This is a genomic window from Roseomonas sp. CCTCC AB2023176, from assembly GCF_042259275.1.
Lineage (GTDB): Bacteria > Pseudomonadota > Alphaproteobacteria > Acetobacterales > Acetobacteraceae > Roseomonas.
Genome location: NZ_CP170086.1, coordinates 4,407,015 through 4,854,756, shown reverse-complemented (window position 1 = coordinate 4,854,756; position 447,742 = coordinate 4,407,015). Strand labels below are relative to the sequence as shown.

General features: G+C 72.5%; 418 protein-coding genes, 4 tRNA genes and 34 pseudogenes (2 of these 456 only partly in view). 225 read left to right on the top strand and 231 right to left on the bottom strand.

The window, feature by feature from the left end; translation table 11 throughout:
* The 9 genes and pseudogenes from ACE7GA_RS24350 to ACE7GA_RS24310 all read right to left on the bottom strand — a co-directional run.
* Positions 1 to 402, bottom strand: the beginning of a protein-coding gene (locus ACE7GA_RS24350) for a hypothetical protein (RefSeq protein WP_376092805.1). The gene continues 1,005 nt to the left of window position 1, outside the view; only the first 402 of its 1,407 coding nucleotides appear in the window; it begins with the start codon at positions 400 to 402; the stop codon falls past the left edge of the window.
* Positions 399 to 737 carry a hypothetical protein gene (locus ACE7GA_RS24345; protein WP_376092802.1) on the bottom strand — a complete coding sequence of 113 codons (339 nt, stop codon included), beginning with the start codon at positions 735 to 737 and terminating at the stop codon, positions 399 to 401. The genes ACE7GA_RS24350 and ACE7GA_RS24345 overlap by 4 nt, the downstream gene beginning before the upstream one ends.
* Before the next feature lie 675 nt (positions 738 to 1,412).
* Positions 1,413 to 2,726 carry a phage/plasmid primase, P4 family gene (locus ACE7GA_RS24340; RefSeq protein ID WP_376100510.1) on the bottom strand — a complete coding sequence of 438 codons (1,314 nt, stop codon included), beginning with the start codon at positions 2,724 to 2,726 and terminating at the stop codon, positions 1,413 to 1,415.
* A pseudogene (locus tag ACE7GA_RS24335) lies at positions 2,662 to 2,985 on the bottom strand (hypothetical protein); the annotation flags it as partial. The pseudogene ACE7GA_RS24335 and the gene ACE7GA_RS24340, both read right to left, overlap by 65 nt.
* Positions 2,986 to 3,670: 685 nt before the next feature.
* Complete coding sequence (locus tag ACE7GA_RS24330) at positions 3,671 to 4,207, bottom strand: hypothetical protein (protein WP_376092799.1); 537 nt, start codon at positions 4,205 to 4,207, stop codon at positions 3,671 to 3,673.
* A complete protein-coding gene (locus ACE7GA_RS24325) occupies positions 4,204 to 4,488 on the bottom strand; it encodes a hypothetical protein (RefSeq protein ID WP_376092796.1) in 285 nt (94 codons plus the stop codon). Before ACE7GA_RS24325 ends, ACE7GA_RS24330 begins: the two co-directional genes overlap by 4 nt.
* A 1-nt stretch (position 4,489) precedes the next feature.
* Complete coding sequence (locus ACE7GA_RS24320) at positions 4,490 to 4,699, bottom strand: hypothetical protein (RefSeq protein ID WP_376092793.1); 210 nt, start codon at positions 4,697 to 4,699, stop codon at positions 4,490 to 4,492.
* A 116-nt stretch (positions 4,700 to 4,815) separates the two neighbouring features.
* Positions 4,816 to 5,463, bottom strand: coding sequence for a hypothetical protein (locus ACE7GA_RS24315; protein ID WP_376092790.1), 648 nt, complete (start codon positions 5,461 to 5,463; stop codon positions 4,816 to 4,818).
* Between the two features lie 644 nt (positions 5,464 to 6,107).
* The gene (locus tag ACE7GA_RS24310) at positions 6,108 to 6,578 is read right to left on the bottom strand and encodes a hypothetical protein (protein WP_376092787.1); all 471 of its coding nucleotides are present in this window, start codon (positions 6,576 to 6,578) and stop codon (positions 6,108 to 6,110) included.
* Positions 6,579 to 6,673: 95 nt separating this feature from the next.
* Here ACE7GA_RS24310 and ACE7GA_RS24305 point away from each other — a divergent pair, with 95 nt between their 5' ends.
* Positions 6,674 to 6,928: a helix-turn-helix transcriptional regulator gene (locus ACE7GA_RS24305; protein ID WP_376092784.1), complete on the top strand. Its 255-nt coding sequence runs from the start codon at positions 6,674 to 6,676 to the stop codon at positions 6,926 to 6,928.
* A 16-nt stretch (positions 6,929 to 6,944) separates the two neighbouring features.
* On the opposite strand, the gene ACE7GA_RS24300 is transcribed toward ACE7GA_RS24305, so the two are convergent.
* On the bottom strand, positions 6,945 to 8,261 hold the full coding sequence (locus ACE7GA_RS24300; RefSeq protein ID WP_376092781.1) for a tyrosine-type recombinase/integrase: 1,317 nt from the start codon (positions 8,259 to 8,261) through the stop codon (positions 6,945 to 6,947).
* Between the two features lie 607 nt (positions 8,262 to 8,868).
* On the opposite strand from ACE7GA_RS24300, the pseudogene ACE7GA_RS24295 reads away from it, so the two are divergent.
* The 4 genes and pseudogenes from ACE7GA_RS24295 (at position 8,869) to ACE7GA_RS24280 (ending at position 15,510) form a co-directional block, all read left to right on the top strand.
* Positions 8,869 to 10,452, top strand: a pseudogene (locus ACE7GA_RS24295) (ISL3 family transposase).
* A 766-nt stretch (positions 10,453 to 11,218) separates the two neighbouring features.
* Positions 11,219 to 14,755 carry a PAS domain S-box protein gene (locus ACE7GA_RS24290; RefSeq protein ID WP_376092778.1) on the top strand — a complete coding sequence of 1,179 codons (3,537 nt, stop codon included), beginning with the start codon at positions 11,219 to 11,221 and terminating at the stop codon, positions 14,753 to 14,755.
* The gene (locus ACE7GA_RS24285; protein ID WP_376092775.1) at positions 14,752 to 15,171 is read left to right on the top strand and encodes a response regulator; all 420 of its coding nucleotides are present in this window, start codon (positions 14,752 to 14,754) and stop codon (positions 15,169 to 15,171) included. The genes ACE7GA_RS24290 and ACE7GA_RS24285 overlap by 4 nt, the downstream gene beginning before the upstream one ends.
* Positions 15,172 to 15,276: 105 nt before the next feature.
* Entirely contained in the window at positions 15,277 to 15,510 is a 234-nt protein-coding gene (locus ACE7GA_RS24280; protein ID WP_376092772.1) for a hypothetical protein, read from the top strand.
* Positions 15,511 to 15,707: 197 nt separating this feature from the next.
* Here the strand turns inward: ACE7GA_RS24280 and ACE7GA_RS24275 are convergent, their stop codons facing one another.
* Complete coding sequence (locus tag ACE7GA_RS24275; RefSeq protein ID WP_376092769.1) at positions 15,708 to 15,887, bottom strand: hypothetical protein; 180 nt, start codon at positions 15,885 to 15,887, stop codon at positions 15,708 to 15,710.
* A 560-nt stretch (positions 15,888 to 16,447) separates the two neighbouring features.
* On the opposite strand from ACE7GA_RS24275, the gene ACE7GA_RS24270 reads away from it, so the two are divergent.
* The gene (locus ACE7GA_RS24270) at positions 16,448 to 17,653 is read left to right on the top strand and encodes a calcium-binding protein (protein ID WP_376092766.1); all 1,206 of its coding nucleotides are present in this window, start codon (positions 16,448 to 16,450) and stop codon (positions 17,651 to 17,653) included.
* Between the two features lie 928 nt (positions 17,654 to 18,581).
* On the opposite strand, the gene ACE7GA_RS24265 is transcribed toward ACE7GA_RS24270, so the two are convergent.
* The 3 genes from ACE7GA_RS24265 to ACE7GA_RS24255 all read right to left on the bottom strand — a co-directional run bounded on the left by ACE7GA_RS24265 (position 18,582) and on the right by ACE7GA_RS24255 (position 22,313).
* A complete protein-coding gene (locus ACE7GA_RS24265) occupies positions 18,582 to 19,955 on the bottom strand; it encodes a nucleotide sugar dehydrogenase (RefSeq protein WP_376092763.1) in 1,374 nt (457 codons plus the stop codon).
* Entirely contained in the window at positions 19,952 to 20,479 is a 528-nt protein-coding gene (locus ACE7GA_RS24260; protein ID WP_376092760.1) for a YkgJ family cysteine cluster protein, read from the bottom strand. The genes ACE7GA_RS24265 and ACE7GA_RS24260 overlap by 4 nt, the downstream gene beginning before the upstream one ends.
* Positions 20,480 to 20,621: 142 nt before the next feature.
* Positions 20,622 to 22,313: a M10 family metallopeptidase C-terminal domain-containing protein gene (locus ACE7GA_RS24255; protein WP_376092757.1), complete on the bottom strand. Its 1,692-nt coding sequence runs from the start codon at positions 22,311 to 22,313 to the stop codon at positions 20,622 to 20,624.
* A gap of 759 nt (positions 22,314 to 23,072) precedes the next feature.
* On the opposite strand from ACE7GA_RS24255, the gene ACE7GA_RS24250 reads away from it, so the two are divergent.
* Genes ACE7GA_RS24250 through ACE7GA_RS24225 form a run of 6 tightly spaced genes read left to right on the top strand, consistent with a single transcriptional unit; the run spans position 23,073 to position 29,912 of the window.
* Positions 23,073 to 24,002 (top strand): ABC transporter permease, encoded by a 930-nt coding sequence (locus ACE7GA_RS24250; protein ID WP_376092754.1) that lies wholly within the window; start codon positions 23,073 to 23,075, stop codon positions 24,000 to 24,002.
* Positions 23,999 to 24,664 (top strand): ABC transporter ATP-binding protein, encoded by a 666-nt coding sequence (locus ACE7GA_RS24245; RefSeq protein WP_376092751.1) that lies wholly within the window; start codon positions 23,999 to 24,001, stop codon positions 24,662 to 24,664. Before ACE7GA_RS24250 ends, ACE7GA_RS24245 begins: the two co-directional genes overlap by 4 nt.
* A complete protein-coding gene (locus ACE7GA_RS24240) occupies positions 24,657 to 25,895 on the top strand; it encodes a hypothetical protein (protein WP_376092748.1) in 1,239 nt (412 codons plus the stop codon). The genes ACE7GA_RS24245 and ACE7GA_RS24240 overlap by 8 nt, the downstream gene beginning before the upstream one ends.
* Positions 25,896 to 25,929: 34 nt before the next feature.
* On the top strand, positions 25,930 to 26,913 hold the full coding sequence (locus tag ACE7GA_RS24235) for an SDR family NAD(P)-dependent oxidoreductase (protein ID WP_376092745.1): 984 nt from the start codon (positions 25,930 to 25,932) through the stop codon (positions 26,911 to 26,913).
* Positions 26,914 to 26,917: 4 nt separating this feature from the next.
* A complete protein-coding gene (locus tag ACE7GA_RS24230) occupies positions 26,918 to 28,843 on the top strand; it encodes a glycosyltransferase (RefSeq protein WP_376092742.1) in 1,926 nt (641 codons plus the stop codon).
* Entirely contained in the window at positions 28,836 to 29,912 is a 1,077-nt protein-coding gene (locus ACE7GA_RS24225; RefSeq protein WP_376092739.1) for a polysaccharide biosynthesis/export family protein, read from the top strand. Before ACE7GA_RS24230 ends, ACE7GA_RS24225 begins: the two co-directional genes overlap by 8 nt.
* A 48-nt stretch (positions 29,913 to 29,960) precedes the next feature.
* On the opposite strand, the gene ACE7GA_RS24220 is transcribed toward ACE7GA_RS24225, so the two are convergent.
* Entirely contained in the window at positions 29,961 to 30,566 is a 606-nt protein-coding gene (locus ACE7GA_RS24220; RefSeq protein ID WP_376092736.1) for a MarR family winged helix-turn-helix transcriptional regulator, read from the bottom strand.
* A 656-nt stretch (positions 30,567 to 31,222) separates the two neighbouring features.
* On the opposite strand from ACE7GA_RS24220, the gene ACE7GA_RS24215 reads away from it, so the two are divergent.
* The 12 genes and pseudogenes from ACE7GA_RS24215 to ACE7GA_RS24160 all read left to right on the top strand — a co-directional run bounded on the left by ACE7GA_RS24215 (position 31,223) and on the right by ACE7GA_RS24160 (position 50,179).
* On the top strand, positions 31,223 to 33,856 hold the full coding sequence (locus ACE7GA_RS24215) for a tetratricopeptide repeat protein (RefSeq protein WP_376092733.1): 2,634 nt from the start codon (positions 31,223 to 31,225) through the stop codon (positions 33,854 to 33,856).
* A 5-nt stretch (positions 33,857 to 33,861) separates the two neighbouring features.
* Positions 33,862 to 35,573 (top strand): annotated as a pseudogene (locus tag ACE7GA_RS24210) (hypothetical protein).
* Positions 35,570 to 38,119 (top strand): glycosyltransferase, encoded by a 2,550-nt coding sequence (locus ACE7GA_RS24205; protein WP_376092730.1) that lies wholly within the window; start codon positions 35,570 to 35,572, stop codon positions 38,117 to 38,119. Before ACE7GA_RS24210 ends, ACE7GA_RS24205 begins: the two are co-directional and overlap by 4 nt.
* Positions 38,116 to 39,471, top strand: a complete 1,356-nt coding sequence (locus ACE7GA_RS24200; protein WP_376092727.1) for a UDP-glucose dehydrogenase family protein — start codon at positions 38,116 to 38,118, stop codon at positions 39,469 to 39,471. The genes ACE7GA_RS24205 and ACE7GA_RS24200 overlap by 4 nt, the downstream gene beginning before the upstream one ends.
* Positions 39,472 to 39,498: 27 nt before the next feature.
* Positions 39,499 to 42,531: a hypothetical protein gene (locus ACE7GA_RS24195; protein WP_376092724.1), complete on the top strand. Its 3,033-nt coding sequence runs from the start codon at positions 39,499 to 39,501 to the stop codon at positions 42,529 to 42,531.
* Positions 42,532 to 42,543: 12 nt separating this feature from the next.
* The gene (locus tag ACE7GA_RS24190) at positions 42,544 to 44,742 is read left to right on the top strand and encodes a type I secretion system permease/ATPase (RefSeq protein WP_376092721.1); all 2,199 of its coding nucleotides are present in this window, start codon (positions 42,544 to 42,546) and stop codon (positions 44,740 to 44,742) included.
* The gene (locus ACE7GA_RS24185) at positions 44,739 to 46,082 is read left to right on the top strand and encodes an HlyD family type I secretion periplasmic adaptor subunit (protein WP_376092718.1); all 1,344 of its coding nucleotides are present in this window, start codon (positions 44,739 to 44,741) and stop codon (positions 46,080 to 46,082) included. The genes ACE7GA_RS24190 and ACE7GA_RS24185 overlap by 4 nt, the downstream gene beginning before the upstream one ends.
* 295 nt (positions 46,083 to 46,377) lie before the next feature.
* The gene (locus ACE7GA_RS24180; protein ID WP_376092716.1) at positions 46,378 to 47,496 is read left to right on the top strand and encodes a hypothetical protein; all 1,119 of its coding nucleotides are present in this window, start codon (positions 46,378 to 46,380) and stop codon (positions 47,494 to 47,496) included.
* Between the two features lie 790 nt (positions 47,497 to 48,286).
* Positions 48,287 to 48,889: pseudogene (locus tag ACE7GA_RS24175) on the top strand (IS3 family transposase); the annotation flags it as partial.
* Between the two features lie 177 nt (positions 48,890 to 49,066).
* Positions 49,067 to 49,780 carry a transposase gene (locus ACE7GA_RS24170; RefSeq protein WP_376092713.1) on the top strand — a complete coding sequence of 238 codons (714 nt, stop codon included), beginning with the start codon at positions 49,067 to 49,069 and terminating at the stop codon, positions 49,778 to 49,780.
* A gap of 22 nt (positions 49,781 to 49,802) precedes the next feature.
* Positions 49,803 to 50,006, top strand: a complete 204-nt coding sequence (locus ACE7GA_RS24165) for an IS3 family transposase (protein WP_376092710.1) — start codon at positions 49,803 to 49,805, stop codon at positions 50,004 to 50,006.
* A 104-nt stretch (positions 50,007 to 50,110) separates the two neighbouring features.
* A tRNA-Gly gene (locus ACE7GA_RS24160) sits at positions 50,111 to 50,179 on the top strand.
* 185 nt (positions 50,180 to 50,364) lie between these two features.
* Here ACE7GA_RS24160 and ACE7GA_RS24155 read toward each other — a convergent pair.
* The 9 genes from ACE7GA_RS24155 to ACE7GA_RS24115 all read right to left on the bottom strand — a co-directional run bounded on the left by ACE7GA_RS24155 (position 50,365) and on the right by ACE7GA_RS24115 (position 61,369).
* On the bottom strand, positions 50,365 to 51,492 hold the full coding sequence (locus tag ACE7GA_RS24155) for a phosphopentomutase (protein ID WP_376092708.1): 1,128 nt from the start codon (positions 51,490 to 51,492) through the stop codon (positions 50,365 to 50,367).
* The gene (locus ACE7GA_RS24150; protein ID WP_376092705.1) at positions 51,489 to 52,355 is read right to left on the bottom strand and encodes a class I SAM-dependent methyltransferase; all 867 of its coding nucleotides are present in this window, start codon (positions 52,353 to 52,355) and stop codon (positions 51,489 to 51,491) included. Before ACE7GA_RS24150 ends, ACE7GA_RS24155 begins: the two co-directional genes overlap by 4 nt.
* The gene (locus tag ACE7GA_RS24145) at positions 52,352 to 54,424 is read right to left on the bottom strand and encodes a GNAT family N-acetyltransferase (RefSeq protein ID WP_376092702.1); all 2,073 of its coding nucleotides are present in this window, start codon (positions 54,422 to 54,424) and stop codon (positions 52,352 to 52,354) included. The genes ACE7GA_RS24150 and ACE7GA_RS24145 overlap by 4 nt, the downstream gene beginning before the upstream one ends.
* Positions 54,425 to 54,428: 4 nt before the next feature.
* A complete protein-coding gene (locus ACE7GA_RS24140; RefSeq protein ID WP_376092699.1) occupies positions 54,429 to 55,265 on the bottom strand; it encodes a PIG-L deacetylase family protein in 837 nt (278 codons plus the stop codon).
* A gap of 3 nt (positions 55,266 to 55,268) precedes the next feature.
* Positions 55,269 to 56,093: a nucleotidyltransferase family protein gene (locus ACE7GA_RS24135; RefSeq protein ID WP_376092696.1), complete on the bottom strand. Its 825-nt coding sequence runs from the start codon at positions 56,091 to 56,093 to the stop codon at positions 55,269 to 55,271.
* 5 nt (positions 56,094 to 56,098) lie between these two features.
* Complete coding sequence (locus tag ACE7GA_RS24130; protein WP_376092693.1) at positions 56,099 to 57,175, bottom strand: glycosyltransferase; 1,077 nt, start codon at positions 57,173 to 57,175, stop codon at positions 56,099 to 56,101.
* A 150-nt stretch (positions 57,176 to 57,325) separates the two neighbouring features.
* Complete coding sequence (locus tag ACE7GA_RS24125) at positions 57,326 to 58,813, bottom strand: ABC transporter substrate-binding protein (RefSeq protein WP_376092690.1); 1,488 nt, start codon at positions 58,811 to 58,813, stop codon at positions 57,326 to 57,328.
* 154 nt (positions 58,814 to 58,967) lie between these two features.
* Positions 58,968 to 59,852 carry an alpha/beta fold hydrolase gene (locus ACE7GA_RS24120; protein WP_376092687.1) on the bottom strand — a complete coding sequence of 295 codons (885 nt, stop codon included), beginning with the start codon at positions 59,850 to 59,852 and terminating at the stop codon, positions 58,968 to 58,970.
* Between the two features lie 2 nt (positions 59,853 to 59,854).
* Positions 59,855 to 61,369, bottom strand: coding sequence for a serine hydrolase domain-containing protein (locus ACE7GA_RS24115; protein ID WP_376092684.1), 1,515 nt, complete (start codon positions 61,367 to 61,369; stop codon positions 59,855 to 59,857).
* 189 nt (positions 61,370 to 61,558) lie between these two features.
* On the opposite strand from ACE7GA_RS24115, the pseudogene ffh reads away from it, so the two are divergent.
* From ffh to ACE7GA_RS24065, 10 genes and pseudogenes are all read left to right on the top strand, one after another.
* Positions 61,559 to 62,942 (top strand): annotated as a pseudogene (gene ffh / locus ACE7GA_RS24110) (signal recognition particle protein).
* 30 nt (positions 62,943 to 62,972) lie between these two features.
* A complete protein-coding gene (gene rpsP / locus ACE7GA_RS24105; RefSeq protein WP_376092681.1) occupies positions 62,973 to 63,305 on the top strand; it encodes a 30S ribosomal protein S16 in 333 nt (110 codons plus the stop codon).
* 26 nt (positions 63,306 to 63,331) lie between these two features.
* Entirely contained in the window at positions 63,332 to 63,850 is a 519-nt protein-coding gene (gene rimM, locus ACE7GA_RS24100) for a ribosome maturation factor RimM (protein ID WP_376092678.1), read from the top strand.
* A complete protein-coding gene (gene trmD, locus ACE7GA_RS24095) occupies positions 63,847 to 64,569 on the top strand; it encodes a tRNA (guanosine(37)-N1)-methyltransferase TrmD (protein ID WP_376092676.1) in 723 nt (240 codons plus the stop codon). Before rimM ends, trmD begins: the two co-directional genes overlap by 4 nt.
* A 23-nt stretch (positions 64,570 to 64,592) precedes the next feature.
* The gene (gene rplS, locus ACE7GA_RS24090) at positions 64,593 to 65,027 is read left to right on the top strand and encodes a 50S ribosomal protein L19 (protein ID WP_376092673.1); all 435 of its coding nucleotides are present in this window, start codon (positions 64,593 to 64,595) and stop codon (positions 65,025 to 65,027) included.
* Positions 65,028 to 65,087: 60 nt separating this feature from the next.
* Positions 65,088 to 66,524: a 3-isopropylmalate dehydratase large subunit gene (leuC, locus tag ACE7GA_RS24085; RefSeq protein ID WP_376092670.1), complete on the top strand. Its 1,437-nt coding sequence runs from the start codon at positions 65,088 to 65,090 to the stop codon at positions 66,522 to 66,524.
* A 4-nt stretch (positions 66,525 to 66,528) separates the two neighbouring features.
* Positions 66,529 to 67,146: a 3-isopropylmalate dehydratase small subunit gene (gene leuD / locus ACE7GA_RS24080; RefSeq protein WP_376092667.1), complete on the top strand. Its 618-nt coding sequence runs from the start codon at positions 66,529 to 66,531 to the stop codon at positions 67,144 to 67,146.
* Between the two features lie 31 nt (positions 67,147 to 67,177).
* On the top strand, positions 67,178 to 68,290 hold the full coding sequence (gene leuB, locus ACE7GA_RS24075; protein WP_376092664.1) for a 3-isopropylmalate dehydrogenase: 1,113 nt from the start codon (positions 67,178 to 67,180) through the stop codon (positions 68,288 to 68,290).
* A 54-nt stretch (positions 68,291 to 68,344) separates the two neighbouring features.
* Positions 68,345 to 68,421, top strand: a tRNA-Arg gene (locus ACE7GA_RS24070).
* A 45-nt stretch (positions 68,422 to 68,466) separates the two neighbouring features.
* A tRNA-Arg gene (locus ACE7GA_RS24065) sits at positions 68,467 to 68,543 on the top strand.
* 324 nt (positions 68,544 to 68,867) lie between these two features.
* Here ACE7GA_RS24065 and ACE7GA_RS24060 read toward each other — a convergent pair.
* The 8 genes and pseudogenes from ACE7GA_RS24060 to ACE7GA_RS24025 all read right to left on the bottom strand — a co-directional run bounded on the left by ACE7GA_RS24060 (position 68,868) and on the right by ACE7GA_RS24025 (position 76,542).
* Entirely contained in the window at positions 68,868 to 69,734 is an 867-nt protein-coding gene (locus ACE7GA_RS24060) for an ABC transporter permease subunit (RefSeq protein WP_376100508.1), read from the bottom strand.
* An 80-nt stretch (positions 69,735 to 69,814) separates the two neighbouring features.
* Positions 69,815 to 70,297: pseudogene (locus ACE7GA_RS24055) on the bottom strand (ABC transporter permease subunit); the annotation flags it as partial.
* Positions 70,298 to 70,524: 227 nt separating this feature from the next.
* Positions 70,525 to 71,508, bottom strand: coding sequence for an ABC transporter substrate-binding protein (locus ACE7GA_RS24050; RefSeq protein ID WP_376092661.1), 984 nt, complete (start codon positions 71,506 to 71,508; stop codon positions 70,525 to 70,527).
* 111 nt (positions 71,509 to 71,619) lie between these two features.
* A complete protein-coding gene (locus ACE7GA_RS24045; RefSeq protein WP_376092658.1) occupies positions 71,620 to 72,150 on the bottom strand; it encodes a hypothetical protein in 531 nt (176 codons plus the stop codon).
* Positions 72,151 to 72,437: 287 nt separating this feature from the next.
* On the bottom strand, positions 72,438 to 73,784 hold the full coding sequence (gltA, locus tag ACE7GA_RS24040) for a citrate synthase (protein WP_376092655.1): 1,347 nt from the start codon (positions 73,782 to 73,784) through the stop codon (positions 72,438 to 72,440).
* A 138-nt stretch (positions 73,785 to 73,922) separates the two neighbouring features.
* Complete coding sequence (locus tag ACE7GA_RS24035; protein ID WP_376092652.1) at positions 73,923 to 74,477, bottom strand: thermonuclease family protein; 555 nt, start codon at positions 74,475 to 74,477, stop codon at positions 73,923 to 73,925.
* A 59-nt stretch (positions 74,478 to 74,536) separates the two neighbouring features.
* Entirely contained in the window at positions 74,537 to 76,021 is a 1,485-nt protein-coding gene (locus tag ACE7GA_RS24030) for a CHAD domain-containing protein (RefSeq protein WP_376092649.1), read from the bottom strand.
* Positions 76,018 to 76,542, bottom strand: coding sequence for a histidine phosphatase family protein (locus ACE7GA_RS24025; RefSeq protein WP_376092646.1), 525 nt, complete (start codon positions 76,540 to 76,542; stop codon positions 76,018 to 76,020). Before ACE7GA_RS24025 ends, ACE7GA_RS24030 begins: the two co-directional genes overlap by 4 nt.
* A gap of 138 nt (positions 76,543 to 76,680) precedes the next feature.
* On the opposite strand from ACE7GA_RS24025, the gene ACE7GA_RS24020 reads away from it, so the two are divergent.
* The gene (locus tag ACE7GA_RS24020; protein ID WP_376092643.1) at positions 76,681 to 77,295 is read left to right on the top strand and encodes a DUF6134 family protein; all 615 of its coding nucleotides are present in this window, start codon (positions 76,681 to 76,683) and stop codon (positions 77,293 to 77,295) included.
* On the opposite strand, the gene ACE7GA_RS24015 is transcribed toward ACE7GA_RS24020, so the two are convergent.
* The 5 genes and pseudogenes from ACE7GA_RS24015 to ACE7GA_RS23995 form a co-directional block, all read right to left on the bottom strand.
* Positions 77,276 to 77,971 (bottom strand): DUF3833 family protein, encoded by a 696-nt coding sequence (locus ACE7GA_RS24015; protein WP_376092640.1) that lies wholly within the window; start codon positions 77,969 to 77,971, stop codon positions 77,276 to 77,278. The two genes, ACE7GA_RS24020 and ACE7GA_RS24015, sit on opposite strands and share 20 nt — an antisense overlap.
* Before the next feature lie 103 nt (positions 77,972 to 78,074).
* Positions 78,075 to 78,788 carry a metallophosphoesterase gene (locus ACE7GA_RS24010; protein ID WP_376092637.1) on the bottom strand — a complete coding sequence of 238 codons (714 nt, stop codon included), beginning with the start codon at positions 78,786 to 78,788 and terminating at the stop codon, positions 78,075 to 78,077.
* Complete coding sequence (locus tag ACE7GA_RS24005) at positions 78,785 to 80,347, bottom strand: cryptochrome/photolyase family protein (RefSeq protein ID WP_376092634.1); 1,563 nt, start codon at positions 80,345 to 80,347, stop codon at positions 78,785 to 78,787. The genes ACE7GA_RS24010 and ACE7GA_RS24005 overlap by 4 nt, the downstream gene beginning before the upstream one ends.
* A complete protein-coding gene (pdeM, locus tag ACE7GA_RS24000) occupies positions 80,344 to 81,057 on the bottom strand; it encodes a ligase-associated DNA damage response endonuclease PdeM (protein ID WP_376092631.1) in 714 nt (237 codons plus the stop codon). The genes ACE7GA_RS24005 and pdeM overlap by 4 nt, the downstream gene beginning before the upstream one ends.
* Positions 81,058 to 81,212: 155 nt before the next feature.
* Positions 81,213 to 83,605 (bottom strand): annotated as a pseudogene (locus tag ACE7GA_RS23995) (ligase-associated DNA damage response DEXH box helicase); the annotation flags it as partial.
* A gap of 86 nt (positions 83,606 to 83,691) precedes the next feature.
* Here ACE7GA_RS23995 and rmuC point away from each other — a divergent pair.
* Entirely contained in the window at positions 83,692 to 85,119 is a 1,428-nt protein-coding gene (gene rmuC / locus ACE7GA_RS23990) for a DNA recombination protein RmuC (RefSeq protein ID WP_376092628.1), read from the top strand.
* On the opposite strand, the gene ACE7GA_RS23985 is transcribed toward rmuC, so the two are convergent.
* The 14 genes and pseudogenes from ACE7GA_RS23985 to ACE7GA_RS23920 all read right to left on the bottom strand — a co-directional run bounded on the left by ACE7GA_RS23985 (position 85,103) and on the right by ACE7GA_RS23920 (position 97,414).
* On the bottom strand, positions 85,103 to 86,218 hold the full coding sequence (locus ACE7GA_RS23985) for an alpha-hydroxy acid oxidase (RefSeq protein WP_376100506.1): 1,116 nt from the start codon (positions 86,216 to 86,218) through the stop codon (positions 85,103 to 85,105). The two genes, rmuC and ACE7GA_RS23985, sit on opposite strands and share 17 nt — an antisense overlap.
* 124 nt (positions 86,219 to 86,342) lie before the next feature.
* Positions 86,343 to 87,695 (bottom strand): 3-carboxy-cis,cis-muconate cycloisomerase, encoded by a 1,353-nt coding sequence (pcaB, locus tag ACE7GA_RS23980; protein WP_376092625.1) that lies wholly within the window; start codon positions 87,693 to 87,695, stop codon positions 86,343 to 86,345.
* 1 nt (position 87,696) lies between these two features.
* On the bottom strand, positions 87,697 to 88,296 hold the full coding sequence (gene pcaG, locus ACE7GA_RS23975; protein WP_376092622.1) for a protocatechuate 3,4-dioxygenase subunit alpha: 600 nt from the start codon (positions 88,294 to 88,296) through the stop codon (positions 87,697 to 87,699).
* Positions 88,296 to 89,009 carry a protocatechuate 3,4-dioxygenase subunit beta gene (gene pcaH, locus ACE7GA_RS23970; RefSeq protein ID WP_376092619.1) on the bottom strand — a complete coding sequence of 238 codons (714 nt, stop codon included), beginning with the start codon at positions 89,007 to 89,009 and terminating at the stop codon, positions 88,296 to 88,298. The genes pcaG and pcaH overlap by 1 nt, the downstream gene beginning before the upstream one ends.
* Positions 89,006 to 90,157, bottom strand: a complete 1,152-nt coding sequence (gene pcaC, locus ACE7GA_RS23965) for a 4-carboxymuconolactone decarboxylase (RefSeq protein WP_376092615.1) — start codon at positions 90,155 to 90,157, stop codon at positions 89,006 to 89,008. Before pcaC ends, pcaH begins: the two co-directional genes overlap by 4 nt.
* Positions 90,158 to 90,246: 89 nt before the next feature.
* Positions 90,247 to 91,569 carry a TRAP transporter large permease gene (locus ACE7GA_RS23960; RefSeq protein ID WP_376092612.1) on the bottom strand — a complete coding sequence of 441 codons (1,323 nt, stop codon included), beginning with the start codon at positions 91,567 to 91,569 and terminating at the stop codon, positions 90,247 to 90,249.
* Entirely contained in the window at positions 91,562 to 92,038 is a 477-nt protein-coding gene (locus ACE7GA_RS23955; protein ID WP_376092609.1) for a TRAP transporter small permease, read from the bottom strand. Before ACE7GA_RS23955 ends, ACE7GA_RS23960 begins: the two co-directional genes overlap by 8 nt.
* Positions 92,039 to 92,093: 55 nt before the next feature.
* Complete coding sequence (locus ACE7GA_RS23950; protein ID WP_376092606.1) at positions 92,094 to 93,125, bottom strand: TRAP transporter substrate-binding protein; 1,032 nt, start codon at positions 93,123 to 93,125, stop codon at positions 92,094 to 92,096.
* Between the two features lie 51 nt (positions 93,126 to 93,176).
* Positions 93,177 to 93,797 (bottom strand): 2-dehydro-3-deoxy-6-phosphogalactonate aldolase, encoded by a 621-nt coding sequence (locus ACE7GA_RS23945; protein WP_376092603.1) that lies wholly within the window; start codon positions 93,795 to 93,797, stop codon positions 93,177 to 93,179.
* The gene (locus tag ACE7GA_RS23940; protein ID WP_376092600.1) at positions 93,794 to 94,666 is read right to left on the bottom strand and encodes a 2-dehydro-3-deoxygalactonokinase; all 873 of its coding nucleotides are present in this window, start codon (positions 94,664 to 94,666) and stop codon (positions 93,794 to 93,796) included. The genes ACE7GA_RS23945 and ACE7GA_RS23940 overlap by 4 nt, the downstream gene beginning before the upstream one ends.
* Positions 94,667 to 94,703: 37 nt before the next feature.
* A complete protein-coding gene (locus ACE7GA_RS23935; protein WP_376100504.1) occupies positions 94,704 to 95,435 on the bottom strand; it encodes an NAD(P)-dependent oxidoreductase in 732 nt (243 codons plus the stop codon).
* A pseudogene (locus tag ACE7GA_RS23930) lies at positions 95,420 to 95,593 on the bottom strand (NAD(P)-binding domain-containing protein); the annotation flags it as partial. The pseudogene ACE7GA_RS23930 and the gene ACE7GA_RS23935, both read right to left, overlap by 16 nt.
* Before the next feature lie 4 nt (positions 95,594 to 95,597).
* On the bottom strand, positions 95,598 to 96,560 hold the full coding sequence (locus tag ACE7GA_RS23925) for a Bug family tripartite tricarboxylate transporter substrate binding protein (RefSeq protein WP_376092597.1): 963 nt from the start codon (positions 96,558 to 96,560) through the stop codon (positions 95,598 to 95,600).
* Positions 96,561 to 96,565: 5 nt separating this feature from the next.
* Positions 96,566 to 97,414, bottom strand: coding sequence for a hypothetical protein (locus tag ACE7GA_RS23920; protein WP_376092594.1), 849 nt, complete (start codon positions 97,412 to 97,414; stop codon positions 96,566 to 96,568).
* A gap of 71 nt (positions 97,415 to 97,485) precedes the next feature.
* Between ACE7GA_RS23920 and ACE7GA_RS23915 the strand changes: the two genes are divergently transcribed.
* Positions 97,486 to 98,151: a GntR family transcriptional regulator gene (locus ACE7GA_RS23915; RefSeq protein ID WP_376092591.1), complete on the top strand. Its 666-nt coding sequence runs from the start codon at positions 97,486 to 97,488 to the stop codon at positions 98,149 to 98,151.
* A gap of 37 nt (positions 98,152 to 98,188) precedes the next feature.
* On the opposite strand, the gene ACE7GA_RS23910 is transcribed toward ACE7GA_RS23915, so the two are convergent.
* Positions 98,189 to 99,070: an ABC transporter permease gene (locus tag ACE7GA_RS23910; RefSeq protein WP_376092588.1), complete on the bottom strand. Its 882-nt coding sequence runs from the start codon at positions 99,068 to 99,070 to the stop codon at positions 98,189 to 98,191.
* Positions 99,060 to 99,914 (bottom strand): ABC transporter ATP-binding protein, encoded by an 855-nt coding sequence (locus ACE7GA_RS23905; protein ID WP_376092585.1) that lies wholly within the window; start codon positions 99,912 to 99,914, stop codon positions 99,060 to 99,062. The genes ACE7GA_RS23910 and ACE7GA_RS23905 overlap by 11 nt, the downstream gene beginning before the upstream one ends.
* Before the next feature lie 186 nt (positions 99,915 to 100,100).
* Between ACE7GA_RS23905 and ACE7GA_RS23900 the strand changes: the two genes are divergently transcribed.
* A complete protein-coding gene (locus ACE7GA_RS23900; RefSeq protein ID WP_376092582.1) occupies positions 100,101 to 100,514 on the top strand; it encodes a rhodanese-like domain-containing protein in 414 nt (137 codons plus the stop codon).
* A 16-nt stretch (positions 100,515 to 100,530) separates the two neighbouring features.
* Here ACE7GA_RS23900 and ACE7GA_RS23895 read toward each other — a convergent pair whose 3' ends face one another.
* Positions 100,531 to 101,487, bottom strand: coding sequence for a Bug family tripartite tricarboxylate transporter substrate binding protein (locus ACE7GA_RS23895; protein ID WP_376092579.1), 957 nt, complete (start codon positions 101,485 to 101,487; stop codon positions 100,531 to 100,533).
* 98 nt (positions 101,488 to 101,585) lie between these two features.
* On the opposite strand from ACE7GA_RS23895, the gene ACE7GA_RS23890 reads away from it, so the two are divergent.
* Together ACE7GA_RS23890 and nth are read left to right on the top strand one after the other, a co-directional pair.
* Complete coding sequence (locus tag ACE7GA_RS23890) at positions 101,586 to 102,506, top strand: dihydrodipicolinate synthase family protein (RefSeq protein ID WP_376092576.1); 921 nt, start codon at positions 101,586 to 101,588, stop codon at positions 102,504 to 102,506.
* A gap of 72 nt (positions 102,507 to 102,578) precedes the next feature.
* On the top strand, positions 102,579 to 103,358 hold the full coding sequence (gene nth / locus ACE7GA_RS23885) for an endonuclease III domain-containing protein (RefSeq protein WP_376092573.1): 780 nt from the start codon (positions 102,579 to 102,581) through the stop codon (positions 103,356 to 103,358).
* Positions 103,359 to 103,379: 21 nt separating this feature from the next.
* Here nth and ACE7GA_RS23880 read toward each other — a convergent pair whose 3' ends face one another.
* Both ACE7GA_RS23880 and ACE7GA_RS23875 read right to left on the bottom strand, forming a co-directional pair.
* The gene (locus tag ACE7GA_RS23880) at positions 103,380 to 104,267 is read right to left on the bottom strand and encodes an MBL fold metallo-hydrolase (RefSeq protein WP_376092570.1); all 888 of its coding nucleotides are present in this window, start codon (positions 104,265 to 104,267) and stop codon (positions 103,380 to 103,382) included.
* Positions 104,207 to 104,521, bottom strand: a complete 315-nt coding sequence (locus ACE7GA_RS23875) for a cyclic nucleotide-binding domain-containing protein (RefSeq protein WP_376092567.1) — start codon at positions 104,519 to 104,521, stop codon at positions 104,207 to 104,209. The genes ACE7GA_RS23880 and ACE7GA_RS23875 overlap by 61 nt, the downstream gene beginning before the upstream one ends.
* 129 nt (positions 104,522 to 104,650) lie before the next feature.
* Here ACE7GA_RS23875 and ACE7GA_RS23870 point away from each other — a divergent pair, with 129 nt between their 5' ends.
* Positions 104,651 to 105,607 carry a Bug family tripartite tricarboxylate transporter substrate binding protein gene (locus ACE7GA_RS23870; RefSeq protein WP_376092564.1) on the top strand — a complete coding sequence of 319 codons (957 nt, stop codon included), beginning with the start codon at positions 104,651 to 104,653 and terminating at the stop codon, positions 105,605 to 105,607.
* On the top strand, positions 105,604 to 106,806 hold the full coding sequence (locus tag ACE7GA_RS23865; RefSeq protein WP_376092560.1) for a mandelate racemase/muconate lactonizing enzyme family protein: 1,203 nt from the start codon (positions 105,604 to 105,606) through the stop codon (positions 106,804 to 106,806). The genes ACE7GA_RS23870 and ACE7GA_RS23865 overlap by 4 nt, the downstream gene beginning before the upstream one ends.
* A 57-nt stretch (positions 106,807 to 106,863) precedes the next feature.
* Here ACE7GA_RS23865 and ACE7GA_RS23860 read toward each other — a convergent pair whose 3' ends face one another.
* The 4 genes from ACE7GA_RS23860 to ACE7GA_RS23845 all read right to left on the bottom strand — a co-directional run bounded on the left by ACE7GA_RS23860 (position 106,864) and on the right by ACE7GA_RS23845 (position 110,490).
* Positions 106,864 to 108,144 (bottom strand): MFS transporter, encoded by a 1,281-nt coding sequence (locus ACE7GA_RS23860; RefSeq protein WP_376092557.1) that lies wholly within the window; start codon positions 108,142 to 108,144, stop codon positions 106,864 to 106,866.
* 70 nt (positions 108,145 to 108,214) lie between these two features.
* Positions 108,215 to 108,886, bottom strand: a complete 672-nt coding sequence (locus ACE7GA_RS23855) for an amino acid ABC transporter permease (RefSeq protein ID WP_376092554.1) — start codon at positions 108,884 to 108,886, stop codon at positions 108,215 to 108,217.
* A gap of 47 nt (positions 108,887 to 108,933) precedes the next feature.
* Complete coding sequence (locus tag ACE7GA_RS23850) at positions 108,934 to 109,626, bottom strand: amino acid ABC transporter permease (RefSeq protein ID WP_376092551.1); 693 nt, start codon at positions 109,624 to 109,626, stop codon at positions 108,934 to 108,936.
* 15 nt (positions 109,627 to 109,641) lie between these two features.
* Positions 109,642 to 110,490 (bottom strand): transporter substrate-binding domain-containing protein, encoded by an 849-nt coding sequence (locus tag ACE7GA_RS23845; protein WP_376092548.1) that lies wholly within the window; start codon positions 110,488 to 110,490, stop codon positions 109,642 to 109,644.
* Positions 110,491 to 110,715: 225 nt separating this feature from the next.
* On the opposite strand from ACE7GA_RS23845, the gene ACE7GA_RS23840 reads away from it, so the two are divergent.
* Positions 110,716 to 110,916, top strand: coding sequence for a hypothetical protein (locus tag ACE7GA_RS23840; protein WP_376092545.1), 201 nt, complete (start codon positions 110,716 to 110,718; stop codon positions 110,914 to 110,916).
* A gap of 7 nt (positions 110,917 to 110,923) precedes the next feature.
* Here the strand turns inward: ACE7GA_RS23840 and mtnA are convergent, their stop codons facing one another.
* Genes mtnA through ACE7GA_RS23825 form a run of 3 tightly spaced genes read right to left on the bottom strand, consistent with a single transcriptional unit; the run spans position 110,924 to position 112,917 of the window.
* The gene (gene mtnA, locus ACE7GA_RS23835) at positions 110,924 to 112,018 is read right to left on the bottom strand and encodes an S-methyl-5-thioribose-1-phosphate isomerase (protein WP_376092542.1); all 1,095 of its coding nucleotides are present in this window, start codon (positions 112,016 to 112,018) and stop codon (positions 110,924 to 110,926) included.
* Between the two features lie 4 nt (positions 112,019 to 112,022).
* The gene (locus tag ACE7GA_RS23830) at positions 112,023 to 112,502 is read right to left on the bottom strand and encodes a UPF0262 family protein (RefSeq protein WP_376100502.1); all 480 of its coding nucleotides are present in this window, start codon (positions 112,500 to 112,502) and stop codon (positions 112,023 to 112,025) included.
* Between the two features lie 4 nt (positions 112,503 to 112,506).
* Positions 112,507 to 112,917, bottom strand: coding sequence for a DUF983 domain-containing protein (locus ACE7GA_RS23825; RefSeq protein ID WP_376092539.1), 411 nt, complete (start codon positions 112,915 to 112,917; stop codon positions 112,507 to 112,509).
* A 127-nt stretch (positions 112,918 to 113,044) separates the two neighbouring features.
* Here ACE7GA_RS23825 and ACE7GA_RS23820 point away from each other — a divergent pair, with 127 nt between their 5' ends.
* Positions 113,045 to 113,746 (top strand): aspartate/glutamate racemase family protein, encoded by a 702-nt coding sequence (locus ACE7GA_RS23820; protein ID WP_376092536.1) that lies wholly within the window; start codon positions 113,045 to 113,047, stop codon positions 113,744 to 113,746.
* On the opposite strand, the gene ACE7GA_RS23815 is transcribed toward ACE7GA_RS23820, so the two are convergent.
* The 5 genes from ACE7GA_RS23815 to ACE7GA_RS23795 all read right to left on the bottom strand — a co-directional run bounded on the left by ACE7GA_RS23815 (position 113,719) and on the right by ACE7GA_RS23795 (position 116,700).
* The gene (locus tag ACE7GA_RS23815) at positions 113,719 to 114,000 is read right to left on the bottom strand and encodes a hypothetical protein (RefSeq protein ID WP_376092534.1); all 282 of its coding nucleotides are present in this window, start codon (positions 113,998 to 114,000) and stop codon (positions 113,719 to 113,721) included. The two genes, ACE7GA_RS23820 and ACE7GA_RS23815, sit on opposite strands and share 28 nt — an antisense overlap.
* 53 nt (positions 114,001 to 114,053) lie before the next feature.
* The gene (locus tag ACE7GA_RS23810) at positions 114,054 to 114,449 is read right to left on the bottom strand and encodes a hypothetical protein (RefSeq protein ID WP_376092531.1); all 396 of its coding nucleotides are present in this window, start codon (positions 114,447 to 114,449) and stop codon (positions 114,054 to 114,056) included.
* Positions 114,450 to 114,532: 83 nt separating this feature from the next.
* Complete coding sequence (locus ACE7GA_RS23805; RefSeq protein ID WP_376092528.1) at positions 114,533 to 114,856, bottom strand: hypothetical protein; 324 nt, start codon at positions 114,854 to 114,856, stop codon at positions 114,533 to 114,535.
* A 45-nt stretch (positions 114,857 to 114,901) separates the two neighbouring features.
* On the bottom strand, positions 114,902 to 115,885 hold the full coding sequence (locus tag ACE7GA_RS23800; protein ID WP_376092525.1) for an N-carbamoyl-D-amino-acid hydrolase: 984 nt from the start codon (positions 115,883 to 115,885) through the stop codon (positions 114,902 to 114,904).
* Between the two features lie 149 nt (positions 115,886 to 116,034).
* Complete coding sequence (locus tag ACE7GA_RS23795; RefSeq protein ID WP_376092522.1) at positions 116,035 to 116,700, bottom strand: M23 family metallopeptidase; 666 nt, start codon at positions 116,698 to 116,700, stop codon at positions 116,035 to 116,037.
* Positions 116,701 to 117,007: 307 nt separating this feature from the next.
* On the opposite strand from ACE7GA_RS23795, the gene ACE7GA_RS23790 reads away from it, so the two are divergent.
* Positions 117,008 to 117,889, top strand: coding sequence for a dienelactone hydrolase family protein (locus ACE7GA_RS23790; RefSeq protein WP_376092519.1), 882 nt, complete (start codon positions 117,008 to 117,010; stop codon positions 117,887 to 117,889).
* Entirely contained in the window at positions 117,889 to 118,569 is a 681-nt protein-coding gene (locus tag ACE7GA_RS23785; protein WP_376092516.1) for a hypothetical protein, read from the top strand. Before ACE7GA_RS23790 ends, ACE7GA_RS23785 begins: the two co-directional genes overlap by 1 nt.
* A gap of 37 nt (positions 118,570 to 118,606) precedes the next feature.
* Here ACE7GA_RS23785 and ACE7GA_RS23780 read toward each other — a convergent pair whose 3' ends face one another.
* Genes ACE7GA_RS23780 through ACE7GA_RS23770 form a run of 3 tightly spaced genes read right to left on the bottom strand, consistent with a single transcriptional unit; the run spans position 118,607 to position 121,172 of the window.
* On the bottom strand, positions 118,607 to 119,557 hold the full coding sequence (locus ACE7GA_RS23780) for an N-carbamoyl-D-amino-acid hydrolase (RefSeq protein WP_376092513.1): 951 nt from the start codon (positions 119,555 to 119,557) through the stop codon (positions 118,607 to 118,609).
* Complete coding sequence (locus ACE7GA_RS23775; protein WP_376092510.1) at positions 119,554 to 119,781, bottom strand: hypothetical protein; 228 nt, start codon at positions 119,779 to 119,781, stop codon at positions 119,554 to 119,556. Before ACE7GA_RS23775 ends, ACE7GA_RS23780 begins: the two co-directional genes overlap by 4 nt.
* A complete protein-coding gene (locus tag ACE7GA_RS23770) occupies positions 119,778 to 121,172 on the bottom strand; it encodes a dihydroorotase family protein (protein ID WP_376092507.1) in 1,395 nt (464 codons plus the stop codon). Before ACE7GA_RS23770 ends, ACE7GA_RS23775 begins: the two co-directional genes overlap by 4 nt.
* A gap of 190 nt (positions 121,173 to 121,362) precedes the next feature.
* Between ACE7GA_RS23770 and ACE7GA_RS23765 the strand changes: the two genes are divergently transcribed.
* From ACE7GA_RS23765 to ACE7GA_RS23745, 5 genes are all read left to right on the top strand, one after another.
* The gene (locus ACE7GA_RS23765; RefSeq protein WP_376092504.1) at positions 121,363 to 122,505 is read left to right on the top strand and encodes a hypothetical protein; all 1,143 of its coding nucleotides are present in this window, start codon (positions 121,363 to 121,365) and stop codon (positions 122,503 to 122,505) included.
* A 174-nt stretch (positions 122,506 to 122,679) separates the two neighbouring features.
* The gene (locus ACE7GA_RS23760) at positions 122,680 to 124,209 is read left to right on the top strand and encodes an MmgE/PrpD family protein (RefSeq protein ID WP_376092501.1); all 1,530 of its coding nucleotides are present in this window, start codon (positions 122,680 to 122,682) and stop codon (positions 124,207 to 124,209) included.
* Between the two features lie 7 nt (positions 124,210 to 124,216).
* Complete coding sequence (locus ACE7GA_RS23755; RefSeq protein ID WP_376092498.1) at positions 124,217 to 124,699, top strand: GNAT family N-acetyltransferase; 483 nt, start codon at positions 124,217 to 124,219, stop codon at positions 124,697 to 124,699.
* Complete coding sequence (locus ACE7GA_RS23750) at positions 124,696 to 125,841, top strand: bifunctional 2-methylcitrate synthase/citrate synthase (RefSeq protein ID WP_376092495.1); 1,146 nt, start codon at positions 124,696 to 124,698, stop codon at positions 125,839 to 125,841. The genes ACE7GA_RS23755 and ACE7GA_RS23750 overlap by 4 nt, the downstream gene beginning before the upstream one ends.
* Before the next feature lie 757 nt (positions 125,842 to 126,598).
* On the top strand, positions 126,599 to 127,195 hold the full coding sequence (locus ACE7GA_RS23745) for a hypothetical protein (RefSeq protein ID WP_376092492.1): 597 nt from the start codon (positions 126,599 to 126,601) through the stop codon (positions 127,193 to 127,195).
* 91 nt (positions 127,196 to 127,286) lie between these two features.
* Here ACE7GA_RS23745 and otnK read toward each other — a convergent pair.
* From otnK to ACE7GA_RS23700, 9 genes and pseudogenes are all read right to left on the bottom strand, one after another.
* Positions 127,287 to 128,491 (bottom strand): annotated as a pseudogene (otnK, locus tag ACE7GA_RS23740) (3-oxo-tetronate kinase).
* A 74-nt stretch (positions 128,492 to 128,565) separates the two neighbouring features.
* Positions 128,566 to 129,432 (bottom strand): class I SAM-dependent methyltransferase, encoded by an 867-nt coding sequence (locus ACE7GA_RS23735; RefSeq protein ID WP_376092489.1) that lies wholly within the window; start codon positions 129,430 to 129,432, stop codon positions 128,566 to 128,568.
* Positions 129,429 to 130,472 carry a glycosyltransferase family 4 protein gene (locus ACE7GA_RS23730; RefSeq protein WP_376092486.1) on the bottom strand — a complete coding sequence of 348 codons (1,044 nt, stop codon included), beginning with the start codon at positions 130,470 to 130,472 and terminating at the stop codon, positions 129,429 to 129,431. The genes ACE7GA_RS23735 and ACE7GA_RS23730 overlap by 4 nt, the downstream gene beginning before the upstream one ends.
* The gene (locus tag ACE7GA_RS23725; protein WP_376092483.1) at positions 130,469 to 130,885 is read right to left on the bottom strand and encodes a 6-pyruvoyl tetrahydropterin synthase family protein; all 417 of its coding nucleotides are present in this window, start codon (positions 130,883 to 130,885) and stop codon (positions 130,469 to 130,471) included. The genes ACE7GA_RS23730 and ACE7GA_RS23725 overlap by 4 nt, the downstream gene beginning before the upstream one ends.
* A 10-nt stretch (positions 130,886 to 130,895) precedes the next feature.
* Positions 130,896 to 131,762, bottom strand: coding sequence for a zinc-binding alcohol dehydrogenase (locus ACE7GA_RS23720; RefSeq protein ID WP_376092480.1), 867 nt, complete (start codon positions 131,760 to 131,762; stop codon positions 130,896 to 130,898).
* A gap of 107 nt (positions 131,763 to 131,869) precedes the next feature.
* Positions 131,870 to 132,685 carry a RibD family protein gene (locus tag ACE7GA_RS23715; protein ID WP_376092477.1) on the bottom strand — a complete coding sequence of 272 codons (816 nt, stop codon included), beginning with the start codon at positions 132,683 to 132,685 and terminating at the stop codon, positions 131,870 to 131,872.
* Positions 132,686 to 132,833: 148 nt separating this feature from the next.
* A complete protein-coding gene (locus tag ACE7GA_RS23710; protein ID WP_376092474.1) occupies positions 132,834 to 133,301 on the bottom strand; it encodes a hypothetical protein in 468 nt (155 codons plus the stop codon).
* A complete protein-coding gene (locus ACE7GA_RS23705) occupies positions 133,298 to 133,714 on the bottom strand; it encodes a rod-binding protein (RefSeq protein ID WP_376092471.1) in 417 nt (138 codons plus the stop codon). The genes ACE7GA_RS23710 and ACE7GA_RS23705 overlap by 4 nt, the downstream gene beginning before the upstream one ends.
* On the bottom strand, positions 133,711 to 134,790 hold the full coding sequence (locus ACE7GA_RS23700) for a flagellar basal body P-ring protein FlgI (protein ID WP_376092468.1): 1,080 nt from the start codon (positions 134,788 to 134,790) through the stop codon (positions 133,711 to 133,713). Before ACE7GA_RS23700 ends, ACE7GA_RS23705 begins: the two co-directional genes overlap by 4 nt.
* 207 nt (positions 134,791 to 134,997) lie before the next feature.
* On the opposite strand from ACE7GA_RS23700, the gene ACE7GA_RS23695 reads away from it, so the two are divergent.
* Positions 134,998 to 135,393, top strand: a complete 396-nt coding sequence (locus tag ACE7GA_RS23695; RefSeq protein ID WP_376092465.1) for a flagellar assembly protein FliX — start codon at positions 134,998 to 135,000, stop codon at positions 135,391 to 135,393.
* Between the two features lie 130 nt (positions 135,394 to 135,523).
* The gene (dksA, locus tag ACE7GA_RS23690) at positions 135,524 to 135,940 is read left to right on the top strand and encodes an RNA polymerase-binding protein DksA (protein WP_376100500.1); all 417 of its coding nucleotides are present in this window, start codon (positions 135,524 to 135,526) and stop codon (positions 135,938 to 135,940) included.
* Between the two features lie 95 nt (positions 135,941 to 136,035).
* Here dksA and ACE7GA_RS23685 read toward each other — a convergent pair whose 3' ends face one another.
* Positions 136,036 to 137,223: a DUF1501 domain-containing protein gene (locus tag ACE7GA_RS23685; protein ID WP_376092462.1), complete on the bottom strand. Its 1,188-nt coding sequence runs from the start codon at positions 137,221 to 137,223 to the stop codon at positions 136,036 to 136,038.
* Complete coding sequence (locus tag ACE7GA_RS23680) at positions 137,220 to 138,533, bottom strand: DUF1800 family protein (RefSeq protein WP_376092459.1); 1,314 nt, start codon at positions 138,531 to 138,533, stop codon at positions 137,220 to 137,222. The genes ACE7GA_RS23685 and ACE7GA_RS23680 overlap by 4 nt, the downstream gene beginning before the upstream one ends.
* Before the next feature lie 348 nt (positions 138,534 to 138,881).
* Between ACE7GA_RS23680 and fusA the strand changes: the two genes are divergently transcribed.
* Positions 138,882 to 140,963 (top strand): elongation factor G, encoded by a 2,082-nt coding sequence (gene fusA, locus ACE7GA_RS23675; RefSeq protein WP_376092456.1) that lies wholly within the window; start codon positions 138,882 to 138,884, stop codon positions 140,961 to 140,963.
* An 83-nt stretch (positions 140,964 to 141,046) separates the two neighbouring features.
* Here fusA and ACE7GA_RS23670 read toward each other — a convergent pair whose 3' ends face one another.
* From ACE7GA_RS23670 to ACE7GA_RS23660, 3 genes are all read right to left on the bottom strand, one after another.
* Positions 141,047 to 141,472, bottom strand: a complete 426-nt coding sequence (locus tag ACE7GA_RS23670) for a MaoC/PaaZ C-terminal domain-containing protein (protein ID WP_376092453.1) — start codon at positions 141,470 to 141,472, stop codon at positions 141,047 to 141,049.
* A gap of 90 nt (positions 141,473 to 141,562) precedes the next feature.
* On the bottom strand, positions 141,563 to 141,769 hold the full coding sequence (locus tag ACE7GA_RS23665; protein WP_376092450.1) for a hypothetical protein: 207 nt from the start codon (positions 141,767 to 141,769) through the stop codon (positions 141,563 to 141,565).
* A 115-nt stretch (positions 141,770 to 141,884) separates the two neighbouring features.
* On the bottom strand, positions 141,885 to 142,067 hold the full coding sequence (locus ACE7GA_RS23660) for a hypothetical protein (protein WP_376092447.1): 183 nt from the start codon (positions 142,065 to 142,067) through the stop codon (positions 141,885 to 141,887).
* Between the two features lie 283 nt (positions 142,068 to 142,350).
* Between ACE7GA_RS23660 and ACE7GA_RS23655 the strand changes: the two genes are divergently transcribed.
* Together ACE7GA_RS23655 and ACE7GA_RS23650 are read left to right on the top strand one after the other, a co-directional pair.
* On the top strand, positions 142,351 to 142,614 hold the full coding sequence (locus tag ACE7GA_RS23655) for a hypothetical protein (RefSeq protein ID WP_376092444.1): 264 nt from the start codon (positions 142,351 to 142,353) through the stop codon (positions 142,612 to 142,614).
* Between the two features lie 72 nt (positions 142,615 to 142,686).
* Positions 142,687 to 142,962 carry a hypothetical protein gene (locus ACE7GA_RS23650; protein WP_376092441.1) on the top strand — a complete coding sequence of 92 codons (276 nt, stop codon included), beginning with the start codon at positions 142,687 to 142,689 and terminating at the stop codon, positions 142,960 to 142,962.
* Positions 142,963 to 143,051: 89 nt separating this feature from the next.
* On the opposite strand, the gene ACE7GA_RS23645 is transcribed toward ACE7GA_RS23650, so the two are convergent.
* A complete protein-coding gene (locus ACE7GA_RS23645) occupies positions 143,052 to 143,756 on the bottom strand; it encodes a ribonuclease activity regulator RraA (RefSeq protein WP_376092438.1) in 705 nt (234 codons plus the stop codon).
* Between the two features lie 137 nt (positions 143,757 to 143,893).
* Between ACE7GA_RS23645 and ACE7GA_RS23640 the strand changes: the two genes are divergently transcribed.
* A complete protein-coding gene (locus ACE7GA_RS23640) occupies positions 143,894 to 144,262 on the top strand; it encodes a hypothetical protein (protein ID WP_376092435.1) in 369 nt (122 codons plus the stop codon).
* A gap of 254 nt (positions 144,263 to 144,516) precedes the next feature.
* On the opposite strand, the gene ACE7GA_RS23635 is transcribed toward ACE7GA_RS23640, so the two are convergent.
* Positions 144,517 to 145,506, bottom strand: a complete 990-nt coding sequence (locus ACE7GA_RS23635) for a sulfite oxidase heme-binding subunit YedZ (protein WP_376092432.1) — start codon at positions 145,504 to 145,506, stop codon at positions 144,517 to 144,519.
* Positions 145,507 to 145,749: 243 nt separating this feature from the next.
* Between ACE7GA_RS23635 and ACE7GA_RS23630 the strand changes: the two genes are divergently transcribed.
* Complete coding sequence (locus tag ACE7GA_RS23630) at positions 145,750 to 146,736, top strand: D-2-hydroxyacid dehydrogenase (RefSeq protein ID WP_376092429.1); 987 nt, start codon at positions 145,750 to 145,752, stop codon at positions 146,734 to 146,736.
* Positions 146,737 to 146,981: 245 nt separating this feature from the next.
* A complete protein-coding gene (locus ACE7GA_RS23625) occupies positions 146,982 to 148,109 on the top strand; it encodes a hypothetical protein (protein WP_376092426.1) in 1,128 nt (375 codons plus the stop codon).
* Positions 148,110 to 148,391: 282 nt separating this feature from the next.
* On the opposite strand, the gene ACE7GA_RS23620 is transcribed toward ACE7GA_RS23625, so the two are convergent.
* Together ACE7GA_RS23620 and ACE7GA_RS23615 are read right to left on the bottom strand one after the other, a co-directional pair.
* Positions 148,392 to 148,586, bottom strand: coding sequence for a hypothetical protein (locus ACE7GA_RS23620; RefSeq protein WP_376092423.1), 195 nt, complete (start codon positions 148,584 to 148,586; stop codon positions 148,392 to 148,394).
* 61 nt (positions 148,587 to 148,647) lie between these two features.
* Positions 148,648 to 149,070, bottom strand: a complete 423-nt coding sequence (locus ACE7GA_RS23615) for a hypothetical protein (RefSeq protein WP_376092420.1) — start codon at positions 149,068 to 149,070, stop codon at positions 148,648 to 148,650.
* Between the two features lie 164 nt (positions 149,071 to 149,234).
* Between ACE7GA_RS23615 and ACE7GA_RS23610 the strand changes: the two genes are divergently transcribed.
* Positions 149,235 to 149,411 (top strand): hypothetical protein, encoded by a 177-nt coding sequence (locus tag ACE7GA_RS23610; protein ID WP_376092417.1) that lies wholly within the window; start codon positions 149,235 to 149,237, stop codon positions 149,409 to 149,411.
* 76 nt (positions 149,412 to 149,487) lie between these two features.
* On the opposite strand, the gene ACE7GA_RS23605 is transcribed toward ACE7GA_RS23610, so the two are convergent.
* Genes ACE7GA_RS23605 through tkt form a run of 4 tightly spaced genes read right to left on the bottom strand, consistent with a single transcriptional unit; the run spans position 149,488 to position 154,119 of the window.
* Positions 149,488 to 150,684 carry a phosphoglycerate kinase gene (locus ACE7GA_RS23605; protein ID WP_376092414.1) on the bottom strand — a complete coding sequence of 399 codons (1,197 nt, stop codon included), beginning with the start codon at positions 150,682 to 150,684 and terminating at the stop codon, positions 149,488 to 149,490.
* A gap of 4 nt (positions 150,685 to 150,688) precedes the next feature.
* The gene (gene gap / locus ACE7GA_RS23600; RefSeq protein ID WP_376092411.1) at positions 150,689 to 151,732 is read right to left on the bottom strand and encodes a type I glyceraldehyde-3-phosphate dehydrogenase; all 1,044 of its coding nucleotides are present in this window, start codon (positions 151,730 to 151,732) and stop codon (positions 150,689 to 150,691) included.
* A gap of 36 nt (positions 151,733 to 151,768) precedes the next feature.
* On the bottom strand, positions 151,769 to 152,062 hold the full coding sequence (locus ACE7GA_RS23595; protein WP_376092408.1) for a hypothetical protein: 294 nt from the start codon (positions 152,060 to 152,062) through the stop codon (positions 151,769 to 151,771).
* A gap of 5 nt (positions 152,063 to 152,067) precedes the next feature.
* The gene (tkt, locus tag ACE7GA_RS23590; RefSeq protein WP_376092405.1) at positions 152,068 to 154,119 is read right to left on the bottom strand and encodes a transketolase; all 2,052 of its coding nucleotides are present in this window, start codon (positions 154,117 to 154,119) and stop codon (positions 152,068 to 152,070) included.
* A 237-nt stretch (positions 154,120 to 154,356) separates the two neighbouring features.
* Here tkt and ACE7GA_RS23585 point away from each other — a divergent pair, with 237 nt between their 5' ends.
* The gene (locus ACE7GA_RS23585; RefSeq protein WP_376092402.1) at positions 154,357 to 156,450 is read left to right on the top strand and encodes a putative bifunctional diguanylate cyclase/phosphodiesterase; all 2,094 of its coding nucleotides are present in this window, start codon (positions 154,357 to 154,359) and stop codon (positions 156,448 to 156,450) included.
* A 46-nt stretch (positions 156,451 to 156,496) separates the two neighbouring features.
* On the opposite strand, the gene ACE7GA_RS23580 is transcribed toward ACE7GA_RS23585, so the two are convergent.
* The 4 genes and pseudogenes from ACE7GA_RS23580 to ACE7GA_RS23565 form a co-directional block, all read right to left on the bottom strand.
* Entirely contained in the window at positions 156,497 to 158,422 is a 1,926-nt protein-coding gene (locus ACE7GA_RS23580) for a caspase family protein (RefSeq protein ID WP_376092399.1), read from the bottom strand.
* 362 nt (positions 158,423 to 158,784) lie between these two features.
* Positions 158,785 to 159,384: pseudogene (locus ACE7GA_RS23575) on the bottom strand (WD40 repeat domain-containing protein); the annotation flags it as partial.
* Positions 159,385 to 159,602: 218 nt separating this feature from the next.
* Positions 159,603 to 160,340, bottom strand: a complete 738-nt coding sequence (locus ACE7GA_RS23570) for a hypothetical protein (RefSeq protein WP_376092396.1) — start codon at positions 160,338 to 160,340, stop codon at positions 159,603 to 159,605.
* Between the two features lie 11 nt (positions 160,341 to 160,351).
* Positions 160,352 to 160,591, bottom strand: coding sequence for a hypothetical protein (locus ACE7GA_RS23565; protein WP_376092393.1), 240 nt, complete (start codon positions 160,589 to 160,591; stop codon positions 160,352 to 160,354).
* Positions 160,592 to 160,832: 241 nt separating this feature from the next.
* Between ACE7GA_RS23565 and ACE7GA_RS23560 the strand changes: the two genes are divergently transcribed.
* The 5 genes and pseudogenes from ACE7GA_RS23560 (at position 160,833) to ACE7GA_RS23540 (ending at position 163,731) form a co-directional block, all read left to right on the top strand.
* Positions 160,833 to 161,618: an aldolase gene (locus ACE7GA_RS23560; RefSeq protein WP_376092390.1), complete on the top strand. Its 786-nt coding sequence runs from the start codon at positions 160,833 to 160,835 to the stop codon at positions 161,616 to 161,618.
* Between the two features lie 29 nt (positions 161,619 to 161,647).
* A pseudogene (locus ACE7GA_RS23555) lies at positions 161,648 to 161,803 on the top strand (RlmI/RlmK family 23S rRNA methyltransferase); the annotation flags it as partial.
* 326 nt (positions 161,804 to 162,129) lie between these two features.
* Positions 162,130 to 162,855 carry a class I SAM-dependent rRNA methyltransferase gene (locus ACE7GA_RS23550; protein WP_376092387.1) on the top strand — a complete coding sequence of 242 codons (726 nt, stop codon included), beginning with the start codon at positions 162,130 to 162,132 and terminating at the stop codon, positions 162,853 to 162,855.
* Positions 162,856 to 162,857: 2 nt separating this feature from the next.
* On the top strand, positions 162,858 to 163,286 hold the full coding sequence (locus ACE7GA_RS23545; protein WP_376092384.1) for a DUF3293 domain-containing protein: 429 nt from the start codon (positions 162,858 to 162,860) through the stop codon (positions 163,284 to 163,286).
* Between the two features lie 91 nt (positions 163,287 to 163,377).
* Complete coding sequence (locus tag ACE7GA_RS23540; RefSeq protein ID WP_376092381.1) at positions 163,378 to 163,731, top strand: cupin domain-containing protein; 354 nt, start codon at positions 163,378 to 163,380, stop codon at positions 163,729 to 163,731.
* Between the two features lie 24 nt (positions 163,732 to 163,755).
* Here ACE7GA_RS23540 and ACE7GA_RS23535 read toward each other — a convergent pair whose 3' ends face one another.
* The 4 genes from ACE7GA_RS23535 to ACE7GA_RS23520 all read right to left on the bottom strand — a co-directional run bounded on the left by ACE7GA_RS23535 (position 163,756) and on the right by ACE7GA_RS23520 (position 167,200).
* Entirely contained in the window at positions 163,756 to 164,982 is a 1,227-nt protein-coding gene (locus ACE7GA_RS23535; protein ID WP_376092378.1) for a patatin-like phospholipase family protein, read from the bottom strand.
* Entirely contained in the window at positions 164,979 to 165,770 is a 792-nt protein-coding gene (locus ACE7GA_RS23530; protein ID WP_376092375.1) for a 3-hydroxybutyrate dehydrogenase, read from the bottom strand. Before ACE7GA_RS23530 ends, ACE7GA_RS23535 begins: the two co-directional genes overlap by 4 nt.
* Positions 165,771 to 165,839: 69 nt before the next feature.
* Positions 165,840 to 166,406: a hypothetical protein gene (locus ACE7GA_RS23525; protein ID WP_376092372.1), complete on the bottom strand. Its 567-nt coding sequence runs from the start codon at positions 166,404 to 166,406 to the stop codon at positions 165,840 to 165,842.
* Between the two features lie 38 nt (positions 166,407 to 166,444).
* A complete protein-coding gene (locus ACE7GA_RS23520; protein WP_376092369.1) occupies positions 166,445 to 167,200 on the bottom strand; it encodes an FAD-dependent oxidoreductase in 756 nt (251 codons plus the stop codon).
* 360 nt (positions 167,201 to 167,560) lie between these two features.
* Between ACE7GA_RS23520 and rpmH the strand changes: the two genes are divergently transcribed.
* The 6 genes from rpmH (at position 167,561) to argB (ending at position 171,770) form a co-directional block, all read left to right on the top strand.
* Positions 167,561 to 167,695, top strand: a complete 135-nt coding sequence (gene rpmH / locus ACE7GA_RS23515) for a 50S ribosomal protein L34 (RefSeq protein WP_376092366.1) — start codon at positions 167,561 to 167,563, stop codon at positions 167,693 to 167,695.
* Between the two features lie 38 nt (positions 167,696 to 167,733).
* Positions 167,734 to 168,099 carry a ribonuclease P protein component gene (gene rnpA, locus ACE7GA_RS23510; protein ID WP_376092363.1) on the top strand — a complete coding sequence of 122 codons (366 nt, stop codon included), beginning with the start codon at positions 167,734 to 167,736 and terminating at the stop codon, positions 168,097 to 168,099.
* A gap of 26 nt (positions 168,100 to 168,125) precedes the next feature.
* Positions 168,126 to 168,350, top strand: a complete 225-nt coding sequence (gene yidD / locus ACE7GA_RS23505) for a membrane protein insertion efficiency factor YidD (protein WP_376092360.1) — start codon at positions 168,126 to 168,128, stop codon at positions 168,348 to 168,350.
* An 11-nt stretch (positions 168,351 to 168,361) separates the two neighbouring features.
* The gene (gene yidC / locus ACE7GA_RS23500; RefSeq protein ID WP_376092357.1) at positions 168,362 to 170,125 is read left to right on the top strand and encodes a membrane protein insertase YidC; all 1,764 of its coding nucleotides are present in this window, start codon (positions 168,362 to 168,364) and stop codon (positions 170,123 to 170,125) included.
* On the top strand, positions 170,122 to 170,790 hold the full coding sequence (yihA, locus tag ACE7GA_RS23495; RefSeq protein ID WP_376092354.1) for a ribosome biogenesis GTP-binding protein YihA/YsxC: 669 nt from the start codon (positions 170,122 to 170,124) through the stop codon (positions 170,788 to 170,790). Before yidC ends, yihA begins: the two co-directional genes overlap by 4 nt.
* 68 nt (positions 170,791 to 170,858) lie before the next feature.
* Complete coding sequence (gene argB / locus ACE7GA_RS23490; protein WP_376092350.1) at positions 170,859 to 171,770, top strand: acetylglutamate kinase; 912 nt, start codon at positions 170,859 to 170,861, stop codon at positions 171,768 to 171,770.
* Positions 171,771 to 171,834: 64 nt separating this feature from the next.
* Here argB and ACE7GA_RS23485 read toward each other — a convergent pair whose 3' ends face one another.
* The gene (locus ACE7GA_RS23485) at positions 171,835 to 172,842 is read right to left on the bottom strand and encodes a hypothetical protein (RefSeq protein WP_376092347.1); all 1,008 of its coding nucleotides are present in this window, start codon (positions 172,840 to 172,842) and stop codon (positions 171,835 to 171,837) included.
* 268 nt (positions 172,843 to 173,110) lie between these two features.
* Between ACE7GA_RS23485 and dapD the strand changes: the two genes are divergently transcribed.
* Genes dapD through ACE7GA_RS23465 form a run of 4 tightly spaced genes read left to right on the top strand, consistent with a single transcriptional unit; the run spans position 173,111 to position 175,976 of the window.
* Positions 173,111 to 173,959 carry a 2,3,4,5-tetrahydropyridine-2,6-dicarboxylate N-succinyltransferase gene (gene dapD, locus ACE7GA_RS23480; protein ID WP_376092344.1) on the top strand — a complete coding sequence of 283 codons (849 nt, stop codon included), beginning with the start codon at positions 173,111 to 173,113 and terminating at the stop codon, positions 173,957 to 173,959.
* On the top strand, positions 173,959 to 174,210 hold the full coding sequence (locus tag ACE7GA_RS23475) for a hypothetical protein (protein WP_376092341.1): 252 nt from the start codon (positions 173,959 to 173,961) through the stop codon (positions 174,208 to 174,210). Before dapD ends, ACE7GA_RS23475 begins: the two co-directional genes overlap by 1 nt.
* Positions 174,176 to 175,402 (top strand): succinyl-diaminopimelate desuccinylase, encoded by a 1,227-nt coding sequence (gene dapE / locus ACE7GA_RS23470; RefSeq protein WP_376092338.1) that lies wholly within the window; start codon positions 174,176 to 174,178, stop codon positions 175,400 to 175,402. Before ACE7GA_RS23475 ends, dapE begins: the two co-directional genes overlap by 35 nt.
* Positions 175,326 to 175,976 (top strand): hypothetical protein, encoded by a 651-nt coding sequence (locus tag ACE7GA_RS23465; protein ID WP_376092335.1) that lies wholly within the window; start codon positions 175,326 to 175,328, stop codon positions 175,974 to 175,976. Before dapE ends, ACE7GA_RS23465 begins: the two co-directional genes overlap by 77 nt.
* 39 nt (positions 175,977 to 176,015) lie before the next feature.
* On the opposite strand, the gene ACE7GA_RS23460 is transcribed toward ACE7GA_RS23465, so the two are convergent.
* The 6 genes and pseudogenes from ACE7GA_RS23460 to ACE7GA_RS23435 all read right to left on the bottom strand — a co-directional run.
* Entirely contained in the window at positions 176,016 to 177,287 is a 1,272-nt protein-coding gene (locus ACE7GA_RS23460) for an MFS transporter (RefSeq protein WP_376092332.1), read from the bottom strand.
* A gap of 6 nt (positions 177,288 to 177,293) precedes the next feature.
* The gene (locus ACE7GA_RS23455) at positions 177,294 to 177,779 is read right to left on the bottom strand and encodes a GNAT family N-acetyltransferase (RefSeq protein WP_376092329.1); all 486 of its coding nucleotides are present in this window, start codon (positions 177,777 to 177,779) and stop codon (positions 177,294 to 177,296) included.
* A gap of 43 nt (positions 177,780 to 177,822) precedes the next feature.
* On the bottom strand, positions 177,823 to 178,293 hold the full coding sequence (locus tag ACE7GA_RS23450) for a hypothetical protein (RefSeq protein WP_376092326.1): 471 nt from the start codon (positions 178,291 to 178,293) through the stop codon (positions 177,823 to 177,825).
* Complete coding sequence (locus ACE7GA_RS23445) at positions 178,290 to 179,090, bottom strand: DNA polymerase IV (protein WP_376092323.1); 801 nt, start codon at positions 179,088 to 179,090, stop codon at positions 178,290 to 178,292. Before ACE7GA_RS23445 ends, ACE7GA_RS23450 begins: the two co-directional genes overlap by 4 nt.
* A 41-nt stretch (positions 179,091 to 179,131) precedes the next feature.
* Positions 179,132 to 179,722: pseudogene (locus ACE7GA_RS23440) on the bottom strand (LysR substrate-binding domain-containing protein); the annotation flags it as partial.
* Positions 179,723 to 179,937: 215 nt separating this feature from the next.
* A pseudogene (locus ACE7GA_RS23435) lies at positions 179,938 to 180,141 on the bottom strand (helix-turn-helix domain-containing protein); the annotation flags it as partial.
* Positions 180,142 to 180,171: 30 nt separating this feature from the next.
* Between ACE7GA_RS23435 and ACE7GA_RS23430 the strand changes: the two are divergent.
* On the top strand, positions 180,172 to 181,116 hold the full coding sequence (locus tag ACE7GA_RS23430) for a DMT family transporter (RefSeq protein ID WP_376092320.1): 945 nt from the start codon (positions 180,172 to 180,174) through the stop codon (positions 181,114 to 181,116).
* Between the two features lie 21 nt (positions 181,117 to 181,137).
* Here ACE7GA_RS23430 and ACE7GA_RS23425 read toward each other — a convergent pair whose 3' ends face one another.
* From ACE7GA_RS23425 to ACE7GA_RS23410, 4 genes and pseudogenes are all read right to left on the bottom strand, one after another.
* Positions 181,138 to 182,286, bottom strand: coding sequence for an amidase (locus ACE7GA_RS23425; RefSeq protein WP_376092317.1), 1,149 nt, complete (start codon positions 182,284 to 182,286; stop codon positions 181,138 to 181,140).
* Entirely contained in the window at positions 182,229 to 182,609 is a 381-nt protein-coding gene (locus tag ACE7GA_RS23420) for an amidase family protein (protein WP_376092314.1), read from the bottom strand. Before ACE7GA_RS23420 ends, ACE7GA_RS23425 begins: the two co-directional genes overlap by 58 nt.
* A 202-nt stretch (positions 182,610 to 182,811) precedes the next feature.
* Positions 182,812 to 183,707, bottom strand: a pseudogene (locus ACE7GA_RS23415) (ROK family protein).
* A 277-nt stretch (positions 183,708 to 183,984) separates the two neighbouring features.
* Positions 183,985 to 184,380, bottom strand: a complete 396-nt coding sequence (locus ACE7GA_RS23410) for a GFA family protein (RefSeq protein WP_376092311.1) — start codon at positions 184,378 to 184,380, stop codon at positions 183,985 to 183,987.
* A gap of 69 nt (positions 184,381 to 184,449) precedes the next feature.
* Between ACE7GA_RS23410 and ACE7GA_RS23405 the strand changes: the two genes are divergently transcribed.
* The 4 genes and pseudogenes from ACE7GA_RS23405 to ACE7GA_RS23390 all read left to right on the top strand — a co-directional run bounded on the left by ACE7GA_RS23405 (position 184,450) and on the right by ACE7GA_RS23390 (position 186,980).
* Positions 184,450 to 184,728, top strand: coding sequence for a sulfurtransferase TusA family protein (locus ACE7GA_RS23405; protein ID WP_376092308.1), 279 nt, complete (start codon positions 184,450 to 184,452; stop codon positions 184,726 to 184,728).
* Positions 184,725 to 185,651, top strand: a pseudogene (locus tag ACE7GA_RS23400) (histone deacetylase family protein). The gene ACE7GA_RS23405 and the pseudogene ACE7GA_RS23400 overlap by 4 nt, the downstream one beginning before the upstream one ends.
* A gap of 184 nt (positions 185,652 to 185,835) precedes the next feature.
* Positions 185,836 to 186,063, top strand: a complete 228-nt coding sequence (locus ACE7GA_RS23395) for an exodeoxyribonuclease VII small subunit (protein ID WP_376092305.1) — start codon at positions 185,836 to 185,838, stop codon at positions 186,061 to 186,063.
* A gap of 23 nt (positions 186,064 to 186,086) precedes the next feature.
* A complete protein-coding gene (locus ACE7GA_RS23390; RefSeq protein WP_376092302.1) occupies positions 186,087 to 186,980 on the top strand; it encodes a polyprenyl synthetase family protein in 894 nt (297 codons plus the stop codon).
* Positions 186,981 to 186,990: 10 nt separating this feature from the next.
* On the opposite strand, the gene ACE7GA_RS23385 is transcribed toward ACE7GA_RS23390, so the two are convergent.
* Positions 186,991 to 187,671: a zinc metallopeptidase gene (locus tag ACE7GA_RS23385; RefSeq protein ID WP_376092299.1), complete on the bottom strand. Its 681-nt coding sequence runs from the start codon at positions 187,669 to 187,671 to the stop codon at positions 186,991 to 186,993.
* 482 nt (positions 187,672 to 188,153) lie between these two features.
* On the opposite strand from ACE7GA_RS23385, the gene dxs reads away from it, so the two are divergent.
* A complete protein-coding gene (gene dxs, locus ACE7GA_RS23380; protein WP_376092296.1) occupies positions 188,154 to 190,082 on the top strand; it encodes a 1-deoxy-D-xylulose-5-phosphate synthase in 1,929 nt (642 codons plus the stop codon).
* 87 nt (positions 190,083 to 190,169) lie between these two features.
* Positions 190,170 to 190,930: pseudogene (locus tag ACE7GA_RS23375) on the top strand (TlyA family RNA methyltransferase).
* A gap of 225 nt (positions 190,931 to 191,155) precedes the next feature.
* Here ACE7GA_RS23375 and ACE7GA_RS23370 read toward each other — a convergent pair.
* The 3 genes from ACE7GA_RS23370 to ACE7GA_RS23360 form a co-directional block, all read right to left on the bottom strand.
* Positions 191,156 to 192,574, bottom strand: coding sequence for a hypothetical protein (locus tag ACE7GA_RS23370; RefSeq protein ID WP_376092293.1), 1,419 nt, complete (start codon positions 192,572 to 192,574; stop codon positions 191,156 to 191,158).
* Between the two features lie 68 nt (positions 192,575 to 192,642).
* A complete protein-coding gene (gene aroC, locus ACE7GA_RS23365; protein ID WP_376092290.1) occupies positions 192,643 to 193,749 on the bottom strand; it encodes a chorismate synthase in 1,107 nt (368 codons plus the stop codon).
* A gap of 78 nt (positions 193,750 to 193,827) precedes the next feature.
* The gene (locus ACE7GA_RS23360; protein WP_376092287.1) at positions 193,828 to 195,312 is read right to left on the bottom strand and encodes an ABC transporter substrate-binding protein; all 1,485 of its coding nucleotides are present in this window, start codon (positions 195,310 to 195,312) and stop codon (positions 193,828 to 193,830) included.
* Positions 195,313 to 195,671: 359 nt separating this feature from the next.
* Here ACE7GA_RS23360 and ACE7GA_RS23355 point away from each other — a divergent pair, with 359 nt between their 5' ends.
* A complete protein-coding gene (locus tag ACE7GA_RS23355) occupies positions 195,672 to 196,280 on the top strand; it encodes a hypothetical protein (protein ID WP_376092284.1) in 609 nt (202 codons plus the stop codon).
* A gap of 216 nt (positions 196,281 to 196,496) precedes the next feature.
* Complete coding sequence (locus ACE7GA_RS23350; protein WP_376092282.1) at positions 196,497 to 196,892, top strand: cupin domain-containing protein; 396 nt, start codon at positions 196,497 to 196,499, stop codon at positions 196,890 to 196,892.
* 15 nt (positions 196,893 to 196,907) lie between these two features.
* On the opposite strand, the gene fabI is transcribed toward ACE7GA_RS23350, so the two are convergent.
* Entirely contained in the window at positions 196,908 to 197,756 is an 849-nt protein-coding gene (gene fabI, locus ACE7GA_RS23345) for an enoyl-ACP reductase FabI (RefSeq protein ID WP_376092279.1), read from the bottom strand.
* Between the two features lie 218 nt (positions 197,757 to 197,974).
* On the opposite strand from fabI, the gene pdxH reads away from it, so the two are divergent.
* From pdxH to ACE7GA_RS23305, 8 genes and pseudogenes are all read left to right on the top strand, one after another.
* Positions 197,975 to 198,550 carry a pyridoxamine 5'-phosphate oxidase gene (gene pdxH / locus ACE7GA_RS23340; RefSeq protein WP_376092276.1) on the top strand — a complete coding sequence of 192 codons (576 nt, stop codon included), beginning with the start codon at positions 197,975 to 197,977 and terminating at the stop codon, positions 198,548 to 198,550.
* Between the two features lie 775 nt (positions 198,551 to 199,325).
* Entirely contained in the window at positions 199,326 to 200,048 is a 723-nt protein-coding gene (locus ACE7GA_RS23335) for an AAA family ATPase (protein ID WP_376092273.1), read from the top strand.
* A gap of 31 nt (positions 200,049 to 200,079) precedes the next feature.
* Positions 200,080 to 200,961: a universal stress protein gene (locus ACE7GA_RS23330; protein ID WP_376092270.1), complete on the top strand. Its 882-nt coding sequence runs from the start codon at positions 200,080 to 200,082 to the stop codon at positions 200,959 to 200,961.
* An 83-nt stretch (positions 200,962 to 201,044) separates the two neighbouring features.
* Entirely contained in the window at positions 201,045 to 201,167 is a 123-nt protein-coding gene (locus ACE7GA_RS23325) for a hypothetical protein (RefSeq protein ID WP_376092267.1), read from the top strand.
* Positions 201,164 to 201,376: a hypothetical protein gene (locus tag ACE7GA_RS23320; protein ID WP_376092264.1), complete on the top strand. Its 213-nt coding sequence runs from the start codon at positions 201,164 to 201,166 to the stop codon at positions 201,374 to 201,376. The genes ACE7GA_RS23325 and ACE7GA_RS23320 overlap by 4 nt, the downstream gene beginning before the upstream one ends.
* 97 nt (positions 201,377 to 201,473) lie before the next feature.
* Positions 201,474 to 202,192, top strand: a pseudogene (locus tag ACE7GA_RS23315) (pirin family protein).
* A 132-nt stretch (positions 202,193 to 202,324) separates the two neighbouring features.
* A complete protein-coding gene (locus ACE7GA_RS23310; protein ID WP_376092261.1) occupies positions 202,325 to 202,723 on the top strand; it encodes a hypothetical protein in 399 nt (132 codons plus the stop codon).
* A complete protein-coding gene (locus ACE7GA_RS23305; RefSeq protein WP_376092258.1) occupies positions 202,675 to 202,953 on the top strand; it encodes a hypothetical protein in 279 nt (92 codons plus the stop codon). Before ACE7GA_RS23310 ends, ACE7GA_RS23305 begins: the two co-directional genes overlap by 49 nt.
* A 6-nt stretch (positions 202,954 to 202,959) precedes the next feature.
* On the opposite strand, the gene ACE7GA_RS23300 is transcribed toward ACE7GA_RS23305, so the two are convergent.
* Positions 202,960 to 204,396 (bottom strand): M20 family metallopeptidase, encoded by a 1,437-nt coding sequence (locus ACE7GA_RS23300; protein WP_376092255.1) that lies wholly within the window; start codon positions 204,394 to 204,396, stop codon positions 202,960 to 202,962.
* Positions 204,397 to 204,407: 11 nt separating this feature from the next.
* The gene (locus ACE7GA_RS23295) at positions 204,408 to 206,156 is read right to left on the bottom strand and encodes a WcbI family polysaccharide biosynthesis putative acetyltransferase (RefSeq protein WP_376092252.1); all 1,749 of its coding nucleotides are present in this window, start codon (positions 206,154 to 206,156) and stop codon (positions 204,408 to 204,410) included.
* A gap of 41 nt (positions 206,157 to 206,197) precedes the next feature.
* On the opposite strand from ACE7GA_RS23295, the gene ACE7GA_RS23290 reads away from it, so the two are divergent.
* Positions 206,198 to 208,009, top strand: a complete 1,812-nt coding sequence (locus ACE7GA_RS23290) for an AMP-binding protein (RefSeq protein ID WP_376092249.1) — start codon at positions 206,198 to 206,200, stop codon at positions 208,007 to 208,009.
* Positions 208,006 to 208,248, top strand: a complete 243-nt coding sequence (locus ACE7GA_RS23285) for an acyl carrier protein (protein ID WP_376092246.1) — start codon at positions 208,006 to 208,008, stop codon at positions 208,246 to 208,248. The genes ACE7GA_RS23290 and ACE7GA_RS23285 overlap by 4 nt, the downstream gene beginning before the upstream one ends.
* A 67-nt stretch (positions 208,249 to 208,315) precedes the next feature.
* Here ACE7GA_RS23285 and ACE7GA_RS23280 read toward each other — a convergent pair whose 3' ends face one another.
* Both ACE7GA_RS23280 and ACE7GA_RS23275 read right to left on the bottom strand, forming a co-directional pair.
* Positions 208,316 to 208,735, bottom strand: coding sequence for a hypothetical protein (locus ACE7GA_RS23280; protein WP_376092243.1), 420 nt, complete (start codon positions 208,733 to 208,735; stop codon positions 208,316 to 208,318).
* Positions 208,736 to 208,805: 70 nt separating this feature from the next.
* Positions 208,806 to 209,804 (bottom strand): NADP-dependent oxidoreductase, encoded by a 999-nt coding sequence (locus ACE7GA_RS23275; protein WP_376092240.1) that lies wholly within the window; start codon positions 209,802 to 209,804, stop codon positions 208,806 to 208,808.
* On the opposite strand from ACE7GA_RS23275, the pseudogene mobB reads away from it, so the two are divergent.
* A pseudogene (gene mobB / locus ACE7GA_RS23270) lies at positions 209,739 to 210,469 on the top strand (molybdopterin-guanine dinucleotide biosynthesis protein B). The gene ACE7GA_RS23275 and the pseudogene mobB sit on opposite strands and share 66 nt — an antisense overlap.
* 7 nt (positions 210,470 to 210,476) lie before the next feature.
* Here the strand turns inward: mobB and mobA are convergent.
* The 3 genes from mobA to ACE7GA_RS23255 all read right to left on the bottom strand — a co-directional run bounded on the left by mobA (position 210,477) and on the right by ACE7GA_RS23255 (position 213,840).
* Positions 210,477 to 210,974, bottom strand: a complete 498-nt coding sequence (gene mobA, locus ACE7GA_RS23265) for a molybdenum cofactor guanylyltransferase (protein WP_376100498.1) — start codon at positions 210,972 to 210,974, stop codon at positions 210,477 to 210,479.
* Positions 210,975 to 211,086: 112 nt separating this feature from the next.
* Positions 211,087 to 211,485 (bottom strand): hypothetical protein, encoded by a 399-nt coding sequence (locus ACE7GA_RS23260; RefSeq protein ID WP_376092237.1) that lies wholly within the window; start codon positions 211,483 to 211,485, stop codon positions 211,087 to 211,089.
* Positions 211,486 to 211,545: 60 nt separating this feature from the next.
* Positions 211,546 to 213,840 (bottom strand): fused MFS/spermidine synthase, encoded by a 2,295-nt coding sequence (locus ACE7GA_RS23255; RefSeq protein ID WP_376092234.1) that lies wholly within the window; start codon positions 213,838 to 213,840, stop codon positions 211,546 to 211,548.
* Between the two features lie 179 nt (positions 213,841 to 214,019).
* Here ACE7GA_RS23255 and ACE7GA_RS23250 point away from each other — a divergent pair, with 179 nt between their 5' ends.
* Together ACE7GA_RS23250 and ACE7GA_RS23245 are read left to right on the top strand one after the other, a co-directional pair.
* Positions 214,020 to 215,555, top strand: coding sequence for an acetolactate synthase large subunit (locus tag ACE7GA_RS23250; RefSeq protein WP_376092231.1), 1,536 nt, complete (start codon positions 214,020 to 214,022; stop codon positions 215,553 to 215,555).
* 28 nt (positions 215,556 to 215,583) lie between these two features.
* Entirely contained in the window at positions 215,584 to 217,023 is a 1,440-nt protein-coding gene (locus ACE7GA_RS23245) for an NAD-dependent succinate-semialdehyde dehydrogenase (protein ID WP_376092228.1), read from the top strand.
* A gap of 33 nt (positions 217,024 to 217,056) precedes the next feature.
* Here ACE7GA_RS23245 and truA read toward each other — a convergent pair whose 3' ends face one another.
* From truA to def, 4 genes and pseudogenes are all read right to left on the bottom strand, one after another.
* The gene (truA, locus tag ACE7GA_RS23240; protein WP_376092225.1) at positions 217,057 to 217,818 is read right to left on the bottom strand and encodes a tRNA pseudouridine(38-40) synthase TruA; all 762 of its coding nucleotides are present in this window, start codon (positions 217,816 to 217,818) and stop codon (positions 217,057 to 217,059) included.
* A pseudogene (locus ACE7GA_RS23235) lies at positions 217,818 to 218,212 on the bottom strand (methionyl-tRNA formyltransferase). Before ACE7GA_RS23235 ends, truA begins: the two are co-directional and overlap by 1 nt.
* A gap of 30 nt (positions 218,213 to 218,242) precedes the next feature.
* Positions 218,243 to 218,709: pseudogene (locus ACE7GA_RS23230) on the bottom strand (methionyl-tRNA formyltransferase); the annotation flags it as partial.
* 79 nt (positions 218,710 to 218,788) lie between these two features.
* Complete coding sequence (gene def, locus ACE7GA_RS23225) at positions 218,789 to 219,352, bottom strand: peptide deformylase (RefSeq protein WP_376092222.1); 564 nt, start codon at positions 219,350 to 219,352, stop codon at positions 218,789 to 218,791.
* A gap of 144 nt (positions 219,353 to 219,496) precedes the next feature.
* Between def and ACE7GA_RS23220 the strand changes: the two genes are divergently transcribed.
* Positions 219,497 to 219,952 (top strand): Hsp20 family protein, encoded by a 456-nt coding sequence (locus ACE7GA_RS23220; protein WP_376092219.1) that lies wholly within the window; start codon positions 219,497 to 219,499, stop codon positions 219,950 to 219,952.
* 93 nt (positions 219,953 to 220,045) lie between these two features.
* On the top strand, positions 220,046 to 220,267 hold the full coding sequence (locus ACE7GA_RS23215; protein WP_376092216.1) for a DUF1150 family protein: 222 nt from the start codon (positions 220,046 to 220,048) through the stop codon (positions 220,265 to 220,267).
* Positions 220,268 to 220,336: 69 nt separating this feature from the next.
* Here the strand turns inward: ACE7GA_RS23215 and hpf are convergent, their stop codons facing one another.
* The 7 genes from hpf to ACE7GA_RS23180 all read right to left on the bottom strand — a co-directional run bounded on the left by hpf (position 220,337) and on the right by ACE7GA_RS23180 (position 225,682).
* The gene (hpf, locus tag ACE7GA_RS23210; RefSeq protein WP_376092213.1) at positions 220,337 to 220,690 is read right to left on the bottom strand and encodes a ribosome hibernation-promoting factor, HPF/YfiA family; all 354 of its coding nucleotides are present in this window, start codon (positions 220,688 to 220,690) and stop codon (positions 220,337 to 220,339) included.
* Positions 220,691 to 220,796: 106 nt separating this feature from the next.
* Positions 220,797 to 222,269, bottom strand: a complete 1,473-nt coding sequence (gene rpoN, locus ACE7GA_RS23205; protein WP_376092210.1) for an RNA polymerase factor sigma-54 — start codon at positions 222,267 to 222,269, stop codon at positions 220,797 to 220,799.
* A 13-nt stretch (positions 222,270 to 222,282) separates the two neighbouring features.
* Positions 222,283 to 223,032 (bottom strand): LPS export ABC transporter ATP-binding protein, encoded by a 750-nt coding sequence (lptB, locus tag ACE7GA_RS23200; protein WP_376092207.1) that lies wholly within the window; start codon positions 223,030 to 223,032, stop codon positions 222,283 to 222,285.
* Positions 223,029 to 224,024 (bottom strand): LptA/OstA family protein, encoded by a 996-nt coding sequence (locus ACE7GA_RS23195; protein WP_376092204.1) that lies wholly within the window; start codon positions 224,022 to 224,024, stop codon positions 223,029 to 223,031. The genes lptB and ACE7GA_RS23195 overlap by 4 nt, the downstream gene beginning before the upstream one ends.
* Complete coding sequence (gene lptC / locus ACE7GA_RS23190) at positions 224,024 to 224,746, bottom strand: LPS export ABC transporter periplasmic protein LptC (RefSeq protein WP_376092201.1); 723 nt, start codon at positions 224,744 to 224,746, stop codon at positions 224,024 to 224,026. The genes ACE7GA_RS23195 and lptC overlap by 1 nt, the downstream gene beginning before the upstream one ends.
* Before the next feature lie 154 nt (positions 224,747 to 224,900).
* On the bottom strand, positions 224,901 to 225,536 hold the full coding sequence (locus ACE7GA_RS23185) for a ribonuclease D (protein ID WP_376100496.1): 636 nt from the start codon (positions 225,534 to 225,536) through the stop codon (positions 224,901 to 224,903).
* A gap of 59 nt (positions 225,537 to 225,595) precedes the next feature.
* A tRNA-Leu gene (locus ACE7GA_RS23180) sits at positions 225,596 to 225,682 on the bottom strand.
* Between the two features lie 253 nt (positions 225,683 to 225,935).
* Here ACE7GA_RS23180 and ACE7GA_RS23175 point away from each other — a divergent pair.
* The 7 genes and pseudogenes from ACE7GA_RS23175 (at position 225,936) to ACE7GA_RS23145 (ending at position 236,599) form a co-directional block, all read left to right on the top strand.
* A complete protein-coding gene (locus tag ACE7GA_RS23175) occupies positions 225,936 to 226,889 on the top strand; it encodes a complex I NDUFA9 subunit family protein (protein WP_376100494.1) in 954 nt (317 codons plus the stop codon).
* A gap of 174 nt (positions 226,890 to 227,063) precedes the next feature.
* The gene (locus ACE7GA_RS23170) at positions 227,064 to 228,515 is read left to right on the top strand and encodes an NAD(P)-dependent oxidoreductase (RefSeq protein ID WP_376092198.1); all 1,452 of its coding nucleotides are present in this window, start codon (positions 227,064 to 227,066) and stop codon (positions 228,513 to 228,515) included.
* Positions 228,512 to 228,955, top strand: a complete 444-nt coding sequence (locus tag ACE7GA_RS23165) for a hypothetical protein (RefSeq protein ID WP_376092195.1) — start codon at positions 228,512 to 228,514, stop codon at positions 228,953 to 228,955. Before ACE7GA_RS23170 ends, ACE7GA_RS23165 begins: the two co-directional genes overlap by 4 nt.
* Before the next feature lie 14 nt (positions 228,956 to 228,969).
* Positions 228,970 to 233,499: a glutamate synthase large subunit gene (gene gltB / locus ACE7GA_RS23160; RefSeq protein WP_376092192.1), complete on the top strand. Its 4,530-nt coding sequence runs from the start codon at positions 228,970 to 228,972 to the stop codon at positions 233,497 to 233,499.
* An 82-nt stretch (positions 233,500 to 233,581) separates the two neighbouring features.
* Positions 233,582 to 234,571, top strand: a pseudogene (locus tag ACE7GA_RS23155) (endo-1,4-beta-xylanase); the annotation flags it as partial.
* Positions 234,572 to 234,700: 129 nt separating this feature from the next.
* Positions 234,701 to 235,369, top strand: coding sequence for a glutathione S-transferase family protein (locus tag ACE7GA_RS23150; RefSeq protein WP_376100492.1), 669 nt, complete (start codon positions 234,701 to 234,703; stop codon positions 235,367 to 235,369).
* 250 nt (positions 235,370 to 235,619) lie between these two features.
* Positions 235,620 to 236,599, top strand: a pseudogene (locus tag ACE7GA_RS23145) (threonine aldolase family protein).
* A 24-nt stretch (positions 236,600 to 236,623) separates the two neighbouring features.
* Here the strand turns inward: ACE7GA_RS23145 and ACE7GA_RS23140 are convergent.
* The 7 genes and pseudogenes from ACE7GA_RS23140 to ACE7GA_RS23110 all read right to left on the bottom strand — a co-directional run bounded on the left by ACE7GA_RS23140 (position 236,624) and on the right by ACE7GA_RS23110 (position 241,429).
* Positions 236,624 to 237,367, bottom strand: a complete 744-nt coding sequence (locus ACE7GA_RS23140; RefSeq protein WP_376092190.1) for an SDR family NAD(P)-dependent oxidoreductase — start codon at positions 237,365 to 237,367, stop codon at positions 236,624 to 236,626.
* Positions 237,368 to 237,476: 109 nt separating this feature from the next.
* Positions 237,477 to 237,962, bottom strand: coding sequence for a CinA family protein (locus ACE7GA_RS23135; RefSeq protein WP_376092187.1), 486 nt, complete (start codon positions 237,960 to 237,962; stop codon positions 237,477 to 237,479).
* A 175-nt stretch (positions 237,963 to 238,137) separates the two neighbouring features.
* Positions 238,138 to 238,350 (bottom strand): phosphatidylglycerophosphatase A, encoded by a 213-nt coding sequence (locus ACE7GA_RS23130; protein ID WP_376092184.1) that lies wholly within the window; start codon positions 238,348 to 238,350, stop codon positions 238,138 to 238,140.
* 32 nt (positions 238,351 to 238,382) lie between these two features.
* Positions 238,383 to 238,508: pseudogene (locus tag ACE7GA_RS23125) on the bottom strand (phosphatidylglycerophosphatase A); the annotation flags it as partial.
* Between the two features lie 64 nt (positions 238,509 to 238,572).
* On the bottom strand, positions 238,573 to 239,448 hold the full coding sequence (locus ACE7GA_RS23120) for an alpha/beta fold hydrolase (RefSeq protein WP_376092181.1): 876 nt from the start codon (positions 239,446 to 239,448) through the stop codon (positions 238,573 to 238,575).
* A 17-nt stretch (positions 239,449 to 239,465) separates the two neighbouring features.
* Positions 239,466 to 239,651 (bottom strand): hypothetical protein, encoded by a 186-nt coding sequence (locus tag ACE7GA_RS23115; RefSeq protein ID WP_376092178.1) that lies wholly within the window; start codon positions 239,649 to 239,651, stop codon positions 239,466 to 239,468.
* Positions 239,648 to 241,429: a transglycosylase SLT domain-containing protein gene (locus tag ACE7GA_RS23110; protein ID WP_376092175.1), complete on the bottom strand. Its 1,782-nt coding sequence runs from the start codon at positions 241,427 to 241,429 to the stop codon at positions 239,648 to 239,650. Before ACE7GA_RS23110 ends, ACE7GA_RS23115 begins: the two co-directional genes overlap by 4 nt.
* 233 nt (positions 241,430 to 241,662) lie before the next feature.
* On the opposite strand from ACE7GA_RS23110, the gene dapA reads away from it, so the two are divergent.
* Together dapA and smpB are read left to right on the top strand one after the other, a co-directional pair.
* Entirely contained in the window at positions 241,663 to 242,541 is an 879-nt protein-coding gene (dapA, locus tag ACE7GA_RS23105) for a 4-hydroxy-tetrahydrodipicolinate synthase (protein ID WP_376092172.1), read from the top strand.
* Between the two features lie 7 nt (positions 242,542 to 242,548).
* On the top strand, positions 242,549 to 243,037 hold the full coding sequence (gene smpB / locus ACE7GA_RS23100; RefSeq protein ID WP_376092169.1) for an SsrA-binding protein SmpB: 489 nt from the start codon (positions 242,549 to 242,551) through the stop codon (positions 243,035 to 243,037).
* A 30-nt stretch (positions 243,038 to 243,067) separates the two neighbouring features.
* Here smpB and ACE7GA_RS23095 read toward each other — a convergent pair whose 3' ends face one another.
* The 6 genes from ACE7GA_RS23095 to ACE7GA_RS23070 all read right to left on the bottom strand — a co-directional run bounded on the left by ACE7GA_RS23095 (position 243,068) and on the right by ACE7GA_RS23070 (position 252,396).
* Entirely contained in the window at positions 243,068 to 246,184 is a 3,117-nt protein-coding gene (locus ACE7GA_RS23095) for an efflux RND transporter permease subunit (protein ID WP_376092166.1), read from the bottom strand.
* Positions 246,181 to 249,303, bottom strand: coding sequence for an efflux RND transporter permease subunit (locus tag ACE7GA_RS23090; RefSeq protein ID WP_376092163.1), 3,123 nt, complete (start codon positions 249,301 to 249,303; stop codon positions 246,181 to 246,183). Before ACE7GA_RS23090 ends, ACE7GA_RS23095 begins: the two co-directional genes overlap by 4 nt.
* Positions 249,304 to 249,337: 34 nt before the next feature.
* Entirely contained in the window at positions 249,338 to 250,708 is a 1,371-nt protein-coding gene (locus tag ACE7GA_RS23085) for an efflux RND transporter periplasmic adaptor subunit (RefSeq protein ID WP_376092160.1), read from the bottom strand.
* Positions 250,705 to 250,902 carry a hypothetical protein gene (locus ACE7GA_RS23080; RefSeq protein WP_376092157.1) on the bottom strand — a complete coding sequence of 66 codons (198 nt, stop codon included), beginning with the start codon at positions 250,900 to 250,902 and terminating at the stop codon, positions 250,705 to 250,707. The genes ACE7GA_RS23085 and ACE7GA_RS23080 overlap by 4 nt, the downstream gene beginning before the upstream one ends.
* A gap of 76 nt (positions 250,903 to 250,978) precedes the next feature.
* On the bottom strand, positions 250,979 to 251,983 hold the full coding sequence (locus tag ACE7GA_RS23075) for an efflux transporter outer membrane subunit (protein WP_376100490.1): 1,005 nt from the start codon (positions 251,981 to 251,983) through the stop codon (positions 250,979 to 250,981).
* Positions 251,917 to 252,396 carry a hypothetical protein gene (locus ACE7GA_RS23070; protein ID WP_376100579.1) on the bottom strand — a complete coding sequence of 160 codons (480 nt, stop codon included), beginning with the start codon at positions 252,394 to 252,396 and terminating at the stop codon, positions 251,917 to 251,919. The genes ACE7GA_RS23075 and ACE7GA_RS23070 overlap by 67 nt, the downstream gene beginning before the upstream one ends.
* 88 nt (positions 252,397 to 252,484) lie before the next feature.
* Between ACE7GA_RS23070 and ACE7GA_RS23065 the strand changes: the two genes are divergently transcribed.
* The 6 genes from ACE7GA_RS23065 (at position 252,485) to folK (ending at position 256,053) form a co-directional block, all read left to right on the top strand.
* Positions 252,485 to 253,060, top strand: a complete 576-nt coding sequence (locus ACE7GA_RS23065) for an alpha/beta hydrolase family protein (RefSeq protein WP_376092154.1) — start codon at positions 252,485 to 252,487, stop codon at positions 253,058 to 253,060.
* Positions 253,054 to 253,380: a hypothetical protein gene (locus tag ACE7GA_RS23060; RefSeq protein WP_376092151.1), complete on the top strand. Its 327-nt coding sequence runs from the start codon at positions 253,054 to 253,056 to the stop codon at positions 253,378 to 253,380. The genes ACE7GA_RS23065 and ACE7GA_RS23060 overlap by 7 nt, the downstream gene beginning before the upstream one ends.
* Positions 253,381 to 253,721: 341 nt before the next feature.
* The gene (locus tag ACE7GA_RS23055; RefSeq protein ID WP_376092148.1) at positions 253,722 to 254,702 is read left to right on the top strand and encodes a Bug family tripartite tricarboxylate transporter substrate binding protein; all 981 of its coding nucleotides are present in this window, start codon (positions 253,722 to 253,724) and stop codon (positions 254,700 to 254,702) included.
* A 178-nt stretch (positions 254,703 to 254,880) separates the two neighbouring features.
* Positions 254,881 to 255,546, top strand: coding sequence for a sulfite oxidase-like oxidoreductase (locus ACE7GA_RS23050; protein ID WP_376092145.1), 666 nt, complete (start codon positions 254,881 to 254,883; stop codon positions 255,544 to 255,546).
* Between the two features lie 4 nt (positions 255,547 to 255,550).
* Entirely contained in the window at positions 255,551 to 255,736 is a 186-nt protein-coding gene (locus ACE7GA_RS23045; RefSeq protein WP_376092142.1) for a hypothetical protein, read from the top strand.
* A complete protein-coding gene (gene folK, locus ACE7GA_RS23040) occupies positions 255,733 to 256,053 on the top strand; it encodes a 2-amino-4-hydroxy-6-hydroxymethyldihydropteridine diphosphokinase (RefSeq protein WP_376092139.1) in 321 nt (106 codons plus the stop codon). The genes ACE7GA_RS23045 and folK overlap by 4 nt, the downstream gene beginning before the upstream one ends.
* An 86-nt stretch (positions 256,054 to 256,139) precedes the next feature.
* Here the strand turns inward: folK and ACE7GA_RS23035 are convergent, their stop codons facing one another.
* A complete protein-coding gene (locus tag ACE7GA_RS23035; protein ID WP_376092136.1) occupies positions 256,140 to 256,337 on the bottom strand; it encodes a hypothetical protein in 198 nt (65 codons plus the stop codon).
* 116 nt (positions 256,338 to 256,453) lie between these two features.
* Here ACE7GA_RS23035 and rpoZ point away from each other — a divergent pair, with 116 nt between their 5' ends.
* The 10 genes from rpoZ to ACE7GA_RS22985 all read left to right on the top strand — a co-directional run bounded on the left by rpoZ (position 256,454) and on the right by ACE7GA_RS22985 (position 263,982).
* On the top strand, positions 256,454 to 256,852 hold the full coding sequence (gene rpoZ / locus ACE7GA_RS23030) for a DNA-directed RNA polymerase subunit omega (protein ID WP_376092133.1): 399 nt from the start codon (positions 256,454 to 256,456) through the stop codon (positions 256,850 to 256,852).
* Positions 256,853 to 256,880: 28 nt separating this feature from the next.
* Positions 256,881 to 259,196 carry a RelA/SpoT family protein gene (locus tag ACE7GA_RS23025; RefSeq protein WP_376092130.1) on the top strand — a complete coding sequence of 772 codons (2,316 nt, stop codon included), beginning with the start codon at positions 256,881 to 256,883 and terminating at the stop codon, positions 259,194 to 259,196.
* A gap of 53 nt (positions 259,197 to 259,249) precedes the next feature.
* The gene (locus tag ACE7GA_RS23020; RefSeq protein WP_376092127.1) at positions 259,250 to 259,480 is read left to right on the top strand and encodes a hypothetical protein; all 231 of its coding nucleotides are present in this window, start codon (positions 259,250 to 259,252) and stop codon (positions 259,478 to 259,480) included.
* Positions 259,481 to 259,831 (top strand): type II toxin-antitoxin system PemK/MazF family toxin, encoded by a 351-nt coding sequence (locus ACE7GA_RS23015; RefSeq protein WP_376092124.1) that lies wholly within the window; start codon positions 259,481 to 259,483, stop codon positions 259,829 to 259,831.
* Between the two features lie 49 nt (positions 259,832 to 259,880).
* The gene (gene acpS / locus ACE7GA_RS23010; protein ID WP_376092122.1) at positions 259,881 to 260,294 is read left to right on the top strand and encodes a holo-ACP synthase; all 414 of its coding nucleotides are present in this window, start codon (positions 259,881 to 259,883) and stop codon (positions 260,292 to 260,294) included.
* 168 nt (positions 260,295 to 260,462) lie between these two features.
* Complete coding sequence (locus ACE7GA_RS23005; protein ID WP_376092119.1) at positions 260,463 to 260,930, top strand: hypothetical protein; 468 nt, start codon at positions 260,463 to 260,465, stop codon at positions 260,928 to 260,930.
* On the top strand, positions 260,924 to 261,118 hold the full coding sequence (locus ACE7GA_RS23000) for a hypothetical protein (protein ID WP_376092116.1): 195 nt from the start codon (positions 260,924 to 260,926) through the stop codon (positions 261,116 to 261,118). The genes ACE7GA_RS23005 and ACE7GA_RS23000 overlap by 7 nt, the downstream gene beginning before the upstream one ends.
* A 69-nt stretch (positions 261,119 to 261,187) precedes the next feature.
* Positions 261,188 to 261,838 (top strand): transposase, encoded by a 651-nt coding sequence (locus tag ACE7GA_RS22995; RefSeq protein ID WP_376092113.1) that lies wholly within the window; start codon positions 261,188 to 261,190, stop codon positions 261,836 to 261,838.
* Positions 261,839 to 262,069: 231 nt separating this feature from the next.
* A complete protein-coding gene (locus ACE7GA_RS22990; RefSeq protein ID WP_376092110.1) occupies positions 262,070 to 263,260 on the top strand; it encodes a M20 family metallopeptidase in 1,191 nt (396 codons plus the stop codon).
* The gene (locus tag ACE7GA_RS22985; RefSeq protein ID WP_376092107.1) at positions 263,257 to 263,982 is read left to right on the top strand and encodes a metallophosphoesterase family protein; all 726 of its coding nucleotides are present in this window, start codon (positions 263,257 to 263,259) and stop codon (positions 263,980 to 263,982) included. The genes ACE7GA_RS22990 and ACE7GA_RS22985 overlap by 4 nt, the downstream gene beginning before the upstream one ends.
* Position 263,983: 1 nt before the next feature.
* On the opposite strand, the gene denD is transcribed toward ACE7GA_RS22985, so the two are convergent.
* A complete protein-coding gene (gene denD, locus ACE7GA_RS22980) occupies positions 263,984 to 265,015 on the bottom strand; it encodes a D-erythronate dehydrogenase (protein ID WP_376092104.1) in 1,032 nt (343 codons plus the stop codon).
* A 270-nt stretch (positions 265,016 to 265,285) separates the two neighbouring features.
* On the opposite strand from denD, the gene ACE7GA_RS22975 reads away from it, so the two are divergent.
* The 3 genes from ACE7GA_RS22975 (at position 265,286) to ACE7GA_RS22965 (ending at position 268,684) form a co-directional block, all read left to right on the top strand.
* Positions 265,286 to 266,467: a diaminopropionate ammonia-lyase gene (locus ACE7GA_RS22975; protein ID WP_376092101.1), complete on the top strand. Its 1,182-nt coding sequence runs from the start codon at positions 265,286 to 265,288 to the stop codon at positions 266,465 to 266,467.
* Between the two features lie 41 nt (positions 266,468 to 266,508).
* Complete coding sequence (locus ACE7GA_RS22970; protein ID WP_376092098.1) at positions 266,509 to 267,489, top strand: tripartite tricarboxylate transporter substrate binding protein; 981 nt, start codon at positions 266,509 to 266,511, stop codon at positions 267,487 to 267,489.
* Positions 267,490 to 267,703: 214 nt separating this feature from the next.
* Positions 267,704 to 268,684, top strand: a complete 981-nt coding sequence (locus ACE7GA_RS22965) for a Bug family tripartite tricarboxylate transporter substrate binding protein (RefSeq protein ID WP_376092095.1) — start codon at positions 267,704 to 267,706, stop codon at positions 268,682 to 268,684.
* 10 nt (positions 268,685 to 268,694) lie between these two features.
* Here the strand turns inward: ACE7GA_RS22965 and ACE7GA_RS22960 are convergent, their stop codons facing one another.
* Complete coding sequence (locus ACE7GA_RS22960) at positions 268,695 to 269,111, bottom strand: hypothetical protein (protein ID WP_376092092.1); 417 nt, start codon at positions 269,109 to 269,111, stop codon at positions 268,695 to 268,697.
* A 14-nt stretch (positions 269,112 to 269,125) separates the two neighbouring features.
* Positions 269,126 to 269,809, bottom strand: coding sequence for a glutathione S-transferase family protein (locus ACE7GA_RS22955; RefSeq protein ID WP_376092089.1), 684 nt, complete (start codon positions 269,807 to 269,809; stop codon positions 269,126 to 269,128).
* A gap of 113 nt (positions 269,810 to 269,922) precedes the next feature.
* On the opposite strand from ACE7GA_RS22955, the pseudogene ACE7GA_RS22950 reads away from it, so the two are divergent.
* Both ACE7GA_RS22950 and ACE7GA_RS22945 read left to right on the top strand, forming a co-directional pair.
* A pseudogene (locus ACE7GA_RS22950) lies at positions 269,923 to 270,303 on the top strand (LysR family transcriptional regulator); the annotation flags it as partial.
* A 32-nt stretch (positions 270,304 to 270,335) separates the two neighbouring features.
* Positions 270,336 to 270,827: pseudogene (locus ACE7GA_RS22945) on the top strand (LysR substrate-binding domain-containing protein); the annotation flags it as partial.
* A gap of 10 nt (positions 270,828 to 270,837) precedes the next feature.
* On the opposite strand, the gene ACE7GA_RS22940 reads toward ACE7GA_RS22945, so the two are convergent.
* Both ACE7GA_RS22940 and ACE7GA_RS22935 read right to left on the bottom strand, forming a co-directional pair.
* A complete protein-coding gene (locus ACE7GA_RS22940) occupies positions 270,838 to 272,265 on the bottom strand; it encodes a M20 family metallopeptidase (RefSeq protein WP_376092086.1) in 1,428 nt (475 codons plus the stop codon).
* 10 nt (positions 272,266 to 272,275) lie between these two features.
* Positions 272,276 to 273,496 carry an ABC transporter substrate-binding protein gene (locus tag ACE7GA_RS22935; protein WP_376092083.1) on the bottom strand — a complete coding sequence of 407 codons (1,221 nt, stop codon included), beginning with the start codon at positions 273,494 to 273,496 and terminating at the stop codon, positions 272,276 to 272,278.
* Positions 273,497 to 273,680: 184 nt separating this feature from the next.
* Here ACE7GA_RS22935 and ACE7GA_RS22930 point away from each other — a divergent pair, with 184 nt between their 5' ends.
* Genes ACE7GA_RS22930 through ACE7GA_RS22915 form a run of 4 tightly spaced genes read left to right on the top strand, consistent with a single transcriptional unit; the run spans position 273,681 to position 277,567 of the window.
* Positions 273,681 to 274,688: an NAD(P)H-quinone oxidoreductase gene (locus tag ACE7GA_RS22930; protein WP_376092080.1), complete on the top strand. Its 1,008-nt coding sequence runs from the start codon at positions 273,681 to 273,683 to the stop codon at positions 274,686 to 274,688.
* A 9-nt stretch (positions 274,689 to 274,697) separates the two neighbouring features.
* The gene (locus ACE7GA_RS22925) at positions 274,698 to 275,558 is read left to right on the top strand and encodes a DMT family transporter (RefSeq protein ID WP_376092077.1); all 861 of its coding nucleotides are present in this window, start codon (positions 274,698 to 274,700) and stop codon (positions 275,556 to 275,558) included.
* 37 nt (positions 275,559 to 275,595) lie between these two features.
* Complete coding sequence (locus tag ACE7GA_RS22920; protein WP_376100488.1) at positions 275,596 to 276,306, top strand: alpha/beta fold hydrolase; 711 nt, start codon at positions 275,596 to 275,598, stop codon at positions 276,304 to 276,306.
* Between the two features lie 40 nt (positions 276,307 to 276,346).
* Complete coding sequence (locus ACE7GA_RS22915; RefSeq protein ID WP_376092074.1) at positions 276,347 to 277,567, top strand: FAD-binding domain-containing protein; 1,221 nt, start codon at positions 276,347 to 276,349, stop codon at positions 277,565 to 277,567.
* Here ACE7GA_RS22915 and ACE7GA_RS22910 read toward each other — a convergent pair.
* From ACE7GA_RS22910 to ACE7GA_RS22880, 7 genes are all read right to left on the bottom strand, one after another.
* Entirely contained in the window at positions 277,542 to 278,429 is an 888-nt protein-coding gene (locus ACE7GA_RS22910) for a metallophosphoesterase (protein ID WP_376092071.1), read from the bottom strand. The genes ACE7GA_RS22915 and ACE7GA_RS22910 overlap by 26 nt on opposite strands.
* The gene (locus tag ACE7GA_RS22905) at positions 278,429 to 279,073 is read right to left on the bottom strand and encodes a DNA-3-methyladenine glycosylase family protein (protein WP_376092068.1); all 645 of its coding nucleotides are present in this window, start codon (positions 279,071 to 279,073) and stop codon (positions 278,429 to 278,431) included. The genes ACE7GA_RS22910 and ACE7GA_RS22905 overlap by 1 nt, the downstream gene beginning before the upstream one ends.
* Positions 279,074 to 279,143: 70 nt before the next feature.
* A complete protein-coding gene (locus ACE7GA_RS22900) occupies positions 279,144 to 279,767 on the bottom strand; it encodes a transglycosylase SLT domain-containing protein (protein ID WP_376092065.1) in 624 nt (207 codons plus the stop codon).
* Positions 279,768 to 279,805: 38 nt separating this feature from the next.
* A complete protein-coding gene (locus ACE7GA_RS22895) occupies positions 279,806 to 281,083 on the bottom strand; it encodes a TRAP transporter large permease (protein ID WP_376092062.1) in 1,278 nt (425 codons plus the stop codon).
* Between the two features lie 178 nt (positions 281,084 to 281,261).
* Positions 281,262 to 281,849: a TRAP transporter small permease gene (locus tag ACE7GA_RS22890; protein WP_376092059.1), complete on the bottom strand. Its 588-nt coding sequence runs from the start codon at positions 281,847 to 281,849 to the stop codon at positions 281,262 to 281,264.
* 62 nt (positions 281,850 to 281,911) lie between these two features.
* A complete protein-coding gene (gene dctP, locus ACE7GA_RS22885; protein ID WP_376092056.1) occupies positions 281,912 to 282,949 on the bottom strand; it encodes a TRAP transporter substrate-binding protein DctP in 1,038 nt (345 codons plus the stop codon).
* 102 nt (positions 282,950 to 283,051) lie between these two features.
* Positions 283,052 to 285,307: an L-lactate permease gene (locus ACE7GA_RS22880; protein ID WP_376092053.1), complete on the bottom strand. Its 2,256-nt coding sequence runs from the start codon at positions 285,305 to 285,307 to the stop codon at positions 283,052 to 283,054.
* 122 nt (positions 285,308 to 285,429) lie between these two features.
* Between ACE7GA_RS22880 and ACE7GA_RS22875 the strand changes: the two genes are divergently transcribed.
* Positions 285,430 to 285,951 carry a 2'-5' RNA ligase family protein gene (locus ACE7GA_RS22875; RefSeq protein ID WP_376092050.1) on the top strand — a complete coding sequence of 174 codons (522 nt, stop codon included), beginning with the start codon at positions 285,430 to 285,432 and terminating at the stop codon, positions 285,949 to 285,951.
* Positions 285,952 to 286,059: 108 nt separating this feature from the next.
* Here ACE7GA_RS22875 and ACE7GA_RS22870 read toward each other — a convergent pair whose 3' ends face one another.
* Together ACE7GA_RS22870 and ACE7GA_RS22865 are read right to left on the bottom strand one after the other, a co-directional pair.
* Positions 286,060 to 286,407, bottom strand: a complete 348-nt coding sequence (locus ACE7GA_RS22870) for a hypothetical protein (protein WP_376092047.1) — start codon at positions 286,405 to 286,407, stop codon at positions 286,060 to 286,062.
* A gap of 85 nt (positions 286,408 to 286,492) precedes the next feature.
* A complete protein-coding gene (locus tag ACE7GA_RS22865) occupies positions 286,493 to 287,746 on the bottom strand; it encodes a M20/M25/M40 family metallo-hydrolase (protein WP_376092044.1) in 1,254 nt (417 codons plus the stop codon).
* 47 nt (positions 287,747 to 287,793) lie between these two features.
* Between ACE7GA_RS22865 and ACE7GA_RS22860 the strand changes: the two genes are divergently transcribed.
* The 5 genes and pseudogenes from ACE7GA_RS22860 to ACE7GA_RS22840 all read left to right on the top strand — a co-directional run bounded on the left by ACE7GA_RS22860 (position 287,794) and on the right by ACE7GA_RS22840 (position 291,905).
* Entirely contained in the window at positions 287,794 to 288,513 is a 720-nt protein-coding gene (locus ACE7GA_RS22860) for a hypothetical protein (protein WP_376092041.1), read from the top strand.
* A 5-nt stretch (positions 288,514 to 288,518) separates the two neighbouring features.
* A complete protein-coding gene (locus ACE7GA_RS22855) occupies positions 288,519 to 289,250 on the top strand; it encodes an aspartate/glutamate racemase family protein (protein ID WP_376092038.1) in 732 nt (243 codons plus the stop codon).
* A 102-nt stretch (positions 289,251 to 289,352) separates the two neighbouring features.
* Positions 289,353 to 290,294, top strand: a complete 942-nt coding sequence (locus ACE7GA_RS22850; protein ID WP_376092035.1) for a neutral zinc metallopeptidase — start codon at positions 289,353 to 289,355, stop codon at positions 290,292 to 290,294.
* Positions 290,295 to 290,370: 76 nt separating this feature from the next.
* Positions 290,371 to 291,245 (top strand): annotated as a pseudogene (locus tag ACE7GA_RS22845) (M81 family metallopeptidase); the annotation flags it as partial.
* Positions 291,222 to 291,905, top strand: a complete 684-nt coding sequence (locus tag ACE7GA_RS22840) for an MlrC C-terminal domain-containing protein (RefSeq protein ID WP_376100486.1) — start codon at positions 291,222 to 291,224, stop codon at positions 291,903 to 291,905. The pseudogene ACE7GA_RS22845 and the gene ACE7GA_RS22840, both read left to right, overlap by 24 nt.
* Positions 291,906 to 292,935: 1,030 nt before the next feature.
* Here ACE7GA_RS22840 and ACE7GA_RS22835 read toward each other — a convergent pair.
* Both ACE7GA_RS22835 and ACE7GA_RS22830 read right to left on the bottom strand, forming a co-directional pair.
* On the bottom strand, positions 292,936 to 294,438 hold the full coding sequence (locus ACE7GA_RS22835) for a tripartite tricarboxylate transporter substrate-binding protein (protein ID WP_376092032.1): 1,503 nt from the start codon (positions 294,436 to 294,438) through the stop codon (positions 292,936 to 292,938).
* Between the two features lie 10 nt (positions 294,439 to 294,448).
* Complete coding sequence (locus ACE7GA_RS22830) at positions 294,449 to 295,444, bottom strand: Bug family tripartite tricarboxylate transporter substrate binding protein (RefSeq protein ID WP_376092029.1); 996 nt, start codon at positions 295,442 to 295,444, stop codon at positions 294,449 to 294,451.
* Between the two features lie 211 nt (positions 295,445 to 295,655).
* Between ACE7GA_RS22830 and ACE7GA_RS22825 the strand changes: the two genes are divergently transcribed.
* The 12 genes and pseudogenes from ACE7GA_RS22825 to ACE7GA_RS22770 all read left to right on the top strand — a co-directional run bounded on the left by ACE7GA_RS22825 (position 295,656) and on the right by ACE7GA_RS22770 (position 312,783).
* Entirely contained in the window at positions 295,656 to 297,437 is a 1,782-nt protein-coding gene (locus ACE7GA_RS22825; protein WP_376092026.1) for a glucan ABC transporter ATP-binding protein/ permease, read from the top strand.
* Positions 297,438 to 297,578: 141 nt separating this feature from the next.
* Complete coding sequence (locus tag ACE7GA_RS22820; RefSeq protein WP_376092023.1) at positions 297,579 to 298,427, top strand: c-type cytochrome; 849 nt, start codon at positions 297,579 to 297,581, stop codon at positions 298,425 to 298,427.
* Between the two features lie 7 nt (positions 298,428 to 298,434).
* Positions 298,435 to 299,079, top strand: a pseudogene (locus ACE7GA_RS22815) (SulP family inorganic anion transporter); the annotation flags it as partial.
* 323 nt (positions 299,080 to 299,402) lie between these two features.
* The gene (locus tag ACE7GA_RS22810) at positions 299,403 to 300,791 is read left to right on the top strand and encodes a SulP family inorganic anion transporter (protein WP_376092020.1); all 1,389 of its coding nucleotides are present in this window, start codon (positions 299,403 to 299,405) and stop codon (positions 300,789 to 300,791) included.
* Between the two features lie 90 nt (positions 300,792 to 300,881).
* Positions 300,882 to 301,151, top strand: coding sequence for a hypothetical protein (locus tag ACE7GA_RS22805; RefSeq protein ID WP_376092017.1), 270 nt, complete (start codon positions 300,882 to 300,884; stop codon positions 301,149 to 301,151).
* Between the two features lie 6 nt (positions 301,152 to 301,157).
* Positions 301,158 to 302,876 carry a ShlB/FhaC/HecB family hemolysin secretion/activation protein gene (locus tag ACE7GA_RS22800; RefSeq protein ID WP_376092014.1) on the top strand — a complete coding sequence of 573 codons (1,719 nt, stop codon included), beginning with the start codon at positions 301,158 to 301,160 and terminating at the stop codon, positions 302,874 to 302,876.
* Positions 302,876 to 307,798, top strand: a complete 4,923-nt coding sequence (locus ACE7GA_RS22795) for a filamentous hemagglutinin N-terminal domain-containing protein (protein ID WP_376092011.1) — start codon at positions 302,876 to 302,878, stop codon at positions 307,796 to 307,798. Before ACE7GA_RS22800 ends, ACE7GA_RS22795 begins: the two co-directional genes overlap by 1 nt.
* A 2-nt stretch (positions 307,799 to 307,800) precedes the next feature.
* A complete protein-coding gene (locus ACE7GA_RS22790) occupies positions 307,801 to 310,482 on the top strand; it encodes a CHAT domain-containing protein (RefSeq protein WP_376092008.1) in 2,682 nt (893 codons plus the stop codon).
* Entirely contained in the window at positions 310,368 to 310,763 is a 396-nt protein-coding gene (locus ACE7GA_RS22785) for a CHAT domain-containing protein (protein WP_376100484.1), read from the top strand. The genes ACE7GA_RS22790 and ACE7GA_RS22785 overlap by 115 nt, the downstream gene beginning before the upstream one ends.
* Positions 310,764 to 311,669 (top strand): annotated as a pseudogene (locus tag ACE7GA_RS22780) (CHASE2 domain-containing protein); the annotation flags it as partial. It abuts the gene before it with no gap.
* Between the two features lie 95 nt (positions 311,670 to 311,764).
* On the top strand, positions 311,765 to 312,136 hold the full coding sequence (locus tag ACE7GA_RS22775; protein ID WP_376092005.1) for a hypothetical protein: 372 nt from the start codon (positions 311,765 to 311,767) through the stop codon (positions 312,134 to 312,136).
* Positions 312,022 to 312,783 (top strand): adenylate/guanylate cyclase domain-containing protein, encoded by a 762-nt coding sequence (locus tag ACE7GA_RS22770; protein WP_376092002.1) that lies wholly within the window; start codon positions 312,022 to 312,024, stop codon positions 312,781 to 312,783. The genes ACE7GA_RS22775 and ACE7GA_RS22770 overlap by 115 nt, the downstream gene beginning before the upstream one ends.
* 87 nt (positions 312,784 to 312,870) lie before the next feature.
* On the opposite strand, the gene ACE7GA_RS22765 is transcribed toward ACE7GA_RS22770, so the two are convergent.
* A complete protein-coding gene (locus ACE7GA_RS22765; protein WP_376091999.1) occupies positions 312,871 to 314,640 on the bottom strand; it encodes a monovalent cation:proton antiporter-2 (CPA2) family protein in 1,770 nt (589 codons plus the stop codon).
* 198 nt (positions 314,641 to 314,838) lie between these two features.
* Here ACE7GA_RS22765 and ACE7GA_RS22760 point away from each other — a divergent pair, with 198 nt between their 5' ends.
* Together ACE7GA_RS22760 and purU are read left to right on the top strand one after the other, a co-directional pair.
* Positions 314,839 to 315,270, top strand: a complete 432-nt coding sequence (locus tag ACE7GA_RS22760) for a CBS domain-containing protein (RefSeq protein ID WP_376091996.1) — start codon at positions 314,839 to 314,841, stop codon at positions 315,268 to 315,270.
* A 104-nt stretch (positions 315,271 to 315,374) separates the two neighbouring features.
* The gene (gene purU, locus ACE7GA_RS22755; protein ID WP_376091993.1) at positions 315,375 to 316,238 is read left to right on the top strand and encodes a formyltetrahydrofolate deformylase; all 864 of its coding nucleotides are present in this window, start codon (positions 315,375 to 315,377) and stop codon (positions 316,236 to 316,238) included.
* A gap of 198 nt (positions 316,239 to 316,436) precedes the next feature.
* Here purU and ACE7GA_RS22750 read toward each other — a convergent pair whose 3' ends face one another.
* A complete protein-coding gene (locus tag ACE7GA_RS22750) occupies positions 316,437 to 316,841 on the bottom strand; it encodes a hypothetical protein (protein WP_376091990.1) in 405 nt (134 codons plus the stop codon).
* 178 nt (positions 316,842 to 317,019) lie between these two features.
* Here ACE7GA_RS22750 and thrS point away from each other — a divergent pair, with 178 nt between their 5' ends.
* Together thrS and infC are read left to right on the top strand one after the other, a co-directional pair.
* Entirely contained in the window at positions 317,020 to 318,993 is a 1,974-nt protein-coding gene (gene thrS, locus ACE7GA_RS22745; RefSeq protein ID WP_376091987.1) for a threonine--tRNA ligase, read from the top strand.
* A gap of 65 nt (positions 318,994 to 319,058) precedes the next feature.
* On the top strand, positions 319,059 to 319,583 hold the full coding sequence (gene infC / locus ACE7GA_RS22740) for a translation initiation factor IF-3 (protein ID WP_376091984.1): 525 nt from the start codon (positions 319,059 to 319,061) through the stop codon (positions 319,581 to 319,583).
* Between the two features lie 24 nt (positions 319,584 to 319,607).
* Here infC and ACE7GA_RS22735 read toward each other — a convergent pair whose 3' ends face one another.
* The 3 genes from ACE7GA_RS22735 to ACE7GA_RS22725 form a co-directional block, all read right to left on the bottom strand.
* A complete protein-coding gene (locus ACE7GA_RS22735) occupies positions 319,608 to 321,917 on the bottom strand; it encodes a response regulator (protein ID WP_376091981.1) in 2,310 nt (769 codons plus the stop codon).
* Positions 321,918 to 322,077: 160 nt separating this feature from the next.
* On the bottom strand, positions 322,078 to 323,349 hold the full coding sequence (locus ACE7GA_RS22730; RefSeq protein ID WP_376091978.1) for a M20 family metallo-hydrolase: 1,272 nt from the start codon (positions 323,347 to 323,349) through the stop codon (positions 322,078 to 322,080).
* Between the two features lie 52 nt (positions 323,350 to 323,401).
* Complete coding sequence (locus ACE7GA_RS22725; RefSeq protein WP_376091975.1) at positions 323,402 to 324,169, bottom strand: SOS response-associated peptidase; 768 nt, start codon at positions 324,167 to 324,169, stop codon at positions 323,402 to 323,404.
* 129 nt (positions 324,170 to 324,298) lie between these two features.
* Between ACE7GA_RS22725 and ACE7GA_RS22720 the strand changes: the two genes are divergently transcribed.
* Entirely contained in the window at positions 324,299 to 324,484 is a 186-nt protein-coding gene (locus ACE7GA_RS22720) for a CsbD family protein (RefSeq protein WP_376091972.1), read from the top strand.
* Between the two features lie 60 nt (positions 324,485 to 324,544).
* Here ACE7GA_RS22720 and ACE7GA_RS22715 read toward each other — a convergent pair whose 3' ends face one another.
* From ACE7GA_RS22715 to ACE7GA_RS22695, 5 genes are all read right to left on the bottom strand, one after another.
* Positions 324,545 to 325,405 carry an alpha/beta fold hydrolase gene (locus ACE7GA_RS22715; RefSeq protein WP_376091969.1) on the bottom strand — a complete coding sequence of 287 codons (861 nt, stop codon included), beginning with the start codon at positions 325,403 to 325,405 and terminating at the stop codon, positions 324,545 to 324,547.
* A 59-nt stretch (positions 325,406 to 325,464) separates the two neighbouring features.
* Entirely contained in the window at positions 325,465 to 326,199 is a 735-nt protein-coding gene (gene flgH / locus ACE7GA_RS22710) for a flagellar basal body L-ring protein FlgH (RefSeq protein WP_376091966.1), read from the bottom strand.
* A 2-nt stretch (positions 326,200 to 326,201) separates the two neighbouring features.
* Entirely contained in the window at positions 326,202 to 327,158 is a 957-nt protein-coding gene (flgA, locus tag ACE7GA_RS22705) for a flagellar basal body P-ring formation chaperone FlgA (RefSeq protein WP_376100482.1), read from the bottom strand.
* A gap of 5 nt (positions 327,159 to 327,163) precedes the next feature.
* A complete protein-coding gene (flgG, locus tag ACE7GA_RS22700; RefSeq protein WP_376091963.1) occupies positions 327,164 to 327,949 on the bottom strand; it encodes a flagellar basal-body rod protein FlgG in 786 nt (261 codons plus the stop codon).
* Between the two features lie 179 nt (positions 327,950 to 328,128).
* Positions 328,129 to 328,872: a flagellar hook-basal body complex protein gene (locus ACE7GA_RS22695; RefSeq protein WP_376091960.1), complete on the bottom strand. Its 744-nt coding sequence runs from the start codon at positions 328,870 to 328,872 to the stop codon at positions 328,129 to 328,131.
* 203 nt (positions 328,873 to 329,075) lie between these two features.
* On the opposite strand from ACE7GA_RS22695, the gene ACE7GA_RS22690 reads away from it, so the two are divergent.
* From ACE7GA_RS22690 to speE, 7 genes are all read left to right on the top strand, one after another.
* Positions 329,076 to 329,576: a flagellar basal body-associated FliL family protein gene (locus tag ACE7GA_RS22690; protein ID WP_376091957.1), complete on the top strand. Its 501-nt coding sequence runs from the start codon at positions 329,076 to 329,078 to the stop codon at positions 329,574 to 329,576.
* Positions 329,573 to 330,538: a flagellar motor switch protein FliM gene (gene fliM / locus ACE7GA_RS22685; protein ID WP_376091954.1), complete on the top strand. Its 966-nt coding sequence runs from the start codon at positions 329,573 to 329,575 to the stop codon at positions 330,536 to 330,538. The genes ACE7GA_RS22690 and fliM overlap by 4 nt, the downstream gene beginning before the upstream one ends.
* Complete coding sequence (locus ACE7GA_RS22680; RefSeq protein WP_376091951.1) at positions 330,535 to 330,930, top strand: DUF6468 domain-containing protein; 396 nt, start codon at positions 330,535 to 330,537, stop codon at positions 330,928 to 330,930. The genes fliM and ACE7GA_RS22680 overlap by 4 nt, the downstream gene beginning before the upstream one ends.
* Complete coding sequence (locus tag ACE7GA_RS22675) at positions 330,927 to 331,592, top strand: MotE family protein (protein WP_376091948.1); 666 nt, start codon at positions 330,927 to 330,929, stop codon at positions 331,590 to 331,592. Before ACE7GA_RS22680 ends, ACE7GA_RS22675 begins: the two co-directional genes overlap by 4 nt.
* 688 nt (positions 331,593 to 332,280) lie before the next feature.
* Complete coding sequence (locus tag ACE7GA_RS22670; RefSeq protein WP_376091945.1) at positions 332,281 to 333,948, top strand: hypothetical protein; 1,668 nt, start codon at positions 332,281 to 332,283, stop codon at positions 333,946 to 333,948.
* A gap of 801 nt (positions 333,949 to 334,749) precedes the next feature.
* Complete coding sequence (gene speD, locus ACE7GA_RS22665; protein WP_376091942.1) at positions 334,750 to 335,199, top strand: adenosylmethionine decarboxylase; 450 nt, start codon at positions 334,750 to 334,752, stop codon at positions 335,197 to 335,199.
* 101 nt (positions 335,200 to 335,300) lie between these two features.
* Positions 335,301 to 336,167, top strand: a complete 867-nt coding sequence (gene speE / locus ACE7GA_RS22660; RefSeq protein ID WP_376091939.1) for a polyamine aminopropyltransferase — start codon at positions 335,301 to 335,303, stop codon at positions 336,165 to 336,167.
* Between the two features lie 50 nt (positions 336,168 to 336,217).
* On the opposite strand, the gene ACE7GA_RS22655 is transcribed toward speE, so the two are convergent.
* From ACE7GA_RS22655 to ACE7GA_RS22640, 4 genes are read right to left on the bottom strand one after another with little or no spacing between them, the layout of a single operon-like run.
* Complete coding sequence (locus tag ACE7GA_RS22655; protein WP_376091936.1) at positions 336,218 to 336,682, bottom strand: NUDIX hydrolase; 465 nt, start codon at positions 336,680 to 336,682, stop codon at positions 336,218 to 336,220.
* A 43-nt stretch (positions 336,683 to 336,725) separates the two neighbouring features.
* Positions 336,726 to 337,451 (bottom strand): flagellar type III secretion system pore protein FliP, encoded by a 726-nt coding sequence (gene fliP, locus ACE7GA_RS22650; protein WP_376091933.1) that lies wholly within the window; start codon positions 337,449 to 337,451, stop codon positions 336,726 to 336,728.
* Positions 337,452 to 337,474: 23 nt separating this feature from the next.
* Positions 337,475 to 337,729, bottom strand: a complete 255-nt coding sequence (locus tag ACE7GA_RS22645; RefSeq protein ID WP_376091930.1) for a hypothetical protein — start codon at positions 337,727 to 337,729, stop codon at positions 337,475 to 337,477.
* On the bottom strand, positions 337,726 to 337,968 hold the full coding sequence (locus ACE7GA_RS22640; protein WP_376091927.1) for a hypothetical protein: 243 nt from the start codon (positions 337,966 to 337,968) through the stop codon (positions 337,726 to 337,728). The genes ACE7GA_RS22645 and ACE7GA_RS22640 overlap by 4 nt, the downstream gene beginning before the upstream one ends.
* Positions 337,969 to 338,088: 120 nt before the next feature.
* On the opposite strand from ACE7GA_RS22640, the gene ACE7GA_RS22635 reads away from it, so the two are divergent.
* From ACE7GA_RS22635 to alaS, 10 genes are all read left to right on the top strand, one after another.
* A complete protein-coding gene (locus ACE7GA_RS22635; RefSeq protein ID WP_376091924.1) occupies positions 338,089 to 338,484 on the top strand; it encodes a flagellar basal body protein in 396 nt (131 codons plus the stop codon).
* 18 nt (positions 338,485 to 338,502) lie between these two features.
* Positions 338,503 to 338,910 (top strand): flagellar basal body rod protein FlgC, encoded by a 408-nt coding sequence (gene flgC, locus ACE7GA_RS22630; RefSeq protein ID WP_376091921.1) that lies wholly within the window; start codon positions 338,503 to 338,505, stop codon positions 338,908 to 338,910.
* On the top strand, positions 338,910 to 339,197 hold the full coding sequence (locus tag ACE7GA_RS22625; protein WP_376091918.1) for a flagellar hook-basal body complex protein FliE: 288 nt from the start codon (positions 338,910 to 338,912) through the stop codon (positions 339,195 to 339,197). The genes flgC and ACE7GA_RS22625 overlap by 1 nt, the downstream gene beginning before the upstream one ends.
* A 1-nt stretch (position 339,198) precedes the next feature.
* Entirely contained in the window at positions 339,199 to 339,474 is a 276-nt protein-coding gene (locus tag ACE7GA_RS22620; protein WP_376091915.1) for a flagellar biosynthetic protein FliQ, read from the top strand.
* A complete protein-coding gene (locus tag ACE7GA_RS22615; RefSeq protein WP_376091912.1) occupies positions 339,471 to 340,247 on the top strand; it encodes a flagellar biosynthetic protein FliR in 777 nt (258 codons plus the stop codon). The genes ACE7GA_RS22620 and ACE7GA_RS22615 overlap by 4 nt, the downstream gene beginning before the upstream one ends.
* Before the next feature lie 3 nt (positions 340,248 to 340,250).
* Positions 340,251 to 341,300 carry a flagellar biosynthesis protein FlhB gene (locus ACE7GA_RS22610; RefSeq protein ID WP_376091909.1) on the top strand — a complete coding sequence of 350 codons (1,050 nt, stop codon included), beginning with the start codon at positions 340,251 to 340,253 and terminating at the stop codon, positions 341,298 to 341,300.
* Between the two features lie 8 nt (positions 341,301 to 341,308).
* Positions 341,309 to 342,817 carry an ATP-binding protein gene (locus tag ACE7GA_RS22605; protein ID WP_376091906.1) on the top strand — a complete coding sequence of 503 codons (1,509 nt, stop codon included), beginning with the start codon at positions 341,309 to 341,311 and terminating at the stop codon, positions 342,815 to 342,817.
* 214 nt (positions 342,818 to 343,031) lie between these two features.
* Positions 343,032 to 344,069 (top strand): recombinase RecA, encoded by a 1,038-nt coding sequence (gene recA, locus ACE7GA_RS22600; protein ID WP_376100480.1) that lies wholly within the window; start codon positions 343,032 to 343,034, stop codon positions 344,067 to 344,069.
* 394 nt (positions 344,070 to 344,463) lie between these two features.
* Entirely contained in the window at positions 344,464 to 345,381 is a 918-nt protein-coding gene (locus tag ACE7GA_RS22595; protein WP_376091903.1) for an SPFH domain-containing protein, read from the top strand.
* Between the two features lie 49 nt (positions 345,382 to 345,430).
* Entirely contained in the window at positions 345,431 to 348,085 is a 2,655-nt protein-coding gene (gene alaS / locus ACE7GA_RS22590; protein ID WP_376091900.1) for an alanine--tRNA ligase, read from the top strand.
* Between the two features lie 77 nt (positions 348,086 to 348,162).
* Here the strand turns inward: alaS and ACE7GA_RS22585 are convergent, their stop codons facing one another.
* The 8 genes from ACE7GA_RS22585 to ACE7GA_RS22550 all read right to left on the bottom strand — a co-directional run bounded on the left by ACE7GA_RS22585 (position 348,163) and on the right by ACE7GA_RS22550 (position 353,994).
* Positions 348,163 to 348,534: a hypothetical protein gene (locus ACE7GA_RS22585; protein ID WP_376091897.1), complete on the bottom strand. Its 372-nt coding sequence runs from the start codon at positions 348,532 to 348,534 to the stop codon at positions 348,163 to 348,165.
* A 240-nt stretch (positions 348,535 to 348,774) separates the two neighbouring features.
* A complete protein-coding gene (locus ACE7GA_RS22580; RefSeq protein ID WP_376091894.1) occupies positions 348,775 to 349,734 on the bottom strand; it encodes a Bug family tripartite tricarboxylate transporter substrate binding protein in 960 nt (319 codons plus the stop codon).
* A gap of 18 nt (positions 349,735 to 349,752) precedes the next feature.
* The gene (locus ACE7GA_RS22575; RefSeq protein ID WP_376091891.1) at positions 349,753 to 349,944 is read right to left on the bottom strand and encodes a hypothetical protein; all 192 of its coding nucleotides are present in this window, start codon (positions 349,942 to 349,944) and stop codon (positions 349,753 to 349,755) included.
* Positions 349,945 to 350,721, bottom strand: a complete 777-nt coding sequence (locus tag ACE7GA_RS22570; protein ID WP_376091888.1) for an enoyl-CoA hydratase/isomerase family protein — start codon at positions 350,719 to 350,721, stop codon at positions 349,945 to 349,947.
* A 12-nt stretch (positions 350,722 to 350,733) separates the two neighbouring features.
* Complete coding sequence (locus ACE7GA_RS22565) at positions 350,734 to 351,585, bottom strand: amidohydrolase family protein (protein WP_376091885.1); 852 nt, start codon at positions 351,583 to 351,585, stop codon at positions 350,734 to 350,736.
* A complete protein-coding gene (locus tag ACE7GA_RS22560; protein ID WP_376091882.1) occupies positions 351,586 to 352,143 on the bottom strand; it encodes a carboxymuconolactone decarboxylase family protein in 558 nt (185 codons plus the stop codon).
* Between the two features lie 32 nt (positions 352,144 to 352,175).
* A complete protein-coding gene (locus ACE7GA_RS22555; protein WP_376091879.1) occupies positions 352,176 to 353,390 on the bottom strand; it encodes a CaiB/BaiF CoA transferase family protein in 1,215 nt (404 codons plus the stop codon).
* A complete protein-coding gene (locus ACE7GA_RS22550) occupies positions 353,383 to 353,994 on the bottom strand; it encodes a glutathione S-transferase family protein (RefSeq protein WP_376091876.1) in 612 nt (203 codons plus the stop codon). The genes ACE7GA_RS22555 and ACE7GA_RS22550 overlap by 8 nt, the downstream gene beginning before the upstream one ends.
* Positions 353,995 to 354,074: 80 nt before the next feature.
* On the opposite strand from ACE7GA_RS22550, the gene ACE7GA_RS22545 reads away from it, so the two are divergent.
* Positions 354,075 to 354,863, top strand: coding sequence for an alpha/beta fold hydrolase (locus tag ACE7GA_RS22545; RefSeq protein WP_376091873.1), 789 nt, complete (start codon positions 354,075 to 354,077; stop codon positions 354,861 to 354,863).
* Positions 354,864 to 355,031: 168 nt separating this feature from the next.
* Here the strand turns inward: ACE7GA_RS22545 and ACE7GA_RS22540 are convergent, their stop codons facing one another.
* Positions 355,032 to 355,226: a hypothetical protein gene (locus ACE7GA_RS22540; RefSeq protein ID WP_376091870.1), complete on the bottom strand. Its 195-nt coding sequence runs from the start codon at positions 355,224 to 355,226 to the stop codon at positions 355,032 to 355,034.
* An 82-nt stretch (positions 355,227 to 355,308) separates the two neighbouring features.
* Positions 355,309 to 355,944, bottom strand: a complete 636-nt coding sequence (locus tag ACE7GA_RS22535) for an aldolase (RefSeq protein ID WP_376091867.1) — start codon at positions 355,942 to 355,944, stop codon at positions 355,309 to 355,311.
* 194 nt (positions 355,945 to 356,138) lie between these two features.
* Between ACE7GA_RS22535 and uraD the strand changes: the two genes are divergently transcribed.
* Positions 356,139 to 356,972 (top strand): 2-oxo-4-hydroxy-4-carboxy-5-ureidoimidazoline decarboxylase, encoded by an 834-nt coding sequence (gene uraD, locus ACE7GA_RS22530; protein WP_376091864.1) that lies wholly within the window; start codon positions 356,139 to 356,141, stop codon positions 356,970 to 356,972.
* Between the two features lie 107 nt (positions 356,973 to 357,079).
* Here uraD and ACE7GA_RS22525 read toward each other — a convergent pair whose 3' ends face one another.
* Entirely contained in the window at positions 357,080 to 357,631 is a 552-nt protein-coding gene (locus ACE7GA_RS22525) for a nucleoside 2-deoxyribosyltransferase (protein WP_376091861.1), read from the bottom strand.
* A gap of 26 nt (positions 357,632 to 357,657) precedes the next feature.
* On the opposite strand from ACE7GA_RS22525, the pseudogene ACE7GA_RS22520 reads away from it, so the two are divergent.
* The 8 genes and pseudogenes from ACE7GA_RS22520 to ACE7GA_RS22485 all read left to right on the top strand — a co-directional run.
* Positions 357,658 to 358,533: pseudogene (locus ACE7GA_RS22520) on the top strand (FAD binding domain-containing protein); the annotation flags it as partial.
* A gap of 121 nt (positions 358,534 to 358,654) precedes the next feature.
* Entirely contained in the window at positions 358,655 to 359,134 is a 480-nt protein-coding gene (locus tag ACE7GA_RS22515) for a (2Fe-2S)-binding protein (RefSeq protein ID WP_376091858.1), read from the top strand.
* Positions 359,134 to 361,476 carry a molybdopterin cofactor-binding domain-containing protein gene (locus tag ACE7GA_RS22510; RefSeq protein ID WP_376091855.1) on the top strand — a complete coding sequence of 781 codons (2,343 nt, stop codon included), beginning with the start codon at positions 359,134 to 359,136 and terminating at the stop codon, positions 361,474 to 361,476. The genes ACE7GA_RS22515 and ACE7GA_RS22510 overlap by 1 nt, the downstream gene beginning before the upstream one ends.
* Positions 361,463 to 362,239 carry an ABC transporter ATP-binding protein gene (locus ACE7GA_RS22505; protein ID WP_376091852.1) on the top strand — a complete coding sequence of 259 codons (777 nt, stop codon included), beginning with the start codon at positions 361,463 to 361,465 and terminating at the stop codon, positions 362,237 to 362,239. The genes ACE7GA_RS22510 and ACE7GA_RS22505 overlap by 14 nt, the downstream gene beginning before the upstream one ends.
* Positions 362,229 to 363,170: an ABC transporter permease gene (locus ACE7GA_RS22500; protein ID WP_376091849.1), complete on the top strand. Its 942-nt coding sequence runs from the start codon at positions 362,229 to 362,231 to the stop codon at positions 363,168 to 363,170. Before ACE7GA_RS22505 ends, ACE7GA_RS22500 begins: the two co-directional genes overlap by 11 nt.
* Positions 363,167 to 364,099: an ABC transporter permease gene (locus ACE7GA_RS22495; protein WP_376091846.1), complete on the top strand. Its 933-nt coding sequence runs from the start codon at positions 363,167 to 363,169 to the stop codon at positions 364,097 to 364,099. Before ACE7GA_RS22500 ends, ACE7GA_RS22495 begins: the two co-directional genes overlap by 4 nt.
* 31 nt (positions 364,100 to 364,130) lie before the next feature.
* Entirely contained in the window at positions 364,131 to 365,126 is a 996-nt protein-coding gene (locus tag ACE7GA_RS22490) for an ABC transporter substrate-binding protein (protein ID WP_376091843.1), read from the top strand.
* Complete coding sequence (locus tag ACE7GA_RS22485; protein ID WP_376091840.1) at positions 365,077 to 366,282, top strand: amidase family protein; 1,206 nt, start codon at positions 365,077 to 365,079, stop codon at positions 366,280 to 366,282. Before ACE7GA_RS22490 ends, ACE7GA_RS22485 begins: the two co-directional genes overlap by 50 nt.
* 57 nt (positions 366,283 to 366,339) lie before the next feature.
* Here the strand turns inward: ACE7GA_RS22485 and ACE7GA_RS22480 are convergent, their stop codons facing one another.
* Positions 366,340 to 367,389 carry a ring-opening amidohydrolase gene (locus ACE7GA_RS22480; protein WP_376091837.1) on the bottom strand — a complete coding sequence of 350 codons (1,050 nt, stop codon included), beginning with the start codon at positions 367,387 to 367,389 and terminating at the stop codon, positions 366,340 to 366,342.
* A 65-nt stretch (positions 367,390 to 367,454) separates the two neighbouring features.
* On the opposite strand from ACE7GA_RS22480, the gene ACE7GA_RS22475 reads away from it, so the two are divergent.
* Positions 367,455 to 368,606 (top strand): FAD-dependent oxidoreductase, encoded by a 1,152-nt coding sequence (locus ACE7GA_RS22475; RefSeq protein ID WP_376091834.1) that lies wholly within the window; start codon positions 367,455 to 367,457, stop codon positions 368,604 to 368,606.
* 27 nt (positions 368,607 to 368,633) lie between these two features.
* On the opposite strand, the gene ACE7GA_RS22470 is transcribed toward ACE7GA_RS22475, so the two are convergent.
* A complete protein-coding gene (locus ACE7GA_RS22470; RefSeq protein ID WP_376091831.1) occupies positions 368,634 to 370,394 on the bottom strand; it encodes a M28 family metallopeptidase in 1,761 nt (586 codons plus the stop codon).
* A 213-nt stretch (positions 370,395 to 370,607) separates the two neighbouring features.
* Between ACE7GA_RS22470 and pncA the strand changes: the two genes are divergently transcribed.
* The 7 genes from pncA to ACE7GA_RS22435 all read left to right on the top strand — a co-directional run bounded on the left by pncA (position 370,608) and on the right by ACE7GA_RS22435 (position 376,906).
* A complete protein-coding gene (gene pncA / locus ACE7GA_RS22465; RefSeq protein ID WP_376100477.1) occupies positions 370,608 to 371,234 on the top strand; it encodes a bifunctional nicotinamidase/pyrazinamidase in 627 nt (208 codons plus the stop codon).
* A gap of 84 nt (positions 371,235 to 371,318) precedes the next feature.
* Complete coding sequence (locus ACE7GA_RS22460; protein ID WP_376091828.1) at positions 371,319 to 372,998, top strand: ABC transporter substrate-binding protein; 1,680 nt, start codon at positions 371,319 to 371,321, stop codon at positions 372,996 to 372,998.
* Positions 372,999 to 373,002: 4 nt separating this feature from the next.
* Entirely contained in the window at positions 373,003 to 373,980 is a 978-nt protein-coding gene (locus ACE7GA_RS22455) for an ABC transporter permease (RefSeq protein ID WP_376091825.1), read from the top strand.
* On the top strand, positions 373,967 to 374,878 hold the full coding sequence (locus tag ACE7GA_RS22450; RefSeq protein WP_376091822.1) for an ABC transporter permease: 912 nt from the start codon (positions 373,967 to 373,969) through the stop codon (positions 374,876 to 374,878). The genes ACE7GA_RS22455 and ACE7GA_RS22450 overlap by 14 nt, the downstream gene beginning before the upstream one ends.
* Positions 374,878 to 375,195 (top strand): ATP-binding cassette domain-containing protein, encoded by a 318-nt coding sequence (locus tag ACE7GA_RS22445; protein WP_376091819.1) that lies wholly within the window; start codon positions 374,878 to 374,880, stop codon positions 375,193 to 375,195. Before ACE7GA_RS22450 ends, ACE7GA_RS22445 begins: the two co-directional genes overlap by 1 nt.
* The gene (locus ACE7GA_RS22440) at positions 375,177 to 375,899 is read left to right on the top strand and encodes an ABC transporter ATP-binding protein (protein WP_376091816.1); all 723 of its coding nucleotides are present in this window, start codon (positions 375,177 to 375,179) and stop codon (positions 375,897 to 375,899) included. Before ACE7GA_RS22445 ends, ACE7GA_RS22440 begins: the two co-directional genes overlap by 19 nt.
* A complete protein-coding gene (locus ACE7GA_RS22435; protein WP_376091813.1) occupies positions 375,899 to 376,906 on the top strand; it encodes an oligopeptide/dipeptide ABC transporter ATP-binding protein in 1,008 nt (335 codons plus the stop codon). Before ACE7GA_RS22440 ends, ACE7GA_RS22435 begins: the two co-directional genes overlap by 1 nt.
* Positions 376,907 to 376,940: 34 nt before the next feature.
* On the opposite strand, the gene ACE7GA_RS22430 is transcribed toward ACE7GA_RS22435, so the two are convergent.
* From ACE7GA_RS22430 to ACE7GA_RS22420, 3 genes and pseudogenes are all read right to left on the bottom strand, one after another.
* A complete protein-coding gene (locus ACE7GA_RS22430; protein ID WP_376091810.1) occupies positions 376,941 to 377,309 on the bottom strand; it encodes a hypothetical protein in 369 nt (122 codons plus the stop codon).
* Between the two features lie 242 nt (positions 377,310 to 377,551).
* Positions 377,552 to 378,981, bottom strand: a pseudogene (locus tag ACE7GA_RS22425) (hydantoinase/oxoprolinase family protein); the annotation flags it as partial.
* Entirely contained in the window at positions 378,968 to 380,731 is a 1,764-nt protein-coding gene (locus tag ACE7GA_RS22420) for a hydantoinase B/oxoprolinase family protein (protein WP_376091807.1), read from the bottom strand. The gene ACE7GA_RS22420 and the pseudogene ACE7GA_RS22425, both read right to left, overlap by 14 nt.
* A gap of 415 nt (positions 380,732 to 381,146) precedes the next feature.
* Between ACE7GA_RS22420 and ACE7GA_RS22415 the strand changes: the two genes are divergently transcribed.
* The 3 genes from ACE7GA_RS22415 to ACE7GA_RS22405 all read left to right on the top strand — a co-directional run bounded on the left by ACE7GA_RS22415 (position 381,147) and on the right by ACE7GA_RS22405 (position 387,666).
* Positions 381,147 to 385,337, top strand: a complete 4,191-nt coding sequence (locus ACE7GA_RS22415; protein ID WP_376091804.1) for a DUF4781 domain-containing protein — start codon at positions 381,147 to 381,149, stop codon at positions 385,335 to 385,337.
* 197 nt (positions 385,338 to 385,534) lie between these two features.
* The gene (locus ACE7GA_RS22410; protein ID WP_376091801.1) at positions 385,535 to 387,085 is read left to right on the top strand and encodes a hypothetical protein; all 1,551 of its coding nucleotides are present in this window, start codon (positions 385,535 to 385,537) and stop codon (positions 387,083 to 387,085) included.
* Positions 387,052 to 387,666, top strand: coding sequence for a LysM peptidoglycan-binding domain-containing protein (locus tag ACE7GA_RS22405; protein ID WP_376091798.1), 615 nt, complete (start codon positions 387,052 to 387,054; stop codon positions 387,664 to 387,666). Before ACE7GA_RS22410 ends, ACE7GA_RS22405 begins: the two co-directional genes overlap by 34 nt.
* A gap of 168 nt (positions 387,667 to 387,834) precedes the next feature.
* Here ACE7GA_RS22405 and ACE7GA_RS22400 read toward each other — a convergent pair whose 3' ends face one another.
* A complete protein-coding gene (locus ACE7GA_RS22400) occupies positions 387,835 to 388,587 on the bottom strand; it encodes a hypothetical protein (RefSeq protein WP_376091795.1) in 753 nt (250 codons plus the stop codon).
* On the bottom strand, positions 388,560 to 389,390 hold the full coding sequence (locus tag ACE7GA_RS22395) for a hypothetical protein (RefSeq protein ID WP_376091792.1): 831 nt from the start codon (positions 389,388 to 389,390) through the stop codon (positions 388,560 to 388,562). Before ACE7GA_RS22395 ends, ACE7GA_RS22400 begins: the two co-directional genes overlap by 28 nt.
* Positions 389,391 to 389,554: 164 nt before the next feature.
* Here ACE7GA_RS22395 and ACE7GA_RS22390 point away from each other — a divergent pair, with 164 nt between their 5' ends.
* Both ACE7GA_RS22390 and ACE7GA_RS22385 read left to right on the top strand, forming a co-directional pair.
* Positions 389,555 to 392,209, top strand: a complete 2,655-nt coding sequence (locus tag ACE7GA_RS22390; RefSeq protein WP_376091789.1) for a DUF6973 domain-containing protein — start codon at positions 389,555 to 389,557, stop codon at positions 392,207 to 392,209.
* Between the two features lie 202 nt (positions 392,210 to 392,411).
* Positions 392,412 to 392,561: a hypothetical protein gene (locus ACE7GA_RS22385; protein WP_376091786.1), complete on the top strand. Its 150-nt coding sequence runs from the start codon at positions 392,412 to 392,414 to the stop codon at positions 392,559 to 392,561.
* A gap of 291 nt (positions 392,562 to 392,852) precedes the next feature.
* On the opposite strand, the gene ACE7GA_RS22380 is transcribed toward ACE7GA_RS22385, so the two are convergent.
* From ACE7GA_RS22380 to ACE7GA_RS22300, 17 genes are all read right to left on the bottom strand, one after another.
* Positions 392,853 to 394,742, bottom strand: a complete 1,890-nt coding sequence (locus tag ACE7GA_RS22380; RefSeq protein WP_376091783.1) for a hypothetical protein — start codon at positions 394,740 to 394,742, stop codon at positions 392,853 to 392,855.
* 2,388 nt (positions 394,743 to 397,130) lie between these two features.
* Positions 397,131 to 398,219: an EscU/YscU/HrcU family type III secretion system export apparatus switch protein gene (locus ACE7GA_RS22375; protein ID WP_376091780.1), complete on the bottom strand. Its 1,089-nt coding sequence runs from the start codon at positions 398,217 to 398,219 to the stop codon at positions 397,131 to 397,133.
* A complete protein-coding gene (gene sctT / locus ACE7GA_RS22370; protein WP_376091777.1) occupies positions 398,216 to 399,016 on the bottom strand; it encodes a type III secretion system export apparatus subunit SctT in 801 nt (266 codons plus the stop codon). The genes ACE7GA_RS22375 and sctT overlap by 4 nt, the downstream gene beginning before the upstream one ends.
* Positions 399,017 to 399,026: 10 nt before the next feature.
* A complete protein-coding gene (gene sctS, locus ACE7GA_RS22365) occupies positions 399,027 to 399,299 on the bottom strand; it encodes a type III secretion system export apparatus subunit SctS (RefSeq protein WP_376091774.1) in 273 nt (90 codons plus the stop codon).
* Entirely contained in the window at positions 399,299 to 399,976 is a 678-nt protein-coding gene (sctR, locus tag ACE7GA_RS22360; protein WP_376091771.1) for a type III secretion system export apparatus subunit SctR, read from the bottom strand. The genes sctS and sctR overlap by 1 nt, the downstream gene beginning before the upstream one ends.
* On the bottom strand, positions 399,976 to 400,830 hold the full coding sequence (gene sctQ / locus ACE7GA_RS22355; RefSeq protein ID WP_376091768.1) for a type III secretion system cytoplasmic ring protein SctQ: 855 nt from the start codon (positions 400,828 to 400,830) through the stop codon (positions 399,976 to 399,978). Before sctQ ends, sctR begins: the two co-directional genes overlap by 1 nt.
* 178 nt (positions 400,831 to 401,008) lie before the next feature.
* Positions 401,009 to 401,503, bottom strand: coding sequence for a hypothetical protein (locus tag ACE7GA_RS22350; RefSeq protein WP_376091765.1), 495 nt, complete (start codon positions 401,501 to 401,503; stop codon positions 401,009 to 401,011).
* Complete coding sequence (locus tag ACE7GA_RS22345; RefSeq protein ID WP_376091762.1) at positions 401,500 to 402,816, bottom strand: FliI/YscN family ATPase; 1,317 nt, start codon at positions 402,814 to 402,816, stop codon at positions 401,500 to 401,502. Before ACE7GA_RS22345 ends, ACE7GA_RS22350 begins: the two co-directional genes overlap by 4 nt.
* On the bottom strand, positions 402,813 to 403,358 hold the full coding sequence (locus tag ACE7GA_RS22340; protein ID WP_376091759.1) for a hypothetical protein: 546 nt from the start codon (positions 403,356 to 403,358) through the stop codon (positions 402,813 to 402,815). Before ACE7GA_RS22340 ends, ACE7GA_RS22345 begins: the two co-directional genes overlap by 4 nt.
* Complete coding sequence (locus tag ACE7GA_RS22335) at positions 403,355 to 403,930, bottom strand: hypothetical protein (protein ID WP_376091756.1); 576 nt, start codon at positions 403,928 to 403,930, stop codon at positions 403,355 to 403,357. The genes ACE7GA_RS22340 and ACE7GA_RS22335 overlap by 4 nt, the downstream gene beginning before the upstream one ends.
* Positions 403,927 to 404,820: a type III secretion system inner membrane ring lipoprotein SctJ gene (gene sctJ, locus ACE7GA_RS22330; RefSeq protein WP_376091753.1), complete on the bottom strand. Its 894-nt coding sequence runs from the start codon at positions 404,818 to 404,820 to the stop codon at positions 403,927 to 403,929. Before sctJ ends, ACE7GA_RS22335 begins: the two co-directional genes overlap by 4 nt.
* Before the next feature lie 7 nt (positions 404,821 to 404,827).
* Positions 404,828 to 405,283 (bottom strand): hypothetical protein, encoded by a 456-nt coding sequence (locus ACE7GA_RS22325; protein ID WP_376091750.1) that lies wholly within the window; start codon positions 405,281 to 405,283, stop codon positions 404,828 to 404,830.
* Between the two features lie 236 nt (positions 405,284 to 405,519).
* Positions 405,520 to 405,792, bottom strand: a complete 273-nt coding sequence (locus ACE7GA_RS22320; RefSeq protein WP_376091747.1) for a hypothetical protein — start codon at positions 405,790 to 405,792, stop codon at positions 405,520 to 405,522.
* Positions 405,793 to 405,799: 7 nt separating this feature from the next.
* Positions 405,800 to 406,798: a hypothetical protein gene (locus tag ACE7GA_RS22315; protein WP_376091744.1), complete on the bottom strand. Its 999-nt coding sequence runs from the start codon at positions 406,796 to 406,798 to the stop codon at positions 405,800 to 405,802.
* An 82-nt stretch (positions 406,799 to 406,880) separates the two neighbouring features.
* Positions 406,881 to 407,078 (bottom strand): hypothetical protein, encoded by a 198-nt coding sequence (locus ACE7GA_RS22310; RefSeq protein ID WP_376091741.1) that lies wholly within the window; start codon positions 407,076 to 407,078, stop codon positions 406,881 to 406,883.
* Complete coding sequence (locus ACE7GA_RS22305; RefSeq protein WP_376091738.1) at positions 407,078 to 407,581, bottom strand: hypothetical protein; 504 nt, start codon at positions 407,579 to 407,581, stop codon at positions 407,078 to 407,080. Before ACE7GA_RS22305 ends, ACE7GA_RS22310 begins: the two co-directional genes overlap by 1 nt.
* On the bottom strand, positions 407,578 to 408,228 hold the full coding sequence (locus ACE7GA_RS22300) for a hypothetical protein (protein WP_376091735.1): 651 nt from the start codon (positions 408,226 to 408,228) through the stop codon (positions 407,578 to 407,580). Before ACE7GA_RS22300 ends, ACE7GA_RS22305 begins: the two co-directional genes overlap by 4 nt.
* Positions 408,229 to 408,511: 283 nt before the next feature.
* Between ACE7GA_RS22300 and ACE7GA_RS22295 the strand changes: the two genes are divergently transcribed.
* The 7 genes from ACE7GA_RS22295 to ACE7GA_RS22265 all read left to right on the top strand — a co-directional run bounded on the left by ACE7GA_RS22295 (position 408,512) and on the right by ACE7GA_RS22265 (position 414,374).
* Positions 408,512 to 408,724, top strand: a complete 213-nt coding sequence (locus ACE7GA_RS22295) for a hypothetical protein (protein WP_376091733.1) — start codon at positions 408,512 to 408,514, stop codon at positions 408,722 to 408,724.
* A gap of 3 nt (positions 408,725 to 408,727) precedes the next feature.
* Positions 408,728 to 408,946, top strand: a complete 219-nt coding sequence (locus ACE7GA_RS22290; protein ID WP_376091730.1) for a hypothetical protein — start codon at positions 408,728 to 408,730, stop codon at positions 408,944 to 408,946.
* A gap of 205 nt (positions 408,947 to 409,151) precedes the next feature.
* Positions 409,152 to 410,087 (top strand): FHA domain-containing protein, encoded by a 936-nt coding sequence (locus tag ACE7GA_RS22285; protein WP_376091727.1) that lies wholly within the window; start codon positions 409,152 to 409,154, stop codon positions 410,085 to 410,087.
* 4 nt (positions 410,088 to 410,091) lie between these two features.
* Positions 410,092 to 410,511: a hypothetical protein gene (locus ACE7GA_RS22280; protein ID WP_376091724.1), complete on the top strand. Its 420-nt coding sequence runs from the start codon at positions 410,092 to 410,094 to the stop codon at positions 410,509 to 410,511.
* Positions 410,414 to 410,869, top strand: a complete 456-nt coding sequence (locus ACE7GA_RS22275; RefSeq protein WP_376091721.1) for a hypothetical protein — start codon at positions 410,414 to 410,416, stop codon at positions 410,867 to 410,869. Before ACE7GA_RS22280 ends, ACE7GA_RS22275 begins: the two co-directional genes overlap by 98 nt.
* Positions 410,866 to 412,998, top strand: a complete 2,133-nt coding sequence (gene sctV, locus ACE7GA_RS22270) for a type III secretion system export apparatus subunit SctV (protein ID WP_376091718.1) — start codon at positions 410,866 to 410,868, stop codon at positions 412,996 to 412,998. The genes ACE7GA_RS22275 and sctV overlap by 4 nt, the downstream gene beginning before the upstream one ends.
* A gap of 5 nt (positions 412,999 to 413,003) precedes the next feature.
* A complete protein-coding gene (locus tag ACE7GA_RS22265) occupies positions 413,004 to 414,374 on the top strand; it encodes a type II and III secretion system protein family protein (RefSeq protein ID WP_376091715.1) in 1,371 nt (456 codons plus the stop codon).
* An 853-nt stretch (positions 414,375 to 415,227) separates the two neighbouring features.
* Here the strand turns inward: ACE7GA_RS22265 and ACE7GA_RS22260 are convergent.
* Complete coding sequence (locus ACE7GA_RS22260) at positions 415,228 to 416,040, bottom strand: tetratricopeptide repeat protein (RefSeq protein WP_376091712.1); 813 nt, start codon at positions 416,038 to 416,040, stop codon at positions 415,228 to 415,230.
* A 39-nt stretch (positions 416,041 to 416,079) separates the two neighbouring features.
* Complete coding sequence (locus ACE7GA_RS22255) at positions 416,080 to 416,973, bottom strand: transglycosylase SLT domain-containing protein (RefSeq protein ID WP_376091709.1); 894 nt, start codon at positions 416,971 to 416,973, stop codon at positions 416,080 to 416,082.
* A gap of 300 nt (positions 416,974 to 417,273) precedes the next feature.
* Between ACE7GA_RS22255 and ACE7GA_RS22250 the strand changes: the two genes are divergently transcribed.
* From ACE7GA_RS22250 to ACE7GA_RS22205, 10 genes and pseudogenes are all read left to right on the top strand, one after another.
* Positions 417,274 to 418,608 (top strand): hypothetical protein, encoded by a 1,335-nt coding sequence (locus tag ACE7GA_RS22250; RefSeq protein ID WP_376091706.1) that lies wholly within the window; start codon positions 417,274 to 417,276, stop codon positions 418,606 to 418,608.
* A 133-nt stretch (positions 418,609 to 418,741) separates the two neighbouring features.
* Entirely contained in the window at positions 418,742 to 419,395 is a 654-nt protein-coding gene (locus ACE7GA_RS22245; protein ID WP_376091703.1) for a hydrolase, read from the top strand.
* A gap of 2 nt (positions 419,396 to 419,397) precedes the next feature.
* A complete protein-coding gene (locus ACE7GA_RS22240) occupies positions 419,398 to 419,994 on the top strand; it encodes an isochorismatase family protein (RefSeq protein WP_376091700.1) in 597 nt (198 codons plus the stop codon).
* A 22-nt stretch (positions 419,995 to 420,016) separates the two neighbouring features.
* The gene (locus ACE7GA_RS22235; RefSeq protein WP_376091697.1) at positions 420,017 to 420,268 is read left to right on the top strand and encodes a XapX domain-containing protein; all 252 of its coding nucleotides are present in this window, start codon (positions 420,017 to 420,019) and stop codon (positions 420,266 to 420,268) included.
* 68 nt (positions 420,269 to 420,336) lie between these two features.
* A pseudogene (locus ACE7GA_RS22230) lies at positions 420,337 to 422,228 on the top strand (amidohydrolase).
* A gap of 4 nt (positions 422,229 to 422,232) precedes the next feature.
* A complete protein-coding gene (locus ACE7GA_RS22225) occupies positions 422,233 to 422,631 on the top strand; it encodes a DoxX family protein (RefSeq protein WP_376091694.1) in 399 nt (132 codons plus the stop codon).
* Between the two features lies 1 nt (position 422,632).
* The gene (locus tag ACE7GA_RS22220) at positions 422,633 to 423,355 is read left to right on the top strand and encodes a YoaK family protein (protein WP_376091690.1); all 723 of its coding nucleotides are present in this window, start codon (positions 422,633 to 422,635) and stop codon (positions 423,353 to 423,355) included.
* A gap of 67 nt (positions 423,356 to 423,422) precedes the next feature.
* Positions 423,423 to 424,142, top strand: a complete 720-nt coding sequence (locus ACE7GA_RS22215) for a LysR family transcriptional regulator (RefSeq protein ID WP_376091687.1) — start codon at positions 423,423 to 423,425, stop codon at positions 424,140 to 424,142.
* Positions 424,070 to 424,330: a LysR substrate-binding domain-containing protein gene (locus ACE7GA_RS22210; protein ID WP_376091685.1), complete on the top strand. Its 261-nt coding sequence runs from the start codon at positions 424,070 to 424,072 to the stop codon at positions 424,328 to 424,330. The genes ACE7GA_RS22215 and ACE7GA_RS22210 overlap by 73 nt, the downstream gene beginning before the upstream one ends.
* Positions 424,293 to 424,910 carry a hypothetical protein gene (locus tag ACE7GA_RS22205; protein ID WP_376091682.1) on the top strand — a complete coding sequence of 206 codons (618 nt, stop codon included), beginning with the start codon at positions 424,293 to 424,295 and terminating at the stop codon, positions 424,908 to 424,910. Before ACE7GA_RS22210 ends, ACE7GA_RS22205 begins: the two co-directional genes overlap by 38 nt.
* A gap of 274 nt (positions 424,911 to 425,184) precedes the next feature.
* On the opposite strand, the gene ACE7GA_RS22200 is transcribed toward ACE7GA_RS22205, so the two are convergent.
* The 3 genes and pseudogenes from ACE7GA_RS22200 to ACE7GA_RS22190 form a co-directional block, all read right to left on the bottom strand.
* Positions 425,185 to 428,757, bottom strand: a complete 3,573-nt coding sequence (locus ACE7GA_RS22200; protein ID WP_376091679.1) for a CheR family methyltransferase — start codon at positions 428,755 to 428,757, stop codon at positions 425,185 to 425,187.
* A gap of 54 nt (positions 428,758 to 428,811) precedes the next feature.
* Entirely contained in the window at positions 428,812 to 429,525 is a 714-nt protein-coding gene (locus tag ACE7GA_RS22195; RefSeq protein WP_376100475.1) for a chemotaxis protein CheB, read from the bottom strand.
* Between the two features lie 7 nt (positions 429,526 to 429,532).
* Positions 429,533 to 429,970 (bottom strand): annotated as a pseudogene (locus ACE7GA_RS22190) (chemotaxis protein CheB); the annotation flags it as partial.
* Between the two features lie 66 nt (positions 429,971 to 430,036).
* Here ACE7GA_RS22190 and ACE7GA_RS22185 point away from each other — a divergent pair.
* The gene (locus ACE7GA_RS22185) at positions 430,037 to 430,303 is read left to right on the top strand and encodes a hypothetical protein (protein WP_376091676.1); all 267 of its coding nucleotides are present in this window, start codon (positions 430,037 to 430,039) and stop codon (positions 430,301 to 430,303) included.
* 85 nt (positions 430,304 to 430,388) lie between these two features.
* Positions 430,389 to 430,790: a response regulator gene (locus ACE7GA_RS22180; RefSeq protein ID WP_376091673.1), complete on the top strand. Its 402-nt coding sequence runs from the start codon at positions 430,389 to 430,391 to the stop codon at positions 430,788 to 430,790.
* Between the two features lie 32 nt (positions 430,791 to 430,822).
* Here the strand turns inward: ACE7GA_RS22180 and ACE7GA_RS22175 are convergent, their stop codons facing one another.
* Both ACE7GA_RS22175 and ACE7GA_RS22170 read right to left on the bottom strand, forming a co-directional pair.
* The gene (locus ACE7GA_RS22175) at positions 430,823 to 431,179 is read right to left on the bottom strand and encodes a response regulator (protein ID WP_376091670.1); all 357 of its coding nucleotides are present in this window, start codon (positions 431,177 to 431,179) and stop codon (positions 430,823 to 430,825) included.
* A gap of 9 nt (positions 431,180 to 431,188) precedes the next feature.
* A complete protein-coding gene (locus tag ACE7GA_RS22170; RefSeq protein ID WP_376091667.1) occupies positions 431,189 to 432,193 on the bottom strand; it encodes an HWE histidine kinase domain-containing protein in 1,005 nt (334 codons plus the stop codon).
* 371 nt (positions 432,194 to 432,564) lie between these two features.
* Between ACE7GA_RS22170 and ACE7GA_RS22165 the strand changes: the two genes are divergently transcribed.
* The 5 genes from ACE7GA_RS22165 (at position 432,565) to ACE7GA_RS22145 (ending at position 436,386) form a co-directional block, all read left to right on the top strand.
* On the top strand, positions 432,565 to 433,305 hold the full coding sequence (locus ACE7GA_RS22165) for a Crp/Fnr family transcriptional regulator (protein ID WP_376091664.1): 741 nt from the start codon (positions 432,565 to 432,567) through the stop codon (positions 433,303 to 433,305).
* A complete protein-coding gene (locus ACE7GA_RS22160; RefSeq protein WP_376091661.1) occupies positions 433,292 to 434,023 on the top strand; it encodes a sensor histidine kinase in 732 nt (243 codons plus the stop codon). The genes ACE7GA_RS22165 and ACE7GA_RS22160 overlap by 14 nt, the downstream gene beginning before the upstream one ends.
* 388 nt (positions 434,024 to 434,411) lie before the next feature.
* Positions 434,412 to 434,852 (top strand): hypothetical protein, encoded by a 441-nt coding sequence (locus ACE7GA_RS22155; RefSeq protein WP_376091658.1) that lies wholly within the window; start codon positions 434,412 to 434,414, stop codon positions 434,850 to 434,852.
* Positions 434,852 to 435,613 (top strand): SDR family NAD(P)-dependent oxidoreductase, encoded by a 762-nt coding sequence (locus ACE7GA_RS22150; protein ID WP_376091655.1) that lies wholly within the window; start codon positions 434,852 to 434,854, stop codon positions 435,611 to 435,613. Before ACE7GA_RS22155 ends, ACE7GA_RS22150 begins: the two co-directional genes overlap by 1 nt.
* On the top strand, positions 435,610 to 436,386 hold the full coding sequence (locus tag ACE7GA_RS22145; RefSeq protein ID WP_376091652.1) for an N-acyl homoserine lactonase family protein: 777 nt from the start codon (positions 435,610 to 435,612) through the stop codon (positions 436,384 to 436,386). Before ACE7GA_RS22150 ends, ACE7GA_RS22145 begins: the two co-directional genes overlap by 4 nt.
* Positions 436,387 to 436,689: 303 nt before the next feature.
* Here ACE7GA_RS22145 and ACE7GA_RS22140 read toward each other — a convergent pair whose 3' ends face one another.
* The 7 genes and pseudogenes from ACE7GA_RS22140 to ACE7GA_RS22110 form a co-directional block, all read right to left on the bottom strand.
* Complete coding sequence (locus ACE7GA_RS22140; RefSeq protein ID WP_376091649.1) at positions 436,690 to 437,466, bottom strand: hypothetical protein; 777 nt, start codon at positions 437,464 to 437,466, stop codon at positions 436,690 to 436,692.
* A gap of 115 nt (positions 437,467 to 437,581) precedes the next feature.
* Positions 437,582 to 438,133: pseudogene (locus tag ACE7GA_RS22135) on the bottom strand (AAA family ATPase); the annotation flags it as partial.
* 564 nt (positions 438,134 to 438,697) lie between these two features.
* The gene (locus ACE7GA_RS22130) at positions 438,698 to 439,573 is read right to left on the bottom strand and encodes a DMT family transporter (protein WP_376091646.1); all 876 of its coding nucleotides are present in this window, start codon (positions 439,571 to 439,573) and stop codon (positions 438,698 to 438,700) included.
* 98 nt (positions 439,574 to 439,671) lie between these two features.
* Positions 439,672 to 439,974 (bottom strand): hypothetical protein, encoded by a 303-nt coding sequence (locus tag ACE7GA_RS22125; protein ID WP_376091643.1) that lies wholly within the window; start codon positions 439,972 to 439,974, stop codon positions 439,672 to 439,674.
* 136 nt (positions 439,975 to 440,110) lie between these two features.
* On the bottom strand, positions 440,111 to 441,310 hold the full coding sequence (locus ACE7GA_RS22120) for a GH3 auxin-responsive promoter family protein (RefSeq protein WP_376091640.1): 1,200 nt from the start codon (positions 441,308 to 441,310) through the stop codon (positions 440,111 to 440,113).
* Positions 441,311 to 441,337: 27 nt separating this feature from the next.
* A pseudogene (locus ACE7GA_RS22115) lies at positions 441,338 to 441,496 on the bottom strand (hypothetical protein); the annotation flags it as partial.
* Positions 441,497 to 441,661: 165 nt separating this feature from the next.
* The gene (locus ACE7GA_RS22110; RefSeq protein ID WP_376091637.1) at positions 441,662 to 443,956 is read right to left on the bottom strand and encodes a penicillin acylase family protein; all 2,295 of its coding nucleotides are present in this window, start codon (positions 443,954 to 443,956) and stop codon (positions 441,662 to 441,664) included.
* 240 nt (positions 443,957 to 444,196) lie between these two features.
* On the opposite strand from ACE7GA_RS22110, the gene ACE7GA_RS22105 reads away from it, so the two are divergent.
* Both ACE7GA_RS22105 and ACE7GA_RS22100 read left to right on the top strand, forming a co-directional pair.
* Positions 444,197 to 444,424 carry a hypothetical protein gene (locus tag ACE7GA_RS22105; protein WP_376091634.1) on the top strand — a complete coding sequence of 76 codons (228 nt, stop codon included), beginning with the start codon at positions 444,197 to 444,199 and terminating at the stop codon, positions 444,422 to 444,424.
* Between the two features lie 83 nt (positions 444,425 to 444,507).
* Complete coding sequence (locus ACE7GA_RS22100) at positions 444,508 to 444,846, top strand: hypothetical protein (RefSeq protein WP_376091631.1); 339 nt, start codon at positions 444,508 to 444,510, stop codon at positions 444,844 to 444,846.
* A gap of 88 nt (positions 444,847 to 444,934) precedes the next feature.
* On the opposite strand, the gene ACE7GA_RS22095 is transcribed toward ACE7GA_RS22100, so the two are convergent.
* On the bottom strand, positions 444,935 to 445,381 hold the full coding sequence (locus ACE7GA_RS22095; protein WP_376091628.1) for a MarR family winged helix-turn-helix transcriptional regulator: 447 nt from the start codon (positions 445,379 to 445,381) through the stop codon (positions 444,935 to 444,937).
* 55 nt (positions 445,382 to 445,436) lie between these two features.
* Between ACE7GA_RS22095 and ACE7GA_RS22090 the strand changes: the two genes are divergently transcribed.
* Both ACE7GA_RS22090 and ACE7GA_RS22085 read left to right on the top strand, forming a co-directional pair.
* On the top strand, positions 445,437 to 446,006 hold the full coding sequence (locus tag ACE7GA_RS22090) for an FAD-dependent monooxygenase (protein WP_376091625.1): 570 nt from the start codon (positions 445,437 to 445,439) through the stop codon (positions 446,004 to 446,006).
* Between the two features lie 11 nt (positions 446,007 to 446,017).
* On the top strand, positions 446,018 to 446,698 hold the full coding sequence (locus ACE7GA_RS22085) for an FAD-dependent monooxygenase (protein WP_376100473.1): 681 nt from the start codon (positions 446,018 to 446,020) through the stop codon (positions 446,696 to 446,698).
* Here the strand turns inward: ACE7GA_RS22085 and ACE7GA_RS22080 are convergent.
* Together ACE7GA_RS22080 and ACE7GA_RS22075 are read right to left on the bottom strand one after the other, a co-directional pair.
* Positions 446,695 to 447,078 (bottom strand): hypothetical protein, encoded by a 384-nt coding sequence (locus tag ACE7GA_RS22080; protein WP_376091622.1) that lies wholly within the window; start codon positions 447,076 to 447,078, stop codon positions 446,695 to 446,697. The genes ACE7GA_RS22085 and ACE7GA_RS22080 overlap by 4 nt on opposite strands.
* Positions 447,075 to 447,742 carry the end of an acetyl/propionyl/methylcrotonyl-CoA carboxylase subunit alpha gene (locus ACE7GA_RS22075; RefSeq protein ID WP_376091619.1) on the bottom strand. The gene runs 1,324 nt beyond the window's last position, so the window shows 668 of its 1,992 coding nt (coding positions 1,325–1,992); its start codon lies beyond the right edge, outside the window — the gene reads right to left on this strand; it ends in the stop codon at positions 447,075 to 447,077. The genes ACE7GA_RS22080 and ACE7GA_RS22075 overlap by 4 nt, the downstream gene beginning before the upstream one ends.

Sequence of the window (447,742 nt, the reverse complement as noted above, 5' to 3'; positions counted from 1 at the left end):
CACCATCGCGGACAGCTCCGGCACCGCGGCCAGGGCGCCGGTCACGTACCGGAAGATCACGCGGGCCTGCCGCCGGTCCGCGGCAATCACCGCCACCGTCGCGACCTCGCCGGGCGCCAGGTAGGGCGTCACGTCCACGTGCGTCCCAAGGAAGGTGGCGATCAGGCCGAGGACCCGCGACTTGCCGCCTCGCCTGCCGCAGATCAGCGTGGCCTCGCGGAAGGGGACGGTCGGCGGCTCCGTCCGGCCCGTGTGGTGCCGGTACAGCGTAGCCTCGGCCTCGCTCATCGGCAGGCCGCACAGGGCCGACAGGAAGGCCCGCCAGGCGTCCCACGTCTCGCCGGGGAAGTGGTCGCCGAAGGGGCCGTCCATGGCCTCCCGGATGGTCGCCAGCGTGGTCATCCGGCCGGCGTCCGGTAGTGGTCGGCCAGCGTCCGGGGCTTGGCCTCGCCCCCCTTCAGGCCGAGGGCACGCAGGGCACGCGTCAAGCTGTTGGACCAGGCCAAATACTGGCGGCTGTCGTGGTCTGTCATCCCGCCGCCCTCGGCCAGCCGATCATCGAAGATCGCGACCCGAAGCGTCAGCTGCGCGGCCCGCTCGATCAGCAGGCGCTGTGTCGCGGACGGGTTCGCCCCGACATGCGCTGACAGGTCGGTGCGCACGCCCCGCAGGATGCGTCCGTGGCGTGTCCGCAGGTCCAGGTCGGACAGGCGCGCGAGGCCGGCGTACGCGCCCATGGCGGACACACGGCGGCGTCCGCTGCGCTTGCGCGGGGGCTTTGTCGGGGCTGATGCAGGGGCAATGTCGCTCACGGCGACCCCCATAGTCGTCACCGGAACCGGCGCCGCAACAACGATCAGGGTGGCAGGGCGCGATAGTTTCCCGAACCGTCCCGGGGCATGCCGGGCGGGGAACGCGACGCGCCTTCGCGCGCGCGAGAAACGCGGTCCAGTCGCGTAACAGGCATTATGTCAAAACTTTTGAAGTCCTCGCAAAGTCTCGGGAAGCAGAAACGTACTGGCGCAGCCGCCCTGCGGCGCTGGTCTTGCCGAACCGAGTATTCGGCCTCTCGCCGAACGGCTGCAGCGCGCGTCGATTACTTGCCCGCAGCCCCCCGGGGGACCGGCCCGGGATCTCCGGCCGCAGCCCCTGAAGCGTCCTTTGCAGCGCGCCCGCGAGCGCGGCGGGCGCGCTACCGCCGGGTGTCGGGACGGGGTTTCCGCCACCGCGGCGGAACCCCCCGGGGACACGTGCGGGGCGGGAGGGCGCGCACGGAAACACGCGTTCTCTATAGGGGGTGGGTCAAATTGGGGACTTCTGACAGGCCCTCAGGGGGTGGAGGGGTGGGGGGTAGTAGGGGGGTTCCCGGGTTCTGCTCATGTGCGCGTGCGCGCTCATGAATGGAACGGTTCTTACCCCCCACCTCCCCCCACCCCTGACTCGTCCTTCTCGGCCTCCCGGCGCTGCTTCTGCCGCTCCTCGTCGGTGAGGAGCCGAAGCCCGCGAACGAACTGCAAGCCCTTGTTGGTGACGTACCGAACGCCCGGCGCCTTCTCCAGCATCCCGCGCAGCCGCCGATTGTCCGTGGCCGGCTCCCCGTTGGCCTCGCACCAGCGGTTGAAGCTGCCGAGGAGCGCGCCCGGGCGGGCGGAGGTGACACCGGAAGGGTCCATCTCGCAGCACTCGGCCAGCCAGCGCCCGAAGCTGTCCTGCGCCTGGAAATAGTCGGCGGTGGCGATTCGGACGGACGGGGGCGGGTTCAGGCCTTCCCGCTGCCACGCGAGACATCCCTCGATCATCCACGCCAGGATGGCAGGCCACTCGGCGCGGAGCGCGTCGGGAAGATCCTTGTCCACCACCACCGGCTTGCGGGTGAAGGGCACGATGTTGAAGCGGCGGCGCGCGGCGGCGTCCACGTTCTTCAGGACCGGCTTGTGGTTGCCGATGATCGTCAGCTTGAAGGCTGGCGTGTAGGTGAAGAAGTCCCGGTTCATGAAGCGCGCGGTGATCGGGTCACCGCCGGTCATGGCCTTGATGCGGGACTCGGCCCAGGCGTGTCCTTCCTCGGTCTCGGAGGCGGTCACGATGCGGGCGCCGCGCAGCATCGCGAGGTCGGTAGGGTGGCGGCTGCCCTGCGAGGCCGTGAAGGTGTCCATGGCGGCGTTGACGGCGTAGTCGCCCATGATGCCGGCGACGTTGTTCACGAAGGTCCCCTTGCCGTTCCCGCCATCGCCGTAGCCGAAGAAGAGGGCGTGTTCCTTAGTGTCGCCGGTGAGGCAGTAGCCGCACCAGCGTTGCAGGAAGGCGATCAGCGCGTCGTCCCGGCCGGTGGCCTCGTCCAGGAACCGCAACCAACGGTCCGGCGGAGTGGCGGTGGACGGCGCGACGGCCGTCATGCGGGTGATCATGTCGCCGGGCCGCGCTAGCCGCATCTTGGCAGTGCGCAGGTCCACGGTGCCGCCCGGGGTGGCGAGGAGGTAGGGGTCGCGGTCCATCTCCTCGAGCGTGACGGCGAGGGCGGGGTCGGCGCGGGCGAAGCGCTCCACCCCCCGCGAAGCTGGCCTTGCCCGTGGTCGCCTGCGTCCCGAACTCGGCGTCGGCGTTGGCCTGGGCCACGATGCCGCGGGCGTAGTGGAAGGCAATGCGGGTGCGGTCGCGGCGCCAATGCGTGCCGGTCCAGACGAACCAGGCGCCGGACTCCTCGGCGTAGCGCAACTCCCCGGCATGCTTCTTCGCGAAGGCGAGGGCGACTCCGTGTTCGGTGAGGAGGATTTCGTCCTCGGTCGCTTGGCCCGCGGCCTCCCATGCGCGGTGCAGCTCACGCCCACCGTCCGCGATGCCCTTCTCGGCCTTCCACGCTGCCGTGTCGGGGTAACGGTCCAGGGCTTCCACGAAATCATCGAAGGTGGCGTTGGCGCGCCGTAGGGAGGCCGCGATCTTGAAGGCCTTGGCACTACGCGAGCCATCGCCTGAGCTGCTCCCCATTTCCGGGGAGGAGACCCGGCGCTGGCGCTGGCGCTGGCGAGGCGCGTCGCCCTCCGGCTGTGTCGCCGCGAACTCGGGCCCGATCACCGTGATCAGGTCCAGGATGGTATCGGTCTCGACACGTCGGAGTTCGGCGGGCGAGTCCGGCAGGCGATCGTTGGTGACGGCGAAGTAGCGGTTGCCCAGGTAGAGTTCGATGGCGGGCGGGTGGTCGGTGCCGGTGCGGCGCTTCCACTGCTTGCCGTGTTCCGTGCCCATCGCGGCGCGCAGCTGCGGGAGTGCGGCGCCGTCGAAGGTGAAGAAGACCTTGGCGCCCGTGCCGGACGGACTGACCTCGGCGTAGGAGCGGAAGAGCGTCAGAACCTCCTCCGCCCATGGCGCCAGGCCACCGGTCTGCGGATCTTTGCAGGAATCCAAGTCAATGCCGCCGATGGCTAGGCCGGCGTGGTCGCCGAGTTCGATGCCGATGCCGCCGGCGCCGAAGGGGCGCGGAAGCTGCGCCGCGCGTTCCTCGGCTGCGGAGCGTGCACCCCAGGTCCGCGGGTCGTCAGCCTTCGCCTTCCGCCCGTCCGGGGCGTACGGGACCTTCGTGGGCTTGCCCTGAGGGCCCCGGCCCTCGGTCTGCCACGCGACCCATCGGGGCGTGTCGGCGAGGCTGCCGAGGGTCAGCATCGTGAGGAGGCCGTCAGGCATGCGCCCGTCCCTTCGGCGCGGGGTGCACGCCTCCGAAGCGTCGCGCGCTGATCAGCAGTGTCGGGAGGGCAGCCATGGTCCCGCCGCGGCGTTCCGCCTCGGCCCGGACCAGGGCGATCCAATCCTCCTCACGCGCGCTGCACGTCTCGATGACCAGCACGCGGCGGCGGCAGCGCACGGCGTCCACGGCGGACGCGTAGTGCGCGCGCATGCCACCTGCGGCATGGACCATGACGGCCGCGCTCCAGCGAAGCATCCGCGCGAGCTGCGGGAAGTCCAGTGGGCCCGGCGGCGCATCATGGCCCGGGTCGGCACCGATGATCACGACGGTCGGCGGGCCGGCGGGCTCGAGGATGCGGCTCGGCACGCGGGCGCCGGCGGCAACCAGCACCACGCGGCACTCGTTCGCCAGCGCGGCCTGGAAGACCGGCACCAGATGGTCCCCGGGACCGCCCGTCAGGCAGGCGATCATGGCCGAGATGCTGCGGGGGTTGTCCGCGACCACGGCGACGTTGGAGGGCGGCGTCATGCGCGCAGCCTCCGGGGCGCGACCAGCGCAGCCCGCAGCGCAATCAACGCGGCGACCTCCGCCATCTCGGCAGCGGCCACGTCGCCGATGCGACGGGCGCTGGCGGCTTCCTCCAAGTGCCCGCGCACTGCGGCGAGGGTGGGAACCGCAGCGATGTGAATCGGGCGGGACGAAAAGGGCTGGCGAAGGGGCTGCCGGCGCGCTACGTAGCAAGTCTCAGGATGGTAGTTGCGTAGCGTACCGGAGCCCGCCTCGGCCAAGCGCCGGGCGGGTTTCGTCATTTCAGGCCGCCTGCCTCTGACGGATCGGCGCGGCCGGGAGCGACCGCATCCAGGTGATGCCGGCCTCGGCGTCTACGAAGGTCGTTCCGTTCATGCGAACCGCCTTCAGGTTGCCCTTCGCGATCTCGCGATAGGTCGCGCTGCGGCTCATGTCGCTGATGGTGCACCACGTCGGGATGCGGACCATCTTCCGTGTCGTCTGCTCGCTCATTCCGTACCTCTGAACGGGTTGGGACGGCCGTTCAGATATCGGGGACAGCGCCACACTTCGCCCAATAAGGCTGCGTTGACCTTCGCCGGAAAAACCTCCCCCTAGGTTCTTCCCCCCTAACGATACCGCGCGGTGGTCAGAATGGTGACGCGGTCGCGGCGCATGTTCCCCCGTCGAACCGCGCGGCCGCGGCCCCGCCCCACGACATGCGGCATGCCCCTGAGCAGTCCGGCGATCGTGGCTTCGCTCGCCCATCCTATGCCGGGCAGCAGGCCCTCGATCGTCGCGAGCCCCGCCTCGCGTGCAAATTGCAGCAGGCGGTCGCGAGCGGCTTCGATCTGCGCCTCTACAGCTTCGGATGACACTCCCAGCACATCGCCAATAAAGCCTTGCGCTTCCCCAGCCCCACGGCCACGCCGCCGTAGCTCTTCGAAGGCCGCTACGAGCAAGCCCGAGGATTGATCCCGTGCGTAGTCGCGTGCGACCGAACTTCCTTGGCGTCCGCCAAAGCCCAGCGCTTTCACCACTGCTTCGGGGAAGGCGCCCGGTACGCCCTCGGTCGCCGCTTCTCGGATCTGGCGCGACGCATCTCGTAGGTATGCACGAAGTTCCTTCGGTAGCTCCACGCCGTCCGGAGCAGCCTCGGCTGTCAGGAAGGCGATGGCGCCCCACAAGAAGAGCGGGTTGCCGCTGGCGCGGTAACTCGCGACCGCCACCTGCGCAGATAGGACCGCATTGTGCGCGGGTTCGGGAAGTTGCTTCAACAGCGCCTCCGAGACGCACTCCGATGAAGGCGGCGGGGCTGCGCGGTCGGAGTCCGCGCGGGCTGGCCGGCCCTGCCCCGCCAGACGTGAGGATAGCGCGGCACGGTGCAGCGGGAAGGGTGCCTTCACGACCTATGTTCAGCATAGGCCTCGACGCCTGCGCGGTAAGGGTGAGGTAATGGTGTGAGATTCCCACCTTTTCGCAGCGGTATTCGAAGTGGGTGTGGCCCACCGCGGGTGACGTGATTGCCGGGATCTCCGGCAATGCCGCCGGTGACGGCATTTGCACGGGAAGGGTGAGCGAAGCGCCCACCCTCGGCACTCTTCTCGCCGTCACGACGGCCTCCAGGCTGGCGCAGCGGTAGGGGCGCGTTCGGCGAACGCGTCGTATTCCAGGGCGGTGTGGAGGAACTCCTTGCGGCCAGTCGCTTCCGCCCGCTGCCGCAGAGTCGCGGCCTCGCGCCGCAAGAAATCGGAGCCGAAGCTGATAAGCGCTCGCTCCCGCCACCAGTCGTGGTACTCGCGGCTTCCGCGCGGGAACGGGCACGGGAGATCTTGATCCCCCCGTTTTGGGGAACCAAGCGCGGTCATGGCGGCGACGGCGGCGCCGGTGACGACGGTCCGGCGTGTCACGGGGCCGCGCATCATGCGACCCGCCCGTCGAGGAGGTTCAGCACGTACTCGGCGAAGTTGTAGGCCGCGACTTCCTCATTGGAACTGGGATCATCAACCCATGCGGTCAGGACCCGCGCCTGCGCCCGCAGGCCTTCGCGCGTCCGGGGCTGGATCTGGAAGATGCTGTCCGCCAGGTCGAGGTAGCCGGGCACGTCGGCGACGAGCGCATCAGCGATCGCCTTCTCCGTCGCATGGTCCCCGCGATCGTTGGCGGCGAGTTGGAGGTCGATCAGGCGGCGATGCTCGGCGTCTCGGACCAGCCACCGCTGGCACATCGCAAGCAGATCCGCGTCGCTCACCGGCCTGTCGAATCCCTGAAGGGCAGGCGCGGCGGTCGGTGCCGCGACGAGGACGGCGAGCGCGGCGAGCGCGCCTCTTCTTCTGGCCCGGCGCGCGGGCGTGCTATGGGCGAGTTCAGCCATGACCAGATGCTCCAGCATCAGGGTTGCGGTCAGGCCGGGCGACGGTGCTGGTAACACCCCGTCCGGCCGCTTCGTTCCTTGCGGAACGGCACGCTACATGCCATCACACCCGCATGGCCGCAAGCGAAAACGGCATTTCACATGCCATCTCGTCGCCGCAGGTCCGCGCAGCGCGGGCCCTGCTCGATTGGACGCGCGATCAGCTTGCGGAACGGTCGGGTGTCCCACTGCGCACTCTCGCCCGCTTAGAGGCGGAAGAGGGCAGCCCGCAGCGCCGCACCCTCGCCGCCATCCGCAGCGCCCTGGAGGCGGCCGGCGTCGAGTTCACGAACGGTGACGCGCCGGGGGTTCGGCTGCGCAAAGGGTAGGGACTGAACCCGCACCCTAGACCAACGGCACCGCCGCCCGTCTCAGCAGCTCCTCCGCCGCGTCCACGATGAACGCGCCGTAGTGCTTCTCGATCATCGCGACGGACGTGTCGTGCGCGGCCGCGACCAGTCGCACCGGCAGCCCCGCCTTCAGCCCGCGGACGATCGAGGAGTGCCGCAGGGAATAGGGCACCAGGTCACCCGGCAGCTCGGCCTTAACCAGCGCCAAGCGCCACGGGCGCTGCATCTCCTCGGCGCCGCGCCAGGCCCGCCGGCCGTCGCGCTCCCATCCGATGGTGCCGGTCCCCGTGACCTTCCGGTTGTGCCAGCGGGTCAGCAGCGGATCGCCGGCCTTCCGGCCGGCCACCAGGGGCCGCAGCCGCGCCACGACGTCGTCGGGCAGGGGGCGCGCCGCGTGGGTCTGTGCCTTCGTCCCGCGCCCCTTGCGGGCCATTGGGACCATCAGGCGCCCGTTGCCGGCTTGGAGGTCCCCGACCGTCATGCGGGCCGCCTGATCGAAGCGGCAGCCCGTGGCGGCCATGACCAGCACCAGCGCGCCGAAGTCCGGATCCAGGGCAAGGGAGGCCTCCACCAGCCGTCGCACGTCGGCGTCGGGTAGCACCTGCGCCTCGCGGGCCCGGTCCGGCGCGGACGGCGCCCGTAGGCCTTCCCGAATGGCTGTCAGTACGTCGCCGGGCAGCCGGGTCCGGCGGGCCGTGGCAGTGAGTGCCGCGCGGAGGTCGTTCAGCACGCGCGCCAGGGTGGCGCGGGAGAGGGCAGGGGGGTGATCCGAACTCACACCCTTCCCACCGCGCCTTAGCCCCTCCCGCCACGTCGTCAGCGCCTCCTCGGTCAGCGCGGCCAGCGGCACGTCGGCCAGCGGCGAGGAGAGGACGTGGTGCGTCAGGCTGAAGCCGGCGTCCCGCCCCGACGTCGCGCTGCGCGCCTTCCGGAAGGCGATGTAGTCCTCCACGGCGGCGCGCACTGTCGGGCTGGAGACGACGGCCGCGGCGGCCCGCTCCGCTGCCAGGCGGCCATCAGCCCAAGCCGTGCACGCCGCCACGGCCTGATCGAAGGTGAGGACGCGGACGCCATCAGCTTCAGTCCGCGGGTCATCGTCGGCGATGCCGAGGGCCTGCGTCTCGTACTTCTCGGCGCCGAGGTAGCGCCGGCCGATCCAGGTCCCGGGCCTGCCGTCCGCCTGCTTGTAGAACCCCAGATGCAGCGGCAGCGCGCCGCGGCGCACCACCCGGAAGTAGGGCTTCGGGCGCTGCTTCAGCGCGCGGCGGACGGCGCGGGTGTCGAGCCGATGCTCACTGACCTTGCGCGGCACGGGCGCCCCTTCTCCAATACTTCTCCAATATACGGGGCTGGACGGGGCGGGACAGATAGGGACGCCGGAAAGCCTAAGCCGTTGGAATTATTCGTCCCACGATGTCCCAGCCTGTTCTACTGCGGGCTACTCTTACTCCCTTTCAAGGCTGCAACACGGGTTCGAATCCCGTACGGGACGCCAAGATTTCCAACGCGTAAGCGTGCTACGCGGCAAATCGGTCCAAAACTTGGTCTAGTATACGCCGGTGGCCGCGTGCGTTCGCGACGGTTCAGAAGCGTGCGCGGAGCGGGCCATGGATGTCGTAGACGGTCCGTTAGGGCTCGTCGGCGAGCGCGGATCCCCGGGACGTTGGCGATGACATGTTGCCGCGCCAACCGCAGCGGCCAGGTTGGCCAAGCTAACCCCGCGGCATGTCACCGCTCCGCTGGCTTCGTGGTCCCCGTGCCGCCTGTGACAAGCGGGGCTGAGCAACTCTCGCGTGCATCGTTCGACCCCGACGGCTGATCCTACTATGGGATTGGGATTCCCCCGCTTTCGTGGCTCTTCCGCGCTTGGCGTGGAAGTCCCGGTCGACACGGTCCCGCTGCCCTGATTCAGGGTGGGGATGATCACGTCCACCGCTCTTCCAGGCTGCCTCATCGAGCGCTTGGAGCGCGGCCCTGCCGGCCTAGTCGTCGTCGCTCGTGCGCGACGGGAGCGGTGTCGCTGTCCCTCCTGCGGCAACCCAGGTTCCGCGGTTCACAGCCGCTACGTCCGGCACCCGTCGGACCTGCCAAGCTTTGGAGAGGCAACGCGTCTGCAGATCGAGGTCCGGCGGTTCTACTGCCACCACCGATCCTGCCCGCGCCGCACCTTCGTCGAGCCGCTGCCGCGGTTCCTGCCCCACCGGGCGCGGCGGGGAGCCGCCTTCTGGGGCAACTCGGCATGCCGGCGAGCGGGGACACCGTGTTGCGTCTCCTGCGCCGCCTCCCCGTGCCGAAGCCTCCAACGCCCCGGGTGCTCGGCGTCGATGATTGGGCGTTGCGCAAGGGGGGACCTACGGGACCATCCTCGTCGACCTGGAGCGGCGGCGCGTCGTCGATCTTCTGCCGGACCGGCGCGCCGCGACACTGGCCGGCTGGCTCCGGCGGCACCGCGGCGTGCGGACCGTCGCCCGCGACCGCTCGACCGCGTATGCCCGCGGCATCGCGCTCGGGGCGCCGCGGGCGCGGCAGGTCGCCGACCGCTGGCACCTGCTGTTGAACGTGCGGCAGATGGCCGAGCGCTGGCTCGCCGGGGCGCACGGTCGCCTCCGGCGTCTGCCGCCCATTGCCCATCACCGCCCCTCGCCGGCGCGGCGCGCGGCCTTCCCGTGCAGCCGAGGCGAGCGTGCGGCCGGCCCGGGTGCGTGTCGAAGCGCCGTGGAGCGGAGCCGGAGGATGGCCCTCTACGAGGAGGTTCGGCGCCGCCATGCCGCCGGCGAGCCTCTGCTGGCCATCAGCCGCCGCATGGGGCTGGCCCGCGGGACGGTGCGGAAATACGCCGGGGCCGGAAGCTTCCCCGAGCGCGGTGCGGGGCGCCGGACCCAGCCTGCTGAACCCCTGTATCGCCCACCTCGAGGCGAGGCTCGCCGATGGCTGTGAGAACGCGATGGTGCTCTGGCGCGAACTGCGGGGCCTCGGCTACCCCGGTACGCCACCCCGGTACGCCGAAGCAGGTGCACCGATGGCTGAGCCCGCGGCGCAGCAGGCCGTCGAAGTTTGGGCCGGGGCGCGGAGGTGTCGTCGAGGTCGGACGGGCTGCCGACGGCGAGCGCACGCCGTCGCTGCCCTCACCAAGGCAACTCGCCTGGTATCTCATGCGGCCACGTGACCGGCTTAGCGCGGAACCGGCTTAGCGCGGAGGAGAACGCCGACGGCGAGCGCATCGGGCAGGATGCGGCTGCCGCCACCGTCTCAGCGCTCGTCCGCCGTCTCGCCGATCTCGTGCGGGACCGGAGCCTCAGCGCGGTGGCACCGTGCCGTGCGCCGCTTACGGCGCTCAAGGGCTGGCTCAGGGATGCGCGGCGCAGCAGTCAAGGCCGCTCTCACCACGCACCGGAGCAACGGACACCGAGGGGCAGGTGAACAAACTAAAGCTGCTGAAGCGACAAACCTTCGGTCGCGCGAGCTTCGACCTGCTCCGCCGCCGTGTGCTCCTCGCTACCTGATCCACGCAAAGCGCGGAAGAACCACGAAGCCGGGGCAATCCGGGGTGGTTCGCGTTCGGCGCGGCGAAGGCCGAGCGAGAAGCGGCGGTGCGGTGCGCGGGCGCGATAAGCGCAGGGCTGGTGCGGTCGCGCGAGAGCCAGGAGCGGGTGGGTGCGGCGCACGTGCGGAGCGCGGCGTGGCAGCGGGGGCGGGAAGCGGTGGAGATCCCCGGCTTGTCGCCGGCGGCGTGGACCGCGGTGCGGGCGCTGGAGGCGGCGAAACGCGAAGGCCAGGGGGACCGCCCGCCGCAACCCACTGCGCCGAGTACTGGTCGTGGCATAGGCGGGTGGATGAGAGCGTCGAAGAGGTCTGGGTCCGTGAGGTGGTGGGCAGGCCCGGATTGGAGGTGGAACTCGCGGCGGCTCGGGGACGACGAGGTGAGGCGGCTACGGCGCGGCGGGCGGGAGTTGCACGCGGGCGAGGAGAGCCTCAGTCGGGTGGTTGCCACGGAGAAGCCGGGGCCGCCTCGCGCACGAGGCGCTGGAGAGGGTGGCGGAGCGGCAGCGCGAGGCCGTGCGGGAACGGCTCGGGCTCAGCCGCGGGCAGGGGAGGGGGATGTGAGCCGGCAGTATGCCACTCTGACAGCGGGGCGGCGGGATGAGTGATCTGCGCCGCCAGACGCAGCGTCGGCCGAACTCGTCCTATCGCCGCCTCGGCGCGTTGTAACGTTTCCGCGGAGAACGGACCGGCGATATCCGACCGCAGCGAGGGCAGAGAGTACAGCCGATGACGGCAGGGAGACGCGCACCTTCGGGCAACGCCTTCGAACCGGCCAAGCAGGGCACACCCGCGCGCTCGCTTGCCGAGGGCCGGATCGAGGAGGTGCGGGAGCGCGGCGGGATTTTTGTCGAGGCGGTGCGCGCCACCCGCATGCCGATGGTCGTGACCGACCCCTCGCTGCCGGGCAACCCCATCGTCTTCGCGAACGAGGCGTTCCTCGGGGTGTCGGGCTACGGGATGGACGAGGTGCTGGGACAGGGGCCCCACTTCATGAACGGGCCGGGGACGGACCCGGCCGACGCGGCCCGCTTCCGCGCGGCGCTCGCGGAGGACCGCGACGAGGTGATCGAGACCGTCCAGTACCGCAAGGACGGCTCCCGCTTCGTCGCCTCCCTCTTCCTCAGCGCCTTCAAGGACGCGGACGGGCGGACCCTATACCAGTTCCTCTCCTACCTCGACGTCACACACCGGGCCACGGCTGAGGAGGAACTCGTCTCGCGCGCCAGGATCGAGGCGAGGCTGCGGGAGAGCGAGGCACGGCACCGCCTCCTCGTCGGGAGCTGGGCACAGGCGACGTGGGAAACCGATGGGCGCGGTGTCGTCGTCGCGGACAGCCCGAGCTGGCGGGCCTATACCGGCCAGACCCTGCCGGAGTGGCTCGGCTACGGGTGGCTCGACGCGATCCATCCCGACGACCGGGCCTATGCAGAGCGGCAATGGCGAGTGGCGACCGCGGCGCGCGGGCTCGTGAATGCCGAGTTCCGCCTCCGGGCGCCCGACGGTGGCTGGCGCTGGACCAACGTGCGCGCCTCCCCCGTGCTCGACGCCGAGGGTCATGTCGAGAAGTGGGTCGGGATGAACATCGACATCGACGCCCGCAAACGCGCCGAGGCGGCGCTGCGCGGGAGCGAGGAGCGGCTGCGCACCTTGTTCGACTCGATCGACGAGGGCTTCACGGAGATCGAGGTCGTCATGGATGCCGACGGCCGGGTCGTCGATTGGCGCTACGTCGCACTCAATCCGGCGTTCGAGCGCCTGACAGGGCTCGAGGACGTGACGGGGCGCCTGGCCAGCGAGATCCTGCCCGACCTGGAACCGGAGTGGGCCGAACGGTTCGCGCAGGTCGTGAGCACGGGCGAGGGGGTGCGGTTCGAACTGCCTGCAGCGGCGCTGGACCGCTGGTTCGACGTCTACGTCGTGCGCATCGGCGGCGACGGCAGCCGTCGGGTCGCCATGGTCTATGCCAACGTCACCGAGCGAAGGCGCGCCGAGGACGCATTGCGGCGGAGCGAGGAGAAGTATCGCACGCTGTTCCAGTCCATCGACGAGGGCTTCGCCGTCATCGAGTTCTTGCCGGCCGATGGGAGCCGATCGTCGGACTTCCGTTTCCTGGAGGTCAACGAAGCCTTCGAGCGACACACCGGCAACCAAGATGTCCGGGGCAAACTGGGAAGCGAGATCAATCCTGAAGCCGACGCGGTCTGGATAGAGACGTTCGACGAGGTTGCCCGCACCGGAGAGGCGACCCGCTTCGAGACGTATCATCAAACGACTGGCCGCTGGTACGACGTGTTCGCGACCCGGATCGGAGGTGCCGATAGCCGGCAAGTCGGTGTCGTCTTCTCGGACACGACCGAGCGCAGGGATCGGGAGGAACGGCAGGCGTTCCTGCTGCGCCTCAGCGATGCGTTGCGGGCGGAGCCGACCGCCGAGGCTGTCGCGAACCGAGCGCTCCGGATGCTCTTCGAGCACATGCGGCTCGATCGCTGCTATGTCGGGGTCTATCGGCTGGCGGAGGACACGGGCGAGTTTCCCCATCAGGTGCACGACGACAGCCTGCCCCCGTTGCCCGCCCAGGTGCGCTTGTCCGACTTTCCGAAGGCCCTTGAGGTCGCCTTCGATCGGACGTTGGTGATCGACGATGTCGTGGAGACGGAGGGCCTCTCGGAGGGCGACCAGGCCAGCTTTCGTGCCCTCGGAATGCGTGCCCTGATCGCCGCGACCCTGCGCAAGGGCGAGGGCGTCCCGCTCTGGGCCATCTGTGCCATCTCGACCCGGCCCCGAGCCTGGACGCCGGGCGAGGTCGCCCTCGTCGAAGAGGCGACCGAGCGCACCTGGGGGGCGATCGAACGCGTCCGGGCCGAGGCCGCGCTGCGTGAGAGCGAGGAGCGCTTCCGCCAGTTCGCCGAGGCCTCGCCCGACGTGATCTGGATCAGGGACGCGGGCACGATGCAGTTCGAGTATGTCAGCCCCGCCTTCGAGACGATCTACGGCGCGGACCTTCCCGAGCTGCTGGCCCGGAACGACTTCGAGGGATGGGCGGCGTTCATCCACTCGGAGGACTGGGAGCGGACGGTGGCCCACCTGCTCGGGGTGCGCGGCGGTGAGCGGGTGACGCACGAGTTCCGCATCCGCCGCGGGACGGACGGGCAGGTGCGCTGGATCAGGGACACCGACTTCCCGCTCCTCGACGAGCACGGCGGCGTGCAGCGGGTGGCCGGCATCGGACAGGACATCACTGAGCTACGCGCGGCCACCGAAGCGCTGGAAGCCGAGAAGGAGCGGTTCCGCACGCTGACGGAGGGCATCCCACAGCTCGTCTGGCGCTCCTGCGACGAGGGGCTGTGGACCTGGGCCTCGCCGCAGTGGCTCGACTACACGGGTCAGAGCCAGGAGGAGAGCCACGGCCGGGGATGGCTGGAGGCCGTGCACCCCGACGACCGCGACGCGACGTTACGGGCCTGGGAGGCGGCGCGGCCGCACGGGATGCTGAACGTCGAGTACCGGGTCCGGCGTGCCGCCGACGGGGCCTGGCGCTGGCACCAGACCCGGTCGGTGCCGGTGAGGAACGGGCCGACGGCGGAGCAGCCGCAGGGCCGCATCCTCGAATGGCTCGGGACGACGACGGACATCGAGGACCTCAAGCGCCTGGGAGAGCAGCAGGCAATCCTCGTGGCCGAACTCCAGCACCGGACGCGGAACCTTCTCGCGGTGGTGCGCAACGTCGCGAAGCGCAGCGTACCGCCCTCGTCCGGCCGGGACCAGTATGACGCCCGTCTCGCGGCGCTGGGCCGGGTGCAGGGCTTTCTCGCGCGGACGGGGCGCTACACGGTACGGCTGCACGACTTGGTTGAGGCCGAGCTCCAGGCCGCTGGCGACGGGGTATCGGACCGCGTGACGGTCGAGGGACCGGCGATCGAGCTGCCCGGGGAGGGCGCGCAACCCGTGGCGCTCGCGTTGCACGAGCTGGCCACGAACGCGGTGAAGTACGGCGCCATCGCACAGCCGGCGGGACGACTCTCCGTCACGTGGCACGTCGAGGCAGGGGAGGACGAACCTCGTCTCCTCATCGCGTGGCAGGAGAGCGGGGTGGCTATGCCGAAGGGTATGCCCAAACAGCGAGGGTACGGCAGCGAGCTCATCACCCGCGCGTTGCCCTACCAGCTCAAGGCGGAGACGCGCCTGGAGTTCGGCCCCGACGGGGTACGGTGCGACATCGCCCTCCCCGCCGAGGCGTTCAGGACCGTGGAGGTCGCATCATGAGCGGGACGGCGGACGCCCGGAGCTCGGGAGCCCTGCGGGGTCTTCGCATCCTCGTGGCGGAGGACGAGTACTTCATCGCCGACGAGATCGCGGAGGCACTGGCCGACGCCGGTGCCGAGGTCGCGGGTCCGATGGCCACCGTGGCCGAGGCCTTGCACGCTGCGCAGGACGAGGCGCTCGACGGGGCCATCCTCGACGTGAACCTCTCGGGGCGGATGGTCTGGCCTGTGGTGGATGTGCTGGCGGCCCGTGGCGTGCCGGTCGTGCTCGCGACGGGCTACGACGCGGGCGTGATCCCGCCCGCCCACGCCCACCTGCCGCGCTGCGAGAAGCCGGCCGAGGCGCATGAGGTCGCGCGGGCGCTCGCGACGAGCATAGCAGCAGCAGGGGAGCGGCGGGCACGCGGGCAGCCGTAGGCAGAATGCCGGGCACGCCAGGATATACGCTCCCCTTATCCCAGGTTGATGAGGTCCTGACTCTCCCGGCTTACGTGCCGCCGCCCGAGAGGTGGAGGAAGGTGCATGGGACGGGCGATGTGGATGACGGTGCCGGGCGAAGCGCTCGTGTCGGAGGTGAAGCCGGGCCTGCGGTTGGTCGTGACGAGGACCGAGGCGCCTGCGACGGTACGCTTCGTCGTGGAGGACCGCGTGATGGGCGGGATGGAGGGACATCCCGTGCTCTCCGGCTACCGCGAGAGCGTGGCGGCGGCGATGGCTGCGGCGGAGGACGGTGCCGCCCGGATCGGGGGCGGGTAGAGCAGGTGGCACAGTTGGGGATCAGCCGGCCGGCAGGGCGGCACTGCCAGAGTGCCCCCTGCCCGCCGCGATCCCCCCGTGGGGCGAGAGAGGAGGTCCGCCAGAGCACGACGATGACCGGGAGCGGCGGGCCGCGACCGCTTCGGCACACCGATCCTGTCCCTGTCAAGGACACGGCGCCGCACCTCCTCACCAGTTCAGAAGGCAGCGGGAACGAGGCCCGGGAGTTCGTTGAAGCGCTCCATGACCTGCTCCGCACCCGGCGCCAGGAGACGTTCCGGGTGGGCAGCGCCACAGTGGCGCCCGCCCGTGAAGCCGAACACGCGCATGCCCGCCGCAACCGCGGCATGTGAATGGGCGCCGAGCCGGGACCCCACCCGAAAGCTTCGGCAAGGGGCTGATCGTACAAGCGAAGCTGGCGAATCGGTGGGGTCCCGATCGGCGCCGATTGGGACCCCACCCTGGTGTGCTTCTTCTGCACTCCATCAACTCTGTAGCGCGAATTCAGGCGGAGTTCCGGTTTAGCGCTTATTCACACCATCGCCGCCTCCCGCCACAGCAGGAGGGCGATGAATCGCATCCCGCCCCCGTTCCGGAAGACCTCGCGATTCCAGTCAGCCCGGGTTCGCTCTAGCGGTTCAGGCCGGACAGCCGCCCCCCGCCTGGGCACCCGGGGGGTCGGCGAGGATGGGGCGATGACAGGGCAGTGGACGCCAATGGGTCAAGGCGCGATCGGGACGGGGACGCTGACGCTGCGGCCGTAGCGCGCCGCTGGAACAGCGCGTGGGCCGGCTGGCCGGCGGGCAACCCGATACCCTCCAATTATGATCCATCTCGCCTGTCCCGAACGAGTGCGGCGGACCTAGCCTCCTTCCGTGGGCGGACACCCGGGCGGGCTCGCGAGTGATCCCCTGACACGAACGAGGGAGGGGAACCCATGCCTGCGCCTACCAACGGCAAGGATAGGTTGGTCTACGGCGACGGCGACGACCGCGGCGGCAACGAGTCGCTCTACACGTTCATCGACCTGCTGGGCGGAAACGACACGGTCTTCGCGGGCGGAGGCAACGACTTCTTCTCCGGGGGGGTAGGTAAGGATCGCCTTCACGGCGAGGCTGGGGACGACGCCCTTTATGGCGGCACGGGGGACGACGAGCTTCACGGCGGCGACGGCGACGACTTCCTGAATGGCGGGGGCGAGGGCGAGGCCACTGACGAGGGCAAGGACGCGCTGTACGGCGGCGCCGGCAACGACGTGCTGTTTGGTGGCGGCGGCAAGGATCGCCTCTACGGCGATGACGACGACGACCAGCTCGACGGCGGCCTCGGCGACGACCAACTCCATGGTGGCAGTGGCGATGACGAGCTCGCCGGCGGTGAGGGCAAGGACGTCCTCGACGGCGGAGACGGCGATGACGAACTCGGCGGCGGGGCCGGCAACGACAGGCTCAAGGGCGGCGGCGGCATCGACATCATGTGGGGGGACGGCCGCTACGGTGGCGGCCCAGGCGGCGACGACACCCTCGATGGCGGTGCCGGCATCGATTACGCGGTCTTCCGCGGCAACGTGTCGGACTACCGCATCACCACGAATGGAGGTGGCGTCACCACGGTCCAGGACCTGCGCTCCGCGGCCGGATCCGGGGTCCTCGACGGCAAGGACCGCTTGACGGGCGTCGAACGCCTCGTCTTCGACGACGAGACTGTCTCCCTCTCCGACCCCGACACGAATGCCACCTTCGCGGGCGCCGCCGTCATCACCGCCGCCGACCTCGCGGACGGCGTGTTCACGGCCGATGCCGCGCTCGACCTGCCGGACGACGTGGACATCTGGCGCGTGTTCCTCACCGCGGGCCAGACCGTCACGGCTTTCACCGACCCGGTCGGTGAACCCCGCACCAACATCGCCATCTACGATGGGATGGGACGCTTCCTCGCCCTCAACTGGGATGACGACCGGGACGACCCGGACGAGGGCTTGCCCGACCTGACCCTGATTTATACGGCGCAGACGACGGGCGATCACTACGTCGCCATCGCAGGCTACGCCCATATCCCGAGCCGCGACGATGACCCGAGCGGCCCCCACTACCAAGGCTTCTCCGGCCAAAGCGGGGATTACGTCTTCAACCTGACGGCTTGATCGCCCCCGCCTTGGCGAGGCCGACGGGGACGGCACGCGCCGCGTCCGTCAGACCACCAGGCTCCTCCCGCGCAGAGGCCCGGGCAGGTCGGGCAATGGCGGTGCCGCGCGTGTCAAACTCTCGTCAACCGGAACGACCGGTTCCCGCTCGTGTCGCCGAAGATGGAGGGCCTGTAGGATGACCTCACGCCGTGCCGTTGCCGATTCTCGTCTCGCCCCGGGCGATGCCACGCTCATCGTTATCGGTTTGTCGATCGGTGTATGGACTGTCATCGTCGCTGCCTTGATCTGACTGCGTCGAAGCCGGCGAGAGCCTGCCGGGGCCAAGTGAGCGTCTGAGCATCTCGAGCATTTTCCGCTCAGTCTGGATCATATCCTGCGGCGATAAGCGGGTGTGCGAACTCGGCAGGTGTCATGGTCGGGATGATGCGGCAGATGGCGGCCAAGCGGCGGTCGTGGGTGTGTTTGGCCGCGGCTCGGAGAGCGGACCTCAGCCTCGCGAAGGCGTTCTCGATCGGGTTGACCTACGGCGAGTAGGGCGGGAGGCAGGGGGGGCTCGAGCCGACCTCCTTGATCGCGTTTCAGGATGTCGCGCTCCAACCGGACCCGTTCGAGCTCCTTGCGCAACCCCGCAATCTCGCCGGCCTGGTCCGTCGAGAGAGGCGCACCCCCTGGTCGCCGTTCAGCCCGGCGGATCCAAGACGAGCGGAGCGAAGACCGGCGGAGCCAAGAGCGGACCAGCCGATCCGGTAAGCCCAGCTCCGAGGCTACCTGCGCGCCCGAGCGACCTCCGCAGATCGCACCCGCCGCCTCCCACTTGAACTCGTCCGGGACGCTCCAGCGCCGTCGCGCGGCCTCCGACACCTCGTTGAGGTGTCCCTCATCCCGGACAGGCCCAAGCTTCCCGCTGCCACGCCGAGGCTCGTCATTACGCGGTGATCACGCCCGTGCCTCGCAGGCCGCGTTGGCCCATGGCGTTCCGCGTGTCGACGATGAGAGGCACGGCGTTAAGCAGATCAGCGTACCGTATGCTCCCATGATCGGTGGCAAGCACCGCGGCATCGAACTGGCAGAGCACGTGAGTGCTCCAGGCAACGGATCGCCGCCCCGCAAGACCTGAGTGCTCATGCCAGTCCGGGATTTCTGGAACGAAAGGGTCGTAATAGGAACAAGCCGCACCCTCGTCCTCAAGCGCCGTCATGAGACGCATCCCGGGCGAGGCCCGCACGTCGTCGATATCGGGCTTGTAGGCAATGCCGACGACCAGTACGCGCTTTCCGAAAAGACCTTCCGCACCACGCTGTGCAAGGGCTGCGTGTAGACGGTCACGCACGCGGCGGACCATGCTGGCATTCACCGCCATGGCCGTGTCGAGGAGCGGTGTGGCGACCCCCAGGGACTGGGCGCGCCAGGAGAGATAGATCGGGTCCACCGGGATGCAGTGCCCGCCGACGCCAGGGCCGGGGTAGAAGGGCATGTAGCCGAACGGCTTGGTTCCCGCGGCTCGAACGACCTCCCAGACGTCAACACCCATGGCGTCGAAGGTTGTCTTCAATTCGTTGGCGAGGGCAACGTTGACCGTTCGGAACACGTTCTCGGTCAGCTTCGCGGCCTCGGCCACCTCGATCGATGGCACGGGTACGGTCTGCCGCACGATGCGGCCGTAGAGTGCCAGAGCAACGCGGCGCGCGTCGTTGTCCAGGCCGGCGACGAGCTTCGGAATGCTCACCGTCGGGAAGCGCCGGTTGCCAGGGTCCTCGCGCTCCGGCGAGTACGCCAGGAAAAAGTCACGATCGGCGCGCAACCCGCCCGCTTCCAGCAGCGGCATGACCACCTCCCGCATCGTGCCTGGATAGCTCGTCGATTCGAAGGAGACGAGTTGGTCGGGACGCAGGCGGCGCGCGATGTTTTCCGCGGCCAACCGCAGTGCGGACAGGTCGGGCTGTCCGGCACCGTCGAGCGGAGTGGGAACGCAGACGATCAGCGCGTCGGGCCGGTCCAGCTCGCCCATATCATCCGTCGGCCGGAAAGCGCCGCTCGCCACTGCGTGGGCCACGTCGCCGGCCGCGACATGGGACAGGACGCTCTCTCCATCACGAAGCCGCGCGACGCGATCGGCGTTCACGTCGAAACCGATGACGCGATACCCGGCTTGGACGGCCGCGAGAGTGAGAGGCAGCCCGACGTAGCCGAGCCCGACCACTCCGATCACCGCCTGACCCGCGCGAAAGTGTCGCTCCTGCGTGACGACGCGGTCTGCGCGCGTCGAGGTGCGTCGGCCCGCGAAGCTGAGGTCGTTCACGACTTGCTCGACCTCGGGCCGGGACCCTCGGCGACCACGGGCCGGTGCGAGCTAGATCCTCGTGCACTCAGGACGAGCAAGGCCTCGTAGCGCCGCATGAGCCGCGCGCCCTCCTCGGACGAGAGCTTTCGAGTGGGACCCCGTCCACGCGGGCAGGTCAGCCGCGGATGTTCGACCGCGCCGAAGAGACGGCACACCAGGGGTCGAGCCGCGTGGATGGCGCAGTCGCCCGCGTCGGCATAGGGACAGGACAGGCTGGCAGGCCCGGCGTGGCGTCGGTCTCGGATCTGCGTCCACTCCCAGGCGGACATCGGGATCGCTCCGCAGCAATCGGTGCAGCCCGGCTCGCAGGCGAATTCGGGGACGGCATCGTAGAGCTCCGCATGCGCAGCCGACAGATCCTGTTCGGGATCGCCGGCGTTGCTGACTGCGTCGGAGATGCGCTGTGCCAACAGCATGGCGACGGGATGGGGGGCCTCGAAGGGCCCCCGAACCACACCATGATGCTCCGTGTCGTCGGACATGCGTGTAAGCTGCACCGGGCTCCGGCAGGTGCGCCAAGCTAGACCGGTTCGTTCTGGTTCTCGCCGGCGCCAGGCCGGCGCAACAAGGTCCTTATCGGATGTGTCCGCCCGGGACCTCCTGCAGGCCCCGGGCGGCTCGTCTTCAGAGGATCAGGTCGGCCGTGGTCAACCGGTACACCCCGGCGAGCTCGACCTGGAAGTCAGCACGGCCATCTCCATTCACGTCGGCCTCGATAAAGGTCGAGCCGTGCGAGATCACCGCGTGAAGCTGACCTGCACCGGTGAAGTCGGCCGAGCCCATCCAGCGGAAGCCCTGATCCCCGGCCAGGTCCGGACGCGCGTCAATGCCACTCAGGCCGATACGATCCCCGGGGGTGAAGTCCAGGATGACGTCGTGGCCGGAGCCGACCGGAGAGTCCTTGGTGGAGGCAAAGGCGAAGGTGTCGTTCCCCGTCCCGCCCGTCAGGATATCCACTCCGGCACCGCCCAGCAGGAGATCACCGCCGTCGCCACCCCGCAGCGCGTCATTGCCGTCCCCACCCCGCAGCGTGTCCGCATCCGGACCCCCGAAGAGGGTATCGCGGCCCGCACCGCCGTCCAGCAGGTCACGCCCGGCCCCTCCTTCAAGGCTGTCATTGCCGGTGTCGCCCGTCACGAGGTCGGCTCCATCACCGCCGAGAAGCGTGTCGTCGTTCGTGCCGCCCTGCACGGTGTCGGAACCGGCGCCGCCGTTCACCCAGTCCCGACCGCCGAGAGCGTTGAGACGATCCGCGCCCGCCGTGCCGACCAGGCGATCGGCACCGCCCGTCGCGACCTCCGTGGGGGCCGACGGCACCGTGGTAGGGTCATCCGGAGAAGGGGTGGGTGATGGCTGAACCGGCGACGGCGTGCCCGCGTCCAGACCGAGCTTGCCGACCCCTGCGTGCTGCAGCACGTATCCCTTCACGTCCGAAGTCGGCGTGAGGGAGTAACCGTAGGGCACGTCGTAGTGGGCGGTGGACTTGGCGGTTGGGCCAGCGACCGCTTCGTTGCTGCCGACCGAGGACCAGGTCACGTTCGTGAACTGGTTGCCCCGCAGGTCCCAGTATCCGATCTTATCGCTGTCGAGGCTGGCGACGGGGTTCTTGGCATCCTCGAACACGTTGTTCTCGATCAGGCCGACCGCGCCCATGCGCAGGTTGATGGCGGAGACCTCGATGTTCTTGTAGACGTTGTCGTAGACGTGCGCGTGCCCGAAGCGGACGCTCGGCGTGCGGGATCCGATGTCCTCGAACAGGTTATGGTCGTAGGTGACGTAGCGGTTGCCCGCGTCGTCGTCCGAGTAGCCGTTCAACGAAGCCTTGTGGTGATCGTGGAAATAGTTGTTCGATACGGTCACGTACTCGACGCCCCGCTTCATGTCGAGCAAGCCGTCGTAGTAGTCCTTGTTGACGGTGAGCGAGCTGTAGAGCTCGTTGTGGTCGATCCAGATGTTGTGCGATCCGTCGTCGATACCGATCGCATCCTTCGGACCGGTCGCGACGTCGTGGATCTTCAGGTTCTGGACGACGATGTCGGATGAGCCGTCGGTGATGTGGATGCCGATGCCGCGGAACTCTGCCCCCTTCCCGCCACCGATGATGGAAAGGTTGTGCTCGTCCGCGACCTTGATCTCCGAGCTGCCCGTGTTTTCGGGTGTGATCGTGCCGTCCACGACGATCGTGAGCGGCCCGGTCCCCGCGCGCGCCAGCACCTCGTTCAGTTCCCTGCCGGTATGCACGGTAATGGTCGTGCCGCCGGCGCCGCCATCGGTCCCACCGTTCAAGCTGGCGAAGCCGTGAGCCTTCGTATTCATGTGAAACTATTCCCCTTGATGGGCAGCGCAAGCCGACCGGACCACCTGTCCGCTCGCGTGCCGCATTCCCCCGCTGACCGAGCCTGTAGCGGCGTGAACCGCCAACAAGCGCCGGACTGACGCCCCCTGGCAACGCCCTGAAATCGGCTTCTCTCGAGCCACAGGCATCGCCCCTCACCTGTACAAACGGCCTGCCCGGCACGGCAATGGGAAGCCTGCCCACTAAGCCTGCCGAAGCCATCATTAGCTTGAACCGCCCAGGTTAATCCTCAAAAAGAAGGTATATACTCCGTTCGCCCCGCCGCTTATGGCAGGGCGTTACCCCCTAAGGTCCAGGATCAACCTTGCCGCGAGGCGAGAGTCGCAAGACGCCGCAGGCAGGCCGGGCAGGTCACCTGCGTGCCGGCATCCTCCGCCCATCCCGAACCGGCTCCGGGCTCCCGGCCACAGAGCGCCATGCGGATCCCTGGTGTCACGGCGTGGAAGACGGGGCCAGTCCCACGGCGCAGGGTACCGGCCTTGCGTCGGGCGGCGAAACTGCGGCCCGCAACGTCGATGATGCTCCCCGACACGCCGCCCCCTGCCCCCGCGCAAATCCGTTCCGGCGCGGGCACGTTGAGTACGGAAGCGCCTCTGGTCACTGCAAGCGCGGCACAGGCCAAGGTGACACGGGTCGAACCGATCTGACGTAGAGCCTGACATCGCCCCCGCAGATCGCGACCGGTTGCCCGGTTGGAGGATGCGCAGCGCGCCGCATCCATGATCGATCCGATCTTGACCAAACTTGCGCTGCGGCGTGCACGAAAGCACGTCAATCCTCGCATCGTGATGCGTTCACGCCAGACGAGCCAGACATCGATGATCGCGGGTTTCGCGCCGGGCGCGACGCCTAGCCTGCGCGAAGAGTTCGCAGCCTTCGTCGCGGGTGCGCGGACCGCTAGCCGGGTCGTCGGAGCACTCTTTCTGCGGGAGATGAAAACGCGGTTCGGCCGCTCGCGCATCGGCTATCTCTGGGCGGTACTCGAGCCCATCTCGCACGTGGCCGTCATGTCTTTCGTCTATTGGGCCATCAATCGGCGGGCGCCGGTCGGCGACAACGTCATTCTGTTCTTCGTGACCGGCGTGCTGCCCTACTTTCTGTTCCAGAAGACGGCGCAGCACCTCGGCGGTGCCATCCGCGGCAACCACCTCGTGCTCCGGATGCCACTGGTGACCGGGCTCGACCTCGTCGTGGCTCGGGCGCTGCTGGAAGCGGCGACTTGGGTCGCCGTCGTACTCCTCATCTTCGGCTTTCTCATCCTCTCGGGTCGCGCGGCCCTGCCGGAGCAGCCCCTGGTCTGCGCGCTCGCAGCTTTCGTGACGTTTGCATTCGGCTTCGGCGTCGGCACCATCAACGCGGTGCTGATGACGGTCTGGAAGAGCTGGGTCCTGATCTATCCCATGCTCACGCGACCGCTTTACCACTTCTCCGCAATCTTCTTCTTCATCGACCGCATTCCGGCAAACCTTCGGGACTGGCTCTCCTGGAACCCGCTCACCCACGCGGTCGGCTGGTTCCGCGTGGGGTACGTCGAGGCGTACGGCTCCGTCACGCTCGACCCGGCCTACCTCATCAAATGGACCGTTGGGGCAGTGATCATCGGGCTGTGCATGGAACGCGCGGCGCAGCGTGCGGTGCAATCCGGATGATCGATCTCCTTCACGTCTCGACGGGTTTCCGCCAGGACGGGCACCGCGTGGAGGTGCTCTCGGACCTCACCGCCCGCTTCGACGGATCGGCCGATGTCGGGATCCTCGGCGGCAACGGTTCGGGCAAGTCGACGCTGCTGCGTGTGCTGGCCGGCATGATCAAGCCGGACCGCGGTGTTGTGCGGCGTTCGGTGAGGGTATCGCCACCGCTCAGCCACACCGGGGGCTTCCATCCCAACCTGTCCGGTCGGGACAACGCCCGCTTCATCGCCCGTCTCCACGGCGCGGATCCGGCGGCGGTGATCCGCTTCGCCCGCGACTTCTCCGAGATCGGGCCGCACTTTGACCGGCCGATCACGACCTACTCCAACAGCATGAAGGCGCGGGTGGCCTATGCCCTCTCCATGGCCGTTCCATTCGACATGCTACTCGTGGACGAGGTCACCGCGGTCGGGGACGTGTCCTTCAAGCGCAAGTGCCTCGAAGCCTTCGCCGAGCGGCGGCGGAACGCGAGCGTCATCATGGTCTCGCAGGCGGTGACCAGCATCGCCCGAATCTGCAGCGTCGGCGCGATCCTCGAGAACGGTCGCCTGACCGCCTTCCCGAGCATGACCGACGCCGTCCGGTCCTACGAAACCAACCTCACGGTGCTCCATGGCTGACATCGTCGCCCTCCCAGGGGAGGGACCCCGTGCGCGCGACGCTGGCCGGATCACACCGGCCGGCCTTGCTCCGGAAGGGCCCGGCCTGATCCTGCCGCAGGTTCCCGCCGCAACGGTTCGCCGCGGCTGGGGCCTCCGCTCCTTCCTCCTGCTGGTGGTCCTCCCGACGGTGCTCGGCGCCGTCTATTTCCTCGCCGTCGCGGCACCGCAATACGTGACGACGGCCGTCTTCGCGCTGCGCGTCGGCGACGAGCTGGATCTCACCCCGGCACGGGGCGGCGGCTCGCTCGTCGGGGCCTTTGGCCCGCCGACTGGCGGCTCCACCACGACCCAATCCCATGGGCTCGCGCGTTACCTCGCATCGGCACCGGCGCTCCAGGACGCCATCGGTCACGGCGTTGACGTCCGCCGCATCCTGACCTCACCGCTGGCCGATCCGCTCGTGCGTGTTCCGGCCGATGCCGGCCCGGACCGCCTGCTGCGCGCCTGGCAGTCCATGGTCCACGCACAGTACGAGGTGACCAGCGGCGTCATTACCCTGCGCACCCACGCCTTCACACCGGCGGATTCATTAGCGCTCGCCGAGGCGACCTTGGCGACGAGCGAGCGGTTGGCGAACCACATCTCGGCCCGTGCGCATTCCGATGCGCTGCGTCAGGCGGAGGCGGATCTCGGCCTGGCCGAGCGTCAGGTCAGCGTGGTCCGGGCACAATTGCATGCGCTGCGTACTGAGACCGGGGTCCTTGATGCCAGCCGGTCCACCGCCTCGAGCGTCGAGATCGAGACGCGCCTGCGCACGGACCTCATGACGGCTGAGGGTCAAGCGGAGGGTCTTCGCGTCTCCGGCGCGACCGGTACGCCAGCCTATGCGGCGGCGATGGCCCGGATCCGTGCGCTTCGCACGCAGCTCGGCGAGATGGAGCGCCAGTCCGGGCGGACGACGCAGCGCGACGGCGCGGGCCTGGCGGCCGTGTTGGACCGGCACGAGGCGCTCGCCGCGGAGATGCGAATGGCCGAGACCCGGCACGCCCAGGCGATGAACGCCCTCACCGAGGCGCGGGCGAATGCGGTGCGACAGGGGACCTACATCCTCCCCTTCGTCAGGCCGGTCGAGGCGAGCGAGGCGGCCTACCCGGATCCGGCCCGTACCATTCTGCTCGTCGCCGGCTGTTCCTTCCTGGTCTGGATCGCGGCCGTGCTGTTGTTCCACGCCGTGCGCGACCACGCGTGAGCACCGACGTCACCCCGGAGGCACCGCAGCAAAGATGAGAACGCTCGTTACCGGCAGTGCCGGCTTCATCGGCTTCCATGTTGCGCGCCGGCTCCTCGCCGATGGGCACGCGGTCGTCGGGATCGACGGCATGACCCGCTACTACGATGTGAGCCTGAAGCAACGTCGTCACGCCCTGCTGCGCGAGAACGAGATCTTCATGGGGTGCGAGTTCATGCTGGAGGACGCGCCACGCCTGGAGGAGGTCGTGGACGCCTTCGCCCCGGAGGTGATCATCCACCTCGCCGCCCAGGCAGGCGTCCGCTACAGCCTGGAGAACCCGCGCGCCTACATCGACGCGAACCTCATCGGTACCTTCAACGTCATCGAGGCGGCGCGCCGAGCTGGGGTCGGCCACCTGATGATCGCGTCCACCTCCTCGGTTTACGGCGCGAACAAGGAGATGCCGTTCCGGGAGGAACAACGGGCCGATCACCCCCTGACGCTCTACGCCGCGACGAAGAAGGCGACGGAGGGGATGGCGCATTGCTATGCGCACCTCTGGTCCGTGCCGACCACGGTCTTCCGCTTCTTCACGGTCTACGGACCGTGGGGTCGGCCCGACATGGCGCTGTTCAAGTTTACCGAGAACACGCTGAAGGGCCTGCCGATCGACGTCTACAACCACGGCCGGATGCGCCGTGACTTCACCTACATCGACGACCTCGTCGAGGCGATCCTTCGGCTCACGACGCTGCCGCCGCGGTCCGATTCGGCGGATAGTCCCGCCGGTCCCTTCCGCGTCATCAACATCGGCAATGGCAGCCCGGTGGAGCTGCTGTCCTTCATCGAGGCGATCGAAGAGGCGACCGGCCGCACCGCGATCCGGAACTACCTGGATATGCAGCGCGGCGACGTGCCGGCCACCTGGGCCGATACGAGCGCACTCGAGGCGCTGACGGGTTTCCGCCCGAACACGCCGGTCTCACGGGGGGTAGCGGCCTTCGTGGACTGGTACCGCGACTACCACGGGCTCTGACGTCGTGCCGCTCGATGCGCCCATCGAAAAGGATCGGGAATTCGTCACGTGCGCGGCGGCGGGGGACGCCGTGCCGGACGGGGATGTTCTTGCGTCGGCCGAGCAGCTCGCGCAGGGCGCGCCATCGGGGGCGGCCCTGCGACGGCTCCGCGACCTCGTGCGCGAGTACCCCCGCTGCGAGCGGCTGGAGATCCTTGCCCTGCGGTTGACGGATCGCGTCGAGGGACGCTCCGCGGCGCTGCCGGCCTGGCGAACCTTCGCGCTCCGCTACCCGGCGAATCATGAGGCCTTTCTCGTCACCCTCCGGGCAACGCTGCGGTCGGAAGGTCCTGTGGTCGCGCGGGCCACTCTCCTCGCGAGGTTCCCGACCGATCCGTCGGTGGCGGACGAACGGCTTCTCCGTGCCAGGGGCCGGGAGGAGTTGGGGGACCATCACGGTGCGTCCGCCGACTTCGCACGGGCGACGCTGATGGACCCCCACGGGGCCGTGGCCCCACTCCACCACGCCCGTAGCCTCGAACGGCGCGGCCGCCCAGACGCGGCTTGCCGCGTCCTGCTGGCCACCCGACGCCGGGGGTGCCCCGCGTCGCGCCTGGACCACGAGATCGCGCGGCTGACCGCACTGGAGGCACGGGCAGCTGCGCTGCCTGCAGCGGCAGTGATGACACCCCGGGTGGGAGCGGGCCTGCGGGCCCTGGCGCACCTCTTGGAGGCTGCGGTGGCTCTTCGGGGAACGCCAGAGACTTTGGAGCCGCGCTTCGTGCTGATGGTGAACGGCTCCCTCGGGCCGGGCGGTGCCGAACGGCAGCTCGTGAACACCGCCCTCGGCCTCTGCGCGAGCGGGAGAATGGCCACCGAGATCGCGGTCCGGTCGCTTCGTGACCGTCCCGATGGCGGCTTCTTCCTGCCGGAGCTGCGTCGCGCGGGAATCACGGTGCGGGAGTACGAAACCCTGCCCGATGGGGGCGACGGACCCTGGCGTGACCTCCTGCCACTGCTGCCCCCGCGGGTCGCCCACGCGACGCCGCGTCTGCTCGGGTTGATGCGGCGACAATCGCCGGACGTGGTGCACCTCTGGCAGGACGGAACCATCCTGGCCGCCGGCCTTGCGGCCCTGCTCTCCAAAGTGCCCCGCATCGTCCTCTCGGTCCGGACCGCGCCGCCGCCGGACCGCCCCGAACGGAACCGGCCGGAATACGCCGTCCTGTACCCCATCCTGCTGGGCGCACCGGGAGTCCGCCTCGTCGCCAACTCCTGCTTCGCCGCGGCGCGTTATGCCGAGTGGCTCCGTGTCTCACCGGATCGGATCGAGGTCGTGCCGAATGGTGTCGTGCGCCCCTCGGCCCGTCCTGCGCCGGGCTCCGTCCCGCTCTCCGTTCGCTTCGACGCGGCGGCCCCTCCGGGCCTCACGGTCGGCGGGGTACTCCGCTTCGACGCGAACAAGCGGCCGCTGGAATGGCTGGAGGTCGCGGCCCGGGTCCTCGCGCTGCGGCCCGACGCGCGCTTCATTCTCGTCGGCGACGGCGAGCTCCGCCCCGCGGCGGAAGCCCATGCCAAGGCCCTCGGGATAAGCGACCGGGTCCTGTTCACGGGGCGTCGCAGCGATGTCGGTCACTGGCTTCGCCGGTTCGACGTCCTGCTGCTGCTGTCGCGCTGGGAAGGGCTGCCAAACGTGCTTCTCGAAGCTCAGTCCGTCGGGGTTGCGGTAGTCACAACGCCTGCCGGCGGCGCGCAGGAGACGGTGCTGTGCGGCCACATCCTCGCCAGCGCCGCCACCCCCGACCTCGATGACGCAGCGCGTCGTGTGTTGGAACTCGTGCCCCCACCCGATCAGGCCCGTCGGCGCGCCGCTGCGCTGCGGCGGTCGCTGGCCCACCGCTTTTCCCTTGATCGAATGCTGGCCCGTACGATGGAGATTTACCGTGGTTGACGCGCCCCGTGCCGCCGTACTGGCGGCCGCCTTCTTCGGCCTCGCCGGATGCAGCCTCACGCCGCGACAGGGCCCGACGGCATCCGCCATCCTCTCGCCAGGGGCCGGCGAGGCGTCCTACGATCTCGTCGAGCTGACGCCGACGAACCTGCGCGACTACCTCGTTCCGTCCGGCCGGACTCCTCTCGTGCTGACCTCGGGCGCGCCGCGCGGGATGTCCGTGGCGCCCGGCGATGTCCTCCGGATCGTCGTGTTCGACCGGGTGGACGGGGGGACCTTTGGCTCGATGGCGACGGGCGGCACCGTCTTCAGCGGATCGCGCGTCGACGAGAGCGGCCACGTCTTCCTCCCCTACGCCGGCCGCGTGGCCGTCGCAGGCGGCAGCCTCCAGCGCGCGGCCGACGCGGTGCGGCGCGCCCTGGCGGAGCGAGCGGTGGATCCGCAGGTCCATGTCGAGCTCGTGGCCGCGCCGGGCCAGGCCGTGCTTGTCACCGGCGATGTCCGGACTCCCGGCCGGGTCACGACGATCGAAGGCCCCGTGACGGTCGTGGACGCCATCGCAAGGGCCGGCGGCCCAACCGTGGCGGCGCGCTTCGCGGATGTGGTCATCCGATCAGGCGCCATCACCCGCAACGTGCCTTACGCCCGGCTGCTCGAGGCGGATGCGATCTACCTCAACCGTGGCGACATCGTGACCGTCCAGGCGAACGTGCAGCGCTTCACGGCCATGGGCGCGCTGCGCCGGCCGGGCCTGCACGACCTGATCAGCGAGCGCATGAGCGTCTTGGAGGGCATTAGCGCCGCTGGCGGGTTGCTCGACGATGACGCGAGCCCGCGGCACGTCTTCGTGTTCCGGCTTCAGCAGGACTCCTCGGGGTTGCCGCGGCCGCTCGTCCTTCACCTCGACCTGTCCCGCGCGGAGACCATGTTCGTCGCGCAACGGGCCGCGCTGCTGGCGAATGACGCGATCTACGTGACGAATGCGCCGATCCCCGAATTCAGCAAGTTCCTGAGCCCGATCATCCGGGCGTTGCTGGTGGGCCGCATCACGGCAGGGCTGGGCGGGTAAGGATCCGTCGCGCGAGGCGGCCCGCAAAGCGGGCCGCCTCCGCTCGACTCAGCGATTGCCGGACATGCTGCGGTAGAACGCGACCTCCTCCTGCAGGACCGAGACGATGAGGGCCGAAGCCTCATCGGTCAGCGTCAGGCAGACCCGGCGGCGATCGGTCCCGTGCATGTAGCGCCGGATAAGGCCAGCTCGCTCCAGCCCGGCGAGCTTACGCAGCGCGGTGCTCTGCGGTGCTCCGGAGGAGATGCAGACGGCGGAGACCGACACATGTCCCCCTTCGGCCCGGACGGCGGCGAGGTCCAGCAGCATGTCCCATGCGGGCCAGTCGAACACATGCCCTTCGAACTTGCGCCGGCGCCGCGCACGCAGTTTCAGCATTTGCTTCAAGTTGGTCGAGAGTGATCCTGTCAGGACCGTCGGTGTTGCCTTGACAGGCTCCGAAGCGCCATCCACTCCGCGGAGCGTTGCGCTCCCGCCCGGATCCTCCCCAATACATCTTAGAATCTTCTCGCAGGTGGAAACGAGTGTCAGGAGAATTCCACCGACATCCTCATCGGTTTCTGAGTGACCGACCACGCGACGCGAGTGGTCGGCGTGGGGACGCGTTAACGATAAGCTGAACGGCTCACCAGTGACCTTGATGATCTCAGTCATGCGGATATCTGAGCCCCCTCGGAAGCCAACCGGGATCATTCGTAACCCGTGACCCTCGGACGCTTCTCCCGAGAACGCGACCAAGTCTGATGTAACCCAAGCCAAGTTGGAATGATTTACGTTCATCCCGTGTGCGATCAGTCCCTTCGCAAGGGCGTAGCAGAGATCACGTTCACGTGATTACCCGGCCTGATTGTTGAGTTTCGCTTGCTAGAACCTTGCGAATGGATGCCGTGGGCGCGTTTCGTCGCCAAAAGAAGAAAGGTTGTCTATAATTCTGGTATAGTGGCGCTTTACTGCCTGGGCGGCCACCCCTCGCTTCAGTCCCCCCATCTCCTGAGCGCAATGCCGCAGGACGTTAAGGGGAGCGAGGAGCGTCCGGGGCCGAGCGCACCAGCCGCGGAGATGCCGCCATCGCGGTCCGATCAATCAGTAGCTTCGAGCTGCTGCATTGGCGGCCTGAGGCAAGCATCACGGACATGGTTAGGTCGTCCGAGGCGGCCTGCCGCGCAGATCGCATTCTTGGTCGCCGCTGACCTTACCTCAAACTGCGTGTCGATTCGGTTTTGCTTCCGATAGCAGCGCTGCAAGGCGCGTCGTAGTCCTTTGCATATCGCGCTGAAGCGTCGGTGCGAGAGCGGCGAAGGAGCGGTGCGTTGCTGACCGATGTCGTGAATGCGCAGCGGGGCTCGACGAAGGGAGCCGGAACGCAGCAACTCACCGTCACGACGGTCGGTACCTGCCGTATTGCGGATCCCATTGCCGCTGCCGCACGGGTGCTCCCGATGCAACGGGATCTCACCAACCTCTACGGCTTCGTTCATACGACGAAGGAGATTCTACAGCAGTTGGACTTCTTCGGCGGCCGGGAGATTCCCGGTGAACTCGTGCGCTTCATTGCCTCGGCTGACTACTCGGCCCATCGCGAGCGCCAGGCGTCGGATCTCTATCTGGTCGAGGTGTCGTCCCTGAAGGAGATCCATTTTGGGGACTACCTTCTCCAGATAAACTGTCTCGACAGGGTGTTCGCGGCCCGGCGCGAACTGCTGGAGACGTTCTTTCGCCACAAGTACGCGACCGAGCGGGACATCCGGGCGAAGCAGCTCGAGGCACACGAGAGTTTCGCGTCTGCGGACCCGGTCGAACGCGACGTCCTGCTCAACGCGTACATGCATCTGACGACACGGGAGGAGCTGGAGGCCGACCTGGCCCGCATCGTGTCCCGCATCCCGGGGCCACTCGTCTTCGTCAGTCACATCGACGTGCCGGACGGCGCGGGGCGGCCGATCGAGACGCGGTCCCGCCTGTGCCGCTGGATGCGCGAAATCTGCGAGGAGCGGGGCTACCCGTTCTTCGATCCGACGCCGCAGGTCGTGGCCTATGACCGCGTTCGCGCACTGGCGGAAGAGGGGCGCGACAACAACCACTACACCCCCGAGTTCAAGACGGTCCTCGGCAGCCTTCTCTACGAGACCTACGGCCTGCCGCTGATCGAGGCACGCGGCGCACCAGGCCTGCCGCCATCCGCCGGCCAGGCGCACGGTAGCGGCGCGCGGGTGGCAGCTGGCGAGCCGGTTCGGCCGCCCGTCGCGCCGGATGTCCGCACGCTGGTCCAGGAGGCGCGGGAGCGCGTCGCGCGCGGCGAACTCGACGAGGCGGAGGTCGCGCTCCGCACGGCGGCGATGGACTTCCCGGGATCCGCCGACCTTCATTCGCTCCTTGCGACGGTCGCGTTCCAGCGCGGTGAAAACACCTCCGCGCTCGCGGAATTGCGGGAAGCGCTTCGGATCGATCCGGCGCTCCTGGAGCCGAAGGTGATGCTGGTCCGCATCGCTTCACGGCTGAACCGTCTCGAGGAGGCCTGCGCCGGCGCGGTGGATATTGTCGGCGCGCCGGCGGCGGACCACAAGGCACTTTCCGTCGCAGCAAAGGCGCTGGCGAAAGCCAAACGCTTCCACGAGGCGGCCCCCGTCTGGCGCCGCGTGGCCGCGATGCGGCCGGAGGAGGCGGAGCCCCTCGTCGAAGCCGCCCGCTGCGAATTGAAGGCGCGCGACTTCGAACGCGCCATCGGCACCGCCGGCGAGGCGCTCGGTCGCGATGTCCGTTCCGCCGGCGCGCTCCACGTCAAGATAGAAGCCTACCAGCGCCTGCGCCGGCCGAAGGAGATGGGGGCGGCGGCCGTGGAGATGGCGGCGCTGGATGCCGCGGCCGCCCTTGCGACGATCCCCGTCCTCGTCGCGGCCTCGCACCTGGAGGAGGCGGCGGCCGTACTCGCCGCCGCCCGCCGCCAGGGTCACCCGGGTGCGGAGGACCGGGTGATGCAGGCCGGCCTCGTCAGATCGCTCACGAAGAAGGCGCGACTGGCGATGGACCGGCACGAGGCCGCGGCGGCCGCGGCGGCCTGGCACGCGGTTGCGCTGGTGGATCCCGGCAACAAGAACGCGGCGTCCGGCATGCGCAAGATCGTCGCGCCGATCCTGGCAGAGCATCGGGCGAGCATTCGGGCGGGCGATGCCGCAGCGGCCCTCGCAGCCTGCGAGCGCGGCCTGGCGCTCGCACCGCGCCATCCCCGATTGCTGAAGGAACACGCTGCGCTGGCCGAACGCAGGGCCGACTGGGCCGTCGCCGCCCGCAGCTGGGAGGCGCTGGCTGACGCGGCCGACGCGGATCCGAAGCCGCTGATCCGCGCCGCGCGCGCCGCGGCGCGTGCCGGCCAGCCGAGCGAAGCGCTTCGCCTGTATGGCCGGCTTGATCCCGCGCTGCGCGCGGAGATGGGAAGCACCCTCGCTTCGCTCATTCGCAAGATCGTGCACGCCATGCGGGCCGACCATGCGGCCGGGGACACGGACGGCGCCGTCGCGAAGGCCCGGCAGGTGCAGGCGATCCAGCCCGAGAACGAGGCCGCCGCGCGGCTGCTGCGGAAGGCCATCTCCGGGTACCGCCTGCGCATGAAGGAGGCCGTCGGTCAGGACGACGTCCTGGCGCAGGAGGGCTTCGCGCGCCGCATCCTCGCGATCGATCCGCGGCGGCTGGACGCGTTGAAGGTGCTGTCCCGCGTCCTGCGCAACGCCCGCCGCTGGCCCGAGGCGGTGGAGGCCCAGGAACTTCTCGTGCGGATGGAGCCGAACGAGGTGACGCACTGGCGGCGCCTCGCCAGCGCATGCCGCTCCGCGCGCCTCTACGACCGCGGCGTGACCGCGGCGATGCGCGCGGCGGAGCTGGCGCCGGGCGATCGGAAGACGCTCGATTTCCTTAGTGACATGCTCAACCGCCAAGCGCTGGCGGCCTGATCGCCATGGGCTTCGTCGCCGGCTGGACCGCGGACGTCACCGATGTACCGGGGGTGCTGTCCGCCGCGGCCACGGTGGTGCGGCGCCTCCGCCACCGCCTCCGCGGCGAACATCCGGCGACGCTGGTCCGCTCCCTCGGCCGTGGTCCGGCACTCCTGCTGGGGTACGGCTCGGGCATGGCCGTCTCCGGCCCGGGCGAGCCTTCCCTGGCGGTCATCCTCGACGGATCGGTCGAGAATGCACGCGACCTCCGCGCGGAACTGGCGGCCGCGGGGGAACGGCCGGCAGGCCCGAGCGACGCCGAGCTGCTGCTCGCGGCATGGCGGCTCTGGGGGAGCGCGTGCTGCCGTCGCTCCGCGGTCCCTTCGCCCTCGTGGTCCTGGACGGCTCCCGGCACACGCTCAGCCTCTGTCGGGACCGCTTCGGCCAGATGCCCCTCGCCTGGGCGGAGGCGGACGGCGCCTTCGTGTTCGCGACCGAAATCCAGGCTCTGCTGGCATGGCCCCGGATGGAGCGGCGCGCCGACCTCGACGCGGTCGCGCAGGTCCTGTCCTTCGGGCACGCCGCGCCCGACCGCACCTGCCTCCGGGGAATTCACCGCGTGCCGCCGGGCGGCATGGTCACGTGGTGCGCCGATGGACGCGTGACCGTCGCGTCCTGGCCTGCCGGCGCGACCGTCGCGCAGACGGACGGCCTTGACGAGTACCGCCGCCGGTCCGGGCAGGGAGGCCCGACCGACGGCGCTGGGGTGGCGGGGCGACCGGACTACCAGGTCCGCCGCGCCACCCCTGTCTTCCACGCCGACCCGCCCTCCACCCCCGACCTCCTCGGGCGGCTGGCCGAGCTCCAGCTGCATGCCGGCGATCCGATCATCGTTCCGCCCGGCGCGATTCCTGCTCCGCGGCCCGTGTCTCGGGCGACCCCGATTGCCTTCGACACGGGGCGCGTTGCCCTTCTCCTGGACGACCCGCAGCTCGGGGACTTCATGGGTGAGCTGGCGCGGCTGCGGTCCGAAGGCCTTGCTCCCGCCTGGTGGGAGCCCGCGTTCCATGAGACGCCGCCCTTCGCCCGCGACCTTCTGCACCGCGCGACGGGCTGGCTGACGGAACGCGAGCGCATGGAGGTCAGCGGCCCCGCGCTGGTGCACACGCTCCTCCTCCCGATGCCGGATCTGCTTGGCCCGGTGCTCGAGGGGGTGCGCGGTGAGGACGTTCTCCTCGCGGCCGGCGAGATCGCGCTGCGGCAACGCGTGCCCGGGATGGAACTGCCGCTGCTGGACGCGGTGGCCGCGGCGGACGGCTTCGACGCCCACCATCCGCTGCTCGACGGGGATCGCCTTGCCGAACTGTGTCGCCTCCCCCTGCACCTGCGGCACCCGTTCCTCGCTTGCGAGCAGGCCCTGGCCGCGGCGCCCTGGACCCTCGCGCAGCGCTTGCCGGACCCGCTGGACTCGGATCTCGAGCCGATCCGCGCCCCGATTGCCGACCTGATCCTGTCGCCACGCGCGGCCGAACGCGGGCTGTTCCGCCGAGGCTACGCCGCCTCCCTGCTCGCGCGCGGCGAGCGCAGGACAGGACGGGACCGGCGGGCCCTCTGGGCCATGGTGGTGGTCGAGACCTGGTTCCGATCCTTCGTGGACGCCCAGCCCGGCCTGCCGGCGGAGGGCTGGAACGCATTGCCTCAGCCCTGGTCCATGCCGGAGGTCGAGCCGGCATGAACGCCGCCGTCGGAATCGCGGAGACGGACCAGGCCACGCGGCTGCGGCAGGCCGTCGTCCTGCTCCGCGGCGGGCGTGCGGACGAAGCGCTGTCCCTCCTCCGCGGCCTGCAGGGCAGCGAGGACGGTCCGGAGCTCCGGCGCACCCTGGCCGAGGCCTACGACCGGGCCGGCTACCGGCACTGCGCGCGGCTCCTCTGGCTGGATCTCGCGCGACGCGGTGCCGGCGACGATCTGCGGCACCACCGGAACCTCGGGCGGGACGCGCTGGAGCGCCGCGATCATCGCGAAGCGGAACGACACTTCCTTGCCCTGCTAGCCGCGGCGCCGGGCGACCTGGCCGCCGCCGAGGAGCTGCTGGAAGCTCGCCTCGGCGCGGCGGCGGGGGAGGCTCTGGCCGCGACCTATGCGCGCCACCTCGAGGAATGGCCTGAGACGGCGAACGCCCTCTCCCTGCTCGCGACGGCTGGCATGACGGCATGGCCTCGAGACAAGGTCCTCGACGTGCTGGGACGCGCGCGTGCGGCCTGGGGCGGCTCGCTCCCCACCGCGCTGCGCATCGCGGAGGGCTTCCGGCGGACCGGAAGCATGGACGCGGCCATCGAGATGCTGGACACGGCCGCAGCCCACCATCCCAACGAACCGTCCCTGCTCCGCGCACGCCTCGCGGCACAGCGCGCCGCCGGCGCCCCGAAGGCGGAACTGCTGCGGACGGCGACGCGCCTGGTCGCGTCGGAACCCGACAGGCCAGATCACCACGTCGCCCTCGCGCGCCTTCACGCGCGCTTCAAGGATTGGGCGCCAGCTGCGGCCGCGTGGCAGCGTGCCCTCGACCTCGATCGCGACGACGTGGAGCATTGGCGCGGCCTGCTCACCGCGCTCGGCCGGCTGGAACGGAACGCCGCGATCGAGTCCCTTCTGCGGGAAGCCCGCGCGCATTTCGCCCGGGGCGGCTCGGCGGCGGTGGTTAAGCTCGCCGTCATCGAGTCCGTGGGCGGGTACCACATGCGCGCCGCGGCGCTCGCAGCATCGGCGGTCGGCAATCCACAGACGCGGGCCTGGGCGCGGGAGGTTGCAGCATCCGCTCTGCTGGAGTCCGGCGAGGTGGCGCGCGCCTGGGGCTATCTCTCGGCCGGCCTCGACGATGCCGCCAGCAGCGTGGAGATGCGGCGCATGGCGGCGCGCTGCGCTGCGGTGCTGCGGCTGCCGACCTCGAGCGAGGTGCCCCGCTTCCCCGATGCGCTGTTCCAACGTGCCCTTCTGGGCGAGCCGCCTGCCCCGCCGCGGGACGACGGCCCGGTCATCCTCGTCACCTCGTCGCTGAGCGCCGGCGGGGCGGAACGTCAGGTTGCGCTCACCGCGGCCGGCATCGCCCGCCTTCGCGCTGTACGCGGCGGAGCGACCCTCCTCGTCGGGCAGGACCTTTCTCCTGAGCGCGGCCGTGCCGTCATGCGGCCGCTCGCCGAGACGGCTGAACTGTCGATCGAGGACCTCGGGCCACTGGACGCGCCGACACTGCTTCGGAGCATTGCCGCCGCTGACCCCGCCGCACGCGAGGCGCTGCGGCTGATCACGGCGTTTCCGCCGCGACTATCGCGCGACGTCCTGAAACTCTACGACCTGTTCCGGCGTCACCGGCCCGGCCTCGTCCACCTTTGGCAGGATGGCGTCATCTCCACCGGCTCAGTTGCGGCAGCCCTCGCCGGCGTGCCGAAGGTCGTGGCCTCCCTCCGCAACGTTGTCGCGACGGAGGCCGATCGGCGCCGGTACCGTCCCTACCTCCGCACGATGTACCGCGCGCTGGCACGGCGTGGCGGGGCGCACTTTACCGCCAATTCCGCCGCTGGTGCCCTCGACTACGAGCGCTGGCTCAGCTTCGCGCCGGGCCGCATATCGGTGATCCGCAACGGCATCGAGGTCGAGACGGTCCGGCGCCGCGGCGCCGCGGCCGCACGCGCGGCGGCACGGGAAGCGCTCGGCCTGACCGAGGCCGACCTGTTGGTGGGCGGCACATTCCGCCTCGCCCCGGCGAAGCGACCGCAGCTCTGGCTTTCTGTCGCCGAACGCGTGGCGGCGAGCGTCGCCCGCGCGCGTTTCGTGATCGTCGGCGAGGGTGCCCTGCGCCAGGAGCTGGAAGCCTGGATCGCCGCGCGCGGGCTGAGCGACCGCATCACCCTCGCGGGCCGGAAGAGCCCCGTGGAGCCCTGGATCGCCGCCATGGATGTCATGCTGCTGGCGAGCGAGGTCGAAGGCCTGCCGAACGTGTTGCTGGAAGCGCAGGCGCTGGGTGTGCCGGTCGTCACGACCAACGCCGGCGGCTCGGCTGAGGCGGTGCTGAACGGAATCACGGGCCTGCTCGTCGAGGATGACGAGGTGCCGCACCTCGCGGCTGCGATCGTCAGGCTCCTGACGGATGACGGCATGCGGGCCCGGGCGCGGCTGGGTGCCCCGGTCTTCATCGAGGGACGCTTCGGGGTCGACCGCATGGTCGGTGACACCCTCGCTCTCTACGGATCTGTGTTTCCTACACCGGAGGATGGCGGATGAGAATTGGGATGATCGGGGCCGGCTATGTCGGGCTCGTCTCGGGGGCGTGCCTGGCAGATTTCGGCCACGAGGTGCGGTGTGTCGACGTGGATCCCGCGAAGATCGCGGCCTTGCAGGAAGGACGCATCCCCATCTACGAGCCTGGGCTCGACCTGCTCGTCGCGAAGGGCGCCTCGGAAGGTCGGCTGCTTTTCGGCGGTGGAATCGATTGGGCCGTCAAGGGTGCCGATGCCGTCTTCATCGCGGTGGGGACACCGTCCCGTCGTGGTGACGGGCACGCGGACCTGACCTACGTGCACGCCGCGGCACGGCAGATCGCGGCCGCGCTCGAGGGGTTCACCGTCGTCGTCACCAAGTCCACGGTCCCCGTCGGCACCGGTGACGAGGTGGAGCGCATCATCCGTGCGATTCGCCCTGACGCCGCCTTCGCCGTCGCGTCGAACCCGGAATTCCTGCGCGAGGGATCCGCCATCGACGACTTCAAGCGCCCAGACCGGATCGTCATCGGAACCGAGGACGAGCGGGCCCGCGCCGTGATGACGGAGGTGTACCGGCCCCTATACCTCAACAACGCACCGATCCTCTTCACCGACCGGCGCACTTCCGAGCTGACGAAGTATGCGGCCAACGCCCTTCTGGCAACGAAGATCACCTTCATCAACGAGGTCGCCGACCTCTGCGAGGCTGTCGGTGCGGACGTGCAGGACGTCGCGCGCGGCATCGGGCTGGACAACCGGATCGGCCCGAAGTTCCTCCACGCCGGTCCAGGATTTGGGGGATCCTGCTTTCCGAAGGATCTCTCCGCGCTGATCAAGACGGCACATGACGCCGGCGGGGCGATCCGGATCGCCGAGACCGTCGCGGCCGTGAACGACCGGCGCAAGCGCGACATGGCGCGCAAGGTTGTTGCGGCCTGCGGCGGCGACGTGCGCGGGAAGGTAATCACCCTCCTCGGCCTCACCTTCAAGCCGAATACCGACGACATGCGCGACTCTCCGTCCATCGCAATCACCACTGCCTTGCAGGACGCCGGTGCCTGGGTGCGCGCCTTTGATCCGGAAGGCATGGAGCAGGCCGCCATGCTGATGTCCGACGTAGAGTATTGCACCGGTGCCTATGAAGCCGTCACCGGCGCCGATGCCGTGGTGATCGTCACCGAGTGGGACGTGTTTCGCGCCCTGGATCTGGACCGGCTGAGGTTGCTCATGCGGTCGCCGGTTCTGGTGGACTTGCGCAACGTGTATCCGCCGGAGGACGCGATCCGGCGCGGCTTCACCTACGTCGGCGTCGGCCGCCGACGGGCAAGTTCCGCCGTTCCGGCCACGCGGCAACCGGCCCTGTCGCTGGCCTGACGGTACGGGACGAAGGAGGGCGTTCGAATGAGTACGATCTACGTCTCGGCCAGTGTCGCGAACGGCATCCCCGCCGGGAATGACCGAACGGGAGACGGCTCGCTCGAGCGCCCATTCGCCACGCTCGAGCGGGCCCACGGCGCCGCCCAGAGCGGTGACACGCTCATGCTCAATGACGGCGTCTACTCGCCCACCAAGACATTCGAGATCACCAAGTCCCTCTCGATTCAGGGGGTGACCGATTACGGGGCCACCATTCGCGGGGTGGCGGGCCAGTCGCGCGTGATCGGGATCGACGAGGGCGAAGGGGGCGCCGTCACGATCGGCAAGATCGTCGTGGATGGTGCGAACACGACGGCTTCCCTCTTTACGCTGAGGGATCAGACAGTTCCCTATAATCTCACGCTGGATGGGACCAGGCTGGTGGATCCCGTGCGCTACGGCGTCTCCGGGACGAGCCTCGGGACCTGGGCGAACGTGACCCTCCGGAACGTGGAGTTCAGGGCCTCCAGCGCCCTCTCGATGGTCTACGTCCCGTCCCTGCGGGAGGGGTCCGTGTCGATCACCGGCGGGTCGGTGGACATCGCCTCGGTCTGGCGTTCCGGCTTCGGCGGCATCGCGACGGTGAACGCCGACGCGATCGGGCCGGCCGTCTCCGTCTCCGGCGTGCGCGCCAACCTCAACGCGACGGGAACCGATCCGACCTACGGCCAGGGCATATACTACGGCGTTCGCCTGACGGACGTCGCGGGATCGGTCATCGAAGGAAATGACATCACGCAGACCGGATCCTCCGGTGGACTCATCGGCGCCACGGTCTCCGTGACATACGACCGCGTCGCGCCGCTCGACGCATCGGGTGGGATCATCCGCTACAACACGCTACGCAACTACCTCACTGGCGCCGCGGGCAAGATCATCATGGTCGGCGCGGACTCCGACCCGGGCGTGGCGTTGCAGGACAACGCGAACGACTTCCGGATCTACGGCAACAGCGGCTTCGGCAACCAGAACGCGGAAGGGGCGAAGCTGCACGGCATCCTCGTCGGCTGGCAGGACGGGGCCGAGGTCTTCGACAACGTGATGGACTTCACGAGCCTTGCCTACGTGCTGAAGGGCATGTCGGGCCGCACGCTCGTCTACGACAACCTGGACACCCGGACGACGTCCAAGAGCCTCTACCAGAAGGGCGGTGCCGATGTTCAGTTCTTGTACAACACCAGCTTCCAGCCCACGGGCTTCAGGCCGGACCTGGTGAACATCGGGGACAACGGCGTCGGCGAATACAACGCCTCCGGTGCCGTCGTCGTTGGCAACAGCCTTGCCTATGCGGGGGCTTCCGAAGCCTTCCTGGTCGTCACGCCTGGCTCCACGGCCTCCCAGATCTCCGCCAACCAATACTACGCCGGTTCTGGCACGACGACCGACGGCTGGATGGCGGGCGGCGTGACCTACGACAGCTTCGCGGCCTGGCGCGCGGCGCAGGAGTACACCGCCACCTTCGGTCCGATCGGCATGGTCGGCTTTGGCGCGATCCTCGACGCGAAGGGTCTGTCCGGCCAGCGTCTGCAGGACCTAGGCATGGTGAACGGTGTTCAGACCTATGCCATCCGCTTCGTCAACGGCCTGGCTTCGACAAGCACCTTCTCGATCGCGAACCTCGGCGCAGCCGGCGCCGCGCCGATCTCCGGCTTGTACGACGCGGAGTTCGGGGCGAGCGGGACGGTCGGCCTTTCCGGCTCCGCACTGCTCGACGGCAGCTACGGGCCCCTCGGCGCCGGTGAGTCCAGGACCTTCACGCTCTCCTATGATGGAGCCACGGCCTTCACGGCGGGCACCCTCCAGATCACCGGCAACTACGTCAACACGCGGCCGATCGAGATCCGGTTCCTCGGCGTGGATGCGACGCCGCCGAGCATCATCGGCAGCGGTGTGACGGGCGCCGGCGACAACCAGACCGTGTCGCCCTTCGCGACCATGATCATCTCGGACAGCAATGCCTCTACGGGCGGCAGCACGCTTCGGGTCCGGCTGCTTCAACCGGAGAATGGGGTGCTTACCTCGTCCTATGGCCTGATCGCCGACGGGGCAGGCGGCTACGGCTTCTCCGGTACGGCCGACGAGATCAACGCCACGTTGCGGTCCCTTCGCTTCACGCCCACGCGGAATCAGGTCGCGCCGGGAGCCTCGGTGACAACCGACTTCGAGGTGGCCTACGACAACGGCGTTTACTCCGTCGCGGCTACCACCGTTCAGGCCAAGGCGGTCTCGATGAACGACGCGCCGATTCTCGACGGCTTCGTCACGTCGCAGACCGTCAGCGAGCGGTCCGTCATCCTTCCCTGGGCCGAGGCGCGCTACGCCGATCCGGACTTCAGCGCGACCGGGACGATCCGACTAACCATGGACAAGACGTCGCGTGGAACATTCACAAACCTCGCCGGGTTCAGCGATCTTGGCAACGGCAGCTACTCCTTCACTGGGACGGCGGCGGATGCAGGGAGCGCCCTGCGCTCCCTCACGTTCAAGCCGGCGGAGCACCAGGCCGTGCCAGGGGACACGACCACGGCGAAGTTCACGCTGACGTACACGGACGGGCTGACTGCGGAGCGCAACACGGTCTCATACCTGTCGATCTCCGCCGAGAACACGGCCCCGGTGATTACCGGGGCCACGACGAGTTCGATCCGGGACATCCAAACGGTGAAGCCCTTCGCAGCGTTGACGCTCGCAGACCCCGACAAGAACCCAGTCGAGACCGCGACGGTTCGCCTCGACGATCCAGCGAAGGGTGTCTTCACCACGCTCGGCGGCTTCGTCTCAGACGGAGCGGGTGGATTCACGTTCTCCGGCAGCCCGTCGGCCGTACAGAGCGCGTTGCGGAAGATCGTGTTCGATCCCACCGACAACCGCACGCCAACCGGTACGATCGAACGCGTCCGCTTCAGTGTCACCATCTCCGACGGCATGGCGGCTAGCTTCGATGACCGGACGGAAATCCTTGTCAGCGGGACCGCCCGGGTGGGAAGCAGCCTCGCCGCATCGTCGCTCGCCGCCTGAGCGCGGCGGGACATGTCCGGGGCAGCGGAGGGCTGGGAAAGCGGCATTGCCTGCCTCGGTCTTGCGCTGGAGCTGCTGGGACGCGGCGCAGATCGCTCGCACCTCGCCCACCGCTATGGACCGGGCATCCGGTCCGGGACGGCAGGCCTCGTCCGTGCCGCTGGTCAGGCCGGGCTGAAGGCCGCGCTCCGTCCATCATCCTGGGACCGGCTGCGCGACACGCCCCGCCCCGCCATCGCGGAACTCAAGGATGGCCGCTTTCTCCTTCTCGGGGCGGCGGAGCCCGGACGGCTTGTCGTTCTCGACCCGCTCTGCACGGGGGGCGACGGCCGCCCCGAGGCCACGATCCTCGATCGCCGAACCTTCGAGGATGCATGGACCGGCCGGCTGATCCTGCTGGCCACGCGCGCCCCGGCCGGTGATGCCGGGCGTTTCGGGCTGGGCTGGTTCCTCCCCGCCATCCTGAAGCACCGCGCCGCGATCCGCGACGTCGTCGTTGCCTCCTTCCTGTTGCAGGTCTTCGCGTTGTCCACGCCGCTCGCGATGCAGGTGGTGGTCGACAAGGTCTTGGTTCACCAGGCCAGTTCGACGCTCGAGGTCATGGTGCTGGTCCTCCTCGTCGTCGCCGTCTTCGAGGCCCTCCTCGGCGGGCTCCGGATCTACGTCCTCGCCCATACCTCCAACCGGATCGACGTCACGCTCGGCGCGCGGCTCTTCGCGCACCTCATGTCGCTCCCGCTGGCCTGGTTCGGAGCGCGGCAGGTGGGATCCGGCGTCGCGCGGGTGCGGGAGCTGGAGACGATCCGCTCCTTCCTCACCGGCGGCGCGCTGACGGTGATGGTGGACGTGGTCTTCACCGTCTGCTTCCTCGCTGCGCTCATCCTCTACAGTCCGCTCCTCGCCTTGGTCGTCGCTGCGACCCTTCCGATCTACGTCCTTCTCTCTCTCGGCATAACGCCGGTCCTGCAACGACGATTGGAGGAGAAATTCCGCCGCTACGCTGACAACCAGGCCTTCCTGACGGAGGCAGTCAGCGGCGTGGAAACGCTGAAGGCCATGGCGCTCGAGCCGCAGCTGCAACGCCGATGGGAAGAACAGTTGGCCGCCTACGTCACCACGGCGTTCCGCGCGACCAACCTGTCAAACGCCGCCGGCCAGGTCGTGCTGCTGGTGAACCGCGTCGCTGCGATCGTGCTTCTCTGGGTCGGTACGCATCTCGTGATGGCCGGGGCCCTGTCGGTCGGCGAACTCGTGGCCGTCAACCTCCTCGCTGCCAACGTATCAGGGCCGGTGCTGCGCCTCGCGCATCTTTGGATCGACTTTCAGCAGGTCCGGCTCTCGGCCGAGCGGCTGGGAGACATCCTGAACGCGCCGCCGGAGCCGGGCGCCGGCACCCGGCCGCCCATGCCCGCGATACGCGGCGACCTCGCCTTTCGCGACGTCTCCTTCCGCTATCCCGGCAGCGATCGTCTCGTGCTGCGCTCGCTCTCTTTCGACGTGCCGGCGGGAACCGTGCTCGGCATCGTCGGCGCGTCAGGATCGGGGAAGAGCACGGTCGCGAAAGCCCTCCAGGCACTCTACCACGCGGCTGAAGGGGGTGTCCTGGTGGACGGTGTTGACGTCCGCCTGGTGGAGCCTGCGAGCCTGCGCCGGCAGATTGGCGTGGTGCTTCAGGACAACGTCCTCTTTACCGGCACGGTGCGGGAGAACATCGCCCTTGCTGACCCGGCCATGAGCTTCGACCGGGTCGTCCGTGCGGCACGCCTTGCGGGTGCCCATGACTTCATCACGTCGGAACTCCCCGAAGGGTACGATACTGCCGTCGGGGAACGCGGCGCTTCGCTCTCCGGTGGACAGCGGCAGCGGATCGCGCTGGCCCGCGCCCTCGCCAACAATCCGCGCATCCTCATCCTCGACGAGGCCACCAGCGCCCTCGATGCCGAGTCGGAACGCGCGATCCTCGACAACATGCGCCAGATCGCGGCCCGGCGGACCGTGGTCATCATCGCCCACCGCTTCTCCGCGGTCCGGTTGGCCGACCGTATCCTCCTGCTCGACGGGGGCTCGATCCGGGAGGACGGCACGCACGATGAACTGCTTCGCCTGGACGGCCGCTACGCCGCACTGTTCCGGCAGCAGACCGGGCTGGAGACCCTTCGCTTCACCGACCTGTCCCGTGCGCCAGTGGCAGACGTGGTGGCGGCACGGTGACGGCCCTCTCCACATCGGCGGCCCGGCGTCGCGTGCATGACGCGGATTTCCTGCCCGCGGTTGCAGAGATCGCCGAGATGCCGCCGTCCCCGGTGGGTCGCGCCATGCTCTGGGCGATCGTAACCCTCTCCGCGGCGCTCCTCGCCTGGGCCTGTTTCGGAAGGGTGGACGTCATTGCGGCGGCGCAGGGCGTGGTGCTTCCCGCCGGTCGGGTAAGGCTCGTCCAGCCGCTGTCGCCGGGTATCGTCGCGGCAATCCATGTGCGGAACGGCGACTCGGTCCGGGTCGGCGACCTCCTTGTCGAACTCGACGCGACGGCCGCTCGGGCGGATGCCGCCGCCGCCCGGCAGGCCTCGGCGCTGGCCGCCGTCGAGGCCGCGCGCCTTCGAGCCTGGCTCGCGATGCTCGGCGATGATCTGGTCACGGAGGTCCGGATCGTCGCGCCGCCGGAGGCGGATGAAGCTCTCCTCGCAGAGGGACGCGCGCACCTCGCCTTCCAGTCTGCCACCCTCCGCGCGAGGCTAGCCGGGTTGCGGGATGGGCTGGAAAAGGCCCGTGCCGGCACGGCGGAGATCGCGGCCGAGATCGGCCGCATCGAAGCCACCCTGCCGCTTGCCGCGGAACTGAGCGAGGCCCGCGACCTGCTCGCCGGCCGCGGCCTGGGCTCGCGGCTGGAGGCGCTGCAGGAGCGGCAAAGGCTCCTCTCGCAGCGCGGCGACCTCCTCGTCCTGCGCTCCCGCCTGGACGGCGCGCGGAACGAGGTTTCCGCCCTGGAACACCGCCGCCGGGAGGTCCTCGCCGAGGCGGGACGGGATGCCTCGGCCGCGCTGTCCGCCGCGCAGGCGCGCATGGCCGCCGCGCGCGAGGACCTCGCGAAGGCCGAAGGCCGTATCCGGGAATCGCGCCTGCTCGCTCCGGCGGACGGCATCGTAGAAGGCCTTGCCGCCCACACGGTCGGGGGCGTCGTCGGCAGCGGGCAGACCATCCTCTCCGTCGTGCCTCGCGACGAGGCGCTCGAGATTGAGGCGCGCCTGGCCAGCCGCGACGTGGCCTTCGTCACCGTCGGCCAGCCGGCCATCGTGAAGCTCGATGCCTATCCCTTCACCCGCTTCGGCACGCTGAACGGCACCGTGACGCATCTGCCGGGCGACGCCGCCCGCGATGAGGCGGGAATGCTGGCCTATGCGGTCCGGGTCACGCTTCCCGCGGTGCCGCCGGGATTCGCACTCCGCGCCGGGATGGGGGCCACCGTCGAGGTGCTGACCGGACGGCGGCGGCTCATCGAATACATCCTCTCGCCCCTGGAAAGGCGCGCATCGGAGGCCTTCCGTGAACGCTAGAGTGCTTCTCCTGCTCGGGCTGCTGCTGCCCCATGGTGTGGCAGCCGCGAGTGAGGCGGAGACCTTTCTTGCCGCCGTCGCGCAGCGCGCGGCCGCCATGCCATCCGGAGCCCGGCGGTGCGACCCGCCGGCACTGGACGGTGCCGGCCGGGTCGTCGCCGATCGGACGGCATCCGCCCTTGGCCCCGTGCCGGGAGTGTCGGGCGGTCTAGGTCGACCGCTGCTGGTGGTGAGGAGCGTGGAGGATGATCCTGCGACCCGACGCCACCCGACGCCTGGAACCCTGCGTGCCGCCGTGGACGAAGCGTCCCGCACGGGCGGCTGGATCGTCTTCGACGAGGGTCTGACGGGCCGGACGATCAGGCTGTCTGCCACGCTCCGGCTCCCCTCCGACACGACGCTGGACGGCGGATGCCGCGGCGTGACGATCACCGCAGCGCCGCGGACAACGATCCTGCGCCTGTCGGGCGTCGAGAACGTCGTCGTCCGTGGCCTGTCCTTCGTGAAGGAACCCTATTCCGACGTCGGTGAGCCAACGGGAGACGCGATCGGCCTCGCCGGGCGGTTCGACCGTATCGCCATCCTGAACAACGATTTTTCGCGCTGCGGGGACGGCTGCGTTGACGCGATCTCGGACCAGCCGGGCGAGACGATGCGGGTCCTCGTGGCGCTCAACCGCTTTAGCCGGCACAACAAGGTAATGCTGATCGGGTCACTCGTATGCTCCGGCGACCGGCGGCCCGCGGCTTGCGCCGCCCCCCTCGACTACCTGGATGGAGCCTTTCGACCATCGCTCCGGCTCACGCTTCTCGCCAACCTTTTCGAGGAGACTTCGCAGCGCCATCCGAAAGCCATCTCGGGTGCCTTCGTCAGGTCCGTCGCCAATCTCATCCTCCTGCGACCGACGGCATACGGGAATGCGACGCAGAGCGCTCTCTACGGCGCCGCCGCGGCGAGTGGGGGCCTGCTGCTGGCCGAGGGCGACGTGGTGGTGAACCCCACGGCAACCGAGCGCGTCGCCGCAGGCCCGGTGTCCGCCACGCGTCATCGATCGACGATGGATCCGGAAGCGGACGGCGCCGTTCTCGTGGCCGGGCTCACGCTCGTCGGACCGCTCCGCGCCGTCGAGCACCGTCCGGGGCTTGTGCGGCAATATGCTGAGCCCGGACCTGTCGGGGATTGGGTGGTCGATCCGATTACTCTCGGCGCCTGCCTGCGCCGCGCGGCCGGGTATACCGCCCTCGGAAACGATCTTCCCGTTGCCTGCGCTATCCTCCGCCGGCTCGGTGCAACGGGCCGCGAAATCGTGCCCTCCGGTCTCGTGCCGGCAAATGAGGTGGTACAAGTGGCTCCTGCCCGACTGACCACTGATCCAGCCGGCAGGGCCGAGGGACCGACCGGCCGGTATCGTTGACTGACTGTCCGCAAGGTTTCGAGAGGGGGGCGGGGAGTTGTTCGGGCACATCCGTGCCGGAAGCCGCGATACCCGATCGAATCTACCCGTCCGACCAAGGCGATGCGGAGTAGGCGATGCTGGAACCGCTGCTCCTGCGGTCACCCCGGATCGGGCGCCCGCTGAGATGGCCTCGACGAGGGATGGCGGAGACGATGAACTCGCTTGGGCCGACGGGGCCTACACAGGCCCGTTCGCGGCATGGCTGGGCGAGGCGCGAAGCTGACGGGGGTCGTGTCCCATCGCGTGGCGTAGGAGCTGTGGCTCCTGTCGGGTTGGGTCCGCTGGTCGGGCCGGTACGGTGCCGAGGCTGACGGGGCCAGTATCGCTGACGGTGCTGATACCTTCCAGGGTCATATGGCGTGACCGATGAGTGGCCCATTCGTCCGATTGGTCCAGCAGCAGCGCCCCGACGAGCCGCACGATGGCTGTCTCTACGATGTTGCCAATCTCTGCCGCTCTGGCCGTTTCCGTCCTGGCTTGACGGTTCCGGCTGGGGGCCGCCCCGTGGCGGTGTCGACGGTACCCGGAACACGACGGCAACCCCGTCCCGGTCGATCTCGATGCGACGGACGATGGCTCGAATGATCTCGCGCCGACCATGCCAGTCCAGCGCCTCCAAGCCGTCGTGGACGCGCCCGGAGAACTCCTCGAGGCGCCCGATCACGAGCTGCAGACCACGTTCGGCTTCATGGGCGGCGAGGGCATCCCGCTCGGCGCGCAGACGCGCGGGCCGCTCCTTGAGGCCACCTGGGCGAGCCGTGCGCCTTCTGCGCACGCCGAGGCGGACGCGATGCTTCTGCAGCGGATCCGAGCGGTCCACACGACCTCGCGCGAGACCTACGGCGCGCCGCGGATCCCTGCGGAGCTGCGATCTCGTGGAGAGCGACACGGGCGCAAGCGCGTCGCACGCCTCATGCGCAAGGCCGGGATCAAGGGCGTCAGCCGGATGAGGGGTGGCCCCGTCACGACGCACCGCGACCGCGAGGCACGACCGGCGCCGGACCTCGTGGATCGCGACTTCTCCGCACCCGGCCCGAACCGGCTGTGGGTCACAGACATCACCTTCATCCCAACAGCCGCAGGCTTCCTCTACCTCGCCGTCGTGCTCGATGCCTGGTCGCGGCGCATCGTCGGCTGGTCGATGGCGAACCATCTCCGGACCGAACTCGTGCTGGACGCGCTCGAGATGGCCTTGGGACAGCGGCGGCCCGGCGATGTCGTCCTACACTCGGACCAGGGCTCGCAATTCACGTCGCTCGCCTTCGGCAACCGCTGCCGCGAGGCGGGCGTGCGCCCATCCATGGGCTCCGTCGGCGACGCCTACGACTGTGAGTATATCGCCGCCGCCCTGCGGGTCTGAACCCGCCTTACGACTGACCTTGTGTCCTTGCGTTGATCTGTCGGCCTGCCGGGTGGCGCCCGCCGGTCGCTGGGCGTGTGACCTGAGAGGAGCCTGAGGCGACGTCCCGTCACAGTCCTGTCCACCCCCGTGAGCGTCGGGCCCCGATCACGCCAGGGGAGGCCCGCCTTGCAGCATCACCAAACGGATACCGGCATCGTCGTCGGCGTTGACACCCACAAGCACACCCATGCGGTCGTTGCCCTGAGCGCGCTGGGGGTGCGCCTCGGTGCCACGACCGTCCCGGCGAGCAGCGCTGGATACCGGCGCCTCGCGTCCTGGGCGCTCGCCCTCGGCCGGGTGACGGCCTTCGGGGTCGAGGGCACCGGCTCCTATGGCGCAGGCCTCGCCCGCGCCCTGCATCAAGCCGGACACCGCGTCCTCGAGGTCAACCGCCCCGATCGCAGTGCCCGTCGACGCAACGGAAAGGACGACATGCTCGACGCCCTTGTCTCGGCCACCGCACCACAACTCACGGCAGCCCCGGGCATCGCGAACGGCACGGCCGCCGCACTTCTGCTCCTCGTGGGCGACAATCCCGGGCGGATCCGCTCGGAATGTGCCCTCGCAAAGCTCTGCGGCGCATGTCCCATCCCGGCCTCGAGCGGCCGGACGAACCGCCACAGGCTGAACCGGGGCGGCAACCGCCAGGCCAACGCCGCTCTCCACCGCATCGTCGTAACGCGTATGCGCATGCACAAGCCCACCACCGACTACGTCGCCCGGTGCACGAACGAGGGGAAGACCAAGCCCGAGATCATGCGCTGTCTCAAACGCTATGTCGCCCGAGAGGTCTTCTCCCTCCCCTGCAAGCATCCCGTCGCCATGCCGGAACCAGCTTGACCGTCATAGGAGCATCAACGCGATGTGCGAGAACCTCGTGAAAACGTTGAAGTTCGAGGGCGCCTACCCGATGGCCTACGAAACCGTCGAGGACGTCCCGACGGACCTGCCGCGGTTCATCGAGGAGGTCTACAACCGAAAGCGCCTGCACTCGGCCCTCGGCTATCTCAGCCCCGTGCAGTTCGAGGAGCAACACGTCCGGCCGCCGGTCAAATCAGCCGCCTGAACCTGTCCGGCACCACCGGCCCCCCCCCAAATACGGGTGCGAACGTCGCCGAACAAGCTACCGTGACCTGGCTGCGTTTTCAGCATCCAGCGATGTACGCGAGCGTCCATGCGTGTTGGTATGCTGGCCCTTCCAAGGCTGCAACACGGGTTCGAATCCCGTACGGGACGCCAGCTTCCTGCCACGGCAGGTTTCGCTCTCCTCCGCCGCCGGTCCGTTCGCGTTTCCCGGCTCGCCGCGGCGGAAAACCCCGCGGTCGGGTCGGCGGAACGAGAACCCGCGCTCCGCCACAACCAGACCTTCCGCATCGACGCGTCCGACCCGCACACCCGGATGGAAGCCTGCGCCCGACGCGCACTCACCCCGCGAAGGCGCGCCCCGTGATCCAATCTCCCACCCCGAACCGCCGTGCGAGCGTTGCGGCCACGTCGGCGAAGGTCTCGCGCACGCCCAGCGCCTCCCGCCGGTCGCCGTCGAGGACGATCAGCGGCACCTCCTCCCGCGTGTGGTCGGTGCCCCGGAAGGTTGGGTCGTTGCCGTGATCCGCCGTCACGATCAGAAGGTCGTCCGGCCCGACGCCCGGCATGAAGGCGCCGAGCCAGGCATCGAAGGCCTCCAGCGCGCGCCCGAAGCCCGGCACGTCGCGCCGGTGCCCGTATTCCTGGTCGAAATCCACGAGGTTCGTGAAGACGAAGCCCGTGCGCATGTCGCGCCAGAGCTCGGATGTCACCCGCATCCCGTCCTCGTTGGAGGTCGTGGGGTGGGACGCCGTGAACCCCCGCCCGTCGAAGAGGTCCGCCGTCTTCCCGACGGAGACGACGGCGTGCCCGCCCTCGACGAGCGCATCGAGCACCGTCCGCGGCGGCGCCATGCCGAGATCATGGCGCCGCGGCGTGCGCGCATAGGCGCCGCGCGTGCCGAGGAAGGGGCGCGCGATCACCCGCCCGATGCGGTAGGCATCGGCGTGGCGGCGCGCGATCGCGCAGGTGGCATAGAGCCGGTCGAGCGGCACCACATCCTCGTGCGCCGCGATCTGCAGCACCGAATCCGCTGACGTGTAGAGGATCGGCCGGCCCGTCGCGACGTGCTCCTCCCCCATCTCCGCAATAATGGCCGTGCCGCTGGCCGGGACGTTGCCGATGAACTGCACGCCCGCCTCCTCCTCGATCGCCCGCAGGAGCGCACTGGGAAAGCGGTCGAAGACCCGGAAGGGCTCGTCCAGGATCGCGCCGGCAATCTCCCAGTGCCCGGTCGTGCTGTCCTTGCCGGCCGAGCGCTCGCGCATCCGTCCCCAGCAGGCGCGCGGCGCAGGCCCGCTGTGACCAAGGATCCGGTCCAGTCCGAGCGACGACAGGGTGGGAAGCGAGAGCGTCGCCGTCGCCGTCAGTTGCCCGAGCGTGTTCGCGCCCTCGTCTCCGTAGGCCGCCGCGTCCGGCGCGTGCCCGACGCCGACGCCATCCATCACGATGACCAGCGCGCGCGTCATCCGCGTGCCGCCTGGCACAGCACGTAGGCAGCGGCGTCCCAGGTCCGGAACGGCGCGGGGTCGGCATGGATCAGGCGGAGCCCGGCCTCGTGCGCGAGCACGGGCAGGTCGCGCGCATCCGCCTCGCGGCCGCGGTAGCTGTAGTTCAGGATCACGACTGCCCCGCCGGGCCGCGTCACGCGCGAGGCCCCGGAGAGGTGCCGTGCGGCGAGGTCGCCACCAGCGCCGACAAGGTAGGGGAAGACGTCCGCCGCGAGGACGAGGTCGAAGCTCGCATCGCGCAGCGCGTCCAACCCGTCACCGACCACACGGACGATTCCGACGCCCGGCAGCCCGGCGCAGCGCCGCCGAGCCTCCGCCGCCATGCCGCCGGAGACCTCCGTTCCGACGACGCGCGAGCCGTGGGCCGCCAAGGCCCGGCAGAACCGCCCGATCCCGCAGCCCAGGTCGAGGACCGCCGGCTTGCCCGACAGCAGGCCCTGCGCCGCGAGCCAGGCGACGACCTCCGCGGTCGCCTCGGCCAGCCGCGCTTCGTCACCGAGGGAATAGGCCGCGACGCTCGCCGTCGGACTCACGCGCACCAGCCGGTCGAACATGTCGCGGACGCCCGTCAGCCCCGCTTCAGGTGAACCGGCCGGTGCGTGATCCGCCCCTGCCGCGACCAGGCGCTCCAGCGTTTCCAATCCTCGCCGGTCCGACGCGATCCGACGCAGGTCGTAAAGGACGGGATCGTTCGGTGCGGCGTCCAGACGCCCCAGTTCCGCCTGCACGGCCTCTGCCCGGGCGCCCGCCAGCAGCATCCGCATGATCGCGACGGCCGGCGGGATGCGCCCTGCCAGCGCTTCCGTGAGCGGGCCGCTCAACGCCGAAGCATCCGGCGCCGCGTGGCGCTGTCCACGGCACCCCAGCGGTACTTGTGCCCTTCCTGACCGCGCAGGAAATCCACCGCCGCGAAGCCCTCCCGCGCTGCCTCCTCGATCGCGTGTCCCACGACGAGCATGCCCGGGCTCAGCCGCTCGAACGCCGGATCGAAGCCGCCGAGGTAGAAGTACGCTCGCCGCTCCGCCCGCCCCGGTGGGTCCGCCAGGGCCTGCAGGGTCGCGATCACCCGGCCGTCCAGCCGCAGGGCGTAGAGGCGGAGGATGCCACTTTCCAGGAGATGCGGCAGCGCCTCCCGGTGCATGGCCTGCACGGGATCGGCCGCAAGCACGCCGGGCTCGCCCCGCTTCTCCCAGCGTGCGCCGTGCAGCCGCAGATGCGCCTCCAACAGGGGGGCTGCGCCACCCTCCGCCGCGTTCTCGCCGCGCAGCACGCCCTTCTTCCCAGCCCGGTGCCGGCGACGCTCGAGGCTCTCCAGCGTCTCCGCAGGCACCGTCTCGCCGAGCCGGTCCACGCCGCCTGCCAGGCGCAGGACGGGGCACGGGTCGCCGTCGCCGGCCTCCTCATGCCATCCCGCCGGTACGGTCACGTCCAGCAGCGCCGCCCCGTTCCGCAGCTGCGGCCATTCGCAGACGTGGAAACGATGGGCGTCACCTCCCAGCCGCGCGGAGAGCACCGCGACCACCGCGTCCCGGTGCGAGGGCAGCGCGACCACATCGAGGTAATCCGTCGTCCCGATCCCGACGGGAAACAGCGACCGCCGCCCATCCGCCGCCATGTAGACGTAGAGCGGTGCGACCCCCGCCAGCGCGCCCTCGGGCGTTCGGAACGCGAAGGACAGCAACTCGCCCTCGCCCAGGTGTCGCCACCAGGGGATGAGCCAGTCCGGCGACTGGAAGGGCGTCGCCTGCGGCGAGGCGGCCCAGAGCGCCCGCCATTCCGGCCGGAGTGCCTCCAGCGCGGCCAGGCTCCGGACCTCCTCGACAAGCAGCGCGTCGGCGGGATCAGGCGGCCGCACGCGCACCCCCGCGATCCGCCGGTAGATGTCGAGGTAGGCCGCTACCATCACCTCCGACGAAAAGCGCGCCCGCGCTGCGGCCCGGCAGGCTTCGGGCGAGATGGAAGGTGCGCGCCGGATGCCTTCCGCCAAGCCTTCCACGTCGTCGGCCAGGAACCCCGTCAGCCCGTGTTCCACGATCTCCGGCAGCGCGCCGGACCGCAGGGCAACGACCGGCGTCCCGCAGGCCAGCGCCTCCATAGCGACGAGGGAACTCGTCTCCGGCGCCGTGCTCGCGGAGACGAGGCAGCGCGCCCCGCTGAGCAGCCGGCGCTTCCGCGCGAAGCCGAGCGGCCCGAGGAAACGGTGCGGCCCCGCCGCGACGCGCGGCGCGATCTGCTCGGCGAAATAGCGTTCATGCGCCTCGTAGGGAAACACGCGCCCGCCGATCAGGACGGGAACGCCCGCCATCGTGCCGGCATCGAGCGCACCGTGCAGGTTCTTCTCCTCGCAGACGCGGCCGAGGACGAGTGCATAGTCGCGGCGCGTCACCCGCGTCGCCAGCGCCCCGACCGGCACACCGTTCGGCACCGGCGGCAGCAGGCGAGGGGAGGGCGGGCAATGCCCGTGCTCCGACCAGGAGACCGGGTTCATCCACGTCTCGGGTCGCGTGGGCCGCAAGACCTCCGCCGGATACCAGGACGGCGGCAGGTGCAGCGTGACGAGCACCGGCACGCCTGGGGCGGGAAGGTAGGCGTGGAAGTCCAGCCCATGCATGTGCACGATGTCGGCGCCGATCGCGACTGCGCGCTCCACGGCCCGGCGATGGGCCGCGTGCACGGCTTCCTCCCCCACCCTGTCCAGCGGCGGCCGCGGCCGCGGCGTGGCAACGAGCGTGCCGGACACCGACGACCCCTCGCACGCCACCACGATGGAGCGATGCCCCATCCGCGCCAGCGCGGCGTCGAGCATGGAGGGAACCTGCTCCGCCCCGCCCACCGCGTCCGGCCCGACCGGCGCGAAGGGGAAGGCGACCTGCGCGATCGTCAAGGGCACGGGGTTACACCCATGCCCGCACCCGAAGCCGCAGGTCGCAGCGCGCCGCCGCTGCCCTGTCCCGGAACTCCCGGCCGGTCATGCCCCAGTCGAAGCCCTCGTAGAACAGCCGCCCTTCATGCGGCGGTGCGGTGAAGTCCGTGCGAGGTGAGCGGCGCAGCGGTTCGGAGTCCCGCACGGGGAAGTACTTCAGCGTCTCCCGTTGCGTCGTGAAGGCCTCCATCATCCGCCATTTCCGCGCCCGCGCGGCGGCGTCGAGCGGCACCGACATGGGGCGGGTCGGGCCGGGCAGGAAGCGCCCCGCCTCGATCCCGCCGGCGCCCATGTGATAGCCCGCCATCTCCACCACCTCCGGCGCCGCCTCGCCGGACGCGTGCAGCAGGTCGCGCGCCGCATGGACCGCGAAGGCCGTCGCGTCGTGGTCGGGGTGCCCGCCTTCATAGGCGTGTGTCAGGACGATGCGCGGCGCCCAGTGGCGGATGCGGGCCAGGAGTTCCCGCGTGACATCCGCCATGCGCCGCGACACGCCCTGGTCCGGCACGTCGAGGCTCGCGATGCACACCGGGGACACGTTGCCGACCCGCAGCGCCAGTTCCAGTTCCCGGCGGCGCGCCGCGGCATAGGCCGCGCCATCCGCGAATCCCGCCGCCCGCGCGTCCCGCCCATCCTGCGGCGCGCCGTCCGTCACGTGCAGCAGCGACAGGCGAGACAGCCGCCGGAGATTGCCGCCCAGCCCGATCGTCTCGTCATCCGGATGGGCGACAACGATCAGCACGGGCTCGCGCACCTCCCGCCCCATCGCGAGGGATGCGATGACGTCCTCGGCGCTCTCGCCTGCCATGTCTCAGCCCGCGGCGCGCGGCCGGTCCGTGCGGGCGGCGGCCGCCCGCAGCGCGGCGCGCTGCTGCAGGACACGGTGCGGGACGACGGCCTCCGACGCCCGCTGCGGCAGGCCGTCGAGCATCCGCATGGCGTCCCGATAGCCTTCCAGGGTGCCGACATCGGCATAGACCTCGCCGGCCCGCACGCCGCGGGCGCGGCCGCCCCGTTCGAGCCAGGCGTTCACGAGGGTCCCGATGTACTCGTCCCCGCGCCCGGCCTCCGACCACAGTGCGTGGAGGTCGTGCATCACGCGCCCCGGCATTTTGAACGCGCCCCAGACCCAGCGCGACCGCGCGTCAGGCCGCTTCACCTGGATTTCCAGCACCCTGCCGGATGGATCGGTGTCGACCGCGTCGAAGAATTGCGGGTGTTCGACGGGGAAGAGCAGGAAGGACAGTTCGTCATCCGGAAGCGGCGCCAGCCCGTCGATCGGGAACCATACCGTGTCGGGCAGCCCGACGAGCACCGGCTCCTCCCGTGCCACGAAGGGCAGCGCGCAGAAGATCGCGTCGCAAAGGCCGCCCGGCTCGGGCTGTACGACGTAGGCTATGCTCGCCGGCCCGATCCGCGCGCCGTAGTAGTTGATGATGTCGCTCTTCCCCGGAGCGATGACGAAGCAGATCTTGTCCGCGCCGCCCGCGATCATGCGCTCGATCAGGTGCTCCGAGACGGCGCGGGGCCGTTCCACGCCCTCCTCCACGCGACTTCCGAGCGGCAGTAGTTCCTTAGAGAAGGCCAGCGGCTGGATGCGGCTGCCGATGCCGGCCGCGGGAATGATGCCCCACATGCGCTTCAGGCCTCCTCTGGCTCACGGACCGATTCCAACGCCGCCTCGAGATCCAGGACCCGATGGTCCGCGGTATGCTCCGCGAGCGTCCGATCCCGTGCGGCGCGCGCGATACGCCGCAACTCCGCATCGTCCGTAGCGACCGCGGCGACGGCGTCCTCCGTTGTCCGGGCGATGAGGATTTCGCGCCCCGGCGTGTAGAAGGCGTCCAGTCCTTCCCACCAATCGGACAGGACCGGCGCGCCGCAGGCCGCCGCCTCGAACAGCCGTCCCGACGGGCAATGCCCGTATTCCGCCATCGCCTTGCGCGTGACATTGAGCGTGAGGCGGGAGGAGGCGAAGAAGGCCGGATGCTCCGGCGGCGGCATGTGGCGGACGAAATAGATGTTCTCCGCCCAGGGAAAGTCGGCCGGGTACTGTGACCCGCCGATGACGAAGCGCCGGTCCGGCATCCTGCGCGCCGGCTCGACGAACAGCGCCTTCAGCGCCGCTTGCCGGTCCGCCGCGTAGGTACCGAGGTAGGAGAGGTCGGCGCGCAACCGCTCCTCCGCCGGCACCGGGAAGTGCGCGGCCGGATCAACCGACCCGTAGAGCGGCGCGACGCGACGCGCGCCCAGCCTCTCGCGCAGCGCCCGCAGCGCCCCCCCGCCCGTATAGGACAGGGCGAGGTCGAAGTCGCCGAAGCCGCCCGAGGGGACATAATCCACGGCCTCCCCGGCCAGCAGCCTGTCCAGAGTCACAGGGGTGTCAAGGTCGTAGAAGACGCGCACCGCGCGCGAGGACAGCACGGGCCCGCAGGCCGCAGCGGAGTCCGGGCAGTAGGACGTGACCATTGCGACGTCGGCATCGGCGAGCTCCGCGGCCGCACGCGCCTGTACCGACGCCCAGCCGGGGTAGAGCACGATGGAAACGCCGTGCAATTCCGTCAGGTCACGGGCAGACGCGTACCACTCCTGGTCCCGCTCGAAGAACGTCACGCGATGGCCGCGCCGCACCATCGCCCGCAGCAGGGCCCGCCAGAGCGTCGCGTGTCCATTGCCCCAGGACGACGTCACGGTGAGGCCGAACACGACGAACTTCATGCGGACCGCATCCTCCGACCCCGACGGGGGGCGAACGCAGGTATGTCACGCCGGTTCCGGCCAGGGTGCCCGCTCAGCCGGTCGTGATGATCACCGGCGCGAGAGGGGGCAACCGTGCCGGGACCGCTGCCACGGGTCGCGACCGGACCGTCAGTTCTTCTCGACGTTCCAGAACAGCATGACCGGCGCGTTCAGCACGGCCGAGATGTTGGCGCGCCGTGCATAGGGCTGGTCGAACTGGCCGAGCACCCGGTAGGGCTGCGTCTCCGCAACGCGCCGGTGCAGCGCGTCCGTCGCGGCACGCCGGGCCGCGTCGTCCGGCGCGTCCACGACGGCGGTGCGCAGCCGCTCTACCTCCGCGTCGCACGGCCAGCCGACCCATGCGCGCTCGCAGGCCGAATTGGTGCCGATATTCGTGATGGGCGACTGCATCGTGGCGCCGGAGGCCGTAGTGACGAAGAGGTTCCACCCGCCTTCCGACACCGGCCCTCGATTCGACTGCCGCGTCGCGACGGTGCCCCAATCGGCGTACTGTAGGTCTACGTTGAAGCCGGCGCGGCGGAGATTGGCGGCGGCGGCTTCGGCCATCCGCCCGATCGGTGCGATCTCCTGCGTCGTCGGCAGCACCAGGCGTTCCCCGCGGTAGCCGCTCTCGGCCAGAAGTTGCCTCGCGCGTTCCAGGTTCGGCCGCGCATAGGCCTCCGACCCCACCTCCGTCCCGTTCGCCGAGCCGCAGACGTAGAAGGACCCGCAGCGGCGCCACCACCGCTCGTCCCCGTACCCCGCTGCCATCGCGTCGTCCTGATCCGTCGCGAGCGCTAGGGCCATCCGCGCCCGAGGGTCGTTGAAGGGCGGGTAGAGGTGGTTGGGCCGCAGCAGCGCCTGGTTCTGGATGCCGGAGAACCGCTCGACGCGGATGTCGCGGTTGCGGGAGATCGTCGGCAGCAGGTCCAGCGCAGGCTGTTCCCAGATGTCGATCTCGCCGGTCTGGAGGGCCGCCGCCGCCGTCGCGGGGTCCGGCATGACCAGCCATTCGACACGATCCACGCGCACCTGCCGCCCACCGGCCAATCCGTCGGCCGGCTCGTCCCGCGGCACGTAGTCGGGGTTGCGGTCGTAGACGATCCGCGCGCCGGACCGCCATTCGCCCCGGTTGAACCGGAACGGGCCGGAGCCGATCGTCTCGGTCACCGGCCGCGCCGCGTCGGTCCGCGCATCGCTTTCCCGCATGATGATCGGGATCATCCCGACGGCCGAACCCAGCGCGAAAGGCACGAAGGCGCTGGCCGGCTTGTTCAGCCGAAGCGCAATGGTCCGGTCGTCCACCGCGTCCAGCGACGCGACATATTCCCGCAACTTCCCGCCGACCGTATCGCGCTGCATCCAGCGGTTCAGCGACGCGATGACGTCCCGCGAGGTAACGGGCTGCCCGTCATGGAAGCGCAGCCCGTCCCGCAGCCCGATCGTGTGCGTCAGCCCGTCCGGCGAGACCTCGTGCCGCCCGGCCATCTGCGGCCGGGCGTTCAGGCTGGAGTCCCAGGCAAAGAGGCTCTCGTAGATCATCAGCCCGTGCATGCGGGTGATGACGATGGACGCCACGACGGGATCGAGCGTCCGAAGGTCCGCATGCGGCGCCACGCGCAGGACCCGGTTCAGCGCGGGCTGCGCTTCGGCGCGGCCTCCCCCAGCAACGCGATGACGGCGGCGGAGGTGAGCATCAGGCGGCGCATCGGGACATCCTCGGCTGGGGCGCCGAAAGTCCAGCATGGCGGCGCGCGCCGCGCCAAGCCCGTCAGGCCGGCGGAAGGTCCAGGATCGCCCGCGCGAAGGCCTCCGGTGCCTCCTGCGGAACATTGTGCCCGGTGCGTGGGATCACGCGCCGGTCGTAGGGGCCGGAGAAATGCCTCGCATGGTCCGCGGAGCCCTCCACCGGCCCGACGCCGTCCGTCTGCCCATGCGGCGCGACGGTCGGCACGCCGATGCGGGGCTGTCGCGCCAGCGCCGCCTCGATCTCTTCCAGAGCCGGATCGCCGGGGGCGTAGCCGTAGCGGTGCCGGTAGGACTGGATCACGACGTCCACGTAATCCGGGTTGTCGAAGGCCGTCGCGCTGTCCTCGAAGGTCGCGTGGTCGAAGGCCCAGTCCGGCGACCACAGCTGCCACAGCAGCCGCGCGATGTCCCGTCGGTTCGCCGCGAGCCCCATGCGGCCGCGTTCGGTGTGGAAGTAGTACTGGTACCAGAAGCGGTGTTCCTGCTCCGGGTTGGCCGGGTGCACGGAGGCCGCGATGTCCTGGATGTTATAGCCGGTGCAGGTCACCAGCCCCGCCGCGTGTTTCGGCCAAAGCGCCGCGACGATGCAGGCCGCGCGCCCGCCCCAGTCGTACCCCGCCAGCACTGCGCGGGGGATCGCCAGCGCATCCATCAGGTCCAGCAGGTCCTTTCCCAACGCCGCCTGCTGCCCCGATCGCGGCGTCGCCTGGTCGAGGAATCGCGTGGGTCCGTAGCCCCGCAGGTAGGGCACGATGCACCGCCGCCCCGCGGCGACGAGGAGCGGCACCACCGCGTCGTAGCCGCGGGGCGAATAGGGGAAGCCGTGCAGCAGGATGACGGGCGATCCGTCCGGGGCTCCGTGTTCCTCGTAGGCGATCTCCAGCGTGGGGGAGCGGACGCGGTGCATCCTCAGGCCCTCCGGAACCGCAGCACGCGGGAACGGTGGGACGCGAGGAGCAAGGTCCCGTCCGCCCGTGGCACCAGCACGGGACGCTGCCGCCACGGCCCGTGGCGCCGATCGGCCAGCGCGCCGCCGTTCGGCAGGGGCCGCAGCGCGCATGAATCCCGGATCGGCCCGCCGGGCAGCAGCGCCGTACCGTCCGCCCGGACCTCCAACTCCGCCCCGAACTCGGGATGACGCCACGTCCCGACGAGGCCGGGGCTCAGCGGCGTCTCCGGCGGGACCGGGACCAGCCGCCGCGCGACCCCGCCTGCCCGTCCTTCCAGCGCGCCGGCCGCCGTCACCGTCCAGCTCATGTCAAGGTAGGAGGGCAGGGTCCTCGCGCCCTCGCCCGCGGCGAAGAGGTGGTCGGAGGCGCCCATGAACGACATCGTCGCCCCGTCCACCTCCGCCCAGGCCTCGCCCTCCGCCTCGGCGTAGAGCCCCGGCGGCAGGTAGCCGGGCGAGGGGAGGGGCTGCCCCGTCATCGCCGCCATGACCGTCATGGCGAGGCGCAGCGGCTCCGCCGTCTCCCGGTTCGTGATCACGGCGACGCCGCAGCCCATCGCCGGCGCCATCAGCAGATGCGTCTTGATTCCCGTCAGCGACCCGCCGTGCCCGAGCAGCCCGACCTCGCCCAGCGCCACCCGCGCGAAGCCGAGGCCGTAGAAGGATGGCGACCCGTTCGCCATCGCGCGGTGCGCCGACAACGCCTCCAGGAGCCCCTCCGCCGGGCCGCGCCCGGCGAGCAGCGCCGAGCCCCAGCGCGCGAGGTCCGTGGCCGACCCCGCCAGCCCGCCCGAGGGCGAGAAGTGCATCCCGTACCGCCCCCGCCGCCAGGACGTACCGTCATGCCAGCAGGGCGTCGCGAGCCGGGGAATCAGCGTCGTCTCGTCCTCCGGGAAGGCGATGCCTGTCAGCCCCAGCGGCTCCAGCAGCAGGCGCCGCAGCGCCGCGCCGTAGGTCTCGCCCCGCTGTTCGGGGAAGGCGGCCCCGGCGAGGCGCCACCCCGTGTTGGAATAAGTCATCTCCCGCCCCGGCGGCCCCGCGACGCCAGGCAGCCGGCGGCAGAAGGCGAGGAGGTCCGCCTCGCCCACCCCCGTCGTATAGGGCTGGCCAAGGAGCCAGAGCGTCTCCATCACGTCCGGGATCCCCCCGGTCATGTCGAGCGCCCGCCCCACCGGCACGGCCCCGATCGGTCCCGGCAGCCCGGACACCAGCGTCCCCAGCGGCGCATCCAGGTCGAAACCCGCCAGCAGCACCGTCGCGGCGCAGAACTGCTTGGAGATGGAGGCCCAGCGGGAGGGCGTATCCGGCGTGAAGGGCACCTCGTGCTCCGGCACCGCGTAGCCCCCCGACCCCGCGGCGCGCGGCCCGCCGGCGTCGAAGAGGACGATGGCCCCTCCCGGCCCTCGCTCCTCCGACCAGCCCCCCGCGATGGCGGAGGCTTCGGCGGCGGCACGGGTGAGGTCGGGGTGCATCATGGGGGCAGAATGGCCCGGTTTTCCTTGACGGTGCAGGGCAGGGGGCGTAGTGCCCGCGCTCCCGGGATGCGTCCCGACGCCCTGGTCGGCCGCCTCGCGCAGCCGGCTCCGCCGCTCCGCGAAGGCTCGCGCAGCGGCGCGCAATGCGTTGGGCGGGTCCCAGCCGACCAAGGATCGTATCGCCGGCCGATGTTCGAGGCCCTTTCCACCCGCCTGAACGGCGTCTTCGACAAGCTCCGCCGCCGCGGCGCGCTCTCCGAAGCCGACGTCAACGATGCCCTGCGCGAGGTCCGCGTGGCGCTGCTGGAGGCCGACGTCGCCCTCCCGGTGGCCCGCGACCTGATCGCCAAGGTGCGGGAGCGCGCGGTGGGGCAGGAGGTCATCCGCTCCGTCTCGCCGGCCCAGCAGGTCGTCAAGATCGTCAACGACGCGCTGGTGGATGCGCTGGGTGGCGGCGCCGATGCCGTCGCGCCCGGCCTCGACCTGAACGCGCCTGCGCCCGTCGCGATCCTGATGGTCGGCCTCCAGGGCTCGGGCAAGACAACGACCTCCGGCAAGATCGGCCTGCGGCTGCGCAACCGGGATCGCAGAGAAGGTCCTCCTCGCGTCGCTCGACGTGCAGCGCCCGGCCGCGCAGCTGCAGTTGCAGACCCTCGCCGGCCAGGCGGGCGTGACGTCGCTGCCGATCGTCCCGGGCCAGGCCCCGCTCGAGATCGCCGCGCGCGCCATGGAGACGGCGCGGCGCGAACTCTACGACGTCGTCATCCTCGACACCGCGGGCCGCCTTTCCATTGACGACGCGCTGATGGAGGAAGTGGCGGCCGTGAAGGCCGCGACGAAGCCGCACCAGACGCTGCTGGTCGTGGACGCCATGACCGGCCAGGACGCGGTGAACACCGCGCGCAACTTCCAGGACCGCGTCGGCGTGACGGGCATCGTCATGACCCGCGTGGACGGCGACGCCCGCGGCGGCGCGGCGCTGTCCATGCGCGCCGTCACCGGCGCCCCGATTCGCCTGCTCGGCACCGGCGAGAAGCTGGACGGTCTCGAGGACTTCCACCCCGACCGCATCGCCGGCCGCATCCTCGGCATGGGCGACATCGTCTCCCTCGTCGAGCGCGCGGCCGAGACCATCGACCGCGCCGAGGCCGAGAAGATGGCGGCCCGGATGCAGAAGGGCCAGTTCACGCTGGACGATTTCGCGTCCCAGCTGAAGCAGGTCGGCAAGATGGGGAACCTGTCGGGGATGCTCGGCATGATCCCCGGCCTGAACAAGATGGCCGGCAAGATCGACACCTCGAAGATCGACGACAAGCTGATCGGGCGTCAGGCCGCCATCATTTCCTCGATGACGGCGAAGGAACGCCGCAACCCCGAGCTCATCAAGGCCTCCCGCAAGAAGCGGATCGCTGCGGGATCGGGCGTGACGGTGCAGGACGTGAACCGCCTCCTCAAGCAGTTCGACGACATGTCCGCGATGATGAAGCGGATGAGCAAGCTCGGCCAGAAGGGGCTGATGCGGGGTGGGCTCGGTGCCCTCCTGCCCGGCGCCGGCGGCCGTAGGCCTTTCTAGAGAACACTGGACACAAGGGACTAAGACGACATGGGTCTGAAGATTCGCCTCGCCCGCGCCGGCGCCAAGAAGCGGCCGTACTACCACATCGTGGTGGCCGACAGCCGTTCCCCGCGCGACGGGCGCTTCATCGAGAAGGTCGGCTCCTACAACCCGATGCTCCCGGCCGAGCACGCGGACCGCATCCGCCTTGAGAACGAGCGCATCCAGCACTGGATGGACAACGGCGCCATCGCGACCGACCGCGTTGCGAAGTTCCTCGGGAAGGCGGGCATCGCGCCGATGCCGGAGATCCGCGAGCAGCCGAAGCAGTCCGCGCCGAAGAAGAAGGCGCAGGAACGCGCCGCGGCCGACGCAGGCTGATCTTCGGGCTTTTCGCGTAACATCCCATGCCACCCCGCCGCATCCTCGTCGGCGAGTTCGGCCGCCCGCACGGCGTGAAGGGCCTCGTGCACCTTCGCTCCTTCACGGCCGATCCCGCGGCGATCGCGACCTACGGGCCCCTCTCGGATGAGAGCGGGGCGCGCCGGTTCGCGATCACTTGGCTAACGGAAGGGCTGGTGCGGGTGGAGGGCGTCGCGGACCGCGACGCCGCGGCGCGGCTGACGAACACCCGCCTCTACGTGGACCGCGACGCCATGCCGGCGCCGAAGGAGGACGAGTTCTACCTGTCCGACCTCATCGGCCTCGCTGCCATCGCCGCGGACGGGGCGGCGATCGGCACCGTGGCGTCGGTGGACGACTACGGCGCGGGCGCCTTCCTCACGATCCGCGACGCGGCGGGGAAGGAGATCCTGATCCCCTTCACCCGCGCCTGCGTCCCGGAGGTGGACGTCGCTGACGGCCAGGTCACGGTCGTCCCGCCGGAGGAGATCACCGTCCCGCCCTCCAAGGAGGATGCGGCGTGACCTGGCGCGCGACGGTCCTGACCCTCTTCCCCGAGATGTTCCCGGGCCCGCTCGGCCAGTCCCTGGCCGGCCGTGCCCTGGAGCGCGGCATCTGGTCGCTGGAGGCGCGCAACATCCGCGACGCCGCCACGAACAAGCACCGCAGCGTGGACGACACGCCCTTCGGCGGTGGCGCCGGCATGGTCATGCGCCCGGACGTGGTGGATGCCGCCATCGACGCCGCGATGCCTGAGGGCGACGCTCGCCCGCTGGTCTTCCTGAGCCCCCGCGGCACGCCGCTGCGGCAGGACGCCGTGCGCCGCTGGGCCGCCGGCCCGGGCGTCGTTCTCCTCTGCGGCCGCTACGAGGGGGTGGACCAGCGCGTGATCGAGGCCCGCGGCATGGAGGAGGTCTCCGTCGGTGACTACGTGCTCTCCGGCGGCGAGCTCCCGGCCATGGTGCTGCTGGACGCCTGCGTCCGGCTGATCCCCGGCGTCATGGGCGCCTCCGAAAGCGGCGTCGAGGAGTCCTTCTCCGACGGCCTGCTCGAATACCCCCACTACACCCGCCCCGCGGAATGGCAGGGCCGGCGCGTACCGGAGGTCCTCCTCTCCGGCCACCACGCGCAGGTCGCGGCCTGGCGGCAAGACCAGGCGGCGGCGGTCACCCGCCTCCGCAGACCAGACCTGATGGCCGCGCGCGCGGCCGTCCCATTGCAACATGCGGCGCCCGCCGCCTAAGTGATCGCGAAGGAAGAACCACGATGAACCTGCTGCAGCAGTTCGAGGCCGACCAGATGGCCCGCCTCGCCGCCAATCGCCCCGTGCCGGAATTCGCGCCGGGCGACACCGTCCGCGTCATGGTGAAGGTCGTCGAGGGCGAGCGCACCCGCACCCAGGCCTATGAGGGCGTGGTGATCGCCCGTTCCAACCGCGGCCTGAACTCCAACTTCACCGTGCGCAAGATCTCCTATGGCGAGGGCGTGGAGCGTATCTTCCCGCTCTACTCGCCCAACGTGTCGGACATCCAGGTGATGCGCCGCGGCAAGGTCCGCCGCGCCAAGCTGTACTACCTCCGCGGCCGGACCGGTAAGTCCGCCCGCATCCAGGAGAAGGCGGCCCCGACGAAGGGCGGCGCCTCCGCGGTGTCCGGTAGCGCGGCGGCTGCCGGCGAGCAGTTGAGCGAGCAGCAGGCCTGAAGCCTGCACGGCGCGGCCCCGCTACCGGGCCGCGCCGACTGACGTCATGGGGGAATGCCGATGTCGGCCACGAAGCCGCGCACGCTGTTCGACAAGATCTGGGACGCGCATGTCGTCGAGACGCTCCCGGACGGCACCGCCCTCCTCTACATCGACAAGCACCTCATCCATGAGGTGACCTCCCCGCAGGCCTTCGAGGGCCTGCGCGAGGCCGGCCGCCGCCTGCGCCGACGCGAGGGCACCGTCGCTGTCGTGGACCACAACGTCCCGACCGACGAGACCCGCTTCAGCGGCATCCAGGAGCCCGAGAGCGCCCTCCAGGTCGCGACGCTCGAGAAGAACGTCGCGGAATTCGGCGTTCCTTACATTCCGCTGAACGACAAGCGCCAGGGCATCGTCCACGTCATCGGGCCGGAGCTGGGCCTGTCCCTGCCGGGCATGACGATCGTCTGCGGCGACAGCCATACCTCGACCCACGGCGCCATGGGCGCGCTGGCCTTCGGCATCGGCACGTCGGAGGTCGAGCACGTGCTGGCCACCCAGACGCTGCTCCAGAAGCCCGCGAAGAACATGCGCGTGGTCGTGGACGGCACGCTGGGCTTCGGCTGCTCGGCGAAGGACATCGTCCTCGCGATCATCGGCCAGATCGGCACGGCCGGCGGGACCGGCCACGTCATCGAATTCGCGGGTGAGGCCATCCGCGCCCTCGACATGGCCGGGCGCATGACCGTCTGCAACATGTCGATCGAGGGCGGGGCCCGCGCCGGCATGATCGCGCCGGACGACACGACCTTCGCCTATGTCGCGAAGACCCCGCTCGGCCCGAAGGGCGAGGCGCTGGAGCGCGCGGTCCAGTGGTGGCGGACGCTGCCATCGGACGACGGCGCGCATTTCGACAAGGAAGTGCGCCTGGATGCCGCGGCGATCGCGCCGATGGTGTCCTGGGGCACGAGCCCGGAGGACGTGCTGCCCGTCACGGGCATCGTCCCGAACCCGGACGAGGCACCGACCGAGGAGCGCCGCGCGCAAGTGCGGCGCATGCTGTCCTACATGGGCCTGACGCCGGGCCAGCGCTTGCAGGACGTGATGGTGGACGTCGTCTTCGTCGGCTCCTGCACCAACTCCCGGATCGAGGACATCCGCGCCGCGGCAGCGGTCGCGCAGGGCCGCAAGGTGGCCGATGGCGTCCGGGCCATGGTCGTCCCAGGCTCCGGCCTTGTGAAGGAACAGGCGGAGGCCGAGGGCCTCGACCGCATCCTGAAGGAAGCGGGCTTCGAGTGGCGCGAGGCCGGCTGCTCCATGTGCCTCGGCATGAACCCAGACAAGCTGACGCCGGGGCAGCGCTGCGCCTCCACCTCGAACCGCAACTTCGAGGGGCGGCAGGGCAAAGGCGGCCGCACGCACCTGCTCTCCCCGGCGATGGCTGCCGCCGCGGCCGTCACCGGGCGCCTGACCGACGTGCGGGAGATCGTCGCGCCCACCGGCGTGCGGAGCTGAGCACATGACCCCGTTCACGACGCTGACCGGAATCGCCGCCCCGCTGCCCATGGCGAACGTGGACACGGACAAGATCATCCCGGGACGCTTCCTCAAGACCATCGAGCGCAAGGGCCTGGGCAAGTCGCTCTTCGCCGACATGCGCTACGACGATGACGGGCGCGAAAAGCCCGACTTCGTCCTGAACCAGGAACCCTACCGGCGCGCCGAAGTCCTCATCGCGTACGAGAATTTCGGCTGCGGCAGCAGCCGTGAGCACGCCCCCTGGGCGCTGGTCGATTTCGGCATCCGCTGCGTCATCGCGCCGGATTTCGCCGACATCTTCAACAACAACTGCACCAAGAACGGCCTGCTTCCCGTCCGCCTGCCGCACGAGGTCTGCGAGCGCCTGATGCAGCAGTCCCGCATGGGCGCGAACGCGAGGATCACCGTGGACCTGCAACGGCAGGTGGTGATCGGCGCCGACGGCGAGGAACACCACTTCGAGGTGGACCCACTGCGCAAGGAACGCCTGCTCCAGGGCCTTGACGACATCGGGGAAACGATGCGCCTGTCCCCTGCGATTGACACCTACGAGACCCGCGTGCGCGCCGAGAGGCCCTGGCTCGAAGCCATCCCCTGAGGGGAGCACACTCCAAGCCCGAGGAACCCCCATGCCGTCGAACAAGTCGCTCCTGGTCCTCCCCGGCGACGGCATCGGCCCCGAGGTCATGCGGGAAGTCCGCCGCGTGGTCGATTGGATGGACCGCCGCCGGCGCGTGACCTTCGACGTGAAGGAAGGCCTGGTAGGCGGCGCCGCGCTCGACGCGGCGGGCCATCCTTGCCCTGACAAGACCGTCGAAGCCGCGCTCGCGGCGGACGCCGTCCTCTTCGGCTCCGTCGGCGGCCCGAAATGGGACAGCCTGCCCTTCGACCGCCGCCCGGAGCTTGGCATCCTCCGGCTTCGCAAGGACCTCGGCCTCTTCGCCAACCTTCGTCCCGCGCAGGTCTGGGACCCCCTGGTGGATGCGTCGTCCCTGAAGCCCGACCTCGTCCGCGGCCTCGACATCATGATCGTCCGCGAAAGCACGGGCGGCATCTACTTCGGCGAACCCCGCGGCATCGGCACGCGCCCCGACGGCGTCCGCCATGGCTTCGACACGGAAGACTACGGCGAGGACGAGATCACCCGCGTTGCCCGCGTCGCCTTCGATCTGGCCCGCAAGCGCCGCAACAAGCTGACGAGCGTCGAGAAGGCCAACGTCATGCAGTCCGGCCGCTTCTGGCGGGAGGTCGTGACGAACGTCGGCAAGGCCGAATTCCCGGACGTCGAGCTCTCCCACATGTACGCCGACAACTGCGCCATGCAGCTCGCTTCGCGCCCGAAGCAGTTCGACGTCATCCTGGCCTCCAACCTCTTCGGCGACCTGCTCTCCGACCTCGCCGCCGCCGTCACCGGCTCTCTCGGCATGCTGCCCTCCGCCACCCTCGGTGCCGAACTGCCCGGCGGCCGCCGCCACGCGCTCTACGAGCCGATCCACGGCTCCGCCCCGGACATCGCGGGCAAGGGCATCGCGAATCCGTCGGCGCAGATCCTCTCCTTCGCGATGCTGCTCCGCTACTCCTTCGGCATGGAGGAGGACGCGCGCCTCGTGGAGTCCGCCGTCGAACGCGTCCTCGGCGGCGGACTCCGCACCGCCGACATCATGGCGCCCGGCGCCGCGCGCGTTGGCACCTCCACCCTCGGCGAAGCCATCATCCGAGAACTCGACAAGCTCGCCGCCTGATCCCACGGGGTTGCGCCCCCGCGCCGGGGAGGCTATCTCCCCGCTCCGCCGCACGCGCTCGTAGCTCAACTGGACAGAGCACTAGACTACGGATCTGGGGGTTAGGGGTTCGAATCCTCTCGAGCGCGCCAGGTAGAAGTAGCGTTTGTACCGTAGCGTTGTTGACGACGTGAGAAGCGCCCGTAGCTCAGCTGGATAGAGCACCAGACTACGAATCTGGGGGTCAGAGGTTCGAATCCTTTCGGGCGCGCCACGTTCCTCGTCGCTGATCCGGTGAAGCCGATGCCATGTTCTCGGCGTCGCCACTGGTCGCCGCTCCCTCGCCCCGGCTGAGGTCCACATTCGGTGGCACCGGTGCGCGGGTGACCCACCACCGCAGCACGTTCCACCACGATGTCAGGCCTGGCTCCACGCGGGGCAGTCTCATCCACGATGAGGTCGTGTCGCGAACGGACCCGTTCGCGAAAGGGTTGCAGCAACTCCCGTGCCTCGACACGTCCCACAAAGATTACCGGCGCTTAGCAGCGATCCCGAGGGACGGCTGTAAGGATTCCTGACGCGGCGCGCCCCCGGCCGATCAGGGTCGCCATGGCAGCGTGCCCGGTGGAAGCCGCCGTCCCGCCAGTCCCGCCAGCGCCATCAGCGCCGCGACCAGCACCAGCGCGACGAGCGACACCGCCGCCGCCTGCCCCGTCGCCCCACCATCCTGCAGGTTGAACACGAGCATCCCAAGCGTCTGGGTCCCCGGCCCGGACAGGAGCGACGACAGCGTCACCTCGTTGACGCCGAGGAGCGCCACGAGCAGCCCGCCGGCAACGAGCGCGGGCCGCAGCGGCGGCAGGTGGACGGAGCACAGGCGCCGCCAGACGCCCGCCCCCATCCCCCGCGCCGCATCGTCGAGCGCGGGATCCAGCCGCCCGGCTGCGGCCGCCACCGGCCGGAGCGCCAGCGCCTGGAAGCGGACGAGGTAGGCCAGGAGGATGACCCAGACCGTGCCATAGGCTGCCCCGCCCCCGGCAGTCCGAGCACGAGGAGGATGGTGGCGACGGCCACGCAGGCCCCGGGCAGCGCGTAGCCCAGGTCCGTCGCGAAGGCCGCTACCCGAACCCCGCGCCGCCGCAGCGCCATCGCGACCGGCAGCGCCGCCGCCGCCAGGATGGCGGCCGCAGCCAGCGAGAGGCCGAGCGAGTTGCGCAGCGCCCCGTAGGTCCGCGCCTCCGGCGACAGCGCCGCCGCGAGGTGCCGCAGCGTCGCCGTATCCCAGTTCAGCACGACGCCCGCCGCCGGCGACAGCGCCGTCGCCAGCAGCGACAGCAGGGGCAGCAGCAAGGCCAAGCCCGGGAAGAGCCACAGCAGCGCCGAAGCCGCCTGCGAAGGCCGACCCGCCGGTACGGGCTCGAAGACGCGCCCGGCGCGCAGCGGCACCCCGCGCGCGGCCAGCCATTGCGCGACCAGCCCGGGCACCGCGAGGAGCGCCAGCAGCACCGACATCACCGCCACGCTGGACAACGCCGTGGCCCCGCCCGTGCCGAGCCTCCCCCAGATCAGTACGGGAAGCACCGTGTAGCGCCCGGGGATGCCGAGCACGGCCGCGATCCCGAAATTCCCGAGTGCTGCGATCCAGGCGAGCCCCGCACCGGCCAGCACGCCGCGGGCGAGCACCGGCCACGCGACCACCCGAAGCGCGCGGGACGGCGAGGCCCCGAGGCCGCGGGCCGCCAGCACCGCCTCGCCCGGCAGGCGCCGGACCAGCGCCGCGCAGGACAGCAGCACGAGCGGGGCGCCCTGAGCGCCAAGCAGCACGATCATCCCCCCCGCCCCGTAGAACGGGTTCGGCGTCCCGAGCGGTGGGGCCAGCCCCATGGCGAGCAGCAGCGGCGAGGAGGGCGATCCAACCTGCGCCACCGCGATCGCGAGGACCTGCGGCGGCACCAGAACAGGGAGGATGCAGAGGAACAGCAGAGCTCCCCGCCCCGGCACCGCCCGCAGCAGCAGGACCGCCGCCATGGCCACCCCGAGCAGCAACGCGACCGTTGTCGCGCCCGCCGCGACGGTCAGGCTGCGCCAGGTGGCGCGCCACAGGGCCGGGTCGTCCGCCAGCACCCGCGTCGCCCCCGGCCCGGCCTCCGCGACCAGCCGCAGCAGCGGCAGCACGGAGATGACCAGGAGCCAGACCAGCGCGGCGCCAGCCAGCCCCGCCCCGACCGGCGGGGCCCCGACCGCCTCGCGCGTCGCTATTCGACGAGCGCCCCGAAGCGCCGAAGTACCGTCTCGCTCTCGCGCGACGCCCGGGCCGCGTCGAGCGGCATGACGCGGATCGTCGCCGGGTCCGGAAAGCCGGCCGGCGGTCCCACGGACGGGTCGGCCGGGAGGAAGCCTTGGCGCGAGGCCAGTTCCTGCCCCTCGCGCGACAGCAGGAAGGAGACGAAGGCGACCGCCGCCGGCGCGTTGCGCGTCGTGGACAGGATTGCGGCGGGCTCCGTCACCGCAGAGACCCCGTCGTCAGGAAAGACGAAGCGGACCGGTGCGCCGCGAGCCGCCTCGCGGATCGGCAGGTAGTCGATGACGATGCCGTAGGCGCGCTCCCCGCCCGCCACGGCTTGCATCACCTGGCCGTTGCCGCCGCGCGGCTGCAGCCCGGCGCGGGCCAGCGCCGTCAGGTAGTCCCAGCCATGCGATGCGCTCTGCTGCAGGGTCAGCACGTGGATCGCCGCCGCGCCCGACACGGCCGGCGCCGGCATTGCAACCTGGTTCCGTGCGCGGACATCCAGGAGGTCCGCCCAGCGCCGGGGCACGAAGGGCGCCCGCGCATTCGCGAGGATCCCGGTCGTGATCAGCTTCGTTCCGAAGTAGATGCGCTCGGGATCCGCCCGCTCCGCCGGCACGCCGCCCATGGCGACCTCGGGGGATGGCCGCAGCCGCCCCTCCGCCTTCAGACCCTCCATGGTCAGGCTGTCGGCGAGGAGCAGCACGTCCGCGCGCGGGTTGCCCGCCGCGAACTCCGCGCGCAGGCGCGGCATGATCTGGCCGGTCCCGCCGCGGATCCACTCGACGGTGACGCCAGGATGCAGCCGGCGGAAGGCCTCGACGGTCGCGGCCGCGTCGGGCTCCAGCTGGCTCGTATAGAGGACGAGGTTGCCCGAAACCGGCGCCTGGGCGGCGGTCGCACGCGCCACGGCGAGGGCGGGCAGGGAGGACAGGACAAGGCGGCGGCGCATGGTCGATTCCGTCGTTCCGGGCCATCTATGCCGTCGCAAAATCCCCTTGGGCAGGGGGGCGCGCGGTGACGATGCGATGACGGCGGATCCCGCCGGGGAAGCAGCAGCGCCCTATCGCGGCAGGTGCAGGAAGTTGGCCGCCCCCGTGGCCCGCCCGAGCAGGGCGAACATCTCCGGGTTCCGGTCGCCCGCCTCGTCGGTCAGCGCATCCATCGGGCAATAATATTCGTGCGGCGCGGGCATCTGGCTTCGCGCGAAGCCGTCGTAGTGCCGCGCCCTCAGGCCGAACAGGACCCGCACGTCCCGGACCGGCAACACAAGCGGCGCGGCCGGCTCATGCGGCAGCAGCCGGATCAAGCGCCAGCGCGGTGCCGGATCGCCCTCGCTCGCCGCGCCGAGCAGCCACGGGAGCGGACAGACGACCAGGAGCGACGTCGTGGACGGGGCGAAGCGCGACCGCTTATCCAGCAGGTTCTGAAGAGAGGAACAGGCCTCGATGCAGAGGATGTCGGCATAGGGATCCTCGGGATCGGGCGAGAAATGCATCCAGAGCCCGTCCGGCAGCGTCCTCAACCGGTCGGAGCCCGGCAGCTTCAGGTAGGGCTGGCTCCCCGCGAAGGCCTCGCCGGGCCGTCCGCGCAACCAGGTCCCCGGCTGTTTCAGCGTCGGGCTGGCGCCCGGCGGCCGCTGCGGCCAGCAGCGCAGTCGGCGTCGGACCGTTTCGTCCAGGGAGCATGAGTTGTGCAGCGGACTGAGAACAGTGCGGGACAAAGGCCACGGCTCCGAAAATTGCAACCTTCGGTAGAGTGTCATCCTCGCGATTTCGTGAACAGGCAAACGAATGCCGAACCGCGCGCGAATAGGACGCGAGAAAAACGTGAGGCCGGCGTGGTCTCCCCCGCCGGCCTCCCGCCCGAACCGGCCCGAGCTCAGCCGCGCTTGGCGACGTCCAGGTAATCCCGCGTCGTCGCCCCGGTGTACACCTGACGCGGCCGGCCGATGCGCTGCGCCGGATCCTCGATCATCTCCTTCCACTGGCTCACCCACCCCACGGTCCGCGCGACGGCGAAGAGCACGGTGAACATGCTCGTCGGGATGCCCATCGCCTTCAGGATGATGCCCGAATAGAAATCGACGTTCGGGTACAGCTTGCGCTCGATGAAGTACGGGTCGTGCAGCGCGATCCGCTCCATCTCCATCGCCATGTCCAGCAGCGGCTCGTCCTTGATGCCGAGCTCCTGGAGCACCTCGTGGCATGTCTCCTTCATGATCTTCGCGCGCGGGTCGAAGTTCTTGTAGACCCGGTGGCCGAAGCCCATGAGCTTCACGTGGGAGTTCTTGTCCTTCACCTTCTCGATGAAGTCCGGGATGTTCTTCGGGTGCCCGATCTCCCCGAGCATCTTCAGCACCGCCTCGTTCGCGCCGCCATGCGCCGGGCCCCAGAGTGCCGCGATGCCCGCTGCGATGCAGGCATAGGGGTTGGCACCGGTCGAACCGGCCAGCCGCACCGTGGAGGTCGAGGCGTTCTGCTCGTGGTCCGCGTGCAGCACGAGGATGCGGTCCATCGCCCGCGCCAGGATCGGGTTGACCTGGTACTGCTCCGCCGGGACGGCGTTGAGCATGTAGAGGAAGTTCTCGGCGTAGTTCAGGTCGTTCCGCGGATACACGAAGGGCTGCCCGATCGAGTACTTGTAGGCCATGGCCGCGAGCGTCGGCACCTTGGCGATCAGCCGGAACGCGGAGATCTCGCGGTGACGCGGGTCGTTGATGTCCAGCGCGTCGTGGTAGAACGCCGACAGCGCGCCGACCACGCCGCAGAGGATGGCCATCGGATGCGCGTCGCGGCGGAAGCCGTCGAAGAAGCGCCGGACCTGCTCATGCACCATCGTGTGCATCGTCACGTCGTGGCGGAAGGACTTCAACTGCGCGTCCGTCGGCAGCTCCCCGTTCAGCAGCAGGTAGCAGACCTCCACGAAGTCCGAGTTCTCCGCCAGCTGCTCGATCGGGTAGCCGCGATAGAGGAGGATGCCCTCGTCGCCGTCGATGTAGGTGATCTTGCTTTCGCAGGCCGCGGTCATGCCGAAGCCCGGATCGAAGGTGAAGATGCCGAGCTCGGGGTAGAGCTTGCGGATGTCGGCGACCGGCGGCCCGACCGTCGCCGGCACCAGCGGCGCACGCACCGATCGGTTGGTTCCGTCGAGCGTGATGGTGATCGAGCCCGCGCCGCTCTGCTTGTCGTCGGCCGGGGCCTTGGTGACGATCGCGCCGTCCGTCATGACACTGTCCTTACCGCCGGCAGCGCCGGCGCATTGGCTGGGAGGACGTGGCGGGCAGGGGGCCCGTCATGGTGCGGCGCAAGATAGGCGTAACCGCCCGGTTGTCCATCGTGGGCTTCGACGGCCTGCGGCGACCGGTTAGCGCAGCCCTCGCCAAGCCGCTGGAGGCACCGCGCCGGCCGCCCAGAAGCCTGATCCCGCGGCCCGCGCCGCGCCCTGCTGCGAGGATAGGTCCGGATCGGACGCCAAGGCCCAGCCGCCCGACACCAGCGCGGCATTCACGTTGACCGTCGCCGCCATGCACCGCCCGAGGCCACGGCCCATGCGGTCCCGCCCGCCCATCCGGCAGGTCACGTCGTGGCCCGCGATGAGGCGCGCGAGGGCCTCGGCCGCCCCCGCCCCGCAATCGAGCGACCGCCCCGCGGCATCGCGGCAGGACTCCCCCCGGTCCGGCGCCTCGACGCCGCGGAGGCGGACGACGCGGTCGCCCACCCGCAGCGTCTCCCCGTCCACGACCCGGACTGCCGAGGCGGGGGCGGTCCATTCCTGGTCCTCCGGGGATCCGCCCATGAGCGACCCCGTCCCGCCGATCCCAGCCAGGAACGCGACCCCGGCCGCGAGGCCGAGCAGCGCCAGCGGGCCGCGCCAACGGCGGGGCGAGGGAGCGGGGCGGAAGATGCGTCGGCGAGGCATCACGCCGGGCATCGCTAGCCCGGCCCGGGGTGCCGGGACAAGCCGGGGATACCGTCCGCTCAGCCCGACATGGACGGCGCGGCCCAGAACGGGTCGGTCCGCCGGAGCCGCTTCCAGCTCCGGCCCGCCCGCTTCCGCGCCCGTGCTTCCTCGGCGAGCGACCAGCCCTCGATCAGCCCCGCCGCCCAGGCACGCCGGGAGTCGCGCCCCACGCACTCCGCCGCGAGGCGCCGCGCCACCGCTGCGTCATTCGCCTGGCCCAGCACCTCCTGCAACTCCTCCAGCCGTTCGAAGAAGCGCCGGGCGTCCCGGCCCGGCCAGAGCGGCGCGAAGGCAAGCGCGGCGTAGCGCAGGCGCTTCCCGGCCAGCCGGAGCTCGTGCAGGGCACGCGCGTCCCCGTCCTCCACCGCGCCACCGCGCCGCCGGACGCGCGACCAGCGCCGCGACAGCACCTGCGCGGCGTGCGCGCCGACCTCCGGGGGCGGGCACCCGTCGTCCCAGGGCCGCGCCGCCGCGACGCAGAGAAGGGACCAGACAAGCCGCCGGAACCCGGCGCCGGCCACCTCCTCGCGCAAGGCGACGAGGGCCTCGGCCCGCCGTGCCTCCGCGCGCCGGACGAGGGCGCCCAGCCGGGCGTCAGGCTCGCCAAGGGCGGCCGCCACGCGTGCTGCGGCGCCGCCAAGGAACGCATCCCAATCCCGCGCGACGCCGAGTCGCCGGCCGAAGCCCCCGGCCAAAGCGTCGAGCGCCGCAACCTCCGGGCAGGCGGTCCGCGGCTGCAACGCCTTCAGCACGGCGCGCAGCCGCCGGACCGCGACGCGCATCTTGCGCAGCGCCTCCGCGTCATTCCCCGCGGCAGGTGCGAAGTGGAGCAGCGCGGTAGCGGCATCCGTCAGGGCCATGGCGCCGATCGCGTCGAGGTCGTCCGGAAGCACATCCCGGCGCGGCGGTGGGCCGACGCGCGGGACCTCGCCCCGCGACAGCGCCCGCGCCTGGCCCGCGAGGCTCGCCGCCGGCGGCGCCGCCCCGGCTTCCGCTGACAGCGCGTGCAGGAGCGGGAGGACGGCGTCTGCCGCACCCCCCATGGTGACCCGCGCCGCTTCCGCCTCCGCCGCGGCGGCCCGGATACGGCCGCTGCGCAAGGCGACGGTGACCGGCCCGGCGGCCGTGGCCAGCACCCCCTCGCGCCGCCGCCCCTCCCAGCCGGCGAAGGGGAGGAGCGCAGCGGGTAGGTCGCCGGCGGCGGGCGCTTCCCCTGCCCAGTCGGGCGCGAGGCCCACGACGCGCGCAGGGCCGCGCGGCGCCCGCTCGGCCGCCACGCCCCGCGCGCCCAGTGGCGCGTCGGCCGCGTCGAGCCACAGAAGCCGCTCCGTCGCGGAGCGCCCCGCGGCGATCCCGGCGAGGCAGGGCAGGCGGAACAGCCGCGCGGCCGCCTCCGGCGCGATCTCCGCCTCGAGCGCCAGGTCCCGCACCGGCCGGCCGACGGGGACGGCGGGGAGGAACCCGGCCGGCGCGTCCTCCCCCGGCGGCCGATCTTCCGTCACGCCGCGGGTTCGGGCAGGTCGCGCGGCGCGAGGAAGCGGAGCAGCCGTCCCTCGCCGCGCGCAAGGCCTCCCCAGCGCCCGGGGACCTCGAACTCCGCCAGGCCGCAGGTGGGGTAGGCCTCGCGCAGGACGTCCAGGTCCCGCGCCGACGCCGCGTCGCCCGCCAGTTCAAGCGCCAGTTCGTGCAGGCCGGGGTTATGCGCCAGCAGCAGCACGGACCGCGTCTCCTCCTGTACGTCGCGGAGCGCGTCGAGCAGGCGGGTCCAGGGCGCGAGGTAGAGGTCGTCCGTCACGTCCACACGCGCCCCGTCCAGCGGCCCCAGCGCCTCCAGCGTCTGGAGCGTCCGGCGGGAGGATGAGACGAGGACGAGATCCGGCCGCAGAAGCCCCAGGCCCCCCATCGCCACGGCCATGGCACCCGCCGCCCGCCGTCCCTTCGCGTTCAGCGGGCGCGCGTGATCGGACAGCGCGGGGTCGTCCCAGCTGCTCTTCGCGTGCCGCAGCAGGAGGAGACGATGCATGCGGGGCAACTTGCCACGCCGCGCCGCCGCCGCAAGCCGTCGCATCGGCGTGAGGGAGCGGCGCGCGCCGGCCCCTCACGCCGATGCGACGCGGGGCGGGGCTTGAGGCCGGGCCGAGCATCGCGGCATCTATCTGCGATGCGGAACATCACGACCCGCCGGCTGCTCCTCGCCGCGCCGGTGCTGCTCTCCCCGGCCCTCGCCCTTGCAGCCCCGCCCGGGGGCTACCGCTGGCGAATCCTGCGGGACGGGACGCAGATCGGCACCCACCGCGTGACGCTGTCGGGCGACGCCGCGACCCGGACCGCCGCGACCGAGGTCGAGATCGTCGTCCGCCTCGCGGGCTTCACCGTGTACCGCTACACGCACTCCTTCTCGGAGACCTGGGCCGGCGACCGGCTGTTGGCCCTCCGCTCCCGCTCCGACCGCAACGGCACACAGGGTGCCCTGAACGTCCGGCGGGAAGGCGAGGTCCTGATGGCCGAGGGCGGGCCGGACGGCACGCTGCGGCTGCCCGGCAACGCTGCGCCGCTGTCCTGGTGGGATCCCGCCGTGCTGGCCCGCCCGCTCTTCGACGCCGCGACGGGCCGTGCCGAAGCCGCCCTGGTCCGCGAGGGCCCGCCGAACGGACCGAGCCGCTGGCGCCTGACCGCGGCGCCGAATTCGGAAGCAACCTACGACGCGGCGGGGAACTGGACGGGCTACGGCACCCGCGGCGCGGACGGCAGCGCCGTCACCTACGCGGCGCTATGACCGAACGCCCGGGCTCCGGCCGCCCGGGCTGCGCCGGCGCGGACGTGTCCGCCGCCGGCCGCGCCGCACGCCGCGCCTCCTCGTAGGCCTGTCCGGCATAGACCGAGGTCCCGCCGCCCGGCCCGAGGCGCCGGAAGGAGACCTGCGCCGTCGCCACCCCGATCCCGTACCAGGAGATGTTGGCGCGGGAGAGCGCGGTCTCCTCGTTCAGGCGCACGAACCACTGGTCATAGCCAAGCTTGCGCCGGCTGCCGTCGAGCTGCTGCTGGTTCAACTCGTACTTCAGGTTCAGCGCGTTGCCGGAGGTGGTGCCGGCGATGGCGCCGGTCGCGTCCGTGGCCTCGCCCGCCCAGCCATTGCCGCCCGCCGCCGAGGGATCCCGACGCAGCCGCCAGAAGCGCCGTTCCTCCCGCGTGTCGTCGAAGACGAAGTATTCGTCGAGGGTGAGGGTGGTCCCGTCCCAGCCGCCGATCAGCTCGCAGGTGAACCAGCCATTCACCGCGCCGAAGAAGTTGGTGATCAGCCCGTTGCTGCGCAGGCGCGCGGCGAAGAACTCCTCGGGGCGGAAAGGCGGACCCTTGCCGGCGAAGGTGTCCGGGGAGGTGCCGCAGCCCGGAAGAAGCGCGGCGGCGCCGAGCGCCGGCGCGGCGGTGAGCAGGGAACGGCGTGTCGACATGGCCGCAGCATCCGCCGGCAGGCCCCCGCTGCCTAGACGTGCCGCCCAGCGAGCGGGACGGAGGGCGGGGCCCGGCACGCCACCTGCCTGGGCTGCCGCCGGCTCACCAGGGCAGGTCCACCCAGGACAGGTGCCCGCCCTTGCCGGCGCCCGTGTCCATGAACACGGCCGCGCCGCCCCCCGCGCCGATCTGCACGAAGGGGCGCCCGTTCGTCGCGCGCATCTCGTGGCCGCAATAGACGGTGATGCCCTGCGGGATGCGGTCCACCCAGTCGTGCAGGCGCTCGGGGTAGCCGTCGTCCCTCATCCGGCTGGTGACCTGGCCGAAGAGGGCGCGCGGGACGAGCCCTTCCGGCTTGCGCGCCCCCGCGTCGGGCGGGGCGGGGGCGTGCAGCATCCGCGGGTGGAAGCCGCCATGGACGAAGAGCCGCTGGTCCAGCCGGAGCCAGGCCGGGGCTGCCGCGACCTCGGCGATGACGCGGCGGCGCAGATCCTCCGCGTCCGACGCAGCGGCGATCTGGGTGAGGGTCTTTCCGAGACCGTCCGGCTTGATCCGAAGGCTCGCCCCCTCCAGCGCCCGCCGTAGCTTGTGGTCGTGGTTGCCGAGGAGGAAGACGCCCCGCCCCTCCGCCCGCATGGCCAGGACCTGCCGCAGCACCGCCGGCCCGTCCTCGCCGCCATCCGTCAGGTCGCCGAGCTGGATGACGTAGAGCCGCTCCGCCGCCGCGCCTTCGAGGGCGGACGCGAAGGCCTGCGCGTCGCCATGGACGTCGCCGACGACGCGGATCCCCTCGAAGCGGTGGCGAATGTCCCTCAAGCGCGGGCGGCCCTCCCCTTGACCGGGGTCTTCTTCGCAGGGGTCTTCTTGGCGGCGACCGGAGTCCCGGCGAAGGCGGGCGCGTCCGCCGCGGGGGTGCCGTCGTCCGTTTCGGCGCCCTCCGCGACCTCCGGCGAGCCCTTCGCGACGGCGCGCAGCGCCGAGAGCGCCCGGGCCCGCCCCTCCGCATGGTCCACGATCGGGCGGGGATAGACGGCCTCGCTCACCCCGGCGGCGCGCAGGATCTCGGCGGGCGCTTCGTACGGACGGTGGATGTAGCGCGAGGGCAGGCGAGCGAGCTCCGGGACCCAGCGGCGAACGTAGCCGCCTTCGGGATCGAACTTCTCACCCTGGGTTATCGGGTTGAACACGCGGAAGTACGGGGCGGCGTCGGTGCCGGATCCCGCCATCCACTGCCATGACGCGGAGTTGTTCCCGGGATCGGCGTCCACGAGCGTGTCCATGAACCAGGCCGCCCCATCCTGCCAGGGCTGCAGCAGGTGCTTCACCAGCAACGAGGCGGCGATCATCCGCACGCGGTTGTGCATCCATCCGATGCGCCAGAGCTGCCGCATCCCTGCATCCACGATGGGATAGCCGGTCCGCCCCTTCTCCCAGGCCCGCAGCAGGTCCCGGTCGGGCCGGAAGGGGAAGCCCTCGAACTGCGGCCGCAGGGCGCGGTGGGGTATCTCCGGCCGATGCCAGAGGAGGTGGTGGGAGAATTCCCGCCAGATGATCTCCTTCAGGAAGGGGGTCGCGTCCTCCCCGCCCGCCTCCCGCGCGGCGTGCCAGACCTGGCGAGGCGAGACCTCGCCCCAGCGGAGGTGCGGCGAGAGGCCGGAGGACCCCTCGACTGCCGGGTCGTTCCGCCGGGTCGAATACTCGCGAAGCAGGGCGGGACGGGCGAAGCGGGCCAGCCGTTCCTGCCCACCGGCCTCGCCGGGCTTCCACGCCGTCGTGAACTCCGCAGCCCAGTTGGGGGTCGGCCGCTTCGGCAGCAGGTCCAGCGCCTCCACGGGCAGGCCGGGGGATGGTGGCGCGATGCCGTTCAGCCGCTCCGGCGCAGGCAGTGGTTCCGGCAGGTCGCCGCGCTCCAGCACCTTCTTCGCGAACGGGGAATAGACGGTGTAGGGGTTGCCGCTGCCCGCCGCGATGGTGGTGGGATGCAGGACATGGGTCGAGGCGTGGAGGACGAGGCGCCGGCCCTCCGCCGAGAGGCGTTCGGTCAGCGCCCGTTCCTGCTCCCGCGCCCAGGGCTCGACGAGCCAGCCGGCCTGCACTTCCTCCGCATCCACGTCGCGCGCGATGTCGGCGAGCAGCGTGACCGCGTCGCCCCGCAGCACGTGCAGCCGCGCGCCCAGGCCACCCAGGTCTGCGCCGAGCGCGACGAGGGAATGATGCAGCCACCACCGCGCGGCGCCGCCATAGGCGATGCCGTTCATGGCCGCGTCGTCCAGTACGAAGACCGGCAGCACGGGCCGTGCCGCGGCGGCGCTGAGGGCCGGGTTGTCGGCGACGCGCAGGTCCTGCCGGAACCAGACGATGACGGGTCGGTTCATGCATGGGTCTCCATGATGGGGCTGGCGCGGCCGCGCATCGGCGAGACGGGGGCGCTGAACAGACGGCCGGTGCCGAGCAGGAACGCCCGCCCGCCCCGGGGGAACAGGGTGCCGATCGCGGGTTCCCGCACGTCCAACCCGCCGGTCAGGGTGCCGAAGGAAGGCAGGATGATCCGCCGCGCATCCCCGACGAAGCAGGGACGCGTGACCCCGCCGACCCGCGTCGGCATCGTCGCCTTGGGGTGGAAGTGGCCGGACACCTCGACGCCCGGCGCCGCTTGGCGTGAGGCCTCGTGCCGGAAGGTGACGGCGCCGTCGGTCAGCCATTCCGCGGCCGTGCCCGGCAGGTCCTCCGGCGGCAGCGGGTCGTGGTTGCCGAGGATCCAGACGACCTCGTCGACCTGCGACAGGGCGTGGCGCAGCGCCGTGGCGTCGGAGGCGTGCATGCGCGTGCAGCCCTCCGCGTCATGGAAGGAATCGCCGAGGAGGACCAGCCGCTGCGGGGAGTGCCGCCGGATGGCGAGCGCCAGTTTCGCCACGGTCTCCCGGGTGTCGTAGGGCGGCAGGAAGACCCCGCGCGCGGCGAAATGGCTCGCCTTCTCCAGATGCAGGTCGGAGGCGACGAGCGTCCGGCGCGAGGGCCAGGCCAGCACGCCCATCGGGCAGAGCAGGAACCGCTCGCCGCCGGCATGGAAGGGCGCGGGCGTCACGCCGTGATGCCCTTCGGCGCCGAGCGGATGAATCGGCGGGGCGGCAGGCGCGGCTTGCGGTCCCGGTGCCGCGGCTTGTCCACGACGCCCGCGCGGACGCGGATGCCCTCCGTCACGTCGGCCAGGATATCGGCGAAGCGCTCCGCGCCGTCCGTCGCGTCCTCGACCAGCGCTTCGGCCTCGGCAAGCAGCGCGTCCTCGGCGCCGCCGGCGACCCATTCGCGCCCTTCCTCGATCAGCGCGGGGACGGCGAGGGGGAGACGCGGTCCAGCTTCCGGACGCGGATGCGGTCCTTCACGCGGGCCAGCAGCGTCGCGATGCGGCCGACATCGGTCAGGCCCGTCGCAGCCTCGGCGCGCGTCGCGCGCAGCAGGATGTGATCGGGTTCGTGCTTTCGCAGGACGTCGTAGATCAGGTCGGAATTCACGGTCATCTGTCGCCCGGACTTCTCCTGCCCCGGGTGGTTCTTCTCGATGAGCCCGGCGATCGTTGCGATGTTTCGGAAGGTGCGGCGGAGCATGGAGGATTCGGCGATCCACTCCTCCAACTCCTCGCCGAGGATGTCCTCCTCGAACAGCGAGGCGGGGTCGGTCGGCTCGAAGGCGCACCAGCAGGACAGGACGTAGTCCGTGCCCAGGTAGCCGAGCGGCGCGTAGCCCATCCGCTCCATGCGCTTGGTCACGAGCATGCCGAGGGTCTGGTGCGCCAGCCGCCCCTCGAAGCAATAGGCGACGAGGAACCAGCGGCCGCCGCGCGGGAAGGTCTCGATCAGCATGCCGTCCCGCTGCGGCAGTTCGGAGCGGCGCTGTTGCAGCCGCAGCCAGTCGCGCACGGGTTCCGGCAGCGCGCGCCAGCGCTTCGGGTCCGCGAGGATGGAGCGTACGCGGAAGGACAGGTGCGTCGAGAGCGGCAGGCGCGCCCCGGCATAGGTCGGGACGCGCGGCTCGCCCTCTCCGCCGCGGGTGACGAGCATGGTCAGCGCGTCCATGCCTTCGTACTTCAGGGTCTGGCCCGCGAACATGAAGCAATGGCCGATCTCGAGCGTCGACGCGAACCATTCCTCGACCTCGCCCAGCACCGGGCCGCCCTTGAGGCGCACCTTCAGCATCGGCGTCTCGACGATCGTGCCGAGGTTCATCTTGAGGCGCAGCGCGACCTTGTTGTCGCGGACATGGACCATGCCCTCCGCATCGCGGAACAGGCGGCGGAAGCGGTCATAGGCGCGGAGGGCGTAGCCCCCGTCCTCCACGAAGCGCACGACGTCGTCGAAGTCGTGGCGGGTGAGGGCGGCATAGGGCGCGGCGCGGGTCACCTCGCGGTAGAGGTCGTCGGGGTGAAACGGCGATTCGCAGGCGCGGACGAGGACGTGCTGCGCCAGTACGTCCAGGCCGCCTGGGCGGGGCGGCTCGCCGTCCAGTTCCTCCGCGTGCACGGCCTCGGTCGCCGCGACGCACTCGATCACTTCGAACCGGTTGGCGGGGACGAGGACGGCGCGCGAGGGCTCGTCCATCCGATGGTTCGCGCGGCCGATGCGCTGGAGCAGGCGCGAGACGCCCTTCGGCGCGCCGACCTGAATCACCTGGTCCACCGCGCCCCAGTCGATGCCGAGGTCGAGCGAGGCCGTCGCGACCACCGCGCGCAGGCGCCCGGCGGCCATCGCCGCCTCAACCTTCCGTCGCTGCTCGATCTGCAACGATCCGTGGTGGAGGGCGATCGGCAGGTTGTCGTCGTTCAGCCGCCAGAGCGCGGCGAAGACGAGTTCGGACTGCGCGCGCGTGTTGACGAAGACGATGGTGACCCCCGCCTCCTTGATCCGGGCGTAGATGCCGGGTGCCGACGCGAGCCCCATGTGGCCGCCCCAGGGCAGGTGGCCTTCCGGCAGCAGGAGGTCGAGGACGGGCTCCGCACCGCCCGACCCGACGACGAGGCGGACGTCCGCTGCCCGCGCGGTCGGGGAGAGCCAGGCCCGCAGTTCGCCGGGATGGGCGACCGTCGCGGAGAGCCCGGTCCGCCGCAGCTTCGGTGCCAGGCTGTTCAGACGCGTCAGGCACAGCGCCAGCTGGTCGCCGCGCTTCGTCCCGGCCATCGCATGCGCCTCGTCCACCACCACGGCGCGGAGGCCGGCGAAGAAATGAGGCGCCTCCGGGTTCGCCAGCAGCACGGCCAGAGATTCCGGCGTCGTCAGCAGGATCTGCGGCGGCGATTCGCGCTGCCGCGCCCGCCGGTTCTGCGGCGTGTCGCCGGTCCGCGACTCGATGCGGATCGGCAGGCCCATGTCCGTCACCGGCGCCATCAGGTTCCGGCCCACATCCACCGCCAGGGCCTTGAGCGGGGAGACGTAGAGGGTGTGCAGCCCTTCGCGGGGTTCGGCGTGCAGGTCCACCAGCGTCGGCAGGAAGCCCGCCAGCGTCTTGCCCCCGCCGGTCGGGGCAATGAGGAGGGCACTCTCCCCCCGCCGCGCGGCGTCGAGGAGCGCCAACTGGTGGGGCCGCGGGGTCCAGCCGCGGGCGGCGAACCAGCCCGCGAAGGGTTCCGGCAATGTTCCCATGGGCCCCCGGTATATGGCATGGCTTCGGGACGTGGCGAGGGCCCGCCCTGCCCGACGTGACTGGCCCCCCGGAGTTACCGCGACCGATGCCCGAACCCCTCGTCCTGACGCTGCTCGTTCTCGTGGTCCTGATGGGCGTCGCGATGATCGTGCTGGCGCGGCGCGGCGAGGGAGGGGAGGGAATCGGCGCGCTGTCCGGCAAGTTGGATGCCCTTTCCGCCGCCACCGACCGGTCCGCGGCTTCGACGATGGAACGGGTCGCGGGGGTCGAACGAGTGGTCGCCGACCGGCTCGCCGAGGCCCGCGCCGCCACGGACACCGCCCTGTCTGCCCAGCGGGAGCGCCTGGCCGCGACGGAACAGGCCCTGGCCGACCGCCTTTCCGACGCGACCCGAGCGATGGGGGAGGCCCTGGCCACGCAGGGCCGGCAGGTCGCGGACGGCATCGCCGCCCAGAACGAACGCCTGGCCGTGACCGAAACGGCGCTGGCCGACCGGCTTGCGGCGAGCACCCAGGCGTTGACCGAGACCTTGGCGACTTCCCTCGCCGCCCAGAACGAGCGCCTGGCCGCGACAGAAAAGGCGCTGGCCGATCGCCTCGCAGCATCCCAGGTCGCGCTGGACGCCGCGGTCGCCGGGCAGAATGAACGCCTGAACCGACTGCTGACCGACAGCGCCGTCAAGGCGGAGGAGACCGCGGGCAAGATCCACGAACGCCTGGCCGTCATCGACGCGGCGCGGGCGAACATGGAGGCGCTGGGCGCGCAGGTCGGCTCGCTCGCCCAGATCCTGTCGAACAAGCAGGCCCGCGGTGCCTTTGGTGAGGTCCAACTTCGGCAGATCATCGAGGACCGTCTGCCGCCCGACGGCTTCTCCTGGCAGCACACGCTGGCGAACCGCACGCGCTGCGACGTGCTGATCCGCCTGCCCAACCCGCCCGGCCCCATCGCCGTAGACAGCAAGTTCCCGCTCGAGGCGTGGCTTGCCGCCCGCGACGCGGCGGACGACGCGGCGCGGTTGGCTGCGACGAAGCGCTTCGCATCGGACATCCAGCGCCACGTGGACGACGTCGCGTCCAAGTACATCTGCCCCGGCGAGACGGCGGAGCACGCGCTGATCTTCGTGCCGTCGGAGGCGATCTACGCCGACCTCCACGTCGTCCACCCCGGCGTGGTGGAGGCGGCGACGCGGCGCGGCGTCATCATCGTCTCCCCCACCACCATGTGGGCCGTGCTCGGCTCCATCCGCGCGCTGATGCAGGATGTGCGGATGCGGGCCGAGGCCGGGAAGATCAAGGCGCAGGTGATCGAGTTGATGCGGGACGTGAGCCGCCTGGACGACCGCGTGGCGAATCTGAAGAAGCACTTCGCCGACATGAACAAGGACGTCCAGCAGATCGAGATCACCACGACGAAGATCACCCGCCGCGGCTCGCTGATCGACGCACTGGACCTGGAGGACGGGCCGGTGATCGCTTCGATCGAGACGGAGCGGCTGTCTATCCCCGCGAAGTAGGGACCCCCGCGACCCGGACGAGGTGCTGCATCCCGACCTCTCCGATCCGGTTGCAACCCAGGAACGCGAGATTCCGGTGCACCTCGTCGGACAGGATGGAGATGGCGTGCCGCACCCCCACTTCCCCGCCCACCGCGGCCGCGTAGAGCATCGGGCGGCCGACGAAGACGAAATCCGCACCCAGCGCGATCGCCTTCAGCACGTCGGAACCGCGGCGCACCCCGCCATCCATCATCACGGTCATCCCGCCCGCGGTGGCCTTGACCTCCGCCACCGCGCGCAGCGGCGCGATGGCGCCGTCCAACTGCCGCCCGCCATGGTTCGAGACGATGACGCCGTCCGCGCCTTCCTCCTTGCAGCGCGCCGCATCCTCGCCGGTCAGGATGCCCTTCACGACGAGGTTGCCCCTCCACTGCCGCCGGATCTGGGCGAGGTGCGTCCAGTTCAGGTGGTCCCGCGCCCCGAAGTCACGCTGCACGTCCTTCGCGATGATCGGCGCGCCGCGCGTGACGTAGGAGTTCTCGAAATGCGGCATGCCGTGCTGCCGCAGCGTCCGCCACAGGACGTCCCAAAGCCAGGTCGGCCGGATCGCGCCGTCCCAGGCCAGGCGAAGCGAAGGCCGCAGAGGGGTGGAGAAACCCGTGCGGATGTTGTTCTCGCGGTTCCCCAGCGTCGTTGTGTCCACCGTCAGCACCAGGGTCCGGTAGCCTGCATCGGCCACGCGCCCGACGAGCGCCGCGATGCGGTCCGGCTCCCCCGGCAGGTAGGCCTGGAACCAGGCGTCCGGGTTGGCCCGCACGATCTCCTCCAGCGGGATCAGCGATGACCCGCTCATGATCATCGGCACCCGCGCCGCCGCCGCGGCCCGTGTCAGGGCGAGGTCGCCGCGATAGGCCATCATCGCGGAGATGCCCATCGGCGCGATGCCGAAGCAGGTCGCATACTCCGTCCCGAACAGCGTCACCGCCGCCGAACGCCGTGACACGTCCACGAGGAAGCGGGGCCGGAAGGCCCATTCCCCGAACACATCGCGGTTGTCGCGGAGCGACGCGTTCGTCTCCGCCGCCCCGGCGACGTAGCCGAAGAGCGGCCGCGGCAGCCGCGCCCGCGCCGCCGGCTCGAAATCGTCCAGCGCCAGGATGCGGCGCAGCCGCGCCGGCAGGTCCCTCGCGACCTGCCGGATGACGGGCTGAGAGGGGGCGGGACCGGAACCGAACCGTCCATCACGCCGCCTCCACCCGCGCCAATACGCGATCCACGAACTGCCCCGCGCTGCCGAGGTAACTCGCCGGCTCGGTAATCCGCGCGATCGCGGCCGTATCCACGCGCGAGGCGACCGCGGGGTCGCGCCCCAGCGCCTCGGCCAGGGGCACCCCTTCTGCCAACGCCGCGTCGCAGGCGTGGTGCACCGCGTCATGCGCCTCGCCGCGGCCGATCAGCGGGGCGAGGGCCATCATCACGGCCTCGGCCATGATCGCGCCACCCGTTGCCTCGAGGTTCCGGCGCATCCGAGCGGCATCCACCGTCATGCCTTCCGCGATCAGCCGCGCCTGGTCCAGCGCGCCATGCGTCAGCAGCATCGCCTGCGGCACCGCCAGCGGCTCCGCCTGCCAGGGGCCGGTGCCCCGCTCGTGGTCCAGCGCCATCGCCGCCATGACCTGCGGCACCAGCGCGTGCACGCCGCGCGCCTGGGCCAGGACGTATTCGCAGGCGATGGGGTTCCGCTTCTGCGGCATGGTCGAGGACCCGCCGCGCCCCGCCTCGTGCGGCTCGAAGACTTCGGCGACCTCGGTCTGCATCAGCAGCATCACGTCCGTCGCCATCTTCGATAGCGCGCCGCACAGCAGCCCGCACCAGGCTACGGCTTCGGTGATCGCCGTGCGGTCCACGTGCCAGGGGATATCCGGGACGGTCAGGTCCAACTCGTGCGCCAGCGCCTCGGCCACCTCCGACCCCCGGTCACCCAGCGAAGCCAGTGTTCCCACCGCCCCACCGAACTGCACCCGCAGCAGCCGCGGCAGCATCGCGTCCAGCATCCCGCGCAGCGTCACCAGCGGCGAAAGCCAGACCGCGCACTTGTACCCGAAGGTTACGGGAAGCGCGTGCTGCAGATGCGTCCGCCCCGCCATCACCGTGTCCCGATGCTCCCGCGCGCGCCGGGCGAGTGCCGCGATCACCCCATCCAGATCGTGCCGCAGCAGCCCGAAGGCGTCGCGCAACGCGAGCACCAGGGCCGTATCCAGGATGTCCTGGGTCGTCGCGCCCCAATGCGTCCAGCGCGACGCCTCGCCGCCCGCCGCGGCGCCGAGTTGCTTCACCAGCCCGACGACGGGATACCCCGTGTTCCGTGTCGCCTTGGCCAGCGCCGCCATGTCCAGCCGGTCCACCGTCGCAGCGGCCGTGATCGCCGCCGCAGCCTCGGCCGGGATGATCCCCAGCCCCGCCTCCGCCCGCGCCAGCGCGGCCTCCACGTCCAGCATGCGCTGGAGCAGGGCACGTTCCCCCATGACGGCCCGCATGGCGTCCGTGCCGTAGAGGGCGCCCCAGACCGCGCCGTCGGCGGGATTGACGCTCACCTCAGACGGCCAGCCATACCGTCTCGTCCTCGCCTTGCAGGCGCAGGTCGAGGTTCCAGGTGTCGGGCGCCGTCCGCCGCGCGACCATCGTCCCGCGCCGCGCCGCCGGCACGGCGGAGAGCACGGGGTCGTTGCGGTTCATCGCCTCGCCCTCGAAGTACAGCCGCGTGGTCAGGTGGTGCAGCAGCCCCCGCGCAAAGACGATCAGCGCGACATGCGGCGCCTGCATCGTGTTGGCACCAGGCCGCGTCGGCACGGGCCCCGGCTTCAGCGTGACGAAGCGGAACCGCCCTTCCTTGTCCGTCGCGCATCGGCCGTAGCCCTGGAAGGCCGTCGGATCGCCGGACTGGTCGGGATACTTCCCCGACGGATCGGCATGCCAGATCTCGACCATCGCGTCCGTCACCAGCGCCCCGGTGCCGTCGCGCAGCGTGCCCGTCAGCACGATCCGCTCGCCCTCCGGCAGGTTCTCGGCGAAATGCCGCGTCGTGTCCGCCCATTCCGGGAAGTCCACCAAGTGCCAGTAGGGCCCCGCTGTCTGGCTGGCGGAGGCCGCCATCGTCGCTTCGGACGGCGCCAGCTCCGGTGTCGCGGACGCCATCAGCGATGGTCCTCCATGGGCGTCGCATCTCGTCCCCGCAGCACGATGTCGAAGCGGTAGCCCAGCGCGTACTCGGGCTGCGTGATCCCCAGGTCGAAGGCCGAGACCAGCCGGTTCCGCGCCCGCTCGTCCGGCACCGTGTTGAAGATGGGGTCGAGCGGCAGCAGCGGATCGCCGGGGAAATACATCTGCGTGATCATGCGCTGCGCGAAGCCCGCCCCGAACAGCGAGTAGTGGATATGGTTGGGGCGCCAGGCGTTGTTGTGATTTCGCCAGGGATAAGCCCCGGGCCGGATCGTCAGGTAGCGGTACCGCCCGTCCTCGTCCGTGAAGACCCGGCCCATGCCGCGGTAGTTCGGGTCCAGCGGCGCGTCGTGCTGGTCGCCCCCGTGGTTGTAGCGCCCTGCGGCATTGGCCTGCCACACCTCGACCATCGCGTGCCGCACGGGCCGACCGTCCTCGTCGGTCACGCGCCCCGCGACGATGATCCGCTCGCCCATCGCGGGTTGGCCGTTGTCCATGATCGTCAAGTCGGCCACCTCGGGATAGCGCGCCTTGGTGAAGAGCGGCGCGCTCGTCTCCGTCAGTGTGTGCGGCAGGACCAGCGGCGGCTGGGACGGTGCCCGCGCGCGCGTGCTGCCGTATTCGGGCGACGCGTTCGGCGGCTGCGTCGCCGGATCGGGCCGTCGATAGCCGAAGACCGTCTCGCTCATGCCGTCTTTTCCATCTCCGACAGGATCTCTTTCGCGATCTTCAGCGCGTGATTCGCGGCGGGCACGCCGGCATAGGCGCCGACCTGCAGCAGGACCTCCGCGATCTCCTCCGGCGTCACGCCGGTGTTGCGCGTGGCTCGGACATGCAGGCCAAACTCCCCTTCACGCCCCAGCGCCGCCGTCACCGCCAGCGTCAGCAGCGACCGTACGTGCCGCGGCAGGCCAGGCCGCGTCCAGATCTGCCCCCAGACGTTGCGCGTGATGTAGTCCTGGAAGGCCGAATCGAGCGGCGTGACGTTGGCCTGCGCACGCGCCACGTGGGCCTCGCCCAGCACGGATTTGCGCACCGCCATCCCCGCCGCATGGGGATCGTCGACCGGTGCCGCGAAATGCCGAAGCAGCGCGTCCGTGACAGCCTCGGCGAACTCGAAGTTCGGGATATGCGCTGCGCCGGGGATGACCGTCAGGCTGCTGCCCGGGATCGCATCCCGGATGGCCTGCGCAGCCGCGATGGGGGAAGCCAGGTCCAACTCCCCCACCACGACCGTCGCCGGCCCGCGGAGGCGCCCACGCAGCGGTTCGGCGCGCGCATCGCGCAGCGCGGCCGCGCAGGCGGCGTAGCCGCCCGCCGACGTCGCCAGCAGCATGGCGCTCAGCCCCATGGCCGCCGGCGCCGAGCCGTCAACGACCCATCGCGTCAACACCCCATCGGCCACGGCTGACATCCCACCGGCGCGCACGGCCTGCATCCGCGCCGACCAGGTCTCCGGGGGAGGGAACTCCATCGCGGTGTCGAGAAGGAAGAGCGACAGCACGCGTTCCGGCCGGATGGCCGCCAGTTCCATCGCGATCCGCCCGCCGATGGACACGCCGGCAAGGTGCGCTGCCGTGATCCCCAGCGCATCCAGCAGCCCCGCCGCGTCCGCGGCCAGTTCCGCCATGCTCGTCTCCTCCGCCGCATGGCCGGAGGTCAGCCCGTGACCGCGCAGGTCCGCCCGGATCACCCGGTGCGTCCGCGCCAGCGCCGCGGCCTGCGGGTCCCAGACATGCAGGTTCGTACCGAGCGAATGCAGCATGAGCACGGGCGGCCCGCCCGGCGGCCCCGCTTCCTGCACATGGACCGACAGGTCATTGACCCGGACGAACATCCCGCCGCCCCCGCACCAGGAACATTGTGGGCGTTTCATAGCACCGGTCACCCCGGGCGCAACGGCGGCGGGCCAGGCCCGCCCGACCCTCACGTCAGCAGGCGCACGACCGCAAGGCTCAGTACGGGAAAGGCCACGCAGAGCGCCAGGCGCACCACGTCCGTCGCGAGGTAGGGCAGCACCCCCCGATAGGTGCGCGTGATCGGCACATCTTTCGCGATCGCCGAGACGACGAAGACATTCAGCCCGATCGGCGGCGCCGTCAGCCCGATCCCCACGACGATGAGGACGAGGATGCCGAACCAGATCGCCGTCTCCTCGGTCGTCAGCCCGAAATCGAGTGCGGTCACGACGGGGAAGAAGACCGGCAAGGTGAGCAGGATCATCGCCAGTTCGTCCATCACCGCGCCGAGGATGATGTAGAACAGCAGCAGGATGCACAGCACGCCGTAGGCCGGCAGGTTCTGCTCCGTCACCCACTGCGCCAGCAGGTCCGGCGCCTGGGTCAGGGCCAGGAAGGCATTGAAGACCTCCGCGCCCAGCAGGATCGCGAAGATCATCGCGGTGGTTTCGGCGGTGTTCAGGAGGGCGCCCTTGATCTCCTCCCAGTCCAGCGTCCGCCGCACCACGCCGACGAGAAGGGTCGCAATCACGCCGACCGCCGCGCTCTCGGTCGGCGTGAAGACGCCGCCATAGATGCCGCCGACGACGGTCACCGCGATCAGCATCACCGGTATCACGCGAAGCAGCGCCGCATTGCGCTCGGGCGCCGCGACCCGCTCGGCGGCCGGCCCCAGTTCGGGGTTCCGGCGCACGACCACCCAGATGGCGCATAGGTAGAAGGCCGTCGCCATCAGGCCCGGGATCAGCGCGGCCATGAAGAGCTTCGCGATGTTCTGCTCCGTGCTGATCGCATAGACCACGAGGATGACCGATGGCGGGATGAGGATCCCGAGCGTCCCGCCCACCGCGATCGTGCCGGTCGAGAAGCCGGGGTCGTAGCGATACCGCCGCAACTCCGGCAGCGCCGCCCGTCCGAAGGTCGCCGTCGTCGCGACGGAAGACCCGCAGACCGCCCCGAAAGCCGCGCAGGCGCCGATCACGCTCATCGCCATTCCGCCGCGGAACCGCCCGAACAGCGCACCGGCCGCCCCGAACAGGTCGCGCGCCAGCCCCCCGCGCTCCGCCAGCGCGCCCATCAGGATGAAGAGCGGGATGACGGACAGCGTGTAGTTGGAAAACAGGTGGTAGGGCGTGGTCTTGAGGTAGTTGAACAGCGGCCCCCACCCGACGATGTGCTGGTAGCCCGCGGCCCCCACCAGCAGCATCGCAAGCCCGATCGGTGCCCGCAGCAGCATCAGTCCGAGCAGCGCCGCGAAGCCGATCGCGGCCTGCGTGAATTCCTCACCCACGCGACGGACCCCCGCGCGGCAGGATCAGCCGCCTGCTCCAGAACAGCGCGGCCAGCCCGGTCAGCGCGAAGGCCGCGGCCCCCAGGCCCACGGCCCACCAGGTTGGCAGGCCCAGCACCATCGTCTGCGTGTTGCTCCGCAGCGTGTCGCCGGCGCCGATGACCATCCGCTCCGCCAAGGCCAGCATCAGCCCGGCCCAGACAAGGTTCCAGGCCGCGTCCATCCCGTCCTGCACGCGCCGCGGCAGCCAGCCCGTGAAGGTGTCCACGAAGATGTTGGCCCGCTGCATCGTGCCGTAGGCGAAGAAGCCGAGCACCGCGAGGCCCGACCCGATCTGGATCATCTCGAAGTCGCCGCGGATCGGGTCGTTCACCGCCCAGCGCTTCAGCACGCTCGCGGTCGTCAGGATTGCGGTCGCCAGCAGCACCGCGCCGCCGAGCAGCGCGGCGCCGCGGCAGATCCGATGCATGGGCCCGGGACGGTCGGCCGGGTGCAGATCGCTCACGCCGCCGCCCCGGTGCGGATCACGCGACGCCCTGCCCGAACTTCGTGACAAGCGCCCGCGCCTGCTCCAGCAGCGCGCCGCCCCCCGGCGTCGCGTTCACCCAGTTGTCCACCACGGGCTGCGTCGTCCGCCGCCAGCGCTGCACCTCGTCCTCGGCCAAGGTGATTAGGGTGTTGTTCCGGCGGCGGACCATTTCCAGCACCACCGGTCCCTGCTCGTCCCAGACCTTGCCCGCCATCTCCGCCGCCACCTGTCCGGAACTCGCGTCGATCACCCGCTTCACCTCGGGCGAAAGGCCCTCGTACTTCGCCTTGTTCATCGCGAGGATGAACGTCGCGATGTAGAGCGTCGGCGAACCCGGGATCTCCGTGTGGTTCCGCACCAACTCGTGCAGGCGAATGGAGGGTACGACCTCCCACGGCACGATGGCGCCATCGATCGCGCCCTGGCTGATGGCCTCCGGCACCTGCGGGATCGGCATGCCGATCGGCGCGGCGCCGAGCGCCCGCAGCGCTTCGCCGTTCTGCCGCGTGGGGAAGCGCAGCTTCAGGCCGCGCATGTCCTCCATCGTCCGGACCGGCCGGTTGGAATGGATCAGCCCCCCATCATGGCCCCAGACGCAGATCGGGTGAACGTCGCGGAACTCCTCGCGCAGCGTCGTCTCGTAGAACTCCTGCACCGCCTTGACGTTCACCGCCGCACGCTTGTGCGCGACGAAGGGCAGCTCGAAGACCTCGATCTTCGGGAAGCGTCCCGGCGTGTTGCCCGGCAGCGTCCAGACGATGTCGACGACCCCGTCCTTCGCCTGGTCGAAGAGCTGCGGCGGCGCGCCGCCGAGCTGCATGGACGGGAAGATCTGCACGCGGACGCGCCCGCCGCTCTCCGTTCCCACCTTCTGCGCCCAGGGCTGCAGGAAGTGGCGGTGGACGTTCGACACCGCGGGCAGGAAGTGGTGCAGGCGGAGCGTAACCTCCTGCGCGCGCGCCGCCATGGGGCGCAGCAGGGCCGGGGCGCCGAGCGCCGAGCCCAGGACCACGCGACGGTTCATCATCCGGGACGAGCCTCCGTTAGTTTCCCGTTCGAGACGGGTTCTTCCGGCGCTTCAAACAGGGACGGCGGCGGCGCGCAAGGCCCGGGCCTTGGCCGTTACGTCGGCCGCCGTGTCCCCCGGCTTGTAGATCGAGGATCCGACGCCGAATCCCGCCGCCCCCGCCGCGCGCCAGGCCGGGATGTTGTCGGCCCCGATCCCACCCACCGGCAGCACCATCGTGCCCCGCGGCAGCACCGCGAGCAGCGCCTTCAGCACCGCGGGCGAGGCCGCCTCGGCCGGGAACAGCTTCAGCCCGTCCGCGCCGGCCTCCAGCAATGCGAAGGCTTCGCCCGGTGTGAAGAAGCCGGGCAGCGCCAGCATCCCGCGTGCCTTCGCGGTGCGCACCACGGCCGGGTCCGCGTGCGGCGTCACGATCACCTGCCCGCCCGCATCCGCGACCTGCCCGACGGCAGCGGCGCCGATGACGGTCCCGGCGCCCACCAAGGCGTCCGACCCGAAACGGCGGACCATCGCCTCGATGCTCCGTAGAGGTTCCGGCGAGTTCAGGGGCACTTCGAGCACTGTGACGCCAGCCTCGACCAGCGCCTCCCCGACCGGCACGGCCTCCTCCGGCCGGATCCCCCGCAGGATCGCGACGACCGGCGAGCGCGCTAGGTGTTCCTTCAGCGTCACGCCCGCCCTCCCGCCGCGATCGCGGCCAGTCCTGCCAGCACCAGGTCCTCCCCGTCCCGCCGCGTCGCGCGGGGGCCGAGCACGCGGGCATAACGCTCCACCAGCGCGTCGCTGCCGATGAGTTCCACGGGCCCATCGCCGCCCGCCGCCGCGACCTCGTGTCCGATCAGCAGGCCGGAGAGGTAGGAGGTGCTCTCGGCCGGCGTCATCCCGTCAACCAGGTGTAGCGTCCGCGTGCCGAAGAGGTGGTGCAGCAGCCCACCGTCCTGCCGCGCCCGTGCCGCACCGCGGTCGAAGGCCTCCCAGTCCGGCGGCGCGTCCAGCTCGATCGTCCGCGCCAGGATCGTTGCCTTCGTCAGCGCCGCGAAGACGTCGCCGGTCATGTGCGTGGTGAAGCCCTCGACCCGCCTGCCTCGCAGCCGGGCCCACTTGCCGTGCGTCCCGGGCATGACGACGGTGGCATCGGCCACGCACGTCGCCGCGAGGCCGACGAGCTTAGTCTCCTCCCCCCGCATCACCTCCGGCACGCCGGAACCATCGTGGCCCGTCAGGCCCGGTACCATCCGGACCCGCGCCTCCTCGAAGGGCACGGCGACGACCGCCGCCGCGATCTCCGCCGCACCGGCGGGGCAGGGGAGGTAGGGCGCCTCCACCCAGCCCTGCCGGCTGCCGGCCATGCCGCAGATCAGGACCTCCGCCTCACCCTCCGCGAGCCAATGGCCGAGCGCGTCCCGGAACGCGGCGGGAAACCCGCCTTCGGGCACCGACAGGATGCCGCCGCCCTGCCGGTCCACCGAATCCAGCACCGCCCCGTCCACGCCGAGCCGCCAGGCCCGCAGGCTGGTCGTGCCCCAATCCACCGCGATCATGCGGGCAGGCTGCGTCCCCGGCGCGGGGGGCGCAAGTTCACGCTTCCTCCAGCAGGAGGAGAAGCGCCGTGGTGTCGAGCGTTCCCCGGCCGCTGCGGACCAGTTCGTCCAACGCCTCCCGCAACCGGGTCGCCGAGGGATGTGCAGCCCCCGCCGCATCCGCGGTCGCCTCCGCCGCGCGCAGGTCCTTCCGCATGAGTTCCGCCCGGAACCCGGCGGGCAAGAAGCCGCGCGCCAGCATACGCTTCGCGTGGTTCTCCAGCGCCGCGCAGCGCGCCGAACCGCCGAGCAGCGCGGTGCGCAGCGCCTCCCCATCCAGGCCCGCGCGGGCCGCGAGGTTCAGCGCCTCCGCCACCGCCGCGATCGTCGCCGAGGTGATGATCTGGTTGCAGGACTTCGCGACCTGCCCGGACCCCGCCGGACCGAAATGGGTCACGGTCTTCCCGACGGCGTCCAGCAGCGGCCGCACCTGCTCCAGCGCGTCCCCATCCCCGCCTACGAAGATCGTCAGCGTCGCGTCCTTCGCACCCTGCGGCCCGCCGCTGACCGGCGCGTCCAGCAGCGCGACGCCCGCGGCTGCGGCGCGCGCCGCGTGGTCCCGCGCGCTGGTCGCCGCGATCGTCGAGAAATCGATGGCCACGCGGCCCGGCCGCATTGCCGCCAGCGCACCACCCGCGCCGAACAGCACCTCCGCCACGTCCGGCGCATCGGGCAGGCAGAGCAGGACGGCGTCCGCACCCCCGCCGCCGCGGCCGGCGTCTCCGCCCAGGTTGCGCCGGCCGCCAGCAAGGACGCGGCCCGGTCCTTTGTCCGCGTGTGCACCCGCACCGCGAATCCGGCCCGCAACAGGTTGGCGGCCATTGCCCCGCCCATCACGCCCAGGCCGATGAAGGCGGTCACGGCCCCGGGGGCGAGCGGTGCGGTCATGCGGCTACTCTGGCGTCACTCCGGCGAGCCGAGCAACCTCCGACCAGCGGAGCGTCTCGGCGGCGGCGAAGGCGGCGTAATCCGACGGCCCGGTCGCCGCAACCTTCAGCCCCTGCGCCTCGAGCGAACTCCGCGTCTCCGGATGCCGCAGGGCCGTGCCGATCGTGGTCGAGAGCGCGGCGACGAGCGGCGCCGGCGTGCCGCCCGCAGCGTTGATCCCGTACCAGAAGGCGAAGGTGAAGCCGGGCAGCACGCGCCCGGCGGGCGGCACGTCCGGCAGCAGCGGCGCCGGCTGCTCATCGCCGACCGCGAGGGCCGCCAGGCCGCCGTTCCGAACCTGGGGCAGGGCGCTCGCGGCACTGAAGAACCCGAAGGCCGTCTCGCCCGCCAGCACCGAGGCGACCATCTGGCTGCCACCGCGATAGGGCACGTGCACCGCCTCGATCCCGGCACGCCGGGCGAAATCGGCCGCGAAGAGATGGGTCGGGTTCCCCGCCCCGGCACTCGCGTAGGACAGCGCCCCCGGCCGCGCCCGCGCCGCCGCGATCAGCCCCGGCAGGTCCGTCGCGACCGTGGGGCGCGCGCAGCACAGCACGCTCTGCACCACGCAGAGCGACACGGGCGCCAGGTCGCGCTCCGGATCGTAGGGCAGGCTCGCGAACACGGCGCGCGCCGTCGCGATCACGCCGTTCTCGCCGACCAGCAGGGTCGTGCCGTCGGGCGCGGAGCGCGCGACATGCGCCGCCGCGATCGTGCCGCCCGCGCCCGGCCGGTTGTCCACGACGAAGGCGCGCCCGGTCAGGTCCTGCGCCCGTCGGGCGAGGATCCGCGCGAAGCTGTCGATGCCGCCGCCCGGCGCGAAGCCGACGACGAGCCTGATCGGGCCGGCCGGAAGATCCTGCGCAGCGGCCATGCGGGACAGGCCGGGCAGGGCGGCCGCGCCGAGGAGAAGCGAGCGACGGCGCATGACGCTCACGCCGCGCGCGCGGCCACTGCCGCGCCGTCGAAGCGGGGCAGGACCATCTCGAAGAACTCCGACGGCGCCTCGGCGCGCAGCACGGTCTCCGCATCCGAATCCGTCGCGATCGCGCTGCACGTCCCGTACCGCTCGCCCGCCACCGCGCCGGTGCCGGTGATGACGAAGATCAGGCGCCCGGGTCCCGCGCGGTAGGTCGCGCCGGGATCGAGCCGGAGGGTCGACACCGCCATCCCCCGCTCGCCGAAGCCGCCGAGTCGCTTGCGGCGCAGGCCATCCGCCTCCTGCACCCATTCGAAGGCGGCCGGGTTCATGATCACCGGCATGTCGTAGCGTGGCGTCGGATAGGCGATGGGGCGGGCGTTCACCTCCTCCCAGATCGCCTCGTAGGCGTCCTGGTTGATCCGGCCGCCCTCCGGCCTCGTAACCGTGAAGACACCCTTCTCGAAGCGCCCCCGCCGTTCCAGCGCCGTCTTGCCCGAGTCCGTCTGCCGGTAGGACATGAACCCGGACCCCGAGGCGCCAGCACCCTGGTAGAGCAGGGTGAGGGAGGGGCCGAGCGCGCCCTGCTCGTAGTAGACCCCCTCGCAGAAGTAGCCGACGGAGCCCTCCTCCTGCACGCGGTCGCGCCCGAAGCCGAACCGGCCCTCCAGCATCACGCGCACCTGGTCGAAGTTGTGGCGGTGCCGCGGCGTCGAGTACTCGCCCTCGATCAGGACGAGGGAGAGCTCGTAGTTGTCCGGCGTCCCCTCCTGTCCGCCCAACAGCCGGACGTTCTCGATCCGCCCGCTCCGGTGGGTGGAGAAGGGCACCGGCGGCACGTCGGCGGCGTGGACAAGGCGCATCGGCCATCTTCCCGTGTTATGAAGATATCTTGGGAAGATCGGATGGCCGTGTCCAGCCTGGAGACGTGTTGATGGCTTATCGAAAGCCGGATGCGGACGGCCGCTCTGCCGTCGAGCAGGCGGCCGACCGGCTTCGCGCCGCCATCGGCCGGGGCGACTTCGCCCCGGGCCAGCGCCTCGTCGCGGCGGACCTCGAAGACCAACTTGCCGCCGGCGCCAACACGGTCCGCGAGGCGCTGCGCCTCCTCGCGGGGGAGGGCGTCATCGCGCTCGAAGCCCATCGCGGTGCGGTCGTCCGGCGCCTCGACGCCTCCGAGATCGCGGAGATCTGGGAGATGCGCGAGGCGATCGAGGGGATGGCCGCCCGCCTGGCCGCGCGACGCGTGGCCGCCGGTACGCCGTGGCCGGAACTGGATGCCGCGCTCGCGGCCGGTGCGCGGGCCGTCGCCGCCGGGGAGGCCGCGGCCTACTACGCCGCGAACGCCACCTTCCACGACGCGGTGCTCGCCCTCTCCGGCCGCGCCCGCTTCATCGAGGCGGCGCGGCGGCTGTCCCTGCCGGTCAACCGGATGCTGTTCGGCCGACTGCTGCGGCCCGAGGCGATGCGCGTGTCACAGGCGGGCCATGAGGCCCTGACGGCCGCGATCGGACGCGGCGAGGACGAAGCTGCCGAGGCAATCATGCGGCAGCATATCCGCGAGGCGGCCGTCGAAATCGCCGGCACCCCGTCGAATTGAGGGGGGCCGGCCCGGTAGCGCCCGGCGACGCGCGGGGTCAGACCCCCGCGACGGTCACCTGTCCGCCATCCTGCCCACGCATCGCCCAGCCCGTCGTCCGGTTCTCGATCGTCACCGCCACGGCGTACATCACCACGCCCATGATCCCCGTCACGATCAGCCCGGCAAAGACCAGCGGCACGTCGAAGCGCGAGGACGCCAGGATCATCAGGTGCCCGATGCCCTTATTCGCCGCCACCGTCTCCGCGATGATGGATCCCACGAAGGCCACGGTGATCGCGATCTTCAGGGACGCGAAGAAATACGGCATCGCCCGCGGCAGCCCGACCTTGCGGATGATGTCCGACGGCTTGGCCCCGAGCGCCCGCAGCACGTCCCGCAGTTCCGGCTCCACCGTCGCGATCCCCGTCGCGACGTTCACGACGATCGGGAAGAAGGAGATGAGGAAGGCCGTGATCACCGCCGGCACCGTCCCGATCCCAAACCAGATCACGAGGATCGGCACCACCGCGACCTTCGGCACGGAATTGAACCCGATCAGCAACGGGTAGAGGCCGTGGTAGAGCAGCGTCGAGGACCCGATCGCCACCCCCAGCAGCAGCCCGAAGACGATGGCCGCCGCGAAGCCGATGAGCGTCGTCATCAGCGTCTGCCAGGAGTTCTCCAGCAGCGGCAGCCACCACTTCACCATCGATGCCGCGATGGCCGAGGGCGCGGGCAGGATGAATTGCGGGATCTCGAAGCCGCGGCACGCGATCTCCCAGACCCCGAAGGTGCCGACGATGATGAGCCAGGGCAGCCAGGCCTGAAGCCGTCGCCGGCGCCGGGCCGCGGCCGCCAGCGCCTCGATCCGCTGCGCCGCCATCGTGCCGCGGCTGTCCTTGCTGCCCGAAGCGGTCGTGCCGGAATCAAGCGGCATGGGTCGTCTCCTGCGCCGGCACGGCGGCCGGCATGTCCTCGCCGCGCCGCGCCGCGCTGATGTGGTCCCGCAGGTCGTGGACCAGTTCCTGGAAGGGCTGGGTGTAGGTCAGGTCCAGCGCCCGCGGCCGCGGGAAGGGCACCGTCCGCTCCGCGATGATCCTCCCGGGCCGCGCCGACATGATCAGCACGCGGTCCGCGAGGAACACCGCCTCCTTCAGGTCGTGGGTGACGAGGATGACGGTCGGCTTCAGCGTCTCGCAGACCGTCTGCATCTCGACCCAGAGGTCCTCGCGCGTGAAGACGTCCAGCGCCCCGAAGGGCTCGTCCAGCATCAGCAGTTGCGGGTCATGCACCAGCGCCCGGCACAGCGACGCCCGCTGCTGCATGCCGCCGGAGAGCTGGTGCGGGTTCTTGTGCTCGAAGCCCTTGAGGCCGACGAGCGCGAGGAGCTTCCGCGCCTTCTCCTCGTACATCGCACGTTCCGACCGCAGCCGGCGCCGGTGCGGCTCCGTCACCTCCAGCGGCAGCATCACGTTCTGCAGGATCGTGCGCCAGGGCAGCAGCGTCGGCGCCTGGAACGCCATCCCCGCGACCGAGAGCGGCCCGTCCACCTCCCGCCCAGCGACGATCACGGACCCGGCCGAACAGGGCCAGAGCCCGGTGACCAGCCGCATCAGCGTGGACTTGCCGCAGCCCGAGGGCCCGACGACCGCGACGAACTCGCCGCGCTTCACCTGCATGTCGCAATGGTGCAGCGCCAGCGTCCCCTCGGTGCCGCCGTAGCGCATGGAGACGTCGTCGATTTCCACGAAGGGCCGTTCCAACCCGGTCATCCCGTCCATGTCCCTGCCACCCCGCGTCCCGGGTCACGGCCCCTATAGCGGAGCCGGTCCCGACCGGCACCGCGAAATCACGGCTGCGTCAGCGAAGGGCTTAGCAAGCGCCGCGCCATGCTCAGGGCTGGGCGGCCCTTGGCAAGCGCCCGCGCCCTGCCCCATCTCCCCTGCCGAAAACAGGAGCAGCCGCCCATGACCGTGCAGGACGTCCGCCCGGCCGAGGCCTACGATGCCATCCGCAACGATCCAGCCGCCGTGCTGGTGGACGTGCGGACTGACGCCGAATGGACCTTCGTCGGCCTTCCCGACCTCTCGGCCGCGGGGAAGCAGCCCGTGCTCATCCCCTGGCAGGTCTACCCGGCCATGGGCGTGAACGGCGCCTTCGTGGATCACCTGCATAAGGCCGGCGCCACGCCGCTCAGCAGGATCTACTTCCTCTGCCGCTCCGGCGCCCGGTCGCTCGCCGCGGCCCAGGCTGCCCAGGCCGCGGGCTTCCCGAACAGCTACAACGTCGCCGACGGCTTCGAGGGTCCGCCGGACGGGGAAGGCCACCGCGGCACCGTCGCGGGATGGAAGGCCGACGGCCTGCCCTGGCGCCAGCGCTGACCCGCCCCCGGGCGACTCACTCCGCGCGGATATTCGCCCGCCGCGCGACCTCGCCCCAGCGCCGCGTCTCCGCCGCCACGAAGTCGCGGAACGCGTCGCCGGACAGCGTGCCCGGCGCGATGCCAACGTCGTTGAAGCGGGTGACGACGTCGGGCGATTGAAGGGCCGCCACGGTCTCCCGCGTCAACCGCTCCACGGCTGGCCGTGGCATGGAGGCCGGGGCGAAGAGCCCGTGCCAGGACAGGCTCTCGAATCCGGGCAACGTCTCCGCCACCGTCGGCACGTCGGGCGCCGCCGGCCAGCGCTGCGCCGAACCGACCGCGAGCATCCGCATCCGCCCCTCCCGCGCATGCGGGAAGACGGAGGAGAAGTTGTCGAAGGACATCGGCAACTGCCCCGCCAGGATGTCCGTCACCAGCTGCGCGCTGCTCCGGTACGGCACGTGCACCGCATCCGTCCCGGTCTGCTGCGTCAGCAGTTCCCCGGCCAGGTGCGTCGAGGTCCCGACGCCCGAGGACCCGTAGTTCAACTGCCCTGGCCGAGCCTTCATGTAGGCGACGAGGTCCTGAACGCTCCGCACGGGAAGCGCGTTGGCGACGACCAGCGCGTTGGGCTGCTGCCCGAGCAGCGCGATCGGCGCGAAGTCCCGAAGATTGTCGAAGGGCATCCGGGGATAGATTGACGGGTTGATGGCGTGGGACGAGATCGTGCCCATGCAGATGGTGTAGCCATCCGTCGCCTTGGCGCAGACATCGGCCCCGATGTTGCCGCCCGCGCCCACTCGGTTCTCCGCGACCACGGGTTGCCCCAGTCGCCGCGACAGTTCCTGCCCGACGACGCGCCCGACCATGTCCGTCACGCCGCCCGCCGCGAAGGGGATGATCATCCGCACGGGCCGCTGCGGCCAGTCCTGCGCCGAAGCCAGCGCAGGGACTAAGGCAAGCGAGAGCGTGAGCAGGGCGCGTCGTAGCATGTTGTTTCCTCCGGATCGTGGGATCGCACGGGCCTCACCGCGCGCGGCCCTGTCAACCGCCGTGGACCCGCACCGTCCCGCGTTGCAGGATTCTCCACATGACCGACGCTGCCCGCGTGACCGCCGCCCTCGCCGGCATCTCCGGAATCCTCGTCACCCCCTTCGACGCCACGGACGGCGTGGCCCCGTCACGCCTGGAACCGATTATCGCCCGCGCTGCCGCGGCGGAGGTCGCGGCCCTGACCGTGAACGGCAACACTTCCGAATTCTACGGCCTCACCATGGCGGAGGCGGAGCGCATAACCGAGGAGGTCCCGGCCCTCGTCGCCCGCCGCGCCGTCACGATCGCCGGCGTCGGCCGCTCCGTCGGGGAGGCCGCGTCCCTCGCCGCCCGTGCCCGCCGCGCCGGGGCCGACGCGGTCATGATCCACCAGCCGCCCGACCCCTTCCGCGCGCCGCGCGGCGTGGTCGAATACGTCCGCCGCGTCGCCGGCGCAGCCGACCTCCCCGTCATCCTCTACCTCCGCGACGACGCGATGGGCGCCGCGGCGATCGAGGCGCTGACGGCCGTCCCCGGGATCGTCGGCGTGAAATGGGCGACGCCCAACCTCATGCTGCTGGCCGAGATGATCCGCCGCACGGCCGGCCGCCCGCTCGCCTGGGTCTGCGGCCTCGCCGAGCCCTGGGCGCCGCCCATGACCGCCCTCGGCGCGCGGGGCTTCACCTCCGGCCTCATCAACCTCTTCCCCGAACGCTCGATGGCCGTGCTGCGCGCCCTGGATCGCGGCGACGCCGCGGCCGCCGCCTCCGATATCGCCGCCCTCCAGGAATTCGAATACCTGCGCGCCGAGGAATCTGCCGGTGCCAATGTCTCCGTCGTGAAGGCCGCGCTCGCCCTGATCGGGGAGGACGTCGGCCCCGCCCGCCCGCCCGCGGCCTGGCCGCTCGCGCCCGCCGCCGCCGAACGCCTGCGCGACCTTCTCGCCCGTTGGGGCATGACGCCGCGCGCCGCAGCCTGACGCCCCAACAATCTTCAGGGAAAACAACGAGTCGCCCCCGCGTTCCCGTCCCTCCCCGGACGAGATCGCCCCATGGCCCGCGCCACCCCCGCCGACCGGCTGCACGAACGGCTCCTGGAAATCCATCGGCGCCTCTGCGAGGCCTTGGGCTGCCCCATCGCCTATTTCGGCGACCTCGACCCGCTGGACGAGCTCGTCTCCTCCCTCCTTTCCCACCGCACCCGGAACCGCGACAGCGCGACGGCCTTTCGCACGCTGCGCGGGCGCTTCCCGGACTGGAACTCCGTCCGCGACGCGCCAGTCGAGGATGTGCAGGCCGCGATCTCCGCCTGCACCTGGCCCGAGGCCAAGGCGCCCGCCCTGCAGCGCACGCTGCGCGCGATCGCCGAACGCCGCGGCGCGCTGGACCTGCAGCACCTCGCCGACCTGCCCGTCGCCGAGGCGCGGGAATGGCTTGAAGGGCTTCCCGGCGTCGGCCCGAAGACCTCCGCCGCCGTCCTCTCCTTCTCCACGCTGCGCCGCCGCGCGCTGCCGGTGGACAGCCATCACCACCGCGTCGCGCAGCGCCTCGGCCTCATCCCGGGCAACCTCTCGGTAGGCCCCTCGCACCGCGTGCTGGAGGCGATGCTCCCGCCCGAGTGGGACGCGCAGCAGGTCTATGACCACCACGAGGTCCTGATGCTGCACGGCCAGCGCACCTGCCACTTCCACGCGCCGGCCTGCGACCGCTGCGTGCTGCTGGACCTCTGCCCGACCGGCCAGTCCCGCCACGCCGCCCCGTCCGTGAGGCCCGACGCGATCAGGCCCGACGCGATCAGGCCGGCCGCGGGGATGGCGCCACGCGGACCCTGAACTCGGCCGGTGCGGCGCCGCCTACCGCGCCAGCGCCTTCGCCGACCGCAGGATCGCTTCCAGCCCCGCCGGCGACGCCCCCATCGCGCCGAAGATGTCGCGCGTCTCCGCCAGAAGGCCGCGCGCCCGGATCACCGCCTTCGCCAGGTCCGCCTCCGGATCTTCCGACACGTAGCCGTGCCCCGGCAGCAGCAGCCGGGGACGCAACCCCGCCATCCGCTCCAGCGAGAGCACGAGGTCGCTGATGTTGCCCGAGGCGAAGACCCCGCCGAGCGCGCCGCCCGCCATCACCGTGTCGCCGCAGATCAGCGTCCCCGTGGCGGCGTCGTGCAGCGCCAGGTGGCCGGAGGTGTGGCCGGGCGTGTGCAGCACGTCAAAGCGCCAGGGCGGGACGGAGACGACCGACCCTTCCTGCAGGGTCAGGTCCACCCGGGCCGGCGGCGCCTCCTCCCCGAACAGGTCGCGCACCGTCGCGAAATCGTCCCCGTTCTCGATCTTCGCCGCCGCCAGCGCATGCGCCGCGACGACCGCCCGCGGCGGCAGGCAGCCGACGCCCGCCGCATGGTCCGCATGCTCATGCGTCAGGACGACGAGGTCGATCGTCTCCACCGGATGCCCCGCCTCTTCCAGCGCCACCGCGAGGAGCGGCGCCGTGGAGGCGAAGCCCGCATCCACCAGCATCCGCCGCCGCTCCCCGACGACGAGGTAGGCGTTCGCCGCCCGCGATTGCGACCGCAGCTGGATCAGCCCGGGTCGCACCTCGACCACGCGGAAGCCGCGGGGCGGCGCGCCCGGCGCTGGCGGTTCCGGCATGCCGGAACCGCGCTGGTACCGCACCAGCGCCGCCATCACGGAGAGCGCGAAGGCCGGCTGCTGGCTGACGAGGTAGACGAAGCGCGCTTCGTCCACCGGCAGCAGCCGCGCCCTTCCGGCCCCGCCCGCACCGTGCGCAGCCGGGGCCCGCCATCCACCAGCGCCACCTCGCCGAAGGTGCCGCCGGGGCCGATCCGGGTGGCAGGCTGCCCCTCGGCGTCCAGCACCTCCACCGATCCGGCGATGACGACGTACATCTCACCGCCCGGCTCGCCCGCCCGGACGACGGCCTCGCCGGCGGCGACGTAGCGCGCCGCGGCCTCGATCCCCGGCAAGATGGTGTCGCTCACGCGGAGTCTCCCCTTCGCGCTGGCACCCTGTGCGTCCGCCGCCGCCGGCGCAACGGCGTGACGCGCGGCGCCTGCCGTGGGACCATCGCGCGGGACCGCCGGAGACGCGGCCCGGGGAAGGAAACCTTCATGCGCCGCCTGCTCGTCGCGCTCGCGCTGGCCCTGATCACCTGGCCCGCCCTCGCGCAGTTGCCCGACCGTCCGGTCCGGCTGGTCGTCGGCTCCCCGCCCGGCGGTACGACCGACATCATGTCGCGCCTGCTGGCCGAGGCCGTCGATGGCATCCTCCCTCGCGGCGCGGTCGTCGAGAACCGACCCGGCGCCAACGGCAACATCGCGATGGGGGAGGTCGCGCGGAGCACACCGGACGGCACGACCCTCATCGTCTGCGCTTTCGGCCCCTGCGGCGCGAACCCCGCGCTCTACGCCAACCCCGGCTACGACCTCGCGCGCGACTTCGCGCCGGTGATCCTCACGGGCGCCGTCCGCAACGTCATGGTCGTCCGCCGCGATTTCCCCGCGCGCACCTTGCAGGAGCTCCTGGCCAAGGTCCGCGCCGAGCCGGGGCGCGTCACCTTCGCGTCCTCCGGCGCCGGCGCCTCCAACCACCTCGGCCCCGAAATGCTGCGCACGCGCTTCGGCCTGGACTGGACGCATGTTCCCTATCGCGGGTCAGCCCCGGCCATCACCGACCTGATCGCCGGCAACGTGGACGTCTTCTTCGACAACCTGCCCTCCATCCTGCCGCATATCCGGGCGGGCTCCGTCCGCCCGGTCGCCGTCGTCGCGGCAGAGCGCGTGCCCGAACTGCCGGACGTCCCGACCTTCGCCGAGGCCGGTGCGCCCGGCGTCGTCATCGATTCCTGGTTCGGCCTCATGGCCCCCGCGCGGACCCCGCCCGCGACGGTGGCTGCGCTGAACGCCGCCTTCTCCCGGGCGATGGACAAGCCGGACTTCGCCGCCCGCGCCCGCGCCGCCGGCATCACCCCGATCCGCAGCACCCCCGACGAGATGGCCGCCCACGTCCGCGCCGAGGCCGCGCGCTGGGCCGAGGTCGTCCGCACCAACGGGATCCGCGCCGAATGAGCAAGATCACGAGCCTCCGCACCATCCGCATCCCTGAGCGCCAGAACCTCCTCTGGGTCGAGGTCACGACGGATGAGGGGCTGACGGGCTTGGGCGAATCCTTCCGCGGTTCCGCCGCCGTCGAGGCGGTGATGCACGACGTCGTCGCGCCCTACCTGATCGGCCGTGACGCCCGCCGCATCGAGGCGCATTCGCGCCACCTGCTGACGCCCTATGTCGGCTTCGGCGGTTCCTCCGCCGAGGTCCGCGCGGCGAGCGCGGTGGACATGGCGCTCTGGGACCTCGCGGGCCAGCGCCACGGCATCCCGATCCACGAGGCGCTGGGGGGCGCGGTCCGCGATTCCATCCGCGCCTACAACACCTGCGCCGGCTACGACTACAACTCCCGCGGCGCGGGACAGCGCCGCATCGGCGAGGCCGATGCTGTCACCGGCCCCTACGACGACCAAGTCGCCTTCTTCCGCGACGCCGGCGCTCTGGCCGAAAGCCTCCTCTCCGAAGGCTACGCCGCCATGAAGATCTGGCCCTTCGACCCGCATGCGGATGCGAGCGGCGGCCAGATGATCAGCCTGGAAGGCCTGAAGAAGGGCCTGGAACCCTTCGAGAAGATCCGCCGCGCGGTGGGCGACCGCATCGAGATCATGGCGGAACTCCACTCCCTCTGGTCCGTCCACGCCGCCACCCGCATCTGTCGCGCGCTGGAGGATGTCGGAATCTTCTGGGCCGAGGACCCGATCGGGAAGATGGACGACCTCGAATCCCTCGCCGAACTCCGCCGCGCCGTCCGCGTCCCGATCTGCGGCTCCGAGACCCTCGGCGGCAAGGTGAACTTCCGCCGCGCCCTGTCGCTCGGCGCCGTGGACATCGTCATGCTCGACCTCGCCTGGTGCGGCGGCCTCACGGAGGGGCGGAAGATCGCCGCGCTCGCCGAGGCGCACGCCCGCCCCCTGGCCCCGCACGACTGCACCGGCCCCGTCGCGCTCTGGGCCGGCCTTCATCTCGCGCTGCACGCGCCGACCGCGATCTTCCAGGAAGTCGTGCGCGCGACGCTGGCGACCTGGTATCGTGACCTCGTGACGGAGCTGCCAGTCATCCGGAACGGGCTGGTCCAGGCGCCGACTGCACCGGGGCTCGGCTGTGCGCTCAATCCAGCCGTGGCGCGACGCGACGACGCGATCGTGCGGGAGAGCCGCGCGTAGGCACGACTCACCGGCCCGGAACAGGAAGCGGCGACCACGTCCTTCCGCCGGACCCGTTCAGGCCGACGCAGCCGCCCGCGGACCCTCGGGCTGCGGTCGGGTCGCACCGGAACGCGTCTCCGGCATGAGCAGGAGGTACCCGACGAAGCCGACCGCCGCGACCGCGCCGAGCGTCGCGAAGGCCGCCGAATACCCCGCATGCACGATCACCTGCCCGGCCAGCGAGGCGCTGAGCGCCGCACCAAGCCCCTGCGCCGTCGCGACCGCCCCCTGGCTCACGTTGAAGCGCCCGGTCCCCCGCGTCAGGTCCGCGATCACCACCGGGAAGAGCGCCCCGAAGATCCCTGCCCCCACGCCGTCCAGCGCCTGCACACCTAGCAGCCACCACGGCGCATCGGAGACGGTGTAGAGGAATCCCCGCGCCGCCAGCACGCCGAAGGCGACGAGGAAGATCGGCTTCCGCCCCCACGCCTCCGCCCGCGCCCCGACGAGCATCGCCACCGGCACCATCACGCATTGCGCCGCAACGATGCAGCCGGCCATGAGGGAGGTCGCGTAGTCCTGCCCCACCACCCGGGTCAGCTTCTGTCCCACCGTCGGCAGCATCGCCGCATTCGCCAGGTGGAAGCACGCCATCAGCGCCGCGAAGATCAGCAGGGGACGGCAGGTCAGCAGGATCTGCCAGCCCGACGGCCCGTCGCCCGCCGCGCCGCAGTCGCCCAACCCGCGCGCCACGTCGTCGCGGATCGCAGCGGCCGGGATCGCCAGCACCGCGCCGATGCTCAGCAGCGCCAGCGCCGCCATGATCCAGAACACGACGACCGGGCCGAACAGCACCGCCGTCCCCGCCGCCAGCGCCGCCGAAGCAGCGTTGCCCGCGTGGTTGAACGCCTCGTTCCGCCCCACCCGCCGCGCGAAGGCCCGCGGCCCCACGATGCCGAGCGTGACCGCCGCGATCGCCGGCGGGAACACCGCCCCTGCCACCGCCGCGAGCGACTGCGTCGCCGCCACCGCCGCGAAGCCGCTGATGAAGGGCAGCGCGGCGCAGCTCAGCGTGACCGCAAGGGCCGCCGCGACGACGACGGCGCGCTTGCGCCGCGTCCGGTCCATCAGTGCCCCCATGGGCGTCTGCGCCAGCAGCCCGACGATGCCGGCGATGGTGATGACGGTGCCGATCGTCGCCTCGTCCCAGCCGCCCGAGGGACCGCGCACCGTGAGAAGGTAGATCGCGAGGTAGGGCCCGAGCCCGTCCCGCACGTCGGCAAGGAAGAGGTTCAGCGCATCGAGGGCGCGCGTGACCCTGCGGCCGGGATGGAGCCCCGGCGGTTCGGCAGTCATCGGCTTCGTCTGGTTTGCATCTGGGCTGCAACGCCGCCAAGCGAGACCGGTTGATGGCCAGCCGGAACGGTCAGCGCCCGGCGATCGACTTGTGCTCCAGCCGCGACAGAAGCCGAACGCAGGGCCAGAGCAGGATGAAGTACGCCAGCGCCGCCGCGACGATCGGCGAGGCATTGTAGGTCACGCTCTGCGCCTGCCGCGCCTGGAACAGCAGTTCGGGCAGCGCCACGACGGAGGCGATGGAGGTCAGCTTCACCACCTCCACCGTGTTGGAGACGAGGTCGGGCAGCACATTCCGCACGGCCTGGGGCAAGATGACGTGCCGCATGGTCCGGTAGGGCGAGAGCCCCAGCGCCCGCGCCGCCTCGGCCTGCCCGCGCGGTACGGAATCCAGCCCGGCCCGCAGCACCTCCCCGTAATAGGCACCCGTGTTCAGGAAGAAGGCCAGCGCCACCGCGCCCCAGGCGCCGAGGTCGATCCCGGCGAAGGGCAGCCCGGCATAGCAGACGATCAGCAGCACCAGGGGAGGCAGCGCCCGGAACAGGTCGGTCCAGGCGGCGAGCGGCCAGCGCACCCAGCGGCTTCGCGCCCGCGACAGCAGCGCCAGCGCCAGCCCGCCGAGCACCCCCAGCGGCACGACCATGGCCGCGAGAAGCAGCGTCTGCCACAGCCCGCGCAGCAGGATCGGCATCGCGCGGCGCACGATATCCCAGTTCAGGAAGGCATCGGCGAAGTCCTCCACCTCAGCATGTCCCTCGCGACATGCTCAGCATGTTCCTCGTGACATGCTCAGCGCGCCGGGTGGCCGGGCAACGCCGCGCGCCGCTCGATCCAACGCCCCACGCCCACGACGGGGATGAACAGCAGCGCGTAGGCGATCGCGCCGAGGGTCAGCGGCGATGGATTGCCGGAAAACGCCATGGCCGACTGCGACGCCCCCAGGATTTCCGCCACGCCCACGACGGAGGCCAGCGCCGTCCCCTTGGTGATCGCGATCGTCCGGTTCGTCAGCGGCGGCACGACCATCCGCACGGCCTGGGGCAGGATCACCAGGAACAGCGTCGGCAGGAAGCGCATCCCAACCGCCCGCGCCGCATCCCACTGCCCGCGCGGCGTCGCGGCGATCCCCGCCCAGAAGATCTCCTCCGCGAAGGCCGCGAGCACCAGGGTCAGCGACAGCCAGGTCGCCCAGAACCCCGACAGCGACAGCTCCATCGAGGGCAGCCCGAAATACAGCAGCACGATGATGACGAGCGGCGGCAACGCCCGGAACAGGTCCACGAAGAAGATCAGAAGCCAGTTCAGCGGCCGCACGCCGAGTGCCCGCACCACCGCCAGCGCCAGCCCGGCCACCAGCCCTGCCGCCACGATGGCGGCGGCCAGCAGCACGGTCAGCCCGAAGCCCTCGACGATCTTCGGCAGCCAGGCCGCCATCACCTTCGCGTTCAGGAAGGTGGCGGCGAACCCGTCGAGTCCCCCCAAGGTCCCGTCAGGTCCTCAGCAGCGCGGCTCATGCGGCGTGGGGTCGTAACCCGGCAGGTCCGGCACGCCGTAGCCCGGGAAGACGGTCCGCTCGGCCGACTCCTCGCCCGGCGCGTCGCCGAACCATTGCTGCGACAGCCGGGCCACCGTGCCGTCGCGCTTCATGCATTCCAGTACGTTCTCGACCTCGTTCCGCAGCGCCACGTTGTCGCGGCGGAAGGGCGCGGCCCAGTGGGCGCGGGTCTCGCGGATGGTGAAGTCCGGGACGAGCTGCCGCTGCTGGCTCGCGGCGTAGCGGACGACCGTGTTGCCCGCGAGCACCGCATAGGCCCGCCCCGCGATCACGGCGGCCACCGCGTCGGGGTTCGTGTCATAGGCCTGGTACGTGAAGCCCAGCCGTTCCGCGTTCGCCTGCGCCCAGGCATCGTACGCCGATCCCTTGTTCACCGCGATCGCCTTGCCCCGCAGGTCGTCGAGCGACCGGATCGGCGCGTTCCCTCGCCGGATGCCGAACTGGAACTCCGTGTAGAGGTAGCCCTCGGTGAAGATCATGCTCTCCGCCCTCTCCCGCGTGACGGTCACCGGCGCCGCCAGGAAGTCGTAGCGCCCCGCATTCATCGCGGGCACGAGGCCGGAGAAGGACGCGGAGTCGATGGTGATCTCCCGCCCCATGCGGCGGGCGACCTCCCGGAACAGGTCCACGTTGAAGCCCTGCACTCCGCCTTCCAGCCGCGGGAAGGCGTGGGGCGCGAAGGTCCCGTCCACCGCCGTCCGCAGCGGGGGTCCGCCCGCGCCCCCCGTCTGGGCCTGGACCCCCGTCGCCGTCGCCAGCAGCAGCGCGGCGGCCATGAATGAGCGACGCATCCTCTTCCCCTCCGAACCCGATCCGCGGCCCCGGCCCGCGGTCGTCGCAGGCTGACATGCAAGTCGCGTGCGGGGGAGGGGGCGTCGCCGACGTGCGAGGACCCCGGGCCCTGACCGCACGTGCCCTGATCTTGCCACGATCTCGGCGCCTCGCCGCCGCGGCCCGGGTGTTCTCTTCGTATCGCCGGGGCAGGCATCCCCCATCGTCCCGGCCGGAGGTCCGACATGAACCGGTTCTGCCTCGCCCTGATCGTCGCCGGCCTCGTCACGATCGCGACGCTCGTCGCGACGGTCCTGGGCTCGCCCACCACGGCCGCCGTGCCGTCCTACGCGCCCCTGGCCGCCGCCTTCGCCGGCCTGTCCATCGTCGCCGGCCTGGTGTTGCTGGAAGTCAGGACCGGCGGCCGGGTCGTCCGCGTCTCCTGACGGCGCGTCAGGCCTTTTCCGGATAGAGCGAGGCCAGCCCCGCCTCGCTCGCCTCGCAGCGCCCGCGCTCCGTGATCAGCCCGGTCACCAGCCGGGCCGGGGTCACGTCGAAGGCGGGGTTGGCGGCGACCGTCCCCTCCGCCGCCACGCGCACCGTGGCGATCGTCCCGTCGGGAAGGCGCCCCGTCGTGTCCGTCACCTCCGTGCCCGAGCGCTCCTCGATCGGGATTTCCCGCACCCCGTCGCGCACGGACATGTCCAGTGTCGAATGCGGCAGCGCCACCCAGAACGGCACGCCATTGTCCTTCGCGGCCAAGGCCTTGAGGTAGGTCCCGATCTTGTTCGCGACGTCGCCGTTCCGCGTGACCCGATCCGTGCCGACGAAGACGATATCCACCATCCCGTGCTGCATCAGGTGCCCGCCGGCATTGTCCGCCACCAGCGCATGCGGAACGCCGTGCGCGCCCAGTTCCCAGGCCGTCAGCGCCGCGCCCTGGTTGCGCGGCCGAGTCTCGTCCACCCAGACATGGACGTTCATGCCCTCGTCATGCGCCTGATAGATCGGCGACAGGGCCGTCCCGAAATCCACTGTCGCGATCCAGCCGGCGTTGCAGTGCGTCAGGATCCGCACCGGCTCGCCCGGCGGCTTGCGCGCCGCGATCTCGCGCAGCAGCGGCAGCCCGTGCTCGCCGATCTTGCGGTTGGTCTCGACGTCGTCGTCGCAGATCGCCGCCGCCTCGGCATAGGCGGCATCGGCCCGCCGCTCCGGCGGGTGGTTCCGCACCGCCGTGCAGATCCGGTCCAGCGCCCAGCGCAGGTTGACCGCCGTTGGCCGCGTCTCGTTCAGCATCGCCGCCGAGCGTTCCAGGTTCTCGACGGACGGATCGCGCCGCAGCGCCATCGCAAGCCCATAGGCCCCGACCGCCCCGATCAGCGGCGCGCCACGGACCTTCATGGACCGGATCGCCTCGGCGACCGCGTCCTCGTCCGGCAGGACGAGTTCCTCGACCGCCCAGGGCAGGCGCGTCTGGTCGAAGATGACGACCGAGCGGCCGTCGTCATGCACCCGCACGCTGCGGTGCGGCACCCCGTTGATCTTCAACGCCTCAGATCCTCTGGTGCAGCGCGCAGACCAGCGTGAAGAGCCGCCGCGCCGTCTCGAAATCCAGGGTCACGCGGCCCTGCAGGCGTTCCCGTAGCAACTCCGCCCCTTCGTTGTGCAGGCCGCGCCGCGCCATGTCCAAGGTCTGGATCCGCGCTTCCATCGCCCCATCGCCAACCGCCTGTTCGTAGCCGCCGACCACCATCTGGTAGTCCTTGATCAGCCGCCGGAAGGGCCCGAGCGCCAGCCCGAAGGCACGCAGCGGCGCATCCGCCGAATCCCGGATGTCCAGCAGCAGCCGCCCGTCGCGCAACGCGAGGTGCACGATGTAAGGCCCGGGCGCCAGCCCTTCCGGCGAGAACACGTTCTCCAGCAGCAGGTCCCGCACGGCCTGCTCCCGGTCCTGCTCCGCGAAGCGCGAGGGCAGGGGTGGGCCCTCGGGCAGCAGGATGGACGCGATCCGTTGCGTCGCGACGCCGGCCATCACCTCACTCACGCTGTTCCCCGCGTTCCCCGAAGCCCAGTCGCCACATCAGCCCGACCACCCCGCCCTTCACCGGACGCAGCAGCAGCGTGCAGATGACGGCGAAGAGCGGCAGCCAGACGACCATATGGAGCCACATCGGCGGCTCGTAGACCCTCTCGATCCAGAAGACCGGCGGGACGAGGAGGTGCCCGACGAGGAAGATGACGATGTAGGGCGGCGCGTCATCCGCCCGGAGCGACCCGAGCGGCGCGTGGCACACGGCGCACTCGTCGACGACGCGCAGGAACCCGGCGAAGACCCGGCCCTCCGCGCAGTTCGGGCAGCGATTGCGGATGCCTCGGCCGATCAGCGTCCAGGCGGACGGTGCGGGCCGCGACTCCTCGCCGACGGCGCGGTCGGGCTGCGGGAGCATGGTTGGCGATCCTCCGGCGGGGGGAACGCGACCCACGCCGTTATGTTGCAACGCAATATGGCGGCCCGTCACCGTTGCGGCAAGCACGGGGCTTGTCCCCGGCCGCCCCGTCCCGGACCATCCGGACATGGAACGCCGCGTCCTCCTCATCAACCCGAACACCGATGCGGGATGCACCGCGGGCATCGCGCGGGCTGTCGCCCCCTACGCCCGGCCCGGTGCGATCCGCTTCGACACCGTCGCACTCCCCGGCGGCCCGTCGGCGGTCGCGACATGGCGGGACTGGTTCTCGGTCGCCCTGCCGCTCTGCGACCTCGTCGCGCGCAGCCCGGCCGATGCCTACGTCATCGCCTGCGTGTCCGACCCCGGACTGGAAGCGGTGCGGGAGGTGACGGACCGCCCGGTCCTCGGCCCCTTTCGCTGCGCGGTCGCCGCCGCGCTCGCCCGCGCCGACCGCTTCGGCGTCATCGCCTTCGTCGAGGCCTCGAAGGCCCGGCAACGGCGCGTCCTGCAGGCCGTCGGCGCGGGAGCCCGCCTCGCCGCGACGGAAGCACTGAACCTCCCGATGACCGCGTTGACGGACGGCACCGCCGCCCGCGCCGCGCTGATCGCAACTGCTCGGCGGCTGGCCGCCGCCGGGTCGGACGTCGTCATTCTCGGCTGCGCCGGCATGGCGGACCACCGCCGCGCCGTCGAAGACGCAGCGGGCATTCCCGTGATCGAACCGATGGCGGCCGCGGCCGCCCAGGCCCTTGTCGCCGTCGGCGACGCGCCCCTCAGCGGAGCGCCCGCCGGACCGCGTCAGCGATCCGTCGAGGCGACCGCCTGACGCGAGGACGCCTGCTGCGCGATCCGCGCCCGCTCGCGTTCCCAATAGGCGCGCCGCATGTCGCGCGCCTCCCGCTCCCGCATCTCCGCGTCCGCCGCCCGCCGCGCATGCGGCGCCTCGGCCTGCGCCTGGCCGGAGCCCACGACGCGGGAGAAGAAGTTCCCGAACACGCTGTCGCCCTCCGCCGCCTGGGCGGGGGATGTCACCGCAGCGGCGGTGACGAGGGCGAGGGCGGCAAGGACCGGACGGGACATGGTGGGCGTTCTCCTGCCAGGGGAACGTTGCTCCGGGTTGCACGGTTGCGGCGTCACCAGCCGCGCTGCCGCTCCTGGTCCAGGCGGCGGCGCTCATCCGCAAGCCGGCGCTGCTGGTCCGCCAACTGCCGGTCGCGGTCCTCGACGGCGCGGTCGCGATGGGCGCGATCACGGTCACCCGCCTCACGCCGGCGCCCGAAATCCTCTCGCCCCCCATCGCGCCGCGCGCGCTGGCGCTCCCGCTCCCGGCGCGCGCCGTCCTCTTCCCAACGGCGCTGCTCATCGGAGCGGCGGCGCGCGTCTTCGTCGGCGCGGCCGCGGTCGCCGCCGAACTGGCGCAGCGCCTGGTCCAACATCTGGTTGACGTCCTGCGCGCGGGCAGTGCCCGCGACGCCGAAGCCCAGGCCCAGGGCGGTGAGGCCGGCGCGGGCCAGGAAGGTGCGGCGCATGTTCTCCTCCGTGCGTGGTGTCTCGGAGGGAGAACGCCCCGCGCGTGCCGCGCGTTGCCTTCGCGCGCCGGCGGCGGGACGCCTCAGCGCGTCGCCGGCGCGTTCCGGTCCACCGAGCCGGACGGCACCGTATCGGCGACGGGCGGCTGCGCGATCTCCCGCGCCGAGCCCTGCGGCAACGCCAGCAGGTCCCGACGCTCCGGCCCGAGCGACCCGCGCGTCATGTCGTCCGTCACCGCGGAGGAGGACGGCGCCGTCCCCTCCCGCAGCTGCCGTGCGGCATCGGCGACGCGATCCTGATCCACGCCGCGCCGCAACTGCTCCTCCGCCGATCGCTGCGCCGGACTCATCGCCAGCAGCGGCGCCGCGAGCAGGAGAGACAGGGCCATGGCGGCGATCGTGCGCATCGGGGGTTCCTCCGTCCCCGCTACAACGCTCCAGCGCTCGGCCGGTTACGCCTCCGCACGAACCTTCGCGGCGGGGGTCCACTCCGGCGGCGCGACGGCCCCGACCTGCTCCGTGATCCGCGCATAGGCCTCGGGACGCCGGTGCCGCGCGAAGTTGAAGATCGTCTCCCGCCCGAGCCGGCACACCTCGAGGTCCAGGTCAGCCACCACCACCTCGTCGTCCCAGGAGGTTGCCTGGGCCATGATCTCCCCTTGCGGGTTCACGATGATGGAGTGCCCGAACATCTCGTGCCCGTCCTCCGTCCCGGCCTTCGCGACCCCGACCCCGAAGCACGCGTTCTGGTAGCACCCCGCCTGGATCGAGAGGTGCGAGTGCAGCACCCGCAGGTGATGCGCCTCGAAGCCGCGGTTTTCCATGTTCAGCGACGGCGTGTTGTAGCCGAGCATGACGAGTTCCACGGACTGCAACCCCAGCACCCGCCAGGCCTCCGGCCAGCGCCGGTCGTTGCAGATCATCATGCCGAGGTTCACGGGCCCCGCCGACCCGACCGGCGCGCGCACGACAGGGAAGCCGAGGTCGCCGACCTCGAAGTAGCGCTTCTCCAGGTGCTGCACCCGGCGCTGCGGGTCGTGTTCCGCATGCCCGGGCAGGTGCACCTTCCGGTACTTCAGCACGATCTCGCCGGACGGATGCACGAAGACCGCCGTGTTGAAGTGCCTCCCCTCCGGCGTCCTCTCCGCGTAGCCCAGGTGGAAGGCGACGTTCAGCCGCCGCGCGGCCTCGAAAAGCGGCGCCGTCTCGTTGGAGGGGAGGGAGGTCTCGAACCAATGGTCGGCCGCGGCCCGGTCCTCCTCGTACCAGCGGGGGAAGAAGGTCGTGAGCGCGAGTTCCGGATAGACGACGACCTCCGCCCCGCGCCGGTGCGCCGCCTCCATCAGCGCGACCATCCGCCCGACCGCCACGTCGCGCCCCTCGGCGCGCTGGATCGGTCCCATCTGGGCGGCGGCGACGGTCAATCGGCGATGCATGGAGGATCCTCTGGCTGCGGTCGCGAGCCTAACCGCTCCCGATGCGACCCGTCGCGGCTTGGGCGGAACGTCACCGGGCCGTTCCCTCGGCAGCCGCCGCCGTGCCGTGAAAACGGGCTTCGCCACGTTTACCGGCGGGCGGCCGCGCCTCAGTACCCGTTGACGGCGAGGAACAGCAGGTACTTCGTCGGGTCGCGCAGCTTCGACGGCGCCGCCTGATCACGGGGCCAGGACGCATGGCGGGTCGTCGCGGGCTGGTACATCTCGAAGTGAAGCATCGAGCTCTCGCCCATCTTGCCGATGCGGGCGATCGGCTTGCCCGCCTCGACCGGCTTGCCCTGCTGGACGCCGAACTCCTTCCAGCTGTCCTTCTCGATCTCGGCGTAGTGGATCACTGGCCCGTGCGCGCCGGTCGACACCAGCATGCCGTAGGTGCCCATGTGATAGGTGTGGATGCTCATCACCGTGCCGCTCTGGCAAGCGACGACCGTGTCGAGGTGGTAGCCGCCGAGGTCGACGGCACAATGCCAGCGCAGCGTGTCGCCGGCCTTCGGCTTGACCGGCCGGGCCGCGCCGAAGTGGCGGGTGTGGTTGCCGTACTTCGAGCCACCCTTCGTGACGCTGGGAACCTGGCGGCCGTAGTTGTTCGTGGGCGAGCGGACCGGCCAGTAATGGTCGTCGAGGAAGATGAGGTCGCCGCCATCCTCAAGCACATTCATCTGGTGCAGCTCGATGAACGGCACGTTCTCGAACTGTCGGATCTGACCCGCGGCCGGGCCGGCGGTCCATCGCGGGGCGGCTGCGGCCGGGGCCATCACATCCCTCCTCAGGGTAGTGCCCGGACGTTACGCTGCTGCTCCGGCGCCGGACAACCGGGATGGCCCGTCGGTCCTGTCGCGTGCGTCGCACACGCGACTCCACGGGACGACGTGCGGGCAGCTGCAGGCAGCGCGTCCGGGCTGGCATGGCTGGCCACGGGTAAGGGCGGGCTGACCGAGATGACGGAGGGGCCAGCGGGACCGCGGAGATCGGACCTTGGCACGCGCCGAGCCGACATCGAACGCCACGCGTGCGTGCGCTATATATAATGTGTGCCGTCACCGGACCTGGGAGCCGCGACCGATGAGCCTCACCATACCGCCTGCCGACGAGATGATCTCCCCACCCGTCCTCGACAGGCTGCCACGTCGTGGCCTCCTCACCTCCGTCAGCCTCGGCGCGGGCTACACCCTCGCGGCCGGCCCGGTCATCGCGCAGACCATCGTCACGACGCCGGCGGACGGCCTCGTCGCCGGGGAGGTCACCATTCCCGTCGGCGCCGTCGCCATGCCCGCCTACCGGGCCCGCCCTGCCTCCGGCAGCGCCTGGCCGGTGGTCATCGTGTGCCAGGAGATCTTCGGCCTGCACGAGTACATCAAGGACGTGACGCGCCGCCTGGCGAAGGAGGGCTTCCTCGCCGTCGCGCCGGACTACTACGTCCGCCAGGGCGACGCCGCGCGCGCCGCCGATGTCGGCGCCGCCGCCGCGATCGCCAACCGCAAGCCGGACGCGGAATTGTTCGGCGACCTCGACGCGACCTATGCCTGGGCCGTGGCCGACGGCGGCAATGCCGACCGCCTCGGCATCACCGGCTACTGCCGGGGCGGCCGCAACGTCTGGGCCTATGCCGCGCACAATCCGCACCTGAAGGCCGGCGTCGCCTGGTACGGCCCCGTCGCCGGCACGCCGAGCGACCTCACGCCGCGCGTCCCGCTCGACATGGCCGCCGACATTCGGTGCCCCATCCTCGGCCTCTACGGGGAAGCCGACACCGGCATCCCTGTCGAGGGCCTCCGCCGGATGCAGGCCGCGATGCGGGCCGTGAACAAGCCTTTCGAACTGGTGATCTACCCCGACGCCCCGCACGGCTTCCACGCGGACTACCGGCCGACCTACCGTCCGGGGCCTGCCGCCGATGGCTGGCGGCGGATGCTCGATTTCTTCCGCGCGAACGGAGTGGGTTGATGCGCAACGCGACCTCGACCGCGGCGGTCCTCGGCGCCGTGCTCTTGCTCCTCCCCGGCACGTCGCAGGCACAGAAGGGTGCGGCGCCGGCCACCACGCCGCCCGCCGCAGCACCGCCTGCGGCCCGCTCACCCGCGGCGGAAGTCGGCGCCCTGCCGCCGCAGATCGCGGGGCTGCGCCGCCAGGAACCCGTGACGGACTACGAGGCGCGCCCCAACGGTCGCGGCCTCGGCGCCTCCATCAACTACGAATCGCCGACCGGCACGCCGTACGTCACGATCTACCTCTACAACCGCAACCGCTCCGACCTGACCACGCCCGGCGTCGGCCCGGCCGCCGACGCCGAGCTCGCCACCAGCCGGCGCGAGATCGAGAACGCGTCGGAGAACCGCGGCTACCGCATCGGCTCCGTCACGCGCCTGCCCGACATCCCCGGCCCGGGCGGCGCGGCAGCCTTCCGCTGCGATGCCTACACTTTTGAGTACGCCGAGGAGCAGACGACCGCCGACAGCTTCGCCTGCGTCGGGGTGGCCCAGGGCCGCTTCGTGAAGGTCCGCCTGTCCCACCGTGCCCGGGCGAACACGGTTGCTGCGCGCCCGCTGCCGATGGACGTGATGCGCAGCATCGCGGAACTCACGGGCTTCGGCGCGGGACGCCCCGCGGTCGGCGGCAAGTCCTGACCGGCCGCGGCGCGCCGCCTCTCCGCGGGGCGGCGCGTCAGGCCGGCGCCTCGATCCCCGCCTGATCGACGATCCGTTGGTACTGGTCGGGCCGGCGGTGCAGGCCAAGGTCGAACATCTTCCCCGGCGCCCGCCCCTGCAGCCCCGCGTCGAGGTCGAGGTCCGCCATCAGCACCTCATCGTCCAGCGAACGCGCCTGCGCCACGACGATCCCGTCCGGCGACACGATGCAGGACCCCCCGATGAGCCCCGACCCATCCTCGTCACCCGCCTTCGCGACGGAGACCGCCCAGGTCGAGTTGAAGTAGGCGTTGGCCTGGACCGCGAGCGTGGAGTGGAAGGTCCGCCGCTCCGAATCCTCGGTGTTCCCCCCGTTCGGATCGTAGGCCGCGGAATTGTAGCCGATGCAGACCAGCTCCACCCCCTGCAGCCCGAGGCAGCGCCACGCCTCCGGCCAGCGCCGGTCGTTGCAGATCAGCATGCCGAGCACGGGCCGGTGCCACGTCTCCGGTCCCCGCGCGACGGGAAAGCCAAGGTCGCCCGGCAGGAAATAGCGCTTCTCCAACTGCTGGTAGCGCTGCGCCGGGCGAGGCTCCTTCGAGCCGGGCAGGTGGACCTTGCGGTACTTCAGCAGCATCTCGCCGTCGGGCCCGACGATGACCGAGGAGTTGAAGCGCCGCCCGCTTCCCGTCAGCTCGGCGTAGCCGACGTAGAACCCGACGCCGAGCGTCCGCGCCCGCTCGAACAGCGGCTGAACCGAGGGTCCCGGCATCCGCTGCTCGTAGAAGCGGGACAGGTCCGCCTCGTCCTCGATCAGCCAGCGGGGAAAGAAGGTGGTGAAGGCGAGTTCGGGGAAGACGACGAGCCGGGCCCCGCTCTTCGCCGCGCCGTCCAGCAGCGCGATCATGCGCTCCAGGATGACGTCGCGCGGCATGTCGCGGGGGTTCGGGCCCATCTGCGCCGCGGCGACCCGCAGGATCCGGCTCATCGCGAGGTTCCCCCGTCATGCGACGCCGGCGGCGCGCCGGGCTCCGCGTCATCCTCGGTCCTCGGCGCGACCAGCGTCCACGTCACCCGCCCGAAGACGACCGCCACCCCGAAGGCGATCAGCGCGTTCGGCACGCTCGTCCCCGGTCCCGTGATCCAGATCCAAAGGCCGAAGCCGGCCAGCGCCGCAGGCAGCGCGACGAGCAGCGGCCGCCGCACCGTCACGCCCCCGCCTCCGGCAGTTCCACCGCGCGCCGGTGCTGCCGCGGCACGAAGCGTCCGTCGCCCGGCTTGGCCAGGACCTTCTCCCCGTCCCACACGGCGCGCCCGCGCAGATAGGTCGCGGCGACGCGCCCCCGCATGCGACGTCCGTGATAGGCGGAATGCTGGAACTCCGGCCGGTCCAGGATCTTCGCCTGGTCGAAGGTGAAGTCGCCGCGCTCGATCACGCAGAGGTCGGCGTCCGACCCGACCTCGATCCGTCCCTTCTTCGGGTCGAGACCGTGGTACCGCGCGGGCTCCGCCGCGCAGAGCCGCGCCATGATCGTCAGCGGCAGCCCGCGCTCCTCCAGCAGGGTGAACATCAGCGGGGCGAAGGACTGCATCCCCGTCAGGCCCGCCCCCACCGCGAAGATGTCGCCGTTGTAGGTCTTGCGCTCCCGCTGCCACGGCGCGTGGTCCGTGGAGACGTATGCGACGGCGCCGTCGGCGATCGCCCCCCACATCCGCTCGACCTCCGCAGCGCTGCGGAAGGGCGGGTTGCACTTCCCGAACCCCTCGAGCCGCACGACGTCCTCCTCCGTCATGCAGAGGTAGTGGACGCAGGCCTCCCCCGACGACCGCGCCCCCGCGCGCCGGAAGGCCTCCGCGATCTCGAACCCCCGCGCCAGCGACGAATGGGCGATGTGGACATGCGCCCCCGTCTCCAGCCCGATCTCGAAGATCGCGTTGTTCGCGAGATTCTCGGCGAGCGGCGGCCGGGTGACGCAGTGCTGGATCGGGTCCCGCCGCCCGGCCGCCTTGGCCTCGGCGGTCAGGGCCTCCACCAGCTCCTGGTCCTCGTTATGGACCGCGACCATCAGGTTGGTCTTCGCGATCTCCGCGAAGGCGCGCCGCATCAGCGGCCCGTTGATCCGGGGGAACCGCACCGCATCGTATTCATAGGTGGAGAGCTTGAAGGCCGAGGCCCCGGCCTCCGCCAGCTCCGCGATCTTCTCGACGCCGCCGTCCTTGCGGATGGTGCCGTAGAGCGCGACGTCCACGTGGGCCAGCCGGTGGAGGTGCTCGACCTTGTCCCGGAAGATCGCGGCGTCCGTAACCGGCAGCGGGATGTCGTAGGGCATGTCGCAGCAGGTCGTGACCCCGCCGGCCGCCGCCGACATCGTCGCCCCCTCGATCCCCGGCCACCCGATGGAGGACGCCGTGTGCATGTGCCCGTCCACCAGCCCGGGGAGAACGAAGCGCCCCGAATGGTCTTCGACCGAGGCGGCGGGCGGAGGCGCGCCCTGCCCGATGGCGGCGATGGCTTCCCCCCGCACGGCCACGTAGCCGTCCGGCAGGATGCGGTCGGGCAGGACGAGGTCGCCGCGAATGATGCGATCGAAGGGCTGCTGCATCGGTCAGATCCAGGTGACCACGGAAGGCTAGACCCGTTCCGCCCGATCCGAAACATGACGCCGGCGCCGCTCAGGGTCGCGGCCCGGGGCAGGGCGGTTCGACGGCGTGCGATGCGTCGGTTATCCCGTGGCGGCGGCCCAAGGGCCCCGCCCTTCGGGCCTCGACCGGTCGTCTCCGCGAGGGTTCCCGATGATCTACCTGCTCCACATCCCCAAGACGGCCGGCCAGACGCTCGCTGCGCGCGTCGGCGGGGCCTTCGCAGCCGAGCGGGTCAGGATCCACATCCCGATCGTCGGGACGCGGGAGGAGGTCGCGGCGCTTGCCGCGGCCCACGACTTCGTCGGCGCCCATACCGGATTCGGTATCCTGCGTGAGCCGCCGCCGGGGGTCGAGTTCATGGCCTCGGTACGCGACCCGATCCGGCACGTCGTGTCCCACGTGCGCCACATCCGCCGCGATCCCCTCAACGCGCTTCACGCCGCCTCCGTCGCCTTGCCCATCGAGGCGTTCCTCGAGCGCTTCGCCGACTACTTCCTGACCTTCCAGACCCGCGGCCTGGTGCGGCCCTTCTTCGGGGCCGAGGCGGCTGACCTGGTTCACGGCGAGGATGCCTGGTTGCTGCGGCACCTGCCCGCCGCGGCGGAGCGCATCCGCTGGCTCGTCCCGACCGAGAGCGTGGACGAGTTCTGCATCCTGTGGTCGCTCGAATCGGGGCGCCGCCTCGCGGAGACGGCCGAGGCGCTGAACGCGGCCCCGCCGGACGACGTGGACGCCGCCGCCATCCGCGAGTGGCTCCTTCGCGATCCCGGGCGGTTCGCACTCGACAGTATCCTGTGGACGACCGCACGCCGCCGCTATGCGGCGTGGCGCCACGGCCTCGCGACGGCGGCCGACGACCCGGCTCTCATCGCGCCTGCTCTCCGTGCTGCGGCCGACGGCGATGCCGGTGTCTGGCTCGTCCGGGACTGGCACCCGGCCGAGCTGCAGGTCGACGGCTCGGTCGTCTGGTGGGCTGGACCCGGTCAGGCCTCGCGCGTTCGGCTGCGCCGCGGCGCCCATCGCCGGCTGGTCTTCGACGGCCTGTCCTTCTCGGGCGTCTATTGGGACAGGGTGGAGGTTCTCCGCGAGTCCACGCTGGCGACCCTGGTCACGCGGCGAAGCCTCGATGCCGGTAGCGGCACCGTCCGCTTCGAGGTCGCGATCGGCGATCTCGCATCCGACGAGACGCTGCTCGTGTTCGCGGAGGAAGATGTCACGCGAGTACCGGCCGCTTCCCGCGCCCTCGGCACGCCCCGCCGGTCCTTCGCGACCCGGAACTGGCGCCTCGACTGACATCAGGTCGGCCGCGGCAAGGGCAACCGCCTCCGGCCGTGGCGCTGCCCGCCGGCGGCATGACGCCCGGGTCCCGGACCGACCCGTCGAGCCGGAGCGAGACCCTGCCGATGGACGACTTCGTATCGGCCGGGCAGAAGGACGCCGCCGTCATCCGGAGGAACGCGAGACGCCATGCAGATGCACCCCGTGAAGGTCTACCCGTCCAAGGCGCTGCTGAAGCGCGAGGACCAGCTGGCCTGGAAGATCGCCGCCGTCGCGGCCGACCCGGTCGGGGTGCCGGACGACACCGCGGCGATGATCATCAACCGCGTGATCGACAATGCCGCCGTCGCGCTGGCGGCGATCAATCGCTCCGCCCCGACCTCCGCGCGGCAGATGGCGCTCGGTCATCCGCGCCAGGGCGGGGCGACGGTCTTCGGTCGCCCGGCGGCCGAACGCTACTCCCCGGAATGGGCGGCCTGGGCCAACGGCACCGCGGTGCGTGAACTGGACATGCACGACACCTTCCTGGCCGCCGACTACTCCCACCCCGGCGACAACATCCCGCCCGTGCTCGCGGTCGCGCAGACCACCGGCAAGGACGGCGCCGCCGTCCTCCGCGCCCTCGCCACGGCCTACGAGATCCACATCGACCTCGTCCGCGCGATCTGCCTGCATGAGCACAAGGTGGACCACATCGCGCACCTATGCCCCGCCGCGGCCGCCGGCCTCGGCACGCTGCTCGGCCTGGGCCAGGCGACGATCTACCAGGCCGTCCAGCAGGCGCTGCACGTCAGCGTGACGTTCCGCCAGTCCCGCAAGGGCGAGATCAGCAGCTGGAAGGCCTTCGCCCCCGCCCATGCCGGCAAGCTGGCCGTCGAAGCCGTGGACCGCGCGATGCGCGGGGAGGGCGCCCCATCGCCGATCTACGAGGGCGAGGACGGCGTCATCGCCTGGGTCCTAGCCGGCCGCACCCAGCGGTATCAGGGCGACGTCTACGAGCCGACCTACTACGACGTCCCGCTTCCCGGCCCAGGCGAGGCCAAGCGCGCCATCCTGGACAGCTACACGAAGGAACATAGCGCGGAGTACCAGTCCCAGGCCCTCATCGACCTGGCCTTCAAGGTTCGGGAGCGGATCCGCGACTGGGATCAGGTCGAGAGGATCCTCCTCCACACCTCCCACCACACCCACTACGTGATCGGCACCGGCGCGAACGATCCCCAGAAGATGGACCCGGGGGCCAGCCGCGAGACGCTGGACCACTCCATCATGTACATCCTGGCCGTCGCGCTTCAGGACGGCGCCTGGCACCACGTCGACTCCTACGCTCCGGAGCGTGCCAACCGTCCCGAGACCATCCGCCTCTGGCACAAGGTCGAGACGCGGGAGGACCCGGAATGGACCCGGCGCTACCATTCCCGCGATCCGAACGAGCTGGCCTTCGGCGGGCGTCTCGAGATCACGATGAAGGATGGCTCGACCATCGTGGACGAGCTGGCCGTCGCCAACGCCCACCCGCTCGGCGCCAAGCCCTTCGGTCGGGCCGACTACATCCGGAAGTTCCGCATCCTGACCGACGGCATCGTCGAGAAGGCCGAGCAGGACCGCTTCATCCAGGCCGCCGAGAACCTCGCCACCCTCAAGGCGAGCGAACTTGCCGAACTGAACGTCGCCGTCCCCGCGGACCGGCTGCGCGCCGGCAAGCCGGGCATCTTCTGATCCGCGGATGAACGCCGTCGCGATCCGGCCGGGCGTGCCCGCCGACGCGGCGGCGCTCGCCCGGCTGTTCCGCGCCTCCCGCGCCGCCGCCATGCCCTGGCTGCCCGTGCTCTACACGCCGGAGGAGGACCTGGCTTGGATGCGCGGCCGGGTGCTGACGGGCTGCGAAGTGCGGGTCGCCTGGGCCGGCGACGTGCCGGCCGGCTTCGTCGCCCGCGCCGGCGAATGGATCGAACACCTCTACCTCGCGCCGGAGATGCGGCGTCGCGGCATCGGCACGGCCCTCCTGGCTGCCGTGACGGCCGACGATCCGCCGCTGCTCCGCCTCCACGCCTTCGCCCGAAACGCCGCCGCACGCGCCTTCTACGAGGCTCATGGCTTCGTGGCGGTGGCCCAGTCCGACGGGTCTTCCAATGAGGAGGGAGAACCCGACCTGCTCTACGAACGGCGCCGCGGCGCCCCACACACGGAGGGAGAACCCAGCCCATGACCGACGCCCCCGCGTCCGAACCCGACATCCGCAAGGGTCTCGTCGGCGTCGTCGCCGACGTCACCGCCGTCTCCAAGGTGATGCCGGAGACGAACTCCCTGACCTACCGCGGCTACGCCGTGCAGGACCTGGCCGAGGAATGTTCCTTCGAGGAGGTCGCCTACCTCCTCTGGAACGGCGAACTGCCCAACGCCGCCCAACTGTCAGCCTTCCGGCGCGAGGAGGCATCGCAGCGCAGCATCACTCCCGCGCTGCTCGAGGTGATCCGCCGCTTCCCGCGCGACGCCCACCCGATGGACGCGATCCGGACCGCCGTCTCGTTCATGGGCATGGAGGACCCGGAGGTCGCCGACGTGTCGGAGCCCGCGACGCGCCGCAAGGCCATGCGCCTGCTCGCCAAGATCCCGACCGCAATCGCCGCTGCGCACCGGATCGGCAAGGGCATGGAGCCGATCGCCCCCGACGCGTCGCTCGCCTTCGGGGAGAACTTCTTCCACCTCGTCTTCGGCAAGGTGCCGCAGCCCGAGGTGGTGAAGGCCTTCGACGTCTCCCTCATCCTCTACGCCGAGCACTCCTTCAACGCCTCGACCTTCACCGCCCGCACCGTCGCCTCGACGGGCGCGGACCTGCACGGCGCCATCACGGCCGGCATCGCCGCGCTGAAGGGCCCGCTGCACGGCGGCGCTAACGAGGCCGTGATGCACATGCTGACCGAGATCGGCGATCCGTCCCGCGCCGTCGAGTGGCTCCAGTCCCGTTTCGACCACAAGGCGCTCGTCATGGGCTTCGGCCACCGGGTCTACAAGAACGGCGACAGCCGCGTCCCCACGATGACCAAGTACGCCGAGAAGATGGCGGAGGTCGTCGGCGACCGGCGCTGGATGGAGATGTCGCGGCTGCTGGCGGCCGAGATGCGGGCGAAGAAGCGGATCGAACCCAACCTCGATTTCCCCGCCGGGCCCGCCTACCACCTCATGGGTTTCGACATCCCCCTCTTCACCCCGATCTTCGTGGCCTCCCGCATCACGGGATGGGCGGCGCACGTCATCGAGCAGGCGGCGGACAATCGCCTGATCCGCCCGCTTTCCCACTACGTCGGCGAGGCGCAGCGGCCGGTGCCGCCGATGTCCGCGCGGGGCTGATGCGGCTTCGCGTGCTGCTCGCGCCGGGCGGTACGCGCCGCGCGAGTGACATTCCTCGGCGCGCCGCGAGCGCGGCGCGCCAGCCTTGTTCCGCCGCAACCATCGGCGGAGCGACGACGCGGAGCCCGCGGCACCGCCGTCTCGCACCGCGCCGAACCGGTACGGAATGCGGCGACGATGCGGCAGCACCGACGACGCGGCGGCCGACATCGCATCATCCGACCCATCGCACGCACGGCGCGGTGCGTGCGACATCCGGCCCACCACATGCACGACGCACCGCAACGCGAACGTACGTGATTCGGATGCACGCGATTTTTTCGCGCGTCGTGATTGCTTTTCGTTGACAACGCACGCGCGCACGCGATTAGCGTGCATTCGCGCAAGCAAGCGTTCGCCCGATTCGCGCGATGGCTGTCAAGTACGAAGCAGCCGACGGACGGATCGGACGAACGGGAGCGGCGCGACGCAACGCGAGAAGGACGGTTCGATTGGACCGTGGGCGAGAGCGAAGGGGGGACGCGACACCTGTCGTCCCGCCACGTGCGCGGTGCCGGAAGATGCGTGACGCGGATGCCAGCGGAGGAAGCCGGATGATCCCGGCCCGCGGCGCGCGCCAGGCAACGGTCGCCCCCAACCCGGTCGCCCATCCCGCGCGTTGGCGTGGCGGATGCCGCGCCGTCTCCCGGCAGACAGGCCGGGCACGGGCGTGGCCCATGAACTCAGCAACCCAACGACACGACTGGAGACACAGCGCATGAGTGAAGAGACCACCCCGCGCGCGATGGCCATGGCCATGAGCACGTCCCGCCGCAGCGGCACCACGGCCCGCAAGGCCGCGTCCGCCGGCCGTGGCACCACCAGCCGCAGCACCGCCGCGAAGAAGACCACCGCGAAGAAGGCGGCCCCTGCCCGCAAGGCTGCCGCGAAGCCGGCCGCCAAGAAGGCAGCGCCGACCCGCCGCGCCACCGCCGCGAAGAAGACGACGACCGCCCGCAAGGCGGCGCCGAAGCGCGCGACGGCCGCGAAGAAGACGACGACGGCCCGCAAGGCCGCGCCGAAGCGCGCGACCGCCGCCCGCAAGGCGACGACCGCCCGCAAGACGACCACCGCGCGCAAGGCGCCGGCCGCCCGCAAGACGACGACGGCCCGCAAGGCCGCCGCCGCCCCGAAGCGCGCCGCCGCGTCCCGCACCACCGGCGCGCGCAAGAGCGCGGCGTCGGCCGGCACCTCCGCCCGCTCCGAGGCCGCGAAGAAGGCCGCTGCGACCCGCGCCCGCAAGCGCGCCGAAGCCGCGTCCTCCTCGTCCAGCGGCGGCGAGAGCGGGATGTCCTCCGGCGGCGAGAACAACTGATCGGCCCTAGCGGCTGATCGAATGGGGAGGGGCGTCGCGTCCGCGCGGCGCCCCTTCTTCTTTGTTCCCGACGCTTCTTCGCTGCGGGACGCTACCCGAAGGCGCGCAGGAAGAAGTCCCGTCCGCCGAAGTTCCCGGACTTCAACGCGAGGTGGATCCCCGCCGGCTCCGCGTAGGTCCAGGGTACGCCGGGGTCGATCTCGTCGCCGATCCGCAGGCTGCGCACGCCGAGGCGCTGCACGACGGCCCCCGACGTCTCCCCGCCCGCCACGACCAGCCGCCGCACGCCCGCGCGACCAGCGCGGCCGCGATGTCGGCCATCGCCGTTTCCACCAGCACCCCCGCCGCCTCACGCCCCAGCCGCGCCTGCAAGGCCGCCACGCGGTCCGGCGGTGCGGACGCCGCGATCACCACCGGACGCGCGTCGGATAGCTTTCCCTCCGCCCAGGCCAAGGCCTGATCGCGCAGCGACGCCGCATCCGGCGTCGCCAGCGCGTCGAGTTCCAGCACCGGCACATGGTCCCGCGCCACGCCGATCTGCCCAAGCGTCGCGCGCGAGCAGGACCCCGCCACCACCGCGCAGGCCCCGGACGCCGCGGGCAGCGCCCCCGCATCCTCCACCGCCTCCAGCAGCCCCGCGCGCCGGAAGTTCTCGGGCAACCCCATGGCGACGCCTGACCCGCCGACGATCAACGGGTGCGCCGCCGTCGCTTCCCCAATGGCCCGCAGATGCGCGTCCGTGACCGCATCCGCGATCGCGTAGCGCCGCCCCGCCTCCGCCAGCCGCGACGCCTCCCGCCGCACCGCCCCCGCGCCCGCCTCGACCACCCCGAAGGGGATCAGCCCCACCGACCCGTCCGTCTGCGCGGCCATGACGCGCACCAGGTTGGGGTCGCGCATCGGCGTCAGCGGGTGGTTCTCCATCCCGCTTTCGCTCAGCAGCGCCCCGCCGACGAAGAGATGCCCCAGATAGACAGTGCGCCCGTTCGTCGGGAAGGCCGGGTTCACCAGCGCCAGCGAGCCCTGCAGCCGCTTCAGCAGCGCATCCGCGACCGGTCCGATATTCCCTGCCGGCGTGCTGTCGAAGGTGGAACACACCTTGAACAGGATCTGCCGCGCGCCCGCGGCCAGCAACGCCTCGCAAGCCGCGAGGCTCTCCTCCACCGCCTGCCGCACCGGCGCCGTCCGCGACTTCAGCGCCACCACCACTGCGGGGACGTCGGGCAAAGGCATGCTGCCATCCGTTGGCGGCACGCCGATCACCTGCACCGTCCGCATCCCGTTCCGGACCAGCATGGAGGCGAGGTCCGTGGCCCCCGTGAAGTCGTCGGCGATGCACCCGAGGACCGGCATGACGAACCTCCCGCGGCCTACTTCTGCTTCAGCGGCAGCGCGAGCAGGTCCGAATGCCCGATCCGCGCCGACAGCCGCCCGACCGAGGCCTGCCGCAGCCGCGCCGCGCGCCAGGCCGCGATCCCCGCGTCGCGGGGCCGATGCGCTGCCGCCGCGCCCGCATGCCCCTGCACGAGGTCGATCAGCATCCCCGTATCACCCCGCCCCAGCCGCCAGGGCGAGGGCGCCGTCGTCACGCCGAAGCCCCGCTTCCGGAATGCCTCCGCCATCACACGCGTCGCATCCGGCCCGAGCGCCAGCCCGTCGAATCCCTTGTCGCGCCCCTGGTCCCGCCGGAACCCCGCGGCCACCGCGCGGTCCGCCGGATGCGGCGGCAGGAAGCGGTCCCGCCCGTCCACGTTCAGCGCGGCGTAGAAGGGCACGCGCAGCTTCTTCGCCATCCGCCGCACCCAGTGCCGTGACACCAGGTCGCAGAGCGCCGTGCAGACCACCGCATCCGCCTTGTCCAGCGGCAGCCCGTGCGGCGCGTCGGCCAGGTCCACCACCAGCCCCTCGACACGCCAGGCCCCCGCCGGCGTATGCACCAGCAACGTCCGCTTCGCCGGCGCCGAGACGCGGAAGCCCACGTCATCGGCCCGCTCCGCGATGGTCTCGAACGCCCGGTCCAGCAGGTCGCGGTCCGCGTCCAGCAGTGTCCAGGCCTGCGCGCGCCCGATCAGCGGCGCCATCCAGCGGAACAGGCTGCCCGTTCCCGCGCCGAGATCGATCAGGTGCGGCCGCTTCGGCAAGGCGTCGGACAGCATGAGCGCGAGCCGCATGTCCCGCGCCCGCGCATCCGCCGGCTCCCGCCGGTCCAGCCAGTCGCCGTCGAAGGATTCCGTCACGACAGCGCCACCTCGATCTCCCGCGCAAAGGCCGCGGCCCGGTCCGACCAGCGCGGGAGTCTCTGGCCCGCCTCCCAGGCCGCGTCGGCCAGCGCCGCCCGAAGGTCTCGGTCGAAGACTGGCCGGCGCATGGCGCGCGACAGCGCATTCCAGTCGCCGGGCTCGCAGATCACCGCGCCGTCGCGCGGCACCAGGTCCGTCAGCGCCCCGCCCGCCGTCACTGCCAGCGGCAGCCCGCGCGCCAGCGCTTCCGCTACCGCCATGCCGTATCCCTCCCACCAACTCGCCGAGGCGAAGAGGTCGGCGCCGTCGTACAGCGCCGCCAGCCCCGTGTCGTCCACCTCGCCCGCGAAGGTCACGCGCGATGCGATGCCGAGTTCCTCGGCCAGCGCCCGCAGCCCCGCCGCGTGCACAGGGTCCCGCTCGCCGCCCGCTATCGTGAGGTGCCAGTCCAGGTCCGTCAGCCGCCCGAGCGCCCGCAGCAGCAGGTCATGCCCCTTGCGCGGCACGAGCGTGCCCACCGCGAGGATGGCGCAGCCCGCGCGGCCCGAACCCTTCGCGCGAGGCGCCGGATCCGTCCCCGGCTCCACCACGCCGATCCGCTCGGCCAGCGCTCCGAACTCCAGCGGCAGCCTCTCCGCCGTCAGCTGCGACGTCGTGACGAGACGCGCCATCACCGGGAAAAGCAGCCGCTCCCGCTCCTTCAGCGCCGCGCGCTCGTCGTCGGAAAACCCGTTCTCCAACGCCGTCGGGTGATGGATCAGCCCGATCGCCCGCCGCGCCGAAAGCCGGTCGGCCAGTGGCGCGAAGGCCGGCAACCCCAGCCCGTCCACGACCGCAACCTCATCCTCTCCCAGAGAGTCCAGCGCCGTCCGGGCCGAATCCTCGGCGGCCCCGTCGGGCAACGGATGCCGCCCGGCCAGCTCGACAACGCGGGCCACGTGCCCGGCCTCCCGCAGCCCCGCCACGATCCGCCGGTCGTACCCGTACCCCCCACTGATCGCATCGAACGGCCCGGGAACGAGCAGCGCTACCTTCATGCCGCCGCGATCCCCGGCACCTCCGCCTCGTAGGCCGCCCAGGCCAGCGGGCTCTCGCGCAGCAGGACCTTCATCGACCGCACCGCGCGCCCGCCCTCGCCGAGCTTCCCGCCCGCCAGCGCCGCGCAGAGCTCCGCATGCACGTGGAAGCAGAGGAACTCCGTCGTCGTGTTCTGCCCCTCGAAGACCGGCAGGGTATCGAGGTTGTGGTAGTCGAACCCGTCGAGGATCCGCCGCAGCTCCACCCGAGCCGCTGCGATGTCCACCAGCAGGTTCGCATGGTCCAGCCGGGGGGCGCGGAACTCCGCCTCCACGACAAAGGTCGCGCCGTGGACGCGCTGCGCCGGCCCGAACTCCTCCCCCCGGAAGGAGTGGGCGATCATCACGTGGTCCGCGACGGTCAGGCTGTACATCTGTCTTCCTTTAATATGTGACGACGGGGCAGAGCGGCGCCGCCTCGCCCTCGCGCGGCGCGCCGAGCAGCCGCGGCATCTCCGCCGGCAGGTCGCGGAACGCAACCTCCGGGCCCAGCAGCGCATCGAGCGCCGGATCGTCCAGCAGGGACAGCGCCAGCGCCATCCGTTCCCCATGCGTCCGCCGCCCGCGCATGGCGGGCGACACCGACCCGACCTGCGAAGACCGGATCGTGACCCGCCCCGCGTGGAAGGTCTCGCCCAGCGGCAGCGCGCATTCCGCCGCGCCGAACCAGGACGCCTCGATCACCCGCGCCTCAAAGCCCGCGCAGCGCAGGGCGGTCCGCAGCCCTGCCGGGTTGCCGCTCGCATGCACGATCAGATCACGCCGACCCGGCGCGTCCTCCGGCGCGACCCAGCGGAGCCCCAGCGCCGCGCAGACCGTCGCGCGCCCCGCATCCGGATCGGCGACCGCGACATCCGTCCCAGGCACGCGCGACAGCAGCCACGCGACGAGCAGCCCGACCACCCCGGCCCCGATCACCAGCGCGCGTTCCCCGACCAGCGGCGCCGCATCCCACAGGGCGTTCACCGCCGTTTCCATGTTCGCCGTCAGCACGGCCCGGCGGTTCGTCACCGCTTCCGGCACCGCCGCGCAGAAACCGACCGGCGCCACGAAGCGGTCCTGGTGCGGATGCAGGCAGAACACCCGCCGCCCCATCCATTCCGCCGGCCCGTCCTCCACGACACCAACGGCGCAGTAGCCGTACTTCACCGGAAACGGGAAAGCGCCAGCCTGGAGGGGAGCGCGCATCCGCTCCCATTCGCCCTCCGGCACGCGCCCGGAGAAGACCAGGCGTTCGGTCCCCCGGCTCACCCCGCTGGCCAGAGTCCGCACGAGCACTTCGCCCCCACCGGGCGGGTGCAGATCTTCCCCGCGCAGATCCCCGCGCCCCGCCCCAACGGTCCAGAACGCCGTCGCCCTCACGCGTCGCAGACCAGGGGACGCGCGCGGTTCAGAGGAATGTCGAACAGTACGTCCCCACCCTCCAGGGGATAGGACGTCCAGGCGAAGCGCAGCCCGTCCGAGATCCGCGCCGCCTCGGGAAGCGTAAAGGCCGGCCGTCCCGACCCCAGGATCACCGGCGCGACGGTCACGTGCAGCCGGTCCAGCAACCCCGCGGCCAGGAAGCGCGACACCGTCACGCCGCCGCCCTCCACGAAGACCCGCCACAATCCGCGCGCCCGCAGCGCGTCCAGCAAGCCCCGCAGGTCCACGCCATCCGCCGCGGTAGGCAAGGGCAGCACCTCCGCCTCTCCGTGCCGCGCACCCGCATCCCCGCTGATGCAGGCCAGGATCGTTCGCGGCCCGCCGCCGAACACCTTATACTGTGCGCCGAGACGCCGCGCCGGATCGAGCACGACGCGCACCGGATCGGGCCCGTCGACCTCCCGCGTCGTCAGCCGCGGATCGTCCGCCGCCACCGTCCCCGCACCGACGACCACCGCGTCGCACAAGGCGCGCAGCCGGTGCGTGTGAAGGATGTCCCCGCGCCCGCCGATCCACTGCGACGACCCGCCGACGGTCGCGATCCGCCCGTCCAGCGTCTGCGCCAACCGCCCGACCACGACGCAGCCATCCGCCGCCACCGGCGACAGGACAGGCGCGAAGAGGTCGCAGAGCGGATGCGGCGGCAGCACCGCCCGCGCCCCATCCCGGCACGCCCGCAGCGCCCGCCAGGCGGCCGCCTCGGCGACCGCGACCTCGTGCATCCCGTCCACGGAAGCCTCTTGCCTCACGCGGGCGCGATGCGCGAGGGGGCTCCCTCCTGGAGCCCCCTCTTCGCGCGGCGCGTCCCCGGACGTCAACGGCGAAACCCGCCGATCCGCCCTATGACCACCGCCGCGCGGTGACCCTCACCCCGGCGCGGCACGATCCTCGTCGCCGTCACCGGGCCTCCATCCATTTCCCGGACGCGGCGCCCGCGCCCCGGCGCCGCGCCCACCCCTCACGCCCGCGTCGCCACCGCCAGCGCCGGCGCCTGCCGCGGCACGGCGCGCTGCCCCGCCCCGCCATAGGTCGTGGGCCGCGAGGCGGGGATTGCCGCCCCCGCGATCGTCTCGATGACGCGGGACTGCAGCGCGATCGCACGCTCCAGAAGCCGCCTGTTCTCCGCCGAGAGGTCGCGCAGCGCCCCGCCAGCCCCTCCGCCGCGCGGCGCTCCTCGCCCTCCGGTCGTGCCCCGGCACGGCCGGCCGCGGTCGTCGCCGCGGCGAAGGCGTCGCTCGCCTGCACCTTCACCGTGGCGAGCGCAGCCGCGCGCGTCATGTCTAGCCTCGCCAGCGCCTCGTTCTCCTGCCGCAGCGCCTCCTCGAGCCGCAGCCCGGCCGCCAGCATCGCCTTCATCAGGTTCATGTCCGCACCTCCTGTGCCGTCGCGGCATTCCCGCCGCCCGTCCGATCGCCCGCACCGAGGCCATGCGGCCAGGCCCCGCCGGCCTCCGCCACGCCCGCGCGCGCCTGGGTCCGCATCATCTCCGACAGGACCGCGCTCGCGATGCCGATCCCGCCACGCGCTGCCCAGCCCCGCGCGTAGTTCTCGATCAGCATCGGCCGCCACTGCGCCTCCGCCGTGCCGCCGCTGACCAGGCCCTTCGGAGCCTCCCCGAAGACCGGCTGCAGCAGCGCGCCGAGCATCTGCGCCTCGAAGCGCTGCGCCGCGTCGCGCATGCGCGCGAGGCTTCCGCCCGCCGGCGCCTGCATCACTCCCGTCACGCCCGAACCCGCCACGCCCGGCCCCGCCGCGGCGCGCATCGCCACCCCGCTCATCGCACCTCCAGCTCCGCCTGCAGCGCGCCCGCCGCCTTGATCGCCTGCAGGATCGTGATGAGGTCCCGCGGCCCGACGCCGAGCGAGTTCAGCCCCCGCACCAACTCCTCCAGCGTCACGGAGCGAGGAAGGATTCCCAGCCGCCGCTCCCGCTGGTCATCCACCTCGACGTTCGTCCGCGGCACCACGGCCGTCTGCCCGTTCGACAGCGGCCCGGGCTGGCTGACCTGCGGCGTCTCCGTCACGCGGATCGTCAGGTTCCCCTGCGCGATCGCGACCTGGCTCACGCGGACGCCTGCGCCCATCACGATGGTGCCCGAAGCCTCCTCGATGATCACCCGCGCCGCCTGGTCCGGCTCCACGCGCAGCGCCTCGATGTCCGTCAGCAGCCCCGCCACGTCGCGCCCGCCGGTCAGCAGCACGACCGTCCGCGGATCCGTCGCCGTCGCGACCGGCCCCACCACCCGGTTGATCGCCGCCGCGATCCGCCGCGCCGTCGTCAGGTCCGGGTTGCGCAGCGACAGCCGTACCCGGTCCCGCCCCGCCAGTTCGTAGGGAACCTCCCGCTCCACGGTCGCCCCGTTCGCGATCCGACCCGAGGTCGGCACCCCCCGCGTCACCGAGCTCGCCTGCCCCCGCGCCGAGACCGCGCCCGTCGCCAGCGCCCCCTGCGCGACCGCGTAGATTTCCCCATCCGCCCCGAGCAGGGCCGTTACCAGCAGCGTCCCACCCGTCAGGTTGCTCGCATCACCGAGCGAGGAGATGGCGACGTCGATCCGGCTCCCCGGCCGCGCGAAGGCCGGCAGGTTCGCCGTCACCATCACCGCCGCGACGTTGCGCGTATCCAGGTTCCTCTCCTGGTCCCGCGTGTTCACCCCGAGTCGCTCGAGCATCCCGACCAGCGACTGACGCGTGAAGATGGCGGAGCGCAGCCGGTCCCCGGTCCCCGGCAGCCCGACCACGAGCCCGTATCCGACGAGCTGGTTGTCCCGCACGCCCTCGAAATCCGCGATGTCCTTGATCCGCACCTGCGCGGACGCGGCGCCGGCCCAGAACAGGAGCACGAGCGCCAGCATCTTCGCGCTTCGGAAACCGAACCGGGGCAAACATCCCTCCGCGACCGTCGCAGGCCCTCGCGCAACGCGTGTGCCAGCCCCGGTGGCGGCGACGACGGCAGGATGTGCCGCCCCGCCGGCACTCCCCGCCGCCCTTCGGCAAGGAAGGCTGGCAAGGGATGGCGGTCGGGTGGGACGACCGGTGCGGGCAGGGGAGGGGAGGACGGCATGGACGGCATCGCGTCGATCGGCAGGGGCCTCGCCGCCCGCACGGCCCGTCCCGCCTCGTCGCCGGGTGGTTTCCGACTCGCTCCGTCGCGCACGGAAACCCTCCTGGCGACCGCGGCGGCGGACGCCGTCGCGCCGCCTCCCGTGCCCACCGACGATTCCGCTGCACGCGACCGCCGCGCCGCGGCCCGCGCGCGCCGTATCCTCGCCGACCTCGCCACCTTGCAGGCCGGACTTCTCTCCGGCACGACCGATGCCGCTGCCCTGCGCCGCCTCGCCGAATCCGCCGCCGCGGAGAAGCCGTCCGACCCGGTCCTCGCCGAAGCCCTCGCCGCCCTCTCGCTCCGCGCCCAGGTCGAGCTGGCGCGCCATGGCAACACTGTGGCACGCCCGTGAAAACCAGCGGAAATCAGGGCCTTGTCCGCAGGTAACTCTTGTTCCGGATGGTAACTCGTCGGTATACGCCGCGCACCCGATCGGTCCGGGGGGAGCCGGGATGGTCGGTCTGACCTTTGGGACGGAACCGATGCTCGCTACCCTGCCGCCGGACTACCGACCTTCGGATGCCGAGCCCTTCATGAGCGCGAGGCAGATCGCCTACTTCCGGCAGAAGCTGCTGGACTGGCGCGCCGAACTCCTGCGCGAGGCGGGGGAAACCCTTCAGTCCATGGGCCAGGGCGGCATCGTCGAAGCCGACCTCGCGGACCGCGCGAGCGTCGAGACCGATCGCGCCCTCGAACTTCGCACTCGCGACCGCGCCCGCAAGCTCATCGCCAAGATCGACCAGGCGCTCGAGCGCGTCGAGAACGGCACCTACGGTTACTGCGAGGAAACCGGCGAGCCGATCGGCCTCAAGCGCCTCGAGGCACGCCCCATCGCGACGCTGTCGATCGAGGCGCAGGAGCGCCATGAGCGGATGGAGCGCGTCCACCGCGACGACTGATTTTTCCCCGGCCGGCGCGGAGGCCTCCGGCATGGGACTCCGGTTTCCCGGTGCTGCGCCGGCCGTCGATGTCGGCGTCGGCGCGCCGTCCGGCGTCAGGTGCGGATCAAGCCGCTCACCGGCTCCATCGCGCCGCTTTCGGGAAAGGCCCGCGCGATCGCCGACGGCGTCAGCCGCAGGTGATCCTGCAGCAGCCCTTTTGCGACGGAGCGCAGGTCCCGCGTCGGCGCGAGGTCCCGGTTCTCATGCAGCCGGCCCTCGCCCAGCCCCGGCCAGTCCGCCAGCGCCCGCCCGCCCTGCACCGCGCCGCCGACGACGAAGGCCGCGCCGCCTGTGCCGTGGTCTGTGCCCTCGTTGCCGTTCACCCGCGCGGTGCGCCCGAACTCCGTCATCACCAGCACCGCCGTCTTCGACCACGCGTCGCCGAGCGAAATCCGCAGCGCGTCCAGCCCGTCATCCAGCGCCGTCAGCACGGGTGCGAGGCGCCCCCGCTGCGCCTGGTGCGTGTCCCAGCCGCCGATGTCCATCGCCGCCACGCGCGGCCCGCCCGGCGCCGCCAGGATCCGCCCCGCCTGCTCAGCGAGCCGCACGAAGCCGTTCCGCTGCTCCTCCCGAGGCACGACGCGCTCCGTAAAGCCCCGCGCGCGCATTCCCTCCGTCACCGCCGGCCCGATGACGGGGTCCGCGTGGTTGAGTTCGTAGAGCCGCGCATAGAGGTCGGGATCCGGCCGATCCGGCCGTGACGGCGCGTACATGCCGACCGGAGTCGTCCCCCTCAGCAACAGCGGCAGGTCGCCGCCGATCCCGATCCCTGGCCGCACCGGCCTGCCGTCGCTCTCCACCCCCGCCAGCGCCCGGTTCAGCCAGCCGGAGGAGAGGCGCTGTTCCGCGCCGCTTTCCAGCATGTCCTGTGCCTCGAAGTGCGAACGCGACCGGGTCGGACCGCAGACCGCGTGCAGCGCGAGCAGTTCTCCCGCCTCGTAGCGCGCGTGCAGCTTCGCCAGCCGCGGGTGAAGCCCGAAGAACCCGCCAAGGTCGAGCACGCCACCTTCCTGCCCCGGCTCCGGCAAGGCGAGCGGCCCGCGCAGCCCCGCCAGCGCCGGGTCGCCGTAGGGCTGCACCGCGGCCAGCCCGTCCATCGCGCCGCGCAGCAGGACGACGACGAAGCGATCCTCGCCGCCGGGCCCCGTCGCGAAGGCCAGCCGCGCCGAACCCAGCACGGCGCCCGCCGCCAGCCCCAGCAGCAGGCTGCGCCGCCCGATCATCGGAAGATGTCCGTTCATCGCCGCTGGAACTCCGGGGAACTCAGGAGGAGGGTGATCGCGTCGCGGTTCGACCCGGCGCGAAGCACCGCCGTCCGCGTCGCGTCCGACGCGAGAGGCCCGAGAACGACTTCCAGCGTCTCCCGCGCGTCGCGGCGCGCGAAGCGCCCGGCCAGGGCGTGGAGCCGGTCGAAGCGCTGCATCACCCCCTCCGGATGCACCCAGTCCGCCGCCGTGTCCGGCCAGCCGATCGGCGCCGGCGCGGTCCAGAACGGCTGGCCCAGGCCCGCCGCAAGATCCATCATCCCGCCGCCTGCCTCGACGCCGGCTCCCAGCGCGCGATAGGCCGCGACGACGAGGTCCAGCGGTGCCCGGACCTTCGAGAGCGGCGGCGTCCAGGCCTCCGGCAGGTCCACCAGCGCCCGTGCGGCAGCGCCCAGGTCACCCTTCGTGTCCCGCAGCACGGCCTCGATCCGGCGAACCGGCTCCGGCGGCGGCTCGTCGGCCACGAAATGTCGCACGATCTTCGTCGCGAGGTGCCGGTGGGTCGCCGGATGCTCCGCGAGCACGTCGAGCGCCGCGTCCACCGACGCCTCGCCTTCCGCGAAGGCCTGGCCCAGCAGGACCTTCGTGCCGGGCTCGTGCTGTCCCGGCCGGAACACCGTCCCGAGCGGCTCGTTCTGCCGCTCCAGCCCGAGGCCCGTCAGCAGCCGGGCGAAGGAGGTGACGTCGTCCTGCGTGTAGCCTGCCGCGGGGGAGACGCTGTGCAGTTCCAGCACCTCCCGCGCGAGGTTCTCGTTCAACCCCCGCCGGGAACGCCGCCCGGCCGGCGAGTTCGGCCCGATCGAGGCCGCGCCGTCGAGGTAGATCAGCATCGCCGGGTGCCGGACCGCCGCCTTCAGCAGGTCGGCGAAGCGCCCGGTCGCGTGTGGACGGATGGCCTCCCGCATGTAGGTGCCGGCGAGCGCCGTCACGCCGCCGGAGCGGCGGCTGACCGTCAGGTGGTTCGCCCAGAACAGCGACCACCGGTCCCGGAACGGCGCGGCCGAGGTTGCGAGGCGGGCGAACTCTGCCGTGCCTTCCGCGCGGAACAGCTCGCCCTGCCGATTCGCCTCCCGCCCGGCCCGGCGGTCCGCGTCGTCCGCGGACAGTGCGGCAAGCCCGTCGGCTGCGGTCGGGAATCGCTCCCAGCCCCGCGGCATCGGGCCGTCTGCATCCGGCCCCTCCAGCTGCGCGAGGAGCCAGCCCCGCGGATCCGCGGGGCGCGGCCCGTCGGGCCGGGGCCCGAGCCCGAACCGGATCTCCGCGACGTAGGCGCGTGCGTCATCCATGGCCCGCCAGCGCTACACCCGGCGCCTGGCCGGACCAAGCGTGTTCACGCAACGAAACGTGTCGCCGCGCCGGCGTCCGCCTCGCCCGGCGGCCTCCGCGACGACGCTTGCAAAACCCTCCCCATGAGGGCACATGCACGCTGCAAGTCCGGGGCCGGCGGCCCTGGCGGAATCACGCAGTCCGGGCAGCGGCGACGGTGGGGAAGGCCCCTTCCGCGGCGCGGCCCGCACGCGGTTCCGGCGGGCAACCCGCACGCTATCCCGCGGCGCCCGCCGCACCACACGACGCGCGGCGCCTGCCGCGCAACTCGGCGCCCGGTTCAACCGCGCGCCCGACGGAGGCCCATCGTGGCGCGTACCCCTCTCGACCGAATCCGCAACATCGGCATCACCGCGCATATCGACGCGGGCAAGACGACGACGACCGAGCGCATCCTCTACTACACCGGCAAGTCCCATAAGATCGGCGAGGTGCACGAAGGCAACACCACGACCGACTACATGGAGCAGGAGCGCGAGCGGGGCATCACGATCACCTCGGCGGCCGTGACGGCGGTCTGGAACGACCACCGCATCAACATCATCGACACCCCCGGCCACATCGACTTCAACATCGAGGTCAACCGGTCGCTGCGCGTGCTCGACGGCGCGATCTTCATCATCGAGGGCGTGGCCGGCGTGCAGCCGCAGTCCGAGACGAACTGGCGCCTCGCGGACCGCTACAACGTCCCGCGCATCATCTTCATCAACAAGCTCGACCGCACCGGCGCTGACTTCTACCGCGCCGCCGCGACGCTGACCGAGAAGCTCGGCATCAACTGGGTCGCGCTCCAGCTTCCGATCGGGATCGAGGACACCTTCAAGGGCATCGTCGACCTCGTCGAGATGAAGGCCCTGATCTGGGAAGGCGACGAGCTCGGCGCGAAGTACCACGAGGCCCCGATCCCCGACGACCTGAAGGACCAGGCCGCGGAGTACCGCCAGAAGCTCCTCGACACCGCCGTCGGCATCGACGAGACGGCGATGGAGGAATACTTCGACAAGGGCGACGTCTCCGTCGAGACCCTGAAGAAGTGCATCAAGAAGGGTGCGATCTCAGGCGAATTCCGCCCGGTGCTCTGCGGCACGGCCTTCAAGAACAAGGGCGTCCAGCCGCTCCTCGATGCGGTCATCGACTACCTGCCGTCCCCGATCGAGCGCGAGGGCATCCGCGTCGCCCCGGAGGAAGGCCAGGACGAGACGGCCGAGCGCCGCATCATCCCCGCCGACGAGACGGCGCCCTTCGCCGGCCTCGCCTTCAAGATCATCAACGACAAGTACGGCAACCTGACCTTCGTGCGCGTGTACCGCGGCTCGCTCAAGCAGGGCGACATGGTCATGAACACCACGAAGGACAGCCGCGAGCGCATCGGCCGCATGTTCCAGATGCACGCCGACAAGCGCGAGGAGATCAAGGAGGTCTTTGCCGGTGACATCGCGGCCTTCGTCGGCCTGAAGGACACCGGCACGGGTGATACGCTGGCCTCCAACGACGACCCCGTGGTGCTCGAGCGCATGGCCTTCCCGGTCCCGGTCATCGACATCTCCGTCGAGCCGAAGACCAAGGAGGGCGTCGAGAAGATGACGCTCGGCCTGCAGAAGCTTGCGGGCGAGGACCCCTCGCTGCGCCTCCGTACGGACCAGGAGAGCGGCCAGACCATCCTCTCCGGCATGGGCGAGCTGCACCTCGAGATCATCATCGACCGCCTTCGCCGCGAATACGGCGTGGACGCCAACATCGGCGCGCCGCAGGTGGCCTACCGCGAGACGATCTCGAAGCCGCACACCGAGACCTACACGCACAAGAAGCAGTCCGGCGGCTCCGGCCAGTATGCCGAGGTGAAGATCGAGTTCGCCCCGCTCGAGCGGAACACCGGCATCGTCTTCGAGAACGGTGTCGTCGGCGGCGCCATCCCGAAGGAATACATCCCGGCGGTCGAGAAGGGCATCAAGGTGCAGGCCGACACGGGCGTGCTCGCCGGCTTCCCGACAGTGGATTTCAAGTACCGCCTGGTGGACGGCAAGTACCACGACGTCGACTCCAGCGCGCTCGCCTTTGAGATCGCCGCCAAGGCCTGCTTCCGCGAGGGCATGAAGAAGGCCCAGCCCGTCATCCTCGAGCCCATCATGGACGTCGAGGTGACGACGCCGCAGGACCACGTGGGCGACGTCGTCGGCGACCTGAACCGCCGCCGCGGCGTGATCCAGTCGCAGGACATGGCGGGCACGTCGGTCATCGTCCGGGCGCACGTGCCGCTGAAGGAGATGTTCGGCTACATCTCCAACCTGCGGGGCATGACGAAGGGCCGTGCGTCCTTCTCCATGCAGTTCCACCACTACGATCCGGTCCCGCGCAACGTCGCGGACGAGATCATGAAGGCCTCGGCCTGACGTCAGCCGCCTTTCGGGCGGCACGGAAAGGGGGGCGGCTCCGGGAGGGGCCGCCCCTTTTTCGTTCCGGACGGCCCGGCGCCTCAGCGCCGCAGAATGAAGGTCCCCACCGCGTCCATCACCACCACGCCGTCCTCGACCCGCGTCGCGACGTAGCGCAGCCGCGCCGTCCCTCGGTCGCGCCGCACCCGGGACGGCTTCACCTCGACCACCTCGGCGGTCACCGCGACCTCTTCCCCGGGCCGCAGCGGAGCGGTCCAGCGGATCTCCATCGCCGTCCCGCCAAGGCTGATGTCCCGCAGCAGGGGCGAGGCCACCAGCCGCCCGAAGGTCGTCGCCAGCGTCTGCAGCCCCGGCACGATCATCGAACCGAAGATCGAAGCTTTGCCCCCTTCCTCGGTCAGGTGGAAGGACTGGGGGTCATAGCGCTGAGCGAACTCCACCACCTCCTCCCGCGGCAGCGCGAAGCGCCCGAGCGCGTAGGTCGCGCCGGGCACCAGCTCATCCATCGATCTAAAGGGGGTCTGAAGGGGGGATCGAAGGGTGGGGACGTCCATCCGCCCGCGGATACGCGGGTGCGGCCCAGAACGGAACCGGCCTCAGGCCGCCGCGGCGGCCGGCAGCAGCTGCTTCTCGCGCACCAGGCGCATGTGCCCGTCCCGCTCGCAGCGGGCGTGATAGGTCCGGTCGAAGTCGTCGCCCGGCAGCACGCGGGTGATGGTGTAGATGCCGCGAGGGACGGGACCGTCCCAGGGCTGCGGCAGGAACTCGACGCTCTCGCCGAGGTGGAACTTGTGGGGGGACATACGGGTCCTCCGGCTAGGCTGGGGGGCAGGGGTACCCCTTCGCATATGGAGGGGGTCGCCCGACTCGCCCGTCACGCTCCGGTGTGGCCCCCCCGCCGCAGCCCGGCGGCGCGCATCAGCGCCGCGACAGTCCCTTGCGGATCTCGCGCTCGATCGCCGAACGCTCGGTCGCCCCGGTCTTGCGGATGATCTCCCGCACGATGGCCGGCGACACGCGGTGGCGCTTGGACAGGTAGGCGATCTCCTCCTCCATGGCGTCCAGATCGACGGCGGGGGTGGCGGAATCTCGGGTAGCCATGACGGGTTCTCCCCGCGGCATGCCAGCGCATGCCGCGTTCAGTTCGGGACGCCCGCACGCCGCGTCCGGCGGAGCCGGCGCGGGCAAGGGCACAGGGTTCGAGGGGTGGCCCGGACGGCCTGCCGCGACGACGGCAGGTCGCTACCGGCCTGGCCGGAATGTGGGCCTTCGGGCCGCGGGACGCAACGCGGGAAGCGCATCTTGAACGGGTCCCGCGCCGGGGCGACATGCCGGCCATGCGCGACGATCTGAGGACGGGCGAGGGCCACCCCCGCTGCTGGAGATGACGCCGGACGGCGGGTTCCGGGAACCGCCCCGCCGGTCCTGGCTGGACCGGGCGTTGCTGCGCGTCGGCGGCGTCGCGGTCCTCACGGCCGTCATCGCCGGCGGCCTGGTCCTGGCGGCCTCGGCCATCCTCATCCTCGGCCTGCTGATCCCCGTGCTCATCGTCGCCGGCGCGATCGCCTTCGCGACGCTGTGGTGGCGGGTTCGGCGCGCCCGACGGGCCGGCGTCGTGCCCGCCCGCTTCGTCATCCTGCGGCGCTGAGCCACGGACCGGGACGCACCGCGCGGCTTCACCCCGGACCCGGATCGTCTCTACGAGGTCGGCCGCGACGGGGTGCCCTACACCCTGTCGGAGGTCGAGCCGGGCTCCGAGGAAGCCGTTGAGCGCAGCGCCCGCCGCTGGTGGGTCGCGGCTCTCCTCGTCAACGCCCTGACGACCGGGATCGCCGCGGCCGCCGTGCTCGGTCCGCGGAACGGTGCCGCCTGGGCCGGCCTGCTTCCGATCCTGACCGCGCCGATGCTGCTCATCCCCATCGCGCTCCGCCAACGCGGACGGCGCCGCGCCCGCAGCATCCACCGTGCGAGGCCGAAGCGCTTCCCGCGCCCGTGACGGTCTGGCCGGGCCCCGCCCGGGGCGCTCGGGGCCCTGGACCCCCCTGTCCCGTCGGGGGCTGACTGCCCGCCACAGGCCGCGACGCCTCAGCTGCCCCTCTTCCAGGCCTCGTACCGCGCCTTGTTCTCGGCATTCGGCGGATAGAGACCCGGCAGCGCCGCCCCGCCCTCGACCTCGCCCATGATCCAGCCCTCCTGCCGCTCCTGCTCCACCGCCGCCTCGACCACGGCCGCCAGCAGCGCCTGGGGGATCAGCACGGCGCCGTCATCGTCCACCACGACGACGTCGTCGGGGAACACCGCGACCCCGCCGCAACCGATTGGCTGCTGCCAGGCCACGAAGGTCAGCCCCGCGACAGAGGGCGGCGCCGCCGCCCCGCTGCACCACACCGGCAGCCCCGTCCCCAGCACGCCCGCGAGGTCCCGCACCACCCCGTCCGTGACGAGCGCCGCGATGCCGCGCCTCGCCATCCGCGCGCAGAGGATGTCGCCGAAGATCCCCGCATCCGTGACGCCCATCGCGTCCACGACGGTGATGCAGCCCTCCGGCATCGCCTCGATCGCCGCGCGGGTCGAGATCGGGGAGGACCAGGATTCCGGCGTTGCCAGGTCCTCGCGCGCCGGCACGAAGCGTAGCGTGAAGGCCCGCCCCACCAGCCGTGGCTGCCCCGGGCGGATCGGCCGTGTGCCCCGCATCCAGACATTCCGCAGCCCCTTCTTCAGCAGCACCGTCGTGAGGGTCGCGGTCGAGACGCCCGCCAGCGCCTCCCGGATCGAAGGGTCAAGGTCCAAGGCGCGTCTCCGATGTCTGGCGTTCAGCCCCGCGCGGCATGGCGCCGCGTCCCGTGGGGCAGCGCCCCGCTTCCTCCGCGCCCCGCCGGCCGTCAAGCCGGTGGCGACCCGCCCCTGCCGCGCCCATCTGCCGCGGCGTGATCCGGTTCCTTCTCCCTGGCCTGCTCGTCCTCGCCGCCGGCGCATCGGCGCAGGAACGGCGAGTCTTTGTCGTCTCGCCCGGCCCGCCCCTGCTGGCCCCTTCGGCTGTCCCGGCGGCGCGGGATGAGAACCGCCGCTGGCTCTGCCCCAACGGCGGCTCGCCGGTCCGCGGCCGACCCGGCCGCTGCGACGGTCGCGGAGGCCGCCCCTCCGTCACGGCCCGCGCCGCGGATCCGGGCGACGACGCCGCGGGCTGGGATGCCGGCCTGCCGTCGCCCAGCCGGCGCCAGCTCGCCTGCCCCGCCGGAACGGTCCCGACCGAGGCCCGCGCCAACCCGGGCACGACCCGCTGCCTGCCGGGCTGACGCCTCCGGCCCAGTTCCATGCGACCGCCCGCCGCGTGGACACGTCCCGTTCACGGCCCGCACGGCAGGTTTGTAGCGCCGGGCCATCGCGCTCCGTCGGGAGCCAAGCCGCCAACACGCCGGCAAACCGGCGGCCGGCATGGGCAAGCTGGCGCCCGTGCGGGGAAGAACGGGCTTCGCCGCGACGCGGATCCATCGTCACGGGGCACGGACCAACCCTTCGCGGGACGACCCGACCGGCCCCCGGCGGCCTGCTAGACCGCCTCGCCCGCCGCGGCCTCTCGCGCCGCCCTCCGCGCCGCGCGCCGGGCCCGCACGTCGGGGGAGGGCGCCGCGACGGGCGCCGGCCGCAGCCGCTTCATGACCCGCCAGCCCGCGGCCGCTCCCGCGAGCAGCACGCCCCAGAGCAGCACGTGCATCGCGGGGCGGAAGTCGAGGTCCTGCAGGGCGTACCAGTCCCAGTGCGCCGCGAGCACCCGACTGGCCGGCACCTTCGTCTGCGTCGCGTACCACGCCCACTCCAGCGCCGCCGCCCCGAAGGCCGCCAGCACTGCCAGCGGCAGCAGCGGCCACCACCGCAGGCGCCAGGTGGACGGCATGGCCCGCCAGAGCATCAGCCACAGGAAGAACCCGGCCATGAGCACGGGCATGTCGATCCGGATCTTCGACTGCATGAAGAAGTGCAGGATGCCCAGCGCCGTCAGCCCGTAGGCCACGCGGTGAAGGATCTTCCATTCCTTCCCCAGCCGCTTGAGCCACCCGTCGGTCGAGGTCCAGCCGAGCACGCATAGCCCGATCAGCGCGACGATCCCGACCGAGAGGTAGGACCGCTTCACGATCTCGACGAGCACATGGACCAGGCGCCAGTTCTCGTTCCCGACGTAAAGCAGAAGGTGCACGAGCGCGTAGCCCAGCGCCGCCAGCCCGAGCATCCGGCGGACCTGCAGGACGCGCACCTCGTCGAAGATCCAGCGCGCCGGCGTGACCGCGAGCGAGATCAGCAGGAAGTAGATCGTCCAGTCGCCGGTGATCCGCGTCGTCGCGAGGAAGGGCTCGGGACCCAGCAGGTTCATCCACCAGCGGTAGGCCAGCCAGAGCCCCGGCGCGACGCATCCCGCCAGCACGGCCGCCTTGAACGCCGAGAACCGGCCCCCGCGGTCGAGCCAGGGCCATGGCCCCGTCTCCTTCGGCGGGCTCTCGGCGGGGCGGCGGCGCCGGGCGGGCGCGGTCAAGGCGTCGCTCACAAAAACGGCTCCGTCCGGGCGCGGCCGAACCGCCCGCGCCATGCACGAAGCGGGCAGCCGCCCTCATCCCCCGGCATGTTGCCCCCGTGGCGCCGGCCCGCAAGCCCGCCGAAGCCGGAACGCTCCGGTCGGAGCGGGGCGGGACCGGGCCATCGCCCGCCCGCAGGAAGGCGCGGGCGGACCGCGCGCGCCCCTGCCCCGCCGACCTTCACCGCCCCCGCGCCGCATGGCAAAGCGAAAGGGATGCGAGTCCACATCCAGAACCCCACCGGCGAGGACACCTTCGCCATCACCGAGGCCCAGTGGCGCGCCGCCCTGGAACGCGGCGGCGGCCCGGTCGGCCTGGACGCGACCTTCGCGAACGACGCCGCGGGCTTCGAGTCCGGCGTCCGCGACGCCGAGGTCCTGATCACCTGGAACCGCGAGCTCGTCGCCCGCAAGGCAACGCTGCGGACGCTCGCCCCGCGCCTTTCGGTCATCGGCCTGACCTCGGCGGGCCTCGACCCGCTCGCCCCCTTCGACTGGGTGCCGGATGGCGTCACCCTCGTGAACAACTCGGGCACCCACGCCGACAAGGCCGGCGAGTTCGGGATCATGGCCATCCTGATGCTGGAGGTCCGATTTCCCGCCCTGGTCGCGCAGCAGCAGAAGGGGGAGTGGCGGCCGCTCTTCTCCTCCACGCTGGAAGGCAAGACCCTCCTCGTCATCGGGCCCGGCTCCCTCGGCGGCGCCGTCGCGCAGAAGGCGCGCGGCTTCGGCATGCGGGTCATCGGCGTCCGCCACGGCAGCGCCCCGCATCCCGACTGCGACGAGACCTACCGCTTCACCGAACTCGACCGCGTCCTCCCCCAGGCCGAGTACCTCCTCCTGACCTGCCCCCTGACGCCGGAGACGCGCCACATCCTGAACCGCGACCGGATCGGCCTGCTTCCGAACGGAGCCCGCCTGATCAACATGGCCCGCGGCGCCGTCTGGGATCAGGACGCGGTCTGCGACGCGCTGGACTCCGGCGCGCTGGACGGCGCCATCACCGACGTCGCAGTGCCCGAGCCGCTGCCGCCGGACCACCGCCTCTGGCGCACGCGCAACATGCTGGTGACGCCGCACATCTGCTGCGACGACAAGGCCCGCTACAACGACCGCACCCTCGACGTGGTCCTGCTGAACCTGCGGGAGCGTGCGGCGGGCCGCCCGATGCCCAACCGGGTGGACCCGCAGACGGGTTACTGACCGGACAGCGGCGATCGTCCCGGCGCTCGCCATCCCGTCTCTGCGCGAACGGTACGGGTCGAGGCAACGCCGCCGAGCCCCGCGGCCGGCACGGCGCAACTGCTCCTGGCGCCGGTAGGAGGGACGGGCCAGGATACGGCGAGGATCCGAAGGGCCCCATGCCAGGCGGATCACCACCCGTTCCGAGGGCCGCGTCCGCGAGGCGCCGCGTCCGGCCGGAGGTGGAGGAGCGGAAGGGGATCACCGTGTCAGTCACGAGGACCGTCATCGGAGGAATGGCGGCCGGCGCTGCCGCCGGGTACGGGGGCGCCGGCCCCCTGGGCGCCGTCGGCGGGGCGTTCACCGGCGCGATCCTTGGCGCCGCTGCGGACTGGTGGGGCGGTGCGCAGCAGCCAACGATCCCCGACGCGCCGGCGCCGCCCCTGATGCCGGTGGGAGCGCCGCCTCCGCCGAACCAAGTCCCGATCACGCCGGCGGTGCTCGACGGCGCGCGGCGGAACCTCGTCCCACCCTCGCCGATTCCGCGTGCACCTGCCCCACCGCCGGTCAAGCCGGGACCGCTCGGCCCGAACCTGCCGCCCTTCCTGCTGTCGCCCGCGGTCCTCAGCTTCGCCCGGGCGAACCTTACGGCGCCTCCCCCGACCCCCCTCAGGATCTGGCTGCCCAATCCCGCCGACGCGATCCTCGACGCGGCCCGACAGGCCCTGAAGCATGTCCCGGTCCCACCACCGGTGGCGCCCAGGGTGGTGTCGCTGAGGGAGCAGATTCACGGAATGACGCTCGAGGAACTCATCCTCCCGCCGCCCTTCGTCACGGTCGGACGCGTGGTGTTCCGTGTCGGAACGAAGTCGCTCACCGGTCAGTCGAAGCCGCCGATCGGATGCCACACCGTTGACTACCGCTACGTGGACGGGGTCGGGACCGCCGGACCGATCTACACCACGACGCTGCACATCAAGCCGACCGTGTCCAACCTGATGAGGGCGATGAATTTCGCTTGGGGCAACAACCGCTGGCAGCTCAACGTCCCGCCACGGAACGTCAAGGGCAGGCCGCACAACTTCCACCTCTCCGTTCCGTCCGGGGGGCAATCCATGCCGGACCACGTGGACAACCTTGCGGCCATCTTCGACGGCGTCTTCCCGAAGGGTGTCGGCATGACCGGCACGCACATGAGCATCGAGGTCAGCCAGGGCAATCAGATGAACAACGCCGCCTACTTCCTGAACGGTTCTCCGAAGTCGGCGCAGGGATTCACCGCGGCCGAGAACGCGGACTTCACCACGGCGTGCCGCAAGGCGCTCGACGACTGGAAGAACGGGGCGATGGACGCGCTCAGGGCCGCCGTGGTCGCCCTGAACACGCGGGGCTGACCGACGCGCGGGCCGGTGCCCGACCCCGGAGCGGGCGCTCCCCGCATGCTGCAGCGCCGCGACCGTATCGCCGCGACCGCCGATGCTCGTCAGCCTCGCCGACTGCTGAAGCTGCGCGAGCGCGCGGCGGGGCGCCCGATGCCAAACCAGGTGGACCCGGGGATAGGGTACGGAAGCCCGCGCTGGCCCGCCCATCATTCGGTCCCGTCGCCCCAGGTGCCCAGCCCGGCGGCGAACACTCGATCCCGGCCATTCAGCCCGGCGCGCGCCGGGGCCAACGCCTCACGACGTCGGCGAGGGCGGCGTCCGCTCGCAGCCGCGGCGCATCGGCAGCGGGACGGATTGCTGGGGCTGAGCGGGCGGCTGGGTCTGGATGGTCGGACCGGCCGGCGGCGCCGGGGCCGGTGCAGGCGCCTGTGCCAGAACGACGGATGGCAGCAGAAGAGTGAGCATCGCCGCGACGGGCAGGGGGATCATGCGAGCCTCCGGAACGATCGCCCCAGCCTGCACCGCCGGAACGGACCGCCGCAAGCGACGCTCATCCGGGCTCCGGGCCTTTCTCCCGCATGGTCGCCCCTGCCTCCGCCGAGCCGAGGTACGCGGGCGCGGTACGGACGCCGGCCGCTTTCGCCGCCCGCGCGGCCAAGCCTCCCTCCGGGACGACGTACCTCTGCAACTCCGGCGGAAACGGCTCGGCCAGTTCGGCGCCGCGGACGGCGATCAATTGCACCGCGAGCTCGGCTCCACCGCCCACGATGAACCCCGCCGTCGGCCCCGAGGAGACGGGGCGGAGGTGCGGCCGCACCTGCTCCGCGATGCCGAGCCGGTCCATGACCGCCGGGAAGGCCTCGCTGCTCTGGCCCGTCGTGGACGCGGCGATCGGGGGCGCCGCCCGCAGAGCATCCCGGAGGCTGGCGGTGGTCGAATATCCCTGCTTCGGCGCGCCCCTGCGCACGCTCACGCCGAATCCGGCACGCGACGGTGACGGAGGATCCGGCTTCGATCTGCCCGTTCGCCGTGAGGGTCCGGATCAGGGCCGGGGTGAGGATGGCGACGCCCAAGGCAGCCGCCGCCAGGATGCGGTCGCTCAGGCGATTGGAGCCATCGAGCGCCATGTCAGGCGCCGTGCCCAACGTCCGCGCCAGGCTCGGCGCGACCGCCTCGATGACCGAGACCAACGCCGCCGGGCAGAAGATGATGACGCCTTCCGCCCGGGCGGAGGACACGAGCGTCGCCATCACGCCCGCTGCAAGGAACGTCGCTACGCGTCGCGCCATCATTCCGGCATCCCCCGCCGGCTGAGGCGACGGGGGGCGCCTCAGCGCAGCCGATCCTTACGGGACAACCATGAGACCGCAGCGGCCAAGCGGCCGCAGCGTCAGCCGGCCTGGAGCACCCTCACCCCCGGCAGCTCCTTGCCCTCAAGCCATTCGAGGAAGGCCCCGCCGGCGGTGGACACGTAGGTCATCCGCTCCGCCACCCCGGCGTGCTTCAGCGCCGCGACGGTGTCGCCGCCGCCACCGATGGACTTCAGCCCCGCCGACTGCGTCAGCCCCGCGACGGACTGCGCCACCGCGACGGTCGAGGCATCGAAGGGCGGCGTCTCGAAGGCGCCGAGCGGTCCGTTCCAGACGAGGGTCGAGGCCTTCCGCAGTCGCGCCTCGATCGCGTCCACCGTCTCCGGCCCGACGTCCAGCGCCATCATGTCACCGGGGACGGAGTCCACGGCCACCGTCCGCGTCGCCGGGTTCGCCTTGAACTCCGCCGCGACGATCAGGTCCACCGGCAGCAGGATCTCGCAGTTGCCGGTCTTCGCCTCGGCCAGGATCTGCCGCGCCGTGTCGTGCATCTCCGCTTCCTGCAGCGACTTCCCGACATCGTGCCCCTGGGCCGCGAGGAACGTGTTGGCCATGGCCCCGCCGATGACCAGCACGTCCACCCTCTTCGAGAGGTTCCCGAGCAGATCGAGCTTCGTGGACACCTTGGCCCCGCCCACGATCGCGACCACGGGCCGCGACGGGTTGCCGAGCGCCGCGTCCAGCGCCTCCAGCTCCGCCTGCATCAGCCGCCCTGCATAGGCCGGCAGGAGCCGCGCCAGCCCCTCGGTGGAAGCATGTGCCCGGTGCGCCGCGGAAAAGGCGTCGTTGACGAAGATGTCGCCGAGCCGCGCCATCGCCGCCGCCAGGTCCGGGTCGTTCTTCTCCTCGCCGGCGTGGTAGCGCGTGTTCTCCAGCACCAGCACGTCGCCATCCGCCAGGCGCGCGACGGCCGCCTCGGCCTCCGCCCCCACGCAGTCATCCGCGAAGCCGACGGCCCGGTTCAGCACCGTGCCGAGCGCTTCCGCGATCGGGCGCAGCGACATCTCCGGCACCCGCTTCCCCTTGGGCCGGTCGAAGTGGGACAGCACGACGACGCGCGCCCCCTTCTCCGTCAGCTCGCGGATGGTCGGCGTCAGCCGCTCCAGCCGCGTGCGATCTGACACCGCGCCGTCCCGCACCGGGACGTTCAGGTCGGCGCGGAGCAGGACGCGCTTCCCCGCGACGTCCACCCCATCCAGCGTGCGGAACGAAGCCATTTGATCAGAGCTTCCCGAGATAGGCGGCCGTGTCGCTCATCCGGTTCGAGAAGCCCCACTCGTTGTCGTACCAGGCCATGACGCGGACCAGGCCGCCATCCACCACCTGCGTCTGCGTCGCATCGAACGTGGAGGAATGCGGGTCATGGTTGAAGTCGATGGAGACCAGCGGCGCCGTGTTGTAGCCGAGGATCCCCTTCAGCTCGCCCTCCGCGGCCTCCTTCATCACCGCGTTGATCGCGTCCTTCGTCAGCCCTTCCGTCTTCGCGGGCACGAAGTCGAGCGAGACGAGCGAGACGTTCGGCGTGGGGATGCGGATGGCCGTGCCGTCCAGCTTGCCCTTCAGCTCCGGCAGGACCAGCCCCACCGCCTTCGCCGCCCCCGTCGAGGTCGGGATGGCCGAGACCGCGGCCGCACGCGCCCGGTGCAGGTCCTTGTGCAGCGTGTCGACCGTGTTCTGGTCGCCTGTGTAGGCGTGGATCGTCACCATGTAGCCGCGCAGGATCCCGAACTTGTCGTGCAGCACCTTGGCCACCGGCGCCAGGCAGTTCGTCGTGCAGGACGCGTTGGAGACGATCTGGTGCGAGGCCTGAAGGATCTTGTGATTCACGCCGTAGACGATCGTCGCCTGCGCGGACGCGTCCGCATGCGCCTCCGCCCAGGTCACGGGCGCCGAGACCAGCACCTTCCGCGCCCCGGCCTGCAGCAGCAGCGCCGCCTTGTCGGAACTGGTGAAGATGCCCGTGCACTCCGCCGCGACGTCCACCCCCTGCCAGGGCAGCTTCGTCGGGTCGCGCTCCGCGGTCACCTTGATCGGCGCGTATTGCCGGCCGTGAGCGCGGATGACCATGCTGTCGCCCTGGACCTCGACCTCGCCGGGGAAGCGGCCGTGGACGGAGTCGTAGCGGAACAGGTGCGCGTTCGCCTCGACCGAGCCAAGGTCGTTGATGTGGGTGAACTCCACGTCGTCGCGCCCGCTCTCGATGGCGGCACGCAGGACCAAGCGGCCGATCCGGCCGAAGCCGTTGATCGCGACCTTGACGGGCATCGTTCTCTGTCCCTCGTTCTGAAGCGTTGTCGACGTCTAGCGCGGAAGACGCTGCCGGCGCGACGATGCGTCACAGCGGTGCCATTGCTGCTGGTGGCCGGCCTCTCCGGCCCGGCCGTAGCACCAGCCGAGTTCACCGAGAACCTCGCCCAGCGCATCGCGCCGTCCGCAGGCCTGCCAGGTCTCGTTCGCGTCGCCCCGCCCGCCGCGGCAGGCCTCGTTCGCGGCGCGCTCCGCACGGATCACCTGCTGCGCATCGATCCCGGCCTGAGCCCGGGCCACGCCCGGCACGGCCAGGACGACGAAGAACAGGGCGAGCGTCCGGAACACGGGGCCTAGTTGATCCGCCGCCGGACCGCGGCGGCGACCGCCTCCGCCGTAATCCCGAAATGCCTGTACAGGTCCTCGGCCGGGGCGGAAGCACCGAAGCCCCGCATCCCGATGAAGACTCCGTCAGGCCCCAGCCAGCGGTCCCACCCGAACGGGAGAGCCGCCTCGATCCCGACCCGCAGCGCGGCGCCCAGCACCCGTTCCTGCGTGCCTGGATCCTGCTCCTCGAACAGCTTCCAGCAGGGCATGGACACCACGGCGACCGGGATTCCGTCCGCCTCCAGCATCTCCCGCGCCGTCATGGCGATGGACACCTCGGACCCCGTGGCGATCAGCGTCGCGCGACGCTCGCCCGAGGCCTCGGCCATCACGTAGCCCCCGCGTGCCGTGCAATTCTCGACGGCCGAGGTCCGCAGCGCCGGCAGTGCCTGCCGCGACAGCGCCAGCACCGAAGGCCCGTCCGCACGACGCACCGCCAGTTCCCAGGCTTCCGCCGTCTCCACCACGTCGCAGGGACGGAACACGTAGAGGTTGGGGATCGCCCGCAGCGCGGCGAGGTGCTCGACGGGCTGGTGCGTCGGCCCGTCCTCGCCCAGCCCGATCGAGTCATGCGTCAGCACGTGGATCACCCGCTGTCGCATCAGGGCCGCGAGCCGGACGGACGGCCGCATGTAGTCGGAGAAAACGAGGAAGGTGCCGGAATAGGGGATGATCCCCCCGTGCAGCGCCATCCCGTTCATCGCCGCGGCCATCCCGTGCTCCCGGATGCCCCAGTGCACGAAGCGGCCACCGAAATTGTCCGGCCCCATGGCCGGCACGCCCTTCACGTTGGTGTTGTTGGAGCCCGTCAGGTCCGCAGACCCCCCGACCATGTCCGCCACCGCGGGCACCAGCGCCTCCAGCGCCTTCTGCGAGGCGACGCGGGTCGCGAGCTTGGGCGCCTCCGCGGCCGCCTTGGCCTTCCACTCGTGCAGCGCCGTGTCCCAGCCCTCCGGCAGGCGGTTCGCCATGGCGCGCTCGAACTCCGCGCGCTGCGGGTGCTTCGCCAGCCGCTTCAGCCAGGACCGCCGCGTCCCGCCGCCGCGGCGCCCTGCCGCCTCCCAGGCCTCGCGCAGCTCGTCCGCAACCTCGAAGGGCGCGCCCGTCCAGCCCAGCGCCGCCTTGGCCGCCGCCGCTTCCTCCGGCCCCAGCGGCGCACCGTGGCTGCCCGCCGTCCCCGCCTTCTTCGGCGCCGCGAAGCCGATGATCGTCCGGCACGCGATGATCGTCGGCCGCCGCGATTTGGTCGCCGCCGTCAGCGCCGAATCGACGGCCTCATGGTCATGCCCGTCCACCCGGCGCACCGACCAGCCATAGGCCCGGAACCGCCCCAGCGTGTCCTCCGACACCGACAGCGACGTGTCCCCGTCGATGGAGATGTGGTTGTCGTCCCACAGCACCGTCAGCTTGTTCAGCCGCAGGTGCCCCGCCAGCGCCGCGGCCTCATGGGAAAGCCCCTCCTGAAGGTCGCCATCGGAGCAGATCACCCAGGTCCGGTGATCCACGAGCGACTTTCCGAACCGCGCGGCCAGGTGCCGCTCCGCCAGCGCCATCCCGACCGCCGTCGCGATTCCCTGGCCCAGCGGCCCCGTCGTCGTCTCGATCGCCGGGTGCTCCCCGAACTCCGGATGCCCCGCGGCCGGCGAATGCAGCTGCCGGAAGCGCCGCAGCTCCTCCACGCCCATCCCCGCATGCCCCGTCAGGTGCAGCCAGGAATACAGCAGCATCGACCCGTGCCCCGCCGAGAGCACGAACCGGTCGCGATCCGCCCAGCGTGGATCCGCCGCGTCGTATTTCAGGAATCGCGTGAAAAGCACCGTCGCCGCATCGGCCATGCCCATCGGCATGCCCGGATGCCCCGATTTCGCCGACTCCACCCCGTCGATCGCCAGCGCCCGGATCGCGTCGGCCATCCGCCGCGCCTGCGTCACGGGGCGCGCGAGGATTTCCTCCTGCGCGATTAGCGCAGGCGTGCGCGCGGGCACGCCGGGTTGGGCGTCGGGTTCGGTCGTGGCCAAGGGCGTCTCCGCCGGCAAGGGGAGGGGAGGGGGTCCGGGCGCGCGCCGCTATAGAGGGGCCTCCCGGCCCGGACAACCCTCGGCGCCAGCGGCCGCTCGCTGCGAGGACAGCTAGACAAGGATGAAAAATGTATTAATAATGAGACGACGCTCAAATGACGTATCAGATGCGATACGGTAGAAACACGCTTCGATCGGACCAGGGCGGCCCCGATCCCCAGGGAGACGTTACCACACGTGCCACCTTCCGGTGCACCGCCGCCGAGCCCGTCCCTGCGCCTCGCCCTGCGCGGGGGCGTGGCGGTGCTGCTGTCGCTCCTTCTCGGCTGCGTCGCGGCCATCCTGCTGCTGCCGCCCTCCCTGGCGCTCCCCGCCGTGGTGGCGGCCGTGCTCGTCGGCGGCCTGGCCCTGCTCCTCATCCTCCGCCGCGGCCAGGCCGCCCTCGACCGTGCCGACCTCCTGCGGGAGGCGGTGGACACAAGCCCCCTCGCCTACGCCGCCACGGCCCCGGACGGCACGCTGCGCGACAGCAATCCCGCCTTTGCCGACCTCGCCGGCGACCATCCCGTCCTCGAGGCGCCGCACGACGTGCCGGAGCACGACTTCGACGTGGCGACTCCGGAAGGTCGCGTGCTACGGGTATCGCAGCGTCGTCTTTCGCGTGGGGAGACGGTGCGCTTCGCCCTCGACATGACGGAGGCCCGCATCCGCGACCTGCGCGCCCGCGCCATCGTGGACAACGTCCCGGCCGGTATCTGGCACCTCGACTCCGGGGGGCGCACGATCTCCGGCAATGCCCGGCTCGCCGCCCTCTTCGGCGGCGCCGTCCCGCCGAGCCTGCTCGGCTCCGGCCTCTACCAGCTCGGCGCCGCGGAGGAGGGCGGCCCCTTCGGCCTCCCGCCCGGGCGGGAGGTCGAGGCTGCCATCCCGCTGAACGGCGGGACGGGCGGCGAGCGCCGGATCCTCCTCATCTCCTCCCCCTGGCTGCCCGGCGAATCGGGCGGGCGGGAGGCGGTGCTGACCCTCCTCGACATCTCCGGGCTGAAGACAGCCCAGGCCCAGGCCGCCCACTACGCCTACCACGACCCGCTGACCGGCCTGCCGAACCGCATCCGCTTCCAGCAGGCGCTGGAGAACCTTGCCACCTCGACCGAGGGCGGATCGCTCCTCCTCCTCGACATGGCGGGAATCCGCGCGGTGAACGACCGCCTCGGCCATACCGCCGGCGACGCACTGCTGCGGGAAGCGGCGCAGCGGCTCCGCGCCCAGACCCGACCGGGCGACGAGGTCTTCCGCGTCGGCGGCGACGAGTTCGGCGTGATCGCCCCGGGCGCCCGCACGGTGCACTCGGCCGGCGCCGTCGCGGGCCGGATGAAGCGCGCCCTCGCCACGCCCTTCGACCTCGGCGCCGGCCCCACCCCCATCCTCGCGAGCATCGGCCACGCCCAGGCCCCGGTGGACGCCCGGGATCCGGAGGAGCTGCACCGCGCCGCGGCCCTCGCCCTGGCTCAGGCCAAGCGCGACGGCGGCGCGATCGTCTCCTACACCCCCGCGCTCGGCGAGCGCGTGGCCCGTCGCCTGGCCTTGCGCGGCCAGCTCGTCGAAGCCGTGAACCGCGGCGCCTTCCAGCTGGTCTGGCAGCCCCAGGTGGACGCGCGCACCCGCGCGCTGCGCGGCGCCGAGGCTCTGCTCCGCTGGCCCGGCGGCCCCGGCGGCGTCGCCGTCTCCCCCGCCGAGTTCCTGCCCGAGGCCGTCGACGCCGGCCTCATGCCGCAGATCGACGCCTGGGTCCTCGACAACGCCCTGCGGCAGAAGCGCGAATGGGCCCGCCGCCCCGGCTCTCCCGCCGTCGTCGGCGTCAACATCTCCCCGGCCACGCTCCGCGACCCGTCCTTCCCCGATGCCGTCATGGCCTCCCTGTCGCGCCATAACGTTTCGCCGGAGGAACTCGAGGTCGAGATCCCGGAGGACGTGGCGGCCCGCGACCTCGACGCCATCGCCCCCGTCCTGCACGACCTGATCGGGGAGGGGGTGCGCCTCTCCCTCGACGATTTCGGCGGCGGCCTCTCGGCGCTGGCCCACCTGCTTCGCCTGCCGGTGGACCAGGTGAAGCTGGACCGTTCCATTGTCGCCGGCCTGCCCGGCGGCGCGCGGGAGAAGGCGATCCTCCGCGCCGTCTCCGCACTCGCCCGCGGCATGGAGATCCCGCTCCTGGCCGAGGGCGTCGAGACCGAGGCGCAGGTGGAAGCCCTGCTGGCCGAGGGCTGCACCGTCATGCAGGGCTGGCTGTTCGGCCGCGCCGTCAGCGCCGACACCCTCGTCCCGCCCTGATCGGCGGCCAGGCGCGGGACAGGGGTCCCGCGCTCGCGGCGGCCCGCTACCGCCGCACGGCCGCGAGGGGGAACCCTCGCAGGTCCCGCCCTGCCGTCCGGAACACCGCGTTCTGGCTGTGCCGCTTCTCCGCCGCCAGCTGCGGCACGCGCCGGCTGACATATTCGCCGACCGCCAGCGCAGAGATCCGGCCGTCCCCGTCCACCGCCGCGCGGCCCGACAGGGCTTCCAGCACCGCGAAGGCGAAGACGCCGTTCCGCGCGTCATAGGAGTCCAGCGCCTCCTGCACCGACGTCGAGGCCGCCAGCAGGAACCGCCCCGTCTCGTTCCCCAGCGCCGCCAGCGAATCGACGGTCAGCTGCCCCGCGTGACAGGTGTCGAGGAACAGGAAACCGTCCCGCGCCCGGATGCGCGCCAGCGCCGCCACCAGCACCTCGTCCTCGATCGCGTTGGCCCGGATGGCCGTCATCGTGGACACGTCGTTCGTGTCCGCCGGAAGGAACAGGAAGCGCCGGTCGCGCTCCGTCCGGATGCCGTGCCCCGCGACGTAGAGCACGAAGGTGTCCTCCGGCCGTGCCCGCGCCGCGACCTCGTTCAGGGCGCGCAGGATGCCGGCCCGGGTCGCATCCCCGTTCGTCAGCGTGATCGCCTCGACCTCGCGGAACAGCCCGGTCGCGCGCGTCCGCAGCGCCTCCGCGACGCCCCGCGCGTCGGCCACCGCGAAGCCCAGGTTCAGGTCGGGGTTGGCGTAGCGGTCCACCCCGATCGCCAGCACGATCAGCCGCCCCGCCTCGGTCGGCGGGGCACGCTCGCCCTCCCGCCGGACCGCGAAGGCCGGCCCCTCCGCGAAGAGGCTTCGGTCCTCCGCGTAGAGCCTCGAGGAGAGGGAATTCACCCCGGGGTCGAGCGGAACGTCCACCGTGCCCTTCCCGGGCTCCCCCCTCAGCGCGATCCGCTGGTTCACGAGGATGTCGAGCGGCCCGAAGCCCAGGCCCCGGTCCTCGGCCCGCAGGCTCAGCCGCAGCGCGACGGAGTCGGGCGGCACCGTCACGACGTTCCCCGTCAGCGTCACCGGCGGGCAGGATCCGTCCGCCAGCACCGCGCAGGCACTGCCCGCCTTCAGCACCGGCAGTTGCGCGATCCGCGCCCGCACGTCGCCGAGTTCCGCGATCCGGGCCCGCGCCGCCGTCGGATCGCCCGCCATCGCCGCACGCAGCTCCGCCGGCGCGTAGAGCGCGCGATAGGCCTGCTGGAAAGTCGCCCATTCCGCCGCCTGCGCCCGCCCGTTGTTCAGGTGCACGCCGACCAGTTCCTGCCCGCCATTCACCCCGTGGTCGAACAGCCCCTCCGGCGTCCAGATCACCCAGCGCCGCCCGTCCGCGTGGACGAAGAGCGCCGCCCGCTCCTCCAGCCGCTGATCCGGCGTGACGGCGAACCACCGGATCGTCCCGTCGCCGAGCGCCGCGACGACGGTGTTGTTCGCCGCGACTGCGACGCCCCAGGCCTCGCCCGGCAGCCCCACCCGGTCCAGCAGCCGCCCGCCCGCATCGAACAGCCGCAGATGCGTCGCCGTGCCGAGGACGAACCCGTCCTCCTTCGGCAGGATCGCGAGCGAGCGGGAGATCTCCCCCTGGTCCAGCCGAAGCGCCGCCTGCCCCATCCGGGGGCGGGACAGGTTCCGCCAGTCGACCACCGCGATCCGCGGGCTCGTCGTCCGGGCCGGCACCACCGCCTCGGACCCGGTCGCCGGATCGAGCCGCCCCTGCGCCACGTCGAACGCCAGTGGCGGCTCGCCCGCCGTCATCTGGAAGCGCAGCCGCAGCCCGTCGGCCGAGACGGACAGGACGCTGCCCGTGTTCCGGAAATCCGCCGTGGCCGGCCGCGGCGTCCGCAGCAGCGTCCCGTCGGGCGCCACGCGCCCCCAGCCCGGGTCGAAGGCCGCATAGACGAGCCCGCCCGAGGGAAGCGGCACCAACTGGCTGATCGCATCCCGCGCCGCTGCCAGGTCCGTCGCCGGCCCGAGCCCGAAATCCGCCCAGCGCCGGATGACGAAGGCGCCGCTCTCCCCCGCGCATAGCCCGCCGCGTGCAGCTGCACCCCGCCCGCCCCGTCGGACGCCCAGGCCACCGCCGGCAGCCCCTCTCCCCTCAGCCCGCCCGCATCCGGCGTGAACACCGTCCGCAGGTCCGAGGCGGAGAGCAGGTCCACCCGCAGTTGCGCCTCCTGCCCCACCGCGAGCACCGTTCCGTCGGGCGAGAAGGCCAACCCGTAGGGCCGCCCGTTCGCCAGCGGCGCCCGGTCCGCGACCTTCCGCCCGTTTGCGTCATAGAGCCGCACCCGCCCGTCCGACCCCGAAACCGCCAGCCGGTTGTCGGACGAGAACGACAGGAACCGTGCCGCGCCGCCATATTCCGCGTCGGCGTAGAGCGCTCGCCCGTTCCGCGTGTCCCAGACCCGGATCCCGCGCCCCGCCATTCCGGCAGCCAGCCGAGACCCGTCGGGCGAGACGGCCATGTGCAGCACCGGCGCCGGCAGCCCGGTGAAGCGGCCGAGCACGCGCCCGCCCTCCACATCGAACACCATCACGGAATAGGCGCCGTCCCAGGACCGCCCCGTCGCCCCCGCCGCGAAGACCCGCGACCCGTCCGGTGCCAGGGCGACGGCGTAGAGTTCCCCTTCCTGCCCCGGCCCGATCGGCGGCCGCAGCACCGCCTGCGGGGAGCCGTCCGGCAGGCTCCAGAGCCGCAGCGTCTTGTCCTCCGACACCGTGGCCAGCAGCCGCCCGGTGGCATCGACCGCCATGCGCCCGATCGGGGCGACATGGCCCCCGCTTCGATCCGCAGCACCGGGTCCCGCGGCGGCTCCGCCGGCGCCTGGGCGCCGAGGATGAGCAGGGCGGCGAACAGGACCACCGCCCGCCGGGCGGCCGCCCAAATCCGGATCGCCGAAGCGGAACGCAGCATCACCCTCACCCTCTCGCCGCGGCGGAGCGCCGCGGCCGCCGGCTCACCGACGATGCCGGCACTCGCCGCAGGGCGGCCGCCCACCGGACCGCGGCCCCGCCCCGGGAACCCTTGGCCACCTGGTGGCGACCCGACCAGCCCCCGCGCCACGACGACCCGCGGACCGGACCGTCGCGCCGCGGCGCCCGGTCAGCCGGCCAGCTCGAAGCCGCCGCCCGAGGTCGCCGCCGACGCCGTCGCCACGCTCTCCTGGAAGGACTCGCGCCGCGCGATGTTGCTCGCCGCGAGCGAACGCACGTCCGACCCGCCGGACGCCACCGGCCCCGGCGCCGGAGAGGCCACGCCCCGCGCCGCCGCCCCGAAGGCCCGCGTCTCGGCATAGCCGATCGTCTGCCCGCCCGATTCCACCGCCGCGAAGCCCGGCGTCGAGGACGGGCGCAGCGTCACGGTGTCGCGGGCCTTCACCTCCGCCACGCGCGGCGCGCTGGCATCGGGCCGCAGCCGCACCACGACCGGGGCCGGCGCCCGCGCCGTCACGGGCCGCCCGACCCGCCGCGCCTTCGCCGCGGCCACCGCGCCCGGCGAGACCGCGTCCACCGCCGTGTCGAACTCCGCGGCCCGGGTGCCGACGCGCTGGGTGATGGTCTGGGCGATCTGGATGTCCTGCTGCGTCCGCGCCCGCAGCGCGGCCATGCGCGCCTGCGCCACGTCCTGCGGCATCTTGTTGTCGCGGAACTCGCGGCGGATCGCCTCGGCCTGCTGGAAGCGGCAATCCATCAGCTGGTTGAACGCGATCTGCGTGCGGTCCAGCCCCTCGTTCTCGCGGCCCAGGTCGCCCGCGAGCTGCGCGTTGATTGCCGCCTGGTCCCGGCCCTGCTGCTGCAGCGCGGCGAGGTAGCCGCCTGCGGCCCCGACCGCTGCGCCCACGCCCGCCCCGATCAGCGCCCCCGCCAGTTGCCCGACGCCAGCCCGCCGACGACGCCGCCGGTGACCGCGCCGACCGCTGCCCCGCGCAGGATGTCGCCGGCGAAGTAGTTCCCGGTGCTGTCGAGCTGGACAAGGTATTGCCGGCACGCATCCCCGTCATCCGCCCCGATCCGATCGTTCACGCCCGCGCATCCCGCGAGGAGCGCCCCTGCCGTGGCGAAGGCGACGAGACGATGGGCTCGGTTTGGCACGGCGCGTTCCCTTGCTGTCGGCAGGCCCGGTCCCACGCGGGACGTCGGGCGGCAGCCCCCTGATCTGTAACGGTCCGCCCCCGGGACTGCCAGCGCCCCGCAGGCGTGGGAATGTCGCATTCGTCGCGCCGCGACCGTCACGCCTGCGTGATGAACGGAGCGCGCCGCCGTCCAGGTCGCGCCGCCGCCCGGCTTGCGCCGCCGCGCTGCCACGGCGACCCTCCGCCGGCGGAGGACTCCCATGGCCCAGGCCCACGACATCACCACACCCGCCGTGCTGCGCAACGCCGACCTCGACACGCCGGCGATCCGCGCGGCGCGCGTGGACCTCGCGGCCTGCTTCCGCATGGCGGCGCGGCTCGGCCTGCAGGAGGGCATCTGCAACCACTTCTCCGCCGTCGTGCCCGGCCATCCCGACTTGATGCTGGTCAATCCCTATGGCTGGTCCTTCGCGGAAATCACGGCTTCCCGCCTCCTCATCACCGACTTCCATGGCCGCGTGCTGGCGGGGGAGGGAGTGCCGGAGGCCACCGCCTTCTACATCCACGCCCGCCTGCACCTGCGCCACCACCACGCAGCGGCGGCCTTCCACACGCACATGCCCAACGCGACCGCCCTCTCCATGCTCAACGGCCCGCCGCTCGCCTGGGCCGGCCAGACCGCGCTGAAGTTCTACGGCCGCACCGCGGTGGACGAGGACTACAACGGCCTCGCGCTGGACGAGGCGGAAGGCGACCGCATCGCCGCTGCGATGGGCGAGGCCGAGATCGTCTTCCTGAAGAACCACGGCGTCATCGTCGTGGGGCCGAGCATCGCGACGGCCTGGGACGACCTCTACTACCTGGAACGCGCCGCGGAGGTGCAGCGCCTCGCCATGGCCACGGGACGCCCGCTGAAGGCGGTCTCGCCGGACGTCGCCGCCCGGACCTACGCCCAGATGCGAGGCGGCGGGGATGAGAGCGCGCGGCTGCACCTGGAGAGCATCAAGCGCCAATTGGCGGTCACCGACCCGGACTACGTGGACTAGCGGCGCCAGCGCGCGTTAACGCCGCGCGCATGTCCTCCCGCCCCGTCCTCCGCCTGCTGCCCGGCCGCGACTCCCGCCTCCGCGCCGGCCACCCTTGGGTCTTCTCGAACGAGATCGCGATGGACGGGGCTGCGCGCGCGCTCCCGCCCGGTGCCGTCGTTCGCGTGGAAGGTGCGGACGGTGCGCGCTTCGGCGCCTTCCACTTCAACCCGCGCACGCTCATCGCCGCCCGCCTGCTGTCGCGGGACCCGGACGTCGCGGTGGACGCCGCCTTCTGGCGCACCCGGCTGGAACGCGCGCTTGCCCTGCGCGACCGTCTGTTCGATCGCCCCTTCTACCGCCTCGTCCATGCCGAGGCCGACGGCTTCCCCGGCCTCGTCCTCGACCGCTACGGCGACCTGGTCGCGCTCCAGGCCAACACCGCGGGGATGGAGGCCGCGACGCCCGACCTCCTCGCCGCCCTCCGCGACCTCCTCACCCCCGCGCCATCGTCGCCCGCAACGACAGCAGCGTGCGCGCTCTGGAAGGCCTGGAGGAACGCGTGGACCTCCTCCACGGCACCGACGCCACCGGCACGGTGGAGGAAGGCGGCGTCGCCTTCGCCGTGGACCCGATCGGCGGCCAGAAGACCGGCTGGTTCTTCGACCAGCGCGCCAACCGCGCCCTCGTCGCCTCGCTCTCGAAGGGCGCGGTCGCGCCTGGGGCGCGCGGGGCCACGGTCCTCGACGCCTTCTGCCACACCGGCGGCTTCGGCCTGCAGGCCGCGCGCGCCGGCGCCGCCCGCGTCACGCTCCTCGACCGGTCCGAGCACGCCCTGGCGACCGCGATGGACACTGCCCGCCGCAACGCCCTGGACGACCGGATCGAGACCCTGCGCGGCGACGCGATGGACACCATCGCCGGCCTTGTGGACCGCGCGCGCCGCTTCGATGTCGTCGTGGTGGACCCGCCCGCCTTCGCCAAGGCCCGCAAGGACGCGCCGGCAGCCGTGCGCGCCTACCAACGCCTCGCCCGCCTGGCTGCCGCGCTGGTCAACCCGGGCGGCATCTTCTTCGCCGCATCCTGCTCCCACCACGTGCCGCCCGGCGAGTTCCACGAGGCCGTCCTCTCCGGCATCGCCCGCGCAAGGCGGGAGGGCCGGATCCTCGCCATCACCGGCGCCGGCCCCGACCATCCTGTGCATCCGATGCTGCCCGAGAGCGCCTACCTCAAGGCCATGACCCTGCAGCTGGACTGACGATGACGCGCCTGACCCACGCGCTGATGCGCGCCTACCACGATACGACCTACCGCGTCGGGGACGGTATCCTCCGGATCGGCGGGCGCAGCGCCGCCGCGGATGCCGCGCTTCGCCGGCTCGGCGCCCGGCAGGGCGGCCTCGTTTCGGCCCACAACCCCTTCTCCCGCCGCACCGCACCCGGCCGCAACGCGCGCCACCACCGGCGCCTGGTAGAAGCCGCCCGCCGCTTCCGGTCGGTGGATGCCCTCGGCGGCCCCGGCACGGACTGGGAGGAGCCGATGCTCCTCGTCGCTGCCGACCCGCGCGTCATCGCCCGCCTCGGCCGCCGCTTCCGCCAGCACGCCGTCGTCGCCCTCCGGCGCGATGGCCCCGCGCGGCTGCTGCGTCTCTCGCCGGGTCCGATGATCCGCGATACGGACCGGGCCTGACGCGAGCCGCGTCGCCTGCGGTCCCCGCGTTGCCGTCGCGTCCCGCGCGCTGCTAGACCGGATGGGTTGCGTTGCGCGGAGACCTGCGACGATGCCTGATCCCGTGAACCTCGCGGCGAAGCTCGCCACCTTCGGGCAGCGCTGGTCGCCCCGGATCGTCTCGCGCTTCAACGGCCACGACGTTATGGTCGTGAAGGGCGAGGGCGAGTTCGTCTGGCACGCGCACCCCGATACCGACGACTTCTTCCTCGTCCTCCAGGGCCACCTCACCATCCAGCTCCGCGACGGCGAGGTGCGCCTCGGCCCTGGTGACCTCCACGTCGTGCCCCGGGGCGTCGAGCATCGCCCCGTCGCACACGGCGAGGTTCACCTGCTGCTCATCGAGCCCGCGGGAACCCCGAACACCGGCGACGAGGCGACGGCCGCCGTCAAGGTCGTCGCGTAGCGCTCGCCCCTCCGCGCTCGCCCCTCAGAGGAACCGCGCCCGCACGTCGATCGAATCCCGCTTCCCCAGATCGTCGCGGTGGTCCCGCAGCCACGCATCCGCGGCATCCCGCCCGATGTCCCGCAGCGTGCAGAGGAAGTCCCAGTCGCCGTTGTACTTCGACGACATCCCGAACTGCCGCATCCGGTCCTCGTCCTCGATCAGGTGCACGAAGAGCCGCTGATAGCGTGGCGGCGACAGCACGCCCTGGTCCACCAGGCGCTGCACGAACTCGATCGCCCGCATCTCGAACATCAGGCTGGCGTTGAACGTCACCTCGTTCATCCGCGTGCCGATGTCCGACACGGTGCGCGGAATGTCGTCCCGGATCATCGGGTTCAGCTGCACCACCACGATGTCCGGTGGCCCGCCACGGTCATAGAGCGGCCAGAGCGCCGGGTTCCCGAGATACCCGCCGTCCCAATATGCCTCCCCGTTGATCTCCACCGCCCGGAACAGTTGCGGCAGGCAGGCCGAGGCCAGCAGCGCGTCCAACGTCACCTCGTGCCGCGCGAACACCCGTGGCTTGCCGGTCCGCACATTCGTCGCCGAGACGAACAGCCGCGGCGCCCGCGCGGACCCGCAGATCGTCGTCTCGTCCAGCACCTCCTCTAGGGTCCGCCGCAGCGGGTTCACCTCGATCGGGAAGGGGTTGAACTGGTAGGGGGACAGGACCCGCGTGAAGGTGTCGAAGGCCTGCCAGGCCAGCGAATGCGACAGGTCGGGCCCGAAGATCAGCCGCTCGAACGGCGTGTTCCGCAGGGCCGAGAACTGCAACTTGGCCGCCACCGCCCGCCAGAACTTGTCCAGCTCCTTCAACGCCCCCTCGCGCCCGTCGCGCGCGATGCCCTGCACCACCATCGCCCCGTTGATCGCGCCGGCGGAGGTGCCGGAGATCGCGTGGATCTCGATGCTCTCCTCGCGCAGCAACCGGTCCAGCACGCCCCAGGTGAAGGCGCCATGCGTGCCGCCGCCCTGGAGCGCGACGTTGATCGGGCGCGGCCCCTTGCCGGTCGTGAGGGCAGGCGTGGCCGGCGCGCCCTCCGTCGGCCGGATCCCCTCCACGGCCCGCTCCTCCGGATTGCCGACGCCGTCGGCCGCACGGCGCCCGAAGCCGTCCGTCGAATAGGGCAGGGGGATCGCCCCCGCCCCGTCCGAAATCCGCCGCCGCGGCGTCTCCGGCGTGATCCCCGTGCCGTCCGCCCCGCTCACGCTGCGACCCAGCCCCCGTCGATGGAGAGCGCCGTACCGTTCACCGCGCCCGAATTCGGCCCGGCGAGGTAGAGCGCCATCCCCGCGACCTCCTCGACCTCGACCCAGCGCTTCGACGGCTGCTTCTCCAGGAGGTAATCCGTCAGCGCGACCTCCTCGCTCACGCCATGCTCCTTCGCGAGCGGCCCGATCTGCGCCTCCGCGAGCGGCGTGCGGACGAAGCCCGGGCAGATCGCGTTGCAGGTGATCGGCGTCCGCGCGACCTCCAGCGCCACGACCTTCGTCATTCCGACGACGCCGTGCTTCGCCGTGACGTAGGCCACCTTGTGTTCCGACGCGACGAGCCCGTGCGCGGACGCGATGTTGATGACCCGCCCCCAGCCCCGCTCCCGCATCCCCGGCAGCGCCGCCTTCGTCGCATGGAAGCAGGCGGACAGGTTGATCGCGAGGATCGCGTCCCACTTGTCGTCCGGGAAGGATTCGACCGGTGCGGTGAACTGGATGCCCGCATTGTTCACCAGGATGTCGAGCGACCCCATCGCGCCATGCGCCGCCGCGACCATCCCGCGCACGGCCTCCGGCTTCGACAGGTCGGCGTCCGAGAACGGCGCCTCGCCCCCCATCGCCTCCGATACCTCCCGCCGCGCCGCCGCGATGGCGTCGGGCGCGCCGAGCCCGTTCAGCATCACCTTCGCCCCGGCCCGCGCGTAGGCCAGCGCGATCGCCAGCCCGATCCCGCTCGTCGAACCCGTGACGAGCGCCGTCCGCCCTTCCAGAACCCGTTCCATCAACCGCAATTCCCTCTCACGCCCGTCCCCTCGCATCGGGTGAGGCGGCATGTTGCATCGCACAAAGCGTCACGGAAGCCATTTCGCCATCTTCACGAGCCGGCGAGCCCCGTCCCCCGTGATCTTCGGCCCGTAGAAGGACGCCGCGGCCTGCCGGACCGCCTCCGCAAAGGCCGGCCCCGGCAGGTCCAGCCCCGCCAGCGCCGAGAGCGGCAGCCGCCGCGACACGGCCAGCGACAGCACCGCCGCGATCTCCTCCGCCGCCGGCCCGAGTACCCCCGCCCCCAGCAGCCGTCCCTTCGCGTCGGCGACCAGCTTCACCAGCCCGTCCTCGCGCCGAGCCGCGGCGGCCCGCTCGGTATGCGCCAGCGGCCAACGCAGGGTCCGCACCTCCTGCCCGGCCTCCTCGGCGCTGAAGGCGGTATGCCCGAGCTGCGCCAGCGCGGGATCCGTGCGGATCAGCCGCGCCCCCGGCGCATCCGGCAGGGTCGCCGGCAGCCGGAACAGCATGTTGCGCGCGACGACGCCGACATGCGCCTCCCCGGACCCCACCGGGCCGACGCTCGGCCAGGGATCCACCACCCGCCCCGCCGCCCAGACCCGCCGGTTCGTCGTGCTGCGGAGCGAGGCGTTCACCGTCACCCCCGCCGGCCCGCCGGCGACCCCCGCCGCCGTCAGGTCCAGCCCCCGACCCGCGGCGCCTCGCCCAGCGCCAGCAGCAGGTGCGTGCCCTCGATTTCCGTGCCGTCCACCAGCGTCACGACGATCTGGCCCTCGCGGCCCACGACGCCGCTCACCGCGCGGCTCGCCAGCACATCGACCCCCTCGCGCCGCAGCACCCGCTCCAGCCCGTCGGCCAGGTCCGCGTCCTCCGGGAAGGCGATCCGAAACGGCGCCACGACCGTCGCGCGCCCGCCGAGCCTGACGACCGCCTGCGCCAGTTCCAGCCCGGCCCCTTCGCCGCCCAGCACGACCAGATGCCCCGGCAGTCCTCCCACCTCCACGAAGGCGGCCGGCGTCAGCCACGGCACGGCGTCCAGCCCCGGCAGGTCCGGCACCACCGGCGCGGCGCCTGCATCGATCAGGCAACGCCGGAACCGCCATTCCCGCCCGCCGGCCGCCACCGAATCCGGCCCGGAGAAGCGCGCCGGCGCCTGGACGACCTCCACCCCCATGCCCTCGAACCGCGCGGCCGAGACCTCCGGCGCCGCATCGGCCAGCGCCGCGCGCACCGCCGCCCGAACCTCGTCCCACCCCGGCGGCCCCGCGCGCCGCGACGCATCCAGCAGCGCCTGGCTCGCCACCCGGGGCAGGGCGATCCGCCCCTCCCGCTCGAACAGCACGACCTTCAGCCCCAGCGCGGCCGCGAGCGCCGCAACCTGCCGCCCGGTCCGCCCGGCCCCGATGATCGCGACATCCGTATCCGGCATGGGGGCTCCTCGAACTCGCCCCCGCCTTACCCCGCCGCGCCCGCTTCCCCAACGGGGAGGCCCCGGCCTCGCGGCCCGCCGTGCCAACTTAGTCGCAGCCCGCCGTGCCAACTTAGTCGCAGCCTGCCGCGCCAGGTTCGTCTCGCTTCGCCGCTCCGATCCCACCGCGCCAACCCCATCGCGCCAACCCCATCGCGGTTGACCGCCCCCACCCCCCTCCCTATACAGCGCCCACACGCGCCGGCCCCCCCGTCGCGGCCATCCGCTTGGGGCCCGCCGACCACCACACGCTGCCGAGCCGGGCCACTCCCGCCCGTGCCGCACCACCCCGCCCGGGGTGCTTTGAACGAGGACGCCACCGTGAAGCGCACCTACCAGCCCTCCAAGCTCGTCCGGAAGCGCCGCCACGGCTTCCGCGCCCGCCTCGAGACGGTCGGCGGCCGCAAGGTCCTCGCCAACCGCCGCGCGAAGGGCCGGAAGCGCCTCAGCGCCTGATCGCGCGCGGCGCCCGTCCGGACGCCGGCCCGCCCCCCATGGCCCTCCCGCGGATCAAGCAGCGCCGCGACTTCCTCCGCGCGGCGCGCACGGGGAAGCGCGCGGCCCGTCCGGGGCTGATCCTCCAGGCGCAGCCAGTTCCCGCCGCCGGACCGGACGCCGCACCCCTGCGCGTCGGCTTCACCGTGACGAAGAAGGTCGGCAACGCCGTGGTGCGCAACCGCACGAAGCGGCGCCTGCGGGAAGCCGCACGCTTCGTCCTCGGCGAGGCACCGCCGGAGTTGTTGAGGAACGGTGGCTGGGACCTCGTCCTCATCGGCCGCGACGACACCCGCAAGCGCGACTTCCGCACCCTCATGGGCGACCTGCGCGGCTGCCTGAAGCAGACGGGCGTCCTGCCGTGACGGGTTCCCCGAAAGGTTCCCCGACCTTGGCCGCCCGCGCCCTGACCATCGGCGTCCACGCCTACCGCTACGGCCTGCGGCCCCTCATCGGCTCGCATTGCCGCTTCCACCCGCATTGCAGCGACTACGCCCTGGAAGCCCTCGCCGCGCACGGCGCGCTCCGCGGCGCGGCCCTTTCCGCCCGGCGCATCCTCCGCTGCCACCCCTGGAACCCCGGCGGCTACGACCCCGTGCCGTCCAAGATCGCCTGATTCAGACCCCGATGGACAACAAGCGACTCCTCGCCGCGATCGCGATCTCGATCGGCATCCTGCTGATCTTCGACCTGTGGAACCGCCCGGCGCGCGAGGCCCAGCGCCAGGCGCAGCAGCAGACCCAGCAGACCCAGACCTCCCCGGTCCCGATCCCGCAGGCCAATACCGCGCTGAACCCGGCGGGCGTCGCCAGCGCCTCCCCGGCGGAAGGTGCGCCCAGCACGCCCGCCCCGCGCCTCACGATCGACAGCCCCCGCGTCCAGGGCACGATCAACCTCCGCGGTGCCCGCGCCGACGACCTCGTCCTCCGCGACTACCGGGAGACGATCCTGCCGAACTCCCCGCTCGTCCGCGTCCTTGCCCCGCGCGAGGACTCCCACCCCTACTTCGCGCAGTGGGGCTGGACCGCGAGCGACCCCAGCACCCGCGTGCCCGGCAACGACACCGACTGGACCGCCGATGGCGAGCGCCTGACGCCGCAGAACCCCGTCACGCTCCGCTGGGACAACGGCGCGGGCCTGCGCTTCGAGATCGCGCTCTCCCTCGACGCCAACTACATGATCACGGCGGAGCAGCGCGTCGTGAACACCGGCGCCGCGCCGGCCACCGTCCTGCCCTGGTCGCGCATCCGGCGCGAGCGCACGCCGCAGGTCGCCGGCTACTACATCCTGCATGAGGGCTTCGTCGGCGTCGTGGACGGCCGCCTGCGCGAGGTCACCTATTCCGACGGCAAGTCCGCCGGCGCCGCGCAGGGCCGCAACGGCCTCGCCTTCGACGGCGAGGGCGCCGGTGGCTGGGCCGGCTTCACCGACAAATACTGGCTGACCGCGCTGATGCCCGCGGACCAGTCGACGCGCGCGCGCACCGCCTTCCGCCACACGGCCGAGGGCGGCCAGGACCGCTGGCAGGTGGACCTCGCGCCGCCGGCCCCCGTGCAGGCCGCGCCCGGCGCGACGGTCGGCTTCGCGAGCCGCCTCTTCGCCGGCGCGAAGGAGGTTCACCTCCTCGACTCCTACCGGGACCGCCTGGGGATCGTCGACTTCGACAAGGCCATCGACTTCGGCTGGTTCTACTTCCTGACGAAGCCCTTCTTCTACGCGCTGGACTGGCTGTTCCGGATCACCGGCAACTTCGGCATCGCCATCCTGGTCTTCACCGTCGCGCTGAAGCTCGCCTTCTTCCCGCTCGCCAACAAGTCCTACAAGTCCATGTCCCGGATGAAGGACCTGGCTCCGAAGATGCAGGAGCTGAAGGCGAAGTACGGCGATGAACCTGCGAAGATGCAGCAGGAGATGATGGGGCTCTACAAGAACGCCGGCGTGAACCCGGCCTCCGGCTGCCTGCCGATCCTGCTCCAGATCCCCGTCTTCTTCGCCCTCTACAAGGTGCTGTTCGTCACCATCGAGATGCGGCACGCGCCCTTCTTCGGCTGGATCCGCGACCTCTCGGCACCCGACCCGACGAACCTCTTCACGCTCTTCGGGCTGATCGCCTGGGACCCGCCGGCCTTCCTGCACATGCCGGCCTGGGCGATCATCATGGGCATCACGATGTTCATCCAGTTCAAGCTGAACCCGACGCCGCCCGACCCGATCCAGGCGCGGCTCTTCGCCTTCATGCCGCTGATCTTCACCTTCATGCTCGCCTCCTTCCCGGCGGGCCTCGTGATCTACTGGTCCTGGAACAACCTGCTGTCCGTCACGCAGCAGTACTACATCATGCGGCACGAACGCGCGGCGCGGCGCGCCGAACGGGCCGCGGCGCGGACGTGACCACCGAAGCGGAGGACGCGGCCCGGCTGGAAGCGGGCCGCGTCCTCTTCGCCCGCCCCTGCACCTTCATCTTCGCGGCCCAGCAGATCGAGGGCCTGCCGGAGCCGACCTTGCCGGAGGTCGCCTTCTGCGGCCGGTCCAACGTCGGCAAGTCCTCCCTCATCAATGCCCTGACGGGCCAGCATGCGCTGGCCCGCGTCTCCCACACGCCGGGCAGGACCAAGCAGCTCAACTTCTTCGAGCTCGGCCTCGCGCCGGGACCGCGCCTCATGCTCGTGGACATGCCGGGCTACGGCTACGCCGCCGCGTCCAAGGCCGTGAAGGCCGATTGGCAGGGGCTGATGTTCGACTACCTCCGCGGCCGCCCGAACCTCCGCCGCGTGATCCTGCTGATGGACGCGCGCATCGAGACGAAGGACGGCGACCTCGCCGCGATGGACCTGCTGGGCGAGGCCGCCGTGCCTTTCCAGGTCGTGCTGACCAAGGCCGACGACGTGAAGCCGGCGTCCCGCCTGGCCAAGCGCCAGGAGGAGGTAACGCGCCTCACCGCCAAGCGCGCCGCCGCCTACCCGAAGATCCTGACGACAAGCGCCGAGAAGGGCACCGGCATCCCCGAGCTCCGCGCCGAGATCGCGGACCTCGCCGAATCCGCGCCCCCGGGTTGACCACCTGGGTTGACCCTCTTGGCTCCCCGCCGCTACGGCGCCCCCCGCCAGACCACACGGACGACCCGATGACGAGCACCGCCCCCGCCGCGTCCGGCGCGAACGACGCGCATGACCAGATGGCCATCCTGGCGGGCGCTCTCCCCTACCTGAAGCGCTACGACGATCAGGTCGTCGTCGTGAAGTACGGCGGCCACGCGATGGGCGAGGAGGAGAACGCCCTCATGTTCGGCCGTGACATCGCCCTGCTGGAACAGGTCGGCGTCTCGCCCGTGGTGGTCCATGGCGGCGGCCCGCAGATCAACGCGATGCTCAAGCGCCTCGACGTGAAGTCCACCTTCGTGGACGGCCTCCGCGTGACCGATGCGCAGATGGTGGACGTGGTCGAGATGGTCCTCGCCGGCACCGTCAACAAACAGGTCGCCGAGGCCATCACCCGCGCCGGCGTCATCGCGGTCGGCATCTCCGGCAAGGATGGCGGCCTGATCCGGGCGCGCAAGGTCACCCGCACCGTCCGCGACCCCGGCAGCAACCTCGAGAAGGTCCTCGACCTCGGCTTCGTGGGCGAGCCGGAGCACGTGGACACCCGCGTCCTCGAACTGCTGATCGGCGCGGACATCGTCCCGGTCGTCGCCCCCGTCGGCGTCGGTGCGGACGGCCAGACCTACAACATCAACGCGGACACGGTCGCCGGCGCGATCGCCGGCGCACTGAAGGCCGCGCGCCTCCTGATGCTCACCGACGTCCCCGGCGTCCGCGGCCCCGACGGCGTCCACATCCAGGAGATGACGGTCGCCGAGGTCCGCGCGGGCATCGAGGCCGGCTGGATCTCCGGCGGCATGATCCCGAAGGTCGAGACCTGCATCTACGCCGTGGAGCGCGGCGTGCAGGCCGCCGTCATCCTCGACGGGCGGGTACCGCACGCCGTGCTGGCGGAGCTGTTCACCGAGGGCGGTGCGGGGACGCTGATCAAGCCCTGACCCTGTCCGCTCCGCGGCCGGGCCGGGCCGGGCGCCGCGCGTCCCGATCACGGCCGCGGTTGCATCACCGCAGGGCCACGCTCGCGGCCAGCCGATCGAAGCGACGCTCCTCCGCGGCGACGGCGGCCGCGCCCGAAGCCGGCGCGCAGCCGAGGACGACCAGCCGCCGCCCGTCCTCCGCGAAGCCCACGCGCAGGACCGCGACCATCGGCCGCGCCGTCGGCGTCTGCGTGACCCGCGCCCGGAGAACCAGGCCGGGCAGTCCCGCGAGGGGGACCGGCGCCTCCCGACCCGCCTCCCAAACCGGATCACGGACCATCGCCAGCACCAGGGGATGCTGCATGACCCGACGCGCCGCCTCGGTCCGGTCTGCGGCGTCGGAATCGGGCGCGAGCAGCGCAAGGAGCATCTGCGCATCCCTCTCCCTCGAAGCCAGGATCACCGCGCCCGCCAGAACCCGCGTCAGGTCATGGAGAGCGGTGTCGAAGGCAAAGGGCAGGGCGGCGAGCCTCTCGGGCAGGGGCGCGGGCGCTCGCGTGACGACCGTCCGCAGGACCCGTTCCATCTCGGCCTCGATCGCGGGGGTCATCGCTCCCGCGACGCGCCAGGAGAGCGAGCCCATCGCGTGCGCCCCGATGAAGTAGAGGCTCCAGACCGTCTCGGACTCGGTGCCGCTTCCCGCCGTCCCGACCCCGAGGCTGCCGTCGATCGCGTCCGTCCGGATCGTTCGGCGCCGCACGTCGCGGACGCCGAACGCGGCGAGGCGACGGTCCGAGATCGTGGCGAACTGGGCGAGCACCTCGGCGCGCGAGGGGTTGCCCCGCGGCAACTCGGCTTCCGCGACACTGATGACGCCGCTTCCGTCACGCGCGAAGAAGCCCGGCGGATCGGTCTGGGGCAGGTAGCCATCCGGCGGGACGAGGCCGACGGCGCCGGCCCCCGGAAAGGCCAGAAGCCCCGGAGCGTCCGCAGCGGCCACCTGCCGCAGGAGGAAAACCCCGCAAGCCGAAAGGACCGCCGCCCGCCGCGTCGGGCGCCAGGGCGGGCCAGCGTCTGGGCGAGGGACCGGCATGGGATCCTTCCAATCTCCGTGGTACCGCAGCCCCATCGCAAGGCTTGCCGGCCGGGCAGCGTAAGCCCGGGACACGACGGCTTGCACGGAACCGCTCGGCGACGCCGTCCTGATCCGGCGCAGCCGCCTGCGCCGCCCGAGGCATTCCGCGCCGCTTCGTTCCTCGTTTCCCCCCGCCTGCGGCCGCGCGGTGCGCAGGCGCCTCGTTGACAGGGCGGCGCCTCCGCGCGAAGGCACGCGGCCTGCCGCACGGACCCCGCCTCCCCCGATGGACTTCGCCGACCTCCAGTCCCGCATCGAGTCCCTCTGGGACCGCCGCGCCGACATCACCCCGACCACGAAGGGGGAGGACCGCGACGCCGTCGAGGCCGCGCTCGAAGCCCTGGATTCCGGCACCGCCCGCGTCGCCGAACCCGACGGAAACGGCGGCTGGCGCGTGAACCAATGGCTCAAGCAGGCCGTCCTCCTGTCCTTCCGCCTGGAAGACAGCGCCATCATGGACGCCGGTGCCGGCGCACCCGGCGTGGCCTACGACAAGGTCCCGCTCAAATTCGCCGGCTGGGGCGAGAATCGCTTCCGCGAGGCCGGCTTCCGCGCCGTCCCCGGCGCCGTCGTCCGGCGCTCCGCCTACATCGCGCCGAACGTCATCCTCATGCCCTCGTTCGTGAACCTCGGCGCCTACGTGGACCGGGCGACCATGGTGGACACCTGGGCGACCGTCGGCTCCTGCGCGCAGATCGGCAAGAACGTGCACCTCTCCGGCGGCGTCGGCATCGGCGGCGTGCTCGAACCCCTCCAGGCCAACCCCGTGATCATCGAGGATGACTGCTTCATCGGCGCCCGCTCCGAGGTGGTCGAGGGCGTGATCGTCGGCCGCGGCTCCGTCCTCTCGATGGGCGTCTTCATCAGCGCGACGTCGAAGATCGTGGACCGCACCACCGGCGAGATCTTCACCGGCCGCGTCCCGCCCTATTCCGTCGTCGTCCCCGGCGCGCTGCCGGGCAAGCCGCTGCCGGACGGCTCCCCCGGCCCGTCGCTCGCCTGCGCCGTCATCGTCAAGCGCGTGGACCAGCGCACGCGTGAGAAGACGAGCATCAACGACCTGCTGCGGGACTGATGCGCAACCCGCTCCTCGTCTTTCTCGCGTTCGGCCTGGTCATGATCATCGGGCCTTTCGTGTACGGCTGGTTCCTCGACACGCACCAGGTCTTCTACCGCGATCGGCTGCCGACCGGCGTGATGGGCGAATGGCAGCCCGGCGGCCGCGGCCCGAAGGCGAGCGACTGCGATCCGCTCTTGGCACGCGCGCGGGAAGCGACACCTGAAACCCTGCGTGCCACCCGCGAATTCATGTGCACCAAGGTATGACGCAAGCAGCCACCATGGGCGCGATCCCGACGGCCGTCACGACGGACCCGCTGCCCATCGCGCAGGCCCTGATCCGCTGCGCCTCCGTCACCCCGCGCGACGACGGCGCGATGGCCGTCCTCGAAGCCGCTCTGGCCCCGCTCGGCTTCGCCTGCCACCGCCTGCGCTTCGGCGAGGTCGAAAACCTCTTCGCCATCCGCACCCCGAGCGGGGGAGGGCCAGGGGAGGAGATACGGCGAACCGCCGCCCCCATCTCTGCTTCGCCGGCCACACCGACGTCGTCCCCCCCGGCGAGGGCTGGTCCCGCGACCCCTTCGGCGCGGAGGTCGCGGACGGCATCCTCTACGGCCGCGGCGCGACGGACATGAAGGGCGGCGTCGCCGCCTGGGTCGCCGCCGTCACCGACGCCGTGCGCGACGGCACGGCCGAGGACGCCACCCTCTCCCTCCTCATCACCGGGGACGAGGAGGGCGTCGCGACCGACGGCACCGCCCGTGTCCTCGACTGGATGGAGGCGCACGGCCACGTGCCCGACATGTGCCTCGTCGGCGAGCCGACCTCCGTCGCCGCCCTCGGCGACACCATCAAGATCGGCCGCCGCGGGTCGCTGTCCGCCCGCATCACCGTCCACGGCACCCAGGGCCACGTCGCCTACCCCGACCGCTGCGACAACCCCGTCCACCGCCTGGTCCGCGCCCTGCACGACCTCGTCGCGACGCCGCTCGACCACGGCACCGACTGGTTCGGCCCCAGCACCCTCCAGGTCACGACGATCGATGTCGGCAACATCACCGGCAACATCGTGCCCGCCCAGGCCACCGCGCGCCTGAACATCCGCTTCAACGACCGCCACAGCGCCGCCTCCCTCGAACGCCGCGTCCGCGACATCCTCGAAGCCGAAGCCCCCCGCCACGACGTCACCTTCGAATGCTCGGGCGAATCCTTCCTCACCCAGCCCGGTCCCTTCGTGGACGCCCTCCGCCGCGCCGTCGCCGCCACCACGGGCCAGGACGCCCGCCTCGACACCGGCGGCGGCACCTCGGACGCACGCTTCATCACCCGCCTCTGCCCCGTCGCCGAACTCGGCGCCGTCGGGACCACGATGCACAAGGTCGATGAGCGCACGCCCGTCGAGGAACTGCGGCAACTCGCCACCCTCTACCGCGCCGTCATCCGCGAATGCCTGGCGTGACCAACGGACGACGACGCTGACCATCCCCACGCCCGTCCAGGTCGTCGCCGGCCTCCGCTCCGCCTGGCTCCTGGCGCAGGGGAAGGTCGCCGGCCTCCCCCTCGTGATGCTGTCGCCGGAAGGCGCCCTGCGCTCCTTCTGGGCGATGGCCTTCGGCGCGCCGGTCTTCGTCGCCCTTCGGCTGACCGATCCCGACGCCCTGACCCCCACCCGCTTCGCCGCGGAGGTCATCGGCTACGTCCTGTCCTGGACGATCTTCCCCCTCCTCTCGCACCGCTTCGCGGAGGCGAGCGGCCGCGCGCCCCTCTGGCCCGGCTTCATCGCGGCGTGGAACTGGGCGAACCTCGCGCAATACGCCGCCCTCGTCGTCGCCATCCTCCTCGCCGCGGTCCTGCCGCCGAGCCTCGGCACCGCCGCCCGCCTCGCGGCCTTCGGCTACACGCTCTGGCTCGAATGGTTCATCGCGCGCCACGCCCTGCGGCTCGACAACGGGCGCGCCGTCGCGCTCGTCGCGCTCGACTTCGTCATCGGCCTCGTTATCACGATGCTCGTCACGGCCATCGGCCGCGGCTGATCGCCCCCCAGCGACGCGGCCTGCGCCGGCGGTACGCCGTCAGGCCTCGGTCAGCGCCGGCTCCCGCCAGTCCCTGTGCAGCAGCAGCCCGACCGCCCCGACGGCCGCGGCCACCAACCCACACCCGAACACGACCGGTGCCACCGGCACCCATCGCAGCAAGGTCGGCACCAGCAGCATCGCCGCCAGCACCCCCACGGAACTCGCCGCCAGCGACGCCCGGGTCGCCGCGGGAATGTCCGGCACCGGCACCCGCGCCTGCCGCAGCACCGCGACCGGGATGTCCTTCATCGGCCCCGCCACCCCCGTGACGAGCGAGATGACGACGTAGCCCGCCACCTGCCATTCCCCCGGCAGCCAGGGCACGACGGCGAAGCACGCCATGCCGCATCCCACCAGCACGCTGCTCCCGAACATGCGTCGGCCCGGCCGCTCCGGCATCCCCAGGCTGCCGACGACGATGTTGGACAGCAGGTTCGACGCCCCGTAGGCCGCGATCAGCAGCCCGTAGGTCGCCGCATCCGCCCCGCTCTCCCGCAGCAGCAGCGGCAGGCCGAGGAAGAACACGGCCGTCCAGGCCCCGTTCAGCGGCGCCGCCCCGACCAGGACGTAGCCCAGGAGCGGATGCGCCCGCATCGCCCGCACCCCGCGCCGCAGCCCCCGCACGCCCGCCAGGGCCGAGGGGACGACGCGTGGCGGCGCGTACCGCCGGAGGATGGCACCCAGCGCCGCCGCGGAGACGAGGAACGTCACCGCATCCAGCGTCAGGAAATGCACCAGCGGCACCGTCCCCGCCAGCAGCGCCAGCAGCCCCGGCCCCAGCAACCGCGCGCTGCGCTCCGTCCCGTCGAAAAGCCCGTTCGCCGCCGGCAGCAGCCGCGGGTCCTGCACTAGCGCCGGCAGCACCGATTGCAGCGCCGGCTGGAACACGGCCTGCCCGATCGCCAGCACCACGACCACCGCCGCCAGCCCCACGGCCGTCGGCGCGCCCTGCACGAGCCAAAGCCCGACGAGCGCCAGCAGCGCCGCCGCCCGGACCAGGTCCGCGCCGAGCATCGCCCGCATCCGGTCCAGCCGGTCGGCCAGGTCCCCCGCGAACGTCACGAACAGCAGCACCGTCGCCGCCTGCAGCGCCGTCAGGTAGCCCGCGGCCGGCCCGAAGACCTCCGTCGCGATCCAGGTCAGCGCGACGGCATACAACTGGTCCCCGACGGCCGAGAGCGTCAGCCCCGCCCAGAGCAGCGCGACCGGCGGGCGTCCCAGGGGTTGGAAGATCGTGGGTCTGAAGGTGATGGGCCGGACGATCCGCAAAGCCCCTCAGCCCCCCAGCCGCCGCGCCATGAACCGCGTCCCCGCGACCGGCGTGTCGTAGTAGGGCGCGACCTCGACGAAGCCGAGCCGCGCGTAGAGCGCCTGCGCCTCCGTCATGTCCGGCAGCGTGTCCAACCGGATCTCCCGATATCCTGCCCGCACGGCGGCGGCGCAGACCGCCTCCACCAGCGCGCGCCCGAGCCCGCGCCCCCGCCCGGCCGGCGTGACGTAGAGCCGCTTCATCTCGCAGCATCCCGGCTCGGCCATGCCGCGCAACGCGACGCAGCCGATCGCCGCGTTCCCGGCATCCCGCGCGACCAGCATCGCCCCTTCCGGCGCCGCATACTTCCCCGGCAGCCCCGCGAGTTCCTCCGCAAACCCCTGATACGCCAGGTCCACGCCGAGCGACCCCGCATAGGCCTCGAACAGCCTTCGCACGTCGCCCAGGTCAGCCGCCGCGGCGGGCACGATGCGGAACGCCTCCTCGCTCATCCCCGGCCCCCTGCGGCCAGCAGCGCACCCCCGCAACGCACGCTCACCCCCGCGCCTTCACGCCCAACCCGCGCCCCGCGCGCACGGCGTCCTCCCCGAACTTCGCGCGCAACGCCTCCATCGCGTGCCACCGCGCCGCCCGCTTCGGCGCTTCCGGGTCGGCCAGGTCGCCGCGGTCCGCGCCCTCTCCCTCCACGATCGGCTGCGCCCCGATCCCGATCAGCCGGAACGCCGTCCCGTCCGCCTCCCGCCGAAGCAGCGGCATGGCCGCGTCGAAGATCGTCTGCGGCACCCGCGTCGCCCCGGGCACGCGGGCATGCCGGGTGCGCAGCGCGAAGCGTGCCGTCTTGAGTTTCAGCACCACCCCGCCCGCCGCCAACCCCTTCTCCCCCAGCCGACGCGCCAGTTTCTCGCACAGCCGCCACAGGATCGGCGCCATGTCCTCGACGCGCGAGAGGTCGCTGTTGAAGGTCGTCTCCGCGGAGATGGACTTTGCCTCCCGCTCCGGCGTCACGGGCCGCGCATCCTCCCCCGCGCCCGCGCGACGAGGACCGGCCCCTCCTCCCCGAAGCGCCGCGCGGCCTCCCGCGCGTCCAGCCCCTGCAACTGCCCGAGCGTCGTGAACCCCATCCCGTTCAGCTTCGCGGCGAAGGTCGGCCCCACCCCCGGCAGGATCGTCACGGGCTCGGGCGCCAGGACCCGCGCCGCCTCCTCCGCCCCGATCACGGCGAAGCCGCGCGGCTTGTCCCGCTCCACCGCGATCTTCGCGAGCAGCCGGTTCGGCGCCAACCCGACGGACACGGTGACGCCGACCTCCGCCTCCACCGCCTTCGCGAAGCGCGCCAGCACGGCGGCCGGCGGCGCCCCGTGCAGCGCCTCCGTCCCCGAAAGGTCCAGCGCCGCCTCGTCGATCGAATAGGGCTGCACCAGCGGCGTCAGCGCCTCCATCATCCCGCGGATGCGCCGCGAAGCCTCCGAATACTTGGAGAAATCGGGCCGGATCACGACGGCGTCCGGGCAGAGCGCCAGCGCTTTGAACATCGGCATCGCCGAGCGCACCCCGCGAGTCCGCGCGACGTAGCAGCAGGCCGCCACCACGCCGCGCTGCCCGCCGCCGACGATCACCGGCTTGTCCACGAGGTCCGGCCGGTCGCGCTTCTCCACGCTCGCGTAGAAGGCGTCGCAATCCACGTGCGCGACGGACAGCCTCGCCAACTCCTCATGCGCCACGACCCGCCCGCCGCCGCAGGTGGCGCAGCGGCGGCTCACCGTCCCGTCCAGGCGAAAGCAGTCGCGGCAGAGGGCAAACACGCCGCCATCCTACACCCTTCCGCCCCGCCGGTCCCGCCGGATCACCCGGCCCGCGCGCGCCCAGGGGCGCGCACGGCCCGGTCCTCCGTGGGCAACGCATCGAACGGAAACCCGGCCGGCACCAGGGCCGCGCGATTCGCCGCGATCACCCCATCCACGAAGGCCACGGCCGCCCGCACCCGCGGGCTCCGGCGCAGGTCCTCGTGGAACAGCAGCCACAGCGGCACGGGCGGCATCGCCCGCGGCGCGGCCACGCGGCGCAGCCCAGGATCCGCCTCCCCCGCGAAGCACGACAGCACCGCGCTCCCCAGCCCGGCCCGCGCACCTTCCAGCAGCGCCGCCATCGTGTTGGTCCGCAGCACCACCCGTTCCTCCGGCACGAGGCCCATGAGGTATCGCCGCAGCGGGGACGTCGTCGCCGTGTCCTCGTATCCGAGGAACGCCTGCTCCCCGAACCTGCGGGGATCATCCGCCGCGGCGTAGAGCGCGAAGGCGATCTCCCCCAGCCGCCGCGCCACGATCCCCGGCGTCTCCGGCCGCGACATCCGCACGGCCAGGTCCGCCTCCCGCCGCGACAGGTCCAGGTTCCGCCCGTCCCCGACCAGCTCCACCTGCAGCCCGGGATGCCGCCTGAAGAACCCCCGAGCGCCGGCGCGAAGAGCGAGGCCGCGAGGTGCGGCGTCGTCGTCAGCCGGACCAGCCCCGTCAGCGCGTCGCCCGCCCCGTCCATCCGGCGCAGCAGGCCCTGGACCTCGCCCTCCATCCGCTCGGCCGCCGCCAGGACCTCCTCCCCCAGCAGCGTCGGCGCGAAGCCCTCCGGCCCCCGCTCGAACAGCGCCGCGCCGAGGTCGCGCTCGAAGACCTCGAGCCGCCGCGCGACGGTCGTGTGGTCCACCCCCAGCACCCGCGCCGCAGCCGACAACGTGCCGCCGCGCCGCAGCGCGAGCACCACCCGCAGCCGGTCCCAATCGCCGAGCGCTGCCTCGGCTGTGCGAATTCGCGCAGTCACTGTGCGATCTGACGCGTTCTCCCTGCACCCGTCCACACCCATACCGCTCCTCCTGACTGGATGGAGGGCGGCATGCCCACGACACCGAACTGGCTCCGGGGCGGCGCGATGCTCGCCGGGGCCGCCATCACCTGGGGCGCGATGTTCGCCGTGGTGAAGCCGCTGATGGCGGAGATCGACCCCTTCACGCTCACCGTGCTGCGCTACGGCCCCGCCGCGCCGATCTTCCTCGGCCTCCTCGTTGCCGTGGAGGGCCGCGCGGCGCTCGCGACCGAGGGCAAGGCGTTCCGCCTCTGGTGGCTCGGCACCCTGGGCTTCGCGGGCTTCGGGCTGCTCGCCTTCCTCGGCCTGCGCTCGACGCGGCCGGAGCACGCCTCCGTCATCCCCGCGATGATGCCATTGATCGCGGTCGCGATCGCCGCGCTGCGCCAGCGCGCCTGGCCGGCCCCGCGTGCCATCGCCGCCGTCCTTCTCGGCCTCCTCGGCGTGGCGCTCGTCGTGACTCACGGCGATCCCCGCGCCTTGCTCACCGGTGGCGCCGGCGGGGGTGAGGCCCTGATCTTCCTCGGCGCCTCCGCCTGGGTCCTCTACACCCTCGGCGCCGCGGCGTTCCCCGGCTGGTCGGGCCTGCGCTACACCGCACTGACCGCCGCCTTCGGCGCGCTGAGCATCGGGGCCATCGAACTCCTCGCGCTCGCCCTCGGCGCCGCCCACCTGCCCGCAGCGGCGACCCTCGCCGCGGCCGCGCCGTCGCTCCTCTACCTCGTCCTCCTCGCGGCCGTGGCCGCGGTGATCGGCTGGAACGCCGGCATGCGGGCACTCGGCCCCGCGCGCGGCGTGCTGTTCATCAACCTCGTCCCCGTCACCGCCTTCCTCATCGCGGTAGTCGGCGGCCGCGTGCCGGCGGCGGCCGAGATCGCGGGGGTCGCGCTGGTGATCGCCGCCCTGCTGCTGAACAGCCTGACCGCCGCGCCGCGCCCGCCCGTCCCGGTGCGCGCCGTCGGGGCGCGCGGCTAGCAAGGCGCGGGGGCCGGTCCGCTACGGCGCGGACCGGCTCCCTGCGCCAGGTGGCGCGACGAAGCCCCCGAACTCCCGCCCGACCAGCCCGGCGAAGGCGATGGTCGTCCGGTCCTCGAGGAACGGCCCGATGGCCTGCACCCCGATTGGCAGCCCGCCCTCCGACATCCCGACCGGAAACGCCGTCGAGGGCAGCCCCGGCAGCGTGGACACCGCCGCCCAGGCCAGTTGCTCCCCCACCGGCCGCGCCGCGCCGTCCACGTCGAGCATGCGCGGCTCCGGCCCGTGGTCGTGCGGGAAGGCCGGCGTCGAGAAGGCGGGGCAGACCACCACGTCCCAGCCCCGGAACAGGTCGCGCCAACGCTGCCGGAACCCGACCCGTACCCGGTCCGCCCGGATCCAGTCCGCGTGGCTCAGCAGCATCCCGCGCAGCCGGTTCGCCCGTAGCCCGTCATCCCACGGCGCCAGGCCCTCGACCTCCCCGCGCACCCAGGCCGTGAACTCCGGGGACAGCTCCGCCCCGAACGAAGAGGACAGCAGGCGCATGTAGGTCCGCGCCCCCGTCGCGAGGTCCGGCAGCAACGACGCATCCCGCCCGATCCGCGCCCCGCACCGCGCCAGCCGCTCCGCGAAGGCCTCGACTGCCGCCTCGACCTCCCGCCCTGTCGGGACGAGCGGATGCCGCGCGACCACCAGCACCCGAGCCTCCGCCAGCGACGCGAAGCGCGGCGCCGGCAGGTCCAGCCGATACGCGGCGGAGTGCGGCACGTCCGGCCCCGCCACCACGTCCAGCAGCAGCGACAGATCCTCGGCCGACCGCGCCATCGGCCCCGCGACCATCAGGTCGCTCTCGCGCGGCAGGGCAGGGACCCCCGGCGGCACGTGCCCGCGCACGGGCACCAGCCCCAGGCTCGGCGCATGCGACAGCACGCCGCAGAAATGCGCGGGCACCCGCAGCGACCCGCCGATATCCGTCCCCATCTCCAGCGGCACGAACCCCATGGCCAGCGCCGCTGCCGAGCCGCCGGACGATCCACCCGGCGAGCGCCCGAGGTCCCAAGGATTGTTCGTCGTCCCATAGACCGGGTTGAAGGCCTGCCAGTCGTCCAGCATCACCGGCACGTTCGTCTTGCCGAGGATGACGGCCCCCGCGGCGCGCAGCCGGGCCACCGCCGCCGCATCCTCCGCCGGCACGAAACCCCGCGACTCCTCCTCCCCCAGGTCGTCGGCAGCCCCGCGAGATTGAAGGACTCCTTCACCGTCATCGGCACGCCGAGCAGCGCCCCGCCCGTGCCCCGCCGCCGCGCCGCGTCCGCCGCCCGCGCGTCCTCCAGCCCCGCCTCGAAGCGCCGCGCGACCACGGCGTTCACCGCGCCGTCCCCCGCCTCGATCCGCGCGATCGCCGCCCGCGTCAGCTCCTCCGACGACGCCGCGCCGGACCGCATCAGCCCCAGCAGCCGTCCGGCTCCGGCCCAGCGCAGATCATCGGTCATGCCGCATATCCCTGGCACGGAGCGGCGCACGCCGCACCGAACGGCGCGCGACGGTGCGGGCGCGCCGACGCCATTGCGGCGGGGTGCATCGAAGCCGTCGCCGACCCGACGCGCGTACGCCGACCCGACGCGCGCCCCGATCCGGCCGCCCGGCGCCTCCGCACCCTCCCGTCGCGCAGCGCCGACGCGGTGAGCCGCAGCCTCACCCGGCGTCCCAGAGCCGCGCCGCCCCGAAGACGCCCGACGAATCCCCGTGCTTCGCCTGCACCAGGTTCACCCGCTTCGCGTCCCCGAAGATCCACGCCGCCATCAGCCCGGGCACGTCGCGGTAGAGGTGCCGGAAGTTCGACACCCCGCCCCCCAGCACGATCACGTCGGGGTCCACGACGTTGACGATCACCGCGAGCGCCCGCGCCAGCCGGTCCGCGTGCCGCGCCAGCCCCGCCGCGGCCTCCGCGTCGCCCCCCGCCGCCCGTTCCTCCAGCCGCGAGGCGTCCCGGTGCCCCGTTCCGTCCGTATCCTCGGCGAGCGCCGGCCCGGACAGAAACGTCTCCAGGCAATCCGCCCGCCCGCACCAGCACTGCCGGGACCGGTGCTCCTCCGGCTTCGGCCAGGGGAGGGGGTATGGCCCCATTCTCCCGCGACCCGGTTCAGCCCGTCCAGCGGCCGCCCGTGCACCACCCAGCCGCCCCCGACGCCGGTGCCCAGGATCGCGGCGAAGACCACCGGATAACCCGCCCCCGCCCCGTCCGCCGCCTCGCTCATCGCGAGGCAGTTGGCGTCGTTCATCACCCGCACCTCGCGCGACAGCGCCGCGCCGAGGTCCTTGTCCAGCGGGTTCCCGTTCAGCGCCTGCGTGTTCCCGTTCCGCACGAGCCCCGTCGCCGGGTTGATGGACCCCGGTATCCCCACCCCGACCGTCCCCGAAACCTCCAGCTCCGCCTCCGCGTCACGGACGAGCGAGGCCATCGCCTCCACGATCGCGGGATAGTCCGACGGCGTCGCGCGCCGCCGCCGCAGCACCACGCGCCCCTCGTCGTCGAGCGCGACGATCTCCGTCTTCGTGCCGCCGAGATCCAGGCCGAACTTGATGCGCATGGCGCCGACCCTGCCCGCCGCGCGCCGCGATCACAACCCGGACGCGCGTCCGTCCAGGCTGGCGTCGAAGCCCGCCGGCCACCGCGTGCGAGGGAACATCGGGGACCGTTCGACCGAGCGTCCGCCTGTGCCGGTGCAGGCCTCTCCGCGCGACGGCATCGGCGCGCCTCGAACACCGCCCTCGCGACAGGCGTCCCCGTCACCGGACGCGCCAGCGTATCGGGCTGCGTGCGAACCTGCCCTCACGCGCACGGTCAACACGCCGGCGTGAACCCGGTCACTCCCGCTCCCGCTCGTACTGCCGCGCCCCCGGCACCGGCGCCATCCAGCCCTGCCGCCGGATCACCCAAAGCTCGTACTCCGGAACCAGCCCGCGCCCCCCGCCCTCGAACACCCCAAGCCGCACCTCGGTCTCCCCGTCCTCCGCACTCGCCCCCGTCACCCGCGACCCGCAGGCCGCGCAGAACCGCCGCCGATACGCGTTCTCCCCCCATTCCCGCGTCTCACCCTCGACCGTCACGGCCTCCGCCCTCCAAACCGCGAAGGCCATGCAGGGCCCGCCCGTCTCCCGCTGGCAGGTCAGGCAATGGCACAGCCCGGCGCGCAGCGGTGCCCCGCGCGCCGCGATCCGCACCGCCCCGCAATTGCAGCGCCCATCCCACGCCTGGTCCATCGTCACCCTCCCGACCCGATCCACGCCGGCGCTGGACTTCCCCGACCCCGGGTGATGCATTGCCCCGGCATGTCCGAGACCACCCTCGACGTCCAGGGCCTCACCTGTCCCCTGCCAGTGCTCAAGGCCAACAAGGCCCTGCGTTCCCTGGCCGCGGGCGCCAGGCTGACGGTCCTCGCCACCGACCCCGCCTCCGTCGCCGACTTCCAGGCCTTCGCGCGGGAGACCGGCCACGCCCTCGTCGCCTTCTCCGAGGCGAACGGCCTCTACCGCTTCACCCTTCGCAAACGCGACGTCGAACCGCCGCCTCCCAAAGAAGAGACGCGGGCAGAGGAGATGCGGAAATGACCCTCCTCCTGACGCACCCCGCCTGCCTGCGCCACGAGATGGCGCCCCATCACCCCGAATGCCCCGACCGCCTCCGCGCCGTCATGCGCGCGCTGGAGGCGCAGGAGTTCTCCCCCCTCGTCCGCGCCCTGGCGCCCGAAGCCACGGTCGAACAACTGACCCGCGTTCACCCCCTGGACTACGTCGAGACCATCCTCGCCGTCCGTCCACCCGAGGGCGAGACGATCCAACTCGACGCCGACACCGCCATGAACGCCCACTCGGCGGAAGCGGCCCTCCGCGCCGCCGGTGCCGGCGTGGCCGCCGTGGACGCCGTCTGCCGCGGCGAATTCGCCCGCGCCTTCTGCGCGGTCCGCCCCCCGGCCACCACGCCGAACCCGCCCGCCCCATGGGCTTCTGCCTATTCGCCACCGCCGCCGTCGCCGCCCGCCACGCGCAGGCCGTCCATGGCATCGACCGCGTCGCGGTGCTGGACTTCGACGTCCACCACGGCAACGGCACCCAGGCCTGCTTCGAGACGGACCCGACCCTCTTCCTCGCCTCCTCCCACCAGGTACCGCTGTACCCCGGCACCGGCTCGGCCTCGGAAACCGGCGTGGGCAACATCCTGAACCTCCCCCTCCGCCCCTTCACCGACGGCCCGACCTTCCGCCGCGCCTGGGCCACCGAAATCCTCCCCGCCGTCGAGCTTTTCGACCCCGGCCTCATCATCATCTCCGCCGGCTTCGACGCGCACCGCGCCGACCCGCTCGCCAACCTCGACCCGCGCCGAACCCGACTTCGCCTGGGTGACGGAAGCCATCTGCGACCTCGCCAGCCGCGCCTGCGGCGGCCGCGTCGTCTCCGTCCTCGAAGGCGGCTACGACCTCGGCGCCCTCGCGCGCTCCACCGCCGCCCATGTCCGCGCGCTGATGCACGCCTGACGCAACCTGACGCCGCTCCGGGCGGACCCGCCCGCGCAGGACGCCGGCCGCGCCGCAGCCCCGACGCAGCGGCGCGACCGTCCCCGGCGCCCGCCCCCGCCCCGCGGACCACCACGCCGCCCCACGCCTTGCGCCGCCCCGCCCCGCGCCCGAAAACGCGAACAGAACCCCGCCCGGAACCCTGATGCCCGAGCCTGTCGAATCCCTCTCCTTCGAGGACGCCCTGCGCGAACTGGAAGACATCGTCCGCCGCCTCGAAGGCGGTCAGGCCAAGTTGGAAGAAGCGATGGAATCCTACGCCCGCGGTACCGCCCTCCGCGCCCACTGCGAACGCAAGCTCGCCGAGGCCGAGTCCCGCGTGCAGGCCATCGTCCCCGGAACGCCCGGCCCCACCCTCCGGGACGTCGAATGATGGACCTGCCCGATCCCGGCCCCATGGACGACCTCGCCACCGCCATGGCCGCCGCTGCCGCCGAGGTGGACGAGGCCCTGGACATCCTCCTGCCCGCCGTTGAAGGCCCCGAGGCCCCGCTGCTGGAGGCCATGCGCTACGCCACGATCGGCGGCGGCAAGAAGATGCGCGCCTTCCTCGTCCTCGAAGGCGCGCGCCAGTTCAACATGGCCCGCCGCAACGCCCTCCGCGTCGCCGCGGCCGTCGAGATGCTGCACGCCTATTCGCTGGTCCACGACGACCTTCCCGCGATGGACGACGACGACCTCCGCCGCGGCAAGCCCACCGTCCACAAGGCCTGGGACGAGGCCACCGCCATCCTCGTCGGTGACGCGCTGCAGACCCAGGCCTTCGCCACCCTCGCCGCCGAGGACACCCACCCCGACCCGTCCGTCCGCGCCGAGCTCTGCCTCCGCCTCGCGCTGGCCGCCGGCGCCCGCGGCATGGTCGGCGGCCAGATGCTTGATATCCTCGCGGAGAGCGCGACGACGCCACACGACGAAGCCTCCATCGGCCGCCTGCAGCTCCTGAAGACGGGCAAGCTGATCGAGTTCTCCGCCGAGGCCGGCGCCATCCTCGGCAAGGCCCCGTCCTCCCTCCGCCACGCCTTGACCTTCTACGGCCGCGAGATCGGCGCCGCGTTCCAGATCGCCGACGACCTCCTCGACCTCACCGCGACGCCCGAGGAAGTGGGCAAGGCGACCGCCAAGGACGCCGCCGCCGGCAAGGCCACCCTCGTCTCCCTCCTCGGCCCCGACCGCGCCCGTATCCACGCCGAACGGCTCGTGGACCAGGCCAAGACCCACCTCGACCCCTTCGACGACCGCGCCGACCACCTGCGGCAATTGGCCGACCACGTCGTGCGGCGAAGGAACTGACCGGCGCCCGCTACGGCCGGAACCACCGAACCACGTTCAGCAACGTCGCCAGCGCCGCCGCGACGTAGGTCAGCGCCGCCGCCTTCAGCACCCGCCGCGCCGCCGGCAGATCGGCCGGCCCGAGGTACCCACCCCGCGCCAGCACCGGCAGCGCCTTCCCGAAGCTCGCATCGTATTCCACGGGCAGCGTCACCGCGTGCACCGCCAGCCGCCCCGCCAGGATCGCGACCCCCACCCCCAGCTGCAGCACGAGCAGCGCCGGCGCGTGCACCACCGCGAAGACCAGGGGCGCGGAGACCAGGACCACCATCGCCACGCGATCGAAGGGCGCGATCCACCGCACCAGCGCCGACCGCCGGCGGAACCCCGGCTCGTCCCAGGCGTGCTGCACCGCGTGCGAGACCTCATGCGCCGCGACGGCCACCGCCGACACGGACCGCCCGCCGTAATGCGGCGGCGAGAGCCGCACCGTCCGCGACTCCGGGTCGTAGTGGTCCCCCTCCGCCGTCTCCTCGACCGCGACCTTGGCCAGCCCCGCCTCGTCCAGCAGGTGCCGCGCGAGTTCCCCGCCCGTCCCCGGCAGGTCCGGCCGGTCCACGCCGTTTCGACGGAGAACGTAACCGACCCAGAGGGTCGGCCCGAAGACAAGTCCGAGGAGCAGAACGGCACCGAGAAGCACGAGCAGCGGCATGGCCCGGAAATGGGGCCGGACGCGTCGCGGCGCGAGCGGCAGCCTTCGGCGGCGCCGTCCTGTTTTCCTTTGACTTTATTCTTATGGCCGGCTAGCCTCCTCAAGGTGTCCGGGATGAGAGGGGGAGCATGTCACATCACCCATCCACCCCGCCGACGCAGCGGCGTGGGCCGTATCCGCGCGGGGTCGGGGCGCCGCCCGAAGCATCCGCCCCAGCCATTCCGTCATCCCCCATCACCGCTGCCTGCACTGAACCGCCGACCACCGTGCCGGCCGGAACGTCGGGCGAGAGACGTTTGGTGGCGGCACCGGTCCGCAATGGCCCGCGCCCCGACGACACGACGCCAGGATCGCCCAACCCGCCTTTCGTCCGAGCAGCGCAGGCCAACCAGGAAGGAACTCTGTCCCAAGCTGACAGGCATGGCGTCAACGCTGCGCGACAGGTTCCACCCCCACCCCAGCCGGTCTATGGTGCAGGCCACATGCCCACGATCTCCGGCACCCCCCTTCTCGACCGCGTCCGTACGCCTTCGGACATGAGGAACCTCGGCCCGGAGCAGCTGAAGCAGCTCGCCGACGAGTTGCGGCGGGAGACGATCGACGCGGTCTCCGTCACCGGCGGCCACCTCGGCGCATCCCTCGGCGTCGTCGAGCTGACGGTCGCCATCCACGCCGTCTTCGACACGCCGGACGACCGCCTGATCTGGGACGTCGGCCACCAGGCCTATCCCCACAAGATCCTCACCGGCCGCCGCGACCGCATCCGCACGTTGCGCCAGGGCGGCGGCCTGTCCGGCTTCACCCGCCGCGCGGAGTCGGAATACGACCCCTTCGGCGCCGCCCACTCCTCGACCTCCATCTCCTCCGGCCTCGGCATGGCCGTCGCCCGCGACCTCCTCGGCAAGCGGGATGACCGGCAGGTCATCGCCGTCATCGGCGATGGCGCGATGTCCGCCGGCATGGCCTACGAGGCGATGAACAACGCCGGCGCCATGAAGTCGCGCCTCATCGTCATCCTCAACGACAACGACATGTCCATTGCGCGCCCCGTCGGCGCGCTCTCGGCCTACCTCTCGAAGGTCGTCTCCTCCCGCCCCTTCCTCTCGATCCGGGAGGTCATGGCGAAGGTTGCGAAGCGCTTCCCCGCGCCGCTCGCCCGCGCCGCCGAGCGCGCCGACGAGTATGCGCGCGGCCTGCTGACCGGCGGCACGCTCTTCGAGGAACTCGGCTTCTACTACGTCGGTCCCGTGGACGGGCACGACCTCGACCACCTGCTCCCCGTGCTCCGCAACATCCGCGACGCCGAGGATGCTGGCCCCATCCTGCTCCACGCCGTCACGCAGAAGGGCAAGGGCTACGCCCCCGCGGAAGCGTCGGCGGACAAGTACCACGGCGTCGTCAAGTTCAACGTCATCACCGGCGAACAGGCCAAGGCCCCCCCCGGCCCGCCGTCCTACACGAAGACCTTCGCCACGGGCCTGATCGCGGAAGCCGAGCGTGACGAGCGCATCGTCGCCATCACCGCCGCCATGCCTTCCGGCACCGGCCTCGACGCCTTCGCCAAGCGCTTTCCCAAGCGCACCTTCGACGTCGGCATCGCCGAGCAGCACGCCGTCACCTTCGCGGCAGGCATGGCCTGCGAGGGCCTGCGCCCCTTCTGCGCGATCTACTCGACCTTCCTCCAGCGCGGCTACGACCAGGTCGTCCACGACGTGGCGCTCCAGAACCTCCCCGTGCGCTTCGCGATGGACCGCGCCGGTCTCGTCGGCGCCGACGGCGCGACCCATGCGGGCTCCTTCGACGTCGCCTATCTCGGCTGCATCCCGAACATGACGCTCATGGCCGCGGCCGACGACGCGGAACTCATGCACATGGTCGCCACCGCCGCCGCCCATGATTCCGGCCCGATCGGCTTCCGCTTCCCCCGTGGGGAGGGCACCGGCGTCGCCCTGCCCGAGCGCGGCGAGGTCCTGCCCATCGGCAAGGGCCGCGTCCTGCGCGAGGGCACCGCCGTCGCCGTCCTTTCCTACGGCACCCGCCTCGGCGAAGCCCTGCTCGCCGCCGAGGACCTGGCCTCCCGCGGCCTCTCGACCACCGTCGCCGATGCCCGCTTCGCCAAGCCCCTCGACACCGACCTCGTCGAGCGCCTGGCCCGCGAGCACGCCGTCCTCATCACGATCGAGGAAGGTTCCATCGGCGGCTTCGGCTCCTTCGTCGCGCACCACCTGGCTCATGCCGGTCTGCTCGACGGTGGCCTGCGCTTCCGCCCGATGGTCCTGCCCGACCGCTACCTCGACCACGACTCGCCGAAGAAGCAGTACGACGAAGCCGGCCTGAACGCCCCGCACATCGTCGCCACGGCGCTCTCGGCCCTGGGCCGCGACGCCGCGTCCCGCCCGGCCCGGGCGTGAATACGGCGTCGTGACGGCGCGCCGGCGCGGGTCCCACCCCCCGCGCCGCCCGCCGAAGCGCCTTTTGTCCGAACCCAGCAGGATCCGATCGAAGGCGCCGCCCTCCGCCGCCCTGGCCGGGAACGTGCGGACACCCTCCTCGTCGATCGCGGCCTCGCCGAGAGCCGCGCCCGCGCCCAGTCCCTCATCCTCGCCGGCACCGTCTTCTCGGGCGAGGCGCGGGTGGACAAGCCCGGCCACCTCCTCCGCACCGACGTGCCGCTGGAAGTCCGCGGCCAGGTCCATCCCTGGGTCAGCCGCGGCGGCCTGAAGCTCGCCCACGCCCTGGCCGATTTCGGCCTGGACCCCACCGGCCGCACCGCACTCGACGTCGGCGCCTCCACCGGCGGCTTCACCGACGTCCTGCTCCACGGCGCGCCGCGCGCGTCTACGCCGTGGATGTCGGCCACGGCCAGCTCGCCTGGAAGCTCCGCAACGACCCACGCGTCGTCGTCCTCGAACGCACCAACGCCCGCTACCTCACCGCCGAAAAGGTGCCCGACCCCATCGGCGCTGTCGTCTGCGACGCGTCCTTCATCGGCCTCGCCACGGTGCTTCAGGCCCCGCTGGCGCTGGCGGCGCCTGGCGCCTGGGCCGCAGCCCTCATCAAGCCGCAGTTCGAGGCCGGCCCCGCGGCCGTCGGCAAGGGTGGCGTCGTCCGCGACCCCGCGATCCACCACGCTGTCTGCGAGAAGGTTCGCTCCTGGTGGTCCGCGCTTCCCGGCTGGACCGTGCTCGGCATCACCGAAAGCCCCATCACCGGCCCGGAGGGCAACCGGGAGTTCCTGATCGCCGCGAGGCGAGCGTGACCGATCCGCTGTTCCCAGCCGCCGCGCCGCGGCCCCAGCCAAAGGCCGAGGCGGCCGGCCCGCCGCGCCGGGTCCCAGCGATCTTGCGTCTTCGCCGCCGGCCGATGGCGCGCGGACCGCGTACCCGCCCCCGGGACCATCCCGTCATCCGGGCCCGCAAGCGTGGGCCGCCACCGTATCGAGGGGGGTCCGTCCGGCTCGCCCCGTCGGCAAGCCCCGTTCCACTCAGTTCGCCGGCAGGGGCGGGCCTTCGGTCTCCGACGAAGCGATACGGTCCAGCAGCGTCCAGACCCGGGACGCGTCCATGCGCACTTCCGGGTCGTTCAGCAGGCGGTCGAGTTCCGCGTACGTCTTCTCGGTTTCGGCTTCGCTCATGTCCGTCCCCGGGATCAACAACATGGTCCAGCTACGAACGTTGCCGAACCTTTGGGGTTGCGGAGCGGATGACGGACCGGCGTCGCTCAGACCGAGGATGCGATGGCCGGCAGCAGCGCCGCCGACTTGGCCGCGGGGTGGGCGGGGTTGCGGAAGCGCAGCTCGCCCCCGGCACCGCGTCCGCCGTCCGTCCTCCGCGAACATCTCCATCCGCGACGCGCAGGTCACGGCGACGAGGCGCTTCGCCGGTGCCGTCGTCAGGAAGCGCCGCACCGCACCCTCCAGCTCGAGGGTATGGCGCAGCGTCCGCCACTCCGTCCGCTCCAGCTCGTCCAGGAACAGGGCGACCATCCCGGGCCGTTCGCCGCTCAGCCGCCCGCAGGCCTGCCCGGCCCGCCGGCACGCGGCCGCCGCGATGTCGTTGGCCTGCCCGGCCCGTGCCGCGAGCACCAGCATGGAGCCGTTGGCCTGGGTCACGGCCAGATGCGCCTCCGGCCCGAACTGCGCCCGCAGCGCGGCCGCCGGTGCCGCGGCCTGGGCCCCCGCCAGCACCAGCGGATCGAGCTTCAGGATCGCGTCGGCCGCCGCGTCCTGGCGCTTCTGCGCCTGCAGCATCGCCACGATCCGGCGGTGGAGGGCCGGCACGTCCAGTGCCTCGGCCTTCATGCCGTCCGGCAGGGTCATCTTCAGCACGTAGCGGCCCGGATGCGCCGCGAGCCATGTCTGCAGGTCCGGGTTGATCCCGTCCACCAGGGCGCACCAGTCGCCGCGATGGACCGACCGGCCCTCCTCGGCCGACATGGTCTCGCAGGCCACCTCCGCCTCCATGCCGTCGCGGCTGATGAGCAGGTCGTGGTCCGTCCCGTCCGCCAGACCGGTGAAGCGCACCTCGAACCCCCGGGCCCGCTGCATCGCCGCGACGCGCAGCAGGTGAAACAGCGGGATCAGCGTCCCCTCGCCGGTCAGCCCGGCGGCCAGCCGGTCGCGGAAGCGGCCTCGCGGCGGCTCCGGCAGGGACTCGGCCAGGGCCACGGCATCCCGCGCGAAGGCGAGCGCGACGCGCTCCGCCTGCGTGGACGCCGGCACCTCCGCCAAGCGCGCCAGGGTCAGCTCCAGCAGGTGCCGCCGCCCGCATTCCCGGCCGCTGAGGGAGCGGTGCCCGGCACGGCGAGCCAGCTCCGCCAGCCGCGCCTCCCACGGGTGTTTGCCCGCCAGCCCCACGAAGCGGGGGAGGACGCCGGGGTCGGACTGCGTCTCGGCAAGCGTCATGTGGCGGGTCCCGTCACGATCGTGACAGTAAATAACCAACTGCAGCGGTCGGTTAAACCACCAATCGATCAGTTTCGCGGGAGCCGGGCGGTCAAGGGCGCCTCCGGGTTCTGCGCCCGGTGCCGCAGGAGGTGGTCCGCCAGCACCAGCGCCATCATCGCCTCCCCCACCGGCACGGCCCGGATGCCGACGCAGGGGTCGTGCCGGCCCTTGGTCAGGACCTCCACCTCCTCCCCCTGCCGGTCCACCGCCTGCCGCGGCGTCAGGATGGAGGAGGTCGGCTTCACCGCGAAGCGCGCGACGATCGGCTGCCCCGTCGAGATCCCGCCGAGGACCCCGCCCGCGCGGTTGGACAGGAACCGCACGGTCCCGCCGGCGTCCATCCGCATCTCGTCGGCGTTCTCCTCGCCCGTCAGGGCCGCGGCCGCGAAGCCGTCGCCGATCTCCACGCCCTTCACGGCGTTGATGGACATCAGCCCCGCCGCGAGGTCCGCGTCGAGTTTTCCGTAGATCGGCGCCCCGAGGCCGGGCGGCACGCCCTCCGCCACGACCTCGATCACCGCACCGATGGACGACCCGGACTTCCGGAGGGCGAGCAGCGTCTCCTCCCACCGCGCGGCGGCGCCGCGGTCGGGGCAGAAGAACGGGTTCTCGTCCACCGCCGCCCAGTCCCAGCGGTCGCGGTCCACATGGTCGGTGCCCATCGCCACCATCGCCGCGCGGACCGTCACGCCGGCGCCCAGCACCCGCCGCGCGACGGCGCCGGCCGCGACGCGCATCGCCGTCTCCCGCGCCGAGGCCCGGCCGCCGCCGCGGTAGTCCCGCACGCCGTACTTCAGGTGGTACGCGATGTCGGCGTGGCCCGGGCGGAAGCGGTCCTTGATGTCCCCGTAGTCCTTCGACCGCTGGTCCGTGTTCTCGATGTGCAGCGCGATCGGGGTGCCGGTCGTGACACCCTCGAAGGTGCCGGAGAGGATGCGGACCTCGTCGGCCTCCTGCCGCTGCGTCACGAACTTGGACTGTCCGGGTCGGCGGCGGTCGAGGAAGGGCTGGATGTCCGCCTCGGTCAGCGCCAGGCCGGGCGGGCAGCCATCCACGACGCAGCCGATCGCGGGGCCATGGGACTCGCCCCAGGTGGTGAAGCGGAAGAGGTGGCCGAAGGTGTTATGCGACATGCCGGCCGCGCTTATGCCCCGCGATCCGCGGCCGCACCATCGGCGCCATCCGCAGACGGGGCCGACACGCGGTCGCCGCTATCGCGACAGCCGCAGCCCCGCGAAGCGGATCAGGCCGTCGGGGGAGGGCTCGAAGCCCTCGATCCCCGCCCGCATGCCCCAGAACCAGCGGTAGTGCCACAGGATCAGCAGGGGACGGTCGCGCAGCCACTGCTCGGCCGCTTGGTGGTAGGCGGCTCGGCGCTGTGCCGGGTCGGTCGTGCGGCGCGCCGCGACGAAGGCGGCGTCCACGACGGGGTTCGCGTAGCTCATCCGGTTCAGGAAGCCGTCGGAGGCGATCCAGGCCGCGATGTTGCCGTCGGGGTCGGGGCGGCCGGACCAGATGCCCATGGCCATGTCGTATTGCTGCCCACGCTCGCTCTTTGTGACCATGGCCGAGGCTTCGAGCGTCTCGACGCGCACCTGGAAGCCGGCCTCGCCGGCCATCGACTGGATGATCTGCGCGACCTGACTCTCCACCGGCGAATTGGGGGCGAGGAGGGTGAAGGCGGCGTTGGGCTGCCCGGCCTCCCGCATCAGGGCGCGGGCGCGTGCGAGGTCGCGGCGGGGCGGCGGCAGGTCGGCAAAGTGATAGGGCGTGCCGGGCGCCTCGGGCTGGTTGTTCGCGACGAAGCGGCCCTCCAGCGCCACCTGGTTGATGATGTCGCGGTCGAGGGAGAGCTCGAGCGCCTCCCTCAGCCGCGGGTCGCGCAGCGCGCCGACGACGACGTTGACGTAGAGCGTCTGGTAGGCGATCGCAGTCGCCTCGGCGACGCGGAGCCGCCGGTCGCGCTGCACCTCCGCGAGGTCGGACGGCGTGATTCGCTCGATCAGGTCGAGCTGCCCGGAGCGGAGGTTGACCAGCCGCACCGTGCTGTCGGGGATCGGCAGCATGACCAGGCGCTGCACGTGGATGTTCGCGGCGTTCCAGTGCTCCGCGAAGCGCTCCATCTCGATCCGGTCCTGCGCGACGCGGCGGGTCAGGCGGAAGGGGCCGGAGCAGACGGGCTCATTGCGGATGCGCTCACCGAGGCGGGCGAGGGCGGTGGGCGACATGATCATCCCCGCGCGGTCCGACAGGACCGAGAGCAGCGGGGCATAGGGCTCGGAGAGGCGAAGGACGACGGTGCGCGCATCCGGCGCTTCGACGGCCGTGACCGGCGCGAGCTCGGTCTTGCGGCGGGACTCGCGCGCGGTGCGGTAGCGATCGAGATTGACCTTCACCGCCGCCGCGTCGAGCGGCGTGCCGTCGTGGAAGCGCGCGTTGGTGCGAAGGGTCAGGGTGAGCGTCCGTCCCTCGTCGGACCAGGCCCAGGCGGTCGCGAGTTCCGGGCGGAAGGCCAGGTCGGGGCCGACGTCCACGAGGCGGTCACAGATCGCGGTGAAGACGATCCGCTCGACATAGGCGGTGGATTGCGCGGGATCGAGGACGTTGGGGTCGGAGGCGATGCCGACGCGAAGGGTCTGCGCCGCCGCCGGGGTCGCGAGCGCGGCGAGGACGACGGCCCATGCAGCGATCCGCATCATCATGCCTCCACGAACCCGACGAGCGTGCCCGTCTCCGCCGGCCCTGACCAGGGTCGCAGGCCGGCGCGGGCGTACCGTCCCCGGCGTCCCGGTGCGAAGGCTGCCGTCGCAACCCGGGACTCGCGACCCGGGCTGGGCGCGCCAACCGCGTGGCCGGAGGACACCACGGTGGCGCAGCCGGCCTTTCGACTGACCGGCCTGTCTTGCCGCGCCCTGGGGTGCGGCCGTCGTCCGGCCGCGTCGAAGGCATTCCGATCTGCTCAACCTATCGCAGCGATTGAGACTCGTCGCCTGTACAGCGAGGCGCCACGGGCTCATGGTTTCGCTGGCCGAAACGTCGGCGAGGAGATCGGGACATGGCCAGGGCGCAGGCGGGCGACATCATCGTCGACATGAAGCCGACCTTCGGCCACTGCGCGATCGTCACTGGCAATTGGAACATGAAGCTCAGCGCCTCGGTCGGCAGCACGGGCGTGCCGGGCGGCCTCGGGGTGATCCACGCGACGTCCGGCGGCGTGATCGCGGGCGATTGGAGCAACGGGCGCGCCTACTGCTTCCGGGCCCGTCGCATCTCCAGCGAAGAGCTCAAGGTCATCCAGGAGGTGGCGGAAGCCATCCAGACCGGTGGCGGGGGCGGCGCGCCATCCACGGAGTACGGAGCCTGCCGCGCCATCTTCAAGAGCTGGTCCGCCCCGGGGAAGTTCGGGACCGGCGCGCGGGCGCGGCTCGACAAGTATCGGGAGCGACTCGGGAAGGACCGGCAGGTCCTGAAGAACGTCTTCTGCTCGGAGCTGGTGATCGTCGCCTACCAGCTCGGGCTGAAGGTGAACGAGGCGCATGAGGGGTGGATCCCGCTAGACGGGAAGCACACCCTGCCCGGCACGTTGAAGCGCTGGTTCGACGCGAACATGGCGCGCTGGCAGCACATGGGCTTCGTCGAGGACGCAAGCCTCGCCCTGAAGTAGAGGCGCTTGGGGAGGGTCGGCCGCGCTGCGCAGCACGCGCCGCGCTGGGTGACGCCGGCCTTCGCGAGTTCCCTCGATCGCGGGGGATCGAGATTCGGCGGGCAGGGGCCATCTGCCAGGGCGGTTCCGGAGCCGCCCGTCGTAGCGGCAAGGCGGTCAGGGCGTTGTCGGCTGACCGGGCGGGCGAGGCGCTGCGGCAGGCATCGGAGGCATGACATGGACATCACGCGCGCGGGCTCGCAGCCCTCCGGCAAGGGGCCGGCGGATTGGTTCACTGGGTCGGTCCGCGTGGACCCGCTCTTCTCGCCGCCCGATCCGGCGCGGGTCGCCGGTGCCCACGTGACCTTCGAGCCGGGGGCGCGCACGGCCTGGCACACGCATCCGCTGGGGCAGACGCTGTTTGTGACCGCCGGCCTCGGCTGGGCGCAGCGGGAAGGCGGGCCCGTCGAGGAGCTCCGCCCCGGCGACGTCGTCTGGTTCCCGCCGGGGGAGCGGCATTGGCACGGCGCGACGGCGACGACCGGGATGTCGCACATCGCTATCCAGGAGAGGCTGGATGGTTCGACCGTGACCTGGATGGAGCACGTAACGGAGGGGCAGTACCGGCGCTGACGCGCCGGTTCGCGATCAGCCGCCCTTCTCCACCGTGATGTCCGGCGCGTCGGGATTCTTCATCCCGACGATATGGTAGCCGCTGTCCACGTGGTGGACCTCGCCCGTCACGCCGCCCGAGAGTTCGGAAAGCATGTAGAGGCCGGCGCCGCCGACCTCTTCCAGCGCCACGTTGCGGCGCAGCGGCGCGTTGTACTGGTTCCACTTCAGGATGTAGCGGAAGTCGCCGATCCCGCTGGCGGCCAGCGTCTTGATGGGGCCCGCCGAGATCGCGTTCACGCGGATGCCGGCGATGCCGAGGTCCGTCGCCACGTAGCGCACGCTGGCCTCCAGCGCGGCCTTGGCGACGCCCATGACGTTGTAGTGCGGCGTCACGCGTTCGGCGCCGAGGTAGGAGAGGGTCACGATGGACCCGCCCGCCTCCATCAGCGCCGCAGCACGCCGCGCGACGGCGACGAAGGAATAGCAGGAGATGTCCATCGCCTGCAGGAAGGCCTCACGCGGCGTGTCCACGTAGCGTCCCCGCAGGTACTGCTTGTCGGCGTAGCCGATGGCGTGGACGAGGAAGTCGATCTTCGGCCAGCGCGCCGCGACGGTGGCGAAGGCCGCGTCGATCGCCGCATCGTCGGACACGTCGCACTGGACCAGCAGGTCGGACCCGATGGAGGCTGCAAGCGGACGGACGCGCTTCTCCAGTGCCTCTCCCTGGTAGGTGAAGGCGACCTCGGCGCCCTGCGCGGCGACGGCGCGGGCGATCGCCCAGGCGATGGAACGGTCGTTCGCCACGCCCATGACGACGCCGCGCTTGCCCGCCATCAGGGTGCCCTTCGGCGGGGCATCCGTTTCGGGAAGTGCGTCGGGCATGAACCTCTCTCGCGCGGTTGCGGCGGGCGGGGAGGGGTGGCACACCGCCCCCTATCAGGACAAGGGGCGGGGCGGGCGCTCGGCGGCGGGGGGTGGCCCCCGGCGGTTCCGCCCCACATCCGGTCTCGCTCGATGTAACAGCGGGAGTCCGCATGGCCGGCGATACGCTCACATTCCGCCCCGCCCCGGTGTCACCGGAATCACCGGGGATCCCCGACGTGTCGGACCCCTTCGCGCTGTTCCGCGACTGGCTCGCGGCGGCCGAGGCGTCGGAGCCGAACGACGCCAACGCCGTGTGCGTGGCGACCACCACGGCGGATGGCTTTCCCTCCGCGCGGATGGTGCTGCTGAAGGGCCTCGATGCGCGGGGCTTCACCTTCTACACGAACGAGGAGAGCCGGAAGGGGCAGGATCTCCTCGGCAACCCGCGCGCCGCGTTGTGCTTCCACTGGAAGTCGCTGCGCCGGCAGGTGCGGGTGGAGGGCGCGGTGGAGCGGGTGACGGCGGCGGAATCCGACGCCTACTTCGCCTCGCGCTCGCGCGGGTCGCGGATCGCCGCGGTGGCGTCGGAACAGTCGCGGCCGCTGCCGTCGCGGGCGGAATACGTCCGCCGGATCGCGGAGGTCGAGGCGCGCTACCCCGCCGAGGACGTGCCGCGCCCCGCCCATTGGGGCGGCTTCCGCGTCGTGCCGACGGCGATCGAGTTCTGGCAGGACATGCCCTACCGGCGCCACGACCGCCTCGTCTTCGCGCGGGCGGGGGAAGGCTGGACGACCGGGCGGCTGTACCCCTGACGGTTCCGGCGTCGCAGGCGGGCGCGGCGGCGCTGCTGGCGCGGCTGACCGGCTGCGACGTGCCGGTCGAGACGCATATCTCCGCCGTCTTCGTCGGGCGCGATCGCGTGCTGAAGCTGAAGAAGGCGGTGGACCTCGGCTTCCTCGACTTCTCCACGCCGGCGCGACGGCGCGCCTTCTGCGAACGGGAGTTCGCGCTGAACGCGCCGGCGGCGCCGGGCCTGTATCGCAGCGTGCACGGAATCCCCGCCGCCGCGGACCGGCTGATCCGGGCGACCGATCCCGCCGCGGCGGACTGGGCGCTGGAAATGGCGCCCGTCGCCCCGGCGGACTTCCTCGACGCGGTCGCGGCGCGCGGTGCGATGGACGACGCGATGCTCGACGGCATGGCGGACGCGGTGACGCGGCTGCACGCGGCCTGCCCGCCCGTGCGGGGCGTCGATGCGCCGGGACGGTTCCTCGCCGTGCTGCGGGGCAACGCGGCGGCGGCGATCGGGGCCGGGCTGCCGCCGGACCGCGTGGCCGCCTGGCGGGAGGGCGCGGAGGGCTGGCTGCGGCGGCTCGCGCCGCTGCTCTCCGCGCGGGCGGAGGAAGGGCGCGTCCTGCGCGGCCACGGCGACCTGCACCTCGGCAACATGGTTCTCTGGAACGGCGCGCCGACGCCGTTCGACGCGCTGGAGTTCGACGAGGACCTGGCGACGGTGGACGCGGGGTACGACCTCGCCTTCCTGCTCGCGGACCTGCTGCGGCGCTGCGGGCGGGGGCGGCGGCGCGCGTGCTCGCGCGATCCGTGGCGCGGACGGGCGATGCGGGGCAGGTCGCGGCGCTGCCGCTCTGGCTGTCCACGCGCGCGATGGTGCGGGCGCACTGCCACGCCCGCATGGCCGGCGGCCGCGACCTCGCGGAAGCCTTCCTGTCCGATGCGGAGGCGCGGCTGCAGCCGCCGGCGCCGATGCTGGTCGCCATCGGCGGGTTGCAGGGCACGGGCAAGACCTGGCTCGCGCGGCGGCTGGCGCCGCGGATCGGCGCGGCCCCCGGCGCGCTGCACTTGCGGACGGACGAGGTGCGCAAGCGCCTGGCCGGCGTCGGGCCGGAGGACCGCCTACCGCCGGAAGCCTATGCGCCCGAGCGGAGCGCGGCAGTGCACGCCGAGCTCTTCGCCCTGGCCGAGGCAGCGCTCCGCGGCGGGCACGCCGTGGTGACGGATGCGGTCTTCCTGGACCCCGCGGTGCGCGCCGGGGTGGAGGCGGTCGCGGCGGGGGCGGGCGTGCCGTTCCGCGGCCTCTGGCTGGAGGCCCGGATGGACGTGCTGGAGACACGGATCAGCGGACGACGCGGCGATGCCTCCGACGCGACGGTCGAGGTGATGCGGCGCGCGGCCGCGGTCGATCCGGGGCCGATGAATTGGCATCGGCTCGACGCCTCCGGCGACGCGCTGGCGGCGGCGCTGGACTCCCTCCCCTTGAAATGCGACGCGGCCGCACCGGAATCGTGGTAGATCAAGCCGCAAGCCCGGGGAGGCAGAGACCATGGCCTATCGCCGTATCCTCGTCCCGCTGACCGGCACGTCGGCCGGCGAATCCGCGCTGCACACCGCGCTCGCCGTCGCGCGCATCTGGCACTCGCACGTCCATTGCCTGCACGTGCGCGTGGACGCGCGGGATGTCGCGCCGCTCGCGGGCGAAGGCCTGTCGGGCGCGATGATCGAGGAGATGATGGCCGCGACCGAACGCGAGAGCGGCGACCGCGCCGCACGGGTCCGCGCGCTGTTCGACAAGTTCGTGGAGGGCAAGGACGTCGCCATCGCCAATTCGGCGGAGGAGGCGGTGAACGCCGCCGGCGCGGCGGCGACCCTCTCCTTCGGCGCCTATCCGGGGCGGGAGGAGGACATCGTGGCGCAGCGCGCGCGCCTCTATGACATGGCGGTGGTGCCGCATCCGGACTCCGGCGATGAGGTCTCCTCCTCCGACGCCTTGCATGCCGTGTTGTTCGATTCCGGCCGGCCCGTGCTGATCGCGCCGCGCGAGATCCCCGGGACGATCGGCAGCCGCGTCGTCGTCGCCTGGAACGGCTCGGCCGAGAGCGCGACGGCGCTCGCGGCGGCGCTGCCCTGGCTGCATCACGCGTCATCCGTCCTCGTGCTGCATTCGCCGGACTATCAGCGGCGCGGGCCCGACGTGAAGGGCGTGCTGAACTACCTCCACTGGCACGGGATCACGGCGGAGACGCAGGAGTTCAAGCCGGTCACGCGGGAGGTCGGGGCAGGGCTGCTCGGCGCCGCGCGGGACTTCGGGGCGGACCTGCTGTGCATGGGCGCCTATTCGCATTCCCGCATCCGGCAGTTGATCCTCGGCGGCGTGACGCGGCACGTGCTGGAGAACGCGGACATGCCGGTGCAGATGTGCCGGTGACGCCGGCGGGGTCACGGCGCCGCGACTGACCCTTGCCCCTGCCCCGATCGGGGGCAGGTGCGGCGGGACGAGGAGGTCCCGCCATGCCCATCATCCTGTCCGCCGCCCTGTCCCTGACGGGGCTGGCCATCGGCCTCGCGGCCGGGACGGCCTTCGCCGCCGGCGCGGTCGTCGCCGTGCGGGCCGGGCGGAGGATGGGACGGTGATTGGGCCGATGACGGTGGCAGCGGGGCTGGGGAAGGCCGCGCTCGTCGCCGCGGCGACCCGGCCCCTGCGCCTGCCGCTGCTGGCGGCGCACGGCGCGGCGATCGTCGCGACGCATGTCGTGGCCGGCGCGCTCCTCGGCGGGATGGCCGTCACCTTGGCGGCGCTGGCGGCGCGGCAGGCCATGCGCCAGGGCCATCATCGCCGGTGATCGCGGCCATGGCGCCCGCGCGATTGGGCGGCCGGCGCGGATCGCCTATCTCCCGCATCGAGCCGCCGGACAAATCCCCGGGGCGGGAGACTCTCCCATGATCGACGTCCGACCCTTCGGCACGCTGGGCCATGCCAACCACGGGTGGCTGAACGCGCGCCACCACTTCTCCTTCGCGAGCTACCGCGACGCGGGCCGCAACAACTGGGGCAACCTCCGCGTCTGGAACGACGACGAGATCGCGCCGGGCACGGGCTTCGACCCGCACCCGCACCGCGACATGGAGATCGTGACCTACGTGCGCGAAGGCGCGATCACCCACCGCGACAACCTGGGCAACGAGGGCCGCACCGAGGCCGGCGACGTCCAGATCATGTCCGCGGGCACGGGGATTGTACATGCCGAGTACAACCTGGAGCCGGTGACGACGAAGATCTTCCAGATCTGGATCATCCCCGACCGGGGCGGCGTGCCGCCGCGCTGGGGTGCGAAGCAGTTCCCGCGCGAGAACCGCGACGGTGGCTTCGAGGTCCTGGCCTCCGGCCGCGCGAACGACGACGCGGGCCTGGGAGAGGGGACGCGCTGCGCTTGAACGCTGACGGCGCGGTGATGGCGACGACGCTGGAGAAGGGGCAGACCGCCACGCTGCCCCTGCCGGCGGGGCGCGCGGTCTACCTCGTCCCCGCGAAGGGCAAGGTGACGGTCAACGGCGTCGCCGTCGGTGAGCGCGATGGTGCCGCCATCGTGGACGAGGCGGAGATCCGCGTCACCGCGGAGGAAGCCGCCGAAGTCGTGCTCGTCGAGGTCGCCGCCTGACGACCGGTGTCACGCGGGCCGGCGACGGCCCGCGCGATGCCCGTCGCGCACCGCGAACCGGGCGCTTGGGCGGAACCGCCCCGCGCCGCCGGGCCTTGTGCCCGGCGGCGGTCTCGCCAACTGCGACGGCAGATGCTCCCTGACCGACACGCGACGTCCCCCCTGGCACGACGCGCCCTTCTCTCGGGCCTCGTGCTCGCGGGTCCGGCGGCTGCGCAGCCCGCGCGGCCCCGGGTCGGCGAGGTCACGGCGGTCCGCGGCAGTGCCTATGTCCGCTATTCGGCGGAGGCGTTGCGAAGCCTCGCCGTGCCCGATCCGCTTCGGCTGGACGACCTCGTCACGACAGGCCTCGCATCCCGGCTGGCCGTCCAGCTCTCCGGCGGCATCGGCCTGACCCTCGGCGAGCGCGCGAGCCTCCTGCTCGACCGCCACGCGGTGGCGGGGCTCGATCCGGGGACGGTGCTGCGGCTGTCGGGGGTTCCGTGCTGCTGCAGGCGGCCGAGGCCTGGCCGAACCCCATCGTCCTCCTGACGTCCTGGGCCCGCATCCGGCCACTCGGCAAGGCGGCCTGGGGCGGAATGCTCGATTCCCGCTACGCCGTCTTCGCCCCGGACGGCGAGGTGGAGGTGGATGCGGGCAGCCGGCGGGTCCGCCTGGCCAGCGGCGAAGGCGTGGAGATCGCGGCCCCCGGGCAGCCACCCGACGCGCCGCGGACCTGGAGCCCGGACCGGATCGCCCGCGCCGTCGCGACGGTGCAGTAGCGGCCGTCAGGCCCGCGCGCGCAGGGGCGGCGGCACCACCTCGTCCGGGATCGGGTTGACGTAGGGCTTACCGCCGTGCCGCCGCGCCAGTTCCTCCTTCGCGCGGTCCAGCAGGTCGGGGTCGGCCAGGGCATCCAGCGCCGTCGCCGCCATCGCCTTGGCCGCAAGGACCATGCCCTTGTGCGCCGCGCCGGACTTCCCCTGCGCCACGGCCTGCCAGGTGTGGAAGGGCGTGCCGACGGCCCAGCATCCGCCCCATAGCTGCGCCGTCGGCACGATCTGCGACACGTCGCCGACGTCCGTGGAGCCGTATTGCGCGATGGAGGTGCCGTCGAACGGCACGATGCCGTCGTGCAGCGGCATCGCGCCGATCGCCGGGTCGGCGCCGTAGGAGGCGACGCCTGAGGCGATGTCCTCCTCCGTCAGGCTCGCGCGGATGGCCTTTGCGAAGTCCCGGTCGGCCGGTTCGTAGGGCGGCGGCCCGATCTCCAGCAGGTTCCGGTGCATCGCCGTTTCCAGCGCGGTGTTCGGCAGCGTCTCGGAGCAGGCCTTGTCGATCTCCATCTCCCAGGTCGTGCCGGTCATGATGGCCGCGCCCTCCGCGCAGGCGCGAACGCGGTCGAGCAGCACCCGGGCTTCCGACACGCGGGGCGAGCGGATGAGGTAGAGGACCTCCGCCCGCGCCTGCACGACGTTGGGCGACATCCCGCCGCTGTCGGTGATGGCGTAGTGCAGCCGGGATTCCTGCGGCACGTGCTCCCGCAGGTAGTTCACGCCGACATTCATGAGTTCCACCGCATCCAGCGCGGAGCGCCCCAGATGCGGCGAGCCCGCGGCATGGGAGGCGCGGCCGCGGAATCGGAAATAGACCTGGTAGTTGGCGAGGCTGCGCGCGGACATCACGCCGTTGACGCTGCCAGGGTGCCAGCAGAACGCGGCGTCCACCCCGTCGAAGGCGCCGGCGCGCGCCATGAAGGTTTTCCCCGATCCCCCTTCCTCGGCGGGGCAGCCGTAGTAGCGGATGCGTCCCGGGCGGCCGGCGGCGCGGAGCGCGTCGCGCGCGGCGACGGCCGCCAGCATCGCGCCGGCGCCGAGCAGGTTGTGGCCGCAGCCATGGCCGTTCGCGCCGGGCGTTGCCGTGCGCGGTTCCGCGACGCCGGCGTCCTGCGACAGCCCGGCGAGCGCGTCGAATTCGCCGAGGAAGGCGATCAGCGGCCCATCCTCGCCGGCTTCCGCGACGAAGGCGGTCGGGATGCCGGCGACCGCGCGGGTTATGCGGAAGCCCTCGGCTTCCATCTGCGCGATCTGTTCCTCGGCGGAGCGATGCTCCTGGAAGCGCAGCTCCGGCATGCCCCAGATCCGGTCGGACAGGGCGACGTAGTCCGGCGCCTTGACCTCGACTGCCTGGGACACGCGCGTCAGGGGGATGGGGTCGTTCCGCATCGTCGGGTCCCTCAGCCGTAATAGGCGATGTAGCGACGGATGTAGGTTTCCCAGGTGATCCGCTCGCCGCGGTAGAGATAGGTCGCGTCCGGCCCGGCCCAGCGCAGGCCAAGTTTCTCCGCGATCACCGGATGCACGGGCACCTGGAGCGTGCGCAGGCCGTCCAGGCCCTCCGTCGCCGTCAGGCGCTCGCGGACGCCGAGGAGGCCGACGATGCCCTCGAGCAGATGCGTGAAGATCCGGCCATTCGGGTGTCCCGTGGTGTAGAAGACCTGCTCCCGCTGTACGCGTTCCAGGATCAGGGCGCCGGTGGTCACGCCGTGCGCGGCATCCATCGCGATCAGCCGTCGCTCCTCCAGCCGGTGCAGGCGTTGCGGGTTGACCAGGCCGCGGACCGAAAGGTCCCGGTAGGCCACGAAGCGCGCCCCGGGGTCCGGGACCTCGCGCCGAAGCCGCGCCAGCAGCCCGTCGAGGTAGTCGAACTCGTGGTTCGGGTAGTCCTTCACGAAGGCGTCCGGATCACCCGCCCCGTTGTAGCCATCGAAGGGCCAGGGCGAGGCGAGGCGGAGGCAGGGAAAGGTGACCATGCGCGCGGCGGGCGGGATGGCGTCGCGCAGCGGGTAGGCGTCGTTGTCCCGGATGTCCTGCATCAGGACGATGTCCGCGGCCTCCAGCTCCCGCCGCGCCGCCTCATGCAGCGGCTCGGCCAACGCGTGGTGGTGGTGGCGCGCCGCGAAGCGGGCGTGCAGCGCGTCGTCGTTCCCGAAGACGTTGGCGATCATCCCGGCCTGGCAATTGCCGATGATGACGAGGTTGGCGCGCGCCGTGCCGAGAATCGCGGGCGCGCCGCGGTCGGGTGCGCGCAGCGCCCCCGCCGCCGGCTCCAGGTCCGCCGCCGTGAGCGCCGGCGCGCCGACGCGGAGGCGCGTCAGCCGCAGGTCCACCTGGTTCCCCTGCGACGTGTCCAGCGCGAGGTCCGCCGGCAGCGTCAGCCCGAGGACCGCATCGCCCGAGCGGAGCGCCGCCTCCGTGAAGTCGCGCGAGGCGAGGATCGTGCCGTCCCGCGCCAGGGCCTCGGCGCGCAGGGCGGGCCGATCGGTCGCTGCACCGGGCGCGGCGCGCAGGATCAGCCGATAATCGCCGGCGGGCAGGCGAAGCCGCGGCGAGCACTGCGTCGCGACGCGCCGGACCGGCCAGGCGCGGGCCGCGACGGTCCCACCGCCGCGGTGCGGATGCAGCCAGGACGGGTGAAGCCGTCCGAGCAGCCGCCAGCGCGGCAAGGTGTCCTCCGCCGCATCGCCCGGCTGGAGCACCGCCAGGGTCATGCCCTCCACGGCGATGTCGGCGTTCGCGTGGTGCCAGACGCGAAACTCGAAGGGGATGTCCCGGCCCTCCGCCTTCGACAGGTCGGGCGGGACGGTGAAGACGATGTCGAGCGGCCCGGCGGAAAGCTCGGCCCCCGTCGCGTCGCGCCAGGCGCGCTGCAGCTGGGCGAGGGCGATGACCTCCAGCCCGAGGACCGGCGCCTCCGTCAGCCGCGGCCGCTCCGCCCGGGCCGTCAGCATCAGCCGGTAGCGCCCGGGATCCAGCCGCAGGAAGGGGCCGAAGAGGAGGCTGCCCGCCTTCGTCCGCCGCCCCGCGACGACGCTGCCGTCGGGCAGGCGCCGGCCGCTCCGCCCCACGTCCATGCGGGGCAGGACAGCCTGCGGGGCGTCGGGCGGGAGGTCGGCGAGGGCAGGGGCCTCGCGCGTTGCGCTCATGACAGCGGGGCTTACCATCGGGACGTGAATGGAGGGTAGGTGTGGGGGAACAGCCCGGCGCGGCCGGATCGATCATCGACCTCCTCCGCGGTCACGCGACGGAGCGGGGCGGGCAGGTGGCCCTCGCCGATGCGCTCGGGGAGCCCGGGCAGGGGCTGACCTATGCCGGGCTGATGCGGGCTGCGGAATCCGCCGGTGCGCTGCTGGCCACGCGGGCAGCGGCGGGCGACCGGGTGCTGCTCGTCTTCTCCTCCGGCTCGGAATGCGTTGTCGCCTTCCTCGGCTGCCTCCTCGCCGGGCTCGTGCCCGTGCCGGTAATGCCGCCGCGGCGCGGCGCGCGGCGGGACGCGGGCATGGCGATCGCGCGGGACTGCGGCGCGCGGCTCGCCGTGCTGCCGGCGGACGCCTCCGGCAGGCCGGACGCCGGTCTCGCCGGCGGCTTCGTCGCGGCGGGTATCGAATGCCTCTCGGTCCCGATGGCCGCCGACGCCGCCGGGTTCGCGCGGCCCGCGAGGGAGGTCGCCTTCCTCCAGTATTCCTCCGGCTCCACGGCCGCGCCGAAGGGTGTCGTGGTGACGCAGGCAGCGCTGATGGCCAACCTCGCGATGATCCGGTCGGCCCTGGGCACGGGCCCCGCGTCGCGCTTCGTCTCCTGGCTGCCGCTGCACCACGACATGGGTTTGATCCTCAACGTGCTGCACGCACTTCACGCGGGGGCGACGATCGCGCTGATGCCGCCGGCGCGCTTCATGCACCGGCCCCTGTCCTGGCTGCACGCCATCGCGCGGCACGGGGCCGACATCGCCGCGGCGCCGAACTTCGCGCTGGACCTCTGCGTGGACAGGCTGCGGCCGTCGAATGCTGCGGGGCTGGACCTGTCGGGCTGGACCGCCTGCCCGATCGGGGGCGAGCCGATCCGGGCGGCGACGCTGCGCCGCTTCGCCGCGGCCTTCGCGCCCTGCGGGTTCGACGCGCGCGCGCTGCTGCCAGGATACGGTCTGGCGGAGGCGACGGTGCTGGCGTCGCTTTCGGTCCGCGGCCGCGGCGCGGTACTGCTGCCGGCGGACGAGGATCGGGAGGAGGTCGCCTGCGGCGCGCCGGTGGCGCCGGGTGAGGCCGCCATCGTGGACGCCGACGGCCGGCGCGCGGCGGAGGGCGAGATCTGGCTGCGCGGGCCGCACGTCGCCCGCGGCTACTGGGGCAGGCCGGAGGAGAGCGCGGCCGCCTTCGGCCAGCGCATCGCCGGCGAGGCGGGGGCGGGCTGGCTGCGGACGGGTGACCTCGGCCGGCTCGGGCCGCGCGGCGAGATCATCGTCGCGGGCCGCGCGAAGGACCTGGTCATCATCCGCGGCACGAACCACCACCCGCAGGACATCGAGGTCACCGCGGCCGCGAGCCATCCGGCTCTGCGGCGCGACGGCGGCGCGGCGTTCGGCGCCGCCGGGCCGAAGGGGGAGGAAGTTCTGGTGATCGTGCAGGAGGTGCTGCGGACGCGGCGCGACGTGGACGAGGCCGCGCTGCTCGCCGCGGTGACGGAGGCCGTGGTGACGGAGCACGGCGTGGCGCCGCACGCCGTGGCCTTCATCCGCGAGGGCACGCTGCCCCGTACGACGAGCGGGAAGATCCGGCGCGGCGAGGCGCGGCGGCAATGGCTTCAGGGTCCGCTCGTGCCGTGGACGGCGTCCGTCGCGCCGGGGCAGGGCGCGCCGGGGCAGGGCGCGCCGGGGCAGGGCGCGCCGGGGCAGGGCGCGCCGGGGCAGGGCGCGCCGGGGCAGGGCGCGCCGGGGCAGGGCGCGCCGGGGCAGGGCGCGATGGACCAGGGCGCGATCGAGCAGGGCGCGGTCGCGCCGTGACGGATGCGGCGCTGCGCGAATGGTGCCTCGAGGAACTCGCACGGCTGCTCGACCGGCCCGTCGCCGAGATCAGGTCCGACGCGACCTTCGCGAGCCTGGGTCTGGATTCGGCGAATTCGGTGGGGTTCGTGCTGTCGCTCGAGGAGCGGCTGGACGCCGAACTGGATCCGGAACTGCTCGGCGCATACCGGACGCTCGACGCGCTGCTGGATCATCTGGCGTCGCAGGGGTTGGCCTGACCGCGTGACGGAAGCGGGCGGGTGCCACTCACGGGTGCCACTCACGGGCGCCTCGCCGGGCGAGGCGTCACTTGCGCGGGCCGTAGTAGCCGTAGGGGTCGGGCGCACGGCCCCGTCCCGCGGCGTCCGTCGGGTCGCTGTCGCTGCGGCCCGTCTGGGGCCGGCCCCGGCCCGGCGAGTCGCGCGGGTCGCTGTCGCTCGCGCCGGTGCGGGGACGGCCGCGACCCGCGGCATCGCGGGGGTCGGAGTCGCTCTGCCCCGTGCGGGGACGGCCGCGGCCTGCCGCGTCGCGGGGATCGGAGTCGCTCTGGCCGGTGCGCGGGCGCCCGCGGCCCGCGCCGTCATTCGGGTCGCTGTCGCTGTACCCGGTGCGCGGGCGGCCGCGTCCCGCGGCGTCGCGCGGGTCGCTGTCGCTCTGCGCCGCGGCGGGGGCCACGGGCAGCGTGGCTGCCGCGGCGAGGTGGATGATCAGCAGGCGGCGGCGCATCGCGGGGTCTCCGTCCCGCGACGCTACGACGCGCCGGGCCGTCCGGCGACGGCCCGGCGCGTCGCGTCCGTCACGTGATCTCCACGATCGTCTTGCCGAAGTTCTTCCCCGTCAGCATGCCGAGGAAGGCGGTCGGCGCGTTCTCCAGGCCGCGCGTCACGTCCTCCCGGTACTTCAGCGTTCCGTCGCGCAGCCAGCGGGCGCCGGTGGCACGCCAGGTCGGCGCGGCACGCGGGAAGTCCGACACGATGAAGCCGCGCAGCGTCAGGCGCTTGCGCAGGACGGAGGAGAGGTTCGGCCCCGGCTGCAAGTCGCCCTGGTACTCCGCGACCATGCCGCAGACCGCGACGCGGGCGAAATCGTTCAGCAGCGGCCAGACGGCCTGCTGCACGGCGCCGCCGACGTTCTCGAAGTAGGAGTCGATCCCGTCCGGGCAGGCGGCGGCAAGGCGCTCGGGGAAGTCGGGCGCGCGGTGGTCCACGCAATCGTCGAAGCCGAGTTCGTCACGGAGATAGGCGCACTTGTCCGGGCCGCCGGCGATGCCGACGGCGCGCGCGCCCATGCGCCGCGCGATCTGGCCGGCGACGGAACCGACGGCGCCGGAGGCGGCCGAGACGACGAAGGTTTCGCCTGGCCGGGGCTGGGCGAGTTCGGTGCAGCCCGCCCAGGCGGTGGTGCCGGGCATGCCGAGGACACCGAGATGCGCCGTCGGCGGCGCCGCGTCGGGGTCTAACTTCACCAGCGCATGCACCGGCACGGCGGAGAAGCGTTGCCAGCCCTTGCCGCCGAGCACCCAATCACCCGGCGCGAAGGTGCCGCTCAGATCTTCCACGACCTGGGCGACGGACTGCCCTTCCATCACGTCGCCGATCTCGACGGGCTTGGCGTAGGACTTCGACGCGTTCATCCGCCCGCGCATGTAGGGGTCGAGGGAGAGGAAGCGGTGGCGCAGCAGCGCCTCGCCGGGGCGCGGGGCCGGCGGCGGTTCCTCGACGGCGCGGAAGTGGTCGAGCGTCGCCGCGCCTTCGGGGCGGGCGGCGAGGAGGATGCGGAGGTTCGTCTCGGTCATGCGTCGTTCGTGTCCCGGCCCCTGGCAGCGGCGAGGGTAGAGCAGATCGCCGCGCGGCGCGCCCGCCCTGCTGGCCCCCGCGTTGCGGCGCGACGACGCCGCTCCTACACCCGCCGGCCGAGGGGGACCCGCGATGGGCAGCGCTTCGGCCGGGGCCATGCCGCCTTGCGCCTGATCGGTTTTGCCGGCTGGAGCGGGGCGGGGAAGACGACGCTGCTGGAGCGCGTGATCCCGCTGCTGACGGCGCGGGGGCTGTCGGTCTCCACGATCAAGAACGCCCATCACGGCTTCGACCTGGACCGGCCGGGCAAGGACAGTCACCGGCACCGGGAGGCCGGGGCGGCGCAGGTGCTCGTCGCCTCCCCCATCGCTGGGCGCTGATGACGGAGCACCGCGGCGCGCCGGAGCCGGGGCTCGAGGAACTGCTGCGGCACCTCGCGCCCGTGGACCTCGTCATCGTCGAGGGGTTCAAGCGCGACCCCATCCCCAAGATCGAGGTGCATCGGGCCGCGAACGGGAAGGCTTGGATCCACCCGGACGACCCGGACATCCGGGCGGTGGTCTCGGACCTGCGGCCCGATTCGGCGCTGCCCTGGGCGGCGCTGGACGACGCGCCGGCGGCGGCGGAACTCGTGCTGCACCACGCCGCGCCGCCCGGCGCGTGAGGACGCGTCAGTCGCCGCGGAGCAATGCCTCCGCCGCCGCGACCTCCGCAGGGGTGTTGAGGTTCAGGAAGGGATCGAGCGGCGTCGCCGGCCATTCCGCCACGGCGGCGTGGGGCTTCGCCCAGCGGGCAACCCGACGCTCCCCGCCTTCCAGCGCGGCGCGGAGGTCGTCTCGCAGCGCGGTGGACCAGAGCCCCACCGGCGGATGGGCCTGGCCGCCCGAAGCCGCGTAGGCGGCCGGGGTTCCCCCGCCGCGTCGGGCCGCATCCAGGCGCGCGGCGAGGTCGGGCGGGACCAGCGGCGCATCGCCCGGGACCGTCAGGACCCAGTCGAAGCCGGATGCCAGGGCGTGGTCCAGGCCTGCGAGGAGACCGGCGAGGGGACCGGGATGGCCGGGCACCGGGTCCGGCAGGACGGGGATTCCCGGAGCGACGGCCGCGAAGCGCGCGGGATCGCCGTTCCCGCTGATCGCGACCGCCGAGACCTGCGGCGTGATCCGGTCCAGGACGCGGGCCAGGAGCGGGCGCCCCGCGAGGACGAGGAGCGGCTTGTCCCCGCCCCCATCCGCCGGGCGAGCCCGCCGGCGAGGACGACGCCGAGGATGCGGGTCTCCGTGCTCAGTCCCGCCCGCGAAGCGCCATGGGCCGCAGCAGGAAGGCCGTGCCCCAGCCCCAGGCGGCGCTGGCCAGCAGGGGCGCCCATTCCGGCGTCCCTGCCGGCCAGTTCTGCGGGACGAGGAACCCGGCGGCGAGGCCGACCGCCGCGCCCGTCAGCAGGTCTGGCAGGGGCAGCAGCCGGAGGATGAGCGCGATGAGCATGCCGCCGCCGAACCCGAGCAGCATGAACCAGGCGATCCAGGGAAGTCCGTGCGGCCCCACCGTCGTGACGAGGCCCCAGAGCGGCATGACCTTCGCGACGTAGTGCAGAGGCCAGAGCGTGCCGTCGCGGAACACGACGACGGCGATCGCGCCGCATGGGCCGCCCCAGAAGATGGAACGCCTGACGTGTTCGCGCACCCGGCCCAACCCCCGTACCCCGCGGCAACCTGCCCGCGTCGTTGCGCGCGGGCAAGGGCGTCAGCGCGCATCCGGCGCCCGGACGACGCGCGCGGCGTCGCGCATCCGGCGCGCGAGCGCATCGGCGCCGACGACGGGGTTGTTGAGGTAGAACTCGTCGCGCGGGAAGACGTCGGTCAGCGGCGGCGCCGGGCGATCCATGCCGGGCCCCCACCGCAGCGGCGCGTCGCGGAACATGCCGGCGTAGTCGGTGAAGCCCGGATTGCCGCGCAGGAGGCGTGCCCGCACCGCAGGCTCCTCCAGGCGGGCGACGAGGCGGTCGGCGCTCCAGGGGATCGGGTCGTTGCTGCCGATCAGGACGCTTGCGGGCATGATCAGCAGGGCGTGGGGGAAGACGGCGGTGAAGGTCTGCACCGTGCGTTCCGTCGGCGCCCATTGCACGTAGAGGCCGCCGGGGGCCAGGCGGGCACGGACTTCCTCGAGGAACTCGGCGGAATAGAGCAGGCCGGAATGGCTGCTCTCCGGCAGGATCGCGTCGGCCTGGATGACGTCGTACCGGCGCGTGTCGCGCGCGACGGCGCGGCGGCCGTCACCGTATTCGAGGGAGTAGCGCGGGTCGCGAAAGGTCGCGGCGATCGGCCCGTCGGGATGAAGGCGCGCGACTCCATGCAGGACGGTCAGCACCGGCGCCACGAGCTCGACCGCGCGGATGTGGCGCGTCTCCGGGTTGATCCCGGCGGCCCAGGGCGTGCCGCCGGATCCGATGCCAACCAGCAGGATGTCGTGCGGCGCGGGGTGCAGCAGCGGCCCGACCGCGCCGAGGAATTGGTGGATCGGGAGGAAAGGGATGCGCCCCTGCGAGAAGCCCTGGATGAAGAAGGGCCCGTCCGGGTCGCCGGTGCCGCGGTCGTCGCGGAAGAACGCGATGCCCGAGCGGTCCTCGGCCCAGGCGACGGCGTGGTGCGGCGTCTCGGCGTGGAGGCGCGACCAGAACGCCGCGTTTCCGGGGATGGCGAGGGTCAGGCCGGCACAGGCCGCGCCGAGCGCGATCGGCTGCCAGCGCGGCGCGCGGGCGCCGCCCGGTGACGCTCCCCGCGTGTTCCAGATCCACAAGCCGACGAGCAGGACGGAGAGGGCGCCGAGCAGGTGCAGCGTCCCCGCCGTGCCCAGCAGGTGGAAGGTGACGAGCCCCGTCCCGACCGAGCCCGCCGCGTTGCCGAGGATGTTCGCGAGCTGCACCCAGCCGACCCGCGCGCCGACACTCGACATGTCCTGCTGCACGGCGCGCTGGACGAAGGGAAAGGTCATGCCGATGAGGAAGGAGGGCGGGCCGACGACGATCACGGTGAGCAGCGCCGTCGCCATCAGCGCGTCGCCGTGCAGCCGGTGGCGGTCCACGGAAAGGATGCCGCCGAGGGGCGAGTCCGGCAGCCACCAGTAGAGCGCGAGGATGAGCGCCGCGGCGAGCGCGAAGCCGCCGGCCTGGGTCGCGAAGAAGGCGGGCCGCGGGTCGCGAATGCGGCGGAGCATCCGCGCGGCGACGGCCATGCCAAGGCCGTCCGCGAGAAGAAAGACGCCGAGGACCGTCGCGAAGAGGTAGGCGTGGAACTGGCCGACCTGGCCGAGGAGCCGGACCCAGACGATCTCGAGCGCGACGATGACGTAGCCCGAGAGGAAGACGAGCGCGCACCAGAGCGGCAGGCCACCGAAGGGCGTAGGCGCCGCCGCGGCCTGGGTCACGGCGGGCGGCGGGCCTTCGCGCCGCAGGGCGGGCAGGAGGGTCAGGGCAAGGAGGGCGGCGACGAGGTCGAGGCCCGCCGCCAGCACCAGCGCCCCGACGAAGCCGAGCGAGCCGACGAGGACCCAGCCCCCGAGCAGCGCACCGAGGCCCGCGCCGAGGGTGTTCAGGCCGTAGAGCGTGCCGATCCGCTCGGCGACCGTGTCGAGGTTCGTCGCGACCGCGCGGGCGAGGAGGGGGAGGGAGGCGCCCATGAGCGTCGTTGGCAGGGCGAGGCCGACGAAGCAGAGGCCAAAGATCGCGAGAGGGCTGTCCACGACGCCCGCGAGGTCGGTCGCGAGGAAGTCGTAGAGGAAGAGCTTGGACAGCAGGGCGAAGCCGGCGACCCCGGCCTCTGCGATCGCGAAGCCCATGAGGGCACGGGCGGGGGTCAGGCGGTCGGCCAGCTTGGCGCCGGCGAGCGACCCGACGCCGAGTCCGGCGAGGAAGGCGCCCACGACCAGGGCCGCGGAGATGCTGTCGGAACCCGCGAAGATGCCGAGCATCCGCTGCCAGACGATCTGGCACAGCAGGGCCCCGAAGCCGGAGCAGAAGAACGCGACGGCGAGGCGCCCCATCAGGTCACGCGAACCCCATTTTCCCCGCCGCCCAGAGGCAAGCGCCTGACGGCCAGATTACGGCTTCGTGATGGCGGCGCCTAGGCCGGGGCGGAACGGAGGGGTGGCTTGCCCGGGCGGGCGGGGGCGCGCACCTTGACGGCCCGCCAGCCAACGAACGATCCGGGAGAACGCCGCGCGTGAACGGTGCCGCCAGTCTCGTCCACACCCTGCTGAAGTCGGGGGTGGACACCTGCTTCGCCAATCCCGGCACCTCCGAAATGCATTTCGTCGCCGCGCTGGACCAGATCCCCGGCATGCGCTGCGTCCTCGGGCTGCAGGAGAACGTCGTCACCGGGATGGCGGACGGCTACTACCGCATCGCGGGGAAGCCGGCCTGCACGCTGCTGCATTGCGGTCCCGGCCTCGCGAACGGGCTGGGGAACCTGCACAACGCGCGGCGCGCGCGGTCCGCGATCGTGAACGTCGTGGGGGACCAAGCGACATACCACCGTCCCTTCGACGCGCAGTTGACGGCGGATACGGAGGGTTTCGCTCGGCCGGTCTCCGTCTGGACGCGGACGTCGACGGAAGCCGCCCATGTGGGGCCCGACGCGGCCGTCGCGGTGCAGGCGGCGCGGGAGGCGCCGGGGATCGCGACCCTGATCCTGCCGTCCGACTCATCGTGGAACGAGGGCGGAGTGGTGGCGGAGCCGCTGCCCGTCGCGGCGCGCGGGGCGCCGGACCCGGCGGCCGTGAAGGGCGCGGCGCGGGTGCTGCGGGAGGGGCGGAACGTCCTGGTCCTGCTCGGCGGCGTCGCGCTGACCGACGCCGCGCAGTTGCTGGCCTGGCGCGTGGCGCAGGCGACCGGCGCCGCGCTGCTGGCGGAGATGTCGAACGCGAAGATCGCACGGGGGCGCGGTCGCGTGGCGCTGGAACGCGTGCCCTACGTCGCGGATGTCGCGATCGCGGCGCTCGCGAGGTTCGAGCACATCATCCTGGTCAATGCGAAGGCGCCGGTCGGGTTCTTCGCCTATCCCGGCAAGCCGTCGCGGCACTATCCGGAGAATGCGGCGATCCACGTGCTGACGCGGTTCGAGCAGGACGCGGAGGCCGGGTTGCGCGCGCTGGTGGAGGAGCTGGGCGCGCCGGAGGCGGCGGTCCCCGATCCCGGACCGCGGCCCGAGGTCGCGCGCGGGGCGCCGACGCCGGAGGGCTTGGCGCGCACCGTCGCGGCGCTGGTGCCGGAGGGCGGGATCGTGGCGGACGAAAGCGTCTCCTTCGGCCGCGGCTTCTACAAGGAAACCCACGCCGCGCCGCCGCATGACTGGATTCACCTGACCGGTGGCGCGATCGGGGACGGCATTCCGCTCGCCACCGGAGCTGCGATCGCGGGGAAGGGGCGGCGGGTCATCAACCTGCAGGCCGATGGTTCCGCGATGTATTCGCTCCAGGGGCTCTGGACCCAGGCGCGGGAGAAGTTGCCCGTGACCACCGTCCTGCTCTCGAACCGGAAGTACCAGATCCTCATCGGCGAGTACCACGGTGTGGGAGCCAATCCGGGGCGCACGGCCATGGACATGCTTGATCTGGGGAATCCGGACCTCAACTGGGTAAGCATCGCGAACGGCATGGGCGTGGAGGCCGCGCGGGCCACCACGCTGGAGCAATGCGGGGACCTGATGGCGCAGAGCCTCTCGCGCGACGGGCCCTTCCTCATCGAACTCGTGATCTGACCCTCTTTCCGAATACGGAGACGCGGACATGGCTGCCTACAAGAACGTCCAGCTGCACATCGACGGGCAGTGGCGCGACGCGCGATCCGGCAAGACGATCGAGGTGCTGAATCCCGCGAACGAGGAGGTGGTCGGCACCGTCGCGCATGCCGAGAAGGCGGACCTCGACGAAGCGCTGGCGGCGGCGGACCGTGGGTTCGCGACGTGGCGGAAAGTGTCCGCCTATGACCGCGCGAAGACGATGCGGAAGGCGGGCGACCTGCTGCGGTCCCGCGCGGACGAGATCGCGACGCTCATGACGCTGGAGCAGGGCAAGCCGCTGCCCGAGGCGAAGATGGAGGTGCTGGCCGGCGCCGACGTCATCGACTGGTTCGCGGAGGAAGCGCGGCGTGCCTATGGCCGGGTCATCCCGGCGCGGGCCGAAGGCGTCTACAACCTCGTCATCAAGGAGCCGGTCGGGCCCGTCGCGGCCTTCACGCCCTGGAACTTCCCGATCAACCAGGTCGTGCGGAAGCTGTCGGCGGCGCTGTCCACGGGATGCTCGATCATCGTGAAGGCGCCGGAGGAGACGCCGGCCTCCCCCGCGGAACTCATCCGCTGCTTCGTGGATGCGGGCGTGCCGGCGGGCGTGATCGGGCTGGTCTACGGCGTGCCGTCGGAGATCTCGTCGTATCTCATCCCGCATCCGGTGATCCGGAAGATCACCTTCACCGGCTCCACGCCCGTCGGGAAGATGCTGGCGGCGATGGCCGGGCAGCACATGAAGCGCGCGACGATGGAGCTCGGCGGACACGCGCCGGCGATCGTCTTCGACGACGCGGATGTCGGGCGCGCCGCGAAGATGCTGGCGGCGGCGAAGTTCCGGAACGCGGGTCAGGTCTGCGTCTCGCCGACGCGGTTCCTGGTGCAGGACGGGGCCTATGACCAGTTCCTCGAGACCTTCACGGCGGCGGCCGCCAAGCTGAAGGTCGGCGACGGCATGGCCGAGGGCACGCAGATGGGGCCGCTGGCGAATGACCGCCGCGTTCCCTCGATCGAGGCGCTGGTGCAGGACGCCGTGGGGCGCGGCGCCAAGCTCGGCACGGGCGGCGAGCGGATCGGCAACAAGGGCTACTTCTACAAGCCGACCGTCCTGTCCGACGTGCCGCTGGATGCGCGGGCGATGAACGAGGAGCCTTTCGGGCCGCTCGCGCTGATCAACCGCTTCACCGCGGTGGACGACGTGATCGCAGAGGCAAACCGGCTGCCCTTCGGGCTCGCGGCCTATGCCTTCACGTCCTCGGCCAAGACGGCGCAGCAGGTCGGGGCTTCGGTCGAGACGGGGATGATGACGATCAACCACCTCGGCCTCGCGCTGCCGGAAGTGCCGTTCGGCGGCGTGAAGGACAGCGGCTATGGCTCCGAAGGCGGGTCGGAGGCGATCGAGGCCTACCTCGTCACGAAGTTCGTGACGCAGGCCGGGATCTGACCCGGACGCCCCGGCTGGCTGGCCGGGGCGGCTTCAGCGCCAGTCGATCGGCGGGTCGTAGCCGACGGCGGTGAGCGCCAGGCCGTCCGGCGGGGCGGTCTGGCCGGCCTTGGTGCGGTCCCGGCCGTCCAGCACGTCGCGGGGCCAGGTCACGGCGCGGCGGCCATGGCCGACCTGCATGAGGGTGCCCACCAGGTTGCGGACCTGGTGGTGCAGGAAGGACCGGGCCTCCGCGATGACCGCCACCTCGTCGCCGTGGCGCGTCACATCCAGGCGGTCCAGGGTACGATTCGGGTCCTTCGCCTGGCACGCCGCGGCGCGGTAGGCGGAGAAATCATGCTTTCCCAACAGGCGCTGCGCGGCGTCATGCATGGCCGCCGCGTCGAGCGGGGCGGGGACGTGCCAGACCCGACCCGCATGGAGCGCCGGGCGGGCCCGGCGGTTCAGGATGCGGTAGCGGTAGGACCGGCGGATCGCGGAGAAGCGGGCATTCCAGCCCTCCGGCGCGGCGGCGGCGCCGATGACGGAGACGGGGTGGGGGCGGGTGCGGGCGTTGATGGCCTCCCGCAGCCGGTCGGGCGGGAGGTCGGCGGCGACCTCCAGCAGGGCGACCTGGCCCTCGGCATGGACGCCGGCATCGGTGCGGCCGGCGACGATCGTGGTGCCGGGTGCGCCGTGGTTCAGGGGCGCGGTCGCGTCCTCGATGACAGCCTGGACGGAGAGGCCGTCGGCCTGGCGTTGCCAGCCGACGAAGGGGGCACCGTCATACTCGATCAGCAGGGCGTAGCGGGGCATCAGCCCAGGCGCGTGCCGGCGGGGATGGCGGTGCCGCGGAGGAGGGCGGCGGCGTCCATCGCCGCGCGTCCCGCGCGCTGGATGCGGGTGAGGCGCAGGGCCGTGCCGTGCCCGGCCGCGATCAGGAGGGCATCGTCGAGCGCGGTGCCGGGTTCCCCGTGCCGGACGCGATCTCGGCCGTCAGGATGCGCAGGGATTGGCCGGAGAAGCTCGTGAACGCGCCGGGCCAGGGATGCATGGCGCGAACGCGGCGTTCGAGGGCGTCGGCGGGCTGGGTCCAGTCCAGGCGGCCGTCATCCTTCGTCAGTTTCGGCGCGTAGGTCGCACCATCGTCCGGCTGCGGTGTGGCCGGCGGGTCCTCGTCCAGGGCGCGAAGGATGAGCCGAGCGCCCATTTCGGCCAGGCGGTCGTGCAGGTCTGCGGCCGTGTCGCGGGGGCCGATCGAGGTGGCCTCACGCAGCAGCATGGGGCCGGTGTCCAGGCCCTCCTCCATCCGCATGATCGTGATGCCCGTCTCCGCGTCGCCGGCGAGGATCGAGGCCTGGATCGGCGCCGCCCCCGCCAGCGCGGGAGGAGTGAGGCGTGGATGTTGATGCAGCCCCGCCGAGGCGCCTCCAGCATCGGAAGCGGCAGGATCAGGCCGTAGGCCGCGACGACCGCAGCATCCAGGCCTAGGGCGGCGAAGGCGTCGTGCTCCGCCGACTCGCGCCGGAGGCGCGCGGGCGTGCGGACGGGCAGGCCGAGGTCGAGCGCGGCCGCGTGGACGGGGCAGGGGGTCTCGCGCTGGCCACGCCCGGCGGGCCGGGGCGGCTGGGCGTAGACCATCGCGACCTCGTGCCCCGCCGCGTACAGGGCCCGCAGGGCTGGCACCGAGAAGGCCGGGCTGCCCATGAAAGCAAGGCGCAGGGGACGCGTCACGAGCCGTCGCCGATGCGCAACCCGCTTCGCTCCGCGACGAGCCCGACGTGGCTCACATCGCCTCGCGCTGCTTCGACTTCTGGTCCTTCGTGAACTTGCGCAGCAACATGTTCCGCTTCAGCGGCGACAGGTGATCGGTGAACAGCACGCCGTCCAGGTGGTCCACCTCGTGCTGCACGCAGGCGGCCATCAGCCCTTCCGCCTCCATCTCCCGCCGCGTGCCGTCGGGGTCCTGCCAGCGGACCTTGACCCGCGCGGGCCGCGTCACATCGGCGTAGTGGCCGGGAATGGAGAGGCAGCCCTCCTCCCGCGTCGCCTGCTCGGCGCTTTCGGCCACGATCTCCGGATTCACCATCACGATCGGTCCGCCGCTGTCCTCCTTCTGGAGGTCGAGCACGAGCAGGCGGAGCGATTCGCCGACCTGCGGCGCCGCAAGGCCGATGCCGGGGGCCTTGTACATCGTCGCCAGCATCCGGGGCGCGAGGTCGCGCACGCGGTCGCCATCGCCCGCGCCCACCGCGCGCGCCTTAGCCCGCAGGACGGGAGAGGGATGCAGGAGGATGGGGAGGAGCTCTGCCCCCTCGGTGCTCGCGTCGGACATGGTCGGGGGCGGCATCTAGTCTCATCCGGGCCGTCCCGGAAGGGCGCCGTGCCTTGCAACGGCGACACGGTTTCCCGATATGCAGCGGGCGGGTCGGTGCTTCGGGCCGGACCGCGCCACTGATCCCGCGTGGCCTCGCTTCTCGGAGGATGCCGCCCGATGTCGAGACCGCCCGTCTTCGGCTCGCCCTTGTTCCTGGGCTTCGATCACCTCGAGCAGATGCTCGACCGGGTGCAGAAGACCGCGGACGGCTACCCGCCCTACAACATCGAGCAGACCGGGCCCGACCGCCTGCGCATCACCCTCGCCGTCGCGGGCTTCGCGATGGAGGACCTACAGATCACGCTGGAGGACAACCAGCTGGTGATCCGCGGCCGGCAGAGGGACGATTCGGAGGGCCGGGTATTCCTGCACCGGGGCATCGCGGCCCGCCAGTTCCAGCGCGCCTTCGTCCTGGCGGAGGGCATGGAGGTCGAGGGCGCCTGGCTCGACAACGGCCTGTTGCACGTCGAGCTGCGGCGCCCACGTCCCGAATCGCGCGTCCGCACGATCCGCATCGCCGGCGCCGAGAAGAACAACGGCCGTGCCATCACGGAAGACGGCACGACCGGCTGACATCCCCGCCCGCGCGCACCCGCCAAACCGGGGGTGCAACGGGGCGTTATCGGCCCGTGGGCCATCCGGCCACGGGCGAGGAGAAGAATGAACATGAGCCCGAACCTCTCCGACGGCCTTCGCAACCTCTCCGCGCTCGATTGGGCGCGCTACGGGGCGCAGGAGGTGGCCTATATCCGTCCGGTCGTCGTGAACGGCACGGCGGCCATCGCGATCCATGCCGCCGACGGCACGCCGATCGGCGCGGCGCCGAATGAGGCGCTGGCGATCGCGGCGATTCTCCAGCACGACCTCTCGCCGGCGCTGGTGCACTGACAGGCGGGCCGGGCGCCCTCGCGCCCGGCTGCGTCGGCCGAACGCCTCTCCGGATGTTCGGCGCGAAGGCTACGGCGGCACTTCCGCAGCGCGCTGGGCCGCCACGTCACGTTCATCCGCGACGCCCCGCGCGTGTTCGTTGACGCGCCGGCGGTGACGGCGCAGCCGCTTGGCGACGTGCTCCGCCGCCTCGGCGAAGGCGCGGTGGGCGTCGGTGCCCTCGCCCTCGGCATGGACGCTCAGGCCGCGGCCACCGCGCAGGCTGATGTCGCAGGCGAAGAAGGCGCGGTCGCGGCGGAAAGTGACGTGCGCCTCCAGTGCCTGGTCGAAGTACTTGCGCGCGACGATCGAGAGGTTGTCGGCAACGTGGGTCTTCAGGGCTTCCCCCGTGTCCACGCCCTTGCCCGAGACGATGACCTGCATGGCCCGCTGCGCTCCTGACGCTGCCGAACGGGAGGAGCGTGGAACCGGCGCGGTGCGGAGGGAAGCGGAAAGATTCGGAACCGGTGCCGCGGCGCAGCACGGCGGGTCAGAGCACCGCCATCGCCTTCTCGCGCTTGCGCTGGACGGAACTCGGGATGCGCAGCGCCTCCCGGTACTTCGCGACGGTGCGGCGGGCGATGTCCACGCCCTCGGCGCGCAGGCGCTCGACGATCGCGTCGTCGGACAGGATGTCCTCCGGCGGCTCCGCGTCGACCATGTCGCGGATGCGGTGGCGGATGGCCTCGGCCGAGAACGAGTCTCCGCCGCGCGTGCCGGCGATGGCGGTCGTGAAGAAGTACTTCAGCTCCAGCGTGCCGCGCGGCGTCGCCACGTACTTGTTCGCGGTGACGCGGGACACCGTGCTCTCGTGCATGCCCAGCTCGTCCGCCACGTCGCGCAGGATCAGGGGGCGCAGGTGCGACACGCCGTGGCGGAAGAAGCCGTCCTGCCGCCGCACGATCTCCGCTGCGACGCGGAGGATGGTGTTGGCGCGCTGCTCCAGCGAACGGACGAGCCAGTTCGCGGATTGCAGCTTCTCCGCGATGAAGGCCTTCTCCTCCTTCGACCGCGCGCCGGCCTGGGCGACGGCGTGGAAGCCGCGGTTCACCAGGACGCGCGGCAGCGTCTCGGGGTTCAGTTCCAGCAGCCAAGTCCCGCCGGGGCCGCGGCGCATCAGCACGTCGGGGATGATCGCGGGCGCGGGGTCGTCGTCGAAGCCGGCGCCGGGCTTGGGGTCGAGGCGGCGGATTTCCGCCACCATCTGCGACAGGTCCTCGGCATCCACGCCGCAGACCCGCATCAGGCCCATGACGTCGCGGCGCGCGAGCATGTCGAGGTTGTCGAGCATCGCCTGCATCGCGGGGTCCAGCCGGTTCTTCTCCGCCAGTTGGACGGCGAGGCATTCGCGGAGGTCGCGGCAGAACAGGCCGACCGGTTCGAAGCGCTGCATCCGCGCGCGGACCGCCGCGACCTGTCCCTCCGGCGCGCCGAGGGCTGCGGCGATCGTCGCAGTGTCGGCGGCGAGGCGGCCGGCCGCGTCGAGCGAGGCGATCATCTGCGCGGCGATGATCAGGTCGCGCGGGTCGTCGAAGGCCAGGCGGGCCTGATCCGCCAGGGTCTCCCGCAGCGTCGGCGCGCGGGCGCCGGCAACCTCCTCCAGCGATCGCCCCTCGGAGTCCCAGGGGTCGGAGCGCGTGCCACCTCCGGCGCCGCCGTCGCCCCGGCCATCGAGGGAGCCAGTCTCGTAGGTGGCGGACCAGTCGGCCTCGATGGGCGGATCGGCCGCGATGGTGGGGGAGGTAACGCCCTCGTGGCAGTCGCGCGCCGCGGGCTCGGGCGCCGCGGCGACGGTCGTCGTCTCCTCGCGGTCGAGGAGGGGGTTCCGCTCCAGCTCCTCCTCGACATAGGCGGAGACCTCGAGGTTGCTGGACTGGAGCAGCTTGATGGCCTGCCGCAGCTGCGGCGTCATCACCAGCTGCTGGGACTGGCGGAATTCGAGCCGGGGGCCGAGGCCTACCATCGGCGGGGGATTGTCACAGGGAGAAGCGCTCCCCGAGGTAGACGCGCCGCACGCCCTCGTGCGCCACGACCTCGCGCGGGGGCCCCTCCATCAGCACCTGGCCGTCATGCATGATGTAGGCGCGGTCGATGATGCCGAGCGTCTCGCGGACGTTGTGGTCCGTGATGAGCACGCCGATCCCGCGATCCTTCAGATGCCCGACGAGGTCGCGGATCTCCCCGACCGCGATCGGGTCGATGCCCGCGAGCGGTTCGTCGAGCAGGATGTAGGCGGGGTGCGTCGCGAGGGCGCGCGCGATCTCGCAGCGCCGCCGTTCGCCGCCCGACAGCGCCAGCGACGGCGCGCGGCGGAGATGGGCGATGCCGAACTCCGCGAGGAGCGCGTCGAGCATCTGGTCCCGGCGCTCGCGCTTCGGCTCCACGACTTCGAGCGCCGCGCGGATGTTGTCCTCCACCGACAGGCCCCGGAAGATCGAGGCCTCCTGCGGCAGGTAGCCGAGGCCAAGGCGGGCGCGGCGGTACATCGGCACCATCGTCACGTCGTGGCCGTCGAGGAAGACCTGGCCCTCATCGGGCTTCACCAGGCCGGTCATCATGTAGAAGGTCGTCGTCTTCCCCGCGCCGTTCGGGCCGAGCAGCCCGACCGCCTCCCCGCGCTTGAGCGAGATGGAGACGTTCCGCACGACGGGGCGCTTGCGGTAGCGCTTGCCGAGCGACTTGGCGACGAGGCCTGCGCGGCCTTCGAGAACGCGGAGGTCGCTCATCGGGCCGCTCCGCGGGGGCGCGCGGGTTGTACCGGCGGCTGCGCGGGCTGCTGCGTCCCGCCGCAATCCCCGCTGGACGCCCCGCCGGGCTGCGCACCGCCGGAAGGCAGGACGAGGCCCTGCACCCGCTGGCCCGGCGCATTCACCAGCCGCGACACGCCCGTCCGCAGGTTCACGATGGCCTCCGCGCCATTCAACTGGTTCGGGCCGCAGGTGATCCGGACGTTGCCGAGGATGCGGGCGATGCCGGTCACCGGCGAATAGACGCCGCGGTCCCCGCGTACGACCTCGGCCTGGGTGCGGATCTCGACGTTGCCGAAGACCTCGACCCGGTCGAGCTTCGAGCCCTCTCCCGGGACGTTGCCGGGCGCAGGCGGCGCGCCGGGCGCGCGGGCCGCCGCGGGCTGCGTCGGGCGGGCCGGCGGGGCAGGGGGCGTATCGGCGAGGAAGTAGGCGACGAGCGTGTCGGCCTGGATTCGGCGGTTGTCGGTGGAGACGACGTTCGCCGCACCGCGCGCGACGGCCATGCGGCGCTGCGACCAGTATTCCAGGCTGTCACGGGCGCGGATCGTGTTGTCTGGCGTCGCGAAGACGAGGTCCCGGCCGGTCAGGACCATCACGGCCTGGTCCATGTCATAGACGGCGCGGTCGCCCTGCGCACGGTCGGTCGCGGAAGCGATGCGGACATTGCCTTGCGCCTCCAGCCGCCAGATCTCGCCGCCGGAGAGCGGGCTGTCGGTTGCGGCGGGCTGCGGCGAGCCGGCGCGGTTGCGATAGCGCGCGATGAGCGTGTCGGAATCCACCGTCACGCCCTCCCGCACCGCCTTGGCGTTGCCGCGGGCGATCACGACCTGTTCCGCCTGGCGCCACTCGATTCCGTCGGTGGAGGTGACCTCGACGGGACCGCCGCCCGTCAGGTCCAGGTTCTGCGCGGAAGCTGGGATCGCCGCGAGGACGGCGAGGAGGAGGAACCGCTTCGGGCCCATCGCCATCAGCGCCCGCCCTCCAGCACCGCGCGGGCGTTGCCGGTGAAAATGATGACCGCGCCGCGGTCGCGCAGGCGGAAGCCGTCCCCGGCGACGGTGCCGAAGGAGCCCTGGGCCTGGACGGGCCGGTTGCCCTCCGCGCTGCCGCCCTTCACGTCCACCCGTGCCTCCTCGGTCCTGACGAGCGTCCCGTTGTCATGCCAGAGCTTCACGTCGCCGTTCAGGTCCAGCCGGTCCGCGGGGCGGTCGTAGCGGCCGACATTGCCCTCGGCCAGCACCCAGGCCCCGCCGGCGAGGAACAGGTCACCGCGCGGCGCTTCCAGATCGACCACCGTCTGGCCCGCGTCGGCCGAGGACGCGATCCGCGCCGTGACGTTGTAGGCGCGGCCCTGCTCATCCACCCCCTGATAGCGGGGCGAGACGATGCGCACCGCTTCCGGCGAGACCTGCATCACCCGGCGGAAGGACAGCCGGGCACGTTCCTCCGCGCCCTGGAACTCGGGCCAGAGGACGATGGCCGCGAGCAGGACGAGGGCGGCTGCAGGCATGGCAAGCTTCAGCAGCCGCACCGTCCAGCGTCGGCGCCGCAGCATGCCCGCCGTGTAGCCCTGGCGCGCACGGGACGGAATGGGACGCTGGCGCGCGGCGAGAGCCGCCGGGAAATCCACCCGCTCGGCCGGTCGCGCGGCGTCCCGGGCGGACGGGTTGCTGGGGGAGGCGGATGTCACCGACCCTGTATGTGGGGGCGGGGCAGCCGGGTCAACGTCGCCACGGTTGCAGTGACAAGAATCATGCCAGATGTCGCGCGGGTGGCTGGCCGTCGGGGCTCGCCTCTCACTCGGGTGGCACGGCAGCGGCGCATGTCAGCGTGCCGACACCACCTCAATGCGCGAAGAGGTCGGGGTCCTCGTAGCCCAGCAGGTCGAGCTCCCCACGCGTCGGCAGGAAGCGGAAGCAGGCCTCCGCCAGTTCCAGGCGCCCCTCGCGCCGCAGCAGGCCTTCCAGCCGGTCCCAGAGCGCGTGCAGGTACAGCACGTCCGAGGCCGCGTAGGCCAACTGCTCCCGCGTCAGTTCCGCGGCGCCCCAGTCGCTCGTTTGCTGCTGCTTCGACAGCTCGACGCCGAGCAGTTCCTTGCAGAGGTCCTTCAGCCCGTGGCGGTCCGTGAAGGTCCGGACCAGCTTTGCGGCGACCTTCGTGCAGCGCACCGGCTGCACCGTCACGCCGAGCCAATGCCGCAGCGCGGCGACGTCGAAGCGCGCGAAGTGGAACAGCTTCACCGTCTCCGCGTCCGACAGCATCGCCTTGAGATTGGGGCAATCCGCCCCGCGCCCGCCAAGCGACTCCGGCGCGATCTGGACGCAATGGACCTGCCCGTCCCCGCCCGACATCTGGACGAGGCAGAGCCGGTCCCGGTGCGGGTTCAGGCCCATCGTCTCGGTATCGATCGCGACGACGGGGCCGAACGAGACTCCCTCCGGCAGGTCGTGCCGGTGCAGGTGGATCGTGGCGTCGGGCATGAAGAGCGTGATTCCGCCGGAGGGGGCGAGGCTCACCGGAAGTGTCCGGGAGAACCCGATGGTGCCCAGGAAAGGACTCGAACCTTCACAGCCTTGCGGCCACAGGTACCTGAAACCTGCGCGTCTACCAATTCCGCCACCTGGGCAAGGGGTCGGCGCCGCGCGTGGTCGGGTGCGGCGGGACCGGGTGTGTATGGGGGGTGCGGCAGGGCGTCAAGACCACCGCGGCGCGGCCCTCCCGGCCCGGGGCGCGGCGTTCGGGACGCGGCTCGTCCTCGCGGCCCGTCTCGGCCGCAGGCCTGTGTCTGCCCCGTAGTGGCCTCCCTCTGGGCGTCCATCTTGGCGTTGGAGGGCACGCGCCCCATAGGGACGCGGAACGAGCAGGGATGTCCGGCGATGATGAACGCGAGGCGGCGCGTGGCGGTGGTCTTCGGCGGCTCCGGCTTCATCGGGCAGTACGTCGTGCAGCGCCTCGCGCGGCGGGACTACGTCGTCCGCGTCATCACGCGGGATCCGGAGGGCGCGCGGCCCCTGATGACGCAGGGGCTGGTGGGGCAGATCGTCCCCCTGGCGGCGGACCCCTTCGACGACCTCGCGCTGGCGCGGGCGCTGGAGGACGCGACCGTCGTCGTGAACCTCATCGGCATCCTGTTCGAGCGGCGGGAGGGCGACTTCGCCCGCGTCCACGGCGCGCTGCCCGGCCGCATCGCGGAGGGCTGCGCGAAGGCGGGCGTGCAGCGCCTGGTCCAGGTCTCGGCGATCGGGGCCGACGCGACGTCGCCGAGCCTCTACGGCCGCAGCAAGGCCGAAGGGGAGGCCGCGGTGCTGGCCGCCTTCCCGCGGGCGACGATCCTGCGCCCCTCGATCGTGTTCGGGAGGGAGGACGCCTTCTTCAACCGCTTCGCCGGGATGGCACGGCTGCTGCCGGTTCTGCCGATCGTCGGCAGCAACACGCGCTTCCAGCCGGTCTACGTCGGGGACGTGGCGGACGCGGTCATGGCCGCGCTGGACCGGGAGGATGTCTTCGGCCGCACCTACGAGCTCGGCGGCCCCCGCGTCGCGACCTTCAAGGCGCTGATGGAGGAGATGCTGGAGGTCGTCGGTCGCCGCCGGCGCGTGGTGGAGCTGCCGCGCGGCCTCGCCGAGTTCCAGGCCAAGGTCTTCGAACGTCTGCCGAACCCGCCGCTGACCCGGGACCAGCTCCTGCTGCTCGGCCGCGACAACGTGGTCGGGGACGGGATGCCGGGTCTGCACGAGCTGGGCATCGAGCCGACGACGCTCGAGAGCATCCTGCCCGTCTACCTCGCCCGGTTCCGTGTCGGCGGGGAGCGGAAGACCCGGCCGGCGCTTTAGGACCGTATCGGACCTGATTGATGCCGCGTTGTCTTATCGGGCGCAGGGCGTCGTCCCTCCGCCCCGATGACAGGGCAGATATACTGTCCTAGTAGCGCTTTTCTTCTCGCAATGGCGAAACGACCATGGCATGTGCCCCGGCCGCCCGGAATCCGGGCGACGGAGGGATCGCCCATGGCCGAGCGGATGCTGCAATTCGTGCGCCTTTCGCAGCGCACGCCGGAGAAGCGTCCGGCCACGCTTCGCCGCGAGGACTTCCAGGAGATTTACGACCGCTTCGACACCGCGCATGCCGCGGAACAGGCCAGCCGCTGTTCCCAATGCGGCGTGCCCTTCTGTTCAGTGCACTGCCCGCTGAACAACAACATCCCGGACTGGCTGAAGCTGACCACCGAGGGGCGGCTGGAAGAGGCCTACGAGGTCGCCTCGGCCACCAACACGTTCCCGGAGATCTGCGGCCGCGTCTGCCCCCAGGACCGGCTGTGCGAGGGCAATTGCGTCATCGAGAAAGGCTTCGATTCCGTCACGATCGGCGCGGTCGAGCGCTACATCACCGACACCGCCTTCGAGCGGGGCTGGGTGAAGCCGCCCTCGCCGCCGCGGGAGGTGGACCGGTCCGTCGCGATCATCGGTGCTGGCCCCGCCGGCATGGCGGCGGCGGAGCGGCTGCGCACGCTCGGCTGGAAGGTCCATGTCTATGACCGGTACGACCGCGCGGGCGGCTTGCTCATCTACGGCATCCCGAACTTCAAGCTGGAGAAGGAGATCGTCCTCCGCCGCGCCGCGCAGTTCGAGGAAGGCGGGATCACCTTCCACCTGAACGCCGAGGTCGGGCGCGACGTGTCGCTGGAGGACCTGCGGTCCCGGCACGACGCCGTGCTGATCGCGACCGGCGTGTACAAGGCCCGCGACATCGCTCTTCCCGGCGCCGACCTCCCGGGCGTCGTGCCGGCGATGGACTTCCTGACGGCGTCCAACCGCAAGGGGCTGGGCGACGAGGTGCCGGACTTCGACTCCGGCGCGCTGAACGCGGCGGGCAAGCGCGTCGTCGTCATCGGCGGCGGCGACACGGCGATGGATTGCGTGCGCACGGCCGTCCGGCAGGGCGCGGCCTCCGTCACCTGCCTCTACCGGCGAGACAAGGCGAACATGCCGGGCTCCATGCGGGAGGTCGCGAACGCGGAGGAGGAAGGCGTGCGCTTCGCCTGGCTCTCCGCGCCGGAATCTTTCGAAGGAGAGGCCTTTGAAGGGGAGGAGCACGTCACCGGCGTGCGCGCGGTGAAGATGCACCTGGGCCTGCCGGACGCGACGGGGCGGCAGCAGGTCGAGCCCATTCCCGGCTCGGCTTACGTCGAGCCCGCGGACCTCGTCATCAAGGCGCTGGGCTTCGACCCGGAGGACCTGCCGGCGGCCTTCGGCGAGCCGGCGCTGACCGTGACCCGCTGGGGGACGATCAAGGTGGACCACCGATCCATGATGACCTCGATCCCCGGTGTCTTCGCCGCCGGCGACATCGTGCGCGGCGCGTCGCTGGTGGTCTGGGCGATCCGCGACGGGCGTGACGTGGCCGAGCATATCCGCAACTACGCCGACGCGCGGGACGCCATGCCGGTGGCGGCGGAGTGAGGGCCCTTCTGCTGCTGGCGCTCCTCGCGGCGCCGGCGCTTGCGGCTGAGGTCGAGGAGCCCAGGGCCTCCGCCGACCGCCTCGTCGCCGCGCTGGTGGAGCGGGGGCCAGCCGCCTTCCTCGACGCGATCGTCGAAGACACGGCGATTGGTGCCGATGCCTTCCAGCGCCGCGAGATCGCCGAGAGCCGCCTGCGGCGCGTGCGGGAGCTCGAATCGCTCGGTGTCATCGTGGACAGCGAATACGCAGGCGCCCGGCACTTCGCGCCGTCCCTGCGCACGCTCTGCTACATCGTGCGGTACCGGCGCCAGCCCCTGCTGATGGCCTTCCGCTACTACCAGGGCGGGCGCGGCTGGGACCTCGTCAACTACGCCTACGCCCCGCATGCGGGGTTGCAGAACTGGGAATGCGCGGCGGCCGCTCCGCTCGTCGCGCCATGACGGAGGGCAACGCGATGACCGAGTCCGGGACCGATTTCGCCGCGCGCTACGCCGCGGACGCCGCGCGTCTCCGCGACGAGGCGCAGCTTGACCTGACGGAGCACGACGCCTGCGGCGTCGGCCTCGTCGCGGCGCTCGATGGCCGCGCGCGGCGCGACGTGGTGCAGGCCGGCATCGACGCGCTGAAGGCCGTCTGGCACCGCGGCGCCGTGGACGCGGACGGCAAGACCGGCGACGGCGCGGGCATCCATGTCGAGATTCCGCAGGACTTCTTCGCGGAAGCCGTGGAGCGCGGCGGGGACAAGCTGCGCCCCGGCCGGATCGGCGTCGGCATGGTCTTCATGCCGAAATCCGACCTCGGCGCGCAGGAGCGTTGCCGTTCCATCGTGGAGACGGAGATCCTCGTCGCGGGCTACGCCATCTATGGCTGGCGGCAGGTGCCGATCGACGTGACCTGCATCGGCGAGAAGGCGAACGCCACCCGGCCCGAGATCGAGCAGATCCTGATCTACGATCCGGAACAGCGGGAGGCCGCCACCTTCGAGCGCGACCTCTACGTCATCCGCCGTCGCATCGAGAAGGCGGCGATCGCGGCGCAGATCCCCGACCTCTACCTCTGCTCGCTGTCCTGCCGGTCCATCATCTACAAGGGCATGTTCCTGGCGGAGAGCCTGACGCAGTTCTACCCGGACCTGCTGGATGCGCGCTTCGTCAGCCGCTTCGCGATCTACCACCAGCGCTATTCCACCAACACCTTCCCGACCTGGCGGCTGGCGCAGCCCTTCCGTACGCTCGCGCATAACGGGGAGATCAACACCCTCCACGGCAACGCGAACTGGATGAAGAGCCACGAAACCCGGCTCTCCCACCCGCTGCTTGACCCGTGGGTCGACGACCTGAAGCCGATCGTTCAGGCCGGCGGCTCCGACACCGCCACGCTCGACAACGTCTTCGAGCTGCTGGTGCGCGGCGGCCGCGACGCGCCGATGGCGAAGGCGATGCTGATCCCGGAGAGCATCGGCAGCAACGCCACGATGCCGGCCGCGCACCGTGAGCTGTTCCTGTACTGCAACGCGGTGATGGAACCCTGGGACGGTCCGGCCGCCATCGCCGCGACCGATGGCCGCTGGGTCGTCGCCGGCCTGGACCGGAACGGCCTGCGCCCGATGCGCTACACGATCACCGCGGACCGGCTGCTGATCGTGGGTTCCGAGACCGGCATGGTGAAGGTGCCGGACGATGCGGTGCTGGAACGCGGCCGCGTCGGCCCGGGCCAGTGCATCGGCGTGGACCTGGACGAAGCCCGGTTCTACGGCGACGGCGCGCTGAAGGACGAACTCGCGGGCCGCAAGCCCTTCGGCAAGTGGACGGCGCGCACCACGCGCATCGACGACATCGTCAGGGTGGACGCGGTCGAGGCCGCGACGCTGGAGGGCGACGACCTCCGCCGGCGGCAACTGGCGATGGGCGTGACGCTGGAGGATCTGGAGGCCATCCTGCACCCGATGGTGGAGGACGCGGCGGAGGCCACGGGCTCCATGGGCGACGACACGCCGGTCGCCGTGCTCTCAGGCCAGTACCGCGGCCTGCACCACTACTTCCGGCAGACCTTCAGCCAGGTCACGAACCCGCCGATCGACTCCCTCCGCGAGACGCGGGTGATGACGATCAAGACGCGGCTGGGGAACCTCGGGAACATCCTCGACGAGGATCCGACCCAGTGCGACATGCTGATGCTGGACAGCCCCGTCCTGTCCAACGCCGAATTCGCGGCGATGCGGTCCTACATGGGCGACACCGCCTGCGTGGTGGACGCGACCTTCCCGGTTGCTGACGGCGAGGCCGGGCTGCGGCGGCATATCGAGCGCATCCGGCGCGAGGCGGAGGACGGCGTTCGCTCCGGCTGCGCGCACGTCATCCTGACCGACGAGGCCATCGGGCCGGATCGCGCGGCGATCCCCGTCATCCTCGCGGTTGGCGCGGTGCACACGCATCTGGTTCGCCATTCCCTGCGCACCTTCACGAGCCTGAACGTGCGGTCGGCGGAATGCCTCGACACCCACACCTTCGCCGTCCTGATCGGTGCGGGCGCGACGACCGTGAACGCCTACCTCGCGCAGGAAAGCATCGCGGACCGGCACCGGCGCGGGCTGTTCCCGGGCCTGACGCTGAAGGAATGCGTCGCGCGCTACAAGAAGGCCGTGGACAAGGGCCTGCTGAAGATCATGTCCAAGATGGGCATCGGCGTCCTGTCCTCCTACCGCGGCGGCATGAACTTCGAGGCGATCGGGCTGTCCCGCGCGCTGGTCGCGGAATTCTTCCCCGGCGTCCCGTCGCGCATTTCCGGCATCGGGCTGCCCGGCATTTCCCGCCGCCTGCTGGAACTGCACCGGCAGGCCTGGAGCGCGGCCACGGCGGTGCTGCCGGTCGGCGGGCTGTACAAGCTGCGTCGGCGCGGGGAAGCGCATGCCTTCGACGGCAGCCTGATCCACCTGCTGCAGAAGGCGGTGGAGACGGATTCCTATACGACCTTCAAGCGCTACACTGACGCCGTGCGCCGCCAGCCGCCCGTCGCCCTGCGCGACCTCCTGGATTTCCGGACCGAGGCGGCGAAGCCCCTCGAGCTGGAGGAGGTCGAGAGCATCACGGAGATCCGCAAGCGCCTGCTGGCGCCCGGCATCTCTCTGGGTGCGCTCTCCCCGGAGGCGCATGAGACGCTGTCCATCGCCATGAACCGCATCGGCGCGCGCTCCGACAGCGGCGAGGGCGGGGAGGACCCGGAGCGCGCGAAGCCGCGCCCGAACGGCGACAACGCGAACTCCGCGATCAAGCAGATCGCCTCCGGACGCTTCGGCGTCACGGCCGAGTACCTGAACAACTGCCGGGAGATCGAGATCAAGGTCGCGCAGGGCGCCAAGCCCGGCGAGGGCGGGCAGCTGCCGGGGTTCAAGGTCACGGGCCTCATCGCGAAGCTCCGGCACTCGACGCCGGGGGTGACGCTGATCTCGCCCCCGCCGCACCACGACATCTACTCGATCGAGGACTTGGCGCAGCTCATCTACGACCTGAAGCAGATCAACCCCGACGCGACGGTCTGCGTGAAGCTCGTCGCGCGCTCGGGCATCGGCACGATCGCGGCGGGCGTGGCGAAGGCGAAGGCCGACGCGATCCTCGTCTCCGGCCATTCGGGCGGGACGGGGGCCTCACCCGTGACCTCGATCAAGTATGCCGGCCTGCCCTGGGAAATGGGGCTGTCCGAGACGCACCAGGTCCTGCTGCTGAACCGCCTCCGCCACCGCGTGCGGCTGCGTACGGATGGCGGCATCAAGACGGGGCGGGACGTGGTGATCGCCGCCATGCTTGGTGCCGAGGAGTTCGGCATCGGCACGGCGAGCCTCGTCGCCATGGGCTGCATCATGGTCCGCCAGTGCCATTCCAATACCTGCCCCGTCGGCGTCTGCACGCAGGACGATGCCCTGCGGGCGAAGTTCGCGGGATCGCCGGAGAAGGTGATCAACCTCTTCTCCTTCGTGGCGGAGGAGGTGCGGGAGATCCTGGCGTCCCTCGGCTTCCGGCGGCTGTCCGACGTGATCGGGCGAACGGACCTCCTGAAGCAGGTCTCGCGCGGCTCGGACGACCTCGACGACCTCGACCTCAACCCGCTGCTGGTCCAGGCCGATGCGGGCGGACTGCCGTCGCACTGCACGCTGGAAGGCCGCAACGAGGTGCCGGAGACCCTGGACGCGGAGATGATCCGCGACGCCGCGCCGCTCTTCTCCCGCGGGGAGAAGATGCAGCTGCAGTACAACATCCGGAACGTCCACCGCGCGATCGGCACGAAGACCAGCAGCATGATCGTGCGGCAGTACGGGATGCACGGGCTGCAGCCCGGGCACCTGACGGTGCGGCTGCGCGGCTCCGCCGGCCAGTCGCTCGGCGCCTTCGGGGTACGGGGCCTGAAGCTGCAGGTCCTCGGCGACGCCAACGACTACGTCGGCAAGGGCCTGTCCGGGGCCACGATCATCGTCCGTCCCCCCGCCGCATCGAACTACGTGTGGGAGGAGAACACGATTGTCGGCAACACGGTTCTCTACGGCGCGACGTCAGGCGAACTCTTTGCCGCCGGCCAGGCCGGGGAGCGTTTCGCCGTCCGCAATTCCGGCGCCACGGCGGTTGTGGAGGGTGTCGGCGCCAATGGCTGCGAGTACATGACGGGCGGCACGGTCGTGATCCTGGGGGGCGTCGGCGACAATTTCGGCGCGGGCTTCACGGGGGGCCACGCCTTCGTCTGGGACGCGGAGGGCACCTTCGAGCGGCGGATCAACCCGGACACGCTGCTCTGGTCGCGCCTCGGCTCCAACCACTGGGAAGGCGTGCTGAAGGCCCTGGTCGAGCGGCACCGGGACGAGACGGAATCCCGCCTCGCCGCCCGCATCCTGAACGACTGGGCGACCGAGCGCGACCGCTTCTGGCACGTCGTGCCGAAGGACTACGCGAACCTGCTGCCCGTGCCGATGACGGAGCAGGCGCTGGCGGCGGAATGATCGGCGACGCGCCCTCCTCGGCACCACGGCCGCCGCTGGCTTCGGCCCGGCGGCCGGCGGCGCGGAGGGCCTTCGGGACCGCGCTTCACGGCGCGGCCTCTTCTTCGGTGCGGCGCTGGACCCGCGGCACCTGCGGGAGCCGGGTTTCCGGGAGGCGTTCCTGTCGCAGTGTGGTCTCCTCGTCGGGGAAGGCACGCAGCAATGGCGCCGGATGGAGCGCGACCCCGGCCGCGACACCGCCGCCGAGGCGGACGAGCTGGCGGCGTTCGCGGCCAGGAACGGCGTGCTCCTGCGCGGCCACGCGCTGTGGTGGCACATGGCCATCCCCGACTGGGCCCGCGCGCTGGATCACCGGTCCTTCCGCGCCGCCGCCGAGACGCGCCTGACCGCCGCGGCCGGGCGTTGGTCCGGCCGCGTCGCATCCTGGGACGCCGTGAACGAGGCGATCCGCCCGTCGGACGGCCGCGCCGACGCGCTGCGGGAAAACCAGTTCCTCGCGGCTTTCGGACCCGGTTGGGTCGGCCATGCCTTCCACCTCGCTCACGCCGCCGATCCCCAGGCGCTGCTGACCTACAACGAGTTCGGCGTCGAACACGCCCGCCGCGCGGACCGGGAGAAGCGGACGGCGCTGCTGCGCCTCCTCGAAGGATTGCGGCGGGACGGCGTGCCGGTGGGCGGCCTCGGCGTGCAGTCACACCTCGAAGCCGGGGCGCCCTTCGCCGCGCCGGAATGGCGTGCCTTCCTGCGCGACATCGCGGGCCTCGGCCTGTCGATCCTCGTCACCGAACTCGACGTGAACGACCGCGACCTGCCGGCCGACCCCGCCTCCCGCGATGCTGCGGCCGCGGAGCTCGTCCGGCGCTACCTCGATGCGACCCTGGACGAGCCGGCGGTCAAGGGCGTGATCACCTGGTGCCTGTCGGACCGGCATTCCTGGATCCGCGGCGGCCGGCCCTACCACCAGCGGCGCGACGACGCGCGGCCGCGGCCGCTTCCGCTGGACGACGCGCTGTCGCCCAAGCCGATGTGGCAGGCGATCGCCGCCGCCTTCGACGCGGCCCCGGTCCGCTGACCGCGCCGCGGGCCGGACCGGCGTCGGGATGGACGCATCGCGAACGGGGCCTCACATCGCGGCCATCTTCGGTCCCGTCGCGCCGGCGCGCCTTGCCGCGGGGGACCCGGGATGGCAAAGGCGCCCGCCGTGCGCGTCCTGTACCACCTTCCGCTCTCGCCGCCCTGCCGCAAGGTCCGCCTTGCCCTGGCCGAGAAGCGCATCCCGTTCGAGCTGCGCACCGAGCGCGTCTGGGAGCGGCGCGACGAATTCCTGGCCCTTAACCCCGCCGCCACCGTGCCGGTGCTGCAGGAGGAAAGCGGCCTGGTGATCGCGGATTCCTACGCGATCTGCGAATACCTGGACGAAGCCTATCCCGACATGCCGCTGCTCGGCCGCACCCATGCGGAACGGGCCGAAGTCCGCCGCCTGATCGCCTGGTTCGACGGCAAGTTCGGCGCCGAGGTCACGCGCAATCTGTTCTACGAGAAGCAGATGAAACGCGTGCTCGGCCGCGGCCACCCCGATGCCGGCGCGCTGCGGGCAGGCTACGCGAACCTTCGGCCGCACCTCGAATACCTCGGTTGGCTGGCGGAGACGCGGTCCTGGCTGGCGGGGCAGAACCTGACGCTGGCGGACCTCGCGGCGGCCGCGCACCTCGCGTCTCTCGACTACATCGGTGACGTGGACTGGACGGTCAGCGAGGCAGCGAAGGACTGGTACGCCCGCGTGAAGTCGCGCCCGTCCTTCCGTCCCATCCTGGCCGACCGCGTCAGCGGCGAACCTCCGCCGCCGCATTACGCGGACCCGGATTTCTGATCCGTCGGACCCGCGTCGCGACGGCACGGCCCTCTCCCGCCGGTCGAAGGGCGCGGCACATCCGCTGCCTGACAGGCTTCCCCGGACCGCTTCCCCGACCTAGCCCCGCCCCGCGACGCCTGCCACCCTGCGACGCCTCACCAACCGGAGCGCCCCCGCCTTGGTCCACGCCCCCGCACGCCCCCCAGTCGGCGCGCCCCCCGTCCGCATCAACCTCTATTCGGACACCCAGACCCGCCCCACGCCCGCAATGAAGGCCGCGATGATGGAGGCCGAGGTCGGCGACGAGCAGCACGGCGATGACCCCACCGTCCACGCCCTCTGCGACCGCATGGCGGCCCTGCTCGGCAAGGAAGCCGCCATCTTCCTGCCCAGCGGCACCATGTGCAACGTCGTCGCGATCAACACCCATTGCCGCCCGGGCGACGAGGTCGTGGCGCACGAATCCGCCCACATCCTCACCTCGGAGGGCGGCTCCCACGCCGCCATCGCCGGCGTGCAGATCATGCCGCTGCCGGGCCCGCGCGGGATGTTCGCCGCGGACATGCTGCGTGCCCATGTCCGGGCCCGCACGCGCTACTCCCCGCCGCAGACGCTGCTGGAGATCGAGCAGACCGCCAACCTCGGCGGCGGCGCCGTCTGGCCGCTCGCGGTGCTGACGGAACTGACGGACATCGCGAAGGACCAGGGCTGGCGCACCCACATGGACGGTGCGCGGCTGATGAACGCCTGCGTCGCCGCGGGCATCCCCGCCGCCGAGATGTGCGCGGGCTTCGACACCGTCTGGCTCGACTTCACGAAAGGCCTCGGCGCCCCCTCGGCGCCGTCCTCGCGGGCAGCGAGGAGTTCATCGGCCGCGCCTGGCGCTGGAAGCAGCGCCTCGGCGGCTCCATGCGCCAGGCCGGCATCTGCGCCGCTGCCTGCCTCTACGCCCTGGACCACAACATCGACCGCCTCGCCGAGGACCACGCCAACGCCCGCGCCCTGGCCCGCGGCCTGCGCCAGATCCCCGGCATCTCCGTGGACGATCCGGACACCAACCTCGTCTACTTCGACCCCGCCGGCGCCGGCACGACCGCCGAATCCCTCGCGGCCACGCTGCGCGCACAGGGCATCGCCGTCTCGGTCCTCGGCGGCCGCGTCCGCGCCTGCACGCACCTCGACGTCACGACGCCGATGATCGACGAGACCCTCGCCGCCATCGCGACGACCCTGCGGCGCGCCGCCTGAGGGCGAGGCGGGGAGGGGACTTGGCTACGTCTCCGCCCCGCCATTCACCCCGAGCATCTGCCCGTTCACGTAGGCCCCACCTTCGCTCACCAGCATCCGCACCACCGCGGCCACCTCCGCGGGCGTGCCCATCCGCCCCACCGGCACCCGCGCGCCGTAGCCGTGGCGATGCGTCTCCACCCCCGGCACGTCGTCATCCGCCGCGATGGGCCCCGGCGAGACCGCGTTCGCCGTGACGCCCTTCGGCCCGAACTCCTTCGCCAGCGCCTTCGTCAGCCCCCAGACCCCATGCTTCGCGACGGAGACCGGCGCCCGCCCCGCATAGCCGTGGATCGCGTTCATCCCGGTGAAGCAGACGATCCGCCCCCAGCCCCGCTCCAGCATCCCCGGCAGCACGGCCTGCGACAGCCAGATCGCCGCCTCCAGGTCCACGGCCAGAACGCGCCCCCAATCCTCCGCCGTCGTCTCGAGGAAGGCCTTCGCCGGCCGCAGCGCCGCGTTGTTCACGAGCACGTCCACGGTGCCGAAGGCGGCCAGCGCCTCTGCCGCGACGCGCGCGCATTCGTCCCGCCGTCCCACATCCCCCATCGCGACGAGCGCCCCGACGCCGAAGCCCCGCACCTCCGCCGCGACCGCCTCCGCCGCCGCCCGGTCCGACGACCCGTTGACGACGACGTTCATCCCGTCCGCCGCCAGCGCGAGTGCCACGGCCCGCCCGATGTTCTTCCCCGCGCCCGTGACCAGCGCCGTCCTCACCGCCTCGGCCAAGCCCGCCTCCCTCCGGATTCCGATCCGCGCCGGCCGAGCCATCGCCCCGACCGCCCGCCCGTCATCGCCCCGCCGCCCCGCCGCGCAACGCGCCCGACGGCGCCGCCTCTCACGCCATCGCCGCCGCCGTCTCCAGCGCCACCCCGACGGTCGCCGCCCGCACCGCGGCACGATCACCCGGGAATACGCGGCGCCGCACCTCCACGCGCCCGCCCGCCGCGGCCGCCCCGATGAAGACAAGCCCCACGGGCTTCCCCAGCGTCGCCCCGCCCGGCCCCGCGATCCCCGTCGCCGATACGGCCACCGAGGCCCCCGTCGCGCGCCGCGCCCCCTCGGCCATCGCCCGCGCCACCTCCTCGCTCACCGCGCCGACGCGCGCGATCACCCCAGGGTCCACCCCGACCATCGCCGCCTTCGCCTCGTTCGAGTAGGTCACGAACCCGCCGAGCACCACGTCCGACGACCCGGGGATCGCCGTCAGCGCCGCAGCGATCAGCCCGCCCGTGCAGGATTCCGCCGTCGCGATCGTCAGCCCCGCCGCCCGGAACCGGTCGATCACTTCCGCCGCCCGCAGCAGCGTCGCCCCGTCCAGCATCAGTTCCGCCCCTTTGCCCGCCCCTTTGCCCGCCCCTCTGCCCGCCCCTCTGCCCGCCCCTCTGCCCGCGACCCCGCCGCAGGACCGACCGGCCCCCCGACGATGCCGCAGGCCCCGCCGCAACGGCCTCCGGTGGTCCCTGCATCGCGCGAGACCCCGCGCCCGCTCCCAGGGCTCACAGCCACCCCGCCGCCCGCACCGCCACGATCACCGCCCCCGCCATCGCCCCCGCGATCACGTCATCCAGCATCACGCCCATCGCGCCGGCCCGCCGGTCCGCCCACCCCACCGGCCCGGGCTTGGCAATGTCGAACAGCCGGAACAGCGCGAAGGCCAGCACCACCCCCACCAGGGCCCCGCCGCCGGAAGGCAGGCCAGCGCCGCGCATTGTCCCGCCGCCTCATCGACCACGACCCAGTTCGGATCCTCCCGCGCCTCGGCCAGCCGCGACACCGCCCAGAGCCCGCCGAAGGCGAAGACCGCCGCCAGCGCCAGGCAGGGCAGGGGTCCCAGCAGCACCGCCGGCAGCACCGCCGCCGAGGCGATCGTGCCCGGCGCCGGCCGCAGGAACCCGATCCCCCCGAGGCTCGAGACGCCCCGCGCGACCCCCTCACGCGATGCCTTCGAGGAACGCGTCCACCGCCCGCACGATCTCCGGCTCGTTCAGCGTCGGTGCATGCCCCGCCCCGGGAAAGCGGATAAGGTCGAGGTCCGGCTTCTCCAGCAGCATGCGCGACACGGTGGGCCAGCGCAGGATGTCGCTCGCCTCCGCCCAGACCAGCGCCGTCGGCACCGCCGAGAGCCCGCGGAACACGTGCCCGAAATCCCCACCCCCGCCCCCCGCGGCGAAGGCCTGCGCGATCCGCGTGTCCCACCGCGGATGCAGCCGCCCATCCCCGCCGGCGCGGTAGGTCAGCCCCGCGAAGCGCAGCCACCCCGCCTCGTCCCGGATCGGCATCGTCGGGAACAGGTTCCGCAGATAGGCCACCGCGTCCTCGATCGCGGCAAAGCCCGGATCATGCCCCGCGAAGCCGCTGACGATGCCCATCCCGTCCGTCTCGACCCGCGGCCCGATGTCGTTCAGCAGCGCGCCCCGCAGCAGCCCGGGACGCACGAGCGAGAGGAACATCGTCATCAGCCCGCCGAAGGACGTCCCGACGCTCACCACCCGCGGCAGGTGCATCGCCGCGCAGACGTCGAGGATGTCGGACAGCACCGCCTGCGGCGTGTAGCGCGCGACCTCCGGCGCCCGGTCGCTCTCCCCGTGCCCCACGTAGTCCAGCGCCACGACGCGACGCAACCCCGCCTGCCGTGCCGCCAGTTCCGCGAAGTCATCCGCCGTCCGGCAGATCCCCGAAAGGCACAGCACCGGCGTCCGCGCCGGATCGCCCGCCCAGTCCACCGCGCGCAGCACGATCCCGTCGCGCGTCTCGACCCGCCAGATCGTCGCCCCCACGCTCAGCGGCCCCACGCTCAGCGGCCCCACGCTCAGCGGCCCCACGCTCAGCGGCCCGCACCCGCCGTCATGAACCGTGCCAGCGGATGCTCCAACCCCGCCGTCGCGTCGGACCGCGCGCGATAGACCATCACGTTCTCCACGACGCGCTGCACGTAGTTCCGCGTTTCGCTGAAGGGGATCAGCTCGATCCAGTCCACCACGTCCACGCCTTCCCCCGGCAGCCCGTTCACCGAGGTCCATTCCGCCGCCCGCGCCGGCCCCGCGTTGTACGCCGCCGCAGCGATCGCGAGGTTCCCCCGAACCGCGCCAGCTGGTCCGCGAGGTAGCGCGACCCCAGCCGGATGTTGTGCGCCGGATCGGTCCGCAGCCACCCCACCTGGTGCGGGATCCCCATCGCCCGCGCCGTCGCCGCCGCCGTCGCCGGCAGCAGCTGCATCAGCCCCTGCGCATTGGCCGAGGACACGACGTCCGCCTCGAAGTTGCTCTCCTGCCGCGTGATCGCGTTGGCGATCGCGGGTTCCAGGATGTCCGGCGCCATCGGATAGGGCGCGGGCCAACCCTCCGGCAGCAGCATCACCCCATCCACCCCCGCCCGTCGCGACACCCACACCGCGTGATCGGGCCGCCCCATCGCGTTCCCCAGGCGCGCGATCAGCACCCGGTCCGCCGCGTCGGGCGACAACTCCTCCAGCCGCAGCAGGAAGATCCGGGCCCGCCGCGCATCCCCGAGGTCGTAGAGCGCCACCGCCGCCTGCACCAACTCCCGCTCCGGGAACAGCCGCGTCGCCTCGGCGCTCGGCTGCTGCGGCACCGTTGCCCGGATGCGCGCGGACAACTGCGCCGTCGTCTCCCCCAGCGCCAGCGCCGACAACTGCCCGTAGAACGCCGTCGGCCAGGCCGCCGCGCCCTCGTGCAGCGCCCGGGCCCGCGACGCATCCGTCGTCGCCCGCGCCTCCCAATGCAGCGCCCGCGCCCGCGTGATGACGCTGCTGCTGCCTTCCCCGACCCGTGCGAAGTGCCGCGCCGCCGTCGCCGGCTCGTTCAGCCGCCGCAGCGCGACGAACCCCGCGAGGAACTCCGCCTCCTGCCGCGCCTCGGACGGCCCCGGCTGCCCATGCGCCGCCGCGACCTGATAGGCCAGCCGATCCTCCCCCGCCCGGAGCAGCCGGCGCACCAGGACCTGCCGCTCCGTCCAGATCCCCCGCGCCGCGTCCGGCGTCAGGTCCCGCTGCAACGGCGCTGCCGCCGCCCAGACCGCCGCCGCCTGCGCGTCCGCGCCCCGCCGCCGCAAGGCCCCCGCACTCGCTGCCAGGATCCCCAGGTCGTCCGACGCCGCCACCGGCTCCGCCCGGTCCGACGCGATCGCCAGCCGCGCATCCGCGACAGCCCGCCGCGCCGGATCCACGAACCCCGCCGCCCGCATCGCCGCCGCGGTATCCCGCGCCAGGAAGGCCCGGTCGAACCGCCGCCAGCGATCCTCCGCGGTCAGCGCCGCCGCGTTGCGCTCGGCAAACGTGTATTCGGCCGCCGCATCCCCGAACCCCGCCGCCCAGGCGTTGCGCAGCACCGCCGCCGCCTCGCCCGCGCGCCCCGCGCGGCTCAGCGCGTCCGCATGCCGCTGCGCCCCGTCCAGCGTCCGGTTCGGCACCCGCTCGAAATGCGCCAGGGCCCGCGAATCGTCCGGGTCCGTCGCCAGCGCCTCCTCCGCCCGCCGCGCCATCGTCTCCGGCAGCGGCCAGTCCGGGTTCTCCGCCAGCCAGGCCACGAGCTCCCCGGACGTCGCCTGCCCCCGCTGCGCCAGCCGCAGCCAGGTCACGATCTTCCGCACCAGCGGATCGGCGCCCAGCGCGGCCGCGTCCGCCTGCGGGAACCGCCCGCCATTGGCCAGGCCCAGCGCCGCCCGCCCCGCCGCCTTCTGCCCCTCCGTCGCCCAGGGCTGCGCCGAGGCCCCACCCACCGGCAGCGTCATGAGAAGGGCGGCCACGCCCGCGAGCAGCATCTTCCGCATCCCCGCCCTTCTACACGATCCCGCGCCGCACCGTCCCGCGCCGAAAACGTCCGGCGAACCGCCCGCCCGCAGCGGTCAGGGCGACGCCCCCCCACGGGCCGTCGCCCTTGTGCCGTCCGCCCCCGCCTGTAACCGGGTCGGCCGTACCCCATATCGCCGGTCCGCACCGGGCCCGAGGGGGCCGCCCCCACCCGGCCCAAGCCGGCCAGCACCGTCCAGGAACGCCGCCCCCCATGTTCAAGGGATCGCTCGTCGCGCTCATCACGCCCTTCACGCCCGACGGCGCGCTGGACGAGAAGGCCTTCGGCGACTTCGTGGCGTGGCAGGTCTCCGAAGGCACGCAGGGCCTCATCCCCGTCGGCACCACCGGAGAATCCCCGACCCTCTCGCACGACGAACACCACCGCGTCGTCGCGATCTGCGTCGAAGCCGCCGCGGGCCGCGTCCCCGTCATCGCCGGCACGGGCAGCAACAGCACGGAGGAGGCGATCAGCCTCACCCGCCACGCGAAGCAGGCCGGCGCCGACGCCGCCCTCGTCGTCACGCCCTACTACAACAAGCCGACGCAGGAGGGCCTCTACCTCCACTTCGCCGCTATCGCCGACGCCGTGGACCTGCCGGTCATCATCTACAACATCCCGCCGCGTTCCGTCGTGGACATGACGGTCGAGACGATGGCCCGCCTCGCCAGGCACCCGAACATCGTCGGCGTGAAGGACGCGACCGCGAACCTCACCCGCCCGCTCCACACCAAGTCCGCCTGCGGCCCCGACTTCTGCCAGTTGTCCGGTGAGGACCACACCGCGCTCGCCTTCCGCGCCGCCGGCGGCGTCGGCTGCATCTCCGTCACCGCCAACATCGCGCCACGCGCGCTGCGCGAGATGCACGATGCCTGGGAAGACGCCCGAATCGCCGACGCCATCGCCATCCAGGACCGCCTGACCCCCGTGCACGACGCCATGTTCTGCGAGACCTCGCCCGGCCCTGTGAAGTACGCCGCCTCGCTCCTCGGCCGCTCCACCGAGCACTGCCGCCTGCCCCTGGCCCCCGTCGCCGCCGCGCACAAGGACCGAGTCCGCGCCGCGATGACGCAGGCCGGCCTGCTCAACTGACCTCCTGATGGCAGATCCCAAGAAGAAGGGCCTGATCTCGCACGGCCTCGCCGCGCAGAACCGCAAGGCCCGCTTCGACTACAAGATCCTCGATACGGTGGAGGCCGGCATCGTCCTCCTTGGACCCGAGGTGAAGTCGCTCCGCGCGGGACGCGCGACCCTCTCGGAGGCCTATGCCGGCGAGCGCGACGGCGAGATGTGGCTCCTCAACTGCTACATCCCCGAATGGCAGGCCGGCTCCGTCGTCTCCCGCTTCGAGCCGCGGCGCCCGCGCAAGCTCCTGCTGCACCGCAAGCAGGCGGAATCCCTCGCCGGCGCCGTCACGCGCGAAGGTGCGACCCTCGTCCCGCTCGACATCCACTTCAACGACCGCGGCGTCGCGAAGGTCACGCTTGGCCTGGCCGAGGGCAAGACGAAGGCGGACAAGCGCCAGTCCATCGCCGACCGCGAATGGAAGCGCGACAAGGCCCGCGTCATGCGGAACAAGGGCGAGTAGCGCCCGCCCGCCGTAGCGGATACCGGGTGCCTACTCCGCCGCCGCGGGAAGCGCGTCCGGCTGCCGCTGCGCATCCCGCCACCGGATGCGATCCAGCGCGAGGTACACCACCGGCGTCGTGTAGAGCGTCAGCACCTGCGACACGATCAGCCCCCCGATGATCGTGATCCCCAGCGGCTGCCGCAGCTCCCCGCCCGTCCCGAACCCGATCGCCAGCGGGATCGCCCCGAACAGCGCGGCCAGCGTCGTCATCAGGATCGGCCGGAACCGCTCCCGGCACGCCAGAAGGATGGATTCCTCGCTCGACGCCCCGTGGTGGCGCTCATGTTCCAGCGCGAAGTCCACCATCATGATCGCGTTCTTCTTCACGATCCCCAGCAGCAGGATGATCCCGATCAGCGCGATGATCGTCAGCTGCGACCCCGTCACGAACAGCGCGAGCAAGGCCCCCAGCCCCGCCGTCGGCAGCGTCGAGATGATCGTCAGCGGGTGCACGTAGCTCTCGTAGAGCACGCCGAGCACCACGTAGATCGCGAAGAATGCCCCGAGGATCAGCAGCGGCATGTCCTTGTTGAAGGCCTGCGCCGTCGCCGCCGTCCCGCCCCACTGCGACCGGATCGTACCGGGCAGGCCGATCGAGCGCTCGAGGTCCATGATCCGCGCCCGCGCCTCCGCCAGCGGCATGTCGTCGTCGAGGTTGAAGGAGATCGCCGCGGCGGGCGACCCGCCCTGCTTCGTCACCACCAGCGGCGCCGCCGTCGCTTCGACGCGCGCCACGGCCGATAGCGGCACCTGCGTGTTCCCCGCCCCCGGCACGAAGACGCGCGTCAGGTCCGGCGGCCCGTTCTGCAGCCCCGGATCCACCTCCAGCACGACGCGGTACTGGTTCCGCGCCCCGTAGATCGTCGACACCTGCCGCTGCGAGAACGCGTTGTTCAGCGTCTGCGTGACCTCGGAGATGTCCACCTGCAGCCGCGCCGCGGCCTCGCGGTCGATCACCACCTGCGTCACCAGCCCCGACCGGTCCTGGTCCGACGACACGTCGTTGACGCCGGGGATGCCGCGCATGGCATCCGCCATCCGCAGCGACCATTGCCGCATCTCCTCCAGATCCGCGGAGAGCAGCACGTAGGTGAACCGCCCCGCCGTCTGCCGCCCGCCGACGAAGATGTCCTCGATCGGCCGCAGGAAGACGCCCGCGCCGGGGATGGTGTTCAGCGGCCGCCGGAGACGGTCGATGACCTGCGACGCCGTCAGCCCCCGCTCCTCGAACGGCTTCAGCGCGACGAACAACTGCCCGCGGTTGGACGACCCGGCCCCGCCATTGCTGCCGACGCTCGCGGAAACCGCGACCACGGCGGGATCGGCGCGGATGATGTCCACGACCTGCCGCTGCAACCGGTCCATCGTGGCGAAGGAGGTGTCCGGCGCCGCCTGGGTGTTCCCCGTCAGCACGCCGGTATCCTGCGGCGGCAGGAACCCCTTGGGCACCTGCACGTAGAGCCACACGCTCAGCGCCGCGAGCGCGAGCGTCGCCAGCAGCATCGTCCGCCGCCAGCGCAGCGCCACCGCGAGCGTCCGGATGTAGCCGCGGATCGTCGCCTCCATCCCCCGCTCGAACCACCGCGCGAGGAGGGAGGGCGGCTTCGGCGGTCGGTCCCGCTCCAGCCAGGCCGCCACCATCGGCGTCAGGGTCAGCGAAACGACGCCGGAGATCGCGACCGCCGCCGCCAGCGTCACCGAGAACTCGCGGAACAGCCGCCCGACCAGCCCGCCCATGAACAGCAGCGGAATGAACACGGCGATGAGGGAGACGGTGATGGACAGCACGGTGAAGCCGATCTCCCGCGCCCCCGCCATCGCCGCCTGCAAGGGGGCCAGCCCGCGCTCCCGGTGCCGTGCCATGTTCTCGATCATGACGATCGCGTCGTCCACGACGAAGCCCACGGAGATCGTCAGCGCCATGAGCGACAGGTTGTTCAGCGAGAACCCGAGCCACCAGATCACCGCCATCGTCCCCAGCAGCGACAGCGGCACCGCCGCGCTCGCCGCAAGGATCGGCGCGGTCCGCCGCAGGAACACCGCGACCACGAGCACGACGAGCGCGATCGAGATCGCCAGCGTCAGCTGCACCTCGTGCACGCTGGCACGGATCGTCGTGGACCGGTCGGTGATGACGTGCACGTCCACCCCCGACGGCACCCAGGACTGGATGCGCGGGATCGCCGCCCGGATGCCGTCGATCACGTCGATGACGTTGGCATCGGGTTGCTTGCGCACCATCAGCAGCACGGACGGCTTGCCGTTGTACCACCCGGCCTGCCGCCGGCTCCGCGTCCCGTCCGTCACCTCCGCGACGTCCGACAGCCGCACGATCGCCCCGCCCGAGGCCCGCACCACCACGTCCCGGTACGGCGCCGCGACCCGCATCGCGTCGTTGGTCCAGAGCATCGCTGCCTGCTCCGGCCCCTCCAGCATCCCCAGCGGCTGCGTCACGTTGGCTCGGGTGATGGCCACCCGGATCTGCTCCAGGGACACCCCGGCCCGCGCCGCCGCCGCTGGGTCCACCGCCACCCGCACCGCCGGCTGGTCGCCGCCGCTGACATCCACCTGCGACACGCCGGCCACCTGCGCCAGCCGCTGCGCGACGATGGTATCGGCCGCGTCATAGACTTGCGTCCCCGACAGCGTGTCGGAGGTCATCGCGAGGATCATCACGGGGAAGTCGGCGGGATTGATCCGCCGCAGGCGCGGCGGGTTCGGCAGCCCGCTCGGCAGGTCCTCCCGCGCCGAGTTGATGGCCGCCTGCACGTCACGCGCGACGCTCGCCTGCGTCCGCCCCAGGTCGAACTGCACGACGATGGTGGACGACCCCAGCGCGGAGTACGACGTCATCTCCGTCACGCCGGGCACCGTCCCGATCCGCCGCTCCAGCGGCGCCGCGACGGTCGAGGCCATCGTCTCCGGATTGGCCCCGGGCTGGCTCACCGTGACCACCACCGTCGGGATGTCCACCCGCGGCATCGCCGCGACCGGCAGCTTGAAGATCGCGAAGATCCCGATCAGCGCGATCCCGATCGCCAGCAGCGAGGTCGCGATGGGCCGGCGGATGAAGGGCGCCGACAGGCTCGCCGCCGACTGGTTCATTCCGCGGCCACCGTCGTCGGCCGATCGGGCGTCGCCTCACCCGGCCGGAACCAGCCCCGCACCCTCTCCAGCCCGAGGAACACCGCAGGCGTCGTGAACAGCGTCACGAACTGGCTCAGCAGCAACCCGCCGACGATGGACACGCCCAGCGGCAGCCGCAGCTCGCTCCCCGCCCCTTGCCCCAGCACCAGCGGCAGCGCCCCCAGCAGCGCCGCCAGCGTCGTCATCGTGATCGGCCGGAACCGCAGCAGGCAGGCCTCGATGATCGCATCCCGCGCCGCCGCGCCGCGCTCCCGCTGCGCCTCCAGCGCGAAGTCGATCATCATGATCGCGTTCTTCTTCACGATCCCCATCAGCAGCAGGATCCCGATGATCCCGACGACCGAGAGGTCGAGGTCGAACAGCATCAGCGCCAGCAGCGCCCCGATCCCCGCCGACGGCAGCGTGGACAGGATCGTCAGCGGGTGCACCACGCTCTCGTAGAGCACGCCCAGGGTGATGTAGATCACGATCACCGCCGCCAGGATCAGCCAGGGCTGCGACTGCAGCGCCGTGTTGAACTCCGCCGCATCCCCGGCGAAGCGCCCGATCACCGTATCGGGCATCCCGATTTCCCGCTCGGCGCGCGCGATCCCCGACACCGCCCGGTCTAGCGACACCCCCTCGGCCAGGTTGAAGCCGAAGGTGACCGCCGGGAACTGGTTCTCGCGGGACACCAGCAGCGCCCCGCTCCGCCGCTCGATCCGCGCGATCTCCCCCAGCGGGATCTGCGTCGCCGTCCCGTCGGAAGACCCCGCCACACGCAGCAGCCGCAGCCGCTCCGGGTCCTGCAGGAAGTCCTGCGACGCCTCCAGGATCACCCGGTACTGGTTGTTCTGCGCATAGATGGTGGAGATCTGCCGCTGCCCGAAGGCGTCGTACAGCGCGTCGTCCACCGCCTGCATCGTGACACCCAGTCGCCCCGCGCGCAGCCGGTCCACGTCCACCGCGATCCGCACCCCGTCCTGCAGCCGGTCGGATGTCAGGTCCCGCATCCAGGGCAGCGCACGCAGCGCCGCCTCCACCCGCGGCGCCCAGTCGCGCAGCGTCGCCCCGTCCGCGTCGGAGATCGTGTACTGGTACGCCGTCGTCGCCGCCCGCGCCCCGATCTGGATGTCCTGTACCGGCTGCATCACCGCGACGATCCCGGGGATCTGCGCCAGGCGCGGGCCCAGCCGCGCGACGATCGCAACGGCCCCGTCCCGCTCCTCCCGGTGCCGCAGCACCGCCGTGATCCGCCCCGTGTTGAGCGTCGCGTTGACCGTCCCCGACCCCACGATGGAGACGACGCTCTCCACCCCCGGATCGGCCCGGACCGCCTCCGCCACCTGGCGCTGCAACTCCGACATCCGCGCGAAGGAGACGTCCTGCGGCGCCTCCGTCGTGATCTGCACGATCCCCGTATCCTGCTCCGGCAGGAACCCCTTGGGAATGACGATGTAGAGCCACACCGTCAGCGCCACCGTCCCCAGCGCCACCAGCAGCGTCACCGCCTCGAAGCGCAGCGCGACGCGCAGCGCCCGCTCGTAGACCCGCAGCAGCCCGTCGAAGACCCGGTCAGACGACCGCGCGATCCAACCCTTGCTCTCCTCGCCGTGCGGCACCGGCCGAAGCAGCAGCGCGCACATCATCGGCGTCAGCGTCAGCGACACCACCATCGATACCAGCACCGCCGCTGTCAGCGTCCAGGCGAACTCCCGGAAGATCCGCCCGACCACCCCCTCCATGAACAGCAGGGGGATGAACACGGCGATGAGCGACACCGTCAGCGACACGATCGTGAAGGCGATGGTGCGCGCCCCCTCGAAGGCCGCCGCCAGCGGCCGCATCCCGCCTTCCATCAGCCGCACGATGTTCTCGATCATCACGATCGCATCGTCCACGACGAAGCCCGTCGCGATCACCAGCGCCATCAGTGACAGGTTGTCGAGCGAATACCCGAACCACGCCATCACGGCGAAGGTTCCGATCAGGGACAGCGGCAGCGACACCGCCGGCACGATCATCGCCCGCCCCGAATGCAGGAACAGCCAGATCACGCCGACCACCAGCACCGTGGACAGCACCAGCGTCATCTCCACCTCGGAGACGCTGGCCCGGATCGTCTCCGTCCGGTCCGACACGACGATCAACTGGATGCCCGCCGGCAGCCCCCGCGTCAGGTCGGGCAGGGTCGCCTTGATGCGGTCCACCGTGTCCACGATGTTCGCGCCGGGCTGCCGCTGCACGTCCAGCACCACGGCCTGCCGCCCGTCCACCCAGGCCGCGTTGCGGTTGTTCTCCAGGTCCTCGACCGCCTCGCCCAGGTCCCGCAGCCGCACCGGCGCGTTGGACCGGTAGGCGATGACGATGTCGGCAAAGTCCGCCGGCGCCTGGATCTGGTCGTTCGCCATGATGGTGGAGGCCTGGCGCGGCCCGTCGAGCGACCCCTTCGGCGTATTGGCGTTCGATCCCTGCACCGCCGTCCGCACGTCCGCCATCGTCAGCCCGTAGGCCGCGAGCCGCGCCGGATCCACGCGCAGCCGCACCGCCGGCCGCATGTTCCCCTGCACCGTCACCCGTCCCACGCCGAAGGACTGCGACAGCCGCTGCGCCAGCAGGGTATCCGCCGTATCCGAAAGTCGGGAGATCGGCAGCGTATCCGACGTCAGCGCGAGCGAGATGATCGGCGGATCCGCCGGATTCACCTTCGAATAGACGGGCGGGTAGGGCAGCCCGCTCGGCAGCACCCCCCGCGCCGCGTCCAGCGCCGACTGCACGTCCTGCGCCGCGTCGTCCAGGTCCTTCTCCAGCCGGAACTGCAACGCGATCCGCGAGATCCCCGGCCCCGACGTCGAGGTCATGACCTGCAGGCCGGCGATCTGCCCGAGGTTCCGCTCCAGCGGCGCCGTCACCAGCGTCGCGACCGTATCCGGCGAAGCCCCGGGCAACTGCGTCACCACCTCGATCGTCGGGAAGTCCACCTCCGGCAGCGACGACACCGGCAGCCGGAAGTACCCCCACAGCCCCACCAGCAGCAGCGCGATGGACAGCAGCGTCGTCGCCACCGGCCTCGCGATGAAGGGCCCCGAAATGTTCACGCGGCGCGCCTCACCGCGTCGCGCCTACGAGCGCTCATCGGGACGCCCCGCCCGCCGGCGCGGCCGGCGCCGTGGCATTCGGCGCCGCGGGATTGGCCGCCGCCGCCGGCGCGTTCCCCGCGCCCTCGGCCGCCCCGGCATTCCCGCCGTTCGCGGGCCGCCCCGCGCGCCCGCCTTCTCCGCCACCACGCCGCGGCCCGCCCTGGCCCGCCCCGCTCCGCACCGGCGGCGGCCCGTCCGACACCACGACCGCCGTCCCGTTGTTCAGCCGCAGCCCGCCCGAGGTCACGACCCGCTCCCCCGCCTGCACGCCCGTCCGGATTACCGCCTCGCTCATCGTCGTCTGCCCGACGGTGACGTTCCGCTGCTCGATCGTCTGGTCGTCCTTCACGATGAACACGTACGACCCCTCCGGTCCCCTCTGCACGGCGACCAGCGGCACCACCACGGATTGCGGCACCACCTCGATCCGGATGCGCACGTTCACGAAGGCCCCGGGCCAGAGCACCCGGTCCTCGTTCGGAAACGTCGCGCGGACGCGGATCGTGCCGGTCGTCGCGTCCACGGCGTTATCGACGGTCAGCACCGTCCCGCGGGACCGCGGCGCATCCCGCGCCTCGCCCGGCGCCGGCAGCGTCTCCACCGGCACCGGCCCCGCCGTCAGCGCCCGCCGCAGCCGCGGCAATTCCTGCTGCGGCACCGTGAAGTTCACCCCCATCGGCGCCATCCGGGTCACGGTCACCAGCCCATTCGTGTCGGACCCCCGCACGATGTTGCCCGCATCCACCTGCCGCAACCCGACCCGCCCCGCGATGGGGGACCGGATCGTCGCGAAGCTCAGCGTCGTCCGAGCGCTCTCGATCGCAGCCTCGTCCTGCCGGACCTGCGCCTCGTATTGCGCGACCTGCGCGCGCGTCGTGTCCACCTGCTGCTGCGTCGCACCGGAGGCCCGCACCAGCTGCTCGTAGCGCCGCAGGTCGTTCCGGGCATTCGCCAGCTGCGCCTCGTCCAGCGCCTTCTTCGCCGCCGCCTGCGCCAGGGATGCCTGCACCGCGCGGTCGTCCACCCGCGCGATCACCTGCCCCGCCTCGACCTCGTCGCCCTCGCGGAACAGCACCTCCGTCAGCTGCCCGTCGAGCTGCGTCCGGATCACCACGCTCTCCAGCGGCGTCACCGTGCCCAGCGCGTCCAGCGTCAGGTTCACGTCCCGCCGCTCGGCCGCCACGACCGTCACGGGAATCCGCGGCGCCCCGCCCCGCCGTCCCGGACCCGCCGCACCCTGCTCCGCCGGCGCCTGCCGGTGCGACCACCAGTACCAGCCGCCATAACCCGCGCCGCCCAGCACCAGCAGCACCAGCAGCCAGCGCAGCGCCCGCGCCCCGCGGCTCCGCCGCCGCACCGTCATCGGCGGCCCATCATGAGCAGGGGGAGCGCCGGGGCAGGGGAGGGGGCCTCGGCCGGCGCGGCCTTCGCCACCACCGTCTCCCGCACGCCGGCGCCGCGGCCTTCCGCGTCCCGCGCGGCCCCGCCCGTCACGCGCCCATCCGCGTCCCGTAGCGGCGCCCGCGCCGCGCCATCGGGAAATCCATCGCCGTTCATCGCCGGACCTCCGTCGCAGGCGTCGCCACCGCCGATCCCGGCGTAACCCCTTCGGGCGGCGGAAGGATGGCAACGCTCACGCCCGGCCCCCACCCCCGCCGAGGTTCCGGAACAGCCCCACCGCCGCCTGCAAACGCTGCAACTGCCCCCGGGTCAGGTTCCGCCGCGCCGTGAACACGGTGGTTTGCGTGTTCAGCAGCGTAATGAGGTTGATCGTGCCGCCCCGAAGCTGCTCCTCCGCGATCGCCTGCGCGCGTTCCGCGCGCGCCAGCGCCTCGCGCAGCAGCCGCTCCTGCTCCGTCGTCTCGCGCAGCGCGTTCAGCGCGGTTTCCGTGTCGGACAGCGCCGTCAGGATCGTCAGCCGGTAGTTCGCCAGCAATTCCTCGGACTGCGCCCGGCTCTGCTCCACCCGCGCCTGCCGCTCCCCCGCGTCGAACACGGTCTGCGCCAGCGACGCCAGGATCGAGTAGAACTGCGCCTCGGGCCGCAGCAGCGTCCCGATCAGCGCCGAGGTGAACCCGCCCTGGGCCGAGAGCGTCACCGTCGGGAACAGCGCCGCGCGCGCCACGGCGACGTTGGCGTTCGCCGACCGCAGGTCCGCCTCCGCGCTCAGCACGTCGGGGCGCCGCGCCAGCAGCTCGGAGGGCACGCCCGCGCCCACGGCCGGCACGGCCAGCCGGTCCAGCCGCACGTCGCCCACGCGCAGCGCCGGCAAGGCCGTTCCCGCCAGCGTCGCCAGCGCCGCCTCGTTCGAGGCAACGGTCTGCCGCAGCGGCGGGACCGCCGCGTCCTGCTGCGCCACCACCGTCTCCTGCTGCGCCAGGTCCAGCCCCGTCGCCGTGCCCGCCTCCACCTGCGTCCGGATCACCGCCAGCACCCGCCGCGCCGCCGCCAGGTTCGCCTCCTGGACCCGCAACTCCTCGCGCCCCTGCAGGATCGCGAAATAGGTGTTCGCGACGCTGGCCTGCGTCGTCAGCAGCACCGTCACGTAGCCGTAGCGCCGCGAGAGCGCCGTCAACTCGTTGACCGAGACGTTGTTCCGGACCCGCCCCCAGAGATCGACCTCGTAATCCGCGGACAGGTCGGCCTGGAACCGGTCCTGCCCCGGCAGCCGCCCGGCGCGCCCGCCGGCCGACCGGCTCCGCCCTGCGTCACCCCCGCGGTGACCTCCGGCAACAGCGCCGCACCCGCGATCCGCACCGCGGCATCGGCCTGCCGCACCCGCGCCGCCGCCGCCGCCAGGTCCAGGTTCGCGGAAGTCGCCCGTTCCATCAGCGCATCCAGCTCGGCAGACCCGAAGCCGCGCCACCACGCCGGGTCGGGCCGTGGCCCGTCGAACCCCGCCGCCTCGCGGAACCGGTCCCCCGCGCGGATGCGCGCCTCCGACTCGTCGGGACGCAGCCGGCAGCCCGCCGCCAGCCCCGCGACCAGCATCGCCCCCACCCCGCGCCGCGTCCGCGTCACGGTCCCAGCCGTCCCGATGATTCCACTCACGTCCACCAATCTAGACCGGATCGGCGCCCGGCCTATCCTCCGTTACGCTTCGGCACGCCTCATCGGCGGCCGGAAACGAGGAATTCTCATGGCTCAACGCGCCGGACGGGGCTCCGCCGCCCTACTTTCCCTGTCTCTCGTTCTCTTGTCGCTCGCCCTCTTGTCGCTCGTCGCCTGCGCCAGCGCGCCCCTCCCCACCGGCTCCGACATCGTCGCCGTCCCCGTTACGGAGGCCGACGGCACCGGCCGCACCATCCCCGCCCGCCTCTGCCGACCCACGGGCGGCGCGCCGGCGCGCCTCGTCGTCGTCAACCATGGCTCGCCCGGCACCGGCGCCGAGGCCCGTGCCCGCTACGGCCTCCTCCCCTGCACGCACGAGGTCGCGCGGTGGTTCACCGCCCGCGGCTATGCCGTGCTCGCCCCGCTCCGCCGCGGCTACGGCGCGGATCGCGGCCCCTGGTCCGAAGCCTACGGCGCCTGCGAGTCGCCGGACTACGCCCGCGGCGGGCGGGAGACCGCCCGCGACATCGCGGCCGGCATCGCTGCCGCCCGCACCATCCCCGGCCTCCGCCAGGACGGCATCGTCGTGCTCGGCCAGTCCGCCGGCGGCTGGGGTGCGCTCGCCGTCTCCGCCGACCCCCTCCGGGGGTCAGCGCCGTGGTGAACGTCGCTGGTGGCCGCGGCGGCCAGCGCGGCAACCGCCCGAACGACAATTGCCGCCCCGACCGCCTCATGGCCGACGCCGGGGCCCTCGCTCCTCGCTCCCGCCGCGTCCCGACCCTCTGGATCTACACGGCGAACGACACCTTCTTCGCCCCAGCGATCGCCCGCGGGATGCACGCCGCCTACACCGCCGCGGGCGGAGAGGCCGAACTCCGCATCCTCCCGCCCTGGGGCAATGACGGCCACGACATGTTCTACGGCCCCGGCGGCTCCGACAGCTGGGGTCCCATCGTCCAGGCCTTCCTCACAGCCCATCCCTGACCGCCCATCCCTGACCGCCACTCCATGACCGCCCATCCCTGACCGCCACGCCCTGACCTGCCCCGGCACCCGATCGGCGCGGCCTCCGCGGCCCGGGCCGCGACGCCGGAACGCTCCGCCCGCGCCGCTTGCGACCCGACGTCCTGCCCGTCCCGGTCCCCGCGACGCCCCCGGCCACGCGCCCAGCCGGCTCGCAGCACTCGGACCTAGGCGCCCCTGGCGAAGCCCCTGCGCAGGGCGCGCGGCCCGGCGACCCGCCACCCACCGAAGCTGGCGACACGCGAGACCGGAGGACGATAGTCTCCCCTGATGCGCCCCACCCGGCACGGGAGGAAACCGCCGTGACCCGGACCGCCGCCACCCGCCGATCCCTCGCCGCCCTCGCGGGCACGGCTCTCCTGCCCATGCCCGCCCTCGCCCAGGGCGGCACCTATCCGAACCGCCCCATCCGGCTCGTCGTCGCCTTCGCCGCCGGCGGCAATTCCGACACGATGGCCCGCCTCATCCAGCCCCGCATGGCCGCCGCCCTCGGCGGCACGATCGTCATCGACAACCGCGGCGGCGCCGCTGGCACCCTCGCTGCCGGCCAGGTCGCCCAGGCTCCAGCCGACGGCCACACCCTTCTCTTCGACGCGGCTTCCTTCCTGATCGCCCAGTTCATCCACCGCGACACGCCCTTCGACTACATCCGCGACTTCGCGCCCGCCGGCCTGGTCGCCGAGGCGCCCTACGTCGTCGCGACCTCCGCCGCCTCCCGCATCACCGACCTCCCCGGCCTGATCGCCGCCGCCCGGGCCGACCGCGACGGCTTGCCCTTCGGCTCCCCTGGCGTCGGCACCACGGGCCACCTCGCGGGAATCCTCCTCGCCCGCCGCGCCGGCGTGAAGCTGGAGCACGCCCCCTACCGCGGCGGGGCCGAGGTCGCCCGCGACCTCGCGGCCGGCACGCTCCAGGCCGGCATCATCACCGTGAACTCCATCCGGCCCGTTCTCGACAGCCGCCGCGCCGTCGCCGTGGCCGTGACCAGCGCCCGCCGCGGCGGCATCGAGGGCGTCCCCACCATCGCCGAGCAGGGCTTCCCCCGCTTCGACCAGACGAGCTGGAACGCGGTCTTCTGCCGCTCCGGCACGCCCGAGCCCATCCGCGCCCGCATCGCCGGGGCGATCGACGCCGCGACCTCTGACCCCGAGGTGAAGGCCCGCCTCGCCGGCATCGGCGCCGAGGCCCGCCCCGCCGACCCCGCCGGGCTTGCCGAGCGCATCACCCGCGAACGCGCCGAACTCGACACCCTGATCCGCGAGACCGGCATCAGCTTCAGCTGACGCTGCTGCGGTCCCAGACCCGTAGCGCACGGGCGACCTCCGCGCGGCCCGGCCCCCGTCCGCCACGCCGCCGCCCCGCGCGCGGCCCGATCGGCCAAACCCGAGCTGCCCCAGCGTCGCCCCCCGCACCCCAAGCCCCCGACTTGCCAAGGACCCGCTCCGGGCGCACCTCCACGGCATGACCGACGACGCCGCCCCCGCCGGCACCATCAAGGACAAGCTCGTCCGCACGAAGGAGCGCTGGGCCGAGGAAGGTCGCCTTCTCACCGGTACCCACGGCGACCCGGACCGCGACCGCCTCCCCCCTGGCCAGCGCCTCGTGAAGGACTGGCCCGTCCTCGACCTCGGCATCCAGCCAACGGTCCCCGAGGCCAAGGCCCGCCTCGACCTCGACGGCTTGGTTGAGACTCCACTCTCCCTCTCCTGGCAGGACCTCATGGCGGTCCCCCAGGAGACCCGCCGCAACGACATCCACTGCGTCACGCAGTGGTCGCGCTACGACAACTACTGGCGCGGCATCCCCGTCCGCACCCTCCTTCAGCGGGCCCGCCCGAAGCCCGAGGCCCGCTTCGTCGCGATGGAATCCCACGACGGCTACACGACGAACCTGCCGCTGGCCGACCTCGACCGCGACGAGAACCTCCTCGCCACGCACTGGGACGACAAGCCCCTCGAACGCGTCCATGGCGGCCCCCTCCGCCTCGTCGTCCCCCACCTCTATTTCTGGAAGAGCCCGAAATGGCTCCGCCGCATCACCCTGATCGCGGAGGACAAGCCCGGCTTCTGGGAAGTCCGCGGCTACCACCTGCGCGGCGACCCCTGGATGGAGGAACGCTACGGCTGATGGCGTGAGCGACACCCTCGTCGCCATCGGCGCCAACCTCCCCGGCGCCGATGGCTCCGCCCCCCTCGCCACCTGCCGCCGCGCCGCTGCCGCCCTTGACGGGATCCTCCCCGGCCTCCGCCTGATCGCCCTCTCCCGCTGGTGGGCGACGGAACCGGACCCCCCGACCCCCGCTCGCCCTGGTACGTGAACGGCGTCGCCCGCCTCCGCGGCCCCGCCGACCCCGCCCGCCTCCTCGCTGCCCTCCAGGCCCTCGAAGCCGGGGAGGGGAGGGACCGGCCCTACCCCAACGCCCCCCGCACGCTGGACCTCGACATCATCGCCATCGGCCGCACCGTCCGGTCTGCCTGCGATCCGATCCTCCCCCACCCGCGTTCCCATCTCCGCCGCTTCGTCCTGGAACCCCTGGCGGAAGTCTGGCCCGCGTGGCGCCACCCCGTGCTGGACACGCCTGCCCAGGCCCTCCTCGACGCGCTTCCGCCCGCGCCGATGCGCCCGATGCCCTGACGTTACCGAGCCTGACGCCATCAAGCCTTGTCGCTACCAAGCCCTGGCGTCCCGCCTCGACCCCGGCGATGGCTGAAAACCCCCCGTCAGCGCCGGCGCCGGGCCCCCCATGCCAGCCCAAGAGCGACCAGCCCCAGCAGCGGCGAGGCCAGGAGGGCCGCAACCGGCACCATACCCGCCATCTCGTCGAAGGCGTGCCGCCCCGCCGACGTCGCCAACCCCCAATACCCGAACGCAGCCAGTCCGAACGCCAGGACGAGGCAGAGGAGGGCGAGGCTGCGCATGCCCGCAGCCTGACGGGCCCGCCCACCTCCCCGCAAGCCACGGCCCAAGGCTTGCTTCGCCCGCCCGCCGTGGCTATCTGCGGGACTCCCCTGCGCACAGATTCCGGAGGCCTCCCATGGCCCGCGTCACGGTCGAAGACTGCATCCTCCAGGTCCCCAACCGGTTCGAGCTCGTCATGCTCGCGGCCCAGCGCGCCCGCGCCATCTCCCGCGGCGACGAGCTGACGATCGACCGCGACAACGACAAGAACCCCGTCGTCGCCCTGCGCGAGATCGCCGACCAGACCATCGACCTCGCCGAGGTGGAGCAGGACATCGTCAAGTCCCTCCTCCGCGCGCCGGAGCCGGAGCCCGTCGAGGAGGAGGTCATCGACCTCATCGCCACCGACGAGAACATCTTCGGCGTCATGGACGTGAACGAGGCCGAGGCGAACGAGGCCGGCATGTCCGTCGAGGACATGTCCGCCGAGGACCTGGAATCCGCGATCGCCGCCGAGCTCGGCGGCCGCCGCTGACGCCCGGCCGAACCGCCACAGGGGACGCGTGACCCAGTACCGCGCGTCCCCCCACCATCCCGGCCCCGCCTGGCTGCCGGAAGGCGTCTCCACGCGCCTCCCGGAGTCCGCGCTCACCGACCCCTTCGTCGATCCAGGCCCTGACGCCGGCCGCGAACTCGCCGCCCTCGTCGCCCTCTACGATCCCCGCACCGACGTCTCCGTCATCGAGCGGGCCTACGAGACTGCCGAACGCGCCCACCGCGACCAGAAGCGCGACAACGGCGATCCCTATATCGGCCACCCCCTCGCCGTCGCCCACATCCTCGCCGACTACCGCCTCGACGCCGCGACGATCGCGACCGCCCTCCTCCACGACACCGTCGAGGACACCGGCCTCACCCTCCCCGAACTGACGGCCCGCTTCGGCTCCACCGTCGCCAAGCTCGTCGACGGCGTCACGAAGCTGACGCGGCTGGAACTGCAGAGCGAGCGAACGAAACAGGCGGAAAACTTCCGCAAGCTCGTCCTCGCCATGTCCGAGGACATCCGCGTCCTCCTCGTCAAGCTCGCCGACCGCCTGCACAACATGCGGACGCTCCACTTCGTCCCGCAGGAACACCGCCGCCACCGCACGGCCCGCGAGACGATGGAGATCTACGCGCCCCTCGCCGAACGCATCGGCATGGACGCGCTGAAGGAGGAACTGCAGGTCCTCGCCTTCCGCGAACTGCAACCCGACGCCGCCCAGACCATCGCCGCCCGCCTCGCCTACCTGCGGGGCCAGGGCGCCGACCTCATCGCCGAGATCGCGCAGGACCTGCGCGCCGAACTCGCCGCCAACGACGTCCCCGTCCTCGACATCCAGGGACGCGAGAAGTCCTCCTTCTCCATCTGGATGAAGATGCGGGAGAAGAAGGTCGAGTTCGAGCAGCTGTCGGACATCATGGCCTTCCGCGTCGTCACCGACACCAAGGCCCACTGCTACGCCGCGCTCGGGGTCATCCACTCCGCCTATCGCGTCGTGCCCGGCCGCTTCAAGGACTACATCTCGACGCCCAAGCCCAACGGCTATCAGTCCGTCCACACCGGCGTTACCGTCCCCGCGCGGCACAACGCGAAGATCGAAGTCCAGATCCGCACGCCCGAGATGCACGAGGTCGCGGAATACGGCGTCGCCGCGCACTGGATCTACAAGACGGGACCCGAGGGCGCCGTCGAGCCCGGCCGCGACCGCAAGCGCTACCCTTGGGTGAAGGCCCTCCTCGACATCCTAGAAAACGCCGGCGAGGCGCAGGACTTCCTGGAAAACACCAAGCTCGAACTCCACCAGGACCAGGTCTTCTGCTTCACCCCGAAGGGCGACCTGATCGCGCTGCCGAAGGGCGCGACCCCCGTGGACTTCGCCTACCAGGTCCATTCCCAGGTCGGCGACAACACCGTCGGCGCGAAGATCAACGGCCGCATCGTCCCCCTTCGCCATCAGCTGGAGAACGGCGACCAGGTCGAGATCATCACGGCCCGCGGCGGCACGCCCAACCCGCAATGGGAACGCTTCGTCGTCACGGGCAAGGCCCGCGCCCGCATCCGCCGCTTCGTCCTGGCCCGCCAGCGCGACGAGGCGCGGGAGAACGGCCGCCAGGCCATCTCCCGCGCCTTCCGCCAGGAAGGCGTGGACTTCTCGGAAAAGGCGGTGGAACCCGCCCTCAAGACCCTCAAGCAGCAGACCTACGAGGACCTGCTCGTCGCCGTGGGCAACGGCTTCGTCACGGCGAAGGACGTCCTCCACGCCGTCTACCCCGAACTGCGCAGCCCTCCGCGCCCATCCGCCTTCGACGCGCTCCCGCTCACCCGCGCCCGCGGCAAGCCTGGCTCCACGACGCTGCCCAGCCGCACGGGGAAGGGAAGGGACGTCGCCCATGGCATCACCGGCCTCGTCGCCGGCACGCCCGTGAACTTCGCGGGCTGCTGCCACCCCGTCCCCGGCGACTCGATCGTCGGCATCGTCTCCACCGGCCGCGGCGTGACGATCCACAAGCAAGGCTGCCAGACGCTCGAAGCCTTCGCCGCCACCCCCGAACGCTTCATGGACGTGGACTGGGACGCCCAGCCCGGCGCCGCCGGCGAACACGTCGCGCGCCTCCACGTCGTCATGACGCGGGAGGACATGGCGGTGCCCAACCTCACGACCGCCATCGCGAAGCAGGACGCGAAGATCCAGTCCCTTCGCTTCATGCATCGCGCGACCGACTACTCCGAACTGAACGTGGACGTGGAGGTCCGCGACCTTCCCCACCTGTCCAACGTCATCGCGGCGCTGCGCGCCTGCTCCGGCATCGAGCAGGTCGAACGCGCGCGGGCCTGACCTCCCCGTGCTATCGTGGCCTTAGCCATCCTGACCTTGGAAGCGAGCGCGCCATGCCCCGGATCGCCCTGAATACCGAAGCCGGACAGGTCTCCGCCGGGCTCGCCCGCCGCGGCATCGCCCCGCGCCCGCGCGTGCAGGTCGTCGCCGAGGTCGAAGCCGCGCGGGACGACATCCCAATGGCAGCACTGGCCGAAGCGGGCCGCGCCTCCGACTGGCTCGCCGAAGAACCTGACCTCTACACCGATGCCGACCTGCGCCGCCCCGACCACCGGCCCGGCTAGGTGTTCCCCTCCGGCACGATCTTCCTGACCCGGTTCCCCTTCACCGATCTTTCCGGCGACAAGCGGCGGCCCGCCCTCGTCGCCTCGCGCGACAATGACCGCCGCGCCGACCTCGTCGTCCGCTTCGTCACCTCGGTGCCGCGTTCCGGCCCCGACATCGCACCGATCGACCCCACGCCGGGCACCGGCCTAAAGGTCCGGTCGGTCGTTCGCTTCGACAGGATCGCGACCCTCGACCGCTCCGTTGTCGCTGGCGCCCTCGCCACCGCGCCGCCCGACTGGCTCGCCGCGAGTGCCAGGAACTTCTTCGACGTCTTCGGCCTCACGCCACCGGCCACTGCTCTCGCGTGACGCACCACGCCCCGACGCGTTCGCCCCCGGACGGAGCGCACCACTCCCCATGATCCTCGGCATCGGCAACGACATCGTGGACATCCGCCGCATCGAGCGCACGATGGAGCGCCACGGCGACCGTTTCCTCACCCGTGTCTTCACGGACATCGAGCGCGCCAAGGCCGAACGCCGCACGGAAAGGATCCGCGCCGGCACCTACGCCAAGCGCTTCGCCGCGAAGGAGGCCGCGTCCAAGGCCCTCGGCACCGGGTTCAGCGCCGGCGTCTTCCTCCGCGACCTCGGCGTCGTGAACCTCGCCTCCGGCCAGCCGACGATGCGCATGACAGGGGGCGCCGCCGCCCGCCTCGCCCACCTCACGCCGCCCGGCCACGAGGCCCGAGTCCACCTGACCATGACCGACGAATACCCCTATGCCGAGTCCTTCGTGATCATCGAGGCCATCCCCAAGCCCGCGGCCTGACCCCCGCGCATCCCCGCCGCGCGCTCCTCCAACTCTCGCGCCCCACCGGCTTCCGGCAGGGCAGGGGACAGCCACCGCGAGCCTCATCCCCGTTTTCCACACCCCCGGCACAGCTTATCCACAGAACGAATCGTTCACTTTTCGTTCGCGTCCCCCTACCTTCCCTGCATGCCGACCGACACCCACGCCCCCCCGCCGGACCTCGACTTCCCGGCCGCCCGGTCCGCCGCCAGCACCTACCGCGCCGCCCTCTCGCGCGGCGTCCCCGAAGCCCAGGCCTGGGACGAAGCCACCACCCTCTTCGCCCTCCACCACCCCGCCTGGCCCCTCCCGCTCGCCGAGCGCGAGGCCGCCCGCACCGTCGGCGCCCTCATCGCCCTCTCCCGCGCCCTCCCCGCACGCCCGACCGTCACCCCGCCGCTTCCGCTCCTCCGCCGCCTCGCCGCCCCCGAGATCCCCACCCCCGAGATCCCCGCTCCCGACCCGACGCCCGCCCCGCCCCCGCCGCGCCTCCGGACCCCGCCCGCCGAGACCCGCCTCGTCCCCCCGCGCCCTCTCTCCCCGCACCTCCTCGCCCGCCCACCTTTCCTCCCTCCGATCCCCCCCGTCGCGTTCCGGGGCGCCGCCCCGTGCTGATCCTCCGCCCCTCGCCGCCGGGCCCGCTCCGTGCCGACGCGGCCAGGACCGAACTGCTCCACCTCTGGGAAGGCCTGGACCGAGAGGGCCGCCGCCTCCTCCTCGCCCACGCCCGCGCCGTCGCCGACCACCACGCCCGGCGCACGCCGCCCCCCGCATCCGAGGCGCAGCCACAAGCGCCGAACTAGCTCTATTTTCCTTGATTCCTAGCTTTTACTTCCTCTACAACGGCCTCTGCATGACGGAGGACCGCGCCCATGCCCGCCATCCCCCTCCGCCCCGCGGGCGCTCCCTTCACCCCACCCCGCCCCTGGTCCCCCCTCTCCGACACCGAATGGGGCGCCCTCCTGCCCTACGTCTGGCGCCGCGCCCCGCAAGGCCGGCAGGTCGGCGACCTCCGGGCGCGGATGGACGCGATCTTCCACATGGCCTGCCGCGGCTATGGCATCCCCTGGCGCGAGGTCCCCGACGTCTACGGCAAGCCCGACACCGTCTCCCGCTTCTTCCGCCGCCTCACCCATGGCGGCCTCTGGCACGCCCTCCTCGAGAGCCTCGCCTGGCCCGAACTCTCACCGGATCACCCGCTCCGCCGCATCGAGCACTTCATCGTCCGCGCCTGCCGCCGCGCCGCGCGTCTCGGAGGCTTGCGTCTCTTGTTCCTGATCAAGCGCCTCGGCCTGCAATCCGCCCTCCCGGGCCCCTACTGGCTCCTCCCCGACCAGCTTTTGTCCGAAGCCGTGCGAACGATGGGAATGGCGTTCGGCAAGGACTGGCAGCAACGCCCCGGCGAGCGCGACCGCGACTGGCGCGCCCGCCTCCGCGACACGATCACCACCCTCAAGCGCCTCCACCGCATGGCCGCGGGACGCCGCACCATCCACCCGTCGCTCCGCCGGAACTGGCCGTGACCCCGGCGCGAGCCTGCGGATCGAACCCCGCTTCCCGGCGCGACCCCGGTCGCGGCCCGTGCCGCGCACGCCGCTCCCCGCCTGCCTCCCGCGCACGAACCAACCCGCAGACCGGCACTCGCGCTCGTCGCGCACGGCCCGACCGGACACGGACGTGCCCGCCCGCTACGCCTTGACGCCCACCCCACCCTGCGGGACCCCTTCCACCTCGCGCAGGAAGGACCACGCCGAATGACCGCCCAGGGCCCCGAAGCCGCCATCACCGCCTGGCTCGCCACCCAGCACGACGCGATGCTCGCGGAGCTGGAGCGCATGGTGAACACCGACGGCGGCTCCTACGACAAGGAAGGCGTGGACAAGGTCGGCGCCCAGGTCCGCGAATTCATGACCCGCCACGGCATCCCCGTGGAGACCATCCCCGGCGACCGCTTCGGCGACTGCCTCCGCGCCACCGTCGAAGGCGGCGACCCCACCGCCAACAGCGGCAACAACCGCCAGAACATCGTCCTCATGGGCCATCGCGACACGGTCTTCCCCAAGGGCGAACCGGACCGACGTCCCTTCACCATCAAGGACGGCATCGCCAGCGGCCCCGGCGTCTGCGACATGAAGGCCGGCCTCGTCCTGAACATGTTCATCCTCGCCGCCTTCGCGAAGCACGGCGGCGCCCCCGGCCCCCTCGTCGGCCTCTTCACCGGCGACGAGGAGATCGGCTCCCCCGAAGGCCGCCCCGTGATCGAGGCGGAAGCCCGCCGCGCCCGCGTCGTATTCAACTCGGAACCCGGCCGCCCGAGCGGGGCCGTCGTCACGGGCCGCAAGGGCGGCGTCTTCATGGTCGTCGAGATCGAGGGACGCGCCGCCCATTCCGGCGGCAACTTTGAAGCGGGCATCAGCGCCATCGGCGAACTCGCCCAGAAGATCGTCGCGGTGCACGCGCTGACCGACCTCTCCCGCGGCATCACCCTCAACGTCGGCCTCGTCTCCGGCGGCCAGAGCGTCAACACCGTCGCCCCGTCCGGCCAGATGCAGATCGATTTCCGCTACGTCACGCCGGAAGACCGCGACGAGATCATGGGCAAGATCCACGAGATCGTCGGAAAATCCTTCGTCCCCGGCACACGCGCCGCGATGACCATCCGCGGCGAGTTCCTCCCCCTCACGCAGTCGCCGTCATCCGCCAAGCTCTTCGAAGCCTACGTCGCCGCCGCCGCCGACAGCGGCCTGACGGTCACCGGCGAGTTCGCCGGCGGCTGCGCCGACAGCGGCTTCACCGCCGCCGTCGGCGCCCCCACGATCTGCGCCGTCGGTCCCGTCGGCGGGAAGGCGCACTCGCCGGAGGAATACCTGGACGTCGCCACGATGGTCCCGCGCGCCCAGGCCATGGCCCGCGCCATCCTCCGCCTCGACCAGTCCGGCCTGTGAGCGCAGCCACCACCACCCTGCACTGGCAGCAAGCCCCCGGCCGCCTGCCGCCGGGCCTCCGCGCCTACGCGATCGGCGACGTCCACGGCTGCGCGACCCGCCTCCGCACCCTGCACGCCATGATCTCCGAGGACGCGACCGCCCGCCCCACGCCGGACGCGGTCGTCATCCACCTCGGCGACTACATCGACAAGGGTGAGGATCCCGCCGCCGCGATCGACGTCCTCCTCACCCCCCGCCACGGCCTGAAGCAAATCGCGCTGCGCGGCAACCACGAACAACTCCTGCTCGACAGCATCGCCGGCGAAGGCGCCGCCCTGATGGACTTTCTCGCATGGGGCGGCCGAACCACCCTCCGCTCCTACGCCATCCCCGACGACGCCGCGCCCGACACGTGGCCCGCCCGCATCCCCGCCGCGCACCTGACCTTCCTGCGCGCGCTCCCGCTCACCCACCGCCTCGGCGACACCCTCTTCGTCCACGCCGGCATCCGCCCCGGCGTGCCGCTGGAACGTCAGGACCCCGACGACCTCCTGGGCATCCGCGGCACCTTCCTGCACGACGAGCGCGACCACGGCTTCGGCGTCATCCACGGCCACACCGCCTTCCCCGAGCCGCAGCTCCGCCCCAACCGCCTGGGCCTCGACACCGCCGCCTGGTCCGGCGGCCCGCTCACCTGCGCCGTGCTGGAGGACGGTCGCGTGTCCTTCCTCACCGCATGACCTACGCCGCCCGCTCGGCCCGCGTCGCTTCCAGGTCATCTTCCACGAACCCGCGCAGGATCACGTCCAGCCCCGGCGTCTCCGAAAATCCCAGTCGCCGCGCCCGCTCCGCCGTGAAGGCCGCCGGCCACCCCGACACGATCGCCTCGATCGCCGGGTCGGGCTGCGGCCGCACCAGGCCCCGCGCGTTCCCCGGCAGCGCCGCGAGCATCTCCGCGACCGTCACCCGCCGTCCCGGCGGATTGACCCCGCGATCCAGCCCCAGCGCCGCCGTTTCCATCGTCGCCGCATGCACGAACCACTCGACCGCGACCCGCGGCGAGCACACCCAGACCCCGAACTCCTCGCCCACCGGATACGTCGTCTCCAGCCCCAGCAGCGGCTCCCGCAGGATCGCCGACACGAAGGAGGACGCCGCCTTGTTCGGCCGCCCCGGACGCACGATCACCGTCGGCAGCCGGATGCACACCGCATCCAGGAACCCCTTCCGCGTCGCGTCCGCCAGCAGCATCTCACCCATCGCCTTCTGCGCGCCGTACGAATTCGCCGGCACCTGCCGCGCGTCATCTGCCAGCACCGCCTCCTGCCCGCCGGAGAAGGACGCGACGGAGGACGTGAACACCACCCGGGGCGCCGCCGGGAGCGCCCGGCACCGCTCCACCAGCGCCCGCGTCCCGTCCAGGTTCACCCGCATCCCCAGGTCGAAATCCGCCTCCGCCGCTGCCGACACCACGGCCGCCAGGTGGAACACCACCGACGTCTTCTCCGGCACCGCCTCGCTCATCGCAGAGGCGTCCGACACGTCCCCGCCGACGCACCGCACCGGGAACCCCGCGCCCTCCGGCGCCGCCGGCGGCGAGAGATCGAACAGCGTCAACTCCTCCACCGGCTTGCCGCCCAGCGCTCCATCCGCCGCAAGCCGCGCCGCCAGTTTCCGGCCGAGGAACCCGCCCCCGCCGAGGATCGTCACCTTCATCGCGCCCTCCCGCACCCCCGCCACCATGCCCCCCGCCGCGCCCGCCTTCCAGGCCACAGCCCGCCTGCGGCCCGTACCCGCCGACGTGAGCCCAGCGCATGACGCGCTCCGCCGCACGCGCGACGCCCGCGGCGCCCGTTATCTTGTCCGCCAGGCCGTCGCCGCGCGCAGGGCCGGCCACCCGATCGGCCGGGCTGCCGCCCCGACCAGGGGCCAGGATCCGGTCCGCCGCTCGGGCGATGCACGAGCGCGCCGGTGCCAGCTTGGCCCGGCCGGCGTCCGCCGCCCGCACCCGCCCAACCGACCCAGTCTCGCGGGGAGGGCGCGATGAGCCAGCCGCCCTTCCGCCTCCTCCCGAACCCCCGCCACGGCACACCCGGCATCGTCGTGCTGCCCGAAGGCGGTTACCGCCGGGCACGCGAGGCCATCACCGCCTGGCCCGGCTACACCCCGACCCCGCTGCACGATCTCCCCGACATCGCCGCCGCCCTCGGTCTCGGCGCCGTTCACCTCAAGGACGAGTCGCTGCGCTTCGGGCTGGGCTCCTTCAAGGCGCTCGGCGGTGCCTACGCCGTGGCCCGCGTCATCGCCGCCGAACTCGCCCGCCTCGGCATCGCCCGCGCCGCCACCGCGGCCGACCTGGAGTCCGGGCGCCACGCCGAGACCACCCGCGCGATCACCGTGACCTGCGCCACCGACGGCAACCACGGCCGCTCGGTCGCCTGGGGTGCGGGCCGCTTCGGCGCGCGCTGCGTCATCTTCGTCCATCCCGGCGTCACGCAGGGCCGCCGCGACGCCATGGCCCGCTTCGGCGCCGAGGTCCGGGAGGTTCCCGGCAACTACGACGACAGCGTCCGCGCCTGCGCTCGCGTCGCCGAGGAGCAGGGCTGGCACGTCGTCTCCGACACGTCCTGGCCCGGCTACACCGAAGTCCCGCGCGACGTCATGCAGGGCTACCGCCTGATGGCCGAGGAAGCGCTTGACGCGCTCCGCGCCCCGCCGACCCATTGCTTCATCCAGGCTGGCGTCGGCGGCGTGGCGGCCGCGGTCTCCGTCGCCCTCCGCGCCCGCTACGGCCGTACCGTCCGCCTGGTCGTCGTCGAACCCGACCGCGCGGCCTGCCTCCTAGCCAGCGCCGAGGCCGGCGCCCCGACCGTCGTCGCCGGTGGCCTCGACACGCTGATGGCCGGCCTTGCCTGCGGGGAGCCATCCCTCCTCGCCTGGCAGGAACTGGAACGCGCCGCCTTCGCCTTCGCCGCGATCGCGGACGAGGCCGCCATCGCCGCCATGCGCCGGCTCGCGCGGCACGACCCGCCCGTGGTCTCCGGCGAGAGCGGGGCCGCCGGCCTCGCCGCCCTCACCCTCGTCGCACGGGACGAAGCGGCGAGGGCTGCCCTCGCCCTCGGCCCTGAGAGCCGCGTCCTTCTCCTCTCGACGGAGGGCGCGACGGATCCCGACCTCTACGACCGCCTCGTGAAGGTCGGCCCCGTTGACATGGAGGCCCCGTAATCCCTTCTCCCAAGACAACGACAAAATCCGGGAGACGTCCGATGATCCTTCGCCGACCCTTGCTCGCCGGCCTCGCCGCCGCGCCCGTCGCCGCCCCTGCCGTCCTCCGCGCCCAGGAGGCCTGGCCGAGCCAACCCGTCCGCCTCGTCGTGCCCTTCGCGGCCGGCGGCCCGACCGACATTCCGGCCCGCCTGATCGCGGAGGAACTGTCGAAGATCCTGCCCAACCGCGTCATCGTCGAGAACCGCACGGGCTCCGGCGTGGTCGTCGGAACCGACCTCGTGGCCAAGGCCCCGAAGGATGGGCTCACGTTGCTCTACTCGACGATCGCCCACGCGGTGACGCGGGTCCTCTTCGCGCGGCTGCCCTTCGACCCCGTCGGCGACTTCACGCCGATCGCGCTGGCGGGACAGGTGCCGATGATCCTGATGGTCAACAAGGACCTGCCGGTGCGCAGCCTCGGGGACCTCGTCCGGATGCTCCGGGAGAATCCGGGGAAGTACGACTATGCGTCCTCCGGCAATGGCGGGGCGGTCCATCTGGCGAGCGAACTCTTCCTGAACCGCGCCGGCGGGCTGCGGGTGAACCACGTGCCGTACCGGGGCTCGGCGGCCGCGATGCCGGACGTGCTCTCTGGCCGGGTGCCGATGATCCTCGACGTCGCGGCCGGCGCTATCCCCTACATCCAGCGCGGCGACATGCGGGCGCTGGCGATCAGCACGCGCCAGCGTTCCCCCATCGCCCCGGACCTGCCGACCTTCATCGAGGCGGGAGTGCCGGACTACGAGGCCTATACCTGGCACATGTTCTTCGCCCCCGCCGGCACGCCCGCGCCGATCGTGCAGGCCTGCAACGCCGCCGTGAACCGCGTGATGGCGATGGAGGGCGTGAAGCGGCGCCTCACCGACCTCACGATGGACACCCGTTCCGACACGACGCCGGAGACGGCCAAGGCCTTCCTCGACGCCGAGATCGCGAAGTGGGAGCCGATCGTCCGCGCCGCCAACATCCGGCCGGAGTGACGCGGAGCGCGCGCCCGGCCCGGCCGGGGCGTGAAGCGAAGGGCGGGGGCTGCGCGTTGACAAGGAGAGGGCGCCGATCCTTCTGGCGCCACCGCGAGTCCGGGCCGTCCTTCCGGCGGCCCGAACGCGCCCCGCTAACCCTTTCTTGGCCGAGCGCGGGGTTATGGGGAGCAAGCCCCCTGACCCGGCCAGACGCCACGGAGTTGCCGCCCCGATGATCCTTCGCCGTCCCCTGCTCGCCGCGCTATCGGCCGCCCCGCTCGCCGCCCCGGGCATCCTGCGGGCGCAGGGCACCTGGCCGAGCCAGCCCGTGCGCCTCGTCGTTCCGTTCGCGGCGGGCGGGCCGACGGATGTCCCGGCACGCCTGATCGCGGACGAGCTGTCGAAGATCCTGCCGCAGCGCGTCATCGTGGAGAACCGTACGGGCGCCGGCGTCATCGTCGGCTCCGACCTCGTCGCGAAGGCGCCGAAGGACGGGGGCACGCTGCTCTACACGACCATCGCTCATTCGGCGCTGCGGGCGATGTTCAACCGGCTTCCCTTCGATCCGGTGGCGGACTTCCAGCCGGTGGTCCTGGCCGGCGTCATCCCGATGCTGATGATGGTGAACAAGGACCTGCCGGTGAACTCGCTGCAGGACCTGACGAACCTGCTGCGGCAGAACCCGGGGAAGTACGACTACGGCTCCTCGGGCAATGGAGCGGCGCTGCACCTGGCGATGGAACTGTACCTGCGGCAGGCGGGCGGGCTTCGCGCGAACCACGTGCCCTATCGCGGCTCGGCTCAGGCGATGCCGGACCTGCTGAACGGCACGCTCGCGATGATGCTGGACGTCGCGAATTCCGCGCTGCCCTTCGTCCAGCGTGGGGAGGTGAAGGGGCTGGCCGTGTCGGCGAGCCGCCGCCTGGCGCAGGTGCCGAACGTCCCGACCTTCCAGGAGGGCGGCGTCGCGGACTACGAAGCCTATACGTGGCACATGATCTTCGCCCCGACCGGCACGCCAACGCCGATCGTGACTGCGGTGAACGCGGCGGTGAACCGCGTGATGGCGATGGAGAGCGTGAAGCAGCGGCTCTCCGACCTCACGATGGAAACGCGGTCCGACACGACGCCGGAGACGGCGCGCACCTTCCTCGAGGGCGAGTTGGGCAAGTGGGAGCCGATCATCCGCGCGGCAGGCATCCGCGCGGACTGATCGCCGGGCGTCAGGGGCGCGCGAACCGCGCCCCTGGCGCGAAATCGGTCGCGGTGCTGCCGGCGCGGGCGAGGCGGATCAGTCCGGCGAGGAACAGGATGACGGCCGCGAGCCACAGCAGGGCACCGACCACGGCCACGTGCATCGTCACGCCGGTGACGGACAGCGCGATGCCGACGGGAAAGCACACCGCCCCCGTGGCCGCGGTCGCGAAGTGGACGGACGCCAGGCGCGAGGCGGAGAGGACGGGGTACACACGGTAGGTCAGCCCGAAGAGGGCGAGCGACGTCCAGCCCAGCAGGTTCAGGTGCGCGTGCGCCGGGGCGAGGGTGAAGTCGTGCGTCAGCCCCATCCAGATGCCCATGCAGACGCCGACGAGCAGCGTCGTCGCAGCGAGGAGCAGGAAGGGAAGGTCGTACCGGCGCATCGGTCGGCCCTCCCTCACGCTGCTTCGGTCAGCGCGGGGCGTGCTGCGGCGCGGGCGGCGCCGACGTAGCCGCGCCAGCCCGCATAGGCGGCGTCGTAACCCGGGCGCTCCTTCATGCGGGCGACCCAGGCCTGGACGCGCGGATAGGGCGACAGGTCGAAGGCGCCGAGTTCGCCGAGGGTCACGTAGGAGAAGCCGAGGTAGTCGGCGACCGTCACGGCGTGACCGCAGACAAAGGCGCCGTCCGCCAACATGTGGCGGTCGAGCACAGCGAGGTACTTGGCGGAGAGATCCTGGCCCAGACGCTCGAGGTCCGCATGCGTCGCGGGGTTCATCGCGCGCAGGGCCGGGAGCATGCCGCGATAGGCGAGGAAGGCGCAGTAGCCGAGGTGAAAGCCCGTGCCGAACCAGTCCATCGCCTCGTCCACCCGGGCGCGCGCGCGTGGGTCGGCCGGATAGGTTGCCGGCGCGTGGGTCGTGCCGAGGTAGCGCAGGATCGCCGTGCTCTGGGTCAGGCGGAAGGTGCCGTCCTCGAGCACCGGGACCTGGGCATTGGGGTTGAGGCGCGTGAAGGCCGGGGCGTGCTGGTCGCCGGCGTGGATGCTGACGACCTCCTCCTCGAAGGCGATGGTGGCATCGTGGAGGAAGAAGGTGACGCTCCGTGAGGAGGTCGAGATGGGGTCGTGGTAGAGCTTCATGACGGGTTCCCTCCGGCCGTGTGCTGGCCTTGAGGCGGGGTTAGCCGGGACCGTGCGCCGGTGACCAACCCCGAGGTTGCGGAGGGGTTCTGCGAAAATGCAGAATCCCTGCGATGTTCAACTGGAACGACCTGCGCACCTTCCTGGCGGTGGCCCGCACGGGCACCACGCTGGCGGCGAGCCGCCACCTTTCGGTCAGCCAGAGCACGGTGTCCCGCCGTATCGCCGCGCTGGAGGAGGCACTGGGCCTCACGCTCTTCGAAAAGCGCCCGGCCGGCTACGCGTTGACCGAGGCGGGGTCCGAGCTGGTGGAGAGCGCGCAGGGCGTCGAGGCCGCAGCCCGACTGTTTGCCAGCCGCGCTTCGGCCCTGGCGCGAGGGCTGACCGGGACGGTGCGGCTGACGACGAACGAACTGTTCGCGACGGCCTTCCTGATGGCCGCCATGCGCGACTTCCGCGCGGCCTATCCGGGGATCCGACTGGAGATCGTGACGAGCGACCGGCACCTGGACCTCGGGGCGGGGAAGCCGATGTCGCGCTGCGCGCGGCCCGGCGGCCGGAGCAGGGGGACCTGGTCGGCCGCAGGATCGCCGCGGAGACCTGGGCCGTGTATTGCAGCCGCGGCTACGCCGCCGCGCATGGCGCGCCGGCGACGGCGCAGGACCTGGCGGCACATGCCTTCGTCGGCGCGGATGAAGGCGCTTACGGCGGGCCGGTCGTGGAATGGGCGCTGGCCCACGTGCCCCCGGGCTCCATCGCCCTGCGCCCCAGCACCGTCATCGGGATGTTCGCGGCGATCCGCAACGGGCTCGGCGTCGGGCTGCTGCCGGATTTCGTCGCGTCCGACGATCCGGAACTGGTGCGGTGCTTCGGGATCGTGACCGACCCGCCCTACGAGGTCTGGCTGCTGACCCACGAGCGACGGCGGAACGTCCCGGCGGTGCGGGCGGTGCTGGACTACCTCGGCGGTTACTTCGCCTCCGGCCTGCACCGCCCGAAGGAGGCGGTGCAGGGCTGATGGCCTTGCGTCAGATGCCGCGCCCCATCGCCTCGATCGGCGGCTTCGCGTTGGCGGGAAGGGGGGACTGGTAGGGCTTGCCACCCGTCCTCTCCCGGAACTCCTCCTTCGCGCGACGGATCAGTTCGGGGTCGCGGATCGCGTCCACGGCGGTGCCGGCCATGACCTTCGCGACGTGCAGCATGCCCTTATGCGCGGCGGGCGACTTGCCTTGCGCCGTCAGCTGCCAGGAATGGAAGGGCGTGCCGATCGCGCAGGTGGCGCCGCGGGCCTGGACGGTGGGGACGGTCCAGGAGACGTCGCCGACGTCGGTCGAGCCAACGCCGCCGGTGCCGCGGTTCTCCAGCGGGACGACGATGTCGCAGAGGACCTTGCCCGGCTCGACCTTCAGCCCGTGGCGGCGGTGCGCCGCGGCGATGTCCTGCTCCGACAGCGTCGCCTGGATCTTCGCGGCGAAGTCGCGGTCCGCGTCGTCGAACTGCGGTGGGCCGAGGCGGAGGAAGTTGTCGTACATCGCGCGCTCCAGCGGCGAGTTGCCGAGGAGGTTGGAGACGGCGGAGACGACCTGGGTCTCGACGGTCGTCTCGGTCATCAGCGCGGCGCCGTCGGCGATCTTGCGGACGCGGCCGACGAGTTGGTTCAGTTCGGGCAGGTCCTTTGCGCGGATGAGATAGCGGACCTTGGCGCGGGACTGCACGACGTTCGGCGCGATCCCGCCGCCGTCGATCATCGCATAGTGGATGCGCGCGTGGTCCGGCATGTGCTCGCGCATATAGTTAACGCCGACGTTCATGAGTTCGACGGCGTCGAGCGCGGAGCGGCCGAGTTCCGGCGCGGCGGCGGCGTGGGACGAACGGCCGTGGAAGATGAAGTCGATGCGGGTGTTCGCGAGCGACACCGCCTCGTTCACGCCGGAGAAGGACGCGGGGTGCCAGGAGATCGCGATGTCGACGTCGGAGAAGATGCCGTCGCGGGCCATGAAGCCCTTGGCGGCGCCGCCTTCCTCGGCGGGGCAGCCGTAGTAGCGGACCCGGCCCTTCATGCCGTTCGCGGCAAGCCAGTCCTTCACCGCGGCTGCCGCGAGCAGCGACGCGGCGCCGAGGAGGTTGTGACCGCAGGCATGGCCGTGGCCGTCGCCAGGGATGGGGCGGTGTTCCGCGACGCCCGCCTCGTTGGAAAGGCCAGGGAGGGCGTCGTATTCGCCGAGGATGGCGATGACGGGGCCGTCCTCGCCCCATTCGCCCATCACGGCGGTCGGGATGCCGGCGAGGCCGGTGGTGATGCGGGCGCCCTCCTTCTCCAGCATCGTCACGTGCTCGGCGGCGGATCGGGCTTCGGTGTAGGCGATCTCCGGCATGTCCCAGACGCGGTCGGAAAAGGCGGCGTAGTCGTCACGGCGCTCATCCACGGCGCGCCAGACCTGTTCCTCGTTCCGCATGGTCGTTCCTTCAGCCGATGGTGGGGCGGGGGCGGGCGACGGCCGCGCCCTCCGGATGGATCGTCACGAGCTTGCCGGCCTGCCACTGCATGAGCCAGGGCTGGGCGCGCAGGTTCTGGCCCCGTTCGTCGAAGCGGGCGCCCCAGCCGGCGGGGGTTGCGGCTTCCGGAATGTCGGTCGCGAGGACGGCGGCGCGGATCCGGTCCTTGTCGGGCGCGCCGGCACGCTGCACGGCATCGAGGAAGACGCGCGCACCGGCGTAGTTGACGAGGGAATGGCCGGATCGCGGGTCGCTGCCGTACTGGCGGCGATAGGCCTCGGCGAAGAGGGCGGCGCCGGGGGCGGCGCGCTCGGCGATCTCAAAGGGGGTGAAGTCCACGTTCATCACGCCCTCGAAGGCGCGGCCGACGGTGCGGGCGGTTTCGGTCAGCGAGTAGCCGGCGCCGGCGCCGATGATCATCCTGGGCGCCCAGCCCGTCTCGCGTAGCGTGCGGAAGAAAAGCGTGGCGTCGTTCTGGTAGGCGGTGTGCAGCACCACGTCGGCGCCGGAGGCACGGAGGCGACCGATTGCGCCGGTGAGGTCGGTGCTGCGCGTCGGGTAGCCGACGCGTTCAGCCAGCGCGAGGCCGCGCTCGCGCAGGCGATCGGCCTGGAAGGCGGAGACGGCGGTGCCGTAGAGGCCGTCTTCGTGCAGCAGGCCGACGCGAGGGGCGGGCTGGCCAAGCAGCGGCGTCAACACGCTCTCCACCGCTTCGACGGTGACGCGGGCGAAGTCGCTGGCGCGGGGGCAGAAGCGGTACACGTTGCGGAAGCCGCGTTCCGTCACGTTGTCGGCGATGGCGCCGAGTTCGAAATAGGGGGTGCCCTGAAGTTCGGCGGCCTGGGTCGCGGCGAAAGCCAGGCTGGAGCCGTAGGTGCCGAAGAGGAAGGCAACGCGCTCCGTGCCCATCAGGCGGCGCGTTTCGGCGACGGCGGCTGCGGCTTCCGGCGCGTCGCCGCGCAGCAGGCGGATCGGGCGGCTCAGCAGGCCGCCGGCGGCGTTGCGTTCCTCCACGGCGAGCTCGACGCCGCGGAAGGATCTGTCGCCGAGCAGCGCGAGCGGACCGGAGAGGGGGAAGACAGCGCCGACGCGGAGTTCGTTCGACTGGGAAGGCGGGGTCTGCGCCACGGCGGCCGTGGCAGTGCCGACCGCGGCGGAGAGCAGGAGGCGGCGTGGCAGGGTCGGGCGCACGGGCGCGATCTCCTCCTCACTCTCCTGGGCCGCGGGGAAAGTGTTCCGATCCGTGAGACGGCGCAAGGCAGCTCTTGTCCGCGGCGCGTTGCATTCCCGTGATGTGCGACGCTGCGGGCCTCGGCTTGACGCCCCCATGACCCGCGCCGAGTTTGCGGCCCGTGCGGCCTAGGTCGCGACGGAGGTGGCCTTGCCCGAGAAGACGATGACCCGGATCACCCACGGCGCGGGCGGCGGTCCCGAGGTTCTGGTGCCGGAGGTCGGGCCGGTGCCGGAGCCCCGCGCCGGCGAGTTGCTGATCCGCGTGATGGCGGCCGGCGTAAACCGGCCCGACGTGCAGCAGCGGCTGGGAAAGTACCCGCCGCCGAAGGATGCGAGCTCGGTCATCGGGCTGGAGGTCGCGGGCGAGGTCGTCGCGGTGGGCGAGGGCGCGACGCGGTACGCCGCCGGCGACCGGGTCTGCGCGCTGACGAATGGCGGAGGCTACGCGGAATTCGCCGTGGCGCCGGAGGCGCAGTGCCTTCCCTGGCCCACGGGCTACGACGCGGTGCGCGCGGCGGCGCTGCCCGAGACGTACTTCACGGTCTGGGCCAACCTGTTCGGCCACGGGCGGCTGGCCGCAGGGGAGGCGGTGCTGGTGCATGGCGGGACCTCGGGCATCGGGTCCACGGCGATCCAGCTGGCCAAGGAATTCGGGGCGCGGGTCCTCGCGACCGCCGGCAGCGCGGAGAAGGTCGCGGCCTGCCGCGTGTTCGGGGCGGAGGAGGCGTTCGACTACAAGGCGCAGGACTTCGTCGAGGAGGCGCGGCGCGCGACGGGCGGGCGCGGGGTGGACGTGGTGCTCGACATGGTCGGGGCGCCGTATTTCGGGCGGAACCTGCGCGTGCTCGCGATGGACGGGCGGCTCGTCCTCATCGCCTTCCTCGGCGGCGACCGGGCTGACGAGGTGGATCTGCGCCCCATCATGCTGAAGCGGCTGTCGGTGACCGGCAGCACCATGCGGCCGCGCACGACGGCGGAGAAGGGCGCGATCGCCGCGGCGCTGGAGGAGCGGGTCTGGCCGATCCTTTCCGCGGGGCGCGCGGGGCCGCGGATCCACGCGACCTTTCCCTTGGCACAGGCGGCGGAGGCGCACCAGTTGATGGAGAGCAGCGCACATATCGGCAAGATCGTGCTGACGGTGTCGGAGTAGCGGAGCCTGTTGCATCGCGACCTCCGGCTGCTGGCGATCGCGGTCGTCCTGTTCGGCGGGGCCTGGCCGATCACGAAGGACGCGCTGCGCGACGCGACGCCACTGTGGTTCGCGTCCGCGCGCGCGGGTTTCGCGGCGTTGGCGCTGGCCTTCGTCATGGCGCTGGCGCGGCGGCTGGCGATGCCCGGGCGGGCCGATTGGCCGGCGATCGTCGCGCTCGCGACCCTGCAACTCGGCGGGTTCTTCGCGCTGAGCCACCTCGGCATCGCGCTGCTGCCGGCGGGGCGGACGGCGATCCTGTCGAACGTGACGATCCCCTTCCTCGTCCCGCTATCGGTGGCGTTCCTGGGGGAGCGCGTGTCGGCGATGCGCTGGCTGTCGGCGGCGTTCGGGATGGCCGGGGCGCTGGTTCTCGTCGGTCCCTGGTCGGTGGACTGGTCGCGGGGGGAGGTGGTGCTGGCGCACCTCTACCTCCTCGCCGCGGCGCTGGCCTGGAGCGTCGCCATCGTCGTCGTCCGGCGCTTTCCGCCAGGCAAGCCGATGGTGGAGCTGCTGCCCTTCTCCTTCGGGCTGGGGGCGCTGCTCATCCTGATTCCGCTGGCGATGGTGCGGGAGCCGGCCGGCGGAATCGGCTGGTCCTCCATGCCACATGCCCTGTTCATCGGGCTCATCGCGGCGCCGCTCGGCACCTGGTCGGTCATCGAGGCGGGGAGGCGGCTGCCGAGCACGGTGGCCTCGGTCGGGTTCCTCTTCGTGCCGATCCTCGGCGTCGCGCTGGGTACGCTGTGGCTGGCGGAGCCGCTGGGCTGGGACCTCTGGCTCGGCGGCGCGTTGATCGCGGCGAGCATGGTGGCGGCGGTACGCGGATGATCCTGCACGCGATCGAGGCGGGGGAGGGGAGCGGCCGCTGGTCCTGCTGCACGGGCTGTTCGGGCAGGCGCGGAACTTCGGCGCGATCCAGAAGGCGCTGGCGGCGGAGCGGCGAGTGATCGCGCTGGACCTGCGGAACCACGGTTCCTCTCCGCACGATGCGCGGATGGACTATCCGGCGATGGCGGCCGACGTGGCGGAGACGCTCGCCGCACGCGGGATCGGCGCCGCGGACGTGCTGGGGCATTCGATGGGCGGGAAGGTCGCGATGGCGCTGGCGCTGACGCGGCCAGAAGTCGTGTCGCGGCTGGTCGTCGCGGACATCGCGCCGGTCGCCTATCCACCGACCCTCGGGGCCTATGCGGAGGCGATGTTGCGGGTGCCGTCGGGCGCGACGCGGGCGGAGGCGGATGCGGTGCTTGCGGAGGCGGTCGAGAAGCCCTCCATCCGGGCCTTCCTGCTGTCGAACCGGCTGTCCGATGGGTCTTGGCGTCTGGGGCTGGCAGAAGTCGCGGTGGCGATGCCGGCGATCCAGGGCTGGGACCTGAACCGCGCGCCGCGCTACGAGGGGCGAACACTCTTTGTCTGCGGTGACCGGTCGGAATACGTCGGGCACGAGCATCGGGAGGCCTGCCGCGCGCTTTTCCCGAACGCGCGGTTCACCACGATCCGGGATGCGGGGCACTGGGTCCATGCCGACCAGCCCGCAGCGTTCGTCGAGGTCGTGCGGGGGTTCCTGAACGGCTGAACGCGCTTGCGGCGCCGCGCCGCGCGGCCAGATGCGCGGAATGATGATGGATCCAACGCGGGCTGCCGCCCTGGAGCGGCTTCGCGCCTTCGCCCCGCGCGCGGGGCACGCCTATGCGACCGGGCGCAACACCGATCCGGGGCCGGAGGCGCCGGGCACGACCTCGGCGCTGTCGCCCTACGTGCGCCATCGGCTGATCGGGGAGTGGGAGGTCGCCGGCGCCGCGGTCGATGCGCACGGCGCGCGGGGGAGCGAGAAGTTCCTGCAGGAGGTGTTCTGGCGCACCTACTGGAAGGGCTGGCTGGAGATGCGTCCGGCGGTCTGGGCGGATGCGAGGGAGCGCGCGACGCGGGACCGGTCCGCGCTCGCGACGAATGCCGGGCTGCGTCACGCCTTCGAACGGGCCGTCACGGGGCGGACGGGGATCGATGCCTTCGATGCCTGGGCCGTCGAACTCACTGAACGGAGCTGGCTGCATAACCACGTCCGCATGTGGTTCGCCTCGATCTGGGTGTTCACCCTGCGGCTGCCCTGGACGCTCGGGGCCGACCACTTCATGCACCACCTGTTGGATGGCGACCCCGCCTCGAACACCCTGTCGTGGCGCTGGGTGATCGGGACGCAGACGCGCGGGAAGCACTACGTTGCGCGCGAGGAGAACATTGCGCGCTACACGGCAGGGCGTTTCGACCTGGCGGGCGTGCTGGACGAGGACCCGCCGCCGATCGTCGAGGATCACGTCCCCGACGCACCGCGGCCGATTCCGCCCGCAGACGGCGCGGGGAAGGGCGACGTCGGACTGTTGCTGCACGAGGACGACCTGGAGGCGGACGGATTGGAGCTCGGCGCCGCGCGGGTGGTCGCGGTTGGCGGGATGTCGGTACCGGAGCGGCGCAGCGTCACGGGTTGCGCGCAGCCCGTCGCAGCCTTCATCCGGGGCGCGGTAGCCGACGGCATCGCGCGTGCGGCGGAACGGCACGACGCGCCGGGGCGGTTGCTGAACGCCGATGCCGTCGCGGGCTGGGCGGCGGAGGCCGGCCTGAGCGCGGTCGTCACGCCCTGGGCGCCGGTCGGGCCGGTTGCCGAGGCGCTGGAGGAGGTGCGCGCGGCGCTCGCGGCGCGCGGGATCGCTCTGCGCCGGGTGCGTCGGGAATGGGACGAGGCGTGCTGGCCGCTGGCGCGGCGCGGCTACTTCAAGTTCCGGGAGAACATCCCGGACCTGACGGAACGGCTGCTCAGGCGCCCAGGTGGACGAGGGTGATCTCGGGCGGCGCGCCGAAGCGGACGGGCGCCACGGAACAGCCGAGGCCGGCAGAGGCGACGAGGAAGCGGCCTTCCTCCTCGACCAGCCCGTAGGCGTAGCGGTTGCCGTAGATCGAGGGCACGAAGGGCGACCAGCCGAAGAGCCGCAACTGGCCCGCATGGGTGTGGCCGCAAAGGGTCAGGGCGAAGCGGGACGGCACGTGCGGGAAGATGTCGGGCTCGTGGGCCAGCAGGATCGCCGGCGCGTCGTCGCCCAGTTGCGCCGTCGTGCCGGGAAGGTCGTCGGCGCCGCGGTGCCGCCAGCGGCCCAGCCAGTACGCCCATTGGCTGTCGAGGCCGGCGAGCCAGACGCCGTCCCCGTGCGGCAGGCGCACGGCGCGGTTGGCGAGGACGTTCAACCCCACCGCTTCCAGCCAGCGGCGTATGGCGGGCGGGCCGCGGCCGGTGACCTGCGCCGTCTCGTCGTCCCACCAATCGTGGTTGCCGAGGATGGCGTGCACGCCGAGCGGGGCCCGAAGCCCGGCGAGGGTGCGGGCGACGTCCCACACCGCGACGCGACGCCAGACATAGGGGTGATGCGCCGGCAGGTCGCCGAGGACGACGGTCAGATCCGGGCGGAGCGCGTTGGCGCGGTCCACGATGGCCTCGATGCGGGAGAGCGGCATATGCGGCTCTCCGGCGTGGATGTCGGTCAGGACGGCGACCGTCATCGGCGGGCGGGTGCCCCAGCCGGGCATGGGCACGCGCCATTCCTGCACGCGGAGCCGCAGGCCGGGCTCGATTCCCGCGGCGTAGGCGAAGCCGGCGATGCCGCTCGCCAACAGGCCGAGCGCGCCGCGGATCAGGGTGCGGCGTCGCATCACATGGCCTCCGGCACGCGGAACCGGCCGGCCTTGGCGAGGTCGGCGGCGCGCCAGAAATACCAGGAGGCGGCGGAGCGCCACGGCGACCAGGCCTCGCCGATACGGGCCAGGTCCTTCGGTTTCGGCTGGGCGTCGAGGCCCGCGCAGACGCGGAAGCCCTCGCGCACGCCGAAATCATCCACCGGCAGGACGTCGGGGCGGCCGAGGGTGAAGATCAGCAGCATCTCCACCGTCCAGCGGCCGACGCCGCGCAGGGCGACGAGGCGTTCGATCAGGGCCTCATCCGTCATGCGGGTGGCGGCGCGACGCGTCGGGACCCAGCCCGCGGCGGCCTTCGTCGCGATGTCGAGGATCGCGGCGGACTTGGCGCCCGAGAAGCCGCAGGACCGCAGCGCGCCGTCGGGGAGGGCGAGGATGCCCTCGGGCGGCGGGAAGACGTGGTGCGGGAAGAGGGCGAGGAGGCGGTTCAGCATCGCCTCGGCCGCCTTGCCGTGGACCTGCTGGTGCGCGATGGCGCGGACCAGCGCCTCGTAGGGTTCGCGGTCCTTCGCGATCGTCAGGCGCAGGGGGCCGACCTGGCGGACGGCGATCCCGACGACTGGATCGGCAGCGAGGAAGGCGCGGGCCGCGCGGGCACTCATCGCGGCGGGGCGGGGTGAGTCATCGCGCCCAGGTTACCGCAACGAGCCGCGAGCGTCTTCCGGGCCGCAGTCAGCGGCACAGCGGGTGGTTCGCCGTGTTTGCCTGGATGATCTCCAGCGGCCGCTCGCGGTGGCCGGGGCGGAGCACGGCCCAGTAGCGCGCGCCGCCGCTGGCCGGCACCTCCGCCGTGCCGCCGATGCGGGGCTCTCGTTCCAGGTGCCAGGTCATGATGCGGACGCCGCATTGCAGGTTGCGGATGGGGTCGTGCGTGTCGGCAGGGGTGCGGTGGTCGCAGCCGTGGTGACGCGTGCTTTCGAAGGATGTCTGGAGCAGGCCGCGGCTGATGACGGGGCGCCCGTCCTCGCCGCGGAAGGCTTCGCGGTAGGTGTGGGCGGGGCGGAAGCCGCTCTCCTTCTCCGCGATGGCGGAGAAGAGCATGAGCCAGACGGCGGCGCGGCCCGGTTCGGGCAGGGTATCGTAGCGCGGGCAGAAGGCCGGCATGTCGGTCGGGCGCAGCGCGAGCAGGCGGCGGCCGTCTGCCGTGAGGATGCGGAGCAGCGCCGCGCTCCAAAGGTGCGCCTGCGGGTGGCGGCCGTCCCACATCGCCGGCGTCGGCGGGCGTAGGGGGTCGGGCGGCGGCGCCGGCGCGCAGCCCGCGACCGCCAGCAGCAGGGCGCGCGGCCAGGACGTCATCGCGGCGTCCTGACAGCAGGCGCGAGGCGCGGCAAGCGCTAGCGGAACACCATCTGCGGCAGGGAGAGCGTGATCGCCGGCACGTAGGTGATCACCATGAGGCAGGCGAAGATCACGGCGATGAAGATGACGAGGTGCGGCATCATCTTGTCGATGGAGGTCCCCGCCACCTGCGCGGCGGCGAAGAGGTTGACGCCAAAGGGTGGCGTGATCATGCCGAGCGCGAGGTTGACCACCATCACGGTGCCGAAGTGCACGCCGTCCACCCCGAAGCGCTGCGCCGCCTCCGCCAGGATGGGGGCGAGGACGATGATGGAGGCCGAGGTCTCCACGAACATGCCGACGAGGAAAAGGAAGAGGTTCACGCCGAGGAGGAACATGCCCTGGCTGTCGAAGGTCTCGACGAGCCAGGCCGCCGCCGCGTCCGGCACGCCCTGCCGGTTCAGGAGGTAGGAGAAGAGCGCGGCGCAGGCGATGATGAACATGATCACCGAGGAGGAGATCACCGACTTCCGGAAGATCGGGTAGAGGTCGCGCCAGCCGAGTTCCCGATGCAGGAACATGCCGACGAGGATGGCGTAGACCACCGCGACCACGGAGGCCTCGGTCGGCGTGGTGATGCCGCCATAGATGCCGCCGAGGACGACGACGGGCATCAGCAGCGCGAAGCCCGCCTGCTTCAACGCACGGCCGAAGGGCAGGCGGTCGTCGCCGTCGTTCTTCCCCCAGCCTTTCAGGCGGCACCAGATCAGGACGGTCACGATCAGCGCGCCGCCGATGAGGAAGCCCGGCCCGAAGCCCGCGATGAACAGTTCGGGGATCGAGGTCTGGGTGGAGACGCCGTAGAGAATCATCGGGATGGAGGGCGGGATGATCACGCCGAGTTCCGCCGCGGTCGCCTGCAACGCCGCCGCGAAGGCCACGGGGTAGCCGGCCTTGACCAGAGCGGGGATCATGATGGCGCCGATCGCGAAGGTCGTCGCGACGGAGGATCCGGAGATCGCCGCGAAGATCATGCAGGTGACGACGCAGGTCGCGGGGAGCCCGCCCTGGACGCCGCCGACGATGGACTTCGCGAACTCCACGAGGCGACGGGAGATACCGCCGACATCCATCAGGTTGCCGGCGAGGATGAAGAAGGGGATGGCCGCGAGCGGGAACTTGTCCATCGCGATGTAGATCTGCTGCGCCGCGACGATGAGGGGAAAGCGGGTGTAGCCCTCGATCCCGATGAGCGACGCGATGCCGATGGCAAGTGCCACGGGAACGCTGGCCGCGAAGAGGACCAGCATCGCCGTGAGCATGACGGAGGTCATGCGATCTCTCCCGCGTGGCCGCGGGAGCGCGGCCGGTCCACGCCTGCGGGCTTCGCCCTCCGGCGATCGGGAGTGTTGTGCGGCCGATTCACGCCTGCGGGCTTCGCCCTCCAGCGATCGGGGGTGTTGTGCGGCCGATTCACGCCTGCGGGCTTCGCCCTCCAGCGATCGGACGCGGTCATACCGCCGCCTCCAGTTCCTCGGAGCGGCGGTCGAGGAAGCCCGCGAGCGCGCCGACGATGCAGAAGACCGCGCCGACCGGAATCGCGGCATAGCCCCAGGAGATGGAGACCTCGAGGCCCGCCATCTCCTGGAAGCGTACGCGCTGCGCCATTGTCCAGCCGAACCAGAACAGCACGGCCATGAAGGACAGGGCCGTGGCCAGCGCCGCGGCTTCCAGCACGCGCCGCAGCGGGGGAGGGGAGAAGCGGTGCGCGACGTCGATCGACACCAGTGCACCGGTGCGGATCGCGGTCGCCAGGCCCAGCAGCGCCATCCAGATCAGGGCCGTGCGCACCAGCGCTTCCGACCAGACGGCCGGCGTTTCCGTCGCGAAGCGCGCGACGACCTGCCAGGCCCCGGCGAAGACCGCGACGGCGAGCGCGAGGCAGGCGAGGACCGTCGCGGCCCCGGTCGTCGCGCGGTCCACCACCAGCACGGCGCGCCGGATGCCGGCGCCGGCCGGCGTGCCCACCCAGAGGGCGGCCAGCACCGTCAGCGCGGTCAGCCCCCGATCCAAAGCAAGGGCGTCGTGTTCAAGCCCCATCCTCCCCCTCGAGAGAAGGGGCGCGCGGCCCCCTGCCGCGCGCCCCCGTCACGTCGTCCGGATCAGCTCGCCGGGCGCCAGTCGCGGATGCGGCGCAGCAGGGCGCCGTCCAGCTCCCGCTCATAGACCTGGAAGGCCTGGGCGAGCGCGGTCTGGAAGGCGGCCGTGTCCACCGACGTCGTCACCTGCATGCCGCGCGCGCGCAGCGCCTCGATGCCCGAGTTCTCGTCGGCCGTGACCTTGGCGCGGTTGGCGTCGCGCCCGGCGCGGGCAGCGGCGTCGAAGGCGGTCCGGTCAGCGGCGGACATGCGGCGCAGCACGTCCGGGTTGCAGATCAGGATGCCCGGCGAATAGACGTGGCCGGTGAGCGTCAGGTAGCGCTGCACCTGGTTCAGGTTGTTCGCGACGATGACCGGGATCGGGTTCTCCTGCCCGTCCACCGTGCCCTGCTGCAGGGCGGGCACGAGTTCGGAGAAGGCCATCGGCGTCGGCAGGGCGCCGAGCGTCTGGAAGGCACGCATGTGCACCTGGTTCTCCATCGTGCGGACCTTCAGGCCGCGCACGTCGGCGGGGGTGTGCACCTCGCGGCGGGAATTGGTCAGGTGACGGAAGCCGTTCTCCATCCACACCACGCCGACGAGGCCGCGGGCCTGGAAGCGGTTCAGCACGCCCTGGCCGATGTCGGAATCGAGCACGCCGCGGGCATGGGCGTAGTCGCGGAACAGGAAGGGCACGTCGAAGACGCGCGTCTCCGGCACGAAGTTCCCGACGGGGCCGGTGGAGCCGATGTAGCAGTCCACGGTGCCGATCTGGACGCTCTCGATCACCTCGCGCTCGTTGTCGTTGCGCTGGATGTTGACGCGGTAGCGGCCGCCGGTCGCGGCCTCGAAGGCCTCCTTCAGCGCGGTGGCGCCGGCGCCGTAGTGGCTCGCGACGGGGAGCGGGTGCTGGACGGTGATCGTGGTCTGCGCCAGCGCGGGGGCGGCGGCCAGCGCGGCGGCAAGGGCCAGCGGCGCGAGCGCGCGGCGGGGGGCAGGGGCATGGGCGTCTCTCCTGGATGGATGCGGGCGGCGTTCGGCGCCAGCCTCGGTGCCGGACATTGCCGTCGTGGCCTCCGCCTGTCCACGCGGGCCCGTCGAAGCGGGCCTGTCGAAGCGGGCCTGTCGAAGCGGGCCTCTCCAAGCGGGCCTGTCCACGCGGCGTCAGCGCAGGAGCGCGATGGCGGCCCAGCCGACGAGCAGCGCGGCGGCGAGCGACGGCGCCATGCGCCGCCAGAGGTCGGCCGGCCGCGTTCCATCGGCCAGCAGGCCGCAGACGAGCGCCGTCGCGGCGAAGGAGGCGGGCGCGCCGACCGAGCCCGCAAAGTTGTGGATGGCGGGTGCCAGGACCGTCGGCAGGCCCGCGGCGGCCCCCAGCCCCTGCTGCACCGGCATGAGCGCGGCGACCGAGCCGACATTGCTGCCCGTCACCACGCCCGCGAGGAGGCCGAGCACCGGCACCGCGTAAGGCGCGAGGGGCCCGAGCGCGGCGGCGAGGGCGGTGGCGAGGGCGGCGGCGACTCCCGCCCCGGCCAGCCATCGGCCGAGCAGGACGTAGAGCAGCATGGCCGCGGCCGGGCGCCGCAGCCGCGGCAGGGCGCCGCGGAGGCGCGACCAGCCGTCGGCCCGCGAGGCGAGCAGCGCGAGCGACACCGCCCAGAGCACGGCGGCGACGTGGGTCAGCGGGACCGGGGGCAGGTCGGGGTAGGGCCGCCAGGACGGCGCGCCGTGCCATGTCCGGGCCAGCAGGAGGCAGGCGGTCAGCACCACCCAGGGGCCGAGCGCCGCTGCGGCCCGCCGCCAGGCCGCGGCGTCGCGCGGCGGGTCCAGGCGCCAGAGTGCGAGGAGCAGGACCGGGCCCGTGGCCACGATCCCGACGACCTCGAAGGGGAGGAAGCGTGCCGAGACGAGCAGCAGCGCGGCGACGGCCGCGTGCATCGCCGCCTGCGCCGCGCGTTCGCGGGCCGGCACGGGGACGCCCGAGCGGGTCAGGACGGCCCAGGTGACCGGCAGCAGGGCGAGGAACCAGGCGGCGTGCGGCAGCGCGGTGTTCCAGGACAGCTCGGCCACGGGGATGCCCGTGACGGCCGCCGCGAGTCCGGTGCCCGGCCCGAGGCCGCCCCAGGGCACGAGGTTCAGCGACAGCAGGGCGAGGGCGCCCGCCGCGGGACCTGGCAGCCCGCCGCCGCGCAGCGCGGACAGCGCGACGACGGCGCCCACCGCGAAGCCCGTCACGCTCTCGACGAAGGACCCGGCGAGGATCGCGCGGACATAGGCAGCACGGGGCGTGAGCGCCGCCGGCGCCGCCGCGGAGGGCGCCGCGGCGACGCTGAACAGCAGCCCGCCCGCGAGCACGGCGACGGGCTGCGCCCCGAGGAACAGGGCGCGCGGCGTCTCGGCCCGGAGGAAGTGCAGCAGGTCCGTCCCCGCGGGCAGCGACACGGAAGCGGCCGGCAGCGCCGCGGCGAGCGCGGCGAGGCAGGCCGGCACCGGCCCGACCCGGCCGGATGCCAGCAGACCCAGCAGCAGGACGAGCGGCGCCGCCTGGAGGAGGAACGTCATCCCGGCGGGATGCGCCTGGCTACAGCGACCGCTCGAAGATGGCTTCGGCAGAGGTTCGGCGAGCGTGACCGCCTCCGCGAAAGCCTCCCGCTTCGCGATGTTGGAGGCGAGGAGCGTGCGCAGGTCGCCGCCCGCGCGCACGTCTTCCCGCACGGCGAAGGCATCCCCGCGGGCATAGCCCCGCGCCGCGCCGGTGACGGCGAGGACGAAGCCGTCGGCCGCGGAGGTCACGCTCGCCTCCTGCCCCGGGCGGAGCTGCGCGATTTCCCGCGCGGTGGGCGTGGGCTCCCGGCGCAGGGGGACGGAGGCGGTGACGATGACGCGGGCTGCGCTATCCTCGGGCCGCGCGGCCGCGGCCGTGATGCGCACGCCGGGCCTGGCGGCCTGGACGGCGGCTTCCTGGCGCGGCGCCCGCGCGGCGACCTGCGACCGCAGTTCCGCGGCGCGCGCGACCTCCCGCCGGAAGCGTGCGCCGGCGGCGGCGAGGCGCTCCCGCGCCTGCGGGGCGGGAAGGCGGCCTTCCCGGGCCTCGGTGCGGATCAAGCGGACCTCGCTCCAGCGGCAGTAGCGCAGGCCGTCGAAGGCGACGCGGAGCCGGTCGATCGCCGCGTTCTCCGCCGCGATCTCCGCGGCGAGGGCGGCGGGAGTCGTCGCGGGCGCCGGGCGGGCGGCGCCGAGCAGATCGGCGGCGCTGATGAAGAGGGTGACCTGGGGCGCGCAGGTGTCGCCCGGCTCCGCCCCCGCCCCCGCCCTCGGCGCGAGCTCGAAGGCGGTGGTCGGGCGACCTGCCCCCGGCGCACAGGCCGCGACGCCCAGCCCCGTCAGGGCCAGCACCGCCCCAGCGAGCCGACGCGCCAATGCGACACGAAACATTCCGAGTGGTCCCCATCCGAATTCAGGCCGAACCTTAGACCCGAACGGCGCGGCACGTCAGATCGGCAGGGGTCGCGTCCGTCGCGCCCCGGGCCATCTGCGCGCGCATGGATGACGCGCCGCTGATCCTGACGCTCCGCTTCGACGACACGACCTTCGTCCGGCTGGATGCGCTGCGCCGGGCGCATTTCCCGCCGGCGCGGAACCACATCCCCGCGCACCTCACCCTGTTCCACGCCCTGCCGGGCGAGGAGGAGGCGGGGGTCGCCGCGGCGCTCGCGGAGGTCTGCGCGGCGACGCCCGCGCTGCCGATCCGGTTCTCGGGGCTGCTGCCGCTCGGCCGCGGGGTGGCCCTGTCGGTCGAGGCGCCGGCGCTGCGGGCGCTGCGCACGGGGCTCGCGGCGCGCTGGTCGGCCTGGCTGACGCGGCAGGATGCTGGTGGGTTCCGGCCGCATGTCACGGTCCAGAACAAGGTCGCACCGGAGGTCGCACGCGAACTGCTGGAGCAGATGCGCGCGGCGTTCGAGCCCTGGGACGCGCGGGGCGAAGGGCTGCTGCTCTGGCGCTACCGCGGCGGACCCTGGGAGGCCGCGGGCTCCTTCGATTTTCGCGGCGAACTTCGTCCCTGAGCCGCTGCAGGCCATGAGCGGGGCGACGTCGGACGGATCGGCGCCGTCATCGCCTCGTCGCGGCAGACGCCCCGCCCGGGCCGCGACCCCGATCCTTCGAAGCCGACGCTAGTTTGCCGTGCTCGCCGGCGCGTTGGACGCCGTCGTGTTCCGCGGGCGCTGTTGCGTCGTGCGCTGCTGCGTCGGCCGGCGCGTCGTGGTCTGCGCCCTCGTGGTCTGCGTGGTCGTGCGCTGCTGGGCCTGCGCGGCCGCGGCGCGCTGGCGGACGAGGTCGGATCGCGTCGTGGGACGCGCTCCCGCGCCGCTGCTGTTGTAGCCCGAGAGGTCCTGCTGCCCGGAATTCCAGGACTGCCCGTGCACGACGCCGGAGGAGCGGCCGATCTGGGCCGTTCCCTGCGCGAAGGCGGGTGCCGCGCCGAGCAGCGCGGCGAGGATGGGCAGGGCGAGGGCACGCATCGGCGAGGGGTCCGTCGAGGTCAGGTGGCACAATGTCACCCGGCGCGCCGCCTGCAAGCAACCCTCGCGTGCGCGGCGCGCGACGTCATGCGCTCGTCATCATTCCGGCGAGCAGGCGCGCACGGGGGACGAGGCTGTCGAGCCGGATGTATTCGCGAAGCGTGTGGTAGTCGCCGCCGAGGACGCCGAGGCTGTCGAGGGTCGGGATGCCCATCGCGCCCGTAAAGTTCCCGTCCGACCCGCCGCCGGCGCTGCCATGGCCCAGCGGGTGGCCGAGGCGCGCCGCCAGGCCGCGCGCGAGGCCGTAGAGGCGCATCGTGCCCTCGTCCGGCTCCCAGACCGGGCGCGTGACGCCGCGGGTGACGGAGAGCGCCACGTCCGGCGCGCCGCTCGTCAGCGCCAGCATCTTCTCAACCGTGGCGTCGAGGTCGGCCTGCCGCTTGGCCATGCTCAGCGCCTCCGCGTCGCAATGGGTGGAGACGCAGTTGACCCACTGCCCGCCGCGCAGGACGCCGACGGAGAGGGTCGCGGCCTCCGTCGTCATCGCCTCGATGGCGAGGACCTGACGGCACATCTCGCGGATCGCGGAGCGGCCCTCGGACAGCATCGCACCGGCATGGCTCGGACGGCCGGTGGTGCGGAGGTTGAAACGCGCGATGGCGTAGCGGCCCGTGACGACGTCGCCCATCGGGCCCTCGCCGGCTGGGCGGCCGGGCTCGGGCACAAGGACGACGGCGTGCCGCGCGGCCTCCGCCTCGATCAGGTCGCGTGTGGAGGGGGAGCCGACCTCCTCGTCGGAGGTCAGCAGGACCGTGACGGGGCGGGAGGTCGGGATGCCCGCGCGTGACAGCGCGCGCAGCGCCTCGACGGCGAGGACCGTGCCGCCCTTCATGTCGCAGATGCCGGGGCCGGTGCAGCGGCCGTCGGCCTCGCGGAACGGCAGGACGTCGAGCGTGCCGACGGGGTGCACCGTATCAAGGTGCGCGAGGACCAGGATGCCCGGCGCGTCACCGTCCGGATGCGGGAAGCGGGCGCGGACGCAGTCGCCGTATCCCATGCGTCCCGGGATGCGCTCGACGCGCGCGCCGATCACGGCCAGTTCCCGCGCGGCGAAGTTCATGAGGCGGTTCACGGCGGCGGCGTCGAAGGTCGGGCTCTCGATCTCCACCCAGGGCCGGATGCGGGCGAGGAGTTCGGCGGCCGTGAAGGGCAGGGCCAGCGCGGCCGCGGCGGCGTCGGGACCGGCGGCTTCGGGGAGGGCCTGGGCCGGGGAGAGGTGCGGGGCGTCCATCGTCGGTCCTGTCGCGAACGGCGCCAGGGTGGACGCGGGGCCGCTCACGGGGAAGGGGGTGCCGGGGGTAGGGCGCCGCCGGTAGGGTCCGTGCGATGAGTGACCCCCTGACGATCACGCCGCGGCGCATCGTGCCCTGGACGGGCCCCTTCGCCTGGACGCCGGCCGAGGTGCCGCCGAGCGAATGGATGATCCCCCTCGGGGCCGAGCACGCCGCAGAGATCGGCGCGGCCGGGGCGACGCCGCGCCTGGACGCGCTGGCCGCCGAGCTGCGCAACCGCCTCGACCACGGCCGCGGCTTCGCGCTGCTGCGCGGCCTCCCGGCCGGGAGCGATCCGTCCCTTACCCTGATGGAGATCGCCCGGCGGATCGGCAAGCCCGTCCCGGCGGTGCCGGCGGGCGGCACGCGTCACGCGGAGGCCTGCGACGCGTTGCTGGTCCGCGCGCCGGAGGCGGCGTCCCGCAGCCTCGTCGCGGCGGCGTCGGTCCACAACCTGCTGCTGCGGACGGACCGGGCGGCGCTGGCCGCGCTCTACGAGCGCCAGGCCGGGACGGGGGTCGCGGTCTTCTCGGCGGAGGAGGGGGTCTATGCCGGGCGCTGGGACGATTCCGTCCTGGCAGCCGAGGTAGTCCCGGCGTTGGCGGCCGCCGCCGCGGACGCGTCGCTGGCGTTGCCGCTCGACATGCGGGCGGGCGACATCCTCGCGCTCAACCCCTTCCTCGTCTGGGCGACGCAGGCCCGCGGCGCGACGGTGGCGGCGGCGCGGACCGAACCCACGCGTCTGGCCGCGGCCGCCTTCGCACCGCTACGCTGAGCGGCATGCGGATTCTCGTCGCCAACGCCAATACGACCGAAGCCATCACGGAGGTCTGCGCGGCGTCCGCGCGCGCGGCCTGTTCCGAAGGGACGGAGGTCGTCCCGGCGACGCCGCGCTTCGGGCCGGCCGTCATCTCGACACGGGCCGAGAACGCGGTGGCGGCGCACGCGCTGCTGGAATTGCTGGCGGAGCATGCGGGGAGCGTCGACGCGGTCGTCCTTGCCGTATCCCATGACACGGCGCTCGACGCGGCGCGGCAGGTCATGCCATGCCCGGTGGTCGGCATGACGGAGGCGGCCTGCCTGGCCGCGCACATGCTCGGCGCGCGCTTCGGCCTCGTCACGCTCGGGGCGACGGAGATGTACCGCGAGCTCATCGCGCGCCATGGGCTGTCGGCGCGGCTGGCGGGGCTTGCCGGCGTGGACGTCACGCCGCCGCAGGTTCTGGCCGATCCGGACGTCGCGACGGAGAAGGTCCGCGTCGCCATCGCAGGCCTGGTCGAGGCGGGGGCGGACAGCATCGTCCTCGGCGGTGCGGCGATGGCGGGGATGGAGCCGCGGCTGCGCGACCTCTCGCCCGTGCCGCTGCTCGACGGCATCGCCTGCGCCGTGCGGCTGGCGGAAGCGCTAGTCGGCCTGCGCCCCGCCAAGCCGCGGACCGGGACGATGGCGGCGCCGCGCGGGCGGGCGGTGTCGGGAGTCTCGCCGGCCCTCGCGGCCCTGCTGTTGGGCTGACGCGGCTTCGGCACGGGTCCGGCCCCGAGGCGCGGCGCAACCGGGACCGCAACCGGGGACGCGAGCGGGACGTTCTGCCCGCGAGATCACGGTAGGACAGCCATGCGCCTCGACGGACCGGAGAGCCAGAACGTCGACGACCGCCGCGGCGGCGGCGGGTTCGGCGGCGGCCAGGGCGGCGGCATCGCGGTGGGCGGGATCGGCGGCGTGGTCCTGCTGCTGCTGTCGCTGTTCTTCGGGGTGGACCTGACCTCGCTCGGCGGCGGCGGCTCCGATCCGGGCTACGCGCCGGCGCCGCAGGGGCGCCCCGCCGATCCGCGGTTCGACCCGCGCGCGCAAGCCGATCGTGGCGCGGCGTCAGGCACTCCCTCGGGGGCGCCGTCGGGGGCACCGTCGGGGGCACCGCAATCCGAGGATGCGGGCCGGCGCTTCGTCGCGCAGATCCTCGGCGAGACCGAGCGCGTCTGGAACGAGCAGTTCCAACGCCTGGGTCGGCGCTACCAGGAGCCCACGCTCGTGCTGTTCTCCGGCGCGACGCAATCGGGCTGCGGTTCCGCGCAGGCGCAGACCGGGCCCTTCTACTGCCCGAACGATCGCAAGGTGTACATCGACCTCGACTTCATGGCGCAGTTGCAGCGGCGTCTGCGCGCGGGCGGCGACTTCGCCGCAGCATACATCATCGCGCACGAGGTCGGGCACCACGTGCAGAACCTGCTCGGCGTGCTGGGCCAGGTACAGCGCGCGCAGGGTGGCGGACGCGGCGCCGAGGCGAATGCGCTGCAGGTGCAGGTGGAACTCCAGGCTGATTGCCTCGCCGGCGTCTGGGCGAACCAGGCGAACCGCGCGCGGAACATCCTGGAGGATGGCGATATCGAAGAGGGGCTGAACGCGGCCGCCGCCGTCGGCGACGACCGCATCACGCAGGGCCGCGTCTCGCCGGAGAACTTCACGCACGGCACGTCCCGCCAGCGCGTGACCTGGTTCCGCCGCGGGCTGGAGAGCGGCGACCTGCGGGCCTGCGACACCTTCCAGACGGCGGGCTGACGGCGGCGGTCCGAATGGAGGACGTCGGCCGCCGGCTCCGACCGCCGGCCGACGTCCTCGGGCACCGTGGTGGCTGATGCGTCGGCTCGGGCATCGCAGACACCGGGCCGCTGAACGGGCCGCGTCGCGGTGCTACACGCGTCCCATGCCGCGCATCGCCGTCGCCCGACTTTGGTTCGAAGGGAACTCCTTCAGCCCCGTACCTACGGAGCGGGATGCCTTCGCCTCGCGCGAATGGATCGAGGGCGGGGAGGCGCTGCGCCGCTTCTCCGGAACGGCGACGGAAATCGGTGCCGTCGCGGCGTTCCTGGCGGAGCGGCCGGGCTGGGACGCGCGGGTGCTCCGCTGCGCCAGCGCACAGCCCGGCGGGCCCATGGCGCAGGAGGTATTGCGGGACTGGCTGATGGAGGTGACGACGGGGCTGCGGGACATTCGCCCGGACGGCGTGTACCTGTCCCTGCACGGGGCCTGCGTCTCCGCCGAGGATCCGGAAGCCGACCTCACGATCCTCCGCATGGTGCGCGCGACGGTCGGAGCGGACGTGCCGGTCACCGCCTCCTTCGACTTCCACGCGAACATGGCGGAGGAGGCGACGCAGTTGCTCGACGGCGCCAGCGCCTACCGGACCTACCCCCATGTGGACATGGACGCCGCCGCGCGGCGCGCGCTGGGCCTGCTGGAGCGCGCGATGGGCGGCGCGCCGCCGCGCAGGGCGCCGTCGCGAAGCTGCCGCAGGTGCTGCATTCCTTCCATATGCGCTCGGCGGAGGGGCCGATGGCCGAGGTCTGGGCCATCGCCGCGGAACTGGAGGAAGCCGGGGTGCGGGAGGCCTTCCCCTTCGGCGGCTTCGCCTGGGGCGACTCCCCGCATGCCGGTGCCTCCGGCATGGCCTGGGCGGAGGACGGCGCGGCCGCCGCCGATGCGGCGGTGCGCATCGCCGCGGCCATCGCGGCGCGGCGTGGCCGCTTCGCCGTCTCGCTGCCGTCGCCGCGGGAGGCGTTGGCGCTGGCGCTCGCCGCGCCGCCCGGCCTCGTCGCGCTGCTCGATCCCGCGGACAACCCGTTCTCCGGCGGCATCGCCGATACGCCGGAGATGCTGCGGGCGCTGGTCGAGGACCCGCCGCCGGTCGCCACGGTCTTCGCCTTCCTGCACGACCCCGACACGGTCAAGGCGGCGCGCGCCGCGGGCGTAGGGCAGATGCTCGAGCGGCCTCTCGGCGCGCGGACCACGGGCGCCTTCGGGCCGCCCGTGCCCTTCCGCGGCACGGTCGAGCGCCTGACCGAAGGCCGCTTCGTGAACGAGGGACCGATGGAGCGGGGCGCACCGATGGACCTTGGCCCGACCTGCGTGCTGCGCGCGGGAACGCTGCGGGTGATCGTGACCTCGCGGAAGGAGGCGGCGGTGGACCCCGCCTTCTTCGCGCTGCACGGCATCGACCTGTCCGCGACGCGGCTTTTGGCGGACAAGGGCAAGAACCATTTCCGCGCGGCCTTCGCGGAGCGGTGCAGCGCGATCGTGGAATGCGACTGCCCCGGGCCGGCGTCGCTGGACCTCTCCGTCCTTCCTTTCCGGCACGTCCCCGCGGCTTGGCGCGGCGCGGCGGTTCAGTAGACTCCGGCGGCGCCGACCACGTCCTCGCCACGGCGCGGCAGCCAGACTTCGAGCGTCCCGCGACTGGGGCGCGGCGAGAAGTTGGTGAAGTCCAGCACCCGGAAGCCCGGGCCGAGCTGCACCGCCAGCCGCTCCGCCGACTCGCGGTCGGCGGGGGTGAAGTAGCGGACGCCGGCAGCCCCCGGGGTCGCGCGGACGGAACGCGTCTCCACCCGCCCGCCCGTTCGGGCCGCGGCGTCGGCGATGGCGACGGCGGTGCCGAAGTCGCCGGGGGTATGGTGGATCACGATCCGCGTGGGCGCGGCGGCACCCGGGTGGCCCGGGGCGTCGCCGGCCTTCGGGTCGGTCGGCCCGGCCTCGACGTATTCAGGCACCAGCGGGGCGCGGCGGGCCGCGGTGGCGCGGGGCGGCGCGGGCTCAGCCGGCTCGTCGCCTTCCTTCGGCGGCAGGTCGGAGATCCGGCTGCGGGGGGTGCGGGAAGGCTCCCGCCGTGCCTCCGCCGGGGGCACGGGCGGGAGCGGCAAGGGCTCCGCCGGGGCGGCGGCCTCGGTGCCGGGCGGCGAGCCCGCCGCGGGCGGCACGGTCGCGGCTGGCGCGACCGACGCGCGGCCAGCCGCCGGCCGCTGCGCCGGCCCTTGCTGGGCGGCGCGGGGAAGCGGATCGGTCCACCCGCCCGCGGCGCGGGGCGGAGCGGGGGTGGCCTGCGGGGCCGCAGCGACCTCGACGGGCACGGGGCGTCCGAGGTCCGTCGGCGGGCCGAGGAACTCGAGCCAGGCCGCGCCGACCCCGCCCGCCAGGAGCAGCGCGAGCCAAGCCAGGCCCACGGCGCGCAGGCCGCGGCGGCGCCGGGGACGGGCGATGTCGGAGACGGCGGGACGCGGCAGCCGGACGACGAGGCTGCTCCGAACCGGCGCGGTCAGCTCCATCGGCCCGTCGTCGTCGGCGTTCAGGGCCGCCTCGACCGCCGGGATCCAGTCGCCGCGGGCGGTGATCTCCGGCTCCCGCGCGAAGGCGTGGTCGAGGAGGCTCGTCAGCCGAAAGATGTCCCCGGGGCCGATCGCGACCTGGACGAGGGGCAGGTGACCGTCCGCATCGAAGTCCGCCGACCGCAGGCGGGCCGTGAGGTGCGCGACCGCGTCCTCCGCCCGCTCCGGCGCGAGGTCGAGGAGCGCCACGCCGGCGTCCGTCCGCGCGACGACGAGGTCGGACCCGACGGGCGGAAGCCCCGCATCGGCCGGCGGTTCGTTCCGCAGGACCGTCCAGCCGAGATCCGAGAGCAGGCGCGCGACCGTCGCCCGCTGATCCGTGCCGATGACGAGTTGTTCGAAGCCTGTGTCCATGGGCCCTTGGGTGCTGCCCCACGACGCTGACGCCCGAAGCGCCGGGCGGGTTTCCCCGAATCCGCCACGCCATCCCCAGTCGCGCTTGCAACGTCGCAGCGCCGATGTGGCGCCGCGCGCGGATCGGGGCCACCACGCGGCCCCCGCTCCGCGGAGTGTGAACGGTTGATGGGCCGGAACGCTGCGGGCGCGTACCGGCGCCCGACCTCAGTCCAGCTTCGCCCCGGCGGCGCGCACGACGTCGCGCCACTTCGCGTTCTCCGCCGCGACGTAGCGGTCGAAGTCGGCCGGGCCGAGGGGCTGGGGGCGGAGCCGATCTCGCGCAGGCGTTCCGCGGCGACGGGGTCGCGCACGATATCCAGGATGTGGCCGGCCAGCCGCTCCACGATGGGACGCGGCGTGCGGCCCGGCGCCTGGACGCCGAACCAGGCCACCGCCTCGAAGTCGGGGATGCCGGCCTGCACGACCGTCGGCACGTCGGGGAGGGAGAACCACCGCTCCTTCGACGTGACGGCGAGGCAGCGCAGCCGCCCGTCGCGGATGTGGGGCAGGTAGGCCGGCAGGTTGTCCACCGCGAGTTGCAGGCGGCCGCCGAGCAGGTCGGGGATGACCTGGCCCGTCCCGCGATAGGGCACGTGCGTCAGGTCCACGCCCGCCTTGGTCTTGAGGTACTCGCCGCAGAGGTGGCCGGAGGTGCCGTTGCCCGGCGTGCCGTAGTTCAGCGCCCCGGGCTGCCGCCGGGCCTGGGCCAGCAGGTCGTCGAGCGTGCGGGCCGGGTTCTCGGCCTGGATGATGATGCCGTTCGCGACCTCGTTCACCAGCGCGACGTTCGTCAGGTCCCGCGCGGGGTCGTAGGGAAGGCGGGAATAGAGGAACTGGTTGATGCTCGCCGTGCCGATCGTGCACATCAGCAGGGTGTGCCCGTCCGGGTCGGACTTCGCCACGAGGTCCGCGCCGAGGTTGCCGCCCGCGCCGGGGCGGTTGTCCACGACGACGGGCTGGCCGAGCGGGCCGCCCAGGCGTTCCGCGATCAGCCGCGCCGTCAGGTCCGTGGCGCCGCCGCCCGCGAAGGGCACGATGAGGCGCACCGGGCGCGACGGGTAGTTGGCCTGCGCCCGGGCGAGCCCCGGCAGGATCGCCGGCGCGGCGAGCGCGGCGCCGATCAGCAGCGCGTCGCGACGTGTGGTCTTCATGCGTATTCCCTCAATCCGCGGTCGCGCCGGAGCGGCGCACGATGTCGGTCCAGCGCCGTATCTCGTCCTTCACGAAGGCCAAGAAGGCCTCGGGCGAGGTGCCGCCGTCGGGCGTCAGGTCGGGCTTCATGCTGCCGAGGTCGGCGAGGCGGTTCCACGTATCGGGGTCCTTCACCACGGCGTCGATCTCGCGGCCCAGGCAGTCCACGATGGGCCGGGGCGTGCGCGCGTGCATCTGGACGCCGAACCAGGCGGTGGCCTCGACGCCCGGCAGGCCTTCCTCGGCGGTGGTGGGGCAGTCCGGCAGGGCGGGGGTGCGGACCTTCGTCGTCACGGCGAGGGCGCGGAGGCGGCCGTCGCGGATATGGCCGATGGCGGAGGGCAGGTTGTCCACCCCGACCTCCACGCGCCCGGCCATGATCTCGGCGAGCATCGGGCCCGCGCCGCGGAAGGGCACGTGGGCCATCTGGATGCCCGCCTCGATCTTCAGCAGTTCGCCCGTCATGTGCAGGGACGTCCCCGCGCCCGACGACCCGTGGTTCAACTGCCCCGGCCGCGCCTTCGCGTAGGCGACGAGTTCGCGGAGCGTCCGGACGGGGAGGGCGTTCGTCACGAAGATCACGTTGGGCACGCGGACGACGAGCCCGACTTCGGCCAGCTCGTCGGGCCGGTAGGGCATCCGGTTCCCGTAGAGCGAGTAGTTGATCGCCCCGGACGAGATGGTCTGCATGAGGATCGTGTAGCCGTCCGGCTCCCCCTTCGCGACGAGATCGGAGCCGATGTTGCCGCCGGCGCCCGCCCGGTTCTCGATGGTCACCGGCTGGCCGAGCCGGGCCTGGAGGCGCTCGGCCAGGATGCGGGCGACGAGGTCGGTCGTGCCCGCGGGCGGGAACGGGACCACGAAGCGGATGGGTCGGGTGGGGTAACCGGCGGGCGCCTGGGCAAGCGCGTGGGTGGCCGCGAGCAGGGCAGGGGCGGCCAGCAGCGGCCGACGCGGAATCGTCATGGACCTTCCTCCGTTCTCCCGGGCCGGCGTTCTCTGAGCCGGGGTCTGACGCCCCTTTCGCCATCCCGACGCAACGACATGTCGTGCCGCGCGCTCCCAGGGCTGACAAGGTCCGTCGCGCGGGCAATGTCTCTCCTCCGCGCGCCGAATCGGGCGGGCCGGGCGGGTCATTCGACCGCCTGGCGGATGGGCGGGGGCGGAGGTCGGCCGTATGGCGTTTCTCAGGGTCTATGCGCGGGTGCTGGGACTGCTCGGCCCCGACCGCTGGATCGCGATGGGACTGGCGCTGGCCGCCCTGGCCCTTGCCGGTCTTCAGTTCCTGGAGCCCGTGCTCTTCGGGCGTGTGGTGGACATCCTCTCCGTCGCCGATCGCCTGCCGCGGGAGGAGGTCTGGGCGCAGGCGATCAACCTGCTGCTGGTCTGGGCCGCCGTCGGCGTGACGGGGATCGGGGCGAACGTCGCCGTATCTCTCCTGTCCGACCGCATGGCGCACCGGAACCGCCTTTCCGTCATGAACCGCTACTTCCAGCACGTCCTGGCCATGCCGCTGTCCTTCCACGGGGATACCCAGTCCGGGCGGCTGATGAAGGTCATGCTCGTCGGGGCCGATCACCTTTTCTCGATCTGGCTGAACTTCTTCCGGGAACACCTGACGACCTTCATCGGGCTGGTCGTCCTGCTGCCGATGACGCTGCTGATGAACTGGCGGCTCGGCCTCGTGCTCGTCGCGCTCGTAGTCGTCTTCGCCGCGGTCTCGGCCTGGGTCATCTCCAAGACATGGGAGGCGCAGGAGCGGGTCGAGGCCTTCCAGACCGACCTCGCGGGCACGGCGCAGGACGCGCTGACGAACGTCGTGGTCGTGCAGTCCTTCACGCGGCTGCGGTCGGAATCCAACCGCTTCGGCGACATCATGCGGCGCGTGCTGGACCACCAGTTCCCCGTGCTGAACTGGTGGGCGGTGGTGTCGGTGCTGACGCGCGCGGCCTCGACGCTCGCGGTCATCGCGATCTTCCTCCTCGGCACCTTCCTGCATATCCGGGGGCAGGCGTCGGTCGGCGAGATCGTGTCCTTCATGGGCTTCGCGAACCTGCTGATCGGGCGGCTGGAAGGCGCGGTCGCCTTCGTATCCTCCCTGCTGATGCGCGTGCCGGCGCTGCAGGACTTCTTCACCGTGCTCGACACCCGGTCCTCGGTGCCCGAGAAGCCGGACGCGGTCGCGCTGCCGCGCGCCGCGGGGCACGTGACCTTCGAGCACGTGGCCTTCGGCTACCCGGGCGGCGGGCTGATCCTGAAGGACGTCTCGCTCGAGGCGCCGCCGGGCAAGACGGTCGCGCTGGTCGGACAGACCGGGGCGGGCAAGTCCACGGGGATGTCGCTGCTCCAGCGCCTCTGGGACCCTGTGCAGGGCCGCATCACGATCGACGGGCACGACATCCGCGACGTGTCGCTGGAAAGCCTGCGCGCGAACATCGGCGTCGTCTTCCAGGACGCGATGCTGTTCAACCGCACGATTCGGGAGAACCTGCTCGTCGGCCGGCCCGACGCGACGCAGGAGGACATCGAGCACGCCTGCCGGATGGCCGAGGCGCACGACTTCATCATCCGCCAGCCCCGCGGCTACGAGACGCCGGTCGGGGAGCGCGGCACGGCGCTGTCCGGCGGGCAGAAGCAGCGCCTGGCCATCGCCCGCGCGCTGCTGAAGGACCCGCCGGTCCTCATCCTCGACGAGGCGACGAGCGCGCTGGACACGGCGACGGAGGCGCGCGTGCAGCGGGCGCTGAAGGCGCTGATGCAGGGCCGCACAACCTTCATCATCGCCCACCGCCTCTCGACCGTGCGCGACGCGGACGAGATCCTTGTCTTCGAGCAGGGCATCATTGCGGAGCGCGGGACCTTCGAGGAGCTCGTCGCCCTCGGCGGGCGCTTCGCCGACCTCGTCCGCACGCAGCTTCAGGGGACGGAGACGCGGAAGGAACCGGCGGTCGTGGCCTGAGCGGCGGCCTGACCGAAGGATCAGGCGCGCGACGCGCGCGACAGACGGGACCGGGCGCGCGACGCGCGCGACAGACGGAAGGCTGCCCGGACCGTTCCGCCGGTGGCAACTTCCTCTCTCCTTGCCGGGGGAGGGAAGGTCATGATCGGACGGGGCATCGCCCTGGCCGTGGCGCTGGTCGCCGCGGCGGGTGCGGCGAGGGCGCAGGACCAGGAACTCGTCGCCCGCGGCCGCTACATCGTCGAGAGCATCGGCGGCTGCGGCAATTGCCACACACCGCAGGGGCCGAACGGACCGCTCCCCGGCCAGCACCTCGCGGGCGGGGCCGTCTTCGACGAGCCGCCGTTCCGCGCCGTCGCGTCCAACATCACGCCCGACCCGGAGACGGGGATCGGCCGCTGGACCGACGCGCAGCTCGCCCTCGCCATCCGCGAGGGCAAGCGGCCGGACGGGCGGATCATCGGGCCGCCGATGCCGATCGAGCTCTACCGCGGCATCTCGGACCGCGACCTCTCCGCGATCGTCGCCTACCTCCGTACCGTGCCGCCGGTGCGCAACGCCGTCCCGGCGAGCGAGTACCGGATTCCGCTGCCGCCCGCCTACGGGCCGTCCGTGACGGCCGTCGCCGATCCGCCGGCGGATGACCCGGTCGCGCGCGGGCGCTACCTCGCGGGGCCGCTCGGGCATTGCGTGGAATGCCACACGCCCATGGCGGCCGGCGGGGCACGCGACTGGTCGCGGACCGGCGCGGGCGGGCAGCCCTTCCCCGGGCCCTGGGGCACCTCCGTCGCGCGCAACATCACGCCGCACCCGTCCGCGGGGATCGGCGCCTGGAGCGACGTTCAGGTCGTGCGGGCCGTGACCGGCGGCGTCTCGGCCGACGGGCGGCGGCTCTTCCCGCCAATGGGCTACGCCTACTACGCGCGGATGAGCGAGGGCGACCTGCGCGACCTCCTCGCCTACCTTCGGTCGCTGCCGCCGCAGCCCTGACGCGGGCGTGCCGTCGCCCCGGGGGCTTCCCGCCCCGCGGGGCCGTGCCGCAGGATGCAGGCAGCGCCGCCCTCGAAGCCGCGCCCGAGGACGACGCCATGCCCCGCCGAGGACCACCGGCCCCGCCGAGGACCACCGATTGAGCGGGACTGACGCCGGATCGCGTGCTGCCCTTACAACCCAACCCGCTTCCCCGGCCTGGCCGCGGGAGGTCGCGGCCGGCTTCGCCGGCGCGCTCGGCTCGGTTCCCCTGAACATCGCCCACGGTGCCATCACCTTCGCGCCGCTCGGCACCGGGGCGGTGGTCTCGGGCGCCGCGATGACGGTCCTGACCGGCGCGGTCGTCGGGATCTTCCTCGGCCTGCTCGCCGGCAGCCGACCGCTCATGGGCGGGCCGACCGCCGCCGTGTCGCTGACCCTCGCCGGATTGCTCGGCACCGCGACGTCCGCGGGGATCCTGCCGGGTGGCGAGGCCGGGGTGGGTGCGGCCATCGCGGTCTGCGCCCTGACGACCATCCTCTCGGCTGTGGCGGTCGCGGCGCTTGCCGTGCTGCGGCTGGGCCGTGCGGCCGCCCTCATCCCGTATCCCGTTCTCTCCGGCTTCGTGAACGGCACGGCGGCGCTGCTCATCCTGAGCCAGGTCGGACCGGCGCTCGGGCATGCCATCGGGCGCTTCCCGCCGCTGTCGACGATCCAGCCCCTGGCGCCGGCGGTTGCGCTCGCGACGGCCTGCCTCATCGTGCTGCGGCCGCCGGGCGTGCTGGCGAAGGTGCCCGGCGTGATCCGCGGCGTCGTCGCGGGCTGCGCGCTGGACGCCCTGCTCCGCCTGCTCGGCGCGGGAGCCCTCCTCGGGCCGCTGCTGGGCGCGCCGCCGACGCTGGACCGGCACCTCGCGGATTCAGCGGCGGCGCTGGCGGTGCTGCCGGAGCTGCGCCTCGCCCCCTCTGGCTGGCGATCCTCGCGGCCGCCGGCACGATGGCGGTGCTCGTCGTGCTGGAGACGCTCGCGACGGCGGCGGCCATCCGGGAACTCGGCGGGCCTCGGGCCGACCTGGACCAGGACCTGCGGGCGCTGGCGGCGGCGAACCTGGCCGCCGGCGCGGCGGGGGCGGTCGCGGGCTGCGGCAGCATCACCGCGACGAGCGCCGCCCTCGCCGCCGGCGGCCGCGGGCGCCTCGCGGCCGCGACGCGCGGGCTGGTCATCCTCGGCGCCCTGGCGGGGCTCGGGCCGCTCGTCGCCCTGCTGCCGCAGGCCGTGTTGGCCGGCGTCATCCTCGGCACCGCCTGGAACATGCTGGATCCCGGGGCGCTCCGGCCGCTAAGGACTGGCACCGGGTCGCACCGGCTGACGGATGCGGCGGTGATGGTCGTCGTCGCGGGCGTCGCGGTGGGGTGGAGCCTCGCGGCCGCCGTCGCGATCGGCGTGACGCTCGCGGTGCTCGCCTTCACCGCCTCCATGGCGCGGGGCGTGGTGCGGCGCGCCTGGCGCAACCCCGGCGGCCGGTCCCGCACGCGCCGCCCGGCCTGGGCCGAAGCCCTGCTGCTGCGCGCCGGGGAGCGTATCGAGGTCGTGGAACTGGAAGGCGCCCTGTTCTTCGGCAGCGCCGACGCCGTCGCGCTGCACGTGGAGCGCGCGGCGGAGTCCGGGGCGGAGGCCGTGATCCTCGACTTCGGCCGCGTCACGCGGGTGGACCTCTCGGGCGCGCGGCAGATCGCGCGGCTGCTGGCGCGGCCGCCGGGCGGGCGGGCGCGCATCCTCCTTGCCGGGTTGCGGCAGGGGGCACCGGCACGGGACGACATGGCGGCGCTCGGCGTGCTCGCCGCGGTGCCAGCGGCCGCCGTCTTCGAGACGCTGGAGGAGGCGTTGGTGTCGGTTGAGGCAGAGGTGCTGGCCATGGCGCCCGACGCGCCGGACGGGGCGCTCGCGCCGCTCGATGCACTGACCGGCCTCGGGCTGGAGGAGGACACCGCGCGCCGACTGCTCGACGCGATGACGGAGGAGCGCTTCGCCCCGGGCGAGCTCGTCCTCCGGCGCGGGGAGGAGCCGGAGGCACTCTACGTCATCCTCGATGGTTGCGCCGACGTGGTCATCCCCCGCCCGGGGCCCGGCAACGCCACCCTGCGCGTCGCGACCACCACCCCCGGCGCGGTCATGGGGGAGATGGGGGTGCTGACCGGCGGCCGCCGGACCGCGGACGTGCGCGCCCGCTCGGCGCTCCGCTGCCTGCGGCTCTCGTCCGCGACCCTCGCCCGCCTCGAGCGGGAGGACCCGGCCGCCGGCGCCGCGTTGCTGCGGGCCATCGCCCGGCAGATCGACAGCAACCTGCGCATGGCGAACACGACGATCGCGACGCTGGAGCGATGAGGCGGGCCTGCACCGAATTTTCGGCGCTTTTTCAGGTGTAACGCCGGGGGCGGAACGGTAGGTTACATCCGGAAACAGGGAGGAGATCGCATGCCCGGAGCGACCGCTCACAGCCTTGGCGTCATCCTCATGATTGCGACGCTCTCCGCCACGGGCGGGGCCGCGGTGGCCGAAGGGCAACCGGCACGCCAGGCGACCGGCCCGTCGCGCGCGCCTGCCCCGTCCGGCACGGCCACGGAGGTCGGCGACGCGGCGGCGGAGGTGCTGCGGGCGCGGGGCACGCCGTCCGGCCGGGCGGCGGCGGCCTCGCGAGGGGCAAGCGACCCCGCGCCCGTCCCGCGGAACCCGCAGGGGCGCTGACGCGGAATGCCCGCGACGAGGTGGCGGGCCGCCGGCGCGGCCTCCGCGTTGCTGTTCCTCGCCCCGCCCGCCCTCGCCCAGTTCCGGCCGCCGACGCTGCCCCAGGCCATCGAGCGGCTGGCCCCTTCGGAGCAGCCGCGGCTCTCTCCCTCCGCGGTGCCGGACGCGCCGGAGGCCCGGCGCGGGCCCGGTGAAGACCGGGTCATCGGCCTCCGCCGCGTCGAACTGACCGATGCCACGGTGCTGACGCCCGCCGCCCTCGGCGGAACGCTCGCGGGGCTGGAGGGGCGCGACGTCCCGCTGCGGCAGGTGGAGGAGGCGCGGGTCGCGATCCTCTCGGCCTTCCGGCAGGCCGGCTATCCCTTCGTCGCGGTGAACGCGACCCTCGCGCCGGCGGGCGATGGGCGCTTCGACCTGCGCTTCGCGGTCGTCGAGGCGCAGGTGACGGAGATCCGGCTCGACGGCGACATCGGCCCGGCCGCGACGCAGGCGCTGCGCTTCGCCGAGCCGCTCCGGAGGCTCGGGCCCTTGCAGGCCGATGCGCTGGAGCGCGCGCTGCTGCTGATCTCCGACATTCCCGGCGTGACGGTGCGCGGCATCCTGCAGCCGGTGGAGGGGCAGGCGGGGGCGCTGCGCCTCGTGCTGCGGCTCGACCGGCAGGCCTTCTCCGGCCTCGTCACGCTCGATAACCGGGCCTTCCGGCTGACCGGGCCGTGGCAGGCCCTAGCCGTGCTGCAGGGCAATTCCTTCACGGAGTTCGGTGAGCGGACGGAGGTCTCGCTCTACGGCACCGAGGAGTTTTCCCAGCGCTTCGCGCAGGTCGCGAGCGAGTGGTTCGTCGGCGGCTCCGGCCTGCGCATCCGCCTCCAGGCCGGCTACGGGGAGAGCGAGCCGCGCGGCTTCCTGGAAGCCCTCGGCTACACGGGAACGAGCACGATCGCGGGGATCACGGCCTCCTACCCCATCATCCGATCCCGCCCCGCGAACCTGACGGCGACGGCGGGCTTCGATTACTTCGAGGGGCGGGTCGAGGCCGACCGGAACGGCGCGAACATCGACGCGCTGGACCGCGTCTTCGCGCTGCGGGGCGGGCTGACGGGCAACCTCCTCGACCCCGGGCCGGTCGGGCCGTTGCCGCCCGGCGCGACGCAGGCACAGATCCGGCTGAGCCAGGGGCTCGGGGGCAACACCGCGCGGCCCTCCCGCGCGGGCGCCGACGGCGGGTTCTTCAAGGTCACGGGCGAGGTTGTGCGCAACCAGCCCATCGCGGAGCTCGCGCCGGGGCTGGGGCTGACGCTGCAACTGCTCCTCGCCGGGCAGTGGTCGCCGGACGTGCTGCCTTTCTCGGAGAAGTTCCTCCTCGGCGGCGGGCGGATCACGCGGGGCTACTACGCGGGGCAGGCGTCGGGCGACATCGGCTGGGCGGGCGGCGTGGAGCTGCAGCTGGAACAGGGCTTCGACCTGCCGCCGCTGGTCGGGCTGCCCGCGATGCGAATGCAGGCGCAGGCCTACCTGTTCCATGACCGGGGCCGCGCCATCCAGAACGCGGCGCTGGAGCGGGACGTCTCCCTCTCCTCCTTCGGCGGGGGCATCCGGCTCTTCTTCGAGCGTGCGGTGCAGATCGAGGCGGAGGTCGCGCGCCGCCTGGAACGGCGTCCCGACGGCGCGGCGGCGCCGCGCGTCTCGCCCGTCATGGGTTTCCTCGGTGTGGTGGTGAGGTTCTGATGAACCGGGCGCTCCTCCTCTCGACGACCGGGCTGATCGCGGCGGCGGCCTGCGCGGTGCAGGCGCAACCCATGCCGGCGCCAGCCGCCGGGCCGGTGGGCGGGCAGGTGGTCGCGGGGCAGGCGGCGGTGTCGCGCTCGCCCGGGCAGACGGTGATCAACCAGTCGAGCGACCGCGCGGCGATCGAGTGGCAGGGGTTCAACGTCGGCCGCGACCACCGCGTGCAATTCGTGCAGCCCTCCGCCTTCTCCTGGACGCTGAACCGGGTGACGGGGCCGGACCCCTCGGTCATCGCGGGGCAGGTGACCGCCAATGGCGGCGTCGCGCTGGTGAACCCGTCCGGCGTGCTCTTCGCGCAGGGGTCCCGGGTGGATGTCGGCAGCCTGATCGCGACGCCGTCCGACATCGCCAACGGCAACTTCATGGCGGGACGGATGGTCTTCGACGGCCAGCCACGCCCGGGCGCACGCGTCGAGAACCGCGGCGAGATCACGGTCCGCGACCGCGGGCTCGTCGCGCTCGCGGGGCCGCGCGTGGCCAATTCCGGCACCATCCGCGCCAACCTGGGCCAGGTGCGGCTGGCCGGCGGGGTCGAGGGCTTCGCGCTGGACCTGGCCGGTGACGGGCTGCTCTCGATCGACGTGACGCGCGCGGTGCGGGAGGGGACGGGCGGCGCCGCGCTCGTCACGAACTCCGGCGTGGTCGAGGCGGCCGGCGGCAGCGTGACGATCACCGCCCATGCCGCGAGCGGCCTGATCGAAGACCTGGTGCAGAACACCGGCACCGTCGGCGCGGGCCGTATCCGGATTGCGGCGGAGGGCGGCAACGTCGCGCTGGATGCCGGCCGCGTGACGGCGCCGGGCGGGCGCGTCGAGGTCGGTGCGAATGGCGGGACCGTGCGGCTCGGCGCGGGCGCGCAGGTCTCGGCGAGTGGCGCGACCGGCGGGGAGGTTCGCCTCGGCGGCGCAGGGACGCGGCGCGTGCAGGTGGACGGCACCGTCGCCGCGCGCGGTGCGGCCGGGCGGGGCGGAACCGTGGCCGTGCAGGCCGCGGAGCGCGTGGCCCTGTCCGACACGGCGCGGGTTGATGCGTCGGGCACGGCGGGCGGCGGGACGGTCCTCGTCGGGACGACGGGCCGCGGACGCGCGCAGACCATGGCGGCGGAGGCGAGCATCGCCGCGGGCGCCTCCATCGCCGCGGATGCGACGGAGGCGGGCAACGGCGGCGCCGTCTTCGTCAACAGCACGACGCGGACGGAGATGCTCGGCACCATCTCCGCCCTCGGCGGGCCCCGGGGCGGCGATGGCGGCTTCGTCGAGGTGTCGGGGCAGGACGTGCTCTCCTTCCCGAGCCTCTCGCTCGTCCGTGCCGGGACGCTGCTCATCGACCCCACGACGATCACGATCAACAACGGGTCGGCTGGGAATCCGATCAACGGTGCGGTCATTACCAACGGCGACGTCAACGCCTTCACGGGCAACCTTGTGCTTGAGGCGACGCAGTCGATCACGCTGTCCGCCAACGCTACCATCGACAAGGCCAGCGGCGGCTTGACGATGCGCACGACGGGCGGCGGCGTCGTGGGCGAAGGGATCACGATCGGCAGCGCGATCCTGCTCTCGGGCAACAACGCCTCGCTGCTGATCGAGTCCCGCGGCGACGTGGTGACGGCAGGGCCATCCGGCTTTTTCGGCGGCGCGACCCTGAGGACGAGCGACGGCAACATCACCATCATCGGCCGGACCGTCTCGCTCGGCGGCTCCCTTGACGCGCAGGCCCGCAGCGGCGCGGGAAGCGCCTTCGCCCTCGGTCAGAGCGCCGGGAGCATCCGGCTCGACACCACGGGCGCGGCGCTCTTCGGCGCCCCCGTCTTCGCCGATGGTGGCGCCATCACGATCGGCGCGCCGGGTTCCCTGCTGACGATCGAGGCGGACCAGCAGATCCTGGTCACCGCGCGCACCTCGGTCCTCGGCAACACGACGAGTGGGTTCAGCGCCGGCTCCGGCCTGCTGTCCCGGCCGGCCTCGGGCGCGGTGTTCATCACGGCGGGAACGGATATCACCCTCTTCGGGGGCATCAACGCAGTGGGTGGCGGCGGCACCGGACCGACCGGCGAGGCCAACGCGCCGGCCATCAGCCTCGTCGCCGGCCGAACCATCACCTTCGAGAGCCGGAGCAGCATCCAGACACCGCGGACGAGCAACCAGCCGGCCGGCGGCATCGTCTACCTCGACACAACCGGTCGGCCGACGCCGGGTAGCGCCGCGGGCACGCTGCCGAGCACCGGCACTGGTGACATCATTCTCAACACGAACCCAACCGGCCTTGTCAGCAATACCAGCGGGCTGGTCGCCGGCGGTCTCGGAACCTTCATCCGTGCGGCGGGGTCGGTGCGGGTCGGCGCGAATGCCGGCATCGGCGAGGGCGCCGGGTCATCCAGTCTCTCGAGCGAGGGACCGACGACGGTTATTGCGGGCGGCGACGTGACGATCGGCTCCGGCGGGCGCATCTTCGGCTATGCCGGAAGCCCAGCCCTGACCATCCGGGCCGGCGGCACGATCAGGAACGCCGGCAGCATCAACGTCTTCGGCTCGGCTGTCGTCGACATCGAGGCCGTCGGCACCATCACGATGGACGGAGGAGCCGGACAGGCGCGGCTCGTCTCCGGCGGCGTGGGTGGGCGGCTCGTCTCGACGGGCGGCGCCATCGACTTCGTCAACACGGACAGCACGCTCGGCGGCGGCTTCACCTTACAGGCTGCGACAACGCTGACGACCGGTGGCTTCGGATCACAGAATTGGGCCGTCTCCGGCGGATCCGGGCAGCGGTTGTTCGCCGCACCGGGCGGGATAACCCTCGTCAACGTCAATATCGAGAATGCGCGGCTGGAGGCCACGAACGGCCGGATCGACATCAGCGCACCGTCCGTATTCGGGCAGTCGCGGGTCGTGCGGTCCGACCTCGTCGCGGGCACGGGCATCTCGATCCAGGGCGGCACGGTCCTCGTCGGCGACATCTCTGCCCGCACGACCGCCGGCGACATCGTCATCGGCAGCAGCGATCCGTCCGTCCCGGGCCTTCAATACGTCGGTAGCCTCCGGGGCCTTTCCACGCCGGGCAACGTGACGATCGTCAGTCAGGGCGAGTTTGAATTCGGCTCGAATGCGCCCTTGCCCATGCGGATCACGGGCCCCCTGCAGGTGGGTGGCACGCTCGACCTCACGGCCGCCACCGGGCTGGCCCAGGACGCGACGGGAAGCGGGATCACCGCAGGTCAGCTCAGGGTGTCGGCTCCGAACGGGTCGGTCAGTCTCGACGGGGCAGGCAATGCGATTGCCCAGTTGGGTGCCAGCATCGGCGGCGCCGGGCTCACGCTGCGCACCACCGGCAACCTTTCCATCGTCGGGCCGGTCACGGTCGGACAGGCCTTCGCACCGGCCGTGCTGGATCTGGCGGCGGCCGGCGCGATCACGCAGGCGGCCACCGGGGCCGCGGTCACCGCGGGCACCCTTCGCCTGGATGCCGCGAGCGTCTCGCTCACCGGCGCCGGGAACGCGATCGCCAACCTGGGGACCAGCCGGGTCACGGGCACGCTCGCGCTGAAGGAAGCGGGAGGGGCGGGCCTCAGCCTCGGCGCGGTGAACGCGGGGACGCTGGACATCGAGACCAGCGGCGGCGTCACGCAGACCGCCCCCGTGACGACGAGCGGCAGCACGCTGCGCGTGACCGCAGTCGGCGACGTGATCCTGACCGATCCGGGCAACAGCATCCTCGCTCTTGGCCAATCCTCCACGCCGGGCACCTTCAGCCTGTTCACCACGACGTCGCTGAACGTTTCCGAAACGGTCACGGCCGGGCCGCTGCTGCGGCTGGTGTCCGCGGACGGGATGGTACTCTCCTCACCCACGCTCATCGCGAGCCGCATGGAGCTCGTCGCGGGCACGAACCCGCTTGCGCCTGGCGGGCTGACGCTGAACGGAGCGGCGTTCCAGCTGTTGGAGGCCGGGCTGCTCGCCTCGCCCAAGGGGGTCGTCTCGGGCGCACCGAGCACCCTGACCGGCTTCCCGGCGCAACCCGCGCCGGTCCTGGTCATCGACACGCGCACCGGTGGCCTGAACGCCCTGCCGACAGCTGTGCAACCAGAGACCGGCGCGACCGACCTGACGCAGCCGACACAGCTTTCGACCTTCGATCCCGCCCTGGCTGCGGGTTCGAACATGGCGCTGAACCTGAGCGCCGGCGGCGCGGTGTTCCTGCTGCTCGGCAACGGCACCGCGACCGGGACGATCTCCGCCTCACGGCTCGGCGTGCAGGGCGTGGGGGGTGCCGCGACGCTGACCGGCACGATCGCCGGGATCGCGGATGGCACGGCCGCGGAGCGGGCGACGATCACCACGGTGCAGCCGAGCTACACCTTCAACGGCTGCGTCATCGGCTCGTCCGCGCCCTGCACCGTGCTGCCACCACCACCACCACCTCCGCCGCCGCCGCCGCCACCACCGCCACCACCGCCGCCACCACCACCACCGCCGCCACCGCCACCACCGCCACCGCCGCCGCCGGTCGAGCCGCCTCCATCACCGCCCGGGCCCGCGCCCGGACCGGATCCGACGCCGCCGCCGGCCCCGGTGCCCGAACCGGCGTCGCCGGCGCCGGGCCCCGCGGCCCCGGCGCCCGGCCCGTCGGGCGGGAGCTCCGCCGTCCCCCCCACCAACCCGGCCAGTGCCGCGCTCATCCCGAGCGAGGTCGCGGGCGAACAGGTCGCGTCGCAGGACGAGGAGGAGGCGCGGCGCCGCACCCTCGTCCTCACCCAGCCCGGCATCGTCCCGCCGCCGCCGCAGCTCCTTTCGCCGCGGCAGCGCGGGCGGTCGCCGGACAGCCCGGACGTGCTGCTGCCCGGCATCGGCGCGCAGGATTTCTGACCATGCGACGGCTCCTCCCGTTTTTCCTTCCAGGCCTCCTCCTGCTCGCGGCCTGCACGACCCCGCCGCCCGAGGCCTTCGTCACCTCGGCGCGGGAGGCCGCCCAGGCCCGCGAGGCCGGCACCGACGCGCGCGGGGAACGCTGCCTCGCGCGCGCGGCCGCCGGCGCCGTGGCGGGGCGCGCCACCGAGCTGTTCTGCGGCGGCTGGACCCAGCCCGCGGCACGCGTGATCGAGCTGGACGGCCCGGTGGACCCGGCGCGGCTGGCCGCGCTCGCCGGCGGCGGGGCGTGGCGGGCCGGGCTGGACGCGCGCCTCCTCTGCGGCGCGGCGGAGCCGACGACGATCGCCGGCGGGCGCCCCGCGCTGATGCTGTCCTGCCGGCGGCGCGCAGGGGGATGGCCGCACCTCGCCCTCGTCGCGGCGGGGCCCGGCGGGCCGGTGCTGGCGGACGGGCTGCCCGCGGCGCTGCCGGTGGTCGAGGGCGTCATCGTCGGCGTGCCCGGCACGCGGGCGACCCGCTCCGCCGCCGTGCAGCTCGCGACTGCGCGGCTCTCCGCGGAAGCCTTCGGCGCGGCCGAGGTCGCACGCTACGAGGCACTGATCACCCTCGGCGCCGAGCTGAACCAGGCGGAGAACTTCGCCGCGGCGGCCGACGCCTACCGCGACGCGCTCACGATCCAGGAAGGCGTCCTCGGCCGCGACAACCCGGACGCCGTGACGGCGGTCGCGCACCTCGCGCTGAACCTCTCGAATCTCGGCCGGGGGGCGGAGGCGGCGGCGCTCTTCGCGCGGGCGGGGCGCATCGCGCCGCTGGCGGCGGACCCCGTCGCGCCGGCGCGCGTGCTGCACTACCGCGGCCTCGACGCGGCGAACCGGGGCGAGGCGGAGACGGCGGCCCGGCTGCTGTTGGAGGCCGAGCGGCGCTACGCCGCGCTGCTTCCGCCCGACCTCGTCCAGGGCGCGGGGGGCGGCGCCGCGGCGGAGGTGGCCCCGGCGCTCGCGCTCGATACGGTGGCGCAGTCGGCGCTCCTCGGGCTCGTCGAGGTCCAGCGGAACCGCGGCGTTGCCCTGGCCCGCGCGGGACAGCCGGGGCAGGCCGCGGGCCTCGCCCAGTCCTCGCGCGATCTGCTGCTGCGCGCGGGGATGACGGAGGGCATCGTTCTCGGCCGCAGCTTCCGCAGCGAGGGCATGGCGCGGCAGGTCCTCGGCAGCGGGGCGGAGGGCGGGCTCTACGCCCAGGCCGCCGGACGCTTCGCGAGCGCCCAGCCGGGCGAGCGGCCGGAGGCGACGACCCTCTTCCTCTCCGGCGCGCGGCTCGCCGCCTCGGGCCGGCAGACCGAGGCGCTGGAGGCCTTCCGGCGCGGCGCGGACATCCTGCGGGCGCGGCAACTCGGGCTGCCCGTGGCGCTGGTGCAGCCCTATCTCGACCTGTTGCTGGCCTCCCCCGACCCGGGGGCGATCGCCGAGATGTTCGGCGCGATGCAGCTAGCGCGGCGCGACGGCACGGCGCGGCTGACGGCTCAGGCCAGCGCGCGGCTCGCGGCTTCCTCCGGCGACCGGCGCGTCGGCGCAGCGCTGCGGGCGATGCAGGACGCGGACCGGACCCTGCGCGCCGTGCTGCTGGAACAGGGGGAGCCGGGGCGCGCGAACGACCCGCGCCTCGCCGAACGCGTCGCGGAGGCGCGCCGCGCGCGCGACGCGGCGGAGGACGAGGCGGCGGCGGCCGCGCCGGGCTACCGCCAGTTGCTGATGGGCGCGGCCGACGCGGCCGCCGTCCGCGCCGTGCTTGCGCCGGACGAGGCGCTCTTCGTCATGCTCGCCGGTCCCGACCAGGCGCATGTCCTCGCGTTGCGCGGCGACGGGCGGATGCTCGCGCGCCGCGTGCCGATGGGCGAGGCGGCGATGGACGCCCTCGTCGCCCGGGTGCGGTCGGGGCTGGTGACGGGTGGCGCGCCGCGGCCCTTCGACGCGGAGGCCGCCCACGCGCTGCACGCCGCGCTCGTTGCGCCGCTCGCCCCGGTGCTGGAGGACGCGGCATCGCTCGTGATCGTGGCGGACGGGCCGATGCTGCGCCTGCCCTTCGCGCTGCTGCCGGAACGGCCGGAGGCCGGTCGCGACGCGCCCTGGTTGATCCGTCGCCACGCACTGTCGCACATGCCGTCCGCACAGGCCCTCGTGACGCTGCGGCGCGCCGGGGCGGGCGGCGCCTCCGCCGCGCCGCTGCCCTATCTCGGCTTCGGCGATCCGGTGGCCCCGGCGCCGGCGCTGCTGCGCACGGCCTTCCCGGCGGAGGCCTGCCCGAACGACGCGAACGTCGCGGGGCTGCTGCCGCCGCTGCCGGGCTCGCGCGCCGAGCTGAGCGTCGCGGCGCGCCAGGTTCGCGCGGGGCTGGAGAGCCTGCGGCTGGGCGCGGCCTTCACGCCGGCCGCCGTGCGCGCGGCCGATCCCGGGCGCCACCGCGTCCTGCACTTCGCGACCCACGCGCTGCTGCCGGCCGACCTGTCCTGCCTGCGGGAGCCTGCGCTGCTCGCCTCGGCGCCGCGCGGGGCGGGGATGCGCGGGCCGCGCTGCTCACGGCCTCCGACATCCTGGACCTGCGGCTGGATGCGGACCTCGTCATCCTGTCGGCCTGCAACACCGCGGTCGGGCCCGCCGGCGGTGACCTGGCGGGGGAGGGGCTGACGGGCCTGGCGCGCGCCTTCTTCTACGCGGGAACCCGCGGCGTGCTCGCGACGCACTGGTCCGTGGACGACCTCGCCGCCGCCATCACCATCGCCGACCTGCTGCAGCGCCAGGAACGCGGGGCGCCGAGCAGCGCGGCGGCCCTGCGGTCCGCCCAGCTCCTCCTGCTCGATGGCGCGGGAAGCCGCTTCGCGGCGGAGTTCGCGCACCCCGCCTGGTGGGCGCCCTTCGTGCTGATCGGCGACGGGCGGCGGGGCGGGATGCGGCTTGCCGGCGGCTGAATCCGGCCGCCGCATCGCCCGGATGCTCCGCCGGCGCGCGGCGCGGGCCGCGCTGGTGGCGGCGGCCGTCGCGCTCGCCGTCATCGGTGCGCGGGGGCGGGCTGGCTCCAGCCCGTCGAGCTCGCCTGGTACGACGCGCAGGTGCGCGCCACGGCGGACGCGGCGCCGGCGTCCGGGATCGCCCTCGTGCTCGGGGACGAGGAGGACATCGCCCGCTACGGCTGGCCGCTGCCGGACGGCGTGCTGGCCCGGCTCATCGGCCGGTTGCTCGAGCGCGGCGCCGCCGGCGTGGCGGTGGACCTGTTCCGCGACCGCCCGGTCGGGGAGGGGGCGGAGGACCTCGCGGCCCTGCTGGCGCGCGAGGACCGGGTGGTGTGGGCTTACCGCCTGGGCGATGCCGGCCTCCCCGGCGTACGGCCGCCCGCCGCCCTCGCCGGCACGCCGCGCGCGGCCTTCGCCGACGTCGTCGCCGACGCCGGCGAGGTCGTCCGGCGGGCCCTGATCGCCGCCGACGACGCGGCGGACGGGCGGGTCGCCCTCTCGCTCGGCGCCGCGCTGGCGGAACGGGTCGCGGGGGAACGGCTGCGTCCGGCCGGTGACGACCTCGCCTTCGGCGGCGGCCTGCTGCGCATCCTGGAACAGCCCTTCGGCCCCTATGCGCGCCTGGATGCGGCGGGGTACCAAGTCCTGCTCTCTTACGACGGCGCCTTTCCCCGCCTGACGCTGCGCGACGTGCTCGAGGGCGAGCCGTCCGTCGTGGCGGGACGGGGCATCCTCGTCGGCGTGGACAGCCTCTCGGTCCGCGACAGCTTCTCGACGCCGCTCAGCACGGGGCTCGCGCGCCGTCCCCCCATGCCCGGCGCGATGCTCCATGCCCATGCGGCGGCCAGCCTGCTCCGCGCCGCGCAGGGCGAGCCTGCGGCGCCGCGGCCCCGCCGCGCGGCCTGGAGCACGCGGTCGTCGCGGCCGGGGCGGCCCTCGGGGCGCTGCTTCCCCTCGCCGTGCCGCCGGCTGCCTTCGCGATCCTGGCCGGCGGGCTGGTCCTGCTGGGGGTCGGGCTCGCGCTGGGCGGGTCGTTCCTCGCCTTCGGGGCGGGCTGGCTCCTCCCGGGCGCGCCCGCCGCCATCGCCCTCCTCCTCGCGGCGACGCTCTCCGCCTGGCTGCTGCTCGGCGTCGGGCACCGGCAGCGGGCACAGATCCGGCGCAGCTTCGAGCACTACATGGATCCGCGCCTCGTCGGTCGCTCCTCGCGGCGGAGGTGCCGCCGCGGCTGGGCGGCGAGCACCGCGAGATCACCGCGCTGTTCACCGACATCGAGGGCTTCACGGGCCTGGCGGAAAGCCTGCCGGCGCCCCGGCTCGGGGAACTGCTGAACGACTACTTCGAGGGGCTGGCCACGGCCGTCATGCGGCATGGCGGCCTGGTGAACGACTTCATCGGCGACGGCATGGTCGCGCTCTTCGGCGCGCCGGTCGAGCAGCCGGACCACGCCGCACGCGCGGTGCGCGCCGCGCTCGACATGGACACCTTCGCGGCCGGCTTCGCGGCGCGGCTGCGGGAGGAGGGCGTCGCCTTCGGGCGCACGCGCATCGGCGTGCACACCGGGGCGGCGCTGGTGGGCAACCTGGGGACCCGGTCGCGCCTCAAATACGGGGCGATCGGGGATACGCTGAACGTCGCCGCGCGGCTGGAATCGCTCAACCGCTTCCTCGGGACCACGGTCCTCGTCTCCGCCACGACGGCGGGGGCGGCGGGCGGGGCGTTCCGCCTCGTGGGCGAGGTCGCGCTCTCCGGCCGCGCCGCGTCCACGCCGGTGCTGGTGCCGCACCGCGGCGGACCGGAGGCGGCCGCGCTGCACGCGGGCGCCGTGGAGGCAATCCGCGCCGGCGAGGCCGCGCGCGCGGCGGCGCGGCTGGAAGCGCTGGACCGGCTCCTGCCCGGCGATCCCGTCGCGCGGTTCCACCTGGACCGCCTGCGGGATGGCCTCTGCACGCTGGAGATCTCGCCCGGCGGGAAGTAAGCGGAGCCGGGGAGCGGCGGCCGCCGCGGCGCGGCCCCGCGCATCCATGCCCCGCCGCCGGGTCGCCTCAGGCCCGCCTCGGGCAGCTCAGAGCGGGGCGGCCTGCTTCGCCGGCTGCTGCAGCGGCTCGGGGCGGATGCGGTAGCGGTCCTGGAAGTCGCCCGTGTCGCCCTGGAGCTGCGCGTCGAGGCGCTGACGGTCGCGGTCCCGCACGTAGCGGATGGCCGCGCCGGCCTCGTCCTCGCTCGCCCCGAGCTGCCGCAGCGCCTGGCCGCCGAGCAGCAGGGCGGATTCCAGCGTCTCCCGCACCTCGGCCACCCCGTGCGAGAGCAGTTCGAGGGAGTGGCGCCGGTCGAACGAGCGCACGACGAGCGGCGTGTCGGGATAGGCCTCCCGCAGGATGCTCACGATCCGCGTCGTCGTCTCCTGCCGATCCGTGCAGACGGCGATGAGCCTGACCCGGCCGGCGCCCGCGGCGCGCAGCACGTCGAGGCGCGTGCCGTCCCCGTAGTGGACGCGCGCGCCGAACCGCGCGGCGGCCTCGACCTGTTCGACGTCGCTGTCGATGATCGTCAGCGCGGCCCCGTGCCGCAGCAGCACCTGGGCCGCCATCTGCCCGACCCGGCCGAAGCCGATGAGGAGGACACTCCCGCGGGCGTCGGAGAAGTCCTCCTCGGGCTCGGCCGCGGCGGCGTCGCGCGCGAGCAGCGGCGCGAGTCGGGAAACGAAGGGCGTAAGCAGCATCGAGAGGGTGACGAGGGCGACGAGCAGGCTGGCATGGTCCGTCAGCATGACCCCGGCTGTCGCCGCGGCGGAGTAGAGGACGAAGCCGAACTCCCCACCCTGCGAGAGGAGGAGCGCCGCGCGCACCGACGTCCCGTGGTCGTGCCCGAAGGCGCGGGAGAGGCCGTACATGACGAGGGTCTTGGTGATCGTCAGCACGGTCGCGGCGACGATCAGCGACAGCAGGTTGTCCCGCACGACCGCGAGATCCACGCTCATCCCGACCGAGAGGAAGAAGAGGCCGAGCAGGAGGCCGCGGAAGGGCTCGATGTCCGCCTCGAGCTCGTGGCGGTAGCTCGACTCGGCCAGCAGCACGCCGGCGAGGAAGGCACCGGCGGCCATGGACAGCCCGACGAGCTGCATCAGCCCCGCCGCGCCGAGCACGACGAGGAGGGCGGCCGCCGTCATGATCTCCGGCGCGCCGAAGCGGGCGAGGAGGCCGAAGAAGGGGCTGAGGAGGAAGCGCCCGGCCAGCACGACGGCGGCGACGGCCGCCAGCATCTGTGCGGCCGCCAGCCAGGCCGGCGTGTCGTCCGCGGACGGCAACGGGGAGAGGACGGCGACGAGCGCGATCAGCGGCACGATCGCGAGGTCCTGCATCAGCAGCACGGCGAAGGCGGTGCGGCCGTGCGGCGATTCCACCTCGCCCCGTTCCTGGAGCATCTGCATGACGATGGCCGTGGAGGAGAGCGCGAGGCCCAGGCCGGCGATGATGGAAGCGGGAAGGCTGCGTCCCGCGACCAGCAGCGGGTAGAGCGCGATCACCGCGCCGGAGACGACGACCTGCGCCGTCCCGAGCCCCAGGATGTCACGCCGCATGGACCAGAGCCGCCCGAGGTTCAGCTCCAGCCCGATGATGAAGAGCAGCAGGACGATGCCGAGTTCGGCGATGCCCGACACGCGCCCTGGCTCGGAGAAGAGGCCGAGGACGGAGGGCCCGATCGCGACGCCCGCCGCGATGTAGCCGAGGACGGAGCCGAGCCCCGCCCGTTTCGCCAGCGGTACGGCGATGACCGCGGTTGCGAGCAGCACGACAGGCTCGAGGAGCGAGGTTGCATGGGCGGTGTCGGCCACGGGGCCTCCGGAAGGTTGCGGGGCCGGGATGCGGCGCGGTCTGGACGGCCGCAGGGTGCTTTATCGGTGCCGCGCCGTTCAAGGTGGCGCGTCGCCGATCCCAGGCGCGTGAGGCCGCGCCCTTTTCCTTGCGGCACGCCGGTCCCGCTGGGCACGCTTCCGCCCTTCGGCCCGCAGAGGCGATCCAGGGAGGACCACATGACCATTGCGCGAATCCTGCACACCAAGGGGGCGGAGGTCGTCTCCGTCCCGCCCGACGCCTCGGGACGGGAGATCGCCGAGGTCCTTGCCCGCCACCGCATCGGCGCCGTCCTCGTCCGCGACGGGGAGGGAAGGGTGGTCGGCATCGTGTCGGAGCGCGACCTGGTCCGCTGCATGGCCCGGAACGGCGAGGCGCCGGACCACACCCCCGCACAGGGGCTGATGACCCAGGTGCTGTCCACCGTGACGCGCGCGACGACGATCGGCGAGGCGCTGGCGCTGATGACGGACCGCCGCGTCCGCCACCTGCCGGTGATGGAGGGCGGTGCCCTGCTCGGCATGATCTCCATCGGCGACCTCGTGAAGGCGCGGATCGAGGAGGCGGAGCACGAGGCGCAGACGCTGCGGGAGTACGTGACGGCGGCCTGATCGGGGCGCTTGATTGGGGCGTCTGATCGGGGCGCGCCCTCCGGCACGCCTGGTCGTTACGCCGCCCCCTTGGCTTCCGCGCCGCGCCGGGCCAAGGGGGCGCCATGCCATCCGCGCCACATGTCCTGACGCTGTCCTGCCCCAACCGCCGGGGCATCGTCGCCGCCGTCTCCACCCTGATCTTCGAAGGCGGCGGCAACATCCGGGAAGCGCAACAATTCGACGACGGCGCGACGGGGCGCTTCCTCGCCCGCATCGTCGTGGACCACCCGGAGGGCGCGCTGGACGTCGCCGGCCTGCGTGCGGGGATGGAGCCGATCGCGGCCCGCTTCGGCATGACCTGGACGCTGCGCGACACGGCGGTGCGCCGGCGCGTGATGCTGATGGTCTCCAAGTTCGACCACTGCCTCGCCGACATCCTCTACCGCTGGCGGCTCGGGGAACTGCCGATGGAGTTCTCGGCGATCGTGTCCAACCACGCGCGCGACACCTACGCGCACCTCGACTTCGACGGCGTGCCGTTTCGCCACCTGCCCGTGACCCGCGACACGAAGATGGAGCAGGAAGCGGAGGTCTGGCGCCTGGTGCGGGAGACGGGGACGGACCTCGTCATCCTCGCGCGCTACATGCAGGTGCTGTCGGACGGGCTGGCGGCGAAGCTGTCGGGGCGGTGCATCAACATCCACCACTCCTTCCTGCCGGGCTTCAAGGGCGCGCGGCCCTACCACCAGGCCCATGCGCGCGGGGTGAAGCTGATCGGCGCCACCGCGCACTTCGTGACCGCCGACCTGGATGAGGGGCCGATCATCGAACAGGATGTGGAGCGCGTCTCCCACGCCGACACGCCGGACGACCTCGTCCGCCAGGGACGGGACATCGAGCGGCGCGTGCTGTCCCGGGCGCTGCGCTGGGTTCTGGAAGATCGTGTGCTGCTGAACGGGTCGCGGACGGTGGTGTTCCGGGACTGAGCCGGGTCACACCGCCTGCCGCGCTCGGATCTCCACGGGCGCGTTGCCGGTCGAGGACGCACCCCGCGCCGGCGGGATCGGGGCACCGGCGAGGCGCATTGGAACCACCGCAAGCGCGCCGGCGCGGAAGACCGAACGACCCGTGATGGTAAGCTCCGGGAACGGCATCCCCGGATCGCCGTGGCTCCAACCGGAGGGTCAGGCGACCGGCGTCGCCAGGATCCGGCGCTGCAGGTGTCGAACCCAGAAGTTGTAGGACGGGTGGATATAGGTCCCGTTGTACCGACCCTCGTTCAGGTTGGTGCTCGCGACGTAGCGGATTTCGAAACCCGTCGCGTCGTAGGGGATGTCCACCGTGGCGGAATGCGACCGAATGAGGAGGGTCGCGCGGATCACGCCCGGGGTCAGATCCATCATTCGCCAGCCGAGTTCCGTCCCCGCCTGCCTGATCTGGGCTGCCCGCTGCTCCGGGGTGCCCCTCTGCAGGAAGGCCTGCCGCTCGATGGTCTCCAGGGGAGCGGTGCGGCCGCAGGCAGCGACGAGGGGAAGGGTAGCGGCGAGCGCCAGGACGGCCCGGCGGGACGGGAGCGGAGGGCTGAACAAGGAAGGACCTGCCTCGGGGAACCGGCATCGCCCGGGAGAGAAACCCCAGGCGCGGCATCCTTTCATCACGGCCGTGAGCCTCGTGCAACGAGCGGGACCGCGCTGCTTGACGCCCCACGCCCCCGCTGGCATCGCTCCGGCCCTTTTTCCACGGCCCCGTAGGATCCACCTTCCCGCTATGCCCGCGATCACGCTGCCCGACGGTTCCGTCCGCCACTTCGACGCGGCGGTGACGGGGACCACCGTGGCCGCGTCCATCGGCCCCGGCCTGGCGAAGGCCGCTCTGGCGATGGAGGTGGACGGCGCGATCAAGGACCTGGCGGCCGAGATCGCCTCCGACGCGCGCGTCCGCTTCATCACGCGCAAGGACCCCGAGGCGCTGGGCATGATCCGGCACGACACGGCGCACGTCCTGGCCGAGGCGGTGCAGGAACTCTACCCGGGCACGCAGGTCACGATCGGCCCGTCCATCGAGAACGGCTTCTACTACGACTTCGCCCGCAACGAGCCCTTCACGCCGGAGGACTTCCCGCGGATCGAGGCGAAGATGCGCGAGATCATCGCCCGCAACGCGCCCTTCGTGCGCTCCGTCATGCCGCGCGAGGAGGCGATTGCCTTCTTCGAGGCCAAGGGCGAGCGCTACAAGGCCGAACTCATCCGCGACCTGCCTGCGACGGAGGAGATCAGCCTCTACTCGCAGGGCGACTGGATCGACCTCTGCCGCGGCCCGCACCTTCGGGGCACGGGCGACGTGGGCCCGGCCTTCAAGCTGACGAAGGTGGCCGGCGCCTATTGGCGCGGCGACCACCGCAACGCCATGCTGTCGCGCATCTACGGCACGGCCTGGCGCGACCAGAAGGAACTGGACGCCTACCTCCATCAGATCGAGGAGGCCGAGCGCCGCGACCACCGCAAGATCGGCGCGGAGATGGACCTCTTCCACCTGCAGGAAGAAGCGCGCGGGTCCATCTTCTGGCATCCCAAGGGCTGGCGCCTCTACCGGACGCTCGAGGGCTACATGCGCCGCCGCCTCGACGCCGCGGGCTACGACGAGGTGAAGACGCCCCAGCTCGTGGACCGCAAGCTCTGGATCGAGTCCGGGCACTGGGAGAAGTTCCGGGAGAGCATGTTCATCGCCACCGTCGAGGACGAGTCCGAGAAGGACCATGTCCTCGCCCTCAAGCCGATGAACTGCCCCTGCCACGTCCAGATCTTCAACCAGGGCATCAAGTCGTACCGGCAACTGCCGCTGCGCATGGCCGAGTTCGGTTCCTGCCACCGCTACGAACCGTCCGGCGCGCTCCACGGCATCATGCGGGTACGCGCGTTCACGCAGGACGACGCGCACATCTTCTGCACGGAGGACCAGATCGGGCCGGAGACGGTCCGCTTCGTGGACCTGCTCTCCTCCATCTACCGCGACCTCGGCTTCGAATCCTTCCGGGTGAAGTTCTCCGACCGCCCGGCCGTCCGCGCCGGCACGGACGAGACCTGGGACCGGGCGGAAGGCGCGCTGCGCGATGCCTGTGCCACGGCCGGCGTGCTGTACGAGCTGAACCCGGGGGAGGGGGCCTTCTACGGGCCGAAGCTGGAATTCGTCCTCCGCGACGCCATCGGCCGGGACTGGCAGTGCGGCACGCTCCAGGTGGACTTCGTCCTGCCGGAGCGCCTGGACGCCGAATACGTGGGCGAGGACGGGGCGAAGCACCGCCCCGTCATGCTCCACCGCGCCATCCTCGGCTCCTTCGAGCGGTTCATCGGCATCCTGATCGAGCAGCATGCCGGCCGCTTCCCGCTCTGGCTCGCGCCGGTGCAGGTCGTCGTCGCCTCCATCGTGGACGACGCCGCGCCCTACGCGGAGGAGGTGGCCGCGGCGCTTCGTGCCGCCGGCCTCGCCGCCACGACCGACATCCGGAACGAGAAGATCAACCGCAAGGTCGCCGAGCATATCGAGGCGCGGGTCCCCATCCTGGCCGTCGTCGGCCGGCGGGAGGCGGAGGAGCGCAACGTTGTCCTCCGTCGACTCCCCGGCCGGGAGCAGGAGACCCTGCCCCTCGCCGAGGCGGCCCGGATGCTCGCCGCGGAGGCTGCCCCTCCGGACCTCGCATCGCCGGCGGCCGCCCCCATGCCGTTTCCCGTTGCGGCGGCCTGACCGGCACCCCATAACCTCACGTCGCGACACCACTTCCAGAGGAGACCACCCTGGCCCGAGGCCCAATGCCTGCTGCTCCGCCCGTACGGACCGGCCCACGCGTTAACGAGGAGATCCGCTCCCCCCAGATCCGCGTCATCGACGAGGAAGGCGAGATGCTCGGCGTCATGTCGGCGCGCGAGGCGCTCGCCCGCGCCTATGAAGTCGGCCTGGACCTGCTGGAAATCAGTCCTAACGCGGTCCCCCCTGTCTGCAAGATCACCGACTTCGGCAAGTTCAAGTACGAACAGCAGAAGAAGGCCAACGAGGCGCGGAAGAAGCAGAAGGTCGTCGAGATCAAGGAAATCAAGGTTCGTCCCAACATCGACGACCACGACTACGACGTGAAGATGCGCCAGATGAAGGGCTTCATCGAAGAAGGCGACAAGGTGAAGGTCACCCTTCGCTTCCGTGGCCGCGAGATGGCGCACCAGGAACTCGGCGCGAAGGTGCTGGAGCGCATCCGGAACGAGATGGCGGAAGCGACGAAGGTGGAATCCATGCCCCGCCTCGAGAACCGCCAGATGATCATGGTGCTCGCGCCGAAGTAACGCGGCGCGATCCGCCGTCCCCGGTCAGGCCGGGGCGGCGAGGGAAGCCAGCCGGTCCGCCAGCTCGGCGCCGAGGACCGGCTTGCGCATCATGCTGAAGCTCTGCGTCAGCGCGCCCTCCAGGGCGAGCGAGGCGCCGTCCTCGGCATTGCCCGTCAGCAGCACGGTCGGCACCGCCGTCCCCGCGGCCCGCAGCCGGCGGATCAGGTCGATGCCGTTCATGCCCGGCATGTTCAGGTCGGTTACCATGGCGTCCGGCGCTCCGAGGCGGCCGAGGATGGCCAGCGCTTCCTCGGCGTTTGCGACCGCCAGGACCTCGTAGCCCTCGTCGGCGAGCTGCGTCGCAAGGACCTCCCGCACGACCTCCTCGTCCTCCACGAGGAGGACGCGAGGCCGGCTGCCGGCCGGCCGGGGCCCGGCGAGAGCCGCCGGCGGGGTGGCGCCCGTCGCCTCGACCCGCCGGACGGGAAGCCAGAGCGCGACGGTGGTCCCGAGGCCCGGTGCGCTCTCGATGGTCAGGACGCCGCCGGATTGCTCGGCGAACCCCTTGGCCATCGCCAGGCCCAGCCCGTTCCCCTGGCCCAGGCCCTTCGTCGTGAAGAAGGGCTCGGCGGCCCGCGCGAGCGTCGCGGTATTCATGCCCGTCCCCGTGTCGGCGACCGACAGGCGCACGTATTCCCCGGGCGCCAGGCCGGCGGGGGCCGGCTGTGCCCGGTCTGCCACCACCTCGCGGCTCGCCGAGAAGGTCAGGACGCCACCGCCATCCATGGCGTCGCGGGCATTGGTGGCGAGGTTGACGAGCACCGTCTCCAACTGACCGCGATCCGCGAAGACCGGCGGCAGCGCCGGCGGGACGGCGAGCCGGATCGCGATATGCGATCCCAGCGTATGCGACAGGATCTCCTGCAGACCGGCGAGGAGTGCGCTCGCGTCCACTGGCTCCGCCCGCAGGTCGCCCCGCTGCGCGAAGGCCAGCAGCCGCCGGGTAACGGAGCTCCCGCGCGCCGAGGCCGTGAGGATCAGCGCGGCGAAGCGGCGCACCGCCTCCGGATCCGTTGCGCGCTTCTCGATGGTGGCCGCGCAGCCCGTCGTGGCCTGGAGGACGTTGTTGAAGTCATGCGCGATGCCGCCCGCGAGTTGCCCCAGCGCCTGCATCCGCTGGGCGTGCGCAGCCCGGGCCTGCGCTTCCTCACGGGCCGAGACCTCCGCCTCGACTCGGGCCTGGAGGTCCTCGTTCAGGCGTCGCAGCTCGGATTGGGCGCGGTCGCGTTCGGCGATGGATGCCCGAAGGCCCGCATTCGCTTCGGAGAGGGAGGCGGAGACCTGTTCCACCTCCCGGATCGAGCCGGGGATCCGGGGCAGCACTTCGACGCGGCCGACCTGCCCCGCGGCCCGGCCGAGCATCTGGATCGGCCGCGCGAGCCGCCGGCCATAGACGAGCGCCGCTGCCACGGAGAGCCCGAGCGCCAGGAGCCCCGCGACCCCGAGGGAGATGAGGGACTGGCGGAGCGGCGCGCCCAGCACCGCCTCCGGCACGCCGACCGCGATGCGCCAGCCCCAGCCGGGCAGCCGGGCATAGGCGCCCCAGACCGGCACGCCCGCGACGTTGACGGTGCGCAGGCTGCCTTCATCCGCGGTCTCGCTCGTGCCGCGCAGAGCGGCGTTGGCGAGCTGCCCGACGAAGCGGTCATGCTCGACCGACCGGGCCACGATCCGGTCGGTGCGGTCGAGGATGGAGACCGCCCAGCCCGACGGCAGTCGCTGGGGCGCGAGCAACGTCGCGAGGTGGCGCGCACGCACCGCGACGTTCAACGCATAGGCCACCTGCCCGTCCCGGAACACCGGCGCGTTCAGCAGAACGTAGGGCTGCCGGTCCGTCGTGCCGACGTAGAGGTCGGAGACGCAGGGCGCCCGCGTGCGGAAGACGCATTCATCCGCCGCGACCACCGCCGGCGCCGTGCTGACCGGCAGCGGTGTGCCCAAGGGGAACAGCGTATTGACGAGTTGCTGGCGCGAGGCATCGCGCAGGACGATGGCGCCGCCCTCCGGCGCGATCTGCACGGCCTGTTCGTGGAAGCGCCGGAGATCCCCGTCCTGGAGGGCGGGCGAGGTCGCGAGCGGCCGAAGCAGCCCGCCGAGGCTCGCCAGTTCCCGGTCGAGCTCGAGGGCCAGGTTCCGGGTCACGAGCATCGTCTGCTGCTGATAGTCCCCCCGCGCCTGCCGCACCGCGTTCCAGGCGATGACACCGAGGAGGCACCAGAGCGGCACGACGATGGAAAGGGTGAAGATCGTGAGATGCGCCCAGACGGGCAGGGCGCGGCGCACGGGGCGCATGTTCCGGGCGATTCCGAAGTTCCTCCCGCTATTCCGCCGATACGCACACGGAACGCTCATCGATGTTGACGCGGTTTTGCTTGCCGATCCATCGGCGTCCGGCCGGGCCGCCGTCACGCTGCGGTGATGCGGCGGCGGGGCCTTCGGGCGCCCGCGCCGCTCAGCGGCCGGCGAGGGTGACGAGCGTCGCCGCCAACACCCGCGCGCCGTTCGCGAGCTGCGACGCCTCCGTGTATTCCGCGGGGTTGTGGCTGATGCCCTTGCGGGACGGCACGAAGATCATCCCGGTCGGGCAGATCGGGACGACGAACTGGGCGTCATGGAAGGCCCCGCTCGGGATGCGCGCGCTGGACAGGCCCTGGGAGCGCGCCGCGTCCTCGACGGCATCCATCACCAGCGGGTCGAAGGCCGCGGGCAGGGCATGGAAGCGCTCGGAGATCGTAACGTCGCAGTTCTTCACGGCGGTGCGGATGGTGTTCTCGATCGCGTCGCCGTTCGTCAGAAGCATCTCCTTGTCGGGGTGCCGGAAGTCGATCGTGAAGCGGACGACGTCGGCCACGGTGTTGGACGAGCCGGGCAGGACCTCGACGCGGCCGATGGTGAAGCGCAGCACGTCGTTCGGGTCGGACATCAGCGCGTTGAGCGCCGTCGCTGCCCGGATGAAGTCCTGCACCGCGTCCCGTCGCAGGGAGACGGGGGAGGTGCCGGCATGCGCCGTCTCCCCGCGGATTTCCACGACGAACCAGCGGCTGCCCTGGATGCCCGTGACGACGCCGATGTCCTTCGCCTCGGTCTCCAGGACCGGACCCTGCTCGATGTGGGCCTCGACATAGGCGAAGGGCCGGTGGGCGCCGAGGTCGCGTCGCGGCAGGTCGGCTTCTTCCCGCAGGTGTTCGTCCAGCGCGGCGCGGAAGGTCACGCCGTCCGGATCCGTCACGCCGTCCCAGGTGTTCGGCGGGGAATGATGCGCCCAAGCCATGCTGCCCATGCAGCCCGGCGCGAAGCGGCCGCCTTCCTCGTTGGTCCAGGCGACGACCTCGATCGGTCGCGTCGTAGCGATCCCGGCTTCGCGAATGGCCTGCACCGCCTCCAGTCCCGCGACGACGCCCCAGATGCCGTCGAAGCGGCCGCCGTTGGGCTGCGTATCCATGTGGCTGCCGGTCAGCACGGGCGCCGCGCCGGCCTCGGTCCCCTCGTGCCGCAGGAACAGGTTGCCGAGTTCGTCCACGGACACCGTCAGGCCCAGGTCGGTCGCCCAACGGATCATCAGCCGCCGCGCCTGCCGGTCCCCCGGCGTCAGGCAGGCGCGGTTCACGCCGGGCGAGCCGTCCGCGCCGGTGATCGCACCGATCTGCGCCAGCTCCATCAGCCGGTCCCATTGCCGCTGCTCGCTGACGGCGTAGACGAGGTTCGGGGCCACGCTGGTGCTCATCGTCCGTCCTTCGGGAAAATCCGAGACTGTTTCGCTGCCACCTGGCCGCAGATCAACCCTGGTGGGGGGCCTCGTAAGGGGAGGGGTCGTCCAGCCCCGGCGGCGCCTGCACCGACGGGTCGCGCCGGATCAGGGTGGCATCGTTCTCCCGCACCGAATTCACCCGCTTCGGCACGGGCCAGCAAGCCAGCCATTCCGGCGGACAGGGGCGGAGCAGGTCCAGCAGGTCCTGCGCTTCTGCTGGCTCCTCGCCGAGCCAGGCTCTCCAGGCTTCCCGCGACAGGATCACGGGCATGCGGTGGTGGAGCGGCCGCTGCTTCTCGTTCGCCTCGGTCGTGATGATCGAATAGGTGCGGAGCCAGTTCCCATCGGGGTCCTTCCAGCCCTCCCAGATGCCGGCGAGCGTCATCGGTTCGGCGCTGCGCAGCGCGACGGCATAGGGCTGCTTCGGGTCCTTCGACCGCGCCTTCTCCGCCGTCTCGGTCGGTGTGAGCCATTCGTAGAACCCGTCCGCCGGCACGAGGCAGCGCCGCTTGGCGAAGGCGTCGCGGAAGGACGGCTTGTCCGCGATCCCGTCCGACCGCGCATTGATCAGCCGCGCCCCTCCCGCGGCATCCTTCGCCCAGCGCGGCACCAGCCCCCAGCGCAGCACGTCCAGGTGCCGCGCCCCGGTTTCCGGGTGCCGGCGAACGACGGGCATGTCCTGCGTTGGCGCCGCGTTCCAGTTCGGCGCGAAGTTTGGCGTCGGCAGTGGCTCGCCCCGCCCGTAGTAGTCGGCGATCCCCGCCGGGTCGCGCTGGAGGAAGTAGCGCCCGCACATCCCGATCCGCTCCCGCCCATGTTCCCGGTTTCGCGTTCACCTGTGCCGCTTCCGCCCCCGCCGCAAGCGGAAACCCGGGCGGCGCGCGGCCGTTATGGACCCGTAGACCACGAACCAGAGGAGAGTCGCATGGACAAGGACCGTATCGAGGGCGCCGCGAAGCAGGTGGGCGGCGCGATCAAGGAAGGCGTCGGCAAGGTCACCGGCGACACCAAGACTCAGGCCGAGGGCGCGGCCCAGAAGGCCGAGGGCAAGGTGCAGAACACCTACGGCGGGGCCAAGGACGCCGCGCGCGATACGATCGACAAGGTCTGATTCACGACCTCGCGGATGGTAGGGGGGCGGTCGGCGGGAACGCCGGCCGCCCTTCGCGCGTCAGCGGGACACGAATTCTCGCAGGGCGGCGAAGAGCCGCTCCGGTTCGTCCACGCGCAGCGAATGGCTGCTGTCCTCGAACACCACGTAGTCGCTTCCCGGCATGAGCGCGTGGATCTCCGCCGAGAACTCCGGCGGGCAGATCCAGTCCCGCGCGCCGGCGATGATCAACGTCCTCGCCGTGATCCGCGGCAGCAGCGGCCGCAGGTCGAAAGATCGCAGGAACCCGCCCGGCCCAAAGGCTGCGTTCAGCGCCGCGGGCGAATGGATCATCCGCGCGACGCCGTCCGCCGCCGCCGCGGGGTCGTGCCTCACGGCGTAGAGCGGACCCATAGCCCGGTAGAAGCCTTTGTGCGCCGCCTCGTCGGTGAACGCGCCAGCCCAGAGCCGCTCGCAGGCCGCTTGCTGCTCCGGCGTCCCGCGCTCCGCCATGACCCGCTGCGCGCGTTCGATGAACCCGCCATGTGCCGCCGTCACCATCAGCGCGAGGTGCGACACCGCCTCGGGATACCGCGCCGCATGCGCCATGGCGACCATCCCGCCATAGGACGTTCCGAGCGACACGATCGGCCCAAGGCCAAGATGGCGCCGCAACGCCTCCATGTCCTCCACCGCGTTCTCGAGGTCGTAGGTCGCTGGGTCGCCGCGCGCCGACCGCCCCTGTCCCCGGTGGTCGAAGTAGACAAGCTGCATGGTGTCCGTCAGCGCCGACCAGCCCGGCTTGAAGCCGCTGTGGTCGCTACCCGGCCCACCGTGGATCACGAAGGCGACCGGCCTTTGCCGCATCCGCGGCCCGTCGGGGACCAGCCCCATGCCGTCCACGTCGAAGTAGATTTCCGTGCCCCGAAGCCGCGCGCGCATCCAGCCCTCCGTTCTGGAGGGACAGCGTGCGGCGCGGCCGCCCGGCGCGCCAGCCCCTGTCAGAACGGCAGCACGGCGTCCAGGATCTGCTGACCGTAGCGGGGCTGCTGCACGTCGCTGATCGTGCCGCGGCCGCCATAGGTGATCCGCGCCTCCGCCAGGCGGTCGTGCTGCACCGTGTTGTCGCTCCCGATGTCCTGCGGCCGAATGATGCCGGCCAGTTGCAGGTCCCGCATCTCGAAGTTGACCCGGACCTGCTGCCGCCCCGCGACCACGAGGTTTCCGTTCGGCAGAACCTGCGTCACCGTCGCCGCGACCCGCATCGTCACCGCTTCGTTCCGCTTGATCGTCCCCGCGCCGTTGGACGAGTTCTGCGAATTGGCCTGCAGCATCCGTGACGGATCGAAGCCTTGCGGAAAAAACCGCGCATAGGACGAGTCGAGGCCAAGGATGCGGGGAATCCCCAACTGCTCGCTATTGTCGCGCGACCGTTCCGTCGTGTTCTGCAGTTCCGCCTGGTCCCGGATGGAAACCAGCACAGTGACAAGGTCCCCGACCGAAGCGGCGCGCTGGTCTCGAAGGAAGGTCCGGCTCCCCGGTCGCCACAGGGAATTGGCCGAAAGCGTCCGCGCGTCCTGCGCCGCTGGCATCGGCATCGACACGGGCCGGTAGTCAGGTTGACGCGTCGGGTCGGCGATCGGCGCCATCTCCGGCGCGCGTCCGACCCGGGACAGCCGCTCCACCGACCCGCAGGCCGATAACGCCAGCGGCAGCAGCAGGATGGCGACACGCATCGTCAGCGCCCCCCGACGGGCACGGAACCCATCGCGACGACCACCCGCCCCGGCGCCACCGCGCGTCCCTCGACCACCTGCCGCGAGGACAGGTTCATCACCGGCACCACTGCCCCCAGCGCGGCGGCTTCCATCGCCCGTCCCTGCGCCGTCAGCGTGAGACCCGGACCTTCCAGCACCAATAGCACGCTCCCGTTCTTCTCGATAACCGCCGGTGCCGAGAGGTCCGCCAGTGCGAAGGGCAGCCCCTCCGCCACGGGACGACGCAGCGCCAGCCCCACGACCTGCCCCGCATCCGTCGCGAGCCCCGGCCGCACCCGCTCCACCCGCTGCCGAACCACGCGCACGTCGCCCGGCCGCACCGTCTCGCCCAACGCCAGCCTCCGCGTGGCTACCACGACCGCCGCGGTCGCCACGGCCCGCCCGGCCACCCGCACCCGCAGCGTCGGCATCCCCTCCGCCACCACGACGAGCGTGGCCGCGAAACGGTTCGTCGCGACGTCGTAGGACGGCTGTTCCAGCGCCAGCTGCGCGAAGGACGCGATCGGCACCATCGGCGGCTGGAAGCCCGGCAGTTCCAGTTCCGCCCCCGCGTCCACGCCCAGCCGCACCAGGTCGGCCCGCAGCAGGTCCACGACCTCCTCGCGCTGGATCGCCCGTCCTGGGCGTTCCACCACCACCGCGTCACTTCCTGTGAGCGGCCGCCACGCCACGCCGTTCTGGCGCGCGATGGCGAGGAGTTGCGCCGGCTCCACCACCACGCGCCGTCCTGGCGCGGGGGCGGGGCCGATGACGCGCGCGGCGTTCTGCCCCGCATCGTCGAAGAGGTCGGAGAGGCGGATGACGGCATCCTCCACCACCGCGTGCGGACGCAGCACGGCGAGATCCTGCCGCGCGAGGGGCGCGACGTCCGCCCGGGATGGCGCCGCGAGGAGCACGAAGAGGAACAGCCAGCGCATCGCCGTCACCGCATCCGCGACAGGGTGGAGAGCATCTCGTCGCTCGCCGTGATGACCTTCGAGTTCATCTCGTAGGCGCGCTGCGCCGTGATCAGGCTCGTGATCTCCTGCACGACGTTCACGTTCGACGTCTCGACGAAGCCCTGCATGACGTTGCCGAAGCCAGGCGATCCCGGCGCCCCTTGCTGCGCCGCGCCGGAGGACGGCGTCGCCAGCAGCAGGTTGTCGCCGATCGCCTCCAGCCCGCCCTCGTTCGCGAAGATGGACAGCTGCAACTGCCCCACGGTCTGCGGGTTCGTCTGCCCGTCGAGCTTCGCCTGGACCTCGCCGTTCGCGTTGATCGTCACGTCCCGCGCATTCGCCGGGATCGTGATGCCCGGCGACACCGGATAGCCCTCCGCCGTCACGATCACCCCTTCCGGCGAGAGACCGAAGGTGCCGTCGCGCGTATAGGCCGTCTCCCCAGAGGGCAGCGTGACCGTGAAGAAGCCGTTGCCCCGGATCGCCAGGTCGAAGCGGTTCTCCGTCTGCTGCAGCGATCCCTGCTCATGGATGCGGTACACCGCCGCGGTCCGCACCCCCAGCCCGACCTGCGCCCCCTGCGGCAGCGTCGTCCCGGTGTCGGAGGATTGCGACCCCACGCGCCGCAGGTTCTGGTAGATCAGGTCCTGAAACTCGGCGCGACGGCGCTTGTACCCCGTCGTGCTCATGTTCGCGATGTTGTTGGAGATCACCTCCACATTGGTCTGCTGGGCCATCATGCCCGTGCCGGCGGTCCAGAGCGCGCGCATCGTCAGTGTCCCCTCACCGGCGACCGCCGGCACTGCTCTCGATCATGCGGGCCGGCGGTCCAGAGCGCGCGCATTGTCAGTGTCCCCTCACCGGCGACCGCCGGCACTGCTCTCGATCATGCGGGCGGGCGGTCCAGAGCGCGCGCATCGTCAGCGGTTCCCCTTCGTCCTCACGCGACTCAACTCCGCTTCCGCAGGATGCGCTCGACCGCGGCGCCGATCCGCTCGCCCTCGCGCTCCACCATCTGCGCGACGAACTGGAAGTCGCGCAGTTCCGCCGTCAGCCGCGTCATCTCCAGCACGGGGCGGACGTTGCTGCCCTCCAGCGCGCCCTGAACCAGCGCCGGACGTTCGATCGCTTCCGCGGCCTGCCCTGGCGCCGCGAAGACGCGGTCGCCCTCCGCCACCAGCCGCTGCGGGTCGCCGAAGCGCACCACGCGGATGCGCCCGATCTCCCCGTTCTCGCTCGAGAGTGTTCCGTCGCCGCGGACCGTCAGCCGCGTGTCGCCCGCGGCCACGCGCAGCGGGTTGCCACGCGTGTCGAGCAGGGTGTTCCCCTCCGTGTCAACGACCGTGCCCTCCGGCCCGAGCGAGAAGCGCCCGGCGCGCGTGAAGCGCTCGCCTCGCGGCGTCTCCACCGCGAAGAAGCCTTCGCCGGAGATCGCGATGTCCAGCGGATTGCCCGTCGTCTGCACCGCGCCCGGTGTCGCGTCGCGCCAGGTCGCGCGGTCCCAGGCCATGTGCAGGTCGCGCCCGCCGCGCGGCGCCTCCGCGTTGCGCTGCCGGTCCAGGTGCTCGGCGAAGACGGGGCGGGAGGCGCGGAAGCCCGGCGTCTCCGCGTTCGCCATGTTGTGCGCCAGCACCGCCGTCGCGCGGTTCTGCGCGACGAGGCGGGAGAGGGCGATGTATCCCGGATTGTCCAAGGCGACCTCCGCTTCGGTGCCACCCCGGAGCGCAACCCCCGTGCCAGGCCACGAGGGGGCCGGTCGGCACCGGATCTGCCGGCTGCACGGCAGGATTTGCCGCCTGGAGGCGCGCCACGCCCCCCGCTGTAAGGCCCCGTTAACCGCGGCTGGCAATGATCCGGGCCAGGGGCCGCGGCGGAGCCCCGCAGGCAGGATGTCCCATGGCGAGTGCGGCGGCGGCGAACGGCCCGGCTGAGGTCCCGGCCAAGAAGGGCGGCAAAGCCAAGATCGTCCTTCTCGCGCTGCCCATGCTGCTGGGCGGCGCGGGCGCGGGGCTGTGGTTTACCGGTGTCCTGCCCGGCCTGCTCGGAATGCACGCCCCGGCGCCGGCACGGGCAACCGACACCGCGCCGCGCCCGCCCGCCTTCCACGACCTGCCTGAGATCCTGACGAACCTGAACGTCCCGGGCCGGCGTCCGACCTTCATCCGCCTCAGGGCGAAGCTGGAGATCGCGCGCGCCGAGGACGCGGCGGCCGTCCAGGCTGCCCAGCCCCGCCTGCTCGACCTCTTCCAGACCTACCTGCGGGAAATGCGGCCGGAGGAGTTGCGCGGCTCGCCCGGCACGCACCGCCTGCGGGAGGAACTGCGCGCACGGGCCAACATCGCCCTCCACCCCGTGCGCGTCCTGGACGTGCTGTTCACCGAGATCGTGGTCCAGTGAGCGACGAACCCCTCCTCGACCCCGAGGAGATCAACGCCCTCCTCGGCGACCTTCCCGCCGGCAATGACGGCATCGAGCGGATCATCAGCAGCGGCCTCGTCTCCTACGAGCGCCTGCCGATGCTCGAGATCGTCTTCGACCGCCTCGTGCGCCTCATGTCCACGACGCTGCGGAACTTCACCTCCGACAATGTCGAGGTGCAGATCGACGGCATCGTCTCCCTCCGCTTCGGCGACTACCTCGGCGCCCTGCCGCAGGGCGCGATGATCGGCGTCGTCAAGGCGCGGGAGTGGGACAACTACGGTCTCCTCGTGGTGGATTCCGCGATGATCTACTCCGTCGTGGACGTACTGCTGGGCGGGCGCCGCGGCACGGCGGCGATGCGGGTCGAGGGGCGCGCCTACACCAGCATCGAACGGAAACTCGTCGAGCGGTTGGTGGACGTGATCCTCGGCGACCTCTCCGCCGCCTTCGAGCCGCTTTGCCCCGTCTCCTTCGCCTTCGAGCGCCTGGAGGTGAACGCCCGCTTCGCCGCGATCTCCCGCCTTTCCAACGCCGCCGTGCTCGTGAAGCTGCGCGTCGAGATGGAGGACCGCGGCGGACGGGTGGAGCTGCTGCTGCCCTACGCCACGCTCGAGCCCGTCCGCGAACTCCTCATCCAGCAATTCATGGGCGAGAAGTTCGGCCGCGACTCCATCTGGGAGACGCATCTGGCCGAGGAGCTGCTGCAGACCGACGTGTCCCTCGACGTCGTCCTGGACGACCAGCCGCTCCCGCTCTCGGCCGTGATCGGCCTGAAGCCCGGGGACCGCATCACCCTCATGGCGGGCGCGGACTCGCCGGTGCGGTTGCGCTGCGGCGACGTGCCGCTCTTCGAGGGAACGCTCGGCCGGCGTCGCAGCGCGCTCGCCGTGCGGATCGAGACCGACCTGAAGCAACGGCCCGCGGAGGCGACGGCATGACGACGCTCGAATGGATCGCGCAGGGCACGCTGCTGCTGCTTCTCGCGGCGGCCCTCCCGCTGCTGCTCCGGGTCGCGCACGGCGTCGCCGCGCTGCGTCGCGACCCCGCCGCGCTTTCGGGCGCCGCCGAGGCGCTCGCCGCTTCCGTCCGGGACGCCGAGGCAGCGCTCGAACGCCTCCGCGCTGCCGGCGGCGCGACCGAGGCGGCGCTCGCCACCCGGATCGCCGCGGCGGAGTCGTTGCGCCAGGACCTTCGCTTCCTGCTCGAGCGCGCCGAGCCCCTGGCGGACCGGCTGGAAGCGGCCGTCGCCCGCGGGCGCGCCGCGGCACCGCCGGCGCTTGCCAGCCGGGCCGAACGCGATTTGCTGCTCGCGCTGGAGCGCGCCCGGTGAGGCTTCGCCGTCCGCGCCTTTTCCCCGTCCTCGCCGCCGCGACGCTTGCCGTCGCGGTCGTGAAGGCTGACCTGCTATGGCGCGCCGCCGCGCCGCCCGCCCGCGCAGCGTCGCCCGGAACGCCGTCGGCCGGCCCGGCATCCTCAGGCACCAGCACCGCGCCGCCCGCCGCGGCGGCCGAGTCCCGCCGCACGGCCCCGTCGAACGCGACGCCGCCCGCCCCGTCGGATCCGCCGCCTTCCCCAGCCGAGGCGGCCGAGCGCGAGATCCTCACCGCCCTCCGCGCCCGCCGCGCGGAGATCGAGGCGCGCGAGGCGGCGCTTGCCGCCCGCGAAGCCGTCTTCGCCGCCGCCGAGCGCCGCCTGACCGCGCGGCTGGACGACCTGGCCGCACTCCAGGCCCGCCTCGAAGCCGCCGATCGCGCGCGCGCCGAGCGGGAGGAGACGGGCTGGCGCGGCCTCGTCCGGACCTACGAAACCATGCGCCCGCGCGATGCCGCCGCCGTCTTCGACGACCTGGAACTGCCCGTCCTCGTCGGCATCGTCGCCCGCATGCGGGAGGCGAAGGCGGCGCCGATCCTCGGCGCCATGCGCCCCGACCGCGCGCGATCCCTGACCGCCGAACTGTCCCGCCACCGCGCCGGCGCGGAGGTCCCCCGATGAGGCGCTTCCTGCTGGCCACCCTGTTTGCCTGGCCGGCCGCCGCGGCGGAGATCGGGCTGCGCACCGGCGACCACCCCGCGCATGGACGCGTGGTCTTCGATCTTCCCGCGCCGGACCACCCCTACCTCGTCGAAGCCGACGGGCGCACGCTGCGGATCCGCTTCGCGCCGGACGACGTCCTGCCGCCCGCCCCGCGGCGGGCGCCTCGAAACGTCGCCACCCTGTCCATTGAGGGTGGCGAGGCCGTCCTTTCGCTCCGCCCCGGGGCCCGACCCCGCCACTATCGGCTCGGCAGCCGCGTCGTCGTGGACGTTCTGGATCCCGGAGCCCCGGCCAGCGTGTCGCCGGATCTTGGATCGGCCCCTCCGGCCCCGCGCGCCGAGCCGGCGCCGGCCGCGAACGTCCCGGACATGTCCCGGCGGCCGGCAGCTGCCGGGCCCGAGACGCCCCGCCGGGCTAACCTTCGCCCCCGGCCCCGACGCGCCCCGCGCCGGGCGATCCGGCCGCCGACCCGCGCAGGACGCCCGCCACGCCGGCGCGGGCCATGCCGGGGGCCACCGCGGATCGACGCCCGTCCGGCGGCGAGCCGCGCGGGCCGATCACGCCCGGTGAAGCGTCGCCGCGATCAGCCAACGCGGCCCCGCAGCGGGCGCCCTCCCCGGCGGCCCCGGAAGATCCTGCCGCCCCCGTGGCCCCGGCGCAGGGCGGGCGCGATCCGGCGGCGCCAGCCGCCAACGCGGCGCCCGCCCCGGCCACGGCTTCCGGTCGCATCCACGACCGGCCAGCCGGGTCCCCGGGTGCCGGGTCGCTCCGGGCGCTCCGGACGGAGGACGGCCCGGCCCTGCTCCTGCCCGCGCCACCCGGCACGGGCCTCGTCATCCTTCGCCGAGGGGAGGCGATCCTCGTGGTCGCCGACGCGCCGCTCCCGCTCGACGCGGCGCCGCTCCGCGCCGACCCCGTCTTCGGCGGCACCGAGGTCCGGCTCCTGCCGGAGGCGACGGTCCTCCGCATCCCCCTCGCCCCGCCGGCCGCGCTGCGCGCCCGGCGCGAGGCGGCAGGCTGGACCCTCACCGCCGCCCATTCCGCCACGCCGGGGCGCTCCATCGTCGCCATGCCCGATGGCCCGGCCGCGCTCCTCCACGCGCCGTCCCCAGGCCGCATTGTGCCGATCACGGATCCCGAGACCGGCCTGCCGCTGCTCCTCGGCACCCTCACCGAGCCCGGCGCCGCGACGCCCGCCTCGCTGCGCGCGCCACAGGCCGAAATCCTGCCGACGATGCTCGGCGTCGCCGTCCTCGCCCGCGGCGATACGCTGGCGCTGCGCCCCGGCGCGGACCGCTTCACGCTCCTCGGCGTCTCGCTGCCCGCCGCGAGCGGTGCCGAGACACTCCTGACCCGCACCTTCGATTTTCCGCGCCTGGACCCGGCCGCCGCCACGCAGCGCCTGCGGAGCCTGAACGCCAGCATCGGCGAAGCGCCGCCCCTCGGCCGCCTTGGCCTGCGCCGCGACGCCGCCGAAACCCTGCTCGCCCTCGGCCTCGCGCAGGAAGCCCAGGCCATGATTCGCCTCGCCTTCTCCGAGGATCCGCGCGCTGCCTCCGACCCGCGCGCCGCCGCACTCCACGCCGCGGCCGCCTTCCTTGGCGGCCGGACCGCCGAGGCCGGTCCGCTGCTCGACGGCGGCGCGACCGATGAGGCCGCGCTCTGGTCCGGCCTCGCACGCGCCGCGCGGGATGAGGGCGGCGCGACCGCGATCGCTGCGACGATGCCTCTGCTGCTCTCCTACCCCGAGCCGCTCCGCGCGCGGCTCCTGCCGCTCGCCGCGGAAGCGCTGGTCGCGGGCGGCGAGCGCGCCGCCGCCTCGCGCCTGCTCGACTCGCGCCGGGACGACGCATCCCTCGATCTCGCCCGGCACAGCTCGCGGCCGCGGAGGGCCGTGGCGGGGAAGCACTCCGCCTCTACGACCACCTCACTGAGGGCCGCGACAGGCTGCTCCGCGCCCGCGCCATCCGCGCGGCGGTCGACCTGCGCCTCGCGGGCGGCGCGCTCGATCCGGCGGCCGCCGCCGCCGCGCTCGAAGCGGCGCTCTACGCCTGGCGGGGCGATGCGCGCGAGGCCGACCTCCGCCTGCGCCTCGCCGAGCTGCGCCGCGAGGCCGGCGATCCGCGCGCCGCCTTCGGCCTCCTCGAGGAGACCGCGGCCCTCTTCCCCGACCGGGTGGAGGCGATCCGCCAGGGCCAGCAGGACGCCCTCGTCGCGCTGCTCGCCCGGGAGGCGCCGCTGGCTGCCATCGCCCTCGTCGAGACGCATGCCGACCTTCTGCCGCGCGGCTCGCGCGGGACGGAGACCCTCCTGAAGCTTGCCGACCGGCTCGCGGCGCTCGACCTGCCGGCCCGCGCAGTGGCCGTCGCGCGCCGCGGCCTCGAGCGCGCGGACGCGGCCTCCCGCCCGGTCGCCGGGGCCGCGCTTGCCACGCACCAGCTTGCTGCTGACGACGCCTCCGGCGCCCTCGGCGCCCTCGCGGCGACGGAGGCACTCGATCTTCCAGACGATCTCCGCCTGCGCCGGCGCCTCCTGCACGCCCAGGCGCTCGCGCGGACCGGCGAGGCCAGCGCTGCCATCGCGGCGCTCCGCGACCTCGGTGCCGCGGGACGCACGCCGCTTGCCGCGCTCCTCGCCGAGCGCGGGGAATGGAGCGCCGCGGCGGAGGTATCGGCCGAAGCCGCCGAGGAGCCTGGCGCGGACGTCCCGCGCTTCGCCGTCCGCGCCGCTGCCTACGCCGCCCTGGCCGGCGATGCCGCCCGCTCCGCCACCTATCGCGCACGCTGGTCGGGCCGCCTGGGCGAAGGTCCGCTCGCCGCCGCCTTCGACGTGCTCACCGCCGATCCGGTCCGCGGCCTCGCCGACCTGCCGCGCCTTCCCCACGAACTGGACCTTTTCCGGACATTCCCGAAAGGGCTGGAGGCGTTCCGGACCGCCGCGACAGTTTCGCGGTGACCCGCCGGAGACCCGGGGGGAGGGGCGGGAATTTTTTTGGCGGTACCCTGGATTTTCTCTTGCGAGGGGGGGGGGCTTGGGCCATATCGCGCTTCCGACGGCGGCTGGTCGCAATCCCGCGATCAACCGCCTCTCTGCTTCTCGGAAGGGGGCCTCTTCGATGGACGCTCTTGTTGCGCCGCGGGATCTTGTCGCTGACTTCGGCCTGACTGGCGCTGCAGAGCACAGTGAGGAGGCGAAGGATTACTTCGTCGAGAAGAACGGCATCCGCTTCGCCGGCACGCACCTCATCATCGACCTCTGGGGCGCCACCAACCTCGACGACCCCGCGCACATCGACGACGTGCTGCGCGAGGCCGCGATCGAGACGGGTGCGACGATCCTGCACGGCCACTTCCATCACTTCCAGCCGAACGGCGGCGTGTCCGGCGTGCTGGTCCTGGCGGAAAGCCACGTCTCGATCCACACCTGGCCCGAGAAGGCCTACGCCGCGCTGGACATCTTCGTCTGCGGCGCCTGCGACCCGTACAAGGCGCTTCCCATCCTGAAGCGCGGCTTCCTGGCCGAGCGCGTGCAGCTCGCCGAGCACCGTCGGGGCATGCAGGCCTGACATACGATCGCCGCGGGACACCGCGGCGGCGGATCGGATAAGGGGGCGGGCCGCAGGGTCCGCCCCCTTTCCATGCGGGACCTTACTCGGCGGAGGCTCTGATGACCGATTCCTGGGTGAACGAGACGCTTTACCCCGACTGGGGCCAGCGCTTCCGCGTGAAGCGCGAACTGGCGCGGGTGAAGAGCGACTTCCAGGACATCATGATTTTCGAGTCCTTCACCCACGGCCGCGTCATGCTGCTCGACGGCGTCGTGCAGATCACGGAAGCCGACGAGTTCGTCTACCAGGAGATGCTGACGCACGTGCCGCTGCTGGCGCATGGCGACGCGCGCCGCGTGCTGATCATCGGCGCGGGCGACGGCGGTGTCCTCCGCCGCGTCCTGCAGCACCGCAACGTCGAGCGGGCCGTGATGGTCGAGATCGACGGGGATGTCATCCGCCTCGCGAAGGAGCACCTGCCGGGCATCGCCGGCGACGCCTGGCACGACCCGCGCGCGCAGGTCATCGTCGGCGACGGCATCCACTACGTGCGGGAAGCCGAGGCCGGCTCCTTCGACGCCATCATCGTGGACAGCACGGATCCGATCGGCGTCGGCGAGGTCCTCTTCACCGACGAGTTCTACGCCAGCTCCGCCCGGCTCCTCTCGGATCGCGGCTTGATCGTGAACCAGTGCGGCGTGCCCGCAATGCAGGCGGACGAATTGCGCGAGACCTCCATCCGCCGTGCGAAATCCTTCGCCGACGTCTGGGCCTACGTCGCCGCCGTCCCCACCTATGTGGGCGGCTACATGACCCTCGGCTGGGCCGCGAAGGACGCTTCCCTGCGGACGCTGCCGTCCGCCGAGATCGCCCGGCGCGCCGAGGCCGCCGGCGTCGTCGGCAGGACGCGCTACTGGACTCCGGAGATCCACGCGGCCGCCTTCCACCTGCCGCCCTACATCGCGGAGCACCTGCCCCGCACGTAGCGCCCGTTTCGGCCGCCGCGCTCCACCGGCCCCCGTTTGGCTGCCGCCCTCTACGGAGGATTGTCGGCGGATTGGGGGCGCGGGGACGCGGCGGCCGTGACGTCCGCCCGGAGAGCCTCGCCGCGAAGTCCCGCGAGGACCCGCTGCATGTTCCGGCCGAGGCGGTTCGCCGCGACATCCCAGGGCGGGGTATCGAACCGAAGTATCTCCGGCACGCGCCGACCCCCCGCGTAGAAGTAGGTGGTGCAGCGCAGCGAGGCCGGGTCGGGCATGGCCTCGACCCGCCAAAGAAACAACGACAGGTCCTTGGCCGGCAGGTAGTCAAAGCGACCCAGCGCCACCAGCGCCCCGCGGGGCGGCTCCAGCCCCGTTTCCTCGCGCAGTTCCCGAAGGGCGGCGTCGCCCTCCTCCTCGCCGGCCTCCGCCATGCCCTTCGGCAGGTCCCAGAGCGGCGAGCGCGCGGCCTGCCCGATCAGCAGCCGCGCCCCGTCCGTCACCACCACGCCACAGGTCACCCGCCGCGCCATGCCGCCCCAACGCCGCGGGCCGGCGCCGGCTTCACCCCGCCGCGAAGCCCTGGACGAGGCTTCCCGCCACCAGCCGCCACCCGTCCACAAGCACGAAGAAAATGATCTTGAAGGGCAGGGCCACGACGCTCGGCGGCAGCATCATCATGCCCAGCGACATCAGTACGCTCGCGGCGACGAGGTCGATCACAAGGAAGGGCAGGAACAGCAGGAACCCGATCTCGAACCCGCGCTTGAGCTCGCTGACCATGAAGGCGGGAACGAGCACGCGCCAGGGCGTCGTCCCCGCATCGACGCTGGCCGGAATGCCCGCGAGGTCGTGGAACAGCGCGAGGTCGGCATCGCGCGCATTCGCGACCATGAAGCGCCGGAACGGCTCCGCGGCGGCTTCAAGCCCCGCCATCTCGCTCAGGCGCCCCTCCATCATCGGCTGGATGCCGGCGGTCCAGGACGCTTCCAGCGTGGGCTGCATCACGAAGAAGGTGAGGAACAGCGCGAGACCGATCAGCACCGGGTTCGGCGGAATGCCCGGCGCGCCGATCGCGGTCCGAAGCAGCGACAGGGCGACGACGATCCGCCCGAAGGCCGTCGCCATGACGAGGAGCGACGGCGCGAGCGAGATCAGCCCGATCAGCGCGGTCAGCTGGACCAGTCGCGCCGTCGCCCCACCGCCGCCAGCCCCGAGGTCCACCGACACGGACTGCGCCAGCCCGGCGGCCGGGACCGCGACGACCGCCGCGCCCGCGAGGGCCGCCATCACGTGCGAGCGCAGCGTGCCGTTCACAGCCAGCCCACCAGCAGGTCCGCGTTGCCGCCCGTCACGACGAGCGCCTCCCGCCCGTCCACCCGCAGCAGGACTGCCCGGCGTCGCGGATCGATCGGCGTGACCTCGACCACGGCGACGCGACGCGCGCTGCCGCCCACCGAAAGGCCGAGCCGCCGCCGGGCCAGCCGCCCGGCGAGGTGCATGGCGAGCAGGGTCCCCGCCAGGGCCGCCGCTGCCCAGATCCATTGCGACGCATCGGCCATGGTCACCGCCGCAGCCGCACGATGAGGGAATCGACCTGTGCGAGCAGTAGCGCCAGGTCGGGCCGGATGGCACGCCCATCCTCCTCGGGAAGCATCAGGGCGGCACCGCAGAGCGCGGCCGCTTCCCGTTCCAGCCCGTCCAGGTCGAGGCTGCGCCCGGCCCCTGCCAGGCCCTCGGCGACGGTCACCACGCCGCCGAGGCTCTTCGCCGCGGCGCGGACCGCATCCTGCGGTGTGTGCGTCATGGTCCCGATCCTGCGCCGGAGAGGGTTAACCGCTTCCTGACGCGCGCGCGGCGGCTGCGGGCGACCCGTGGCCTCTGGCGTTAACCCCCCCTTCATCCGTTCCGGCGCAAACGGAGCGGCATGAACGAGATTGCGGCCAGGACGGCCGATCCCATCGCGCTGGCGGAATCCCGCATGCGCTGGCTCGATTGCCGCCAGGCCGTACTGGCGGGGAACATCGCTAACGCGGACACGCCGGGCTTCCGGCCGAGGGACCTGCATCCCTTCGTGGCGATGCTCCGCCGCGGCGCCGCGGCCGGGGCCGTCGTCCGCACCCACGCGGCTCACCTGGCATCGGCCACCCTGCCCGGTAGCGCCGCGCGCCGCGGTGCCGAGAGCGCGCCGGACGGCAACGCCGTCTCCCTCGACGAGCAGGCGCTGAAAATCGCCGAGACCGACAGCGCCCACGCCTTCGCCACCGCCCTGCACCGGCGCTGGACGGGCATGATCCGCACGGCGCTGGGCCGCGGCGGCTGAGGACAGGGGAGGGGACGGATGGAACTCGAGAAGGCTCTCCGGATCTCCGCGGCCGGCATGGCCGCGCAATCCACGCGCCTGCGCGTCGTGGCCGAGAACCTGGCGAACCGGGACAGCACGGGCGGGGCGCCGGGCGCCGATCCCTACCGGCGCCGAACCGTCACCTTCTCCGAACGCCTGGACCGCGCTGCAGGGACCCGGACGGTCGGCGTCTCGCGCGTCGGCGAGGCGCCGGGCGAGTTCCCGCGCCGCTACGAGCCGTCCCACCCCGCCGCGGACGCGCAGGGCTACGTCCGCACCCCGAACGTCGACTCGCTCGTCGAGGTCATGGACATGCGCGAGGCGCAGCGCAGCTACGGCGCCAACCTGTCCGTGCTGGAGACCACGCGCGGCATGCTCGCCCGCACCATCGAGGCCCTGCGCTGATGCCGACCGCGATCGGGGCGGCCGCCGTCGCGGCCTATCGGGGCACGGGCGCCGCAGCCGCCCCCGGCGGCGCCGAGTTCGGTGCGACCCTGCGTCGCGCCGTCGAAGGTGCCGTGGACGCGGCGCGCGGCGCCGATGCCGCCAGCACCCGCTCGCTCGTGGACGGCACCGGCGTCACCGATGCGGTGCTCGCCATCAGCCGCGCCGAGACCGCGCTGCAGACCGCGGTCGCCGTGCGCGACCGCGTCGTATCGGCCTATCAGGACATCATGCGGATGCCGATCTAGGATGGACGGCGACCTCATCGGCGCGTCCGTGCGCGACGCCCTCTGGGTCGCGACGCAGGTCGGCGCCCCCATCCTGCTCGCGCTGCTGTTCGTCGGGCTCGCCGTTTCGATCGTTCAGGCGCTGACACAGATTCAGGAGGCCTCGCTCGCCTTCCTCCCGAAGCTCGCCGTGACCGGTGGGGCGATGCTGCTCCTCGGTCCCTTCATGCTCGGGGCGCTGCGCGGCTGGACTGTCGTCCTGATGGACCGCATCGTCGCCGTCGGCGGCCTCCCGTGACGGAGGCCGAGCTCCTCGCCGGGCTCCCGGATGCCGCCTTCCGCGCCGCCCTCCTGCTCGCCCGGATCGGCGCGGCCGCGATGCTCGTCCCCGGACTCGGCGAGGCCGAGATCCCCGCACCGCTCCGCCTCGGGGTTGCCCTCGCGATCGTCGCCGCAGTGTTCCCCGTGCTTGCCCCGGCCCTGCCCAATGTCCCCGACGCGGCGGCGGACGCCGTGCGCCTCGTCGCGCTCGAGGTCCTGACCGGCCTCTGGCTCGCCAGCCTCGCGCGCCTCCTCGCGACGGCGCTGGCGCTGGCCCTCCAGACCGCGGGCGGCCTCCTCGGCCTCGCGAACGTCCTCGTCCCCGATCCGGCCCTCGGTTCCGGCGCGACGGCGCTCGGCCGCCTCGGCAGCCTTGCGGCCGCACTCCTCGTCCTGTCGAGCGGCCTCTACGCCCTGCCCTTGCGCGCGCTGGTCGAGTCCTACGCGCTCATGCCCCCCGGGGCACCCTGGCCGGCGGGCGCGGCGGCCGAGGAGATCGCGGCCGCCGGCGGCGCCTGCCTCTCGCTCGCGCTGCGTCTCGCCGGCCCCTTCGTCGTCGCGGCGGTGCTGTTGAACCTCGCCCTCGCCCTGGTATCGCGCGTCGCGCCGCAGGTTCCGGTCTTCGTCCTCGGCGCGCCTGCCCAGGTCCTCGTGGCCTTCGCGCTGCTCGCCCTGCTGGCGCCGCTCCTCCTGCCGCTCTTCGCCGGCGACCTGCGCGCCGGCTGGTCTGCCCTCCCGGGGCTGCGCTGACCCGTGGCGGGCGATGCCGATCAGGACCAGGAGGACCGCACGGAGGCTCCGACCCAGCGGCGCCTCGACAAGGCCCGCGAGGACGGTCAGGTCCCCCTCGCGCGAGGCCTCCGGTTTCGCCGCCCTCCTCCTGGCAAGCCTCGTCCTGGGTCTCGGCGCTTCGGCCTCGGGACCCACGCTGCGGGGCCTACGCGACCTCCTCGCCGGTGCCCACGACCTTTCGCCCGAGGTCGCCTGGTCGGCCCTCGCCCCGGGCTCGCCCTGGGGCTCGCCGTCGCGGCCGCGGCCGCGCTCGGCTTCGCCGCCGCAACGCTCGCCCAGACCCGCGGCCTGATCTCGTCCAAAGGCCTGATGCCCCGCCTCTCTCGGCTTTCGCCCGCCGCCGGCCTGAAGCGCCTCTTCGGCCCGGACGGCCTGTTGGAGTTCCTCAAGACCCTCCTCAAGATCGCCGCGGTCGGGGCGGCGGTCTGGCCCGTCCTGTCCGGCACCGAACGCCTCTCGACCGTGGCGCAGCTCGACGCGGCGGGGCTGCTCCGCTTCGTCGGCGATCGTGCCTCGGCCCTCCTCGCGGCGACCCTCGCCGCCTTCGCCGGCATCGCCGCGCTCGACCTGCTCTGGGTCCGCTTCCGCCACCTCCGGCAGCTGCGCATGAGCCGGCAGGAGATGAAGGAGGAACTGCGAGACACCGACGGCGATCCGCAGCTCAAGGGCCGTCTCGCCGCGCTCCGTCGTTCCCGCGCGAAGTCCCGGATGATGGCGGCCGTGCCCCGCGCTGCGGTGGTCATCACCAACCCGACCCACTACGCCGTCGCCCTCGCCTACGAGGACGGGGCCGCCGCCGCGCCGCGCATCGTCGCGAAGGGCGCGGACGAAGTCGCCGGCCGCATTCGTGAAGCCGCGCGGGACGCCGGCGTTCCGCTGGTGTCCAACCCGCCTCTCGCGCGCGCCCTGTTCCGCCTGGAACTCGGGACGGAGATCCCGCCTGACCACTACCAGGCCGTGGCCGAGATCATCGCCTTCGTCTGGCGCCGTCGCCCGGCCGGCTCACCCTGACGCCAGCCGTGCGCGCGCCGACCTGGACCGCTATGCTGCGCCGCGTGGATCCGCCGCCCCGCCCCGCCCTCCTCCGCCGCCGCGCGCGGGGGGGGACCGACGATGCCGCGGCGCTGCTGAACGCCCTTCCCGTGGCGGCCGCGCTTCTCGGCGGCGATGGCGCCATCCGGCTCGCGAACGCCGCGCTGCTGGATGCGGTGGCGCCGCATGCCCGGCCCCGTCCCGGCGCTCGCTTCCTCTCCCTCCTCGCCGCGCCGGCACCGGACGTGTTCGAATGCCTGGCCGGCCTCCGCTCGGGGGCCGACGTGCTGCTCGCTCACCCCGCCGCGGCCGCGGCGTTCCGGCTGAGCCTCGCCGGCCTGCCGGCGGGCGACCGCGTCGCCTTCCTCCAGCCGCCCGCGCCAGATCGCGACGAGGAGGCGGAACGGCTCCGTGGTCTCGGCCAGCTCGCCGGCGGCGTCGCGCACGACGTGAACAACCTGCTGGGCATCATCCTCGGCGCGCTCGATGCAGCGCGCCGCGTCGCACCCGGCGCCGCCCCGGCCCTCGCCCCGGCGCAGGATGCCGCAGCGCGCGGGGCGGCCCTTGCCGCCCGGCTCCTCGCGGTGGCCCGGCGCCAGGTGCTGGCGCCGAAGGTGATCGAGCTGGACCCCGCGGTCTCCGGCACGGTCAGCCTCCTGCGCAGCATGCTGGGCCCGGGGATCGCGCTCGACCTGAGCCCCGGCGCGCCCGGACGGCGCATCCGCGTGGACCCGGTCCAGTTCGACCAGGTCCTGCTGAACCTCGCCGTGAACGCACGCGACGCCATGGCCGGCCGCGGCACCGTCACCATCCGCACCGGCCACAAGGTCGCGCTGCGGGAGGAACCGGGCACGCCCGATCCGCTTCCGCCCGGTCGCTGGACCATCCTCACTGTCTCCGACACCGGCCCCGGGATCGCCCCCGCCGACCTCGCGCGGGTCGTCGAGCCCTTCTTCTCCACGAAGGCCGGCGCCGGCGGGACGGGCCTCGGCCTCGCCACCGTGCACGGCATCGTCCGCCAGTCCGGCGGCGTGCTCCAAATCGACCCGACGGGCGGGCCGGGGGCGTGCTTTCGCATCCACCTCCCGCGGCACGAGGGCGAGGAACCGCCCGCACTTGTCGCGACGAACCCCGTACCCGCTTCGCTCCGGATCCTCCTCGTCGAGGACGAACCGCTCCTCCGCCGCCTCTCCGCCGCCTCGCTCGCCGCGGCCGGCCACGACGTCACCGACGCCGCCGACGCGGAGGACGCGCTGGACCTCCTCGCCGGCGGCCTCGTCCCCGACCTTCTCCTGTCCGACGTCACGCTCCCCGGCCTGGACGGCCTCTCGCTCGCCCGTGCCGCGCGGGGCATCTGCCCCGGCCTGCGGGTCATCCTCTCCAGCGGCTATGCCCCCGCGACCCTCGGCGCGGACCTGCCGGCGGAGGGCATCGCCTTTCTCGCGAAGCCCTACCGGACCGCCGAGCTTCTCGCCGCGATTTCAGGTCCGGGCTGAGACGTTTCAGGGCGTTTTCGCTTGCTTCGCAGGCCGTGAACACAATATGAACATTGCCGTTCCGACCCTCGTCGAGCCGTCTGTTTCGGGCCTTGAATCGGGGGTTGCAGACGGCTTCACAGGATCGTGAGGAGCGGGCATGATCGTCCCATTTCCACGACCGCCGGTTGCACCGGCCGCCGCCACCGAACTCGGCAAGAAGGTCCCTGCCCCGATGGAAAAGAACAAGGCTCTCGAAGCCGCCCTCAGCCAGATCGAGAGGTCCTTCGGCAAGGGCTCGATCATGCGCATGGGCGGCAAGCAGATGAACGAGGACGTGGAGGTCATCTCCACCGGCTCCCTCGGCCTCGACCTCGCGCTCGGTATCGGCGGCCTGCCGAAGGGCCGCGTCATCGAGATCTACGGGCCGGAATCGTCGGGCAAGACGACGCTCGCGCTGCAGGCCATCGCCGAGGCCCAGAAGAAGGGAGGCACCTGCGCCTTCATCGACGCGGAGCACGCGCTCGACCCGACATACGCGCGCAAGCTCGGCGTGGACGTGGACAACCTCCTGATCTCCCAGCCCGATGCCGGCGAGCAGGCGCTGGAGATCGCGGACACCCTCGTCCGCTCCGGCGCCATCGACGTGCTGGTGATCGACTCCGTCGCCGCTCTCGTGCCGCGCGCGGAGTTGGAGGGTGAGATGGGCGACAGCCATGTCGGCCTGCACGCCCGTCTGATGTCCCAGGCGCTGCGCAAGCTCACGGGCTCCATCTCCCGCTCGAACACCATGATGATCTTCCTCAACCAGATCCGGTTGAAGATCGGCGTCATGTTCGGCAACCCCGAGACGACGACGGGCGGCAACGCGCTGAAGTTCTACGCCTCGATCCGCCTGGAGATCCGCCGCATCGGCTCGATCAAGGACCGGGAGGAGGTCACGGGCAACCAGACCCGCGTGAAGGTGGTGAAGAACAAGATGGCCCCGCCGTTCCGGCAGGTCGAGTTCGACATCATGTACGGCGAAGGCGTGTCGAAGGTCGGCGAGCTGCTGGACCTCGGCGTGAAGGCCGGCGTGGTCGAGAAATCCGGCGCCTGGTTCTCCTATGACAGCCAGCGCATCGGGCAGGGGCGGGAGAACGTAAAGGGCTTCCTCCGCGACAACCCGGCGATCGCCGACGCCATCGAGGCGAAGATCCGCGCCCAGGCCGGCGTGGTGCAGAACGCCATGATGACCTCGCCCGACGCCGAGGAAGCCGCGGCCGCGGAGTGATCCGCGCCGTCGCGACGTGAGGAAGGGCCGTGCGGGAGCGCGGCCCTTCGTCGTTTCCGGAAGCCGCCGCCGGCCGCCCGCTTGACGGGATCGCCGCCGCGCCGTCCTCATGAGACCGGCCGCACGCAGGCCGCGGGCGTCCCGTAGGGCCGCCGTCCGCGGGACGCACGCGCGGCCTCCATGGTCCGCCCGACAGGGCCCGGGTTCGAATCCCGACAGCGACCTCCGGCGCCAGCCCCGAAAGGGGCAGCCGCTCCCACGCCCTGCGGGCTTCGCGCCCCCGCGCGGGGGCCGCGGCGCCGGAGGGAGCGTCGGACCCGCCAGGCCCGGAGGACGACCGTGACCCGCGACCAGATCCCCGTTTTCGGTATGGGCGTCTTCGGCCCGGGCCTGATTGTCCTCGCCCTCGTGCTCGCCACCGTCGTCGTCGCCGCTGCTGGCCTGGCGTCGGCGCCAGGCCAGCCGCGTCACGGTCTGGCAATGGCAGGCCGGCCTGCTCTTCCGCGACGGCCGCTTCCAGCGCGTCCTGCCGCCGGGGCGGCACGTCTCCGGCATCGGCGGCCTGCATGTCGGCGCGGTCTCGCTCAACCCCCGCACCAGCCTCGTCTCGGGGCAGGAAGCCCTGACCCGAGACGGCTTCCCCGTCCGCCTTTCCGCCAACCTCGCCTGGCACGTGACGGACGCGCCGCGCTTCTACGCGGCGAATGGCGGCTCCGACGCCTACGCCCCGGAACCGCTGCTCGTCGCCGCCCAGACTGCGCTGCGGCGCGTGATCTCCGGCCACGACCTCGACGGCCTCCTCGCCCTCCGCGCGGAGGGCGCGCCGCTCGACGAGGCGCTCCGCGCACCCATCGCCGCCGTCGCCGCCACGCTCGGCGCCGAACTGGAAGCCGTCACCCTCCGCGACCTCCACCTCCCCGCCGAGATCCGCCGCATGATCACCGAGGTCGAGCGCGCCCGGCGCGAAGGCCTCGCCGCGCTCGAGCGGGCGAGGGGGAGCAGGCCGCGCTCCGCTCGCTCGCCAACGCCGCGCGCATGCTCCGCGGCAACCCGGAACTCCAGGCTCTCCGTACCCTCCAGGCCCTTTCCCCCGCGCCCGGCCGCCCCGCCCCGACGCTCGTCCTCGGCGCCGGCGCGGTCCTGCCGGTCGCGCAGCCCGGCGTCGCCGAGCCGCAGCCCACCCCCGACGTCCCGGACGCTTGACAATCTGATCATATTCCTATACAGACGGGTCAGCATCATGAAAGGCCGCCGCATGTCCCGCCACGCTGACCGCGGCCTCCCCTCGACGCCCCGGCCCCGCGCGGGCTAATCGGCCGGTTCGCGTTCCCGCGACCGACCGGAACCCCCAGATCAGCCTCATGAGCAGCACGAACGAAATCCGCGCGACCTTCCTCGACTACTTCGCGCGCAACGGCCACGCCGTCGTGGACAGCTCCCCGCTGGTGCCGCGGAACGACCCGACGCTGCTCTTCACCAATTCCGGCATGGTGCAGTTCAAGAACGTCTTCACGGGCCAGGAACGCCGCCCCTACAGCACGGCCACCACCGCCCAGAAATGCGTCCGCGCCGGCGGCAAGCACAACGACCTGGACAACGTTGGCTACACCGCGCGCCACCACACCTTCTTCGAGATGCTGGGGAACTTCTCCTTCGGCGACTACTTCAAGGAACAGGCGATCCATCACGCCTGGACGCTCGTCACGAAGGAACTCGGCCTCGACAAGGACCGCCTCCTGGTCACGGTGTTCCACGACGACGACGACGCGGCGAACCACTGGAAGAAGATCGCGGGGCTGTCGGACGACCGGATCATCCGCATCGCGACCTCAGACAATTTCTGGCGCATGGGCGACACCGGCCCCTGCGGCCCCTGCTCGGAAATCTTCTACGACCACGGTCCTTCGATCCCTGGCGGCCCGCCGGGCAGCGCCGATGAGGACGGCGACCGCTTCATCGAGATCTGGAACCTCGTCTTCATGCAGTACGAGGAGGGCCCGCCCGGCACCCGCCGCGGCCTGCCGCGCCCCTCGATCGACACGGGCATGGGGATGGAGCGCGTCGCCGCCATCCTCCAGGGCGTCCACGACAACTACGACACCGACACCTTCCGCGCGATCATCACCGCGAGCGCCGAGGCGACGGGCCAGGACCCCGACGGCCCCTTCAAGGCCTCCCACCGCGTCGTCGCCGACCACCTGCGTTCCGGCGCCTTCCTCATCGCCGAGGGCGTGCTCCCCTCCAACGAGGGTCGCGGCTACGTCCTCCGCCGCATCCTCCGCCGCGCCATGCGCCACGCCCACATGATGGGCGCGACCGAACCCCTGCTCGCCCGCCTCGTCCCCACGCTGAACCGCCAGATGGGCAGCGCGTACCCCGAACTGATCCGCGCCGACCAACTCGTCACGGAGACGCTGCGCCTGGAGGAAACCCGCTTCCGGAGCCTCCTCGAACGCGGCCTCGGGCTTTTGTCCGAAGAGACTCAGAAGCTCGGCGACCGCCAGCCGCTTCCCGGGGACGTCGCCTTCCGCCTCTACGACACCTACGGCTTCCCCCTCGACCTCACCCAGGACGCGTTGCGCGGCGAAGGCCGCGACGTGGACGTCGACGGCTTCAACACCGCCATGGCCGAGCAGCGCCGCCGCGCCCGCGCTGCCTGGTCCGGCACCGGCGAGGCCGCGACCGAGGCCCTCTGGTTCGACCTGAAGGAGCGCCTCGGCGCCACCGAGTTCCTCGGCTACACGACCGAGCGCGCGGAGGGCGAGCTTCTGTCCGTTGTCGCCGGCGATACGGCAGTCGAGTCGGCTGGGCCGGGGACCGAGGTCGCCGTGATCCTCAACCAGACGCCGTTCTACGCCGAGTCCGGCGGCCAGATCGGCGACGCCGGCATCATCACCGGCCCGGGCGCCCTCCGCATCGCCGTCCGCGACACCCAGAAGAAACTCGGCCTCTTCGTCCACCTCGGCACGGTGGAGTCCGGCACCGCGAAGCCCGGCGCTCCCGTGGTCGCCGAAGTGGACCACACCCGCCGCTCTAACATCCGCTCCCACCACTCCGCGACCCACCTGTTGCATGAGGCCCTGCGCCGCCGCCTCGGCACCCACGTCGCGCAGAAGGGCAGCCTGAACGCCCCGGACCGCCTGCGCTTCGACGTCTCGCAGCCCACGCCGATGACCGGCGACGACCTCGCCTGGGTCGAGGCCGAGGTGAACGACCGCATCCGCCAGAATGCCGAGGTCACGACGCGCCTCATGACGCCGGAAGCGGCCGTCGAGGCCGGCGCCATGGCCCTCTTCGGTGAGAAATACGGCGACGAGGTCCGCGTCGTCGGCATGGGCCACGACCCCGCCGCGACGGACAAGCACGGCGTCTATTCCCTCGAACTCTGCGGCGGCACGCATGTCGCTCGCACGGGCGACATCGGCCTCTTCAAGATCGTCTCGGAAGGCGCCGTCTCGGCCGGCGTGCGCCGCGTCGAGGCCGTGACTGGCGCCGCCGCCCTTGCCGCGATCGAGACCTCCGACAGGGCGCTTCGTGAGGCCGCCGCCACGCTGAAGGTCAACCCGGGCGAGCTCCCGGCCCGCGTAGCCGCCCTGGTGGAGGAACGCCGCCGCCTGGAGCGTGAGGTCGCCGACCTACGCCGCAAGCTCGCGACCGGCGCCACCGCCGAGGGCCCGGAGGAAATCGCCGGCCTCCGCGTCGCCCTTCGCGACCTCGGCGACACCCCGCCCCGCGACCTCAAGGGCCTGGCCGAGGCCATCCTGAAGGGCGGCACCGCCGACCTTGTCGCCCTCGTCAGCAGCGCCGAGGGCAAGGCCAGCGTCGTCGTCGCGGTCGGCGAGACCGCGAAGGGCAAGGCCGATGCCGTTGCCCTCGTCCGCGCTGCCTCGGCGGCCGTCGGAGGCAAGGGCGGCGGCGGCCGTCCCGACATGGCCCAGGCCGGCGGCCCCGACGGCGCCAAGGCCGCCGAGGCCCTGGCCGCCGTCCGCACCGCCCTCGCGACGGTCCCCGCGTGACCCGGGGCGGCGGGGTGTCCCACACCCCGCCGCCCGCGCCGAAGCGCCTTTTGTCCGAAACCCGCGCGGCGCCGCTTTCAACCGCAGGTCAGGTTCAGCAGGTCCCGGGCCGAGGATTCCGGGATGGCCGGCGGCAGCGTGTTCCCGATGGTCAGGTACGCCCGCGACCCCGGCTGCACCGCCCAGCTCTGCCCCGTCAGGAAGTTCTGCTGGAGGCCCCGGAAGGGAAAGCTGGCGGTGAACACGACCGGATTGGCCGACGCGTTCCGCACCGTCGCGGAATAGGTGATCCAGTCGCCCTGCCCCGACCGCGGATCGCGCGAAACCCGCTGCGTGCCTGTCGTCACGCTCTCGACGACGAGCGTCCCATCCGCCTTGCAGTCGCGGGCCTGCGCGACCGCCGGCAGGGTCAGCCCAACGGCCGCGCAGGCCAGGATCAGGAGGCGCATGGCGTGATCTCCTCTCGCTGTGCGCAGAATTTCACCCACCCGCGCTCCGCGCGCCATGCGCCCGCGGCGATGCCTGCGATAGGCGTCAGCCACCCGGCCGCGCCCGGCGAGGCAACGGCGAAGACGTCGGCCAGGATCGCGCGAGAGGACCCGGGCGCATATGGCACGCCGCCACGAACCGGTCCGCGGCCCCCGGCTTCTCCGCCGGGAACCCGGACGGTGATGGGGCCCGCGACCGGCCTACTCGAGCCTCGCCCCGGAAAGCCGCACGATCTCGCCCCACTTCGCATGCTCGCTCCGCAGCGTCGCCGCGAGCTGTTCCGGCGTGCTGCCGACGATGGCGCCGCCCTGTTCCTCCAGGCCGCGGCGCAGCTCGGGCTCCGCCAGGCTTTCCGCCGCCGCGCGGTGCAGCCGCGCGACGCGGTCGGCCGGCACGCCGGCAGGGCCGAACAGGGCGTACCAGGTCTCCGACTCCGCGCCCGTCACCCCGGCCTCCGCCATTGTCGGGACGCTTGGGAGGGCGGGGTTCCGCGCTGCCGCCGTCACGGCAAGGGCGACCAGATCGCCGCTCCGGATCCCCGGCAGCACGACCGGCACGTCGGCCAGCATCATCGAAATGGAACCGCCCAGCAGGTCCGTCAGCGCGGGCGCCGCGCCGCGGTAGGGCACGTGCGTGATGTCCGCCCCGGTCCGCAGCTTGAACAGCTCCCCCGCCAGGTGCAGGGAGGATCCGTTTCCCGCCGAGCCGAAGGTCAGCCGCCCCGGCGCTGCCTTGGCCTGCGCGACCAGCACCGCCACGTCCGCGGCGCCCCCGCGCCGCACGACCAGAACCTGCGGCACCGACAGCACGTGGCAGATCGGCGAGAGTTCGCGCAACGGGCCGTACGCCATCCGCGCCATCATGTGCGGCAGCACCACCAGCGCCCCGGTCGAGGCCAGCACGATCGTCTGCCCGTCCGGCCGCGCCTTCGCCGCCGCATCCACCCCAATCGCCCCGCCCGCTCCCGACCGGCTTTCGACCACCACGGGCTGCCCAAGCCGCTCGCCCATGGACCGTCCCAGCAGCCGCGCGATCAGGTCCGCCGGCCCGCCCGGCGGGAAGGGGATGATCATCCGCACCGGCGCATCCGGGAACGTCCCCTGGGCCGAAGCGGCGGCCGGCAGCACGGCTACCGCCAGGGTCAGGCGTCTCGTCAGCATGTTACGTTCCTCCCGGATTCAGCTCGACGTGTTCCCGGCCAGCACCGTCGCCACGTCGTCGGCCGGCAGGTCCCGCAGCACCTCCAGCCTACGCTCCCTCTGACGCGGCGGCACGCGCGCCGCGACGACGGGCGTGCCGGAGAAGCGGACGGGGTTGACGAGGGCACCGCTGGGGTCCGGCACGCGGATTCCGGGAAGGACGCCCGGCATCTAGCGGCCCTGGAAGACGGCGGGACGCTTCTCGGCGAAGGCGCGCTGCGCCTCCTTCGAGTCCTCCGTCGTGGAAAGCGCGACGGTCTGCGTTTGCTCGTAGCGATAGCCGTCCCGCAACGGCATTTCCTCGGTCCAGGAGAAGGAGCGCTTGGCAGCCTGGACGGCGAGGGGGCTCTTCGCCGCGATCTCCCGGGCGATGGCGGTCGCTTCCTCGACGACCCTGTCGCGCGGAACGCAGGCCGAGGCGACGCGCATCCGCAGCAGGTCCGGCCCGTACATGCGCCGCGCCGTGTAGGCCATCAGCCGGGCGTCGGATGGGCCGAAGTGGCGCAGCACGTGGCGCGCGCCGCCGGCCAGGCCGACATCCACTTCGGTGAGGGAAAGGAAGGCGTCCTCCGCCACGACGAGGATGTCGCAGCAGGAGGCAAGCACGGCGCCGGCCCCGATCGCCGCTCCGTTCACGGCCGCCACCACGGGCTTGCCGCAGTCCAGCACGCAATCGAAGGACGCGCGGACCATCCGGTTGTGCTGCGGGTAGGCGCCGGGCTGAGTGAGGTCCGGCCGGTCCTTCAGGTCGGCGCCGGCGGAGAAGGCGCGGCCCTCGCCGGTCAGCACGATGACGCGGCAATCCGGCGTGTCGTGCAGCGTGTCGAACACGCGGATGATCTCCTCGCGGAATCGCCGGCCCTGCGCGTTCACGGCGTGGCCGCGCATCGTCACGGTCGCCACATGGTCGGTGACGTCCACCACGAAGCGTTCGAGGCCTTCGAGCACGGCGGCGTCTCCTCAGAAACCGTAGAGGCGGGCGGGGTTGTCCACGAGGATGCGGTGGCGCAGAGCCTCCTCGGCGGTCCACTCGTGGAACCGATCGAGCAGGACACCAGCGTCGGGCGGCGGGTCCATCCGGACGTAGGGCCAGTCGGAGCCCCAGAGCAGCCGGTCCGGGTTGGCGGCGATCAGCGCGTCGTGGAACGGGCGAGCGTCGCCCTTGATCCGGCAGGTGGTGAGCTTCACCCAGAGGCGGCCGTCGCGCAGCGCGGCGCGGATCGCGGCGAAACCGGGATCGTCGGTCCCGCGCGCGGGATCGGGCATGCCCATGTGGTCGAGGACGAGCGGGATGCCGTGGCCCAGCGCCGCCGGCAGCAGCGCGGGCATGTCGGCCGCCGAGGCCCAGATCTGTGCGTGCCAGCCGAGGTCGCGCATCCGCGGCGCGAGGTCGCGCAGCGCGTCCAGGCCGATGCTGCCGGGGTAGCGGCCGCCCCCGGGCGCGCGGACCTCGGTGAAGCGCAGGCCGCGGATACCCGCCGCGTGCCAGTCTTCCAGCGTCGCATCCGTCACGTCGGGCGCCGCGACGGCGATGCCGAGGAGCGCCCCACCGGAACCGCGCAGCGCCTCCAGCATGGCCGACGGATCGGTGCCATAGGGCGCCGGCTGCGTCAGAACGCCACGCGCGACGCCGAGGCGGGCGCGGGTAGCGGCTTGGACCTCCTGCGTCGCGTCGGGGAGGGCGTAGATCGTCGGCTGCGTCGGACGGAAGCGGTCGTGCGGGCCGAAGACGTGGGAATGCGCGTCGCAGGCGCCGGCCGGCAGGGCGTAACGCGGGGCGGAGACGGGCGGCGCGGGGATGGTCTCGACCATTCAGCGCGCCGGCGGCAGGTCGGTAAGGAACGTGGCGGAGAGCGGCGCGATCGGCTCCGCCACGCCGTCAGGCAGCGGGATGGCGTGCACGTTCAGCGTCATCGCCACGAGGGTATAGTAGCCGATCACGGCCGTCAGTTCGACCACGCCGCGTGGGCCCCAGCGATCGAGGACGGCGCCGTAGGTCGCGTCGTCCACCGTCCCGGTCTGCTGCAACTGGCGGGCGAACTCGTAGATCGCTGCGTCGTCCTGGTCATCGAAGGCGGGCGGTTCGCCGATGCGGATCGCCTCGATGATCGGCTCGGGGAGGCCGGCGGCGGCGGCGGCCGTGGCGTGCACCCACCACTCGACCTGCGCGGTCCAGCGCCGGCCCGTGACGAGGATGGCCAATTCGTTCAGGCGCTTCGGCAGGATCGTATTGTAGCGCAGCGCCTCGCCGAAGGCCGACCAGCGCGCGGCGAGGTCGGGCGAATGGATGGCGGCCCGCAGCGGACCGATCATCACCCCGCGCGGGCCGGAGACGACGGCATCGTGCACGGCACGCTGCTCGCGCGTCATGTCCTCCGGGACGGGGAGGGGGATGCGCGGCGTCACGGCGCCGGGGCCAGGGCGGCGTGGTCGAGGCCCAGTTCGGCAAGGATCTCCGCCGTGTGCTCACCGAGGAGCGGGGGAGGGCGGTCGAAGGACAGCGGGTTCTCGGCAAAGCGCAGCGGCGAGACGACCTGCGGCACGGTGCCGGCGACCGGGTGCGGCAGGTGGCGCAGCATCTCCCGGTGCTTGACCTGCGGATCGTCGAACACCTCGGGAACCGAGTTGATCGGGGCGCAGGGCACGCCGGCTGCGTCGAGGGCCGGCATCAGGTCGGCGCGAGTGAAGGCCGCGAAGCGCTCCGCAAGCATCGGCGTCAACGCGGCGTTGTTCCGCACGCGCGAAGGGTTCCTCGCGAAGCGCTCATCGGCGGCCCATTCGGGGCGACCGATCGCCTCGCAGAGCTTGGCGAACTGGCCGTCATTGCCGACGGCCAGCACGAAGGCGCCGTCGGCGCAGGAGAAGACGTCCTGCGGCTGGATGTTGGGGTGGCGGTTGCCGCCGCGCTTCGGCGTACGGCCCGAGACGAGCCAGTTCATCGCTTGGTTCGCGAGGAAGGCGGCCTGTACGTCGAGCATCGCGAGGTCGATGGTGTCGCCCACGCCCGTCTCGTTGCGCCGGGCCAGCGCGGCGAGGACGGCGACCGTCGCGTACATCCCCGTCATCAGGTCCACGATGGGGACGCCGACCTTCTGCGGCCCGCCGCCCGGGGCGTCGTCGCGCTCGCCGGTCACGGACATCAGGCCGCCCATGGCCTGGATCGCGAAATCGTAGGCTGCCTGTTCCGCGCGGGGTCCGTCCTGGCCGAAGCCGGTGACGGAGCAATAGATCAGGCGCGGGTTGATGGCGCGGAGCGAGGCGGCGTCGAGGCCGTAGCGCTTCAGGGCTCCGGTCTTGAAGTTCTCGAGCACGATGTCGCTACGCTCGGCCAAGCGGCGGAGGACGGCCTGTCCCTGCGGCGAGGCCATGTCGAGCGTGATCGAGCGCTTTCCGCGGTTGACGCAGAGGTAGTAGCCCGCCTCCTTCGTGGGGTTGCCGTCGCGGTCCGCGAGGAAGGGCGGGCCCCAGGACCGCGTGTCGTCGCCGACGCCGGGGCGCTCCACCTTGATCACGTCGGCGCCGAGATCGGCGAGGATCTGCGTCGCCCAGGGCGCGGCCATGATCCGCGAGAGGTCGAGGACGCGGACATGGGAGAGGGGACCGGTCCGATCAGCCATCGCGGACCTCCGTCGCGCGGGCGGAGGGCCGGGCGGCGAAGGTCTCGTTCCACGCGGTGAGCCGCGGGTGGGCGTCGCGCCAGCGCAGGTCGTCGAAGCGGAAGTCGAGGTAGCCGAGCAGGACGCCGACCGTGATGTGGGCGATGTCGAAAGGCTCCCCGTCCAGCCAGGCGGCGTCGCGTTCGAGACGGGCGAGGGTTTCGCGGGTCTTCAGCGCGAAGGAGTCGAGCCATTCGGGCGTCTGGCGCTCGGGCGGCTTCTCCCGCTCGTTGCGCCATAGGATGAGGTGGTCGAGCAAACCGTTCGCGAGGGCGTGGCGCGTCAGCGCATGCCAGCGGGACATGCCATCGCGGGGGAAGAGGCGGCCACCCGCGAGGGTGTCGAGGTATTCGCAAATCACGAGGCTGTCGAAGATCGCGGTGCCGTCATCCAGAACGAGGGTCGGGATCTTGCTCAGAGGGTTGTCGAGGAGGAGGTCGCGGTTGGGCGCCTTCATCGCGACGACCGTGCGAACGGGCTCGATCCGGTCGGCCAGGTTCAGTTCGTGCGCCGCGACCATGACCTTGCGTACAAAGGGTGAGCGCGGCGACCAGTGCAGTTTCAACGCAGCGTTCCCCCGGTGCTTGTCCTTAGGTCAGGTTTATGGCCTTTTGCCTGGCCTGTCCACGGCGGGGGAAGCTTTCAATGGCCGCGCATGAACGGCACCTGCTGGACCGGCCGGACGGACCGTTGGAGTGGTTCTCGGACGGGAAGGGGCCGGCGATCGTGCTCGTCGCCTCGCTCGGGCGGGGGGCGGAGGATTTCGACGGCATCGTGCCGCTGCTCACGGCGGCGGGCCATCGGGTGATCCGTATGGAGCCCCGGGGGATCGGGGCTTCGGCACCGTTGCGGGCGGAGGCGACGATGCATGACATCGCCGCGGACCTCGCGGCGGTCCTGGAGGCAGCGGGCGAGTCGCGGGTCATCGTGGCGGGGCATGCGGCGGGGAACTGGCCGGCGCGGATGCTGGCCCATGACCACACCTCCCTCGTGCAGGGCGTCGCGATGCTCGCGGCAGTGACCGGGACAGGCGCGCGGGCGGAGATCGCGGCGGCGATCAACGGGTCCTTCGACCCCGCGCTGACCGACGCGGAGCGGCTGCGGAACCTGCAGGTCGCGTATTTCGCGCCGGGGCATGACGCCTCGGTCTGGCTTCCCGGCTGGTTTCCGGAGGTCGCGGCGGCGCAGCGGCGCGCGAACGCGAACACGACGGACCGGGAATGGCTGCGGGCGGCGGAACGGGTCCCGCTGCTTTACCTCGCAGCGGCGGAGGATGCGATCGCGCCGCCGCCGACGCTGGAGGAGCTGCGGGAGGCGCTGGGACCGCAGGTCACGCGCGTCGTCGTGCCCGATGCCGGACATGCGCTGTTGCCGGAGCAGCCGCGTGCGGTCGCCGACGCGCTGGTCACCTTCGCCCGGGCGGTCTGGGGCTGAGTGACCTTCTGAAAACACGGACGGGTCGGTCCGGCGGGTCTTTTCGCGCCGGATCGCCGCGTCCAGGCTTGCCGATAGTCCCGCCATGGCGGCGCCGGGCCACGCCGCCCGGCCCGACAACCCCTCGCCGTTCCTCCGCGGCCGTGGCCTCAGACGGCCACGGAGGCGTCAGGCGATGACTTCGGGCGCCGGCGTGGCGGGGCGCTTGGCGATGCCTTCCAGCACCTCCGCCAACGCCGTCTCGAGCTGGTTCAGGAGGGTCGACGCCTGTTCGACGTCGAATTCCGAGATGATGGTCTGTTCGTCCATGTCGTGAACCAGGACGACCCGGCCGGCCATGGAATGTGCGCGGAAGCTGCTCATGGGACGAAGGCTAGCGCGTCGGCGCACACGTTTCACAGAGCCGTGATGAAACGGGACGGGGCTGTGGCCGCCGGGACACGGTTCAACCGAAGGTTGAAAGCAGGTCGTCCACCTGCGCGGCGGTGAGTTCCCGCGCGGGCTGCCCCCGCAGCAGCAGGGCAAGACGCGCGGCCTCCTCGAGTTCCTCCGCGGCGTAGACCGCATCGTCGAGGGTTGCGCCGGAGACGACGGGGCCGTGGTTGGCGAGGAGCACGGCGCGGGCCTCGGCGGCCGCGGCGTGGATGGCCGGTTCCATCGCCGCATCCCCAGGGCGGTAGTAGGGGATCACGGGCAGGGACCGGCCGATGCGCATGACGAAATACGGGGTGAGAGGCGGGATCGGCGCGGCCTCTCCGGGCGCGGCGAGGCAGGCGATGGCCGTGGCGTGGGTCGAATGGAGGTGCACGACGGCGCCGGCCTGTGGCCGTGCGGAGAGCACGGCGCGGTGCATGAACACCTCCTTCGAGGGCCGCTCCCCGGAGAGGTGGCGCCAGTCGCCGTCGAGCTTGCTGATGCGGTCCGGTTCAAGGCGGCCGAGGCAGGAATTGGTGGGGGTGATGAGGTAGCCGTCGGGGAGGCGCACGGAGATGTTGCCGGCCGACCCGACGGAGTAGCCGCGCCCGAAAAGCAGCCGGCCATAGGCGCAGAGCGCCTCCCGCAGCGCCGTTTCGTCCGTCACGGACAGGGGCCGTTCGGGGGCAGGTTCAGGGGTTCCTCCGGGTCCTGTCGGCGCAACGCTAGACCGCTTGCGCCCGGGATGTCGCGGGGGTGCGCCGCGGACCATGGCAGCGGCCGCATGGATGCGGGCGGGGGAGACAGTTCGCGCGATGCGGGGTAGTTCCTGATACGGAATCGCGAAAACGAGAGACCACCATGCCTGACCTTCCGGTCGCCATGCCGGACCTCACGACGCTGAACGGACTGGACGTCGACGACTTTGTCGCTGCTCTCGACGGCATCGTTGAGAACGCGTCGTGGGTCGCGAGGGCGGCCGCGGCCGAGCGGCCCTTCGCCGACCTTCCGGCCCTGCACGCCGCCTTGATGCGGGCGATCGCGACGGCGGCCCCGGCGACGCAGCTCGACTTCCTGAATGGCCACCCCGAGCTGACCTTGGGCATCCTGGCCAGCGACCTCTCCGAAGCGTCCCTTCGCGAGCAGGGGGAGAACCCTTTGTCGGGAATCGCCGATGCCGGGGCGTTCGAGGGGATGCTGGCGGCGTACCGGGCCCGCTTCGGCTTTCCGTTCATCGTGGCGCTGCGCCGTCGCACGCCCGAGTCCGTCCTGCGCGCCCTGGCCGCGAGGAGCCAGCGTGACGGGGCGGAGGAGATCAAGGCTGCGCTCGAGGAAGTCGGGCACGTCTCCCGGCTGCGGCTGCAGGACCGGTTCCCGGGGCCGACGCGCCCAGGCGCTGCGCTGGCGCTGCTCACCCGCGCCGAGCCGGACGTGGCGCTGGACGCGTTCCGGGTCGTCCTGCTGCAGGAGGGACGGCCGGCCTGGAGCGGGCGACCGCAGGCGAAGGGTGCCGTCACCATGCTGACCGGTCCGGCGCTGCGGGTCGGGCACTACGCGCTCGCGGTCGATGGGTGGCCCGACGCCTCGCTGCCGCGCGGCGCGGCGGTCCGCTTCGCCGTGCAGGACCCGGACCGGACCTTGAGCGCCATCCTGCGCATCGGGGATCGCAGCGCGGGCCTGGCGCTGCGGGACTGACGGCATCGGGCGTCGGTGCGCCGCCTGGCGCGCTTACCCCGAGCATGGTCCGGCCTGCGACGCCCCTGGCCTGCGACGCCCCTGGCCTGCCCGCAGCGGCCCGCCCCTCAGCGACATGACGCCGCGGCGATCGCGGCGCAGCGGCGGAACAGGTCGAGGCTGTCGAAGGGGAGGTCCGCCCCGTCCGACGGCACGAGGATCGGGTGGCCACCCGCGCTCTCGACCGCGCCGGGGATCATGAGGTTGTCGGGCAGGCCGAAGCCGCCGACGGTCAGGCCGGGCATCGGGTCCGGCAGGCGGGCCAGGAGCCTGGCGCTGCGCTCCGCGAAGGGCGTCCCGCTGTTCGAATAGGCGAAGATCGGCCGGCCCCGGCCGAGGAACCAGCCGAGTTCGACCAGAGTCCCGGCGTCGGCCGAGGCGCCGCGGAAAGGCGTGAGGTTGGCGATGACGAGGTCCGCGCGCTCCATCATCGCGACGTCCTTCGCGAAGATCGTGCGCCAGGCCTGCCCATCCACCATGGCGGCGAGGGAGGCCACGTCCTCATTCAACGGTGCGAGGGCGGTGATTCCGTGCTTGGCGCAGATCGCCGCCTTCCTCGCGGCATGGGCCGGCGCGTCGGGCAGGAAGACGTCGGGACCGGCGAGGTAGGCGAGCGGCATGCGTCAGTGACGACGGTCCGGGCAGGTTGCGCAAGGGGCGGGCAGCGCCCCTCCGCGGGGGGATCGAAACGGCGTCCCGTCCCCCCTCGACGCCTGGGCCGGGATCGCCAAACTGCCGCGCATGGGCTCCGATCCGTGAAACCCGCTCCCTTCGACTGGCACGCGCCCGGGAGCCTGGAGGAGGCGCTGGCGCTGAAGGCGCGGTACGGCGAGGACGCGCGCTTCCTGGCGGGGGGCAGAGCCTCGTTCCCGCCATGAACTTCCGGATGGCGCAGCCCGCCGTGCTGGTGGACCTGAACCGCGTGGCGGGGCTCGATGGCCTGTCGCCTGTAGGGGACGGAGGGCTGCGGATCGGCGCGATGGCCCGCAACGCCCGGGTGGAGCGAGACGCCCCGGCGCGGGACAGCCATCCGATCCTGGCCGAGGCACTGCACGAGGTGGCGCATCCGCAGATCCGCAATCGCGGCACGATCGGCGGGAACCTGTGCCAGGCCGATCCGGCCTCGGAGCTGCCGGCGGTGATGCTGGCGCTCGGGGCGCGGCTGGTGCTGCGTTCGGCCGGCGGGTCGCGGGAGGTGGATGCGTCGGACTTCTTCCTGGGCCCGCTGACGACGATCCTGGCGCCGGACGAGATGCTGGCGGAGGTACGCCTGCCGCCGCTGCCGGCGCAGACGGGCACGGCGTTCCTGGAGGTCGCGCGTCGCCGGGGTGACTACGCGATGATGGGTGTGGCCGCCGTCGTGACGCTTGGGCCGGACGGGCGCTGCGTGTCGGCGCGGCTCTCCTTCTGCAGCGCGGGGCCGCGGCCGATGGCGGCGCCGCGGGCCGCGGGCGTGCTGGTCGGCACCGACCTGTCGGATCCGGTGCTTTCGGACGCCGCGGCGGCGGCGCGCGGCGAGGTGGATCCGGGGGCAGCGCGCAGGCCAGTCCCGCCTACCAGCGGCACCTTGCGGGCGTCCTGTCGGTCCGCGCGCTGCGGCTGGCGCGCGACCGGGCCGGTGCGGTGGCGCTGGGCCGGGCGGCATGAGCCACGCGATCGGCGTCACGGTGAACGGCGTCGCGCAGTCCGGCACGGTGGAGGCGCGGCTGCTGCTTTCCGACTTCCTGCGGGAAGGGCTGGGGCTGACGGGCACGCATGTCGGCTGTGCGCATGGCGTCTGCGGTGCCTGCACGGTCCTGCTGGACGGGGCGCCGGTGCGGTCCTGCCTGATGTTCGCGGTGCAGGCGCATGGGCATGACGTGGCGACGGTCGAGGGGCTGGCGCCCTCGCGCGGCCCACTCTCGCCGTTGCAGCAGGCATTCCAGGATGCGCACGGGCTGCAATGCGGATACTGCACGCCGGGCATCCTTATGACCGTCACCGCCTTCCTGAAGGACCATCCCGACCCGTCGGAGGAGGACGTGCGGCACGCGCTGTCCGGGAATCTCTGCCGCTGCACGGGGTATCAGCACATCGTGGACGCCGTGTTGCTCGCGGCGCGGCGGATGCGGGAGGCCGCGTGATGGAGACGCGGCAGATCGGCCGGGCCGTCACGCGCAACGAGGATCCGCGCCTGCTGACGGGACGCGCGCTGTTCGTGGATGACGTGAACCCGCAGGGGTTGCTGCATGCCGCCTTCCTGCGCAGCCCGCACGCGCATGCGGAGATCCTGTCGGTGGACGTGGCAGCCGCACGCGCCCACCCGGGCGTGGTCGCGGTCTTCACGGCGGATGACCTGGGTGACTACTGGCAGCCCGGCCCGCTTCTGGTCCCGCCGCCGCCGATCGAGGGCATGACCTTCCGCCAGCGCTGCCAGGTGCCGCTGGCCCGCGGCGTCGTGCGCCATGTCGGCGAGCCCGTGGCGATGGTGATCGCCGACAGCCGCTACGTGGCGGAGGATGCGGTCGGGCTGATCGCCGCGGACTATGCACCGCTGCCGGTGCTGGGTGACCTGGAGGCCGCCGTCGCGCCCGGCGCGCCGCGGGTGCACGCGGACCTGCCGGACAACGTCGCGGCGGAGGTCGTGCAGCGGAAGGGCGACTGGGCCGCCGCGCGCGCGAAGGCGGCGCACCTCGTCCGGCGGCGATTCTGGTACGACCGCGGGATTTCCAGCCCGATGGAGACGCGCGGCATCGTCGCGGAGTGGGATGCGCGCGCGGACCGGCTGACGGTCTGGGACACGACGCAGGCGCCCGTCGTGATCCGCAACGGCCTCGCGGGGATGCTGGGGCTGTCGGAGCGGCAGGTGCGGGTGATCGCGCCGTTCATCGGCGGTGGCTTCGGGCCGAAGATGATGATGTTCTACCCGGAGGAGGTGCTGGTCCCCTGGGTCGCGCTGCGGCTGGAACGCCCGGTGAAGTGGATCGAGGACCGGTTGGAGCACTTCTTCGCCACGACGCATGAGCGGGGGCAGTTGCACGACGCCGAGATGGCGCTGGACGCGGAGGGCCGCATCCTCGGCGTGCGCGACGACTTCCTGATGGATACGGGGGCGTACAATCCCTACGGACTGACGGTGCCGCTCAACAGCCAGTGCACCTTGCTGAACTGCTACGACGTCGCGGCATATGAGAGCCGTTTCCGCGCGGTGTACACGAACCGGACGCTGGTCACGCCGTACCGGGGCGCGGGGCGGCAACACGGCATCTTCGTCATGGAACGCCTGCTGGACGCGGCGGCGCGGGAGGTGGGGCTGGACCGGACGGAGATCCGGCGCCGCAACTTCATCCCCGCCGACGCCTTCCCGTATCGAAACGAGATCATCTACCAGGACTTCGCGCCGCTGACCTATGACAGCGGGAACTACGGGCCGATCCTCGACAAGGCGCTGGACGCCATCGGCTACGAACGGTTCCTCGCGGAGGAGCAGCCGCGCGCGCGGGCAGAGGGCCGGCATGTCGGCATCGGCGTCGCCTGCTACGTCGAGGGTACGGGGATCGGGCCCTATGAGGGCGCGAAGGTTCGCGTGCAGACGAGCGGGAAGGTAACGCTCGCGACGGGCATCGGCACGCAGGGCCAGGGGCACTACACGGCCTTCGCCCAGGTCGTGGCGGAGCAGTTGGGCGTGGACACGCGCGACGTGGAGGTGACGACGGGCGACACCGACCAGTTCGACTGGGGCGTCGGCACCTTCGCCAGCCGTGGCGCGGTCGTCGCGGGGTCCGCCGCGCACCAGGCCGCGGCGGCGGTGCGGGAGAAGATCCTGCGCGCCGCGTCGCGGCACTTCGAATGCGACGAGGGTGACCTGATCCTGGAGGACGGCAAGGTCGGCATCGCCGGCGTGCCGGGGAAGTCGGTCCCGCTCGGCGTGCTCGCCGCGGCGTCGAACCCCATGCGCGGCGCGGTACGGGCGGGGACGGAGCCGGGGCTGGAGGCGACGTCGTATTTCGGGCCCGAGATGGGCGCGACGGCGGCGGGCGTGCATGCGATGGTCATCGAGGTGGACGGGGAGACGATGCAGCCGACCATCCTCCGCTACGTCGTCGTCCATGATTGCGGGACGGTGCTGAACCCGCTGATCCTCGCCGGCCAGATCCAGGGCGGGGTCGCGCAGGGCATCGGCAACGCCTTCTTCGAGAAGCTGGAATGGACGGAGGACGGGCAGCTTCAGAACGCCACCCTGGCCGACTACCTGCTGCCCACCGCGCTCGACGTGCCGCGGATCGAGCTGCACCACACCGTCACGCCGTCCCCGCTGAATCCGCTGGGTACGAAGGGGGCGGGGGAGGGAGGCGCGATCCCGGTCGGCGCGCTGTTCGCGCAGGCGCTGGAGGATGCGCTGGACCTGCCCGCGCGGGGGATCGAGATCACGGAGATCCCGCTTTCGCCGAACCGCCTGTGGGAGATCGCCGGTGGCGGCGATTGAGGCGCGGGGCCTGTCGCTGACCTATGCGACGGGCGACGGCCCGGTGCATGCGCTGTCGGACGTGGACCTGACGGTCGGGGAGGGCGAGTTCGTCTCGCTCATCGGTCCCTCGGGCTGCGGGAAGACGACGCTGCTGCGCGTCATCGCCGACCTGGAGCGCCCCACCGCAGGGAGTATCCGGGTGAACGGCGTGACGGCGGAGGAAGCGCGGCTGCAACGTGCCTACGGATACGTGTTCCAGGCGCCTGCGCTTCTGCCCTGGCGGCGCATCGAGGCGAACGTCGCCCTGCCGCTGGAGGTCATGGGCCTGAAGCGGGAGGAACGTCGAGCGCGGGCGCGGCGGCAACTCGATCTCGTGAACCTCACGGGCTTCGAGCGGAAGTTCCCCTGGCAGTTGTCGGGCGGGATGCAGCAGCGGGCCTCCATCGCCCGTGCCCTGGCCCTGGAACCCGCGCTGCTGCTGATGGACGAGCCCTTCGGCGCGCTGGACGAGATCGTGCGCGACCATCTGAACGAGGAACTGCTGCGCCTCTGGGCCAGGACGGGGAAGACGGTGGTCTTCGTGACGCATTCGATTCCGGAGGCCGTGTTCCTGTCCACGCGGATCGTCGTGATGTCGCCGCGTCCGGGGCGCATCACCGACATCGTCCCCTGCGATCTCGGCCCCGACCGGCCGCTCGAGATCCGCGAGACGCCGGAGTTCCTGCGCATCGCGCACCGGGTGCGGGAGGGGCTGAGGGCCGGGCACGCCTATGTGGGGTAGGGCGGAGGACACGCCCCCGCAGCCCGCGGCAGACGTCCGGGCGGCTCCGCGCCGTCGCGGCCACGGGCTGCGGCGCGTCGTGCCCGTCGTGGCGGTGACGGCGGCGCTGATCGCGGCCTGGTACCTCGGCGCGGCGGCGCTGAACTGGGGTGTCGTATCCGATGCGCGGCTCCGGGCCGGCGGGCCGGCCGATCCCTGGACCGTGCTCGCCGGCACCATGTCGCACGACCGCCCGCTGCTGCCGGCGCCACACCAGATCACCGCGGAAGTCTGGCGCGCGACCGTCGAGGTGGCGCCGACCTCGCGCCGGAGCCTGCTCTACCATGCGGGCGTGACGCTGTCCGCCGCGCTGGTCGGCCTCGGCCTCGGCACCCTCGGTGGCGTCCTGCTGGCGGTCGCGATCGCGCAATCCCGGGCGCTGGAGCGGATCCTGGTGCCCTGGCTGGTCGCCTCGCAGGCCATCCCGGTCCTGGCGCTGGCGCCGATCGTGATCGTCGCGCTTGGCACGCTCGGGCTGGAGGGGCTGCTGCCGAAGGCGATCATCGCGGCCTATCTCTGCTTCTTCCCTGTCGCCATCTCCATGACGAAGGGCCTGGGTTCGGCCGATCCACTGGCCCGCGATCTGCTGCGCACCTATTCCGCGACCGCAGCGCAGGTCTTCTGGAAGCTGCGCCTTCCCGCGTCGCTGCCCTTCCTCTTCGCGGGGCTGAAGGTCGCGGCGGCGGCCTCCGTCGTCGGCGCCATCGTCGCGGAACTGCCGACGGGGGCGCAGGCCGGGCTGGGGGCACGCCTGCTGGCCGGGTCCTATTTCGGGCAGACGGTGCAGATCTGGGCCGCGCTCGTCGCGGCGGCCGTACTCTCGGCCTCGCTCGTCGGCGTGCTCGCGGCGACCGAGCGCCTGGTCGGGCGGCGCATGGGCGCCCGGGCGTGACGGCGCTGCTCGCCCTTCTCGTGACCGGCGGTTTCGCGGCGGCGATCGCGGTCGCGCATGCAGGTGCTGCCGGGCCGATGCTTTGTCTCGGCGTCCTCGTGCTCGTCGCGGTGTCGGCGGTCCTCCTCGCGCGACTCGCCCGGCTCGGCGGTCATCGGTCCTGGCGGGATCGGAGCCTGTCGCTCCTCGCCCCGCTCGCCTTCGGGGCCGTCGCCATCGCGCTGTGGGAAGTGCTGGTCATCGGCCTCGCCGTGCCGCTCGTGCTGCTCCCCGCACCCTCCGTGATCGCGGTGCGCACGGTCTCCGCCGCGGGGCTGCTGGCCGGCGACTTCACCCAGACCTTCCTCCGCGCCGTCCTCGTCGGCTACGCGATCGGCAACGCGGCGGGCTTCGGCCTTGCGCTTCTCGTGGACCGCTCGCCCTTCCTGCGGCAGGGGCTGCTGCCCGTGGCCAATCTTGCCTCCGCCCTGCCGGTCATCGGCATCGCGCCGGTTGCGGTGATGTGGTTCGGCTTCGACTGGCCTTCGAAGGCCGCGGTCGTCGCGCTGATGACCTTCTTCCCGATGCTCGTGCACGCGCTGGCCGGGCTCGGCGCCGCGGGGGCGTTGGAACGCGACCTGCTGCGGTCCTACGCCGCGACGCCGGTGCAAGCGTTGCTGATGCTGCGACTGCCGGCCGCGCTGCCGCTGATCTTCACGGCGCTGAAGGTGAACGCGCCACTCGCCCTCATCGGCGCGATCGTCGCGGAGTTCTTCGGCTCGCCCACCCAGGGCATGGGCTTCCGCATCACGACCGAGGCCGCGAAACTCGCCCTCGACCTCGTCTGGGCGGAAATCCTCGTCGCGGCCGTTGCCGGCGCCGCCTTCTACGGGCTGGTCGCGCTGGCCGAACGCGTCGCGACCTTCTGGCACCCATCCGCGCGGGCCTGACAGCGCGGGACACAAGAGAGGAGGCAAGGGGATGCTGAGGACGGTAATGGGCGCGCTCGTCGCGCTCGGGCTCGCGGCAGGCAGCGCCGCGGCGCAGGCACCGGAACGCGTGACGCTGCAGCTGAAGTGGCTGACGCAGTCGCAATTCGCCGGCTACTACGTCGCGCAGGCCCGCGGCTTCTACCGGCAGGCCGGACTCGACGTCCGGATCAACCCGGGCGGGCCGGACATCGCGCCGCCTCAGGTCATCGCCGGCAACCGCGCCGACGTGATCGTGGAGTGGATGCCCGCCGCGCTGGCCAGCCGCGAGCGCGGCGTGCCGCTGGTGAACATCGCCCAGCCCTTCAAGCGCTCCGGCCTCATGCTGACCTGCCGGGCCGAGACGGGCATCCGCACGCCTCAGGACCTGCGGGGACGTACGCTCGGCGTCTGGTTCTCGGGCAACGAGTATCCATTCCTCGCCTGGATGTCGCGCCTTGGCTACCCGACGAACGGGACGCCGCAGGGCGTGCGCGTGCTGCGCCAGGGCTTCAACGTCGACCCGCTGCTGCAGCGCCAGGCCGACTGCGTTTCCACCATGACCTACAACGAATACTGGCAGGTCATCGATGGCGGCTTCCGGCCGGAACAGCTGACGGTGTTCCGCTACGACGAGCAGGGCGTCTCGACGCTTGAGGACGGGCTCTACGTTCTGGAGAGCCGGCTGCAGGACCCGGCGTTCGTGCAGCGCATGGCCCGGTTCGTCCGCGCCTCGATGCAGGGATGGGACTGGGCGCGACAGAACCCGGATCAGGCGGCGCAGATCGTGCTGGATAACGATGCCTCCGGCGCGCAGACCATCGCGCATCAGCGGCGGATGATGGGCGAGGTCGCGCGGCTGCTCGACGCGTCGGGCAACGGGCGTCTCGATCCGGCGGATTACGACCGGACGGTGCAGACGCTGCTCTCCTCCGGCGGCGAGGCGCCGGTGATCACCCGTGCGCCGACCGGGGCCTGGAGCCACGCGGTGTTGGACGCGATCCGGTGACCGACCGCTTCGGCGCCTTCCTGCCGGACGCGGGACCGGCGCCGGAGCATGCTGCGGAGGGGCCCCTGGCCGGGGTGAGCTTCGCGGTGAAGGACCTGATCGACGTGGCGGGCTGGGTGACCCGGGGGGCAACCCGGACTGGGCGCACGGGCGCCGGCCCGCCGCCCGCCACGCCGAGGCGGTGCGCCGGCTGCTGGACGGCGGCGCGCGCTTCGTGGGGAAGACGCATACCGACGAACTGTCGCGCGGCATCTTCGGCGAGACGGGTGGGGAGGGGGCGCCGGTGAATCCGCGCGCGCCGCACCGGCTGCCGGGCGGTTCGTCATCAGGCTCCGCGGTGGCGGTTGCGGCCGGGCAGGCGGCCCTGGCGCTCGGGACGGATACGGGCGGGTCTGTCCGCGCGCCCGCCAGTTTCTGCGGCGTCTTCGGGATGCGGCCGACCCATGGCCGCGTGCCATTCGAGGGCGTGCTGCCGCAGGCGCCGAGCTTCGATACGCTGGGCTGGCTCGCGGCGGACGGGGCGACGCTCGCGCAGGCGGGGGCCGTGCTGCTGGATCCGATGGCGGCGCCGCCCGCGCCGGAACGGCTGGTCTTCGCGACGGACATCGCGGCGCTTGCCGACCCCGCCGCAGCACGCGCCGCGCTGGGAGCGCTGCCTCGGCGGCTGGGCGAGGCGACCGAGGCAGCCTTCTGCGCCGATCCGCCGGTCTCGACCTGGGCCGCGCCGCAGGGTGCGCTGCAATCGCGGGAGGCCTGGGACACTTTCGCCGACTGGATCGACCGCCGTAACCCGCGTTTCTCCTGGGAGGTCGCGCTGAATTTCCTGACCGGCCGCGACCGCACGGCGGGAGAACTGGAAGCAGCCGCCGCCTTCCGCGCGGCGCTGCGGGCCCGGACGCCGGCGCTGTTCGACGGCGGCCGGACGGTCTTTGCCTTCCCCGCGACGCCCTTCGGCGCGCCGCCGCGGGGGCTCCGCCGGACGGAGGCCTGGGCCCTTCGGGCACGGGTGACCGGGATGACGGCGATCGCTGGCCTGCTCGGGGCGCCCGTCGTCGTGCTGCCCCTGGCGGAGGTGGAGGGCCTGCCGCTCGGCCTGGCGCTGATGGGAGCGCCGGGGTCGGACGAGGCGCTGCTGTCCATCGCGGCGCGGGCCTGAACATTGCCGCCCAGAGCCCCGCCGCCCAGAGCCCCGCCGCCCGGGGCCCCAGCGCGACTACGGCGAGCCCGCCTGCCGCGCGAAGACGCAGACGAGGCCGCCCCCGGGTGGCCCTTGGTGCTCCGCGCCGCCGCTGACGAAGACGCGCCCGTCGCCCGCCACGGCGGCGACGACCGCACCCAAGGCACCGCGCAGGTGGCGCTGCGCGTCGAGGTCCGTGTCGCCCAGCATCGTGTGGCGGTGGCCGCGGATGGCCCCGCTCCGATCCGGCTCCCCTTTCGCGATGACGCCGAGCACCTCGCCGGGCGCCGCGGCGAAGGCGGCCTGCACGCCCGCGAGGTCGAGGACGTCCCGCATGGGGGCGACCCCGGCCACGAGGCCGGCCGCCCAGTGGGCGGCGCGGCCGAAGACCACGACTTCGTTGCAGGTGACCTCCACGCCGGAGGAGATCGAGGCGCGGTTGGAAAACACGGACAAGTCGGCGAGCAGGGCGGCTTCCGTGCCGCGATCCGCCGCGATTTCCCGGAGTGCGAGCCCCACCCCCACCGCGGCGGCGGCGCGGGAGAGGGCCATCAGCACCTTGGCGTCGGCGCTGCGTGCACCGGGGTCCCCGACCGGCGGCGCCGGTGCCTTGACCTGGACCAGGGCGACGTCCTCCACGCGGGCGATCCCGGCATCGGCCATGGCGGCGCGCACAGCGTCGGAGACGGCGCGGATCTGCGCGTCGCGGCCGACATCCCGCACGGGGGTCGGGGGGGAGAAGGCGGTTCCTAGCGCCAGGCCCGTCTCGCCCTCACCACCGTCTGGCGCGACGGAGAAGACGAGGTAGTGCGGGGAGAGCGCGCCTTCCGTGCCGCCGGAGAGGACGCAGGGGACGCGGCGCGCCAAGGTCCCGGGCGCCTCGCCCGTCCGCGCGGAGAGCATCAGCATGAGGGATTGGGTGAAGTAGCCCCGCGTGAAGTCGTTCAGCCCCCCGTTTCCTTCGGTCTTCCCGATCACGGCCCGGACCTGATCGGCCCGGACCGTCCCGGCTTCGAAGAGCGCTTCGAGCGCCGAGAGGTCGCCCGGATGGGCCATGGAGAGGCGATGGATCGTGAGGCGCGGCATGGTCGCAGGATAGCCGCCCCGGCCCGCCGCTTGCACAGCCCCGCCACTGCGCTACGGGACGGGCCATGCGGATCGGGATCATCGGAACGGGCGTCGCGGGCAGCATCCTGGCGGAAGGGCTGCTGGACGCGCCGGGGATCGAGGTCGAGACGTTCGAACGCGCTGCCCCCGGCGACCACGCGGAGGCAGGCACCGGCCTGAACGTCGGCCCGAATGCGATGAAGGCGCTGCGGCTGCACTTTCCGGCGCGGCACGCGGCGCTGCGCGAGGCCTCACTTCCGTGGCGACGGTGGTTCGTGGATCTGACGGACGGGACGCGCCTGCTGGACCTCGACCTCCTCGACGTGGCGGAGGAGCCGGGGATGCGGATCCGCTGGTCCGAACTGTATCGCCTGCTCCGCGCCCCCGCGGCGCACCAAACCCGCCATGGCCACGTGCTGGAGGCGCTGGAGGAGGATGCGGCGGGACGCCTCGTGCCGGTCTTCCGCGCGGACGGTGGGCTGATCCGGTATGGTGCCTTCGATCTGCTCGTTGGCGCCGATGGCCGCTACAGCCGCCTGCGCGCCCTGACCTGCGGGGAGCCGGAGGCGACGCCGCTCGGCGTCTGCGTCTGGCGTCTGCTGGTGGCCGACGTGGCGGATTGTCCCTACGACGATTACGGCCAGTGGTTCCACGGCAACGCGCGGCTGCTGTCCTTCCGCGTCCCGGGCGACGCCGTCTACATCGCCGGCACCTTCCCGCTGCCGCCCGACGGCCGGATCGCGGCGGAGACGCAGACGGCCTTCGCGCAGCGCACACTGTTCACGCCTGCGGGCGGCCGCGCGTCGCCCGCCGTGGCCTGGATGCTCGACCGGATCGAGGAGGGCATCGACTCGATCCACTGGGCCCGATCCGCGACGATCCCGCTGCTGCGCCACGATCCGTCGAGCCGCGCGCTCTTCCTGGGCGATGCTGCCCAGGCGATGGTTCCGACCCTCGGGCAGGGCGCGACGCAGGCTGTGGAGTGCGGTGTCGTCGCGGCGCGGATCCTCCGCATGGGGGGCGGCGTGGCCGAGGTCGCGGCGGCGCGGGACGAACGCGTCGCCTTTATCCGGCAGTTCTCCGTCGAGGCGTCCGACACGCTGATCCCCGGCACGGATATCGTTGCGGCGACACGGGCCAAGGGGTCGGCGGAATTCCTCGGGCGGTTGCGGCGGACCTACACCGCGGTGGCGTGATCCGCCGCCGTATTCTCAAACGGGCACTCAGGCTGGCTGCAGCACCCTGGCCTGCGCGCCCGCTGCCTCGACGATCCGCGTCGCGGCCCTCAGCGCCGCGACGAGCCGGTTCTGGCCCCGCATGAGCTCCACGGCCGCGAAGCGCTGCATGGCCGGGTCCATCCCCGGCATTTCCGCTGCCACGGCGATCGTCGGCAGGGGAGGGACGGTGTAGGCGGGATCGTGCGTGAAGCGCGGCTCCCGCGTGTAGTTCAGCGGAACGAGGATTCGGGAAAGGGCGTGGATCGCCGCATTCCGCGCGGAAGCCGGCGCGCCGGACAGTCCGGCGAGTGCTGCCCGCAGCGCATCCACCGCTGCGCGGGACGGCGAGAGGTCCGCCAGGCCGGAAGACGCGGCCTCGTACCGGCCGATCGTTGCCGCGAACTCGTCGCAGGTCGCCGTCCAGTCGAAGGGCAGGACCTCCGCATTCGCGATCCGCAGGACGGAGAGGAGGTAGATCCGCATGTCCTTCAGCAGGATGTCGCGGTCCGCGATTTCCAGCGTATCGTTCTCGGTGTGCCAGGCGATGTTCGCGCCGCAGCCGGAGACGTCGTAGTAGCCCTTCTCGTGCCGCAGCGCCTCCGGCATCGTGGAGGACAGCATGAAGAAGCTCGGCAGCCCGATGTTGTTGAAGGAATAGTCGCCGGCCTGGGGTGGCCGCATCGTCTTGACGTCGGCGTCCGGAAGCAGGTCGTGGATGACGTTGGACGCGATCGCCGCGCTTTCCGTGAAGGCCCGCGTCTCGTGGTAGCTCGTCGCCCAGCGGCAGCCCGGGCTGTCGCAGTTGATCTGGGCCAGGCAGTTCTCGTCGAGGTCCTGTGCGAAGGCATCGGTGAACCAGGTGGAGCCGGCGTAGCGGCCCGTCGAGTGTCCCGGCCACCAGGCGATCTTCACGGACCGCTTGAGGCTCGCGCGATTCTTCCACAGCACCCGCGCGACCTCCAGCATGCAGGCGTCGCCCGTGGCGTTGTCGCCGACGCCCACGTCCCAGGAATCGTAGTGGCCGTGCAGCAGCACGAACTTCTCCGGCTCCTCCGTCCCGGGAATGGTCGCGACCGGGATCTTCTGCGGATACCAGCCTTCCTCCAGCACTGTCCGGATCGTTGCCTCCCCTCCCGCATCGGCGAGCGCCATCAGCGCCTGCCCGTCCGGGTTGTTCACGGCAACGACGGGGATCTTCGGCTTGCGCGGCAGGTCGTGCAGGTCCGGGCTGCCCCAGATCGTCGTGCAGGTGCCCCAGTGGATGTCCACGCCAGGGTTCACGGCGATCAGCCCAACGCCGCCCCATTCCTCAATGAGCGAGGTCAGCGCCGGGTTCCCGAAGCCCGACATGATGACGATCTTGCCGCCGACCTTCTCCTTGACCTCCTCCACCGACTTGATGCTGCCGCCGAAGAGCGTCGCGACGTCGCGGTTGTAGGACCGCAGCGCCTTCGGATTGGCCTGCAACCGAACGAGCGGCGCGGTCAGCCCGCCCGGCACCGAAACGGCCGAGGAGGGCGGTTTCGCACGATAGGTCGTCCCGTTGGCCGACACCGAGGCATCGAAGGGAACGGAGAGATAGATCTCGGGTTGATGCACCTCGACAGGCACGCCGGCGCCCTTCAGCCGCGCCACGATCTCCTCCGCCGCGCCGTTGACGTCGTCCGGCTTCCAGCGCGGCATGCCGGCGAAGGTGGTCACCAGGTCCCAGGGCAGGTCGAGGCTGACGTGGTCGAGGAAGGCCTTCTCGGCAGCGCTGACGGGCATCGGGGCATCCTGGCCGTTGACGGGATGCGGATCGCAGCACCGGGGTCGCTTCCTGGCAAGCCGGCGGCAGGGCATCGCGTCTTGCGCCGCGGCGCCGCGACCGCCTACCGTTCTAGGTGCCGTGGAGATCGGAAGTCGGCCATGCCCGTCCAGCGTCGCGCTGTCCTCGCCGCCCTCGCGGGCCTGCCGCTGCTGAGCGGGAAAGGCCTCGCCATGACCCCCGGGCCCGAGACGGCGCTGATCGTCGTGGACGTGCAGAACTGCTTCACGCCGGGCGGCAGCCTCGCCGTGCCGGACGGCGACGCGGTGGTGCCTGTCATCAATCGCCTGTCCCGCCACTTCGCGAACGTCGTCCTGACCCAGGACTGGCACACGCCGGACCACGTCTCCTTCGCCTCGCAGCATGCGGGGCAGCAGCCCTTCGGCACGGTGCAGCTGCCCTACGGCACTCAGGTGCTCTGGCCCGACCACTGCGTGATGGGCACGAACGGTGCGGCGCTGCACCCGGATCTTTCTATTCCCCACGCGCAGCTCGTCATCCGCAAGGGTTACAACCGCGGCGTGGACTCCTACTCGGCGTTCCTGGAAGCCGATCGCACGACGAAGACCGGCCTGGACGGTTATCTCAGCAGCCGCGGCATCCGGCACGTGTACCTCACGGGACTCGCAACCGACTTCTGCGTGGCCTGGACCGCCCTCGACGCACGGCGCCTGGGCTTCGAGGCCACGGTGATCGAGGACGCCTGCCGCGCCATCGACCTGAACGGAAGCCTCGCCAAGGCCTGGGCGGACATGGAGGCGGCCGGCGTGCGCCGCATCCGCTCCGACGCGATTGGTTGACGCCGGCACACGGCTTGCCAGGATCGGCGCGGGCGCGTTGAGATCGCGGCCTGACGGACCGTCCTGACGCCCTGGGGGATCACCATGCGCCGCCGCGACTTCCTGCTTGCCGCCTCGTCCCTCACCGCCGCGCCGATGCTGCCGGCCTGGTCGCAGGCGACCGGCGCGGGCGACCCGATCCGGCCCCTCGTCCTCCTCACCCGCCCGCAGGCCGCCGCGCCCGCCGCCTTCCAGGCTGCGGAACTGATCGTGCAGGAATGGCGCAAGCTGGGGCTTCAGATCGACCTCCGGCCCCTGCCGAACCAGCAGCACAGTCAGGTCGTATGGTATGAACGGAACCGCTGGGACGCGACGATGTGGCAGATGGTCGGCAGGCCCGAGCGCGGCGACCCGGACGAGCTGACCTACAACCTCTTCCACTCCTCGACGGCGGCGACCGGCTTCAACTTCGTCGGCTACAGCAACCCGGACTACGACCGCCTGGCCGAGGCGCAGCGGGCGGAGATCGACCCGACCAAGCGCCGCGAACTGGTGCGTGAGGCGCAGGAAATGATCAACCGCGACCAGCCGTACGCCTTCCTCGTCCACCCCGTGAACCTGCACGCCTTCAACAGGCAGGTCTTCGCGGAGGGCAGCGTCGTCGTCCAGGCTGGCCTCGGCCTTCGCAACTTCTGGAACTGGATCAGCCTGCAGCCGACCGGCCAGCGGCGCGACATCATCGTCAACAGCACGGATCCGGTGAAGGCTGTCCACCCGCTCTACATCGGCGGCGCGCCGGATTCCTGGGTGAACGAACTCATCTGGGACCGGCTGATGCGCGTGGCCCCCGACGGCCTGCCGCGTCCCTGGGCCGCGGAGACCGTCACGCAGGTGGACGCCACGACGATCGACGCGACGATCCGTGAGGGCATGAAGTGGCATGACGGCCAGCCCGTGACGGTGGAGGACGTGATCTTTTCCTTCCAGGCACCGGGCACGGGCGACGAGGCGCCGATGTACAAGCCGTTCGTTGCCAATATCGAACGCGTCGAACAGACCGGACCGCGCACGGTGCGCTTCACCCTCAAGCGCCCCGACGCATCCTTCATGATCGCGTGCCTTGCCAAGCTGAACCTGGTGCCGAAGCGCGTCTGGGACCCGCTGATCCAGCAATACCTGCAGAGCCCGCAGAACCTGGAGGCCTACCAGGAGGAACGGCCGATGGGCTCCGGGCCATTCAAGTGGGTCCGCGGGCGCCTGGATTCGGAGATCGTGCTGGAGGCCAACCCGGACCACTGGTCCCGCCCGAAGGCCGATCGCTGGATCATGCGCGTCATCACCAACACGGAAGCCACGCTCGGCGCGATGCGCCGCGGCGAGATCAACGTCATCGCCGACTATTTCGGCGACCCCGACGTGTTGAAGCAGCTGGCACGCCAGGTCCCGGCGATTGCAATCCGCGAGGAGGTGGACATCGGCTTCCAGTTCCTCGGCTACAACGTCCGCCGCCCGCCCTTCAGCGACCCCGCCTTCCGCCGCGCCCTTTCCGCCGCAGTGAACCGGGAGATGATGGCGGGCGCCGCCTGGAACGGACAGGCCGTCCCGTCCAACTCCGTCGTCTCGCCAGCCCTGCGCGCCTGGGCGGTGGAGGGGATCGTCAACGAAGTCCCCGGCCGCAACCTCGATGGTGCGCGCCGCATCCTGCAGGAAGCCGGCTACCGACTCGTCAACGGCCGGCTGGCCTACCCCGCGGGCGTGCGGGAGACGACGGCGCCGTACCAATAAGGGCGTGCGCCTCGTCCTCAACCGCCTGGGTCACTCGCTCTTCGTCCTTTGGGCCGTGGCGAGCCTGACCTTCATCGCGTTCCGGCTCATGCCCGGCGACCCCACGCTGAACTTCCTCTCGGAATCCTTCAGCGAGGAGATGCGCCAGTCCATGCTTCGCGCCTTCGGCCTGGACCGGCCGTTGTGGGAACAGTACGGGCTTTACCTGCTGAACCTCGTACGCGGGGAGATGGGCGTCTCCTTCCTCCAGAAGCGCCCGGTGCTGGACCTGCTTCTGGAAGCCCTGCCGAATACCGTCGCATTGACCGTCACGGCTCTGCTTGTCGCTTATGCCGTGGGCGTGGTTGCCGGCGCCTTCCTCGCCTTCGCGCGGGGCACGCTCATCGAAGGCATCGCGATCCCCCTGGCGCTGGCCACCCGCGCCGCGCCGGAGTTCTGGCTCGGCATGATCCTCCTGGCATGGCTCGCCTTCCACCTTGGCCTGTTCCCGAGCGAGGGCGCGACCAGCGCTGGCATGGAGTTCACGAGCGAATGGGCCCGGCTGACCTCCGCCGACTTCCTGCACCACCTCGTCCTGCCCGCGCTGACCCTCGCGCTCTACCTCCTCGGCCTGCCGCTGCTGCTGATGCGCGCGACGATGCTGGAGATCCTGAACGACGAGTTCATCGTCATGGCCCGGATGAAGGGCCTGTCGCGCTGGGCCATCGTCATGCGCCATGCCGCCCGGAACGCGCTCCTTCCCGTCGTCACCGCCTTCGCCCTCGGGCTCGGCGCCTCTTTCGGCGGCAACGTCGTGATTGAAACGGTCTTTTCCTGGCCCGGCCTCGGCCGCCTGCTGGTCGGCGCCGTGCAGGGATCGGACTATCCGCTGGCCCAGGGCGCCTTCATGCTGCTGGCCACCGTTCTGATCCTGATGAACACGCTGGCCGACATCCTCTACGCCGTTCTCGACCCCCGGGTGAGCGCCGGTGCCCGTCGCTGAAGCCGCTGTGATCGCTGCACCGCCCGCGCGGCGATGGCACGCGGCCCCGCGCGCGGCCTTGGCCTTTCTCCGCGGCCAGCCCTTCGCGGTCGTCGGCGTCGCGATCTACGCCGTCTTCATCCTCGTCGCCGTCTTCGCCGACGCGATCGCGAGCCACGACCCACGGCAGATCCTCTTCTCCGGCGCCTACCGCGTGGCGCGATACCTCCCGCCCTCGGCCGAACACCTGCTGGGCACCACCGCCACGGGCCGCGACATCTTCAGCCAGGTCGTCTACGGCACCCGCGCCGCGCTGCTGGTGGGCGTGACCGCCGCCTTCTGCGTCGTCTGCATCGGCGCCGTCCTCGGCCTGCTGGCCGGTTATCTCGGCGGCTGGGTGGATTCGGCGATCATGCGGATCGCCGACGTGGTGCTCGGCCTGCCCTTCCTGCCCTCCGTCATCGTCCTTTCCGCGCTGACGAAGCCGGGCACGGGTACGATCGTCGCGGCCGTTGCGCTGCTCCTCTGGCCCAACACGGCGCGCGTCATCCGCAGCCAGGTCCTGTCGATGCGGGAACGCGCCTGGGTGGACGCGGCGCGAGTCACGGCCTGTTCCCCCGCGCGGATCGTCTTCGTCCATATCGGCCCGCAGGTCGCGCCGCTCGCCGCCCTCTATGGCTCCATCGCCGTGGGTTGGGCCATCCTGACCGAGGCCTCCGCCAGCTTCCTCGGCTTCGGCGACCCCGCGATCGTCTCCTGGGGCCTCATGCTGCAGGAGGCCTATGCCAGCCAGGCCCTGTCACGAGAGGCCTGGAACTGGTTCGTCCCGCCCGGCCTCTGCATCGTGCTCCTGGTCCTCGCCGGCTTCCTTATCTCCCGCGGCTCCGAGAAGCTGCTCTTTCCGAAACTCGGCGACTGATGAACCCGGTCCAGCCCGGACGGGCGCTCCTCTCGCTGCGCGGCCTTGCAGTGCACTACGCGACTCCCGCGGGCCCCGTCCGCGCGGTGGACGGCGCCACCTTCGACGTGCCGCCCGCGACCGTCGTCGGCCTCGTCGGCGAATCCGGCTGCGGCAAGTCCACCCTCGGCCGCGCCGTGATGGGTGTCCTGCCCCGCAGCGCCCGCATCGCCGGCGGCGAGGCCTGGTTCGAGGGCGAGAACCTTCTCGCCCTCTCCCCTCCGAACGCCGGGACAGGCTCTGGCGCCGCCTCGCCTTCGTGCCGCAGACCGCGATGAACGCGCTGGATCCCGTGCAGCGCGTCGGCGCGCAGATCACGGAAGTGCTGACCGACCGCGGCGGCCTGTCCCGCGCCGCCGCACAGACCCGCGCCGGCGATCTCTTCACCATGGTCGGCCTCGATCCGGGACGCCTGCGCGGCTACCCCCACCAGTTCTCCGGCGGCATGCGGCAGCGCGCCTCCATCGCCCTCGCCCTCGCGCTCGACCCGCCCCTCGTCATCGCCGACGAGCCGGTGACCGCGCTCGACGTCATCGTGCAGCGGCAGGTCCTCGACCTGCTGAAGGACTTGCAGGCCCGGCGCAACCTCGCCCTCGTCCTCGTCACCCACGACATCAGCGTCGTCGCCTATGCCTGCGACCGGGTCGTCGTCATGTATGCGGGCCAGGTCGTCGAGAGCGGGCCGGTCGCGGACGTCCTCGAAGCCCCGCTGCACCCCTATACGATGGGCCTGACCAACGCCTTCCCGGACCTGGAGAGGGCAGGGGGCACGCTCTCCCCCATCGAGGGCGCGCCGCCCTCCCTCCTGAACCCGCCGAAAGGCTGCCGCTTCGCCCCGCGTTGCCCCTTCGCCATCGCCCGCTGCGCGGAACCGCCGCCGCTGGTCGCGCACGCCCCCGACCACGCGGCGGCGTGCTGGCGCGCCGAGGAGGCGCCCGCCCTGCGCCCCACCGCCCGGGAACCGGCGACATGGGCAGCGTGATGACCGCGCCCGCGCCGCCGCGCGTCACCGAAGCCGCCCCCGTCATCGCGGGCGAGGGCCTGGTGAAGCACTACCCCGCGCCGCGCCGCGCCGCCGATATCCTGCGCGGTCACCGGCCGGTGCTCCGCGCCGTCGAGGGCGTCACCCTCGCCCTGCGCCCCGGCGCCGCGTTCGGCATCGTCGGCGAATCCGGCTGCGGCAAGACCACCACGGCCCGCATGTTGCTGCGTCTCGAGGAACCGACCGCCGGCCGCGTCCTCTTCGGCGACCAGGACGTCACGCGCCTGGAAGGCGCCGCGCTGCGCCCCTTCCGCGCCGCCGTTCAACTCGTCTTCCAGAATCCCTTCGACGCGATCAATCCGCGCTTCACCATCCGCCGCGCGCTGACCGAACCCCTTCGCAACCTCGGCATTCCCACCGCCGAGCACGCCGACCGCGTCGCCGCCGCGATGGCTCGCGTGCGCCTGACGCCGGCGGACGCCTACCTCGACCGCTATCCCCACGAACTCTCCGGCGGCCAGTTGCAACGCGCCGTCCTCGCCCGCGCCCTCGTGCCCGGTCCCCGCGCGATCGTCGCGGACGAGCCGGTTTCGATGCTCGACGTCTCCGTCCGCGCCGGCGTGCTGAACCTGCTGCGCGAAGCCCGCGACGCCCTCGGCCTCGCCGCCCTCTACATCAGCCACGACCTCGCCCTCATCCGCTACGTCTGCGAGACCACCGCCGTCATGTACCTCGGCTCCGTCGTCGAGGACGGCCCCACGGCCGAGATCGTCGCCGCCCCGGCCCATCCCTACACGCGCGCCCTCGTCGCCGCCGTCCCTGTCCCGCGCGTGGACCAGAGCCGCGCGCCGCTTCCCATCCTCGGTGGCCTGCCCGACTCCCGGCGCGACGCGCGAGGCTGCGTCTTCCGCGCCCGGTGTCCCATGGCCGTGCCCCGCTGCGCCGAGGAGGCCCCGCCGCTTCGCCCCATCGCCCCGGGCCGCCGCGCCGCCTGCCACTTCGCGTAGCACCCGCCGCTTCGGCTCGCGGGCTTGAACGGCGTCAGCGCCGCTCCAGCAGCAGCGACCCCGAAGCATGCGCCACGGCACGCCAGCCTGGCGGCACGAGCGTCGTCGTATCGAGTTGCTGGATGATCGCCGGCCCTTCCAAGGCATCCCCTGCGCCGAGTTCGGCGCGCGCGTAGAGCGCCGCATCCGCCGCGCCGTCCGCGAAGGCCACGCGCTGCGTCCCCGTCGCGCGCGCCCCCTCGGTCCCGCCGCGAGCCCGGCCGGGGAGGGGACGGCAAGCCGTCCCGTCGCCTCCAGCCGAAGCGCGACGGTCTCCGGCACGCCCTCCGGCAGGTCGAAGCCGTAAAGCGTCCGGTGTTCCCGCGCGAAATCCGCCCCCGCCTGCGCGGCCGATCCGTGCCACGCAACCGCCAGCTCGCTGCCCTGCCCGGCGTAACGGATCAGCGCCACGCGACGGGTCGCGCGGGCGTCCTCCGGCACGCGCTCCTCCTCGAACCACCGGTGCGCGTCCTCGGCCAGCGCGTCGAAGGCTGCATTGAGTACCTCGTCCCGCTCCGCCTCGCCACGCCGCGGGCTGGCCGTGAACTCGGCTCGCAGGTCTGCCGCCATCAACCCTTGCGCGCACAGCACGCCGGGCGAGGGCGGCACCAGCACCGTGCGGATGCCGAGCAACTCGGCCAGCGCCGTCCCGTGCAGCGGCCCCGCCCCGCCGAAGGCGACGAGCGCGAAGTCGCGGGGATCATGCCCCCGCTCCACCGACACGACGCGGATGGCGCCGACCATCGTGTTGTCCGCGATCCGCAGGATGCCGCGCGCCGCCACCTCGACCGAAAGCCCGAGCGGTTCCGCGACGTGACGCCGCACCGCCTCACTCGCACGCCCCGCATCAAGCACCATCCGCCCGCCGAGAAGGCTCGGCGGCAGGTGTCCCAGCGCGACATGCGCATCCGTCACCGTCGGCCGCTCGCCACCCCGGCCGTAGCAGGCCGGCCCCGGCGCCGCCCCCGCGCTCTCCGGCCCCACGGTCAGCGCGCCCTCGGCCGAGACGCGCGCCAGCGAACCGCCCCCGCGCCGATCGTCACCATGTCGAGCATCGGCAGCGGCAGCGGCCATTCGCCGACGTGCCCGCGCTGCGTCAGGCCGACCTCACCGCCCTTGATGAGGCAGATGTCGGCCGAGGTCCCGCCGATATCGATGGTGATGACGTCCCGGAACCCCGCCGCCTCCGCCGCCGCGCGCGCTCCCACCACGCCCGCCGCCGGGCCCGACAGCGCCGTCACGGCCGGCGCGCGCCGCACGCGCTCCGCGCCCGCCACGCCGCCGTTCGACTGCATCAGCAGCAGCGGCGCCGCGATTCCCGCTTCCCCCAGCCGCGCTTCCAACCGCCCGACATAGGTCGCGACTGCCGGCATGACGCCCGCGTTGAGCACGGTTGTAAGGCTGCGCTCGTACTCCCGCACCACCGGCAGCACATCGGTCGAAGCGGTGATCGCGACACCTGGCAGTGCCGCGCGCAGCAAATCCAGCACGCGCCGCTCATGCGCCGGGTTGGCGTAGGCATGCAGGAGGCAGATCGCGACGGCCTCCGCGCCCAGCTCCCGACACCGCTCCGCGGCGCGCGCCACCGCCGACTCGTCCAGCGGTGACAGGACCGTCCCGTCCACCGCGATCCGCTCAGGGATTTCCAGGACCCGCGCCGGCGGCACCGGCCGTTTCGGCTTCACCCAGGCGAAGAGATTGGCGTGCCGCGGGATATCCTGCCGTCCGATCTCCAGCACGTGCCGGAAACCCTCGGTCGTCAGCAGGACGGTGCGGGCCGTCTTGCCCTCCAGGATGAGGTTCGTCGCGACGGTCGTGCCGTGCAGCGCGCGCCCGATCCGGCCGGCCTTCTCCCCCGCCGTGTCCAGGGCCGCGTGCACGCCGGCGATGAAGGCCTGCGAGGGATCGGCCGGCGTGCTCGGTACCTTCGCCGTCCAGGCCCGTCCGGCCGCGACGTCCTGCAGCGACACGTCGGTGAAGGTGCCGCCGATATCCACCGCGACGACGAGCGGGCGCGCCGCGTCAGCCGAGGACATCGGCGTACTCCCCACGGTGGAAGGCGGCGCCGACGACGCGGGAGCCGCCCCGCAGCGCGTCCGTCGCCGCCAAGTCCAGCGTCCCGTCCGCCGACAGCACCACGCCGTAGTCCCGCGCCGCGGCTTCGGCGCTGACGAAGCCGTCCGCGACGTCATCGCGCACCGCTCCCGCGGGCCGGTCGAAGGGATGGCCGTGCCCGCCCCCGCCGCCGGTCTCCAGGAGCAGGACGTCCCCCCGCACCAGCCGGTTCCCGTCCGAGAGCGGCGCCAGCAACCGTTCGCGTGCCGTCCCCGGATTGACCACGGCGCGGCCCGGCCGCCCGGACTGCCCGCCCGCCACACCCCAGGGAGGGCACGTCACGCCGTCGACCCGCACCGCGAGCACCGCCTCCTCCGCCATCACCTCGTATTCCCGCACGATGCCGCATCCTCCGCGGAACCGCCCGGGTCCTCCGCTGTCGCGGTGCACGCCGTAGCGGCGCAGCCGGATCGGGTATTCCCCTTCCAGGAACTCGACGGGGTAGTTCTCCTGCGCGACGAAGTAGACGGCGTCGGTTCCGTCCGCGAAGGGCCGCGCGCCGTAGCCCACGCCGATCCCGTCGCTCATCAGGAAGGGCCGGCCAGCCGCGGTCCCACGCAGCAGGATGATGACGTACGCCGCGTGCGCTGCCGGCGCCTCCCCGCCCGCGACCGCGACGAGCCCATTCAGCGTCGCGAGGAACCGCATCATCGTCAGCCCGCGCATCCCCAGCGCCGCCGGGAAGCGGGGCTGCAGCAACGACCCCTCGCGCAGCCGCACCTCGTCCAGCGCCCGCGGCCCGCCCGCATTCGTCACCTGCGCCGGATCGCCGCCGAGGAAGAACAGCCCGAGGGCCATCCCCGGCACGTCCGGGTTCATGAGGAAGTTCACCGGCCCCGGCGACTGGTCGTCCGTCTCGGACGCATCGAGGATGAACCGGTCATCCTCCGTCCGAGTCAGCGCCAGACGCAGCGCGATCGGCCCGCTGCCGTGCCCGTCCGTGTCGATCCGGTCCGTGAACCGATGAGTCCCGACCGCGAAGACCTCCCGCAGCCGCGCGCGCACCTGCGCCTCCGTCCGCGTCAGCAATTGCTGCAACCCGTCCGCCAGCACCTCCGCCCCGAAGCGCGCCGCCACCTCCGCCATGCGCGTGACGCCCAGCGCGACGCTCGCGAGCATCGCCCGCGTGTCCCCCTGCGCCGCCCGCGGCCAGCGGGAGTTGCGGAGGAAGATCGCCATCGCCGCTTCGTTCATGCGCCCGGCCTCGATCAGGCGCGTCGGAGGGATGATCACGCCCTCGTGGAAAATCTCGGTCGCGTCTGGCGAGATCGAGCCCGGCCGCAACCCGCCGATGTCCGCGAAATGCGCCCAACCCATCACGAAGGCGACGCGGCGCCCACCGTGGAACACCGGCGCGATGAAGACCTGGTCGTTGGAATGCGACACCGCGCCGCGCGAGCCGTAGCAGTCATTGTACCAGTACACGTCTCCCGGCCCCATCGCATCCGGCGGGAAGTCGCGGAACACCGGGCCGCAGACGTCGCCGAAGACCGGTACGTTGGAACCGACCGCCATCACCCCGTCCGCATCGAAGACGGCGGTGTAGAAGTCCTTCTTCTCGCGGATGAAGGCCGACATGGCCGTGCGCTCGATCAGCGCCTCCATCTCGGCCTGGGCCGCGCGGATCGCGCCCCGCAGAATCTCCAGGGTGACGGGATCGCAACGCGTCATGCCGGCGGGGCTCCTCGGAGGCGGGGAACCATGGACGGGAAGCCGCCATCCGCCAACTCACGGCCGTCGCGGCAGTCGCGGCAGAGCCCGTTGGCGGACCGGCCGGCGCGGTCGGTTGAAGCTCGGTCCGAGCGCCGGGGTGGCGGTCTTGGGGAGGCGTCCCGCGCCGTGCGCCGGGGCAGAAAGCGGCCCCCCCATGTCAGTCGCAACGGCGGAGACCACCATCGGCCTCGTAGATCAGGGCACTTCGTGAAGACACTTGGCTGCCCACAGCAGTAAAGATGGAAATGATGCAGCGGCGTAAAGGATGACACGTTCGAACGACTTGGCTTTCACGAAGGCGCCAGAACGGAGCCCGATTTCTTGCTTCCGAAATCCCAGGTCTTACCAAAAGGTGGCCCGGGGAGATTTGCGCATGGCCGCTTCCGCCACCAAAGGGGTCCAGTCCACCGCGCCGACGTGCCCGTCTGAGGGGAAGGGCCAATCGGGGAAGGGCCAATCGGCGCAGTTCGATGCCGCCGTGCGGGACGCCAAGACCGCTCCCGCCGCGGCCGACGCGCCGACGCCCCGGCCGGCGAACGACGCGGCGCCCGGCGCCAGGACGACGAAGGACGCCCCGGCCGCGTCCTCGCCGACTCCGGGACGCCTCCCCGCCATTGCCGAGGGCGTGCCGCCGGCGCGGCAGCAGGAGATCCGCGACCTCGTCGCCAACCGTACGGACGGCGACTGGCACCCCTTCGGCCGAAACAGCAGCGACGAGGTCCGCGAAGCCCTGCACAACCTGCCGCCCGCGGAACAGCGCTACCTGCTTGATCAGGCCTTCGCACGCTGGGACGGGGGAGGGGGCGGCGGTTGGTCGAATGCGGACAACTTGGCGAGTTCGACGCGCGCCGACCCCGCCCTCGGCGGCCTCGTGGCGGAGCGCGCGGCGGTCCGCTCCCTCGACGCGATGGACCGCGCACGGCGCGATGCCGCTGCCGGCAAGGACGCCGACGACCTGACCGCCGCCGGCGCACGCGCGGCGCACACGGCATACCTTGCCGCGGCCGGCGATCCGTCGCGGGAAGGCCCCCAGCCCGGCCTCGTCAACCTCGTCGGCGCGATGTCGCCGACCCAGGCCGGCGATTTCGGCAAGGCGCTTGCCGCCGATAACGGCATTACCCTCGCCGAGACGCTGGCGTCGCTCAACGCCGCACCGCGCATGGCCGCGACCTCCGCCTTCGTGCAGGGCGCCTTCCTCGGGCTGGCCGAACTCGACGTCGCGCGGACGCAGGGCATCGGGTCGTCGGTTTCCGGAACACTGTCGCAGGCCATCGCACGGGAATGGTACCCCGACAGCCCCGCGACCGTCGCGAAGGAGGCAGCGCGCCTCCAGGGCATCCTCGGGACCGATGCGGGACGCAGCCTGCTGACCCGCAGCTTCGGGGACTCCTCCATCCCCGCCGAGGCGCGGATGCGGGCGCTCGCGACCTTCCGCGCGCATCCGGAAATCACCGCCGATACGTTGAAGGGCGGCGACGGCTGGACGAACCCCGCCGTCCTGACCGCGATGGCGGAAGGAAGCGCGGCGAAGTTCCTCGCCCTCCGCGGCGACGGCGCGCAGCCGACGCAGGGGCGGCAGCTCGACAACATCGTCGGCACCGCGATGGGATTCCGGCCGCAACTGCCGGCCGGCATGACGGAGACCGAGGCCACCGCGGCCGCGGCGCGGGGCGACCTGTCCTACTTCCGGGACGGACGCGAGGGCGAGGCGGTCGGCAAGGTGGTGCAGCAGATCGAGGCCACCGCCGGCCCGAACGCCTCCGTCGCCGTGCTGCCGGTCCAGTATTCCTCCGACTCCACCGGCCCCGTGCAACTCCCGCTGTTCCGCGTCACCGGGCGCGACGGCCGGGAGGTCCTCGTGGCCAACACGGGCGGGCGCTATGACAGCGTCCAGCACTGGCTCGACAAGAACGAACTTCCCCCCGGCCTCGTCGTCTATCCGAAGGACATGCACCTTTCCGCCGGGGCGGACGGACGCCCGGCCCTGGCCTCCGCGCAGATCCATGACGGCTTCGGCGACAAGGCCAAGCGCGTGCTGGACGGCGCGGCGCTGGTCGGCGGGCTCGTCGCCGGCGGCCTCATCATCGTCGGCAGCGGCGGCACCGCGGCGCCGATCGTGGGCGCGGTCGCTTCCGGCTACCTCGTCGCCAGCCGCAGCAGCGAGATCGCGGACCGCGCGGGACGCAACCAGGACATCAACCCCTTCACCGATGCGACGGCGCGCGGCCTCTGGCTCGACGTCGCGGCCAACGCCGTCGCCGTCCCGGCCTTTGGCAGCGCGGCACGGCTGACGCAGTTGAAGGCGCTGAACCAGACGATCACGCCGCTGGAGGCCATGGTCACGGCCGGCCTGAACGTCGGCGGCAACGTCGTGGACGCGGTCGCCGTCGGCAATTCCGGCGCGACCCTCGCGACGCAATGGGACCAGTTGAAGCCGGAGGAGCGTGCGACTCTCGGCCTCTCCATGGCCTTTTGGGGCGTCACGACGCTCGTCACCACGCGCGGCCGGCCGCAGGACCTGTTCAACCCGACGGCCATGCGGGACCGCCTGCTGGAGACGATGCGGCCCGACGCGGGGATCCGCCTCGCGCAGGGCGACGTCACGGCGCTCGCGGAGCGGTCGCCGCAGTTCCGCGCCATGCAGGCGCGGCTGGAGGCCGAGGGCTGGCAGGTCGAGTTCGGCGCGCGCACCGGCTCCGGCAGCTTCACCGACCCGATCGAGAAGCGGATCGTCCTCGATCCCGGCCTCTACGCCAACCGCCCCTTCAACCCCGTTGCAGAACTGAGCCACGAGTTCGGCCACGCGCTCGGCGGCGCCGGTCCCGTCGCACCGGCGCCTGGCATGACGCGCGCGGCGTTCGTGGACGCCAACCTCGCGCGCATGGCGCGATCGGAGGGCGAGGCGACGCTCGCGAACCTCGCGGTGCGCGACGAGATCCTGACCGCCGGCGGGCCGGATATCGGCGTTTCCGGCAGGCAGGGCGCGGCCTACCAGGCGATCTACGACCGCGTGCGCGCGGGCGGCGACCGCGACGCCGCGGCGCGCGAAATCGGCGACCTCATCCTGCGCGGCGACAGCCCGTCCGGCGCGCCCGCCCAGACCTATGGCGAGGCCTACCGCGACGCCCTGAACCGCGCCTGGGCCGAGGAGTTCGGCGACGCGGGACGCGTCCCGCCCGACTGGACGCCGCGCGATGCCACGTCCTTCCTCCTCCGCGGTCCCGGCCCGGGCCGGCCGCTGCCGGCGGACGACTTCCACGCCCCGGCGCGGCAGGTCATCGGCGACCTCCGCCCCGGGGAGGTCCTGACCGTCCCGCGCAGCGATGGCCGCGTCGAGCCGGGCTGGGTCGTCGCGGAGGTGGACGCCGCCAACGGTCAGGTCACGCTCGCGTCGCCGCCGACGCCCTGGAACCCCTTCGCCCAGCGCCTCTCCAAGACCTTCGACGCGACGGGCATGGGCGCGCTCGCGCAGCACAACCCCGCGCTCGCGCAGCGGCTCGACGCCGCCTCGGCCGACACGATCCAGTCGCGCATCGCAGCCCTCGCCCCGGGGCAGGGCCTGCGTCTCGGGCGGGAGGGCGACGTCGCGATCTACGACGCCGCCGTCAGCCGCGACCACCTGACCGTCACGCGCGGCGACGACGGGTCGTTGCGAGTCGCGGACAACGGCTCCGCCAACGGCACGTCCCTCGTCACCCGCGACGGACGACGCATCCCGCTGCGGCCGGAGGGGGTGAATGTCGGCCCCGGCGCGACGGTCGAACTCGGCCCCAACTTCCGGTTCACGGTCCCGCAGCCCCGTGCGGCCGCGACGCCGCGCCTGTTCTTCACGCCGGACGCGCAGGCTGCGTCGCGCCAGTCGCTCGAGCGCTACGTGGACGATGCGATCGCGGCGGGCGGGCAGCCCGACTTCTACGGGCTCTACGCCACGGCGAAGCAGCCGTCCGCGCCGACGATGCCGCGCGGCGCCTTCGACGCGGCAGTGGCCCGGCTCGACGACGCCGCGGCGGCAAACCGCGTGCGGGTCCAGAAGCAGGGCGAGCACTTCCACCACTACTACTTCGCCGCGACGGACCGGGTGACCGAGCGCGTCTACGTCAATGCCAGCCCGGACCACACCGCGGACCTGGCGCGCGCCATCATGCAGGAGCGACTGCGCGACCCCGGCGCCTTTGACGGGCTGATCGGCTTTAAGATCAGCGGCTACGACTCCCTCGGGCAGCGTCCGGACTCCGCGGTGATCTACACCGCCGGCGGCGCCGGCACGGACCGCGCGGCGCAGCTCATGCTCCGCCTGCGCGCGCAGCACCCCGAATGGTTCCAGGCCGAGGTGCCGGCCTTCACGGCGCCGGTGGCCCCCGGCATCGCGATCGGCGCGGAGCCGCCGGGCCGCGGCAGCCAGAGCTTCGGTAGCCTGCGGGCGGACGCCATGGCGGCGGCCTGGGCGCGCACGCCGGCGGGACCGGCCGGGACGAAGGACCGCGACCACCTTATCGCGCACTTCCGGGAGGAACTGATCGGACGCGGTGTGGACCCGGACCTCCCGTACCGGAATGTCCGCTAAGTCCAAGGTAGGAGGCCAAACTTCAGAAAGCCTTTCGGTACTGAAAGACATGACGGATATGCGACGCGATCACTTGCCGTGCCGCATATCCTTCATCCCAGCTTCACCGGGCTTTCGTTGAACGGCGTGTGCTGATCTTCACCTTCCTGATCATGAGGCGGCCGTGACGGGCCGCTGCACAGGATCAGGAGGACCCGATGGCACCTCTCGACGCGGCCAGACCGTCCGGCACGCCCGGCGCCGGCCAGGGCAACACCCCGCGGCCGGACATCACGGCGGCCAAGGCCTTCGACCACGCCGCCGCGAAGGGCACTGGCGCCCGGGGCACGTCCCAGGGCACGTCTCAAGGAACGTCACAGGGAACGTCCACGGCGCCGCAGGCCGGGGCGTCGCCCACGACCGCCGGCGCGACGCAGGCGGCGACGGACCCCGCCGGCGCGATCGAGCGCCTGAACAGCGACGGCGACCAGGCGGTGATGCGCCTGACCGGCGAGGCGAAGGTCTCGGTGCCGACGCCCTGGAAGTTCAACGTCTCCGGCAAGGCGCAGTACGGGTTCGACGCGACGGTGCGCCAGGTCGGCGACGCTCCGGCCAGGCCTGGCGCCGAGCCCCCGCAGTTTGAGGTCGCCTTCTCGAAGCGCCTCCTCGCGGGCCTTGGCCCCGAGGCGAAGCTCGGCGATGCGGCGAAGTTCGGCGGCGAGCTGAACCTGCGCACCGCGGACCGCGTCATCCTCCGCTTCGACAGCAAGGCCGAGGCGACGCGGGCAGTGGAGGCGCTGCGCCAGGTCGCGCTCGCCGAGACGATCCGCGACGCCTCCGCCGCCGTCCCCGGCCCGATCCCCGGTGCCTCGGGCCTGCCGAACAACCCCGCGGGCAACCCACTGAACGGCGCCTCGGAGGTGCCGGGCTCCGGTGGCCTCCAGCCCGGTGCGAGCGAGGCGGGCAACGGCCCCGGCGGTCCCTACAACCCGGACAACGCCCCGGAGATCGCCGGCGAGATTCTCGCCCGCAAGGTCGAGCCCTCCACCGCGGAGCAGCGATTCCTCCAGGACCACATCGTCGCCTACGAGCAGCAGGTCTCGCTGCAGGAGCGCGTGAAGCTCGAGGGGAAGCTGAACGCCTTCGGGCTCGAGGGCCGTTTCGACGCGGAGGCCCGGGTGATCCGCCGGGTGGACCTGCCGCAGGACGGCGGGCCGGGGCGACTCTCCTATTCCATCGAGGGCGCGAGCGCGCTGACGACCCGCGAGAAGCTGGACTTCAAGGAAACCCTGCTCGACCCGACGCGCGCCGGTCCGGACGGCAACCCGCTCAAGATCGGCTCGAACGCGGTCAACGTCTCGACGATCCGCGACATCGGCGACGTCAGCGGCCGCATCACCCTTTCCTGGGACGTGCCGGCGGACCGTTTCGCCGCCTCGGGCCAGCCCTTCCCCGACGCCGAGGTCCTGTCCGACGGAGGCTGGAAGCATCCCGACGAGCTGTCCGTGCGCGTCACCGCGAACGGCATGGTGCAGTCGCCGCTCGACGTCAGCCGCACGGACCAGGTGCAGATGCTCGCGGAGGCGACGCTCCGGAATCCTGACGAGCACGCGGCCCGGATCCTCGACGGGCTCGCGCACGGCCATCTCCGCGAGGCCCTGGCGCAGGTTCCTGCGGACGCCGCGGTCCGGACCCGCGCGCGCAGCTCGTCGAGCGCGACGGGGTCACGACGCAGATGGACCTCGGGATCGACCGCGGCGTCGAGGTGAAGGCGAGCATGATCGCGGAGCTGGGCAACGACGACGTCGTCGCCCGATCCGAGCGGCGCTGGACCGGCGCGCAGCCTCCCGCGGCGGTCCCGCCGGCGCAGGCCCCGGCCACACCGGCCGCGCCGGAGCAGGTCGTGATCGCCCCCCGCGACGGCGTCAGCGTGCGCCCGTCGCCCGGCACCGACGAGCCGCGCATCGGCGTTCTCCAGCACGGCACCTTCGCGGAGCCGACGGGGCGGGAGGCGCGGGACGCGACGGGCCGCGCGTGGATCGAGCTGCGCTCGACCGACGTCGCGGATCGCCCGATCACCGGCTGGGTCGCGGCGGAATACACCGCGCCGCACCCGGCCGGGGCGATGGACGCGACGGGCCGGACGAACCCCGACCTTGCAGATGCCGGCTATCGTCCCGTGCAGGTCGAGGCGGGCGACACCCTGTGGGACGTCGCGCGGCGCGAGGGGGTGGACTTCCAGGAACTGCTTGCGCTGAACCGCGACCACCTGATCCGGCCCGACCTGATCTTCCCGGGCGACACGGTCTATGTCCCCGCGCCGCGCGGGCCCGCGCCGGAACGCCCGTGATCCGCGGCGGGCGTCGCGACGGCGACCAGCCCGCGGAAGTGCCGCGCAGAGCGGGCGCCTCGGCCGGCGTTCCAGCACCTGCCTGAGGACCAGACCGGCCGCTCGGCGCGGTCGCGCTCGGGGCGGTTCCTCTCCGGGTCGATGCGCTCTGCCGAGCACCCGCTACCGCTACGCGGCCCCGCGCAGGAAGGCCGCCCGCGCCTCCGGGCGCGCGGCGATGTCGGCAGCGATCGCGCCGCGGGCGGCAGCACCGTCCCGGCGGTGCCAGGCGGCGAAGCGTGGCAGGTCCGCCGCGGTCAGCCCTGGCGTGGGCGGCTGGCCCGCCGCGACGATGGGCGGCGGGTCCTCGCGCGCCGTGGCGCTGCCGCGCAGCGCCTGGCTCACGGCCAGCCGCGCGCCGTACACGTCGGACGTCACGCCGAGCAGCCGCAGGTAGTAGTCCGCCTCAACCCCCGACCGGGCCGCGACCAGCCGGCCGGCGAAGGCGTCCGCCGGCTCGAGCAGGCCCTGGGACGGCAGGTCGTCCCGGCACTCGCGGCGGCGGAGGACTTCCGCGACGGAGGCGACGACCTTCGCCGCGGTCGCGCCATGATCCTCCACGGGTGCCGTGCCGCCGCCCGGCTGCGGCTCATCGCGCTGGACGGTACAGACGGTGATGAGTCGCCTGACCTCGTCGATCGCATCCTGCAGCAGGTTGCCTTGCTGAATCACCCACCCCGGCCCCAACTCCTCCAGCATGCGCCGATAGGTGGCGGAGGGCTGCAGCAACTCCTCCACGCTGTCCACGCGCAGCGACGTGTCGCCGCGTGCGGCGGCGCTGGCCGCTTCCCAGAGCGCGGGGGCCAGGGCCGGGGCGAGCGCTGCCACGGCGGCGGGATCGGTGGGGCGCGGGTTCACCGGGACCATGCGTGCCAGGACCATGCGGGCCAGCCTAGGACGGACGGTGTGGGCCCGCAGCACCGATCATTCCCCCTGTGTTCAAGCATCTGCGAGGGCAGGGTAAAGAAGCCAAAGTCGCATTCGGTGAAACGGCGCGATCGGATGCCGAAACAGGGTTCGGAACTGCAATGTATGAACGCGATCCTCCCCGTCTTGTGAGCCAGGGACTTCGCCCGCGCCTGCCGAACGGGGCCGCTTTCGGTTGACCATTTGCGTCGGACTATCGAAGTCTGGGCACGGTCAACAAGGCCCGGGACGGAACGCGGCCGAAAAGGAGCGCCCATGGCACCTCTGGACAGCGTCGGCACCTCCAACCGCGGTGCTTCCGGCAATGGCGGAGCATCCGGCAGCGGCGCCGCATCGGGCGGCAAGGGCGCGTCCGGCGCCGGGTCATCCAGCGCCAACGCCTTCGACAAGGCCCTGGCCGCGAAGAAGGGCCCGCCGGGCGGCGCCGACGTCCCCGCGCCGCGGCCCGCCACCGATCCGAACCGCCCGGGCGGCAACCAGGCGCAGGCCAGCGCCGGCGCCAGCACGCAAACCGGCACGCCGCACGGCGCGAGCGAAACGACGGTCGCCGGTGCGGCGGTAAGCAACGGCGTCGCGCCAAAGAGCGCGTCGCAAGGGGTCGCGGAGAACGTCGGCGGGGTGCAGCGCGCGGCGTTCGACCCGGCCGCCTCGATTGGCCGGCTGAACAGCGACGGGGACCAGACGAAGGTCTCGCTCCTCGTAGAGCCGTCCGTCAGCGTCTCGATCCCTGCGGTGCGGGTCGCGAATGTCGGCGTCAACGGCAATTACGGGTTCGAGGCGACGGTGCGCCAGGTCGGCGACGCGCCGGCGAGGCCGGGCGACCAGCCGCCGCAATACGAGGTCGTGTTCGACAAGCGCATGCAGGCCGCGGTGACCGCGCCTGCGGCTGCCGCAGGACACCGGCGTCGGAGCGGGCGGCGAGTTGAGCCTGCAGACCGCGGACCGCGTCATCATGCGCTTCGACACGAAGGCCGACGCGACGCGCGCCGTCGAGACGCTGCGGCAGGTCGCGCAGGCCGAGGCCATCCGCGACGCCTCGGCCGCCATCCCCGGCCCGATCCCGGGCGCCTCCGGCCTCCCGAACAATCCGGCCGGGAACCCGCTGAACGGCGCGTCGGAGGTGCCCGATGCAGCGGCCCCCGGCGGGACGACCCGGCCCGGCGTCGGCGGCGCGGGGAACGGCCCCGGCGGCCCCCTCAACCCGAACAACGCGCCGGAGATCGCGGGGGAGATCCTCGCGCGCCGGGCGGAACCGCCGGTCGCGGACCGGCAGTTCCTCGCCGATCACATCGCGGGCTATGAACAGGTGCTGACGGGACAGCTCTTCGCCCGCGCCGACGTCATGCTCGGCTCCAACCTCAAGGTCGGCGGCGGCGTGCACGGCACGGCGGCCGAGCGGATCATCCGCCGCGTGGACCTGCCGCAGGACGGCGGCGACGGGAAGATCACCTACTCCGCCGAAGGCCAGCTCGCGGTGACGGGGCGGGAGAGGATCAACCTCAACTCGCTGACGCCGGTGGACGTGAACGGCCACGTGATCAACATGCAGGACATCGCGGACATCCGCGGCCGGACTTCCGTGTCCTGGAACGTGCCGGCGAACCAGTTCAACGGCGCGGGCCAGCCGTTCCCGGACGCGGATGTGCTGTCCAACGGCGGGTGGAGGCACCCGGACGAGATCAGGACAACGCTTCAGTTCAACGCCCGCGCGCAGCCGCTGGACGACGTCAGCCGATCCGACCAGGCGCAGGTCATCCTGGAAACGACGCTGAAGAACCCGGACGACCACGCGGCGCAGGTTCTCGGCAGCCTCGGCCGCGGTGACTTCGGCGACTTGCGGCAGGCGCTGGCCGGGCTGCCCGCGGACACGTCGGTGCTCGCGCGCACGCAGTTCGTGGAACGCGACGGCGCCCGGTTCCGCGCCGATGCGGGCTTCGACGTGGACGGCGTCGGCGGCATGCACGTCACGCTCGTGGGCGAATTCGGCAACGACGACGTGGTCGCGCGCTCGGACCGGCGCTGGACCGGGGCGCCGGCCGCGACGGAGCCCACGACGGGTCCCGCGGAGCCGCCCCCATCCGGCACGCCCGGCCAGCTCGTGGTCGTGCCACGCGACGGGGTCAGCGTGCGCCCGACGCCTGGCACCGACGAGCCGCGCACCGGCGTGCTGCAGCACGGCACCTTCGCGCAGCCCACCGGCCAGCGCGCCACCGACGGGACGGGGCGCGAATGGGTCGAGGTCCGCTCGACCGACGTGGCGGACAAGCCGATCCAGGGCTGGGTCGCGGCCGAGTACACCGCGCCGCATCCGGAAGGCGGCATGGACGCCACGGGCCGCATCAACCCGGACCTGGAACACGCGGGATACCGCGAGGTGCAGGTCAAGCCGGGCGACACGATCTGGGACATCTCGCGCCGGGAGGGGACCGACTTCCACGAGACGGTTGCCCTCAACCGTGACCACATCATCCAGCCCGACCTCATCTTCCCCGGAGACACGGTCTACCTGCCGGGGCCGCAGGCGCCCGTCGCGGCGCAGCCGTCGGTCACGACGCCTCCGACGACGGCGCCTTCCGCGAACCCGCCCGCGGGTTCGACGCCCCCGGGCAGCACGGGTTCCGGGTCGCCGACCGGCTCCCCTTCGGCCGGCTCCCCTTCGGCCGGGTCACCTTCGGCCGGGTCACCTCCGACAGGCGCTCCATCCACCGGCACTCCGTCAACCGGCGCCTCCTCCGCAGGTTCTCCCCCGGGCTCCGGCACGCCGTCCGGGACCGCGCCCGGCACCAACCCGGGTCCCGGCTCCGGCACGAACCCCGGCTCGGCCTCCGGCACCCCCGGCGGGACGGCGCCTGGAACCGGGACGACCCCGACGACCGGCGCCCCTACGACCGGCGCCCCGACGAGCGGCGCGGCGACGCCGAACGACGTCGCCGGGCGCCCGAACCTCGAGGCCATCCAGCGCGAATTCCAGGTGCGGGAAGACCCGGGCGGCATGGTCACCTACGCCCCGCTCGGCGGCCTCTTCGGCTCACGCGAGATGACGGCGACCGAAGCGCGGCTGCTCGAGGGCCGGTCGCTGCTCGACCAGAGGCAGGCGAAGGAAAACGTGGACCGCGCCAACCAGATCGCGAACGGGCAGTTCCCGAACAATCCCGTGCCGTCCTACGTCCCGTCGAACCTCGCGGCGCTCTGGCAAGGCAATGACGGCCACCGCGACGTCATGCGCCACGCCTTCTGGTCCGCAAGCCTCGCCCGCGACCTCGGCCCCGAATTCGCGCGGCAGTTCACCACGGCGCATGAAGGCACGGCGGAGCGCGACCAGAACGCCGACCGGGAGGCGATGGACCTCTACAACAACTCCGTCGGCATCCGGATCGCGCAGCAGAACCCGGGCGCCTCGGACGAGGTGCTGACACAGAGGATCCGCGAGGCCATCGACCGCGGCGAGTTCGTCGTGATCGACCGCAACGGCAACCTGGCCTGGAGCGACCGCGTGCCCGTGGGCGGCCACGGCCTCGCGAACGATGCGGGCGTGCCGGGCGTCATCCCCACGCCGGACGGGCGGGGCGCATCGTGAGCCACGCGCCCCGCCTCCTCCTCGCAGCCATCCTTGCCGGAGTCCCGATGAGCGCGACCCTGACCACCGCCGCCGCCGCTGCCTTCGACCCCAACGCCTGGGCCCGTGGCCGGGGGACGACAGCGGATCCAATCCGCGCGCCGCCCTCGTCCCCGCGCTTCGGGAGAGCGGGCTGCTGAACCCGGGCACGCCGCGCGAACGGGTGCGCGGCCTGCTCGGCCAGCCCGAGAACTCGGACGGTCCGCTTGACCTCTACTCCCTCGGCATCGGCTTCGGCGCGAACCTCGAATACCTCGCGGTGGAGTACGACCGGGACGGCCGGCTGGCCCGGGCTGCGACGCGGCGGATGTAGCGCGGCGGGTCGGCGTCGCGCTGGGTGGCCCCGGCGGAAGGCGCTGCCTTCCGCCGGACCTCCATCTGCCAGGGAACCGTTCCCTGCACCGCACTCTGTAAACGCCCTCGGGTGAAGGGTGGCTCGCAAGCGGCACAAGCGCGCTTGCGAGCCACCCTTCACCCGAGGGCATCCTTCCACCGAACGCGGTCCAGGGGGCCGTCGCTCCCTGGTGGGTGGTGGGTCCGGGAGGAGGGCAAAGACCTCCTCCCGGGGCAACCGGCACGACACCCGCCGGACCGACGGGCCACCTCAGCCGCGCAGGCGCCCCAGCCGCGCGCCGACAGCCAGCCCGTCGCCGCGCGCCAACCGGGCGTGGGGCGCGGCCGCGATCGCCGCTTCCCCCCAGGCGCCGAGCGCGCGCGCGGCCGACCGCCAGGATCCCTCGCCGCGCAGCAGGGCCGAGGCCGCGGCGGCAAAGGCCGCGCGTGCCGCGTCCAGGCCGATCGGCGCCGCCCCCTCCCGCGCCGCATCGCGCGCGAGGTCGGGCAGCGCGAGCGCGGCGCCCGCGGCCAGGGCCAGGGCCAGGGTCGGCCGCAGGCTGGGCGTCGCCGCGCGGAGCACGTCGCCCGGCGTGGCGCCGGCGGCCTGCAGCGCGTCCCAGGTGGCCAGGGGTCCGTGCAGGCCGGCGAGCATGGCGAGCGCCGCCGGGGCCGCGGCGCCGCCCGGCGGCGGGCCCAGACGCTCGCGCCGGTGCATTTCCTCCGCCCAGTCCGCCGCGAGCGCGGCGAGCGCGGCGCGCCGTCGGGCCGGATCCTCCCCACGGCGTGCCGCCTCCATGGCCAGGAGGACGGCCGAGACCGACTCGCGCGCCCGCACCGCGCCGGCCTCGGCGCCATAGGGGCCTGCGGCCGGGCCGATGCCGTAGGCGAAGACCAGGCGCAGCCCCTCATCCGGCTCGCCCGCGCGCATGGCTTGGCCGCCGCGGAGCACGGTCCAGGTCCCCTCGTCCCCCGCCGCGCGAATGACCTCGACGGGGGGCGGGGCGCTCTCCGTCAGTTCCACCCCGTCCCCCCCGGGCCGGGCGATGCCGGAGAGCAGGAGGTGGGCCGGCAGTCCCGCGTGGGTGGCGATGCCCTGGCCCGGCCGCAGGCCGCCGAGGCCGCGCAAGCCGCCCTCGCGCAGGCGCGCCAGCAGGGCGAGGCCTTCCGCAACCGCCGCCGCGGGACCGCCCGGGCCGACCGCGACGAGCGCCGCCGTGCCGTCGAGGCGCCAGAGACGCGGCGGTTCTTCCGCGAGCGGCGCGGCGCCGGGGCCGGGCCGCAGGTCCAGCGGCACGGGCACCGCGTCGGTGACGCTGACATAGGCCGCGCCAAGCGCCTCCCGCCGCGCCTCCCCCTCGTCCCCGAGGTGCAGCGTTGCGCCGGCGCCCGGCGCCTCCGGGGCCTCCCCTGCCGCCAGGGGAGCCCCGCCGCGTCCGAGGGCCGAGGTGCCGCCGCGTTCGCCGGCGAGGATAGTGACGCCCGTCGCGACGGCGCCGTTCGGCCCGGGCCCGAGCGTGACGGCGAGGCTCGCTGGCGCGCCCTCGGGCGTCATGGGAAAGCCCTGCAAGGAGGCTGGGGTCGCCTCGGGCGGCCGTGCCGCCTGGACCTCCCGCCGGACCGCCTCCACCACCGGCGGAAGGTTCGCGTCCCAGAAGGCGGCGGTGGCCGGCGGCAGCGCCGGTTCCTGCCGAAGGCCCGTGGCGGCGGGGACGGAAAGGGCCTCGATGCCCGCGCCGAGCGGGGCGGCCGCCGCGCCCTCCGGCAGCGGCGTGCCGGCTGGAAGGGCGACGATCAGCGGCGCCCCGCCCGTGGCACTCTGCAGGGCCAGGGCGGCGTCGGCGCCGGGCGGCAGGGGCTGCCCGGGCGCCAATGGCGCGGGAAAGCCGGCGGCGACGAGCAGCGCCGCGACCGTCCCGGGCGGCAGTTCGGCTGGCTGACCGAGCGCGGTCCGTGCCTCCGCCGCCGCCGCGAGGACTGCGGGCCGGTCCATCGGGCCGCCGATGACGGAAGCGGCCTCCGGTGCGACCGCGGCCTGCAGCCCGCGCAGTGCCGCGTCCGCGGCAGAGGCGACGGAGGGCGGCGCGCCGGCACGCAGCAGCTCGCCCGCCGGGCTGCCGAGGGCATCGAGCCTGGCGGTATCGAATACCGTCCTTGGCACGGCCTCGGGTGGCGCCGTCCTGGCTTCGGCACGGGAGGGCGAGGTGGGCGCGCCCGGCGCAACGGGCGCAGTGACGGCGGCCGCTACGGCGTCGGCCCGTGCGACCGGACCCGTGGCGGGATCGGAGGACCGCGGCGCGGCTGGAGCGCCGGCGGGCAGGGACGGCGTGGTCGGGGGAGGGATCTCGGGTTGCGCCGCGCGCGGCCCGGAGGCGGGGCCGGCGGCGATCCCGGGTAGCGGCCCGGACACGGGCGCTGTTGTCAGCCCCGGCCGGGGATTCGTCGCTGAGGGATTCCCAGGGTCGAGCACGTTCGGCGCGACCGTGCGGGGTTCCCCGACCTGCCCGGCCGTGACCTCGGCCCGTGCCGTTGGGCCCGCCGGGTTCCCCTGGGCCGGGTTGCTGCGCGCCGGCGTGCCCGGGGCTGCCACCACGACGGTCACCGTCGCGGCGACCGGGAATTGGCCCGCGGGGGTGGTCGAGGGATTCGACGGCAAGGTGCCCGCGCGTTGCGGCGCCCCCGCCGGAACGGTCACGGTCGTGCCCGATGGAATTGACGCCCCGGGCAGGGCCGCCGATGCACTGGCCGCCGACGCACCGGCCGCCGATGCACCCGCCGCGGCCGGAGCGGGCCCGCCCAACACGCCCGCGACCGCCGGCGACCCCGGGCTGCCCGCCGGCATGGTCAGGCTCACCGCGGATGTCGCGCCGCCGGGGGCCACCGCGCCGAGCACCTGGGTGCCGGTGGCGCGTGCCGACGCGGCGCCAGCCGGCGAGGGCCCGGCTACGGTCGCTGAGGCGAGGCCGCCGCCCGCGCCCGGGCCGCTCGCGGTCGGGATGGCGCTCCCGAAGGGCGCGCCGAGTATGCCCCCGCCCGTGACCGGCGAACTCCCTGCCGGCGAACCCCCTGCCGGCGAACCCCCTGCGGACGTGCCGCCCGAGCCGAGGACGTGGCCGCCCGTGGCCGGGCCGGGGTTGGTCGTCCCGGAGATCGGGGCTGCGGTTCCGCCGCGCGGCCCGCCGGCCACGACGGCCGTTTCCGCAATCCGCGCGCCAGCCGGGGAGGGCGCGGCCGCCGGCTGCCCAGGCTGGGCGGAAGCCGGCGACGCCTCCACCGCCCGGCCACCGACGAGCGAGGCTACTGCCTCCGTCACGCTGCGAGTCAGGTTCGCCGTCCCGCCCAGCATGCCGCCGACGGCTCCCGTCTGGCCCATGGCAGGGGAGGGGGCGCTGGCCGCCGCGCCGGCCGAAGGGGGGCCGCGCTCCCGGCGGCGCCGGTGGGTGCCGGGCGGGCCGCAATCGCGAGGCCTGGGCCCGATGCGGCTACCGGTGCGGCCGCGGCGCCTGCCCCCGGGACCGGACCGCCCAGAACCCCCGGCGCGCCGTCCGCCGGCGTCCGGGAAGGGGCCGCAGCGACGGGTGTCGGGCCCGCCGTCACGGACCCCGTGCCGCCGTGGACCGGAGCGGCAGTGCCCGGTGCCGTACCCGGCACGCCTCCGCCGGGCGTTGAGTCACCCTGCCCCGCTATGCGCTGAGGCATGACCGGCGCGTTGCCCGGAGCCGAGCCCGCCCCGCCGGATGCGACCGGGGCCGTGCCGGACTGCGTGGCGCCGGGCTGCCCGGCGCCGTCAACGGGGGCGCCCAGAACGCGTCCCCCGACCGTCAACGAAACGCTGGTCGGTGCGGTAGGTGTCGTGCCCAGCGACAGGGAGACGAGGTCCTGCGAGCCGATGGTGATGCCGGGCGCGCGTCCCTGCGTCGCGCCGACGGGACCGCTGGGCGTGGCATCGGACGCGACGGGGCTTCCCAGGACGTGACCGGGGGTGGCTCGGCCGGGGCCGCCCGGCGTCGGGTCGGATGCGACGGGGCTTCCGAGGACGCGGCCGGGCGTCGCGGCGCCCGGGTCGCGCGGCGCCGGGTCGGGCGTGACGGGGCTGCCCAGAACGCGCCCCGCCGTGCCGCCGCCGGGCGTCCCGCCCCTCACATCGTCGGTCGCCCGTCCCTCGTCCCCCGCGTTCTTCTTCGCGAGGCCCAGGCCGACCCCTGGAACGCCGTTCGCGCCATGCACCTTCGGATCGGCCCCCGGCATGGACCCGAGGACCCCGCCAGGTCCCGGCGCCGCGGGTCCCCCGCCCTGGATGGGCGCGCCGAGCGTCGCGTCCGCCAGCGACTTCTGGAAGTCGGCGCCCGCGCCGGCGAGGCCCGAATCCTTCGGCCCCGCCCCGGCAGGTCCTCTCACCCCGAACGTCACGCGCGCCCTCCCCCCGACGACGATCGCCGCGCGCGGCGATCGGCCCCGGCCCACCCCGCGAGCCGCAAAGGCGGGATGGGCCCTGCGGGCGAGGTGAGGCGCCGGGCGGGTCCGGGCGAGACAGGTCACGGGCATCTGACTAGATCGTTCCGGCCCGGACCATCGCGCCGGCGACCTCGCCGAACAGGTCCTGCGGAACGTAGCCGCCGGGGCGCGTGCGCGTTGCGAGCAGCCGCGCCACCGCCGGTTCCTGCGCGACCGGCACGCCGGCCGCCGCCGCCCGCACCAGCAGGGCCGCGGCGCGCTCGCCCTCACCGCGCGCCACGACGGCGGGGACGGGTGTCTCGCCGCGGATGAAGCGGACGCCGACGGCGACCTCAGGCCGCGCGCCTTCGGCCGGTGCGTGCAGGATGAGGGTCGCGGCGGTCGCACCGCCGCGCGGGGCCGCCGCAGCTTCCCGCATCAGGGTGCGCCGCGCGCTGCGGACGTGGGGATCGCCGTCCTGTTCCTTCCGCTCGCGCTTCTGCTCCGTCACGCTCATGCGCATGTCGCGGCGGAACAGCCACTGCTGCAGGCCGAGGTCGCCGATGCCGACGAGCAGGAAGACGATCGCCGCCGCCGTCAGCATCGCCGTGAGCAGCGCGCCGAGCAGTTGCGCCTCGCAGGCTGCGCCACAGGTCGGGGAGAGCAGGAGCGCGCGCAGCCCGCCCCAGAGCACGCCGACCAGCACCGCCGCGAGCAGGACCACCTTCAGCAGCGACTTCAGGAACTCCATCAGCGAGCGGAGCGCGAAGATCCGCTTGAAGCCCTCGATCGGGCTGATCTTCTCGGCCTTCGGCGTGATCGGGTCGGTGGCGAAGACCACGCCGCGCAACGCGACGAGGGAGGCGAGGACCGCGACCGAGGGAACGATCACGAGCAGGGGCACGACGAGGCCGTTCAGCGCCGCCTCGACGGGTCCGCGCAGGCTGCCCAGCGCATCGAAGAAGCGGCTGGCGCGGTCCGGCGCGCGCTCCGCCCGCTCGATCGCCTCGCCCGCCGCGCGGAACAGCGCGGTCGCGAGGACGAAGAAGGTGCCGCCGGAAAGGAGGACAAAGCCCGCCCCCGCGGCGAAGGCGGCGCCCGAGACCAGGTCCTTGCCCTGCGCGACCTGACCCTTCTTCCGCGCTTCGTCGAGCTTCTTCTTCGACGCGGGAAGGTTCTTCTCCTCGCTGTCGTCGCCGCTCACGGCACGTAGCCCCTGAGCGCGTCGGCGGCGGTCGCGAGCGGCACCAGCGCGTCGCGGAGGTAGCGCGGCAGGAACATCGCGTAGAGCGGCAGGGACACGACGAAGACGATGCCCTTCACCGACATCGCGAGGTCAAAGATGTTGAGCGATGGCGCGAAGCGGCCGACGAGGGCCAGCGCCAACTCCGTCAGCAGCAGCGCGATCAGCAGCGGCGCGGCAAGGATCAGCCCCGTGCGGAACAGCGCATCGAGCAGGCCGACGAGCCGCAGCCCGGCCTCGGCCGAGAAGCGCGGCACCGTCTCCAGCGGCGGCCAGATGGCCCAGGAGTCGTAGAGCGCGCCAGTCAGCAGCGACAGACCGCCACTGAGGAAGAAGACGGCGACGAGGGTCAGGCCGAAGAGGGTGCCGGTGATGCCGGACTCGTTGGCCTGGGACGCATCGGGGATCGTCGCGGCCTCCGACCCGCGCTGCTGGTCGATGAACTCGCCGGCAGCCTCAGCCGCCCAGAAGGGCACGCCGGTGACGAGGCCGATGAGGATGCCCACCACCGCCTCCTTCACCAGCAGCAGGAGGATGACGGGACCGGCGAGGCCCGCCGCCTCCACCTGAGGCGCGAGGAAAGGAACGAGGGGCAGGGCGAGGGCGAGGGCGATGCCGCCGCGCAGCAGCCCCGTCAGCCCGAAGCGGGTGAAGAGCGGGTTCACTGCGAAGACCGCGAAGAGCCGCGCGACCCCGAGCCCGAGCGCGATCATCGGCGCCAGCAGGGTCTCGAACAGCCCGGCGAAGGCGGCGCCCATGGCCGTGCCGTCAGCGCGTCGCGGCGGGGAAGTCGGCCAACACCCGCTCGGTCTGCCGAAGCAGCGGGGCGCCGAGCGTGGGGGCGAGGATCGCGAGAGCGACGAGCACCGCGACGAGCTTCGCGACCTGCGGCAGCGACTGGTCCTGGATCTGCGTGACAGCCTGCAGCAGCCCCACGATCAGCCCGACGGCCGCCGCGACGCCGAGGATCGGCAGCGACAGCCACAGCACCAGCTGCAGCGACTGGGAGAGGTGGTGGATCAGGGGCGAGGGATCGGACATCAGCCGCCTCCCGGAAGGGCGTAGGACAAGACGAGGCCGTGGGTCAGGCGCGACCACCCGTCGGCCAGCACGAAGACGAACAGCTTGAAGGGCACGGAGATCACCAGCGGCGAGACCATCACCATTCCCATCGCCATCAGGACGTTCGACACGATCAGGTCGATGACGATGAAGGGCAGGTAGATCAGGAACCCGATCTCGAAGGCCCGGGTCAGCTCCGACACGACGAAGGCAGGCAGCAGCACGATCAGGTCGTCGCGGGAGGCCGTGACCTCACTGCCCCCGGGGCTGCCCTGCGGCCAGACCCGCGAGGCGGCAGAGAGGAGGAAGTCGCGCTCCCGCTCATCGGCGAAGCGGGAAAGGAAGGCCTTCACCGGCTCCGACGCCGACCGCGCCGCGGCCAGCATTCCGTCGGCGGTCGAGAGGTCCGTGCCGGGCTGCGACAGTTGCGTCTGCACCGCGAGGATCAGCGGCAGGGACACGTAGGCTGCAAGCGCGACCGCGAGCGCATAGAGCACGAGGTTCGGTGGTGTCTGCTGCGTCCCCAGCGCGTTGCGCAGCAGGAAGAGCACGACCGCGATCTTCAGGAACGCCGTCGCTGAGACGACGATGAAGGGAATAAGCCCGACCGCGGCGACGCCGATGATGATCGCCAGCAGGTCGGGGCGCGCCTCCATCAGGGGCCGGCCTTCGGCAGCAGCGACAGCACGCGCACGGCGAAGGCGCCCTCGCCGACCTCGACGATCTCGCCCCGGCCGAAGCGGCGGCCATTCGCGAGGATGTCCACCATCGCGTCGCCGTTCCCGCGCGCGATCGGGAAGAGGTGCCCGACGCCGGCGGCAGCGACCTCGCCCAAAGGCAGTTCAAGACGGCCGATCTCGAAGACCAGCCGCACCGGCAGGTCCTCCAGCGCCGCGTCGGCGGACGTCTGGTCATCGGGCATCGCGCTCCACTCCTCCAGGTCCAGGGCGCCGAGGGTGCGGCGCGGGGTCGTCGCGTCGGCGCCCGACGCGGTCATGCGGACGCGCCAGCCCTGCGCCTCCGCAGCGACCGCCAGGGCCTCCCCGCGCGCGCGCAGCGCGGCGTCGAAAGGCAGGCCGTCACCGGGGCGCAGGCCGCGCAGGTCGGCGCGGGACAGGGTGGTCGCCCCGACCCGCAGGGAGACGGGGATGGCCAGCGAGTCCGGCAAGGGCGGCCGGCCCGGCGGGACTCCGGCGAGCGCGGCGGTGAGTCGTCGCTCCGCCGCCTCCGGCAGGGACAGGCGGCCCGAAATGGCGGTGCCCGCACCGGGCATGAGCAGCGTCAGCCCGACCCAGGGCGCGTCGGTCGGATCATCCCCGGCATCGAGGGAGACGGCTGCGACCGGGGCCCGCAGGGCGGCCTCCACCGCGGGGAGCACGGGTTCCAGCAGCAGTTCCAGAAGCAGCGCGCCCGCCTCGCCCCGCGCGCCGACGGCGGCGGGGTCGACGGCGTGCAGCAGCCGGTCGAAGGCGTCGGCGGCGGCGACCAGCAGCGCGGCCTCCCCGCCCACCCGCAGCCGTAGGCAGGCGAGCGGCCCGTGCGCGTCGGCGCGTGCCGGACCGACCAGCAGGGATAGCCCCCGGGCAGCGGCAGCGGCGCGCGCGACGCGGCGAGGGCGCGTTCCCGCGCGACGATGCGGGGATCCAGGCGCCGCGGCCGGAAGGGGCGGGCCGCGCGCGTCGCGACGATCACCCCGTCCATCGGTCGCGCGCGGCGCGCAGTTCGGCCGCCTCCTCGATGGCCTCCTCGGCCGCGTCCTCCTCGGCGCGGGCCGCGGCCTCGTCCAGACGCTCGCCGAGCTGGCTCCAGGCCTCGGCGCGGCGCATCGCGGCCTGGTGGTCGGACTGTGCGCGGTTGCGCAGGCGCTCCCGTTCGGCCAACGCCGCCTCCCGCCGTGCCCGCAAGTCGGCATAGGTGTTGGCGCGGGCGCCGAGGTCCAGCAGCTTCGCCGCGGTTTCCGACACCCGCCCCGGCGAGACGGGGCCACTCGAGGCGAGGTCCTGGATCGCCTGCGCGCTCTGCGCCCGCCGCATCGCTTCGAAGGCGCGGGCCATGCGGGCCGCGCGCTCCACCTCGCCGCGCGCGGCCTCGACCTCGGCCCCCGCGCGGGCGAGGTCGGCCGCGGCGCGGCGTTCCCGCGCGTGCCGCAGCGCCAGCAGCGTCGCCGCCTCCTCCCGCGTCATGCCGCGAGCTTCCGCAGCCGCGCGACGGTGAGCGGGAAGGGCGACGGCGCTTCGTTCATCTGCCGCAGGAAGTCGGTGATGGCCGCGTGCTTCGCCAAAGCCTCGTCCGCCAGCGGGTCGCTGCCCGAGCGGTATTCGCCGACGCGCACCAGCAGTTCGACCTCCGCATGGCGCGCCAGCAGGCGGCGCAGCTTCGCCGCGGCGTCGCGATGCGCGTCGTCCACCGCGGCGTCCATCACGCGGGACCGCGACGCCAGCGGGTCCACCGCGGGGTAGTGCTCGGCCTGCGCCAGCTTGGGCGACAGGATGAGGTGGCCATCCAGGATGGACTTCACCTCCTCCGCCACGGGGTCGGAGGCGATCTCGCCCTCCAGCAGCACGGTGTAGAAGGCGGTGATGGAGCCGCGCGGCGCAGGGCCCGCGCGTTCCAGCAGCCGGGGCAGCGCGGCGAAGACGGAGGGCGGGAAGCCGCGCCGCGTCGGCGGTTCCCCGGCCGACAGCCCGACCTCCCGCCAGGCGCGGGCGAGGCGCGTCACGCTGTCCACCAGCAGCAGGACGCGGCGCCCCTGGTCACGGAACCATTCGGCGATCGCCGTCGCGACCTGCGCGGCCTTCACCCGCTCCAGCGCCGGCCGGTCGGAGGTCGCGGCGACGACGACGGAGCGGCGCAGGCCCTCCGGGCCGAGCGAGCGTTCCAGGAACTCCCGCACCTCGCGCCCGCGCTCGCCGACGAGCGCGACGACGAAGACGTCGGCCTCCGCCCCCCGCACGATGGAGGCGACGAGGGAGGACTTGCCTGCGCCCGCCGGCCCGAAGATGCCGACGCGCTGGCCCTCGGCGCAGGTCATCAGCCCGTCGATCACGCGGACGCCCAGTGGCAGCGCCTGGCCGACCAGCGGCCGGTCGAGCGGTGGCGGCGCGTCGTTCTGCACGGGCACGCGCGGCAGGTGTTCGAGCGACGGGCCGCCATCGAGCGGCGCCCCGAGCCCGTCCAGCACGCGGCCGAGCAGCGCCTCGCCCGCCGGCGCCTCGAAGGTCCGGCCGGTTGGTTCCACGACGGCCTCGGCCGACAGGCCCTCGACCCCGCCGACGGGGGTAAGCATGGCGCGGATGCCGGAAACGGAGATGACCTCGGCCAGGGCGGGGCGCGCGCCGGGCTGGCGGAGGCGACAGAGCTCGCCGACCCGCACGCCCGCGATGCGCGCCTCGATCGCCGCGCCGAGCACGCGCTCGACGCGGCCGAGCACCGGGCGCGTCTCGATCGCGGCGAGGCGCGCGGGCAGGCGGTCCAGAGCGGCGGCGAAGGCGTTCACGCCGCGTCCTCCAGCCCGAGGCCACGGCGCAGCGCGCGGAGCTGCGCGGGAAGTCCTGCCTCGACGTAGCCGCCCGGCGCCTCGACGATCGCATCGGCCTCGCCGAGCGCGGGGTCGGGCACCGCCGTCACGCCGGTCAGGTCGGCCAGCGCCTCGGCAGTCGCGGCAAGGCTGGCCGGCGCGACGCGGACCGTGACCTCACCGGCGGCGGCCAGCCGACGCACGGCCTCGCGCGTCGCGGCGGCGAGCGTCGCGGGCGGCGGCGCCTCCCCGAGGATGCGGGCGACGGCGTCGGCGACGGCCTGCGCGACGCGGACCTCTGCATCGGCCAGCGCAGCGCGTGTGCCTGCGGCGGTCTCCGCGAGCAGCCGCGTGGCGGCGGCGGCGCCCTCCGCCCGGCCGGCGCGCAGGCCGTCGCCGCGCGCGGCGTCGCGGATCGCATCGGCTTCCGCCCGCGCGGCGTCCAGCACGGCGCGCGCCTCCAGCAACAGCCCGAGGTCGGCGGCACGGATGATCGTGCCGAGCGGGCGCGGGGCGGTCACGGCGAAGCGTCCGGCATCGTCGCGACCGGCGCGACCCGCGCCAGCACGGCACGCCCGGCGGCGCGGCGCGGATCGTCCTCGGCAGCCTCCGGCTCCTCCAGGGGCCATCGCAGCGCCAGTGCCTCGGGGATGGGCGGCGGCAATGCATCGCGCCAGCCGAGCAGCAGGACGGCCCCGTCCGCGCGCACCGCGTCGTGCAACGGCAGGGCGTCGTCGGGATCCGGCGGGGTCAGGTCGCCATGCGCCAGCGCGACGGTGCGGGCCTCTGCGCCGAAGGCCTCGGCGAAGGCGGCGACTTCGGCGGCGCGCAGCAGGGCGCGCACGCGCGGCGCATTCCAGGTCGCGCCGGCCAGCACAGCCGCGCGCTCCAGCACCGCGTGCCCGGCGCGCGCGAGCGCGGCCTCCGCCGGCGGCAGCGCGGCGACCGCCGCTTCGGCATCCCGAAGCCTGCCTTCGGCGAAGGCCCGGACGCGGTCGCCGAGGCGCGGGGAGCCGAGCAGCCGTTCCGCGACGGACGCGGGCAGCCCGGGCGCCAGGTGCCCGGCCAGACGCTCGGGGCGGATCGCGCTCATCGCGGCAGCGCGCGGGGTGCCGTGGCGCGGGTGAGGTCACGGCCGCCGTCGCGCGGCAGCTCGCGCGGGAGGTCGCGGCCGAGCGAGGGCGACGGGACCGAAGCGGGATCCGGGCGGCGGCGCGCATAGAACAACCAGCCCACCAGCCCGAGCAGAGCGGCGACGACCGCGGCGGCGATCCCGATCAGCGTGCGCACGAGCGGTGCGCTGTCCGCGTGGACCCAGAGCCCGAGCACCTGCACCAGCGCCGCGGGCTGCCGGCCCGCCGCATCGGCCACGGCGACCGTCGTGGCGGCGGGGACGAGGGTCACCGCGACCCGGTCATAGGTGAGGCCCGGCAGCGCGTTCGCCACCATCTCCTTGATCTGCGGGACGAGGTTTGCGACCGCCGCGCCCGGCGCGTGTCGGATGAAAACGGAAGCGCTGCCCGGCGTGCTCTCCCGCCGCAGCGGGTCGTTTTCGGGCAGGACGAGGTGGACGCGTGCGGCGAGCACGCCGTCGATCTCGCTGACGGTGCGGGACAGTTCCTGCCCCATCGCCCAAACGTAGCGAGCGCGTTCCTCGGTCGGGGAGGAGACGAGGCCCTCCCCGCGGAAGACCTCGCCGATGTTGGAGAACTGCTGCCGCGGCAGGCCGGCGTCGCGCAGGATGTCCACCGACTCCGCGAAGCGGGCCTCGGGGATGAGGACGGTGCTGTTGCGGCTCGCGCCGGCATTGCCCGGCCCGGCCGCGGCGACCGTCGTGCCGCGTTCGGCCGGGATGCCGCTGCGCAGCAGCAGGGCCACGATCTCGTTGGCCTCGCGCTCCGACAGGCCGCGGTTCAGTTCCACCTTGCAGCCGGCAAGCAGCAGCGGGATCAGCAGAAGGGCGAGGCGCGCGAGGCGGGTCACGGCGGCGTCACTGCCCCTTCATCAGCGTGTTGACGGATCCCGTGAACTGCGTCGCGGCCTTGGCGACGAGGTGCGTCTCCATCGCGAAGTCGAAGGTGCGCACGACCATCCGGTACATGCCCTGGATGCCCTGCGGGTCCGCGGGGTTGGCCGCGGGCTGCACCGCGCCGGCCGGCGCGGCGGAACCGGGTGCGGGCGGAGCGGCCGGCGCGGCCGCCGGCACGGCCGGCGTCATGGCGCCGACGACGTCGCGCGACATGACCTCGGCACGCCCACGGAAGGCCTGGAGGCCGTGGGCGACCTTCTCGGCCAGCACGCCGGGCGGGGACGTCGCGGCACCGAGTTGGCGCAGCGCGTTCTCGAAGGCATCGGCCGTGCCGGCGGCAGGGCCGGTCGGCGAAACGGGTTGAAGGGACGGCCCGCCGACCGGGCCGGCGGCGGGTGGGATCGGAACGGCGCTCATGGGGACTCCCGAGGCTGTGCTTCCGCTTCGTCTCGCCTCACGACGATTCGGAACGGTCCAAGGTTGCGCCGCGGCTGGCGCCCGGTCCCCGTGGTGTGGTGCGGGGACGCGTCGCGGGCGACGACCGGGCGGGAGCGGAGAGAGGAGAGGAGACCGCCCGGGCACCGTGCCCGCGCCGCGTCCCGTCCCCGTCCGGGGTCCGGGCCGCCGCGCGGCGGGCCGGGCTGCCCCGGGCGCTAGGCCCAGGCCTCCCCGGCCCGCAGGCGCGGCCCCGGTCCGCCTCCGCCCGCCCCGGCCCCGCGGAAACCCGCGAGGCGCAGGAGGCGCGCGATCGGCGCGTCGTGGCGGACGGGGCGGGGAAGGCGGCGCGGCCGTGACCGCGCCGCCCCCTCGTCCAGTCCGTCGAGCGCCGCCTCGAGCAGCCCGCCGTCGAGGAGCAGCCCCACCCAATCCCGGCCCTCAGGGCAGGGGGGCAGCGTCTCCGGCAGGTTGTCGGTGGCGACGCTCATCCTGGCGTCAGGCCTCGGACTTCCGGTTCGCGAACATCTCGACGAGGTCGCCCACCTTGTCGAGCGCGGGGCCGGCCATCGGGCCGATGCCCGGGATCAGGCCGGCGACCATGCCGAGCACGTCGAGGATCTTGTTGATCTTCTCGCCCGTCTCGTTCTTGGCGGCCGCCGCCGTGGTCTCACCGGCGGCGTTGAGCGAGACCGACTTCAGCGCAAAGTCCGAGTTGTCGGACGAACCCTTGGCGCCGTTGTCCTCCGGCGAGACCTCGACGCGGGCGAACTTCTTGTCGGTCGACACGGAAGCGTTGCCGTCCTTCGTGCCTTCGACGATCTTCTCGTCCACGACCTTGCCGTTCTCGTCGTAGAAGGTGACGCGCGCCTTCTCGACGTGGTCGCCATCCGGCCCATTCTTATAAAGCTTGCCGAGCTCGACCGTGCCGCCCGCATTGTCCTTGTTCTCGACGGGCGCCGTGAAGGTGAGGGACTGGCCGCGGTTGATCTCGCCCTCGATCTTCTGGCCGTTGCCAGGGGCGTCGCCGACGGCCCAGCCGCCATCCTTGCCCTGCTCGACGTTGCCGCCCTCGGCCGTGAGATAGGGCTTCAGCGCGTCACCCTCGAACTTCTGGGGCTTGGCGTCGTCGGCGGACGTGGCGGAGGCGCCGTCCTTGCCGCTCGCGCCGGCTGCGCCGGCTGCGCCGTCTTTGCCCGCCGCATCGCCGTTCTGCAGCAGGTCGAGGGCTGACTTGATCAGCTCCGCCTTCAGCTCGGGATCCTTCGTCTCCCGGGCCTCGCGCAGCAGGTCCTTCGCGAGCTTCGTGTTCTCGGAACCCGCGCCGGGCGCATCCGCCTCCTTGGCCGACGGCTTGGCGACGGTGGATTCGGCGGCGGTCTTCGCGGCGTCCTGCCACTGCACCGTCGTGATGCTGAAGTTGCCGTCGCCGTCGGTCAGCGCCTTGAGTTCCGCCGGGTTCAGGCCGCCGGGAACGGCGGCAATCGTGCTGCTCATGGTCTCTCCTCTCTCCACTCTCTCCGTGTTGTCCCGCCCGTGTTCTCGGTCACGGGGGGTGGGCACGTGCGGTTCGGGGCCGTTACTCCTCCTCCGGCCCCAGGTCGGACAGCAGGTCGTTCAGCATGGGCTGCAGCAGCATCTGCATGATGCCCGTGCCGCCCTTGACCATCTCGTCCATGGCGCCCTTGCCGAGCACGCTTTCGAACAGCGAACCGCCGACGGCTGCGCCGACGGGGCCGCCGAAGATGCCTCCGGCCAGGCTTCCGATGTTGAACATCACCGGACTCCTCTGAATGGCGGGGCGGCCGTGGCCGCACCGCTGCGTGCCGGCACGGCCGATGCCGCGCCGGGTCCCGACGGCGATGCCGGGCCGAGGGCCGGCCTGAGCGTCGCCGCCATGCGGCGGGCCGGGGTATCCGGTCCCGCCAGCACCTCGTCCGCGAGGCGGCGTGCCTCCTCGCTCTGCCCCGCCGCGACGAGCGCGACGAGGAGGATCCCGTGTGCCGCGTCCTGCCCGCGCGGCCTGCCGATCGCCTCGCGCCGCAGCGTGTCCACGGCATCCGCCGGCCGGTTCGCCGCCATGGCCGCGACGGCCCGCGTGACGGCCGCGATGGGATGGTCGGGCTCCATCCGCTCGAGCAGCGCTACGATGGGGCGCGCGCGGTCGGCGAGCCCGGCCTGCGCGGCGGCCAGCGCGATGTCGGCGAGCAGTCGCGCGTCGCCGCGCGCGCCGGCCCAGTCGTCCTGCAGCGCCGCCAGGGGCTTGGTCACGGCGCTCACGTCGCGCGCTCCGTCCTGCCGCGGAAGACCCGGATGCGGGCCGGTTCCGTCTGCGGCGATCCGTCCGGCCGCGGCCGGCGCGCGAGAACGGCAAGGGTCTGCTCGACCAGCTGCACGTAGCGCGGCGGCCCAGAGACCATCGCCATGCCGAGGGCCGGGTCGGAGCCGCGGATGGGCCAGCGCTGGTCGTGAACGCCGAGGGCACGCAGTGCGCCGTCGAGCTGCGTCGGCGGCACGCCGCCGAGGTCCACGAGGCGCGACACCGCCTCGTTCACCGAGGAGACGTGCAGCGTGCTGCCATCCGTGAACCAGTCGAGGCCGTAGATCGCCGCGAGCCGGTCCAGCGTCTCGACCGCCGTGCCGCGCGCCAGGCGGCCGCGGACGCGCCCGCGCACGCCGTCCGTGACGACCGTGTTCAGGCCGACGCGCTTGCCTAGTTCGACCAGGACGTCGCGAAGCTCCTGGTCCACCACGGCATAGTCGAAGGGCTTGGAGCGCCAGTCCTCGCGGGCCGGCGCGCCCTCGGCCGGGGGAGGTGCCGCGACCGCCGGTCCCTCGACCGGGGCGGGCGCCGGGACAGGCGCCGCGCTGCCCGCCGCGGGCTGCGCCCACGCGGCGGGGACGCAGGACAGGCCGGCGAGCATCACGGCCCCGCAAATATTGCGAAGGTGAAACTGCGTGCTATCCCGTTCGAACAAGAGTGCAGGCAAGTCAACGTACCTCCCTGACGCTCAGCGACCAGCATATCGGCACCGCGACAACGACCCTGCAAGAACTGTTTTGCGTTAAGCTTGCGTGAAAGAACGCGAGACCTGATCTCAATCGCGTGAGGATTGAATGAGTGGGTTGGAACCGATTGCGGTTGTGCCAGTTTGCTTTGGGCGAACGCGGAAGCGGGTTTCCGCGGCGCAGAATGCATGGGAGGTTTCGGTGAACGACACCGCACGGGAGAAGCGCGGTTCCCTGCAGCGGGCCATCGCGGGTGACGGCACGGCCCTCGCCGCCATCCGGCGCCGGCTGCAGGACGGACAGGCGCGATCCACGGCGGTCGCCGGGGATCGGGCCGAGCTTCTGCGGGGCGCTTACGCGGCTGCCCTCGACCTTCTGCCGCGACTGGCTTCGGCCAACCAGGAGAGGAGATAGAGCATGGCTGGTGTGACGGGTGTTCCCACGGGTGGCGCTGGCGGCAACGCGTCGGTGACTGGTGCCGGTGCGGGCAATGGCGCCTCGGGCGACGCGTCCGGCGCGATCGGGCAGATGAGCGCCGCCTTCGACCAGGCGATCAGCAAGGCCGCCGAGATCACCGCGATCACGACGGTGAAGAAGGCCGAGCTCGACGCCGCGAAGCAGCGTCCGCAGAACTGATCGGCGCTGCTCCTGGAACGCGGGTTCGCGGCGGGCTGCGAAAGCCGGCTGCGAACCCGCACGGGCGTGACCGGGAACGGCGCAGCCTCGGGCGGCGCCGTTCGTTTTCGACGAGGATGGGTTTGACGAGCCTGGCTTTGTTGGTTGCGGTTTCGATCGGAACGGAGCCAACGGGAAGGCCGAGGGGAAGGGGAGTGTGCGGGGCATGCCGGGCGATCTGACGGTCGGCGAACGTAGCCTTCCCGATTTCTCGCGCGGGGAGGGCGACTGGCGGCTCGACGTGGTGGACGGACCGAACCGCGGCGCCCGCCTGGACCTGCCGCCTGGTGCCTACCGCATCGGCGCGGAAGCCGATGCCGACATCCTCCTCGCGGATCAGGAGGCGGGGCGGATCCGGCTCCACCTCACGATCCCGGAAGCGGGCGAAGCGCGGGTGCTCGCCGAAGCGCCGGGCGCCCTCGTTGCCGGGCGGCCGCTGCGGCCTGGCCGCGCACGCCTCGTCTCCCGCGGCGCGACGGTTCGCCTCGGGGCGACGACGCTCCGCCTCGCGCCGCCGCCAGCCGGCCTCGCTGCGCGCGACGGCCGGCGCCGCGCGATGCAGTGGCGCGTGGGCCTGCTTGCGGCCCTGATCCTCCTGCTCGGCGCGACAGCCGTGCTGCTGCCCCGCCTGATGGCGGATCCAAGGCCGGCCGTGACCGAGCGGCGCGACGTCGGCCCGCGTGCCGACCGTGCCCCGCCGGACCCCGAGGCCGCCCGCGCCGCGTTGTCCGAGCGGCTTGCCGCCGCGGGGCTCGGCCCCGACCGCCTGCGCGTCTCGGACGGCGCCGGCGGCGCCCTTCTCGTCGAGGGCCGGCTGAGCGCCGAGGAGACCGCGCGCTTCAACGACGTCCGCCGCTGGTACGACGCCGCGCACGGCGCCGGTCCTGCCCTCGTCCCACGCCTCGGCGTGGACATCGGCCCGCCGCGGCCGGGCCTGCGCATCCGCGCCGTCTCGCTCGCGCCCGTGCCCTACATCATCGCCTCAGACGGCGAGAAGTACGGGGAGGGCGCGGTTCTCGAGGACGGTTGGGTCGTCGAGAGCATCACGCGGGAACGCGTGGTGCTGCGCCGCGGGTCCGAAACCTCCGTCGTGACGCTGTAGTCCCGTGCCGCCGCTCGACCGCGTCCCCGGGCCGGAGGGCGCCGGGCCGAGGAGCGACCCGCGCACCGATGCGCTGTTGCGCGCGCGGTCCCGCCTGCCACCCGGCGCGCCGCTTCCCGTCGAGGAAACGCCGCAGGCCGAGGCCTTCGACGCCATCTCCGCCGCGGCCGGCCTGGACCAACGGCTGAAGGAGCCCCACTCGCCCGGCGGCCTCGCAGGCATGGTGCTCGACTTCGTGGCGCCCGCGCGCGGCGCGCCGACATCGCCGACGCGCCTTCTCGGCCTGCTGGAGGTCGCGGCGGGCGTGCTGGCCCATGCGCCGCCCGGTGACGACATCGCCCGCCTCGGCGCGCTGGCGATCCGGCAGGAACTGGACGCGCACCGCGACCTCGCGGAACGCCGCGGCACGCTGGTGGGCCCGTGAGAGCGCCACGCTCGACGCCAGCGCCGCGCTGCCGGAGGAGACGGCGGGCGCGCTGCACGCACTGGGTTACGTGTACCTCCGTCAGGGCCAGTCGCGGCGGGCCAGCGTGCTGCTGCTGCTCGCCGCGCGGCAGCGGCCGATGGACGCGCCGCTCATGCGCACCCTCGCCGCCTCCCTGTCGGCCTGCGGCCTGGGCGAGCGGGCGCTGGAAGTGCTGGACCACGCGGCGCGGCTCGAGCCGGAGGCCGATGCCAGCCGTCCCGGCCGAGTCCTCCGCGCCCGCGCGCTGCTTGCAGCCGGACGGCGGGAAGAAGCGCGGGCCGCGTTCCGCGACGGGCTGGAGGAGGACGCGGCATGACCGCCTTCCTTCGCCGCCTGCCATACCGCTCCGACCTCGCCGTCGCGGCGCTGATGGTCTCGACGATCCTGCTGATGATCATCCCGCTGCCGACGGCGGTGATGGACGTGCTGCTCTCCGTCAGCCTCGCCTCGGGCGTCCTGCTGCTGATGGTCGGCTTCTACCTGCGCTCGCCCGTCGAGTTCTCGACGCTGCCGGCCATCATCCTCATCACCACCGTGTTCCGCCTGGCGCTCGGCATTGCGACGACGCGCCTCATCCTCATCCAGGCCGATGCGGGCGATATCGTGCGGACCTTCGGCGAGTTCGTCGTCGCGGGGAACATCGTCGTCGGCCTCGTCGTCTTCCTCATCATCACCGTCGTCCAGTTCGTCGTGATCACGAAGGGCTCGGAGCGCGTGGCGGAGGTCGCGGCGCGCTTCACGCTCGACGCGCTGCCGGGCAAGCAGATGGCGATCGACGCGGACCTGCGTTCCGGCGACATCGACCAGGCCGAGGCGCGCCGACGCCGCTCCGGCCTGGAGCGTGAGAGCCAGCTCTACGGCGCGATGGACGGCGCGATGAAGTTCGTGAAGGGCGACGCCATCGCAGGTCTCGTCATCATCGTCGTCAACCTCGTCGGCGGCCTCGCGATCGGGATTATGCAGCACGGGCTAACCTTCGGGGAGGCGGGGCGCACCTACTCCATCCTCACGGTGGGCGACGGGCTGGTGGCGCAGATCCCCGCCCTCTTCGTCTCGATCACCGCGGGCATCGTCGTCACGCGCGTCGCGTCCGCCGAAGCCGGCGGCGCCGACAGCCTGGGCGGCGAGATCACGGGCCAGATCTTCGCGGAACCGCGCGCGCTCTGGCTCGCCGCGGTCGTGGCGGGGTTGCTCGGCCTCATCCCCGGCTTCCCCGTCCTCATCCTCCTGACGCTCGCGGCGGGGCTGTTTTTCCTCGGCCTGATGGCCGCCCGGCGCAAGCGGAGCATGGCGGAGGAGGCGGTGCGGGCCGCAGCCGAGCCGGAGGAGGCCGGCACGCCGGCGACCGACGCACCCGTGCCCCCTGGCCGCGTCCGGCTCCTGCTCGCGCCCGACCTGCAGGCGACGCTGCCGGCAGACCGCCTGCGCGTCGCGCTCGCATCCGCGAGTGCCAGTGCCGCGCAGGCGACGGGCGCCCCCATTCCCGGCGTGTCGAGCGAGGAGTTGGCCGACCTCCCCGCCGGCGGCTTCCGGCTCGAGGTGGACGGCGTGCCGATCGCGGAAGGTGCCCTGCCGCCGGACCGCGTGCTGCTGCGCGACGAGCCGGAGAACGCCGACCTCGCGGGCGTCGAGGTGCAGCCCGGCGACGACCTCACCGGCCTGCCGCCGACGCTCTGGATCGCGCGTGACGCCATCCCCGCCCTCGTCGCGACCGGCGTCGGCCACGCCGAGCCGCCGGAAGTGCTGGGCGAGGTCGCGGGTCGCGCTCTGCGCCGCCATGCCGGCGCCTTCGTGGGGCTCCAGGAGGCCCGCGCCATGATCGGCCGGGTCGAGGGCGCCTATGGCGACCTCGTGCGCGAGGCCCTGCGCGCCGTTCCGCTCCAGCGCGCCGCCGAGGTGTTCCGCCGCCTGCTGGATGAGGGAATCTCGGTCAGCAACCTCCGCGGCCTGCTCGAAGGCTTCGTGGAGCATGGCGACCGCGAGTCGGACGCCGCCGCGCTCGCCGAGGCCGTCCGGTCCGGCCTTCGGCGCCAGATCTGTCACGCCCATTCCGACCGGTCCCGCATCATTCCCGCATTCGTGATGGACGCTGCGAGCGAGGAGATCGTGCGCACCTCCATCCGCCAGACCGCCGCGGGTACCTTCATCTCCCTGCCGGAGGGAACGGCCGCGGCGCTGGCCGAACGGTTGCGCGCGGAACTCCGGCCCTCCGCTGGTCCCGAACCTGTCATTCTCTGCGCGCTCGACATACGCCGACACGTTCGTAACCTCCTCGTTAACAACGGGGTGGATGCAGCGGTGATGTCGTTCCAGGACCTGTCTCCCGAGTTCACGGTGCAGCCGCTCGGCTCGATCCGCCTGCATGGTGAAGCGCCGTTGCAGCGCGTGGTGCCCGGCGAAACCGGCGCCGAGTCTTTCCGGGTCACTGCCTCGAACGCGGCGTGAGGCGGATGCGGCCCGGACCTCTCGCCCGTGCGGCCCTCGCCGGGGTCGTGCTGCTGACCGCCGTCGCGGCGCCCGGCGTGGTCGCACCCGCGGCTGCGCAGGACGCGCCGCCGCGCGGCGGCGGCCTGACCGTCGCGGTGGGGGAGGGGCGCCTGATCCGCTTCCCGCGCGACGTGACGCAGGTGCTCGTCGCGGACCAGGCGGTCGCGGACGTGCAGGTCGTCTCCCCGCGCGTGGTCTTCGTGTATGGCCGGCGCATCGGCCAGACGACTCTGCACGCGGTCGATTCCGGCGACGGCGTCGTCGCCTCCACGACGGTGCGCGTGGAACGCTCGGCCGAGGCCGCCCGCGCCGCCGTGCCGACGCGCCGCACGGCCGTGCAGATGGAATTCGTCGGCGAGCGGCTGATGGTGCAGGGTCCCGTCCGCGACGTCGGCGAGGCGATGGAGGTCGAAGCGACGGCACGCGCCTATTCCCCCCAGGGCCAGCGTCCGCTCGACCGCACGCAGCTCGCGGGATCGCAGCAGGTCGCGCTGCGCGTCCGCTTCGCCGAGGTGTCCCGGAACGACCTGAACCGCATCGGCGTGAACTGGAACGTCGTCGGCTCGATCGGCAGCTTCGCCTTTTCCTTCCTCTCCGGCGCTGGCCTTGCGTCCCGCGTCGCCGGCCTGACCTCGACGGTGCAGGGCCTGAATGCCGGCGAGACTTTTTCGGGCCTCGGGGGAAGCGCCTCCTCCCGGAACATCTCGGCGGATGCCCTGATCGACGCGCTGCAGCGCGAAGGGGTGGTCAGCATCCTCGCCGAGCCGACGCTGACGGCGATCTCCGGCCAGACCGCGCGATTCCTCGCAGGCGGCGAGGTGCCGATCCCCGTGCCGCAGCGCGACCAGGTGATCACCGTCCAGTTCAAGCGCTTCGGCGTCGGGCTGGAGTTCACGCCGACCGTGCTGCCCGGCAACCGCATCGGCCTGCGCGTGGCGCCCGAGGTGAGCGAAATCTCTAGCAGCAACGCCCTGAACATCAACGGCTACGTCGTCCCCTCCTTCATCACCCGCCAGGCCGAGACGTCGGTCGAGATCGCGAGCGGCCAGACGCTCGCGATCGCCGGGCTGTTCCAGCGGCGCCTCGCGGACAACCTCGATGCCGTTCCGCTCGCGGGGGACCTGCCGGTCATCGGGGCGCTGTTCCGGTCCTCGCGCTTCCAGCGGCAGGAGACGGAGCTGCTGATCCTCATCACGCCCTACATCGTGGATCCCGTGCGCGGCATCGCGCCCGTGGCCACGCCCGCCGACCGGGCGCCGCCGCCCGCGGTGCCGGTGCGCGCGGCGGCCGGGCCCGCGGTGACGCGGGGCCTCGGCGGCTTCCTGGTGGATTGACGGCCATGCGGCGCCCGGCGCTCCTCGCCCTCCTCACGCTCACGGCCTGCTACGCCGACCCGCCGCCGGACCGCCCGCGCGGCTTCGCCCCCTGACGTCGGCGGACGTGCGCCGCGTCCTCTTCTCCGCGGACGGCGTGCAGCCGGACCCGGCCGACGCCGCCGGCCTGTCCGCCATCGCCCAGGCGCGGCCTGGCGCGGCCATCGCGGTGGCGCTGCCCGACGAAGGCCCGGCGGAGACGGCCGGCGCCCTCGCAGAGCGACGGCTGGCAGCCCTGCGCTCCGCCCTGCGGGACCGGCCGGTGACCGCATTGATCGGCGGCAGCGACGCCCCGCCGCGCGGGGAGGCGCGAGTCACCATTCGCGAGACCTCGACGCTGCCGATCGCCTGCCAGGGCACGGGGGAGCCCTGGCGGCGCCCCTTCATCCCGTGGTTCGGCCAGGATTCGGCGCGCGCGCTGTTGCCCGCGGGATGCGCGAGCGACCTCGCGCTGCAGCGCCAGGTGGAGCGTCCGGCCGACCTGACCGCCGGCCGCACGATGCAGGGCGGCCCGGCGACTCCCGCGGCCCGCGCGATCGAGCGCTACATCTTCCGCGACGAGGGTCCGGCGCCGGACGGGCGCCCCGCCTCGCCCTACGCGCCAGCGTGGGGGCGAGACCGAGGCGCTGCCCGACCCCGGCGCGCGCCCGTCCTCCCCCGCCGGCACGGAGCCCGCGCCCGCCCCGCCGCGCTGAGGCGAGCCGGCGCCGCTCCGGGGGCATCTCCGCGGGCGGGCGTCGCCGGACGCAGTGAAGCCGCTGTCCGGGTCGTGACCTCGGCTCGAAGACGCCGACGACAGTCCGCCGGAACCGCGTTATGCGCCGCGCCCGCGGGAGACGCCGAGGATCACGGCCCGCGACGCTGCGTCCGGCGCCGCCGCTGCGCGCCGGCCCTGGGCCAGGACGTTCTCCGCCTCGCCGGCCGGCAGGGTGCGCGCCTCGACCCCCGCCTCGGCCGCGCGGCCCGCCATGGCAAGCACGAGGACGAGGTTGCCCCGGTGGGCGTCGCCGCTGCCAGGGACGGCGACCGCGCGCCGCGCTTCCTCGACCGCCGCATCGGCCTGGCCCGCCACGGCGAGGGAGAGGGCGAGGTTGGCGCGCAGGTCCGGATCCGCGGGCGCGAGGGCGATCCCGCGCCGGTAGGCCTCCGCCGCGTCCCCCTGCCGCCCGAGCAGGTCGAGCGCCACGCCGCGCAGACGCAGGGCGCGTGCGCTGCGCGACCCCGGGCCCGCAACCGGCGCCAGCGTCTCCTCGGCGAGCTGGGCTGCGGCCGGCGTCCCGCGCCGGAGCAGGCCGGCGGCGGCCGCCACCCGCGCCTCCGCGTTCGACGGGTCGGCCGCCACGACCTCGAGGTAGCCGCGCGTCGCGCCGTCCTGGTCGCCCTGGCGCGCGAGGATCGTCGCGAGGCGCAGGCGAGGCTCCGGGTCGGTCGGGTCGCGCTCGCCGGCGCCCCGGTAGAACCCGGCCGCGCTGTCCAGCTCCCCGCTCTCCAGCATACGGTCGCCGAGGCGGACCATGGCGCGGGAGGTCTGGCGGTCCGAGCTCGTGCCGCCGCACGCGGCGAGGGCGCAGGTGGCGAGGACAGGGAGGGCGGCGGCCAAGGCCGTCCGGCGCAGCGCGGTAGTCATGGCGCGGTTGTAGCCGCGGGCCGGCGAGCCGCGAACCCGCTACGGCCAGCCGACGCGCGCCCGTTCCGGCCGGGGTGCCGCGAGGCGCGTCCGCCGGGATGCGATCCGGTGGACGGACGCGACGGGGGCCGCCCCGGCCGCGGGCTGCGGGATCGCGGGCGCCAGGAGCCCGGGCGGGCCGACGACGGCCGCGCTGACCGCAGGGGCACGGACCCCGTTCTCGCGAAGGCCAGCCCGGGCGACCCCGGGCAGGCCTCCTGCGGCGGAACCCTGGCAGACGACCTGGGCCCGTGCGCCTCCCTCGTCCGTTCCGGCACGCACGACGAGCACCGCCGCGCCCCGCCCGCCGCAGCCGCGATGGAGCCGGACGGCGCCGCCCCGCGCCCAGGCCCGGCCGAGCTGCGCCAGGGCGACCCGGGCCGCGTAGCCGGCGCCCCGCACCGGATCGCCCGAATGGTAGCGAGCCACCGCCAGGCCCCAATCGCCCGTCTCGGCCCGGAGCCGGAGCAGGAAGCCGGCGGCGTAGCGGACGTTGGCGACGGGATCGAAGGCGTCGTCGAGGCCCCGGAAGGCGTCGGGGTGATGCAGGAGGTTCACCTGCATGCACCCGACGTCCACCGAGGCGACGCCCCGGGCACGCAGGGCCGCGACCGCCCCGACCGCGGCGGTCCGATCGGCCGCGTAGCCCGGCGCGCCCGACGCGTTCCAGGACCAGGGCCAGGGTTGGACCCGGCCCGTCGTGGGGTCGAAGCGGCCGCTCTCGACAAGCGCCACGGCGGTGAGGAGCCCGGCGGGCAGGCCGGAGCCGGGCTCGACCTGCGCGATCGCGGCGAGGCAGGCATCGGCATCCGAGGCCGCCGCCGGCCAGGGGCGCAGGGCGCACGCCGCGAGGATCGCGAGGGCACAGCCCAGCCGTCGCGACCCACCGGGCATCCGGCCTCCCCCTTCTCGACCGAGGTATCGGCGTGTGGGTGAGCCTAACGCTTGATCGCTCGTCCAGTCACACCCGCGCGCGGGGGCGATGGGACGGCGGGAAACGTTTCGCCGCCACTGAGGACGGCTGCCCTGGCCTGGCGTGCGGCGCGTTACGCCCGGCAGGCCGCAGCCTGGGCGGCGCCCCTCACGGGAGGGTGACGGGTCGGGCCGCGCAGGCCCGCTTGCCGTCGCGGTGCGCGTGCCGCACCCCGGCGCCTCCGAACCGGAGGATCGGGTATGAGGAGAGACCTTGTCCGCGTGCCCAGCTGGCCCCCGGCCTGCGGCACGTTCCTGCTCGCACTGCTTGCCCTCGCGCTGCTGGCCGGCACGTCCCACGCGGGCACGCCGGCCGCATTCGGCGAGGCCCGGTTCGAGTTGCCCGAGGGCTGGTCGGGCGGCCCCCGGGGCGAAGCGCTCTGGGCCGCCGAGCGTCGCTTCGGCACGGAGGGAGGCGCCATCATCCAGGTGGTCCGGCCCGTCGCGGGGAACGACGCGCCGGCCGCAGCCGCGCGTTTCGCGGCGTCCCTCCCCGAGCTCGCCGATCGCCGCCCGATGCGCCGCGGCGACGGCGTCACGACGAACGGCCACCGCCTCGCGTTCGAGGAGCGGTGTTGCGGCACGCGCGGGAGCGCGACGATCGGCGTTACGTCGGTCGCGATCGCCGATGGGCGTGCGACGCACCTCCTCCTCCTCGCGACCGTCGGGCTGCGGCGGGAGGCAGCGCGGACCGCACGGGCCGACTTCGACGCCCTCGTCCGGAGCTACCGCCCGCGCGAGTCGGACCGACCCTTCGAGCTTCGTCCGCCACCCGGCGCGGGCGGGCTGGAGGGGGTCTTCACCCACCTCGACACCGGCATCCGCCCGAACGCCTTCGGCGGCACGGACTTCTACGCCGAGATCGAAGTCCTGGTGCTGGACCCCTCCGGCCTATTCGGCCGTGCCCTGCCGCCGGGTGGCGAGCCGCTTGCCGAGCACTGCGCGCGGGCGCCGACAGGCTGCGGCACCTATCGCGTTTCGGGCAGCGTGATCGAGCTGCGCGAGGCGACCCGCGACTTCGGGCTGCTGCGCGTGACGTCCGAGCCGCTGGCGCGGGAGGGCGGAGACCTCCGCATCGGGCGCACGGCCCACCGCCGCGTCGAGCCCTTCCCGCCCGGTGCGACGCTGGAGGGCACCTGGCGCTACACCTACGCCTCCTCCGGCAGCGGCGCCTTCTCCTCCGGGAGCGTCGCGGTGGAGCGGACGCTCACCCTCTCCCGCGACGGACGCTTCGCGCGGACGGGCTGGAGCGGGGCGAGCAGCACGAACGAGACGGGTGGCGGGCGCACCGGCGTGACGGTCGGCGGCGCAAGGCCCACGGCGACGGGTCGCTACGTGCTGGAGGGCTACCGGCTCACCCTGCTTCGCGACGACGGGGGGCGGGAGGACATGCCGGTGATGCGGCCGGATCCCGGTTCCGAGGCGCTGCTCGTCATCGGCGGTGCGAACTACCTCCGGCGGGACGGCGCGGGCCAGGCGCGGGGACCCTCAGGAGGAGGCAAGCCGCCGGAGGCGTCGGGCCTCCCGGAAAGCCCGCCGGGCGGGCGCAAGGGCTGAGGGCGCCGCCGCACCTCCCTCCGCGCGGTGTGATACCTTCGGCGCATCAGGGGCGACCGAGATGATATTGGACGGGTAAGGGCGGTCTCGGTACCGCTGACGGCGACGCCAGCCCCTCCCGAAAGTTCGTGCCATGCCCACCGCCACTGCCCGCCCCGGCGCGCTGCTGCTCTCGCCGGGCGATCACACGCTCATCCTCATCGACCACCAGTCGCAGATGGCCTTCGCGACGAAGTCCATCGACCCCGTCCTGCTGCGCAACAACGCCGCCCTTGTCGCCAAGGCCGCGGCGGAGTTCGGCGTTTCCACCATCCTGACGACGGTCGCCGAGAAGAGCTTCTCCGGCCCGATCTTCCACGAGATCTCCGACGTCTTTCCGAACGAGGTCGCGATCGACCGCACGACGATGAACACTTGGGAAGACCCGCGGATCGCGGAGAGGGTGAACGCGATCGGGAAGGGTCGGATCGTCCTCGCGGGTCTCTGGACGAGCGTCTGCATCGTCGGCCCGGCTCTCTCCGCGCTCGACCAGGGCTTCGAGGTCTACGTCATCGCCGATGCCTGCGGCGACATTTCGGACGAGGCACACGAGCGGGCGGTGCAGCGCATGATCCAGGCCGGCGCGCGCCCGATGACGTCGCTGCAGTACCTCCTCGAGCTCCAGCGGGACTGGGCGCGGTCGGAGACGTACGACCAGACGGTCGCGACCTCGATCGCGCATGGCGGCGGCTACGGCCTCGGTCTGATCTACGCCAGGACGATGTTCGGCGGCGGCGAGGGGCACTGAGCGTGGCGCCGCTCTTCACGCCGGCCGACACGGCGATTCTGCTGATCGACCACCAGGTCGGAACCATCAAGCTCGCCCTCAGCACGCCGCGCGACGAGATCGTCAGGAACACCCGGGCGCTCGCCAGGACCGCGGTCGAGACGGGGATGCCGCTCGTCCTCACGACGAGCCAGGAGGACCGGTTCCAGGGGCCGCTCCTGGACGACCTGCTCCGGATCGCACCCGACGCCCATGCCGCCCGCGTGAGGAGGCCGGGCGTCGTGGATTGCTGGCTTCATGCACCGTTCAAGGACGCCGTCCTCGCGACGGGACGGAAGAACCTCGTCATGGCAGGCCTGACAAACGACGTCTGCATCGTCTACCCCGCGATGAGCGCAATCGCGGAAGGCTTTCGCGTGCAGGTCGTGGCGGACGCCGGCGGGTCGCCGACGGCCGCGGCCGACCGCGCGGCGCTGGACCGCATGGCAGCCGCCGGCGTGACGATCACCTCCACCAACCAGGTCATGGCCGAGTTGGCGACGGACTGGGCCAGCCCGACCGGCGGCGCCATCCAGCGCGTCATGTACGAGGAGATCCTCGCGCGGCTCGTCGCAGCCTGACGCGCGCGGAAAGGCCGGCATCGTGAAGACCTACCTCCTCTCCCTCGGGGCGGGCCTTCTCGTCGGCGTCATCGATGGCCTGCTGAATGTCCGCTCCCCCGCGCCACCCGTCATCGCGCTGCTCGGTATCCTCCTCGGCAAGCAGCTCGTGCCGATCGCGAAGCGGCTGATCGGGGGGGAGCCCGTGACGGTGTCGGCCCTTCGCCGGGAGTGCGGTCAACACGTATTCGGGCAGTGGCCGACCCGGCCCGGTTCCAAGGGGACGAGCACGTGACCGTGACCCGTCGCGACCTTGCCCGCGGCTCCGCCGCCGGCCTCCTCAGCCTTGCCGGAGCCCATGCCATGGCCCAGACGGCCGCGCCCGACCTGATCCTGACGAACGGGCGCTTCACGACGCTCGATCCGGCGAACCCGGATCCGGAGGCGGTCGCGGTCAGGGCGGGGCGGTTCAGCGCGGTGGGGACTGCCCGCGACATCCTGCCGACGGCCGGCGCGACCACGCGGGTGGTGGACCTGCGCGGTCGGCGAGCGATCCCCGGGCTGATCGACAGCCACATGCATTTCATCCGCGGCGGGCTGAACTACAACCTGGAGCTCCGCTGGGATGGCGTGCGGTCCCTGTCCGACGCGATGACCATGCTGCGGCGCCAGGTGCAGGTGACGCCGCCCGGGCAATGGGTGCGCGTCGTCGGCGGCTTCACCGAGCAACAGTTCGCCGAGCGCCGCCTGCCGACGATCGAGGAGCTGAACGCCGCGGCACCGGACACGCCGGTCTTCATCCTCCACCTCTACGACCGCGCGCTGCTGAACCGCGCGGCGGTGCGCGCCGTCGGCTACGACCGGGCCACGCCCAACCCGCCGGGGGCGAGATCGCCCGCGACGGCAATGGCGACCCAACGGGGCTGCTGCTCGCCAAGCCCAACGCGCTGATCCTGTATGCGACCCTTGCCCGCGGCCCGAAGCTCGATCCCGACGCGGCCGTGAACTCCACGCGCCACTTCATGCGGGAGCTGAACCGCCTCGGCGTCACCTCCGTCATCGACGCGGGCGGCGGCTTCCAGAACTACCCGGAGGACTACCGGATCGTTGAGCGGCTGCATGCGGACGGCCAGCTCACGCTGCGCATCGCCTACAACCTCTTCACCCAGAAGGCGGGTGAGGAGCTGGAGGATTTCACCCGCTGGGGCACGATGGCCCGCCCGGGCCAGGGCGACGACACCTACCGCCACAACGGCGCGGGCGAGATGCTCGTCTTCTCGGCGGCCGACTTCGAGGACTTCCGGGAGCCGCGGCCGGAGCTGCCGCCGGGCATGGAGGGGCAGCTCGAGGCGGTCGTGCGCAGGCTCGTGGGGAACCGCTGGCCCTGGCGCCTGCACGCGACCTACGACGAGACGATCACCCGCGCGCTCGACGTGTTCGAGAAGGTCAACCGGGACCAGCCCTTCGGCGGCCTGCACTGGTTCTTCGACCATGCGGAGACGATCAGCGACCGCAACATCGCGCGGATCGCGGCCCTCGGCGGCGGCATCGCCGTGCAGCACCGCATGGCCTACCAGGGCGAGTACTTCGTGGAGCGCTACGGGCGGGAGGCGGCGGAGCGCACGCCCCCGATCCGGCGCATGCTGGCCGAAGGCGTGCCGGTCGGGGCCGGCACGGATGCGACCCGCGTCGCCTCCTACAATCCCTGGGTCTCGCTCTCCTGGCTCGTCACGAGCCGCACCCTCGGCGGCCTCGGGCTGTATCCGGAGGCCAACCGGCTGGACCGGGAGGCGGCGCTGCGGCTCTGGACGCGCGCGAACACCTGGTTCTCGACGGAGGACGGGAAGAAGGGAGCGATCGCGGTCGGGCAACTGGCCGACCTCGCGGTCCTCTCGGCCGACTACATGACGGTTCCGGACGACGCGATCGGCGACCTGGAAGCGGTGCTGACGTTCCTCGGGGGGGAGCCGGTCTACGGCGCGGGCGACTTCGCCTCCCTCGCCCCACCCCCGCCGCCCGTGCTGCCGGACTGGTCGCCGGTGAAGATCTTCGGAGGCTATCAGCGCCGTGCCGACGCGGGGCGCTACCAGCGGACTGCGGAGGCCGTCACGGCCGCGGCCGCCGCGTCCTGCAGCTGCACGACCGCCTGCGCGGTGCACGGCCACGACCACGCGCGTGCCTGGGCCGCAACCACGCCCTCCGCCGATGCAGCGGGGTTCTGGGGCGCCTTCGGCTGCGCCTGCTGGGCGGTATAGACGGATGGACGCACTGTCCCGCAACCCCGTCCTCGGCTGGATCGCGCTGCTGCTCCTCTGCGCCGCCTACCTGCAGGGCGGCCTGAACAAGCTGCTCGACATCCCCGGCGCGGTCGCGGAAGCGCGGCACTTCGGCCTTCCGTTTCCGCCCCTCACGGCCGCCGCGACGATCGTGGTGGAGCTCGGCGCCTCCGTGCTGATCCTCGCGAACCGGCTGCGCTGGCTCGGTGCACTTGTCCTGGCCGCCTTCACCGTCGCCGCGACCTTCATCGCCAACCGTTTCTGGGAGCTGCCGCCGGGGATGGAGCGGTTCATGGCCGCGAACGGGTTCTTCGAGCACCTCGGCCTCGTGGGCGCCTTCCTCCTGGTCGCCGGGCTGTCCTGGCGGCGGCAGGCGCCCTGACATGGCCCCGCCGGCACCCGTCCCGTCCGAGCGTGCGGTCCTGGTCAACGCCATGCTCGCCTTCGTCGCGGGCTACGTGGATGCGGCGGGCTTCGTCGCGCTCGGTGGCTTGTTCGTGGCCCACGTCACCGGCAACTTCGTGCTGCTCGGCGCGCAGGCGGCCGGGCTGCTGGCGGGCGGCGTCGTCGGCAAGCTGCTCGCCCTGCCCGTCTTCATTCTCGGCGTGGCGCTGACACGGCTGGCGATCCTGGCGCTGGACCGGACCGGCCGGGCACCGCTGCGGCCGCTCCTCGCCGGCGAGGCTGCCCTCGTCGCAACCTTCATGGTGCTGGGACTGGCGGGCGGGCGCGCGGCCGACCCGGACGCGATCCTGCCGGTCCTCGCGGGCATGGCGGGCGTGCTCGCCATGGCGATCCAGAACGCCAAGGCACGACTCATTCTGACGACCCAGGCGCCGACGACCCTGATGACGGGCAACACCACGCAGGTCATCATCGACCTCGTGGACATGGCGCGCGCGCACGGGGCGGAACGGGAGCCTGCGCGAGGGCGGCTGCTGCGGATGGCGCCGGCGATCGGGGCTTTCGTCGCCGGCGCGCTGCTCGGGGCGATCCTCTTCGGCGCCGCGGGCTACCTCTGCCTGCTCGTTCCGCTTGCCGGGCTGCTCTTCCTCATCACGACGACGCCGGGTACGCCCGGCACACCGGCCGGGATTGCGGGATAACGCCTGGCCGTGTCGAGCCTGCGGGTGAACAGCCTGCTACACATCGATATTGGAATGAGGAGCGACGGTGATCGAGATCTGGCAGGCCCGCTACGTGATCGCGGTCGCCGATGCCGGCTCCTTCCGCGCCGCCGCACAGGCGCTCAGTATGTCGCAGCCGCCATTGAGCCGCGCCATCGCCGCGATCGAGGCGCAGCTGGGCGCCAACCTGTTCGAACGCCACCCTCGCGGGGTCACGCTCACCGCGGCAGGGGTAGCGTTCCGACGGGAGGCGAGGCAGCTCCTTCATCAGGCCGACGCCGTCATGGCTGCGGCCCGGGGGGAACCGCCTGGGAAGCAGGCGCTCATCATCGCCTTCGAGGGACCGACCGCGCGTGCCGCCCTGCCACGGATCGTCGGCCGGCTCCGGAACCTTCCGGGCGAACCGGAGATCACGCTCCGCGAGATGCCCTCCGTCGCGCAGGTCCGCGCCCTCAAGGCCGGCGAGATCGACGCCGGGCTTGTCGTTCCGCCGCTCCGCGACGCGGAACTCACGGTCACCCTCATCGGCAAGGAACCCCTTCTCCTCGTCGTCCCGCCCGATCACCGCCTGGCCGGCCGGAACGACGTGGACGTGGCCGAGCTTGTCGGCGAGCGCTGGGTGACGGGCGCGCGCGGGGCGAGGAATGCGGACTCCATGCCACAGCCCTCGCCCTCTGCCGCACGGCGGGCTTCGTGCCGGAGGTCGCGCTGGACACCGGTGACACGATGCTCCTCCTCGACCTCGTGGCGGCGGGGTTCGGCGTGACGCTGCTGCCCCGGTCCACGCTCGCCCATACCGAGGCCTGCGTCACGGCCGTGCGCCTCTCGCCGGTGGTGACGAGCGGGCTCGCCCTCGCGCGACGACGGAAGGATGGGCGTGCGGCCTTCTTCGCCGAATTGCTGCGAGGTGCGACGGATGCGGACGACGGAGGCGAACGCCGCGACGGCGCTTAAATCGACGAGATCCGGCCTGGGTTGGGATCTTGGGGCGGGCGACGACCTCGTGGCCCGCAGCCTCGCGGAGGGCCACGATGCTTCGGACTACGCCAACGGTGGGGCGGGGGTGGACACGCTCCGGCTCGAGGTGGCGCGCGCCGACTGGTTGTCCTCGGCCTTGCAGGCCGACATCGCACGCTGCGCCGTCTTCCTCGCCTCGTCGCAGGGGATTGCTGGCCGGACCTTCGCCTTCTCCGCCTTCGGCCTCCAGGCGGGCGGGTTCGAGCGCGTCGAGGCGTGGGTGGACGGGCTCGCCCTCGCCCGCGACGACGACCCGGTCACCGCGGTCGCCGACAGGGTCGCGCTGACGGAGGACACGACGGCGTCGGGCAACGTGCTCGCGAACGATATCGTCCCCGACCTCGTGGCCGCCATCGCGGTCGTCACCGGTCCGACGAAGGGTGCCTCCGTCCGCGACGGCACGGGGCCGGCGCCTGGACCTACGATCCGGGTAGGGCTACCGGTATCTCCGCGCGGGGGACTTCGCGACGCAGGTCAGCCGCTGCCGCGTGACGGACGCGGACGGCGACACGGGTGAGGCCACCCTCATGCTCCGCATCGAGGGTTTGGGCGACAGATCCTCCTCGACGGGCCCGCGGCCGCGGCGCCCGTGGCGGAGCTGGCGAACGCCTCGGGCCAGGACACCGCCGCGATCATCGGCGTCCTCCCCTGCAGCAACGCCAGTGTGTGCGACGTGCTCGCGCCCTCGATCGCCGGAGCGACGCTGCGCCTGAACGGCGGGGCCCTGGCAGCCGCCCGGCGCGGTCTCCGGTCACGGCAACGTCCAGCCCGGCCGGCAGCCCGAGGGCCTGCTAGGTTCCCGCCGGGCGTTTCTGCTCCACCCTGACGACCCGTTCCGTCAGCGGGAGGAGGATGGTGCAGCGCAGGCCGTCCCGCTCGAAGCGGGAGGTCGCCTGCGCATTGAGCTCGAAGGCGAGAACCCGCTCCAGCAACTCGGTGCCGAAGCCCCGCCGGCTCGGCTCGCCTTCCGGGATCTGCGCCCCCGTTTCCACCCACTCGAAGAGGAGGCGCTGGCCACCCTCCGCCGCCTCCTCGGCACGCCAGGTCACCTCGACCTGGCCCCCTGGGGCGCCGAGGGCACCGTGCTTCACCGCGTTCACCGCAAGCTCGTGCAGCGCAAGCGCCATCGTCTCGGCCGCCTTGGGCTGCAGGCGCACCTCCGGGCCGCCGATGCGCTTGACCTGCTCGCCCTCACGCGCGGCGTGGGCCAGCAGTTCCGCGGCGACCAGGTGCTCCAGGTCCACGCCGGATGAGGGGTCGCGCGTGACCGCGGCCTGCACGCGCGCGAAGGCCTCGATGCGGCCATCGAGGTGGGAGGCATATTCCTCGACCGAGCCGCTCGTCTCCGCCGTCCGCCGGGCGATGGATCGGATGACCGCCAGCGTGTTCCGGACGCGGTGCTGCAGCTCGGCGAGGAGCAGCTTGGCGTGCCCCTCGCTCGCGCGCAGCGCCTCCTCCCGCTCCCGGCGTTCGGTGACGTCCTGCCCGATCTTGATGACACCGCGCACCCGTCCGCCGGCGTCGCGGAGCGAACGCGACGAGCCCTCGATGAACACGCGGCTGCCGTCCTTGCGGAGGTGCCAGCGCACGTCGGAGGCGACGCCGCGCTCCCAGGCCGTCGCCAGCTCCTCCTCCGGGACGCGGTTGGCCCGATCCTCCGGCGTATAGAGCACCGCGACGTCCCGTCCCACCACCTCGTCCGGCGTCCAGCCGAAGACGGCGGCCGCCCCGGGCAGCCACTCCTCGATCCGGCCCTCCCGGTCGGTGGTGAGGATGGCGTAGTCCCGCGCGCTCTCGACGATCACGCGGAAGCGCTCCTCGCTCGATCGCCGCGCCTCCTCGGCCCGCTGCCGCTCGGTGATGTCGACGAAGTTCACCACGACGCCCGCGATGAAGTTGTCCACGCCGCGATAGGGCAGGACCCGGAGGATGTAGCGGGCGCCCGTCGCGGGGTTGCCGACCTCTCGCTCCACGGGCGTGAGAGTGCGCAGCACACGGCGCGCATCCTCGACCAGATCGTCATAGGCGACGCGCGTCTTGATGTGGCCGATCGGCCGGCCGATGTCGGACTCGAGGACGTGGAGGACCTCGGACACGGCCGGCGTGAAGTTCGTCACGCGCAGGTCGTTGTCGAGGAAGACCGTCGCGATCTGGGTACTGGCGAGGAAGTTCCGGAGGTCGCTCGTCGCGCGCGTCAGCTCCTGCACGCGGTGCGCCAGCTCGCCGTTGACGGTGGTCAGCTCCTCGTTCACCGACTGAAGCTCCTCCTTCGAGGTCTCCAGTTCCTCGTTCGCGCTCTGCAGCTCTTCGTTGAGCGACTGGTACTCCTCGTTCGAGGACTTCAGCTCCTCGTTCGTGCTCTCCAGTTCCTCGATGGTGGCCTGGAGACGTTCCCGGGTGGCGCGCAGGTCGGCCTCGATCCGCCGGACATAGTCGCCTTCGCCGGGCGCCATCCAGCCCGCGTCGGAGGAGGGAACGGCCGCGCCGTCCTTGAAGAGGACGACGAAGCTCGTACCCGGGGTGCCGGCTTCCCGCACCGGCTCGACGACGAGGTCCACGACGGCGGAATGGCCGTTCTGGCCCATCCGGAGGCCCGGGAGCTGTACCGTCGTTCCGTCCTCCGCGGCGCGGGCGAGGGCCGTGCGGATGTCGGTGCGCAGGTCGGGATGGGCAAGCTGGAGGAGGTTAAGCGACGCGGCCCCGCCTGCCGGTTCCAGGTAGCGCCCGGTGCGACCGGAGAAGTGCAGCACGTCGTGGGCGTCGTCCACGATGACGTAGGCCGGGGCGAAGCGCTCGGCGAAGCGCTCGGCGCGCCGCGCGAGGGTTGCGCCGGGCGGGCGCGGGCTCGCGGCGGCCTGCGCCACGGGGCGGCGCTCCACGGCGGTGAACGGGAAGTTGGCCAGGACGCGCGTCCCTGTCTCGATCCGGCGGAAGATGCGCGACCGGCCCTCGATCGGGGCGAAGAGGGTCGCGTGGCGCGACGCGTTCTCGGAACTGCCGAGGAAGAGAACGCCGCCCGGCTTGAGCGCGAAGTGGAAGAGCGGGATGACCCGCTCCTGCAAGGCGGGCTCGAGATAGATGAGGAGGTTGCGGCAGGACACGAGGTCGAGCCGCGAGAACGGTGCGTCCTTCACGATGGAATGCTGGGAGAAGACGCACATCTCCCGCAGCTCCTTCGCGACGACGTAGGTAGTGCCCTCGCGCACGAACCAGCGCGCGAGGCGCTCCGGCGTCATCGCGCCGGCGATGTCGGCGGGGTAGCGGCCCACGCGGGCCGAGGCGAGCGCGCGGCCGTCAAGGTCGGAGGCGAAGATCTGGACCGTCGGCACCTCGTCCAGCGCCGCCATGTGCTCGCGCATGAGGATCGCGAGGGAATAGGCCTCCTCGCCCGTCGAGCAGCCGACGACCCAGGCCCTGACCCCGTCGGCCCGGCCCTTTCCGGCGAAGAGCTTCGGGATGACCAGCCGCTCCAGCAGCTCGAACTCCCGCGGGTCGCGGAAGAAATGCGTGACGCCGATGAGCAGGTCGTTGAAGAGGTACTGCGCCTCGTCGGGCCGCTCGCGGAGAACTTCGACGTAGTCGCCGATGCGCTCGGCCCCAACCACGCCCATGCGGCGCTGCACGCGTCTGAGGAAGGTACCGGTCTTGTAGCCGTGGAAGTCGTGCCCGGTCTTGTTGCGCAGGACCGTGACGATGGCCGCGAGCACCCCGGCGACTTCCTGCGGGCCCGGCTGGTCGGGGGGGCTGTCCGTATCGTCGGCCAGGCGTTCGAGGGTGGCGGCAAGGCGCTCGACCAGCTTCGCCATCGGCAGCACGGCGTCGGCGAGCGCGGCGGGGGCGTGGCTGCCGGCGAGGTCGCCGGCCCGGGACTCCTCCGTCTCCTCCGCGAGCGCGAGGCCGCCCGCTTCCTTCACCGCCTTGACGCCGAGCGTCCCGTCCCCGTTCGTGCCGGCGAGCGTGACGACCACGATCCTGCCCTCCTCGTCCGATGCGAGCGAGACGAGAAGGCTGTCGACCGTCCCGCGCTCGCCTGGCCTGCCCTCGGCGGGTCGCGTCCGGAAGCGCCCTTCCTCGACCGTGACGAGAGCGCCGGCATCCGGCAGATAGGTGCGGCCCCCCTCGACGGGGAGGCCGTCGGCGATCGCCGTCAACTCGCGTCCCGCGGCCGCGAGCACCGCGCGGAACCGGGCTTCATCCAGCGCCTCGCGATGCTGCAGGGCGAGGACGAGCGCCTCTGCACCCCCCCGGGGGAGGCGCGTGAGCAGAAACTCGAGGGACGCGGTCGACGCCGCCGAACCACTGACGGCGATGACGACGGGGCCGGAGGCAGAGGCCTCGCGCGCTTCGCCTGCGTTATCGGACATGCCAACTCAATCTAGCGTCCCTTCGCGTTCACGACACCCACCCCCGGCCCGTGGCTAACCCGGCCCGTCCTGCCCCCCCTCGTCCTCCTGCGGCGCCGGCGGCGCCATGGAGAGGAGGACGGCGCGGCGGATCGTCTCGGCATAGTTCCGGTACTCCGTCGCCCGTTCCTCGTACATCTCGGCCACGGCCCGGCGGCCGGAGTTACGGCCGTCCGCGGCCATCCGGCTCACTAGCTCAGCGCGCTCCTCGACGACGCGGAGCGCGACCCGGAGCGCCTCGTCCACCGCGTTCTCCTGCTCCTTCGCGACCACGTCGGCCGTGAGCGCGTGACCGACCTGGCAGCGGAAGCGCAGGGGCCTGGACCCCCGGACCGTCGAGAGCACGCCGTGGCAGTTCGGGCAGGTGATCGCGGCGGGGTCCGCGATACGCGAAAGGATGCTGCTGTCCACCCGCTCGCCCGCCGCGATGTCCACTTCCAGCCGGATGTCGGGCGGGACCGGTATGCGGGGCCCGGCCGGCTCACGCACGAGCTCGGACAGGACGTCGCCGAGGCGGGCGCTGGGCACGGGAAGGCCGGCGGCGACGGCCGCGAGGGCGCTCCGCGGCATCTCGTCGGCGATCGCGTCGGCCGGATCCTGCACGAGCGCGAGCCCGCCGCAGCGCGCCACCGCCTCCAGCCCCGCCGCCCCGTCGTTCAGGAGGCCGCTGAGGACCACGCCGATGACGCGGGAGCCGTAGGCCGCGGCGGCGGAGCGGAAAAAGCGGATCGATCGCGGGCCGCGCCATGTTCTCGCGCGGGCCGCGCCCCAGCCGCAGGTGCCTGTCGGCGATGATGAGGTGGCGGTCGGGCACGCCGAGATAGACGTGGCCCGGCTCGATCGGCATGCCGTCCTCCGCGGCGTGTACGGGCAGGCGGCCGGACGCGGCGGCGACGGTCCTGAGAATGCCGAGGCTCCGCGCGGGGATGTGCAGCACGACGAGGACGGCCGCGGGCAGTGTCTCCGGCAATGCACCGAGGATCGCCTTGAGAGGCGTCGTTGCGCCGGACGAGCCGCCGATGACGATGATGTCGTGGTTGCTCACGGGTATCCCCCACGGCGCGAGGCCGCGGGGGAAACCCGGCGGGCTGCTCCGGAGTTGCAGGTCTGCTATCCCCGTCGACCTGGTCGGAGCCAGATTTTGCACGAACCCAGGTTTTGCATGGACAGGCATCGCGGCCGCGCCCAGCCTCCAAGACGCAGTGCTGCGGATGAAGCTGCCCAGGGGGACCGCTGGATCATGACCGACCTCCCGACCGAGCGTCGGCACCTCGCGAAAGCGGAGCGCGACGTCGCCGACGGCAAGGCCCGGATCATGCGCCAGGCCGACCTTGTCGGCCGCCTGCGTGCAGAGGGTCGCGACGTCGCGCAGGCCGAGGCGCTGCTGAGCACCATGCGGCAGTCGCTCGAGGCCTGGCAGGACCATCGCGAAGAAATCCTTCGCACCATCGCGAGGCTCGAGAGTGCGCCGGGCGAACCTGTCCCGGTGGCCCCACCCACCAATTGAGGAGACTACCTCCCGCCTGCGGTGCTAGGCTACCGGGGCCAAGTGGTCGCGGCCGACGTCGGACAAGGAGCGAACCATGCGGAACGTGAGCGGAACCGGGGTACTGACGCGACTGCGTGTGCTCGTCGTCGAGGACGAGTACTTCATCGCGGATGACATGGTCCAGGCGCTTGAGGCGCTCGGGGCGAAGGTGGTCGGCCCCGTGGCGAGCCTGGCGGGGGTCATGGGGATCCTGGCCTCGGGGGAGCGGATCGACGCAGGGGTACTCGACATCGACCTGCGGGGCGAGGCTGTGTATCCCGTGGCGGATATCCTGACGGAGCGGGGAGTGCCCTACATCTTCGCCACGGGGTACGACAAAACCGTCATCCCGCGTCCCTACCAATCCGTGCCGCGTTGGGAGAAGCCGTTCGACTCGAACGCGCTCGCGAGGGCACTGCCCCACGTGGTGGCCGCGTACGCTCCGGACCTCCTCGAGGGACCATAGCGGGGACTCACTGCCCGGCCCGGGGTGTCCGGTCAGGCTCCGGTCATCCGCGCGAGCGTCGCGAGCAGCTCCTGCTCGCTCACGGGCTTGCCGAGGTTGGGCACGCCGGCGAGAACCTGCCCGCCGATCCGCTCGGGTCTGTCATGGGCCGTCGCCAGGACGAAGGGCACGTGCCGCGCCGTCAGGGCTTCCGCGACCGGCGTGACGAGCTCGGTCCCGAGGTTGACGTCGAGCACTGCGACGGATGGCAGCTCGCCCTCCAGCAGCCGGAGCGCAGCCCGCACGCTGGGCACCGGGCCCATGACCCGCCAGCCGCGACTCTCGAGCAGGCGTTGGATGTCCGTCGCGATGAGGTACTCGTCTTCGACGATGAGGACGGTTTTCGGCACGACCAGTCCTCAGTCCCGGGGGGCATCCGTCCCGAGGGGGATCGTGAGCTCGACCGTCAGGCCTTCGGCGGCATAGTCCAGGTCCACTTCGCCGCCGAGGCTGTAGGTCGCGGTGGCTCGGATGAGCTCGGTGCCATATCCCGTGCTGGCGGGCGGGGTCACCGGCGGCCCGCCCCTCTCCACCCAGAGGAGGCGGAGGCTCGTGTTCCCTTCCCGAAGCTGCCAGGCCACCCGCACGCGGCCGCCGGAGCACGACAATCCCCCGTACTTCGCGGCGTTCGTCGCCAGTTCGTGCAGCAGGAGGCTGAGCGCCATGACCGTGCGTGGCGCGAGTTCGACGGGATCCCCCGGCTCGATCACCACGGCGTCGGGATCTGCCGTGTAGGGCGCGAGGATATGCTCCACCAACGGCCCGATCCCGGCCGCCTGCTGCTCGGCGAAGGCGAGGTCCTGCGCCTTGATCAGGGCTTCGAAGCGCCCGAGGAACGCGTCCCGGTATGCCTCGGCGGAGCGACCTTCGGTCGTGGTCTGGCGCGCGATCGAGCGCGCCACGCCGAGCAGGTTCTTCATGCGATGGCGGAGTTCGCCGAACAGCATGTCCTTCGAGGTATCCCGGCGGACGCGGTCGGTCGCGTCCACGATGGCAAGCAACATGGAATGGCTGGCGTTGTCGGGGTGGAAGAGGGTGCGGGCCGTGAGCAGCATCGTCCTCCGGCCCAGGCCGGGGAATTCGTGCTCGACCTCGAAGTTGATGACGGCCGTGCTCCGCGGGATCACGTCCCGGAGGAGCATGCGCAGGACGGGGATGTCCCACTGACCGTTCCCGAGGTCGTAGAGGTGCTGTCCGATCGTCTCGTACCGATCGACCCGGAAAGTCTCGAAGAACGAACGGCTGGCGGCCTGGACCCGAAGGCTTTCGTCGAGGACGAGGATCGGATCGGCGATGGTATCGACGATGCCCTGGGCCTGAATGTGACCGGTGCGCAGGAGCCGGTAGAGATCTTCCACATTCATCCTGAGCGGTCCCGCATGCAGTCCGAGGCTACGAAGGAGGGCCTGGGTCCGCAATCCGCGGGCAGGTGCGGCCGGCGGCCGGCGCGATCGCCCCGGAATCCGGAACGCGCTTCAGAGATGGGAAACTCTGCCTTGCGACAAGGTCGGGAGCGCCCGGGGAAGCCTTCCAGCGGGAGGCAAAACCGGTGGCAGACACGCCGATGGGGATCGCCGCGCCCGCTGCTGCGCGCCCTGACGGCATGTCGGGCGCGGGCGCTATAACCTGCGTTGAGCGGCCGCAGGACGCGCCGGCCCGGCAACTCCGGCGCGTAACCTGCGTCACGTTGCCGTTCGATCGTGGTCGGAAGTCGTAATCGATGAAGGAGCCGGGGATGTCGAACCCCCTTGTGCGGCGGCTGGAGCAGTTCACGCGCCTCTCCGCCGAGGACCGGTCGGCATTGGACCGTGCCACCGGGAACGGGGCGCGCCAGGTCGCGGCGCGTACGGACATCATCCGCGAGGGCGACCGGCCGAATGGTACGAACCTCGTCCTGTCCGGCTGGGCATGCCGCTACAAGCAGCTGGAGGATGGCCGGCGTCAGATCCTCGGCTTCCTCCTCCCCGGCGATCTCTGCGACTACCAGGCCTCGCTGCTGCGGGAGATGGACCATTCCATCGGCGCGCTGACGCCGGTGACGGTTACCTCCCTACCCCGGACCACCCTGGACGACCTGACCGCCTGCCATCCCCGCGTCGGGCAGGCGCTTTGGTGGGAGACGCTGGTAGCGCACGCCATCCACCGGGAATGGATCGTCTCTCTCGGGCAGCGGGATGCGGCCGAGCGGATCGGCCACCTGCTTTGCGAGCTCCTCCTCCGTCTTCGGAGCGTCGGCCTCACCCGCGGGGATACCTGCGACATACCGCTTACCCAGGCCGATCTCGGGGATGCGATGGGCCTCTCCACCGTGCACGTGAACCGCACCCTCCAGTACCTTCGCGGGGCCGGCCTCATCACGCTCAAGGGCGGTGTCCTCACCATCCCCGACCTCTGCGCGCTGATGGACGCCTCGCTTTTCAACCCCACCTACCTCCATCTACATCGGGAGGGCGCGCAGTTTGATGCGAACGAATGACGCTGCAAGCAACCCTGCCCCGGCGGTCCCCATCCCCGCCACCGAAGACGCGCTCCGTCGCGAGTGCGACACATTGCGCGAGGAGGCGGCCGCCCTGCGGCGAGAGCTCGAGCGGGTGGGCGAGGACCGCGCCGCCCTGCAGCACCGGATTCGCAACTCACTCGGCGCTATCCGCTCCATCGCGCGCCGGACCGCGGTGACCAGCACGGACCTGGACGACTACGCGGCGCACCTGGACGGGCGCATTGGTGCCTTTGCCCGAGTTCAAGCGGCCGTCATCCGCGAACCCACGGCCGGGCTCGACCTCGCCCAGCTCGTCGCGGACGAGCTGCTGTCCTGTTCGGCGCGGGAAGGCGAGGGAGTCCTGATCGAGGGGCCTGAGATCCGCCTGCGGTCCAAGCCGGCCGAGACCCTCGCCCTCACGGTCCACGAGCTCGCGACCAACGCCGTGAAGTATGGCGCCCTCGCATGCCCCGGGGGCCAGCTTACCGTGACCTGGCGGGCAGAGGATCCGGGCGGCGGCCACCCCTGGCTCATCCTCGACTGGATCGAGGCGGGGGTGCCCGACCCGAAACCGAGCCGGCGCGGCTTCGGGACCGACCTGCTCGAGAAGACGCTGCCCTATGACCTGAAGGCCGAGGTGTCGCTCGTTTTCGGCACGAACGGCGTGCGCTGCACCATCGCCCTGCCCATGACCGCGCAAACCGTGGCCGCCTGAAGGGCTGCCGGCGTATCCTGCCCCCGTCTTCATCCGACGGACGGCAGGCGCAGGCGCCGGCGCGCGACGCCTTCCCCAGCCGGAACCAGGCTGGCCTTCGTGTCGTACCGCCCGACCAAAGCCTGCCGGAATGGCGTCCGGGCCGTGGCGGCCGGGACGTTGAGCTTCGCCTTGGGCCCTTGTGGCTGTTCTCAGGCAGGACGGCGCAGCGGCGGCGCCCCCCGGTGGACAGCGCCCGATCGGGGGGCGTCTGGCGTCATGGAGTATGCCTTGAGCCCGGGAGGGTCGCGCCTGCCGCGCCGGACCGTTCCGTTGACAGGCGCGACCGCCCTGCCCAGCAATGTCCCATATCGCCGAGTAGTCCCCACGCCTTGCGTGTTGCCGTCGCATGGCCCTCCCTGCGCCTGCGGTCGCGTGGGAGCGGGCGATCGGGATGCAGACGGAGCCGCGCATGATGGACCCGCCATTCAATCAGTCGGGCTCCGCTGGCTCGGCCTCGTCGGAAGCCCACGGCACGCTGCCGTCGCGCGACCCGGACCTGCAGATCCGGTCATCTCTCGCGGGTTCGTTCGGGGCGCTGCACGGCACGACCGGGGATTTCGGGCCTTCGCCCGGCGTGCGCTTCCACGACGGATCGCCGCTGACGGCGGAACACCTGAAGCTCACCGCCGACCGCGTCAGCCGGCTCGCCATCAACCCGGGCCCCGGCACTGCCTTCGTGGACCCGATCCCGGCCTTCGAGACGATCCGGATGGGGCCTGCGAACCGTGTCCGAGTCATTCCAGGGGCGGAGGACGAGGCGCGCGTCACCCACGGGCAGCCGGCCTGATGTGTGTCCCCATTTCTCTCGCCGGCCGGCGCGCGCTGGTGACGGGGGCCGGCACGGAAGGGATCGGGCGGGCGGTCGCCCGGCTGCTGTCACGGGCCGGCGCGCGAGTCGCGGTTCACCACCGGGACGAGGGTGACGCCGCCGCGGCGCTGTCCGCCGAGACGGGCGGGCCAGCCTTGCGGGAAGACCTGTCCGAGGCGGGCGCAGCCGCCGGACTGGTGCACCGCGCGGCGGAGGCGCTGGGCGGGCTCGACATCGTTGTCGGCAACGCGGCCCTTCTGCTGCGCAGGCCCGTCGCGGACACGACGGACGCCGACTTCTCCGGGGTGATGGCGGTGAACCTTGCGGCCAACTTCGCCCTGGCGCGGGAGGCGTCGGGACTGATGGGGCAGGGGGGGCGGATCGTCTTCACCTCGTCCGTCAACCAGTGGATGCCCAATCCCGGGCTGGTCGCCTATGGCACGGCCAAGGCCGCGATCGGCGGGCTGACGCGGCAGTTGGCGCTCGAACTGGCGCCACGCGGGATCACCGTGAACGCCGTGGCGCCCGGCACGATCGAGACGGACTTCAACCGGGCGGCGCGGGACGCCGACCCGTCCTGGCGGGGGCGGAAGCTGGCGCTCATCCCCGCAGGGCGCACGGGAACCCCGGACGACGTGGCGGGGGCGATCCTGTTCCTGTGCAGCGACCTCGCGGCCTATGTGACGGGGACGGCGCTGGCGGTGGACGGGGGGCTTTCGCTCATGGGAACGGCACCGTGACGTGGGAGGTCTACGCCCTGCGCTGGGCGACCGATCCGGCCAGGCGGACGTCCCAATGGTTGCTCGGCGGGGCGGGCGGGGACGGGGTGATGCCCCTCGCCTATCACGCCTTCCTGCTGCGCGGTCCGGACGGCGTGGTCGTGATGGATACGGCGGCCGACCCGGCGCGGGTGGAGCGGTACGGCAAGCGTGACTACCACGGATTGGAGGACGCGCTGGGCGTGCTCGGCGTCTCGCCCGCGGACGTGCGGACCGTGGTCCAGACCCATCTTCACTGGGATCACGCGGGTCAGCCCGGCCTGCTGCCCTCGGCCACGTTCCACCTGCAGCGGCGAGAACTGGCCTACGTCAACGGGCCTGCCATGCGACATGCCGTGCTGCGCGCCGGCTACGAAATCGAGGACATCGCGGCGATGACGGCGCTGCTGCATGCCGGGCGCCTGGCGCTGCACGACGGCCGCGCGGCGATCGCACCGGGCCTCTCGCTGCATCATGTCGGTGGCCACACGGACGGGCTCCAGGTCGCGCGGGTCTCGACGCGAAGGGGATGGATGTGCCTCGCGACGGACGCGGCGGCGCACCGGCTGAACCTGGAGCGCCGCATCCCGTTCCCCGCCGTGTTCCACGTCGGCGACGCGCTGGACGCCTTCGACGCCGTGACCGCGCTGGCGGACGATCCGTCGCTCGTGATTCCGGGTCACGATCCCTGGGTGGTGGGCGCGCATCCGCCCGCAGGGTCCGGGACCGGCGGGTGGATGGCACGGCTGGATTGACCCTGCCCGTCGGGTACCTGTGCGCGGCGGCGCCGATCGACGTCGCGCTGGTCGGCGTCGGGGCGCTTCGGGACAGCCGCGTCTCCGAAGGGTCGCGCGGCGCACTGCGGCGGGTTCGGCAGCCCGTTCAAATCGAGACCGATGGTCTCCTTGACCGTGGGCGCTGCGCCGTGACCCCCGGGCGCCTCGCACCGTCGCCGCGCACCGTCGCCTCGCAAATCCGCAAGGCTTCGTCCTGATCCTCGATGGGCGAACTGGCACCCTGCTGCATGCCGGTCGCGTGCGGATCAGCCCCCGGCCGCCTCAGGCCGCGAGGGTGGCGGGCACAGGCGGGTGGTCGGCGAGGATGGCGCGAACCTCCGACGCATCGAGCGTCTCATGCTCGAGGAGCGCGGCGGCCAGCGCATCGAGGGCGCGGCGGTGCCGGTTCAGTTGCGCCGCGGCGTCGCGCATCGCGGCCTCGCGGAGCCCACGCTCCACCTCTTCGATCGCGCCGAGGAGTTGGGGCGAGGCGACGAAGCCGCTGGCCCGGGCCTCCGCCGTCGGAAGGAGGAGCGCGCCCGCCGGGCCTGCGAGGCCGTAGCGGGTGACGAGGGACTCCGTCATGCCCTTCATGGCCGCGAGGTCGCCTGCGGCGCCGGTAGTTGCCTCGGCGGCGGGAAAGACGGCCTCCTCTGCCGCGCGTCCCGCGGCGAGGACGACGAGGCCGGCCTTCAACTGCTTCGCGTTGCGCAGGACGCCCTCGTCCGGCGGCGCGAGGTGCGCGGCGCCGAGACTCCGGCCGCGCGGGAGCACGGTGACCTTCGAGAGCGCGTCGGCACCGGGGGTGAGGAGGGCGGCGAGCGCGTGACCCGCCTCATGCACCGCGATCTTGCGGCGGTCCTCGGCGCTCAAGGCCAGACCCTTGCGTTCGGCGCCCAGCAGCATGCGGTCCAGGGCGGCCGAGAGGTGCGCGTCGGTGATGGCGGGCGCGCCGGTGCGGACGGCCAACAAGGCGGCCTCGTTCAGGAGGGAGGCGAGGTCGGCGCCGGCGAGCCCGCCCGAGCCTGCGGCGATGCGGGCGAAGTCCAGGCCCGGCACGACGGCCTTGCCGCGGGCGTGGACGCGCAGGATGGCCTCGCGGTCCCGGCGGGTGGCCGACCTCGATCTTGCGATCGAAGCGGCCGGGTCGGATCGCCGCGGGGTCGACGGCATCCGGTCGGTTCGTCGCGCCGATGATGACGATGCCCGAACGGGGCTTCAGGCCGTCCAGCTTCGTGAGCACTGTCGTGATGGTCTGGGCCCGTTCCTCGTCCGCGCCGCCCTGGGAGGCGTGGCCGCGCGCGGGGATGAGGCTGTCGATCTCGTCGATGAAGACGAGGCAGGCGCCGTGCTTCCTCGTGGCCTTGTCGGCCTGACGGAACAGGGCGTTCACGCGCATCGTGCCCACGCCCACGCCCACGAACATCCGCACGAAGTCCGCGCCGTTCGCGTGGATCAGCGGCACGCCACCCGCCTCACCGGCAACGGTGCGCGCGAGGTGCGTCTTTCCGGTACCGGGCGGGCCGATCAGCAGGATGCCGCGGGGCGGCTTGGCGCCGATCCGTTCGAAGGCCGCGGGGTCGCGGAGATAGGCGATGACGTCGCCGAACTCCTCCTTCGCGGATTCCAGGCCGGCGATGTCCTCGAAGGTCGCCTTCTGGTCGTCGCGCAGGACTTCCCCGGCAGCGCTGAACAGGCCGCTGGTGCCGCGCGTCTGCCGGTGCATGAGGAAGAGCGAGCCGCCGACGAGGAGCACCAGCAGGCCCTTGCCCGCGATGTCGAGGGCCGTTGAAAGGCCCGTGGCGGCGTTGCCGTCATAGACCACCTCGACACCGGCCGCGGCGAGCTCCTCCCGCGGGTGCCAGGCGAGGGGGATCCGCACCTCCCGCAGCGCGCCGTCGCGCAGGGTGACCTCGGCGATCTCGGGCCGGGCGACAACCCGGGACACGCCGCCGCCGCGGAGGGCTGCGACGTATTCGCTGTAGGGCATCGGAGACCCGCCAGCGGCTGCGCGGGCGCCGGCCGTGACAAGCAGGAACACGGCGAGGGCACGTGCCAGGGGCGGAAGGCGCATGGGAGGACCAGTGCGGGAACGTCTGAGACGCGAATATCACGCATCCGTGATTTCCGGTGAGAAAGTCACCTGCGTTCCGCTTAACGTTCTTTCCGGGTTCGCTTCGATTGTGTGCTGATGCGCCCGGCGGGGTGGTTGCTGGCACGATGCCAACCTCAGGCGGGGAGCTCGCCGGCCGAGGGTGGCGCGCCTCGGCCGGTGCCTTCGCCGGCGGCGCTACGCTCCCCGCGACCGCGCCATGTCGAGGCGCCCGAGCCAGAGCCCCGCCGCGACGATGACGCCTACGCCGAGCAGCATGAGGGAGGTCGGAACGTCGCCGAAGAACGCCCAGCCGAACAGGACGCCCCAGACGATCATCGAGTACTGCCACGGCACGACGACCGCGGCCGGAGCGAGCGCGAGCGATCGCGTCACGAGGAGATGCGCGCCCGCCCCGACGACGCCGAGCAGCATGAGCAGTGCAGCGTCGAAGAGGCTCGGGGTCACCCAGCCGAAGGGCAGGAGGGCAAGGCCGAGGAACATCGCCCCGAGCATCTGGTAGACGGCGAGCACGCTTGCCGGCGTGCCGCGGAGGCTGCGGGTGCAAAGCAGGAAGCCCGTGTACATCACGACGCCGACGCCCGCGACCGCCGCGGGCTGCCAGCCCGCATCGAGACGCGCCCCGAGGGCGAGCGCCACGCCGCCGAAGCCGAGCCCGACGGCCGCGAGCCGCGCTGCACGGATCGGTTCCCGCAGGAACAGCGCGGAGGCGACGGCGACGAAGATCGGAACCGCCATCCAGAAGGCCAGCGTATCCGCCAGCGGCATGAGCGAGACGGCCCAGTAGAACGAGGCGACCTCGACCGAGCCGAGCAGCACGCGCAGGCCCTGCAGGCCGGGACGCGCGGGCCGGATCAGGTGAGCCACCCCGTCGCGGTGGACGAGCGGCGCGAGCACGATCAGTGCCGTGAGGCTGCGGAGGACCAGGACCTGCCCGACCGAATAGGTCGCGACGAGCCATTTCCCCAGCGTGTCGTTGAGCGCGAACATCAGCGCCGCCAGCAGCATGAGGCCGATGCCCGCGGCGTTCTCTGAACGGTTGGATGTGCTCAAGCGTCGGAGGTCCGCCGGTGGTCCAGCCCGGCGCGACCTGCCCCGAGGCGCCGTCCGTTAACGCATGGGGAAGCGGGCCGCCACGGGGTGCCGTCGGATCAGATCAGCTGCCCGCGCAGGAAGCCGAGGGCGGGGAGTGGGCGCCAGCTCCGCGGTAGGTCGGCCCGTCGGATCGGCGAGACGACGTAGGCCGGCACGGCGGCGCCGGAACTTCGGAGGAAGCCCGCATAGGCGCGGACCTGCTGTTCCCGCCAGTCCCGGTCGGCCTGGGCGGCGGCGCGGCTGGCGTAGATCTCGGCGACCCGGGTCTTGCGGCCGACGGCGGCGACCACGGCCCAGAGCCGGTCCTCGCGCGCGCGGCTGAGGCTGACGACGGGGGCGGTGGAGGCTGTCTCGCTCACGCGGCGGGCTCCGGGGTCCCGGCACGGCCAGGGCAAGGTGAGGCACCCGTCATCCCGGCGATCTGTGACCTGCGCGTCCCGCCTGCAAGGGCGGGGGGTGAAGCGGCCATGCGGCTCCCCGGATCGCGATCCAACCTCATGCTGCAAGGATTTCAGGCCGGTGGCGAGTGGGGGTCGGCGCGGGCGGCCAAGTCGCGCAAGGCCGCATCGGCTTCGACGAAGCGGGCGGGGTCGGCGATGACGCGGGGGACCTTGTGCTGGCCGCCCTGCTTGCCCTGGGCGCGCATCCACGCGGCGACGGTGCCGGGGGGAGCAGCACGATCTCGGGCGGGTCCAGCTGCGCGCCGAGGCGGTGGGCGGCGTAGTCGTCGTTGGCAGCGAGGAGGGCGTCGTCCAGGCGCCGCGCGATGCGGGGCGTGTCGTCGGGCGCGACGGTGCCGGTGGGTTCAACGAGGTATCGGTGGCGGCCGCGGGTGCCCTCGAAGATCGCGCCGACGGTGTATTCGGCGACGCCCACACCTTCGTCCTGCACCGCTGCCAGCAAGGCCTTTTCGATCTCGCCCCCGTCGAGGTGCTCGCCGAAGACGGAGAGGAAGTAGGACGTGCGACCCGTGACGAGCATCCGCGGCGGGCCGCGCGTGACGAAGCGGACGACGTCACCGAGGACGTAGGACCAGAGGCCGGCGCAGGACGTCACGACGACCGCGTAGTCCACACCCGTCTCGATCGTCGCGGCCCAGTGGCGGGTGGGGTTGAGCGAGTCGAGTTCCTCGACGGGCACGAATTCGGCGAAGACCCCTCCATCCGCGATGAGGCGCATGCCTTCCCCGTCGCTGCGGTCGGCGGCGGCGATGAAGCCTTCGCTGGCCGCATAGACCTCTCGCGTGGCGCAGCCGGGCGGCAGGTAGGGGCGCAGGCGGTCGCGATAGGGGGCGTAGGCGACCCCGCCATGGACCAGCAGTTCGAGGTTCGGGAACGGCGGCGTGCCGTGGCGTTCCGCAAGGCGTTCGAGGAGGACGAGGGCCCAACTCGGCGTGCCGCTGAGGGCGCGGACGGGGGCGACGGGCGTTTCCTCGGCCAGCGCGTCGAGCTTCGCATCCCAGTCCGGCATGAGGGCGATGCGCGGCGGCGGCCAGGACCAGGCGTTCAGGAGGCGCGGCACCTCGACTGCGGCGATGGCGGAAAGGTCGCCCTGTTGCACGCCGGGGGCAACCGCCTCCAGGTTCGTGGAGCCGCCGAGCATGAAGGACAGGCCGCCGAACGGGCGCGCGCTGGGGTGCGCGCCGAGATGCCAGGCCAGCACGTCCACGGCGGCGGCGCGGTTGGCGGCGACCATCTCCCGGCTGACGGGGATGTACTTCGTCCGGCCGGAGGTCGTGCCGGAACTGAGCGCGAAGTAGGGGATGGTGCCGGGCCAGGTCGCGTCGCGCAGGACGGGGTAGGCCGCGCTCCACCATTCCTCCCAGAACGCCTCGTAGCGGCGGAGGGGGACCCGGCGCTGGTAGTCCGCGACGTCGGTGATGGAGGCAAAGCCGTGCGCCTCGCCGAAGCGCGTGCGCGGCGCGGTGCAGCAGGCGTCGGAGCAGGGCGGCTTGCGCGGCCGCCGGATCCTGGCGTTGCAGTGCGTGCCGGCGACGCGCGGTCCAGGCGCGGAGGAAGGGCGTGCCGTCGAAGGGCGGGCCGCTCCTCATCGCCCGGGCTGTAGGCGCGTCACCAGCGTGTATTCCGCGGCGATGGTTTCGGGCCGCAGGGGAACGCGGACGTGGCGGCGCTCGCGCCAAAGCGGAATCTGGTCGGCGAAGGCGGCGCTGCCGAGCCAGCCATCCTGCCCGCCGAAGAGCGTGAAGCGGCTGCTGTCCGGGTCCGCCATGTCCGTCGCGAAGCGCGCCATGGAGCCGAAGGTCACGTTGTGGACGCCGGAGACGAAGCCGTGGCCCGTCTTCATTGGCGTCTCGCGGCTGCCGGCGGCGGGGTAGGTGCCATAGATGAAGCGGTCGCCGATGACGGGCAGGTTGACCAGCCAATGCGCGGCGCGGAGGCGGTGCACCTCGCCCCAGGTGCGGAATTCGCGCGCCGGTCCAGCGGCCTCGGCGACGGCTTCGCGCAGCACGGCTTCGCGGCGCGCGGGCGGCATGGCGTCGAGGTCGCGAAGCGTAAACGCGGTGAGGAAGTTCCAGCCGGTTTCCGGACCACGACCACCGGTCCGGCCCTCCGGCAGCAGGCGCGGCACCAGGCGGCCGAGCAGCAGTTCGAAGACGAGGGCGGCGCGGCTGTCCTCCCGGTAGTCGCCGTCCCAGTGCCGAAGGTCAGCGAGCAGCGCGGGTTCCGGCGGCCCGCCCGGGAGTGCTTCCAGACGGCGCAGCAGGCCGGCAGCGAGTTCCGCCGCCTTGGGGGAACGCGTGTCGGTCTGCGTGGCCGCGACGTCGTCGAGGGTCAGGCGCGGGCGTGACACCAGCATCGCGCGGAGGCGATCCACGCGGTCGGAGTCGCTGAAGAAGGTGCCGATCGGCGGCGGGTCGCGAGTCCACGTCGCGGGGTTCTCGTTGGCGGAGGCGAGGATGCCGTCGCACGGCCGTTCCTGGTGCGGCAGCGACGCGGCGTCGCGCAGGCGGGTCCAGGGTGCGAGCGTTTCGCGCATCGCGGGCAGGACGGGGTCGTCCGTTGGAAAGCCCGGGCGGTCGGGAAGCACCGCGGCGGTCAGGCGGCCGATGGAAGCGCGATCCGCCCAGATCATGTTCTGGGGCGAGACGCCGAAATTGCGGAAGGCGTCGCGGAAGGACGCGCCGTCGCGTGCCCGCGCCGCGCCGAGGAGGGCGGTGATCTCGTCCGTCGGCTCGTGGCCGGCCCAGCGCAGCGAGAGCGCCGCGCCGCGCGCGGGGACGAGGGTCGCGTCGCTGACGACGGGGCCGTACTCCGTCTCCCGCACGCGACGGCGGACGGGGAACCAGAGGCGCTGGCGCAGTTCGACCTCGCGTTCGCGGAAGGCTTCGGGCGGCAGGCGCGACACGTCGAAGAGGTCGGAGGAGGCCGCCCGCAGGTTCGTCCCGCCCCAGGCCACATCGCGGTTGCGTCCGACGCCGATGATCGGAAGGCCCGGCACCATCATCCCGACCGCGTGGAAGGACGGGGACCGCATCCCCGCGACGAGCCAGAGGTTCGGCAGGTTCAGGCCGAGATGGGGGTCGCTCGCGAGCATGGCGGCGCCGGAGGCGCTGCGCTCCGGCGCGACGGCGACGGCGTTGCTGCCGGACCGCGACAGGCCGGCGAAGAGTTGCCCCAGCACTGCGGCGCGGTCGCCGCCCTCGACCGGCGCCATTCCCGTGCCGGCCTCCAGCGTGCGGCGGTAGAGTTCCGCGAAGCCTGGCTGGCCGCGTTCCGCGAGAAGCGAGAAGTAACTCAGCCAGTTGATGTCGGTACCCGCGAGGCGGCCCACGGCCAGCATGTCGGCCACGGTGACGGGCTCGCGCGCCAAGCCCAGGAGGGTCGCCTCCGGGACCCGCGGCCCGCGCGTGATCGCGTGGTTGATGCCGGCGACGAAGCGCTCGGCGAAGGCGCGGGTCTCCGGCGGGAAGTTCCGTTCGATCTCGGGCGCGGCGCGGCCGAAGTCGAGGATCCGCAGCGCGTGGTCCACGTCGCGGCCGAGGAAGCCGCCGACCTCCGACAGCCGCCCCCGCGCGACCAGGCGCATCAGCTGGATCTGCGCGCCGCGCAGGTGGCCGTGCACGAGGCCGAGCGCGAAGGCCAGGTCACCGTCCGTCTCCGCCTCGATCCATGGAATCAGGTGGGCGTTCCAGCGGATCGTGACGGGGCGTTCCAGCGCCAGGTCGTGGCGCGGCAGCGCGGCGAGGCGGCGCTCGACCGACACGTCCGGCGGGAAGAGCGCGGCGCAGCCCGGCAGGAGCGCGAGGAGGGCGAGAAGGAGGGCGCGCAGGCTCAGTCCTTTCAGCGCCCGTCGTTCGGGCGAACGTCGTCCGCGCCGCATGTGTGGTCGCGGTGCCGGGCCTTCCACCGGGGCGACCGGGCTCGGACGCGGAGCCTCGGCGGCTGCGAAGCCGGCGGGATGGATCCCGCGTTCCCTTCTCGGGCGGGCTTGCCGGGTCGTTGCGTCGTCGGCGGACTCACAGGTCCGGGCGGCCTCGGCCGATCGGGCACGGGCCTAAACACGGGATAACGACGCTGGCATCGGTCACGCTCAGCGTCGCGCCCTGAACGGAGGGTTCGCATGGGTGACCGGATCTGGCGGAAGGCGGCCGAGGCCTGCCTCGTCTCGGAGAATCGGGGCGGGCTGCGGCTCATCGTGACGAAGGTGGAGGCGCCGGCGACGGTCCGCTTCGTCGTGGAGGAGAAGGGCGCCGGCACCCCGCTTCCCGTCCTGTCCGGTTACCGCGACAGCGTCGCCGCGGCGATGCGGGCGGCCGAGGAGGGGGCATCCCGCATCGCGGGCGCGTAACGAGGGTTCGTCAGACGCGGCTTCCGCTTGCATGCTCACGGCTTCGCGATCAGGCTGTGACGGTTAGGGGACGGGGGTCTGGCGTGTCGGACGGGGGTGACGAGGTCGGTTGCCTGGCGGGCAAGGTCATGGAATGCGCCACGTTGCTGCACGGTGCGGCGATGCGGGCCGCGGGCTTCCGCCCCAGCCCGATCCGGACGGCCGACGACGTGATCGAGGCGGCGGACCTCTATGAGTTCAACCACCGGCTGCCGCCTGTCCTGCGTCTCGTCTACACCTACCTGCGGGATGCCGCCGAGCTCTGCCGGCGCGCCAGCGGGGAAGCGGCGCAGGAGGTGCGGGAGGCCGCGCTGCGCGGCGCGCTCCGGTCCACCGACCAAGCCGTGTTCGTCTACGAGCGCGCCGTGATGCGGTCGCGCTGAGGGCCGGCCGCCGGCCGGTCGCCCGAAGGGCCCCGCGGTCCTTGGCACGATCGGGGTGATGCCAGACGGTCGGTGACCGCGACGCGGATCACGTGTCGGAGGCAGCGATGGTGCCGAGGGCGGCCGCCAGGGCGTCCCGCGCGCCGTCGGGCAGGCCGACGGTCATCCTGGCTTCATGCGCGGCGAGGACCGGCGTCACCCGGCGCAGCAGCAGGTCCCCGGCGCGGGTGGCATGGAGGCCCAGGCTGCGACGGTCCGGACCGTCGCGACGTTCCAGAAGGCCGTCGGCCTCCAGCCGGTCGAGCAGCGGGGCGGCGCGGGATCGGCCATGGCCCATGGCGGCGGCCAGCCGAGCCGGCGCGATCCCCGGATTGGCCGCGGCGATGGAGAGGGCGGCCAGGAGGGGCGGGGTGAGGCCGTGAGGCGCCAACGCCTCCTCGAGGTCCCGGATGACCCGGAGGTAGGCGCGCTTCAGGCCGTAGGAGACGGTGCCGCCGAGGAGGCCGAAGGAGACGGCGTCGGGCGCATCGTTCAATCGTTGAACATTCCGGGTCATCCTGCCATCCTGTCCCGGACGGGAGGCAACGGCCATGCGCGTGATCATCTCCGGCGGCGGAATCGGCGGGCTGACGCTGGCGCTTTCGCTGCACGCGGCGGGGATCGAGGCGGAGGTGCACGAGGCCGCCACGGAGCCGAAGCCCTTGGGCGTTGGCATCAACCTGCTGCCGCACGCTGTGCGGGAGCTGACCGAGCTGGGGCTGGGCGAGCGCGTGCTGTCAGCCGGCGTCGCGACGCGGGAACTGCTCTACGCCAACCGGTACGGTGAGGAGGTCTGGCGCGAGGATCGCGGGCTGGCCGCGGGCTACCGCTGGCCGCAGGTCAGCATCCATCGCGGGACGCTGTTCATGCTGCTGCTGGAGGCGGCGCGGGAGCGGTTGGGGGCGCGATCCGGCTGGGGTCGCGGGGCGTTGCGGCGGAGTCCGACGCGTCCGGCGCGACGCTGCGGCTGGAGGGTGGCGGGACCGCAGGCGGCGATCTGTTGGTCGCGGCGGACGGCATCCACAGCGCCATCCGCGCGGCCTGGCATCCCGACGAAGGTCCGCCGCGCTGGAACGGCTGCATCCTGTGGCGCGCGGTCGCGGAGCACCCGGCCTACCTGACCGGTCGGACGATGGTGCAGGCGGGGACGAACGACCAGAAGTTCGTCTGCTACCCCATTCGGGAAGCGGTGGCCGGGCGGCCGGCGCTGATCAACTGGATCGCGGAGCGGCGGGTGGACCCCTCCACGCCATGGGCGCGAGAGGATTGGAACCGGGCCGGCCGGATCGAGGACTTCCTGCCCTTGTTCGAGGCCTGGGATTGGCCGTGGCTGTCGGTCCCGTCGCTGATCCGCGCGGCGCCGGGGGTCTGGGAGTTCCCGATGGTGGACCGGGACCCGCTGACGTCCTGGACGCGCGGGCGGGTGACACTGCTCGGGGACGCGGCGCATCCGATGTATCCAATCGGGTCGAACGGATCGTCCCAGGGCATCCTGGACGCGCGGACGCTGGCGTTTCACCTGGCGATGGAAGGGGACGTGGTGGCGGGGCTCGCGGCCTACGAGGCGGCGCGGCGGCCCGCGACCTCGGCGCTGATCGCGGCGACGCGGGGGGCGGGGCCGGACCGGGTGCTGGACCTGGCGGAGCAGCGGGCGCCGGAGGGGTTCGGCGCTGCGGGGCGGGACGCCTTCATCCCGCACGCGGAGCTGGAGGAGATCGCGGCTGGCTACAAGCGAATGGCGGGCTTCGACCCTGCGGCGCTGAACGCGCGCGCCAGCCTGTCGGCGCGGTTGCGGCAAGCGGTTCCGGGTTAGCTGCAGGGGCGCGTCGTCCAGGCGCGGCGCGCGTCCCGGGCGCAGCGGGCGCGGGTGCCGAGGGCGACTACCATCCAGCCGCGTTCCTCGCGTTCCACGACGGCGCGGAAAGCGCGGGCTTCGATCGAATCGTCCAGCAGGCCGGCGAGTTCAACGTCCACGACCAAGCGCTGCGCCCCTTCGCGCCGCATGCTGATCTTCAGGGTTGGGCGGCCCTCGATGCGCTCGGGGAAGTTGCGGTAGAGCGGTTCGAGCAGCGTCACGGGGTCCGGGGCGGGGCCCAGGGGCCAGAAGGCCGGGGCCATGGGCGAGAAGCCTCCCGTGCCCTGCGCCACGGCGGGTGCGGCGAGCAGGAGCGCGAGGACGAGGGCCCGTATCACGCCGCCGGCGCCAGCGTGACGAGTTCGGCGCCATCCTCGACCAGTTCGCCGATGCGGGCGTTGACGGCGGCCACCGTGCCGTCCGCCGGGGCGGTGATGCGCATCTGCACCTTCATCGCCTCGAGCACGAGGAGGACCGTGCCGCGGGTCACGGCGTCGCCGGGCTTGGCGAGGACATCGAGGACCCGGCCCGGCATCGGCGCGAGGATGCGTCCAGCGCCCGCCACGTCGCCGCCCCCGGGCGCGAGCGGGTCCACGACGATCACGGTGTGGCTGCCATGCGGGTGGAAGACCGTGACCGCGTCGCCATGCCGCAGCGCGCGGAGGGTGACGGTCGCGCCATCGAGGCGCAAGAGGAGACGGCCGTCCTCGGCCTCCGTCGCCCGGACGTCGACGGGGCCGGCAGGGAGGTCGAGGCGGAAGGCGCCGTCGAGTGAGAGGTGGGCGCGGAGGACGAGCGTGGTCTCGCGGTCGCGGAGGTGGAAGTCCTGGTAGCCTCCGCCGTTCAGGCGCCAGGCCGTAGTTGCGTTCCAGGGAGAATAGCGGTCCGCCGGGTCCGTCGGGCGCTGCGCGGACTGGTCCAGCAGCAGGCGTGCGACGGTGGCGGCGAGGACGGGACGCGGTACGGGGCCCGGAGCCGGCATCAGGTCATCCGCGTGGTGGG

What these genes read in the sequence shown, in the direction of transcription:
- ACE7GA_RS22110 (WP_376091637.1), bottom strand. Translation starts at nt 443,956, where the DNA reads ATGCGGCGCGGACGACGTTCGCCCGAACGACGGGCGCTGAAAGGACTG.
- ACE7GA_RS23065 (WP_376092154.1), top strand. Translation starts at nt 252,485, where the DNA reads ATGGCTCAACGCGCCGGACGGGGCTCCGCCGCCCTACTTTCCCTGTCT.
- ACE7GA_RS23865 (WP_376092560.1), top strand. Translation starts at nt 105,604, where the DNA reads ATGAGCAAGATCACGAGCCTCCGCACCATCCGCATCCCTGAGCGCCAG.
- ACE7GA_RS23760 (WP_376092501.1), top strand. Translation starts at nt 122,680, where the DNA reads ATGCAGATGCACCCCGTGAAGGTCTACCCGTCCAAGGCGCTGCTGAAG.
- ACE7GA_RS24165 (WP_376092710.1), top strand. Translation starts at nt 49,803, where the DNA reads ATGTGCGAGAACCTCGTGAAAACGTTGAAGTTCGAGGGCGCCTACCCG.
- ACE7GA_RS22960 (WP_376092092.1), bottom strand. Translation starts at nt 269,111, where the DNA reads ATGCGCCGGTACGACCTTCCCTTCCTGCTCCTCGCTGCGACGACGCTG.
- ACE7GA_RS23925 (WP_376092597.1), bottom strand. Translation starts at nt 96,560, where the DNA reads ATGCGCCGTCGCTCGCTTCTCCTCGGCGCGGCCGCCCTGCCCGGCCTG.
- gap (WP_376092411.1), bottom strand. Translation starts at nt 151,732, where the DNA reads ATGCCCGTCAAGGTCGCGATCAACGGCTTCGGCCGGATCGGCCGCTTG.
- ACE7GA_RS24155 (WP_376092708.1), bottom strand. Translation starts at nt 51,492, where the DNA reads ATGACGCGCGCGCTGGTCATCGTGATGGATGGCGTCGGCGTCGGGCAC.
- ACE7GA_RS23080 (WP_376092157.1), bottom strand. Translation starts at nt 250,902, where the DNA reads ATGAACGGCGATGGATTTCCCGATGGCGCGGCGCGGGCGCCGCTACGG.
- dapA (WP_376092172.1), top strand. Translation starts at nt 241,663, where the DNA reads ATGTTCAAGGGATCGCTCGTCGCGCTCATCACGCCCTTCACGCCCGAC.
- ACE7GA_RS23545 (WP_376092384.1), top strand. Translation starts at nt 162,858, where the DNA reads ATGACGCGCCTGACCCACGCGCTGATGCGCGCCTACCACGATACGACC.
- ACE7GA_RS23780 (WP_376092513.1), bottom strand. Translation starts at nt 119,557, where the DNA reads ATGAGCCGGATCCTGCGGGTCGCCGCGGCGCAGATGGGCCCGAACCCC.
- ACE7GA_RS23405 (WP_376092308.1), top strand. Translation starts at nt 184,450, where the DNA reads ATGTCCGAGACCACCCTCGACGTCCAGGGCCTCACCTGTCCCCTGCCA.
- ACE7GA_RS22500 (WP_376091849.1), top strand. Translation starts at nt 362,229, where the DNA reads ATGTGGGGTAGGGCGGAGGACACGCCCCCGCAGCCCGCGGCAGACGTC.
- sctS (WP_376091774.1), bottom strand. Translation starts at nt 399,299, where the DNA reads ATGTCCGATCCCTCGCCCCTGATCCACCACCTCTCCCAGTCGCTGCAG.
- ACE7GA_RS22955 (WP_376092089.1), bottom strand. Translation starts at nt 269,809, where the DNA reads ATGAAGCTCTACCACGACCCCATCTCGACCTCCTCACGGAGCGTCACC.
- ACE7GA_RS22415 (WP_376091804.1), top strand. Translation starts at nt 381,147, where the DNA reads ATGGCCGCTTCCGCCACCAAAGGGGTCCAGTCCACCGCGCCGACGTGC.
- ACE7GA_RS23395 (WP_376092305.1), top strand. Translation starts at nt 185,836, where the DNA reads ATGCCCGAGCCTGTCGAATCCCTCTCCTTCGAGGACGCCCTGCGCGAA.
- sctV (WP_376091718.1), top strand. Translation starts at nt 410,866, where the DNA reads ATGACCGCCTTCCTTCGCCGCCTGCCATACCGCTCCGACCTCGCCGTC.
- ACE7GA_RS24130 (WP_376092693.1), bottom strand. Translation starts at nt 57,175, where the DNA reads ATGAAGTTCGTCGTGTTCGGCCTCACCGTGACGTCGTCCTGGGGCAAT.
- ACE7GA_RS23520 (WP_376092369.1), bottom strand. Translation starts at nt 167,200, where the DNA reads ATGCCGGATACGGATGTCGCGATCATCGGGGCCGGGCGGACCGGGCGG.
- ACE7GA_RS23130 (WP_376092184.1), bottom strand. Translation starts at nt 238,350, where the DNA reads ATGCGCGGCGCTGGCCTGCCTTCCGGCGGCGGGGCCCTGGTGGGGGTG.
- ACE7GA_RS22480 (WP_376091837.1), bottom strand. Translation starts at nt 367,389, where the DNA reads ATGCCGCGCCTCACGATCCATCGCCTCTCCATGGCCCATCCGGGCGAC.
- ACE7GA_RS24245 (WP_376092751.1), top strand. Translation starts at nt 23,999, where the DNA reads ATGATCGATCTCCTTCACGTCTCGACGGGTTTCCGCCAGGACGGGCAC.
- ACE7GA_RS22940 (WP_376092086.1), bottom strand. Translation starts at nt 272,265, where the DNA reads ATGCGGAACGAGGAACAGGTCTGGCGCGCCGTGGATGAGCGCCGTGAC.
- ACE7GA_RS22805 (WP_376092017.1), top strand. Translation starts at nt 300,882, where the DNA reads ATGCCCGGAGCGACCGCTCACAGCCTTGGCGTCATCCTCATGATTGCG.
- ACE7GA_RS23300 (WP_376092255.1), bottom strand. Translation starts at nt 204,396, where the DNA reads ATGCGGAACGACCCCATCCCCCTGACGCGCGTGTCCCAGGCAGTCGAG.
- ACE7GA_RS24280 (WP_376092772.1), top strand. Translation starts at nt 15,277, where the DNA reads ATGGGACGGGCGATGTGGATGACGGTGCCGGGCGAAGCGCTCGTGTCG.
- dapD (WP_376092344.1), top strand. Translation starts at nt 173,111, where the DNA reads ATGGACTTCGCCGACCTCCAGTCCCGCATCGAGTCCCTCTGGGACCGC.
- ACE7GA_RS23805 (WP_376092528.1), bottom strand. Translation starts at nt 114,856, where the DNA reads ATGCGCACGATCGCCGCCATGGCCCTGTCTCTCCTGCTCGCGGCGCCG.
- ACE7GA_RS22825 (WP_376092026.1), top strand. Translation starts at nt 295,656, where the DNA reads ATGGCGTTTCTCAGGGTCTATGCGCGGGTGCTGGGACTGCTCGGCCCC.
- ACE7GA_RS23220 (WP_376092219.1), top strand. Translation starts at nt 219,497, where the DNA reads ATGTCGAGACCGCCCGTCTTCGGCTCGCCCTTGTTCCTGGGCTTCGAT.
- ACE7GA_RS22995 (WP_376092113.1), top strand. Translation starts at nt 261,188, where the DNA reads ATGCCCGCCATCCCCCTCCGCCCCGCGGGCGCTCCCTTCACCCCACCC.
- rimM (WP_376092678.1), top strand. Translation starts at nt 63,332, where the DNA reads ATGCCACCCCGCCGCATCCTCGTCGGCGAGTTCGGCCGCCCGCACGGC.
- pcaG (WP_376092622.1), bottom strand. Translation starts at nt 88,296, where the DNA reads ATGGCGTCCGCGACACCGGAGCTGGCGCCGTCCGAAGCGACGATGGCG.
- ACE7GA_RS24195 (WP_376092724.1), top strand. Translation starts at nt 39,499, where the DNA reads ATGAGTACGATCTACGTCTCGGCCAGTGTCGCGAACGGCATCCCCGCC.
- ACE7GA_RS22400 (WP_376091795.1), bottom strand. Translation starts at nt 388,587, where the DNA reads ATGGTCCTGGCACGCATGGTCCCGGTGAACCCGCGCCCCACCGATCCC.
- ACE7GA_RS22575 (WP_376091891.1), bottom strand. Translation starts at nt 349,944, where the DNA reads ATGCCGGGCGTCCTTCCCGGAATCCGCGTGCCGGACCCCAGCGGTGCC.
- ACE7GA_RS23705 (WP_376092471.1), bottom strand. Translation starts at nt 133,714, where the DNA reads ATGAGCGGGGTGGCGATGCGCGCCGCGGCGGGGCCGGGCGTGGCGGGT.
- fabI (WP_376092279.1), bottom strand. Translation starts at nt 197,756, where the DNA reads ATGCCCGACGCACTTCCCGAAACGGATGCCCCGCCGAAGGGCACCCTG.
- ACE7GA_RS22525 (WP_376091861.1), bottom strand. Translation starts at nt 357,631, where the DNA reads ATGCCGCTCGCCTACCTCGCCGGTCCCGACGTCTTCCTGCCCGACGCG.
- ACE7GA_RS23845 (WP_376092548.1), bottom strand. Translation starts at nt 110,490, where the DNA reads ATGCGTCGCTCATTCATGGCCGCCGCGCTGCTGCTGGCGACGGCGACG.
- lptB (WP_376092207.1), bottom strand. Translation starts at nt 223,032, where the DNA reads ATGAGCGACCTCCGCGTTCTCGAAGGCCGCGCAGGCCTCGTCGCCAAG.
- ACE7GA_RS22725 (WP_376091975.1), bottom strand. Translation starts at nt 324,169, where the DNA reads ATGTGCGGGCGCTACTTCCTCCAGCGCGACCCGGCGGGGATCGCCGAC.
- speE (WP_376091939.1), top strand. Translation starts at nt 335,301, where the DNA reads ATGACCGATTCCTGGGTGAACGAGACGCTTTACCCCGACTGGGGCCAG.
- flgH (WP_376091966.1), bottom strand. Translation starts at nt 326,199, where the DNA reads ATGCGTGTCGCCATCCTGCTGCTGCCGCTGGCGTTATCGGCCTGCGGG.
- fliP (WP_376091933.1), bottom strand. Translation starts at nt 337,451, where the DNA reads ATGGCGGCCCTCGCGGGCGCGGCGGTCGTCGCGGTCCCGGCCGCCGGG.
- ACE7GA_RS23830 (WP_376100502.1), bottom strand. Translation starts at nt 112,502, where the DNA reads ATGGCCGGCGTCGCGACGCAACGGATCGCGTCCATCCTGCTGCCCGAG.
- ACE7GA_RS23455 (WP_376092329.1), bottom strand. Translation starts at nt 177,779, where the DNA reads ATGAGCGAGGAGGCGTTCCGCATCGTGCCCGCCGCGGCGGCTGACCTG.
- pcaH (WP_376092619.1), bottom strand. Translation starts at nt 89,009, where the DNA reads ATGAGCGAGACGGTCTTCGGCTATCGACGGCCCGATCCGGCGACGCAG.
- ACE7GA_RS23325 (WP_376092267.1), top strand. Translation starts at nt 201,045, where the DNA reads ATGCCCATCATCCTGTCCGCCGCCCTGTCCCTGACGGGGCTGGCCATC.
- pcaC (WP_376092615.1), bottom strand. Translation starts at nt 90,157, where the DNA reads ATGTTCGTCCGGGTCAATGACCTGTCGGTCCATGTGCAGGAAGCGGGG.
- ACE7GA_RS23840 (WP_376092545.1), top strand. Translation starts at nt 110,716, where the DNA reads ATGAACCGGTTCTGCCTCGCCCTGATCGTCGCCGGCCTCGTCACGATC.
- ACE7GA_RS22470 (WP_376091831.1), bottom strand. Translation starts at nt 370,394, where the DNA reads ATGCCCGTCAGCGCTGCCGAGAAGGCCTTCCTCGACCACGTCAGCCTC.
- ACE7GA_RS22830 (WP_376092029.1), bottom strand. Translation starts at nt 295,444, where the DNA reads ATGACGATTCCGCGTCGGCCGCTGCTGGCCGCCCCTGCCCTGCTCGCG.
- ACE7GA_RS23195 (WP_376092204.1), bottom strand. Translation starts at nt 224,024, where the DNA reads ATGGCGATGGGCCCGAAGCGGTTCCTCCTCCTCGCCGTCCTCGCGGCG.
- ACE7GA_RS22810 (WP_376092020.1), top strand. Translation starts at nt 299,403, where the DNA reads ATGGCGGTGCTCGTCGTGCTGGAGACGCTCGCGACGGCGGCGGCCATC.
- gltB (WP_376092192.1), top strand. Translation starts at nt 228,970, where the DNA reads ATGACCGAGTCCGGGACCGATTTCGCCGCGCGCTACGCCGCGGACGCC.
- leuB (WP_376092664.1), top strand. Translation starts at nt 67,178, where the DNA reads ATGCCGTCGAACAAGTCGCTCCTGGTCCTCCCCGGCGACGGCATCGGC.
- ACE7GA_RS22680 (WP_376091951.1), top strand. Translation starts at nt 330,535, where the DNA reads ATGACGACGCTCGAATGGATCGCGCAGGGCACGCTGCTGCTGCTTCTC.
- sctR (WP_376091771.1), bottom strand. Translation starts at nt 399,976, where the DNA reads ATGGAGGCGCGCCCCGACCTGCTGGCGATCATCATCGGCGTCGCCGCG.
- def (WP_376092222.1), bottom strand. Translation starts at nt 219,352, where the DNA reads ATGCCGCCCCCGACCATGTCCGACGCGAGCACCGAGGGGGCAGAGCTC.
- ACE7GA_RS22760 (WP_376091996.1), top strand. Translation starts at nt 314,839, where the DNA reads ATGACCATTGCGCGAATCCTGCACACCAAGGGGGCGGAGGTCGTCTCC.
- ACE7GA_RS22225 (WP_376091694.1), top strand. Translation starts at nt 422,233, where the DNA reads ATGGACGCACTGTCCCGCAACCCCGTCCTCGGCTGGATCGCGCTGCTG.
- ACE7GA_RS22640 (WP_376091927.1), bottom strand. Translation starts at nt 337,968, where the DNA reads ATGACGCACACACCGCAGGATGCGGTCCGCGCCGCGGCGAAGAGCCTC.
- ACE7GA_RS24025 (WP_376092646.1), bottom strand. Translation starts at nt 76,542, where the DNA reads ATGCATCGTCTCCTCCTGCTGCGGCACGCGAAGAGCAGCTGGGACGAC.
- ACE7GA_RS23385 (WP_376092299.1), bottom strand. Translation starts at nt 187,671, where the DNA reads ATGCCGCTGCTCGTGCTTCTCGGTGCCGTTCTGCTCCTCGGACTTGTC.
- ACE7GA_RS23630 (WP_376092429.1), top strand. Translation starts at nt 145,750, where the DNA reads ATGCGAGTCCACATCCAGAACCCCACCGGCGAGGACACCTTCGCCATC.
- ACE7GA_RS23765 (WP_376092504.1), top strand. Translation starts at nt 121,363, where the DNA reads ATGATCTACCTGCTCCACATCCCCAAGACGGCCGGCCAGACGCTCGCT.
- ACE7GA_RS22150 (WP_376091655.1), top strand. Translation starts at nt 434,852, where the DNA reads ATGTGTGTCCCCATTTCTCTCGCCGGCCGGCGCGCGCTGGTGACGGGG.
- ACE7GA_RS22555 (WP_376091879.1), bottom strand. Translation starts at nt 353,390, where the DNA reads ATGGCTGATCGGACCGGTCCCCTCTCCCATGTCCGCGTCCTCGACCTC.
- ACE7GA_RS23890 (WP_376092576.1), top strand. Translation starts at nt 101,586, where the DNA reads ATGACCGACGCTGCCCGCGTGACCGCCGCCCTCGCCGGCATCTCCGGA.
- ACE7GA_RS24050 (WP_376092661.1), bottom strand. Translation starts at nt 71,508, where the DNA reads ATGCGCCGCCGCCTTGTCCTGTCCTCCCTGCCCGCCCTCGCCGTGGCG.
- ACE7GA_RS24190 (WP_376092721.1), top strand. Translation starts at nt 42,544, where the DNA reads ATGTCCGGGGCAGCGGAGGGCTGGGAAAGCGGCATTGCCTGCCTCGGT.
- ACE7GA_RS22835 (WP_376092032.1), bottom strand. Translation starts at nt 294,438, where the DNA reads ATGAAGACCACACGTCGCGACGCGCTGCTGATCGGCGCCGCGCTCGCC.
- ACE7GA_RS22200 (WP_376091679.1), bottom strand. Translation starts at nt 428,757, where the DNA reads ATGTCCGATAACGCAGGCGAAGCGCGCGAGGCCTCTGCCTCCGGCCCC.
- ACE7GA_RS22510 (WP_376091855.1), top strand. Translation starts at nt 359,134, where the DNA reads ATGGAGACGCGGCAGATCGGCCGGGCCGTCACGCGCAACGAGGATCCG.
- ACE7GA_RS22585 (WP_376091897.1), bottom strand. Translation starts at nt 348,534, where the DNA reads ATGCGCCTCCTGATCCTGGCCTGCGCGGCCGTTGGGCTGACCCTGCCG.
- ACE7GA_RS22245 (WP_376091703.1), top strand. Translation starts at nt 418,742, where the DNA reads ATGCCCACCGCCACTGCCCGCCCCGGCGCGCTGCTGCTCTCGCCGGGC.
- ACE7GA_RS24305 (WP_376092784.1), top strand. Translation starts at nt 6,674, where the DNA reads ATGGCCGCAAGCGAAAACGGCATTTCACATGCCATCTCGTCGCCGCAG.
- ACE7GA_RS22435 (WP_376091813.1), top strand. Translation starts at nt 375,899, where the DNA reads ATGACCGCGCCCGCGCCGCCGCGCGTCACCGAAGCCGCCCCCGTCATC.
- ACE7GA_RS22085 (WP_376100473.1), top strand. Translation starts at nt 446,018, where the DNA reads ATGGTGCAGGCGGGGACGAACGACCAGAAGTTCGTCTGCTACCCCATT.
- ACE7GA_RS22990 (WP_376092110.1), top strand. Translation starts at nt 262,070, where the DNA reads ATGACCGCCCAGGGCCCCGAAGCCGCCATCACCGCCTGGCTCGCCACC.
- ACE7GA_RS23245 (WP_376092228.1), top strand. Translation starts at nt 215,584, where the DNA reads ATGGCTGCCTACAAGAACGTCCAGCTGCACATCGACGGGCAGTGGCGC.
- ACE7GA_RS22720 (WP_376091972.1), top strand. Translation starts at nt 324,299, where the DNA reads ATGGACAAGGACCGTATCGAGGGCGCCGCGAAGCAGGTGGGCGGCGCG.
- alaS (WP_376091900.1), top strand. Translation starts at nt 345,431, where the DNA reads ATGAGCAGCACGAACGAAATCCGCGCGACCTTCCTCGACTACTTCGCG.
- ACE7GA_RS23485 (WP_376092347.1), bottom strand. Translation starts at nt 172,842, where the DNA reads ATGCCGGTCCCTCGCCCAGACGCTGGCCCGCCCTGGCGCCCGACGCGG.
- ACE7GA_RS22410 (WP_376091801.1), top strand. Translation starts at nt 385,535, where the DNA reads ATGGCACCTCTCGACGCGGCCAGACCGTCCGGCACGCCCGGCGCCGGC.
- ACE7GA_RS23170 (WP_376092198.1), top strand. Translation starts at nt 227,064, where the DNA reads ATGGCCGAGCGGATGCTGCAATTCGTGCGCCTTTCGCAGCGCACGCCG.
- ACE7GA_RS23430 (WP_376092320.1), top strand. Translation starts at nt 180,172, where the DNA reads ATGCCCACGACACCGAACTGGCTCCGGGGCGGCGCGATGCTCGCCGGG.
- ACE7GA_RS23900 (WP_376092582.1), top strand. Translation starts at nt 100,101, where the DNA reads ATGACCGTGCAGGACGTCCGCCCGGCCGAGGCCTACGATGCCATCCGC.
- pncA (WP_376100477.1), top strand. Translation starts at nt 370,608, where the DNA reads ATGACCCCCGGGCCCGAGACGGCGCTGATCGTCGTGGACGTGCAGAAC.
- ACE7GA_RS23680 (WP_376092459.1), bottom strand. Translation starts at nt 138,533, where the DNA reads ATGGATGACGCACGCGCCTACGTCGCGGAGATCCGGTTCGGGCTCGGG.
- ACE7GA_RS23465 (WP_376092335.1), top strand. Translation starts at nt 175,326, where the DNA reads ATGAGCGCACGCCCGTCGAGGAACTGCGGCAACTCGCCACCCTCTACC.
- ACE7GA_RS22855 (WP_376092038.1), top strand. Translation starts at nt 288,519, where the DNA reads ATGCGGATTCTCGTCGCCAACGCCAATACGACCGAAGCCATCACGGAG.
- dctP (WP_376092056.1), bottom strand. Translation starts at nt 282,949, where the DNA reads ATGTCCGGCACCGAGGCTGGCGCCGAACGCCGCCCGCATCCATCCAGG.
- ACE7GA_RS23295 (WP_376092252.1), bottom strand. Translation starts at nt 206,156, where the DNA reads ATGAGCGCAACGCGCGAGGCCCCTGCCCTCGCCGACCTCCCGCCCGAC.
- ACE7GA_RS22690 (WP_376091957.1), top strand. Translation starts at nt 329,076, where the DNA reads ATGGCGAGTGCGGCGGCGGCGAACGGCCCGGCTGAGGTCCCGGCCAAG.
- ACE7GA_RS22850 (WP_376092035.1), top strand. Translation starts at nt 289,353, where the DNA reads ATGCGCCTCGACGGACCGGAGAGCCAGAACGTCGACGACCGCCGCGGC.
- ACE7GA_RS24340 (WP_376100510.1), bottom strand. Translation starts at nt 2,726, where the DNA reads ATGCCGGGGAGTTGCGCTACGCCGAGGAGTCCGGCGCCTGGTTCGTCT.
- ACE7GA_RS22170 (WP_376091667.1), bottom strand. Translation starts at nt 432,193, where the DNA reads ATGAATGTGGAAGATCTCTACCGGCTCCTGCGCACCGGTCACATTCAG.
- ACE7GA_RS22560 (WP_376091882.1), bottom strand. Translation starts at nt 352,143, where the DNA reads ATGACGCGCGAGCAGCGTGCCGTGCACGATGCCGTCGTCTCCGGCCCG.
- smpB (WP_376092169.1), top strand. Translation starts at nt 242,549, where the DNA reads ATGGCAGATCCCAAGAAGAAGGGCCTGATCTCGCACGGCCTCGCCGCG.
- ACE7GA_RS22910 (WP_376092071.1), bottom strand. Translation starts at nt 278,429, where the DNA reads ATGCGACGCCGCACCCTGATCCGCGGCGCGCTCGGCCTGTTGGCGAGC.
- ACE7GA_RS22890 (WP_376092059.1), bottom strand. Translation starts at nt 281,849, where the DNA reads ATGGGGCTTGAACACGACGCCCTTGCTTTGGATCGGGGGCTGACCGCG.
- ACE7GA_RS24235 (WP_376092745.1), top strand. Translation starts at nt 25,930, where the DNA reads ATGAGAACGCTCGTTACCGGCAGTGCCGGCTTCATCGGCTTCCATGTT.
- ACE7GA_RS23725 (WP_376092483.1), bottom strand. Translation starts at nt 130,885, where the DNA reads ATGTACAGCCTGACCGTCGCGGACCACGTGATGATCGCCCACTCCTTC.
- ACE7GA_RS22310 (WP_376091741.1), bottom strand. Translation starts at nt 407,078, where the DNA reads ATGTTCAACATCGGAAGCCTGGCCGGAGGCATCTTCGGCGGCCCCGTC.
- ACE7GA_RS23540 (WP_376092381.1), top strand. Translation starts at nt 163,378, where the DNA reads ATGCCTGATCCCGTGAACCTCGCGGCGAAGCTCGCCACCTTCGGGCAG.
- ACE7GA_RS22860 (WP_376092041.1), top strand. Translation starts at nt 287,794, where the DNA reads ATGAGTGACCCCCTGACGATCACGCCGCGGCGCATCGTGCCCTGGACG.
- ACE7GA_RS23825 (WP_376092539.1), bottom strand. Translation starts at nt 112,917, where the DNA reads ATGCTCCCGCAGCCCGACCGCGCCGTCGGCGAGGAGTCGCGGCCCGCA.
- ACE7GA_RS22580 (WP_376091894.1), bottom strand. Translation starts at nt 349,734, where the DNA reads ATGCTGACGAGACGCCTGACCCTGGCGGTAGCCGTGCTGCCGGCCGCC.
- ACE7GA_RS23660 (WP_376092447.1), bottom strand. Translation starts at nt 142,067, where the DNA reads ATGGCTACCCGAGATTCCGCCACCCCCGCCGTCGATCTGGACGCCATG.
- infC (WP_376091984.1), top strand. Translation starts at nt 319,059, where the DNA reads ATGCCTGCTGCTCCGCCCGTACGGACCGGCCCACGCGTTAACGAGGAG.
- ACE7GA_RS23050 (WP_376092145.1), top strand. Translation starts at nt 254,881, where the DNA reads ATGACCGACGACGCCGCCCCCGCCGGCACCATCAAGGACAAGCTCGTC.
- ACE7GA_RS24255 (WP_376092757.1), bottom strand. Translation starts at nt 22,313, where the DNA reads ATGAATACGAAGGCTCACGGCTTCGCCAGCTTGAACGGTGGGACCGAT.
- rplS (WP_376092673.1), top strand. Translation starts at nt 64,593, where the DNA reads ATGAACCTGCTGCAGCAGTTCGAGGCCGACCAGATGGCCCGCCTCGCC.
- ACE7GA_RS23110 (WP_376092175.1), bottom strand. Translation starts at nt 241,429, where the DNA reads ATGCGGAAGATGCTGCTCGCGGGCGTGGCCGCCCTTCTCATGACGCTG.
- ACE7GA_RS23695 (WP_376092465.1), top strand. Translation starts at nt 134,998, where the DNA reads ATGGACGGCATCGCGTCGATCGGCAGGGGCCTCGCCGCCCGCACGGCC.
- ACE7GA_RS23605 (WP_376092414.1), bottom strand. Translation starts at nt 150,684, where the DNA reads ATGGCTTCGTTCCGCACGCTGGATGGGGTGGACGTCGCGGGGAAGCGC.
- ACE7GA_RS22915 (WP_376092074.1), top strand. Translation starts at nt 276,347, where the DNA reads ATGATGATGGATCCAACGCGGGCTGCCGCCCTGGAGCGGCTTCGCGCC.
- rpoN (WP_376092210.1), bottom strand. Translation starts at nt 222,269, where the DNA reads ATGGTAGGCCTCGGCCCCCGGCTCGAATTCCGCCAGTCCCAGCAGCTG.
- ACE7GA_RS22335 (WP_376091756.1), bottom strand. Translation starts at nt 403,930, where the DNA reads ATGAGCGCGATCCGCCCCGAGCGTCTGGCCGGGCACCTGGCGCCCGGG.
- ACE7GA_RS24060 (WP_376100508.1), bottom strand. Translation starts at nt 69,734, where the DNA reads ATGGCTGGCCGCGCGCGGGGTGCCGCTGCGCGCCGGGCGCGTCTTCGA.
- truA (WP_376092225.1), bottom strand. Translation starts at nt 217,818, where the DNA reads ATGCCCCGCTACGCCCTGCTGATCGAGTATGACGGTGCCCCCTTCGTC.
- ACE7GA_RS22185 (WP_376091676.1), top strand. Translation starts at nt 430,037, where the DNA reads ATGACCGACCTCCCGACCGAGCGTCGGCACCTCGCGAAAGCGGAGCGC.
- ACE7GA_RS22165 (WP_376091664.1), top strand. Translation starts at nt 432,565, where the DNA reads ATGTCGAACCCCCTTGTGCGGCGGCTGGAGCAGTTCACGCGCCTCTCC.
- ACE7GA_RS23665 (WP_376092450.1), bottom strand. Translation starts at nt 141,769, where the DNA reads ATGTCCCCCCACAAGTTCCACCTCGGCGAGAGCGTCGAGTTCCTGCCG.
- ACE7GA_RS22350 (WP_376091765.1), bottom strand. Translation starts at nt 401,503, where the DNA reads ATGACGCGGGAGGAGGCGGCGACGCTGCTGGCGCTGCGGCACGCGCGG.
- ACE7GA_RS22285 (WP_376091727.1), top strand. Translation starts at nt 409,152, where the DNA reads ATGCCGGGCGATCTGACGGTCGGCGAACGTAGCCTTCCCGATTTCTCG.
- ACE7GA_RS22265 (WP_376091715.1), top strand. Translation starts at nt 413,004, where the DNA reads ATGCGGCCCGGACCTCTCGCCCGTGCGGCCCTCGCCGGGGTCGTGCTG.
- ACE7GA_RS24115 (WP_376092684.1), bottom strand. Translation starts at nt 61,369, where the DNA reads ATGATGCACCCCGACCTCACCCGTGCCGCCGCCGAAGCCTCCGCCATC.
- uraD (WP_376091864.1), top strand. Translation starts at nt 356,139, where the DNA reads ATGCCTGACCTTCCGGTCGCCATGCCGGACCTCACGACGCTGAACGGA.
- hpf (WP_376092213.1), bottom strand. Translation starts at nt 220,690, where the DNA reads ATGCAGGTCATCGTCTCGGGCAAGGGCGTGGACACGGGGGAAGCCCTG.
- rpsP (WP_376092681.1), top strand. Translation starts at nt 62,973, where the DNA reads ATGGGTCTGAAGATTCGCCTCGCCCGCGCCGGCGCCAAGAAGCGGCCG.
- ACE7GA_RS22120 (WP_376091640.1), bottom strand. Translation starts at nt 441,310, where the DNA reads ATGGTCGCCGCCAACCGCGCCGCCGCCGTGGACGTGCTGGCCTGGCAT.
- ACE7GA_RS22255 (WP_376091709.1), bottom strand. Translation starts at nt 416,973, where the DNA reads ATGCCCGGTGGGTCGCGACGGCTGGGCTGTGCCCTCGCGATCCTCGCG.
- ACE7GA_RS22730 (WP_376091978.1), bottom strand. Translation starts at nt 323,349, where the DNA reads ATGAGCACCAGCGTGGCCCCGAACCTCGTCTACGCCGTCAGCGAGCAG.
- ACE7GA_RS23785 (WP_376092516.1), top strand. Translation starts at nt 117,889, where the DNA reads ATGCGCAACGCGACCTCGACCGCGGCGGTCCTCGGCGCCGTGCTCTTG.
- ACE7GA_RS23800 (WP_376092525.1), bottom strand. Translation starts at nt 115,885, where the DNA reads ATGCATCGCCGATTGACCGTCGCCGCCGCCCAGATGGGACCGATCCAG.
- acpS (WP_376092122.1), top strand. Translation starts at nt 259,881, where the DNA reads ATGATCCTCGGCATCGGCAACGACATCGTGGACATCCGCCGCATCGAG.
- ACE7GA_RS22325 (WP_376091750.1), bottom strand. Translation starts at nt 405,283, where the DNA reads ATGAGCGCCGTTCCGATCCCACCCGCCGCCGGCCCGGTCGGCGGGCCG.
- ACE7GA_RS23005 (WP_376092119.1), top strand. Translation starts at nt 260,463, where the DNA reads ATGCCGACCGACACCCACGCCCCCCCGCCGGACCTCGACTTCCCGGCC.
- ACE7GA_RS24285 (WP_376092775.1), top strand. Translation starts at nt 14,752, where the DNA reads ATGAGCGGGACGGCGGACGCCCGGAGCTCGGGAGCCCTGCGGGGTCTT.
- ACE7GA_RS22540 (WP_376091870.1), bottom strand. Translation starts at nt 355,226, where the DNA reads ATGAGCAGCTTCCGCGCACATTCCATGGCCGGCCGGGTCGTCCTGGTT.
- ACE7GA_RS23955 (WP_376092609.1), bottom strand. Translation starts at nt 92,038, where the DNA reads ATGCATCGGATCTGCCGCGGCGCCGCGCTGCTCGGCGGCGCGGTGCTG.
- ACE7GA_RS23255 (WP_376092234.1), bottom strand. Translation starts at nt 213,840, where the DNA reads ATGGGGCGCCTCGCCGTCGCGTTCTTCTGCTCCGGCTTCGGGGCCCTG.
- ACE7GA_RS23185 (WP_376100496.1), bottom strand. Translation starts at nt 225,536, where the DNA reads ATGCCCGACGCCACGATCCACCTGCACCGGCACGACCTGCCGGAGGGA.
- ACE7GA_RS23420 (WP_376092314.1), bottom strand. Translation starts at nt 182,609, where the DNA reads ATGACCGATGATCTGCGCTGGGCCGGAGCCGGACGGCTGCTGGGGCTG.
- ACE7GA_RS23895 (WP_376092579.1), bottom strand. Translation starts at nt 101,487, where the DNA reads ATGCTACGACGCGCCCTGCTCACGCTCTCGCTTGCCTTAGTCCCTGCG.
- ACE7GA_RS23275 (WP_376092240.1), bottom strand. Translation starts at nt 209,804, where the DNA reads ATGACCGAGACGAACCTCCGCATCCTCCTCGCCGCCCGCCCCGAAGGC.
- ACE7GA_RS22475 (WP_376091834.1), top strand. Translation starts at nt 367,455, where the DNA reads ATGCGGATCGGGATCATCGGAACGGGCGTCGCGGGCAGCATCCTGGCG.
- ACE7GA_RS22875 (WP_376092050.1), top strand. Translation starts at nt 285,430, where the DNA reads ATGGATGACGCGCCGCTGATCCTGACGCTCCGCTTCGACGACACGACC.
- ACE7GA_RS23730 (WP_376092486.1), bottom strand. Translation starts at nt 130,472, where the DNA reads ATGAAGGTAGCGCTGCTCGTTCCCGGGCCGTTCGATGCGATCAGTGGG.
- ACE7GA_RS24240 (WP_376092748.1), top strand. Translation starts at nt 24,657, where the DNA reads ATGGCTGACATCGTCGCCCTCCCAGGGGAGGGACCCCGTGCGCGCGAC.
- ACE7GA_RS24205 (WP_376092730.1), top strand. Translation starts at nt 35,570, where the DNA reads ATGAACGCCGCCGTCGGAATCGCGGAGACGGACCAGGCCACGCGGCTG.
- ACE7GA_RS22260 (WP_376091712.1), bottom strand. Translation starts at nt 416,040, where the DNA reads ATGACTACCGCGCTGCGCCGGACGGCCTTGGCCGCCGCCCTCCCTGTC.
- ACE7GA_RS24220 (WP_376092736.1), bottom strand. Translation starts at nt 30,566, where the DNA reads ATGACTGAGATCATCAAGGTCACTGGTGAGCCGTTCAGCTTATCGTTA.
- ACE7GA_RS23330 (WP_376092270.1), top strand. Translation starts at nt 200,080, where the DNA reads ATGGCCTATCGCCGTATCCTCGTCCCGCTGACCGGCACGTCGGCCGGC.
- dxs (WP_376092296.1), top strand. Translation starts at nt 188,154, where the DNA reads ATGCCCACGATCTCCGGCACCCCCCTTCTCGACCGCGTCCGTACGCCT.
- ACE7GA_RS22900 (WP_376092065.1), bottom strand. Translation starts at nt 279,767, where the DNA reads ATGACGTCCTGGCCGCGCGCCCTGCTGCTGGCGGTCGCGGGCTGCGCG.
- ACE7GA_RS22790 (WP_376092008.1), top strand. Translation starts at nt 307,801, where the DNA reads ATGCGACGGCTCCTCCCGTTTTTCCTTCCAGGCCTCCTCCTGCTCGCG.
- ACE7GA_RS24290 (WP_376092778.1), top strand. Translation starts at nt 11,219, where the DNA reads ATGACGGCAGGGAGACGCGCACCTTCGGGCAACGCCTTCGAACCGGCC.
- leuD (WP_376092667.1), top strand. Translation starts at nt 66,529, where the DNA reads ATGACCCCGTTCACGACGCTGACCGGAATCGCCGCCCCGCTGCCCATG.
- dksA (WP_376100500.1), top strand. Translation starts at nt 135,524, where the DNA reads ATGCTCGCTACCCTGCCGCCGGACTACCGACCTTCGGATGCCGAGCCC.
- ACE7GA_RS23475 (WP_376092341.1), top strand. Translation starts at nt 173,959, where the DNA reads ATGCGCAACCCGCTCCTCGTCTTTCTCGCGTTCGGCCTGGTCATGATC.
- ACE7GA_RS23620 (WP_376092423.1), bottom strand. Translation starts at nt 148,586, where the DNA reads ATGATCCCCCTGCCCGTCGCGGCGATGCTCACTCTTCTGCTGCCATCC.
- ACE7GA_RS22155 (WP_376091658.1), top strand. Translation starts at nt 434,412, where the DNA reads ATGGCCCTCCCTGCGCCTGCGGTCGCGTGGGAGCGGGCGATCGGGATG.
- ACE7GA_RS22315 (WP_376091744.1), bottom strand. Translation starts at nt 406,798, where the DNA reads ATGAGCAGCACGATTGCCGCCGTTCCCGGCGGCCTGAACCCGGCGGAA.
- ACE7GA_RS22445 (WP_376091819.1), top strand. Translation starts at nt 374,878, where the DNA reads ATGAACCCGGTCCAGCCCGGACGGGCGCTCCTCTCGCTGCGCGGCCTT.
- ACE7GA_RS23085 (WP_376092160.1), bottom strand. Translation starts at nt 250,708, where the DNA reads ATGACGGTGCGGCGGCGGAGCCGCGGGGCGCGGGCGCTGCGCTGGCTG.
- ACE7GA_RS23370 (WP_376092293.1), bottom strand. Translation starts at nt 192,574, where the DNA reads ATGACGCTTGCCGAGACGCAGTCCGACCCCGGCGTCCTCCCCCGCTTC.
- ACE7GA_RS24120 (WP_376092687.1), bottom strand. Translation starts at nt 59,852, where the DNA reads ATGCACCGCGTCCGCTCCCCCACGCTGGAGATCGCCTACGAGGAACAC.
- rmuC (WP_376092628.1), top strand. Translation starts at nt 83,692, where the DNA reads ATGCCCGAACCCCTCGTCCTGACGCTGCTCGTTCTCGTGGTCCTGATG.
- ACE7GA_RS22545 (WP_376091873.1), top strand. Translation starts at nt 354,075, where the DNA reads ATGGCCGCGCATGAACGGCACCTGCTGGACCGGCCGGACGGACCGTTG.
- flgG (WP_376091963.1), bottom strand. Translation starts at nt 327,949, where the DNA reads ATGCGCGCGCTCTGGACCGCCGGCACGGGCATGATGGCCCAGCAGACC.
- ACE7GA_RS24015 (WP_376092640.1), bottom strand. Translation starts at nt 77,971, where the DNA reads ATGTCGACACGCCGTTCCCTGCTCACCGCCGCGCCGGCGCTCGGCGCC.
- ACE7GA_RS23755 (WP_376092498.1), top strand. Translation starts at nt 124,217, where the DNA reads ATGAACGCCGTCGCGATCCGGCCGGGCGTGCCCGCCGACGCGGCGGCG.
- ACE7GA_RS22420 (WP_376091807.1), bottom strand. Translation starts at nt 380,731, where the DNA reads ATGACGCGTTGCGATCCCGTCACCCTGGAGATTCTGCGGGGCGCGATC.
- ACE7GA_RS24320 (WP_376092793.1), bottom strand. Translation starts at nt 4,699, where the DNA reads ATGAGCGAGCAGACGACACGGAAGATGGTCCGCATCCCGACGTGGTGC.
- ACE7GA_RS22220 (WP_376091690.1), top strand. Translation starts at nt 422,633, where the DNA reads ATGGCCCCGCCGGCACCCGTCCCGTCCGAGCGTGCGGTCCTGGTCAAC.
- ACE7GA_RS23410 (WP_376092311.1), bottom strand. Translation starts at nt 184,380, where the DNA reads ATGGACCAGGCGTGGGATGGGCGCTGCAATTGCGGGGCGGTGCGGATC.
- ACE7GA_RS23035 (WP_376092136.1), bottom strand. Translation starts at nt 256,337, where the DNA reads ATGCGCAGCCTCGCCCTCCTCTGCCTCGTCCTGGCGTTCGGACTGGCT.
- rpoZ (WP_376092133.1), top strand. Translation starts at nt 256,454, where the DNA reads ATGGCCCGCGTCACGGTCGAAGACTGCATCCTCCAGGTCCCCAACCGG.
- ACE7GA_RS23795 (WP_376092522.1), bottom strand. Translation starts at nt 116,700, where the DNA reads ATGGCCCCGGCCGCAGCCGCCCCGCGATGGACCGCCGGCCCGGCCGCG.
- ACE7GA_RS23700 (WP_376092468.1), bottom strand. Translation starts at nt 134,790, where the DNA reads ATGCTGGCGCTCGTGCTCCTGTTCTGGGCCGGCGCCGCGTCCGCGCAG.
- ACE7GA_RS22895 (WP_376092062.1), bottom strand. Translation starts at nt 281,083, where the DNA reads ATGACCTCCGTCATGCTCACGGCGATGCTGGTCCTCTTCGCGGCCAGC.
- ACE7GA_RS23860 (WP_376092557.1), bottom strand. Translation starts at nt 108,144, where the DNA reads ATGACTGCCGAACCGCCGGGGCTCCATCCCGGCCGCAGGGTCACGCGC.
- ACE7GA_RS22800 (WP_376092014.1), top strand. Translation starts at nt 301,158, where the DNA reads ATGCCCGCGACGAGGTGGCGGGCCGCCGGCGCGGCCTCCGCGTTGCTG.
- ACE7GA_RS23655 (WP_376092444.1), top strand. Translation starts at nt 142,351, where the DNA reads ATGACGCCGGACGGCGGGTTCCGGGAACCGCCCCGCCGGTCCTGGCTG.
- ACE7GA_RS22905 (WP_376092068.1), bottom strand. Translation starts at nt 279,073, where the DNA reads ATGAGTGCCCGCGCGGCCCGCGCCTTCCTCGCTGCCGATCCAGTCGTC.
- ACE7GA_RS22820 (WP_376092023.1), top strand. Translation starts at nt 297,579, where the DNA reads ATGATCGGACGGGGCATCGCCCTGGCCGTGGCGCTGGTCGCCGCGGCG.
- ACE7GA_RS23790 (WP_376092519.1), top strand. Translation starts at nt 117,008, where the DNA reads ATGAGCCTCACCATACCGCCTGCCGACGAGATGATCTCCCCACCCGTC.
- yidC (WP_376092357.1), top strand. Translation starts at nt 168,362, where the DNA reads ATGGACAACAAGCGACTCCTCGCCGCGATCGCGATCTCGATCGGCATC.
- ACE7GA_RS24270 (WP_376092766.1), top strand. Translation starts at nt 16,448, where the DNA reads ATGCCTGCGCCTACCAACGGCAAGGATAGGTTGGTCTACGGCGACGGC.
- rnpA (WP_376092363.1), top strand. Translation starts at nt 167,734, where the DNA reads ATGGCCCTCCCGCGGATCAAGCAGCGCCGCGACTTCCTCCGCGCGGCG.
- ACE7GA_RS24250 (WP_376092754.1), top strand. Translation starts at nt 23,073, where the DNA reads ATGATCGATCCGATCTTGACCAAACTTGCGCTGCGGCGTGCACGAAAG.
- ACE7GA_RS23915 (WP_376092591.1), top strand. Translation starts at nt 97,486, where the DNA reads ATGGCTTATCGAAAGCCGGATGCGGACGGCCGCTCTGCCGTCGAGCAG.
- ACE7GA_RS23350 (WP_376092282.1), top strand. Translation starts at nt 196,497, where the DNA reads ATGGACATCACGCGCGCGGGCTCGCAGCCCTCCGGCAAGGGGCCGGCG.
- ACE7GA_RS23135 (WP_376092187.1), bottom strand. Translation starts at nt 237,962, where the DNA reads ATGCTGGACGGGGCGACGCTGCTGCGGGCGGCGGAAGTGATCGACCGG.
- ACE7GA_RS23750 (WP_376092495.1), top strand. Translation starts at nt 124,696, where the DNA reads ATGACCGACGCCCCCGCGTCCGAACCCGACATCCGCAAGGGTCTCGTC.
- ACE7GA_RS23355 (WP_376092284.1), top strand. Translation starts at nt 195,672, where the DNA reads ATGGCCAGGGCGCAGGCGGGCGACATCATCGTCGACATGAAGCCGACC.
- ACE7GA_RS23360 (WP_376092287.1), bottom strand. Translation starts at nt 195,312, where the DNA reads ATGCGGATCGCTGCATGGGCCGTCGTCCTCGCCGCGCTCGCGACCCCG.
- ACE7GA_RS23815 (WP_376092534.1), bottom strand. Translation starts at nt 114,000, where the DNA reads ATGTCCCGTCCGGTCCTTGCCGCCCTCGCCCTCGTCACCGCCGCTGCG.
- ACE7GA_RS23175 (WP_376100494.1), top strand. Translation starts at nt 225,936, where the DNA reads ATGAACGCGAGGCGGCGCGTGGCGGTGGTCTTCGGCGGCTCCGGCTTC.
- ACE7GA_RS23810 (WP_376092531.1), bottom strand. Translation starts at nt 114,449, where the DNA reads ATGCGCCGCACCTTCCTGGCCCGCGCCGGCCTCACCGCCCTGGGCCTG.
- ACE7GA_RS22870 (WP_376092047.1), bottom strand. Translation starts at nt 286,407, where the DNA reads ATGCGTGCCCTCGCCCTGCCCATCCTCGCCGCGCTGCTCGGCGCGGCA.
- recA (WP_376100480.1), top strand. Translation starts at nt 343,032, where the DNA reads ATGGAAAAGAACAAGGCTCTCGAAGCCGCCCTCAGCCAGATCGAGAGG.
- ACE7GA_RS24310 (WP_376092787.1), bottom strand. Translation starts at nt 6,578, where the DNA reads ATGCTGGAGCATCTGGTCATGGCTGAACTCGCCCATAGCACGCCCGCG.
- ACE7GA_RS23560 (WP_376092390.1), top strand. Translation starts at nt 160,833, where the DNA reads ATGGCCCAGGCCCACGACATCACCACACCCGCCGTGCTGCGCAACGCC.
- ACE7GA_RS22715 (WP_376091969.1), bottom strand. Translation starts at nt 325,405, where the DNA reads ATGCGCGCGCGGCTTCGGGGCACGGAAATCTACTTCGACGTGGACGGC.
- ACE7GA_RS22970 (WP_376092098.1), top strand. Translation starts at nt 266,509, where the DNA reads ATGATCCTTCGCCGACCCTTGCTCGCCGGCCTCGCCGCCGCGCCCGTC.
- sctT (WP_376091777.1), bottom strand. Translation starts at nt 399,016, where the DNA reads ATGGGCGCCGCCTTCGCCGGGCTGTTCGAGACCCTGCTGGCGCCGATG.
- ACE7GA_RS23870 (WP_376092564.1), top strand. Translation starts at nt 104,651, where the DNA reads ATGCGCCGCCTGCTCGTCGCGCTCGCGCTGGCCCTGATCACCTGGCCC.
- ACE7GA_RS22090 (WP_376091625.1), top strand. Translation starts at nt 445,437, where the DNA reads ATGCGCGTGATCATCTCCGGCGGCGGAATCGGCGGGCTGACGCTGGCG.
- ACE7GA_RS23950 (WP_376092606.1), bottom strand. Translation starts at nt 93,125, where the DNA reads ATGATGAACCGTCGCGTGGTCCTGGGCTCGGCGCTCGGCGCCCCGGCC.
- ACE7GA_RS23530 (WP_376092375.1), bottom strand. Translation starts at nt 165,770, where the DNA reads ATGGAACGGGTTCTGGAAGGGCGGACGGCGCTCGTCACGGGTTCGACG.
- ACE7GA_RS22565 (WP_376091885.1), bottom strand. Translation starts at nt 351,585, where the DNA reads ATGGTCGAGACCATCCCCGCGCCGCCCGTCTCCGCCCCGCGTTACGCC.
- ACE7GA_RS23920 (WP_376092594.1), bottom strand. Translation starts at nt 97,414, where the DNA reads ATGCGCCTTGTCCACGCCGCCGACGTGCCGCCGGTGCCCTTCTCCACC.
- argB (WP_376092350.1), top strand. Translation starts at nt 170,859, where the DNA reads ATGACGAGCACCGCCCCCGCCGCGTCCGGCGCGAACGACGCGCATGAC.
- flgC (WP_376091921.1), top strand. Translation starts at nt 338,503, where the DNA reads ATGGAACTCGAGAAGGCTCTCCGGATCTCCGCGGCCGGCATGGCCGCG.
- ACE7GA_RS24005 (WP_376092634.1), bottom strand. Translation starts at nt 80,347, where the DNA reads ATGAACCGACCCGTCATCGTCTGGTTCCGGCAGGACCTGCGCGTCGCC.
- ACE7GA_RS22290 (WP_376091730.1), top strand. Translation starts at nt 408,728, where the DNA reads ATGGCTGGTGTGACGGGTGTTCCCACGGGTGGCGCTGGCGGCAACGCG.
- ACE7GA_RS22405 (WP_376091798.1), top strand. Translation starts at nt 387,052, where the DNA reads ATGGACCTCGGGATCGACCGCGGCGTCGAGGTGAAGGCGAGCATGATC.
- ACE7GA_RS23670 (WP_376092453.1), bottom strand. Translation starts at nt 141,472, where the DNA reads ATGGATGAGCTGGTGCCCGGCGCGACCTACGCGCTCGGGCGCTTCGCG.
- ACE7GA_RS23280 (WP_376092243.1), bottom strand. Translation starts at nt 208,735, where the DNA reads ATGCGCCGCCGCCTGCTGATCATCCACCTCGCCGCGGCAGCCACGCTG.
- ACE7GA_RS22620 (WP_376091915.1), top strand. Translation starts at nt 339,199, where the DNA reads ATGGACGGCGACCTCATCGGCGCGTCCGTGCGCGACGCCCTCTGGGTC.
- nth (WP_376092573.1), top strand. Translation starts at nt 102,579, where the DNA reads ATGGCCCGCGCCACCCCCGCCGACCGGCTGCACGAACGGCTCCTGGAA.
- ACE7GA_RS23020 (WP_376092127.1), top strand. Translation starts at nt 259,250, where the DNA reads ATGCCCCGGATCGCCCTGAATACCGAAGCCGGACAGGTCTCCGCCGGG.
- ACE7GA_RS22735 (WP_376091981.1), bottom strand. Translation starts at nt 321,917, where the DNA reads ATGCGCCCCGTGCGCCGCGCCCTGCCCGTCTGGGCGCATCTCACGATC.
- ACE7GA_RS22105 (WP_376091634.1), top strand. Translation starts at nt 444,197, where the DNA reads ATGGGTGACCGGATCTGGCGGAAGGCGGCCGAGGCCTGCCTCGTCTCG.
- ACE7GA_RS24035 (WP_376092652.1), bottom strand. Translation starts at nt 74,477, where the DNA reads ATGCCTCGCCGACGCATCTTCCGCCCCGCTCCCTCGCCCCGCCGTTGG.
- purU (WP_376091993.1), top strand. Translation starts at nt 315,375, where the DNA reads ATGCCATCCGCGCCACATGTCCTGACGCTGTCCTGCCCCAACCGCCGG.
- ACE7GA_RS23820 (WP_376092536.1), top strand. Translation starts at nt 113,045, where the DNA reads ATGGAACGCCGCGTCCTCCTCATCAACCCGAACACCGATGCGGGATGC.
- ACE7GA_RS23940 (WP_376092600.1), bottom strand. Translation starts at nt 94,666, where the DNA reads ATGATCGCGGTGGATTGGGGCACGACCAGCCTGCGGGCCTGGCGGCTC.
- ACE7GA_RS23215 (WP_376092216.1), top strand. Translation starts at nt 220,046, where the DNA reads ATGAGCCCGAACCTCTCCGACGGCCTTCGCAACCTCTCCGCGCTCGAT.
- speD (WP_376091942.1), top strand. Translation starts at nt 334,750, where the DNA reads ATGGACGCTCTTGTTGCGCCGCGGGATCTTGTCGCTGACTTCGGCCTG.
- ACE7GA_RS23310 (WP_376092261.1), top strand. Translation starts at nt 202,325, where the DNA reads ATGCTCCCTGACCGACACGCGACGTCCCCCCTGGCACGACGCGCCCTT.
- ACE7GA_RS23910 (WP_376092588.1), bottom strand. Translation starts at nt 99,070, where the DNA reads ATGCCGCTTGATTCCGGCACGACCGCTTCGGGCAGCAAGGACAGCCGC.
- ACE7GA_RS24135 (WP_376092696.1), bottom strand. Translation starts at nt 56,093, where the DNA reads ATGTGGGGCATCATTCCCGCGGCCGGCATCGGCAGCCGCATCCAGCCG.
- ACE7GA_RS22205 (WP_376091682.1), top strand. Translation starts at nt 424,293, where the DNA reads ATGCGGACGACGGAGGCGAACGCCGCGACGGCGCTTAAATCGACGAGA.
- ACE7GA_RS22320 (WP_376091747.1), bottom strand. Translation starts at nt 405,792, where the DNA reads ATGAGCGTCGCCACCGACAACCTGCCGGAGACGCTGCCCCCCTGCCCT.
- ACE7GA_RS22490 (WP_376091843.1), top strand. Translation starts at nt 364,131, where the DNA reads ATGCTGAGGACGGTAATGGGCGCGCTCGTCGCGCTCGGGCTCGCGGCA.
- ACE7GA_RS24325 (WP_376092796.1), bottom strand. Translation starts at nt 4,488, where the DNA reads ATGACGAAACCCGCCCGGCGCTTGGCCGAGGCGGGCTCCGGTACGCTA.
- ACE7GA_RS22160 (WP_376091661.1), top strand. Translation starts at nt 433,292, where the DNA reads ATGCGAACGAATGACGCTGCAAGCAACCCTGCCCCGGCGGTCCCCATC.
- ACE7GA_RS24330 (WP_376092799.1), bottom strand. Translation starts at nt 4,207, where the DNA reads ATGACGCCGCCCTCCAACGTCGCCGTGGTCGCGGACAACCCCCGCAGC.
- ACE7GA_RS24020 (WP_376092643.1), top strand. Translation starts at nt 76,681, where the DNA reads ATGCGGAACATCACGACCCGCCGGCTGCTCCTCGCCGCGCCGGTGCTG.
- ACE7GA_RS22515 (WP_376091858.1), top strand. Translation starts at nt 358,655, where the DNA reads ATGAGCCACGCGATCGGCGTCACGGTGAACGGCGTCGCGCAGTCCGGC.
- thrS (WP_376091987.1), top strand. Translation starts at nt 317,020, where the DNA reads ATGCCCGCGATCACGCTGCCCGACGGTTCCGTCCGCCACTTCGACGCG.
- leuC (WP_376092670.1), top strand. Translation starts at nt 65,088, where the DNA reads ATGTCGGCCACGAAGCCGCGCACGCTGTTCGACAAGATCTGGGACGCG.
- ACE7GA_RS23095 (WP_376092166.1), bottom strand. Translation starts at nt 246,184, where the DNA reads ATGAACCAGTCGGCGGCGAGCCTGTCGGCGCCCTTCATCCGCCGGCCC.
- ACE7GA_RS24200 (WP_376092727.1), top strand. Translation starts at nt 38,116, where the DNA reads ATGAGAATTGGGATGATCGGGGCCGGCTATGTCGGGCTCGTCTCGGGG.
- flgA (WP_376100482.1), bottom strand. Translation starts at nt 327,158, where the DNA reads ATGCGCTGGCTGTTCCTCTTCGTGCTCCTCGCGGCGCCATCCCGGGCG.
- ACE7GA_RS24345 (WP_376092802.1), bottom strand. Translation starts at nt 737, where the DNA reads ATGGGCGCGTACGCCGGCCTCGCGCGCCTGTCCGACCTGGACCTGCGG.
- ACE7GA_RS22460 (WP_376091828.1), top strand. Translation starts at nt 371,319, where the DNA reads ATGCGCCGCCGCGACTTCCTGCTTGCCGCCTCGTCCCTCACCGCCGCG.
- ACE7GA_RS23710 (WP_376092474.1), bottom strand. Translation starts at nt 133,301, where the DNA reads ATGAACCTGATGAAGGCGATGCTGGCGGCCGGGCTGCGGCTCGAGGAG.
- ACE7GA_RS24140 (WP_376092699.1), bottom strand. Translation starts at nt 55,265, where the DNA reads ATGGCAGGCGAGAGCGCCGAGGACGTCATCGCATCCCTCGCGATGGGG.
- ACE7GA_RS22795 (WP_376092011.1), top strand. Translation starts at nt 302,876, where the DNA reads ATGAACCGGGCGCTCCTCCTCTCGACGACCGGGCTGATCGCGGCGGCG.
- ACE7GA_RS23770 (WP_376092507.1), bottom strand. Translation starts at nt 121,172, where the DNA reads ATGCAGCAGCCCTTCGATCGCATCATTCGCGGCGACCTCGTCCTGCCC.
- ACE7GA_RS22975 (WP_376092101.1), top strand. Translation starts at nt 265,286, where the DNA reads ATGAGCCAGCCGCCCTTCCGCCTCCTCCCGAACCCCCGCCACGGCACA.
- ACE7GA_RS23390 (WP_376092302.1), top strand. Translation starts at nt 186,087, where the DNA reads ATGGACGACCTCGCCACCGCCATGGCCGCCGCTGCCGCCGAGGTGGAC.
- ACE7GA_RS23745 (WP_376092492.1), top strand. Translation starts at nt 126,599, where the DNA reads ATGAGTGAAGAGACCACCCCGCGCGCGATGGCCATGGCCATGAGCACG.
- ACE7GA_RS22625 (WP_376091918.1), top strand. Translation starts at nt 338,910, where the DNA reads ATGCCGACCGCGATCGGGGCGGCCGCCGTCGCGGCCTATCGGGGCACG.
- ACE7GA_RS23685 (WP_376092462.1), bottom strand. Translation starts at nt 137,223, where the DNA reads ATGAACGGACATCTTCCGATGATCGGGCGGCGCAGCCTGCTGCTGGGG.
- ACE7GA_RS22635 (WP_376091924.1), top strand. Translation starts at nt 338,089, where the DNA reads ATGAACGAGATTGCGGCCAGGACGGCCGATCCCATCGCGCTGGCGGAA.
- ACE7GA_RS24260 (WP_376092760.1), bottom strand. Translation starts at nt 20,479, where the DNA reads ATGTCCGACGACACGGAGCATCATGGTGTGGTTCGGGGGCCCTTCGAG.
- aroC (WP_376092290.1), bottom strand. Translation starts at nt 193,749, where the DNA reads ATGTCGCATAACACCTTCGGCCACCTCTTCCGCTTCACCACCTGGGGC.
- ACE7GA_RS22965 (WP_376092095.1), top strand. Translation starts at nt 267,704, where the DNA reads ATGATCCTTCGCCGTCCCCTGCTCGCCGCGCTATCGGCCGCCCCGCTC.
- gltA (WP_376092655.1), bottom strand. Translation starts at nt 73,784, where the DNA reads ATGACGGACGGCGCGATCGTCACCAAGGCCCCGGCCGACGACAAGCAG.
- ACE7GA_RS23905 (WP_376092585.1), bottom strand. Translation starts at nt 99,914, where the DNA reads ATGGACGGGATGACCGGGTTGGAACGGCCCTTCGTGGAAATCGACGAC.